Source organism: Hymenobacter fodinae, assembly GCF_004745825.1.
Classification (GTDB): domain Bacteria; phylum Bacteroidota; class Bacteroidia; order Cytophagales; family Hymenobacteraceae; genus Hymenobacter; species Hymenobacter fodinae.
In genome coordinates this window covers 745,437-1,206,809 of sequence record NZ_SRLA01000002.1, presented here as the reverse complement: position 1 = coordinate 1,206,809, position 461,373 = coordinate 745,437, and the positions used below count along the sequence as shown (strand labels likewise).

The 461,373-nt window shown below is 57.1% G+C and carries 406 protein-coding genes, 4 tRNA genes and 2 pseudogenes (2 of these 412 running past the window's edge); 224 read left to right on the top strand and 188 right to left on the bottom strand.

What is annotated here, in order from left to right; translation table 11 throughout:
- Together EU556_RS12450 and EU556_RS12445 are read left to right on the top strand one after the other, a co-directional pair.
- Positions 1-173 carry the 3' end of a hydroxypyruvate isomerase family protein gene (locus EU556_RS12450; RefSeq protein ID WP_135434421.1) on the top strand. It extends 721 nt beyond the left edge of the window, so 173 of the gene's 894 nt are visible here — the last part of the coding sequence; its start codon lies beyond the left edge, outside the window; it ends in the stop codon at positions 171-173.
- A 139-nt stretch (positions 174-312) separates the two neighbouring features.
- Positions 313-1,083 (top strand): 3-keto-disaccharide hydrolase, encoded by a 771-nt coding sequence (locus EU556_RS12445; RefSeq protein ID WP_135434420.1) that lies wholly within the window; start codon positions 313-315, stop codon positions 1,081-1,083.
- A 128-nt stretch (positions 1,084-1,211) separates the two neighbouring features.
- Here EU556_RS12445 and EU556_RS12440 read toward each other — a convergent pair whose 3' ends face one another.
- The 5 genes from EU556_RS12440 to EU556_RS12420 form a co-directional block, all read right to left on the bottom strand.
- Positions 1,212-4,079, bottom strand: coding sequence for a TIM-barrel domain-containing protein (locus tag EU556_RS12440; protein WP_135434419.1), 2,868 nt, complete (start codon positions 4,077-4,079; stop codon positions 1,212-1,214).
- A 120-nt stretch (positions 4,080-4,199) separates the two neighbouring features.
- Positions 4,200-6,476, bottom strand: a complete 2,277-nt coding sequence (locus EU556_RS12435; protein WP_210116271.1) for a glycoside hydrolase family 3 C-terminal domain-containing protein — start codon at positions 6,474-6,476, stop codon at positions 4,200-4,202.
- A gap of 142 nt (positions 6,477-6,618) precedes the next feature.
- Positions 6,619-8,268 carry a carboxylesterase/lipase family protein gene (locus EU556_RS12430; RefSeq protein WP_135434418.1) on the bottom strand — a complete coding sequence of 550 codons (1,650 nt, stop codon included), beginning with the start codon at positions 8,266-8,268 and terminating at the stop codon, positions 6,619-6,621.
- Between the two features lie 190 nt (positions 8,269-8,458).
- Positions 8,459-9,943 (bottom strand): RagB/SusD family nutrient uptake outer membrane protein, encoded by a 1,485-nt coding sequence (locus EU556_RS12425; protein ID WP_135434417.1) that lies wholly within the window; start codon positions 9,941-9,943, stop codon positions 8,459-8,461.
- Between the two features lie 62 nt (positions 9,944-10,005).
- Positions 10,006-13,170 carry a SusC/RagA family TonB-linked outer membrane protein gene (locus tag EU556_RS12420; protein WP_135434416.1) on the bottom strand — a complete coding sequence of 1,055 codons (3,165 nt, stop codon included), beginning with the start codon at positions 13,168-13,170 and terminating at the stop codon, positions 10,006-10,008.
- A 620-nt stretch (positions 13,171-13,790) separates the two neighbouring features.
- Here EU556_RS12420 and EU556_RS12415 point away from each other — a divergent pair.
- Complete coding sequence (locus EU556_RS12415; RefSeq protein WP_135434415.1) at positions 13,791-14,579, top strand: NUDIX hydrolase; 789 nt, start codon at positions 13,791-13,793, stop codon at positions 14,577-14,579.
- A 48-nt stretch (positions 14,580-14,627) separates the two neighbouring features.
- On the opposite strand, the gene EU556_RS12410 is transcribed toward EU556_RS12415, so the two are convergent.
- The 3 genes from EU556_RS12410 to EU556_RS12400 all read right to left on the bottom strand — a co-directional run bounded on the left by EU556_RS12410 (position 14,628) and on the right by EU556_RS12400 (position 18,270).
- Complete coding sequence (locus EU556_RS12410; RefSeq protein ID WP_135434414.1) at positions 14,628-15,956, bottom strand: gluconate:H+ symporter; 1,329 nt, start codon at positions 15,954-15,956, stop codon at positions 14,628-14,630.
- A complete protein-coding gene (locus EU556_RS12405) occupies positions 15,953-16,468 on the bottom strand; it encodes a gluconokinase (protein ID WP_210116270.1) in 516 nt (171 codons plus the stop codon). Before EU556_RS12405 ends, EU556_RS12410 begins: the two co-directional genes overlap by 4 nt.
- Before the next feature lie 470 nt (positions 16,469-16,938).
- Positions 16,939-18,270 carry a Gfo/Idh/MocA family protein gene (locus EU556_RS12400; RefSeq protein WP_135434413.1) on the bottom strand — a complete coding sequence of 444 codons (1,332 nt, stop codon included), beginning with the start codon at positions 18,268-18,270 and terminating at the stop codon, positions 16,939-16,941.
- A gap of 401 nt (positions 18,271-18,671) precedes the next feature.
- Here EU556_RS12400 and EU556_RS12395 point away from each other — a divergent pair, with 401 nt between their 5' ends.
- Both EU556_RS12395 and EU556_RS12390 read left to right on the top strand, forming a co-directional pair.
- Positions 18,672-20,186 (top strand): TolB family protein, encoded by a 1,515-nt coding sequence (locus tag EU556_RS12395; RefSeq protein WP_135434412.1) that lies wholly within the window; start codon positions 18,672-18,674, stop codon positions 20,184-20,186.
- 144 nt (positions 20,187-20,330) lie between these two features.
- Positions 20,331-20,789 carry a VOC family protein gene (locus EU556_RS12390; RefSeq protein WP_210116269.1) on the top strand — a complete coding sequence of 153 codons (459 nt, stop codon included), beginning with the start codon at positions 20,331-20,333 and terminating at the stop codon, positions 20,787-20,789.
- 124 nt (positions 20,790-20,913) lie between these two features.
- On the opposite strand, the gene EU556_RS12385 is transcribed toward EU556_RS12390, so the two are convergent.
- On the bottom strand, positions 20,914-21,804 hold the full coding sequence (locus EU556_RS12385) for a 3-keto-disaccharide hydrolase (protein WP_135434411.1): 891 nt from the start codon (positions 21,802-21,804) through the stop codon (positions 20,914-20,916).
- A 762-nt stretch (positions 21,805-22,566) separates the two neighbouring features.
- Here EU556_RS12385 and EU556_RS12380 point away from each other — a divergent pair.
- The 8 genes from EU556_RS12380 to EU556_RS12350 all read left to right on the top strand — a co-directional run bounded on the left by EU556_RS12380 (position 22,567) and on the right by EU556_RS12350 (position 30,877).
- Positions 22,567-24,777: a right-handed parallel beta-helix repeat-containing protein gene (locus EU556_RS12380; protein WP_135434410.1), complete on the top strand. Its 2,211-nt coding sequence runs from the start codon at positions 22,567-22,569 to the stop codon at positions 24,775-24,777.
- Between the two features lie 281 nt (positions 24,778-25,058).
- Positions 25,059-25,616, top strand: a complete 558-nt coding sequence (locus EU556_RS12375) for a fasciclin domain-containing protein (protein ID WP_135434409.1) — start codon at positions 25,059-25,061, stop codon at positions 25,614-25,616.
- A gap of 158 nt (positions 25,617-25,774) precedes the next feature.
- Positions 25,775-26,146, top strand: a complete 372-nt coding sequence (locus tag EU556_RS12370) for a spore germination protein GerW family protein (protein ID WP_135434408.1) — start codon at positions 25,775-25,777, stop codon at positions 26,144-26,146.
- 175 nt (positions 26,147-26,321) lie between these two features.
- Positions 26,322-26,465: a hypothetical protein gene (locus EU556_RS26065; RefSeq protein ID WP_167855496.1), complete on the top strand. Its 144-nt coding sequence runs from the start codon at positions 26,322-26,324 to the stop codon at positions 26,463-26,465.
- Positions 26,466-27,049: 584 nt separating this feature from the next.
- On the top strand, positions 27,050-27,199 hold the full coding sequence (locus EU556_RS12365; RefSeq protein ID WP_135434407.1) for a T9SS type A sorting domain-containing protein: 150 nt from the start codon (positions 27,050-27,052) through the stop codon (positions 27,197-27,199).
- A 268-nt stretch (positions 27,200-27,467) separates the two neighbouring features.
- Positions 27,468-27,878 carry a hypothetical protein gene (locus EU556_RS12360; protein ID WP_135434406.1) on the top strand — a complete coding sequence of 137 codons (411 nt, stop codon included), beginning with the start codon at positions 27,468-27,470 and terminating at the stop codon, positions 27,876-27,878.
- Positions 27,879-28,143: 265 nt separating this feature from the next.
- Entirely contained in the window at positions 28,144-28,611 is a 468-nt protein-coding gene (locus EU556_RS12355) for a hypothetical protein (protein ID WP_210116268.1), read from the top strand.
- A 52-nt stretch (positions 28,612-28,663) separates the two neighbouring features.
- Complete coding sequence (locus EU556_RS12350) at positions 28,664-30,877, top strand: tetratricopeptide repeat-containing sensor histidine kinase (protein ID WP_167855558.1); 2,214 nt, start codon at positions 28,664-28,666, stop codon at positions 30,875-30,877.
- 69 nt (positions 30,878-30,946) lie between these two features.
- Here the strand turns inward: EU556_RS12350 and EU556_RS12345 are convergent.
- The 8 genes from EU556_RS12345 to EU556_RS12310 all read right to left on the bottom strand — a co-directional run bounded on the left by EU556_RS12345 (position 30,947) and on the right by EU556_RS12310 (position 38,809).
- Positions 30,947-31,034 (bottom strand) — tRNA-Ser (locus tag EU556_RS12345).
- A gap of 69 nt (positions 31,035-31,103) precedes the next feature.
- Positions 31,104-32,156: an asparaginase gene (locus EU556_RS12340; protein WP_245327604.1), complete on the bottom strand. Its 1,053-nt coding sequence runs from the start codon at positions 32,154-32,156 to the stop codon at positions 31,104-31,106.
- A 203-nt stretch (positions 32,157-32,359) separates the two neighbouring features.
- A complete protein-coding gene (locus tag EU556_RS12335; RefSeq protein ID WP_135434402.1) occupies positions 32,360-33,157 on the bottom strand; it encodes a TatD family hydrolase in 798 nt (265 codons plus the stop codon).
- Positions 33,158-33,217: 60 nt separating this feature from the next.
- Positions 33,218-34,318 carry a glycosyltransferase gene (locus tag EU556_RS12330; RefSeq protein ID WP_135434401.1) on the bottom strand — a complete coding sequence of 367 codons (1,101 nt, stop codon included), beginning with the start codon at positions 34,316-34,318 and terminating at the stop codon, positions 33,218-33,220.
- Positions 34,319-34,372: 54 nt separating this feature from the next.
- Positions 34,373-35,002 (bottom strand): polysaccharide deacetylase family protein, encoded by a 630-nt coding sequence (locus EU556_RS12325; protein ID WP_317128713.1) that lies wholly within the window; start codon positions 35,000-35,002, stop codon positions 34,373-34,375.
- Positions 35,003-35,147: 145 nt separating this feature from the next.
- Entirely contained in the window at positions 35,148-36,281 is a 1,134-nt protein-coding gene (locus tag EU556_RS12320; RefSeq protein WP_135434400.1) for a glycosyltransferase family 4 protein, read from the bottom strand.
- Between the two features lie 146 nt (positions 36,282-36,427).
- Positions 36,428-37,336 carry an FkbM family methyltransferase gene (locus EU556_RS12315; protein ID WP_135434399.1) on the bottom strand — a complete coding sequence of 303 codons (909 nt, stop codon included), beginning with the start codon at positions 37,334-37,336 and terminating at the stop codon, positions 36,428-36,430.
- 72 nt (positions 37,337-37,408) lie between these two features.
- A complete protein-coding gene (locus EU556_RS12310; RefSeq protein WP_135434398.1) occupies positions 37,409-38,809 on the bottom strand; it encodes an oligosaccharide flippase family protein in 1,401 nt (466 codons plus the stop codon).
- A 233-nt stretch (positions 38,810-39,042) separates the two neighbouring features.
- On the opposite strand from EU556_RS12310, the gene EU556_RS12305 reads away from it, so the two are divergent.
- Both EU556_RS12305 and EU556_RS12300 read left to right on the top strand, forming a co-directional pair.
- Positions 39,043-40,245: a GumC domain-containing protein gene (locus EU556_RS12305; protein ID WP_135434397.1), complete on the top strand. Its 1,203-nt coding sequence runs from the start codon at positions 39,043-39,045 to the stop codon at positions 40,243-40,245.
- Complete coding sequence (locus EU556_RS12300; protein WP_135434396.1) at positions 40,242-41,726, top strand: O-antigen ligase family protein; 1,485 nt, start codon at positions 40,242-40,244, stop codon at positions 41,724-41,726. The genes EU556_RS12305 and EU556_RS12300 overlap by 4 nt, the downstream gene beginning before the upstream one ends.
- Here the strand turns inward: EU556_RS12300 and EU556_RS12295 are convergent.
- The 7 genes from EU556_RS12295 to EU556_RS12265 all read right to left on the bottom strand — a co-directional run bounded on the left by EU556_RS12295 (position 41,719) and on the right by EU556_RS12265 (position 48,311).
- Positions 41,719-42,297, bottom strand: coding sequence for a DinB family protein (locus EU556_RS12295; protein WP_135434395.1), 579 nt, complete (start codon positions 42,295-42,297; stop codon positions 41,719-41,721). The genes EU556_RS12300 and EU556_RS12295 overlap by 8 nt on opposite strands.
- 17 nt (positions 42,298-42,314) lie before the next feature.
- A complete protein-coding gene (locus EU556_RS12290) occupies positions 42,315-43,553 on the bottom strand; it encodes a PP2C family protein-serine/threonine phosphatase (protein ID WP_135434394.1) in 1,239 nt (412 codons plus the stop codon).
- Positions 43,554-43,697: 144 nt separating this feature from the next.
- Positions 43,698-44,894: an ABC transporter permease gene (locus EU556_RS12285; RefSeq protein WP_245327602.1), complete on the bottom strand. Its 1,197-nt coding sequence runs from the start codon at positions 44,892-44,894 to the stop codon at positions 43,698-43,700.
- A 2-nt stretch (positions 44,895-44,896) separates the two neighbouring features.
- Positions 44,897-45,154, bottom strand: a complete 258-nt coding sequence (locus EU556_RS12280) for a hypothetical protein (protein ID WP_135434393.1) — start codon at positions 45,152-45,154, stop codon at positions 44,897-44,899.
- A gap of 157 nt (positions 45,155-45,311) precedes the next feature.
- Positions 45,312-45,851 (bottom strand): cytochrome c, encoded by a 540-nt coding sequence (locus EU556_RS12275; RefSeq protein WP_245327600.1) that lies wholly within the window; start codon positions 45,849-45,851, stop codon positions 45,312-45,314.
- A 122-nt stretch (positions 45,852-45,973) separates the two neighbouring features.
- Positions 45,974-47,272, bottom strand: a complete 1,299-nt coding sequence (locus tag EU556_RS12270; RefSeq protein WP_135434392.1) for a glycosyltransferase — start codon at positions 47,270-47,272, stop codon at positions 45,974-45,976.
- The gene (locus tag EU556_RS12265) at positions 47,265-48,311 is read right to left on the bottom strand and encodes a lysylphosphatidylglycerol synthase transmembrane domain-containing protein (protein WP_245327593.1); all 1,047 of its coding nucleotides are present in this window, start codon (positions 48,309-48,311) and stop codon (positions 47,265-47,267) included. Before EU556_RS12265 ends, EU556_RS12270 begins: the two co-directional genes overlap by 8 nt.
- Positions 48,312-48,405: 94 nt before the next feature.
- On the opposite strand from EU556_RS12265, the gene ruvC reads away from it, so the two are divergent.
- The 3 genes from ruvC (at position 48,406) to EU556_RS12250 (ending at position 50,194) form a co-directional block, all read left to right on the top strand.
- On the top strand, positions 48,406-49,041 hold the full coding sequence (ruvC, locus tag EU556_RS12260) for a crossover junction endodeoxyribonuclease RuvC (protein ID WP_135434391.1): 636 nt from the start codon (positions 48,406-48,408) through the stop codon (positions 49,039-49,041).
- A 304-nt stretch (positions 49,042-49,345) separates the two neighbouring features.
- Entirely contained in the window at positions 49,346-49,939 is a 594-nt protein-coding gene (locus EU556_RS12255; protein WP_167855557.1) for a TlpA family protein disulfide reductase, read from the top strand.
- A 36-nt stretch (positions 49,940-49,975) separates the two neighbouring features.
- On the top strand, positions 49,976-50,194 hold the full coding sequence (locus tag EU556_RS12250; protein ID WP_135434389.1) for a KTSC domain-containing protein: 219 nt from the start codon (positions 49,976-49,978) through the stop codon (positions 50,192-50,194).
- A 7-nt stretch (positions 50,195-50,201) separates the two neighbouring features.
- Here EU556_RS12250 and EU556_RS12245 read toward each other — a convergent pair whose 3' ends face one another.
- The 6 genes from EU556_RS12245 to EU556_RS12220 all read right to left on the bottom strand — a co-directional run bounded on the left by EU556_RS12245 (position 50,202) and on the right by EU556_RS12220 (position 54,484).
- Positions 50,202-51,278: a tetratricopeptide repeat protein gene (locus EU556_RS12245; RefSeq protein WP_135434388.1), complete on the bottom strand. Its 1,077-nt coding sequence runs from the start codon at positions 51,276-51,278 to the stop codon at positions 50,202-50,204.
- A gap of 144 nt (positions 51,279-51,422) precedes the next feature.
- Positions 51,423-51,818, bottom strand: coding sequence for a hypothetical protein (locus EU556_RS12240; RefSeq protein ID WP_135434387.1), 396 nt, complete (start codon positions 51,816-51,818; stop codon positions 51,423-51,425).
- Positions 51,802-52,563, bottom strand: a complete 762-nt coding sequence (locus EU556_RS12235) for a class I SAM-dependent methyltransferase (protein ID WP_245327592.1) — start codon at positions 52,561-52,563, stop codon at positions 51,802-51,804. The genes EU556_RS12240 and EU556_RS12235 overlap by 17 nt, the downstream gene beginning before the upstream one ends.
- Positions 52,551-53,285, bottom strand: a complete 735-nt coding sequence (locus EU556_RS12230; RefSeq protein WP_135434386.1) for a DUF2071 domain-containing protein — start codon at positions 53,283-53,285, stop codon at positions 52,551-52,553. Before EU556_RS12230 ends, EU556_RS12235 begins: the two co-directional genes overlap by 13 nt.
- Position 53,286: 1 nt before the next feature.
- The gene (locus EU556_RS12225) at positions 53,287-53,676 is read right to left on the bottom strand and encodes a DoxX-like family protein (RefSeq protein ID WP_135434385.1); all 390 of its coding nucleotides are present in this window, start codon (positions 53,674-53,676) and stop codon (positions 53,287-53,289) included.
- A 7-nt stretch (positions 53,677-53,683) separates the two neighbouring features.
- Positions 53,684-54,484 (bottom strand): PhzF family phenazine biosynthesis protein, encoded by an 801-nt coding sequence (locus EU556_RS12220; RefSeq protein ID WP_135434384.1) that lies wholly within the window; start codon positions 54,482-54,484, stop codon positions 53,684-53,686.
- A 319-nt stretch (positions 54,485-54,803) separates the two neighbouring features.
- On the opposite strand from EU556_RS12220, the gene EU556_RS12215 reads away from it, so the two are divergent.
- From EU556_RS12215 to EU556_RS12205, 3 genes are read left to right on the top strand one after another with little or no spacing between them, the layout of a single operon-like run.
- The gene (locus EU556_RS12215; RefSeq protein ID WP_135434383.1) at positions 54,804-55,358 is read left to right on the top strand and encodes an RNA polymerase sigma factor; all 555 of its coding nucleotides are present in this window, start codon (positions 54,804-54,806) and stop codon (positions 55,356-55,358) included.
- Complete coding sequence (locus EU556_RS12210) at positions 55,351-56,892, top strand: outer membrane beta-barrel protein (RefSeq protein ID WP_135434382.1); 1,542 nt, start codon at positions 55,351-55,353, stop codon at positions 56,890-56,892. The genes EU556_RS12215 and EU556_RS12210 overlap by 8 nt, the downstream gene beginning before the upstream one ends.
- 26 nt (positions 56,893-56,918) lie before the next feature.
- Entirely contained in the window at positions 56,919-57,878 is a 960-nt protein-coding gene (locus EU556_RS12205) for a hypothetical protein (protein ID WP_135434381.1), read from the top strand.
- Positions 57,879-57,955: 77 nt separating this feature from the next.
- Here EU556_RS12205 and hutI read toward each other — a convergent pair whose 3' ends face one another.
- Complete coding sequence (gene hutI, locus EU556_RS12200; RefSeq protein ID WP_135434380.1) at positions 57,956-59,224, bottom strand: imidazolonepropionase; 1,269 nt, start codon at positions 59,222-59,224, stop codon at positions 57,956-57,958.
- 153 nt (positions 59,225-59,377) lie between these two features.
- Positions 59,378-60,187, bottom strand: a complete 810-nt coding sequence (locus EU556_RS12195) for a class I SAM-dependent methyltransferase (protein WP_135434379.1) — start codon at positions 60,185-60,187, stop codon at positions 59,378-59,380.
- A 78-nt stretch (positions 60,188-60,265) separates the two neighbouring features.
- Between EU556_RS12195 and EU556_RS12190 the strand changes: the two genes are divergently transcribed.
- Positions 60,266-60,793, top strand: coding sequence for a 2'-5' RNA ligase family protein (locus tag EU556_RS12190; RefSeq protein ID WP_135434378.1), 528 nt, complete (start codon positions 60,266-60,268; stop codon positions 60,791-60,793).
- 7 nt (positions 60,794-60,800) lie between these two features.
- On the opposite strand, the gene EU556_RS12185 is transcribed toward EU556_RS12190, so the two are convergent.
- The 4 genes from EU556_RS12185 to EU556_RS12170 all read right to left on the bottom strand — a co-directional run bounded on the left by EU556_RS12185 (position 60,801) and on the right by EU556_RS12170 (position 63,489).
- Complete coding sequence (locus EU556_RS12185; protein WP_135434377.1) at positions 60,801-61,568, bottom strand: tRNA(His) guanylyltransferase Thg1 family protein; 768 nt, start codon at positions 61,566-61,568, stop codon at positions 60,801-60,803.
- Positions 61,558-62,007 (bottom strand): AAA family ATPase, encoded by a 450-nt coding sequence (locus EU556_RS12180; protein WP_135434376.1) that lies wholly within the window; start codon positions 62,005-62,007, stop codon positions 61,558-61,560. Before EU556_RS12180 ends, EU556_RS12185 begins: the two co-directional genes overlap by 11 nt.
- A 12-nt stretch (positions 62,008-62,019) precedes the next feature.
- Positions 62,020-62,958, bottom strand: a complete 939-nt coding sequence (locus EU556_RS12175; RefSeq protein ID WP_135434375.1) for a hypothetical protein — start codon at positions 62,956-62,958, stop codon at positions 62,020-62,022.
- Positions 62,959-63,054: 96 nt separating this feature from the next.
- Positions 63,055-63,489, bottom strand: coding sequence for a BLUF domain-containing protein (locus tag EU556_RS12170; RefSeq protein ID WP_135434374.1), 435 nt, complete (start codon positions 63,487-63,489; stop codon positions 63,055-63,057).
- A gap of 124 nt (positions 63,490-63,613) precedes the next feature.
- On the opposite strand from EU556_RS12170, the gene pncA reads away from it, so the two are divergent.
- The 3 genes from pncA (at position 63,614) to EU556_RS12155 (ending at position 66,049) form a co-directional block, all read left to right on the top strand.
- On the top strand, positions 63,614-64,210 hold the full coding sequence (gene pncA / locus EU556_RS12165; RefSeq protein WP_135434373.1) for a bifunctional nicotinamidase/pyrazinamidase: 597 nt from the start codon (positions 63,614-63,616) through the stop codon (positions 64,208-64,210).
- Positions 64,211-64,297: 87 nt separating this feature from the next.
- On the top strand, positions 64,298-65,401 hold the full coding sequence (locus EU556_RS12160) for a mechanosensitive ion channel family protein (protein ID WP_135434372.1): 1,104 nt from the start codon (positions 64,298-64,300) through the stop codon (positions 65,399-65,401).
- Between the two features lie 108 nt (positions 65,402-65,509).
- Complete coding sequence (locus tag EU556_RS12155) at positions 65,510-66,049, top strand: GNAT family N-acetyltransferase (protein ID WP_135434371.1); 540 nt, start codon at positions 65,510-65,512, stop codon at positions 66,047-66,049.
- A gap of 108 nt (positions 66,050-66,157) precedes the next feature.
- On the opposite strand, the gene EU556_RS12150 is transcribed toward EU556_RS12155, so the two are convergent.
- Both EU556_RS12150 and EU556_RS12145 read right to left on the bottom strand, forming a co-directional pair.
- Positions 66,158-67,276 (bottom strand): spore photoproduct lyase family protein, encoded by a 1,119-nt coding sequence (locus EU556_RS12150; protein WP_245327591.1) that lies wholly within the window; start codon positions 67,274-67,276, stop codon positions 66,158-66,160.
- A gap of 180 nt (positions 67,277-67,456) precedes the next feature.
- Entirely contained in the window at positions 67,457-68,197 is a 741-nt protein-coding gene (locus EU556_RS12145) for an SDR family oxidoreductase (RefSeq protein WP_135434370.1), read from the bottom strand.
- A 184-nt stretch (positions 68,198-68,381) separates the two neighbouring features.
- On the opposite strand from EU556_RS12145, the gene EU556_RS12140 reads away from it, so the two are divergent.
- On the top strand, positions 68,382-69,896 hold the full coding sequence (locus EU556_RS12140; RefSeq protein ID WP_135434369.1) for a malate:quinone oxidoreductase: 1,515 nt from the start codon (positions 68,382-68,384) through the stop codon (positions 69,894-69,896).
- A gap of 80 nt (positions 69,897-69,976) precedes the next feature.
- On the opposite strand, the gene ctlX is transcribed toward EU556_RS12140, so the two are convergent.
- The gene (gene ctlX / locus EU556_RS12135) at positions 69,977-70,897 is read right to left on the bottom strand and encodes a citrulline utilization hydrolase CtlX (RefSeq protein ID WP_135434368.1); all 921 of its coding nucleotides are present in this window, start codon (positions 70,895-70,897) and stop codon (positions 69,977-69,979) included.
- Between the two features lie 256 nt (positions 70,898-71,153).
- Between ctlX and EU556_RS12130 the strand changes: the two genes are divergently transcribed.
- Positions 71,154-71,783, top strand: a complete 630-nt coding sequence (locus EU556_RS12130) for a hypothetical protein (protein WP_135434367.1) — start codon at positions 71,154-71,156, stop codon at positions 71,781-71,783.
- 78 nt (positions 71,784-71,861) lie between these two features.
- Here the strand turns inward: EU556_RS12130 and EU556_RS12125 are convergent, their stop codons facing one another.
- The 3 genes from EU556_RS12125 to EU556_RS12115 all read right to left on the bottom strand — a co-directional run bounded on the left by EU556_RS12125 (position 71,862) and on the right by EU556_RS12115 (position 73,397).
- A complete protein-coding gene (locus EU556_RS12125; protein ID WP_135434366.1) occupies positions 71,862-72,053 on the bottom strand; it encodes a cold-shock protein in 192 nt (63 codons plus the stop codon).
- Positions 72,054-72,274: 221 nt separating this feature from the next.
- The gene (locus tag EU556_RS12120) at positions 72,275-72,940 is read right to left on the bottom strand and encodes a hypothetical protein (protein ID WP_135434365.1); all 666 of its coding nucleotides are present in this window, start codon (positions 72,938-72,940) and stop codon (positions 72,275-72,277) included.
- Between the two features lie 235 nt (positions 72,941-73,175).
- Entirely contained in the window at positions 73,176-73,397 is a 222-nt protein-coding gene (locus tag EU556_RS12115) for a YodC family protein (RefSeq protein ID WP_135434364.1), read from the bottom strand.
- Between the two features lie 113 nt (positions 73,398-73,510).
- Here EU556_RS12115 and EU556_RS12110 point away from each other — a divergent pair, with 113 nt between their 5' ends.
- The gene (locus EU556_RS12110; protein ID WP_135434363.1) at positions 73,511-74,512 is read left to right on the top strand and encodes a glycoside hydrolase family 43 protein; all 1,002 of its coding nucleotides are present in this window, start codon (positions 73,511-73,513) and stop codon (positions 74,510-74,512) included.
- A gap of 87 nt (positions 74,513-74,599) precedes the next feature.
- On the top strand, positions 74,600-75,340 hold the full coding sequence (locus tag EU556_RS12105; protein ID WP_135434362.1) for a ThuA domain-containing protein: 741 nt from the start codon (positions 74,600-74,602) through the stop codon (positions 75,338-75,340).
- Positions 75,341-75,383: 43 nt separating this feature from the next.
- On the opposite strand, the gene EU556_RS12100 is transcribed toward EU556_RS12105, so the two are convergent.
- The 7 genes from EU556_RS12100 to EU556_RS12070 form a co-directional block, all read right to left on the bottom strand.
- The gene (locus tag EU556_RS12100; protein ID WP_135434361.1) at positions 75,384-76,688 is read right to left on the bottom strand and encodes an MFS transporter; all 1,305 of its coding nucleotides are present in this window, start codon (positions 76,686-76,688) and stop codon (positions 75,384-75,386) included.
- Between the two features lie 234 nt (positions 76,689-76,922).
- Positions 76,923-78,110: a DUF1624 domain-containing protein gene (locus EU556_RS12095; protein ID WP_135434360.1), complete on the bottom strand. Its 1,188-nt coding sequence runs from the start codon at positions 78,108-78,110 to the stop codon at positions 76,923-76,925.
- A 94-nt stretch (positions 78,111-78,204) separates the two neighbouring features.
- Entirely contained in the window at positions 78,205-78,651 is a 447-nt protein-coding gene (locus EU556_RS12090) for a hypothetical protein (protein ID WP_135434359.1), read from the bottom strand.
- A gap of 184 nt (positions 78,652-78,835) precedes the next feature.
- The gene (locus EU556_RS12085) at positions 78,836-79,270 is read right to left on the bottom strand and encodes a hypothetical protein (protein WP_135434358.1); all 435 of its coding nucleotides are present in this window, start codon (positions 79,268-79,270) and stop codon (positions 78,836-78,838) included.
- Positions 79,271-79,387: 117 nt separating this feature from the next.
- A complete protein-coding gene (locus EU556_RS12080; protein ID WP_135434357.1) occupies positions 79,388-79,714 on the bottom strand; it encodes a GNAT family N-acetyltransferase in 327 nt (108 codons plus the stop codon).
- Between the two features lie 127 nt (positions 79,715-79,841).
- Complete coding sequence (locus EU556_RS12075; RefSeq protein WP_135434356.1) at positions 79,842-81,428, bottom strand: FAD-dependent monooxygenase; 1,587 nt, start codon at positions 81,426-81,428, stop codon at positions 79,842-79,844.
- 41 nt (positions 81,429-81,469) lie between these two features.
- A complete protein-coding gene (locus EU556_RS12070) occupies positions 81,470-82,288 on the bottom strand; it encodes a helix-turn-helix domain-containing protein (RefSeq protein WP_135434355.1) in 819 nt (272 codons plus the stop codon).
- A gap of 363 nt (positions 82,289-82,651) precedes the next feature.
- Between EU556_RS12070 and EU556_RS12065 the strand changes: the two genes are divergently transcribed.
- Positions 82,652-83,422 (top strand): SRPBCC family protein, encoded by a 771-nt coding sequence (locus EU556_RS12065; RefSeq protein ID WP_135434354.1) that lies wholly within the window; start codon positions 82,652-82,654, stop codon positions 83,420-83,422.
- 46 nt (positions 83,423-83,468) lie between these two features.
- Entirely contained in the window at positions 83,469-84,638 is a 1,170-nt protein-coding gene (locus EU556_RS12060; RefSeq protein WP_135434353.1) for a zinc-dependent alcohol dehydrogenase, read from the top strand.
- 160 nt (positions 84,639-84,798) lie between these two features.
- Here the strand turns inward: EU556_RS12060 and EU556_RS12055 are convergent, their stop codons facing one another.
- The 5 genes from EU556_RS12055 to hutU all read right to left on the bottom strand — a co-directional run bounded on the left by EU556_RS12055 (position 84,799) and on the right by hutU (position 90,140).
- Positions 84,799-85,422, bottom strand: a complete 624-nt coding sequence (locus tag EU556_RS12055; RefSeq protein WP_135434352.1) for a hypothetical protein — start codon at positions 85,420-85,422, stop codon at positions 84,799-84,801.
- A 278-nt stretch (positions 85,423-85,700) separates the two neighbouring features.
- On the bottom strand, positions 85,701-86,429 hold the full coding sequence (locus EU556_RS12050; RefSeq protein WP_135434351.1) for an NADPH-dependent F420 reductase: 729 nt from the start codon (positions 86,427-86,429) through the stop codon (positions 85,701-85,703).
- 218 nt (positions 86,430-86,647) lie between these two features.
- Entirely contained in the window at positions 86,648-87,415 is a 768-nt protein-coding gene (locus tag EU556_RS12045) for an NADPH-dependent F420 reductase (RefSeq protein WP_262709655.1), read from the bottom strand.
- A 200-nt stretch (positions 87,416-87,615) separates the two neighbouring features.
- A complete protein-coding gene (locus EU556_RS12040) occupies positions 87,616-88,278 on the bottom strand; it encodes a hypothetical protein (protein ID WP_135434349.1) in 663 nt (220 codons plus the stop codon).
- A gap of 47 nt (positions 88,279-88,325) precedes the next feature.
- Positions 88,326-90,140 (bottom strand): urocanate hydratase, encoded by a 1,815-nt coding sequence (gene hutU, locus EU556_RS12035; protein ID WP_210116266.1) that lies wholly within the window; start codon positions 90,138-90,140, stop codon positions 88,326-88,328.
- Positions 90,141-90,807: 667 nt separating this feature from the next.
- Here hutU and EU556_RS12030 point away from each other — a divergent pair.
- The 3 genes from EU556_RS12030 (at position 90,808) to EU556_RS12020 (ending at position 93,248) form a co-directional block, all read left to right on the top strand.
- A complete protein-coding gene (locus EU556_RS12030) occupies positions 90,808-91,269 on the top strand; it encodes a hypothetical protein (protein WP_135434348.1) in 462 nt (153 codons plus the stop codon).
- Positions 91,270-91,604: 335 nt separating this feature from the next.
- On the top strand, positions 91,605-92,042 hold the full coding sequence (locus EU556_RS26060) for a hypothetical protein (RefSeq protein WP_167855556.1): 438 nt from the start codon (positions 91,605-91,607) through the stop codon (positions 92,040-92,042).
- 174 nt (positions 92,043-92,216) lie between these two features.
- Positions 92,217-93,248 (top strand): MBL fold metallo-hydrolase, encoded by a 1,032-nt coding sequence (locus EU556_RS12020; RefSeq protein ID WP_135434346.1) that lies wholly within the window; start codon positions 92,217-92,219, stop codon positions 93,246-93,248.
- Positions 93,249-93,297: 49 nt separating this feature from the next.
- Here EU556_RS12020 and EU556_RS12015 read toward each other — a convergent pair whose 3' ends face one another.
- Entirely contained in the window at positions 93,298-94,206 is a 909-nt protein-coding gene (locus tag EU556_RS12015) for an arginase family protein (RefSeq protein WP_135434345.1), read from the bottom strand.
- A gap of 239 nt (positions 94,207-94,445) precedes the next feature.
- Here EU556_RS12015 and EU556_RS12010 point away from each other — a divergent pair, with 239 nt between their 5' ends.
- A complete protein-coding gene (locus EU556_RS12010) occupies positions 94,446-94,886 on the top strand; it encodes a hypothetical protein (RefSeq protein ID WP_135434344.1) in 441 nt (146 codons plus the stop codon).
- A 31-nt stretch (positions 94,887-94,917) separates the two neighbouring features.
- Here EU556_RS12010 and EU556_RS12005 read toward each other — a convergent pair whose 3' ends face one another.
- A complete protein-coding gene (locus tag EU556_RS12005) occupies positions 94,918-96,273 on the bottom strand; it encodes a sensor histidine kinase (RefSeq protein ID WP_135434343.1) in 1,356 nt (451 codons plus the stop codon).
- Positions 96,263-97,645, bottom strand: coding sequence for a sigma-54-dependent transcriptional regulator (locus EU556_RS12000; RefSeq protein ID WP_135434342.1), 1,383 nt, complete (start codon positions 97,643-97,645; stop codon positions 96,263-96,265). Before EU556_RS12000 ends, EU556_RS12005 begins: the two co-directional genes overlap by 11 nt.
- Positions 97,646-97,948: 303 nt before the next feature.
- Here EU556_RS12000 and EU556_RS11995 point away from each other — a divergent pair, with 303 nt between their 5' ends.
- From EU556_RS11995 to EU556_RS11945, 11 genes are all read left to right on the top strand, one after another.
- On the top strand, positions 97,949-99,208 hold the full coding sequence (locus tag EU556_RS11995; RefSeq protein WP_135434341.1) for an efflux RND transporter periplasmic adaptor subunit: 1,260 nt from the start codon (positions 97,949-97,951) through the stop codon (positions 99,206-99,208).
- 40 nt (positions 99,209-99,248) lie between these two features.
- A complete protein-coding gene (locus EU556_RS11990) occupies positions 99,249-99,932 on the top strand; it encodes an ABC transporter ATP-binding protein (RefSeq protein WP_135434340.1) in 684 nt (227 codons plus the stop codon).
- 21 nt (positions 99,933-99,953) lie between these two features.
- A complete protein-coding gene (locus tag EU556_RS11985; RefSeq protein WP_135434339.1) occupies positions 99,954-102,311 on the top strand; it encodes an FtsX-like permease family protein in 2,358 nt (785 codons plus the stop codon).
- 706 nt (positions 102,312-103,017) lie between these two features.
- A complete protein-coding gene (locus EU556_RS11980) occupies positions 103,018-103,479 on the top strand; it encodes a MarR family winged helix-turn-helix transcriptional regulator (protein ID WP_135434338.1) in 462 nt (153 codons plus the stop codon).
- Positions 103,480-103,705: 226 nt separating this feature from the next.
- Positions 103,706-104,440, top strand: a complete 735-nt coding sequence (locus EU556_RS11975; protein WP_135434337.1) for a YebC/PmpR family DNA-binding transcriptional regulator — start codon at positions 103,706-103,708, stop codon at positions 104,438-104,440.
- Positions 104,441-104,602: 162 nt separating this feature from the next.
- Positions 104,603-105,667 carry a serine hydrolase domain-containing protein gene (locus EU556_RS11970; RefSeq protein ID WP_135434336.1) on the top strand — a complete coding sequence of 355 codons (1,065 nt, stop codon included), beginning with the start codon at positions 104,603-104,605 and terminating at the stop codon, positions 105,665-105,667.
- Between the two features lie 259 nt (positions 105,668-105,926).
- On the top strand, positions 105,927-106,976 hold the full coding sequence (locus EU556_RS11965; RefSeq protein ID WP_135434335.1) for a WD40/YVTN/BNR-like repeat-containing protein: 1,050 nt from the start codon (positions 105,927-105,929) through the stop codon (positions 106,974-106,976).
- Between the two features lie 129 nt (positions 106,977-107,105).
- Positions 107,106-107,450 (top strand): hypothetical protein, encoded by a 345-nt coding sequence (locus EU556_RS11960; RefSeq protein ID WP_135434334.1) that lies wholly within the window; start codon positions 107,106-107,108, stop codon positions 107,448-107,450.
- 131 nt (positions 107,451-107,581) lie between these two features.
- Complete coding sequence (gene rluF, locus EU556_RS11955; protein ID WP_135434333.1) at positions 107,582-108,739, top strand: 23S rRNA pseudouridine(2604) synthase RluF; 1,158 nt, start codon at positions 107,582-107,584, stop codon at positions 108,737-108,739.
- Positions 108,740-109,132: 393 nt separating this feature from the next.
- On the top strand, positions 109,133-109,552 hold the full coding sequence (yiaA, locus tag EU556_RS11950) for an inner membrane protein YiaA (RefSeq protein ID WP_135434332.1): 420 nt from the start codon (positions 109,133-109,135) through the stop codon (positions 109,550-109,552).
- Between the two features lie 74 nt (positions 109,553-109,626).
- Positions 109,627-110,172: a sugar O-acetyltransferase gene (locus tag EU556_RS11945; protein WP_135434331.1), complete on the top strand. Its 546-nt coding sequence runs from the start codon at positions 109,627-109,629 to the stop codon at positions 110,170-110,172.
- A gap of 33 nt (positions 110,173-110,205) precedes the next feature.
- On the opposite strand, the gene EU556_RS11940 is transcribed toward EU556_RS11945, so the two are convergent.
- A complete protein-coding gene (locus tag EU556_RS11940; protein ID WP_135434330.1) occupies positions 110,206-110,658 on the bottom strand; it encodes a hypothetical protein in 453 nt (150 codons plus the stop codon).
- Between the two features lie 299 nt (positions 110,659-110,957).
- On the opposite strand from EU556_RS11940, the gene bioB reads away from it, so the two are divergent.
- The 12 genes from bioB (at position 110,958) to lysA (ending at position 122,881) form a co-directional block, all read left to right on the top strand.
- Positions 110,958-111,956, top strand: coding sequence for a biotin synthase BioB (gene bioB / locus EU556_RS11935; protein ID WP_135434329.1), 999 nt, complete (start codon positions 110,958-110,960; stop codon positions 111,954-111,956).
- 76 nt (positions 111,957-112,032) lie between these two features.
- Complete coding sequence (locus EU556_RS11930; RefSeq protein WP_135434328.1) at positions 112,033-112,296, top strand: hypothetical protein; 264 nt, start codon at positions 112,033-112,035, stop codon at positions 112,294-112,296.
- A 24-nt stretch (positions 112,297-112,320) separates the two neighbouring features.
- Complete coding sequence (locus tag EU556_RS11925; protein WP_135434327.1) at positions 112,321-113,466, top strand: aminotransferase class I/II-fold pyridoxal phosphate-dependent enzyme; 1,146 nt, start codon at positions 112,321-112,323, stop codon at positions 113,464-113,466.
- Positions 113,467-113,562: 96 nt separating this feature from the next.
- A complete protein-coding gene (locus tag EU556_RS11920) occupies positions 113,563-114,330 on the top strand; it encodes a metallophosphoesterase (protein WP_135434326.1) in 768 nt (255 codons plus the stop codon).
- 136 nt (positions 114,331-114,466) lie between these two features.
- Positions 114,467-115,087 (top strand): dethiobiotin synthase, encoded by a 621-nt coding sequence (bioD, locus tag EU556_RS11915; protein WP_135434325.1) that lies wholly within the window; start codon positions 114,467-114,469, stop codon positions 115,085-115,087.
- Positions 115,088-115,198: 111 nt separating this feature from the next.
- Complete coding sequence (bioA, locus tag EU556_RS11910) at positions 115,199-116,530, top strand: adenosylmethionine--8-amino-7-oxononanoate transaminase (RefSeq protein WP_135434324.1); 1,332 nt, start codon at positions 115,199-115,201, stop codon at positions 116,528-116,530.
- Positions 116,523-117,746: a beta-ketoacyl synthase N-terminal-like domain-containing protein gene (locus EU556_RS11905; protein ID WP_135434323.1), complete on the top strand. Its 1,224-nt coding sequence runs from the start codon at positions 116,523-116,525 to the stop codon at positions 117,744-117,746. Before bioA ends, EU556_RS11905 begins: the two co-directional genes overlap by 8 nt.
- A 168-nt stretch (positions 117,747-117,914) precedes the next feature.
- Complete coding sequence (locus EU556_RS11900) at positions 117,915-119,273, top strand: M28 family metallopeptidase (RefSeq protein WP_135434322.1); 1,359 nt, start codon at positions 117,915-117,917, stop codon at positions 119,271-119,273.
- A gap of 211 nt (positions 119,274-119,484) precedes the next feature.
- Positions 119,485-119,973, top strand: coding sequence for a hypothetical protein (locus EU556_RS11895; RefSeq protein WP_135434321.1), 489 nt, complete (start codon positions 119,485-119,487; stop codon positions 119,971-119,973).
- 123 nt (positions 119,974-120,096) lie between these two features.
- Complete coding sequence (locus EU556_RS26055) at positions 120,097-120,255, top strand: hypothetical protein (RefSeq protein WP_167855555.1); 159 nt, start codon at positions 120,097-120,099, stop codon at positions 120,253-120,255.
- A gap of 145 nt (positions 120,256-120,400) precedes the next feature.
- Positions 120,401-121,726 (top strand): aspartate kinase, encoded by a 1,326-nt coding sequence (locus EU556_RS11890; protein WP_135434320.1) that lies wholly within the window; start codon positions 120,401-120,403, stop codon positions 121,724-121,726.
- Positions 121,727-121,738: 12 nt separating this feature from the next.
- Positions 121,739-122,881 carry a diaminopimelate decarboxylase gene (gene lysA / locus EU556_RS11885; protein ID WP_135434319.1) on the top strand — a complete coding sequence of 381 codons (1,143 nt, stop codon included), beginning with the start codon at positions 121,739-121,741 and terminating at the stop codon, positions 122,879-122,881.
- Positions 122,882-123,143: 262 nt separating this feature from the next.
- Here lysA and EU556_RS11880 read toward each other — a convergent pair whose 3' ends face one another.
- Positions 123,144-124,796, bottom strand: a complete 1,653-nt coding sequence (locus EU556_RS11880; protein ID WP_135434318.1) for an ArnT family glycosyltransferase — start codon at positions 124,794-124,796, stop codon at positions 123,144-123,146.
- 374 nt (positions 124,797-125,170) lie between these two features.
- Between EU556_RS11880 and EU556_RS11875 the strand changes: the two genes are divergently transcribed.
- Positions 125,171-126,685 (top strand): SDR family oxidoreductase, encoded by a 1,515-nt coding sequence (locus EU556_RS11875; protein WP_135434317.1) that lies wholly within the window; start codon positions 125,171-125,173, stop codon positions 126,683-126,685.
- Positions 126,686-127,100: 415 nt separating this feature from the next.
- On the opposite strand, the gene EU556_RS11870 is transcribed toward EU556_RS11875, so the two are convergent.
- The 17 genes from EU556_RS11870 to EU556_RS11785 all read right to left on the bottom strand — a co-directional run bounded on the left by EU556_RS11870 (position 127,101) and on the right by EU556_RS11785 (position 152,003).
- Positions 127,101-128,639, bottom strand: a complete 1,539-nt coding sequence (locus tag EU556_RS11870) for an aldehyde dehydrogenase family protein (protein WP_135434316.1) — start codon at positions 128,637-128,639, stop codon at positions 127,101-127,103.
- Between the two features lie 92 nt (positions 128,640-128,731).
- A complete protein-coding gene (fbp, locus tag EU556_RS11865; RefSeq protein WP_135434315.1) occupies positions 128,732-129,784 on the bottom strand; it encodes a class 1 fructose-bisphosphatase in 1,053 nt (350 codons plus the stop codon).
- Between the two features lie 257 nt (positions 129,785-130,041).
- Positions 130,042-130,521: a nuclear transport factor 2 family protein gene (locus EU556_RS11860; RefSeq protein ID WP_135434314.1), complete on the bottom strand. Its 480-nt coding sequence runs from the start codon at positions 130,519-130,521 to the stop codon at positions 130,042-130,044.
- A gap of 20 nt (positions 130,522-130,541) precedes the next feature.
- Positions 130,542-131,906: an MFS transporter gene (locus EU556_RS11855; protein ID WP_135434313.1), complete on the bottom strand. Its 1,365-nt coding sequence runs from the start codon at positions 131,904-131,906 to the stop codon at positions 130,542-130,544.
- A gap of 85 nt (positions 131,907-131,991) precedes the next feature.
- On the bottom strand, positions 131,992-132,648 hold the full coding sequence (locus EU556_RS11850) for a beta/alpha barrel domain-containing protein (protein ID WP_135434312.1): 657 nt from the start codon (positions 132,646-132,648) through the stop codon (positions 131,992-131,994).
- 62 nt (positions 132,649-132,710) lie between these two features.
- The gene (locus tag EU556_RS11845) at positions 132,711-133,721 is read right to left on the bottom strand and encodes a sugar kinase (RefSeq protein ID WP_135434311.1); all 1,011 of its coding nucleotides are present in this window, start codon (positions 133,719-133,721) and stop codon (positions 132,711-132,713) included.
- 186 nt (positions 133,722-133,907) lie between these two features.
- A complete protein-coding gene (uxaC, locus tag EU556_RS11840; protein WP_135434310.1) occupies positions 133,908-135,344 on the bottom strand; it encodes a glucuronate isomerase in 1,437 nt (478 codons plus the stop codon).
- A 292-nt stretch (positions 135,345-135,636) separates the two neighbouring features.
- On the bottom strand, positions 135,637-137,289 hold the full coding sequence (locus tag EU556_RS11835) for a UxaA family hydrolase (protein WP_135434309.1): 1,653 nt from the start codon (positions 137,287-137,289) through the stop codon (positions 135,637-135,639).
- A gap of 107 nt (positions 137,290-137,396) precedes the next feature.
- Positions 137,397-138,929, bottom strand: a complete 1,533-nt coding sequence (locus tag EU556_RS11830; RefSeq protein ID WP_135434308.1) for a tagaturonate reductase — start codon at positions 138,927-138,929, stop codon at positions 137,397-137,399.
- A 10-nt stretch (positions 138,930-138,939) separates the two neighbouring features.
- Positions 138,940-141,060, bottom strand: a complete 2,121-nt coding sequence (gene pelA / locus EU556_RS26485; protein ID WP_245327590.1) for a pectate lyase — start codon at positions 141,058-141,060, stop codon at positions 138,940-138,942.
- A 16-nt stretch (positions 141,061-141,076) separates the two neighbouring features.
- A complete protein-coding gene (locus tag EU556_RS11815; RefSeq protein ID WP_135434307.1) occupies positions 141,077-141,418 on the bottom strand; it encodes a cupin domain-containing protein in 342 nt (113 codons plus the stop codon).
- Between the two features lie 79 nt (positions 141,419-141,497).
- Positions 141,498-143,342 (bottom strand): RagB/SusD family nutrient uptake outer membrane protein, encoded by a 1,845-nt coding sequence (locus EU556_RS11810; RefSeq protein WP_135434306.1) that lies wholly within the window; start codon positions 143,340-143,342, stop codon positions 141,498-141,500.
- A 27-nt stretch (positions 143,343-143,369) separates the two neighbouring features.
- Positions 143,370-146,624, bottom strand: coding sequence for a SusC/RagA family TonB-linked outer membrane protein (locus EU556_RS11805; protein WP_135434305.1), 3,255 nt, complete (start codon positions 146,622-146,624; stop codon positions 143,370-143,372).
- A 595-nt stretch (positions 146,625-147,219) separates the two neighbouring features.
- The gene (locus EU556_RS11800; RefSeq protein WP_135434304.1) at positions 147,220-148,845 is read right to left on the bottom strand and encodes a glycoside hydrolase family 43 protein; all 1,626 of its coding nucleotides are present in this window, start codon (positions 148,843-148,845) and stop codon (positions 147,220-147,222) included.
- Positions 148,846-149,025: 180 nt separating this feature from the next.
- Positions 149,026-149,979, bottom strand: a complete 954-nt coding sequence (locus EU556_RS11795) for a pectinesterase family protein (protein ID WP_135434303.1) — start codon at positions 149,977-149,979, stop codon at positions 149,026-149,028.
- Positions 149,980-150,241: 262 nt separating this feature from the next.
- A complete protein-coding gene (kduI, locus tag EU556_RS11790; RefSeq protein WP_135434302.1) occupies positions 150,242-151,072 on the bottom strand; it encodes a 5-dehydro-4-deoxy-D-glucuronate isomerase in 831 nt (276 codons plus the stop codon).
- Positions 151,073-151,232: 160 nt separating this feature from the next.
- The gene (locus EU556_RS11785; protein WP_135434301.1) at positions 151,233-152,003 is read right to left on the bottom strand and encodes an SDR family oxidoreductase; all 771 of its coding nucleotides are present in this window, start codon (positions 152,001-152,003) and stop codon (positions 151,233-151,235) included.
- 313 nt (positions 152,004-152,316) lie between these two features.
- Here EU556_RS11785 and EU556_RS11780 point away from each other — a divergent pair, with 313 nt between their 5' ends.
- Positions 152,317-153,387, top strand: coding sequence for a LacI family DNA-binding transcriptional regulator (locus EU556_RS11780; protein WP_135434300.1), 1,071 nt, complete (start codon positions 152,317-152,319; stop codon positions 153,385-153,387).
- Positions 153,388-153,489: 102 nt separating this feature from the next.
- On the opposite strand, the gene EU556_RS11775 is transcribed toward EU556_RS11780, so the two are convergent.
- From EU556_RS11775 to EU556_RS11750, 6 genes are all read right to left on the bottom strand, one after another.
- Positions 153,490-155,424, bottom strand: coding sequence for a DUF4350 domain-containing protein (locus EU556_RS11775; protein ID WP_135434299.1), 1,935 nt, complete (start codon positions 155,422-155,424; stop codon positions 153,490-153,492).
- A gap of 134 nt (positions 155,425-155,558) precedes the next feature.
- Entirely contained in the window at positions 155,559-155,789 is a 231-nt protein-coding gene (locus tag EU556_RS11770) for a hypothetical protein (protein ID WP_135434298.1), read from the bottom strand.
- A gap of 19 nt (positions 155,790-155,808) precedes the next feature.
- Complete coding sequence (locus EU556_RS11765; RefSeq protein WP_135434297.1) at positions 155,809-158,145, bottom strand: glycosyl hydrolase family 28 protein; 2,337 nt, start codon at positions 158,143-158,145, stop codon at positions 155,809-155,811.
- A gap of 60 nt (positions 158,146-158,205) precedes the next feature.
- On the bottom strand, positions 158,206-159,861 hold the full coding sequence (locus EU556_RS11760; RefSeq protein ID WP_135434296.1) for a RagB/SusD family nutrient uptake outer membrane protein: 1,656 nt from the start codon (positions 159,859-159,861) through the stop codon (positions 158,206-158,208).
- A gap of 37 nt (positions 159,862-159,898) precedes the next feature.
- Complete coding sequence (locus EU556_RS11755) at positions 159,899-162,865, bottom strand: SusC/RagA family TonB-linked outer membrane protein (protein ID WP_210116264.1); 2,967 nt, start codon at positions 162,863-162,865, stop codon at positions 159,899-159,901.
- Positions 162,866-163,200: 335 nt separating this feature from the next.
- The gene (locus EU556_RS11750) at positions 163,201-163,428 is read right to left on the bottom strand and encodes a DUF2905 domain-containing protein (RefSeq protein WP_135434295.1); all 228 of its coding nucleotides are present in this window, start codon (positions 163,426-163,428) and stop codon (positions 163,201-163,203) included.
- Positions 163,429-164,010: 582 nt separating this feature from the next.
- Here EU556_RS11750 and EU556_RS11745 point away from each other — a divergent pair.
- The gene (locus EU556_RS11745; RefSeq protein WP_135434294.1) at positions 164,011-165,837 is read left to right on the top strand and encodes a prolipoprotein diacylglyceryl transferase; all 1,827 of its coding nucleotides are present in this window, start codon (positions 164,011-164,013) and stop codon (positions 165,835-165,837) included.
- A 56-nt stretch (positions 165,838-165,893) separates the two neighbouring features.
- On the opposite strand, the gene EU556_RS11740 is transcribed toward EU556_RS11745, so the two are convergent.
- From EU556_RS11740 to EU556_RS11725, 4 genes are all read right to left on the bottom strand, one after another.
- Positions 165,894-166,478, bottom strand: coding sequence for a TMEM175 family protein (locus tag EU556_RS11740; RefSeq protein WP_135434293.1), 585 nt, complete (start codon positions 166,476-166,478; stop codon positions 165,894-165,896).
- A gap of 119 nt (positions 166,479-166,597) precedes the next feature.
- Positions 166,598-167,401, bottom strand: a complete 804-nt coding sequence (locus EU556_RS11735; protein WP_135434292.1) for an alpha/beta fold hydrolase — start codon at positions 167,399-167,401, stop codon at positions 166,598-166,600.
- Positions 167,402-167,515: 114 nt separating this feature from the next.
- Positions 167,516-168,349, bottom strand: a complete 834-nt coding sequence (locus EU556_RS11730; RefSeq protein WP_135434291.1) for an alpha/beta hydrolase — start codon at positions 168,347-168,349, stop codon at positions 167,516-167,518.
- A gap of 42 nt (positions 168,350-168,391) precedes the next feature.
- Positions 168,392-169,384 carry an alpha/beta hydrolase gene (locus EU556_RS11725; protein WP_135434290.1) on the bottom strand — a complete coding sequence of 331 codons (993 nt, stop codon included), beginning with the start codon at positions 169,382-169,384 and terminating at the stop codon, positions 168,392-168,394.
- Between the two features lie 192 nt (positions 169,385-169,576).
- Between EU556_RS11725 and EU556_RS11720 the strand changes: the two genes are divergently transcribed.
- A complete protein-coding gene (locus tag EU556_RS11720) occupies positions 169,577-171,838 on the top strand; it encodes a tetratricopeptide repeat-containing sensor histidine kinase (protein WP_135434289.1) in 2,262 nt (753 codons plus the stop codon).
- 24 nt (positions 171,839-171,862) lie between these two features.
- On the opposite strand, the gene EU556_RS11715 is transcribed toward EU556_RS11720, so the two are convergent.
- On the bottom strand, positions 171,863-174,385 hold the full coding sequence (locus EU556_RS11715; RefSeq protein WP_167855553.1) for a sigma 54-interacting transcriptional regulator: 2,523 nt from the start codon (positions 174,383-174,385) through the stop codon (positions 171,863-171,865).
- Positions 174,386-174,660: 275 nt separating this feature from the next.
- On the opposite strand from EU556_RS11715, the gene EU556_RS11710 reads away from it, so the two are divergent.
- The gene (locus tag EU556_RS11710; protein ID WP_167855552.1) at positions 174,661-175,539 is read left to right on the top strand and encodes a helix-turn-helix domain-containing protein; all 879 of its coding nucleotides are present in this window, start codon (positions 174,661-174,663) and stop codon (positions 175,537-175,539) included.
- Positions 175,536-176,378: a helix-turn-helix domain-containing protein gene (locus tag EU556_RS11705; protein WP_135434286.1), complete on the top strand. Its 843-nt coding sequence runs from the start codon at positions 175,536-175,538 to the stop codon at positions 176,376-176,378. Before EU556_RS11710 ends, EU556_RS11705 begins: the two co-directional genes overlap by 4 nt.
- A 44-nt stretch (positions 176,379-176,422) precedes the next feature.
- Here EU556_RS11705 and EU556_RS11700 read toward each other — a convergent pair whose 3' ends face one another.
- The 6 genes from EU556_RS11700 to EU556_RS11675 all read right to left on the bottom strand — a co-directional run bounded on the left by EU556_RS11700 (position 176,423) and on the right by EU556_RS11675 (position 182,777).
- Positions 176,423-177,844: an alginate export family protein gene (locus tag EU556_RS11700; protein WP_135434285.1), complete on the bottom strand. Its 1,422-nt coding sequence runs from the start codon at positions 177,842-177,844 to the stop codon at positions 176,423-176,425.
- Between the two features lie 20 nt (positions 177,845-177,864).
- Complete coding sequence (locus tag EU556_RS11695) at positions 177,865-178,947, bottom strand: NADH:flavin oxidoreductase/NADH oxidase (protein ID WP_135434284.1); 1,083 nt, start codon at positions 178,945-178,947, stop codon at positions 177,865-177,867.
- Positions 178,948-178,960: 13 nt separating this feature from the next.
- Complete coding sequence (locus tag EU556_RS11690) at positions 178,961-179,677, bottom strand: YoaK family protein (RefSeq protein ID WP_135434283.1); 717 nt, start codon at positions 179,675-179,677, stop codon at positions 178,961-178,963.
- A 12-nt stretch (positions 179,678-179,689) separates the two neighbouring features.
- Entirely contained in the window at positions 179,690-180,133 is a 444-nt protein-coding gene (locus tag EU556_RS11685) for a DoxX family protein (RefSeq protein WP_135434282.1), read from the bottom strand.
- 80 nt (positions 180,134-180,213) lie between these two features.
- The gene (locus EU556_RS11680; RefSeq protein ID WP_135434281.1) at positions 180,214-182,124 is read right to left on the bottom strand and encodes an amidohydrolase; all 1,911 of its coding nucleotides are present in this window, start codon (positions 182,122-182,124) and stop codon (positions 180,214-180,216) included.
- A gap of 2 nt (positions 182,125-182,126) precedes the next feature.
- Entirely contained in the window at positions 182,127-182,777 is a 651-nt protein-coding gene (locus tag EU556_RS11675; RefSeq protein ID WP_135434280.1) for a hydrolase, read from the bottom strand.
- 345 nt (positions 182,778-183,122) lie between these two features.
- Between EU556_RS11675 and EU556_RS11670 the strand changes: the two genes are divergently transcribed.
- Together EU556_RS11670 and EU556_RS11665 are read left to right on the top strand one after the other, a co-directional pair.
- Positions 183,123-183,743 (top strand): alpha/beta hydrolase, encoded by a 621-nt coding sequence (locus tag EU556_RS11670; RefSeq protein ID WP_135434279.1) that lies wholly within the window; start codon positions 183,123-183,125, stop codon positions 183,741-183,743.
- Between the two features lie 33 nt (positions 183,744-183,776).
- Positions 183,777-184,715 (top strand): ring-cleaving dioxygenase, encoded by a 939-nt coding sequence (locus EU556_RS11665; RefSeq protein ID WP_135434278.1) that lies wholly within the window; start codon positions 183,777-183,779, stop codon positions 184,713-184,715.
- 184 nt (positions 184,716-184,899) lie between these two features.
- On the opposite strand, the gene EU556_RS11660 is transcribed toward EU556_RS11665, so the two are convergent.
- Both EU556_RS11660 and EU556_RS11655 read right to left on the bottom strand, forming a co-directional pair.
- Positions 184,900-187,443 (bottom strand): type IA DNA topoisomerase, encoded by a 2,544-nt coding sequence (locus EU556_RS11660; protein ID WP_135434277.1) that lies wholly within the window; start codon positions 187,441-187,443, stop codon positions 184,900-184,902.
- Positions 187,444-187,589: 146 nt separating this feature from the next.
- The gene (locus EU556_RS11655) at positions 187,590-188,588 is read right to left on the bottom strand and encodes a hypothetical protein (RefSeq protein WP_135434276.1); all 999 of its coding nucleotides are present in this window, start codon (positions 188,586-188,588) and stop codon (positions 187,590-187,592) included.
- A gap of 592 nt (positions 188,589-189,180) precedes the next feature.
- Here EU556_RS11655 and EU556_RS11650 point away from each other — a divergent pair.
- From EU556_RS11650 to EU556_RS11630, 5 genes are all read left to right on the top strand, one after another.
- Complete coding sequence (locus EU556_RS11650; RefSeq protein WP_135434275.1) at positions 189,181-190,011, top strand: DUF1206 domain-containing protein; 831 nt, start codon at positions 189,181-189,183, stop codon at positions 190,009-190,011.
- A 125-nt stretch (positions 190,012-190,136) separates the two neighbouring features.
- Complete coding sequence (locus EU556_RS11645) at positions 190,137-190,568, top strand: EamA family transporter (protein WP_135434274.1); 432 nt, start codon at positions 190,137-190,139, stop codon at positions 190,566-190,568.
- Positions 190,569-191,139: 571 nt separating this feature from the next.
- Positions 191,140-191,544 (top strand): hypothetical protein, encoded by a 405-nt coding sequence (locus tag EU556_RS11640; RefSeq protein WP_135434273.1) that lies wholly within the window; start codon positions 191,140-191,142, stop codon positions 191,542-191,544.
- A gap of 261 nt (positions 191,545-191,805) precedes the next feature.
- The gene (gene galK / locus EU556_RS11635) at positions 191,806-192,969 is read left to right on the top strand and encodes a galactokinase (RefSeq protein ID WP_135434272.1); all 1,164 of its coding nucleotides are present in this window, start codon (positions 191,806-191,808) and stop codon (positions 192,967-192,969) included.
- 75 nt (positions 192,970-193,044) lie between these two features.
- Positions 193,045-194,121 (top strand): UDP-glucose--hexose-1-phosphate uridylyltransferase, encoded by a 1,077-nt coding sequence (locus tag EU556_RS11630; protein ID WP_135434271.1) that lies wholly within the window; start codon positions 193,045-193,047, stop codon positions 194,119-194,121.
- Positions 194,122-194,333: 212 nt separating this feature from the next.
- Here EU556_RS11630 and EU556_RS11625 read toward each other — a convergent pair whose 3' ends face one another.
- Positions 194,334-194,852 carry a hypothetical protein gene (locus EU556_RS11625; protein ID WP_135434270.1) on the bottom strand — a complete coding sequence of 173 codons (519 nt, stop codon included), beginning with the start codon at positions 194,850-194,852 and terminating at the stop codon, positions 194,334-194,336.
- A 77-nt stretch (positions 194,853-194,929) separates the two neighbouring features.
- Complete coding sequence (locus EU556_RS11620; RefSeq protein WP_135434269.1) at positions 194,930-195,358, bottom strand: Fur family transcriptional regulator; 429 nt, start codon at positions 195,356-195,358, stop codon at positions 194,930-194,932.
- Positions 195,359-195,512: 154 nt separating this feature from the next.
- Between EU556_RS11620 and EU556_RS11615 the strand changes: the two genes are divergently transcribed.
- The 7 genes from EU556_RS11615 (at position 195,513) to EU556_RS11585 (ending at position 209,413) form a co-directional block, all read left to right on the top strand.
- Positions 195,513-198,296, top strand: a complete 2,784-nt coding sequence (locus EU556_RS11615; RefSeq protein WP_135434268.1) for a substrate-binding domain-containing protein — start codon at positions 195,513-195,515, stop codon at positions 198,294-198,296.
- Positions 198,297-198,778: 482 nt separating this feature from the next.
- Entirely contained in the window at positions 198,779-201,943 is a 3,165-nt protein-coding gene (locus EU556_RS11610) for a SusC/RagA family TonB-linked outer membrane protein (protein ID WP_135434267.1), read from the top strand.
- A 21-nt stretch (positions 201,944-201,964) separates the two neighbouring features.
- On the top strand, positions 201,965-203,686 hold the full coding sequence (locus tag EU556_RS11605; RefSeq protein WP_135434266.1) for a RagB/SusD family nutrient uptake outer membrane protein: 1,722 nt from the start codon (positions 201,965-201,967) through the stop codon (positions 203,684-203,686).
- 153 nt (positions 203,687-203,839) lie between these two features.
- Entirely contained in the window at positions 203,840-205,177 is a 1,338-nt protein-coding gene (locus tag EU556_RS11600) for a sugar porter family MFS transporter (RefSeq protein ID WP_135434265.1), read from the top strand.
- A 131-nt stretch (positions 205,178-205,308) separates the two neighbouring features.
- Positions 205,309-206,223 carry a carbohydrate kinase family protein gene (locus EU556_RS11595; RefSeq protein ID WP_167855551.1) on the top strand — a complete coding sequence of 305 codons (915 nt, stop codon included), beginning with the start codon at positions 205,309-205,311 and terminating at the stop codon, positions 206,221-206,223.
- Between the two features lie 53 nt (positions 206,224-206,276).
- The gene (locus EU556_RS11590) at positions 206,277-207,776 is read left to right on the top strand and encodes a glycoside hydrolase family 32 protein (protein WP_135434264.1); all 1,500 of its coding nucleotides are present in this window, start codon (positions 206,277-206,279) and stop codon (positions 207,774-207,776) included.
- A gap of 110 nt (positions 207,777-207,886) precedes the next feature.
- Entirely contained in the window at positions 207,887-209,413 is a 1,527-nt protein-coding gene (locus EU556_RS11585; protein WP_135434263.1) for a glycoside hydrolase family 32 protein, read from the top strand.
- A gap of 206 nt (positions 209,414-209,619) precedes the next feature.
- Here the strand turns inward: EU556_RS11585 and can are convergent, their stop codons facing one another.
- The 4 genes from can to EU556_RS11565 all read right to left on the bottom strand — a co-directional run bounded on the left by can (position 209,620) and on the right by EU556_RS11565 (position 214,544).
- Positions 209,620-210,396 carry a carbonate dehydratase gene (gene can, locus EU556_RS11580; protein ID WP_245327588.1) on the bottom strand — a complete coding sequence of 259 codons (777 nt, stop codon included), beginning with the start codon at positions 210,394-210,396 and terminating at the stop codon, positions 209,620-209,622.
- A 93-nt stretch (positions 210,397-210,489) separates the two neighbouring features.
- Positions 210,490-212,097 carry a SulP family inorganic anion transporter gene (locus EU556_RS11575; protein ID WP_135434262.1) on the bottom strand — a complete coding sequence of 536 codons (1,608 nt, stop codon included), beginning with the start codon at positions 212,095-212,097 and terminating at the stop codon, positions 210,490-210,492.
- Between the two features lie 263 nt (positions 212,098-212,360).
- Positions 212,361-213,767 carry a sensor histidine kinase gene (locus EU556_RS11570; protein WP_135434261.1) on the bottom strand — a complete coding sequence of 469 codons (1,407 nt, stop codon included), beginning with the start codon at positions 213,765-213,767 and terminating at the stop codon, positions 212,361-212,363.
- A 99-nt stretch (positions 213,768-213,866) separates the two neighbouring features.
- Positions 213,867-214,544: a response regulator gene (locus EU556_RS11565; RefSeq protein ID WP_135434260.1), complete on the bottom strand. Its 678-nt coding sequence runs from the start codon at positions 214,542-214,544 to the stop codon at positions 213,867-213,869.
- 1,152 nt (positions 214,545-215,696) lie between these two features.
- Between EU556_RS11565 and EU556_RS26050 the strand changes: the two genes are divergently transcribed.
- The 8 genes and pseudogenes from EU556_RS26050 to EU556_RS26655 all read left to right on the top strand — a co-directional run bounded on the left by EU556_RS26050 (position 215,697) and on the right by EU556_RS26655 (position 219,875).
- Positions 215,697-215,855, top strand: coding sequence for a hypothetical protein (locus EU556_RS26050; protein WP_167855550.1), 159 nt, complete (start codon positions 215,697-215,699; stop codon positions 215,853-215,855).
- 287 nt (positions 215,856-216,142) lie between these two features.
- A pseudogene (locus EU556_RS26815) lies at positions 216,143-216,295 on the top strand (Ig-like domain-containing protein); the annotation flags it as partial.
- A gap of 66 nt (positions 216,296-216,361) precedes the next feature.
- Complete coding sequence (locus tag EU556_RS26480; protein WP_135434259.1) at positions 216,362-216,601, top strand: PKD domain-containing protein; 240 nt, start codon at positions 216,362-216,364, stop codon at positions 216,599-216,601.
- Positions 216,602-217,081: 480 nt separating this feature from the next.
- Positions 217,082-218,338 carry an acyltransferase family protein gene (locus tag EU556_RS11555; protein ID WP_135434258.1) on the top strand — a complete coding sequence of 419 codons (1,257 nt, stop codon included), beginning with the start codon at positions 217,082-217,084 and terminating at the stop codon, positions 218,336-218,338.
- 198 nt (positions 218,339-218,536) lie between these two features.
- Positions 218,537-218,878: a hypothetical protein gene (locus EU556_RS11550; RefSeq protein WP_135434257.1), complete on the top strand. Its 342-nt coding sequence runs from the start codon at positions 218,537-218,539 to the stop codon at positions 218,876-218,878.
- A 19-nt stretch (positions 218,879-218,897) separates the two neighbouring features.
- Complete coding sequence (locus EU556_RS11545; protein ID WP_135434256.1) at positions 218,898-219,266, top strand: hypothetical protein; 369 nt, start codon at positions 218,898-218,900, stop codon at positions 219,264-219,266.
- A gap of 38 nt (positions 219,267-219,304) precedes the next feature.
- Positions 219,305-219,514, top strand: coding sequence for a hypothetical protein (locus EU556_RS11540; protein WP_135434255.1), 210 nt, complete (start codon positions 219,305-219,307; stop codon positions 219,512-219,514).
- Between the two features lie 235 nt (positions 219,515-219,749).
- Positions 219,750-219,875: a hypothetical protein gene (locus tag EU556_RS26655; RefSeq protein WP_262709651.1), complete on the top strand. Its 126-nt coding sequence runs from the start codon at positions 219,750-219,752 to the stop codon at positions 219,873-219,875.
- A gap of 219 nt (positions 219,876-220,094) precedes the next feature.
- Here EU556_RS26655 and EU556_RS11535 read toward each other — a convergent pair whose 3' ends face one another.
- Positions 220,095-221,276: an acyltransferase family protein gene (locus EU556_RS11535; protein ID WP_135434254.1), complete on the bottom strand. Its 1,182-nt coding sequence runs from the start codon at positions 221,274-221,276 to the stop codon at positions 220,095-220,097.
- A gap of 756 nt (positions 221,277-222,032) precedes the next feature.
- On the opposite strand from EU556_RS11535, the gene EU556_RS11530 reads away from it, so the two are divergent.
- The 4 genes from EU556_RS11530 to EU556_RS11515 all read left to right on the top strand — a co-directional run bounded on the left by EU556_RS11530 (position 222,033) and on the right by EU556_RS11515 (position 223,398).
- Positions 222,033-222,233 (top strand): hypothetical protein, encoded by a 201-nt coding sequence (locus EU556_RS11530; RefSeq protein WP_135434253.1) that lies wholly within the window; start codon positions 222,033-222,035, stop codon positions 222,231-222,233.
- 149 nt (positions 222,234-222,382) lie between these two features.
- Positions 222,383-222,877 (top strand): mediator of RNA polymerase II transcription subunit 31, encoded by a 495-nt coding sequence (locus tag EU556_RS11525; RefSeq protein WP_135434252.1) that lies wholly within the window; start codon positions 222,383-222,385, stop codon positions 222,875-222,877.
- Positions 222,878-222,931: 54 nt separating this feature from the next.
- Positions 222,932-223,228: a hypothetical protein gene (locus EU556_RS11520; RefSeq protein ID WP_135434251.1), complete on the top strand. Its 297-nt coding sequence runs from the start codon at positions 222,932-222,934 to the stop codon at positions 223,226-223,228.
- An 8-nt stretch (positions 223,229-223,236) separates the two neighbouring features.
- Positions 223,237-223,398 carry a hypothetical protein gene (locus EU556_RS11515; RefSeq protein ID WP_167855549.1) on the top strand — a complete coding sequence of 54 codons (162 nt, stop codon included), beginning with the start codon at positions 223,237-223,239 and terminating at the stop codon, positions 223,396-223,398.
- A gap of 853 nt (positions 223,399-224,251) precedes the next feature.
- Here EU556_RS11515 and EU556_RS11510 read toward each other — a convergent pair.
- Positions 224,252-224,671 (bottom strand): hypothetical protein, encoded by a 420-nt coding sequence (locus tag EU556_RS11510; RefSeq protein ID WP_135434249.1) that lies wholly within the window; start codon positions 224,669-224,671, stop codon positions 224,252-224,254.
- A gap of 236 nt (positions 224,672-224,907) precedes the next feature.
- Here EU556_RS11510 and EU556_RS11505 point away from each other — a divergent pair.
- The 3 genes and pseudogenes from EU556_RS11505 to EU556_RS11495 form a co-directional block, all read left to right on the top strand.
- Positions 224,908-225,591 (top strand): annotated as a pseudogene (locus EU556_RS11505) (ATP-dependent Clp protease proteolytic subunit); the annotation flags it as partial.
- The gene (locus tag EU556_RS11500) at positions 225,581-225,949 is read left to right on the top strand and encodes a hypothetical protein (protein WP_135434247.1); all 369 of its coding nucleotides are present in this window, start codon (positions 225,581-225,583) and stop codon (positions 225,947-225,949) included. The pseudogene EU556_RS11505 and the gene EU556_RS11500, both read left to right, overlap by 11 nt.
- A gap of 905 nt (positions 225,950-226,854) precedes the next feature.
- Complete coding sequence (locus EU556_RS11495; protein WP_135434246.1) at positions 226,855-228,027, top strand: acyltransferase family protein; 1,173 nt, start codon at positions 226,855-226,857, stop codon at positions 228,025-228,027.
- 601 nt (positions 228,028-228,628) lie between these two features.
- Here the strand turns inward: EU556_RS11495 and EU556_RS11490 are convergent.
- Positions 228,629-228,705, bottom strand: a tRNA-Ile gene (locus EU556_RS11490).
- A 165-nt stretch (positions 228,706-228,870) separates the two neighbouring features.
- Here EU556_RS11490 and EU556_RS11485 point away from each other — a divergent pair.
- The 3 genes from EU556_RS11485 to EU556_RS11475 are packed head-to-tail and all read left to right on the top strand — an operon-like array spanning position 228,871 to position 231,415.
- A complete protein-coding gene (locus EU556_RS11485; RefSeq protein WP_135434245.1) occupies positions 228,871-229,509 on the top strand; it encodes an HAD family hydrolase in 639 nt (212 codons plus the stop codon).
- Positions 229,496-230,737 carry a site-2 protease family protein gene (locus EU556_RS11480; protein ID WP_245327586.1) on the top strand — a complete coding sequence of 414 codons (1,242 nt, stop codon included), beginning with the start codon at positions 229,496-229,498 and terminating at the stop codon, positions 230,735-230,737. Before EU556_RS11485 ends, EU556_RS11480 begins: the two co-directional genes overlap by 14 nt.
- 39 nt (positions 230,738-230,776) lie before the next feature.
- Positions 230,777-231,415, top strand: a complete 639-nt coding sequence (locus tag EU556_RS11475) for a hypothetical protein (RefSeq protein ID WP_135434244.1) — start codon at positions 230,777-230,779, stop codon at positions 231,413-231,415.
- 86 nt (positions 231,416-231,501) lie between these two features.
- Here the strand turns inward: EU556_RS11475 and EU556_RS11470 are convergent, their stop codons facing one another.
- A complete protein-coding gene (locus EU556_RS11470; RefSeq protein ID WP_135434243.1) occupies positions 231,502-232,692 on the bottom strand; it encodes a phosphoglycerate kinase in 1,191 nt (396 codons plus the stop codon).
- A gap of 225 nt (positions 232,693-232,917) precedes the next feature.
- Between EU556_RS11470 and EU556_RS11465 the strand changes: the two genes are divergently transcribed.
- From EU556_RS11465 to EU556_RS11430, 8 genes are all read left to right on the top strand, one after another.
- Complete coding sequence (locus EU556_RS11465; protein WP_135434242.1) at positions 232,918-235,617, top strand: D-alanine--D-alanine ligase family protein; 2,700 nt, start codon at positions 232,918-232,920, stop codon at positions 235,615-235,617.
- Positions 235,618-235,840: 223 nt separating this feature from the next.
- Positions 235,841-236,620 carry a PASTA domain-containing protein gene (locus EU556_RS11460; RefSeq protein WP_135434241.1) on the top strand — a complete coding sequence of 260 codons (780 nt, stop codon included), beginning with the start codon at positions 235,841-235,843 and terminating at the stop codon, positions 236,618-236,620.
- A gap of 170 nt (positions 236,621-236,790) precedes the next feature.
- Positions 236,791-238,659, top strand: coding sequence for a T9SS type A sorting domain-containing protein (locus EU556_RS11455; protein ID WP_135434240.1), 1,869 nt, complete (start codon positions 236,791-236,793; stop codon positions 238,657-238,659).
- A gap of 103 nt (positions 238,660-238,762) precedes the next feature.
- Positions 238,763-239,062 carry a rhodanese-like domain-containing protein gene (locus EU556_RS11450; RefSeq protein WP_135434239.1) on the top strand — a complete coding sequence of 100 codons (300 nt, stop codon included), beginning with the start codon at positions 238,763-238,765 and terminating at the stop codon, positions 239,060-239,062.
- A gap of 229 nt (positions 239,063-239,291) precedes the next feature.
- Positions 239,292-239,744, top strand: a complete 453-nt coding sequence (locus EU556_RS11445) for a MarR family winged helix-turn-helix transcriptional regulator (RefSeq protein WP_135434238.1) — start codon at positions 239,292-239,294, stop codon at positions 239,742-239,744.
- A 32-nt stretch (positions 239,745-239,776) separates the two neighbouring features.
- Positions 239,777-240,217, top strand: coding sequence for an organic hydroperoxide resistance protein (locus tag EU556_RS11440; protein WP_135434237.1), 441 nt, complete (start codon positions 239,777-239,779; stop codon positions 240,215-240,217).
- Positions 240,218-240,373: 156 nt separating this feature from the next.
- The gene (locus EU556_RS11435; RefSeq protein WP_135434742.1) at positions 240,374-241,369 is read left to right on the top strand and encodes an NADP-dependent oxidoreductase; all 996 of its coding nucleotides are present in this window, start codon (positions 240,374-240,376) and stop codon (positions 241,367-241,369) included.
- Between the two features lie 50 nt (positions 241,370-241,419).
- On the top strand, positions 241,420-241,728 hold the full coding sequence (locus EU556_RS11430) for a putative quinol monooxygenase (RefSeq protein ID WP_135434236.1): 309 nt from the start codon (positions 241,420-241,422) through the stop codon (positions 241,726-241,728).
- Between the two features lie 74 nt (positions 241,729-241,802).
- Here the strand turns inward: EU556_RS11430 and EU556_RS11425 are convergent, their stop codons facing one another.
- The 3 genes from EU556_RS11425 to EU556_RS11415 form a co-directional block, all read right to left on the bottom strand.
- The gene (locus EU556_RS11425; RefSeq protein WP_245327584.1) at positions 241,803-243,725 is read right to left on the bottom strand and encodes a RecQ family ATP-dependent DNA helicase; all 1,923 of its coding nucleotides are present in this window, start codon (positions 243,723-243,725) and stop codon (positions 241,803-241,805) included.
- A gap of 314 nt (positions 243,726-244,039) precedes the next feature.
- Complete coding sequence (locus EU556_RS11420) at positions 244,040-244,846, bottom strand: hypothetical protein (protein ID WP_135434234.1); 807 nt, start codon at positions 244,844-244,846, stop codon at positions 244,040-244,042.
- Between the two features lie 544 nt (positions 244,847-245,390).
- Positions 245,391-246,047 carry an ABC transporter ATP-binding protein gene (locus EU556_RS11415; RefSeq protein WP_088842932.1) on the bottom strand — a complete coding sequence of 219 codons (657 nt, stop codon included), beginning with the start codon at positions 246,045-246,047 and terminating at the stop codon, positions 245,391-245,393.
- A 150-nt stretch (positions 246,048-246,197) separates the two neighbouring features.
- Between EU556_RS11415 and EU556_RS26040 the strand changes: the two genes are divergently transcribed.
- Together EU556_RS26040 and sucC are read left to right on the top strand one after the other, a co-directional pair.
- Positions 246,198-247,337 (top strand): glycoside hydrolase family 113, encoded by a 1,140-nt coding sequence (locus EU556_RS26040; protein WP_210116263.1) that lies wholly within the window; start codon positions 246,198-246,200, stop codon positions 247,335-247,337.
- 172 nt (positions 247,338-247,509) lie between these two features.
- Positions 247,510-248,712: an ADP-forming succinate--CoA ligase subunit beta gene (sucC, locus tag EU556_RS11405; RefSeq protein ID WP_135434232.1), complete on the top strand. Its 1,203-nt coding sequence runs from the start codon at positions 247,510-247,512 to the stop codon at positions 248,710-248,712.
- 91 nt (positions 248,713-248,803) lie between these two features.
- Here sucC and EU556_RS11400 read toward each other — a convergent pair whose 3' ends face one another.
- Complete coding sequence (locus EU556_RS11400; RefSeq protein WP_135434231.1) at positions 248,804-249,295, bottom strand: Ohr family peroxiredoxin; 492 nt, start codon at positions 249,293-249,295, stop codon at positions 248,804-248,806.
- Between the two features lie 152 nt (positions 249,296-249,447).
- On the opposite strand from EU556_RS11400, the gene EU556_RS11395 reads away from it, so the two are divergent.
- The 5 genes from EU556_RS11395 to EU556_RS11375 all read left to right on the top strand — a co-directional run bounded on the left by EU556_RS11395 (position 249,448) and on the right by EU556_RS11375 (position 256,780).
- A tRNA-Arg gene (locus EU556_RS11395) sits at positions 249,448-249,519 on the top strand.
- Positions 249,520-250,340: 821 nt separating this feature from the next.
- The gene (locus EU556_RS11390; RefSeq protein WP_135434230.1) at positions 250,341-251,162 is read left to right on the top strand and encodes a hypothetical protein; all 822 of its coding nucleotides are present in this window, start codon (positions 250,341-250,343) and stop codon (positions 251,160-251,162) included.
- A gap of 70 nt (positions 251,163-251,232) precedes the next feature.
- Positions 251,233-252,255, top strand: a complete 1,023-nt coding sequence (locus tag EU556_RS11385; protein WP_135434229.1) for a sensor histidine kinase — start codon at positions 251,233-251,235, stop codon at positions 252,253-252,255.
- Between the two features lie 415 nt (positions 252,256-252,670).
- The gene (locus EU556_RS11380; RefSeq protein WP_135434228.1) at positions 252,671-253,660 is read left to right on the top strand and encodes a YitT family protein; all 990 of its coding nucleotides are present in this window, start codon (positions 252,671-252,673) and stop codon (positions 253,658-253,660) included.
- Between the two features lie 57 nt (positions 253,661-253,717).
- On the top strand, positions 253,718-256,780 hold the full coding sequence (locus EU556_RS11375; protein WP_135434227.1) for a cyclic nucleotide-binding domain-containing protein: 3,063 nt from the start codon (positions 253,718-253,720) through the stop codon (positions 256,778-256,780).
- A 76-nt stretch (positions 256,781-256,856) separates the two neighbouring features.
- On the opposite strand, the gene EU556_RS11370 is transcribed toward EU556_RS11375, so the two are convergent.
- The 3 genes from EU556_RS11370 to EU556_RS26475 are packed head-to-tail and all read right to left on the bottom strand — an operon-like array spanning position 256,857 to position 260,497.
- Positions 256,857-257,903, bottom strand: coding sequence for an adenylate/guanylate cyclase domain-containing protein (locus EU556_RS11370; RefSeq protein WP_135434226.1), 1,047 nt, complete (start codon positions 257,901-257,903; stop codon positions 256,857-256,859).
- Between the two features lie 7 nt (positions 257,904-257,910).
- Positions 257,911-258,300, bottom strand: a complete 390-nt coding sequence (locus EU556_RS11365; RefSeq protein WP_135434224.1) for a response regulator transcription factor — start codon at positions 258,298-258,300, stop codon at positions 257,911-257,913.
- The gene (locus EU556_RS26475; protein ID WP_135434222.1) at positions 258,281-260,497 is read right to left on the bottom strand and encodes a sensor histidine kinase; all 2,217 of its coding nucleotides are present in this window, start codon (positions 260,495-260,497) and stop codon (positions 258,281-258,283) included. Before EU556_RS26475 ends, EU556_RS11365 begins: the two co-directional genes overlap by 20 nt.
- 262 nt (positions 260,498-260,759) lie before the next feature.
- On the opposite strand from EU556_RS26475, the gene EU556_RS11355 reads away from it, so the two are divergent.
- The 3 genes from EU556_RS11355 (at position 260,760) to EU556_RS11345 (ending at position 263,546) form a co-directional block, all read left to right on the top strand.
- Positions 260,760-262,241, top strand: coding sequence for a sensor histidine kinase (locus EU556_RS11355; protein ID WP_245327582.1), 1,482 nt, complete (start codon positions 260,760-260,762; stop codon positions 262,239-262,241).
- Between the two features lie 121 nt (positions 262,242-262,362).
- Positions 262,363-262,599, top strand: coding sequence for a hypothetical protein (locus EU556_RS11350; protein WP_135434220.1), 237 nt, complete (start codon positions 262,363-262,365; stop codon positions 262,597-262,599).
- Between the two features lie 446 nt (positions 262,600-263,045).
- Positions 263,046-263,546 (top strand): fasciclin domain-containing protein, encoded by a 501-nt coding sequence (locus EU556_RS11345; RefSeq protein ID WP_245327666.1) that lies wholly within the window; start codon positions 263,046-263,048, stop codon positions 263,544-263,546.
- 115 nt (positions 263,547-263,661) lie between these two features.
- Here EU556_RS11345 and EU556_RS11340 read toward each other — a convergent pair whose 3' ends face one another.
- Entirely contained in the window at positions 263,662-263,937 is a 276-nt protein-coding gene (locus tag EU556_RS11340) for a GNAT family N-acetyltransferase (RefSeq protein WP_135434216.1), read from the bottom strand.
- A 161-nt stretch (positions 263,938-264,098) separates the two neighbouring features.
- On the opposite strand from EU556_RS11340, the gene EU556_RS11335 reads away from it, so the two are divergent.
- From EU556_RS11335 to EU556_RS11325, 3 genes are all read left to right on the top strand, one after another.
- Positions 264,099-264,632: a hypothetical protein gene (locus tag EU556_RS11335; RefSeq protein ID WP_135434214.1), complete on the top strand. Its 534-nt coding sequence runs from the start codon at positions 264,099-264,101 to the stop codon at positions 264,630-264,632.
- 31 nt (positions 264,633-264,663) lie between these two features.
- Positions 264,664-264,942, top strand: a complete 279-nt coding sequence (locus EU556_RS11330) for a hypothetical protein (protein WP_135434212.1) — start codon at positions 264,664-264,666, stop codon at positions 264,940-264,942.
- A gap of 185 nt (positions 264,943-265,127) precedes the next feature.
- On the top strand, positions 265,128-265,946 hold the full coding sequence (locus EU556_RS11325; RefSeq protein ID WP_135434210.1) for a universal stress protein: 819 nt from the start codon (positions 265,128-265,130) through the stop codon (positions 265,944-265,946).
- Between the two features lie 416 nt (positions 265,947-266,362).
- On the opposite strand, the gene EU556_RS11320 is transcribed toward EU556_RS11325, so the two are convergent.
- Complete coding sequence (locus EU556_RS11320; RefSeq protein WP_135434208.1) at positions 266,363-268,483, bottom strand: TonB-dependent receptor family protein; 2,121 nt, start codon at positions 268,481-268,483, stop codon at positions 266,363-266,365.
- A 311-nt stretch (positions 268,484-268,794) separates the two neighbouring features.
- Between EU556_RS11320 and EU556_RS11315 the strand changes: the two genes are divergently transcribed.
- The 16 genes from EU556_RS11315 (at position 268,795) to EU556_RS11245 (ending at position 284,270) form a co-directional block, all read left to right on the top strand.
- Positions 268,795-269,394: a hypothetical protein gene (locus EU556_RS11315; RefSeq protein ID WP_135434206.1), complete on the top strand. Its 600-nt coding sequence runs from the start codon at positions 268,795-268,797 to the stop codon at positions 269,392-269,394.
- A gap of 4 nt (positions 269,395-269,398) precedes the next feature.
- Complete coding sequence (locus EU556_RS11310) at positions 269,399-270,001, top strand: DUF3575 domain-containing protein (RefSeq protein WP_135434204.1); 603 nt, start codon at positions 269,399-269,401, stop codon at positions 269,999-270,001.
- Between the two features lie 739 nt (positions 270,002-270,740).
- The gene (locus EU556_RS26650; RefSeq protein ID WP_262709650.1) at positions 270,741-270,872 is read left to right on the top strand and encodes a hypothetical protein; all 132 of its coding nucleotides are present in this window, start codon (positions 270,741-270,743) and stop codon (positions 270,870-270,872) included.
- A gap of 55 nt (positions 270,873-270,927) precedes the next feature.
- Positions 270,928-272,151, top strand: a complete 1,224-nt coding sequence (locus EU556_RS11305) for a PQQ-dependent sugar dehydrogenase (protein ID WP_135434202.1) — start codon at positions 270,928-270,930, stop codon at positions 272,149-272,151.
- Positions 272,152-272,208: 57 nt separating this feature from the next.
- Entirely contained in the window at positions 272,209-272,760 is a 552-nt protein-coding gene (locus EU556_RS11300; RefSeq protein ID WP_135434200.1) for a hypothetical protein, read from the top strand.
- A gap of 196 nt (positions 272,761-272,956) precedes the next feature.
- On the top strand, positions 272,957-273,271 hold the full coding sequence (locus EU556_RS11295) for a sll1863 family stress response protein (RefSeq protein WP_135434198.1): 315 nt from the start codon (positions 272,957-272,959) through the stop codon (positions 273,269-273,271).
- 249 nt (positions 273,272-273,520) lie between these two features.
- The gene (locus EU556_RS11290) at positions 273,521-274,465 is read left to right on the top strand and encodes an alpha/beta fold hydrolase (protein ID WP_135434196.1); all 945 of its coding nucleotides are present in this window, start codon (positions 273,521-273,523) and stop codon (positions 274,463-274,465) included.
- A 108-nt stretch (positions 274,466-274,573) separates the two neighbouring features.
- Positions 274,574-275,137 carry a DUF7010 family protein gene (locus tag EU556_RS11285; RefSeq protein ID WP_245327579.1) on the top strand — a complete coding sequence of 188 codons (564 nt, stop codon included), beginning with the start codon at positions 274,574-274,576 and terminating at the stop codon, positions 275,135-275,137.
- 13 nt (positions 275,138-275,150) lie between these two features.
- Entirely contained in the window at positions 275,151-276,269 is a 1,119-nt protein-coding gene (locus tag EU556_RS11280) for a sensor histidine kinase (protein ID WP_135434192.1), read from the top strand.
- Positions 276,270-276,288: 19 nt separating this feature from the next.
- Positions 276,289-277,035 carry a LytR/AlgR family response regulator transcription factor gene (locus EU556_RS11275; RefSeq protein WP_135434190.1) on the top strand — a complete coding sequence of 249 codons (747 nt, stop codon included), beginning with the start codon at positions 276,289-276,291 and terminating at the stop codon, positions 277,033-277,035.
- Between the two features lie 111 nt (positions 277,036-277,146).
- Positions 277,147-277,407, top strand: coding sequence for a hypothetical protein (locus EU556_RS11270; RefSeq protein ID WP_135434188.1), 261 nt, complete (start codon positions 277,147-277,149; stop codon positions 277,405-277,407).
- Positions 277,408-277,694: 287 nt separating this feature from the next.
- Positions 277,695-280,475: a S8 family peptidase gene (locus EU556_RS11265; RefSeq protein WP_167855545.1), complete on the top strand. Its 2,781-nt coding sequence runs from the start codon at positions 277,695-277,697 to the stop codon at positions 280,473-280,475.
- Positions 280,476-280,707: 232 nt separating this feature from the next.
- Positions 280,708-282,132, top strand: coding sequence for an aspartate ammonia-lyase (aspA, locus tag EU556_RS11260; RefSeq protein ID WP_135434184.1), 1,425 nt, complete (start codon positions 280,708-280,710; stop codon positions 282,130-282,132).
- Between the two features lie 234 nt (positions 282,133-282,366).
- Positions 282,367-283,044, top strand: a complete 678-nt coding sequence (locus EU556_RS11255) for a ferritin-like domain-containing protein (RefSeq protein ID WP_135434182.1) — start codon at positions 282,367-282,369, stop codon at positions 283,042-283,044.
- Between the two features lie 399 nt (positions 283,045-283,443).
- A complete protein-coding gene (locus EU556_RS11250) occupies positions 283,444-283,692 on the top strand; it encodes a hypothetical protein (RefSeq protein ID WP_135434180.1) in 249 nt (82 codons plus the stop codon).
- Between the two features lie 167 nt (positions 283,693-283,859).
- Positions 283,860-284,270 carry a hypothetical protein gene (locus tag EU556_RS11245; protein ID WP_167855544.1) on the top strand — a complete coding sequence of 137 codons (411 nt, stop codon included), beginning with the start codon at positions 283,860-283,862 and terminating at the stop codon, positions 284,268-284,270.
- On the opposite strand, the gene EU556_RS11240 is transcribed toward EU556_RS11245, so the two are convergent.
- The 5 genes from EU556_RS11240 to EU556_RS11220 form a co-directional block, all read right to left on the bottom strand.
- Complete coding sequence (locus tag EU556_RS11240) at positions 284,260-285,279, bottom strand: AAA family ATPase (protein WP_135434178.1); 1,020 nt, start codon at positions 285,277-285,279, stop codon at positions 284,260-284,262. The genes EU556_RS11245 and EU556_RS11240 overlap by 11 nt on opposite strands.
- Positions 285,276-287,273, bottom strand: a complete 1,998-nt coding sequence (locus EU556_RS11235) for a TonB-dependent receptor (RefSeq protein ID WP_167855543.1) — start codon at positions 287,271-287,273, stop codon at positions 285,276-285,278. The genes EU556_RS11240 and EU556_RS11235 overlap by 4 nt, the downstream gene beginning before the upstream one ends.
- Before the next feature lie 189 nt (positions 287,274-287,462).
- Positions 287,463-287,927 (bottom strand): hypothetical protein, encoded by a 465-nt coding sequence (locus EU556_RS11230; RefSeq protein WP_135434174.1) that lies wholly within the window; start codon positions 287,925-287,927, stop codon positions 287,463-287,465.
- A 137-nt stretch (positions 287,928-288,064) separates the two neighbouring features.
- On the bottom strand, positions 288,065-289,042 hold the full coding sequence (locus EU556_RS11225) for a DMT family transporter (protein ID WP_135434172.1): 978 nt from the start codon (positions 289,040-289,042) through the stop codon (positions 288,065-288,067).
- Positions 289,043-289,177: 135 nt separating this feature from the next.
- Positions 289,178-291,472, bottom strand: coding sequence for an aconitate hydratase (locus tag EU556_RS11220; RefSeq protein WP_135434170.1), 2,295 nt, complete (start codon positions 291,470-291,472; stop codon positions 289,178-289,180).
- Between the two features lie 230 nt (positions 291,473-291,702).
- Here EU556_RS11220 and EU556_RS11215 point away from each other — a divergent pair, with 230 nt between their 5' ends.
- Positions 291,703-293,037 carry a peroxiredoxin family protein gene (locus EU556_RS11215; RefSeq protein WP_135434168.1) on the top strand — a complete coding sequence of 445 codons (1,335 nt, stop codon included), beginning with the start codon at positions 291,703-291,705 and terminating at the stop codon, positions 293,035-293,037.
- A 265-nt stretch (positions 293,038-293,302) separates the two neighbouring features.
- Here the strand turns inward: EU556_RS11215 and EU556_RS11210 are convergent, their stop codons facing one another.
- Entirely contained in the window at positions 293,303-293,869 is a 567-nt protein-coding gene (locus tag EU556_RS11210) for a GNAT family N-acetyltransferase (RefSeq protein WP_135434166.1), read from the bottom strand.
- Positions 293,870-294,073: 204 nt separating this feature from the next.
- Between EU556_RS11210 and EU556_RS11205 the strand changes: the two genes are divergently transcribed.
- Both EU556_RS11205 and EU556_RS11200 read left to right on the top strand, forming a co-directional pair.
- Positions 294,074-294,550, top strand: a complete 477-nt coding sequence (locus EU556_RS11205; protein ID WP_135434164.1) for a hypothetical protein — start codon at positions 294,074-294,076, stop codon at positions 294,548-294,550.
- A 240-nt stretch (positions 294,551-294,790) separates the two neighbouring features.
- The gene (locus tag EU556_RS11200) at positions 294,791-295,090 is read left to right on the top strand and encodes a hypothetical protein (RefSeq protein WP_135434162.1); all 300 of its coding nucleotides are present in this window, start codon (positions 294,791-294,793) and stop codon (positions 295,088-295,090) included.
- A 79-nt stretch (positions 295,091-295,169) separates the two neighbouring features.
- Here EU556_RS11200 and EU556_RS11195 read toward each other — a convergent pair whose 3' ends face one another.
- Both EU556_RS11195 and EU556_RS11190 read right to left on the bottom strand, forming a co-directional pair.
- Positions 295,170-296,150: a polyprenyl synthetase family protein gene (locus EU556_RS11195; protein ID WP_135434160.1), complete on the bottom strand. Its 981-nt coding sequence runs from the start codon at positions 296,148-296,150 to the stop codon at positions 295,170-295,172.
- Positions 296,151-296,260: 110 nt separating this feature from the next.
- Complete coding sequence (locus EU556_RS11190; RefSeq protein WP_135434158.1) at positions 296,261-296,734, bottom strand: helix-turn-helix domain-containing protein; 474 nt, start codon at positions 296,732-296,734, stop codon at positions 296,261-296,263.
- A gap of 129 nt (positions 296,735-296,863) precedes the next feature.
- Between EU556_RS11190 and EU556_RS11185 the strand changes: the two genes are divergently transcribed.
- From EU556_RS11185 to EU556_RS11065, 25 genes are all read left to right on the top strand, one after another.
- Positions 296,864-297,136 (top strand): hypothetical protein, encoded by a 273-nt coding sequence (locus EU556_RS11185; RefSeq protein WP_135434156.1) that lies wholly within the window; start codon positions 296,864-296,866, stop codon positions 297,134-297,136.
- 119 nt (positions 297,137-297,255) lie between these two features.
- Positions 297,256-297,678 carry a hypothetical protein gene (locus tag EU556_RS11180; RefSeq protein ID WP_135434154.1) on the top strand — a complete coding sequence of 141 codons (423 nt, stop codon included), beginning with the start codon at positions 297,256-297,258 and terminating at the stop codon, positions 297,676-297,678.
- A gap of 49 nt (positions 297,679-297,727) precedes the next feature.
- Entirely contained in the window at positions 297,728-297,979 is a 252-nt protein-coding gene (locus EU556_RS11175; protein WP_135434152.1) for a hypothetical protein, read from the top strand.
- A gap of 79 nt (positions 297,980-298,058) precedes the next feature.
- Complete coding sequence (locus EU556_RS26035) at positions 298,059-298,295, top strand: hypothetical protein (RefSeq protein WP_167855542.1); 237 nt, start codon at positions 298,059-298,061, stop codon at positions 298,293-298,295.
- A gap of 89 nt (positions 298,296-298,384) precedes the next feature.
- Positions 298,385-298,609, top strand: coding sequence for a hypothetical protein (locus tag EU556_RS11170; RefSeq protein WP_135434150.1), 225 nt, complete (start codon positions 298,385-298,387; stop codon positions 298,607-298,609).
- A gap of 64 nt (positions 298,610-298,673) precedes the next feature.
- Positions 298,674-299,591, top strand: coding sequence for a hypothetical protein (locus EU556_RS11165; protein ID WP_135434148.1), 918 nt, complete (start codon positions 298,674-298,676; stop codon positions 299,589-299,591).
- 14 nt (positions 299,592-299,605) lie between these two features.
- Entirely contained in the window at positions 299,606-300,517 is a 912-nt protein-coding gene (locus EU556_RS11160; protein WP_135434147.1) for a hypothetical protein, read from the top strand.
- A gap of 38 nt (positions 300,518-300,555) precedes the next feature.
- A complete protein-coding gene (locus tag EU556_RS11155) occupies positions 300,556-301,020 on the top strand; it encodes a hypothetical protein (RefSeq protein WP_135434145.1) in 465 nt (154 codons plus the stop codon).
- Between the two features lie 23 nt (positions 301,021-301,043).
- Positions 301,044-301,706, top strand: coding sequence for a hypothetical protein (locus EU556_RS11150; protein WP_210116262.1), 663 nt, complete (start codon positions 301,044-301,046; stop codon positions 301,704-301,706).
- A 787-nt stretch (positions 301,707-302,493) separates the two neighbouring features.
- A complete protein-coding gene (locus EU556_RS11145; RefSeq protein WP_135434143.1) occupies positions 302,494-302,934 on the top strand; it encodes a hypothetical protein in 441 nt (146 codons plus the stop codon).
- A 46-nt stretch (positions 302,935-302,980) separates the two neighbouring features.
- Complete coding sequence (locus tag EU556_RS11140) at positions 302,981-303,202, top strand: hypothetical protein (RefSeq protein ID WP_135434142.1); 222 nt, start codon at positions 302,981-302,983, stop codon at positions 303,200-303,202.
- A gap of 9 nt (positions 303,203-303,211) precedes the next feature.
- Positions 303,212-303,736, top strand: coding sequence for a hypothetical protein (locus tag EU556_RS11135; protein ID WP_135434140.1), 525 nt, complete (start codon positions 303,212-303,214; stop codon positions 303,734-303,736).
- Positions 303,705-304,391: a methyltransferase gene (locus tag EU556_RS11130; protein ID WP_135434138.1), complete on the top strand. Its 687-nt coding sequence runs from the start codon at positions 303,705-303,707 to the stop codon at positions 304,389-304,391. The genes EU556_RS11135 and EU556_RS11130 overlap by 32 nt, the downstream gene beginning before the upstream one ends.
- Positions 304,379-305,383 carry a DNA cytosine methyltransferase gene (locus tag EU556_RS11125; RefSeq protein ID WP_135434136.1) on the top strand — a complete coding sequence of 335 codons (1,005 nt, stop codon included), beginning with the start codon at positions 304,379-304,381 and terminating at the stop codon, positions 305,381-305,383. The genes EU556_RS11130 and EU556_RS11125 overlap by 13 nt, the downstream gene beginning before the upstream one ends.
- Positions 305,384-305,473: 90 nt before the next feature.
- The gene (locus EU556_RS11120; RefSeq protein ID WP_135434134.1) at positions 305,474-305,932 is read left to right on the top strand and encodes a phBC6A51 family helix-turn-helix protein; all 459 of its coding nucleotides are present in this window, start codon (positions 305,474-305,476) and stop codon (positions 305,930-305,932) included.
- Positions 305,907-307,262, top strand: coding sequence for a phage terminase large subunit (locus tag EU556_RS11115; RefSeq protein WP_135434132.1), 1,356 nt, complete (start codon positions 305,907-305,909; stop codon positions 307,260-307,262). The genes EU556_RS11120 and EU556_RS11115 overlap by 26 nt, the downstream gene beginning before the upstream one ends.
- Positions 307,263-307,367: 105 nt before the next feature.
- Positions 307,368-307,682 (top strand): hypothetical protein, encoded by a 315-nt coding sequence (locus tag EU556_RS11110; protein ID WP_135434130.1) that lies wholly within the window; start codon positions 307,368-307,370, stop codon positions 307,680-307,682.
- Positions 307,683-307,753: 71 nt separating this feature from the next.
- Complete coding sequence (locus EU556_RS26645) at positions 307,754-307,879, top strand: hypothetical protein (protein ID WP_262709649.1); 126 nt, start codon at positions 307,754-307,756, stop codon at positions 307,877-307,879.
- 158 nt (positions 307,880-308,037) lie between these two features.
- Complete coding sequence (locus EU556_RS11100) at positions 308,038-308,748, top strand: hypothetical protein (RefSeq protein ID WP_135434126.1); 711 nt, start codon at positions 308,038-308,040, stop codon at positions 308,746-308,748.
- A 295-nt stretch (positions 308,749-309,043) separates the two neighbouring features.
- Positions 309,044-309,508 carry a hypothetical protein gene (locus EU556_RS11095; RefSeq protein WP_135434125.1) on the top strand — a complete coding sequence of 155 codons (465 nt, stop codon included), beginning with the start codon at positions 309,044-309,046 and terminating at the stop codon, positions 309,506-309,508.
- Between the two features lie 211 nt (positions 309,509-309,719).
- Complete coding sequence (locus tag EU556_RS11090) at positions 309,720-312,416, top strand: Ig-like domain-containing protein (RefSeq protein WP_135434123.1); 2,697 nt, start codon at positions 309,720-309,722, stop codon at positions 312,414-312,416.
- A gap of 96 nt (positions 312,417-312,512) precedes the next feature.
- Complete coding sequence (locus EU556_RS11085) at positions 312,513-313,031, top strand: hypothetical protein (RefSeq protein WP_135434121.1); 519 nt, start codon at positions 312,513-312,515, stop codon at positions 313,029-313,031.
- 9 nt (positions 313,032-313,040) lie between these two features.
- The gene (locus EU556_RS11075) at positions 313,041-314,861 is read left to right on the top strand and encodes a hypothetical protein (protein WP_167855541.1); all 1,821 of its coding nucleotides are present in this window, start codon (positions 313,041-313,043) and stop codon (positions 314,859-314,861) included.
- 1 nt (position 314,862) lies between these two features.
- Positions 314,863-317,040 (top strand): hypothetical protein, encoded by a 2,178-nt coding sequence (locus EU556_RS11070; protein WP_135434117.1) that lies wholly within the window; start codon positions 314,863-314,865, stop codon positions 317,038-317,040.
- A 75-nt stretch (positions 317,041-317,115) separates the two neighbouring features.
- The gene (locus EU556_RS11065; RefSeq protein WP_135434115.1) at positions 317,116-319,782 is read left to right on the top strand and encodes a coiled-coil domain-containing protein; all 2,667 of its coding nucleotides are present in this window, start codon (positions 317,116-317,118) and stop codon (positions 319,780-319,782) included.
- A gap of 6 nt (positions 319,783-319,788) precedes the next feature.
- Here the strand turns inward: EU556_RS11065 and EU556_RS11060 are convergent, their stop codons facing one another.
- A complete protein-coding gene (locus EU556_RS11060) occupies positions 319,789-320,292 on the bottom strand; it encodes a hypothetical protein (RefSeq protein WP_210116261.1) in 504 nt (167 codons plus the stop codon).
- A 227-nt stretch (positions 320,293-320,519) separates the two neighbouring features.
- Between EU556_RS11060 and EU556_RS11055 the strand changes: the two genes are divergently transcribed.
- The 12 genes from EU556_RS11055 to EU556_RS11000 all read left to right on the top strand — a co-directional run bounded on the left by EU556_RS11055 (position 320,520) and on the right by EU556_RS11000 (position 329,069).
- Positions 320,520-321,899 carry an XkdF-like putative serine protease domain-containing protein gene (locus tag EU556_RS11055; RefSeq protein WP_167855540.1) on the top strand — a complete coding sequence of 460 codons (1,380 nt, stop codon included), beginning with the start codon at positions 320,520-320,522 and terminating at the stop codon, positions 321,897-321,899.
- Positions 321,900-321,954: 55 nt separating this feature from the next.
- Entirely contained in the window at positions 321,955-322,950 is a 996-nt protein-coding gene (locus tag EU556_RS11050) for a hypothetical protein (protein ID WP_135434108.1), read from the top strand.
- Complete coding sequence (locus EU556_RS11045; RefSeq protein ID WP_135434106.1) at positions 322,950-323,486, top strand: hypothetical protein; 537 nt, start codon at positions 322,950-322,952, stop codon at positions 323,484-323,486. Before EU556_RS11050 ends, EU556_RS11045 begins: the two co-directional genes overlap by 1 nt.
- Positions 323,487-324,062 (top strand): hypothetical protein, encoded by a 576-nt coding sequence (locus EU556_RS11040; protein WP_135434104.1) that lies wholly within the window; start codon positions 323,487-323,489, stop codon positions 324,060-324,062.
- 56 nt (positions 324,063-324,118) lie between these two features.
- Positions 324,119-324,670, top strand: a complete 552-nt coding sequence (locus tag EU556_RS11035) for a hypothetical protein (protein ID WP_135434102.1) — start codon at positions 324,119-324,121, stop codon at positions 324,668-324,670.
- Between the two features lie 4 nt (positions 324,671-324,674).
- Positions 324,675-326,012, top strand: coding sequence for a hypothetical protein (locus EU556_RS11030; protein WP_135434100.1), 1,338 nt, complete (start codon positions 324,675-324,677; stop codon positions 326,010-326,012).
- Positions 325,990-326,517: a hypothetical protein gene (locus tag EU556_RS11025; RefSeq protein WP_135434098.1), complete on the top strand. Its 528-nt coding sequence runs from the start codon at positions 325,990-325,992 to the stop codon at positions 326,515-326,517. The genes EU556_RS11030 and EU556_RS11025 overlap by 23 nt, the downstream gene beginning before the upstream one ends.
- Positions 326,514-327,017, top strand: coding sequence for a DUF6712 family protein (locus EU556_RS11020; protein WP_135434096.1), 504 nt, complete (start codon positions 326,514-326,516; stop codon positions 327,015-327,017). The genes EU556_RS11025 and EU556_RS11020 overlap by 4 nt, the downstream gene beginning before the upstream one ends.
- Positions 327,017-327,307 carry a hypothetical protein gene (locus EU556_RS11015; protein ID WP_135434094.1) on the top strand — a complete coding sequence of 97 codons (291 nt, stop codon included), beginning with the start codon at positions 327,017-327,019 and terminating at the stop codon, positions 327,305-327,307. Before EU556_RS11020 ends, EU556_RS11015 begins: the two co-directional genes overlap by 1 nt.
- On the top strand, positions 327,307-327,585 hold the full coding sequence (locus EU556_RS11010) for a hypothetical protein (RefSeq protein WP_135434092.1): 279 nt from the start codon (positions 327,307-327,309) through the stop codon (positions 327,583-327,585). Before EU556_RS11015 ends, EU556_RS11010 begins: the two co-directional genes overlap by 1 nt.
- Positions 327,586-327,633: 48 nt before the next feature.
- Entirely contained in the window at positions 327,634-328,191 is a 558-nt protein-coding gene (locus tag EU556_RS11005; protein ID WP_135434090.1) for a glycoside hydrolase family 19 protein, read from the top strand.
- Between the two features lie 110 nt (positions 328,192-328,301).
- Complete coding sequence (locus tag EU556_RS11000) at positions 328,302-329,069, top strand: hypothetical protein (RefSeq protein ID WP_135434088.1); 768 nt, start codon at positions 328,302-328,304, stop codon at positions 329,067-329,069.
- Positions 329,070-329,219: 150 nt separating this feature from the next.
- On the opposite strand, the gene EU556_RS10995 is transcribed toward EU556_RS11000, so the two are convergent.
- A complete protein-coding gene (locus EU556_RS10995) occupies positions 329,220-329,777 on the bottom strand; it encodes a hypothetical protein (RefSeq protein WP_135434086.1) in 558 nt (185 codons plus the stop codon).
- Positions 329,778-329,920: 143 nt separating this feature from the next.
- On the bottom strand, positions 329,921-331,144 hold the full coding sequence (locus tag EU556_RS10990; RefSeq protein WP_167855539.1) for a tyrosine-type recombinase/integrase: 1,224 nt from the start codon (positions 331,142-331,144) through the stop codon (positions 329,921-329,923).
- A 474-nt stretch (positions 331,145-331,618) separates the two neighbouring features.
- Between EU556_RS10990 and EU556_RS10985 the strand changes: the two genes are divergently transcribed.
- Both EU556_RS10985 and folK read left to right on the top strand, forming a co-directional pair.
- Entirely contained in the window at positions 331,619-332,491 is an 873-nt protein-coding gene (locus tag EU556_RS10985) for an alpha/beta hydrolase family protein (protein WP_135434082.1), read from the top strand.
- A gap of 4 nt (positions 332,492-332,495) precedes the next feature.
- Positions 332,496-332,987 carry a 2-amino-4-hydroxy-6-hydroxymethyldihydropteridine diphosphokinase gene (gene folK / locus EU556_RS10980; protein WP_135434080.1) on the top strand — a complete coding sequence of 164 codons (492 nt, stop codon included), beginning with the start codon at positions 332,496-332,498 and terminating at the stop codon, positions 332,985-332,987.
- A gap of 70 nt (positions 332,988-333,057) precedes the next feature.
- Here the strand turns inward: folK and fabD are convergent, their stop codons facing one another.
- From fabD to EU556_RS10965, 3 genes are all read right to left on the bottom strand, one after another.
- Positions 333,058-333,945: an ACP S-malonyltransferase gene (fabD, locus tag EU556_RS10975; protein WP_135434078.1), complete on the bottom strand. Its 888-nt coding sequence runs from the start codon at positions 333,943-333,945 to the stop codon at positions 333,058-333,060.
- A gap of 67 nt (positions 333,946-334,012) precedes the next feature.
- Entirely contained in the window at positions 334,013-334,240 is a 228-nt protein-coding gene (locus EU556_RS10970) for a hypothetical protein (RefSeq protein ID WP_135434076.1), read from the bottom strand.
- Between the two features lie 146 nt (positions 334,241-334,386).
- The gene (locus EU556_RS10965) at positions 334,387-337,269 is read right to left on the bottom strand and encodes a T9SS type B sorting domain-containing protein (protein ID WP_135434074.1); all 2,883 of its coding nucleotides are present in this window, start codon (positions 337,267-337,269) and stop codon (positions 334,387-334,389) included.
- Between the two features lie 245 nt (positions 337,270-337,514).
- Between EU556_RS10965 and EU556_RS10960 the strand changes: the two genes are divergently transcribed.
- From EU556_RS10960 to EU556_RS10930, 7 genes are all read left to right on the top strand, one after another.
- Positions 337,515-338,282, top strand: coding sequence for a succinate dehydrogenase cytochrome b subunit (locus tag EU556_RS10960; protein ID WP_135434072.1), 768 nt, complete (start codon positions 337,515-337,517; stop codon positions 338,280-338,282).
- Between the two features lie 25 nt (positions 338,283-338,307).
- Positions 338,308-340,242, top strand: a complete 1,935-nt coding sequence (locus tag EU556_RS10955) for a fumarate reductase/succinate dehydrogenase flavoprotein subunit (protein ID WP_135434070.1) — start codon at positions 338,308-338,310, stop codon at positions 340,240-340,242.
- 103 nt (positions 340,243-340,345) lie between these two features.
- A complete protein-coding gene (locus tag EU556_RS10950; RefSeq protein ID WP_135434068.1) occupies positions 340,346-341,101 on the top strand; it encodes a succinate dehydrogenase/fumarate reductase iron-sulfur subunit in 756 nt (251 codons plus the stop codon).
- 159 nt (positions 341,102-341,260) lie between these two features.
- Complete coding sequence (locus tag EU556_RS10945) at positions 341,261-341,788, top strand: NADPH-dependent FMN reductase (RefSeq protein ID WP_135434066.1); 528 nt, start codon at positions 341,261-341,263, stop codon at positions 341,786-341,788.
- Between the two features lie 143 nt (positions 341,789-341,931).
- A complete protein-coding gene (locus tag EU556_RS10940; RefSeq protein ID WP_135434064.1) occupies positions 341,932-342,705 on the top strand; it encodes an MbnP family protein in 774 nt (257 codons plus the stop codon).
- Between the two features lie 9 nt (positions 342,706-342,714).
- Complete coding sequence (locus EU556_RS10935) at positions 342,715-343,842, top strand: cytochrome-c peroxidase (RefSeq protein ID WP_135434062.1); 1,128 nt, start codon at positions 342,715-342,717, stop codon at positions 343,840-343,842.
- 20 nt (positions 343,843-343,862) lie between these two features.
- Complete coding sequence (locus EU556_RS10930) at positions 343,863-344,987, top strand: cytochrome-c peroxidase (protein ID WP_135434060.1); 1,125 nt, start codon at positions 343,863-343,865, stop codon at positions 344,985-344,987.
- Between the two features lie 432 nt (positions 344,988-345,419).
- On the opposite strand, the gene ftsZ is transcribed toward EU556_RS10930, so the two are convergent.
- The 13 genes from ftsZ to mraZ all read right to left on the bottom strand — a co-directional run bounded on the left by ftsZ (position 345,420) and on the right by mraZ (position 362,037).
- A complete protein-coding gene (gene ftsZ / locus EU556_RS10925) occupies positions 345,420-346,940 on the bottom strand; it encodes a cell division protein FtsZ (protein ID WP_135434058.1) in 1,521 nt (506 codons plus the stop codon).
- Between the two features lie 119 nt (positions 346,941-347,059).
- Complete coding sequence (ftsA, locus tag EU556_RS10920; RefSeq protein WP_135434056.1) at positions 347,060-348,454, bottom strand: cell division protein FtsA; 1,395 nt, start codon at positions 348,452-348,454, stop codon at positions 347,060-347,062.
- Positions 348,455-348,538: 84 nt separating this feature from the next.
- Entirely contained in the window at positions 348,539-349,303 is a 765-nt protein-coding gene (locus EU556_RS10915) for a cell division protein FtsQ/DivIB (RefSeq protein ID WP_245327576.1), read from the bottom strand.
- A complete protein-coding gene (gene murC, locus EU556_RS10910) occupies positions 349,287-350,756 on the bottom strand; it encodes a UDP-N-acetylmuramate--L-alanine ligase (protein WP_135434054.1) in 1,470 nt (489 codons plus the stop codon). The genes EU556_RS10915 and murC overlap by 17 nt, the downstream gene beginning before the upstream one ends.
- Positions 350,756-351,880, bottom strand: coding sequence for an undecaprenyldiphospho-muramoylpentapeptide beta-N-acetylglucosaminyltransferase (murG, locus tag EU556_RS10905; RefSeq protein ID WP_135434052.1), 1,125 nt, complete (start codon positions 351,878-351,880; stop codon positions 350,756-350,758). The genes murC and murG overlap by 1 nt, the downstream gene beginning before the upstream one ends.
- A gap of 60 nt (positions 351,881-351,940) precedes the next feature.
- Complete coding sequence (locus tag EU556_RS10900) at positions 351,941-353,119, bottom strand: FtsW/RodA/SpoVE family cell cycle protein (RefSeq protein ID WP_135434050.1); 1,179 nt, start codon at positions 353,117-353,119, stop codon at positions 351,941-351,943.
- Between the two features lie 68 nt (positions 353,120-353,187).
- Positions 353,188-354,552, bottom strand: a complete 1,365-nt coding sequence (gene murD, locus EU556_RS10895; RefSeq protein ID WP_135434048.1) for a UDP-N-acetylmuramoyl-L-alanine--D-glutamate ligase — start codon at positions 354,550-354,552, stop codon at positions 353,188-353,190.
- A gap of 95 nt (positions 354,553-354,647) precedes the next feature.
- Positions 354,648-355,868, bottom strand: coding sequence for a phospho-N-acetylmuramoyl-pentapeptide-transferase (gene mraY, locus EU556_RS10890; RefSeq protein WP_135434046.1), 1,221 nt, complete (start codon positions 355,866-355,868; stop codon positions 354,648-354,650).
- Between the two features lie 125 nt (positions 355,869-355,993).
- Positions 355,994-357,469 carry a UDP-N-acetylmuramoyl-L-alanyl-D-glutamate--2,6-diaminopimelate ligase gene (locus EU556_RS10885; protein WP_394346110.1) on the bottom strand — a complete coding sequence of 492 codons (1,476 nt, stop codon included), beginning with the start codon at positions 357,467-357,469 and terminating at the stop codon, positions 355,994-355,996.
- A gap of 54 nt (positions 357,470-357,523) precedes the next feature.
- Positions 357,524-359,848: a penicillin-binding protein gene (locus tag EU556_RS10880; protein WP_135434044.1), complete on the bottom strand. Its 2,325-nt coding sequence runs from the start codon at positions 359,846-359,848 to the stop codon at positions 357,524-357,526.
- Entirely contained in the window at positions 359,832-360,575 is a 744-nt protein-coding gene (locus EU556_RS26330) for an FtsL-like putative cell division protein (protein ID WP_210116260.1), read from the bottom strand. The genes EU556_RS10880 and EU556_RS26330 overlap by 17 nt, the downstream gene beginning before the upstream one ends.
- Before the next feature lie 59 nt (positions 360,576-360,634).
- Entirely contained in the window at positions 360,635-361,567 is a 933-nt protein-coding gene (rsmH, locus tag EU556_RS10870; protein ID WP_167855538.1) for a 16S rRNA (cytosine(1402)-N(4))-methyltransferase RsmH, read from the bottom strand.
- Complete coding sequence (mraZ, locus tag EU556_RS10865) at positions 361,564-362,037, bottom strand: division/cell wall cluster transcriptional repressor MraZ (RefSeq protein ID WP_135434042.1); 474 nt, start codon at positions 362,035-362,037, stop codon at positions 361,564-361,566. The genes rsmH and mraZ overlap by 4 nt, the downstream gene beginning before the upstream one ends.
- A 393-nt stretch (positions 362,038-362,430) precedes the next feature.
- Here mraZ and EU556_RS10860 point away from each other — a divergent pair, with 393 nt between their 5' ends.
- The 3 genes from EU556_RS10860 to EU556_RS10850 all read left to right on the top strand — a co-directional run bounded on the left by EU556_RS10860 (position 362,431) and on the right by EU556_RS10850 (position 365,780).
- Positions 362,431-362,880, top strand: coding sequence for a hypothetical protein (locus EU556_RS10860; RefSeq protein WP_135434040.1), 450 nt, complete (start codon positions 362,431-362,433; stop codon positions 362,878-362,880).
- Positions 362,881-362,981: 101 nt separating this feature from the next.
- Complete coding sequence (locus EU556_RS10855; RefSeq protein ID WP_135434038.1) at positions 362,982-365,276, top strand: TonB-dependent receptor; 2,295 nt, start codon at positions 362,982-362,984, stop codon at positions 365,274-365,276.
- 114 nt (positions 365,277-365,390) lie between these two features.
- Positions 365,391-365,780 (top strand): heavy-metal-associated domain-containing protein, encoded by a 390-nt coding sequence (locus EU556_RS10850; protein WP_135434036.1) that lies wholly within the window; start codon positions 365,391-365,393, stop codon positions 365,778-365,780.
- A 73-nt stretch (positions 365,781-365,853) separates the two neighbouring features.
- Here the strand turns inward: EU556_RS10850 and EU556_RS10845 are convergent, their stop codons facing one another.
- A complete protein-coding gene (locus EU556_RS10845) occupies positions 365,854-366,423 on the bottom strand; it encodes a hypothetical protein (protein WP_135434034.1) in 570 nt (189 codons plus the stop codon).
- A gap of 278 nt (positions 366,424-366,701) precedes the next feature.
- On the opposite strand from EU556_RS10845, the gene EU556_RS10840 reads away from it, so the two are divergent.
- Entirely contained in the window at positions 366,702-367,436 is a 735-nt protein-coding gene (locus EU556_RS10840; protein ID WP_135434032.1) for a LytR/AlgR family response regulator transcription factor, read from the top strand.
- Here the strand turns inward: EU556_RS10840 and EU556_RS10835 are convergent.
- The 14 genes from EU556_RS10835 to EU556_RS10770 all read right to left on the bottom strand — a co-directional run bounded on the left by EU556_RS10835 (position 367,420) and on the right by EU556_RS10770 (position 383,768).
- Positions 367,420-369,501 carry an ATP-binding protein gene (locus tag EU556_RS10835; protein ID WP_135434030.1) on the bottom strand — a complete coding sequence of 694 codons (2,082 nt, stop codon included), beginning with the start codon at positions 369,499-369,501 and terminating at the stop codon, positions 367,420-367,422. The genes EU556_RS10840 and EU556_RS10835 overlap by 17 nt on opposite strands.
- A 132-nt stretch (positions 369,502-369,633) precedes the next feature.
- Positions 369,634-370,386, bottom strand: a complete 753-nt coding sequence (locus EU556_RS10830) for a fatty acid desaturase (protein WP_135434735.1) — start codon at positions 370,384-370,386, stop codon at positions 369,634-369,636.
- Between the two features lie 51 nt (positions 370,387-370,437).
- Entirely contained in the window at positions 370,438-371,286 is an 849-nt protein-coding gene (locus tag EU556_RS10825; RefSeq protein WP_135434028.1) for a 4-hydroxy-3-methylbut-2-enyl diphosphate reductase, read from the bottom strand.
- A gap of 169 nt (positions 371,287-371,455) precedes the next feature.
- The gene (locus EU556_RS10820; RefSeq protein ID WP_135434026.1) at positions 371,456-372,649 is read right to left on the bottom strand and encodes a carboxypeptidase-like regulatory domain-containing protein; all 1,194 of its coding nucleotides are present in this window, start codon (positions 372,647-372,649) and stop codon (positions 371,456-371,458) included.
- A gap of 171 nt (positions 372,650-372,820) precedes the next feature.
- Complete coding sequence (locus EU556_RS10815; protein ID WP_135434024.1) at positions 372,821-373,294, bottom strand: hypothetical protein; 474 nt, start codon at positions 373,292-373,294, stop codon at positions 372,821-372,823.
- 72 nt (positions 373,295-373,366) lie between these two features.
- A complete protein-coding gene (locus EU556_RS10810) occupies positions 373,367-374,209 on the bottom strand; it encodes a phytoene/squalene synthase family protein (protein ID WP_135434022.1) in 843 nt (280 codons plus the stop codon).
- A gap of 111 nt (positions 374,210-374,320) precedes the next feature.
- The gene (locus EU556_RS10805; RefSeq protein ID WP_135434020.1) at positions 374,321-375,793 is read right to left on the bottom strand and encodes a phytoene desaturase family protein; all 1,473 of its coding nucleotides are present in this window, start codon (positions 375,791-375,793) and stop codon (positions 374,321-374,323) included.
- A 356-nt stretch (positions 375,794-376,149) separates the two neighbouring features.
- Positions 376,150-376,665 (bottom strand): sigma-70 family RNA polymerase sigma factor, encoded by a 516-nt coding sequence (locus EU556_RS10800; RefSeq protein WP_088843003.1) that lies wholly within the window; start codon positions 376,663-376,665, stop codon positions 376,150-376,152.
- Between the two features lie 267 nt (positions 376,666-376,932).
- Positions 376,933-377,856: a MerR family transcriptional regulator gene (locus EU556_RS10795; protein WP_135434018.1), complete on the bottom strand. Its 924-nt coding sequence runs from the start codon at positions 377,854-377,856 to the stop codon at positions 376,933-376,935.
- Between the two features lie 19 nt (positions 377,857-377,875).
- On the bottom strand, positions 377,876-378,382 hold the full coding sequence (locus EU556_RS10790) for a sterol desaturase family protein (protein WP_135434016.1): 507 nt from the start codon (positions 378,380-378,382) through the stop codon (positions 377,876-377,878).
- A 201-nt stretch (positions 378,383-378,583) separates the two neighbouring features.
- Positions 378,584-379,396: an enoyl-CoA hydratase/isomerase family protein gene (locus EU556_RS10785; protein ID WP_135434734.1), complete on the bottom strand. Its 813-nt coding sequence runs from the start codon at positions 379,394-379,396 to the stop codon at positions 378,584-378,586.
- Positions 379,397-379,577: 181 nt separating this feature from the next.
- Positions 379,578-381,809, bottom strand: coding sequence for a ComEC/Rec2 family competence protein (locus tag EU556_RS10780; protein ID WP_135434014.1), 2,232 nt, complete (start codon positions 381,807-381,809; stop codon positions 379,578-379,580).
- Positions 381,810-382,079: 270 nt separating this feature from the next.
- Positions 382,080-382,517 (bottom strand): GNAT family N-acetyltransferase, encoded by a 438-nt coding sequence (locus tag EU556_RS10775; protein ID WP_135434012.1) that lies wholly within the window; start codon positions 382,515-382,517, stop codon positions 382,080-382,082.
- A gap of 141 nt (positions 382,518-382,658) precedes the next feature.
- A complete protein-coding gene (locus EU556_RS10770; RefSeq protein ID WP_135434010.1) occupies positions 382,659-383,768 on the bottom strand; it encodes a PhoH family protein in 1,110 nt (369 codons plus the stop codon).
- A gap of 195 nt (positions 383,769-383,963) precedes the next feature.
- On the opposite strand from EU556_RS10770, the gene EU556_RS10765 reads away from it, so the two are divergent.
- The 4 genes from EU556_RS10765 to EU556_RS10750 all read left to right on the top strand — a co-directional run bounded on the left by EU556_RS10765 (position 383,964) and on the right by EU556_RS10750 (position 386,265).
- A complete protein-coding gene (locus EU556_RS10765; protein WP_135434008.1) occupies positions 383,964-384,740 on the top strand; it encodes an SAM hydrolase/SAM-dependent halogenase family protein in 777 nt (258 codons plus the stop codon).
- A gap of 132 nt (positions 384,741-384,872) precedes the next feature.
- Entirely contained in the window at positions 384,873-385,187 is a 315-nt protein-coding gene (locus tag EU556_RS10760; protein WP_135434007.1) for a putative quinol monooxygenase, read from the top strand.
- A 443-nt stretch (positions 385,188-385,630) separates the two neighbouring features.
- A complete protein-coding gene (locus EU556_RS10755) occupies positions 385,631-386,167 on the top strand; it encodes an iron-sulfur cluster co-chaperone HscB C-terminal domain-containing protein (protein WP_135434005.1) in 537 nt (178 codons plus the stop codon).
- 16 nt (positions 386,168-386,183) lie between these two features.
- Positions 386,184-386,265 (top strand) — tRNA-Leu (locus EU556_RS10750).
- A 151-nt stretch (positions 386,266-386,416) separates the two neighbouring features.
- Here the strand turns inward: EU556_RS10750 and EU556_RS10745 are convergent.
- From EU556_RS10745 to EU556_RS10735, 3 genes are all read right to left on the bottom strand, one after another.
- Positions 386,417-386,767, bottom strand: a complete 351-nt coding sequence (locus tag EU556_RS10745) for a nuclear transport factor 2 family protein (protein WP_135434003.1) — start codon at positions 386,765-386,767, stop codon at positions 386,417-386,419.
- 188 nt (positions 386,768-386,955) lie between these two features.
- A complete protein-coding gene (locus EU556_RS10740) occupies positions 386,956-387,606 on the bottom strand; it encodes an outer membrane beta-barrel protein (protein ID WP_135434001.1) in 651 nt (216 codons plus the stop codon).
- A 413-nt stretch (positions 387,607-388,019) separates the two neighbouring features.
- On the bottom strand, positions 388,020-388,445 hold the full coding sequence (locus EU556_RS10735) for a BLUF domain-containing protein (RefSeq protein WP_135433999.1): 426 nt from the start codon (positions 388,443-388,445) through the stop codon (positions 388,020-388,022).
- A 162-nt stretch (positions 388,446-388,607) separates the two neighbouring features.
- On the opposite strand from EU556_RS10735, the gene EU556_RS10730 reads away from it, so the two are divergent.
- Positions 388,608-389,333: a M48 family metallopeptidase gene (locus EU556_RS10730; protein WP_135433997.1), complete on the top strand. Its 726-nt coding sequence runs from the start codon at positions 388,608-388,610 to the stop codon at positions 389,331-389,333.
- A 116-nt stretch (positions 389,334-389,449) separates the two neighbouring features.
- Here the strand turns inward: EU556_RS10730 and EU556_RS10725 are convergent, their stop codons facing one another.
- From EU556_RS10725 to EU556_RS10695, 7 genes are all read right to left on the bottom strand, one after another.
- Positions 389,450-389,734, bottom strand: a complete 285-nt coding sequence (locus EU556_RS10725) for a hypothetical protein (RefSeq protein WP_135433995.1) — start codon at positions 389,732-389,734, stop codon at positions 389,450-389,452.
- Between the two features lie 217 nt (positions 389,735-389,951).
- Complete coding sequence (locus EU556_RS10720) at positions 389,952-390,869, bottom strand: DUF6929 family protein (RefSeq protein ID WP_135433993.1); 918 nt, start codon at positions 390,867-390,869, stop codon at positions 389,952-389,954.
- A gap of 242 nt (positions 390,870-391,111) precedes the next feature.
- Complete coding sequence (locus EU556_RS10715) at positions 391,112-393,181, bottom strand: RICIN domain-containing protein (RefSeq protein WP_135433991.1); 2,070 nt, start codon at positions 393,179-393,181, stop codon at positions 391,112-391,114.
- 124 nt (positions 393,182-393,305) lie between these two features.
- Positions 393,306-393,497, bottom strand: coding sequence for a hypothetical protein (locus tag EU556_RS10710; protein ID WP_135433980.1), 192 nt, complete (start codon positions 393,495-393,497; stop codon positions 393,306-393,308).
- Positions 393,498-394,051: 554 nt separating this feature from the next.
- Positions 394,052-394,717, bottom strand: a complete 666-nt coding sequence (locus tag EU556_RS10705; protein WP_135433978.1) for a response regulator — start codon at positions 394,715-394,717, stop codon at positions 394,052-394,054.
- A 296-nt stretch (positions 394,718-395,013) separates the two neighbouring features.
- On the bottom strand, positions 395,014-396,324 hold the full coding sequence (locus EU556_RS10700) for an amidohydrolase family protein (protein WP_135433976.1): 1,311 nt from the start codon (positions 396,322-396,324) through the stop codon (positions 395,014-395,016).
- 139 nt (positions 396,325-396,463) lie between these two features.
- Positions 396,464-399,523, bottom strand: a complete 3,060-nt coding sequence (locus EU556_RS10695) for an amidohydrolase family protein (protein WP_135433974.1) — start codon at positions 399,521-399,523, stop codon at positions 396,464-396,466.
- A gap of 187 nt (positions 399,524-399,710) precedes the next feature.
- On the opposite strand from EU556_RS10695, the gene EU556_RS10690 reads away from it, so the two are divergent.
- Positions 399,711-399,920: a hypervirulence associated TUDOR domain-containing protein gene (locus tag EU556_RS10690; RefSeq protein ID WP_135433972.1), complete on the top strand. Its 210-nt coding sequence runs from the start codon at positions 399,711-399,713 to the stop codon at positions 399,918-399,920.
- Between the two features lie 138 nt (positions 399,921-400,058).
- Here EU556_RS10690 and EU556_RS10685 read toward each other — a convergent pair whose 3' ends face one another.
- Positions 400,059-401,645, bottom strand: a complete 1,587-nt coding sequence (locus EU556_RS10685; RefSeq protein ID WP_135433970.1) for an amino acid permease — start codon at positions 401,643-401,645, stop codon at positions 400,059-400,061.
- A 222-nt stretch (positions 401,646-401,867) separates the two neighbouring features.
- Here EU556_RS10685 and EU556_RS10680 point away from each other — a divergent pair, with 222 nt between their 5' ends.
- The 3 genes from EU556_RS10680 to sbcD all read left to right on the top strand — a co-directional run bounded on the left by EU556_RS10680 (position 401,868) and on the right by sbcD (position 405,326).
- Positions 401,868-402,308 carry a hypothetical protein gene (locus EU556_RS10680; protein ID WP_135433968.1) on the top strand — a complete coding sequence of 147 codons (441 nt, stop codon included), beginning with the start codon at positions 401,868-401,870 and terminating at the stop codon, positions 402,306-402,308.
- A gap of 291 nt (positions 402,309-402,599) precedes the next feature.
- The gene (locus EU556_RS10675) at positions 402,600-403,976 is read left to right on the top strand and encodes an MBL fold metallo-hydrolase (protein ID WP_135433966.1); all 1,377 of its coding nucleotides are present in this window, start codon (positions 402,600-402,602) and stop codon (positions 403,974-403,976) included.
- A 123-nt stretch (positions 403,977-404,099) separates the two neighbouring features.
- Positions 404,100-405,326, top strand: a complete 1,227-nt coding sequence (sbcD, locus tag EU556_RS10670) for an exonuclease subunit SbcD (RefSeq protein ID WP_135433964.1) — start codon at positions 404,100-404,102, stop codon at positions 405,324-405,326.
- Between the two features lie 148 nt (positions 405,327-405,474).
- On the opposite strand, the gene EU556_RS10665 is transcribed toward sbcD, so the two are convergent.
- From EU556_RS10665 to EU556_RS10645, 5 genes are all read right to left on the bottom strand, one after another.
- Positions 405,475-405,978: a GNAT family N-acetyltransferase gene (locus EU556_RS10665; RefSeq protein ID WP_135433962.1), complete on the bottom strand. Its 504-nt coding sequence runs from the start codon at positions 405,976-405,978 to the stop codon at positions 405,475-405,477.
- 14 nt (positions 405,979-405,992) lie between these two features.
- Positions 405,993-407,270 (bottom strand): glycoside hydrolase family 2 TIM barrel-domain containing protein, encoded by a 1,278-nt coding sequence (locus EU556_RS10660; protein WP_135433960.1) that lies wholly within the window; start codon positions 407,268-407,270, stop codon positions 405,993-405,995.
- A gap of 701 nt (positions 407,271-407,971) precedes the next feature.
- Entirely contained in the window at positions 407,972-408,259 is a 288-nt protein-coding gene (locus tag EU556_RS10655) for a hypothetical protein (protein WP_135433959.1), read from the bottom strand.
- 104 nt (positions 408,260-408,363) lie between these two features.
- Positions 408,364-408,873: a nuclear transport factor 2 family protein gene (locus EU556_RS10650; RefSeq protein ID WP_135433957.1), complete on the bottom strand. Its 510-nt coding sequence runs from the start codon at positions 408,871-408,873 to the stop codon at positions 408,364-408,366.
- 356 nt (positions 408,874-409,229) lie between these two features.
- Positions 409,230-409,472: a hypothetical protein gene (locus EU556_RS10645; RefSeq protein ID WP_135433955.1), complete on the bottom strand. Its 243-nt coding sequence runs from the start codon at positions 409,470-409,472 to the stop codon at positions 409,230-409,232.
- 276 nt (positions 409,473-409,748) lie between these two features.
- Between EU556_RS10645 and EU556_RS10640 the strand changes: the two genes are divergently transcribed.
- Positions 409,749-413,183: an AAA family ATPase gene (locus EU556_RS10640; protein WP_135433953.1), complete on the top strand. Its 3,435-nt coding sequence runs from the start codon at positions 409,749-409,751 to the stop codon at positions 413,181-413,183.
- 112 nt (positions 413,184-413,295) lie between these two features.
- On the opposite strand, the gene EU556_RS10635 is transcribed toward EU556_RS10640, so the two are convergent.
- On the bottom strand, positions 413,296-414,363 hold the full coding sequence (locus EU556_RS10635) for a DUF6687 family protein (protein ID WP_135433952.1): 1,068 nt from the start codon (positions 414,361-414,363) through the stop codon (positions 413,296-413,298).
- A 137-nt stretch (positions 414,364-414,500) separates the two neighbouring features.
- Positions 414,501-415,742 (bottom strand): tetratricopeptide repeat protein, encoded by a 1,242-nt coding sequence (locus EU556_RS10630; protein ID WP_245327566.1) that lies wholly within the window; start codon positions 415,740-415,742, stop codon positions 414,501-414,503.
- 919 nt (positions 415,743-416,661) lie between these two features.
- On the opposite strand from EU556_RS10630, the gene EU556_RS10620 reads away from it, so the two are divergent.
- The 5 genes from EU556_RS10620 (at position 416,662) to EU556_RS10600 (ending at position 421,613) form a co-directional block, all read left to right on the top strand.
- Positions 416,662-417,099, top strand: coding sequence for a hypothetical protein (locus tag EU556_RS10620; protein ID WP_135433946.1), 438 nt, complete (start codon positions 416,662-416,664; stop codon positions 417,097-417,099).
- Positions 417,100-417,294: 195 nt separating this feature from the next.
- Positions 417,295-417,603 (top strand): thioredoxin, encoded by a 309-nt coding sequence (trxA, locus tag EU556_RS10615; protein ID WP_135433944.1) that lies wholly within the window; start codon positions 417,295-417,297, stop codon positions 417,601-417,603.
- A 255-nt stretch (positions 417,604-417,858) separates the two neighbouring features.
- Entirely contained in the window at positions 417,859-420,201 is a 2,343-nt protein-coding gene (locus EU556_RS10610; protein WP_135433942.1) for a TonB-dependent receptor, read from the top strand.
- A 6-nt stretch (positions 420,202-420,207) separates the two neighbouring features.
- The gene (locus EU556_RS10605) at positions 420,208-421,074 is read left to right on the top strand and encodes a DUF4249 domain-containing protein (RefSeq protein WP_135433940.1); all 867 of its coding nucleotides are present in this window, start codon (positions 420,208-420,210) and stop codon (positions 421,072-421,074) included.
- 218 nt (positions 421,075-421,292) lie between these two features.
- Entirely contained in the window at positions 421,293-421,613 is a 321-nt protein-coding gene (locus EU556_RS10600) for a hypothetical protein (RefSeq protein ID WP_135433938.1), read from the top strand.
- 73 nt (positions 421,614-421,686) lie between these two features.
- Here EU556_RS10600 and EU556_RS10595 read toward each other — a convergent pair whose 3' ends face one another.
- From EU556_RS10595 to EU556_RS10585, 3 genes are all read right to left on the bottom strand, one after another.
- Positions 421,687-422,505 carry a purine-nucleoside phosphorylase gene (locus tag EU556_RS10595; protein ID WP_135433936.1) on the bottom strand — a complete coding sequence of 273 codons (819 nt, stop codon included), beginning with the start codon at positions 422,503-422,505 and terminating at the stop codon, positions 421,687-421,689.
- A gap of 191 nt (positions 422,506-422,696) precedes the next feature.
- Complete coding sequence (gene sppA, locus EU556_RS10590) at positions 422,697-424,454, bottom strand: signal peptide peptidase SppA (protein ID WP_135433934.1); 1,758 nt, start codon at positions 424,452-424,454, stop codon at positions 422,697-422,699.
- Between the two features lie 447 nt (positions 424,455-424,901).
- Entirely contained in the window at positions 424,902-426,149 is a 1,248-nt protein-coding gene (locus EU556_RS10585; protein WP_245327664.1) for a replication-associated recombination protein A, read from the bottom strand.
- A gap of 368 nt (positions 426,150-426,517) precedes the next feature.
- On the opposite strand from EU556_RS10585, the gene EU556_RS10580 reads away from it, so the two are divergent.
- The 3 genes from EU556_RS10580 (at position 426,518) to EU556_RS10570 (ending at position 431,095) form a co-directional block, all read left to right on the top strand.
- Positions 426,518-427,459, top strand: a complete 942-nt coding sequence (locus EU556_RS10580; protein ID WP_135433930.1) for a DMT family transporter — start codon at positions 426,518-426,520, stop codon at positions 427,457-427,459.
- A 199-nt stretch (positions 427,460-427,658) separates the two neighbouring features.
- Positions 427,659-429,830, top strand: a complete 2,172-nt coding sequence (locus tag EU556_RS10575) for a S9 family peptidase (protein ID WP_167855536.1) — start codon at positions 427,659-427,661, stop codon at positions 429,828-429,830.
- 338 nt (positions 429,831-430,168) lie between these two features.
- Positions 430,169-431,095, top strand: a complete 927-nt coding sequence (locus tag EU556_RS10570; protein ID WP_135433928.1) for a DUF389 domain-containing protein — start codon at positions 430,169-430,171, stop codon at positions 431,093-431,095.
- A 183-nt stretch (positions 431,096-431,278) separates the two neighbouring features.
- On the opposite strand, the gene EU556_RS10565 is transcribed toward EU556_RS10570, so the two are convergent.
- The 4 genes from EU556_RS10565 to lpdA form a co-directional block, all read right to left on the bottom strand.
- Positions 431,279-431,635: a hypothetical protein gene (locus EU556_RS10565; protein WP_135433926.1), complete on the bottom strand. Its 357-nt coding sequence runs from the start codon at positions 431,633-431,635 to the stop codon at positions 431,279-431,281.
- A gap of 134 nt (positions 431,636-431,769) precedes the next feature.
- On the bottom strand, positions 431,770-431,964 hold the full coding sequence (locus tag EU556_RS10560; protein WP_135433924.1) for a hypothetical protein: 195 nt from the start codon (positions 431,962-431,964) through the stop codon (positions 431,770-431,772).
- A gap of 32 nt (positions 431,965-431,996) precedes the next feature.
- On the bottom strand, positions 431,997-432,191 hold the full coding sequence (locus EU556_RS10555) for a hypothetical protein (protein ID WP_135433922.1): 195 nt from the start codon (positions 432,189-432,191) through the stop codon (positions 431,997-431,999).
- A gap of 135 nt (positions 432,192-432,326) precedes the next feature.
- On the bottom strand, positions 432,327-433,721 hold the full coding sequence (gene lpdA / locus EU556_RS10550; RefSeq protein ID WP_135433920.1) for a dihydrolipoyl dehydrogenase: 1,395 nt from the start codon (positions 433,719-433,721) through the stop codon (positions 432,327-432,329).
- Between the two features lie 235 nt (positions 433,722-433,956).
- Here lpdA and EU556_RS10545 point away from each other — a divergent pair, with 235 nt between their 5' ends.
- Positions 433,957-434,688, top strand: coding sequence for a tetratricopeptide repeat protein (locus tag EU556_RS10545; RefSeq protein ID WP_135433918.1), 732 nt, complete (start codon positions 433,957-433,959; stop codon positions 434,686-434,688).
- A 183-nt stretch (positions 434,689-434,871) separates the two neighbouring features.
- On the opposite strand, the gene EU556_RS10540 is transcribed toward EU556_RS10545, so the two are convergent.
- Positions 434,872-436,113, bottom strand: coding sequence for an NAD(P)/FAD-dependent oxidoreductase (locus tag EU556_RS10540; protein WP_167855535.1), 1,242 nt, complete (start codon positions 436,111-436,113; stop codon positions 434,872-434,874).
- Between the two features lie 290 nt (positions 436,114-436,403).
- Here EU556_RS10540 and EU556_RS10535 point away from each other — a divergent pair, with 290 nt between their 5' ends.
- Together EU556_RS10535 and fabG are read left to right on the top strand one after the other, a co-directional pair.
- The gene (locus tag EU556_RS10535; RefSeq protein ID WP_135433916.1) at positions 436,404-436,799 is read left to right on the top strand and encodes a hypothetical protein; all 396 of its coding nucleotides are present in this window, start codon (positions 436,404-436,406) and stop codon (positions 436,797-436,799) included.
- A gap of 86 nt (positions 436,800-436,885) precedes the next feature.
- Entirely contained in the window at positions 436,886-437,635 is a 750-nt protein-coding gene (gene fabG, locus EU556_RS10530) for a 3-oxoacyl-[acyl-carrier-protein] reductase (RefSeq protein ID WP_135433914.1), read from the top strand.
- 80 nt (positions 437,636-437,715) lie between these two features.
- On the opposite strand, the gene EU556_RS10525 is transcribed toward fabG, so the two are convergent.
- Positions 437,716-438,096, bottom strand: a complete 381-nt coding sequence (locus tag EU556_RS10525) for a hypothetical protein (protein WP_135433912.1) — start codon at positions 438,094-438,096, stop codon at positions 437,716-437,718.
- 287 nt (positions 438,097-438,383) lie between these two features.
- Between EU556_RS10525 and EU556_RS10520 the strand changes: the two genes are divergently transcribed.
- Complete coding sequence (locus tag EU556_RS10520) at positions 438,384-438,941, top strand: YiiX family permuted papain-like enzyme (protein ID WP_135433910.1); 558 nt, start codon at positions 438,384-438,386, stop codon at positions 438,939-438,941.
- A 6-nt stretch (positions 438,942-438,947) separates the two neighbouring features.
- Here the strand turns inward: EU556_RS10520 and EU556_RS10515 are convergent, their stop codons facing one another.
- The gene (locus tag EU556_RS10515) at positions 438,948-439,676 is read right to left on the bottom strand and encodes a hypothetical protein (protein WP_135433908.1); all 729 of its coding nucleotides are present in this window, start codon (positions 439,674-439,676) and stop codon (positions 438,948-438,950) included.
- Positions 439,677-439,842: 166 nt separating this feature from the next.
- Here EU556_RS10515 and EU556_RS10510 point away from each other — a divergent pair, with 166 nt between their 5' ends.
- The 7 genes from EU556_RS10510 to EU556_RS10480 all read left to right on the top strand — a co-directional run bounded on the left by EU556_RS10510 (position 439,843) and on the right by EU556_RS10480 (position 447,817).
- Positions 439,843-441,912, top strand: coding sequence for a VWA domain-containing protein (locus tag EU556_RS10510; protein ID WP_245327564.1), 2,070 nt, complete (start codon positions 439,843-439,845; stop codon positions 441,910-441,912).
- 75 nt (positions 441,913-441,987) lie between these two features.
- A complete protein-coding gene (locus tag EU556_RS10505; protein ID WP_135433906.1) occupies positions 441,988-442,446 on the top strand; it encodes a hypothetical protein in 459 nt (152 codons plus the stop codon).
- 104 nt (positions 442,447-442,550) lie between these two features.
- The gene (locus tag EU556_RS10500; protein ID WP_135433904.1) at positions 442,551-443,465 is read left to right on the top strand and encodes a pseudouridine synthase; all 915 of its coding nucleotides are present in this window, start codon (positions 442,551-442,553) and stop codon (positions 443,463-443,465) included.
- 210 nt (positions 443,466-443,675) lie between these two features.
- Positions 443,676-444,644, top strand: a complete 969-nt coding sequence (locus tag EU556_RS10495) for an alpha/beta hydrolase (protein WP_135433902.1) — start codon at positions 443,676-443,678, stop codon at positions 444,642-444,644.
- 283 nt (positions 444,645-444,927) lie between these two features.
- Positions 444,928-445,743: an oxidoreductase gene (locus tag EU556_RS10490; RefSeq protein WP_135433900.1), complete on the top strand. Its 816-nt coding sequence runs from the start codon at positions 444,928-444,930 to the stop codon at positions 445,741-445,743.
- Between the two features lie 6 nt (positions 445,744-445,749).
- Complete coding sequence (locus tag EU556_RS10485) at positions 445,750-446,577, top strand: helix-turn-helix domain-containing protein (protein ID WP_135433898.1); 828 nt, start codon at positions 445,750-445,752, stop codon at positions 446,575-446,577.
- 154 nt (positions 446,578-446,731) lie between these two features.
- On the top strand, positions 446,732-447,817 hold the full coding sequence (locus EU556_RS10480) for an adenylate/guanylate cyclase domain-containing protein (RefSeq protein ID WP_135433897.1): 1,086 nt from the start codon (positions 446,732-446,734) through the stop codon (positions 447,815-447,817).
- A gap of 273 nt (positions 447,818-448,090) precedes the next feature.
- Here EU556_RS10480 and EU556_RS10475 read toward each other — a convergent pair whose 3' ends face one another.
- A complete protein-coding gene (locus EU556_RS10475) occupies positions 448,091-448,612 on the bottom strand; it encodes a hypothetical protein (protein ID WP_135433895.1) in 522 nt (173 codons plus the stop codon).
- A 232-nt stretch (positions 448,613-448,844) separates the two neighbouring features.
- Between EU556_RS10475 and EU556_RS10470 the strand changes: the two genes are divergently transcribed.
- From EU556_RS10470 to dnaK, 8 genes are all read left to right on the top strand, one after another.
- Positions 448,845-450,983 carry a TonB-dependent receptor plug domain-containing protein gene (locus tag EU556_RS10470; RefSeq protein WP_135433893.1) on the top strand — a complete coding sequence of 713 codons (2,139 nt, stop codon included), beginning with the start codon at positions 448,845-448,847 and terminating at the stop codon, positions 450,981-450,983.
- 53 nt (positions 450,984-451,036) lie between these two features.
- Positions 451,037-451,675: an HmuY family protein gene (locus tag EU556_RS10465; RefSeq protein WP_135433891.1), complete on the top strand. Its 639-nt coding sequence runs from the start codon at positions 451,037-451,039 to the stop codon at positions 451,673-451,675.
- A 90-nt stretch (positions 451,676-451,765) separates the two neighbouring features.
- Entirely contained in the window at positions 451,766-452,605 is an 840-nt protein-coding gene (locus tag EU556_RS10460; protein WP_135433889.1) for a heme/hemin ABC transporter substrate-binding protein, read from the top strand.
- An 8-nt stretch (positions 452,606-452,613) separates the two neighbouring features.
- Positions 452,614-453,756 (top strand): FecCD family ABC transporter permease, encoded by a 1,143-nt coding sequence (locus EU556_RS10455; RefSeq protein WP_135433887.1) that lies wholly within the window; start codon positions 452,614-452,616, stop codon positions 453,754-453,756.
- An 11-nt stretch (positions 453,757-453,767) separates the two neighbouring features.
- Positions 453,768-454,553, top strand: a complete 786-nt coding sequence (locus EU556_RS10450) for a heme ABC transporter ATP-binding protein (protein WP_135433886.1) — start codon at positions 453,768-453,770, stop codon at positions 454,551-454,553.
- Between the two features lie 45 nt (positions 454,554-454,598).
- Positions 454,599-455,636, top strand: coding sequence for a hemin-degrading factor (locus tag EU556_RS10445; RefSeq protein ID WP_135433884.1), 1,038 nt, complete (start codon positions 454,599-454,601; stop codon positions 455,634-455,636).
- A gap of 138 nt (positions 455,637-455,774) precedes the next feature.
- Positions 455,775-456,374, top strand: coding sequence for an immunity 53 family protein (locus tag EU556_RS10440; RefSeq protein ID WP_135433882.1), 600 nt, complete (start codon positions 455,775-455,777; stop codon positions 456,372-456,374).
- A gap of 223 nt (positions 456,375-456,597) precedes the next feature.
- Positions 456,598-458,541, top strand: coding sequence for a molecular chaperone DnaK (dnaK, locus tag EU556_RS10435; protein WP_135433880.1), 1,944 nt, complete (start codon positions 456,598-456,600; stop codon positions 458,539-458,541).
- Positions 458,542-458,623: 82 nt separating this feature from the next.
- Here dnaK and EU556_RS10430 read toward each other — a convergent pair whose 3' ends face one another.
- The 3 genes from EU556_RS10430 to EU556_RS10420 all read right to left on the bottom strand — a co-directional run bounded on the left by EU556_RS10430 (position 458,624) and on the right by EU556_RS10420 (position 461,023).
- Positions 458,624-459,361, bottom strand: a complete 738-nt coding sequence (locus EU556_RS10430; protein ID WP_135433878.1) for an SDR family oxidoreductase — start codon at positions 459,359-459,361, stop codon at positions 458,624-458,626.
- A 234-nt stretch (positions 459,362-459,595) separates the two neighbouring features.
- Entirely contained in the window at positions 459,596-460,414 is an 819-nt protein-coding gene (locus EU556_RS10425) for an AraC family transcriptional regulator (protein WP_135433876.1), read from the bottom strand.
- A gap of 192 nt (positions 460,415-460,606) precedes the next feature.
- Positions 460,607-461,023, bottom strand: a complete 417-nt coding sequence (locus tag EU556_RS10420) for a winged helix-turn-helix transcriptional regulator (RefSeq protein ID WP_135433874.1) — start codon at positions 461,021-461,023, stop codon at positions 460,607-460,609.
- 273 nt (positions 461,024-461,296) lie between these two features.
- Here EU556_RS10420 and EU556_RS10415 point away from each other — a divergent pair, with 273 nt between their 5' ends.
- Positions 461,297-461,373, top strand: the 5' portion of a protein-coding gene (locus EU556_RS10415; RefSeq protein WP_135433872.1) for an SDR family oxidoreductase. It continues 787 nt past the right edge of the window; 77 of the gene's 864 nt are visible here — the first part of the coding sequence; the start codon lies at positions 461,297-461,299; its stop codon lies off the right edge, out of view.

The window sequence follows — 461,373 nt, the reverse complement described above, 5'->3', positions numbered from 1 at the left end:
CCGGCGTGCCGGGCCGCCATGAAATTGGTGACGCGCAGGAGCTGAACTACCCGGCCATTATCCGGGCTATTAAAGCCACCGGCTTCAAGGGCTACGTGGCGCAGGAATTCATGCCCCAGCAGCCTGATAAGCTGGCCTCGCTACGGCAAGCGGTGCAACTCTGCGACGTGTAGGCCAGTAGGCCAATAATCCTCTGACCTACCGAACTATCCTTTCGAGCAGCGCGAGAAATCTGGGTCACCCTTTAGGTCACTTTCTAGATTCCTCGCGCTGTTTGGGGTTACATTACCTCACCTTTCCTTTCCCACGTTTATGAAGCTAGCTATCCTCACGACCACCTTCCTTGGCTTTTCACTTATGGCCTGCGCCCAGCAAACTGCCAAACCCGAAGACACGGAAGTATGGGAGCCCGTGCCCAAAACCGTTGTCGCCACGCCCAGCTTCCCAGCGCCCCCGTCCGATGCCGTAGTGCTCTTCAACGGCAAGGACTTGAGCCAGTGGGTGACGGCTGACGACCGCACGAAGCCGGCTAAGTGGAAAGTAGCCGATGGCTTGCTGACCATTGATAAGACTACGGGAAATATCGAAACCAAGCAGAGCTTCACTAACTACCAGCTGCATCTAGAGTGGCGCGTGCCAGCCAACATTAGTGGCACAGGTCAGGCGCGCGGCAACAGTGGTTTGTTTCTGGCTTCTATCGGTAAAGGCGATTTGGGCTACGAGCTGCAGATTCTGGATTCGTACAACAACAAAACGTACGTAAACGGCATGGCTGGCAGCATCTACAAGCAGCACATTCCGCTGGTTAACCCCGCCCGCAAACCTGGCGAGTGGCAAGCCTACGATGTGTTCTGGACTGCCCCTACCTTCAAACCCGATGGCTCCATGCTCACACCCGCCCGCGTGACGGTGCTGTTCAACGGCGTGGTAGTGCAGAACAACACCACGCTAACTGGCCCGACCCAGTATATCGGTAAAGCTGAGTATAAGCAGGCGCATGGGGCCTCCCCCATCAAGCTGCAAGCCCACGGCGACAAGAGCGAGCCTCTCAGCTTCCGCAACATCTGGATCCGGGAGCTGTAAGCCCTCAGTAAAACACAAAAATCCGCCGGATGCAGCTGACTTCAGCGCGTCCGGCGGATTTTTTGTGTTTTACTCACTCGTCCTATATTCCCTTTGCCTATAAGGGTAAGCCCAGGGAGCTAAAGGCGCTACTCCATCTTCACGGAAATAGCGCTACCGTCGTAGGCCACTGTTTTGGCGGGAGCAGCCTCGAGATTAAAGGCGGTTGGCCTGTCTTTACTCACCCAGACCACATTGAACGTCCGTTTCTCCTGCATGCCGGGGAATGAGCCTTTTCGAGCACCAATCGTGAGCGTGCGGGACTTTTCGTTGTAAGTGAACGGAATAGTGGCTGACGCGCCCTTCTCGTAGTTGTAGTTTACATTTTCGTCTTCATAGAGCGAGAACTGCCCATCCTGGCCGGTGTACACATACAGCGTAATAGGGTCGGGCAGCTTTTCGGCGGCATATTGGATTTCCGGGCCGAAAGGAATGATGGAGCCCTCCTTCACGAAGAGCGGCATCCGCTCCAGGGGTGCTTCCACCGTGAGCGTCTGGCCTCCGGCCTGGTGTCGGCCGGAATAGAAATCATACCAACCTGTAGTGGCGGGCAGATAGACCTGCCGGCTGCGGGCCTTGTAGTTGGTGATGGGCGCCACCAGCAGGTTGGGGCCAAACAGGAATTCATCGGCCACATTCCGGACAGCCGCATCAGCGCCAAAATCCATTACCAAGCCCCGCATGATAGTGGAGTTTTGGTGATGGGTCTGGCCGGCCAGCGAGTAGATGTAGGGCATCAGCCGGTAGCGCAGCTTATCGTAGTACAACATGCTCTGATAGGCTGGATGCCCTTCGGGCGCGATGTTGTAAATCTCACGGAACGGAAACTGCCCGTGCACCCGGAACAGCGGACAAAACGCCCCGTACTGGTACCAGCGGGTGTTCAACTCGCGCCACTCCTCCAAGTCGGTAGCGTTCGGCTTCTCGTAGCGGCGCTCCACGGCAAAGCCGCCAATGTCGGAGGTCCAGTACGGAATGCCCGACATAGAGAAGTTGAGCCCCGCCGGAATCTGGTTTTTAAAGTCCTCCCAGCGCGAGGCAATATCACCGCTCCAGATGGCGGCTGCGTAACGCTGAGAACCTGCGTAGCCGGAGCGCGTGAGCAGAAATACGCGCTGGTTAGGCGCCGTCTGGCGCTGCCCCTCGTAGATGCCCTTGGCGTTTTGCAGCGGGAAGGCGTTGAAGTACTGCGTGGAGGAGCCCAGGAAGGTTGGATTCATCAGCTCCTTGCGGGTCTGCACGTTGGTATTGGAGTAGATGTCGGGCTCCGAGGCATCCATCCACCAAGCATCCACGCCTTTGGTGAAGAGCTTGGTGTTCATCAGGTTCCAGAAGGCGGTACGGGCCTGCGGGTTGAAGGCGTCATAGAAGGTGGAGGTATAGCCCGGCGCAATCCAGTCTTTGGTGCGGTTGGCAATATTGCGCGGGTACAGGTAGCCCTTGGCCTTGAAGTCATTATAGACCGGAATGCCCTCGTAAATCTTGGCCCACACCGAAATCATGAAGTGCAGGTTGTCGCGCTCATGCAGGGTTTTGATGAGGGCATCGGGGTTGGGGAAGCGGGTAGGGTCAAACTCCTGGCTGCCCCACTCGGCGGGCTTCCAATACGACCAGTCGAGCACGATGTTGTCGATGGGAACCTGGCGCTTGCGAAATTCGGCACCCACGTCTAGCATTTCCTGCTGGGTTTTGTACCGCTCACGGCTCTGCCAGAAGCCCAGGGCCCACTTGGGCATAATGGGCGCCGGCCCCGTCAGCTGCCGGTAGCCGCTGATAACCTCATCGGCCGAGTTGCCCTGCACGAAGTAGTAGTTCAAGTCGTGCCCCGCTTCTGACCGGAAGCCGTACTCGCTCTGGCTTTGGCCGGTGAGCGGACTCAGCCACTTCAGCCCCAGGTACGACTCGCCACCATCGGGGTTCCACTCTAGCTTGATGGGGTACTTCTGCCCTTTCACCATCTCGAAGGCTACCACCGAGGTGCCGGGGTTCCAAGCCTGTCGCCACTTATCAACCACCAGCTTACCGCCGATGTAGAGCTTCACGTAGCCGGCGTTCTTGAGCAGAAAATGGTGTAGGCCACTGGTACCCGACTCAATACTACCCTCCCAGTTCGCCAAGACCTCCCCGAGCTTTACTTCGGTGGGAAAGTTCTTCTGGTCCTCCAGGTACTCATAGTTCAGCACCGACTCGGGGCGCTGCACTACCACTTGGCTGGGCTTGTTGCGGCTGACATAGGTGGCCGTAAGCCAGCCGGGGGTACCGTCTTTGGCGTAAAGTTTTAAAGTAGAAAGAGGCTCGTAGTCGCGCGTATCACCGACTTTGGTGATGGAGTAGTTATCCCAGAGGATGCCGTAGTTTTTGCTTGACAGCAGGAAGGGCACCGCTACATCGGTGTTGTTTTGGGCCAGCTCTACCTGTTGGCCTTTATAGTTCATGGTGCCGTTCTGGTGCTGGCCTAGGCCATATAGCCCTTCATCAGTCGGCGACTCAAACACCTGCTGCACTTGGTAAAACGGCTGGCCATCGGCAATAGTGGGCGTAAAGGTTTTGCCGCCGTTTTTGCGCTCCTGCAGAATAGGCCTACCCTTGGCGTCTGCAAACTGGATTTCACCGGTGGTCAGCGAGACGGTGGCAGTTAGGGCGTTAGTGCTGAGGATGCCTTGCCCTTTCTTTTCCTTGTATTGCCACTTTACGGGCTGCCGTGCCTGCTCTACTACCATCAGGCTTTTACCCGATGATAAGGTATCCAGGGGGCTGGCCTGCACGTGCACAATTTTATCGGAGACTACCTGCAGCCGGATGGTGCGTGTGGCCTGCTCGTTGGCTGGCGTCAGGTGAATCAGAATCCCATCGGCCTGCTTTTCGACTTTGGTTTTTGGCGCAGGCCCGGCCCAGGCCTGGGAAGAGAATACAATACTTAGTAGCGAAACGCAATAAAGGCGTTGAGATGATAACATACGGAAAGGAAGTGGTACAAAATAGGTGGCCTAGCAAGCTCAAAGCCGATGAGTGGTGAACAGGATAGGCCAGGTGGTAGAAGCGAAAAAAAGGGGTGGCCTAGGCCACCCCTTTCCAGGTTAGAGCGTTACGTTGCCAGTCAGCCGGATGTCGCGCGAGGAGCCTCCCACTAGCACATCGAACTTACCGGGTTCCAGCACCCACTGCTTCTTACCTTCATCGTAGTACTGAAAGGCGTTTTGATCCAGGGTCAGCGTCACCACCTTCGATTCGCCGGGCTTCAGGAATACCTTCTCAAAACCCTTCAGCTCCTTCTCAGGGCGCTTCACGCTGGCTTTTTCGTCTTTCACGTACACCTGCACCACTTCGGCGCCGGCTGTTTTTCCATCGTTGGTCACGGTCAGCTTCACGGTGGCACTCTTGCCACTAGGCGTTACACTAAGGCCACTGTACTTGAACGTGGTGTAGCTCAGGCCGTGTCCGAAAGCGAACTGCGGCGCTACGTTGTAAGTATCGTAGTAGCGGTACCCCACGAAGATGTCGTCCTTATACGTCTGCTTCAGCGGGTTGCCGGGCGTGCTGGGGTACTCGCCCAGCTTGTGGGCCGGGGAGTCTTCCAGTTTCACGGGGAAAGTGAAGGGCAGCTTGCCTGAGGGGTTTACATCACCAAACAGTACGTGGGCAATGGCATTGCCACCTTCCATACCGGGGTACCAGGCTTCCACAATGCTCTTGGTTTGTCCGGCCCACGCCGATACGTCAATTGGGCCGCCCCCCATCAGTACCACCACCGTATTGGGGTTGGCCTTGAGCACCGCCTGAATTAGCTCATCCTGCCCAAAGGGCATTTTCATATCGGGCTTGTCGAAGCCTTCGGCATCGTAGGCGTTATCGCTCCACTTGCTGTAGTCGTAGCCGTGGGTAGATCCACCCACATACACCACCACATCGGCGGCTTTGGCAGCGGCTACGGCCTCGGCAATCATCTGCGGATCGGCTTTTTGGTCGCGGGCAATTTTGTAGCCCTGAGCGTAGGTGATGTTCACCTTGTCGCCCAGCTCATTCTTCAGGCCCTGCAGTGGCGTGATTTCGTACTTCGCCTTTACCTGGGCACTACCCCCACCAAGGGAGTTTTCGCGGGTGGCGTTATGGCCAATCACGGCAATGCTCTTCACCGTCTTCTTCAGGGGCAGCATGTTGCCCTCGTTTTTCAGTAGCACAATGCCTTCCTCGGCTACCTTTAGGGCCGTGGCCTGGTGCTCTTTGGTGTTATAGGCCCCGGGCTTGCGCTTGGCACCATCCAGCATGTTGGTGGCGTACATCACGCGCAATATGCGCCGCACCTTGTCGTCGAGGAGGGGTTCAAGAGTCTTGTCTTTCTTGATGGCATCCAATGCCGCATCGGCGAGATAAAACTGGTCGTAGATGGTGCGCGAAGCGGAAGGCCCACCGCTGGCAGCACTCTGGTCTACGCTCTTATACATCAGGGCCAGGTCGGTGCCCATCTCTAGGTCGGTGCCGTTGCGCAGGGCATCCATAGTGTTATGCACCGAACCCCAGTCGCTGATTACTAATCCCTTAAATCCCCACTCCCCTTTCAGAATGGTGTTCATGAGGTAGGCATTCTCGGTGGCGTACTGCCCCCGAAACTTGTTGTAGGAGCCCATGAGCGTGTGCGCCCCGCCTTCCTGCACCGCCGCCTTGAAGCCCGGCAGGTAGATTTCGCGCAGGGCCCGCTCGCTCATTTCTACGTCAATGTCGTTGCGGTGCTCCTCCTGGTTGTTGGCTGCGTAGTGCTTCACGCTCGCCGACACGCCCTGGTCCTGCACGCCCCGGATGTAGCCCACCACCATCTTAGAAATCAGGTAGGGGTCTTCGCTCATGTACTCAAAATTGCGGCCGTTCAGCGGGGCCCGCACAATGTTGATGCCGGGGCCCAGGATGATGTCTTTCCCCCGGAATCTGGCTTCACTGCCCAGCACCGTGCCATAGGCATACCCCAGGGTAGGGTTCCAGGTAGAGGCCAGCGTGTTGTTGGTAGGCATGTAGGTGCCGGCATCGTTGGCGCCCTTCACGCCCTTCCAGTCGCGGCCCTGCTCCGGGCGCACCCCGTGGGGCCCGTCCGACGTCATGATTTCTGGAATACCCAGGCGCTTGATGCCACCGGCTGCAAACGCAGAGTTGGCGTGCAACATGGCTACTTTTTCTTCCAGCGTCATCTTCTTGATGAGCGCCTCGATTTTAGCATCGTTAACCGTTAAAGCGGCTTGCCGGTTCTGGCCCGTTTGGGTGCTTTTAGTATTGGCGGGTTTGGTTTGGGCCGTGCTCAAGCTGGTCATAGCGCAGAATAGAGTGGTGCCCAAAAGAGCCGTTACGCGTGAGGATGGGGAGGACATGCAGAGGAAATAAGGAGTTGAAAGACGCAGCTAGGCCAGGTGCACCAGGAAATTCTCCCTGGCTACCCATTGCAAGCCGCAGTGTTAGTAAGTGCTCGTTACAGTGGCCTAGCGGCCGCGCTTAACCCGCTAAGCGCGCTGGCTACTTAGTGGCCAGCTTGTCGAGGTACTCGTAGCGCGCCCGATGCGAGTCGGGTACTACGCGGGTGGTTACGTCAATGTGCAGCACGGGCGCCTGGGCGCCGGTAGCCACGGGCCAGTTGGGTAGGCCACTGCCGTTGGGGTTGCCAGTCTTGATGAAGTTGGCGAAGTAGCGCTGCATAGTGTCCGACACATTGTAGTCGTCGGGCGTCCAAGCGTATACTTTGTTGGTAGCCAGGTTGCCAAGGGCGTACTCGATTTCGGCGGAGTGTACGGCGCCCTTGGCGGGCGGTGCTTTCGGCGCCGAGGCGGGTTGCTTTACCACACCGCCCGCTAGGCCTGCCGTAGCGTTGCCCATTTCGGGGGTCATGGCTGGGCGCGGCCGGGCGTAGTAGTAGCGGTACACGGGCTGCCCGCCGGTCTGGCTGTGCGCATCGGCCCACTTCCAAGTGCTGTAGGCAATAAACCGGTCGCCGGCCAGGTCGGTAGCAGCCTGCTCCGCTTCCTGGGCCGTGGTAGCAGGATACTGCTTAAGCACCTCTTCGGCCTTATCACCATAGAGCTTGGTTACGGCCTGGCGGAAGCTCTCGGGCGTGGGCGCCTCCTGGCCTAGCAAGGCCTGGTAGCCCATTTCCTGAGAGTTCCAGCCCACCAGCAAGGGCACATGGGCCTGCTTACCAGCCGCAAACGTGGCCGTGGGCATTTCCGTGAAGAAGTAGCCGTCGAGGGTGGGGGCAAAACGCGGAATACCCGGCTTGCCCGTTGCCTCCAGCAGCTGCTGGGCTGGCATAGCGCGCAATGCAGCCAACGAAGAGGCTCCTAGGCTAGTGGCAAACGCCACCCCGTTCTTCTCTCCTTCTGTCAACGGCAGGGGGCCAAAACCGGTGTTCAGCATGGAGCCGCTTTCGCCGATGGCACCCGCAAACAGAGTTCTAGACAAGGGCGAAGCCATCTGGGCACTCACGGACATAGAGCCCGCCGACTCGCCGGCAATGGTCACGCGCTTGGGGTCGCCGCCAAAGGCGGCAATGTTCTGCTGTACCCAGCGCAAGGCCGCGCTCTGGTCGAGAAACCCATAGTTGCCGGAGGCCTTGTTTGGTGATTCCTGCGAGAGCTCAGGGTGAGCCAGGAACCCGAATATCCCGAGGCGGTAATTTACCGTAACGGCCACAATACCGCGCTTAGCCATGCTCTCGCCATCGTAGCGTGGTTCTGAGCCATCCCCGGCCACAAAGCCGCCGCCGTAGAAATACACCAGCACGGGCAGCTTCTCCTGACTAGACTTCGCGGGCGTCCAGACGTTCAGGTAAAGGCAGTCTTCGCTCACCCCGTTGGAGCGGAAGTTCATGTCGCCGAACAGGGGAAGCTGCATGGCCCGGGGGCCGAACTGCTTGGCCTGCCGCACGCCGGTCCATTTCTGTACCGGCTGCGGCGCTTTCCACCGAAGGTTTCCGACGGGCGGTGCCGCAAAGGGTACTCCTTTAAACTCATGTACGCCGCTAGCCGCCGTGGTGCCTTCGAGTAGGCCAGTGGTTACCTGCGCCCGGTTAGCAGCTAGGCCACTGGCAGAAGCCGTTTTTGCTTTGGTTTGGGCTTCTGCCAGTGGTACCAGCTGCACGGATAGCAGCATCAAGATCAGGGGTAGTTTCATGCTCAGAAAGGTATGTAGTCAAGTACGATGATGCAGTAGCTAAGGTCGTACGGCTGAGCCAACTGACCTAACTCAATTCATGCATCAAAGTAACACCCAAATGCTACGGGTAAGAGAAGCAGCGCCCGGCAGCTAGGCGCCGCTCCTCCTGCTCGTATACCGCGGGCTGTCGCAACAGCCCACCTCCGCGTTAGTAACCTGGGTTTTGTGTCAGGTTTGGGTTCACGTTGATTTCGGCCTGCGGAATGGGCAGCAGCACGTTAAAGTCCTGTATGGCTTTGCCCTGAGCGCGCATGGTGGAAATCAGCTTACCCGTCCGTTTCAGGTCATACCACCGGTCGTTCTCGAAGGCCAGCTCGTTGCGGCGCTCCTGCAGAATGGCATCCTTGAAGTTGGGCGTGGCAGCCGTCAGGTCGCGGGCCGAAGGCGTATCAATGGGCAGGCCGAAGGCTCGGCGGCGCACCTTGTTCACGGCTTCCAGCCCTTCAGCAGTTGGCCCTACAGCCTCAGCCAGAATCAGGTACATTTCAGCCAAACGTAGTACTGGCACGTTCAGGGGCGAATCCCAGATGGTGGTATTCACCTTGCCCACGAAGAATTTCTTTACGTTGTAGCCATTGGGCGAGCCCACCAGTGTAGCGGGTTGCACGGTACCGTCGGCGTACACGAAGCCGGGACGGATGATGGTAGCATCCAGGCGCGTATCACCGTTCTCATACCCACGCACCAGGTCGGGCTCCGGAACGTTGAAGCCATAGCCTCCGGCTGGCACTACATAGATAAAGCGAGGTCCCCAGAAGTCGTTGCCAATGAAGCCGGGGCCATCGGTGGTATACGTGTTGAGGCCCGACTTAAACTGCACTTCAAACAGTGACTCGCGGCCGTTCTCATTCTCCACCTTGAAGTTATCGGCGAAGTTGGGCCACAAGCTCTTGCCCGAGCCCGAAATAACCGCGCGGGCCTGAGTGGCAGCATTGGCCATGTCGCCCTGCGTCAGGTACACCTTGGCCAGCAAAGCCGTGGCCGACCACTTGTTGGCGCGGCCTACGTCGTTGCCGGTATAGTCGGTAGCGGGCAGCTTGGTAATGGCATCCTGCAGGTCTTTAACAATCTGGGCGTACACCTGTGCGGCGGGCGTGCGGGTGATGTTGGCCACTTCAGCGGCACTTTGGGCCGGCGTGAGCACCAACGGCACATCGCCGTAGCCGCGCACGAGGTAGAAGTAATACAGGGCCCGCAGGAAAGCCGCTTCGCCGAGGCAGCGCTGCTTTATGGCTTCCGTCATCTGAATGTCGGGCACCCGTAGCAGCACCTGGTTGGCCTGCCCAATGGCCAGATACGCCCGCTGCCAATGGTTGGTGGTTAGGGGGTTGGTAGTTGGGATGGTGAAGTTATCGAGCTGCTGAAACTCAATACCGTCGGCGGCACCCCCACCCCCGGTATTCGAGTTGTCCGACATGATGTCGCCGATACCCCACAGCGCTTGGTTGAACATGCCGCTCTGGTTGAGCTGCGAGTACACGGCGTTGGTAGCCTGAATGGCGTCGGTTTCGGTCTTATAGAACGTTTCGGTGGTCACCGCGTCGCGCGGTTGCAGGTCCAGGTATTCTTCGGTGCAGCCAGCTAACAGCCCTAGAGTTAGCAGCGCGGCACACATGCTTTTTGTATGTATCATGAGTAGTATCGTCGAAAAAAGAAGGTGGGAATCAGGCTTGTGTGGTGGAAAACCAGCAGTTCTTAGAAGCCAATGTTAATGCCGGCCAGGAAGGTGCGCGCCTGTGGGTAAATGCCGCGGTCGACGCCGAAGCTACCGCCCTGGTTACCCAATTCCGGGTCGAAGCCCTTGTATTTGGTGAAGGTGAAGAGGTTTTGGGCGGTACCGTACACCCGGATGCGCTCCACCCCAAACTGGCCTAGCAGCGTTTTAGGCAGCGTGTAGCCCAACGTCACCAGTTTTACCCGCATGTAAGAGCCATTTTCCAGGTAGTGGCTAGACACGCGCAGGTTGCGGTTGGGGTCGTTGTAGATGGCCCTTGGGATGTTGTTGCTCGTGCCGGGGCCAGTCCAGCGCTCCAGCGTGAGGGTGCTGGAGTTAGCCGCGCCGTATAGGCCGCCCTCCGTGTAGTAGCGGTTCAGGTTATACACGTCGTTACCCTGCGAGCCTTGCAGGAACACATTCAAGTCGAACCCACCGTAGGTGAACGTGTTGTTCAGGCCGTAGGTGAATTTGGGGTTCGGGTTACCAAAGTAGCCCTGGTCGGCGCTGGTAATCTGGCCGTCGCCGTTTAGATCCTTGAACTTGATGTCGCCGGGGGCCGTGCCCGATTCCTGGTAGAAGCCAGTTTTAGAGCCAGCATTCAGCGTCCGCAGCTCTTCCTGAGTTTGAATTAGCCCATCGGCTATGTAGCCATAGAAGGAGCCGAAGGGTACTCCTGCTGCGTAGCGCACTAGCGTTTCACCGCCCCGGATACTCTGGCCAAAATAGGGCCGACCACTACCCAAGGAGGTAATTTCGTTGCGGTAAGCCGAGATGTTGAGCGTAGTCGACCACGTAAAGCCGCTGTTGTCGCTCACGAAGTTGTTAGTCGTAACGGCTACGTCAATACCCTTGTTTTTGGCCGAGGCTGCATTGGTGTTCACGGCCTCCGTAGTGCCCGACACGGCCGATACCGGCACGCCGGCAATCAGGTTGGGCGAGCGACGCGTGTATAGGTCTACGGCAGCTGTCACGCGGTTCTGGAATAGTCCTAGGTCTACGCCTACGTTCGTTTGCTCATTGATTTCCCAGCTCAAATCGCGGTTCTGCAGACGCGTGGGCGCGGCACCAGTTACCGTGGTTTGCGCGCCAGTTCCGAATACGTACTGCGTACCCGTGCTGGAGTTAATAGTGGAGAGATAACCGAAGGTACCAGCATTGAGGGGGTTACCCACACGGCCGTAACCTACCCGCAGCTTTAGGTTGCTGATGGTACTGTTGTCCTTCATGAAATCTTCCTCCGAAATGCGCCAACCGGCCGATACCCCGGGGAAGAAACCAAACTTCTTGCCCAGATCGAAGGCCGAAGTGCCGTCGTAGCGCACAATGGCTGAGAACAGATACTTACCGGCAAACTCGTAGTTCAAGCGGCTGAAGTAGCTGGCCAGACGGCTACGGCCATTTCCGCCGTAGTTGTTTATCTGAGTGTTGAAAGGCCCCCGGTCCAGCACCTGCAGATCGTTACGGCTATAGCCGGTACGGCTGGCGCCCAAGTAGGAGTTATCGAACTGCTGCGCCGACTGGCCTAGCAGGAACGTTACCTGATGCTTGCCAGCAAACAGCTTGTCGTAGGTGGCCGTATTTTCAATCAGGTAGCTCGGGTTATAATTCGAGCTGCTCTGCAGGCTGGCATTGTTGGTGGTGTACTTAGCCGAGCCAGGAATAGAAGGATAAAAGCGGTCCTGCTGGTCAAATACCAGGTCAGCGCCTACGTTGGTGCGGAAGCGTAGGCCTGCTACAGGCTCGAGCTCAGCGTAGAAGGTGGTAAGGACGCGGTTGCGGAAGTGCTTGATGTTGGGCCGCAACGCTGCCGTAACGGGGTTTTCCTCGCCGTAGTTGTCGGCGGCAGTGTACTCGTAGAAGCTACCGTCGGGGTTGCGGGCGGGTGCCGTAGGCGGCGCCTGTAGGGCCAGCTGGATAATGCCGCTAAACTCGTTGTTAGGAGAGTTTTCGAGGCGCTCGTTGTAGTGCGTAAGGGACAGGGTGTTGCCCACCTTTAGCTTTTTGTTGAGCTGCACCTCGCCGTTAGCACGCAGCGTAAAGCGCTCGAAGTTGGTGCCAATAATGGTACCGTCTTGCTGAAAATACGTGCCACTAAGCGCGTAACGAGCCTTTTCGCCCCCACCGGTAGCCGAAATGGCGTAGTTCTGAATTTTGGCGCTCCGGAAGATTTCATCCATCCAGTCGGTGCCCTCACCCAGCGAGGCAGGGTTGGCATATTTCGGGATGATTTTCTCGCCTGCCGCCGTGCGCGACTCGTTGTTAAGAGTTGCAAACTCCTGAGCGTTTAGCAGATCAAGCTTGCGCCATACCTGCTGGGTGCCCACGTAGGCGTCTAGGCTGATGTTAGAAGTACCGGCTTTGCCACGCTTGGTAGTGATGATAACTACCCCGTTGGCGGCTCGCAGGCCGTAAATGGCCGTGGCGGAGGCATCTTTCAGCACATCAATCGACTCAATGTCGTTGGGGCTGATGGCGTTCAGGACGGTGTCATCACCCGAAGGCAACGGAAAGCCGTCGACTACATACAGGGGGCTATTATTACCCGCCGACGTGATACCACGTACCCGAATAGAAGTACCGCCTGAGCCGCCCGGCGCCCCGGAGTTAGACACAACCTGTACGCCCGCAGCCCGTCCCTGAATGGCTTGTGCGGCATCGGGTACTGGCTGGGAGGCAATTTCCCGCCCCGACACCGAAGCTACGGCTCCAGTCACGCTCTGACGCTCCTGAGTACCATATCCTACTACTACTACCTCTTTCAGCGCCTGCGTGTCTTCGCTGAGAGTAATAGCAAGAGCAGAAGTTGCTCCTGTTACGGGCACTTCCCGGCGGTTGTAGCCTAGGTAGGTGAATACCAAGGTACTGCCTTCGGGCACGTTCAGGCTGAAGTTACCAGTGGCATCGGTGGTAGTGCCTTGGCTAGTGCCTTTCACTACTACTGTCACCCCGGGTAGCCCTTCGCCGTTGGCTTGGGTTACGCGGCCCGAGACGGGCACATCGGCCGTCAGTGGCGCGGTAGCGGCTTCAGACTCAGTGGTGAGCCGGGCTGAGGCGGCAGCCGGCAGTACAAACGATTGCAGGCTGCCGGCCGTAACCAGCGCAGCACTTCGCAACAGTAGCTTTTTGTAAGGAAGTGTACTCATAGAAGTGGGATTATGATGAGGTACTGTGGGAATACTTAATGCTAGTGGCGTACTAGCAGAGAAGCCATCTGAAGATTCTTACTGCGCGCCTGGCCGTCTGCCTGACTTCGGGGAGAACCTGTACCGAAACAGTGACTTGCAACATTGCATTTTTACAAAACACTGATAACCAACATTTTATAAAAACGCAAGGCAATAGTGAGCTTGCGAGCCACCTGGGGAGTGGCCGGAATTGCAAATAGGCGAGCCTGACTGCTTAGGTCAGAGCAGGTAAGAAAGTGATGTACTCAGTGCGGGTGTGCGGACGCGAACGGAACTAGAGCAGGATGCAGCCTAATGAAAAAAGCAGGGCTGCCGCAATCGATATAGGTGTTGGAAAGCGTAACTAGAATTGATGGGCTACGCTACCTAGGAATAGCTCTATGGCTAACGAGAAATGCTTCTCCATTTACTTACTGATAATGCGGTGGGAAGGAAGGGCAGGTAGATCAGGTAATAATGTTTTTAATACAGAAATTGCATCCTTTCGGGGCTCAGGAATGTCATTCTGTATTATCGACGGAATAAATGTAAACACTTTTCGGTAATACGTACATTCTACACAATAAAAATTTCTACTCATGAACACCCGCCAAGAAGTTCTGGACTTCGTTCATCATGGCCACGAGCGCTATTTACCGCATCTCTCCATCGATTGCGTCATTTTTGGGTACCATGCGCATCAGCTAAAAATTTTGCTGATTCGGCACCACGGCCACGATAATTGGAGCTTACCCGGCGGGTATATTGCTCGTGATGAAGCCCTAACGGAAGCAGCCCACCGCATTTTGGCCGAGAAGACCCAGCTCTCTAATTTGTTCCTGCAGCAGTTCTACGTGTTCGGCGACAGCGCCACCCGGATGAACAAGATCAAGACGCAGGAAACCCATAACACAACCTACTCCAAGGTGGGCGTAGCCATAGGCGAGAACCACTGGCTTTCTGAGCGCACCCTATCCATTGGGTATTACGCCTTAGTCGACTACCTGAACGTGGTGGTAAACCCGGAGCTGCTGGTGGATGAATACTGCTGGCAGGAGGTTTCGGAAATTCCGACCCTGGATTACGACCACAACGAGATTGTGCAGAAGGCCCTTATGACCCTGCGGGCCCAGATTTATCAGCAGCCCATTGGCTATAACCTGCTGGCCGACAAGTTCACGCTGCCCGAAATTCACGCCCTCTACGAAACCATTCTGGGGCGGCAGTTTGACCGTCGTAATTTTCGCAAGAAGCTACTCACGCTGGGGCTTATCCGGCAGCTAGATGAGCAGCGCAAAATTGGGCCGCACCGCTCCCCCTATCTGTATGAGTTTGACCGGGAGAATTATCAAAAAGCCTTAGAAGACGGTGCCGTTCTTGCTCTCTAACTCTTTGCCAGTGGTCTAGCTTTACTCACTATACTAGTTGCTTCTCCCCTACTGGCCTAGCAGCGGCAGAGCCCAGTTCAGGAGCAGCACGCCCAGGAGCCCCACCACCGATACGATGGTTTCCATCATCGTCCAGGAACGTAGCGTGTCTTTGGCGGAGAGGTTAAAATACTCCTTGAAGAGCCAGAAGCCGGCATCGTTGAAGTGCGACAGGAGCAAGCTGCCCGCACCAATGGCCAGCACCATAAGGTTGGGGTTGGCGTGCGACTCTGCCATGGTGGGCAGCATAACGCCCGCGGCCGTGAGGCCCGCAATAGTAGCGGAGCCCAGGCACACCCGGATGGCCGCCGCAATCAGCCAGCCCAGCAGCAGAGGCGGCAAACCAGTGCTCTGCAGAGCCTGAGCAATTTCCTGACTTACGCCACTGGCTACCAATACCTCTTTGAGGGCACCCGCCCCGCCAATAATGAGCAGAATAAGCGCTACGTCCTTCACCGAAGCCGAGTAGGCATCCATTACGGCTGCCATGGGTTTGCCTAGGCCAGTGCCCAGCGTGAAAGTGGCCACCAGCACCGATACCAGCATAACCACCGAGGGCTCGGCGAGAAAGGCCAGCGCCGGCGCTAGTGGCCCTCCTGCTGGCAACACAGCCTGCAGGCCCAGCACCACTACCAGCAGCAGCACCGGCAGCAACGACGACAGAAAGCTGTTGAGGCGCCCTGGTAAGGCAGTTTCGGGCAAGGCTTCGGACACGAAGCTCGCCAGTGGCACCGAGACGATGCCCCGGAGAGTGAGCCCGTACACGGGGCCCGCCAGCACAATGGCCGGAATGGCAATCAGCAGCCCATACACGAAGGTCAGGCCCATATTGGCGTGAAACTGCGCGACTAGTGCCGTGGGCGACGGGTGCGGCGGCAGAAAACCGTGCATCACTGAGAGGGCTGCCAGCATGGGGAGGCCTACGTACACGGCCGGCAAGCGGTACTTATACACCACCGAAAATATCAGCGGAATCATCAGCACAAAGCCCACATTGTAGAACAGGGGAATGCCAATGATAAAGCCCGTTACCATCATCGTCCATTGGATGGAGCGGGTACCAAAAGCTCGAATCAGGACGGAGGCAATTTGCTGTGCAGCACCACTTTCGGCTACTATTTTGCCCAGCATGGCCCCCAGCACAATCACAATCAGCACCGAGCCCAGCGTATCGCCAAGACCTTTATATACGGCCGCCATTAGCTGCTGCGGCGACAGGCCTAGAGCAAAGCCGGCCCCCAGGGTAACCAGCAAAAACGCCAAAAAGGCATTGACCTTGCCCCAGCTGATGAGGCCAATTAACGCGAGTACGGCGAGCAGAACGATGAGTAGGGTCATGCAAGCTGCTCCGCTGAACTAGCTGCTACAATCTGATTAACCAAGTCGTGGGGAGTGAGCTCCGGGGCAAGCGGCAGCCGCAGGCCATAGGTTGGGGGCTCTAGGGTACTCAGCTGCGAAGCCAACAGTTGCTGGGTCATGTAATGGCCTTTGCGGGCCCGGAGCCGCTCGCTCAGCAACTCCTCAGAGCCATCCAGAAACACCCACTGAATGGGGTGCGTAGCGGCCTCATTGAATTGCTGCCGGTATTTTTCTTTGAGCGCGGAGCAAGCCAGCACGGCCCCAGCAGTGTGGCTCCACTCCCGAATGCTAGCCGCCAGCTGGTTTAACCACTCCTTGCGGTCATCGTCGGTTAGGGGTGTGCCACCACGCATCTTGGCAATGTTGGCCGCCGAGTGAAAGTCATCGGCATCATGAAATGGGAGGCCTAGCCGCTCGGCCAGCAACTGGCCCACGGTAGTTTTTCCGCTGCCGGATACGCCCATAACTACATATACTGTGTTGTCTTGCATGCCTGGTGGGTAGGAGTGAAAGCAGGTCGAGGAGCAGCCCAGCAGACTGCCCGGTAGGAGGCCTAGAGCGCTATTGCGTAGTTCTAACGGGTTAATGTAGCAAACTCTTCCGCTAAAACGCACATCACTGGCTACAGGCTAGCCTCTCAGCGTATAAAGCGCCCTCTGTATACTGGGCAATGCTCCTAAACAGACGAGCTAGGCCCAACAATTTTCCTCTCCGCTTTAGGCCACCCCAAAGCTTAGCTGCCGCCCAGACTAGCGGAAATCCGCCAGAATATGAACAGCGCAGTCACGCGAAGTTCTATTGCTCACTTCTCACTTGGCATATGCACAAAAACGTCTGCCCAAATTACTCCGGGCAGACGCAGGCTATAAGTACCTCAGACAGCTTGCGCCGATTTAGTAGCACCTGATGGCAAGGCACCCATAGTCACCCGTTACACCTCACCTTTCTACTGGCCTAGTGCTCACACTCGCTGGGGTTGGGGTTTCAGGGAAGTAAGGTCCGCTATGTTAATGGGCTTGCCGGTGTCAATGCTTTTGCGGGCGGCAATACCAACGAGAATTGCCAGTGCCCCATCACGGCTTTTGGCAGCCTGCCGGTACGGGTCGCGGCCATCGGGGGCGAAAATTTGCTTGCGTAAGCGCACGTCTCCCCCACCGTGGCCTTCCTCAGTGTTCGAAATTTGGATTAGCTCCCGCTTGCCGAAGTTGGTAGTCACCTGAATCTCGTCGAAGGGCTCAGCTTCCCAGGGCTGCTTCTCCTTAATCCACGCATCAATTTTGCCTTTTGTGCCATTGAAGGAAATGCGGTAGCCCTCGTAGGGCGAGTAGGCAGTGAGCGAATAGCTTACCTGCACGTTATTGGCGTACTTAATCTGCACGGCCATCTTATCGAAGATGTCAATGTCTTCGCGCCACACGCAGCCGTCGCGGTGGTAGCCATCGTACTTCTCGTTATCGACGTAGAGCTTGGTTAGGCGCTCGTCTTTGGTGATATCCCAGTAAAACTGGCACTTGTCTTTGTGCGGGCACGGCCGACAGTGGGTGTAGCGGAAGGGGTTGTTCTTACCGTAGAAGTTCAGTTGCCCGTTGCCGTACACCACTTCCGGGTCCGATTCCAGCCACCAGTTCAGCAGATCGAAGTGGTGGGAGGCTTTATGCACTAGCAGAGAGCCACTGTTCTGGCGCAGCCGGTGCCAGCGCCGGAAATAGTCGGCGCCGTGGTGTACATCGAGGTACCAGTGGAAATCGGCGGAGGTAATGTCCCCGATTACGCCGCTGCGCAGCAGCTCATAAATCTTCTGGCGGTGCGGAGAGTAGCGATAGTTGAACGTCACCTTCACGTTTTTACCCGTGCGCTGCTCGGCCGCCAGAATAGCCTCGCACTGCTGCTCATCGGTAGTCATGGGCTTCTCCGTGATGATGTTCGCCCCGTACTCCATCCCTTTAATGATGAACTCACTGTGGGTGGCATCCACTGTAGTCACGATGAGCAGATCGGGCTTGGTCTGCTTCATCATCTGATCGAAGTCGGTGAAGGTAGGGCACTTCACACCCAGCATCTTTTTGCCCGTGGCCAGCCGGCCGGGGTTCTTGTCGCAGAGGCCTACGAACTCAACCTGGCCGTTGAACTCCTTGAGCACGGGCGTACCCCACATGCCCAGGCCCCGGTGGCCCGTACCCACCATGGCCACGCGGGTTTTAGTGCCTGCAATGGCCGAGGCCAGTACAGTATCGGCGAGAAGGGTACCTGCCAGCACAGCCCCGGTTTGCTGAATAAATTTTCTACGATGCATGGGAATTTAGGAAAGGAACAGAGCATGACGATGGGAGGCCTAGGCCAGCCGCGCCTCCGGGGCACCCAAGGATGCCTGATCTACTGGCCTACTAACCCACCTTTTACATTAAGCTGAAACTATTATGGCTTAAATACAGAATGGCCAGCCGTTTTATTTATGCAATCGTTCCCGGCAACGTTGTCAGCCAGATGGGTATATTATCCGCCCTCAGTTAGCGCTAGGCCTGTTTTTCGAGATGCACTGCGGCGGTAGCCCATTTGAGGGTTACGACATCTTACTAACCAGATAGTGCTTGATTGCAGCGGGTAGCGTTACTTACCGGTGCTATAAGGTTTTAACGGTTCCTTTCTTGTCTGGCCTATCGCGTGCTCTCCCTCCCGCAGTGCTTTACGTTACTTATGAGATTTTCTAGCAGCTCCATCTTACTAACCTGTCTTGCAACGCTACTCGCAGTAGGTGCAAATGGGCAGCAATTAGGTGTGTTTACCGCCCAGCAGAGCATCGGCAACGCAGCCAAACCGGGTACTGCCACTTTCACTCCAGCCTCCCAGGTTTACGCAATTACCAGCGCCGGGCCGCGCACCAAAGCCGATGCCCCGGCCATGCAATACGCCTATAAAAAGCTTGGCGGCGACTTTCTGCTCTACGCCCGCATCAGCTTCGCTGCCTCCGGCAAGGCCGACTCACATCAAAGCCTCGGCTGGCTCGTTCGCAAGAGCCTTGAGCCTGGGGCGCCCCAGGTGGCTCTTGCCACGCAGGGCAACGGCGCCACAACGCTGCGCTACCGCTCCACGGCTGGCGCCGCTCCACAGCATATCCGCTCAAGCGTGCCCCAGGCTACGGTGCTGCAGCTCGAGCGTACAGGTACCACCTTCACCATGCGCGTAGCCCAGTTTGGGCAGCCTTTTGTGGTGGCGCAAACTACCCGCCTTGAGCTTGGCGAGGAAGTGTACGTAGGCCTGTTCGCAGAGTCTGATCAGCCGGGCACCACTGCCATTGGCACTTTCCGGGATGTGCGGGTGGTGGTGCCGGCACCCGATAAGCTGGTGCAGTACCGCCAGTACCTGGGCAGCCACCTAGAGGTGCTGGAGGTAGCCACGGGCAACCGAGAAATCATCTACAGTTCTCTAAAGTCATTGCAGGCCCCAAACTGGACGCGCGACGGGCAGCACCTGATTTACAATAGTGAGGGGCTGATGTACAACTTTAGCTTGGCCACCCGGCAGGTGCAGGAGATTCCAACCGGCGAGGTTCGCAACAACAACAACGACCACGTGCTTTCCTTCGATGGCAAGATGCTAGGCCTCAGCAGCGGCGTCGATCAGTTGGGCGGCTCCATTGTGTACACGGTTCCGGTGGCCGGGGGCACTCCCACACAAATCACACCCCGTGGCCCTTCTTACCTGCACAGCTGGACACCCGACGGCCAACACCTGCTCTTTACCGGGCAGCGCAACAACGACTTCGACATTTACCGGGTACCGGCGGCCGGGGGCCCGGAGGTGCGGCTAACTACTGCTCCCGGGCTCGACGACGGCGCCGAATACACACCCGATGGTCAGTTTATTTACTTCAACTCTAACCGCACCGGCACCATGCAAATCTGGCGAATGAAAGCCGATGGCAGCCAGCAGCAGGTCGTCACCACCGGCGACTTTCAGGATTGGTTTCCGCACATTTCCCCCGATGGCAAGTGGATTGTTTTCCTTTCCTTTTTAAAAGATGAAGTGCCCGCCGGCGACCATCCGTTCTATAAGCACGTGTATTTGCGGCTCATGCCCATTGGCGGTGGCACGCCCAAAGTCATTGCCTACGTCTACGGCGGACAAGGCACCATAAACACGCCCTCCTGGTCGCCCGACGGCAAACGCCTTGCCTTTATCAGTAACAGCCTCGATGCCGCCAGCCACTAAACAGGCTAGCGCTCGGCGCAACATGCTACCCTAGCTACTGCTGATTCAGCTCCGCTCTAATTCTAATATCTATCGCCTGATTTAACTGGTTACAGCTCCTGTTTATTTAACAGGTATTGCTAGGCCACTCTCCCTCCTTACTACATGAAAAAGACACTCCCCCTATTCGCCTTGGCGTTCCTCCTTTCCATGGCCCTAACTAGTACGTCCCGAGCTCAGGGCCCCGTTGCTATCAACCACATCGCGCTCTACGTCTTCGATCTGAAAAAGAGCACTGATTTCTACAAGAATGTGCTGAAGCTACAGGAGATTCCGGAGCCCTTCCACGACGGCAAACACGTATGGTTCCGCATTGGGCCGCACAGCCAGTTGCACGTTATTCAGGGCGCAGCCAGCGTCACGGAGCAGGACAAGAATAGCCACTTGGCTTTCAGCGTGAAGAACCTCCCCGCCTTCCTGAAGCACCTCGACAGCCAGGGGGTGCGCTACAGCAGTTGGCAGGGCCAGGACAAGCAAACCACCCCGCGCCCCGATGGTGTGCAGCAAGTATATCTGCAAGACCCCGACAACTACTGGCTGGAGGTAAACAACGACAAGTTCTAGGCCAGTCAGTGCTATTACAACCTTCCCCCTTTTACTTAACTACAGAGGCCTAGCACACGTGTGCTAGGCCTCTGTAGTTAATTCTACCCGAAAACGAGACGCAAGCAGCGCTTTCCTACTTGCTCTACTTGAAGTATGCTGCGTATTGCGCGGGCATAGTCTCCAGAGGCTTGATCATGATGCCTTTGTAATACACCTCGGCCGCCTCGCTCTGAAGCTGAATTTTACCTTGTTTGAGCGGCTGACGCTGGCCATTTACCACGGAGCTAGAGTTATCTACAGCCATTACCACGTGGCCATTCACGATGTGCACGCTCTTGCCATTTACGTTGATGAGTTCTAACTCGGTCCACTGCCCGGCCGGCGACTCATAATTTGCAGCAGCTTGGCAAAAGCCCGAGCGGCCATTACCCATTGTTACGAGCGCAGCGGCAGGATTGAACCGCAAGGTGTCTTTGGTAGCATTATAAGCCGCTTTGATATCAGCGGTGGAATTGGCGATGCACCAGAAGTCGCCCATGGCGTTACCCCGCTCATACTCCGATACCTGAAACTCCTGGCTGAGCATCCAGCTGTGCCAATAGTCTACTCCGCATTCGCCCTGACTGTTATAGAGGATACCGCTGTCACGTGGCTCGTCGAGGCGGGGCACCCACTTTTTGCTGCCCCATTTCACCTTCAGCTTCAGGTCGTAGTTGGTAAAATCTTGCTTGGTGAACACGCAGCCATAGATTTCACCACTAATGCGCAGCACTGGTTCGCCCTGCTGCATTTCCACTGAGAATACGTTTGCTTCGTTTTTATCGTACCCAATGGGCTTGATGGCATCACCTTGCGCATCAGTGGGCTGTTTGCCACGGTAGCCTAGCTGGTGCCGGTAGCTTTCATACGTGCGCCACTTGCTGAGCTTCTTATCAAGCAGTGGCTCCCAACCCTGCGGTGCGGTCGTAGGGACTGATGACGTAGACAGTACTAACACGGAGGCACTAAGCGCCAGTAGGGTAACACTTTTCATGTATAGTGGGAAGGATAAGTTGGAAGCAGTGAAATCAAATCTAGTGATTTTGCTAAAACGTGACTTCGGCAAATGCTTTTGTTTACCCTTCTCATCGCTTAACGAGATAAGTCAAATCAAAAGTACTCTTCTCATAACGGCGTGCCTTGAGCTAGAACATGACTAGCGCAAAGTCGGCCTAATGGCCTACTCCCCCATTACTTTTAATAACGTCTAGTCCGGGCTTGATTGTAAAGCAATTGAACCTCACACCTTATGAAATACCTGCATCTGCAAGCTATTACTATACGCTCTGCGGCAGAATTTCCGCTTCTACGATCATTCAATCAGGGCTATATAAATCTCAAAATCTAAAACGCGGCTTCAATACTGCAACTGCTTACTTCTAAATCAGTGTAGCGTGCAATACCCAACTGCAATAATCTTCTTTACAACTTGGTTAATTATATATAATTATATCTATACTAATCTTCACCAAATGAAATTATAAAGGTTGAAGAACATTATACTTTCAGCCAGAATGAACTGAACAATAAGGTGATTACCGGCTATCCTTCGACTATATGCACTGACTACGCTTTTGCTACAATACATGACCTTTACAGTTACTATCTGGCTCAACCCGTCTACTATAATCTGGACACCAACCTATTAGAGTTATATGTATAGATCAACATCTGACTAATCGATATAATTATACTATTTATACAATAATTATAACGTATATTTGTTTATAAGTCAAATTATTCTGCGATCAGTACTATGCAAAAATTTCTTACTTGCCTGCTTCCTCTTATATGTGGCTTTATGGGCAGTGGCCAGTCGGCGCTAGCAACTACATATTTCGTAAGCCCATCCGGTAATGATTCGTACGACGGTACTTCAGTGCAAACTGCTTGGCAAAGCATTAATCGGGTAAATCAAGCCGTACTGCAGCCTGGTGACAAGGTTCTTTTTGAAGGAGCACAAACTTTCTCCGGCACTATTGATGCTAACGAGAGGGGCACCCCAGAAAAACCTATTGTTTACAGCTCCTACGGCAAGGAAACTGCTATCATTAGTAGCGGAATACAGCAAGGCTTCATAGCCTTTAACACCGATGCTATTGAAATACGACGGTTGAAATTTATGGGAGCCGGCCGGGATAGTAACCAAGCCGCTGGGGTTTTCTTTTATAGAGAGGAGAATACTCCCACTACCACTCCGTTTCGGCACATCTTAATTGACAGCCTAGAAGTTAGTGGCTATCAGTCTTACGGCATAGTTGTTGGCAGCCATAGTGCGGCCGTAAGTTTTTGGGGATTTGCATATGGTTATGATGATGTACGTATTACAAACACGATAACACACGACAATGGTGATACGGGCATCTTCTCTTATGGCGCCACACTCCACGCTCATCACAACTGGTACGTAGCTAATTGCAAATCATATAATAACTCTGGTCTATATTCGGTCACAGATCGAAATACTGGGAGCGGCATCGTTTTGGCTAACGTAGATAGCGGTGTAATTGAGGAATGTGAGGCTTACAATAACGGATGGCTTAGTAAACATTCTTATACGGGACCTGCTGGCATCTGGGCATACGCGTGTAATGACCTGATAATCCAGAAGTGTGAATCACATCACAACCATTCTGGCACTATTGACGGAGGTGGATTTGATCTGGACGGTGGCTGCACCAACTCAATGCTGCAGTACAACTACTCCCATGATAACGATGGCCCTGGCCTTATGCTAGCTCAGTATAATGGTGCTCCAGTGGCTATGGAGAATCTCACCATCCGATATAATATTAGCGAGAATGATGCCCGCAAATATGGCAGCAGCATCCTGCTATGGTCGTCGGGGGCAGGTGGTGGTATTCGGGGTGCTAATATCTACCACAACTCTGTTTACTTAGCCCCATCTACGAGCTATTCTCCAGTGGCAGTGTATGTAGCCAGCCCTAGCATTACAGAAACGGCACTTCGAAACAACGTTTTCCAGACTACCGGCGGCGTTCCTATGTTGTTGGACCAGGGTGGTGGCGTTACATTTCAGGGGAACTGCTACTGGGGCAGCGGGTCGCCTACTTCGTGGCGGCAGTGGTCTTCTACTTTCTCCAGCCTAGAAGAATGGCGCGCCAATACAGGGGCTGAACGCCTGAATGGTGCTAATAGTGGCCTATATACAGACCCCAAATTTATTTCCCCAGGTGTGGGAGGCACCAACCCTTGGGGAGTGGGCAGCTCCTTGAGCAGTTGGAAGCCATATCAACTGCAGGCCACTTCCCCACTGCTTGGGGCCGGCCTCGACCTGCAAACGTTATTCGGGCTCACCCTTGGTGCGCATGACCTTTACGGATTTGCTCTGCCTCCCGCTGGCGCACCGGTCAATATTGGTGCCCAGGGAGGCGGTGCCAGTAACCCACTCCCCGTGGAGCTTATCCGCTTTCAGGCTAAACCTGCCGCTAACAAGGTATTAGTGCAGTGGGCTACGGCCTTGGAACTCAACAGCGCCTTCTTCGAGATTCAGCGCTCTACCGATGGTAAAACGTTCGTCAGTGTAGCGAAGGTAGCGGCGGCAGGCCAAAGCTCCACGGTCCGCGCGTACACGTGGAACGACACCTATAACGTAACGCAACCCACCTATTACCGTCTGCGGCAGGTTGATCTGGATGGTTCCAGTCACTATAGTTCAGTTGTGGTAGTGGCACCTACTACGGCTAGCGAGTTAGCGCTGAGTTTGTTTCCTAATCCGGCCCGACGCGGCTCTAAGCTATTGCTGGATGCAGCGTCTTGGGCCGGACAGCCCCTACGGGTGACCATAACTAACCTCACGGGCCAAGTTGTGCTGCAGCAACAAGTGGTTGCCAGTAGAACTACCCCTGTAGCCGTGCCATTACCCGCTCAGGTATCCTCAGGTAGCTATGTGGTTTCTGTCACTAGCGGTAACCAGGTGTTTCGTACCCGCCTAGTTATTGAGTAAGCCACTCAACCACGCCTTAAAGTAATTAAATGTCTCTGACCCGAGGTTAAGTACAGGTACTATTAGCGTAAGCTGGTGGCCTATGGCATAGTGTTGCCTTGGTCACCAGCTTTTCTTGTTTGTCAAGTAATGTGAAACCGCTCTGGTACGTCTTCATCGCTGAGATGTATCTCTACAGCTACCAAGCCTTCTATACTAGCTGCGCGTTACTGACCAGTCTGATAACCCACGCCCTACACCCACGTAGTAACCAACCTATTAACTTTTTACATTTCGCAAGTATGGCGCACTGCAAAATCATTTCATCGATCCTGATCAGTGGCTTCCTACTCCTGGGGGCTGGTATATCGGCGACTTATGCTCAAACCGGTGACCCGGTGACGGCAGAGGCTCGGGGCAACTTACTGGGAATGTCGCGGCTCTCCCCCAACCATACTACCCTGATGTCGGCAGTGAAGGCAGCGGGTCTGGAAGGCGCCGCCACTGGCACTACCAAGTACACCGTCTTCGCGCCTACTAATGCTGCTTTTGAAAAGCTCCCGGCTGGTCGGCTCGATGAACTGCTCAAACCTGCTAACAAAAGCCAGCTCACTGCCTTGCTTGCGTATCATGTAGTGCCTGGCAGCTACTTAGCTGCCAACCTCAAAGATGGCCTACAGTTGCAGACGGTGCAGGGTGAAACACTTACCGTGATGCGTCAAGGAAGCACCATTACACTAAAAGACTCCAAGGGGATGACCAGCACGGTTGTGAACGATGATATTGTGGCCGAAAACGGAGTTGTTCACTCTATTGATTCGGTGCTGATGCCTACCAGTCTGACCGCCCCCAAAAAATAATTTTCTTCGCTTAACCTTTTCAAAGTTCGGCTTTGAAGTAGCGCTAGGCCACTCGTAATCAGCACATGCGTATAATGAGCACAGTGGCTTTGCTGACTAATAACGCGCTTGCCATGCCACTTAATGGCTACTATCGGGTTTCATCCGGATCCTTTTCTATGGAAACATCTTCTTCTGCGGCTACTCCTTCCTCTACACTGGTTGAACGCCTTGCTCAGCAGCTCGGCCTCTCGGCAACAGCCCAGACTATTTACGGCACTCCCGTTGAACGCGACGGCATCACAGTGATTCCGGTGGCACGCTCCATTTACGGTTTTGGCGGGGGCGGCGGCTCTAAAAACAACGAGGGCGAGGGCTCTGGGGGCGGCGCTGGCGTGGCCCTCACTCCCATCGGATACATTGAAATAGCCAATGGGAAGTCTCGCTTCCGCCCTATCAGGGGCTCAGTAGTGCCGCTAGTAGCCGTGAGTGGCCTAGTGGCCCTACTAGTACTGCGCAACGTGCCCAAACTACTACGCCAGAATCGGTAAGGGCAGCAACTTTTAAACTAGAGCTAAAACTACAGACCAAAGGTAGTTTCCCTACTTAGACGAGGAGGGGAGTTCCCTTTGGTCTGTAGTTTTTATCGCAGGCCACTATCCATATTTATTTACCGCCTAGGCGACTTATCTTCCGGGGCCAATTTCTACCTGGACTATATCACTCGTGACTTACCCCGAATTTGAAGCCCGCTGGAAACCCGTCGGCGGTGCGGAGCGAGCCAACTACGGCCTGTTTCTACAAGATCTCTGCGACCTATTAGGCGTACCCCGACCCGACTCCACCACCGACAACCCCACCCAGGACTAGTACGTGCTGGAGCGCGCCGTGCAGTTTTAGCGGATCAGCTACTTTTGGCATCACCGCATTATCTGGCGATGGTAGTCCTGATGGTTATCTGATGAAGTGCCCGCCCCAAGGAGGAGTGCAATGGGTGCAAACTCTTGTGGGCTCCGGAAACAACCGCTTTGTGAGTGTGAGTTTAGATAGTGGAGGCAATCCTTATGTGACGGGCAGCTTAACAGATACTGCTCAGGTAGGCTCCGGCACGCTTAGCAGCACAGGCACCCGCAACGTACTTGTGGCTTCTTTTTCCAAATAGGGCCAAATACTTTAGACGCAGCAGGCAGGGGGCACTAGTTCCTCCTCAGGAATGCACTTAGGCCTTGATGCCAAGGGAGATATACACCTATTAGGGAATTTCGCAGGCACCTGTGCGTTAAGCAACATCACACTTAGCACGTCAACTGTTACTGAAAGTTTTATTGCGACTCTGGGAAGCGCTGTACTGTCTGCTTCAATTGGCCATCCGGTTTCACTAGGCCTCTACCCCAACCCCGCCACTACTGCCGTGCACGTACGTGGCCTAGCGGCCGGCAGCCGCGTGCAGCTACTTGACTGACGTACTAGGCCACTCCGTACGCACGGCCACCCTCACGGTCACGCAGCAAGTAGCCGTGAGTGGCCTAGCACCTGGTTTGTACACGTTGCGCGCCTCCGACACACAGGGCCGGCAATATGTTAGCAGATTGATGGTGCAGTAATAGTACCCTTAGGGTGCCCTGTAGTAGCCGCTTCTAATGGTGTAACCGATTGGTAGGCCTATTTGCTCTCCAATCAAAAGTCCTTCTCTGGTCTTGGCCAGGGAGGGGCTTTTGCGTTAGGTTTAGTCTCACTGCAACATCACTAGCATCCTATTTTAGCTACTGACTGTCGAAATGCTAGTAACAACATTAATTTTATATAATAATTCTTATTTTAATTTATACAAATTATATATTATGTTATTATTTCACTCAACAAGCTTACGGTATGCAAAACACACCCGATGTAATCGAAGCCACTATTCAGTATGCACAATGGGAGGAAGTTGTGCGGTTCTTCACTCACCTATATGGGGAGCCAAGAGTACAGAGTGATTCTGAAGTGGTTTTCGTATCAGCCGATACCAGCTCTGAGCTACGACTTACTCGAGCAGAAGAAAAAGAACTGACGGAAGCGAATGAACCAATATATCGTCCTGTAAAGGGTTCGAATGGGGAAAAGGAGGTTAAAGACTTATATGACAAAGCAATAAGCCAAGGGGCCTACTCTGTTCAAAAACCAAAGAAGATAGGTCCATCTAACAAAGTGGACACCACTATAGCAATTGTTGGTATTGGCAAATCCAGAAATTTTTTAGACGATCAACTTTTCTGTTTTATTCACAACCCAAACTGGTGATTTATACCCCTAGTACCTGCGCTTTACTTGAAACTGTACCCGCTGCCGAAGCAAGCAAACGAGCTCTTCGGCAGCGGGTATGGCTCTTGTATGCCAACCGATAACGCAGCAGAGCTTTCAGTACTTATGCGTATTGCTTCCATTAAGCAAGAAATAAGGCGATACACCTACGCTCACTAGCCATGTATTAAAATAATGAAGTTATATATCCAATAAGTTACATTATATTAGATCTATATCTTTCACTTACAACCAGATAGCTACTATGAACCCAACTACCTCTACCTCTGAGCCTACCATTACTAGAAGTAATGTGCTGTACCTTTACGTACCCACGGCCACATGGCCGAACGTAGTTGAGTACTTCAGCGTGGCACTAAACCGGGAGCCTAACCCAGCCGGCCCCCATGAAGCGGTTCTGCAGCTACCCGACGGTGGTGAGTTGCACATCATAGCCACCGACGACAGCCAGTTGCTTACTCAGCGCACGGATGATTTGTTTCTCAACCTGCCCGATGTAAACATGGTTGAGAATGCGTACCGCATTGCCCTTAGCTTAGGGGCGAAGCCTAAAATCCAGCTCCAGACGATAGACATTTACCCAGTGACCGATGCTGAAGGCAGCCAATCTGCTCATGTGAATTTAACTCTGGGTAGCGTAACGTTTCCTAGCAAAGATGCCGCCCAGGGTACCGACACAACCCTCGGCGTAATCCATAACCCAAACTGGTAGGCCCCCGAGCACTATTCTCAGTGGCATGCTAAGGCCCATTTATTTTGCCCCATTGAAACATACACTTATGGTGCTGTTTCTGAGCCTGCTGCTCCCGTTGTTTGCCGGAGCCCAGCCCCCCGCGGCCGATAGTTTGCGCCACTTGCTGCGTGCTGACACTCGGCCCAACGTGCTCAGGGTGCAACGGCTACTAGCCCTAGGGCAAGAACTGAAGAACTCAGATGCTCCCCAGGCAACTCAGGTAAATGAAGAGGCCCTGAGGTTGGCTCGGCAGCTGGCCTACCCGCCGGGAGAAGGGCTGGCCCTACTGGCCTTGAGTAACCTACACCGCCGCCAAAACGATTTTGAAGCAGCCCACCGTGATGCCCGGCAGGCTCAACGTCTATATGTAGACCGACATGATGTGCTAGGTCAGGGACGCGCATGGCTGCAACTGAGCACTGTTTACATGCTGCAGGAAAAGCCCGCCGCTTCATTGGCAGCAGCGCTAAAAGGCTTGCCCATGGCCGAACGGGCCGGCGACCAAGTGACCACCGAGCGCCTGCGCTATATTATGGGCAATGTGTACCATACTATGGGCAACTATACCGAAGCCCTTCCCTTGCTCAGGGGCGCTTTAAAAATGGGGCAACGTAATGGTGATGATCAGCTGGTACTTTCAACGTTAGGAGACATTGGCAACTGTTACAAAAGGTTGAAAAGATGGCCCCAGGCCCTACTATATTTTCAGCGGGCATTACAACTTAGCCAGCGAGTAGGCGACCATCAAGGCGAAGCAGGATTTGAAACCAACCTTGCGGAGCTGTACGGCTTACAGGGTAACCAGCCCGAGGCGCTGGCGCATAGCCTGCGGGCCCGGCAGCTAGTGCGCACCAACCAAGATGAATATAATCTGCCGCTGATGGAGCTAGTCTTGGCCCGTGCCTACCTACTCTCCAACCAAACAGATAGCGTGCTTGAGCTAGCGCATCACGCCTTACAGCTCAGCCAGCAAACTAAAAGCAACGGCAACATCCGCACTGCCGCCGACTTGCTGGCCCAGGCCTATGCCCAACAGCAAAACTTCGAGCAGGCCTACCACTTTCGCAACCTGCAACTGGCCTACAACGATACGCTCTCCGGCGAAGACACGCAGCTCTCAACCAATGCTTTACGCTACGGCTACGAGCTGGATCGAAAAAAGGCTCAGATTGCCCTACTCAGCAAAACACGGCAACTACAGGCTCAAACAGCCGAGCGCCAGCGCCAACAGTTATATGCTCTACTGGCGGGCTTAGCCGGGGTAGTGCTGTTGGCAGGCTTACTACTGCGCAACATCTTCCTGAAGCAGCGCATCAACCACCACCTCAACGAAACCAACCACCAAATTGCCGCCCACCGCGACGACCTTGATCAGGCACTGCGTGAGCTACGTGCTACCCAAGCCCAGTTGGTGCAGCACGAGAAGCTGGCCTCTTTAGGCCAGTTAACTGCCGGGGTGGCCCACGAAATTCAGAATCCGCTCAACTTTATCACTAATTTCTCTGACCTCGGAGTAGAGCTTACCACCGAGTTGCAGGAAGAGTTGGCAAAAGAATCTCTGTCGGTAGCAGGCCGGGTCACAATTGAGGAGTTGCTACACGATCTGGCCCAGAACCAGCTTAGCATTCATCAGCACGGCCGCCGTGCCGACCGCATCGTGAAGAGCATGCTAGAGCACTCCCGCGTCAGCAGCGGGCAGCCCCAACTGACCGACCTCAACGCCCTCTGCGAAGAGTGCTTGCGCCTAGCCTACTACAGCTGGCAGGCTACCAATAAAGACTTTAAAGCCACTCTCAACACCCAGTTTGCCTCGCCCCTGCCCAGTCTGCAGGTAGTACCCCAAGACCTGACCCGTGTGCTGGTGAATCTGCTGACCAACGCGTTTTACGCCGTAAGCGAAAAACGCCGCCTGTTGGGTTCAGGCTATGAACCGCAGGTCAGTATTCAAACTGAACAAACAGACGATACTGTGTGCATCCGGGTGCGAGACAACGGCAACGGCATACCCACAGACGTTCGACAGCGCATCTTCGAGCCGTTCTTCACCACCAAACCCACTGGCGAGGGTACAGGCTTAGGCCTGTCGCTGAGTTACGACATCATCACGAAGGGCCACCGTGGTACCCTCAATGTAGAAACCCAGGAAGGCGAGTTTACCGAGTTTATTGTGCGGCTACCAATTACCCCTACGCCTTCTCGACCTGCTAACACCATCTCCCGCGAAATGACCGAAACCTCAGTATAGCAGGCAACTGGCATTCTCAATTAGCAGTACAAAAAAAGCCCGTTTCTAAATCAGAAACGGGCTTTACTGCAGAGAGGAAGGGATTCGAACCCTCGATGAGCTTGAGACCCATACACACTTTCCAGGCGTGCTCCTTCGACCACTCGGACACCTCTCTAGGATGCGGGGAAGTGGCGCAAAATAACACCCGATTTTTCGGATACGCAAGCCCTAGGCCACTATCGTGTTAGATTAAGGTGATTTCGCCGCGCAGGTCTTGGGTTATTAGGCGGCGCGTAACTTCGGGGCTCTGGTTGAGGCCTAGCACGAACATAAGTTTGGTAACGGCCGCTTCCACGGTAATATCATCACCCCCAAGTATGCCTAGGCCACTGAGATGAGCGCTGGTTTCATAGCGCCCCTGTAGCACCCGCCCTTCTTCGCACTGGCTCACGTTGAGCAGGTATACCCCTCGGTCGGCAGCCTCACGCAGGCATTGCAGAAACCACGGCGCAGTGGGAGCATTGCCAGAGCCATAGGTTTCGAGCACGGCTCCTCGTAGGTCGTTTACCTCTAGTTGGGCGCGCAGTATGCGCTCAGTAAGACCCGGAAACAGACGCACAATCGTTACCCGGTCGTCGAGGTGGGAATGGACGTGCAGGGGGGCGCTGGGTAGCGGCCGGATCTGCCTATCGTTGAACTCTAGTTCAATGCCAGCCCGGCCGAGCGGAGGGTAATTTTCGCTACGGAAGGCATTGTACTGCTGACTCTCCACCTTTTTAGCCCGATTTCCTCTGATCAGCAACTCGTTAAAGAACACGCACACCTCTGGCACGCGCACGGTATCGGCCATGGGGTGGCGAGCTGCTGCCATTTCCAGGGCCGTTACCAGATTGCGGCGGGCATCGGTTCGGATGCGCCCTACTGGCACTTGTGCCCCGGTAAATACCACTGCTTTGCCCAGATTCTCCAGTAGGAAGCTCAACGCCGCCGCCGAGTAGGCCATGGTATCGGTACCGTGCAGCACCACAAACCCGTCGTAGCGGGCGTAGTTGTCGCGGATGAGAGCGGCCAAGGCCAGCCAGTCGGCCACTGTAATGTTGGATGAGTCGATGGGTGGCCCCAGGTTCAGGACGTCGACCTGCATGTTGAGTTGGTGCAGCTCCGGCATTTTTCGCCGAATCTGGTCGAAGTTCATGGGCACCAGCTCGCCAGATTTATTGTAGGCCATCCCGACCGTGCCGCCGGTATAAATGACTAGAATGGTTTGTTCAGGGGAGGACGCAGCGGTAGCAGCCAAATTTAAGCGGGTTGGGTGGGCGGTAAGTTGAGCAGTGAAGGTAGAAACAGAACGGCAGCTATACGCAAGCTCAACCGGCATAGAGCAGTCCCTCGAACTGGGCAAGTCATCTAACCAGCAGATAAACATTAGGCTGTGAGCCTCAACGGCGGCCTACGAAATGTCTCGGCCAACTCAACAGGACAAGAACATGCGCTAGGCCTCTACGCGGGCTGCGGACCTTGCGGCACTGACAGTTCGCCAAATAGCGCCAAGGTATTGCGAGTAGTTACCTCGGCAACTTCTTCCACGTCTTTGCCAAGCAGTTCGGCTACGCGGCGGGCCACCAGTGGCAGATAGCTGGGCTCATTGCGCTTACCCCGGTGCGGCACAGGCGCCAGGTAGGGGCAGTCGGTTTCCAGGAGAAGGTGCTCTAGCTCAATGCCAGGCAGCACTTTGTCTAGGCCACCGTTTTTGAAGGTAGCCACACCGCCAATGCCCAGCTTAAACCCCAGCTTAATAACTTCCTCTGCCTCTTCCTTTGAGCCGGAGAAACAGTGGAACACGCCGCGTAGAGAACCATCCTGGGACGAAGAAATGATGTCAGCAGTTTCGCGGAAGGCGTCGCGGGTGTGCAGCACTAGGGGCAGATTGTGTTTCTTAGCCATGTCCACCTGAATGCGCAGCGCTTCTTGCTGTTCGGCTAAGTGCGTTTTATCCCAGTACAAATCAATACCGCACTCCCCCACCGCCGCAAAGGGGCGGCGGCTGAGCCAGGTTTCTACCTCGTACAGCTCCTTCTCAAAATTGCGCGTAACGTGGCAGGGGTGCAGGCCCATCTGGGCAAAGCAGTTGGTAGGATATTTGGCCTCCACTTCCAGCATAGCATCAATGCTGGTGTGGTCGATGTTGGGCATGAAGATGGTCAGGACACCGGCGTCGAAGGCGCGGCGGAGCATATCGTCTTGGTCGGGCTTGAACTGCTCGGAATAGACGTGCGCGTGCGAATCAGAAAGTTGCATGGCTGCAAAGGTGGTGAAATAGTGCGTTTACGGCGGCAATGCCGAGAAGAGAAGCCTGTTTTAGCGATACTGCCGACCCTTCCAATTGAAGCGGAGCGGTAACACCCGGAAGACCGTTAGCATTCCCGTGAGCAAGAGGCTGTATAGTTCATACGCTGGAATAAGAGCCAGTGGGGCGCGGCGGCCCACCCGCCGGAAACACAGCACGGCTAGGCCACTCTGCAGCAGCATTTTCAGGCCCCACACCCCTAGCGCCACACCCGGCCCAACTACTCCGGCCAGCCCCAGCAGCACCACGTAGAAAGACCCGTACAACACCAAGCAAGCTTTCAGCCACCCTGGTAGTCCCTCAACCCCACGCATCCAGCGGCGCCGCTGGTGCAACAGCCCCTGCCAGGTGTACATGGGTAGTGATTCTGCCAGCACTTCGGCCCGAAACAGGTTGCGGGAACTGTAGCCCTGCCGCAAAACAGCCTTGAACAGCTCAAAATCTTCGGTTACGGAAAATGGCAACTGCTCGTAGCCACCAGTGGCCCAGTAGGCGGCGCGAGTAATCAACATGTTGTTGCCCATAGCCGTAACGGGGCGCCCCAGGTCTGTCACTACCTGCACCATACCCAGCGACATCAGCCAATCGAGGCCTTGAATGCGGTGGAAGAGGCGCGGCCCTTCCACCAGCGTCAGCCCCGTGATGATGCCCACCCCCGCCTGCGCATGGGCCAGCAACCCCTGTAACCAGGTCGGAGGCACGGCAATATCGGCGTCAGTAATAAAGAAGTACTCAGTTGTAGCGGCGCGGGTGAGGTGGGCTAGCACGTTGGCTTTACCGCGGGCCGTGCCCAGCGTTTCCTGAATGGGCACCACCCGGAACGTACCCGCGTAACCCGCCATAGCCGTTTGGGCCAACGCAGCAGTATCGTCGGTAGAGCCGTCGTCGCCGAGTACTACTTCAATTAGCTCTGGCGGATACCGCAACGCCCGAATGGCCAGCAAGCACCTGCTAATGGCGGCTGCTTCGTTGCGGGCTGCAATAAGAATGCTAACGCGCGGCAAAGGCTGCGGCAACGGGCCCGGCTGACTTCCCCGTCGGCCAGCAAACAGAACCGTGGTACACAACAACAGCCCAAACCAACCCAGAAAGTAGAGCGCAAAAAACAGCATCGGGCGTAAAGGTCGGGGTGGAACGCCAGAATATTCCAGGTATTTCCGCTGACCTTAGAGCTGCGCAAACTGGTAACCCTGCTCAGCGAAATGAGCCAGATAGCGCGGTAGCACGAAGCGCATGTTGCGGCTGGCTTTCAAGCTATCATGAAAGACAACAATTGACCCCGGACGGGTATTGCTGATAGCGTTACGCAGGCACTCTTCGGCTGAGTAGCTCCGGTCGTAGTCATAGGTAAGCACATCCCACATGATTACCTGATGGCTAGCTTCTAGGGCCCGAGCCAACGGAATGGTGATGCGACCATAGGGCGGGCGCAGCAGTGGCCTAGGGTGGGGCTGCAGCTCATTCAGCAGGGCCTGACACTCCGCTACATCCTGTAGGTAATGCGCGTTTGAATGGCTCCAGCCGCTGATGTGATGAAAGGTATGATTGGCCAACCGGTGCCCCTGCGCTACAATTTGCCGGGCCACCTCCGGATGACGACGCACGTTGTCGCCCACGCAGAAAAACGTGCCTTTGGCCCCAAACTGCGCCAGCGTATCGAGCACAAAGGGGGTTTCCTCGGGAATAGGCCCATCGTCGAAGGTTAGGTACAGCGTAGGGGGCGACGTTGCGGGCATCTGCCAAAGGCACCCCGGAAACAAGCGCCGCACCAGAGCCGGCATTCGGAATAAGCGCACTGAAGCAACGGGGTTAAAAGAATGGAAGAAGCTGCTACGTACTAGCCCAAGCCAAGCTCAGGCGGCTGCAAAGTACGCAACCCCACAGTTTCGGTAGAGCGTAGGCCACTACTTCTCTGCTCAGCGAAGGTCAGGTAAGCTATTCTTAGCGGCTAGCAGATACGGTTTCTAGCACCTGCCATAAGGCAGTGGCACTTTGCTCCCAGGAGAAGCGCTGCACGTTGCGGAAGCCTCGCGCTATCAGCTCTTGCCGCCACTCTTCTTGCTGATACAGTGCGCGCAGCCCATCGGCAATAGATTCCGCCCGGAAGGGATCAACTAGTTGAGCCGCCCCGCCTGCCACCTCGGGCATGGAGCTGCAATTGGAAGTAATTACTGGCGAGCCGCAGGCTTGGGCCTCAATGATAGGAATGCCGAACCCCTCAAAATACGGCACGTAGGCCGTGGCATACGCAGCCGCATATAGCTGTACCAGCTCCTCATCAGTCACGCGGCCAGTGAGGTGCACATCGTGGCGGAATTGCATTTCCCGATACACATCGAAAATGGGACCTGCTTTCCAGGCGGTGCGCCCCACCACCAACAGCTTGGTGGGCGCCTGCGTTTGTTGTTTGAACTGATCGAAGGCGCGCAGCAGGTTAATCAAATTTTTGCGCGGCTGCAGCGCCCCCACAAACAGGAAATACGGCTTGCCAGCACTGTATCGGTCGCGGGTGGCTTGTTGCTCTGCCGCCGGTTGCGGGCGGAACTGCGCGTCGGCCGCGTTGTAGACGACGCTGATTTTCCCGGCCGGAATGCCGTAGGTGCGCACAATATCTTGGCGGGTAGCATCAGAAACCGCCACTAACCGCGCGGAAGCTTGGGCGAACCGGGGCGTAAAAAACTGGTAGTAGCGAAGCGTAAGCCGGTCTACATCCTGCGGGAAGTGTTCGAAGGCCAGATCGTGGAGCACGGTTACGCGGGGAACGCGGGTACGCAGGGTGGTGTAACCATCGGGGCTTAGAAATACAGCCGGGCGGTGCCGGCGCAGCCAGCGGGCCACAGCTCCTTCAAACCACGCCACCCACAGCACCGGGTGCCGGGCCGGCGGACTCAGCACATGGGGCACTACGTTCGAGCCGAAGATGTACCGCGGATCGTAGGCCCGGTCGAAAAGGAAATGAAACGTGTGCTCCGGGTGCTGCTGCACGAGGTGCCGGAGCGTTTCGTAGGTGAAGCGCCCAATGCCTTCCAGCTTGTCGCCGGGTAGCAGAAAACGAACATTGACGGCTATTTCCAAACAGCTAGATTGGGGCGGGTGGTAAATACGTAACCAGTTCCTGGCACAAGAATACTACATCATTTTCCGCAGTGGTGCTACGTAGCTGCTCCTATACTGGCTTAGCGCTAGCCAACTCCCTCATCCAGCACAGCTCTCACCCTTCGTTATTTCTTGATGAACACGAAGTTGTCGGAGTCGTAGCTGTGCGCTTGCAAGAAACCATTGAGGTCTTGGCACGGTACGGGCTGGCCTTGGGCATTAAGGGAGTGCGCCGCATAGCCTAGCTCCTGCAGCAGGGCCACGGCTTTTTGGTGCTCAGCGTTGTGGCGCTTGGGCTCCAAATACTCCATTACCACGTAGGGGCGCAAGCGGCGCAAACTTTCCGCAGCACCGCCGATTACTTTCAGTTCAGCCCCTTCCACATCAATTTTAATCACAGCTGGCTGCGTCTTAGTGGAAGCCAGAATATCATCAATGCGGGTGGCAGGTACTTCAATGCGGGTCGGCTTGAAATCAGCAAACCATTTCTCCTCCGCAAACTGCGCCACATCCATCGAGTTGAACTCGTTGTAGAGCACGGGAAATTCATAGAAGGAAATCGTTTCTGCCTTATCCGAAACAGCTTGGTTGATGGCCCGGATGTTGGCCTGCCCTTTCACATTTTCTGCCAGAACGGCGTACGTGCTTCGTGATGCCTCGTAGGCCAGTACCTTCCCCTCCGGCCCCACCAGCCGCGAGGCCAGCAGCGCAAAATACCCGAAGTGCCCCCCTACATCGAGAAACGTGTCGCCGAGCTGCAGGGTGTTGATGAGGAAGCGCGCCAGACGAATCTCGGAGCTATGCGACTTGCCACCTGTCAAGTAAATATCGGTGCCGGCGGGCAGTACCACTTGCATAGGCACCCCAAAGAAGGTGCCTACCTGTTTCACGAGCCCCTTTTTGGTACGGGCGTACACCAGCTGCCGGAATCCTATGGCGTACAGGTATTTTCCCGGGGCATGCAGCAGGCGCCGCCATTTAGTAGCGTTGGCAAGGGCTTCGACTTCATCAAGCTGCTTTAAAAGGGAATTCATGTACTAGGAATAGAGACGCAAAAGGGGCCGCGGGCATGCCCTGCCAGGAGGTGACTGGGCAAATATCGGTTTTTACGATTCGGTTTTGCGTTGCCGCAGCTGTTTAAGTTCGGCGGGACGCACAAGGCGCAGGCTTAACACCAGTGCCACGAACAGCACACCCGCCCCTATTGCCTCAACTAGCCACGGCAGTTGCAGATAGGTTTGCATGGCATACCAACCGGCGCAAAGCAGCCCAAAGATGCCCCCGAGCTTGGCCATTATTTTCCAGGGTACGGCCACCTCAGCACGGCGCTGCACCAGCCACACATAGCAGCCGGACACGAAAACTGCGCAAAACAGCGTATTCCAAGCCGCCGCTACTGCGCCAAAACGCGGCAGAAATACCACGTTCAGGCCTACGTTGAGAGCCACACTAGCCGCCACCAACCAGCTTACTGTGTTTACGAAGCGGGTGCTGTTGAGTAGGGAAGCATAGAGGGCGAAGAAGGAGTGCACCAGCACATTCACGAACAAAATCTTGAGGCACCACGTCATGCGGGCCACCTCAGCCACTGAGCTGTGCTTGAACTGCCAGAACAGCACCTCCCCCCGAAACAGCACAAACGCGCACACCAGCAACATGGGTAGCGTAACCACGCGCTGCCCAAACCAGAGCAAGTCACGCTGTTCGTCACGGCTGTGCACCGCCCCGGCAAACTTGGCAAAAAACAGCGGCAGAATCGTCCAGATGTACATCATCACGGCATCAACCCAGCGGTAGGCCCCGGCGTAATACCCCGCTTCTGTGGGCGAGGCCAAGCGTTCCAGCATCACCATGTCTACCCGCTCGTTTACCCCATACAGGAGTGTAATTATGGCAAAAGGAACGGTTTCGCGCAGCACTGTACGGGCCTGCCCCCACTGCCAGCTGTAACGCACTCGCCCAAACAGGCGCGTCATCAGCCCATAGAGCAGCACAGTAGTGAATACGGCCGCCGCCACTCGAATACCGACATAGCGCTCCAGCGTAAGTCCCAGCGGCAGCAGCACTAGCACCAGGCCTAGCAGCAGAAACTTCTCAAACACCGACAGCACCGCATCGGTGTTGAAATGCTGGTGGGCTTGTAGCGTACCGCGCAAAAACTGCCCGTACTGGGCCAATAACAGGCTTATCCCAATAGCACCCAACAGCAGCAGCGGGTAGCCTCGGTAGCCAATCACCCACCCCACGCCCAGCATGGCAAACAGCGCCGCTACGTTTAGCCACCCTCGTAGCGGGAGGATAGTAGGAAAGTACTCCGACAAGAACGCGGGGTCGGCGGCTACGCGCTTTACACTGTAATGCGTCAGGCCTAAGTCGGAGACGGTTGCCAAGACCAGCGTTAGGGCCGATAGAGCCGTGAACAGCCCGAATGCCGCGTGGCCTAGCTGGTCTTGCACAATATTTTCGAGCACCACCCAACCTGGCTTTACCAGCAGGTTGAGCAGCACGACAAGGCTAATATTTCCGAAAAAACGTTTGATGCGGTCCGCGCTTAACTGAGAAAATCTGCCCAAGCCTGAGGAGTTGCACACGAGCAACGAGCTAGCCAGGGGACAAAACTACGCAAAAAGCAGCCGGGCTTGCGGGACGGTTTGCGCTCGGCAGAGGGCATTTTTCCTCTATCTTTGCTCGCCGCTGCTATTCAGCCTTTCCACTTCTGGGTCAGTGGCTATACCTAATTATGTCTGAGCGCCCGTATTCTCTTCTAGGCCTGTGGCCTATTATTAATCGTTGGAAAAATTTGGTGTTGGCCGCGCTCGTGTTAGCCTTAGTGCTCAGCACCCTAGTTGCCTTTTTGCTACCCAACATCTACCAATCTACGGCCGTATTTTTCCCCACTAACCCGCAAAACTCTGACCCTGACCGCATTGTGGAAGGGCAAAAGCTGGAACTAGGCGGCCGCACCGAAGACCTGGACCGTGTTATCACGGTGGGCGAGTCGCAGCCGGTGGCCGAGCTGATGCTTAAGCGTTTTAATCTGTACCAGCACTACGGCGTGGGCACTCCCGGCGACGACAAGGCCGATACCGACGCCCTACGCGAGTTCAGCGATAATCTGGACATTGTGCGCAATGAGCGCGACGTCATTGAACTCACGTTTCAAGACCAGGACAAGCAACTAGCGGCTCGCATCACCAACACCATGGTGGCCGTTATTGACTCCATCAACCAGCAGCTGACGCTGGAGAACCGGCGCAATGTGCTAGGCCTGTATAAGCAGCGCTACGAGTTTCTGAACAAAGAATATGAGCACTCCCGCCAGCAGGTAGTGCAGGCACGCCACCGCTACGGCATTTTTGGCCCGGAGCAACAATCACGCTACCTCTCGAAGGAAATTGTACGACTGGAGCGTGAATTAAACCAAACAGGGCAGTTTGTAAAAACAGAAGGCCTGCGTCGGGCGCTGAAGCGCATTCAGCAAGATGAACAGGAGAAAGCTACGAACACGGAAAGCTACCTGGCCCGCGAGATTGTAGAAACGCAGAGCGCCCTGGCCGAGCAAGGGGGCGGCGGGCCGAAATCATCGAGCCTACGCCGGGCCCTTCGCGGCCTGACCCAAAGCAGTAGCGGCAACCTGATTAACGCAGAAAGCTACATCAACGGCATTGACTCCCTGAACCTGCTCACGGCCCGCGTGACCGACTTGCAGGACCGTCTGGTGAAAGCCCAAGGCGAGTATGAAACGGCGGAGCTGTCTATTAAGGCCCGTATTTCCTCGCTCTACGTAGTGCAGAAGGCATACCCCGCCACTCGCAAGAGCAAGCCTGTGCGCTGGCTCATCATTGTAGGGTCGGTGTTCCTGACTTTCGCCCTATCAGTAGTAGTTATTACGCTGCTCGAGCTTTACCGACGCACCCAACGCCCCTTAGTAGCCACTACGTGAGCGAGCTATTAAACCGGCTTCGTCCTACCGACCCTAGTCAGCGCTTGTTTGTGGGGTTTATGCTCCTGCTGATGCTGGGCGGTGCTATGGGCGCGCTGTTGCAAACACCGCTGGCCCTGCTGCCCGTGGTGCTGGCGCTAGGCCTGCTCGTAGTATTCACTGACTGGACGCTGCTATACTACTTACTATTTCTAACGCTGGCCTTTTCGCGGGAGGTGCCAGTGCCGGGGGGCCTAAGCCTCGATGTGCCCTCGGAACCCCTAATGATGGCCCTTACCGGGTGCATTATTGCCACGCTGCTGATGCGGCGAGTACAGTTGCCCGCCCGTGAACTTCTGCACCCAGTAATAGTGGTGTTGGTGCTGATGCTGTTGTGGTCAATCACGTCATCGTTTTTCTCCGTCGATTCCACTAAGTCTATCAAGTATATTCTGGCGAAGGTGTGGTACCTAACGCCTTTTATTTTAGGCACTTTTCTCTTGGTTCGGCGCCCGGCCCAGGTTTGGCAAGTAGCCCGCCTATACGTAATAGGCACCTGCATCACGGTCTTGATAGTAGTAGTGCGGCACGCGTCCCACGGCTTCACCTTCGATACAATCAATCTGGCAGTAGGTCCGCTCTACCGCAACCACGTGACCTACGCTACAGTGCTGGCTTTGCTGTTGCCGTTTACCTGGTATGGTGCTAGTCAGGCCACAGGGCTGCCGCGCTTGCTGTGGCGCATGGCCACTGGCCTGCTGCTGTTTGGCCTGCTAACAGCCTATACCCGGGCTTCTATTTTGGCGCTGCCGGTAGCAGGTATCTTTTATATAGTAATTCGCTGGCGACAAATGCGCTTGTTGTTGGTGGCCATAGTGTTAGGCACGCTGGCAGGTGCGGGCTATTTTCTCAGCGAGAACAATTACATGCTCTACGCGCCCGACTTCGAGAAAACCGTATTCAATGCCAAGGATTTCGGTAAGCACCTGGAGGCTACGTATAAGCTGCAGGATATGTCGGGGATGGAACGGGTGTACCGCTGGGTAGCTGCCGCCCGCATGACCGCCGATAAACCCCTGGTAGGTAGCGGCCCCAGCACCTTCTACCCAGAGTATAAGCGCTACACCGTGCGCAGCTTCCGCACCTACGTGAGTGACAACCCGGAGCGCTCCACCACGCACAACTACTTTCTGCTGCTACTGGCCGAGCAAGGCTTTCCGGGGATGCTGCTGTTTGCCGTTCTACTGGGCATCAGCTTGCTGATGATTGAGCACCTTTACCAGCGCACAGCGCCTCGTTCTGAGCTCCGCTACGTGGTATTAGCTACCGGTATCAGCTTCATCATTATCGTGTTCCACTTATTACTCAATGAGTTGGTGGAAGTAGATAAAATCGGCTCGTTCTTTTTCTTCAACTTGGCTGTGCTCATTCGGGTGGGGACCTGGCTGAAGCAACACCCGGAAGATGGCTTGACAATTGAGACCCGGCCTCCCCTTAGCTAGCAACTTGCTGGTACTCCGCCGCGTTGCGCGCGAGCTGCATTACGTGGCGCTTAGCGTGCTTTGCCAGAAAATAAAGGTACTCGTACACATCAAGCTTACCGAGCCCATTCACCGACATGGTGGTGCGATAGAGCACGCCTTCGCCATTGGGCAGGCGCGCGAGACTACGCAGGCATTGCTGCAGTTGCTCCCGCAACGGGGTTTGCACTTCAGCCGGCGACTTTTGCCCGCGCGGCTCCATGTGCTCGGGCCGCACCCATGGAAAGGAGCGGCTTATCCCTACTTCCTCCAATAACGTTTGCTTGAACTGGTACTGGCCTAGCTCCTGAGCTAGGTCAAGACCAGCGCTGTTACGCAGGGCTTTCGTGGTGGCTTTCTCAATAAGAATCAGCAGGAAATGATTGGTAAGGGCCGTGTGCTTCAGAATCTCGTCACCCGTCCAGCCTCCATCAGCAGGCCGAAAGTGGCGCGCGGCGGCCGGAGCGGCAAACCAGTCATCTAGCTGCGCAAAGGCCTGCTCTAGCTCCGTTCTGATGTGGGCCAGCAGGTCGGTAAGGGAGGCGTTGGGCATAAGGCTAGGCCACTTCGCTACTTAAACCGGCAGCTCAGGATGGTCACGTCGTCGGCAAAGCGGTTGCCGTTAGTGTTGTAGGCCTCTATCTCGCGCAGCAGTTCCCGGTGCACCACGGGTAGCGAAGCGTAGCGGTTGTGGCGTAACACGCGCAGCACTCCTTCCTCCCCGAACTCTTCCTGGTTGGCATCAAATACCTCCGTCAGACCATCGGTGTAGGTGAGCAGCAGCGTGCGAGGGGCCACTACCACCTCTCCTACCTGCAGCATAGGTAGCTCCTCCATCACGCCCAGCATAATAGTACCCGACTTAAGCAGTTGCACGGGCCCATTATCGGGTATGAGCAGCGGGTCGTTGTGGCCCGCGTTTACGTACTGCAGATGGTGGGTGCTGCGGTCGTACAGGCCGAAGAATACAGTGATAAACTTGTCGCCGCCGGCGTTGCGGAAAATCAGGTTATTCAGCTCGTTAACAACCGTGGCTAAGTCGGCCTTCTGACGCAACAAGGTGCGCAGGCCCGCCTGGAAGTTCGACATCAGCAACGAAGCCGCCACGCCCTTGCCCGACACATCGGCTACGCAGAACAGAAACCGGTTATCATCGAGGCTAACTACGTCGTAATAGTCGCCGCCCACGGCTGTGTGGGGCACATAGCTGGCTTGTACGGCCACATGGGCATCGTTGGGCAGCTTGCGCGGGAAGAGCATGGTTTGCACTTCCTGGGCAATTTCAATTTCCTTCCGGATGGCAGCATCGGCTACGCGCTGCCGGGCCAGGCGGCGGCTCTCAATGGCGCCAATGAGAATGTTGCTCAGGGTTTGCAGAAACTTAGTTGCTTCCTCACTGGCGTAGTCTTCGTGCACATTGCCAATGAACACGTAGGCCTGCACTTTTCCATTCTGCACCACCGGAATTACAGTTTCCAGCTGTTCCCACACGGGCCCCAGGCCAAAGTGCTGTACGGGGCACGGCAGGGCAGTACACCCCTCCTGAATAGCTCCCGGTAGCGTCACGGTCCGGAAATCTGGCAGGCCCGCCCCGAACGATACCATGCACTCCCAGGCCTCCTCCTCTTTCACGTAGAGCACCAGCCGCCGGATGTTCAGCTGGCCTAGCAGCGTAAATTGAAAGATTTTATACAGCGCACTTTCCGTTGGGTCGAGGTTGATGGCCTGCGTAATTTCCAGCAAGGCTCCCAGTTCACGCTCCTTCAGTAGCAGGCGTTTCTCGGGGCTTATTGGGCGAGAGGTAGACATGAAAGGTGACGTTGTAAGGTTGTGAAGTTGTGAGAAGGTGGATTTGAGCAGTACGAAGGTTGACGTTCACAGGAGGTTAGGGTATGCCGATTCCTGGTTGCTTATCAAACTCATTACTGCACAAATTCACCATCTCACCTTTGGCTAACCTACGGGCGTTTTTGGATCGTAGGCATCGCGCAGACCGTTACCGAGCAGATTAAAGCTCAGCACCAGCAGGCTGATGGCTAGGCCGGGTAGCAACGTGAGCCACAGCCCCGCCTCGGTACCCAGCAATTGGAAGCCTTCGTTTACCATCAGCCCCCAGGAAGGAGCCGGCGGCTGCACGCCCAAGCCTAAAAAGCTCAGGCCCGCTTCCAGCAAGATAGCCGCTGCAAAGTTACTGGTTGCTAACACAATTAGGGGGCCCGTCATGTTGGGCAGTAAGTGCCGCCAGATCAACCGACTCTGTGGCAGCCCCAGCACCCGACCGGCTTCCACGAAGGTTTTTTCGCGCAGGCTCAGCATCTGTCCCCGCACCACGCGGGCCACATCAACCCACATAGTAAGGCCTACGGCCACAAACGACGTCCAGACGCCTTTGCTGTCGAGGGCCAGGGAAATGGCAATGACCAGCATGATGCCCGGAATGCTCCAGACTACCGTCATCAGGCCCAACAGCAGGCTATCAACCCAGCCGCCTACGTAGCCGGCCACGGCCCCAATGGCCATACCCAGCACCACAGAAATCAGTACAGCCACCAGGCCGATACCCAGAGAAATGCGCGTACCCAGCAACAGCCGACTCAACTCGTCGCGGCCAGCTTTATCAGTGCCCAGCCAGTAGGTGCGGGAGCTGATGGCCTGCTCAGCAATGGCCTGGGGAGTATTGGCAGTGGGGGTTTGCTTAGTCAGGCTGGCCAAGGCAATGCCCTGCTCTGCTACCGGCGTGGCACGACCGGTGTGGTAGGACCGAAACGGTCGGACAAACAGCGAATCGGTAGTAGTTCGGTAATTGGCCTCGATAGGCACCTCACGAAACGCCAGTGGTTGTCCGCTCCACCACAGGCCTAGCATGCCTACTTGAGCGGCGCTTCGCGCTGAATCTGGCAGCGGAATTCGCAAGATATTCACTTGCAAGCCCGGCGCCTGTTTTTGCAGGGCCACCAGGCTATTGTTGGCGTTAGGAGAATTATCAGGCAGCACCCAATAGCCCAGTACAGCCACCAGCGTGCAGAGCACAATAAACCCCAGCCCGAGCATGGCAGGCAGGTTGCCTAGCAGCCGCTGCCGCACATAATAGCCCGGTGGGCGGGCTGGCGGTGGGGCCACAGCGGCCGAAACAGGAGCAGCTACGGCCACAATTAGCGAGTATTATGCTGCAACAAGCCCTCTTTGGAGGCCAAGAAATAGCTGTCGCGCACGATGGCGCCGAAGGAGCTTTCCTCGTAGGCCAGTTCCGTGTCGGGGTCGGGCCAGAAGCTGCGGATGAGGTCTTGCTCCAGCAAGCTGCGCAGGTGGCGTTCGAGCTCAGCGGGCGCTAAGCGCGTTTTGGCAACCAGATCGGGGAAGGAGCTGACGAAATATAGCTCGTCGAGGATATCGAATTCGGTGTCGGTCACGGGCAGAAGAAGGGCATGGCAGGATAAGCAAAGGTAAAACGCCCCGCCTCAATATCAGCAGTACGTGCTGAAAAGGCTACCCTTGGCAGCAGAAAGTGGCCTAGCAGCGTGCTGCACCGCAGTACACGCCACTAGGCCACCTCTTCACAATTGGCAGTTACTTGACTACCGCCACGGCATTACTATACTCGGCGACGCTTGTCGCCTCCTGCGACTTTGCGTAAGTCAGGATCTGTCGAATTTCTGCATCAGAGAGCAGGAAGCTGGGCATCTGCTGCTTGCCGTACTGGTTGAAGATTTTGACGGCATACTCGTCGCCGCTGGCTACCATTTTGCTGGAATTTTTAATCCAGCTTAGGAGCCACCTTTCTGGCCGGCGCTTGTCGAGGCCCATAAGCGCGGGGCCTACAACCACGTCATTCACGGCGTGGCACTGGGCACAATTGCCTTTAAACAGCGCATCACCGGCAGCTACTGCTTCAGCTTGCTCGGGCGTCATGGCTACAGCTTGGGTGGTAGAATCAAGCCCAACCGTGCTGGCTTGAGTAAGTGAATCGGGCTGCACAGTGCTTTGCGCAGTTTCTCCCATCGGGAAGGGCTCTAGCAGGCCAGTAGCGGCGAAGAATACTCCGCCAATTGAGAATATCAACAACACAACCAACAACGGAAACACTGCTTTTAAGCTGAGATTGGACATGATATTGGGGCTACGTGATACAGATAACTTTTCGCCAAAAAGTAGTACCCAAGCGCTACCTACCCAACCTTTTTCAGCTATTTCTTCACCGGATTTTCTCCCATAGAATAACGCGCCTCAAATCAGGTCTGGCGACCTTTCCAGACGTAGCCACCGCGTAGCCCTAGCAGCCCCGTAGCCAGCGCATAAGGGGCATAGGCTAGTTGCAGCACCGGTACCCAACGCACCCACTGCGGGCGCCCGAGGAATTGCAATACTGGCCGCAGAAACAGCATGTCCCCAGCCAGCTTCAGCCCCCAGACCAGCGGAGCCAGCCACCCCGCCGAGGCGCCGCTCAGCCACAGGCCTAGGCCTAGGCCTATCGGGAAGGTGAGGTTAGCCAGCAGCACCAGCACGGCCAGCCGCTGGGGGGCCGCCGCTTGGTAGTGCCGCCATTTGCTGGCCCAGCGCACCCGCTGCCACAATAACTGCCGCAAGGTGGGTTGAGCTGCCGTGCGCACAATGGCCTGCTGCTCCTGTAGAAACCGTACGCCGCCAGGGAAGGCCGCATGAATTTTGTGCAGCAGAAACTCGTCGTCGCCGCTGGGCACGGCCTCATTGCCCCGGAATCCCTCTACCGCAGCAAACGCGGCGCGGCGGTAGGCCAGGTTAGCACCATTGCACATGGTGGGCTGCTGCAGGCCTATCGACGCAGCCCCCACCCCAACCAAGCCCGCCAGCTCGAGTCCCTGGAGCGTGGCCAGCCAGCCGGTACCGGTCAGGAGCACGGGGCCGCTAATAAACTGCACGGCGGGGTTGGCAGCCAAGGAGGCATAGGCCTGCACCCAGCCAGTAGGCACGCGGCAGTCGGCATCAGTGAGCAGAACCCAAGGTGCTTGCGCCGCCTGCACGGCTGCTTGCACCGCGGCTTTCTTACCGGTACGAGCACCAGGCAGCTGAGCCAGTTGCAGAAGTCGCACTGGAAATGGCATGGTGGACACAGCAGACTGGACGATGGCAGCGGTGGCATCCGTAGAATGATCATCCACCACCAACACCTCAATACCACCGGACACTGGGAGCTGCTGGCGTAAATCTGCTAGTAGGTGCGGCAGGTTCTCAGCTTCATTACGCGCAGCAATCAGAATAGAAAAGGCGGGAGCAACCAGCTGCTGAGCCCCATGCGGGTCCGATACGGCATATTTGGCGGGCGAGCAATGTTCTTTGGAGTTGGTAACTAAGGGGCTGCCAGACACGAGCTGTACATAATCGTTCAGTGCTTCCCGCTCGCTCGTCTCACCTGCGCCCTGACCTGTTAACACATGCTGACGAGGACGTAGTGCCAGCCAAGCGCGCCGGTACCGCAGCATCTGCCCGAAGTATATACCCGCCACCAGCACTTGCGTTAGCAGTAGGCCACTCTCCCACTGTATGCTACTCATGTGTACTAGGCGTTGGGGGCTTTTTGCCTCGTTTGCGAAACACTTTCAGCCGCAGCACAAAGCCCAGGCCGGCGGCGCTGGGCAAGGCAATATTTACCACCCACAAGCTGATGCTGGCACTTAGCACGGGCAGCACGGGCTCGCCCAGCAGCCCAAACAAATGCGTAGCCGACAGTTCTCGCACCCCTACATCGGCCAGAGCATTAAGCGAGGGCACCAACGATTTCAGCAGGAAAGTGCCCGCAATGGCTGCCGCCCCGGGGCCTACTGGCGCATGTGCGCCGTAGGCCACTAGCAACAAGCCAAATTGCACGCAGAACACGGCGTAGCGTAACCCCGAAATGAGCAATACTGCCGTAAGGGCCCGCGCTGGGTAGGTGGGCATAACATTCAGGAACCGCCGAAACCGCCGTAGCGGCCGCACCGCCATCACGGCCGCCACCAGCAGCCGTGAACGGTACAGGGGCAGCAGTACGGCCAAGTTAGCCAGCACCACTGCCACCACTAAGCCTAGGCCAGTAGCAGGGTAACCATGCAGGTAGAAGCGCAGCACAAAGTACAGCAGCCCGGCCGTGCCGGCCAGCACCGTTACCACCAGCTGACAGTAGCGCCCCAGAAACACGGCCCCCAGCGCATCAAGCCGACGGCTTTTCAACTCAATGATGCGGCCGGCGTAGTCGCCCACACGGTTGGGAGTTACGAAGCCCAGGGTCAGGCCCACCAGCACTGCCCGGAAGCTACGCCGAAATGAAACGGGCTCTAGGTGCCGGGCCAGGCGCCACCACTTCCACGCTTCTAGCCCCCAGTTGGCGGGCATCAGGGCTAGAGCCAGCAAGATGGGCAGGCGCCCCTCTCCACTTAGCGTACGGGTAAGCAGGCCGCGCCAAGCCGTAGCTGTATCGGCATCCTGAAACACCGAGTACCAGAGCAAGCCCAGCGTCAGCAGAGTCACAAGAAGCTTGCCCGCCACCACAAACCCACCCCGGCGAGCGGCACTATCCGGCTTTTGGGCGTAGTTTTGTAGAAGGTCAGGGGGCAAAACGGCGGAAATAGGTGTTCGGTTAGCTACTTTGGTTTATCGGCCGACAGCCGCGTAAGCCCCTATCGGAACGACCTACTACGCCTACATAGCCATGATTCTGCCTCTCGCCACCACCGACTTACTGCCCAAGGTTATCATGGGTGTCGACCCCGGCACGCAGATCATGGGCTATGCCATCATCGAGGTGCAAGGCCAGCGGGTGCGCGTGCTGCAGTACGATGTGATTAATATGAAAGCCTTGGGCTCCAATCACGCCGTAAAGCTAAAGAAGATCTACGACCGGATGGTGGAGCTCATCGACGAGTTCCTGCCCGACGAGTTGGCCATTGAGGCCCCCTTCTTTGGGGTAAACGTGCAAAGTATGCTCAAGCTGGGCCGGGCTCAGGGTGTAGCCATTGCCGCCTGCCTCTCCCGCCAGATCCCATACGTTGAGTACGCCCCCACCAAAGTAAAGCAGTCGGTCACTGGCTCCGGCAACGCCACCAAAGAGCAGGTGGCCCACATGCTGCGCCAGACCCTGCAACTGCCGCCCCTGGAAGAAGCCCCCAAATTCCTCGACGCCACCGACGCCCTAGCCGTGGCCATGTGCCACCACTACCAGAAAGGTAATAACGTGAAGGCCGGCGGCAAAAGCTGGGGCAAGTTCTTAGCCGATAACCCTAGTAAGCTGGCTACGCCCGTGGCCGGCAAGAAAGCCACCCCCAGCAAGAAGAAGCCTGCGGCGTAGCTTACAATTTGGCTGAACTGGTCGGCGCACATTACCGTGCGTACCAAACTGCCCTATATGGCAATGTATTGTAATGTACTTAGGGCAGTTGTCAGCTTTATAGCTGTATTACTGTACCTTGGTTGAGGGGAACTATACCTATTATTATTTTACCTCGATGAAGCTACTGCGCCTCCTCCCTTGCCTTAGTCTCGCAGCCCTGCTGCTATTGAATGTACCAGCGAAGGCCCAGGTAGTGCGCTACCGAAACGCGGACAGTCCCCGACTATGGACAGTAAAGGAAGTTGATAGCTTGGCTCAGCTAATGAATGAGCGGGCCAAGCTCGCCGGTATTGAGTTTCATGCTCGCATCAAAAATACCATTACGCGGCCAGACACAATTATTCACGAGTATATACTGAGTGGTACGCCTACCCGCGCAGCCGAGTTAGCGCACAAGCAAAAACTTCAAACGCTGGTCGGACAGCCATTACCTCCTTTCACCTTGACCGACTTACGAGGCGCCAAAGTGAGTTCTAAAAGTTTACTCGGTAAGCAGGTTGTGCTCAATCTGTGGTTCACGTCCTGTGGCCCCTGCATTGTGGAAATGCCCTACCTCAATCAGATTCAGCAGGACCAAGCCCAGAGTGGAGTAGCCTTTTTAGCCGTGACCTTCGATAGCCAAGAAAAAGTACAGGCTTTTCTAAAGAAGCGTCCGTATACTTTCCGCCATTTAGTGGGAGCTAAAGACTATTGTGACCAATTCACCACGGGCTACCCAACCACTTTTTTTGTAGACAAAAGCGGCATTATTAGAAGCGTGCAGGGCTCCCTCAAAGTAAAATATGACCGGCAGACTCATCAACCTACAGGAGTTGACTCTAAAGAATTTTACGAAGCGTTGAAGCTGATAAAATGAAATTCTGGTAGCGTTCTCACGCTAGACTGTATAACTATGCAACGTCGGCCAATCCGTTCTACTTCTCTCAAAGCCGTGGGCTTTGATGCTGATACGCAAACCTTGGAAATAGAGTACCGGCACGGTGGCCTAGTGCGCTACACTGGTGTGCCAGCTGCTATCTACGAAGCCTTGCTACAGGTGCCCGGCAAAGCCATGTTTGTAGAGCAGGTGATTGAGCGCAACGGCTACGGCCGGGAGCAAGTGCGCGGATAGGCTTAGGCTACTTAGTCCACTCGTAGGCCACCGACCACTCTTGGAAAGCCTTTACCTCATCGGGGTGCTGCTCTAGCCATTGTTGCACGTGGGGCTGGTCGGGCATGGAGGAGTGGATGAGGTAGGCAAACGCGGGAACGTGGCCGGCCTTCTCCATGGCCACGAAATAGGGCACATAATATTCCCACACGAAGCCGGTGCTTCGTTTACCACTCATTTCCTGCAGGTTTTGGCACAGGCTGGCAAATTTCTCCGCGAAGCGGGCGGTGCTGGTTTTTCCTTTGTTTTTGTCGTCATAATCCAAAGCCGTCATCATCGACAGCATCATGTCAGAAGGGCCAAAGCTGTCGGGCTCTACTTTCTTTTTGCCGGCATTTTTCAGCACCCCAGCATCCAGACTGATGGTGATGTTGTTGCCATTGCCTTTAGAAACGCCTTGCTGCATGGCCTGATCGAGCAGGGCTACTTGCTTAGGAGCCCGCTGGCTTTGCGGTTCAAGGCTCAGGAAGCGCGCCACCTCCAGTATGCCCGCCACCCGGTTGCCACTCTCCAGCGTAAACGTGCCCAGGTACAGCGGAGAGCTAGGATGGCGCGGCATGAGGCGGGCGGCCTGCTGCAAATCGGTAATGGCAGCGGGCCGCTGGCCCAGGCGGTAGTGCGTGAGGCCTAGGTTGAAGTGCAGCATACCGTTGGTTGGGAAACGCTTAATTCCCTCCTCGTACACTGCGGCGGCCTCCTTGGAGCGCTTCAGATCATCGAGGCTGTTGCCGTAGGTTACGTACACGGTAGGATCGAGACCGGTGGGATTTTTTACCAGCTCGCGGCACACGTCTACCGCCTCCGTATACTTGCCTGCAGAATTATAGGAGAGGGCCATTTCCGTGCGGGCCATTACGTTGCCGGGGTCTAGCTTAAGTGCTTCCTGGTATTTCGCAATGGCCGCCTCAAACTTATCGGCGTCGTGCAGTGCAACGCCCTCCTTCACCAGTCGTTGCACGTCGACGGCTTGCGCAAGCCCCAAAAACGGTAGCGCCCACAGGCCCAGCAGCAGGCCGGCCCGGCGGTAATGCATAGAGAATTTCATTGAGTAGATATATAATCGACAGAAACAGCTGACAGAATGAGGACGTGAAGGTGGAGACTTCCTGCTACATAGACAAGCCACACTTCTGGCCCACGTGCTTTAACAGCTGGCCTGCACTAACTACCGCGGCGGGGCGCCGGGGGCTTACTGCCAGTAAACCAGCCAAAACAGCCCCGCCATGTAAGCCCACAGGCACGAAAACGTAATGTGAACCACAGACTCAAAACGTTTCCCGCGCCATAGCTCCGGAGAGTACCCCAAAAACTGCACTAGCAGGCGAACCAGCCAGAAAACAGCCAGGCCCAAACATAACTTGCGCCCTAGCGTGGTATCAACGAGCTCCGTTGCACAGCCCAAGCATAGCAGGCCCATCAGCAGCACCACAAGGCCAATAAAAAGCGTGTGGATGTACATCATCTGGCGGTTGATCATGCTGAGCGATTTCAGCTCGTGCGCCCACTTAAAATAGCGCGGAAAGCCCACGTGCAGTAGGGCCAGCAGCACCTGCACCGCCCCAATAAACTCAAGCTGCGCTTCCATCTCGCTTCAGAATAAAGGCCGACACGAACGGCGTTATTTTCTTTTCCTCGGCAAGCGTAAGACCAGCCTCCGCGAAGGCCCGCTGCCAGGTTTTACGGGAATAAAAGTGCAGGAAACCCACCGTGTACGCGGCAAAATTGGCAGCGTCCCGCAAGTGTTCAACTACTACCAGCTTTCCGGCCGGACGCAGCACTCGGTGCACTTCCCGCAGAAATGCTTCTCGCTGCCGGGGGTGGCGTACCTCGTGCGCGGCCAGCAGCAGAAATACACAATCGGCGCTGTTGTCGGCCAGGGGCAAGGCGTGCGTTTGCACGCGCTGGGTGCCCGGATACGCCGCATAAGCCGCCCGGGCGCGCCGGATAGAAACTTCCGTGTGCAGTTGCGGGTCGTAGAAATCGAGCACAACGAGCGGGCTGCTTTCAAAGCGCTGCTGCAACAGCGCGCTGGTTTCATCAAACCCAGCATGGATGTTTACCACCGTGCCCGCTGGCGCAAGCAGCCGCTCGGGCAGCCACTGTAGGCTGTATAGATTCGAAACATCGTACACGTAGAAGGAGACCAGTAGGGACACCCCCACAGTGACCCCGATGGCAGCCAGTAGTAGCAGCGCCCAGGGTCCCCACGCGGGCCACACATACCTGCTTGCTCCTACAAGCACCATGCTGCCAGCCGCCAGTGCGTAGAAGTGCCAGTTAAAGCGTAGTATGTTCCCTACTCCTTGCAGGGGCTTTCTCACCTGTGCCATAGCTCCGTCCGGCCCTTTTGCCAGTGGTAAGGAATGTCGGCCATGGTAAAGGCGCTGGCGAGCCGCAAGCCTTCGAGCCCCAGATCTTCCAACAGCCCTACCTGCGCTTTATCAACGCAGACTGGCCTAGGAACCCAATCCTCCCGCTTGCCTTCTACAATGGTTACCTGCTGACGCTCGGGCTCATAAGAAAAGGTGAAAGGGAGAGGCCCCGCGAAGCGTCGTGCCTGCTGCCAGCTAGCAAACGGCGAGCCTTCCGGCAACGAGGGCTCCGCGGCGGTGCTCACTTCAATGGTCAGCCTGGCCTTGTTGGAACTGATGCGTAGGCCACTAGCTGTTTGCCGCTGCTCAATATCAATGGTGGCGTAGTGGTAGCCGGTGAACAAATTGCCAAGCCACTCCATCTGCCACTTATCCGTTTCCGACTTCAGGATGTAAAGGCCACGCAGGCGCTTGCCTTCGGCGGTAGTAAAGCGCACAAACACCCGGTAGCCAATCAGAAAGAAGTTGCGGCCTAGGCAGGCGGGCAATCCGGCCGGGCGTAGGCCACTTGTTTGCACCATGGCCACCGCCAGAAAGCCCCAGGAGTCGGCGAAGGTATCGAGCGTGAGGCACTCCGGAATTAGGGGTTGCAGGCTGGCAATAGGGGCCGCAAAGGTCACCACGGTAATTCTGGCCAGCAGGGCCTCTACGGCAAACGGATGATTCTTGAGCCAGGCCACCCTATAGCAGTTGTTTGCGCCCCAAGGTTAACCCGAAGCCGTAGATATAGATGACCACGATGAACAGGGCAGCAAATACACTGTTCATCCGGTGCCAGAGCAGTAAGTCGGGCGCCAGAAAAAACTCCAGCACATTCATGATTGCCACCAGCCCTATCTGCACGGCGGCATTCAGTCGGATATACCGCCCACTCAACACCCAAACGGCCATACCCATTTCAGCCAGCCCAATCAACTGGGTGAGCGGAGCGGCATATGTTGGCCCCAGAATGCGAGCCACAATAGCTTCGTGCCGCGGCACTAGGTGCAGCACTTTGCAGTATAGCCCATTCACGAGCCACACGGCTGCCAGCGCGTAGGCCAGTAGTCTGGAGAGGGTGGCGGCCTTCATCTGGCCCCTACCCTAGTGGCACTTCAATCTCGCCTCGCAGGTAGGTTACGGCGTGGCCGCTCATCAGCACCCGGTCGCCGCGCAGTTCGCACCACAGGTCGCCGCCGCGGGGGGATACCTGGCGGGCATGGAAGGTGGTTTTGTTCAGGCGCTCGGCCCAGTACGGCACCAGCGTGGTGTGGGCCGAGCCGGTTACTGGGTCTTCGGGCACGCCTACACGGGGCCCGAAGAAACGCGACACGAAATCAACCCCACCGGAGCCGGGAGCCGTGACGATGACGGCGCGGTACTCCACTTTGGCTAGGTGGGCCATGTCGGGTTGAATGGCGCGTACCTCGGCCTCCGTAGAAAACAGGCACACCAAATCGGGACCGGCCAGCATTTGCAGGGGCGTGGCGCGGAGGCCGTCGAGCAGGCCATTGGGGTGGATGGCCAGGGGTTTGGGTGGCCTAGCGGGGAAGTCGAGAGTGAGGCGGCCTTCGCCGGCCTGACTTACGCGCAGGGGGCCGCTGCGGGAATGGAAGATGATTTCAGCTTCAGAGAAGCCCAGATGGTTGTAGAGCACGTGGGCCGAGGCCAAGGTGGCGTGGCCGCACAGCTCCACTTCTACGGCCGGAGTAAACCAGCGCAGCTCGTATTCATTGCCGCCTTTAGGCACGAAGAAGGCCGTCTCGGCGAGGTTATTTTCGGCGGCAATGGCCTGCATGATTTCGGCGGGCAGCCAGCTTTCCAGGGGGCACACGGCGGCGGGGTTGCCGGCAAAGGGCCGGTCGGTGAAGGCATCAACCTGATAGATAGGCAGCAGCATAGAAAGCAGTAAGGTGGGCGCAACTGGCAGTTGCAGACGGGTTGGCGAAGCTAGATATTGTGCGGTAATTATTCGTACGGTTTAATCGTAGTCGATGCTATCTGTTTTACATATTGATTACCTGTTCAGCTGCACCTCTTGGTAGCAGTGGCCTATGTGGCCCCGGAATACTAGCTAGAGGCCTTATAGCCAGCAATAATTTTAGCCGATAGACCACTAGAAATTATTTCTATACCCGCGCAACGGTGACGGGAGGAGGCTGGTCATGGGTGCAGAACGCTAGCGAACAATCCTACTATCTCTATTATTCGGGCTGCCTATGGCTGATTCTCTCGACGCACTACTGGATGGCTGCCGCCGAGGTAAACCCGCTGCCCAGCGGGCCCTCTACGACCGCCTAAGTTACCAGTTGATGGGGGTGTGTTTGCGCTACTGCCCCTCCCGCCCGGAAGCCGAAGACGCCCTGCAGCTCACCTTCGTGAAGATTTTCACCCGCCTCGATCAGTTTCGGGGTCAAGGTCCCTTTGAGGCGTGGGCGCGGCGCATTGCCGTCACTACCTCGCTTAACCTCTGGCACCAGCACCAGCTGCGCGGCACCCAGGTTGACAGCGAAGAAGCTACCGACCTGCAGCAGCCCGGTGGTACTCCCCTCGATCAGCTTTCAGCCGACGAGTTGGTGCAGCTCATCAACACATTGCCACCCGGCTACCGGGCCGTACTGAACCTCTACGCTATTGAGGGCTACACCCACGCAGAAATTGGCGAGCTGCTGGGCATTTCAGAAGGCACCAGCAAGTCGCAGCTGTCGCGGGCCCGTCGCCTGCTGGAAGAGCGGCTGCACCTCCAGGCTACTATCTCACCGTACCATGACTGAGAACGAATCGGAACAACTCTACGAAGACCTCCGGCGCAAGCTCGCCGACTACGGCAGCGCCCCACCCGACGCGGTGTGGGCGGGCATCCGGCAGCAAGTACCCGCCCGACAGCCCAGGCGCTGGAAGCGCAGTGCATTAATGCTGCTCTTGTTGTGCTTGCCAGTACTTATGCTAACCATGGGTCCGCGCCTGTGGCGTCAAGCTACTGGCCTAGGCCACTCCACAACTATCTCACCAGCCACCTCCCAGTCTCAACTAGGAGGTGCCAAGCCTAGCTCTGCTAATCAGCCTGCGGTAGAATCACCGGCCAATGCAACGGCAAACTCTGTTGTGCGAAATGAGTCGCCAAGTAGCCTAGCCGCAAGCTCCACTACTGAAGGCGGTTCCGCCCCGACTGCTAGTACTCCCATGGCAAGTGAGATGCCTAAGCCTGCGTTGAGCAGCCGGATGGGTCTCGTAGGCCACTCCCACTCCGCAGAGAATCGGTCTCGCCTGGGCCGTAATGCCGAACCTGTACTAGCTACAGCCAACCCGCGCCGAAAACGCCGCGCGGCCCTGGCCTTGTTACTTCCTACGCGCAGGTCAGCAGGAAACACTACTGCGCTTGGCCGGAAAGCTGCGCGTACCCAAGCAGAAACTACCACGGCTGAAGTACCAGATGAGCAATTAGCATATCGGCGGAGAACCAGGCGGACCGCCTACGAGCGTCGTGGCGAGGTTGCCCGTTCGGGTGCATCAGGAGCGGTGGCCACACCGCACGCCAGCCCTGATGGGGAAGGCACTGCTCAGCAGTTCAGTAACGAACCAATTTCTTTGCTGACGGTTCGTCCGGCTCTGCCAGCAGCGGAGGCGCCGGAGGTACACCGGGTGAAGCGTCCGCGCCCGCATCGGTCACGCAAAGCGCAGCTCCTGAAAAACTGGAGCGTGCAGGTGGTAGCGGGCCCCAGCCTCACCTACCGGACTCTCGGCGACAGTGCCCGGCAGCTTGAGCGCCTAGAACGTCCCAGCGTGGGCTACAGCGGGCAGGTTACGGCCTCGTATGCGCTCAACAAACAGCTCACTCTTTCAACTGGCCTAGGCTACGCCGAGTTTGCGAACCGCCTGCACTACCAGCTGCAGAAAACTACTGCCGAAGCCAGCCGCATCATCGATTTCCGTGACGTGTACCGCTTCGTGAATATTCCGCTGCTGGCGCAGTACACGCTGGGTGGCAACCAGCGCTGGCGCATTGGCACGCTGGGTGGGGCCAACCTAGGCCTGCTTACCGGCACGCGTACCACCGAAGGCAGCGCCTGCAACTGCAGCCAAACTACGGCCCCAGCCACCGGCACTTACCGCAATATCAGCCTAGTACTTACGGCGGGAGGCTTCCTAAACTACCAATTTGCGCCGGGCCAGTGGCTCACACTGCGGCCCCAGGGCCAGTACTTCCTTAACTCCCTTACTGATCCTGCTTCGGGCCGGGCAACCCGCCACCCTTGGAGCTTGGGCGTGCAGGCGGGCATCTCCTTTGATCTGGAACCCAAGAAATAACCCTTCTATCCTTACCCTTTCGTCCTATGTATTCGCTTAAACAACTAGTCCGTTACGCTGCCCTGCTGGCTTTACCCGTGCTGGGTAGCTGTGAAAAAGGCCTCGATACTATCATCTGCGAAGATGGTTCTACTACTCCCACCACCATCCCAGATTCTATACAGGCGCTAACCCGCCAGTTAGGGGCTCAGTCCCAGCTCTTCACGTACGACCCCACCCGGCAAAACCAGTTTACAGGGTTAAAAGGGACGGTTATTACAATTCCTGCCAATGCCTTCGTGCGCCAAGGCGGTGGCCCCGTTACGGGCCCCGTAGAACTGGAAGTGCGCGAGGTATTCAGCAAGGCCGACATGGTGCTGACGGGTACGCCTACCTCCTCGTTTGGGCAGCTGCTAGAATCGGCAGGTGAAGTATACCTGCAGCCGGCCAAGGATAGCTCGTTGCGTTTAGCGCCCCAGGCCAGCCTGCAGTTTCAAACGCAAAACCCGCCCAACTTAGTAAGCCCCGATTCTATGCGGCTGTTTTCGGGCAGCGGTCCGGTTTGCTTTAACTGGGCTCCGGTGTTTGACCAGGGCTCCAGCATCCGTCAGAGTGGCAACGGCTTCCGGGTCACGATCAGCAGCACAGTGTTCAACTCCAGTATTGGGTGGTTTAACTGCGACCGGTTTTATGGCGTTTCCAACCCAGTCTCGGTAACCGTTGACGTGCAGGGCTCCAATATTGACCCAGCGAATAACACCATGGTATTCGTGGTCTTTAAGGAGCTGAATGGCAGCTTACGTGCCTGTGAGTTTAAAGCGCCCAACACCTTTACCACCGGCGGCGTGCCAAGTGGCTCTGCGGTGGCCGTGGCAGTTATCCGGACGCTTAACGGCAAGCTCTACTACGGCCGCCAAGACGGAACCGTAACCGCCAATCAGCGCTTCAGCCCCACAATGCGCGAAGTTACTCCCGACGAGATTCGGGTCGACTTGAATACTCTGTAGCCGCCTTCATTTCCTCCCACGCGGGTGGGGCAGGTGACAAAAATCCGCCTGTTCCACCCGTACTGCTTTTATACAGCTTACTCTGGCCGCTCTACCCGCACGCCGCCAATAATGACTTCGTGCACCGGATTTTCGCCGAGCCAGTAGGGTACTTCTTCGTACGTGGGCACCTTGAGCAGCAAGATATCGGCGCGCTTACCGGGCTCCAGGCTGCCGCACTCCTGCTCCTGCCCAATGGCCCAGGCTGCATTAAGCGTAACGGCGGCCAGCGCCTCCATTGGAGTCAGCCCCATTTTCAGGCAGGCCATGGTGAGGGCCAGCCACAGATTTTTGCTGGGACAAGACCCCGGGTTAAAATCGGTGCTGACGGCCACGGGCAGGCCAGCGTCAATGAACTGCCGGCCCGGTGCGTACTTCTCCTGGCGCAGAAACAGGGGCACCAGGGGTAGCAACACGGCCACCGTTTGGCCCGCAGTGCGCTCGGCAATACGGGCGGCGGCTTCGGGTGAGAGGTAGTCGCAGTGGTCGATGCTGGTGGCGCCCAGCGCCGCGGCCATTTCGCAGCCCCCCAGGTCGTGCAGCTGCTCGGCGTGGATCTTGAGCTTGAAGCCCTGCTTTCTGGCGGTTTGCAAGTACACCTGGGCTTCTTCTACCGAGAAGGCGCCTTCCTCGCAAAAGATATCCACGAACTCGGCCACTCCATGCAGGGCAGGCAGCACTTCCGTTGCCAGAAAATGGAGGTAGTCAGCGCCGCGGCCTTTGTACTCCGGGGGTACTACGTGGGCACCCAGGAAGGTGCGGACCACTCGCACCTCTTGCCGGTGGCCCGCTGTGCCCGCTACCCGCACCAGGCCTAGCTCCGTTTCCCGGTCTAGGCCATAGCCGCTCTTGGCCTCCACCGTTGTAACGCCGTAGTGCCGAAACCCGGCGAGGTGGTGCAGAGCGTTGGCGAGGAGGTGTTCTTCCGAGGCGGCGCGAGTAGCACGCACCGTGCTCAGAATGCCCCCACCGCTGGCTAATATGTCTAGGTACGACTCGCCGGCGAGCTTGCGCTGGAACTCGTGGGAGCGGTTGCCGCCGAATACCAAGTGAGTGTGACATTCCACCAGCCCCGGCATCACTACGCGGCCGTGGCCCTCCACAATAGCAGTACCAGCGGTTACCTGGGTTACGTCCAGCTCCTGCATGGATCCTACGGCTACAATCTGGCCTCCTTCGCAGGCTACGTAGCCATCGTTGATGATGCGCCAAGCGCTCATAGCGGGGCCAGCCAGCGGCCGGCCGGCGGGGCCGCCTGCCAACGTCAGCAACTGCCCGCAGTGCCGCACGAGTAAAGTATAGGCCATAGCGTTTGAGAAGGGAAAGGTGGATGAACCAAGGCAAGATCAGACTATCACAGAACATGCGGTGCAGACTTACGGCCGCAAGGCACCAGCCGCTTAGCTACGAGCACCACGTACGCTCCGTGGCCCGCCCAAGCTAGCGGGAGTGGCCTAGCCCTACTCCGGCCGCTGCGCCACTATTGAGTACACCAGGGGCAGTTTATCGGGTAGCGTAGCAATCTGGAAGCGTCCGGGGGCACTTTCTACCATGTTCGCAAAGCAATTGTAGGGCGAGTAGTCGTACTCCTGAAAATCCTGCAACTGCAGGCCCTGCCGGAGCAGGCTCCCAACCACCTCGGCCAGGTTGTGGTTCCAGCTTACCGAAGTGGTAGTGATGGGGGCCGCACGGTCGGCGTAGGTGCCGGTTTCCGTTTCCTCAATGGTTTCGCGGTTGAAGTAGCTGTACTGTACCTCTGTAAAGGCGCCGTTGAACATCCATACCACCGGGTGAAACTCCACCAGCACCAGCCGGCCGCCGGGCTTGAGGTAGCGCGCCACCAGTGCCGCCCACTGGTCCAGATCGGGCAGCCAACCTAGCACGCCATAGGTGGTGTACACCACATCGAAGAGGTGAGTGTCGGATAGGTGCTCGGGCAGGCTATATACGTCGCAGCACACGAACTGGGCGGGCAGTTGCAGGTCTGTGGCTAGTTGGCGCGCGGCCCGGATGGCTTCGTCCGACAGGTCTACGCCCGTTACCTCAGCGCCGAGGCGGGCCAGCGACAGGGTATCCTGCCCGAAATGGCACTGCAGGTGCAGCACGCGCAGCCCTTGCACCTGGCCTAGCAATGCTAGCTCAATGCTATTCAGGGAAGATTGGCCTGCCCGAAACCCGGCCACATCATAAAACTCCGACTGGAGGTGGTGCTCGGTTTTTGCGTTCCAGAGGGCCCGGTTTAGGGCGAGGTAGTCGGGCGGCGTATGCATGGCGAAATATACACTTCTGCTAGGGTTTGCGGCGCAGAAGCGCGCTTACTCGTATAGTTGACTTTCCGACCAACTTGTATGCACGCCCCCGACTCTGCCCCGCTCATTCTCACGCTCGCCCTGGATGCCGACTCTCAGGCCCATTTCAACGACCTGCGGCAGCGCTACTTCCCCAAAGAGCGCAACTACCTGCAGGCCCACGTAACCTTGTTTCATCATTTACCGGCCAGTGAGCGGCCAGCTATTGAAGCTGATTTACAGGCGCTGACCAGTACCTTGCCCTTGCTGCCCTTGCGCGTAACGGGGCTGCGCTTTCTGGGTCGAGGGGTGGCCTACGACCTCGAAAATAGCATGCTTCAGCAGGTGCACAAGCAACTCCAGGCAACCTGGGCGACGTGGCTCACGCCCCAAGATCAGCAGCGCCTCAAGCCCCACATTACGGTACAAAACAAGGTAGACCCAGCCGCCGCCCGCGCCTTGCACGAGCAGCTGACGGCGCAGTTTGCTCCCTCCGAGGCAACTGGCATAGGCCTACACCTGTGGGCGTACCGTGGCGGCCCCTGGGAAAAGCTGCGGGAATTTGCGTTCAAAGGCGAAGTGGCCTAGGGCCACTTTATTCCGACTCCTGTGCCAGAAGTTGCCTAATAAAGCTCTCGTAGTCTGCTCCTAGGGACAAGTCGTAATCTGTTTTCCAGCGGCGGCGCTGGGTCAGGATGGTTTGCTGCCGCTTGGGGTCAAACCCTTCCTTTTCGTAGCTTTCTTGGTATACCCCCAGCCCGCGCTTTTGCCACAGGGGCAGGTTGTTGAAGTTGATGCCGTGCTCGAAGAGCAAGTCATGCTTGGCGCTGGTGCGTAGGCCTCTTACCTGCCCGGTTGCCTGGGCCACCGTGTGGCCTTGCTTGCGCAGGTGCCAGTAGCAGTGAGCATTCAGGGCATTGCGGCCAGCATCTTCCTGGCGCCACCGGAAATAATCTACCACATCTTGCTCGCGCGGCAGCTGCGAAATCCGGCAGTCGAACACGCCAATGGCGCCCAGCAGTACCGAGAATTGCGCCGAGGCTTCCCCGGCCAGAATGGAGGTATACTTGCGCAGCTTACGCCCGTAGGTGCCCTCAGCCGGATGAAACAGCAGGGAAATTTCGTCGCTTTGGGTGTAGCCGTATATTACTCGAAAGCCGCAGCCCATCAGGTGCACCACCGTCTGGGCCATCAGGTCGCGCATGCGCTCATCAAAGGGTGCCTCGAAGGCGTGTACTTCCTTGGTCAGGCGCGTGAATCCGCGGCCATCGAGGCGCGCTACTAAATAAAGCCCAGGCAGGGCGCAATGATCGTGTGCAGTTTCGAAGACGCGCATCCGGGCGTCGAGGTCATCAAATTTCATCCTGCCAGGGGCTGATTATGAATTGCTGGTTGGGAGCCACCCGCACAAAGTATAGCTCATCAAACCCCTCCGCCCACTGGGGGTACTCTAGGCGGTTGCGCGTGGCCCTGATGCCCACCTCGGGCACTTGCCGGGCAGGTGGGCGCTCCAGGTTACGCACCAAGGCCTCCGCCGCCACAGATTGAAAGAAGTAGCCTACCACCCGGAACCCAGCCGCCTTAGCCGGGGCAATGTACACGGCCCGCTCGGCCGCCGTGGGGTTGGTATTATCGATGACGCAGGGCATTTGCGTTTCCAGACACAGGCTTAGCATTCGACGCTCCCGGTTGCGGGTGCGTAGCAGGTCTTTGCTGATGCGCACGTGGGTATGGAAAAACTGCTGCTGGTAAAAGGTAGACTTGCCCGTGGCCTGTATCCCGCAAAACACAATGAGCTGCATACCGCGAACCGGTTACTTCTTGCGGTCTGTGATGGTGTGGGTCAAGGACTTGAACTGGCCTAGCGCCGTTTCGTAGTCTTGGCGGGCCAGGCCCTGCATGGCCACGGCGGTGTTGCCAATGATAGTTACCTGCTGGTAGAGCAGCACCCGCTGGCCTTGCATCATCCCAAACCCTTCCGTCTCATACGTAAGCAGGTCGTTTACTTTAGTAGAGGACATTTTGCGCGCCGTGAACCCCGTGAAGCCAAAGCGGCTCAGGGTACCCAGCAGCTCGTTGCTTACGTCGGCGGCGGTTAGGGAGGGGTTATAGGGCAAGGGTGTAACCGTCAGCAGGGGCTCCGTGCCGTAATCGTCTTTTTTCTGGCCGCCCAACGCGTATAGGTAGAGATTGGCGGTGGTTTTGGCGAAAGCGAAGGGCGACTTCTTTTCATCGAAGGCAAACACTGCCTTGGCGAAGGGGTCGGAGGCCAGATTTTTCTGATAGGTGGCGCTCAACAAGGCTTGCCGAATGGCCGTGCCAGTAGCAGTTTCGGCAGCGGGGTACACGCCTACCAGCTGCACGGCAAACGTGGAGTCGCCGAACATGAGCTGGGCCGACTCCTGGGTGGGCGAGTTCTGTATCCGCGCCAGCCGGGCGGGGTAGCCCTGCACCGTCATCTCCTCAAACTCCAGCACCTTCATGCCGCGGGCCTCAAACCGTGCTTTGCCAAAGGAAGCGGCATTTTTGAAGTAGTTGCTGCCCGGTAAATCAAACACCTGAATGGCGGCGCTACCCTTCCGCACCCCCGTGAGGCCAGGGGCCGGCCCAAAGCCATCTGGTGGCACCAGCACCACGTGGGTACCCGGAATGAGTCGGGGTACGGCCGCCGTAGTCTGCGCCTGAGCGGTTAAGCTGGAAAAGGAGATACATCCGGACAGCAGCGCCGGATACAGGAAACGCGTAATCTTCATGGCATTCTAAAGAAAAAAGCCCACCGCATGCCAAGAAAGGCAGCGGTGGGGCGCAAGGTAGGCAGGAAATAACGCGGGTACTATTTCCGGCGCTGCCTAGGCCAGCACAGGGTGGAGAGCCACAAAGTTGAGCAGTAGTTGCATGAGGGCCGGGCTGGCGTTGTGGGCGCGCGGCAGTGGAAACAGCGGCTTTTCCGGGTTTACATAGCCCGTAATGCGCTCGAATTCCGCGGGCTCGGCCACGCTGAAGCCCATACTCCAATCGGGAAACTGCCGGCTTGCTACCTTAATGTCGGCCAATGTCATAATCTGGTGGTGGCGCTGGTCGTGAGAAATGGCCGCAAACACCTCCCGCACTGCCTGCTCCGGCCCTTCCAGCACCTGCAGCACCCGCCCCGATGCATACAGCAGAATACCCGTAATTCGGAGCTCATGGTTGTGGGCCCGCGCCCGCCGGAGCAGCTCGGTCAGCTGATCTTCCGTAGGGGTATGGTGGTACCTACTGATGTAAATGATTTGCTGAATTACCATAGGCAGGGAGCATGGGGAGGTATATAATCAACCTCCAGTGTTTTTAAACTGTTCCAAAGCGGTGCAGCCTGCTCCCGCGTATGTTTGCATTCCAGCCCTCTCCTTCTACCCTAACTTCCTCCGTATGCGCGCGTTGCTGCTCATTGATATTCAGAACGATTTTCTGCCCGGTGGCTCCTTGGCCGTACCCGGCGGTGAGGAAATTTTGCCCCTCGTAAACTCCCTTCAACCACAGTACGAACTAGTGGTAGCCACTCAAGATTGGCACCCGGCTACGCACCAGAGTTTTGCCAGTCAGCACCCTGGCCGCCAGCCCTTCGAGCAGATTGATTTGCACGGCCTGCCTCAAACTCTCTGGCCCGACCACTGCGTGCAAACTACGCCCGGCGCCGAGTTCAGCGCTGCCCTCGATCAGCACCGCATCGAGGCCATATTTCGCAAGGGTACCAACCCCGAAATTGACAGCTACAGCGGCTTCTTTGATAATGGACACCGCAAAAGCACTGGCCTAGCCGACTACCTGCGCGGCCGCGGAGTGCGGGAGGTGCACCTCTGTGGCCTAGCCGCCGACTTCTGCGTGAATTTCTCAGCGCTGGATGCGCTACAAGAAGGATTTGAGGTAGTGTTTTTAGAGGAAGCTACCCGGGCTATTTCACCGGAAGGCTACGCGCAGGCTCGACAGGAGCTGCAGCGGCGCGGCGCTCGGTTTGCCGCCCGCTAGGCCACCGCTACCTAACCTTTGCGGGCTGTTTGGGGTACAGAAAGGCTCTTTTTGCCTTGCGCCGACGCTTTTTCCGCCGCCGTTATCATGCTAGAATTTTTCACTGACCTCCCTGAACAGCTTCGCTTTTGGCTGCAGCCTCTGGCCGTAATCACGGGCAGCCTGGTAGCTGGGCGCCTGCTCAAATACGCCATGTTCGAGTTGCTCGATGCCTATAACCGGCGCGAGCCAATCCTGCTCACCAAATCGGTGGCGCGGCATCTGAGCCATCCTAGCGCCTGGTTTTTCCCGGTGCTGGTGCTTTCCTTCATGTTACCGCTTACCTACCTTGAGGCTCGCCCCTTGGAGGTAATGCGCCGACTCGTGGAAACCGCCCTGCTCATCACTTTTGCCTGGGGATTGGTAAAAACGGTCGATGTCATCCAGGATTTAGTAGAGGATCATTACCGCCTGGGCGAGGCCGATAACTTGCGGGTGCGCAAGCTGTTTACCCAGCTCCAGTTCGTGAAGAAGCTGGTGGTTACACTTATCATTTTTGTGGCCACAGCACTTATCCTGATGAGCTTTGCTACCGTCCGGAAAATTGGCACGGGCTTGCTCACCTCAGCTGGTATTGCCAGCGTTATTGTAGGTTTTGCGGCGCAGCGCTCCATTAGCAACCTGCTGGCCGGCTTCCAGATTGCCTTTACCCAGCCGTTGCGCCTAGATGATGTACTGGTGGTAGAAGGTGAATGGGGACGCGTAGAGGAAATTACGTTTACCTATGTAGTGCTGCGCATCTGGGATGAGCGGCGCTTGGTGCTGCCTCTAAACTACTTTATTGAGAAACCTTTCCAGAACTGGACGCGCAGCACCGCCCAGCTTTTGGGCACCGTTTTTCTCTACACCGACTATACCGTACCAGTTGATATCATGCGGCAGGAGCTGCAGCGCTATGTGAGCGGGCATACCCTCTGGGACCGGCGCGTGTGCGTGCTACAGGTCACCGACTCGAAGGAGCGCACCCTAGAACTTCGGTGCCTAGTAAGCTCCAATAATTCCAGTAATGCGTTTGATCTGCGGTGCGCCGTGCGCGAGCACATGGTCACGTTTATCCAACAGCATCATCCTGAAGCACTCCCCAAAACCCGCACCTTGGTGGATGCTAAAGATCAGCCGTTCACTCTCGCCCCGGAAGATCAGGCAGGCTAAGCTGAAGCAATTGCAAAATTGCACTTTTCGCCGTATATTAGCGGATTCTGAGCAATAACCAATCGGCAAATTAGCCGTTGCTTATTGCGTACTTCTGCTCGCTGCTTCATGATTCAACTCGAATATTTTACCCCTTCTGATTTCGATCAGCTCATCAATTGGATTGATTCACCGCACCTCCTTATGAACTGGGCCGGCCCTATGTTCAACTTCCCTCTCGACCGCGACAAGCTCGCTTGGTACGTAGAGGACACCAACCAGCTAGGCCAGTCTGACGCGTTCATATTCAAGGCTGTTGACACGCACACGGGCAGCACCGTAGGCCACATTTCTTTGGGCAGCATCAGCGAAAAAAACCGCTCAGCTCGCATCAGTCGAGTCTTTATTGCTCCCGAAGCCCGAGGTAAAGGTGCCGCGCGCCGCATGATGACGGAGGTGTTGCGTTTTGGGTTCGAGAAGCTTAACCTGCACCGCATCACCCTGGGCGTCTACGACTTCAACACGGCTGCCATTTCAGCTTATACCCGGGCTGGTATGCAGCGTGAAGGTCTCCTTCGCGACGTTGTTAGGTACGACAGCGAGTTTTGGAGTCTGGTGGAAATGAGCATGCTGCAGCCTGAGTGGCAGGCCCTTCATCAAGCTGCGTAAACGAGCACTCAACAGTTTGCACTTTTTCAACACAACAGTAAGGCCTAGGTCAGGAAATATTCCCGGCCTAGGCCTATTGCTTTTCAAGCATTACTCTGTAGAGAGTGCCTACGTCCAGTACTGGATGGGGGCGTTGGGGAAGCGCTTGTGCCATTCCTCATAAAAGAACTGCCGCAGAGTGCGCATGTCCTCGGGCTGGTACACGTACTTCACGCCGCCAAACTTATTGCGCTTCACGGCGCGGGTGGCCTCATCAAAGTCTAGCGAGGTATTTGGGTACCACTGCTGCAGCACGTCGCGGGAGCCGGGCGTGAAACGGTGCGTGATGAATTCTACGGTCAGGTCGCACTCAAAATCGAGAGCCGCCGCCATTCGGTCAAACAACTCAGTATAATGCTGGCGCCAGTTCGGAATCTGCATGATAGGAGCCAGTACCACGCCCACAGGGTAGCCGCCCCCACCTTGCTCCCGCGGCAACGCCAGCTGGCGTAAAGCCTGCAAACGAGCCTCTACCGAGGCTGTGCCGCCCTCTAAGCGCCGGGCCACTGGCTCGGCATTCAGGCTGACTCTGGCCCGCGTGTGCCCATTGTGCGGCAGCGCCAACAGTGAATCTACGCGGTTATACTTGCTGACGAAGCGCAGCTGCGCACCCTCGCGCGTACCAAAGTACCGGATGCACTCAGCCAGGCTACCAGTAAGGTGCTCAATCCCGAGTACATCGGTATAACAGCTTACTTCGAAGCTAGTGCGGCGGCCAGGCTGCTCGTACGTAGCTGTGTTTTTCAGCAGCTGAGGCAGATTGGCGAATACGCGCACCACCGGCGGACCCTGCAGACTCCCGGCTAGATAGCAGTACTGGCAGTGTGCCGGGCAGCCCTCGGCTAAGTTCATTTGCCAGTCGGCGGAGGGCGGCGTGGGCTGTAGGCGCAACGCGCCGGCTGGGGCCTTCACCACAGCCATTGTATTCTTGGCATTGCGGTATGTCTCGCGCGCGTCCTCACCGCGTAGGCCAGTGATACGGTTGCTTTTCAGCACCTCAATTGGGAGGCCCTGAGCAGCTACGCGCTCATATATCTGCTGACCAAAGGGCTCATCCAGCGCATCGGGTGTAAACAGCACCCGCTTCGGCAGCCATAGCCGCGCACCGTGCGTGAGAGGCTCCGGATTGGGCTGGGGGGCAGCGGTCAGAACGGGTAAATCGAAGAGCTCTAAAGTCTGGTTTGTCATAGCTAGTTATAACACCCATGGGCCCAGTATAGCTCCCTTAAAACGATAATAAGCCAAGTATTTTCACCCAGTTTGTTACCCTTTACCACGCTGCTAAATTCCTTATAACAAGACTGGCCTAGCTCCCCTGTAACCGTGCATTTTGCGGGGTGCTAGGCCAGTCTTGGCAAGAGGATTTGCTTACTTGTTCATCAGCTTAAAGCGGGCATTTAGTTGCTCTCGCGAGGCTAGGCGAGCTTCCTCGGAGGTGCCGTAGCCTACCTCCTCTTCCCCCTGCGCCAAGCGCTCCAGCACGGAATCAGCAAAGGCATCGACGGGCACGCCAAAGGTGTGCAGGCCCGCGCCGCCCAAATCAGTATTGACGGCGGGCGGCACAATCTCCAGCACCTTAATGGGTGTAGCTGCCAGTTGATGCCGCAACGAGAGCGTGAAGGAGTGCATGGCGGCCTTGGTGGCACTGTAAATAGGCGCAAAAGCCGCTGGCGCAAACGAGAGCCCCGAGGTAACGTTGATGATGGCCGGGTTTTGCTGCTGGCGCAAATGCGGAATCAGCAGCAGCGCCAAGTGCATGGGCGCATCCACGTTAATGGCCAGCTCACTCTGGTAATCGGCCCAGTTCGTAGATGTATCGGGTGCGGCTAGTTGCCACCGGTTCTGAATGCCCGCATTGTTGATGAGCACGTTCAGGTTGGGAAACTCCTGCTGTACCCAGCGAGCCAGGTCTTCGCGCTCTTCAGGGCGGGCAACGTCGCACACACGGGTATGCAGGCCGGGAAGCTGACGCTGGGCTTCTTCCAGCGCTTCGGCTCGGCGGCCGCACACAATCACTTGGCTGCCCGCTTTCATAAAACGCTCGGTGAGGGCTAGGCCAATGCCGGTAGCGCCGCCCGTAATCAGGATGGTGTTATTGCCAAGATTCATCAGTTCAGGAACAAGTTGGAGGGCAGAAATTGTACTGTACTACCGGCCGAAACCTACTTTTGTTGCCGGCTCAAAACCTCGCCAACGTGGAGGCCTGCGCGGTTGAGCTTGAACTTCTTTGTAAAACAACAGCCACCTTTTCGGACTTTCCCCGTACTTCGTAAGTCCTATTTCTGATCTACGCATGAGTACTACTGATAGCTCCGCCACCCTTTCTGCCGATGTGGTATTGATTGGGGCCGGCATTATGAGCGCCACTCTGGGCATGATGCTCAAGGAGTTGCAACCTGATCTGACCATTGCCATTTTGGAGCGCCTGGACGTGGCCGCCGCCGAAAGCTCCGATGCCTGGAACAACGCCGGCACCGGCCACTCTGCTTTCTGCGAGCTGAATTACACTCCCGAGAAGCCCGATGGCCGCATCGATATTTCCAAAGCCATTGCCATTGCCGAGCAGTTTGAGCAATCTAAACAGTTCTGGTCGTATCTGGTGGAGAAATACCAAGTAACGGGCGTTACGCGCTTTATCAACCACATTCCGCACCTGAGTTTTGTGTGGGGCGAGAACAACGTGGAGTTTCTGCGCAAGCGCCACGCCGCGCTAACCCAGTCGCCGCTGTTCCAGGGCATGGAGTTTACCCAAGACCACGCCCTCATGGAGCAGTGGATGCCGCTGGTAATGGATGGCCGCGACCCCAGCCAGCCCGTAGCTGCTACCCGCATGAACCTGGGCACCGACGTTAACTTTGGGTCCCTTACCCGGGGTATGTTTACGCTGCTGCAGCAGAAACCAGGCGTTTCGTTCTACTTCCACCACGATGTGGACAAGATCAAGCGCAAGGAAGATGGCCGCTGGGGCGTGCGCGCCAAAGACCTGACCACGGGCAACAGCCTGAAGATCCGGGCGCCGTTTGTATTTATCGGGGCCGGTGGCGGCTCCTTACCCCTGCTGATTAAATCCGGTATTCCGGAAGGACAGGGCTTTGGTGGCTTCCCCGTGAGCGGGCAGTGGCTGAAGTGCGTGAACCCGGCCGTTATTGCCAAGCACCACGCCAAAGTGTACGGCAAGGCCTCGGTAGGCTCCCCACCCATGTCGGTACCCCACCTCGATACGCGCGTTATCAACGGCAAGCAGGAGCTGCTGTTCGGTCCGTATGCCGGCTTCAGCACCAAATTCCTGAAGCAGGGCTCCTACCTCGATTTGCCCTTGTCGGTAAAGCTGAGCAACATGCGCCCCATGATTATTGCTGGCCTCAAGAATATTCCACTCACCAAATACCTGATTAATCAGGTGCGACAGTCGCCGGAAGACCGCATTGCTGCCCTGCGCGAGTACCTGCCCGAGGCCAACCCCAAAGACTGGGAACTGGAAATTGCGGGTCAGCGGGTGCAGGTTATCAAGAAAGATGCTAAGCAAGGTGGGGTGCTGGAGTTTGGCACCGAAGTAGTAGCCGCCGCCGATGGCTCTATTGCGGCCTTGCTGGGCGCCTCGCCGGGGGCATCTACGGCCGTAAGCATTATGGTAGGCCTGGTGCAACGCTGCTTCCCGCAGCAAGCCAGCACCCCAGAATGGCAGAACAAAATGCGCGAGATGATTCCGTCCTTTGGCCAGTCGCTGAACGACAACCCCGCGCTAGTAGAAGAGCTTCGGGCCCACACCAGTGAGGTGTTAGGCCTGAATGCCACGGCCGCCGCGTAATACGGTGTAGCCGCTAGTTGTAACGCCCTGCCCGATGCTACATCAGGCAGGGCGTATTGCGTTTGGAGCGACGGAGTGGCCTACGACTTCTCGGGCAAATGCACTTCCGCCAGCATACACCGGACGCTACCGCCCCCAATGGTTTCTATGGTAGGAATGGGCAAGGGCAGCAGCTCGCAGTAGTGGCCTAGAGCGTCTCGCTGCGCTAGGGTTAGTACGCTATATGCACTCTCCGACATAGCCAAAAGCTCCGGCCCTTCCGCCGGCCGTAGCGTGAGCATATTTCCCGCAAACCGCGACACTTGCTCCAGTGATATAGCAACAACTTGATGCCCTGTCTGCTGCAGGGAATTTACAACGGCGTTTCGCTCTTGCTCATCCCGAATGCTCTCTAGACAGACCACTGCAAACTTCGCTCCCACGCACATCATCACATTTGTGTGGTAAATATCCCAGCCCTGCTGGTCTACTGCGTGGAATACGACGGGCCGGTAGGCCAGTAGTTCGCATACCTCGGTGAATAACAGGGCATCCGTGCGGGGCGAAAGCGCAGCGTAGGCCACTCGGTGTTGGTGGTCGAAGATTATGCTCCCCGTGCCTTCCAGAAAGTGTCCTGCTTGCTCCCGGCCAGAGAGGTCTACCACTTCTTTGATGATAAACTGCTGGCCTAGCGCGGCCAATATATCCGGCCGGCGCTCCAACCGACGGTTAGGGGCGCACATGGGGTAGAGTAACGCCCGGCCATCAGAATGCAGGCTTACCCAATTGTTGGGGAATATAGAGTCGGGCGTGTGGGGTTCCGGGCTATCCTCAAAAACCAGCACCCGCACACCTTTCGCACGTAGCGTGTCCACTACGGTATCAAATTCAGCCTGCACCTTCCGCTGGATTGCTTCCGCAGGTTCACTACCTACTCGTTGAAAATGATTGGAAGCTGCCGTTTCGGGGTTGAAGGAAAACCGCACCGGCCGAACCAGAAATACAGTGGAAGCTGCTTGCATAGTGGTGAATGAACAATTGCTATATGGCGTGATGCCTGCTGTGTGAGTCCCAAAGAACAGTACTCGGGCTCAGACAAAGGGCAGTGGCGCTTCATTCAACTGAAATATTGGTAGATTAGGCACATATTCTCTCCTATAAATCCTCTTTAACATGTCACTGCGTTTGTCACTCTTAGGAGCCCTACTACTACCTGCTACTATTTGCCTGGCTCAGCAGCCTAGTATCGAGCAAGTTGGGGCCGCAGCACAGGCTAATTTGCAGGCCTTGGCCAATGGGTCTCCCACTGTAGTACCAAACGGCACCCGTAACGAAATACTTGGTTCACCCTATATTGACAACCGCTGGCTGTTGGCTAAGCTTGTTATGAGCAATAAAGTGCCACTGGCTCCGGTGCCCCTTAAGTATGATGTACTCAATAAGCGTTTACTCATGCGCTTAGTGGATCGTCCAAAAGACTCATTGCAACTGGATGACCGTCTGTTGGAAAGGTTTATACTACAGGAACCTGCCACTGGCATTACCCCAGCCAGGGAGCGAGTGTTCCGTCGTTTCACTGAAGCTGATGTTCCGAGTCAACGTACCCAATTCGTAGAAGTATTGCAGGAGGGTAAATACACCTTGCTCAAACAGTATATAAAGGTTCTCCGCAAGGCTCCTACGGGTGCTTACACAACTGGAAGCCGGCTTGATGAGGTAGAGGATAAGGTTGTTTATTATGTGCGCCGGACCGATGCGAAGGCCGTACCGGTAAAGCTAAATCTCAAGCAGATTGAAAATGCTGTACCAGAGCTTGCCAGTACGTTGCGCAGCACCCCGGGCGCCAAGAATGCCAAAACCGAAGCTGAGTGGACGGCCGTTTTTAAAACCCTAAACGCCCACCCCTAGGCACTTCGAGTACATAGACACAAAACAAAGAGAGCAGGCCTAGTGGCCTGCTCTCTTTGTTTTGTGTTTAAGCGAAGCTTAGGCGAGACGAACCTTTACGGCGCTCAGGCCTTTGCGGCCCTCTTCTACTTCGAACTCTACTTTATCGTTCTCGCGAATTTCGTCGATGAGACCGGTAGCGTGAACGAATACGTCTTGGCCGGTAGAGGCATCTTTGATGAAACCAAACCCCTTGGTCTCATTGAAAAATTTTACGGTTCCTGTTGACATGATGCGTTAGGAAAGGATTGATAAATCAGCAACTCGCAACGGAACTCTACTATTATTCAACACGCGAATGGATGGTAGCGACTGGAGACAATTTGCTTTGAAACGGCGTAAACGTACAGCTTTTATTTTATTTAGCTCCGCTTCGGCGCACTCAGGAGCCTGATCTAAACCTCCCCTGTTGACCAGCTATGCTGGTAGCTAACAGGTACCCTGACTGGTACTCAGAGCACCGGGCGTAAGGCATCTCGTCTCATCCAGCCTTTGGAAGTGACCTTTTCCCAATTGGTAAATGTGACGTACACGGCGTCGCCGTGCACTTCGCCCAGCCACACCTTGTCGCCCTGCACGCAGTGGGCTTTCCGGGGCTGAATTAGGTCCGGTGAATCGTAGAAATAAGAGCGCGCCACTTGCACTACCGCTTGCTGAGCACCGGAAGCTGCCGCGGCACTTGGCTGATCGGGCGCAACAGGGGTCTCCTCGTAGCTGAAGGCATCAGGTTCGGGCGTGGCGGCACGGACAGTGCGCGTGGGAGCTGCCTCAGAAACCAACTGGCCTAGCTCCTCCCGTTTCAGCCAGCCTGTTACTACTCTCCCACCGGGCACTCTAACTCGGGTCCGAACGAAGCCACTGCGCTCTTCTTCCCCGTAGAGCACGTCGCCGCGCAGTACGTATTGGCCATTCGGCTTCATTCCTGACTCGGGTGAATCAACAAAATACGCCGTGCCAGCCACTACCTGGTAGCGGCGGCCTGCTCCGGCAGTGGTGCTTGCCTCAGTAGGCACCGGATCGGAAGTAGCGGCTTGGCTTGTTGCGACGGGTGCCGCGGGTGGTTGACGAGCTTTCTGCTCATCGGAGCAGGCAGTCAACAAACCTACGCCAATAGCCATGCAGGCCGCTAGCTTACTAATTCGGCTACCGGAGCATGCAAGACGGGCACCCGCGTGGGGTGGGGCTCCGGGCTGCCTTGATGAAGAATTTAGGAGATGGCAATGCCTTATCATCGACGCAGTAGTTGACGGACGACGCCCGCATTTGCTTTTCTTACAGTGACCATGACTACTTCGGCAGCTTTAATCTGGCTGGCTGGGCACGGTAGAACAGCTGCCGCGCTGAGCCCTGCTGCTAGGCCTGGCCAAATAGGGTGTTCTCACGGGATTCATCAGCGGGAGCATCCGGAGAGGTGGCGGGCTTCACGGCGTCGCGGGGGAAAGTAGTAGGGGCTTGCAGCTTGTTGTGCTCATCAAACCAGGTACAGGTAACCTGCTTGAGCGTGAGTTTGACAATGGTCATAATGGGTCCGCCCGATTTTAATTGCACGGTATCACCTAGGTTCAGTAGCGCCATGATAAGGTAAATAGGGATGGTGTGACGGTCTATACGTGTACTTGTGCAATACTTTCTATAAACTTGACCAGTATTTTTCGGATAGATCTGTAGTAAGCCCCTAGCCTATTCTAATGAACAAACGCGCAATACTCAGTGCCTTATGCAGCCTCGCTTTCACCACTGCGGCATTTTCGCAAGCTCCGGTGGCAGCAAGTACAGCCGCTAGGCCAGTTCGGTCTGGCAATCCACTATTTCCGGGCTGGTACGCCGACCCAGAGGCGGTAATTTTTGGCAAGCAGTACTGGATATACCCTACTTACTCAGCCCCCTACAATCAGCAGGTGTTCCTGGATGCCTTTTCCTCACCCGACTTGGTGCACTGGACCAAGCACCCGCGCATTGTGGATACTACCAGCGTTAAGTGGGCACGCCGGGCTATGTGGGCTCCGGCCGTGGTGCAGAAAGACAGCAAGTATTATCTGTTTTTTGGGGCCAATGATGTGCACGAGGGCGAAGTTGGGGGTATTGGGGTGGCCGTGGCCGACCAGCCTGCGGGGCCGTTCCGCGACTACCTGGGCAAGCCGCTCGTTGGCAATATCCACAACGGAGCCCAACCCATTGACCAGTTTGTGTTCCAGGATGCGGACAAGCAGTACTACCTGATTTACGGGGGCTGGTCGCACTGCAATATTGCCCGCCTCAAACCCGATTTTACGGGGTTCCTGCCCTTCCCCGATGGCACCACCTTCAAGGAAATTACGCCCCAAAACTATGTGGAGGGCCCTATTATGTTTCGGCGCCAGGGTAAGTACTACTTTATGTGGAGTGAAGGCGGCTGGACCGGCCCCAACTATTCAGTGGCCTACGCCGTGGCTGATTCACCGCTGGGGCCATTCCAGCGGGTGGGCAAAATTCTACAGCAAGACCCTGCCATTGCCACCGGAGCCGGTCACCACTCCGTTATTCAGGTGCCGGGGAAAGATGAATGGTACATCGTGTACCACCGTCGCCCACTTACTGAAACCGACCAGAACCACCGCGTCACCTGCATTGATAAGCTACAGTTCGACAAGCAAGGACACATTTTGCCGGTGAAAATTACGCAGGAAGGCGTGGCGGCACGGAAGCTGTAGCAGGTAAGTTGGCGCGTGCATTCCTTATTAGTAGGCAAACGTACCTCTAAAGCAGTATCCCTGATTAACCCTTAATCTGCCATGCATATGCGCTTACTCGCTCTGGCTTACGTTTTTGCGGCCTCTTCCCTGTGGGGTTGCTCTTCCAAGGAATCCATCAAGTCCCACTCAGAGCCGACGGCGGCCGTGCTCGTCTTCTCTAAAACCAGCGGCTTCCATCACGAGTCAATCCCGGCAGGTATTCGGGCAATTCAGGACCTAGGCCAGGAGCACCACTTTCGGGTGGATACTACTACCAATGCCGGGCTGTTTACGACGGCTGGGCTGCAATCCTACCAAGCTGTTATATTCTTGAATACAACCCAAGATGTACTGAATGAGGCGCAGCAAACGGCCTTTGAGCAATACATCAGCAAGGGCCGCGGTTTTGTGGGCGTACATGCTGCTACCGATACAGAATACAACTGGCCCTGGTACGGGCAACTAGTAGGCGCGTACTTCAACGGGCACCCTGCCGTTCAAACGGCTACCGTTCAGGTGATTAACAGTACCCACCCTGCCACGAAAGGGCTGCCGGAACGTTGGTCGCGCACCGATGAATGGTACAACTTCCGCAACCTCAACCCCGACCTCACGGTGTTAGCCACGCTCGACGAAACCACTTACTCCGGCGGTACTAACGGCCCCAACCACCCCATTGCCTGGTACCATGAGTTTGCGGGAGGGCGGGCTTTCTACACGGCCGGTGGGCATTCTATCGAAAGTTTCAGCGAGCCGCTGTTTCGGCAACATCTTCTAGGTGGCATTCAATACGCTGTGGGCAAGTAATGGCGCGGTATGTACCCATTAGTGCTAGGCCACTGCCTACAGGTTAGGCACCCGGCGCAGTAGGGCCAGAGGCCAGCCCCCGCGGCCAGCCCTCAGGAGCAGCCGTGGCGGCAGGTTTGCGGCCGGTTCCAGTTTCGCGGAGCAACATGCTAGCCAACAGGGCCATGCTGGTGCAGCAAATCCAGAACAGGCCACCGGTGCGGAAGTGGGCGCTGGGGTCATCGGCGTTGCCCAGGCTTTGCCCATACACGTGGGCAAACAACGGCCCCAACACAGCCGAAACGCCAAACGTGAGGAAGTTCATGGCTCCAGTGGCACTGCCCTTCACTTCGTCGGGGTTGGCTTCTTTGATGATGGAATAAGGAATCATGGCGGCGCCAGAGGCTACCCCGAACAGGAAGAGGCTGACATAGAGCGGCAGCAGACCGGGCAGAAACAACTGTTGCAGCCCCACTCCTATCATGGCAGCGGCCCCACCAAACAGCACCGGCTTGCGGCGCCCGAGGCGGTCGGCGGCCCAGCCCAACAGCGGGCAGCCCACCACCCAACCCAACGGCACCATGGAGCAGGCCCAAGTGGCGGCGGCGTAACTCATTTGCTGATCTTGTTGCAGCGAAGCCACACCCCAGTTCATGGCGAAGATGGTAGTGGGGGCAAACAGCAAGCCCGCAATCAGCCCGCACAGGTATGACTGCGGATTACGAAACACGATCTTGTAGGGCTGCAGCAAGCCACCCGCCGCTACGGGTTGTCGGGCCTGCTCGGCGGCATCGTTGGGGGTGATGAAATACAAGGCTAGCGCCGTAGCCAGGTTGGCCAGGCCCATCAGCACCCAAAACAGGCGGATATCAAAGCCTCCGTGAATCAGTGGGCCCACTACCGACTGGCCTAGAGCCCCGCCCAGCATGCCCAGGCACTGCGTAGCCCCAATAGCCGTGGCTAAGGACCGGGCCTGAAACCCACGGGAGGCCAGGTACACGGCCCCCGTAAACGCAAAGGCCGAACCAGCGCCTTGCAGTAGTCGGCCACTGTTGCCGGCCAGTGAGCCGGGTAGGGCAAACAGCAAGCACCCCAGCGCCACAATGGTAACGCCCGCGGGCAGGGCATACTTGGCGCCCGTCCGGTCGAGGGCAATACCGGCCACCAGCCCGGCCAAGGAGTAGGTGTAGTAGTACGTGCCAAGGATGGAACCTACCTCGAGGTTGCTGACGCCAAATACGCTGGCCAGTTCCGGAATCATTACGGCCGGCCCCGAGCGCACGGCGTATTCCAGGAAGTAGAAAATAAGAGAAAACACCCAGGCAATGACATACGGCCGGGTGCTGCGCTCAGTAGAGAGTTCTGCCATGAGGAGGGGGCACTGGGCCAGCCCAAGCCTTGCAACCCGCCACCCCAGTACCAATATGATGCTAGGGTATGTACCCTGCTCAGGCCAGATTGTTTCGAGGCGGTGGCACCGGCTGCCCCCAGCGCAATACTTAGTTAGGTGCTTTCTATCCTCTGCCCCACACGCCAACTGCTTAGCATCCCGTGGGGACTGGCTAAGCCTAATCACCTGTCCTAGAGCGTAAATACCTCTCCACTATAGGTACGACAGCCACCAGTACGTATGCCGCTGCTTGAAGCGCTGGTACCAGCGGCAGGGCCAGTAGCATGCCAACACCACGGCGGCCCATACCACGTAGGTGCGCTCCAGGCTGGGGGCGTACTCCCTAGGCCAGGTGGGGGGCGCGGCAAACGACAAGTTGATTGCCTGCCCAAAGGCTAGTTGGGTCCAGAACCAGACGCCGAGACTAATCAGCAGCAGGTGTAGCACAAAGTAAAAGAATGGTACCTGACCGAAGGTGCGTAACCAGCCCGTCAGGCGGTTTTGGGGAGTCTCCAGCCAACTCAGCAGCAGTAACGATACCCCCAGCGTCAGGCAGATAAAAAGCAGGGAAGGCGGGTACTTGCTCACATTCAGAAAAGATAATACCGTGAACAACCCGCCGCGGGGCTGTACGCTCCAAGGGGCTGGGTCACCGTACCAGTTAGTAGCGCGCAGTACCACAAACAGGCCTAGCAGGCCCACTCCGGCCCAGCGCAGCAGGCGGGCCCGCTGGGGGAGTGGCCTAGCGAACCACGGCCCCACCACGTAGCCCGTCAGCATCACGCCCAGCCACGGCCCCACGGAGTAGGCTACTAGTATGGATGGGGCCGCCGGGCCTAAGGGCAACACAAAGGGAGAATTACAAAGCAGCGCCCGGCCAAAGTTGGCGGCTGTTACGGACTGAATGAAAGGCAGCGCATCGTGGCCGAGCAGGATGAGGGCGGCTAGCCCTGCCAGTATGGGCCGCGGCAGCCATAGCAACCCCGCCAGCAGCACCATGCCGCCGCCAATAACCCAGATAACTTCTAGCAAGACCAAGTTGTAGCTCCACTCCAGCAGGAAGGTGATGAGCACCACTTCCAGGGCTATGAGCCACAGCCCGCGCGTGAGCAGAAACCGACTAGTAGCACCCCGGCTGCTCTTCTTTTGCTGGAGCAGCCAGATGCTCACGCCCGCCAAAAACACGAAAGTGGGGGCGCAGAAGTGGGTTATCCAGCGGGTGAAAAACAGGGCGCCGCTGGCTTGGGTAAGATCCTCGGGCCGAAACGCGGTGGGGCTCCACAGCTCACGCACATGGTCGAGAGCCATAATCACCATCACCAGGCCGCGCACCACATCGATGGCCTGCACGCGCGAACGGGCTTTCTGTGGCAGGGCAGCTAATTCAATGGCTGATTGCATAGCAGAGGGGAGTAAGCACAAAGGTTGTGGTCAGGGCGACGTACGCATCACCCTGACCACAACCTTAAGCTACACACTACCCAACACTACTGCCCTATTGCATCAGCGTCCAACTGAAGTAAATGCCATTTTCCTGCTTCGGAGCTAACTCGGGCACTGGGTATGGGGTCCGTTTGCCATCGGGCGCAACGACCGTTAGGTTCTTATAGGGCACAAACACGTACACCCGGTCGCCGGGCTTGGCCAGCGGCATCATATCCGACAGGTCTACCGCCGTCTGGCTCACTCGTTTGGTGGGCAGCAGCGGCCGGCGCCCCCTAATTAGGGTCACCTCAGCATCAGAAAACTGGTAGCTGACCTTTTCTGCGCAAGCTGGGGCTGAGCTTACTTGCAGCGTTACTTGTGGCACCAGGGCGGCGCCGGTGTTCGGCACTTCCTGCTGGTCGCGAAATACTTTTACAACGGGCGTGGAGCAACCCGTTTGGGCAGTGGCAGCCTCAGCAGCTGCCAGCAAGGCCACTAGTGTTAGGGTTCTTTTCATCTGGATACTGGTTTACTTGATTAAAACACTAGAATCGAGGACGCGCATCAGCCACAAGTAGCAGATGCTCAGCAAGAACGACCATAATCAGACTGTAGTATATAGCTAACCCTATACTATGCAAGTATAGGCAACGTGAGAGCATGCCGCTTTAGTCTCATTTATCAGTTCCAGACTCAAGCAGCTACTCCTGCACCGGTATGGAGGCTGGTAGCGCCTCCCGAAGCCGGTCGCTGCTGAAGATGAACTGCACGGAGCTGCCACCGCAGTCGATATGAGTAATGTAGCTGGTGGCCCAGAGAAATTTCCGCGTCCGCACCGGCCCGAACGCCGACCACGGAATGCATAGCGGTGGGTGCCCGATGAAGAATATCTTCCAGGTGGTCAGCCACAGGCCTTCGGGCGTAACGCCAGTCCTGACGACGTTCTTGTAGTTGGCCATACCGATGCGCAAGTAAGCCAGCAGCATGCGGTCGAGGGTAGCGGGCACGGCCTCCGCGGCGTAGCACCGGGCCAGGCGCTGCCACCCCAGCTGCGACACAATAAAGCTCACGAGACTAAACAGCCCCACGAAGAAGATGGGGAACAACAGCGGAAGCCAGGGCAGAAGTGGGTGCATAGGTCATGCGTACGCGCTCAGCCCAAGAGAGTTAAATACACCGTACCTGGCCTAGGTCTCTGGCTCTCACCCTAAAGCTTCACGCCTAGGCCTAGTAAGCTACCGGCTGCGCGCCGATCAAGATTGCGATGGAGCAAACCAGCGCTGATACGCGGGTGCTACCAGTCGCTGCCACTCCGGGTGCCGCTTGAGGTAGGCGGTTACAAACGGACACAGCGGAATCAGTTGGCGATGCCGCTGCTCAACTTCCGCCAGCACTTTCTCCACTAAGGCCGTGCCTACCCCCTGCCCTTCCAGCTGGGCTGGCACCTCCGTATGAAACAGGGCTAGGGCTTCCTCCCGGTCACCATACTCCATAAAAGCGGTGGCATGGTTTACGGTCAGCTCGAAGCGGTGGCTGCCGGTGTTGTCGAGGAGGGGAAGGTCTTGGAGTTCGGGTTTCATAGAGGCCTAGCGGAGAGAAAGAATGGGCTATCGGGTGTCGACTACAAGTAAGCACGAAAACGGCGCCCCCGAAAGACACTCAAGCGCATTCACCAGCTGCCACACCCTAAATCAGTCCGTTTCAGAGCTACTCTTGGTTAGGCAGGAAGCACACATTGCACCCTCGGCCAAACCAGCGCTCTGCCGCCTCCCGTACTGCTGGCGCATCCGGTGCCCCGTCCGTAGCCCAGGCCACAAACCCATCGGGGCGGATGAGCAGGGCCCCTAGGCCTAGCGTCTCCTTGGCTTTGGCTGACACGTAGTTCAACTGCTGGCCGTATTCCTGGGCTAGTGTTTGTAGCACTGTATTCCCGTCGAAGTCTAGCAGCAGCCCCCGGCCATTACGCAGCAGCTCGCCCAGCGTCAAGCCATCTTCAAACTCGAAGTTTGGGGCGCTGTGGCCTACCAGGGGGTGGAAGCCGCCCAGGTCGTAGTGTGTAGTAGTGCCCCATACCCGCCCGGCAAAATAGGTGGCCCCGTCGCGGGTGTTGAGCAGATCCTGGATGATGCCACGCAACGCTTGCGCTTGGGGAGTTGGCTGCATGATGGCCACCTGAGCCCGGGACCAATCCAGCACCTGGGCACCGATAGGGTGCCGCTCGGAGTAGTAGCTGTCGAGCAAGCCTGCTGGGGCGTGGCCCTGGATGGTAGCGGCAAGCTTCCAGCCCAGGTTTAAAGCGTCGCCTAGGCCTAGGTTGAGGCCCTGCCCACCCAGCGGGGAGTGGATGTGGGCGGCATCTCCGGCCAGCAACACCCGGCCCTGGCGGTAGGCGGTGGCTTGCCGGGCGCGGTCGGTCCAGGCGGTGGCCATGTGCAGGGCCGTGATGGTGACGTCGGTGCCGGAGATGCGGCGCAGCAGCTCCTGCAGGTACTCCCGGCTGATGGGCTGTTGGCTCTGGTGAAATGCTCCACCGTCGAAGTCCTGCATGATCAGGTAGGCAGGCTGCTGCAGCCAGTACATACCCGCGGGCGTCAGGGTGCGGCCGGGCAGGAGCTTTTCGGTGTCGGCCAGCTCTACCTTGGCCGAATAGCCCGTAAACTCTGGCTCGGTACCGGCAAAGGCAAACCCACCTAGTTTGCGCACGGCGCTGCGGGCTCCGTCGCAGCCCACCAGCCACTGGCATTGCCACGTATGATGGCCGGCCCGCACGGTTACTAGGTCGTCGGTCTGTTGAAAGTCGGCAATGGCTAGTCCGCGCCTGATGGTTACGCCCAGAGATTCAGCGCGGCGGGCCAGCACCGTTTCCAGCTCCTGCAGCTCCGACATTAGCAGGGTTTCAGTAGAACCAGGCAGGCGGTACGGCCACTGCGCGGTGTCTATCTTATCGAACTGAAACTGCATGCCCGCGAAGTGCCCGCCGGGTTTGGTCTTGGCCTTCACACCGGCCGGTGCGGCATTTGGGGCAAAGGTGAAGTGTTTGGGCACCTGCAGCTCCTGCAGTAGCCCCCGGCGGTACAGTGCCTCAATGGAAAGCGCATTAAGCCCCCGTAGCCCGAAGGGCATTTGTTTCAGGGGTGAGTGCGGGTCTGCCGCCTTTTCCAGAACCAGGACGGAACAGTCCGCCAGGGCCAGCTCGCAGGCGAGGAACAGGCCTACCGGTCCGGCTCCCGCCACTAGTACATCGTAGGCCACCGGCTTGGGGGTGGCTGACTTATTTTCTAGGGTCTCGTTCATAAGTGCATGAGTGAGACGCAAAAGTCCGACTGGCCCCGGCGTTAGGCTTGTACAAACGCGACAAAAGCATCTGGCGCCACCTGCTGCCGCTGCCGGGCGTTGCGGGCAAAGGCGGCGGGCGTGGTACCGCTGTAGCGCTTAAACTCCCGGCTCAGGTGGGGCTGATCGGTGTAACCTAGCTCGTAGGCCAGGGCAGCCAGGTTGGCTTCGGGGTGCTGCCACAAGTGGTTGCGGGCCTGCTCAAAGCGCAGCAACCCCGACACATCTTTCACGCTGAAACCGGCCGCCTGCTTGAACTTGCGCTCCAGGGTGCGCACCGTGGCGTGGGCCGCCGCCGCTACCTGGCTTACTGGCAGCGTACCGCCTGCAGCCCGCATGGCCCCGCCCGCTTTGGTCAGGGTGCTATCCGCAGGTGCAGGCAGCTGGGCGTCCAGGAAATACTGCTGCACCCGTAGCAGCGCCTCCTCTACCCTACCCGCCGCAATCAGCTCCGCTAACGCCGGTTGCAGCCGGGCAATAGGATGCACGAAGGTGAGCACCCCACCCTCACCGGCGGGCAGCCCCAGCAGATCGAACACCCTCCAGGGGAAGCACCGAATACCAATGACTTCCAACTGGCTCTCCCCGTGTAAGCGCACCGTCTGGTTGAGCAACCCCATCAGAAACGGGGAAGGCAAGGGCTGCAAGCCGGCATCAGTAGCAACACTGCACGAGCTACCAAAATGGAAAATGATTTCCGCCGAGCCATCGGGCACAATCTCAAACCCCGCCGGAAACTCGGCTAAGTTGATGCTGGTGTACCAAAAGCCTTGAATAGTATCCTGTAACTCCGCCGGAGCTGCAATTCCCTGGTAACGCATGGTGAAAGATAGCCTGGTTGGGTCGGACAATGTTCAAATTAACCCACTCTTCCCTCGGCATTGTATTCCGCCCTTTTTTACCTCTTCGCTAACGCACATCTGTGCTGCGCTAGCGAGAATTCATTCTTAGTGGCCTAGCAACCCTAATTATAGAGACCAGCTTTCATTTCAAGCAAAATTTACGCTACAAGCTTGCGTCAGTTGGCCTAGTGGCAAAGCGGCTATTAGAGGGCTATGGGCAGACTTTCTCACTGTTTTACTGTCGGGTTACGGAAGCCGACTGAAAAAAACTTGCCTTCCTGTCGAGAACAAGCCAAGAACCACCTCGTAAGTCATTGATAGACAACCAAAAAATCTTGGATTATGGCTGCAAAAAAACGTTCCTCCCGCCCCTACGCAGAGTCGGCCGGATATTCGCCTAAAACGCCTGCTACCGGTACTTCCCTGGTTAACGTGGGTCCTACTGAGCGCGTGCTTTCCACCCTGGCCGGCGCGGCCCTGGCCTACGCGGGCATCCAGAGCAAATCGAAGGCGGGCGGCGCGGCCCTGGCCGCACTGGGGACCGGCTTGGCCTTCCGGGGTGTAGCGGGCTATTGCCCCCTGAACGACGTGTTCGGGCGCGACTCCGCTGCCAAGCAGCCCAAGCCTATCGAAATCAAGGAAACGTTTACTGTGTACCGCGACATCGACCGGGTGTACGGCTACTGGCGGCGCTTCGAAAACCTACCAAACTTCATGGAGCACCTCGAAAGCATTGAGGAGCTAGACCAACGCCGCTCGCACTGGGTGGCCCGTATTCCGGGTGGCCTAGGCACGGTGGAGTGGGACTCAGAAGTCACGCGGGATGAGCCCAATCGGCTGATTGCCTACCAGTCGTTGCCCGGTCCGCAGGTTGATCAGTCGGGCGAAGTGCGGTTTCGGCAGGCCGAGGGCGGCAAGGGCACGGAGCTGCAGGTAGTAATGCACTACCGGGCACCACTCGGGGCCCTAGGCCAGGGCGTGGCAAAGCTGCTGAACCCAGCTCTTTCGGAGCTGATTCGTAGCGACATCCGCCGCTTCAAAATGATGATGGAAACCGGCGAAGTGCCCACCATCGAAGGTCAGCCCTCAGGCCGCGGCCACGACAAAGGCTAGGCCACCCAGCACGCATCTTTTCGTTCTTCACCCAAATACTCCGACTATGAAAGCACTCTGCTGGGTAGGCACCAATAAATTAAGCGTTGAGCGGATTCCCGATCCGGAAATTCTGAACCCCCACGACGCCATCATCCGGGTTGGCTTATCATCTGTTTGCGGCTCCGATCTGCACTTGCTCGACGGCTACGTGCCCACCATGCGCGAGGGCGACGTCATCGGCCACGAGTTTATGGGCGAAGTAGTGGAAGTAGGCCCCGCCCTGAAAAACATGAAGCGCGGCGACCGGGTGGTGGTAGCATCGGTGGTAGCCTGCGGGGGCTGCTGGTTCTGCGATACGGGCCAGTACTCGCTCTGCGACAACGGCAACGCCCACGCGGCCGTGGCCGAAAAGGCCCTGGGCTACCCGGGGGCCGGCATTTTTGGCTACTCGCACGCCTTTGGGGGCTATTCTGGGTCGCACGCCCAGTACATTCGGGTACCATTTGCCGAATTGGGCTGCTTTAAGATTCCTGATGGTGTAGGCGACGAAAGCGCCCTGTTCTGCTCCGATGCCTTCCCCACGGGCTTCATGGCGGCCGATATGTGCGGTATTGAGCCCGGCGACATTGTGGCGGTGTGGGGTGCCGGCGGCGTGGGATTAATGGCCATGCACTCTGCCTACCTGCTCGGTGCCTCTCGCGTTATTGCCATTGATAGGTTCCCTGAGCGACTCGCCATGGCCCGCAAACACGCCCGCGCCGAAACGCTCAACTACGAGGAGGTGGACATTCTGGAGGCGCTAAAGGAAATGACCGGCGGCCGCGGCCCCGACCGCTGCATCGACGCCGTGGGCATGGAGGCCCACACGACCGGCGCCGAGCATTACTACGATCTGGTAAAGCAGCAGCTTAAAATAGAAACCGACCGGCCCGCGGTGCTGCGCCAGGCCATCATGGCGTGCCGCAAAGGCGGTACGCTAAGCATTGTGGGTGTGTACGGCGGCCTGATCGATAAATTCCCGATGGGCGCGGCCATGAACAAAGCCCTGACGTTCCGGATGGGCCAGATGCACGCCCAGAAATACATTCCGCGCCTGCTCGATTACGTGCAGGGCGGCTCCGTCGACCCGGCGTACCTGCTCACGCACCGCTGGCCCCTGGAGCGCGGCCCCGAAGGCTACGACATGTTCAAGCACAAAACCGACAAGTGCGTGCGCGTGGCATTCCAGCCATAGGCCTAGCTTGAAGCCAACAGAAAAGGGAAGCGACTTTGCTTCCCTTTTTATTTGATCGACTTGTCAGTTGAGAAGAAGCAGGTGACCTAGTTGGCATACTTGTATTGCGTGGCTACCAACTGGCAGGGTCCTTTACCGGAAACCTCACACCAACGCACGCTTAGCAGGGGAAAAAGAACTCCACTTCCTGCAACCGGCCGTTTCTAAATACCAGGTTCAATGAGGCATCGGTTAGCTCACCTTGGTCCTCAAACGGTAGGTTAACTACTTGCTCGTCGCGGTTGGTGTTTGTTTCTTCCGCTTGCCGGGCGGCTCGGGGGTAATAGCGGCGCAGGTCTTCCAGGGTGGTATTTTGGTCGAGGGTGAGCTTGCCCAGCTTGCCGCTAAACTGGCCCGTGGTTACGTCGAAGGTGTGCAGGAGGGCGTGGGTGCCATTCACCTCGTATATGGTCTTGCCATACAACCACCAGTCGCCTGCTGGGGCATCGGCGGGCAGGTCTAGCTGGCCCCCACACTCCACGGCACCTTTATCCACGCTGTTGGGGCGGCCGAGCTGGCGTTCCAGGGCCTGTGTGGTCAGCTCCCGGTTGGGCTGCCCGTTCACGGTAACGTCGCTATCCTGAATCCGCTCGGGGGTAGTTGTTTCTAGGCCACTCTCGGCGGCAGCTGGTGAATTAGGCGCTGCCACCGGCGCCGCTGCCTCTTTTGCTGCTGGGGGTGTGGGGTTGCTTTGGCAGGCGGCCAGGGCTAGCAGCCACGCTGAAAGAAGTACAGTTGATTTCATCGAGTAAGGATAACGCACACCACCTCAGCTGCTCTTGGGGCCTTTTAGGCAATGTGTATTCTAGCGGCGCAAGATAGACTGACTCAATAACAGTGAGGTCGGATGGAGCAAATCAGCTAAATAAAAACGTCATGCTGAGCTTGTCGAAGCACCTCTACCGCTTCTCTAGGCCAGTGGTTAGCCAGAGGTAAAGATGCTTCGACTCCGCTCAGCATGACGTGCTATACTTTTATCAGGAAGCTTCCACGCGCTTACTCGCGGATGCTTACGCCAAGCCGCTATTTCAGCTTGATGCCTTGGTCGGCCATGGCCTGCTCCTGCTTGGCGTGGTTGGCCAGAAACTCTTGGTGCTGGGCCTCGGTGCGCTCGGTGCCGAGGCTTGCCAGGTGCTCGCGCAGCTTGTCGGCGGGCATGTCGGCGCCGTAGGAGGGCGTGCCCGGCTGCTGCCGCCACGACTCGTGCAGAGTGCCATCGTCCACGGCATCGAAGCCTAGCTCTTCTACCAGTTGCATTACTTTCTGTTTGGCGGCGGCATCGTCACTCGCCACGGGCAGGGCAATGCGGTCGGGCGTGCCGGCGGGCTGGCCCTTCTCCACAATGTGGTGGGCGTAAATGTTGTTGAACACCTTCACCACCGGGCGGCCCAGGTGCTGCTGTACCCAATCGCTCTCGGTGAGGCTGCCGGTTTCCAGTTCCTCAATCCGGCCGTCGCGCAGCATGGGATAATAGTTGCTCGTGTCGATGATAGGCACTTCCTGGGGCACGCTGGCCAGCAGGTCCTTGGGTAGGTCAGGAATGTTTTTGAGCGGGATGGTTACCACGATGAGGTCGGTGCCGTGCTGGGCGGCTTCCTCGGCCGTCACGGCCTTGGCGCCCGTCTTCTGCTCCACGTCCTTGAGGGTTTCCGGTCCGCGGGAGTTGGCAATATACACTTGGTGGCCTAGGCCAGTGAGCCGCACAGCCAACGCGCTGCCGATGTGGCCCGCGCCAATGATTCCAATGTTCATGGGTTGCGTTGTTTTGGTTCAGGCGCCGGCCAAGTGCCGCCGCAGGGAGGTAAACAGCGCAAGCAGGCGTTTTGCTTTTTCTAGGGCAAGGCCCTTAAACAAACAACGCCGCCTGGGTTTCCCAGGCGGCGTTGTATTTCCTTAACGGTACCGGCCAGCAGCGCCAGTGGCACTCGGCCGGACAGCGTAGCAGGCGAGCTAGGCAGCCCGCCTACCTGCTACTTCAGCTTGATGCCTTGCGCCTGCATGGCCTGCTCCGCCTTGGCCTGGTTGGCCAGGAACTCTTGGTGCTGGGCCTCGGTGCGCTCCGTGCCGAGGCTCTGCAGGTGCTCGCGCACTTGGTCGGCGGGCAGATCGTTGCAGTAGATGGGGCCGCCGGGCTGCTGCCGCCACGACTCGCGCATGGTGCCGCCGTCGAGGGCGTCGAAGCCCAGCTCTTCTACCAGAGCCATTACTTTCTGCTTGGCAGCGGCATCATCAGAAGCCACGGGCAGGCCAATGCGACCGGGCGTGCCGGCGGGTTTCCCGTTCTTCTCGAGGTGCTCGGCGAAGATGTTGTTGAACACCTTCACTACCGGGCGCCCCAGGTGCTGTTGCACCCAGCCGCTTTCGGTCAGGTCGCCGGTTTCCAATTCCTCAATCCGGCCGTCGCGCAGCATGGGGTAATAGTTGCTCGTGTCGATGATGGGCACCTCGGCCGGTACGCCTTCGAACAGGTTTTTGGGCAGGTCTGGGATTTTCTCCAGCGGAATGGTCACCACAATGAAGTCGCTGCCGCGGCGGGCTGCTTCCTCAGCCGTTACGGGGGTAGCGCCGGTTTTCTGGGCTAGGTCCTGCAGCGTCTCGGGGCCGCGGGAGTTGGCAATGTATACAGAGTGGCCTAGGTCAGTAAGCCGCACGGCAAGGGCACTGCCGATATGGCCGGCACCAATAATTCCGATGTTCATAGGTTGTGTTTTTTGGTTCGTGCGCTGGTAATGTGCCAGCGTAGGGAGGTAAACAGCGGAAGTGGGCGTTTTGCTTTTTTTCTTTTAGAGATAGTCTAAAATGAGTAACGCCGCCGAAGAGCACCTTTGGCGGCGTTAACATTGGTTTGTTACAGGTGAAGTAGAAGGATAGCTTGCGCCTCAAAACCCGAGCTACTTACCTATTCATATGAGAGTTGTACAGTAGGATGATGAGAAGACTAATCTATGCGCCTTGGAAAGAATAAATCTATGTTATTTGGATCTCGTTTCAAGAATTCTTCATAACTCAAATTATGAGAGAAATACTTTTCAGAATGTTTTTTTACTTCATTTAAGAACTCCTCCGGATTTAATATTTCACAAATTATTGATGTAAATTCTCGTTGCAGTCTTACTAAATGATGTTCATATTTACAAACATCCTTACTTAAAAATATATTATAACTGAATACAAGAAAATCTAGTGTCAAATTCCTGTAACCTCTATATGCTCTAGGTTTTTTATCACCAAACCCGTCACCCTTATCAATATTTGGGAAATAAAGCCTCCCAATTTCTATTTGTGATGAAAGCATTGACAACAAATTTGCTTTCTTTAATTCGTACTCATATTCCACACCGGAAACATCATATTTTGAAGTCAACAACAGTCGCAATTCTATTAATATCTTTGTAGTCTCTGAAAACCATCTCAAGATTACATTCTGATAATCTCTTTTGATTTCATATCTCTTTAACTTAGCCTCATGATCAGCTTGTGAATAAGCGTAGCTCAGTGAGGTTTTTGACTGATAATAAGAGTAGATTAAAGCAGCTATTGCGACTAATGCTGATAGTATTGATCCTATGGCGGATAATAAATCAATTAATTTCTCTTCCATGTCATTTTTTGTTATCGTAATTATCTGAACAAGTGGTTGATTATTGTTTATATACGAAGAATTTTCACCCCGCGCTCCTGAGCTACCCGCTGAGCCAGTTCGTAGCCAGCGTCGGCATGGCGGAAGACGCCCATGCCGGGGTCGGTGGTGAGGACGCGGCGCAGGCGCTCGGCTTTTTCGGGGGTGCCGGTGGCTACTATCACCATGCCGGCGTGGGTGCTGTTGCCGATGCCCACGCCGCCGCCGTTGTGCAGGCTCACCCAGTCGGCGCCGGAGGCTGTGTTGGCCAGAGCGTTGAGCAGGGGCCAGTCGGCCACGGCATCGGAGCCGTCCTTCATGCCCTCGGTTTCGCGGTTGGGCGAGGCCACAGAGCCGCAGTCGAGATGGTCGCGGCCGATGACAATGGGGGCCGAGACTTCGCCGCGGGCCACCAGGTCGTTGATGACCAGGCCGAACTTCTCTCGCTCGCCGTAGCCCAGCCAGCACACGCGAGCCGGTAGGCCAATAAAGGGCAATTTGGCCTGGGCCTTTTCAATCCAGCGGCGAAGCATCTGGTTATCGGGGAAGGTTTCGAGCAGGGCGCGGTCGATGCGCAGAATGTCTTGCGGGTCGCCGGAGAGGGCAGCCCAGCGGAACGGGCCTTTGCCTTCACAGAACAGCGGGCGAATGTAGCCGGGCACGAAGCCGGGGTACAGGAACTGCCCGTGCTCGTCGCGCACCCGTAAGCCACCTTTCTCGGCCTGTCCGCGCAGGTTGTTGCCGTAGTCGAGGGCCACGGCCCCGCCGGCCTGCATGTCAATGATGGCCTGGCAGTGCTTCACGATAGAGGCCAGGGCTTGGCGCTTGAACTCCTCCGGGTTATCCTTGCGCAGCTGCAATACCTGCTCGATGTCGCCCTCGGGAATGTAGTCCATCAGGTCGTGGGCCGAGGTCTGGTCGGTTACAATGTCGGCCTTATAGCCTCGCGCCAGCAGTTCGGGCAGCACGGTGGCGGCGTTGCCGGTCAGGCCGATGCTCCAGCCTTGGCGCGCCTGCTTGTACTGTGCCAGCAGCTCCAGGGCGTGGTCTAGGTCGCGGGCTTGCTCGTCTACGTAGCCTTCGCGCACCTTTTGCTTCACGCGGGCGTCAATGGGCTCGATGACTAGGCACACGCCGTCGTTCATGGTCACAGCCAGGGGCTGGGCGCCACTCATGCCGCCTAGGCCTGCCGTAATGGTAACGGTGCCGGCCAGCGTGCCGCCGAAGTGCTTGTCGGCCACGGCGGCGAAGGTTTCGTAGGTGCCCTGCAGAATACCTTGGGTGGCAATGTAAATCCAGGAGCCAGCCGTCATCTGCCCATACATCATTAGGCCCAGCTTATCCAGCTCATCAAAGTACTCCTGGGTGCTCCAGGCGGGCACGATGTTGCTGTTGGCAATGAGCACCCGCGGGGCGTGGGCCCAGGTGCGAATCACGCCCACGGCCTTACCCGACTGCACCAGCATGGTTTCGTCAGCTTCCAGGTTCTTGAGGGTGCTTACTATGGTCTGGTACTCCTTCCAGTTGCGGGCGGCCCGGCCGGCGCCGCCGTACACAATCAGCTCGTCGTACACCAGGCTCACGGCGGGGTCAAGGTTGTTTTCCAGCATGCGCAGGGCCGCTTCTGCTTCCCAGGTTTTGCAGCGCAAGGTGGTGCCATGCTGGGCGCGCACAGTTTCCGTGGGCTTGTACTCGTAGTACATGGGGCGCACCGCACCGCTGGTCCTTCCCCCTAAGGCAGGGGTGCCAGCCAATTGCTGTGGTTGAGAATTAGCGTCGTCGGAGTGGCTGGTGGCTTCGAGGTTCAGCTCAGGAGTGGCGGCTGGGGCGGGCGTGTGAGGCATGGCGGGAATGGGATGGGGTGGAACGGCAAGTTATTGATTTTGCAGAGCGCCCAACTGTTGTTTTTGCAGGGGTGGCCACGCCTGGTGCAGCACCGAAAATCCGCACCCAGCGAGCGGTTCGTCTCAGGCATTCTCCTCTTTGCAAACAGCCCCTTGAATAACTGGCCTAGCGAAAGTTGCTCACGTGTGGTGGCTGACACTAGAACGCCGCCGACCCAACCCAATACATGACGTGCAGGCTGCGGCCAAGGCCAGTGGATAGTTGTACTACAACGAACTACTGAAGCTAGGCCACTCATGAGGCGCGCATTGTATTGCAGGGCAACACGTCCCCTGCCCTGCTCAGGTTTGGCAGCCAGAAGCCGGCGCTAGGCCACTCTCGGGCAGACAACCCTCATCTCATTACAAGTTTTTTAAATACAACTTTTCCATGCCCGCCAATCCTATCTCTTCCGATAAAATCTAAACTAATAAACACTAAATGAAGCACAACAGTAGCAACCACTATGCATGCCTGCAAGCTCAACAACTATAAAAATACCAATATTTTATAACGCTAAAAATGGTTGTCATTTCCTGGTTTAGAGTATAAAGCCTTGGTCTGCGCGTCGGCTTGACTTGCAGCTTGCTCTACCTATCCACTCACCCCCTTTCTTTCCTTAACACCATGAAAAAGACCTTGTTTCTCGCCCTAGCGGCGGCATCATTTACGTTTGCCTCCTGTGGCGGCAATCAGCAAGAAAGCGGCGCAAGCGGCTCGGGCGGCGACTCGGGTGGTGGCTCCAGCACTGAAGGCAGCTCCAGTTCCTCCAGCTCCGGCTCTGGCTCCATGGATGCCTCCGGTAGTGGCGGCGGTAGCATGAGCAGCGACACCAGCTCCATGGGGGTTGGCTCGGGTGGTGGCGGCACCACCAGCAACGGCGACCAAAGCGCTGGCGGCACTACGGGTGGCTCAACCGGAGGCGGCTCTACTGCGGGCGGTTCTACATCCGGTAGCACAGGGGGTGGTTCCACTGCGGGCGGCAGCACAGCAGGCGGCAGCACGGCGGGCGGTTCCACTACGGGTGGCAGCACCGCTGGGGGCTCTACAGGCGGCAGCACTGCCGGTGGGGGCACTACGGGCCGCTAGGCCACTATTCCTACCTTAAACCACTTAAAGCCTCTCCCAAACCGGAGAGGCTTTTTTGTTGGGTTACCTCTACGCAGCTGCTACCTAAGTTTCTCAAAACAACTTATTGTTCAGCTACATATAGCAACTACAGGTAACAGTGGCACAAAACCAGGGTGAATTTCGTGTCTTGACAGCAGGTATACCGAGCGATGAAAGCTGAACAGTATAAAAAAAGCAAGATTTTATTAATTAAAATCGGGTTACCCTTTCCTCTTCCGGGTATGAAGGGAGAATTCTCAGCCGGCTCCCGGCGAGTATTTTCATTTGAAACCCAACCATTTCCAACCTACACCATGAAAAAAGTTCTGTTTTTAGCTCTGGCTGCGGCCTCGTTCTCTTTCGCTTCTTGCGGTGGTAACAATGCTGGCGAAGGCAGCGAAGCCGGCGCTGGCTCCGAGTCTTCTTCTTCCTCTACCACCGAAACTACCATGAGCACCGACTCGACCATGAGCGGTGATGGCGCTGCTAACAGCGACATGGGTGCTGGCTCTACGGCTGGCGGCGGTGCTAGCACCGGCAGCACGGGCAGCACTGGTTCTACCACGGGTGGCTCTACTTCGGGCAGCACCACGTCGGGTGGTTCTACGGCCGGCGGCTCTACTGCTAGCTCCACTACGGGCGGCACTACCGGCACCACGGCTGGCGGCTCAACGGCTGGTTCTACGGCTGGCGGTTCTACCGCTGGTGGCTCCACTTCGGGCAGCACGGCTGGTACTACCACGGCTCAGTAAGCTCTCTTTGCCTTCTTGAGGTTTCTGACCTTGCACAAAAGCCTCTCCCTCGGGAGGGGCTTTTTGCATTTCGGCCCCGCGGCAGTAGGCTCTGGCGTAATAGTTTTCCGGGGGTGCCTTACCCTTCAGCGGTAAATCTGCGTACTGCTTGCTACACTTAACCGACTGACGAGTATGAACCAAGTAGCCGCTGGCGTAACCCAGCTTCAGATCCAACGCTTTGTCAACGTGTACTTCGTGGAAACCGGCACGCCCGGCGAATGGGTACTGGTGGATACTGGCCTACCCGGCTCCGAGAAAGATATTATTGCCACCGCCGACAAGCTATTTTACCCCGGCACCCACCCCGAGGCCATTATCCTGACCCACGGCCACATGGACCACTCGGGTTCAGCGCAGGCCTTGGCCGAGCATTGGAAAGTGCCTGTGCTGGCGCACCCCCTGGAAATGCCTTTCCTGACGGCCCGCGCCGTGTACCCGCCCGCCGACCCCACCGTGCAGGGCGGGGGCTCCCTGGCCTTTGTGGCGCGGTTCTTCCCGCCGCAGTCGTTCCAGCTCTCTGATTTTGTGCAGCCCTTGCCGGGCAACGATACCGACCCACCCTTCCTGCCCGACTGGCAGTGGATTCACGTACCAGGCCACGCGCCGGGACAAATTGCTTTGTTCCGGGAGAAAGACCGCACCCTGATTGGGGCCGACGCGTTTGCCACTGCCAACCACGAGTCGGTGCCCCAGTTGCTGCTGCAGGTGCCCAAAATCAGCGTGGCCGGCGCGCCCTTCAACTACAACTGGCAGCAGGTGAAAGAGTCGGTGCAGAAGCTGGCGGCTCTGCAACCCCAGGCCGTAGGCTGCGGGCACGGCCCCGTGATTAAGGGCGCCGAGGCAGCTGCTGGGTTGCAACGCCTGGCTGATGAGTTTCCGATGCCTACTTCGGGCCGCTACGTGCAAGACCCCGCCCGCCTTGATGAGAACGGAGTGGCCTACCTGCCCCCTGCCCCCTCCGACCCCATCCGGACCAAGCTGGCCATTGCTGGGGTGGGACTGGGCGCACTCGTGGGCACGGCCCTGCTCATTAAAAAGCAGCAAAAGAAAAAGCAGAACGAGTACCCCAAGAAATATCCCGACCCGGAGCGTATTTACCGCACCGGCGAAAAGCCCTTCGTGCATGGCCGCGAGGTGGTAGTTCCCGGCAAATACGGCCGGTAAAATGATAAGGCCCGTGCCATAGCACGGGCCTTTTTTTATGCGGGCGGCGCTAGGCCTGCTTGCTTGCCGCTAGGCCACTCAGGAAGGCCGTGATGATGGTGGCGGCCAGCCGTGCCGTTTGGTTATCGCGGTCGAAGACGGGGTTGAACTCAACTACCTCAAACAACTGCACCTGCTCACTACGACCGGCCAGGAAGGCGGCCTCAGTAGCTTGGCGGGGTGTAAACCCATCGGCACTCGGGGCCGATACGGCTGGCGCGTAGGCCTCGGCGCAGCCGTCTATATCAAAGCTCACAAACCCCGGCCCTTGTAGGCGGCGCAGGGCGCGTTGCATATACTCGGGCATGCCATCGGCCTGCACGTGCGCCAGGGGCACAATGTGGGCGCCCTGCTGGTGCAGAAAGTCAATGTCTTCCCAGGTATTGAGGTTGGAGTGCAGCCCAATTTCTGTGAAGTGGGCACCGGTTAGTATGCCTTCGCGCAGCAGCTTGCCGAAGGGGGTGCCGCTGCTAATAATGTCGGGCTTATCCTTCACGTCGGCGTGCGCATCGAGGTTGATACCACTTACTGCCTGACCATTGTGAGCATCAGCGAGGCCGCGCACGGTGCTGTAGGTGCCATCGTGGGACCCTCCCAGCACTACTACTCGCGGGTACTGGCCTAGGAGCCGCGCCAGCTCCTGCCGAATGGTTTGGTGGTTGCGGGCGTGCTCGGGGTGGCCTAGCGCGAGGTTGCCGGCATCGGCAATGCGCAACGCATCGAGGTGCACGTTGTGCTCTAGGTTGTAGGTTTTATGGTAGCGGCGCAGTTCCCGCCGGATGGCATCGGGGGCTCCGGCGGCACCCGCGCGGCCCCCTTCCAGCACCGTACCGAAATCGAGGGGCAGCCCTACCAGGCACACATCTGCCGCGGGCAACTCGGCCGCCGGCCGGATTAGTTCTCTCAGAAAAGTAGCCATAGCCGTACCTGTATTGCCAGGCCCGAAATGTAGCAGATTCCGCGGGCACCCAGCACAGGCAACCTTCTGGCGTGACCGTTCCCGCGGGGCACTGGCCCCGGATACCCAAGCAGAATAGGTCAATGCTACTGGCCTACACCCACCGACAAGGGGCGTCAAACCCGGCTCCCTCCTGAGTTGTGCCGGGCTTCTGCGCAGAATTCATAGGCGGCCTGCGGTGGTAACTAGTACCTTGCAGCATGATACTTCGTGTTTTTCTACTGGCCCTTCTGCTGGCCGCGGCGGGGCCAACGGCGTGGGCGCAGCGCACGGCCAAGCCAGTGCCCAAGCTGGCCCCTTCCTTCTTTACCACCTATACCTACCTCTCCTACTCTATCCTCGACATAGGCACCAGCCCGGAGCCGATGGCGGCACAGGGCGTGGGCGGTACCCTCCTGCTCCGCCCCGATGGCACGTACCAGAAGCGCCTAACCCTCTCGGCCAATGGCGGCCCGATGCGCTTCGATCAGGATGGCCGTTTCGTGTTTACCGGCGACCAAATCACGTTTTCCTACACGGATAAAAAAGGGCAAGCGCGCACCGACCAGGGCCGTTTTCAGCTGCGCAACGGGCTGCTGACACTCACTATTGAGGGCTACCCCGCCGGCAACAAGAGCATCTACACGCTACGGCAGCAGTAACAGGGGTAGCAATAAAGTAGTAATAGCCCCCCTAAAAGGTAACTGAAGGGGGAAACCATAGCTGAAACGTACTGCCTGCCCCCGCTACAGAATGGACCTGAATGCTACCCTGGTGCAGCTGCATGATTTGCTTAGCTAGGCTCAGCCCAATCCCGGAGCCGTTGGGGCGGGTGGTGAAAAAAGGAATAAATATGCTGTCCAGCACGTCGGCAGGGATACCGCTCCCGTTGTCTTTCACCTCAATAACTACTCGTTGCTGTTCATCGGCCCAGGCTTGCAGGCTAATGTGAGGATTAGGAGTTTGGGTGACTGCCTGCGCCGCATTGAGCACCAAATTGATGAGCACTTGTTCCAGCAGGTGGCCGTCGGCATGCAGGGTGAGGTGGGCAGGCCGCACGCTGAGGGTAACCATAATGCCTTGCGCGGCCAGTTGTTTCGCTAGTAGCTGCTGGGTGGCCTGCAGCAGTTCCTGCACATACAGGGTCGTGCGCTGCGGCGAGGCTAGGGTGCTAAAGTCTCGGTACACTTTAGCAAAGCGCAGCAGCCCTTCACTGCGCTGCTGAATGATGCGAATGCCGGTGCCCACATCGTCGAGCAGCTCATCTGAAGCCGCCTGCTGCCGGGCGCCTTGCACGTGACGGCCCAGTGAATCCGCTAGCGAAGCAATGGGGGCTACCGAGTTCATGATTTCGTGCGTCATGACCCGGAGCAGTTGCTGCCAGGCAGCGGTCTCGGTATCCGCTAGGGCTTGGCTCACGTTCTTGAAGGCCAAAAGGGTAAACGATTCGCCGCGTAGCTTAAACTGAGTGGCCGACACGAGCAGCTGCACTGTTTGGGAACCCACCATCAGCTTTACCACCACCGGCTGACCGGGCACTGCCTGGCAGATGGCTTCGTAAAGAACCGGCTGCCGAGTTTGCAGCGCCCGGATATTTTTTAGGTACGGCAAGTGCAGCGTCTGTTTAAACGCCTCGTTCACCCAAGCCACGTTGCCCGCCGCGTCGTAGGATACGATGCCCGTATCAAGCAGCGCCAAGATGATTTGCAGGTACTGAAACTGCCCTTCCTGCTCGGCCCGCAGCTCCCGAAACGTGGCGTTGACTTGGTTGAAAGCCTCATGCAAGGGTCGCAACGACGCCGGACCGGACTGCGCCGGGTACTGCCGCGAAAAATCCCGGTATTGGAGGGCCAGGGTAAAGTCGGCCAGTGCCTGCTGCCCGCGCGTCAGGTATCGGGTTAGGTCCAGGACCAGCACTACCAACAGCACTAGGGTCCCTAAGGCTAACCCGTAAGCGTAGTGTTGCAAGGCGTAACCGCCCACGACTAGCACAGCTACCAGCAGTACTAATCGTCCGAGCAGGCGAGCATCCAGGCTATTAAATATCATGCTTATCGAGCCGACGATAGAGGGCAGTGCGGGTAAGGCCTAGTTCCTTGGCCGCTTTGGTAAGGTTGCCCTGATGGCGCTCAATGGCCTTCTGGATAGTATTTTTCTCTACCTCCAGCAGCGGCAACGGCTGCTCAGCCCCGGTTTCCGCTGGCGCTGCCGCCGCAGAAGTAGCAATTGATTCGGGGTTTCGAAACGAGAAATCGGCCGGCAGCAATACGGAGCCAGCCCCCAGGATAACAGCCCGCTCTACCGCGTGTTGCAGTTCCCGTACGTTACCGGGCCAGGTGTGCTCCCGGAGCTTGTGCAGAGCCGCGGTACTGAATTCCGGCACGGGTTGCCGGTTGCGGGCGGCGTACAACTCCGCAAAGTGCTGGGCCAGCAGTATCACGTCGTCGCCCCGTTCGCGCAGGGGCGGCAGCGTAATTTCAACCGTATTGAGGCGGTACATCAGGTCCTGGCGGAAAGCACCGCGGGCTACCAGTGCGTGCAATGGCGCGTTGGTAGCCGACAACAACCGGATATCCACCGGTACGGGGGTATTGCTCCCCACCGGCACCACCTGGCGGTTTTGCAGGGCCGTGAGCAGCTTGGCTTGCTGCGGTAGGGCGATGTTGCCAATCTCGTCCAGAAACAAGGTTCCGCCGGTAGCCGCCTCGAAACGGCCCACGCGACTGGCCTGGGCATCCGTGAACGCACCCTTGGTGTGCCCAAACAGCTCACTTTCAAACAAGCCCTCGCTGAGGGCGGCCACATCGGCGGCTACAAAGGGTCTGGCAGCGCGGCGCGACTGCTCGTGCAGGGATTTGGCGACTAGTTCTTTACCCGTACCGTTTTCGCCCAATAGCAGCACATTAGCCTCAGTTGGGGCGACTTTTTCAAGTATAGCGCGGACCTCCTGCATGGCAGCCGACTCGCCTAGCAGGACGGTAGTAGCGGCCGGGGCGGCTGACTTTTTTAGGCTGCTTCCACTTTTGCTGCTGGGTTTGGGGTGGAGGGCGGCAGCCAGCGTTTGCAGCAGCTGTTCGTTGTGCCAAGGCTTGAGCAGAAAGTCGGTGGCACCGGCTTTAAGGGCGCGCACCGCCGTGCGCACGTCGCCATAGGCTGTTAAAAGGATAACGGCCGTCGTGGGGGCCTGCTCCAGAATGCGGCTTAACCAGTAGAAACCTTCGTTGCCCGTCGCCTGACCACTGCGGTAGTTCATGTCGAGCAGCACGGCATCGAAGTGTTGCTGGCGGAGCAGAGAAAGTAGCAGCTCGGGGTTTTTCTCCGTCACTACTTCCCGCACCTCCGTTTTGAGCAGCAGCTTGAGGGCGAACAGCACATCAGGCTCATCGTCTACCACCAGGATGCGGGCGTGCGTAAGATTCATGAAGAACTGGGTTGATAAAACGTAAAAGTCGGGGCTAGTAGTTGCCGTACCAACTTAGGCCACATAAACCGTGCAGACCTTGGAAAATACTGGTTTTCAACTCGCCAAGCCCTTCGTCATCTAGCGGCTCATTCGGAATGTATCGGAACCGAACGGTAAACTGTATCAAAACCGGACGTTCAGTAACAACTTGCTAGCAGTTTCTCAGATTACACATCTGATTTTCAGATTATTGCAGTCAAGGCACCGTTTTTGGCACTGCTGGTTTCTAGCTTTTTGCGGCTGTTGCCTGCGCCAAATTGAATGGATGTTTTGATACCAAAGAAAAAATGGTGCTTTGTTGCCCGCTGGTGGTGGTTGGGGGCTCTGCTGCTAATGGGTATGGGGGTAGCCAGCCTCTACTGGCCTAGGCCAGGCCAGCGGCTACACATCGAGGCCAGCCGGCTCACCATTAGCCCCGTCACGCGGGGCAACTTTCAGGAGTTTACGGCCATTGATGGGGTGGTGCAGCCGCTCCACACCGTGTATCTGGACGCAGCCGAGGCCGGCACGGTGCAGCAAATACTGGTGGAAGAAGGCGCGACCCTCGTGGCGGGCCAGCCGTTGCTGCGGCTGACTAATCCCGACTTGCAGTTGGAAATGGTGAACCGCGAAACGGCCGTGTACGACCTGATGAACAACCTGCGCAACACCCGCAATCAACTACTGCAAAACCGCATTCTGCGCCAAAATCAACTTGCCGACATTGACTTTCAGCTGGCCGAAGCCCGGCGGGTGTTCGACACCAACCAGGTGCTCTACGACCAAAAGGTGATTGCGCGGCAGGACTACCTGCAAAGCCAGAACGCCTACCTCTACCAGCTACGCCGGCGTCAGCTGACGCAGCAAACCATGCATCAGGATTCAGTGGCCATGCAGCAGCAGCTGGGCACCATGCAAGAATCGGTGCAGCGCATGACCAGCAACCTGGCACTGATGCGGCGCAAGATGGACGACCTGCTGGTGCGGGCCCCGGTCGGCGGTAGACTCAGCTCGCTGCCCGCGGAAGTGGGCGAGGTCAAAACGCGCGGGCAGCGCCTGGGGCAAATTGATGCACTGGCGGGCGTGAAACTCCATGCCACGGTGGACGAGTTTTACATTGCCCGTATCGCGGCCGGTCAGGTGGGCGAAGTGGTGGTGGAGGGCCAGACATATACCTTGCGCGTGACCAAAATCTTCGCGCAAGTAGCCAAAGGCCTGCAAATCGACTTAGCCTTTACCGGCGCGGCCCCGCTAGGCCTGCGGCGGGGCCAGACCCTCCCCATCCGGCTGGCGCTGAGTGCGAAGGCCCCGGCGGTGCTGCTGCCGAAGGGAGGGTTTTACCAGCAAACTGTGGGCAACTGGGCCTTTAAGCTGACGACCGACGGCACCCGGGCCCAGCGGGTAGCCATTCGGCTAGGGCGGCAAAACCCCAACTACTACGAGGTGCTAGCCGGCCTGCAGCCCGGCGACCAGGTTGTGACTTCCAGCTACGAAGGCTACGCCGACCAGCAAGAGCTGGTCCTGAACAACCATCAGCCCTAGAGTTTTCAATAACTAGTTGACCATAAAAAGGCTATTGCTCATGATTAAGACAGAAAACCTGGATAAAATATACCGCACAGAAGAGGTGCAAACCAAGGCGCTGAACCAGGTCTCGCTGACGGTGGAGCAGGGGGAGTTTGTGGCCATCATGGGCCCCTCGGGCTGCGGCAAATCAACGCTGCTCAACCTGCTAGGCCTGCTCGACGAGCCCGACGGCGGTAGCCTCCAATTGCTGGGCACCGAAACCAGCCGCTACTCCGAGCGCCAGCGGGCCGAGCTGCGCAAGCGCAGCCTGGGCTTCGTGTTCCAGAGCTTCAACCTGATTGACGAGCTGACGGTATTTGAAAACGTGGAGCTGCCCCTGCGCTACCTCGGCGTGGGGGCCGCCGAGCGACGGCAGCGGGTGGAGCAGGTGCTGGAGAAAATGCAGCTGCTGCACCGGCGCAACCACTTTCCGCTGCAACTCTCGGGCGGGCAGCAGCAGCGCGTGGCCGTGGCCCGCGCCGTGGTGAACGCCCCGCCGCTGCTGCTAGCCGACGAGCCCACTGGCAACCTCGACTCGGCCAGCGGCCACGACGTGCTGGGCCTGCTGACCCAACTAAACGAGGCGGGCACCACCGTGCTCATGGTCACGCACTCCGAGCACGACGCCCGGTACGCCCGACGCGTCGTTCGCCTACTAGATGGGCAGGTAGTGCTCGAAAACAGCCGCAGCCAATTCTAACCGATTCCTCCCCTTTCGGCCATGCTTCCCTACCCCCTGCTGCTCATTTACCGCAACTTTAAGCGGTTCAAAGGCACGTTTTTCATCAACCTGATTGGCCTCTCGACCGGCCTAGCCTGCGCGCTGCTCATCTACTTGTGGATAAGCGACGAGCGCAGCTTCGACCGCTACCACGCCTTAGACGCCCGGCTTTATCAAGTGATGGAAAACCGCCGCACGGCCGCCGGCATCGAGACCCAGACCGGCACCATGCCGCTACTGGCCGAGGCCCTGCGGCGGGAAATGCCGGAGATTGAACTCGTGGCCACCACCACGCCGGTCCCGTTCTTCCCCGGGTTCACGCTGGCGGCGGGCGGCCAGCACCTGAATGCCGTCCCCAAATACGCAGACCCAGCCTTCTTCCAGCTGTTTTCCTACCCCCTGCTGGTAGGTACCCCCGCCACGGTACTGCGGGATAAAAACGGGATTGTGCTCTCCGAAGCCCTGGCTACCAAACTCTTTCAGACGCCGCAGAACAGCCTGGGCAAAGCCGTGGAATGGCAAATGGCTGACCGCAAGCAGACCTGCCTAGTGGCCGGGGTGTTTGCCGGGGTACCCCGCAACTCGTCCGAGCAGTTTGACTGTGTGCTGCCGTTTGCCTCGTTTAAAGACATGATGCAGATGAGCGAGACCATCAAGTGGGACGATAACGGCCCCTTCAACACCTACTTAGCCTTGAAGGAGGGCGCCGACCTCGCGCAGTTTCAAGCCAAGCTGGCAGGGTTACTAAAAACTAAAAGTGCGCAGGCCCAGGCCCAGGGGCGCACGCTGTTCGTGCGGCCGTTCTCGGCGGCGTATCTGCACGGCACCTACGAAAATGGCGTCGCCACTGGGGGACGCATTACCTATGTGCGGTTGTTCGCCCTGATTGCGGCGCTGATTCTGGTGATTGCCAGCATCAATTTTATGAATCTATTCACCGCCAAGGCATCGCGGCGGGTAAAGGAAGTGGGCATTCGCAAGGCGCTGGGGGCGAGCCGCGCCGCGCTGGTGGGGCAGTACCTGACCGAATCGGTGGTGATGGCCTTGCTGGCCCTGGTGGTGGCCATAGGGTTGGTGCAGCTCGTGCTCCCGCAATTCAGCGAGCTGACGGGTAAGCCGTTGGCCTTGCGGTGGGATTGGCAGTTGGTAGCAGCTAGCTTAGCCCTTGCCCTGGGTACGGGGGTTTTGGCGGGCAGCTACCCCGCGTTCTACCTGTCGGGTTTTCAACCGGCGGCCGTATTGAAAGGCAAGCTGCCAACCAAGGCCGGCGACGTGTGGACGCGGCAGGGCCTAGTGGTGCTGCAATTCACACTCTCGGTGCTGTTCATAGTGGCCGTGGTGGTTGTCAACGCGCAGTTGGCGTTTGTGCAGCGCCAGCCGCTGGGCTACGACAAAGCGCACGTGCTCCGCTTTGATACGGGTGGCAAGGCGGCGCGCCAGCAGACAGCCTTTCTAAGTGAGGTGAGGAAGTTGCCCGGAGTCGTACAGGCATCCAGCGTCCTGGGCGGCTTCTTTGGGGGGCGCTACGTCGCGGAGATGAGCTGGCGGGGTAAGCGCCTGCCCGTAGCGACGATGCTGGTCAACTACGACCTAGTGGAAACGATGGGCCTGCAATTGGTAGCGGGCCGCAGCTTTGCGCCGCAGTTCCGCGCCGACAGCGCCGCCATCCTCGTCAACCAAACCCTGGTGGCCGGGCTGGGGATGCCGGACCCCGTGGGCCAGCAACTCGACGGCGCCCGCATCGTGGGCGTAGTCCGCGACTTCCACTACGAGTCACTGCACGACAAAATCAAGCCCCTGCTCCTCAAGCTCGACCCTCAGATTAACACGGTGCTAGTGAAGCTCCAGCCGGGCGCGGAGCAGGCCACAATTGTGCGGCTTCAGCAACTGTACGCCGCCTACAACCCCGGCTTTACGCTCGACTACACGTTTCTGGATGCCGACTACCAGGCCCAGTACGTATCCGAGCAGCGGGTGGCGGTGCTTGCCCGCTACTTTGCCGGGCTGGCCATCCTCATTTCTGCCTTGGGCTTGCTGGGGCTAGCGGCCTTCACGGCCGAGCGGCGGCGCAAAGAAATCGGCATCCGCAAGGCCTTGGGCGCTAGCGAGCTGAGCATTGTGTGGCTGTTGACCGGCAGCCTGACCTGGCTGGTCGTCGTGGCCATCGTACTGGCGCTGCCGATGAGCTACATACTTATGCAGCGGTGGCTGGAGGGCTTTGCCTACCGCGTGGCGTGGCAGTGGTGGTTTTTCGCGGCCGCTGGAATGGGGGCTCTGCTCGTGGCTTGGCTCACGGTAAGTGTGCAGGCCTGGCGGGCCGCTCGCCGCAACCCCGTGCTAAGCCTGCGGTCGGAGTGATAGGCAAAGTTGGTAGCGCTGAATGGCAAGATAGACGACCAACCGCGCGGCCGTTGCGCGCGGGCGCAGGCATGTCCTAAAACATCTCGTTCAGCCCGGTTGTCTCTCCACAACAAGCACAAATCATCAACTGTCTGTTGCGCCAGCGCTATCAAGAGGGTATGGAGTACCAGCTAGGTGCCTAGGGCTAAGTCGTTACCGTTTTAGTGTTGTGGAGTACCCGCTTCGCGTAACAAGCCTTGGAGCAGTGGCAGAAACCGAAGTAGGTCTGAGCCCGGATTATATGCCCCCTCTAGCCCTTGCTGCATGAACACGGCAACATGCTGGGCTTCTACCACTTCACGCGGCCCAAAGTCATTGCGGCACGTCAATCACGCAGCTATATTCCTTAACAACTTAGGAAACGTCGCTCAGCGGATTAGCCTAGATGCTTCTATTCCTACTCTATTGCTACCCTTAACACAGTTGGGTTGGTTTGGCACCGCTAGACAATTTAGAGCGCGGCCTAGTGGCCTAGAAGAATTGAGGGACAGTGTAATTACTATCTAGCCGCGTGCTAGGCCACTGCCTTACGGAAACAGAATGCGTTTAACTTCGTAGCTCGACAATACAGGATATGCTTCTCGGCCCATTTCAGCGGTTTCACCTACCTTCACTGGCTCGTAGGCCAGTCTTTACTCACCCCTAGGCCCCTCGCCTTCCGCTCATGCTCTCCAACGTCATCTTTTACTCCCTGGATAAAGCTATTCGGCGCTACCGCCGGTTTGCGCAGATCAACATCGATAAGGCGGGAGTTGACATTACCATTGACCAGTGGCTGGTATTGCGCGTGGTGGTGGAGCACGACGACCTGACCCAGAATGAAATTGCCGAACGCGTGTTCAAGGACCAGGCCTCGGTGGCACGCATTCTGGCGCTGCTGCTGCGGCGGGGCCTGCTGCAATCGGAGCCCCAGCCTAACGACGGGCGCCGGACCCGCCTGCGGGTTTCGCCGGCGGGGGAGGCAGCCCTGGCGGCCGTGCACCCCGTAGTGCTCAGCAACCGTGCTATTGCGCTTGATGGCCTCAGCGAAACCGACCTCGACCACCTGCGCCAGGTGCTGGACCGCATATATCGTAACTGCTCAGCAGACCCGGCCGAGGGTGCCGAAGCGGCGCGCGAGGCCTAGACCCACTAGGCCACTCCCCACAACGGTCATCGGCTGCTTTTACTGGCTTCGGTCAGAGGTGCGAGCCTGAAGGTAGTTTGCGAGAGGTGCTTTCCAAGTCGGCTGGTTTCCGGCTCTACAGTAGCTTGGGCAATTGCGCCCCGCCGGGCTTTCTGCTAACTTGCGGCCCCTTTCGGCACCGTGCCGAACTATTTACTCAATCACTCATTCACTCATTCACAGATAGATGGGACGCGCATTTGAATTCCGCAAAGGCCGCAAAATGAAGCGCTGGGACCGGATGTCGAAAGATTTCACCCGCATCGGCCGAGAAATCGTTATGGCCGTGAAAGAATCTGGCCCCAACCCCGATACCAACTCGCGCCTGCGCACGGCCATGCAGAACGCCAAGGGCGTGAACATGCCCAAAGACCGCGTGGAGGCGGCCATCAAGCGCGCTAGCAGCAAAGAGGAGAAAGACTACCAGGAAGTGGTGTATGAGGGCTACGCACCTCACGGTGTGGCCATCGTAATTGAAACCGCCACCGACAACCCTACCCGCACCGTAGCCAACGTGCGCATGTACTTCAACCGCGGCAACGGCGCCCTGGGCACCGCCGGCTCTTCTGACTATACCTTCACCCGCAAGGGCGTATTTAAGCTGGCAGCTGAAGGCCTCGACCTCGATGAGCTAGAGCTGGAACTTATTGACGCCGGCGCCGAGGATGTGTACTCGGACCAGGAGGAAGACGAGCACGGCAACGTGAAGGAATACATTGTGGTAGAAACGGCCTTCACCGATTTCGGCCAGATGCAAAAAGCCCTGGAGGAAAAGCAGCTGAACGTGGTTTCTGCTCAGCTCCAGCGCGTGGCCAACACTACCGTGCATCTTGAGGGCGAGCAACTCGAAGAAGTAATGAACCTCATTGAGAAGTTTGAGGAAGACGATGACGTGCAGGCTGTGTACCACACGCTCGGCTAAATCACGGCTATAAACGGCCGCGGCTTACTCAACTTCTTGTTGGTAGGTACCGTGCCTGGAACGTGGGCAGCTTTCTTTGCGGAGAGCTGCCCACATTTATTTTTGGCCGGTGGCCGCAGTACGCACATGTGCGCTTTAGTTTTATAGCCCTTAAGCCCTATCATGAAGAAATTACTTACCCTTCTATTCCTGCTATACTCGGTAGCAGCCACCGCCCAACGCGCTGCAGTAGACGCCTTACGACAGAAGGAAAACGTAACGGGGCTACAACTGGTGTACACTAAAAAAGGCGAAACCCAACAGTATAGCCTAGGGCTGCGCCAGGCGGGCACCACCCAGACCGTAGATGCCAACACCATTTTTCAGGCCGCCTCTCTGGGCAAGGTGGTACTGGCCTACACCGCTCTGCGCCTCCACGACCAGGGCCGCCTCGATTTGGATAAGCCGCTGCTGAACTATTACCCCTACCCGCGCCTGCAGCAGGAGCCAAGGGCCAACCTAATCACGGCCCGTATGGTGCTAGGCCACACCGCGGGCCTGCCCAACTGGACTGGCTACCCGCTGGCCGAAAGCTGGAAGACCTCCCCGCTGACGCTGAAATACGCGCCCGACAGCTGCTGGAGCTACTCGGGGGAGGGCTACGTATTTCTGCAGAAAACCCTGGAGCACCTAACCGGAAAATCGTTGAATCAATTGGCCCAGCAGGAGGTATTTGGCCCTCTGAAGATGAAGAACAGCAGCTTTACCTGGCAGCCGCGTTTCGACCAGAATGCCGCTTTTGGCCATGATAAAGCCGGTAGCCCCACCGATATTAAGCGCTTTACGGAGCCCAATGGTGGCTTCAGCCTACTCACTACCGCCGCCGATTACAGCCGATTTCTGCAGGCCCTCATGCGGGGTAAAGGCCTAAAACCAGCCACGGCCAAACTGCTCAGCACGCCCGCCAACGCCGCCACTCGTTGCACCACTCCCCTCACACCCACCGATGCTAACATTGCCTGGGCCTGCGGAGTAGGTCTGGCCACCACCACCCACGGACCCGCCCTCTGGCACTGGGGCGACAATGGCGACTTCCGGGGCTTCTTTATAGTCTTTCCCGAAACCCAGGAGACCCTGCTGTTCCTCACCAACAGCGCCAATGGCCTCCACCTAACCGACGACCTATTGCGCCTCTTCGTGGGAGCGGGCCAGTATCAGGCCATGCAGTGGCTAGCCGAGGAGAAATAATTCGTCTTACGCCCGATCATTATTCCTCAATAGGCCACGGGCACAAGCTTTACCCTACGACAATACTTACGTGGCTAGGCCACCTCACCCCACGGGCCGCTCGAAAGGAGCGGCTCGCTGCATTGTAGGCCGGTCTTGTAGTGATACGGGTACCCTTGATGTGGCTTTTCAGAAGCGTGCAACCTCTTGCTTAAGGAACTGCTCCTGTCAGTAGCGCAAGCGTTAGGTGTATTTGTACTACTCTCTCCTATTAATATTGATGAAGAAGATTCTACTACTTACCGTTGGACTGCTGGCCGCCCTGAGCAGCTGTAAGGAAGACGCTGATGTCCAGCAGTCAGCGGAGTTGGTGAAAGGAACATTGCCTTTTGAGAGCTCCAAGTTGAAAATCAGCGTGGCTAGCACCAGTTTGCCCGTAAGCATCCTCGACATCTACTTCCTTAATGAAACCACTGGCCTAGCCACCACCTACGACGGCAAAATTTACCGCACCACCGACCAAGGGGCTAGCTGGTCGGCGCAGTACAGCCCGGCCCTCCCCGATCAGCCGCTGTACCAGTTGTTGTTTACGGACCTAAAAACCGGGTACGCCGTGGGCGGCAAAAGCAGTTGCGGTGGTACGGGCTGCGTGCCGCCCGGCGGAGTTGTGCTCAAAACCGATGACGGCGGCACAACCTGGCGCAGGGTCTACTTGGGCACTCAAAACGAAGTGGTCTCGATTGCGGTCAATGCAGCTGGGCACCTGTTTATAGCTGCTAATGGCACACCAGCAGGGCTTTTTCGCAGCACGGACGCGGGAGCTAGTTGGCAGCTAGTAGAAACGGCGGGCAACTCCTTTTCAAAGGTGGTGTTCACCCCTACCACTGGCTACTATACGGGCGGCGGTGCTCAACTCGTACGCAGCACCGACGCTGGCGCTACTTGGCCCTCGAAAACATTGCTCAGCTACAACTACGCCAATGACTTGGCTTTCACGAACGAGCGGGGCTATTACGTGCTAGGCTACAGCCGTGCCTACACCACAAGTAACAACGGCGCTACCTGGGCTGAGGTGAATAGCCCTGTTACATCCATATCGAAGGTCAACAGCCTGACTACTTCTTCTGCCCTGCTGTGGGGCGGCGGCCACTCCACCGGCGGCGACTTCCCAATACAATACGCGGCAGTTGGCCAAACCACCGACGGCGGCAACACCTGGACTGGTACCGAATTTCAAGAACTTACACGGGTATCAACCGCGTATTTCTATACGCCTCAGCAGGGCTACGCCGTGGCCGGCAAAACACTGCTGAAAGTCACGGTAAAGTAGCAACCCAAGTCCCTAGGCCACTCGCCTAGATCAACTTAGTCTGCTCCTATAACTCCAGACTATCTTTGTGGGCCACGACTGCGTATTGCAGACGCTCCCTTTTCAGCGTCAACCAACTGCTTTTGTCCTATGCCCATCTCCTATAAACCACTCTTCCTTTTCGAAGCTGATGCTTTTTCCCTCGTAGAAATCAAGCTGCTGGATGTGCAGAGCGACGACCCCGCCGAGGTGTACTTCTGGCTGCGCTTTGACAAGGCCGACCACACGCTACACAAGCTGGATTTCGTGTCGATGGACAAGGATGGGGCCGAGCAGCAACGTGAGTTTCAGCAGGGCAAGCTCCAGTTCAACCAGAGTGGTGGCACCTACACTCCTTCGGAAGCCTCAGAGCCAGCCGAACTGCAAACGAAGAACACCTCTGATTTGCCCGCCGAGCTAGATGATGCCATTCAACGTTACTTCATTGGCGGCTGATATCAGGTCTGTTTTGAGTGGTGCTTCAGGCTAGCTACTGGTCTCCATTTACTTCTGGCGTATCTTTGCGGCCCGCTGGCACTTTCTGTGTTAGCGGGCTGTTGTTTTCCTTCGCTTAGCATACTCACCTCATGGCAACCCGTCTCAATAAATACATCAGTGAAAGTGGCATCTGCTCCCGCCGGGAGGCCGACCGCCACATCGAGCAGGGCAACGTGTTCGTGAATGGCAAGCGCGCCACCATCGGCGACCAAGTAACCAGTAAAGACCGCGTAGTAGTAAACGGCAACCTCATTGAGCCCCGTGCTGAGGAAGATGCCGTGTACATTGCCTACAATAAGCCCCCGGGCATCATCACCACCACCGATACCGGCATCAAGGACAACATCATCCGGGCCATTAAGCACTCGGTGCGCATCTTCCCCATCGGCCGCCTCGACAAAGATTCGCAGGGCCTGATTCTGCTGACCAGCAACGGCGACATCGTCAACAAAATCCTGCGCGCCGGCAACAACCACGAGAAGGAGTACATCGTGATGGTAGACAAGCCCATCAACGAGCAGTTCATTGAGGCCATGGCCAACGGCGTGCCCCTGGGCGGAGTGATGACCAAGCCCTGCAAGGTGACCAAGGAGACGCCCTACATCTTCCGGATTATTCTGGTGCAGGGCCTTAACCGCCAGATTCGCCGCATGTGCGAGTACTTCGGCTATGAGGTGGTGCAGTTAGAGCGCATCCGCGTGATGAACATCAACGTGAAGGGCCTGGGCGTGGGCGAATGGCGTGAGCTGAAGGAAAAGGAGTTGAAAGTGCTATTTGAGATGATCAAAGACTCGGCTGGCACTGATGATGGCAGTGGCTCGCGCCGCCGCAAGCGCCCCTCTACCGCCGAGTTCTGGACCGAGCGACCCAGCCGTAAATCGTCGGCCCCGCTGCTTGGTGCGGCACCGGGCCAGGCCAAGCCGGCCGGCTCTTGGGTAGAGAAACCCGCCAGCAAACGGGCCGTGGGCCGTGCCGCTAAGAAGCCTACAGCCCCCGCTGCCGACTCTGATGGCTTTGAGTGGCCTACGGGTCCTGGTCGCCCTCCCGGACCAGCCACCGGCGTCCGCCCCGATGGTCCGGGCTTTGGCAGATCTAGCCGTCCGGCGGGCACTCGTGCGGCTGGCGCTACTGCTCGCCCCCGCGGCGGGGCGGCTGGCAAAGGGCCCAAAGGTCCGGCCGGCCCGCCCAAGGGCAAAGTTAGCACCCGCGGCACCCGCGGTGCCGGTCGCCCAGGCAAGCGTTCCTAGGTCATACCCCTCTACAATAGTGGGCCGCTCCAGTTAGGGCGGCCCATTTTTGTGTGTTTGCAGGGAGAGTATAAAGTCTAATTTTCGGCTCCTTCTGTTCTTATATCTCGTTTCCAAGCCAGAACGCTCAAGGAGGATAAACGCTCAATACGCTTCACCAAGCGCAATTACCAAGGAGAGAACAAGGCATGAACTAGTGTAAGAAAGTTGAAAGAAGTTGCAGAGTATAAAGTCTACTAAATGCGGTTTCTGACTTTCGCTTGCTCCTAAAACCCTGCATCCTTGTATCAGCCAATTCGGGACGCACTTGCCTAGGCCAGTAGCTACTGGTGCTGGGGCCGCAGAGAGGTACTCTGAGCGCCATAGTGTAATCCCCCGCATTGGTTAACTGTGATGCAAAAGACATCCAATGCCTTCGTAGCTGCTTCTTGGTTTGCCCTGCTCACGGGCATGGTGGCCTACATTGTGGGCCTCTGGAATGCTTCCATGCTACTTAACGAAAAAGGCTACTACCTCGCCGTGCTGCTGTACGGGCTCTTCGGTGCCGTATCACTGCAAAAGAGCGTGCGCGACCAGTTGGAGGGCGTGCCCGTGACGGGCATTTATTACGGGTTGTGCTGGTTTGCTACCCTCTCGGCGGTGCTACTACTGGCGGTAGGCCTCTGGAACGCCAAGCTGCTGCTGAGCGAGAAGGGCTTCTACGCCATGTCGTTTATGCTAGGCCTGTTTGGGGCTATTGCCGTGCAGAAAAACACCCGCGACAACCGCCGCCCCGAGTCTGCTATAACTGCCACTCCGCAGGAAGTGGCCTAGCGTTATCTACCCCTAGCCTCTCTTCCGGAGGGGCAGCAGGAAAGCCATGGCAGCACTTTAGTACCTTGCTGCCGATGAGTCAGACTGAAAAAGAGAAAATGCTGGCTGGTGAGCTGTACCAAGCCAACGACCCCGAGCTAGTAGCAGAACGCCTGCGCGCCAAAGAACTCTGTCACCGCTACAACCAAGAGCCGGTGCACCTCAACAAGCAGGGGCTGGCTGAGCTGCTCGGCTACGAAACGGATGCCCACCTGGAAGCGCCCTTACGCTGCGACTATGGCTACAACATTTGGCTGGGCCGCAACGTGTACGCTAACTACAACCTCACTATTCTGGACTGCGCGCCCGTCACGATTGGTGACAACGTGTTCATTGCGCCCAATGTGTTGCTGACTACGGCTGGGCACCCCGTGGAAGTAGGACCGCGCATTGCCGGGTGGGAGTTTGCCAAACCTATTACCATTGGCGACAGCGTGTGGCTGGGCGCGGGTGTGCTGGTGATGCCCGGCGTGACCATTGGGGCGGGTACCACTATCGGGGCCGGTAGCGTAGTAACGCGCGACATTCCGGCTGGCGTGGTGGCCGTGGGCAACCCATGCCGAGTCTTGCGCAACGTTTGAAGCAGCGTCCTTATAGAGAGGGTGCCGACGATACTACTTGCTGTCAGATGCGGTAGCAGACGGTGCCACGCGCACATATTCGCTGATAATGGGGCAACCGCCCGGCGTCATGAAGCGGAGCTCTCGGGCAGATAAGGTTGTGACATTATAGGTGCTATATACTAGCCGACCATCCGTATCCTTCATCTTTAATAACAGCTGTGGTTGGTTGGATGAGCCAGCGGCTGGACGCAACCGATACGTGTTGGTTTCTAAGACCCTGCTTTGCTCATAGAGGGTATAGGTACTGTCTGACCCGAATACCAGCCGGTTGTCGCTGCCCTTCGGCACTGGGCTCATTTCTCCCGTGATACCTCCGCCAATTACTGCCAACCGCCAGGTGCCAGTCAGAGTGGAGGGCTGGGCATCATCGGCGGTTGCGTGGCAGGCTTCTAGCCCTACTAGGCCTAGCAAGAGCAGCGGAGTAGTGCGTAAAACAGAGGGCATAACCAAGGATATAGAATAAGACCAGACAAGTTGTAGTAGCAGGAGCCTCTCTTTTGCGTGGGAGGTTGCATGCTATATCGGAAAGTCAGAGCACAAGCACCCGCCTCATTACTAGCTTATAAGCAAACAGACTATTTTTAGCGGGCAGGTTTCTGGTCGGACAGAATTATCGGCTGCAGCCGCCTCAAATCCGCTTCTCATGTATCTTGCAGCCCGCGGCGGAGCTTTGGCTGCCAGCGAATGGCTATTTTCAGCCTCTGTCTTACTCAGAAACCTAGAAACGACTTCCTCCCCACCCCATGATTCGCACCGACTGGACCCTCGACGAAGTAAAAGCTATTTATAACCTGCCCGTACTGGAGCTGGTAACCAAGGCCGCCGCCATTCATGCCGAAACCCAGGCCACCGGCGAAGTACAGGTGTGCACCCTGCTGAGCGTAAAAACCGGCGGCTGCCCTGAGGACTGCGCTTATTGCCCCCAGGCTGCCCGCTACCACACCGGTGTGCAGGCCCACAAGCTCCTCCCCGATGCCGAAGTACTGGCCGCAGCCCAGCGCGCCAAAGACGGCGGCAGCACCCGTTTCTGCATGGGTGCCGCGTGGCGCGAAATCCGTGACAACAAGGACTTCGACCGGGTGCTGGGCATGGTGGAGCAGGTAAATGGCCTCGGCCTGGAAGTATGCTGCACCTTGGGCATGCTGAACGAGTACCAGGCTGAGCGCCTCAAGCAGGCTGGCCTCTACGCCTACAACCACAACCTCGATACCAGCGCCGAGCACTACTCCGAAATCATCACCACCCGCACCTATGACGACCGCCTCAACACCCTGGAGCATGTGCGCAAGGCTGGCATTTCGGTGTGCTCGGGCGGCATCATCGGCCTGGGCGAGACGGATGAGGACCGCATTGCTATGCTGCACACCCTGGCTACCCTGCCCGCCCACCCCGAGAGTGTGCCCGTAAACGCTTTGGTGCCCGTGGAAGGCACGCCCCTGGCCGACCAGCCCCGCGTGAGCGTGTGGGAAATGCTGCGCATGATTGGCACGGCCCGCATTCTGATGCCTCACACCATGGTGCGCCTCTCGGCTGGCCGCCAGGAGATGCCCGTAACGGAGCAGGCCCTGTGCTTCCTGGCTGGTGCTAACTCCATCTTCTCCGGCGAGAAGCTGCTGACCACCCCCAACCCCGATTTCGACGCCGATAAGCAAATGTTTGCCCTGCTCGGCCTCACGCCCCGCAAGTCGTTCAAAGATGTACCCGAAGGCGCCATGGTGCTGGGCAAAGAGGTATTGGCTTAATCAAAAAAGGACTTACCTGCGGGATGCAGTGGCTGTTGTTGTAACAGCTTCTGCATCCCGCACTTTTACATTCCCCATGAATATTTCCTTCGATTTAAACTTAGATTACGCTTACGCCGAAGCCATCCGTCAGCAGCACGATGCGCTTTCCGCCCAGAAAATGATTACCGATCTGGAGGACACCATTGGCGCTGCCCTGAACGAAATCACGCAGCGCCATGGCATACTGCCTAGCATCGGCGACCGAGTGGAAATTGGCTCCGATTGGGTAGTTGTTAATGCCCGTAGCTTCAGCCAAGATGGCAGCGTGTGGCTGTCGGTGAAGCAATTGGAGGCCTAGCAGCCAAATAGCTGATTCGCGTTAATGGCTTCCCTTTCCCCACTCCATCAGCGTCTTGCGCAGCACCTTGCCCAGCGCGACGCTGATGGTACCCGGCGCCGGCTTTCTCTCTCCGGTACTGGCCTAGTCGATTTCAGCTCCAACGATTACCTAGGCTTGAGCCGACACCCGGCCGTGCAACAGGCACTGCAACAAGCTACCGCCGAAGCGGCGGGCAGTTCTGGCTCCCGTCTGCTCACCGGCAACTCCGAGGCGGCGGAAGCCCTGGAAACCCACTTGGCGGAGTTTCACGGCGCGGAAGCGGCCCTGCTGTTCAACTCCGGCTACACGGCCAACATGGGTTTCTTCAGCGCCGTACCGCGCCGCGGCGACACCATTCTGTACGACGAAGCCTCGCATGCCTCGGTGAAGGATGGAATTCGGGGCTCTTTTGCCAGCGCTTGGAGCTTCCGCCATAATGACCTGCAGGACTTGGAGCGGAAACTGGTGCGGGCCACGGGTGCTGTGTTTGTGGCTGTAGAAAGCTTATACTCCATGGACGGCGACATGGCCCCGCTGCGGAAGCTAGCGGGGCTGTGCCAGGCTCATGGAGCGTATTTGGTAGTCGATGAAGCCCACACCAACGGTCTTTACGGCCCCCGGGGAGAAGGCTTAGTAGCAGAACTAGGCCTAGAGGAGAGCGTCTTTGCCCGCATCCTCACCTTTGGAAAGGCTTTGGGTAGCCAGGGGGCCGCCATTGCCGGGGCCACCGTACTACGCGATTATCTACTGAATTTCAGTCGGCCATTTATCTACACCACGGCCCTTCCGCCCCTCACCATTACTGGCCTAGCGGCAGCCTACAAGTTGCTGCCCACCTTGGCCCAGGAACGGGAATATCTCTTTTCTCTTTCCGACTATCTGAAGGCGCAGTTGAACGCGCTACCTGGACTACGGGTGCCACACGAAAGCCACATAATCCATCCCGTTTTCTTTACCGAAAATCCAGGCCCGGCTTATGTGCGCGAGGTGGCCTCCCGTGCGCAAGCGGCGGGCTTCGATGTGCGCCCCATCGTGTCACCTACGGTACCAGTAGGTACCGAACGACTCCGGCTCATTGTGCACTCGTATAACACTGAGGCAGAAATTGACGGATTGGCGAGGGTGCTTACCGCTGGCATGCTACACTGACGCACAGCTATTCTACTTATTCCTGTAGACCTTTATTGCATGGCTGTATCAAGACGAACGTTTCTCAAGTCAGGCGTTGTGCTAGCTGCCGGTACCATGCTGCTCGATGCTTGCTTCCTAGAGCGCTTTTTCATCGAGGTAAATGAATTCACTATTACGGAGTCAATTGCTGGCACGCCCCACCTGCGGGTGATTCAGCTCTCTGATTTACACTTACGATCAATTAGTTATCAACTAACCAGGTTGACCAAAAAGATAAATGAGTTAAAACCTGACTTACTATGTATTACCGGCGACGCTATTGATAAAGCAGAGAACATTCAGTTATTAAATAGCTTTCTGCAACTACTACATCTTGATATACAGAAGGTTGCTATTCTGGGTAACTGGGAATATTGGGGCAAGGTTGATTTGGTTAACCTTGCTTCGATTTATGAAAGCAACAATTGCCGATTACTTATCAATCAAACGGCATTATACCGGTTCGGAAATAAAACTATTGCTGTCACTGGCTTAGATGATTACGTTGGTGGCCGACCAGATTTGCCTGCTGCCTTACAAACGCATACAAGCAGCGATTATCATATCATATTAAATCATTGCCCGGAATACACTGACATTATAACCGCGCAACTTGAGAAGGATAGAAAAGCAGATTTTATCTTGTCCGGACATACACACGGCGGGCAGATTAATCTATTCGGTTTTATTCCGTTTCTGCCTCAAGGCAGCGGAAAATATGTAAAGGGCTGGTATCAGGAAGATACAACCAAGCTGTATGTCTCTAAAGGAGTTGGCACCAGCTTGGTGCCCGTTAGGTTCGGAGCAAGAGCAGAAATAGCCCTATTCACGATGGCCGGATAAGACAGCTGTATGTAAACTGCTGTTCAGGGGCGTTTTGCTTGTTGTTTGAATAGCCATACTCACCTTTTTCTTTTTCATCTGCCAGCCGCAGCCAGGCGCGTGGTTGGTAGGTACCATATGTTAATCCTTTCTCCACTTGGAACGACTCTTCATCACCGGCATCGGCACGGATGTCGGCAAAACCTTTGTGTCAGCCATCATTACGGAAGCCCTGCAGGCCGACTACTGGAAGCCAGTGCAGGCAGGCCTAGAGCCAACTACTGATGCAGGCACCGTGCGCAGTTTGGTGCAAAATTCCGTTAGCCAGTTTTTCCCCGAGCGGTACCGCCTGCTTATGCCCGCCTCGCCGCACGCCGCTGCCGCTACGGAAGGCATCACCATTCAACTCCAAGACTTTGAGCTGCCAGCCACGCAAAACCACCTGCTGGTAGAAGGCGCCGGTGGCTTACTAGTACCGCTGGCGCCGGGGTTGTTGATAGCTGATTTGGTTCAGCACCTTGGCCTAGACGTGGTAGTAGTTTCGCGCAATTACCTAGGCAGCATCAACCACACCCTACTTACGCTGGAAGCCCTGAAAGCCCGCGGTATTCGCGTGCGGGGCCTCGTGTTCAACGGAGAGCCGACTCCCGCTACCGAAGATTTTATTCGTCAGCACACCGGCGTGCCCCTTATGCCCCGGGTACTACCCGAAGCCGAGGTAACGCCTGCAGTTGTAAGCCGATATGCTAATGAGTTTCGAGAGTGGTTCGGACTGTAAAGTAGCATAGCACTCTTGGCGCGCTACAGTAATCGGCTCTACTGCCTGAACCGTCGGCGCCCCGGTCGGTTGTAGCTTTGCACCGGCCAGCTCATCTTGGCCCCACCCGCAATGTCTCAACCCACTTCCCTCGCCCAACGGGACCACGCCGTACTGTGGCACCCCTACACCCAAATGCAAACTGCCCCGCTGCCCGTGCCCATTGTGCGCGGTGAGGGCAGTTGGCTTATTGCCGAAGACGGCACCCGCTACCTCGACGGAATTTCCTCGTGGTGGGTAAACCTGCACGGCCACGCTAACGCCCACATTGCCCGGCGCGTGAGCGAGCAGCTGCATACCCTGGAGCACGTATTGTTTGCCGGTTTCACGCACCCGGCCGCCGTGGAGCTGGCCGAGCAGCTACTGGAAATTCTACCCTCAAATCAAGCCCGCGTATTTTACTCCGACAATGGTTCCACGGCCGTGGAAGTGGCCCTGAAGATGGTGCTGCAGTACTTCCACAACCTGGGCCAACCGGAGCGCCGCACCTTCATCTGCTTCCGCAACTCCTACCACGGCGACACCTTCGGGGCTATGGCTGTGAGCAGCCGGGGGGCCTTCACCCAGCCCTTTTGGCCCCTGCTATTTCAGGTAGAGTTTATTGACGTGCCCACACCAGGTCGTGAGGCAGAAGTGCTAGGCCAGTTGGATGCGCTCATCGGCCGTCCCGATGTGGCGGGTTTCATCTTCGAGCCGCTGATGCTGGGCACGGCGGGCATGGTCACCTACTCGGCCGAAGTGCTGGATGAGATGATCCGGCGCTGCCATCAGTACGGAGTGCTGTGCATTGCCGACGAGGTGATGACCGGCTTCGGGCGCCTAGGCCACCTCTTTGCCTGCGACTACCTCACGGAGCAGCCCGACATCATGTGCTTCTCCAAGGGCCTGACCGGCGGTACCATGGCCATGGGCCTGACCACCTGCGCGGCGCCTATTTACGAGGCATTCCTGAGCAGTGAGCTGATGAAGGCCCTGTTCCATGGCCACTCCTACACTGCCAACCCAGTAGCCTGCGCCGCTGCCCTGGCCAGCCTGGAGCTTACTCGTGCCCCTGAGTGCACCGATCAGCGGGCCCGAATTGCGGCGGCTCACGCGGCTTTCCGGCAAGAGATGGAGCATCAGCCCGGCATTCGGGAGGTGCGCCACCTGGGCACCGTACTAGCCGTGGAGTATGATCCCGGCGAGGATACCAGCTACTTCAGCCGCCTCCGCGACGGGTTCTACCAGCTCTCCCTGGAGCACCACGTGGTGCTGCGCCCCTTGGGCAACGTGGTCTACCTGCTGCCTCCCTACTGCACCACCGATGAAGAGCTAGGCCTCCTTTACACCGTGCTGCGCCGCATGCGGGAGCTGGTGCTGAACTTTGCCCCTGCCCCTTCCCTGCCCGAATACCTGCATGACTAATTCTATTTCGCCCCAGGAGCTACTCGTCATCCGGGGGCGCGGACGAGTGTCGGCGCTAGGCCAGTCATTGACGGCACTCGGTACTGCTTCTCCCTTCACTGCCCGCCAGACGGGCCAGCACGTCCTGCCGGTTGCGGCTCTCCCGGCTGCCGCTGAAGAGGCTCTGCAGGAACTGCGCCGGAGCCAACCCGCCTACCGCCAACTCGACCGCACCGTGCTGCTAGGCCTACTGGCGGCCCGGCAAGCCGCTGACGCCGCCGGTTGGGGCACCCCTAGGCCAGTAGGAACGGAACAAAGTGCGTTTGAAATCAGCGTGAGCATGGGTAGCAGCCGAGGCGCTACGGGCCGGCTGGAAGAGTTTCACACGGAATTTCTACGGGAAGGCACGGTGCCGGTAGCTGCTTCACCACTTACTACGCTGGGCAACGTGGCTAGCTGGGTGGCCTACGATGCCGGCAGCACCGGTGGCGCGAGCCTGAGCCATTCCAGCACGTGTAGCAGCGCCTTCCAAGCCTTGGGTAACGCCGCGGCCTGGCTGCGGGCAGGTATGGCTACGCGGTTTCTGGCCGGCGGTACTGAGGCCCCACTCACCGATTTCACGCTGGCCCAGATGCAGGCTATCGGCATCTATTCTCCCTTTGCTGCCGCTGAGTTTCCGTGCCGGCCGGGGGCTGGTAAGCCGTCTACTTTTGTGCTGGGCGAAGGTGCTGCCGTGTTTGCTCTGGAGAAAGTATCAGCCGCCAGCCTAACCGAGCAGCCCCGCCAGCCGGTAGAGGTGCTAGAAGCCGTGGGCTTTGGGTTCGAAGCCATCGGTAGCAAAACTGGCCTGTCCGCTGACGGCCAGCATTTCCAACAGGCTATGCGTAGTGCCCTAGGCCAGTCGGGTTGTGGGTTGGCCGATGTGGATGCGGTGGTGCTGCACAGCCCCGGCACCCCAGCCGGCGACGCGGCCGAGCGGGCCGCTTTGCGGGCGGTATTCGGGGAGGCGCTGCCCTTACTGCTTTCCAATAAGTGGCTGATTGGGCACACCCTCGGCGCTTCGGCAGCGCTGAGTCTCGACTTTGCCCTGCACGTACTAGAAACCCAGCAGTGGCCTACGCCTCCTTTCCCTACTGATTTAGCCCCATTTCCGAGTGCTAGGCCACTGCGCCGCATCTTGGTGAATGCCGCCGGGTTTGGGGGTAATGCGGCCAGCGCAATTGTGTCGTTGCAGTAACCACATTGCCATTTTGCACAGTTGTGGTGCAGTTTATTAGCAGATTATTGAAAGAAATACGAATAAACGGTGCGTATTTACAGCTTCAACTGCTTTCACACCTGTAGTATCCGCAACGGTTGACGCTAATCTGCGTCTGTATACCGTTTCCATTTCCTTCGTCTCTGCATGCGCCGTTTTACCCCGCTCTTGCTCACGCTAGGCCTCTCGGCTTCGGCTTTCGCCCAAAACCAACCAAGCACCTCTCCCGACCCCCTCATCACCAAAATGGTGCAGGATATTTCGGAAAAGAATCTGCGCTCTGATATTGATAAGCTGGTAAGCTTCGGCACGCGCCACACGCTCTCCGACACCAAAAGCAAAAAGCGCGGTATTGGGGCCTCTCGTAACTGGGTGGAAGACGAGTTCAGGAAGTACAGCAAAGCCAGCGGGGGCCGCCTGAAAGTAGAGCAAGATACCTTCACCATTAAGCCCGATGGCCGCCGCATCAACCGGCCCGTGGTAATGGCCAACGTGATGGCCACCCTGCCCGGCACCGACCCTACTGATAAGCGGGTATTCATCGTGAGCGGCCACATCGACTCCCGCGTTTCGGATGTGATGAATGCCACCGCCGATGCGCCCGGCGCCAACGACGATGGCTCGGGTACCGTGGCCGTAATGGAGCTGGCTCGCGTGATGTCGCAACAGCAGTACCCGGCCACTATCATCTTTGTGGCGGTGCAGGGCGAAGAGCAGGGCCTTTATGGCTCTACCCACTTGGCCAAGCGGGCGAAGGCCGAAGGCTGGAACCTGGTAGCCATGCTCAACAACGACATCATGGGTAACTCCTCGGGCCACGACCCCGAGATAAAAGATGATAAGCGCCTGCGCGTATTCAGTGAGGGCGTGCCTGCCACAGAAACCGCCGACGAAGCCCGCGTCCGCCGCACGCTGTCGTCTGAAAACGACTCCCCTTCTCGCCAGCTGGCCCGCTACACCCGCTTGGCTTGCAAGCAGTATGTGCCCAATCACGAGGTGGTGCTAGAGTATCGCCCCGACCGCTTCCTGCGCGGTGGCGACCATACGCCCTTCAACCAGCAGGGCTTCACGGCGGTGCGCTTCTCCGAAATGAACGAAGACTTCCGGCACCAGCACCAGGATTTGCGCACTGAAAACGGGACCGAGTACGGCGACTACGCCAAGTTCATGGACTTTGCCTACCTGCGCAAAAACACCGGTGTTAACCTGGCTACACTGGCTAGCTTGGCCTTGGCCCCCGCCGCCCCCGAGAACGTGGGCGTGCTCACCGCTGAACTCACCAACCGCACCCAACTAAAATGGGATGCCCCCAAAGCCGGCGAGAAGCCCGCTGGCTACTATGTGCTGATGCGCGAAACCAGCGCGCCCGAGTGGCAGCAGAAGTTCTTCGTAACCGATACCAAAGCTGATCTGCCTCACAGCAAAGACAACTATATCTTCGGTGTGGTATCGGTAGATGCCGAAGGCCACGAGAGCTTGCCAGTGATACCGAAGCCGGTGCGCTAAGCCTCATCGTTTTCTTTAGCCATCCTAAGCAACTAGCCAGCACTAGGCCAGTTGTTTAGGATGGCTTTTTAGTGCAGTGTGAAGGCTTTACCCTGCCACCAGAGGAGCTTACTCAATCCGCACTAGTAGAAAATGTACTTTTTCGGTACTATTGGTAAACTTCTATCTTACTCTCCCACTCGCGCTTTATATGAAAAGATGTACCCTCCTAATGTTATTCTTGCTCGTTGCGTTGGGTCCGGTTGCCCTGGCCCAGTCGGCGTATAAAGTCCCGGTGGGCTACACCCTACAGCGACCTGAAGATTATGCCGACTATAGCAAAGAAGTGGTAGCAACCGTCGATTGGCTGGAGAAAACACCTAGCACCCAGGAGACAGAGAAGCGAAAAGAAGCCAACCGTTTTCTCTTCCAGTGGATTAGCGGCACCCCCGACGTATCGGTACAGATGCAGAAGTACGTAGCCGACCTTACGGCGCAGGACCCAGACTTGCTTTTACTGTTTATGGGCGGCTGGGCCCGCTATCAGATTCAACACCCAGAAATAAAGGACCCCGTGGTGTTGAATACGGAGGGTATAAAAACGGTGCTAAAAGCCTACCAAACCAACGGCACTAAGCGCAATAAGCACCTCGACTCTCTGGTTGAGCTTAATGCCAAGGGTACCCTTACGGCGTGGGTGAAGAAGCAGCTGGCTAGCTAGGCCCTTGCCAAAGGAATAGAAAATTTCTCATAGCAGGCGCTGGAGTTTAAATTATAAACCCCTTACTTGCGGCCGCAAAACCACAGCTCATGTCTGTGGAACACCTACACTTCTTCCTCGCTGATGTCAGCTACTACCATTTCATTTTACACTTCTACGCCACAGGCTGCTGCCGGTGTGATGGAGGTGTGCGTGATGATGGGGAAGAAGTGTAAGCAGGTGGCTGGCCTAAACGCCGGCCTGCTGATGATCAAGAAATCGAAGAAACGCAACCCGACCTGACCGTCGCAATCGTTCGTCGTACCTCTACCACTGAACTCTCAAGCGCCGGTCCTCCCAGGGTCGGCGCTTTTTTTCGCCCTTTACTGCATCGGCCGCAACCTGCGGCCCCCATTTACGCCTCTTCATCTCCAGTTTTTCACCGTTTATGAAAGTTCTAAAGTTTGGCGGCACGTCCGTCGGGTCAGCGCAGCGGATGCGCGAAGTAGCTGAGCTGATTCACGCGCCCCATTTGCAGCGTCGCATCGTGGTACTATCGGCCATGTCGGGCACTACCAACGCCCTGGTGGAAATAGCTGGCCTACTGTATGCTGGTAACGTAGCGGGTGCCACCGCCAACGTGGAGACTCTGCGTCAGCGCTACCACGCCGTAGCCGAGGAGTTGCTGCCCGAACCGGCCGTAGCCGCCGAAGCCATTGAACAGCTTGGCCACCGCTTTCAAGCCATTCTCGACCTGACTTCGGCGCCCCTTTCTGCCGATGGAGAGCGGGTAATTCTGGCCCAAGGGGAGCTGCTGAGCACCCTGCTGGTGCACCGCTACGTTACGCGCATTCTCGGCCGCCCCGCCGTGCTGCTGCCCGCTTTAGACTTCATGCGCCTCGATGCCGACGATGAGCCTGACGCGGCTTATATCCGGGAACATCTGGCCGCCACGCTGGCCCCACACGCCGCGGAGCAGTTGTTTATCACGCAGGGCTACATCTGCCGCAGCGCTCAAGGCCTGATTGATAACCTGAAGCGCGGGGGTTCCGACTACTCTGCCTCCCTGATTGGGGCCGCGGCCGATGCGGAAGAAATTCAAATCTGGACCGACATTGACGGCCTACACAACAACGACCCGCGCGTGGTGCAGGGCACCTACCCCATCCGGGAGCTGTCGTTTGATGAAGCGGCGGAGCTGGCCTACTTCGGGGCGAAGATTCTGCACCCCAGCTCGGTGCTGCCAGCCCGCCAGCACGGCATTCCGGTGCGCCTGCTCAACACTATGCAGCCCGAGGCCCCCGGCACCCTGATTTCGGCTAAAACCGGGTCAGAAGCCATTAAGGCCGTGGCCGCAAAAGATGGGATTACGGCCATCAACGTGAAATCGAGCCGGATGCTGCTGGCCCACGGTTTCCTGCGCACCATCTTCGAGGTATTCGAGCGTTACCGCACGTCCATCGACATGATTACGACTTCAGAAGTAGCCGTGTCGCTGACCATCGACGATGCCTCGCGTCTGCCCATGATCCTGGACGAGTTGCAGCGGTTTGCCTCGGTGGAAGTAGATGAGAACCAGACCATCATTTGTTTGGTTGGCAACCTGGAGCAGGATGCCCATGGCGCAGCTAACCAGGCATTTGCCGCCCTCAAGGACATTGCCGTGCGCATGATCAGCTACGGCGGCTCGCCCAACAACATCAGCATTCTGGTGCATACCAACGATAAAACCCGCGCCCTCCAGGCGCTCAATGCCGGTCTTTTCCAGCGGTAATTCTTCATTCCGATGTCCTTTCAACTTCCGGCGGAGTTCAACTCTCAGCCGACGCCCTTTTACTACTACGACCTAGCCCTGCTAGATCAAACGCTGGCCGCTCTAACGGCCGCAGCCCGACCGGGCAATTTTCAGGTGCATTATGCGCTTAAGGCCAACTCTAACCTGCCCATTCTGCAGCGCATTCAGCAGGCTGGCCTAGGCGCCGACTGCGTAAGCGGCGGCGAAGTGCAGCGCGCCCTAGAAGCCGGCTTTGCGCCCGACCACGTGGTGTTTGCGGGCGTGGGTAAGTCTGACGCCGAAATCAACCGGGCCCTGGCCGCCGATATCTTCTGCTTCAACGCAGAGTCGGTGCCGGAGCTGCAGGTGCTGAACGAGTTGGCCGCAGCCCAAGGCCGGAAGGCGCGGGTGGCGCTGCGCATCAACCCCAACGTAGATGCCCACACTCACGCTTACATTACCACTGGCCTAGAAGCCAATAAGTTCGGCATCAGCCTGTCGGATCTGGCGGGCGTGGTAGATGGATTGGACAGCCTGCCTAACGTGGAGCTCATTGGGCTGCACGCCCACATCGGCTCCCAGATTACGGAGCTGCACGTATTTGCCAACCTCAGCCGCAAGCTCAATGAGTTGCAAACCTGGCTCGAAGACCGCGGCCACCAGTTGCCCCACCTCAACGTGGGCGGTGGCCTAGGCATCGACTACCAGCACCCCGACACCAACCCGATTCCGGATTTCAAGGCGTACTTCGGCATGTTTGAGCAGCACCTAGTGCGCCGCCCCGGCCAACAGGTGCACGTGGAGCTGGGCCGCGCCGTGGTGGCGCAAGCCGGTACGCTAGTGAGCCGCGTGCTGTACGTGAAGGAAAGTCAGCAGACGCGCTTCGCCATTCTGGATGCGGGCATGACGGAGCTGATTCGTCCGGCGCTCTACGGCAGCCACCACCACATCGAAAACATCAGCAGCCAGCTCCCGGCCCTGGCCTACGACGTGGTAGGCCCCATCTGTGAGTCGTCGGATACCTTCGCCAAAGCCGTGCAGCTCGCTGAAACCCGCCGCGGCGACCTAGTTGCCATTCGCTCCGCTGGGGCCTATGGCGAGGTAATGTCGTCGAACTACAACCTTCGCGAGAAAGCTGAAGCACTCTATCGGTGAATGAGTAATTGAGTGAAGTGGCCTAGATAGGCGGGTATGGCGATTAGAGCAAAGCATCTACAAGCCAGCGCGGCTCTCTTTTCTACTCGCAAACCTCACATTTGATTTACTAAAAAGCCCTTACATCCACTGTAGATGTAAGGGCTTTTTAGCTTAGCTAGAAGCTTAGCAAGTTGAATTACGCATTCGGCGGAAATTGTGGCGCGTAGCCTCTGACTTCAACGAACGATCTAGGCCACTTCACTCATTCACCAAAGCTTTGCTACCACAGCACTGTCCACTTGCCGAGCTTCTCCTGCTGCTTGAAGTAGCGCAGCATCCACTGGCGCTCGGGTTTTATCTCGCCTTTCACGAGCATGACGGGCTGTTGTAGTAGCAGGCTGCCTAACAAGGGTTCCTGTTTGGGGTCGTCGAGGTAGAGCAGATAGCGGTGCCAGGTATCGTTGGGCTCGAACTGGGTTTCGCGGTTGAGGCTGGAGTTACCATCGTTGAGCGAAACAGGCAGCTGGCCTAGCTCAAACGCCAGAGAGGGCAGCAATTCGTTGTACACCAATACTCGCCGGTTCTGGAGATGCTTGTCGCGGATGAATTGAGCGAGGGGGCGGCTGCCATTGAAGGCCAGCTCGTTTTGCTGCATAATGGGCTTGGCCGTAAGCAGCAGGGTAACCGTGAACAGAGCTGTGGCTAATAGTAAGCGCGGAGCAATCCGCACTTGATTCCAGAGCGTGAGCAGCAGCACCATCACTACCACGCCCGCCGCCGGGTACGCCGCCGTATAGGGCCGAACTTCTATGCCTAACGGGAATACTGCACTGAAAACGGGAAGCATGCAGAGCAGGCCTAGCAGCAAGCCATAGAAAGCCAGGATGCTCACGTACCAGCGGTGCAAGGCGGCCTCGGTGCAGCGGCCCAGGTAATACACCGTGAGCAGTACCACGCCGGGGAACACCGGCAACACGTAAAGCAGCAGCTTCGATTTAGAAAGCGAGAAGAATACCAGCGGCACCACTACCCAAAAAATAAGCACGTTGCGCCATTGCCGCGGCACCGAGTTCCAGGGCGTCTGGAAGGCCCGCACAATGAGCGCTACCGCCCAGGGCAAGCTAGTGGCCGGGGCCAGCACCAGGTAGAACCACCACGGCTTGGCCCGATTAAACGTGGCCGCGTTGGCAAAGCGCTCTACGGTGTGCTCATACAGGAAATAGCGGATGAAGGCCGGATCCTCGGCAATCAGATACAGATACCAGCTTAATCCTACCAGCACAAACAGCCCAAAGCCCAGCCAATGGTGCACGGTGAGAGGCCGCTTATGCTGGCCCTGTTTTACGTAAAAACCTAGCACTGCCATCAGTGGCAGCACAAACCCCACGGGACCTTTAGTGAGAAACGCCAGCCCTAGGCCTATCCAGAACAGGTAGAGCCACCGCGCGCCGCCCCGGTAGTAGTAGCGCAGAATACCGTAGGCCGCTGCTAGCTCCAAGGTCGCCAGGTAAGCGTCGGTGGTGACATTGAGGGCCGAAATTAGCACCACCGGCAAGGTGCCGTAGATGACGGCCGCCGCTAAGGCCCGGGCGCGGTCTTGCTGGAATAGCAAGAGGCCTAGGCCATACATGAGCACCACTTGCAACAGCACGGCCAGCACCGGCAGTAGGCGCACGCCAACGGTATTCTCGCCAAACAGGCCTAGCCCGGCTGCCGTGAGCCAGTAGGTGAGTGGGGGCTTGTGGAAGTGCTGAATACCCAGCAGGCGCGGGTGTAACCAGTCTTGGCCCGTGAGCATCTCGCGACCAATTTCAGAGTAGCGGGCCTCGCTGCTTTCCAACGGCCCCCAACTGCCTAGCTGCACTGCAAAAGCGGCCCCCAGTACCAACAGAAACAGCCAGAGCCAGCGACGGGAGGTGATAGGGAAAGGCATAGCAGCGGACGTTGGCAAGTGAACAGGAAACGGCGGCGAAGTTAGCCAGAAAGCGCTAGGCCAGTAACTGGCTATTTATGCAGACAACCAAAACGTGTTACACAGAGTGTGGCTGTCCTGTCGAGCTTGTCGAGACATCTCGCGTGGCGTCATTGAACCTCATACCCCGGCCCCCCTTCCATGGGGAGAGGGGTAGTTATTATCATGGCAACGTCAGCACGCGAGATGTCTCGACAAGCTCGACATGACGTCCAGGTGGTGCCATTCTAGGCCAGGACCCAGCTTCCTCACGTTGTTCCGCACGACGGCTCTTCCCCGGTATAACTAACCCGTCTTAAATCAGTTACATACCTACACCCACCTCGTCCGTTGCCATGAAGATTTTGCTCACCGGGGCCAACGGCTACATTGGCCAGCGCCTCTTGCCATTACTAGTTGAAGCGGGCCATGAGGTGGTATGCCTCGTGAGGGACCCGCGCCGCTTTGAGCTGCCGGAGAGCCTGCGCGCCAAGATTACGGTGGCGCAGGGCGACTTACTCCAGCCGGAAAGTCTGCAAGACCTGCCCCTCGACGTGGAGGTGGCCTACTACCTGGTGCACTCCATGAGCGGGCACGACAAAAACTTCTTCGACTCAGAGCAGCGCTCGGCCCAGAACTTTACCGAGTACATCAACCGTACCACGGCGCGCCAAGTTATCTACCTCTCGGGTATTGCCAACGATGCTTCCCTAAGCACTCACCTCCGCTCCCGCCGCTCCGTGGAGCGCGTGCTCGATGAGGCCGAGCACGCCGCCCTTACCGTACTTAGGGCCAGCATTATCATCGGATCGGGCTCTGCGTCGTTTGAGATTATTCGGGATTTGGTGGAAAAGCTGCCCGTGATGGTCACGCCCCGCTGGCTGAACTCCCGCTGCCAGCCCATCGGCATCCGCGACGTGATGTACTACTTGACCCACGTGCTCGGTAACCCCGCCTGCCTAGGCCGTTCCTTTGATATTGGCGGGCCCGATGTGCTGACCTACCGCGAAATGCTGCTGCAACTCGCCAAGGCCCGCGGCTACAGGCGCTACATCTTCACGGTGCCCGTGCTCACGCCGCGGCTGTCGTCGTGGTGGCTATATCTGGTGACCAGCACCACCTTTTCGTTGGCCCAGAGCCTAGTGGAAAGCTTGCGCAATGATACGGTAGTGGACCCCAAGCGCAGTATCGACGAGGTACTGCCGCACGAGTGCATGAATTACCAGGATGCAGTGCAGCTAGCCTTTCAGCGCATCGACCAGAACGAGGTAGTGAGCAGTTGGAGTGACGCACTCAGCAGCGGAGTGATGCCCCGCAACTACATGGACCACATCCAGATTCCGCAGCACGGCCTGCTGCAAGACCGCCAATCCCTGCGCTTCACCCGCGACCCAAAGGAAGTGTTGCAAAACGTTTGGAGCATTGGCGGCGACCGGGGCTGGTACAAGGTTGATTGGCTGTGGCGGGTACGGGGCCTGCTGGATAAGCTGGTGGGCGGCGTAGGCCTGCGCCGGGGCCGCCGCTCTCCCACCAAGCTCCGCGCCGGTGACCCTCTCGACTTCTGGCGCGTGCTCGTGGCCGACAAATCCGCCCGCCGCCTGCTGCTCTACGCCGAAATGAAGCTCCCCGGCGAAGCCTGGTTGCAGTTCCGCATCCTGGATAATGAAGATGGTTCGCACACCTTAGAGCAGCTCGCCGCCTTCCGCCCCGAGGGGTTAGCCGGCCGCCTGTACTGGTACTCACTGGTGCCCTTCCACTTTGTCATCTTCAAGGGCATGATTGAGAACATTGTGCAGTATGAGGTGCCTTCGGCGCCGGGGTCTGCTCCCACTGAGCAGCAGCAAGCACGACCTAGGCCAGTTACGGGTTAAACGTCCGCATTGACAAGAAGCTTTCAGCGCCTGTAAAGTCCTTTAGCCCTCTATTTAAAACTCAATTTAACAGCACGTTACGTGCACAAGCACATCCCTAAAAAGTCTCGTACTGTTGAGTATTGGCTAGCACTGCTGAGCCTTAGGCGTATACCTTCGGTTCGTTATTCATCCCCTACCAATTCCTTATTGCGGGGCCCTTCCAGCCTCCCTTATTCCTTCCCATCATTAGGCAATTATCCGGCCGCTCTTCGTCCCCTGTTCCAGGTACGAAGGCGGCTTTTTTACCGGTATCCGGTGAAGCAACTGACTTTCCAAATTCTAGTAACCGACGGTTTGCCGCGGCATTAATAAAAAGAGCACAACCCACCGGGTTGCGCTCTTTTTATTAAGCTTCACCTGAATTCCTAGTGGCCTAGGGGTTCTCGGGCAGCAGAGTCGCATCTTCGAAGTTGCCGAGGATAGGCTTGCTGCCTTCGGTTACGGCTTCTACGAGGAGGGCGCCGCCAACGAAAGCGCCCTTCCAAGACTCGCCTAGGCCACCGAACACTTCTTCCCGGTCGCCGCGAGAGCGGAGCTTGTTAAGGCCTACTTTGAAGGCGCGCACTTCCTTGGCCGTGCGGGCGGCCCACTTCTGGTCATCACTGGCTACAGCCGCTACCAGAGCGCCGTTGGAGATGTTCATCTCCCCAACCAGTTCCTCCACGCGGTCAACGAGCACGATGGAGTCGATGGGGCCGAAGGGTTCTTTGAAGTACAGCTCGCTCTGGCGGGGCAGGTTTACCAGGGCGCGGGGGGCGCGGTAGGCGCTCATATCCTGACCGGGCAGAAACAGGCTTTCATCCAACTTGCCCTCAAAAATGGGCGTGGCGCCGGTTTTGAGGGCGTTATCGTAGAGACGGTCCAGGTCTTCGGCCTGGCGGGCGTTGATTACGGGGCCAAACGCCAGATCGGGCAGCTTATCGTCGGCATTATCGACCAGCGTGGGGTTACCCACTTTCAGGCCCTTGATGGTATTCCAGTAGGTTTCCACGAACTGCGGGAACAGGCGACGCTCTACCACGAAGCGCACGTAGGCTGTGCAACGCTGCTTGCCGTAGTCGTAGCCCTTCTTGAGCTGCTCGGAGAGGCCGTCCCAGTCACTGTAGTTCCAGATGCCGTAGGTGTTCACGCCTTCCATTTCCAGCATGTAGCGCTTGTGCTCCTGGCTCAGGGCATCGGCGATGTTGCGGCCGTTATAGCGGCCACCCACAAATGAGAGGCAGTCAACAGCTTCGTGCTTCACTAGCACGTCGCTGAGTTCCCCACCCGAGCCGCTCACCAGCGTTACAGGCAGGCCACAACGGCGAGCAATGGCGAAGGCCAGACTCAGGGAAATAAAGCCGCCGTCGGTGGGCGTTTTGGCAATAACGGAGTTGCCGCATAGCGCCTGTACCAGCACCGCATGCAACAGCACCGACATGGGGTAGTTCCAGGAGGCAATGTTGCTCACAAGGCCTAGCGGCTTGCGCGAGTTGAGCATGCCTTCGATGTTATCCACGTACCACTGCACACCGTCAATGGCGCGGTCGATGTCGGTGAAGCCCAGCTTATAAGTCTTGCCGATTTCCCAGATCAGCAGCTTGCCGATCAGGTCTACTTGGTCGCGGAGCTGGTTGAGGCAGTCCTGCACGCGGCGCTTGCGCTCATCCAGGTCGGTGGCAGCCCAAGCGGTGGCTTCCTGCTTGGCGGCCAGCACGGAGCGCAGAGCAGTTGCGTGGTCGAGCATGGGCAGTGAACCCAGCTCCGAGCCATCAACTGGGGAGGTAAACGGGCGGGGTTTGCCGGGCTCCTGCCAGCGCCCCTCCAACAGATTCAGAAACTGCCCGTTGGCGGTAAACACTTCCGGGGTAATCGACTTCATCTGGTTCAGCAACCCGCCGAACTCTACTTGGGGCGAAATGATTTTTGGCATGGTGAGGAGAGGAGTCGCCGCGAAAGGGCTGATTGGTGTAGCGTGCTCCCTAAAGAAGATTAGAGTAGAATTGTTTGCACTACAAGACTGGCCTAGCGGCCGGCACCTGCTGCCGGAGTCTCGAGAACAGAAGCCGTTTGTGCCTCACTAGCGCAGGCTAAGAGCCTGTTTACCAACTCGGGCGAGCCAATATACAAGGGCGCGCGCTGATGATATTCAGTTGGCACTATATCCAGTACTTTTTCTTCGCCGGCCATGGCCTCACCACCGGCTTGCTCAATCAGGAAGGCCAACGGGTATCCCTCGTAGAGCAGCCGGAGCTTGCCATTGGGCGTTTTGCGGGTAGGCGGGTATAGGTAAATACCGCCCGTAAATAGGTTGCGGTGGTAATCAGCCACCAGGGAGCCCACATACCGCCCGCTCATCGACTTCTCCTTGCACTGCATCAGAAAGTCGCGCACGTACTGGGGGTAGTCGAACCAGTAGCCCTCGTTGCAGGAAAACACGTTGCCCGAGGCCGGAATAGTGATGTTGGGGTGCGAGAGGAAGAACTCGCCCAGGGAGTTTTCATAGGTGAAGCCCACCACACCGTGCCCGGTGGTGTACACAAGCATGGTGCTGGAACCATACAGGATGTACCCTGCCGCCACCTGCCGGCGGCCACCCTGCAAGAAGTCTCCTCGGGTGGCCTCCTGGCCTACCGGCGACACGCGCCGGTAGATGCTGAAGATGGTCCCGATGCTAATGTTCACATCGATATTCGAGGAGCCATCCAGCGGGTCGATGGCCACCACGTACTTGCCCTGGCAGTTGCCCGTGTGAATCATATCGTCCTCTTCCTCCGATAGCACCGCGCAGGCCTCGCGCCCGTTCGTTAAGGCCCGAATGAAGCGGATATTGGCCTCTACATCGAGCTTTTGCTGGCTTTCGCCCTGCACGTTCTGCTGGCCCATGGCCCCGATGATGCTAGTCAGGCCCGCCCGGTTTACTTCCCGGTTTACAATTTTGCCGGCCAACGCAATGTCGCGCAGCAGCTGCGAGAGCTCTCCCGTAGCGTAAGCAAACTCGGCCTGATTGCGCATGATGTAGCGCTCCAGCGTAGTGCCCACGGGTTGGGCCAACGTATTCTCGCGGTTGATACTCATAACTTGAAGGAAGAAATGGATGAAAGCAGCCGAGAGCTGCGGCGGCGTCCCGAATGCTTGATGGCCCCTAACCTCCACGCACATCCGTTGGCCGCCGCAGTGTTGCTCGGTCTAAATTATGTAAGCTGGTGGCCTAGGCCACTCTTGGGTTCTTTGTAAGCTGTCTCAAACGGTACCATAAGGACACAGGCTACCCAGTCATCACGCAATTGGCACTGCCGGCATGATGAGTTGCACTATCCGTAAAGTGGCTCTGGTTAGCTCTTGGCTTCGGGCTGTTTCTGGGACTGCCACAGCACTACCTGCCAGCCCTTCTTGGGGTCTTTCACTTGCACCACCACGTACTTGAGGTGGGCCAGGTTGGCCGAGCCATCGGGCTTGTTAGGCAGCGTAATGGTAATGGTGCCATTCACTACGGCTGCTTTACCGTCGTTGTAAGCTCGCACGTTTAGGGCTTCCACGTCAATCTTCTCGTACTGGCTTTTACCGTCACGGATGGACTGAATGTACTCCTGCTTGTTGTTCTGGTGGCCGTTGGAGTGGGTGTACACGAGGTCATCGGCAAACACTTTTTCCAGGAAGGCATAGTCCTTTTTCACCTGAGCCTCGAAGCGCTGACGCTCCAGCTTCTCTACCTCCGAAATGGCAACTACGTCTTTCTTCGTTTTAGTTTGAGCGAAGATATAGGCGGGCATGGCTAGCAGAGCCAGCAGCAACAGCAGGGCTGATTTTTTCATAACAGGAAGAGGGAAAGGAGTTAGCGAGTCGGAGCTGCCGCGGGCGGCACGTCGTCAAGCTGAATCTGCTTCATGGTAGGCGCCAGGAAGTGCATGAGCACCCAAGCCAGCAGGTAGGCCCCGCCGCAAATCCAGAACATGATGAAGTAGGCCTTGTCGAGCTGCCCAATACTCTCGTAGTACACGAACATGCGCTTCTGCACCAGGGCCGAGAGCAGAATACCGCCCATACCGCCGGCCATGCCACCAATACCCGTTACCGAGGCCACGGCCCGCTTCGGGAACATGTCAGAAACGGTGGTGAAGATGTTGGCGCTCCAGGCTTGGTGTGCGGCAGCCGCAATACCAATTACCAGTACCGCCAGCCACATGTTTATCTGGCCTAGCTGCTGCGCAAACACAATCGGGAATACGCACAGGGCAATCAGCAGCATGGACGTTTTGCGGGCTTTGAAGGCCGGCATGCCGTGCTTGATGAAGTTCAGCGGAATCCAGCCGCCCCCAATGCTGCCCACGCTAGAAAGCATGTACACCATAGCTACGGGCAGAGCAATGTCGGTGCCCTTGAGGCCGTACTGTTTGGTGAGAAAGTCAGGCAACCAGAATAGATAGAACCACCACACGGGGTCGGTCAGGAACTTGCCGAGTACGAAGCCCCAGGTTTGCCGGAAGGTCAGAAGCTTAAACCACGATACCTTGGGTTGGGTCTCGATGGAAGCTGCGGCCAGATCATCTACATCACTGTGGATGTACTCAAACTCGGCTTTGGTCAGCTTAGCGTGCCGAGCGGGCACTTCATAGAGCATAAACCACAGCACCAGCCACACAAACCCCAGGGCACCCGTGATAATAAAAGCCCATTTCCAGCCCCAGGTTTCCGCAATCCACGGCACGGTAAGTGGGGCGATGATGGCGCCCACGTTGGAGCCGGAGTTGAAGATACCGGTGGCCAAGGCCCGCTCCTTCTGCGGGAACCACTCCGCCGTCGTTTTAATGGCAGCCGGGAAATTGCCCGCCTCCGTCACCCCCAAAAAGGCGCGCGCAACGCTAAAACCCAGGGTGCTACTCACTAAAGCGTGCCCAATGGCTGCTAAGCTCCACAAGAATGTGGAGAGGGCATAGCCCATCTTCGTGCCGAGCTTGTCAATGATGCGCCCCACACCCAGCATACCCAGCGAGTAGGCCAGTTTAAACGCAATTTCAATGTTGGCGTAGTCGCCGGCGTTCCAGTGAAACTCGGTTTCCAGGTACGGTTTCAGCAGGGAGATAACCGCCCGGTCGAGGTAGTTCACCGTGGTGGCGAAGAACACTAGGGAGCAGATGGTCCAGCGGTACTTGCCAATGGAGGTGGCAGTTGCCGTTGCAGCGGGTGGGGTTTGTATCATAGAGGTCGGGCTGAATTCGGTGGGAGATACTCTAGGTGCTGCAGGGAGGGCTAGGGCAGCCGGCGCACCAACCCAGATCGTGAGACTATTTCTTTAAGGTACCGACAAACTCCAGCAACTGCGCAATTTGCTGGCTGAAGGCCTGGGTGTCATCCACGTTTTTAAAGAGTTGGGAGCCCATACCTACCACGTTTACGCCAGCCGCAAACCACTCGCGCAGGCTTTCCTCGGTGGGCTCCACGCCGCCCGTCACCATCAGCGGCACCGTGGGCATGGGGCCACGCAGACTCTTGATGAAACCAGGGCCTACCACGTTACCGGGGAAGATTTTGACGATGGCAGCGCCCAGTTTGGTAGCTTGGTACACCTCCCCCACCGTCATGGTACCGGGCAGCCAGGGCGTGCCGTGGTTCCGGCACACCTCAGCTACTTCCGTTGTCAAGCAAGGCTGCACCACAAAGTCGGCGCCGGCCTGAATGAAACGTTCGGCATCTTCGGCGGTATAAATGGTACCGATGCCCAGCAACATGCCGGGGCAATTTTTCTGCACGAAGGGCATCAGGGCCGAGAACACCTCAAAGGCATTAGCCCCGCGGTTCGTGAATTCAAAGACGCGTAAGCCACCCTCGTAGCAGGCCTGCAGAATACGCTGGGCGTAGGCCACATCGGCGTGAAAAAATACCGGTACGATGGGCGTATCCAGTACGATCTGTTGAATGGCAGCGGTAGAATAACGAGGCATGAGTCAGAAGTATCAGTTGCTAGGCCAGTAAAGAGTGGCCTAGAAAGGGGATTCAAATTAAGTTACCGCAACAGGCGGCCCGAGGTATTGCCGGCCATGATGTGCTCTACTTCCGCGGCCGTCACCAGGTTGATATCGCCGTGAATGGTGTGCTTCAGGGCCGATGCGGCCGTGGCAAACGTAAGGGCCTCGGCTACGGTGGAGTACTTCTGGCTGCCGTAGATGAAGCCGGAAATAAACGAGTCGCCGCCCCCAATGCGGTCTACTACGGGGTTGATGTCGAAGTCTTCGGTTTCGTGGAAGGTGCCGTCGATGTAGGCAATACCGCGGATACGCTCGTGGGAAGCGCTCTGGGTATTGCGGCGGGTAGCAATGATGCGCTTGATCTGGGGGAAGCGCTTAATTAACTTCTCACTCATGGAAACGAAGCTGTTCTCGGCCCCTGCCTCGGCCTTGATACCAAACAGATCTTCGGCGTCGCCCTCGGTGCACACCACCATGTCGCAGCCGGCTACTAGCGGGGGCATTACGTCTTGGGCGCGCTGCCCATACTGCCATAGGTTGCGGCGGTAATTCACGTCGGCCGAAACCGTGATGCCTAAGCGGCGGGCCGCTTGAATGGCATCGGCGGTGGCTTGCGCGGCCGTGGCCGAAACGGCAGGCGTAATGCCCGTCCAGTGCAGGCAGCTAGCGTCTTGCAGGATTTCATCCCAGTTAAACCACTCTGGCTGCAGGTTGGCAAACGCGGAGTTATACCGATCATACACGATACGACTAGCCCGCAACGAGGCGCCTACCTCCAGGAAATACAGGCCTAGCCGGTCGCCTTTGAATACGCAGCGGCTCATATCCACCCCCAACCGCTGAAACGATTGGGCAGCGGCTTGGCCTAGCTCGTTGTCGGGGAAGCAGCCCACGTGCGCGGCCGGCATGCCTAACCGCGCCAGCGAGGCCGCCACGTTAGCATCACCGCCGCCGTAGGTTATTTCCAACGAGCTGGCCTGCGTGAGCCGGTAATTCAACGGCGGCGAGAGCCGCATCATAATCTCACCAAAGGTGACAACTTTCTTCATGTTGGAAAGCAGCTAAGAGCTAAAGACTAGTTCCCCTCCTCAGCGGAGGAGAGGCTAGGGGTGGTTGAAGTGGCCTAGAACGATTTTTTAAGGCTAAGACTAAGTGCTAGTGAATGTTCAACGATTGGTCAACCACCCCTAGCCCCTCCTTAGCTAAGAAGGAGGGGAACTAGTCTTTAGCTCTAGCTAGGCCACTTCAGCCGTTTCCGATACTCCGGCTTTCACAAAACCAAAGTACTCCTTGGCGTTGCCGTAGCAGATATTCTGGATGATCTGGCCCAGGCCTTCGATGTCATCGGGCAGTTCGCCGTTTTCCACGTCGTTGCCGAACAGGTTGCAAAGCACGCGGCGGAAGTACTCGTGGCGAGGGTATGAGAGGAAGCTACGCGAATCGGTGAGCATGCCCACGAAACGGCTCAGCAGGCCCATGTTGGAAAGAGCGTTGATTTGTTTCTCCATACCGTCCTTCTGATCCAAGAACCACCAGCCCGAACCGAACTGCACCTTACCCGCCACCGAGCCATCGTTGAAGTTGCCAATCATGGTGGCAATCAACTCGTTATCGGCGGGGTTCAGATTGTAGATGATAGTTTTAGCGAGCTTGTCCTGCCCGTCGAGGCGGTCCATGAACTTTGACAGGGCGCGGCCTTGGGGGAAGTCACCAATGGAGTCCCAGCCGGTATCGGGGCCCAACTCACGCAGCATGCGGGAGTTGTTGTTACGAAGAGCACCCAAGTGAAACTGCTGAGTCCAGCCTTTCTCCCAGTCCATCTCCGCCAGCAGCACCAGCATGGCCGACTTAAACTTCAGCACTTCCTCCTGACCTAGCTCCTCCCCTCCTCGCACTTTGGCAAAGATATCTAGCACCTCAGCGGCCGTGTAATCGGCAGCGTAAATCTGCTCTAGTCCATGGTCAGAAAGGCGGCAGCCCAGAGCGGCGAAGTAGTCGTGGCGAAGGCGAAGGGCCTTCTCTAAATCGTGGAAGGTTTTGATCTCCACGGCCGCCGACTGGCCTAGCTTATCCAAATACTCGTTATAGGCCGCAGCGTTTTCGGGCGTCATGGCTTTATCGGCCCGGAACGTAGGCAGCACCTGCACCTCGTAGCCGCTGGCGGCCAGGGCGCGGTGGTGCTCCAGGGTGTCAGCGGGGTCGTCGGTGGTGCAGAGCGTCTCCACGTTCATCATACGTAGCAGATTTCGCACGGAGTACTCAGGGGTACGCAGCTTCTCGTTGCACTGGTCGTAGATGCGGCGGGCACTGGCCGGGTTGAGCAGCTCCGTGATACCGAAGTAGCGGCGTAGCTCTAGGTGCGTCCAGTGATAAAGGGGGTTGCGCACTGTTTGGGGCACAGTTTCGGCCCATTTCTCAAACTTTTCCCAGTCAGAAGCATCACCCGTGATGTAGCGCTCAGGCACGCCGTTGGCCCGCATAGCGCGCCACTTATAATGGTCGCCGTAGAGCCAGATCTGGGTGATAGTATCGAACTGCTTATCCTCCGCAATCTGGTCGGGCAAGAGGTGGTTGTGGTAGTCGATGATGGGCATCTGCTTGGCATACTCGTGGTAGAGCGTGCTGGCCGTGGCCGTTTGCAGCAGGAAGTCGTCGTTGAGAAATGGCTTCATAACCAACAAAAATTAGGGGCGGAACCCGTCAAAATCACGGGTGGGTAGAGGGTAAAGGTATCAGCTTCCGACTGGCCTAGGGTGGGTTTTGGCGGCTTTTTTAACGGAAACGATTACGGTAGGTGGGTACTTACTGGCCTAGTGGGCCCGGTGAAGTATGTTGTCATGCTGAGCGCAGCCGAAGCATCTCTACCTCTGGCTAACCAACTTGGCTAGGCCTATTGCAACGAAGCGGTAGAGATGCTTCGGCTGCGCTCAGCATGACGTTCTTTTTAGCCCGATAGTCAAGACTCTACAGCGACACACCACGTTTCCAGGGGATGAAGTCGGTTTGCCCGTGGCGCACGGCGGCAACTTCTTCGCCGCTGGCTACCCGGATGATGTAGTCCAGAATCCGCTCTCCGGCCTGTTCGATGGTTTCTTCGCCATCAATCACGGTGCCGGTGTTCAGGTCGATAATATCGGGCATACGCTTGGCCAGCGCCGTATTGCTCGAAATCTTTACCACGGGTGCAATGGGGTTACCGGTAGGCGTTCCTAGGCCAGTGGTAAAGAGCACCACGGTAGCGCCCGAACCTACTTCCGCCGTCGTCGATTCTACGTCGTTGCCGGGGGTGCATAGCAGGTTCAGGCCAGGCTGTGTTACGGGCTCGGGGTAGTCGAGCACGGCCACAACAGGCGACGAACCACCTTTGCGGGCCGCCCCCGCCGACTTCATAGCATCGGTAATCAACCCGTCGCGGATGTTGCCCGGCGAGGGGTTCATGTCGAAGCCCGAACCCACGGCTACAGCCGAGTCGCCGTAGGCTTTCATCAAGGAGCTGAAACGCTCCGCCGTGGCAGTGTTTACGCTACGATCAACGAGTTCCTGTTCTACACCGCATAGCTCCGGGAACTCCGCTAGAATAACGGAGCCACCAAGGGCCACCATCAGATCGGAAACGTGGCCTACGGCGGGGTTGGCCGAGATACCAGAAAAGCCATCAGAGCCACCGCACTCTAGGCCTATACACAGCTTGCTTAAGGGGGCGGGCTGGCGTTGGAGTTGGTTGGCTTGCATCAGGCCCGCGAAGGTCTGGCGCAGAGCCGTGCTCACCAATGTTTCCTCAGTGCCTAGCTTCTGCTGCTCCAGAATGAACAGGGGCTTATCGAAGTTGGGGCTGCGCTTGTTGATTTCGTCCTGCAGCATGCTCACCTGGGCGTTCTGGCAGCCTAGGCTCAGCACCGTAGCACCGGCCACATTGGGGTGGGTGATATAGCCGGCCAGCAGGCCGCACAGCGTTTGGGCATCCTGGCGGATACCGCCGCAGCCGCCCTCGTGGCTCAGGAACCGAATGCCGTCTACGTTCGGGAAGGGTTTGGCTTTCGGCTGGTTGATTTCAGCAGAGTGCAGATCCGTAGCCAGAATTTCCTCTACTGATTTGCCGGCCTGCATGAGTTCCAGCAAGGCCTGGGTTTGGGGCTGATACGACTTGCGGCGCGCGTAGCCAAGGTCGTTTACCAACGCTTCTTCCAGCACCTGAATGTTGCGGTTCTCGCAGAACACCAGCGGAATTACCAGCCAGTAGTTCGAGGTGCCCACGCTCCCATCAGAGCGGTGGTAGCCCATGAAGGTGCGGTCTTGCCACTTGCTCACGTCAGGGGCCTGCCACTCGGCGCGGCGCTGGTGGTGCTCGTCGTAGCTGTCGGTGGCGTGCTTCATGTTGGCCGTGGTCAGGAGGCCACCTACGCCAATAGCTTCGCGTGCTTTCCCCACTAGCACGCCGTACATGTGCACGGGGTCGCCGGGGGCGAGAAACTCCAGGGCTAATTTATGCTTGGCCGGAATCCGGTCGGTAGTAGTAACGGTGGTGCCTTCCCAGGTGACGGGCGTGCCCACAGGGAGGTCCGTGAGGGCCACTAGCACGTTATCCTGCGGATGTATTTTGGCTACCAGATGTTTCATTTCTTCAGAGTATTTGCAGTCTGTACCAGACCGTGTTCAGAACGCAGATGTAGTCATGGGGGCGACAGGCCTAGCAGGGGCTTCTGCGGCAATGCTAGGCCATTTGCCTATTCCGCCGTGGCCTTTTGCCCAACAGTTTTGTTGAGCGTTTCGGCTACGGTGGCGTGGGCTCCCTGCGTCAACAATTTTTCAAGGTAACGAGTTACCGCCGCCCCAAAACCCGGCAGCGCCGCTAGGTCGTGGCCCCACAGTGCCTGGTTGTGCAGCACGGTGCGGGTAAGCTCGGCGGGCTGCTGGCGGCTCCAGAGGTCGGCAAAGTAGTCGGCCTTTTCATCCTGGATGGGGTAGGCCACTCCGTTGGATTCGCCGTACCACACCTGCTCCTCCTGGTGGGTGCCCCGCATGAAGAGCAAGTACGCCGCAAAGCCCAGCGCCATGTAGTGCGGCACAGCATTGAGCTGCTTGTAATAATGCAGCAGCGTGGGCACGTTGCGCATGTGCATCTTGGCCGTGTAGTTCATGGTAATGGCCAGCCAGCGGTGCTCAATAGCCGGGTTGCGGAAACGGTCCAGCACCTGCATTCCGAAGCGCTGGCCCGCCTTTTCATCTACAGCGTACGGAATGCCCGGCAGCAGATCGGCCAGCATCAGGTTGTGAATGAAGCCCGCTACGCAGCTGTCTTCCATGGCTTCACGCACCGTGCCAAAGCCGGCCAAGAAGGCCAGGCCACAGCTCAGCGTATGGGTGCCATTTAGCAGGCGCAGCTTCATCTCCCGGAACAGGTTGATGTTGGGCTGCACAATCACGCCGGCGTCCACCTGCTCAAACGACAAAATCTGCTTCACCCGCTCGTCGCCCTCAATGGCCCAGAGCGTGTACACCTCCGACATGGTCAGCAGCTCGTCTTCGTAGCCTAGCTCAACGACCAGCTCGGCTTGCACGTTAGCGGCGGGGCGGCCTGGCACAATGCGGTCAACCAAGGAGTTGCACACCTGGTTGGCGGTTTCCAGCCAATCGATAAACTCGGCGTCGAGGTTGTTGCGGTGGGCTTGCTCCAGCAGGATGGCTTCCAGCTTAGTGCCGTTGTCCGGAATCAGCTCGGTGGGCACAATCACTAGGCCCTTCTCCTTGTCGCCGCCAAACGCTTGGAAGCGGGCGTGTAGGAAAGCCAGCAGCTTGCCGGGGAATGAGACTGGCGGGCTCTGGGTCACATCGTCGGCTACCAGCTGAATACCAACCTCAGTAGTATTAGAAATTACCACCTGCAAGTCAGGATTGGCGGCGCAGGCTAGAATCTCGGCCCACTGGCTCTTGGCCGACAGCACCCGGCTGATGGCCGAGCACACCACGTTTTCCTCCACTTCGCGGCCGTCCTCAATCCCGCGGATACCGAGCGTATAGAGTCCATCTTGGCGGGTGAAGGCGTCGATGTCGCCGCCGTCGGTGCTTTTCACCACCACAATGCGGCCGTTGAACACGCCCTGGCGGTTGGCCTTGTCGATGAGGTAGTCGGGCAGGCCGCGCAGGAGCACGCCCGTGCCGAATTGCAGAACTTTCTCGGGCAGCTCAAACAGCTCCGGAGTTGGCAATGCGGCGGCCGAAGTGGCCTGCAGTACGAATTCTTTTGATAAGTGTGGCATAGCCAAAATCCTAGAGTTTGCTTCCCTCTTGTTTCGTTGTGTTGGCGGCCCATTTCTGCTGCCACTTGGGGTATTCCCGCTGCAACAGTTTCTCGGGCCAGGTGCCGGCGTACAGGTAGCCTGCGCGGCGTTCATTTTCTATTTCGCTTAGGGCGTAATGCACTTTGCTGTCGCGCCCCACGTAAATGGGGCGGTTGGTTTCGAGCTCGTAGAACCGCGCCCACAGCGTGGCACCGGGCTCGGCCACTATCACCCGATCGCGGCCCGTGGGCTGGCTCGGGTCCTTAATTTCCTTCATAGCCAGATTCGGCATCTTCACCTTCTCAAACCAAGCCATGGCGCTGGTAATGGCCTTTTTCACTTCCGGCGAAGGATTCTCAACGCCCATCAAAAACTCCACGATGGCCGCCGACTCATCTCCACTCAGCGAAGCCAGTTCAAACGCCCGGGCTTTGGCCGGCTGCAGGGTCTTCTCATCGTATTGCGCGCACCACGCCGTGAGCTGGCCCTTCTGCACGTACTGCGTTTTCAGGATGCAGGAAATACCCCGCTCCACTGCCTCCTTGGCCTGGGGCACTAGTGCCGGGTCTACCGCGGCATAGTCGCCTTGCTGCGCCGCCACGGCCCGCAGCACCAGCAGCGCCCGAATCATGGCGTTGTCGTTGTAGGTAATCTGGTGGCGGTAGTTGCTGAAATCGGGGTAGAACTGCGGGAAACCACCGTTGGCATACTGCATTTTCAGCAAGTACCGGATGCCCCGCTCGGCGGCATCCTTGTAGGCCATCTTGTTGCTGGCTTTATAGGCCTTGAGCAGGTAAGCAATTTCACGGGTGGTAGCGTTGTTGTCGATGGTAGCATCCGTCCGACCAGCATCAGCTAGGGTGGCAGCGCGTGAGGCAGCGGAGAGCGGCTTGCTGTAGTCAACTTTCACCTCCTTCACGGCCTTAGGCCACCCGCCCACGCTGCGCTGGTAGACCAGCATCTTCTCGGCTACGCTATCTACCTGGTCGGTGCGCAGATTTGCCGCTGTGGGCAGCACCGAGTTAGTATTGTTAGGATTCGAGGGGGGCAGGGCTATCGTGGCTTTCTTACCCGACACTGGGTACCAACGGCCGCCATAGGTCCAGTCAGCAGTAATCTTCTTGGCTTTGGGTGCTCCCTCAGCCGTCTTCAGATTATCCTGGTGCCAGGCGTAGTCGCCGCCCTGGCGGTGACAGTTCTGGTAGTACACGCGGCGGCCCCACTGCTTAGCTCCGGGCCCCGAGGTGGCCCAGTAGATATCCGCATCGGCCATGTTCTGGGCAAACTTGCAATCGATGAGGTAGAACTGCGCTTCGCGGTGAAAACGACCGAGCTTGAAGTTGTCGTCGCCCTCGAAGGTGCAGTTCTTCAGCACCGTCTTTTCGTCCTTGTTGCCGGAGCCATCGTGCCAGATGGCAGCATTAGGGTTGTGGCAAATGAAGCGGCAGTTCTCGGCGTAAGCCCACCCGCGGGGGCAGTAGAAATCTACGCCGCCCTCCATGGTGCAGTCCTTGAAGTAGTACAGGCCAGCATCTACATCCCACGGGCTCACGGTGTCGCCCCCTAAGGCCCGGAAAGTGCAGTGCTTCACCGTCAGGCGAGTGGTACCCGGCATCGTGCGCAGAGCCATCTGGTGCCCGTTCTTGCCGATAGTCCGCTTACCGCTGGGGTCGGTGGCGCAGTCTACCGTCACGTCGCCTTTGGCATCAAAGCCATAGCTGTTGATAACGGTAAGGTTTTCCAGTGTAATGTCAGGCGAGTTACGCATGTTGAGCGTGGCCACGCCCCAGTCATCCTGGCCCGCTACCGGGTCGCAGCGCCACTCGTCGCGGGCCTGCGGGTAAGTCAGGACAACCCCCTTTTCGCTTTGTCCTTTGAAGATGATATTCTGCTTGCCATCCACGAACACCTTTTCGCGGTAGGTGCCATTTTTGATGTACACCGTGCGGGGCTTCGCGGCTTCGTTGGGGAGGCTGTTCAGGGCGGCCTGGATGGTCCGGAACTGCCCCGAACCATCCGCCGCCACCGTCACCTGTTGGGCACGGGCAGATTCTATTCCCATTTCCCCAACCCCCACCAACAGGAGCAGTAGTTTCACTATATGTTTCATAGCGCGCTGCACAGGCCTACACAAAGTCTTCCCGCATCGGGCTAAAAGAATCAAGCAATACGCCGGCCTCCTCACACACCACGCCGTGCCACACGTTAGAGGGGGCCTGAAAGCCTTCCCCGGCCCGCAGTACCCGCTCCTCCTCTCCTACCAGGCAGCGGAATACGCCGCTCTCCACGTAGGTAATCTGAGCGTGAACGTGGCGATGCGGCGCCCCCACGGCGCCCGACTCAAACGCCACCTTCACCAGCATCAGATCGGGCCCGTAGGCCAGTATGGTGCGGCGCACTCCCTCGCCTACTGTCTCCCACTGCTGGGTTTCGTTCGTGAGGAAATGTTGATCAGCGGAAGCGGCCATGTTGCAAGGATTGAAAGTGTAGTGCTGATTGAAGTGAAGTACCAAGAATTTCTCCTGGCACCCCTCATGTAGTCTCCTGTTAGTAACCGAAGTTCTGTACCAGAGCAGGGTCAGAAATAAGTGTGCTCTGCGGAATCGGGAGCAACTCTTTACCTTGACCAGGTACGTACTGGGCCGCTAGGCCACTCCCGATGCTGGGCGCCGTAGTAGTCCCGAGGGTGTAGCTGGTACCTGCCGGCTGGGTGTTAGCCACGTAAGCCGCATCAATAGCTTGGCGCCAGTTCACCCGCACAGTGCCAGCGGGGGCAGTGTTAGGTGTGGGGGAAGGACGGTAGAAGGAGCGCGTCCACTGTACTTCGCCGGCGGCCGGCGTTTTGTAGTACATGTACAGCGGCATCTTGTCGTAGGGTGCTTCGCCCTTAGCCATCTTCACGATGTTGGCTTTCACCTCGGCAATTTTGGTAGCGAATAGGTTCCAGCGGAGCAGGTCATACTTGCGGATACCTTCGCTGCCAAACTCCAAGTACCGCTCATTCACCAGCGCATTGAACATGGCCGCTTTTGAGTTTAGCGTGAGGCCAACCTGTGCTTTGGCGCGCGTGCCATACGCACGGGTACGCACTTCCAGAAAAGCATCCTGCGCCGCTTGCGTGGGGCCGTTCAGCTCATTCTCAGCTTCCGCAAACATCAGCAGCACGTCCGCGAAACGAATTACCGGCCAGTTGTAGCCCAAGTAATTGCCGGTGCCCGGAATGGCAGGGACGTGCCAATCACGACGGAACTTGCCGTCGGTTACGGAGTTGAGAGCTACACCCGCCCGGAAGTTGTTGGCGGGTATAGTGTAGGGCGCAATGGTTACGTCGCGCCGCGTATCCGTCGAGTCGAAGGCATAGAAGTAAGGCGGGGCAATTACTACCGCCCCTTGGGTAGAGCCATAGACGGTAGAGGCATTCAGACGCGGGCCGTTGTAGTATCCCAGCTTGCTGTCAGAAGCCGCCGTGGAGGCCGTAGCCCCCACCTGGAACATGATTTCGTTAGCCGACTCTGAGCGCTGCTCATTGATGCTCTTGAAGACCTCTAGGAAGCTTGAGTTCAGATTGTGCTCGTTCCGATTTGCCATCAGCTCCGCACATTCCTGACGGGCAATTCGGTAATAATCGAGGTAGTCGGCGGGACGCACCATTTGGTTGCCCTTCAGCGAATACCCACCCCGATACAACGCCATCCGAGCCCGCAAGGCCTTGATGGCACCTTTCGTGATTCGCTCATTGGAAGCGCCCGCTCTGGAACGCCACGGAACCAGCTTTTCAGCCTGAAGCAAATCGGCAATCAGCTTCGTGAGCGTTTCATTGCGGTCGGTATTGGGCAGGTTGAAGTCCTGGCCCGAAACGGAGGGAGAGTACTGGGTAGGCACGTCACCCCAGTTGCGAACCAACTCAAAGTAATACTGGGCGCGCAGCGTCAGGGCCTCACCGTGCAAGCGGTGCAGCGCGGCCGTATCCGCCGCGGAGCCGCTGGTGTAGAGTGCCATCTGCGGAATCTGCTGGATGCAGATGTTGGAGCGCTCTACGCCCTGGTACAACTGATTCCAGGGGTTGGTAATCTCGGTGTTAGTGGCAAGCATGCTGTAGCGCGCAATACTGCGGCGCTGCCCATCCGGCGCACCCGGCGAGCCTATCATCTCGTCGGAGTCATAGGGGAAATACATGCTCACCCGCTGACCGTACCCATTGTCGCCCGAAAGCGGGTCGTAGGCGCCAATAACGGCGGTAGTAGCGCCAGCTACCGTACTGAAGATATAGGAGGTGGTGTTGAGCGCAACTGGCTCTACTTCCAGATAATCTTTACAGGAAAAGGTTAGCCCAGCCGTGCCAGCCATGGCCAGCATAGCTAGCGTGGTCCGAAAGGAAACAGGGGATTTCATATAACTGAATGAAAATGCAGGTGGGAATTAGAGGGACAGGTTCAAGCCAAACAGGAACGCTCTGCTGCGCGGATAAGCTGCGTAATCAACCCCCGGAGTAAGGGGGCTGGAACGGCGCGTGTTCACCTCTGGGTCGAAGCCGCTGTACTTGGTGAAGGTGTACAGGTTGTTGAGCGTCACGTAGAAGCGCAGCGTCTGCACTTTAGCGCGAGTGGTCAGGGCCTTGGGCAGCGTGTAGCCCACGGTTACGTTGTTGATGCGCAGGAAAGAGCCGTCTTCAATAGCCCACGAGTGCAGGAAGTAGTTGGAGGTGGGGCGCCAGATTTTGGCGTTCTGGTTAACCTCCCGCAGCGTGTTCAGGTCCGTAATGCGGGTACCATCGGCGTTGGTAATGCGGTACCGGTCAGCCATGATACCGAGCACGTTGCTGAACACGGTATTCGCCGTATTAGAAGTAAACTCGATTTTGTTCGCGTTATAGATATCGTTGCCCAACACGAAGTTGAGAAACACGCTGGCATCGAAGTTTTTGTACGTGAACTGCTGATTTAGGCCACCCGTTACTTTCGGGTTAGCATTACCAATGACGGTCTGATCTTGGTCGTTGATTAGTCCATCACCGTTCAGGTCTTTCAGGCGCAGCAAGCCGGGCTGCGCGGCAATGTTATCAGGCGTACCCGCCCGCAACAGACCCGGCTTCAACGTCCAGGTGTTCGTGGCCGTGTTGTAGCCCTCGAAGTCATCGGCGGTATAGTAGCCGTCGGTCACGTAGCCGTACATCTGGCCTACGGGCTGGCCTACGCGGGCCACGAAGTCGGTGTTAAGTGCTGAGCCAGCCCAGCCCGATGCAATACCGGCAATTTCGCTGGTATTGGGGCCGAGGCTCTCAATCTTACCGCGGTTCAGGGCTGCGTTAGCGGTAGCCGTCCAGGTAAAGTTTTCGTTGGTGATTACAGTACCCGTCAGTTGCAGTTCCAGGCCCTTGTTCGAGGTTTTACCGATGTTCTGCAGTTGAGAGGTATATCCCAGGAAGGGCGGAATTGGGCGGTTAATCAACAGATCCGTGGTCGTGTTGTAATAGGCGTCGGCCGTGAACTGCACTCGGTTATCCCACAAAGCCAAGTCAACCCCCACGTTGCGTGAAGTGGTTACCTCCCATTTCAAATCGGGGTTTGGCAGCGTAGTAGCCGAAGCTCCCAACACAATGCTATGGTTCAGAGCGTAGGGAGCATTGCCCGGCTGGAACAACTGGTTGAACAGGAAGTCGTTGATGCGGTTGTTGCCGGCTTGCCCGTAGCTTAAGCGCAGCTTCAGATCAGATACGGCCGCTACGTCCTTCATGAATGCCTCGCGGGAAATACGCCAGGCCACCGAGGCGCCGGGGAAATATCCCCACTGGTTGCCCGGCCGGAACTTAGATGAGCCATCGGCCCGGAAGGTGCCGGTAAAGAGGTACTTATCGTCGTAAGAATACGTCAGGCGACCGAAGCCGGATAGCAAGCGGTAGTCAGATGGAATGCTGGTGCTAGGCAGTACCGGCTGCGACGTCTGGCCGGCAGGCAGCACCCCTTGATTGATATTGGCCAGCGCCCGTTCGGCGGTAATATCGAGGGGCAGGAAGTTGGTTTGGATGTACTGCTGCTTCGTCTGCTGCTGATAGATTTCTTCACCCAGCAATACCCCGAAGCTGTGTAGGCCAGTCTTGTGACTGAAGTCCAACACGTTCGAGTTGTTGAGCGTGTTCTGCGTGCTAGTGGTAATGGTAGCAAACGGCAAGTTCAGGTAGCCCCCCGCAGCCTGCCGGATGGTAGGAGAATACCGACCGTTAAAGGTGCTCAGATCAATATTCGTGATATCGAAACCGGCGGTAGTGCGAAACACTAGGCCCTTCGTAATGTCCAGAGCCGCGTTAGCACCAATGTTGAATGTGCGGCGCTTGTCGCGACGATATTCGTTGTTGATGGTAATAACTGGGTTCACCAAGCTAGAGGTGGTGAAGAAGTCATCGTCGAAGGTATTCGGGTCTAGCACCGCGCCCGTCGCGTTGGGCACTGACAGAGGCTGGTACTGAATAGTGTTGCGCAGACGGGAGGTAACGCTTGAGCCAGACGTGGAAGTACCAGCCCCATTGGTTGCTTGGTCATTGAAGCGCAAGTTCAGGCCAATGCGCAGGCGGTCCGTTGCCTTCGTGTCGAAGCGGAAGTTGACCAACTTCCGGTCGTAGTCAGAGCCCAGTTGAATGCCATCCTCCGTGTTCCGGGTTAGGCTCAGAGAGTACGTGGTGCCTTTCACGCCACCAGCAACCGACACGTTGTGTGTCTGCTGGAATGCTTCGCGCCCGAACACCTCATCCTGCCAGTCAATGAAGGGAGAATTACGAGCCCGGGTGAGGGTGTCGCCGTTGAAGTTATTACTACCAAACAGCGACTTAAACGTAGCCAGCGAGCCAGTGCCCGTGGCTCCTACTTGCTGGGCACGCTCAAACTGGTAATCCAGGTATTGACTTGGGTTCAGAACATCCAGCTTGTTGCTAATGCGGCGGAAACCGGCAAAGCCATTGTAGCTGATAACGGTTCTGCCCTCAATGCCCTTCTTGGTGGTAATGATTACTACACCGTTAGCACCGCGTGCCCCGTAGATAGCCGTTGCAGAAGCATCCTTCAGTACGTCAACCGAAGCAATATCCTGAGGCGCAATAACGGCCAGAGCATTTTCAATCTGAATGCCGTCGACGATGTATAGCGGGGAGTTATCCTGCGTGATGGAGCCCCCACCCCGTACCCGCACCCGTACATCCAAGTTGCCAGGCGTACCCTCCGAAGAAGTAAGCTGCACGCCAGCCAGGCGGCCCGTAAGAGCTTCGGCGGCCGAGTTAACCGGAATGTCCTTGATTTGCTGGGCACTTACCGAGGACACCGAGCCGGTTACGTCGCGGCGCTGCACGGCCTGATAACCGATAACGACTACGTCGTCGAGGGTTTTAGTATCTTCCTTCAGCGTAACCGTAATGTCGGTTTTGGTACCCACGGCCACTTCGTAGGGCAGAAAACCAATGTAGCTAAAGCGCAACGTCGCGTTGGCGGGAACGGCCAAGCTGAAACGACCATCGGCATCAGTGGAGGCACCGGCCGTTGTGCCTTGCACAACCACGGTTACGCCGGGCAGGGGCTCTCCTTTTTCCGACTTAACGATACCCTGGACGCGCTGTTGTTGCTGCTGGGCCCAGGCCGGTGCTACAGCACATGCCATGAGGGGAGTTAGCAACAGTAAATTTCTTTTCATGACAGTGGTGTGGGAATTGATGTGGGATAAGAGCTTCAGCACTTCGGTCAGATTATAGTATCCGCATGTGGGTGAGCGGCTCCTCACTTACTGTCCCGCGACGGAGTGAACGGTTCGGCGTTGGGATATTTCAAGAAGCAACCTGACTTTATTACCGAGGCTAACTGACTGCAACAGCTTTTTGGATTGTGGACTAGAGTATCAGTTGATTAAGTTTAGTCCTACCCCAATAGAATGGGAAGAATAACCCTGTATTTATTTCTGCAATCGATGTCGGGAACGTTCCCATTACTCACTTTTCTTTGATTGGAGCACATTTACCAACATCAATAGAAAGAAGCTAGTATTTTTTTGACCTCAGCACCAAGCGCCCTTAATCTTTGACCTAAATTGCATTTTACTAATCCTACAACCGTTGATAACTGCAAAACAGAAGCACATAATGGTTCATGTCTTGACTGGTCAGTCTACACACTTAAGTGGCAGCCTAGAGGCCTAGCATCGTAAGACCTGACTTGCCCTACAGAAATAAAAAAGGCCTTACTACGTAGCATAGTAAGGCCTTATTAGGTAATGCGCACTTATGCTTCAGTTGCTATTCAATGCGAAACCAATCGAAGTCCGCGGCACCGGCATCATTGGTTTGTGCGGCACGGGTGCAGAACAGGCCTAGCTTGGCGCCAATCCACTTTCCTTCGCGGGCGGTGAACACAGGACCAACGGGGCGGAACTGCTGCCCGTCGAGGCTGTAGCTGAATTGGCACTTAGCTTCCGGCTGCACATTTACACGCAGATATACGGGCTGCTTAGCCGGTATTTCTATCGGCGCCGAGCTGGTTTCCGGAGTGAGCTTATCGGCGTTTTGGCACGTCGTCTGGCCTAACATGAGCTTGCCGCCTTGGTTGGTCAGGGAGAGGTAAGCGTAATCCAGTCCCATCATGATCAGGCCCGTTTTCTCGCCCTCGAAGCGGGGGGTAAACGTGAGTTTGGTGGTGGCGGTGAACTTGTCGGCGGGCAGCTTCTGGAGCAGCAGGTTGGGCACTTGCCAGAAGTTCTTGAAGCCTTCGGGCAACGGTACCGAGTAGAGGCGCAGGAAGCCTTCGTTGCCGTTCAGGAAGGCCCACCCTACTTGGGGGTTGGCGTGCCACTGCCACTGCAGGCCTAGGGTGTTCGTGTTGAACTCATCAGAAGTTGGGGGCGTGGCAATGGGCTGAGGTTTGCCGGCGGGCTTGCGGTAGGTAAGCACGGGCTGGCCTTTGCCGTCGCCGTCGGGGTCTTCCCCGATGATAGGCCAGTCGTTCTTCCAGGTCATGGGCTGCAGGTGCACCACGCGGCCATAGGCGCCCTGATCTTGGAAGTGCAGAAACCAATGCTCCTTGCCGCCGGGAGTATCAACCCAGGCGCCTTGGTGCGGACCGTTCACGGGGGTTTTGCCCTGGTCTAGTACGATGCGGTCTTCGTAGGGACCGAATACGTTTTTGGAGCGCATTACTACCTGCCAGCCAGTGGGCACGCCGCCGCCGGGCGCGAAGATGTAGTAGTAGCCATTGTGCTTATAAAACTTGGGTCCTTCAATGGTCGGGTGCTTGTCGTGGCCATCAAACACCAGCACTTCATCGCCGAGCAGGCCTAGGCCATCGGGGCGCATACGGCTTACGGCCAGCACGCTCTTAAAGCCCGCCCGGGAGCCCGCGAAGCCGTGCACGATGTAAGCCTGGCCGTCTTCATCCCACAGCGGGCACGGGTCAATCCAGCCCTTGGCCTCCTTGATGCACACCGGTGCTGTCCACGGGCCGGCCGGGTTCTTAGCCGTCGTTACGAAGATCCCCAGGTCGGGGTCGGGGTAGAAGATGTAGAACAGCTTGTTGTGGTACCGGATGGCGGGAGCCCATACGCCGTTGCCGTGCTGCACTGTAGCGTAGCGCGCCGCCGGAGGCTGCTGAGTAAACACAGCCCCGATAATCGACCAGTTTACTAAGTCCTTGGAATGCAGAATCTGCAGGCCCGGCACAGCATTGAAGCTTGACGAGGTGAGGTAATAATCGTCGCCTACGCGCACTACATCAGGGTCAGAGTAATCGGCGTAGAGCACCGGGTTCTTGTACATGCCGTTGCCCAGGTCGGGTACCCACACTTTGGAAATGGCGGAAGTTTGCGCGGCTGTTTGGTGCAAGCCTAGGCCAGTCAGGGCAAGGGAGAAGAGCAGTGAAAAACGCGTCATAGGCGGTGGGAGGGTAACAGAAACGGTCATGTCGAGCTTGCCGAGACATCTCGCTCGGATCGTCGAACTAGTTTAGCAACAATAGCACGCGAGATGCCTCGGCAAGCTCGACATGACTGCTCTAAACTGGATGTCTTGAAAAGGTGGGGCTGTCGCAGCCGGCAGCTCAACGTGAGGTTCTTATTCCTGAGTGGGATTCCAGTTGCGGAAGACTTTTTCGAGGGTGTATTCCTGGGCTTGCTGATCGGTGAGCTGGCGCGACCAGGGCACGCGGCGGGCGGGCTGAAAGCCTTTGCCGCGGTTCTTATACTCGGCGTAGGAAGCGGTTTGCTTGTTGCTTTCCTTTTCCCAATGGTCCCAGCCTTCGGGCCTGATTTGCTCGCCCAAGTCGCACTGCAGGAACACAGTTTTGGCGTAGGGCCGCCAGGGTCGGCCCAGCACGAAGCTGCCGGCCGGAGCGTCGCCCGTGAGTTTGCAGTTGCGGAATACGTAGCCGTAGCGGGTGCTGTCGGGCGTGGAAGCGGCCGTAACGTAGCCCCCACCCTTCTTGCAGAAAATGGTACAGCCCTCAAACCACGCCGTGCTGGAGCCGAAGATAAAATCCACGGTGCCCTCAATGTAGCAATCCTGGTAGTACTGGCGGCTGCCGTAGCCGTAGGTGTAGAGCGTATCCTGAAACCCCAGGAAACGGCAGTTTTTGAAGCGCGCTTTGTCGCCGGCTACCCACACGGCCACGGCCTGGCCTACGGGCCCAGAGGAATTCTGGAAGGTGATGTTCTCAGCCGAGAAATCGGAGCCGTAGATGTAGATGCTCGACGAGCCGGAGGTGCCTTTGTCCTCCCCAAAGATGTTCTTCTTCTGGTTGTAATCGTCGTAGGTGAGAATGGTGTTGCGCAAGTCCTCCCCGATCAGCTTCACCAGGTTCTTGGAGCCGGCCAGAATGAGCTTTTCCTTGTAAGTGCCTTTCTTGATGTAGATGGTGGTGACTTTCTTGCGAAAATCAGGCACTGCGTTGAAGGCTTCCTGCACGGTGCGGTAGTTGCCACTGCCATCTTGGGCCACCACAAAATCGTAGGCCACTGCCTGGCTCATCACCAGCCAGCTCAGGCACAGGAATGCAATCAGTTTCTTCATGATTCTAAGGCTCTGTTTTCAGCAGTCATGCGCCAGTGTATAGCGGCCCTGTTTACCCAAGCAGCAGGCCGCTTTGCTCACACGGACAGTGGGAAGTTTTCTGGCCATGCCGAGCGCAACCGAAGTATTTCTGCCACTTTGTTACACGGTTGTAGAGACGAGAACTATTGCGTCTCTACAACCGTGTAACATCAGCACGTCAAATGCTTTGACTGAGCTGAACCTGGCAGGCTTTAAGCGGGCTGTCTACTCTTCGCCAGTCTTAGCTTAGGTCGTGGATGCTCACGGCGTCCATGTCAGTGTACTCCAGGTTTTCGCCGGCCATTCCCCAGATGAAAGTGTAGTTGCTGGTACCGCAACCGGTATGGATGGACCACGGCGGCGAGAGAATAGCTTGCTCGTTGCTGACCCACAGCGGCCGCGTTTCCTGGGGCTCCCCCATCAGGTGCAGCACGCGCTGATTTTCGGGCAGGTTGAAGTACAGGTAGGCCTCCATGCGACGGTCGTGCACGTGCGAGGGCATGGTGTTCCACACGCTGCCGGGCTTGAGCTTGGTCAGGCCCATTACCAGCTGGCAGCTCTGAATGCCTTGCAGGTAGATGTACTTGTAAATGGTGCGCTCATTGGCCGTTTCCATGGCACCCATTTCCACGGGCGTCGATTCGGCCTGGGTCATGCGGGTGGTGGGATACACGGCGTGGGCGGGGGCCGAGAGTAGGTAGAACTTGGCCGGCCGCACCGCGTCGGCGCTGGCAAATACCACTTCCTGCACGCCCTTACCCACGTAGAGGCAATCCTGCTCGCCCAGTTCATGCACCTGACCATCTACGGTAACGGTGCCCGGCTGCCCGATATTCAGGATGCCCAGTTCCCGACGCTCCAGGAAAAACTGCGCCTTCAGGTTCTCGGGGCACGGCAGCGGCAACGGCGACGTGGTGGGCGTGGCTCCACCCACAATCATGCGGTCGTAGTGCGTGTACACCAGCTCTACACTGCCGGCCACAAACAGGCTCTCAATCAAGAAATTGTTACGCAGCTCCTTGGTGTTCAGGCCGGCCGTCTCGCGCGGCCCAATGGCATATCGTTGGGTCATGGGAAGTGAAATTGTGAGTTTGTGAAGAGTGAAGTTGTGAAGTGCAGAGGTAGTGGCCTAGGGAGATTGATCTGTACTGGCCTAGACGGCGAAAGTAGCGCAAGCCGCACCAACAAGATGGCCAGCTCACCATTCCACTACTTCACAACTTCACCTTTGATTAGCGTCCCATCCAGCCGCCATCGACGGTGAGGATGGTGCCGTGCACATAGTCGGCGGCCAAGGAAGCCAGGAACACGGTGGGGCCTTTGAAGTCGTCGGGGGTGCCCCAGCGGCCGGCCGGAATGCGGCCCAAAATGCTGGCGGAGCGGTCGGGGTCGTTGCGCAGGGCCTCGGTGTTGTCGGTGGCAATGTAGCCGGGCGCAATAGCGTTTACGTTCACGCCCCGGCCGGCCCACTCGTTAGCCAGCGCTTTCACTAAGCTGCCAATGGCGCCTTTGCTGGCCGCGTAGCCAGGCACGTTGATACCGCCCTGGAACGTGAGCAGCGAGGCCGTGAAGATGATTTTACCCGAGCCCTGCTGCAACATCCGGCCGCCAATGGTGCGGGCAATGCGGAAGGGTGAATCGAGGTTAATAGCCAGCACTTCGTCCCAGAGGTCGTCAGAGTGCTCAGCGGCGGGGGCGCGCTTGATGGTGCCGGCGTTGTTAATCAGGATATCAATGCGCGGAAAATCCTGCTGCACCTGGCCTAGGAACGCATCTACGGCGGGGCGCTGACTGAAATCGGCCTGGTAGGCGTAGAACTGCCGGCCCAGGGCCCGCACTTGCTGCTCCGTTTCACTGCCGCTAAGGGCTAGGGTTGCGGAAACGCCAATGATGTCAGCGCCAGCTTCGGCGAGGCCTAAGGCCATTGCTTGCCCAATGCCACGGTTGCAGCCCGTCACAAGAGCTAGTTTTCCTGTCAGATCAAACCCAAGGGTATTCGCCATAGTGGTGCAAGAAGTTTGTAAACTTTTCGGGGAAGACGAATGTACGGTTAGAACCACACTCGGCTTCTAGGCCTGTTAAGGTTACAAGTTGCAGTTGCTGAATGGAAGCCAAGTCGGTTTTTTATTCCCGCAATCGTTATCGGGAACGTTGCCAATCTTTTCACTGGGGGGTACCTCGGGGTAATTTGAGCTAAAAGTGCTCAGCTCTTTCTATTTTGAGCCCTCATTCATTCTGGTATCTGCTTTTGCAGTTCTTGCATTTACCTAAGCCGCCGCTCCTCTCCTTCCTTCCCCACCTTACCCCGTCTCCATCGTGGAAACTTTCACCATCAAAGACATTGCCCGCGAACTGAATCTTTCCACTTCCACGGTATCGCGCGCATTGCGGGGCAGCTATGAAATCAACCCCGAAACCAAGCGACTGGTAATGGAGTGCGCTGAGCGCCTCAACTACCGCCCCAACCCTATTGCCCTGAGTCTGAAAGGCAGCGCGAGCCGCGCCATTGGCGTTATCGTGCCTCAAATTGCCAACTACTTTTTCTCCCAAGCCATCAACGGCATTGAGGCTATTGCCTACAACCGCGGTTACCACGTTATCATCTTCCAGAGCCAGGAGTCGTATGAGCGGGAAATGGCGAACGTGCAGCAGTCTATGTCGCGCAAGGTAGATGGCCTGCTGATTTCGCTGTCCAGTGAAACGTCTGACGTGGCGCACCTGCAAGATGTGCAGGACAAAGGGGTGCCCATCGTGCTCTTCGACCGAGTATCGTCGCAGCTGAACGTGACCAAGGTGGTGGCCGACAATTTCGGCGGCGCTTTTGCCGCTACCGAGCACCTGATTCAATCGGGACGCCGCCGCATTGCCCACCTCACTATTCAGCCCTGGCTGAGCATTACGCAGGAGCGGCTGGCTGGCTACCGCGCCGCCCTGGAAAAGTATGGCCTAGAGTTCGATGAGAACCTGATTCGGTACGGCACCTTCGGCCCCGATGAAGTAGGCCCCATGGTGCAGGAGCTGATGCGCCTCGACTCGCCCCCCGATGCCTTCTTTACTGCCTCCGACCGGCTCGCCATCGGGTGCCTCACGGCCCTGCGCCAGCAGCACCTCGCCATCCCCGACGATGTTTCCATCATCGGTTTCACCAACCTGAACGTGGCCGACCTAATGGCGCCTTCGCTGAGCACGGTAGTGCAGCCCGCCCAGGAAATCGGGCAAGTAGCCGCCGAGCGTCTCATCGACCAGATTGAGCGTAAACACCGCGCTCTACCCATCGAAACCGTTAAGATTCCGACAGAGCTTATTCCCCGGGATTCCACGCGCCTGACCTCAGATTCAGCGGGCCTCAGCGGCACCTATGCTGCGAAAAAGCCTGCGTCGGTCTAGGCCACTGGCTGTTATCATAACCCGAAAGCAAAACGGTCAGCCCACGTGGGCTGACCGTTTTGCTTTCGGGTTTTCTTAAAAGTTGTCCGCGCGACTGTACAACTACTTGCGACCTGACTGTTGCAGCAGCCAAGTGGCGAGGTCCTTCCCTGCCAGGAAGTTTTCGTACTCAGCCGGAATTTTCCGGCCGTCGACGTACTCGTTGTACAGCCACGGGTCACCCACCGCGAAAACGGTGCCTTTGCCCACTTTGGCGGTTGCCATAATCACGTTGCCGCCCTGGCTGATGAGCGGCGTGGCAGGCGCCTTCACTTCAATGGGAGCCAGTTCTTTGATGTAGGCTTTGCGGGCATTCTTGAACACGGCATTACCGGCCGGCAGCGCTACTTGGCCCTGCTCAAACTGGTTGCCTTTCACCATGTTCAGGTTCACGTCGCGGAACTTCATCCCGAAGGCCTGAGCCAGGGTGTTAAAGCGCGGAATCTCGCAGTTGCTGGTGTCGTTGGCCATGAGCACCAAGGTACCGCCGGCTTTCACCCATGCCGTGAGGGCCTGCACGTCGGCGGGCTTCACGAAGTTGGGGTTGGGCGTTTCCTTCTTGGTGTCGGGGTCGACGATGATGTACACATCTACCCCCTTCAGCGAGGCCGCGGTGGGGGCAGTGGGAATGGATACCGTGTTAGCACCCAGCTCCCGGAACTGATTGCCCCAGAAGTAGAAACCCGAGTGCATACGGTCTTCCCAGGTGTAGTGAAAGGGCTCAGGCTGGCCGGTGATGTTGCTCTTGCGGCTCTCGTGGTTGAAGTAGGTATCTACACCCACTGTCTTGCCCTTGCCTAGGCCACTCTCAGCGGCAATTTCCATTTCCACGCTGGCCAGAATGAAGGGGCCCACGCCTTTCAAATCATTCTTGCGCAGGGGCTCCGAGAGGTAGTACTCAAAGCTACCGTCGCGGTAGGGGTTGCCGCCTAGGCCACCCACGCTCACCGTGCCGTTGAACGCCAGCGCATCACCCGATTCAGTAGCCACAAATTGCTTCAACAGACCATTGTAGCCTTTCTTGGCGGCCTGGGCATATTTCTGATCGAGGTAACCCATGCGCACACCTTTCTGCAGGAAATACACAAACATGCTACTACCCGAAGCCTCGGCGTAGTTGCCCTTGCGGGAAGCTTGGTCTACCACCAACGACCACGTGCCAGTCTTGGCATCCTGGTACTTGGTGAGCACCGGCGCCAAGCGCTGCACGTCCTTGATGAGTTGGGCGCGCTGCGGATGATCTTTGGGGAAGTAATCCAGCACATCTACCAGCGCCATGGCGTACCAGCCCATGCCCCGGTCCCAGAAGTTCGGCGACTGGCCCGTGGTTTTGTTGGCCCACTTCTGCTCCTTGCTCTCATCGTACCCGTGGTATAGTAGGCCAGTCTTGGAGTCCACGAGGTTCTTCTCAATGAGAGCAAACTGCTTGGCTACGTCATCGAAGCCGGCGGGCTGCTGGAATACGTTGCTGTATTCAGCATAGAAGGGCTCCGCCATGTACAAGCCATCGAGCCACATTTGGTTGGGATACACCTTCTTGTGCCAGAAACCGCCGGCCTTGGTACGTGGCTGCCCCTCCAGTTGCTTCCGTAGCAGCTGCGCGGCCTTCTGGTACTTCTCTTGGTTCGGTACCGACATTTGGCTGAGCAGCAGCAAGGCGTGGCCGGTGGTCAGGTTGTCGAGGTTGTAGTCTTCCAGCTTATAGGTCCGGATGGAGCCATCGGGCTGCACAAACTGGTCGAGGTCTTTCTGGATGTAGGTGAAGTAGCGCGCATCACCAGTGCGCTGCCACACGCGCTCAAGAGCCTTCAGCATCAGGCCCTGCTCGTAGTCCCAGCGGGCAGTTTTGCGGTTACCAATGACAATAGAATCCGGATGCCACTTGATAAAGGCATCCGTCATGCGCTGCGACATAGGCCTAGCAGCCGGCGCAGGTTGCGCCTGCGCGGCCAAGCCCGAAATCAACAGTCCGGAAAGAAAGAAACAACGGAGAGACATGGGAGGGTTAAGCTAAAGCTAGAATACTAGTTCCCCTCCTCAACTGAGGAGGGGTTAGGGGTGGTTGACTGGCCTAGAACAGAATTATTATGCAATGGCGAGGCATAGATTAGACAGTCAAAAATGATGAAAGGCTAGTTTATCGACTTTTTTACTTGGAGCTGCTTATCAATTTCCTTTGCATCCTCAACACAACGCGAAATAGGTTGCTCTAAATCTGATCCGTTTTTCTCTACAGCAGGTCCATACTCTGAGGTATGGAGCACGTGGTAGAAATTGTTGGACAGTTCATTGTAAGTTAACGTCCAGCCAGTTGGAACGCCGGGAAAGTCTTCCGCAGGATGAGTATAAGGCAGCTTGCTCATAATGCAGACTAAGAACAGATTAGCGCTTAGAAACCGTTACCACCTTCTTCGACACCTTCTGACCAATTTCCACGTCTTTCTTCGCGGCTTTGGTGTCGGTGTTGCGCAGGGTTACAGCTTTGCTCCGGTCGCCGGTTACGCGCAGGAGCAGCTCGGCCCCAGAAGCGTAGCGCAGGTTGTCGAAGCTGATGTTGCGGCTGTTCTGCACTTCCAGTATGGGTTTGGTTTCTTTGGAGAGCAAGGTCACGTTTTTGAGGCGAATACCGTCGGCCTCCTGGCACACCATGCCTTTGTTGCACTCTAGTACCGTGTTTTCGATATCCACGTCTTTGATGCTCATCTCGGGCAAGCCACGCACTAGAATGCCGGTGTTGGCACCTTTGCAGGTTACGTTCTTGATGCGAAAGCTCTTGAACTGAGGCGTGCCTTCGCCCAACGGCTCGGCCTTGATTTCCGGGATGCCATAGGCCTCTCCGTTTACCTGCACGGGGTCTTTGGCGGCGTAGTACATGTCAAACAGGATGGCTTCGCCGGCAATGTCGGTCATATCCACGCCATCCACGAAGATGTTTTCCACTACGCCACCGCGGCCGCGTGCCGTCTTGAAGCGCAAGCCTACGTCGGTGCCCATAAAGGTGCAGTTGCTTACGTAGAGGTTGCGCGCACCACCCGACATTTCCGAGCCAATCACAAAGCCGCCGTGGGCGTGGTACACCTTGGTGTCGCGGATGATGAAGTTCTCGGTGGGCACGCCGCGCTTGCGCCCTTCCTCATCGCGGCCCGATTTTATGCAGATACCGTCGTCGCCCACGTCAAACGTGCAGCCTTCTACTAGCCCATTGCGGCACGATTCCAGGTCCAGTGCATCGGTGTTCTGACCGTACCAAGGATTGCGGGCCGTTACGTTGCGCAGGGTGATGTTGTCGCAAAGCAGCGGGTGAATGGTCCAGGCGGGGGAATTCTGAATGGTGAAGCCTTCGAGCAGGATTTGCTTGCAGCGCTGCAGACTGAGCATGTTGGGCCGCAGGAAATCCTTGAACTCGGCGTACTTGCTATAGTCGGGCTGCGAGCCGACCGGAATGGTCCAGGGCTTGTTGAGCGTAGAGCCCTTTAGGGAGCCCGCCGACGGATACCAAGTAGTACCTTTCTCGTCCACTACCCCACCCGATTTTACTAGGCGCTGCCACTGGCCCGCGTTCAGCTTTTCCTTTTTCACCATGCGCCACGCATCGCCAGCACCGTCAAACGTGCCTTCGCCGGTAATAGCAATGTTCTCCAGATCGTAGCCTGAAATGGGCGACTGGTTGCGGACAGCATCCTCGCCTTCCCAGTTGGTTTTGATCAGCTGATAATCGGAGAGCTTGTTGCTGAATTGCACCAGGGCACCTTTAGCTACGTGAAGGTTCACGTTGCTCTTTAGTTGGATGGAGCCTGTAAGCCACAAGCCTCGTGGCACTAACACCACACCACCCTGCTTGCTGCATTCGTCAATGGCCTTGCGGAACGCCTCGGTGTTGAGCGTCTGCCCATCGGCCACGGCGCCATACTTCGTGATGTTAAAAGTGTCCTTCCGGAAGGTGGGCTGTAGCACCACCGGCAGGTCGTAGGTGTACTTGCCGTTGAAGGCCAGCGGCTGCAGGTGCGAGGCAATACCCAGGTTGAGCTTCTTTACATCTTGCGCAACAAGCTGAGCTACGCGCTCAGCGCCGTAGGCCGAGAAGTGAGTGTTATCGAGCTTGGTGTTGTTGGCGCCGTTCTGGTAGCTCCAGAAGAGGGGCTTGGTGCCCGCGTCGCCGAGCTGACTGTACATGGCCCAGCTGGTTTCGTGCAGGTCAATCATCGGCACTTTTTGGGCTTTGGCCACTTCCTTCACCACGCCGGGGTAGTCGCCGTGGTCGTCTTTGCGCTTGCCTTGGTCGTCGAAGTAGCGGCGGCCAACGGGCGTGATGAGTACGGGGTTGGCACCTTTGGCGCGGGCCTCCTGCACGTAGCGGGTCAGATTTTGGCGGTAGGCGGTTTTTGGCGCGGCGTAGCGGGCGGTGTCCTCCCGCTTCGAATCGTTGTGGCCGAACTGAATGAATACCCAGTCGCCGGGTTTCACTTGCTCTAGTACCTTGGCCCAGCGGCCCTCGTGGCGGAAGTTGCGGGTGCTGCGGCCGTTCATGGCGTGGTTCTGCACCTTCACGCCCGCATCGAAATACTGCTGGAAATACATACCCCAGCCGCGCTCGGCCTTGTCCAACGGTTTGTCGGACATGGTAGAGTCGCCGACCAGGAAAATCTGAACTTTCTTGTCTTCGGCGGGCCGGAAAGCCCACAGAAGCAGGGCAAAAAACAGGAATGCGAATTGTTTCATAGAAAGGGAAAAAGCCTCCCTAGGCCACTAACCGGGGTGGCCTAGGGAGGGTACGAAGGATTATCTGTAGCCCTGGTTCTGGGTGAATTCGCTTTTGTTGCTCACGGCATCCAGTTGGCGCTGTGGGATGGGCCGTACCAGGTGGTAGTCCTGAATGCTGACAGCCGCGTCGGGGTTGTACTTCTTCACCCGCTCTATCAGCTTGCCGGTGCGCTTCAGGTCAAACCACCGGAGCTGCTCGCCGCCTAGCTCCCGGCCGCGCTCATCCAGAATGAAATCCAGGGTCACGTCGGTAGGCTTGATGAGCATGTCGGCTTCTTTGCCCGGAATTGCGGCCCGGCGGCGCACCACGTTAATCAGGTCGGCGGCTTTAGTTGAGTTACCGGCCTTAAACTCGGCTTCGGCGGCCATCAAGTACACATCCGCCAAGCGAATCACGTAGGCGTCGCGGGCGCTTTGCTCCTCAGCAATAGTAGGCCTAGTGGGGTCCATGAATTTCTTCATGGTCATGTAGTGGATCCGGTCGCCGCTAATGGTGCCGTCGGGCCGGTACACGGCGCTCTGGTCCCAGATGCGGTACTTCTTCTGGGCCTTGGTGGTAGTCGGAATGATGTACTTGCTGGCTACCACGGCCGTATCGCCCACGGCAATGCCGGTTACTGCTCGGTTGGCCAGCCACACCGTTTGGAAAGTAGCGGCGTAGCGCGAGTCGATCTTCTCATTGAACAGGTTCAGGTAGAAGAGCGAAGGCATGAAGCGGTTGAACGGCCGGCCGTACGGAATATCACGGATTACGCCGGGCTGGTCGTCGTATTTCATCAGGAAGAGCAGGTGCCCATTGTTGCCGCCCCGGGGGTGGCCGTCGGGGTACAGCGTGGCATCTACCCTATCGTTCAGGCTCAGGTCCTTGGAGTAGTTCACGGCCCACAGAATCTCCTTATTCTCCAGGTTGCTCATCGACCACAAATCAGCAAAGCGAGGCTGCAGAGCGTAGCCGTAGCTGCTGATTACCTTCTGGGCCAGGTCGGCGGCTTGGCGGTTTTGGCCGCGGGTCAGGTACATTTTCGCCAGGAAGGCCTCGGCGGCCGGCTTGGTCACGCGGCCGTAGTCGGTAGTGGTGGTGGGCAGGTTGGCCACCGCCACGTTCAGGTCGTCGAAAATCTGCTTGTAGAAGGTTTCAACTGGGGTTTTGTTGGCGGTGTTCTGTACGGCCGTAGCTTCCTCGGTGGTGAAGTGCACGCCGCCCCAAGTTTCTACAATCTCCCAGTAATAGAAGGCGCGCAGGAAGCGCAGCTCTCCTTCGCGGGTTTTCTTCAGGGCGTCCGTCATGCCCGACTGGCCTACGCGGCCGATGCCAGCGTTGCACACGTTCACGGCGGCGTAGAGGCGGTTCCAGAGGTCGGTGAGGGCGGCGGAGCTGCCCTGCAGGGTGGTGTACTCGGTGAGGTCGGGGTTTACGTCGCCGGCGCCGCGCTGCCAGAGGTCGGTGCCCATTTCCGAGATGCTGTAGCCATTTTCCTTGCCGTACCACCAGCGGTTGTAGGAGTAGGCGGCGTTAACCAGGGTTTCAAAGCCGGCGGGCGTGCTGTACACGGCTTCGGCGGTCAGGCCCGAGGGGTTGTATTCTTCCAGCTGCTTGTCGCAGGCGGGCAGCGTAAGCGAAAGCGCGCTAGCGGTAAAGAGCAGTTTGAGCGTATGTTGAGTGGAGATTTTCATCTTTCTATCGGTGCAGCGTTAAACGAGCTCTATCCTCTTAAAAACCCAGGTTGATACCAGCAGTCAGCACCCGCGGAATGGGCGTGGTGATGGCGCCGCCCCGCTCGGGGTCGTAGTTGTCGATGTGGCTCCAGGTGTAGAGGTTTTTGCCCTGCACGTACACCCGCAGCGACGACATATGCAGGCGTGAGGCTAGGCCTGCCGGAAACGTGTAGCCCAGCGTAGCGGCCCGCAACTTAGCATAAGAGCCGTTTTCGTAGAGCAGCGAGGTGCCGTAGAGCGAGTTCTGCAGCGTGCTTTTCGAGAGGCTGGCGTCGGGGCGCGGGAAGTCGTTGGAAGGGTTTTCGGGCGTCCAGTAGTTCTGGCGCGAGCTGTTCTCAATACCCTGCGGATCGAAGAAGCCGTTGTACTCGTAGTTCAGCATCTGCCCAATGCGAGCAAAGAACTGCAACGATAAATCGAAGCCTTTGTAGCTCACATCAGTGTTGAGGGAGCCGCTCCACTTGGGCACCGTCGAGCCCAGCACTTTGCGGTCGTCGGCAGCCGTAATGCGGCCGTCGCCATTCAGGTCGCGCACCTTGATTTGGCCGGGCTTCTGGCCGTACGCCTTGGCCGCGTCGGCTTCGCCGGTCTGCCAGATGCCAATTTTCTCGTAGTCGTAGAATACGTTCACCGGGGAGCCGATAAACCACCGGTTGCTCACGTCGTTGCCAGAAACCGTGAGGGCCGTGATTTCCTCCTTGTTCTTGAACCAAGTGGCGCCCACGTTCCAGCGGAAGTTGTCGGTTTCCACCACCCGGGCGTTCAAGCCTACCTCAATCCCGCGGTTGCGGGTTTTGCCGGCGTTTTCCGTCACTACGGAGTAGCCCGAAGTGGCCGGCAGCACGCGGTTCAGGAGCAGGTCGCTGGTGCGGGTGTCGTACACATCCACGGAGCCGGCCACCCGGTTTTCGAGGAAGGCAAAGTCCAACCCGAAGTTTAGGGTATTCGACAGCTCCCACCCTAGCTCCCTGTTCCCGATGCGGTTGGCAAAGGTGTAGGCCGGAGCCGACGTTTCGCCGAAAGCAAACGGAATGCGCACCAGCAACGACTGCGTAGAGTAGGCCGGAATATCGTAGTTGCCGGCGCGGCCGTAGCTGGCGCGCAGCTTCAGGTCGGTGATGGGCGTCAGGCCCTTCATGAAGTCCTCCTCAATGATGCGCCACGCCACGGCCGCCGAGGGGAAAAACGCCCACTTATTGCCGGGCGCCAGCACCGAGGAACCGTCGGAGCGACCGGTCAGCGTGAGCAGGTAGCGGCTTTTGAAGTTGTATTGCACCCGACCCGTGAAGGAAATCAGCTTGCTGTTCACGTAGCCGCTGTTGATGCCTACCTGTTGGTTGGCGTTAGCCAAGGCGTAGTACCCTTGGTAATCGAGCAGTTGGTTGCGGCCCTGGGCGTTGGAATTCTCCGTATTAAAGGTCAGCAGCGACGTAACGCCGGTGGCGCTGATAGTATGGTCGCCGAAGGTTTTGTTATAGTTCAGGATGTTTTCCCAGCTCCAGTTCGTGAGAAACTCCGTGCCGTAGGCCGACTGCGCTACCGAGCCGTTGCGGTCCAACGTATTAGAGCCCTGATAGATACCGGTACGCGAGTTAGACAGCGTGAGGCCTAGGTTGGAGCGTAGGTTCAGGCTGGGCAGAATTTGGTAGCTGGCGTAGGCCGTGGTGAACGTGCGGGTGGTACGCACGTTGTTCTGGTAGTTGCCCGGCTGCTCGTCAATCAGGGGGTTGATGAAGTTGCCCGCATTGGGGAAAACCGCCAGGTTGCCGTTCTCATCGTACGGCGTCAGCAAGGGGTTGATTTTGTTGGCCTGATTGGTGGGGTCGCGGCGGCGGTCCTGGTTGAAGTAGGTGAGCTGGCTCTGCAGGCCTACCCGGATTTTGCTATTTATCTCCTGATCGAGGTTGAAGCGGATAGAATACCGGTTCAAGTCATCCATCCGGAACAAGCCCTGCTCGTTGAAGTAGTCGAAGGAAGCGTAGATCTTGGTTTTGTCGGAGCCACCGGAGAGGCCAATCTGGTGTTCCTGCTGCACACCCTGGCGCAGCAGCTTATTGATCCAGTTGGTGCTTACGCCATCGGCAATGTTCTGAATTTCCAGGGGCGTGAAGATTTTCGAGTCGTCGGCGGGGCTGTTCCAGTTACCAGTAGTGCGGTTGGCTTCACGCTTCTGCGCTACGTATTCCTGCGCGTTACTTACGCGGGGGTAGTACACGGCATCGGTAATGCCGTAGTAAGAGTTAATCGTTACGCGGGGCTGCCCAGCGGCGCCCTTCTTGGTGGTCACGATGATAACGCCATTTGCGCCACGCGAACCGTAGATTGCAGTGGAGGCCGCATCCTTAAGTACCTCCATGCTCTGAATATCATTGGGGTTGATATCCTGGATGGAATTGTACTGCACGCCATCCACAATAAACAGCGGGCCGTTCTGGGCCGTGATGGAGCGGTTGCCGCGCACGGCAATATTCACGCCCGAGCCGGCCGAGCCACTGCTCCGGGTGATATCTACGCCGGGCAAGCGGCCCTGCAGGGTTTCCATCACGTTTGCCGAAGGCACCTTTTTCAGGTCTTCCTCCTTCACCGACACAATGGCGCCCGTCACGTCGCTCTTCTTGACCTGACCGTAGCCTATTACCACTACTTCATCCAAGGCTTTTTGGTCCGATTTCAGCGCAATCTTGAGCTTGGTTTGTGAGCCTACACTCACCGTCTGGGGCACGTACCCAATGTAGCTGAACGTCAGGGCTACATCTCCGCCTTCGGGTATACTAAGCGTGAAATTTCCGTCGCCGTCGGTGGTGGCACCTAGGGTAGAGTTCTTTACGATAACGGTTACGCCCGGGAGTCCTTCGCTAGTGGTTCCATCAATTACCCGCCCCTGTACTTGGCGAGTTTGTTGCGCCATTGCCGACATGGCTGTGCTAAGCGCGACGGCACTTAGTAGTAAACCTTTTCTCATGGTGGGGGAATTTGATTAGTCGAAGAAAGAGCTGCTAGGCCACCCGAAGTAAGCCCTCACTAATGTTAGAGGAACAGCCGTAGAAAGCACCGAATTGGGCGCTGAATATTTGCGCAATCGTTATCGGGAACGTTGCCAAAGAGGCCCAACTGCCACGGGTTAGGGTTTTTCCGAGTCGACTTAGTGCTTTTCCAGCTTCACTCACCTAGCCCCAGCCTCGCTAGCCCACTTGTCGTTTATAGGACTAAATCTATAAACCCCACTTATTGGCCTGCACACATAGCCTCCCTATCACTTTGCTGAGTAAAAGGCCAGGTTACCCATACGTTTTGCTTTTAGCTTACTCTCCGCACCACCCACAACACCGCACTCAGCAGCAGACTCAACAGCAACATGGAGACAATGGGCGCATAGAACCGGAAACCTGGCCGCTCAATGCGAATGTCGCCGGGCAGGCGCCCAATCCAGCTAAATAAGCTACCACCCCCAAGCCACACAAAGGCGCCTACCGCTACCACGACCAAGCCTAGGATAACGAGCGTTTTTCCGAGTTGCGGGTTCATAGTCGCGGCTGCTTAGTGGTTATAGCTGAGGTGTTAGTATAAGAACGCTTATGGCCACTACGGTTATTAAAAACACGCCAAAGGCCATCCACTCCTCCCGGAGCTTAAAATCCTGCGGGTAAGACTTTCGGATTTTAGCCTGGGCCCAAATAGCGGCGAATATTGCCCCGATGAGCAAAGGCATTCCAAGGGCAGTGGGCAACATGCCCCGCGTGAACAGGTATAGCACCAATAAAACGGGCAGTCCTACGCAATAAGCAGCTAACCGAGGCAGGAAGGTAGATTGTTTCAAGGTGCTATTGACTTAGGCGAGCTGTAAAAATAGGTAGTACGAAAGTAAACGGATGAATAGCAGGCCTGGGACAGTGTAGCCAGAAGCCAGCCTTCAGGTCTGAGCTTTTGTGCCATTATTTATAACACCTAAATTTTGCTATACAAGTCAATTACAATCAGCATTATACACGCACATATACTGATAAGAAGAAGTCTGACCTTTAGAATTTTAGCCTGGGCCATTTGCTGCTCCTCTCCCATCTAGCAGTGCGTTTCGCGCATCTACGTTTTCAGACTACTTACTCTGTTATGCCTCCGCTAGTATTACCCTCGTCGACGGATTCTTATCTCATCTTTTACCTGGCCGGTTTTGCGGTGGCAGGCCTATTGCTCGCGCGAGAGGCCTACGCGCGGCAGTACGCGTGGCGCCATTGGCTTCCGCTGTTGGCCGGCACTATGTTATGCCTCATTCTCGGCACGCGCCTGGTGGCCGGCTCCGGCACCGATTGGCAGCACTTGCTACTCCACGGCGAGTGGACGGGCCCCAACAGCCGCTCTATCCTCGGCGGAATAGTAGGGGCTGCTGTGGCTCTGGCGGTGCTGCGGCGAGTGCTAGGCTTTAATCGCGGTGTATACGATGCCTTTGCGCTGCCCTTATTTGTAGGCTTAGCGGTGCAGGGAGTTGGCTGCCTGCTTACCGGCTGCTGCTTTGGTACCCCCACTACTAATCTGGGGGGAGTTTGCTACGCGCCGCATACCCTGCCCTTTCTGACCCAGGTGGCGCGAGGCGTACTGCCATCTACCGCTGCCCACTCATTGCCTGTGCATCCGGCCCAGATTTACCAGATTGTGCTTTGCATACTGATAGTGGGCTCACTGAGGCTCCGCCGCAGCCAACGGCAAGCACCTGGGCAGCAGTTTTTGCTGGCTGTCCTACTGTACGCGGCGGGCCGCTTTGGGCTGGAGTTTATTCATGACAGTGCTGGTGATTTGCTGGGCACCTCTCTTTGGCATGGCTTGAAACAGGTGCAATGGCTGCTATTACTAGTGGTAACTGCGCTGGCGGGTGTATGGCTCTACCGGGGCCGCGTAACTCACCATTCCTCCTCTTTTACCTCGCTAGGCCACTGGCGTCCCCGGCTGGTAGTAGGAGTACTGCTATTAATTACCGCACTGCTGAGCACCGGTTGGCTGACGATGCCGGAGCAATTGGTTGTGAAGAGCTTACTGCTGGCTAGCCTGCTGCTGGAGGCTGGGCTATGGGCCCGCCGACAAACACGCCAAGCGCCCCAGCTGCTCGCACTGCCAGTACTGCTGAGCGGTGTGGTACTGCTGCTGACTAGTCAGGCTCCGGCCCCCGATCCGCGGCGCTACACTACCATTAGCGCAGGTGGCCTAGCGGGCACCTCTGAGCAATATTTCGGTTACCCTTACGGCTGCTCCGGCACGCAGCTCTCCACTTCCACCTACCGGCAACGGTTTGCCGTGGGGGCGGTTGGAGTAGCCCGTACGTGGCCGCTGATGCAGGCCAGCACCATTACAGTGGGAGCAAACCTGGGAGTTGGCCGCAGCAACTTCCGGCCCCAGCAAGACACTATTTACGCGGGCAACTACTACTCTCCCTTCAACTACAAACCGTTTGAGCGCGGCCACGCCCAATTATTGAGCTTCAATCCGTACGTAGAAGTAGCCAACCCCAAATACATACGCGTTGGCCTAGGCCTGCACCTGGGCAACGTGGCCTACGACTACGTGTATAAACCCGGTCGGGTAAGCAATGTGCGGCTTCAGGCGCTGGTAGAAGTGGGCATGCTGAATACGCTCTACCTCCACGGCAGCACCAATTATGGGTTGCAAGGCATTGGCAACGGCTTCAGCACCCTAGGCCTAGGCACGGGCTTTGGGCAGGAACGCCTACGCTTGGTTGGGGGCGTAGCCCTGGCCAATAGCGAGGCCAATGCCGGCTTACTTGACAAGACCGAGGCTCGTTCATTTCCCTTCCTGCAAGCCCAAATACCACTGGGAGAGCAGTGGACCCTAGAGCCCTTTGCCGCTACCAACTTCGGCAGCGTGCAGAGCTTTCAGCTGCGGGCTAGCTTCCGGATGCCTAGCCGCACTCCGGCCAGCCATAAGTAGTGGCCTAGCGGCGAACTGAGCACCGACCTATACGCTATTCGGAGCCCTAGAAGATCTTAGTCGAAAGGATTAGCAAGCGCACGTTCAATCCGCCGATCGGGCACTAGCCAGCCCAGGGCCACTGCCACGTACATGGCCTCGGCCGCCCACCCGTGCCAGAAACTAGCCACTATAGCCAAGGTGTAGCCAACCAGGGAAAGCCGCCCTTTCCAGGACCGGGCCACGGCGCGGGCCAGGGGCGAGCAAGCGCCATTCACTACAATGAGTTGGTGTTGCAGGATGAGGAAAGACAGCGCGGCTAGGCACAGCACTACCCCGTACACGGCCAAGGGCACGGGCGCAAAATGACTCTCCCCCATCCAGTCGGTAGCAAATGGCACCAACGACAACCAGAACAGCAGCAGCAGATTCGGCCACAGCACGCGGCCATCAATCTTGGTTACACTGCTCAGCAAATGATGGTGGTTGTTCCAGTAGATGCCCACGTACACGAAACTAAGCGTGTAGCTCAGCAAGGCAGGCAGCACCGGCTTGAGCGCGGCCAGCGTTGCACCCCGGGGCCGCTGCATCGACAGCACCATAATGGTAATGATGATGGCAATGACCCCGTCGCTGAAAGCTTCCAGGCGGTTTTTGTTCATGGCAGGCTGCTTGATATGCGTACAATGGTTCATGCCAGACGACAAGCCGCAGCAAAAAGCCCACCCCCGGTTATTGTACCGGAAGCGGGCTTTTTGCAGCTAGCCGATGGCGACTAGGCCTATCGAGCGGCCATTTTGGGGGTGGCCAGTTTGCTGGCGGCCTCGGCAATTACCGCGGCCACTTTTTCGGGTTGGGAGAGCATAACCACGTGGCTGGCGGGCAGCACGGTGGTGGTGGCGTTCATCTTTTTAGCCAGGGTGCGCTCCAAATCGGGGTTGATCATCCGGTCGTTTTGGGCCACTATGTACCAGGAGGGTTTGGTTTTCCAGGCGGCGCGGGTAATTTTTTCCTGTAGGGCCGAGAAAGCCTGGGGGCCCTGGGTGGCAATGAGCACCTGCTGCTCGGTTTGGGTCAGGTCCTGGGCGAAATCTTCCTTGATACCTTTGGGCGTCATGCTCACGAAGCCAGAAGCATCGGGCCGGATTTCGTCGTTGCCGGGCGTGGCGGGGGCGGTCTGCACCAATTCCAGAAACGACTGCCCTTCCTCGGGAGCCGCCGCGGCCACGTACACCAGCCCGGCCACTTTGGCATCGTTGCCGGCCTCCGTGATGACGACGCCGCCCCAGGAGTGGCCTACCAGCAGCACGGGGCCGTCTTGCAGGGCCAGGGCGCGCTTGGTGGCAGCCACGTCGTCGGTGAGCGAGGTGAGGGGATTTTGCACGGCCGTGACGTGGTAGCCCTTTGCCAGAAGCAGCGGAATTACCTTCGCCCAGCTAGAGCCATCGGCCCAAGTACCGTGCACCAGCACGATGTTTTTGACACCGGCTGCCGGCTGGGCCGCGCCGTTTGAAGTTTCGGGGGTACTCGAAGTCATGGTAAAAGCAAGCAGTGCGCCAAGCGCGGTGACGAATAGAGTTTTCATGCGGGAACGGGTTTGGTTGATGTAGCAACTCTGCCCAGCGAAGCGGGCTTTAACCCAGATAGTCAGCAGCTTGCCCGTGGCATAGCTACCCGAACCGCTGCCGCCAGAGTGGTGTCAGGCGGTGGCGCGCACGGCCTTTGCCCTGGAGGTGTTTTCCTGCGCAGGGGCATGCTGCTCTAGCCAGCTCAGCACGTAATCGGCCGTTTGGCGCCAGTTGGGCAGCCCCAACACCAGATGGTTGTTGCCCTCAAACTCCTTGAAATCGGTAATGGAGCCGTTATTCTGAGCGTAGCGTCTGAAGTTGGTGCGGTTCAGCGAGGCGGGCATAATGTGGTCGGCCGTGCCTGCCACTAGCAGCAGCGGCGCGTGCGGACGCTGGAAATTGACGCGGGCCGCTGCTGTAAGCCCGTCGCGCGAGAGGCGCTTGGATTCGGGCACTACCAGCGCCTCGTAGGTAGCCTGCTGCTCGGCTAGCGGCAGGCCGTTGGTAAAGGCATACTGCCACTGCCGCAGCGACATCAGGAACGGTTTATTCACGTTGGTGAAGAATCCGAGCGGCCCCCAAGTGGCGCGCAGGAAAGACCATTTAAACGTAAACACACCCTGCGGCGGCACTGAATGAATGGCAACGCCAGCCGCTGCTACGTCGCGCTGCAACAGCAGCTGAGCAATGAGCCCACCCATAGAGTGCCCAATGACCAAGGGCTTTTCAGGCAGTTGTTCTATAACATCGGCGTAATAATCAACCAGCTGAGTTAGCCGCAACGACGCCAGTTGCGCATCGGGGTGGCGGCGGCGCAGCTCGGCTACGGAGGCGTTCTTGTAGGGCCACGGCGGAGCCAGGCAGATATAGCCTTGCGCTTCGAAGTAGGTCTTCCACTCGTCCCAGCAGCTATGATGTACGAAAGCGCCGGTAACAAACACAATGGTTTTAGGGCTCTTTTCCATAGGTGGTTGATGGTAAGATGCAACAAGAAGGCGGTAGCCCCGCTAGCCCAAATACTTCCGCAGCTCGGCGGCCGCCTGCACGAACAACGACTTCACCTGGGGCACCTCAGCTAGGCCATTCAGCAGGCCAAAGTCGTGGATCATGCCGTTGTAGCGGACCGTCGTTACGGGCACGCCGGCCTCGTCGAGCTTGCGGCCGTAGGCCTCTCCCTCGTCGCGCAGCACGTCGGCTTCGGCCACCTGAATGAGCGCCGGCGGTAAGCCCCGCAGTTGCTCAGTGGTGGCATTCAGTGGGGAGGCATAGATTTCAGCCCGTTCGGCCGGGTCGGTGGTGTAGAGGTCATACATCCACTTCATTAGCGAAGTCGTCAGGAACCGGTCTTCACCATATTGCTGGTATGACTCTGTGGTAAAGTCAGCGGCCACGATGGGCCAGAACATCAGCTGAAACTTGATGTGGGGGCCGCCTTTCTCTTTGGCCATTAGGCAGGTCACGGCAGTCATGTTGCCCCCCACGCTGTTGCCCACCACGGCCAGGTTCTTCCCATCCACGTTGATGTCGGCCCCATGCTCGGCCACCCACTTCGTGGCGGCGTAGATTTCGTGGATGGCCTGCGGGTACTGCGCGTCGGGCGTGGGGGTGTAGTTCACAAATACGGCCGCATAGCCCGAGGCCACCACCAGGTCGCGCACCATACGCTGGTGCGTGGGGAGGTCGCCGAGTACCCAGCCTCCGCCGTGGATGAAGATGAACACGGGCAGCACCGTATCGGTGGTGCCGGTGGGGCGCACAATGTGCAAGGGCACGGTGTAGCCGTCCTGGGTAATGGTTTTCTGGCTTACTTCAATCCCCGACAGATCAACCGGCACTGAGGCCTGGGCATCTACCAGAACCTGGCGGGCTTCTTTGGGCGAAAGACTTTCCAGGGGCGGCCCACCCGCGCCGTTCAGCACGGCCAGAAAGGATTTTACGTCCCGCGAAATGGCTGGGTCTTCGGCAACGGGCACGGGAGCGGTTAAGGTGAGGTTGCTCATGGCAGGTTAAGGGTAGATGGATGACGGATGGAGGCCCCACGGACGCGAGGCTGGCAGCACCTTGCTGACAGCACAAACGTAGCGGCCCCTCCGGCTCAGTTCGCGGTAGAAAACCCGGATAAATCGGTACTTTATACACAGTTCACGTAGCTGCCGCGCCGCACTCTTAGGAAAAGCGCGCTATTTCGCACTATGGCCCTCCCCCACTCCTTCGGCAAGTTGCTGGTCCTACTGCTGCTCACCCTCACTTTCTCGGTCGGGGCCGAGCCGCTGTACCCGCTGCTTAGCCCGGCGCAACGCGGCCTCCTGCAAGCTCAGCTCCAGCAAGCTCAGTCCGACTCCAGTCGCCTGACAGCCCTGTTGCGCCTGGGCAGCGACCTAATTGCCGGGTATGATGAGTTAGGCACTCCACTGGGTAACGCAGAGGCCTACAGCCGCCAAGCGCAAGTGCTTAGCCAGGCACAACACGATACCGCGCACCTCATAAAAAGCCTGTACAACCTAGGCCAAATCAGGGCCATGCAGGGACAGAATGAGGCTGGACAAGCGCTGATTCGGCAGGCGTTGCTTCTAGGCCAGCAGACGCACCATACATTGCTGGTGGCGACAGGATGGTACTATCTGGGCAATGCCTATCAGCGCGTAGAGGAAGCTTTTCCGGCCAAAATCAGGTGCTATCAGCAGGCCCAGTCTCGCTTTCAGCAACTAGGCCGCCAAGTGGAAGAGGCCTACATGCTGAAGACCATTGCCGACATGCACATGCTACAGGGCAATTCTACCCAGGCCGTAGGCGAGCTTTTGCAGGTGGTAGCCCTCTACCAGAAGGCCGGGCAGCCCAAGCTGCACTATACCTATGACTTATTGCGCGGCGCACACCGCCAGATGGGCGACTATAAAGAGGCGTTACGTTATGGGTTGGCCAGCATAGAAAGCGCCCAAGCCACCCACGATACCAGCGCCATCGGCGGCTTTTACGCCCGCACAGCCAGCCTCTACGCCGAGCTTAAGCAATACCCCGAAGCGCAACGCTACTACGAAAAAGCGCTGAACAACTACTGGCAAAACGGTCTGTACAGGGTTAACGTGGCGGGCGAGGCGGCTCGTATTCTCATTGCTCAGCATAAACCGGAGCAGGCCCTCCAGTTTTTCCTTGCGTACACCCGCAAAAATGTTTCAACCGACCCTAAAACGGCCATGTACCGGGCTCTCTACCTGGCGGAGTGCTACCTGGCGCTTAAGCGGTATGCTTTGGCCGAGCAGTATTATCTGCGCCTGATTAGCCTTACCAAAGCAGGTATCGACGACGACCTGAACAAGATTGGTTTCTACCAGGGCATTGGGAGGTTTTACTTGCAAACTAAGCACTACGACAAGGCCCGCTTTTACCTAGGCCAGGCCCTCCACATCAGTAAACATAGCGGCTACTTGTTGCGCGTGGCCGAGATTCATTTGCTCCTGTTTAAAACCGACTCGGCACAGGCGCGCTATCCGGCCGCTATTGCGCATTACCAGCACTTCAAAACGCTGAACGACTCCATATTCAGCGAAACGAAAAACAAGCAGCTCGCTAGTCTGCAGATTCAGTACGACACTCGCAAGAAGGAACAGAACATTGCCCTGCTCACCAAGCAAACGCAGGCCCAGCAGGCGCGCCTGAAGCAGCAGGAGTTTCAGCGCAATGCCATGGTGGTGGGGGCTTTGTTGCTGGTGCTGATCCTAGGCCTAGGCTACAACCGCTACCGGCTGAAGCAGCGCACCAACCGCCTGCTAGAAGCGAAGCAGGCCGAAATCAACCAGCAGAACCAGGCGCTGCAACTGCTGCTACAGGAGAAGGAATGGATGCTGCGGGAGATTCATCACCGCGTTAAAAACAACCTGGAGGTAATCAACAGCCTGCTGGAAACGCAGGCAGATTATTTGCGCGACCCTGCCGTGCTGGCGGCCCTGCGGGAGGGGCAAAACCGGGTGCACGCCATGGCCCTGATTCACCAGAAGCTATACCAGGCGCATAACCTGGCCGTGGTGGACATGCGGAGCTACATCCACGACATCACGGACCACCTGCTGGAGTCGTTCGACTGCTCGGAGCAGGTGCGAGTGCATTTGGCCGTGGAAGCCGTGGAGCTGGAGGTTTCCCAGGCCACTCCGCTCGGCCTGATTCTGAATGAAGCCCTTACCAACGCCTTTAAGTATGCCTTCCCCGGGCAGCGCAACGGCACGGTTAGCGTTGAGCTGGCCGCCGTAGCTCCCGGGCGCTACCAGCTGCGGGTAGAAGATGACGGCGTGGGCTTCCCACCCGATTTTGACCCCGAAGACAACCAGACCATGGGCCTCACCATCATGCGCGGCCTGAGCAAGCAACTACACGGGCACCTAAGCATCAGCCAAGCCCAGGGCGTACGCATTAGCCTAGAGTTTGAGCCCGTCTGGCAGCTAGGCCCGCGCGCCAGCTAAGCGACGCTAGGCCTACCTACCCCTTTACCTAACGGAGCTAATGCCCAGCTTTTTCATGCGCGACTCCAGGGTGGTGGGCTTGAGGTTGAGCAGCTCAGCCGCCCCTCCTCTGCCCCGAATGCGGTTGTTGGCCCTGGTTAGGGCCCCCATAATGGTTTCGCGCATGGCTTCCTCCATTGACTTTACTTCCGCAACAGGCTCGGCAGCCACCGGGCGGGCCGGGGAGACAGCCCCGGCTAGCAAGGGTTCTGGCAGTTCTAGCGTGCTAGACCGGGCCATAATGGCCGCTCGCTCCAGCACGTGCTCCAGCTCCCGAATGTTGCCGGGCCAGGCGTATTGCTCTAGCTGCTGGCGTGCGGTACCAGCAATACCCGTGAAGGTTTTGCCCAGCTTTTTGCCGATGCGCTGCAGAAAATGCGCCGTGAGGGGCAGAATATCACCGGGCCGCTCGCGCAGGGCTGGCACCCGCACCGGAAACACATTGAGGCGGTAGTAAAGGTCGGCGCGGAAGCGGCCGGCGGCCACCTCGTCCTGCAGGTGGCGGTTGGTGGCGGCAATTACCCGCACATCTACCGCAATAGGTCCCTTGCCGCCAATGCGCTCAACTTCTTTTTCCTGCAGCACGCGCAACAGCTTGGCCTGTAACTCCAGAGGCAGCTCACCTATTTCATCCAAAAAAATAGTGCTGCCGTGGGCCAACTCAAACTTGCCAATGCGCTGGTCGGTAGCCCCGGTGTAGCTGCCGCGCTCATGCCCAAACAATTCGCTTTCAATAAGCTGGGGCGGCAGAGCGGCGCAGTTTACTTTCACCATGGTGCGCCCTTGGCGGCCCGAACGGTTGTGCACCGCCCGAGCTACTAGCTCCTTGCCCGTGCCGGTTTCGCCGGTAATCAGCACCGTGTAATCGGTGGGAGCTACTTGGGCAATGCTCTCAAACACGGTGAGCAGGGCCGGGCTGGTGCCAATTATCTCCTCGAAGTGGTGGCTGGTTTTCAGCTCCTCGCTCAGGTAGGTTCGCTCCTGCTCCAACTGCTCGCTTAGGTGCTTGATGCGTTCGAAAGCCAGCAGGTTTTCCAGGGCCAGGGCCAGCTCGTTGCTCAGGCTTTGCAGGGTTTGCAGGTCTTTGTGGGTGAAGGCGTACAGGGCTTTACTGGCCACTACCAGCGAGGCCACCGGCTGCCCCTTGATAACAATGGGCACGTGCATGGAAGAGCGCAGCCCCAGGTGCTCCCCGAAAAGGCGGCAAGGCAGGCACTGTTCCTGGGCCTCGGGGGCCAGGCGGCCTACATGCAGGGTTGGTTGCAGCAGCCAGGGCTCCAGGCCCCGAAGCTGCTGCGCCCAAAGGGTACCCGCCTGCCCCGGATTAGCGGCTGCAAGGGGCACAAACTCCCCCTCCTGCTTCTGCACCGTGCCCTCTAATGCTCTTGCCGCACCCGGCTGCCCCACCTGGTAAATGCTCAGCAGATCAATGCCTGGCAGCAGCTCATTCACAGCGGCGGCCACCTGGGGCACAATTTCGGGGAGGCTGCGGCCATTCTGGAAGGCACTGGCCACGGCCAGCTCGGCCGTTTTCAGGCGGCGGCGGGCGTCAATTTCCTCGCAGGCCAGCAGGTTATCGAGGGCCAGGGCAATCTGGGAGACAATCAGGTTGATAGCCTCCAGATCAGAGGGGGTAAAAGCGGCGGTATCCGTCCGGGCCAGCTGTAGCAGAGTAACGGAACGCCGCTTCAGTAGCACCGGCCGCAGCAGCCAGGAGCGCACCCCAAACGTGTTGCGGAAGGCCCGCGCCGTGAGTGAGCCGGCGCAAAGCGCCTCAAAGCTTGCCCCAGCAAAGATGCCAGGCTGCTCCTCTAAGTGGGTGGGAGCCTCTTGGTACAGCTGCTCCAGCAGTTCGTCGGAGGCGTGGGGGCCCAGCAGTCCGGGCGGGTACACGCGCTCAAAGGTGCCCAGGGCCGTTTTGCGCAGCATCACCCAGTAAAAAGACTGGTCTTCGGGCAGACTTATGCGCAGGCTCAGGAAGGAGAACGGCACCAGCCGATCAATTTGCGCCGCAATGGCCAGGCTGAGCTGCTCCCGGTCTTGGAAGGTGATGATGGCGTTGTTGACGGCCACCTGCAGTTGCTGCTGCTGGCGCAGCCGGGCTTCGGCGCTGTGGGCGTGGCGGTAGCGGGCTATTTCCAGGGTTGTGAGCACGTCTTTGGCGCGGAAGGGCTTGTTCAGAAACCCAAACGGCTGCGTGACTTTGGCCGCCTCCAGCACCTCATCGGAGAGGTTGGCCGACAAGAACACGAACGGAATGCGCTCTTCGTGCAGCCAGGCGGCCAGGTCGAGGCCAGTTTGTTTGCCCTGCAGAAAAATATCCAGCAGCACCACGTCGGGCCGAGCTTCGGCAATGGCCTGCCGGGCCTCCGCCACGGAGTCGGCCAGCCCGGTTACCTGATAGCCTGCCTTGCCCAGAATTCGCTGCAAGTTGTTGGCAATCAAAAACTCATCTTCCACGATAAGAACACGAGCGGCCGGGGCGAGTTCGGAGCTAGGGGGTACCATACTAGGCAACGAAAGAACCATAGGGACGAGGATGGAAGCAGATGATGGTGCAAGGTAAAGCGCCCATCGCAGCCTCCGAAACCACCTCCGAAATATCGGAGGCTACGATTTCTCGGAGTACCATCGGCGTGATGCCTCCTCAGTATCTACAATCAATTAACTGAATATCAATTACATAATCAACACCTAAGATTCCTAATCTGGAGTGGCACTCCAATGGCACGATGGGAAAGCACCACTACTGTTCTGCCATCCTTTTCTGCACGTATCACGTTATGAAATGCCACATTCAGAAAGAGCCGCTGGAAGCGGAGGAGTTTACGGCCCATACCTGGGGCGGGCCGCGGCAGCTGCGCAACCACTTTGAGCTTATCAGCATCCGGCAGGGCCGCGGGCAGTACAGCGCCGGTGGCCAGCAACAGTCTTATCAGCCGGGCCACCTGTTTCTGCTAGGCCCCGCCGACTCCTACACCTTTCACATCGAGGAGGCCACGGCTTTTGGGGTACTTCGGTTCACGGAGGCCTACCTGACCGGGCTTACAGCCACGGGCCTCTACCCCACCGCCTGGCAGCAGCTGCGCGACTATACCCTGCACGCCTCGCTAGGCCTAGGGGGTAGCCTGGGGCTTGATGCCGCGGCTCAGCAGCAGTTTAATGCCCTGCTCTCGCTGGTAATTGCGGAACACGGCAACCGGGGGCAGCCCTTCAACGACACGCTGGTAGAATCATTGATGGGGGCCGTGCTGAGCCTGCTGGGGCGCGAGCTCACGGCTCAGCCTCGGCGGCCGCGCCCCGTGCCTTCCTACGCCAGTGGCTTCGTGCAGCGGGTACTGGCCTACATCCGGCGGCGCATTACCGAGCCCGACTGCCTGCGCCTGGAGCGCCTGGCCGCCGAGTTTTCTTATTCGCCCAAGCACCTGAGCGCGCTGTTCAAGCAAGAAACCGGCGAGTCGGTAGGCCACTACATCTTGCGCTATAAGCTTAAGCTGGTAGAAGCTCGCCTGCAGCTCAGCACGCTCACCGTCTCGCAGATTGCCGATGAGCTGGCCTTCACGGACGTGTGCCACCTGAACAAGCTGTTCAAGAAGCACTACGCCACCACCCCCACCGATTACCGCCGCCAGCTGGCTGGCCTAACCGCCGCCCGCCTATGAAAACGGCCTCATCATTTGGGCTATACTCCCTGGCGGCCACCCAACCGCCCGAGCCGACTCTGCCGCCCCGTTGCTACACCCTACTGCTGACGGAAAGCGCGGGCTCTTTGGCGCCGGCTACTGGCCTAGCCGCGAACGGCAGCCGGCAACTGTACCTAGGTCGGCCCCACCACCATGCATTGCCTGCGGTGCCGGCCGGGGTGCGGGGCGAGGGGCTCTTTTTCACCGATGAGTTTGCCTGCCTGTCGGGGCGGGAGCGGGAGCTGCTACTGTGGCAACTGTTCCACCAGCCCGAGCACCCGCACCAGCCGCTGCCGGTACCCCCAGAAGTTGCCGCCGAGCTGGCGGCGCTGCTAGGCCACATGCAGCGACAGGACACCCACAGTACCATGCTGCGCGAGGAAATCCTGCGCTCCTACCTTCGTACGCTGCTCTGGTGCTGCGCACGCCTGCAGCAGCAGTCGGGCCACGCCCGGGCGGGGGTGCATAAGGGGTTGCTGGGCCGGTTTCAGCAGCTGCTGGAGTTGAACTTCACCCGCTGGAAATCAGTGGCCGAATATGCCGATCAGCTGCAAGTCACGCCCAACCACCTGAGCGTCAGCATTCGCAAAGAAACGGGGCAACCCGCAAGCGAACATATTCGCCACCGTATCATGCTGGAAGCCCGCCGCCTGATAACCCGGCGCGATGCCCCGCTGAAAGAAGTGGCCTACGAGCTGGGGTTTGAGGATGTCGCGCACTTCAGCAAGCTATTTAAGCGCTGCACTGGCACTACGTTCTCGGCCTTCAAGCAGGAGCTACAGGCACAGTACGCCGCACCGGGGCAGCTAGTGGCCTAGAGGGGCTTTCCGGTTCTGAGTGGCTCCAGTTGCGCCTAGGCCACTCAGAACCGGAAAGTCACGCGCGGCGACACGTACGTTTGGTTGAGGCCGGGACCCGATTCCCGCAGGAAGGCGCCCGCCCTGAAGTAGGTCAGGAACAGCTCCAGCTCCCAATGGCGCTGCACTTGCCAATCCAGTTCCGCCGTGAGCTGGTCGCCGATGTAACGCGCCTGGCTTGCGGAGCCCGGGCGGCTTAGCACGTACGGCACGCTATACAACCCATCGGTGCGGCGGGCGCGCCAAAAGAAGTCCCAATCTAGGCTAATGGCCACGCGGTCATCGGAGGTTGGGTACAGGGTGAGGACCGGGTGCACATCGCGCAGGTTGGCTGGACCAATGAGGGCCGCCTGCCCAAAGTACGCGCCCTTCGGGAACAACGGGTTAAAGGTTTGGAGGTCGGGCTGGTCAGGGTTCCGGTCGCCGCTGATGTGCTCAGTGCGGAGCTGCAGCAGGGGCCGCAGGGGCAAGTCCTTGAACAGATAGCCGAACTCGCCGGAAGCCGTCCAGGCCTGAATCTGGCCCCGTCCGAACTGCCCAAACTGGTATACGGCCTCAATGTTGTAGCGCCAGTTGCCGGGGGAGCCCCACCACCGCCCGCCTACCGAATGGCGGCGCTCCGGGGCGCGGCCCTGCTGGTAACGCGCCAGCTTGTTATCGAACCCCAGGTAATACAGATCCAGCCCGCCGGCCAGGGGCTTGATGGTTTTCACGCCGTACAGGCCCCAGAACCATACGTTGGGGTTGGGTTTGTCATCGAACACGCCCGGCTCAGTGGTGGCGGGCCGAGTCAGGAAGCCATCGAGGGCCAGCCCCGGCGTACGCCACAGCAGGCGCCCCCCATCAAAGGTTTGGCGCACGTTGGGCGCCTCCCGCCACGAAATCAGCCTCGACGACCCGTAGGCCATTTCCTGGCGCCCCAGCCGCACTGTGAGCGAGTGCGCGGCGGGGTCCCCAACGCGCAGATCTAGAAACGCCTGGTGCAGATCAAGCTGGTCTTTCTCAGTCAGCTCGGGCTCGAAGGATTTCCCGTGCACTAGGCCACTCTTCAGCTGCCCAAACACCCGCACGTGGGGGCCGGCGTGCCAGTCGGTGTGCAGCATGTAGCGCTCCAGCAAGTAGCCGTTGCGGTCTTCCGGGCCGGCTCCCCAGTCGTTGTGGCGCACGCGCACGTACTGCACCCGTACTTCGCCCCCCAGGCTCAGATAGCTCCGCTTGGAGCGACTGAGGGGGATGAACTTCACCGGGTCAAACAGATCGGGGCGCACCGTGGTAGTGTCGCTGGCCAGGTAGCGGTAGTCTTCCTGGGCGCGCTCCATGCGGTAAGCCGGGGGCGCCAGCAGGTGCTGGGCTTGGCCGGGAGTGGTGGCCGCCACCGCCAGCCCCGCCCCCAACAGGCCTAGCGCGCAAGTCCGAAACGCCCTCATCTTACCTACTTAAAAAGATGCTAGTGACGGGATGCCGGGAAGGCCCGCTGGTACTGCACCGGCGCAGTTCCGGGCAAGTGCAGAACCTGGGCCGCGCGCAGCGGGAAATACGGGTCGCGCAGTAGCTCGCGGGCCAGCACCACCAGGTCGGCTTGGCCGGTGGTGATAAGAGCGTTGGCCTGCTCCGGCGTGGTAATGAGGCCTACGGCGCCAGTCAGGATGCCCGTATCGGCCTTGATTTTCTCCGCGTAGGGGACCTGGTAAAGCGGCCCCACGCTGTCTTTGGGCGGGGCGCTGAGGCCTCCGGCCGAGGCCGTCACCACATCCACGCCGTGCTGCTGCAACACCGCCGCCAGCCGCACCGAGTCAGTGAGCGTCCAGGCGTGTTCTTCCGAGGAGAAATCCACCGCCGACAACCGCACCAGCAGCGGCATGCCGGCCGGAATTACGGCCCGAATGGCCCTTGCGGTTTCTAGCAGCAGCCGAATCCGGTTTTCAAAAACGCCGCCGTACGCATCGGTACGCTGGTTGGCGAGGGCCGAGTAGAACTGGTGAAACAGGTAGCCGTGGCCCGCGTGCAGCTCAATGGCATCGAAGCCGGCGGCCACGGCCCGCTGGGCACCGGCCGCAAAGTCACCAATCAACGCCTGAATCTCCGGTCCGGTCAGGGCCTCCGGAGTGTGCTGCTGGTCCAACGATACGGCGGAGGCACTCTTCGTGACCCAGCCGCCTTCGGCCGGAGAAAGGTAGTGAAAGCCGGCCGCCGGGTGGGCGTGGCTGCCCTTGCCGCCCGCGTGCCAGAGCTGCACGGCAACTTTAGCACCTTGTGCCTGCACAAACTCCACAATCGGGCGCCAGGCGGCCACTTGCGCCTCGTTCCAGAGGCCTGTATCGAACGGGGTATTGCGGCCCTCCGGCGACACGGCCGTGGCTTCCGTAATTACCAGCCCTACGCCCCCTACGGCCCGGCTGCCCAGGTGCACTAGGTGCCAGGGGCCCACCAGCCCGTCGGGGCTGCTGTACTGCTGCATGGGCGACATGACCAGTCGGTTTTTCAGGGTCAGGTCGCGGAGCTGCAGGGGCGAGAATAAATGCGTTTCCATTAGAGGACAGAGCTTAATTGAGGGCAGATTGGAGAGGAGCCGATTCCTGTTCGCGGCGGGCTTGCCGGTGCCACCCCAGCGCCAAAACCAGCAGCAGCACGCCCGCGCCCAGCACCACGCCCAGGCCCCCCAGCTTTGCAGCCACCGCCCCTGTCAAGCACCCTAGCAGAAAGGCTCCCATCACCAGAAACTGCTTGCGCAGCGAGGCGGCCGCCTCGGGGGTGAGCTGGGGAGCAGTCAGCCAGGCCACCACATCTAGCGTGGCCTGGGTTACGTTGCCCGTCATGACGGTGGTGGGGCCGTACGTTTCCTTGGCAAATAGGCGTCCGAAGGCGTTTTGCAGACCCATGGCAAACACCACCAGCAGGGCCGCTACCTGCCCTAGCGCGGCAGGGTGGCGGCTTTGCCACCCCAGCCCCACCACGAGTAGCCCGGCCATCAGCAACAGGCCGCCCTCCCAGAGCAATAGGGCGTAGCGGTTGGGGTGACGCCGCCCTACCCAGCGGCCCACTGCCACCGCCACCACAAACACCGGAAAGCTGCACAGCTTAGTCCAGGCGTGGGTGTCGGCGTGGTGCACCACATCATAGGCGAACACAATGAAGTTGCCGGTGACGTGGGCCGAGAACAACGAATCGGCGGCCACGAAGGTGACCGTGTCGCAGAAACCGGCTACCACCGTCAGCAGCACGCTCAGGTGCCTGATTCGTTTTTCCAGTTGAAGCGGCATAGGCTTAGAAGGTTAGGAGGCAGTGAGCACTGCCCACAAGTAGTGGTCGGCGGAGTAGGTGCCGGGACCCAGCACCAGTAGCAGCAGAAAGCAAATGGTATAGATGTAGGGCACGTCGCGCACCGCCAGCGCATCGTGGCGGTGCACCACGAAGTACCCAATGGCCGTGACGCCAATGGTGGGCAGCACCGCCAGCCGCGTGGCCACGCCCAGCACCACCAGGGCCGGCACCACCGTATCGGAGAAGGTAGCCACCAGCTGGTTGAGGGCAGGCGGCAGGCCTAGCGGATTGGGCACCACCTCTGCCGCGGCGCCAGCCTCGGGCCGAAACTTGCGCAAGCCGTGCACCCGAAACAGCTCTACCGCCAGCAGCACCCGAAAAAGCAGCAGTGCCCCGTTGTTGAGCGGGTTCCCTACGTCGGAATACAAGAGGGTTGTCAGAAGGTCTTCCAGCATGATGCGTTGATTTAGTTGCCTAGCACGATGCTCCACTCCTACCCACCTTACCTAGGCCAGGAAGCAGAGACACAGCTAGGCTAAAAGGCGAAGCACGAGCACCCCAGAGCCCCCCAGAATCCCTGATAGTTGGTGACTGGCACGTTGCTGAGCCGGGCTTTTTCGTGTTGATGGCCGTGCACGCCACAGCTGCCTATGCACTGGTGCACAGCTAGCAGCAGTTGCTGCTGGGCCAGGCGAGCCTCCGGGCTGTCGGCAGCGGCGGGGCGGTTTGCCGTGACGCGGTAAGCGGGATTGGCGGGGTAGTAGCCGTTCGACAACGCCGTGGGCGACCAGTCGGGCAGGATGGGCAGGGGCTCGGGGCTGTGTCCGCTGAAGCTTCCCCTTGCATACACAATGCGGCCTCCTACTATGGTCATTTCAGCTTCAATCTGCTTGATAGCTTCCTCCTCCACGGAGAAATAATCCTGGTCCAACACCGTCAGGTCGGCGAGCTGGCCCACTTTAATGCTGCCCTTCTGCTCCTGCTCATTCGAGAACCAGGCGCTGCCGCGGGTGTAGAGCTCCAGGGCCGTTTCGCGACTTAGGCGGTTTTGCTCGGGGTAGAGGGCTAGGCCACCCACGGTGCGCCCGGCGGTCAGCCAGTAAAGCGCCACCCAGGGGTTGTAGCTGCTCACGCGGGTGGCATCGGTGCCGGCGCCCACGGGCACGCCGGCAGCCAACATGCGCTGAATAGGCGGCGTGTGCTGGGCGGCCTCGGTCCCGTAGCGGTCCACAAAATACTCGCCCTGAAAGGCCATACGGCTCTGCACGGCAATGCCGCCACCTAAGGCTTTTACCCGGTCAATATTGCGCTCCGATATGGTTTCGGCGTGGTCGAACAGCCAGGGCAGGCCATTGAACGGAATATCTCGGTTCACCTTCTCGAACACGTTCAGAAAGCGGGTGATGCTCTCATCGTAGGTGGCGTGCAGGCGGAAAGGCCAGCGGCGCTCCACCAGCAGGCGCACCACGCGCTCCAACTCGGCGTCCATGGTGTCCGGCAAGTCGGGCCGAGGCTGCAGGAAATCCTCAAAATCGGCCGCCGAAAACACCAGCATCTCCCCGGCGCCGTTGTGGCGGTACATGTCGTCGCCCTGGTAAAGCGTTACCGATTGGGTCCAGGCGTCAAAGTCCTCGTACTCCTGCTTGGGCCGCTGGGTGAACAAGTTGTAGGCAATGCGCACGGTGAGCTGCTGCTGGGCGTGCAGCTCGTTAATCACGGCGTAGTCGTCGGGGAAGTTCTGAAAGCCCCCGCCCGCATCAATCACGCTGGTAATGCCGAAACGGTTCAGCTCCCGCATAAAATGCCGGCTGGAGTTGAGCTGGTACTCATGGCTGAGCTTGGGCCCTTTCGCCAGCGTGGCATACAGAATCATGGCGTTGGGGGTGGCCAGCAGCAAGCCAGTAGGCTCGCCGCGGCTGTCCTTCTCAATCTGGCCACCGGGGGGCGCGGGCGTATCGCGAGTGTAGCCCACCGCCCGCAGGGCCGCCCGGTTCAGCAGGGCGCGGTCGTAGAGGTGCAGGATGAACACGGGCGTGTCGGGGGCCACGGCATTCAGCTCGTCCAGCGTTGGCATGCGCTTCTCGGCAAACTGCTGCTCGGTCCAGCCGCCTACCACCCGCACCCACTGCGGCGAGGGCGTGCGCGCCACCTGAGCCGCCAGCAGGCGCATAGCATCGGCCAGGGAGGGCACGCCGTCCCAGCGCAGCTCCAGGTTGTAGTTCAGCCCACCCCTGATCAGGTGAATGTGCGAGTCGTTGAGGCCCGGAATGGTCCGCTTGCCCTGCAGGTCAACCTGCACCGTGTCGGCACCCGCCAGCTGCATAATGGCCGCGTCGTCGCCGACGGCCACGAACCGACCATCGGTAATGGCCACGGCCGTGGCGGCGGGTTGCTGCGCATCTACAGTATGAATGCGCCCGTTGTAAAGAATCAGCTGAGCGCTCATGCTTATTCGCTGACGGCCGCTTCGTGCTTCACCATGTGGTGCGCGTACTGAATGCCGAGGCCATAGCTGGCCCCGTACTTCTTCATGAGGTCGGTTACGGCCACGTAGGTTTCCTGGCGCGCCCAGTCGCGCTGCAGCTCCAACAGGTACTGCACCGCCGTAACGGGGCGCACACCAGCATGAATCATGCGCTGCATAGCGCGCTCGTGCGCCTCCGCCGATACGTCGCCGCAGGCATCGGCAATTACATACACTTCGTAGCCCTCGGCCAGCGCCGAAAGCGCGGGCCCCACAATGCACACGCCCGTCCAGAGGCCCGCCAGCACTACCTTCTGCTTGCCTTTGCCCTTGATGGCGTTGTAGGCCGCTTCATCTTCCCAGGTGTTCATACTGGTGCGGTCGAGGTAGCCCGAGGTGGCCTGGGGGTAGAACTCTTCAATTTCGGGAAACACGGGGCCGCTGAAGGACTCCTCGGCCACGGTGGTTACCACGGTGGGTACGTTGAAGATGCGGGAAGCGCCGGCCACAATAGCCGTGTTGGTGCGCAGCTCAGCCATGCTAATACTGTGCGTGGCAAACGCCATCTGGCCCTCAAAATCAATGAGCACAAGCGTGTGGTTGCCGGGGGTGAGCAGTTGGGGAGAAGGTTTCATAGCGCAGAAGAGAGTTAAATGATAAAAGATGAGCCCCGGCACTTGAGCTGTGGCAAACGGCTGCTAGGCCACACCGGAGGGTAAGGCAAAGGTCTCGGCGTGGGCCCGGCGGCTCCATAGCTGAATCCTGCAATCAGAGGTATATTTCATGGATTGCCGGAAGCGACCCACCCAGAGGGCCCCTCTTCTTCGCTATGCTCTCCTTTTCGCCGGACACCTCAACCAGAAAGCATACCTCCGAATGCAGGATTCAGCCATGGCCTCAGGGTGGCCTAGGCGCGTGCTTTGCCGGTACCAGCGGCTTGTGCTCATTCCCTTGGGCGCGCCTTCTCCGTAGAGTACTGTATGCATCAAGAACCACTTCACACGGCCGGCCAGCCCCTGTCTGCGGCTTCCAAGGCCCTCATCATGCTGCACGGCCGGGGCGCCAGTGCCGCCGATATTCTCTCGCTGGCCACGCACCTGCACGTCCCCGATTTTGCCCTGCTGGCTCCACGGGCCACTCAAAACACCTGGTACCCGTATTCGTTTCTGGCCCCGCTCCCGCAAAATGAGCCTTGGCTAACCGATGCCCTGGCCGCCGTAGGCCGGGCAGTAGCTGCCGCGCAAACGGCTGGCATCGCCGCTGAAAACATTTACTTCTTGGGCTTCTCACAGGGAGCCTGCCTCACACTGGAGTACGTGGCCCGTCATGCCACGCGGTACGGGGGAGTGGTGGCGTTTACGGGGGGCCTGATTGGCGACCAGCTTTACCCAGAGCACTACGCGGGCGACTTTGCCGGCACGCCCATCTTCATCGGAACCAGCGACCCGGATATGCACGTGCCAGTAGAGCGAGTGCGCGCCTCCACCAAGCTGCTTACCACTTTGGGCGCGCAGGTCACCGAAAAGGTGTATCCCAACATGGGCCACACCATCACCCACGAAGAAATAGAGCTAGCGAACAGCTTGGTTTTCGGACGTTAACATCATCTCCCACCCCACTTCTTTCCTTCTCCCATGGAACCTCGCATTCTAGGCCTGCACCACGTGACGGCCATTGCCGGCAATGCCCAGCGCAACTTCGATTTTTACACCAAAATCTTGGGCCTGCGCTTCCTCAAGAAAACCGTCAATTTCGACGACCCCGGCACCTACCATTTTTACTTCGGCGACGAAACTGGCTCGGCGGGCACTATTCTCACGTTTTTCCCTTGGGAGCACATTACGCCGGGGCGGCGTGGCATTGGGCAGGCTACGGAAGTAGGGTATTCCGTACCCGCGGGCAGCTTTGAGTTCTGGATAAAGCGCTTCGAGGAGCACGGCGTGACCTACAATAAGCCCAGCGAAAAGTTTGGAGAGCAATACCTCACCTTCCTCGACCCCGACGGACTGAAGCTGGAGCTCATCGTATCGAAAACCGCCGACCCGCGCACACCCTGGACTACCCCAGAAGTAGGCGCCGACGTGGCTACCAAGGGGTTTCACACCGTCACGCTGACGCTGGCCAACATCAAGGCCACGGCCGAAATTCTGACGGACGTGTTTGGCTACACCCTGCAGGAGCAGCACGTAAATCGCTACCGCTACGTAACCGACACGGTGCAGGGGGCGGCCTACATCGACCTGGTAGAAGTGCCCGGCGAGGCGCGCAGCGTAACGGCCGGTGGCTCGGTACATCACATTGCCTTCCGGGTAAAAGATGATGCCGCAGAATTGTTCATCCGCCAGAAGCTGATTGAGAAAGGCTTGCAGCCTACTCCTCAGATTGACCGTGACTATTTCCACTCGGTGTACTTCCGCGAGCCGGGCGGGGTGCTGTTCGAAATTGCCACCGAAAACCCTGGCTTCACTGTGGACGAACCCTTGGCTGAATTAGGTACGGCCTTGAAGCTACCCAAGCAGCACGAGCACCGGCGCAAGCAATTAGAAGCTTCTCTCCCGCCTATTCACTTGTAAGAGACGCTTGGCGAACGGCCTAGCACACTTTCTAAAAGCACGTCATCCTGAGCCCAAGCGAAGGATCTTGTCACATTAGCACGAGGCGCTAGGCTTGTCGTTCAGGCGTGAGAAGATCCTTCGCTTGGGCTCAGGATGACGTGCTTTTTGGTTCTAGATAAGTAGAGCCCCTTTCAGCAATTGGTTATCCTTTATTATCAAACACTGGCTCGATGCGGCCATCGGCTCCTACTTGCAGGGCAGCTTCATAACGGTTACCGCTTTTGCTGGAAATGAAGCCGCGGATAACACCGGTTTTGCCTTTGCGCAGAAGCTGGTTCATTTGGGCATCGGTGAGGGTTTTGCCGCCCCACTCAAACGGGGCCCGGAACTGGCAGTCCTCACGGAAGCGGGAGCAGCCCCAGGCACTTTTGCCTTTCAGCATCTGGCCCAGGCGACACACGGGGCAGGGTATCTGGCCGGGGTCTTGGGCAGTGGTGGGTTTGCTTTCGGCCGCCCGCACCAACTCCAGAGTATGCTGAGGCGTGAGCTTGATGGCGGCGCCAAACTTATTGCCGGCGTCATCCAAAAAGCCTTGCATAACCTGCGTGCGACCTTTTTTGAGCAGGTCGCCGACTTGCTTATCGGTGAATTTCTTGCCTTCAAACTCAATAGGCAACCGTAGGCCACAGCCCTCGCGCCAGCGCGAGCAGCCAAACGCCGACTTGCCCCGCAGCACATGCCCACTGCCGCAGGCCGGGCACTGGCCTAGCGCCCCCGGTACGGCCGGGGTTGCAGCGGCCTTAGGAGCAGCCGGACGAGCGGCAGCTGTTTTACTCGCTACCGCAGTTTCTGAGTTGGCTACCGTTACGGCGCGGCCGGAGCCGTCTTGCTTTACTTCCTGGACCATCTCCCGCACCAGCTGCTTCAACTCGCCCAAAAACTGGTCCGACTGCAACTCGCCGCCTTCAATTTGGCGCAGCTTCCGCTCCCACTGCCCCGTCAGCTCCGCCGACTTTAGCGTGGGGTTGCGGATCAGGCCGATGAGTTCAACGCCGGTGGGCGTGGGCACAATCTTCTTCTTGTCGCGCCGGATATAGCCGCGCTTGAACAGTGTTTCGATGATGGCGGCGCGGGTACTGGGCCTGCCGATGCCGTTTTCCTTCATGGCTTGGCGCAGTTCCTCATCATCCACGTTGCGACCGGCGGTTTCCATGCCGCGCAGCAGCATGGCCTCGGAGTACTCGCGCGGGGGCTGGGTTACTTTCTGGTCGAGGCGGGGCTTGTGGGGGCCGCTTTCACCTTTCTCGAAGTTGGGCAGCACGGTATTTACTACATCGTCCTCGCCCTCCGTGCCGGGCGCTTTGGGCGCTGAAGGTGCTTGCTGCTTCTCCGGGTCGCCGTACACCACGCGCCAGCCGGGGTTCAGAATCTGGCGGCCACGCACCCGGAACGGGTAGCCGCCGGCCTCGGCGGTAACGGAGGTGTTCGAAACTTCACAGTCGGGGTAGAAAGCCGCCAGAAAGCGCCGCACGATGATGTCGTACACGCTTTGCTCGTAGCCGCCTAGGCCACCCGCGCTGGCTCCCGTCGGGATGATGGCGTGGTGGTCGGTGACTTTGTTGTTGTTGAACACCTTGCCCGACTTCTTGATCTTACCAGCCAGCAGCGGGGCCGTGAGCGTACTGTATGCACTTAGCCCACGCAAAATGCCGGGGATTTTGGCATACTGATCGTCGGGCAGGAAAGTGGTGTCTACGCGCGGGTAGCTGACCACTTTCTTCTCGTAGAGCGCCTGCACGGTCTTAAGCGTATCCTCGGCGGAGAGGCCTAGCTGGTTGTTGCACTGCACCTGCAACGAGGTAAGGTCGAACAAAGAGGGCGGCGTTTCCAGGCCCTTCTTGATTTCGACGTTGGTCACCGTCAGGGGCACGTCTTTCACGGCGGCCAGGGCCACATCGGCCTCTTCCTGGCTCACGAAATAGCCGCGAGCTTTCAGGCGGGCCTTTTCGTCGGGCTCGTCGTCTTCGCCTTTCCCTTTCTTGGGGGGCGCTACGTGGCTGAACATGGTGCCCCGGTACTCGGTTCGCAGCACCCAGTAGGGCTCGGGCTTGAAGTTCTGGATTTCGTGATACCGATCTACCAGCAGGGCCAGCGTAGGCGTTTGCACTCGCCCAATGCTGAGCACTTGGCGCTGGCCGGGCGCATACTTCAGCGTAAACAGGCGCGTGGCGTTAAGGCCCAACAGCCAGTCGCCAGCTGCGCGGCTCTTGCCGGCCTGGTACAGGTTATCGAACTCGGCACCGTCGCGCAGGTTGGCAAACCCCTGCCGGATGGCCTCTTCGGTGAGCGAGGAAATCCAGAGGCGCTTGAAGGGCTTGCGATACTTGGCTTCCATTAGCACCCAGCGCTGAATCACCTCTCCCTCCTGCCCGGCGTCGCCGCAATTAATCACCTCCTCAGCCGAGGCCAGCAGGTTCTTAATCACATTAAACTGACGCACTACGCCGTCGTCGCGGCGCATGAGCTTGATGCCGAATTGCTCGGGCATCATGGGCAGGTCGTGAATGCTCCAGCGCTTCCACTCGGGGCGGTAGTCCTCGGGCTCCCGGAGCTGGCAGAAGTGGCCGAACGTCCAGGTAACCTGGTAGCCGTTGCCCTCGAAGTAGCCATCCATTTTGCGGTTGGCACCCAGCACCTGGGCAATTTCACGGGCTACGCTAGGCTTTTCGGCAATGCAAACTTTCAAAATCGCTGAATCTTGCTGAGTGTACTGATGGCGCCGACCGTAAAGTCAGCCAAGAATCAACAAAGATAACAGGAGAAAAAGTCGGTGCCGCGCCCCAGATTATTCCTGGCGCATGAGCCTGCGGCGGTAGTGGCCTAGGTGTTGGTTTAGGAGGCCGAAGCCATGCGCAAATGGCCGCTGGCCGTCAGAAAGCGGTAGCGTACCTCATAAAAGCCAATATCAGCGGCTCGGTCTAGCAACGTTACGCTCTCAATTTCAAATGGTATCCCCCGCGAAACAACTCGTACCGGGTTCAGGCTACGCTGCAATGTAATTTCCTCGCGGGCCATGTTAAGGGCGGCATCCTCCGTAGAGGCCTTTACACGCACATAAAACAGGTTGGCCATTGGGAACTGCATGTGCTCCTGAATCTCTCCGTCCCAGTTGTCGAAATTATCTAGCTCCTCAGGGAATACACCTTCGTAACGCTCATTGAGTACCCGCTGCTTCACTTGGTGGTAGGCCACCGTGGTGTTCATGTGGTGCGTCAGCAGCTTGATCAGGTGGTCTACGCTTAGGTTAGGAGCTTGCCCCACCAGCTTGCTCCGATAGTAGAGCCCATAGCTGTCTGAGGCTTCGTTGTGGGCAATAACTACCCCAGTTTCAGCGGCTACTTGCTGCAGCTTCTGGTCGTAAGAAGCCTGGTTGGTGAGCAGCTGGCCCCACTCTTGGTTGGGCTGCATAATGACGCCAAACTCATCTGGGGGCGTGAGCAGCATGGTGGCGGCATTGTCGCCATCGAACACGCGGGGGTAGTATTTTTTCAGCTGGCTCAGGCTCAGGCTCGCTACCCACAGGGCGAGCGTAGTCCGGAGCAGACAAAACGTGCCCGTACCATTGCTTACCTGATAGCCGAGGCAGCTACTGGCATTGCCCTGGTGTAAGGGCAAGCTGATAACTTGGGCTTCCTGGCTCCCGCTGAGACCCGAAAACTTGGGGTGGCCCTGATCTTCTAGCTCGAGCATGTACAAACCAAACGGAATGTACTCTTGTGGTTCATTTTGGGTCTGGGACCTGGGTTTGGTATTTTGCTCACGCAGTTCGTTGGCGAGCTGCATGAGCGCATCATAAGAAAACAGCCGTTCGAACTTACGTAACCCAGGCATACCTGCGGGATCTATTATTGTATTTTTCTGCAATATATTACGTTGTTTCTAATCTACCGCAATTAATAATGCAATATTGAGAAGATATAATTATATTGAATAAATACTATATTCATAAGTGCATCAACATCGCATAGTTAGCTTATTTAAGCATCACCAAAACCATCCCAAAAAGGGAATTATCCGCGACACATCATTTTGCATACAGTCTCATTATTTACGTATAATACTGATATTCAATAAATTATATATAAACTAAATCTCGTCCTTACCGAAACAGAATCTGCCAGCGTTCTATGGGCTTGTGTGAAGCTTTGCGCCCCTACTATGGCCTATGTAGAAAGAGCCTCTTCTTATTAAGCCATTCTGTGAGTAAGTGCACCTCGTTTAAGACATAAGTAGCCTCCCAATGGTCAAATAGCTTTCTTCTTGGACGGAGCACTGCTCAACTTTAAGGCACCCGGTTTCGTGTTCAGTAGACTCTTTGCTTTACCTGTTTGGGTACTTTGCCGCTAGGCCTATCCTGGTTTTCAGCAACCCTTGGTTAACCAGGCTGCGTAAAGCCCCGCGTAGTATTGTTTCCGCTGCCTCTATGGAAGCCCCCGCTGTTCTTGCCGAAATAGAGTTACCCACCCCCGCTACCGGCCTCAAGGCCTGGGCCCGGGTGGGGTTTGCCTGCATTGGGTTTGTGCATCTGGTGCTGGGAGGCCTGGCTACTATGGCAGCCCTGGGTGTGCGCGGTAGCAATACCCCCAACCAACAGGAAGTTTTCCAGACTATTCAGCATATGCCGCTAGGCCAGCTTCTACTGTGGCTAGTGGCCGCGGGTTTGCTGGGCTACGTGGCTTGGCGGCTAGCTCAAGCCTTTCTGGACACCGAAAGTAAAGGCACAACCGTGCTGGGTATGGCCGTGCGGGGCTTTTATTGTTTTAGCGGGCTCCTTTACGGCTTACTGGCCTACTACGCCGGCAAAATGGCGTGGTATGGTCATTTGCCGAGAAGTTCAGAAGCCAGCCGCTCGGCCTTACAAAACCTCCTGCACCGCCCGCACGGCCAAACCGTTGTAGGTATAATAGGCCTGGTACTGCTCAGCGCCAGTGGCATTCAACTGTTCCGAGCTTGGTCGGGCAAGTTCGACACAGACGTTAACTCCCGTCCGTTTACCTCCTTGCAACGGCGCCTGGTGTACCATATGGGCCAAGTGGGGTATAGCGCCCGCGGGGTAGTACTGGGCATTATGGGATATTTCTGTTTTATGGCCGCCCAGCACGCTAATGGCACTGAAATCAGGGATACGGAAGGGTGCTTCAATGCGCTGCAAGCTATGGGCCCGCACGTATTGGGAGTTGTTGCCCTAGGCCTAGTTATCTATGGCCTATATATGCTGGTGCAGGCCCGCTTTCCTATTCTGCGGGGCTTATAGCTCGTGTGGCGAGTTAGAGCTATAGCCTATTAATACGGGGAGCTTATCAGCAGACAATCAACCATTAGAAAGAGAATCTACGTACCTACAGCTGAAGTACCGGTTTTCCTCTGATTCAATTGTGTATGTGGATTATATTTTCGTTGCTGGCTGCTTTATCGGCGGCAGTGGTTGTCACGCTTTCCAAAGTCGGAGTCAAGAACATCGAATCGAGTTTGGCCTTTGCCATCCAATCGGTGCTGATTCTTACAGTGGCCTGGAGCGTAGTGGCCTGGCAGGGGCATCTGCCCCAGGTAGCCCAAATTGACCGCCGCACCTGGTTGTTTCTGATTGCCGCCGGTATTGTTACCTGCCTCTCTTCCCTGTTTTCGTTTCAGGCGCTAAAGCTAGGCCAGGCTTCCAGAACTTCCTCCTTCGATAAAATATCCCTGGTGTTTTCTATCCTGCTGGCCAGCGTGTTTCTGAAGGAAAAGCTGACTTGGCAGGTACTCCTGGGTGCCACCCTTATGGCTGGTGGGGCCATTCTGATTGCTTTTTCCAAGCCCTCGGCCAGTTAAGATGCAGGCCGGGCCTCACCCACAATAGCCCGTGGGGCCTACTTTATTCCTAGCACAGGAATTTCATCTTATCCGTGTTTTCCTCTTACTCCGCCTCTCCCATACACCCGCCCCTATTGCCCATGCTACCTATTGCACTCACCCGAAATAGCCTCTCGTATTCTGAACCATATAGCCAGCCAATAAAGCCCGCCGTCGCCCAAGCTACCGGTATAGTTACACGGCGCGCGGCACCTACCAACGAAGGTGCCTGTTGGCGGATTCTTTTATCATCACGGCAGCCCAGTAGTCTGCCCGTTGGCTGCTCCGTATCAATTACTACTTCTTAACGGTCTGCCGCCTGCCCTCACTCTTGGCTGCTTTCTGCGGCGAGCCATGCACTTTCTGCGCTGGCTTCTCGGGGGGCTCTCCGAGTCAAACAGGCCCAGCAAGCCCCGCCTCAGCAGTGCATTCGGGCGGGAGTATCTGCCCACCCCGCGTGGCGGCGGCAATAGCTATCCGAAGCAGCCATTGGCTGCCAGTTTTCCCGCTTATTTCTTATTTCCGCAACTGTATTCGCCTTTTATCTGGTATGATGCCCTTGCTGTATTTTGAAAACGCCATGGGGCGCGTGTTAGAGCATCCAAACGGCTACGCGCTTATTCGCTATCATGCCGGCAAACGCACATTGGCTGACGTTCAGGACCTGCTTACCAACCTGGGCCGATTACTGCAGAAGCGCGGTTGGTTTAAGCTACTCAGCGACCAACGTTTGCTTAGCCCACTATCGGAGGAAGAGCAGGCTCTGATTCTGGATTACTGGCAGGCCCGGCAGTTTATGTTTGGTGCAACGGTGGGAGCCGTGCTATTGGCGAACAACCACAACACGCGTCTTTCCTTTGCCCGCGTCCGGGAGCAGGCGCACGGTTCACTACGCTATCATCAGTTTGACAGTGAGCTGGCCGCAGACGTGTGGCTTCGCCAGTTGGAACGGTAGCAGGTAAGAGTCAGCTCAGCGGGCCGGTGGTCAGACTTCTGGCTTGCAACAGCCTAGGCCACCCTGCCTCTGCCCAAAAGTAATTTACGGGCCAGCAATTCGTGCTTAACAGGCGTTAGGCCTGTTTTTTAGCTCCTGTGGCGGGCAGCGCGCAGCCCTAGCCTGCTTTCGGAAGAGCACATAACACGTGGATATGCTGCCGTACTAACTTAATATTGGGGCCCGCGTAGTCTCTTTCCCCACTCATCTGTCATTTTTGCCATGCCTCTATCCTCTATTCGGGCTGCTTTTGAGCAGCAGTTCCAGCATCAGCCACTATTGGTGCGCGCCCCTGGCCGCGTAAACCTGATTGGCGAGCATACGGATTACAACGGTGGCTTTGTATTGCCCGCCGCCATCGACCGGGAGATTTACTTTGCTGTTGGCCTCAACGGAACCTCGCAGATTCGCTTGTATTCCTATGATCAGCAGGAATCCTTCCAGACCGATGTTACGGCTGTGCAGCCCAGTGACACCCAATGGGCCAATTACTTGCTGGGCGTAGTGGCGCAGTTTCAAGGACAGGGCCTTGATGTGCCCGGCTTCGACTGCGTGTTTGGCGGCAATGTGCCTATTGGAGCGGGCCTGTCGTCCTCGGCGGCGGTGGAGTGTGGCCTAGCCTTCGCCCTCAATACTTTGCTCAACACCAACCTGGAGCGCATGCAGCTGGCCCGCATGAGCCAACTAGCCGAGCACACTTACGCCGGCGTGCAGTGCGGCATCATGGACCAGTTTGCCAGCTTGTTTGGGCAGGCGGGCCACGTGGTACGGCTCGATTGCCGGTCGTTGGAGTACGCCTATTTCCCCTTCGATACCGAGCACTATCAACTGGTGCTGTGCAACTCGGGTGTGAAGCATTCCTTGGCTAGCTCTGAGTACAACACCCGCCGCCAGGAGTGCGAGCGGGGCGTAGCCATATTGCAACAGTATTACCCCGAAGTGCAAAGCCTGCGCGATGCTACGCTGGCTCAGCTAGAAGAGCACCGGGCAGAATTGGGCGACGTGGTGTACCGCCGCTGCAGCTACGTGGTAGAAGAAAACCTGCGCGTAGAAGCAGCCTGCCAGAGCCTCGTGGCCGGCGACCTGCGCGCTTTTGGCCAGCAGATGTATGGCTCCCACGCCGGCTTGCGCGACAAATACGAAGTAAGCTGCCCCGAGCTGGATGTGCTGGTGGAACTGGCCCAGGAGTTTACGGGCGTACTAGGCTCACGCATGATGGGCGGCGGCTTTGGCGGTTGCACCATCAACCTGGTTGAAACTAGCCAGGTAGCCGCCTTTGTGCAGCACGCCACGCAGGGGTACCAGCAGCGCCTGGGGCTGCCCCTCGAAACCTACCAGACCACCATTACGGCTGGCGTGGGCGTACTGGAGGCTAGTGTGGCCTAGGCCACTAGCAGCATGGCCTAGCGTCCGGTTCTCTTTTCTTCTGCCAGCCAGTGGCGGGCAACTCACATCAATAGCATGAGTAATTTCAATCCGACGGAACAGGCGCACCGGCGCTTTAACCCGCTCAATGGCGAGTGGATTCTGGTATCGCCGCACCGTTCTAAGCGGCCCTGGCAAGGTCAGCAGGAGGCCCCCGACCGTAGCCAGCGCCCCACCTACGACCCCACTTGCTACCTGTGCCCCGGTAACACTCGCGCCAACGGCGAGGTGAACCCCAGCTACGAGGGCACCTTTGTATTCGACAACGATTTTGCTGCCCTCACACCTGACGTACCCACCGGCACTACCGATATCGGAGGGCTGCTGCGCGCCGAAGCGGAGTCGGGCGTGGGCCGCGTGATTTGCTTCTCGCCCCGCCACGACCTGACCCTACCGGAAATGAGCGTCATGGACATCCGGCGGGTAGTGGATGTGTGGACGGATGAGTACCGCACCCTCGGTGCCCGGCCCGACATCAACTACGTCCAGATTTTTGAGAACAAGGGGCAGGTGATGGGCTGCTCTAACCCCCACCCCCACGGCCAGATCTGGGCCCAGCGCACTGTGCCTGGTGAGCCAGCCAAGGAAACCATTCAGCAACTGGCCTACTTCGAGAAGAACGGCCGCAGCCTCCTCACCGATTATCTGGCCATTGAGGAGCGCGAGCAGCAGCGCATAGTATTCGAGAATGACCATTGGGTGGTGCTGGTGCCCTATTGGGCCATCTGGCCTTTCGAAACGCTGGTAATGCCGCGCCGCCACGTGCAAGACCTCACCCAGCTCACCGACGCGGAAAAAGATGCCCTGGCTGAAGCCGTACAGCAGCTCACCATCCGTTACGATAACCTGTTCCAGACCTCCTTCCCCTACTCTGCCGGCTTGCACCAGCGCCCCACCGATGGCCAAGCTCACGAAAGCTGGCACCTGCACATGCACTTCTACCCGCCTCTGCTACGCTCGGCTACAGTCCGGAAGTTTATGGTGGGCTACGAGTTGCTCGCTAACGCTCAGCGCGACATTACACCAGAATACGCGGCGCAGCGCCTGCGCGAGCAGTCAAACGTGCATTACAAGCAAACCTTAGATACAGCCCAAGCGCCCGAACAGGCCTAGTAGCATTTCTGGTTCTCCCCTAGAACGTCATCCTGACGCAGTTACGTTTAAAACGACTGGCTCAGAACAGCTCGTTTAAGTATGAGAAGATCCTTCCTGCGTCAGGATGACGTGTTGTGGTAGACTAGACAGAGTCCATAGTATACTTTGCATGGCAGTCTTTTGCTTAGACTACCCTAGCCGCCCCTTACGAATTAGCTTCTGGTAGGCCACTAGCGCGCAGCTACTCGCACGTAGCGGATTTGCTGAAATACCTTTTGCTCTGGCTTCCAGATGGGAAACTCTACTTGCAGCACGTTGCGCGTGAGCTTCACAATTGCCTGCGTATCGAGGCTGGGGGCGTTGCTGTCGGAGGTAGTGCTGTAGCTGGTAAGCAACCCGTTTTTTACCTCATAGCGCCCCCGCTCGGTATAGAAGGGCTGCTTGTCCCTGATCATCTCATAGTCGTACGTGCCATCGGCCCGGTACTCCACTTGCACGGTAAGGGTGCCCTCCTTCACGGCAGCGTTGGTTTCGCCAGCGGGGCTGTAGAATAGCTTCTGCTGCAACGAATCAGGCAGTGGCCTACGGGCTTCGAAGGTTATCTGCTTAAGGGTCCAGCGGCCCACCAGCGCCGCGGGCACTTGCGCCCCAGCGTTTTGCACAACCACTACCAGCAGGAACACCAGAAAAAAGCGCGAACCATAAAGTTTGCGCTTTGCTGGTTCAAGAAAACGAAAAGATAGCCGCATACGGCCCAAGTTGCGAATTACGCCGGTATTCTCACGCCCCCGCTGGGGCGGCAGTGCCGCTAAGCCACGCCAACTCGCTACTCCGGCTGGCACTCCCGGCACACGCCGGCCAGCAGATAGTCGCGGGTTTTGGCCTCAAACTTCGCGGGCAGCGTCACGGCCGGAATGGCTACTTGGTTAAGGCAGTAGATGTGCTGGCAGTTGGTGCACTTGAAATGCACGTGGTTGTCGAAGTGCTCGTGGGCGCTGCACTCAATGGAGCAGGCAGCGTAGCGCACGGTGTCGCTGGTGTCGATAACCCGGTGGATCAGGCCGCTTTCCTCAAAGGTTTTTAGCGTGCGGTAGAGGGTAATCCGGTCGGTTTCACCCCCAATCTGCTGCTCAATCTCATGGCCCGAGAGAGCAAAGGATGAATCGAGCAACGTTTGCAATACGGCCCGGCGCACGGGCGTCTGGCGCAGCTCGTGGCGGAGTAGGGTCTGGGAAATACGGTCTGGACTTGCCATAGGAATACAAAGATACGGCGAATATGCGGGGGCGTCCCTCGGATAAAAACAGGAATTTATGCGCTATAGTTGGGTGATCTGGAAGCTAGAAAGGTAACCTCATCCGCTTATTGCGAAGAAATGTGAAACTTGGCTAATCGTACTGTCATTTCCCATGTCTTGCTTTCTGCCCCTATCCGCACGTTTGAGAAGTTGTGGCCTACTGTGCGGCCTCGTGCTGTGGCTGGTGGGCTGCTCCCCCTCCACCCCACCGCCCAAGTACACCATTGGCTTCTCGCAGTGCACCAACGGCGACGCGTGGCGCCAGGCCATGCTGGCGGGCATGCAGAAAGAGTTGAGCTTTTACCCGGAGGTACGCTTCCGCATCAAAGATGCCCACGACGACAGCCGGCTGCAGGAAAAGCAGATCCGGGAGTTCCTTAATGAGAAAGTAGACCTGCTCATCGTGTCGGCCAATGAGGCCGAGCCCGTGACGCCCATTGTGGAGGAAGCCTTTAACCGGGGCATTCCGGTGGTCATTCTGGACCGGCGCACTACATCCAAGCTCTACACGGCCTATGTGGGTGGCAATAACCTGGAGGTAGGCAAGGCCGCCGGCAACTACGTGGGCAACCTGCTGGAAGGCCGCGGCAATGTACTGGAAGTGATGGGCGCACCCGGTGCCTCGCCTGCCCTCGACCGGCACCGGGGCTTTGCGCAGGCCTTAGCCGCCTACCCTGGCCTACACCTGGTGGCGCAAGTGCACGGCGACTGGAAGCGCCCTTCCGTAATGCAGCGCCTGCCCGCCGTCCTGCGCCAGCACCCCGACATCAACCTCATCTTCGCGCACAATGACCGCATGGCCTTGGGGGCCTACCAGGTGTGCAAGCAGTTGGGGCTCGATGGGCGCATTAAGGTGATTGGCGTGGATGGCTTGCCCGGCCCCCATGGCGGCCTGCAGTTTGTGCAGGATGGCGTGCTGAGTGCTACCATGCTCTATCCGCCCGGCGGCGAAGAAGCCATCCGGACGGCCATGAAAATTCTGCACAAACAGGCCTACGAAAAGGAAAACACGCTCAGCACCATGGTCATTGACTCGACCAACGTGCTGACTATGAAACTGCAAACCGAAAAGCTCACCAGTCAGCAACAGGACATTCAGCGTCAGCAGCGGCTCCTGCAGCAGCAGCGCGACACGTACGCCAGCCAGCAAACGGTGCTGTACGTGTTGGCCGCGGCGCTGCTGGGCGCCGCCGTGCTAGGCCTGTTGGTGTGGCGCGCCTTCCGAGCCAATCGGCGCATCAACCGGCAGCTGGGTGAGCAGAACCAGGAAATCTTGTCGCAGCGCAACCAGATTCAAGAGTTTGCCGAGCGGGCCCGCGTAGAAACGGAAGCCAAGCTGCGCTTCTTCACCAACTTCTCCCACGAGCTGCGCACTCCGCTTACCCTCATCCTGGGGCCCGTGGAGGAAATGCTAACCAGTGGCCCCGAGCTGCCCGCCGCCCAGCGCCACGACCTGAGCCTGATCCGGCGCAACGCCCAGCGCCTGCTGCAACTGGTGAACCAGCTCATGGATTTCCGCAAGATTGACGTGGGCAAGATGCCGGTGCGCGCCACTGAGGGCAACCTGGTAGCTTTTGTGCGCGAGATTATGGACGTGTTTGAGCGGCCCGCCCGGCAGCGCGGTATCAGCTTGCGGTTCCTGCCCGCTGAGCCAGTTATTCCGCTGTGGTTTGATGTGAACATCCTCGATAAAGTGTTCTTCAACCTGCTCAGCAATGCCCTCAAGTTCACGCCCGACCGCGGCCACATCACCGTCAGCATACAGCCGGTGCCCGCCGAGCGTTTGGTGCGGGTGAGCGTGGAGGACGATGGCCGCGGCATTTCCGATGAAGACAAAGCCCACATTTTTGAGTGGTTTTACCAAGGTCAGCAATCCGTTTCGAAAGGCTCGGGCATGGGTCTGGCTCTTGCGTTAGGCCTCACCCGCCTGCACCAGGGACAACTCAGCTTCACTAGTCAGCCCGGCAAGGGCAGCACCTTTGTGGTGTCGCTGCCCCTGGAGCTGCCCGCCGCCCTGCGCTCCGCTAGTGCCCCCGTGGTGGCCTCCCCGGCCTTCGCGCTGGAGGAAGGAATTATGCCGCCCGCCCCTGCAAATGAGGCCGTGCTTAGCCTAGCTTCGGGCGTCACGAGCGAGGCCTTAGTGTTGGTCATTGAGGATAACCCCGAAGTCAATGCCTTCCTGACCCAGAAGCTGCAGCCGTACTTCCAGGTGAACACAGCATTTGATGGCGCCACTGGCCTACGACTGGCAGCCGAATCTATTCCCGACTTGATTATTTGCGATGTGATGCTGCCGGAACTGAGTGGCCTAGAAGTGGTAGCCCAACTCAAGGGCGACTGGCGTACTTCCCACATTCCGGTGGTGCTACTCACGGCCCGCAATGCGCCCGAGCAGCAAGTGGAGGGCGTGCAGGCTGGCGCCGACTTATACCTTACCAAGCCCTTTAACCCCACCTTTCTGCTCGAAAGCCTGCGCACCTTGCTCGCCAACCGCGAAAAGCAGCGCGAGCATTTCCGGCGGGAGCTTTCCGTGGATACCGCCACCGTGGCCCCGCAACGCGTCGATCAGAAGTTTCTGGCCGACCTCACGGCCATTGTGGAGGCCAACCTGAACCGCTCCGATTTAAGCGTGGAAGACGTGGCGCGCAGCCTCGGTATTTCAAGGGTGCAGCTCTACCGCAAGGTGAAGGCTGTACTGGGCACTGGCGTTACCGATTTCATTCAGGGCATCCGACTTACCAAGGCCCGGCAACTGCTCCTCGATGACGAATTGACTATTGCTGAAGTGGCCTACCAGTTGGGTTTCTCCTCGCCCTCATATTTCTCCACCAGCTTCAAAGCGCGCTATCAAGTGTCGCCCTCCGAGTTCCGGGCCATGCACACCACGGCCGGCTAGGCCACTCCTTCTGTCATCCCTCTAAGGGCTGCGTCGGCTTCCTCGTGTGAGGGGCCGGTGCAGCCCTTTCGTTTTGGTGACAAGGCAGCTTACCCACAGGTATCAATTTTTAAAATAGGGTATCAGAAGTGAAAGTCGGGACGTTTAAGGAAAATTCACCATAAGCCATAACATACTCATTATCAATTATATACATTACAAATAAAAGTTGATTCAATAGTGCAAGAGTTTGAGCGAATAGAGCAAGCTCTGGCCGAGGTAACGCTGGATATTTGAACCAGTCCTCGGCGCTACATCCCAGCCCGATACTTCAAGTCCCGCCGCCAGCTGCCCCTGCGTTGTAGCTGCTAAACCCAAGGGCCGCTAGGGCGGCGGGGCTTTTGGAGTGAGTACTACCCGCCTCCCAAACGGGTAACCCGCTGGCTCTTCCCTAGGCCAGTCTCCGCCTGCATCATCCCACACTTTCCTTTTCCAATTCCCACATGAAACACACTGTACCCCTGCTGCGCCGGGCTGCTGGCCTGACGTTGCTCTCCGCCCTGCCGCTGGCCGTGGCCACGCCCACGCAAGCCGCAGCGCTAGGCCACTCTGGAGCCTCCGTGGCTACCCTCGCCGATGTGCCCGTAAAGGGCCGCGTGCTTGATGAGAAAGGCGTTGGGATGCCCGGCGTAACGGTGGTGGCTAAAGGTACCGCCCTGGGCACCTCCACCGATAACGATGGCAACTTCACGCTCTCGGTGCCCGATAATGTTACGACCCTCTTCATCTCCTTCGTGGGCTATAAGTCGCAGGAGGTGGCGGTGGCGAGCGGCAATTTCACCATCACGCTGGCCCCCGATGCGGCGGCCCTAGATGAGGTAGTGGTAACCGGCTACCAGACCCAGCGCAAGGCCGACCTGACCGGCGCCGTGGCCGTGGTGAAGACAGAGGAAATCAAGGACATGGCCTCCAACGACGTGACCCGCAACTTGCAGGGCCGCGTACCCGGTGTGCAAATCAACACCGACGGCGCGCCGGGCAGCGCGGCTACCGTACGCATCCGGGGCATTGGCACGCTCGGCAACAACGATCCGCTCTACGTTATCGACGGCATCCCAACCAAGGAGGGCATCAACCAAATTAACCAGAACGATATTGAGTCGATTCAGGTGTTGAAAGATGCCTCGGCGGCTAGCATCTACGGCTCACGCGCTGGCAACGGCGTTATCATCATTACGACGAAGAAAGCCAAGAAAGGCGCTACGCGGGTTGACTTCTCGACCTTCTTCAGCGTGCAGCAGCCGGGGCCGCACATCAAGCTGCTCAACACCCTCGACTACGGCCGCGTGTACGGCCAGGCCGCCATCAACGACGGTACCGTGCCCAGTCTGCCCTACTACAACTTCCAGACCCACCGCGACGCTGGCGGCCAGTTAGTGCTGGATGGCGTGACGGTGCCGGAGTTCATCGACGCCGACAAAACCCAGCGCGCTTCGGACACCGACTGGTTCAAGGAAACCCAGCAGAACGCCCTGATTCAAAGCTACAACCTGAGCCTAAGTAGCGGCAGCGAGCGGGGCGGCGCCCTGTTCTCCCTGAACTATTACGACAACAGCGGCACCCTGAAGCACACCAGCTTCGACCGCATGACGGCCCGCCTCAACTCCGACTACAACTTCCTGGAGGGCAAGCTGAAAGTGGGCGAAAATCTAACTATTGTGAAGTCGCAACGCGCCGAGTTTGACCTGAACCTGGTGCGCGACCGGACCACGCAGCTGCCCTCCATTGTGCCGGTGCGTACCGTGGACGGAGCGGGTTGGGGTGGCCCCGTAGCGGGTATGAGCGACCGGGACAACCCGCTGCGCCTACTCACGGATAACAAGCAAAACCGCTCCAACACGGGCCGGGTGTTCGGCAACCTGTTTGCTGATGCGGAGATTCTGAAAGGCCTACACCTGCGCACCAGCTTTGGCATCGACTACAGCCTGTTCAAGTATCGTCAGATCTACAAGACCTACAAGGCCGGCTTTCTTTCCGAGGCCAATAACCGCGTAACCGACAACAACCGGTTCTGGGGTAACTGGGTGTGGCAGAACACGCTGAACTACGACATGACGCTGGCCGGCAAGCACCAGTTGGGCTTCGTGGCCGGCACCGAGCGCATCAGCTACTACGATGAGAGCAGCTACGCCTCCCGCACCAACTTCGCCAGCGAAGACCCTAGCTACGCTTACCTCGATGCCGGGGCCGCCAACAAAGACAATGGCGGCGGCGCCACGGCCTACCGCCTGGCTTCCTACTTCGGCAAAGTCAACTACTCCTTCGCCGACCGCTACCTGCTCTCGGCCACCATCCGCCGCGACGGTTCTTCGCGCTTTGGTGAAAACGAGCGGTTTGGGGTGTTCCCGGCCCTTTCGGCTGGCTGGCGCCTGAGTGAGGAAGGCTTCCTGAAAGACGCCGTGCCCTTCCTCTCTGATTTGAAACTGCGCGCTGGTTGGGGCCAGACGGGCAATCAGGACATTGCCAACTTCGCCTCGCGGGGCCTGTACCAGTCGTTACTGGGTACTATCGACCCCAACTTTGAGTACGACCGGGGTACGGCCTACGACATCTACGGCAACGACACCAACTTGCCTTCGGGCTACCGCCGGGTGCAACGCCCTAATCCCGGCCTGAAGTGGGAAACCACCACCCAAACCAACGTGGGCGTCGACTTTGGTTTCTTCCAAAACAAGCTCTCGGGCTCGGTTGACTACTTCGTTAAGAACAGCAAAGACATTCTGGTGAACCTACCCTACCTGGCTGTGGTGGGCGAAGGCGGCGACCAGTTCGTGAACGGGGCCTCCATCCAGAACAAAGGCTGGGAGTTCCTGCTCAGCTACCAGAGTGAGCTAGCCAACGGCCTGACCTACGGCATCACGGGCAACCTCTCCACCTACCGCAACAAGCTCACCTACCTCCCCGATGAAGTAATCAACGCCTACGGCGGCAACGGCCAGGATGTAACCCGCCTAGGCCACTCCATCAACGCGGTATACGGCTACGTGGCCGATGGCTTGTACCAGAACGCGGCGCAGGTGGGCGAAGGCCCCACGCAAGTAGGAGCCGCCCCCGGCCGCATCCGCTACAGAGACCTGAACGGCGACGGCAAAGTGGACAACTTCGACCAGACCTGGATTACGGAAGGCGTGCCTGATTTCAACTACGGCCTCAACCTGAACGCGGGCTACAAGGGCTTCGATGTGCAGGTGTTCTTCCAGGGTGTGCAGGGCTTGTACGCTTTCAACAACGCCAAATTCCGGACGGATTTTTCATCGCTGGCGTCGGGCGAAAACTGGGGCCAGCGCCTACTGAATGCCTGGACGCCGACTAACACCGGCTCTACTATTCCGGCCGCTACGCTCATCAACACCAACAACGAGGGGCGCTCTTCCACCTACTTCATCGAAAACGCTTCCTACATGAAGCTGCGCAACGTGCAGGTGGGTTACTCGCTGCCGAGTGGCCTAGTGAGCCGATTTAAGCTGCAGGGCGTGCGCCTCTACGTGCAGGGCCAGAACATTTTCACGGTCAAGAGCAAAGAGTACACCGGCGCCGACCCCGAGGTGACCAACTACCAGTACCCGCTGCCGCGCATTTTCACCACCGGCCTCAACGTTTCCTTCTAACCACCCGCCCGCGCTATTCCCATGAAAATCATCAAAACCAGCGTGTTGGCCCTGTCGCTACTCGCATTTGCTTCTGGCTGCAACGACAACAAGTTCCTGGATGTGGCCCCTACCGGCGCCCTCAGCGACGACCAGTTGAACACGCCCGCCAACATTGAAAAGCAGGTTATTGCTGCCTATTCTCAGCTCGGCAACGACGTGTACCGTGCCCCCTATACCTCCATGTGGCCCTACGGCAACGTGCGCGCCGGCGACGCCTACAAAGGCGGCAACGGCACCGCCGACGTCGACGCTTTCCACTTCTACGAGACCTTCACCTTCAACCGCGTCGATGTCGGCAATACTGATGAATTGTGGTTCTTGATTTACATCGGTGTGTCGCGCTGCAACGATGCCCTGCGCCGCCTCGATGCGGTAGATGCCGCCGCTATGCCCACCAAGGCCGTGCGCCAGGGTGAGGTGCGGTTCCTGCGCGGCCACTACTATTTCCTGCTGAAGGAGCTGTTTAACCGGGTACCGTACATTGACCAAACCGTGCCTACCGATAAGTACGGCGAGGTATCAAACGTGGACCTGAGCAGTGATGCGCTCTGGACTAAGATTGCCGACGACTTCCGGTTTGCGGTAGCCAACCTACCCGAAACTCAGCCCGAAACGGGGCGGGCTACGAAGTCGGCGGCCCAGGCCTACCTAGCCAAGACCCTCCTCTACCAGGCCTACGTGCAGAATGACAACCACGCCGTGACGTCAGTAGACCAGACCAAGCTGCAGGAGGTCGTGAGCCTGACCAACCAGGTGATTGCCTCGGGCAAGTACTCCCTGCACCCCGACTACGCCACCAACTTCCTCACGGCCGGCGACAATGGTGTGGAGTCGGTGTTCGCCATTCAGTTCTCGCGCAACGATGGCACGCCTAAGGGTCGAACCGACCGCGGCAATCAGCTCAACTACCCCATGAACCCGGACTACGGCTGCTGCGGATTCCATCAGCCCAGCCAGAACCTGGTGAATGCCTACAAGACGGATGCCCAGGGCCTGCCCCTGTTCACCACGTTCAACAATTCCGACCTCAGCACGCCCACTGACTTCCAGACGAATACCGTTGACCCCCGCCTCGACCACACGGTAGGCATCCCGTCGCACCCCTACAAGTACGCGCCTACGTTCGTGTTTGAAACCTCGTGGCTGCGCGACCAGAACACCTACGGCGTGTACATGTCGATGAAGGAAAACGTGCTACCCTCCGACCCGAGCTTCCAGAAGACGCCGCCCTTCATGAGTTCCTCGAAGAACTGGGCCATCATTCGGTTTGCTGATGTACTGCTGTGGAAGGCAGAGGCCCTGATTGAGCTGAACCGCGCCTCGGAAGCTCTGCCCATCGTCAACCAGATTCGGCAGCGCGCCCAAAACAGCACCGCCCGCCTGAAAACTGCCACCGGCGCCAACATTTCCAACTACAAGATTGGGCTGTACTCGGCGGGGCAGTGGAACCAGCAGTACGCCCGCGAGGCCCTGCGTTTTGAGCGCCGCCTGGAGTTTGCTATGGAAGGCCAGCGCTTCTTCGACCTGGTGCGCTGGGGCATTGCTGGCGACTACCTGAATACCTACTTCGACAAGGAAAAGACCAAGCGACTGTACCTGCGGGAAGCCCGCTTCACGAAGGGCCGCGACGAATACCTGCCCATTCCGCTCAACCAAATCAATTTCAGCAAGGGCCTGTACAAGCAGAACCCTGGCTGGTAGAGGTGAGCTTGTGAAGTAGTGAACTGGTGAGTTTGAGGTTCTGCTTACGTGCCGTGTGCCAGTAGCGCCGTCTAGGCCAGTGACACGTTACACCCACCATTTCACTACTTTACACCTTCACTACTATACAATTTCACCCTTGAATTTTCCGCTGTGAAAAATAGCAACGTTTACTTCTGGTCATTGGTGGTAGCGCTAGGCGGCTTCCTGTTCGGTTTTGATACGGCCGTGATTTCGGGCGCCGAAAAAGCCATTCAGCAGGTTTGGAGCCTGAGCCCCGTAGAGCACGGCTTCACTATCTCCATTGCCCTAATTGGCACCGTGTTCGGAGCCATCTTCGGCGGCATTCCGTCTGATAAGCTGGGCCGCCGCCAAACCCTGATCTGGATTGCGGTCCTCTACTTTGTGTCGGCGCTGGGCGCGGCCCTTACGCACAGTTGGATGGCGTTTGTGGTGTTCCGCTTTTTAGGTGGCCTAGGTGTGGGAGCATCGTCGGTTACGGCGCCTTTGTACATCTCGGAAGTGTCGCCGCGCGAGTCAAGGGGGCGTATGGTGAGCATGTTCCAGTTCAATATTGTGCTGGGCATTCTGGTGGCCTACCTCTCCAACTACCTCCTTACGGGTGTGGGCGAGCAAGATTGGCGCTGGATGTTGGGCGTGCAGGTGGTGCCGGCGGCGCTGTTCTTTGGGCTACTGTTTCGGGTGCCGGAAAGTCCCCGCTGGCTTATTGGCCGCGGCCGGGTAGAAGAAGGCCGCCGGATTCTGCACCTCATCAACCCCACCTCTGCCGACGAAGACGTAACCAGCATCCTGACCACCAACGCCACCGACGAAGCCCAGGTGGGGGGCCGCTCGTTGTTCGCCAAGCAGTACAGGACTCCGGTAATGCTGGCCGTACTGTTTGCGGTGTTCAACCAAGTGTCGGGCATCAACGCCATCATCTACTTCGCCCCGCGCATCTTTGAAATGACTGGCCTAGGCAAAGGGTCGGCCCTACTGTCGTCGGCTGGGCTGGGCCTCGTGAACTTCATCTTCACGCTGCTGGCCCGTCAGTTTATTGACCGCGTAGGCCGGCGCCAGCTCATGCTCATCGGCTCGTACGGGGTCATTGCTACGCTAGGCCTGGTGTCGTGGGCTTTTTACACCGAGAACTTTGGGGCGTTAGGCGGCATGCTGGTACCCGTGCTGCTGTTCGTCTACATCGCCTTTTTCGCCTTCTCGCAGGGCGCGGTTATCTGGGTGTTCATTTCTGAAATCTTCCCCAACACGGTGCGCGCTAAAGGCCAAGCGCTGGGCTCCTCCACACACTGGGTTATGGCCGCCATCATTGCCTTCACCTTTCCATACCTCGCTGAGAAGCTGGGTGGCGGCCACACCTTCGCGTTCTTCTGCGCCATGATGGTGCTCCAACTGCTCTACGTGTGGCGCCTGATGCCCGAAACCAAGGGTACCTCCCTGGAGCAACTCGAAAAAACGCTGGTCATTCATTAGGGACTTATGAGATTGGGGACTTAGGGTCTTGGATGACGTTCCGCACGACATCAAGATGTGAGAGAGCCATATCCAAGATCCTAAGCCCCAAGTCCCTAAGACCCCATTCCCCAGCTCCAACTTTCCAACTCATGACCCTAAAACCCCAAGACCCCAAGACCCCAGCCGTTGTTTGTTACGGCGAAGTGCTGTGGGACGTGCTGCCCTCGGGTAAACAGCCGGGCGGAGCTCCCTTCAACGTAGCCGTGCACGTACACCAGCTAGGCCTGTCCGCCGACCTCATCAGCCGCGTGGGCGATGATGATTTGGGAACGGAACTGCTTGAATTTATTGAATCAAAAGGCTTGCGCACCGACTTCGTGCAGCATGGCAAAACCCACCTCACAGGCGTAGTAAAAGCCAACGTAGACGACGCTAACGAGGTAACCTACAAGATTGTGCAGCCCGTGGCCTGGGACTACATCCAGTATGATAGCGCCCTGGAAAAGCTGGTGGCGGAAGCTGACATGTTCGTCTTCGGGAGCCTGGCCGCTCGCCAGACGGCCACCCGCGAAACGCTGTACCGCCTGCTGGAACATGCCCGCTTCAAGGTCTTCGACGTGAACATGCGCCCCCCGCACTACAGCAAGGAGGTAGTGAAATACCTGCTCGAAAAAGCCAATCTGGTGAAGATGAATCACCACGAGTTGGCCGAGATTATGGCGTGGTTTGGCGAAGAGACCGACAAGCCCGCCGCCATGCAATGGCTGGCTACCCGCTTCGACCTGCAAGCAGTGTGCGTCACCTGCGGGGCCGATGGTGCGCTGCTCTGGACCAACGGCCAGCTTTACCGCGCGCCCGGCGTGGCCGTGGAAGTGAAAGACACCATCGGCAGTGGCGACTCGTTTCTGGCGGCGCTGCTCAAAGGCTGGCTATCTGGCACCGAGCCTGGCGAAGCCCTGCGCTTTGCCTGCGCTACCGGCGCCTTAGTGGCCACGCATTTGGGTGCCACACCGGCCTTCTCAGAAACTGATGTAACCGAACTGCTGGCCACACAAGTGGCCTAGACCAGTAGCTGCTTCTCTGCTAGTACAGGTTCTTTTCTTCTCTTCCCACCCGTATGAAAAAAGCTCTTTTCCTAGCTTTCTCCCTGTCCAGCTTCACGGCCCTAGGCCAGTCGCAGCCCAAGCCGGTGCCGCCGGCCACGCCGCAATACCGGCCAGCTTACCACTTCACGCCCGCCGCCCACTGGATGAACGACCCCAACGGCATAGTGTACTACAAAGGCACCTACCACCTGTTCTTTCAGCATTACCCTGAGGCAATGGTATGGGGCCCTATGCACTGGGGCCATGCAACAAGTACCAACCTAGTAAACTGGCAGGAGAAACCTATTGCTTTGTTTCCGGATAGCCTAGGCTATATTTTCTCGGGCAGCGCGGTGGTAGATGCCAACAACACGGCGGGCTTCGGCAAGAATGCCATAGTGGCCATCTTCACTCATCATAACCCTAAAGCTGAGAAGAACGGACAGAATAAGTTTGAGTATCAGAGCCTAGCATATAGCACCGACGCTGGTAATATGTGGACCAAATATGCTGGCAACCCGGTGCTACCCAACCCCGGCATACGGGATTTCCGCGACCCGAAAGTGAGCTGGCACGAAGCCAGCAAGCAATGGGTTATGACGCTAGCAGCTCAGGACCGCATCAACTTTTATGGCTCTCCTAACTTGAAGAATTGGACCAAGCTCAGTGAGTTTGGCGAAAAAGTGGGCGTACATAGTAGCGTGTGGGAATGCCCCGATTTATATCCGCTCACTCTCAACGGCAAAAGTTATTGGGTGCTGACCGTGAACCTGAATAACGGCGGCAGAAACACGCAATACTTTATAGGCCAGTTCGACGGCAAAACCTTCACGCCGCTTTCCACCGACACCAAGTGGCTCGACTATGGCCCCGATAACTACGCCGGCGTAACCTGGAATAACACTGGCAACCGCCGAATTTTCATAGGTTGGATGACGAACCTGCAGTACGCCAGTGCCTTGCCTACCTCGCCCTGGCGCAGCGCCATGACCGCTCCTCGTGAATTAGCGTTGCGGCAGGTAGGCAACCAGCTCTTATTGGCCTCGCAACCGGTACAGGAAGTAGCTGCCGCTTTTCAGGCGCCGATTACGCTGCCAAACGTAACTGTAAGCCAGGAAGTCGATCTGACTCCTAAGCTCAAGCCCGTCGGCGATAAGTATGAGCTAAAGCTTACTACTCAGCAGCTCACCGACTTCTCGCTGGTATTCTCGAATAGCAAAGGCGAAGAGCTGGTGCTGGGCTACGATGCACAGGCCAAGCAGTACTACATCGACCGCACCAAAGCCGGGCAAAGCAGTTTCAGCGACAAGTTTGCTTCTCGCCACACGGCCCCACGATTTGCTAACACGACGACGGCAGACCTGATTCTGCTCTTTGATGCCGGTTCCGTGGAGCTGTTTGCCGATCAAGGCCTGACAGTAATGACAGCGCTATTTTTTCCTACCCAACCTCTTAGTACACTCAAACTGCGCTCCAACGGCAATTTTGTCGTGCAGAAGCTCACCTACGCTTCCTTCACCAGTAAACTGTGAGGCAATCCTAATAGACCACAGTCGCTTCGGTAACGCTTTAGATAAAGCTAATTCGCTTCTCTCAGCAGTCACATAGCTGGCCTGTTTGCTGCTTACCTCTTCCCACCCGTATGAAAAACGCTCTTCTTCTGGCCCTTTCCCTGGCCAGCTTCACGGTCCTAGGCCAGTCGCAGCCTGCTAAACCAGTGCCGCCGGCCACGCCGCAATACCGGCCGGCTTACCACTTCACGCCCGCCGCCCACTGGATGAACGACCCCAACGGTATGGTGTACTACAAAGGCACCTACCACCTGTTCTTCCAACATTACCCTGAGGCAATGGTATGGGGGCCCATGCACTGGGGCCACGCTACCAGCCAAGACTTGGTGAACTGGAAGGAGCAACCCATTGCCCTGTTTCCGGATAAGCTGGGAATGATTTTCTCGGGCAGCGCCGTGCTCGATGAGAAAAACACCTCGGGCTTCGGCAAGAATGGGCAGGTGCCCCTGGTAGCTATTTTCACCCATCACAATCCCGACGAGGAAAAGAAAGGTACCCAGAAGCACCAGTACCAAAGCCTGGCCTACAGCCTCGACGAAGGCAAAACCTGGACGAAGTACGAGGGCAACCCCGTGCTGCCCAACCCCGGCATTCAGGATTTCCGCGACCCGAAAGTGAGTTGGAACACGGCGGCCAACAAGTGGGTAATGACGCTAGCCACCAAAGACCGTATCACATTCTACTCCTCCCCCAACCTGAAGGAGTGGACCAAGCTTAGTGAGTTTGGCGAGAAGCTAGGCGCCCACGGCGGCGTGTGGGAGTGCCCCGACCTGTTTCCACTCACGCTCAACGGCAAAACCTACTGGGTGCTGCTGGTGAGCATCAACCCCGGTGGACCCAACGGCGGCTCGGCTACGCAGTACTTCGTAGGCCAGTTCGACGGCAAAACCTTCACGCCCCAAACCGCAACGCAAAAGTGGATTGACTGGGGCAAGGACGACTACGCCGGCGTAACCTGGGGCAACACCGGCGCCCGCAAAATTTTCCTGGGCTGGATGAGTAACTGGGAATACGCCAACCAGGTGCCCACCTCGCCCTGGCGCAGCGCCATGACGGCCCCGCGCGACCTAGCCCTGAAGCAGGTAGGCTCTGAAATTTACCTTGCTTCAACCCCGTCCCCTGAAGTTGCTAAGCTGGCCCAGCCCGCCCAAACCCTGAAAAATCTGACGGTAAAACCGGAGCTAGCGCTGTCTGACAAGATCAAGCTCACTACCCCTCAGTTTCAGCTCAAGCTCAACACCAAGCAGTTGCAAGACGTTGCCGTAGTGCTATCTAATGCGGGCGGCGAAGAGTTGGTCATTGGCTACGATAAACAGGCGAACCAGTACTACATCGACCGTAGCAAAGCCGGCCTTTCGGGTTTCAGCTCCACATTTGCTGGGCGCCACTCCGGGCCTCGCCTTGCTACCTCGCCGGCCGCCGACCTTACATTGCTCTTCGATGTCACTTCCGTAGAGCTATTCGCCGACGGAGGCCTGACCACCATGACGGAAATTTTCTTTCCCAAGCAGCCCTTCACTCAGCTTACGCTCCGCTCAACCACGGGCATTACGCTTGAAGCCCTCTCCTACTCGAAACTCGCAGGCACGGTGAAATAACCACTTGTTGCTTTGAAGAAGGCCGCCTTTCCTGTCTGAGAAAGTCGGCCTTTTTTGTTGCGGATTTTTCCAAATGGTACAAGCGCTACGATATACCACCCTTAAAATGCAAAAAACCACCGCACCCAAAGGGTTGCGGCGGTTCCACACATCGAAGGCGCACTCCCCTCAGACTACGCCCGATGATATTGGTGAGACGACTAGGCCTAGCTGACTTTATTCAGCTGCTTTTCCTCGCTCTTTTCTGCTTTTTTCTCTTCCCTGGCTGCTTCCTTAGAAGGCAGCAACGACGGACGGTTTTCTGTTACTTCCTGACCTACTTGCTCTTCCAGCACCTTCTCGGCGTGAGCCGCAATTTCGGTGCTGTAGATGTGGGCTAGCTCCGTTAGCTGGGCGCCTTCCACTTCCAAGTCCTTCAGCAGGCCTTCTTTGATATCATACACTAGGCCGTGCAGACGGGGCGGGTTAGCCGTTTTCCAGGCGTTCTGGATGATGTTGGTTTTGGCTAGGTTGCGCACCTGCTCAATCACGTTTAGCTCTACTAGGCGGCGCAGGCGCTGCTCCTCATCCTTGATGCGTAAAAACTCCGTTTCGTGGACCCGAATTACGTCGCGGATGTTGGTGAGCCAGCCATCAATGAGGCCGTACTGCTTGTTGGTAGCAGCGGCAGCTACGCCCCCACACCCGTAGTGGCCTACCACCATGATATCCTGCACGCCCAGCACTTCTACGGCGTATTGCAGCACCGAAAGCAGGTTGAAGTCGGTGTGCACTACCATGTTGGCAATGTTGCGGTGCACAAACATTTCGCCGGGGCCGGTGCCCGTAATGGCGCTAGCGGGCACGCGTGAATCGGAGCAGCCAATGAACAGGTAGCGCGGCTTCTGGCCATCGGCCAGCCGCTCAAAAAACTGAGGGTCGGCAGCGCGCTGCTTATCTACCCATTTGCGGTTATTCTCCAGAATTGGCTCAATGCCTTTCATACACAAGTTGGTTGAGGGGTGGGTTTAGGGGAAGTAAGTGCGTCAGATGATGCTGGTGGGAAAGCTAGTGCTTGGCCAGTAGTATGGCCTAGCTTAGTGGCCTAGCACCTGCACCTGAGGAATGGCGCGCAACTCCAGGTCGATGTTCCGCTCATGGGCGGAGAGGCGAAAATTTTCAATGGCTTCCAGCACATCGTAGTCAATTGAAGCCGATCCAGTACCATCTAGCACCACATGGGAGCCATCAGGAAGGGAGTTCAGGACTTTGACAATGCTGGCTTTATTCAGGAAGGAAACCTGCTCAGCAAGCTTCAGGTGCACATGTCCACCCTGGCGGGGCGTCTCTTCGTGCAGAAAGAAAGCCGATTCGTAGTTGGCCTTCAGGATATAGAAAATGCCCACTGCCAGCCCAATGGTTACACCCTTGAGCAAATCGGTGAACAGAATGGCCACAATTGTAACAATGAAGGGCAAGAACTGCTGCCACCCCAACTGCCACTGAGTGCGGTAAAGAACTGGCTTGGTCAGGCGAAACCCTACAACCAATAGCACTGCCGCCAACGCCGAAAGCGGAATCCAGTTCAGCATAGGGGCCAGAAACAGCAGGCTTAGCAACAGCAATGTGCCGTGGATAAAGGCCGACATTTTGCTTTGTGCGCCGGCATTAATGTTGGCTGAGCTCCGCACAATTACGGCCGTGAGTGGTAGGCCACCTAAGAAGCCCGCCACGATGTTACCCGTACCCTGCGCCATCAGCTCCCGGTTGGGCGGGGTGGTACGCTTGTGGGGATCAAGCTTATCCACAGCTTCTACGCTCAGAAGGCTCTCCAAAGAAGCCACAATGGCAATAGTAAAGGCCAGTACGTAGGTAGACGTTCTAGACAAAGCACTCCAATCGGGGCGCGGCAGTTCCGCCACTAAGCTGTCGAAGGAGGTAATAATCGGAAGCTTCACCAGATGCTCGGGCCGCACTTGCAGAGCTGGCATTAGGCGGCCCAGCAAGAAATTCAGGCCAATAGACAGTAATACCACAATCAGGGCACCGGGCACTAGCCGCAACGCCCTTATGTTTCGCGTTACTTTACTGTCCCACAGTAGCAACACTGCCAGCGAGATAACCCCAATTAGGGCCGAGCCCCAGCTGATGGCATTTGCCGCCGCCCCAATTGCCGAAAACGTGTTCTGCCCATTAAACTGCAGGAAGTCCATGTCCTCGAAGTAGTCCGTATCGGCCCCAAGGAAGTGCGGAATTTGCTTAAGAATCAGGATAAGGCCAATGGCGGCCAGCATCCCACGGATAACGGAGGTAGGAAAGTACAAACCAATAATACCGGCACGGGCTAGGCTTAGGCCTATCTGCAATACCCCTGCTATCATAGTGGCCACCAGCACTGCCTCAAATGAGCCTAGCGTGTGAATGGCTCCCACCATAATAGCCGTCAGGCCAGCCGCCGGACCGCTCACGCTGAGTTGTGAGCCGCTTGCCCACGAAACCAGCACTCCCCCCACAATGCCCGTAATGATGCCGGCTAGCAGAGGCGCCCCCGAAGCCAACGAAATACCAAGGCATAGGGGCAGCGCCACCAGAAATACTACCAATCCCGAAGGCGCATCTTGGCCGAGGGTGCTAAAATAGCCAGCAGCGCCGGCGGGGGCAGGGGCAGCGGCATTAGCCGACGAAGCCAGGCGGGATTTTAACATGCGGGAGGGGAGTAACAGGATCGATACCTAGCCTTTGAGGCAAGGAGTAATGCAAGTGTACCTGATGCTTGTTAAGCCCGCGTTAAAAGAGAGTTAAAAGCGAATTAAAATGTATAACCACTTTTTTTTCAGCTACTTGAAACATGCACAAGTATTGCTTTACTAAGTAGATACATAGTATTCATTACGCTGTTTGGCAGCCGATAAAACATAATGTATCCTGTGGTTCCGAGGGCTATATCCTTCCCTACTTTATGTGCCTATCAACTTAAGGCGGCGGGCATGTCAAGTACCACGGTGGTGCCCTGGCCTAACTCACTTTCCACGCGCACTTCTCCTCCGTGCAGCTCCATTATTTTAGCCGTGAGCGGTAGCCCAATGCCGTGGCCCGGTACATTCCGCACGGCGTCGGCCCGGAAGAAGGGCACAAACACCTGTCGGCGGTCAGAATCCGTCATGCCCACTCCTTGGTCGCGCACTTCCAACTGCACCCGCCCTACTGGTCCCCGGAGCGCAGCAACAACCGGTGCGCTCCGTCCTACCGAGAACTTGCAGGCATTTTCCAGAATATTCAGGAAAGCAGAAAGTAGCAGCGCCTCGTTGCCGTGCACAGCGTAGGGCGCTACTCGAGCCGGGCCCATAGGCTCGCTAAAGTCCAAATCAACTCGACAGGTGGGGTGGCGGCGCAGCACCTCTTCGTGAGCCTGCAGCAGCAGTTCATCAAGGCGTACCAGGGTCAGCGGCACCTGCGAAGGGTCGTCGGAGGCCCGGGCAATTTGAAGCAAGCCGTTGGTAAGGTCTTTCAGCAGCCGGGCCGCATCCAGGGTGCTTTGCAGCACTTGGCGGTACTGCTGCGGGGTGCGCTCCTGCTGCAGCAAGGCTACTTCCAACTGCCCGATGAGTACGGTAAGCGGGGTACGCAACTCGTGAGAGGCATCACGCACAAAGGTCCGCTGTCCGGCAAAGGCTGTTTCCAACCGATCAAGCAGCCGGTTAAAGCGACCCGCCAGCAACGACACTTCATCCTGCCCATCGGCCTGCGACAACCGACGGTGCAGGTCAGAAGCCGTGATGCTATCTACCTCCTGCACAATACGCTGCATAGGACGCAAGGCCTGACCAGCAAAAAACCAACCGCCTATACCGACAATAACAAAAGACGCCAGTAGGCCACTCGTAAGAACCGCGCGAAGATCGTTGAGCTTCTGGCGGCTGTCGGCATCCACGGAAGAAGCCACTACTACAAAATCGCCCCGGCGTGCATCGCGGTAGAGCAGGCCTACCGTTTGCCGGTAATCAGACTCTAACACTACCTCCCGGCCATCATAGCGCACCTGTTCCAGAAACGGCATCAGATCCGACTGCTGTCCTGGCCGACCTTCCTGAAACACGACGTGGTTCTGAGCGTCAAATACGCGCACTTCTTCTTCGGGCAAGGTGCGGTAAAACTGCCGCAGGTAGCGCCGGTACGACGCTTGACTGTCTTCGTCGCCGCGGTTGGTGCCATCGAGATACACGTGCGCTACAATGCGGGCGCGGGCAAAAAGGCTTTCGGAAAAGAACTCCCGTCGTGAGTGGTAAGTGAAAAAGTAAATCACCACCGAAAACACTAGCAAGGTAACGGCCAGAATAGCCGCAAACTGCAGCGCCAGACGGGTGCGTATAGTCATGAAATCGGTTGATAGAGGTGAGTTGGCGAATTGATGGCCAAGTGCCGGTGTACAGCAGAACAGTGCGGGCGCCCGTTAGTCCGCCACCAGCACCAAGTATCAGTCTTCCTTCATTACGTAGCCCATGCCTACCAGCGTATGAATAAGCTTGGGAGTGAAATCCTTATCAATTTTTTTACGCAAGAAGTTGATGTACACGTCAATGACATTGGAACCCGTATCGAAGTTGGTTTCCCAGACGTGCTCCAAAATATCTACCCGCGAAACTACCCGGCCCTGCTGGCGCAACAGGTATTCAAGCAGTGCAAACTCCCGAGCCGTGAGTTGAATGGTCTGCCCCGCCCGCTGCACTACCTTACTGGCGGGGTCGAGTGTTAGATCGGCAAGGCGAAGCAACGCCTGAGCCGCGGGTGCTTCGTGGCGGCGGCGCGCCAGCGCCCTGATGCGGGCCAGCAGTTCCTGAAAAGCAAAGGGCTTAACCAAGTAGTCATCGGCCCCAGCATCCAAGCCCCTAATTTTATCATCGGTTTCTCCAAGGGCCGTAAGCATCAAAATAGGCACGCCCGCATCGTGCGCCCGCACCTGCCGGCAAACCTCTAGGCCACTCAATCCGGGCAGCAGCGTATCCAGAATAATCAGATCGTACCCTCCCGCCAGTGCCAGTCGCAAACCTAGTACTCCTTCTAAAGCTAAATCAACAGTGTGCTGTTGCTCAGTGAGGCCCTGATGCAGAAAGGAAGCAACCTTTGGTTCGTCTTCAACGAGCAGAATTTTCATAGTCAGCTAAGCACAGTTTCGCCGGCCAAGGTAGCTACTACAGCCCAAACGCTCATCAGCGCCCTTCCCGTACAGAGGAGTTTGCTGGTGCTAAACCAACCATATTATCAGGCTTAGCAATACGCTTGAGTTTCTTACTTGTCGCCGATTTTGCAGTTTATCATGTCCCTATCACTTTGCAGAGTAGGTTGCGCAAAAGTTTATGCTTCGCGCTTCTGTTGTACATGCAAAATCCTATTGCTTATCTGAAATCAGCGGCCCAAGTAATTAGCCTAATAGTCGGAATCAGCGTGGCTTGTCTAATGTACACAGCCATAGTAGTATAGTAACTATAGATTACACCACACCCTTATAGATAGCCCAAAAGCCTCAACTGGACACGATTGTTAGGGGCTTTAGATTTCTACATAAGAATACGCACCTCAAGGAAGCTGCTTAAGCACCAAGCTGAAACGCTTTCATTCTGGTTGCTCTGTACAGCTAGCAGCAGGGCCGGCTAAGTCCAAGCTAGGTACACTAATGCTAGTACAAATGGTAAAAGGCAGGCGCTCACATACAAAGCACCTTTCCCATGAGCTGGTAGGCCGTTCGGGTATAAGTATTTTCATAGATAACAGGGCAAGCTTACTGCGTTATAAAAATACTATATAAGAGACCCTTACCAAGGAATAGCGATAGTCCGCTAGGTGATAGCCCATTAGTTATGCGTGTTGTTTATTGCGGCAAAGTAGCGGCTTAATATTACTCACAATCGATTCAACGCTATATATCCTAACCAAACATTTCGTTAGACCCAGCGCTATATTTTTATCGATTTATATTTAAAATAAAATAAAGACCAAACCTGCTATATGCTTACTCTAAAGCGTAGAAAGAGACATTATTACCAACCGCCTACTGAATCGTCGGGAAAGTGGGTATGGTGGGTATGCGCTGCTACCTTCGCCCTACTATGCAGCCTTATTCTCGCCTTTGGGTGGTAGAACTTTGCGGACTCCTTTTCCGCAGATTGGATCTACCAGAGTTCTATCAATCTCTGTCAATAAGGTTAGCGCTTTTGCCACATGCTGAACAGAACTAGGGTCTCAAGTACGAAGCGAGCTGAACCAACTTGGCCAGGCTATCACTAATACCCTGCAGATCGGGGCGAATATGTCCGGCCCGCGACTGGCTACCCTCTTGGTGCGACAAATAGCTCTCACCAATGATCCAGCCTCCCTGCAGCCGGCGGGCACTAGCGCTCTGCGCTACGGCGGCCTACCGGCCAACAGCCTCGGCAGCAACAATGATCTACCGCGACACTTAGATTAGCGATGAATACCATGAGGTAGCTGGCGCCTACGTACTATGCCAAAACCTGAAGGGTGACCCGAACTACACCCCGCAGAAGGGCAAGGACTACATGAATTGCAATGACAAGGCCAATGGCATGGCAGCTATAAGGAAGACGACCAGTATTATCATACTAAAAGTCAGTTTGCCTATAACCGGTATCCTTTTATAAATGGAGCTTGGCATCTGGTGTTCTCAAGCCCTACTAGTACACCCACTACCACCCCAACAGATGATATGCAGGCACCGATTTCACCTTTACGGCACCCGTCTCAGGTACTACGGTACCAGTTGGCACCCAACTCACGCTGACGGCCACGGCTACCGATAACGTAGCCGTTACGAATGTTGAGTTTCTGAAAGAGGCTACCGGGTCCAGCCTGGGCCAGGGAGCTAAAAATGGTAACACCTATACGCTCCCGTATACCGTCACTACGGCCGAGCCGCTTACGCTGCAGGCGAAGGCCACCGATGCAGCGGCCAACGTGCAAAAAGCGACGGTGAAGATTATGGTGAGGGCTGCTACTCAAAACGTGATTTCGGTTGCCAACGCTGGTACGGCTACCGTTATTCAGTTGCCGACGAATCAAGTGGTGCTGCAGGGCTCCGGTACCAATTCCGATGGCAGCATTGCTTCCTACGCGTGGCGGCAAGTGACGGGCCCAAATCAGGCCAGTGGCCTGCCCTTTACAGTGAAGAACCCAGGCTCAGCAGGCCTAGGATAAAGTGTAAGAGTTTCTTCTTCATGTAGATGGAAAGGTGAAATGGATAACCAAACAACGCCAACTCCTCCAAGCACGACCAGGAAACAATAACGACTTTAAGGAGCACCGCAAGATTCTCGACTACATCAACCTGCCGCCGGAGCTTCAGAGGCCCCACCTGCAACGGTGGGGCTTTTTGATGAGAAAATAAATATAATAACTTGATGACTTTTGGAACTAAACAACTATTCGAATGATCAACTTTCTATTCACTAGATTCCCCAATTTAATGTTTTGAAAGAAAGGGTGGAACACCCTCTCCACCCTACCTGTTACTCGACCGGGACGAAACACCCGAGGCGGAATGGCCGGAAATCTACCGATTGAAGAAGGTAGCCTAATACAGCGCACATTGAAATTCATACGTAATTACTAGACAATAGCCCCGCCCAACAGCGGGGCTATTTTTTTTGAAATAGTTTTGCGGTTCAATTATTTATTATGACCAATAGAACCCAGCTCAAGCCTTCGTTTAATATTCAGTTAGAGGCCTTGCGAGGCGTCGCTGCTCTGCTAGTTGTTTGGCATCATGTCATCTTCCATCGCTTTCAGCTAGACCCTAATTACATGCCAACGGGTGCCGCTGCTTTTAATGCACCCGGGCATTTTGCGGTAATGGTTTTCTTCCTACTGTCAGGGTATGTAATTGGCGCTTCGCAACGTGAGCCCCTTCGTGTGAATCAGGTAGGAATGTATCTTAAAAAACGATTCACGCGCATCTACCCAATCTACCTTCTTGCCTTGTTAGCGGGGTTAGCCGTAGCTGGTTTTTCGTACTCTTGGGAAGTAGTAGCAGCTCATTTGATATTTGCTAACAATGATGTGCTCACGCCTACGATCTTCGAGAACAACCCACTTTGGTCATTACAACATGAGGTATTGTTCTACCTACTTTTCATCCCGCTATCAATACTAAGGGCACGTGCTTGGCTGGTAGCCATTGTCTCCATACTGTTGAGCATACTGTGCTTGTCGGTAGACCCTACGGGTACTGGAGCATTGGTATCTAGGTATTGCGTAGGGTTTGCCATCTGGTCAACTGGCTGGGCTCTGGCCACAGTACATTTCTCAACGAATCCTCCACAGTATACGAAGCTGATTAGCGCTTTGCTGCTATTCGTCTGCATTGAGCCTTTCAACCTTTTTCTCACGATTGGCGAGAAGCTCACTCAGTTCTTTACGCAGCACCCGCTTGGGCTTAATGTAGCCCGATGGCCTATTGCGATTGTTAGGCCACTTGATTTGTTGACCGTGCCATACGCTGCCTTTATTGTGATGCAGTTTATTCACGTTCGTCCTAACCGAGCTATGAAGCTGATCCTTCTAATGCTTCAGCTGCTGCCGCTTTACACCTTCAAATACATTGTTCAGCACCCTAATGAGCCCCAAATAGCAGCGCTTGTTATACCCGCAGTGTGCTATGTGGTCAGCACTCTTCTCTTCTTATTGCCTAGTTCCCTAGTGGTGGAAAAGGCAAGTCAATGGCTCATCCACAATATGATTCCATTTGGAGCCATTAGCTATGGAATCTATGTAATTCACTTCCCCTTTATTTCCTTATTTCATCAGATTAATTGGTTCAGTGGCACCGCTGCTTCGTTTGTGTTCCGCAGTGTGCTATTGCTCGTACTCACGCTCGCGGCATCTTATTTGCTAGAGAAGCGGTTTCAACCCTGGATTAAGAGGAGACTTTTCTAGCCAGTTCCTTAAAAAGCCCTGCCCTTCCGGCGGGGCTTTTTGTGCCTTCTGCAACTTGCGCGACGCTTTTTGCAGGTCCGTAACGTTTCCGCGCATAGGCAGTTGTACGCCTGCGCGTAGGGTGGCACCTTCGCTTCCATGGATGTATTTACCTAGCCCTTTGTACTGCAATTGCGGCCAGTCTGCCCAGGCCAGGGCGTGTACCAGCGCTGGTTCAGCCCGCTCGGCAACCTGGAAGGCTGGCTGTTCGAAGGGGACATAGACGACACCACCACGCCCGAGGCGGGTAGCGTGTTCCTCCCCGCTGGTGGCGCGGCCCAGGTACTGCAGCGGCACGGCGCCCAGAAGCAGCTGCTACAAGCGGGTAATCTGCTACCCCGCCAGTGGGATGGACTAAGCACCATGCTCACCAGCTCGCAGGTGTACATACAGGATGAGGCCGGCACCCTGACGCCCGTCACTGTACTAGCGGGCCCTGCTACCCGTAGCTCATTAGAGACGCGCACCGAGTTCGATGTAGAAGTGCAGCTGGCCCCCTGAACCTGTTAACGCGCATCTGATGGCGGTTACCCTCGTACTAACCGCCGGGCAGCGCCTACCCTTGAGCACAGATAGCCGGGTAGGCCTGACCGTGCAGGCCAATAACATTCTTAAAGCTGCCTCCGTGCAGTCGGACTACAGCAACACGCTCACCCTGGCTGACACGGCCGAGGTGTGCACTACCTTGCAGCAGGCTCAGCATGGTATGAGCCTATCCGAGGTGCCCTATACTCAGTTGCCCTGCATGCTGGAAACCGGCGCTACCGAGGTGCTGCTCAACGCAGTGGCCATCGTGGAGCAGCATGAAACCGGCAAGCGCTTCGAAGCACACGTACTGGGCGGCAATACGAACTTTTACACCGTTATTGAAGGCAGGAAGCTCCGCTAGTTTTCCCCTGGGTGTGGGTACAGGATCGGTTGCCCGATATGACCCAAAAGGACTTCGTGAAGGGTATCATTGACTTGTTTGGGCTGACCCAGCAGACCGCCCCATACACGCGCCTCATCACCATCACGCCTACGGGCCCCGCGTCGCAGCAGAATGTCGCTAATGCGCCCGACTGGAGCTATAAAGTGGACTCCAGCCAGCCCGCGCCACGGCTGTTTCATCTCTCCCGACAGGCCCAGCAGAACTGAACTGGTTCCGCTGGAAAGAGGACGACACCAACCTCAAATCAGCCAAAGAGCTCGGAGATGGCATGCTACCGTGTGCAGATAGCACGCTGGAAGTCAAACAGGATGCGCTGGTACTACCGTGGGCTGCCACTGCCCCGGCACCAATGGCTTGCAGCACTTACCCGTGTATAATGCCCGGGTGGGCACCGTGTCAGTCGAGCAGTAATTTGATAAGCAGAGCCCTTCTCCTCGGCTCGTGGTGCAGACTGGTCCAACGCGCCTGGTCAAGCTGACCGCCGGGAATAGCACCGAAACCATCCGGCCGCTTATCAGCTCCTTCGGCGGGCTGGACTTTGGGCGCGACCTGCTGCCCAGCTACTAGCTACTGCGCCCATCTGGCTGCGGCCTATCGTCGCCCCTTAGTGCTCAAGCACTCGGTGCATTTGCTATTCACTGAGGTAGTCGACTTCAACTAGCTCCAACTAGTGTAGCTGGAGCAAGAGGGTGCCCTTTTTACGCAAACAAACTCGATAGTTACGAAGCGGATGCTGCTTCAACCTCGGTGGAACTTATTTGCCTGATCTACGAGTAGGCTTGGTAGTTACCGAGTGTTAATAGAACTTCTTTGAGTTGCAGTAGCTAACGTAATCATAGGGCGTGGCGTAGGTCTCACCTGGGGGCTTTTAAGCCATTTATGCAAGGGGGCTTCTACTACCTGATAAAGGGCAATAGAGATAAGTGTATAGGCAGCTAATCTCACCCATATGTTGCCACTTATGTGCTGGCTGAATACATCATTTAGTAGGCCCAGATGCAATAAATAAAAGATGTAAGAGCTTTTCCCAAGAATGTCAAACAACTTTGTTTCCAGAAGCAGGCGGAGCTTGGTTTGTTCCCGCAACAGGCCAGCAAAAAAGAGACAGACGCTTAGAGGAAGGGCTAATTGCTGAAGCAGAAAGAGCAGCACTACGGTACCTCCCATCGACTTTTCTATCGGGAAACCGGCAGAGATACCCATGCAAAGCAGAAGACTTAGTAATCCGGTAGCCGTCCAAGTTTTCTTGCCTGTAGGAATTTCTTGGCGTAGCCACCACGCCAACCCGATACCACACAGAAACTCACTGCATCGACCAAAAAAGGTACTAGATAGCATAAAGTTTATTGACGCCATGAAACCGTAGTCTCGGGCTACTGGCAACAAAGGATGTATGTAGACAAGTCCAACACCTACGCCCAGAAGGCCAAACAACCAGAGTAGCAAGCCCCCGAATTTACGGCTAGTAGTTAGCAGAATGAAGGGAGCCAGTAGGTAGAAGGTTTCTTCTACCGTGAGGGTCCAGGCAGTAGCTACCCCAATAAATTTCATGGGTTCAAAGAAACTCCTCGTCAGGGTAAGATTGGTTATTAAGGAGAACAACTTATCTACCCCCGTAAAACTAGACCAGGGCCAAAAAGCAGTTTGGGGCCATAAGTACCACGCGATAAACGTGATGGCTGTAAGCAAAATGTAGATGGGGTAAATGCGTGCAAACCGGTTGCGTAAATAGCTTTTTATCCAGCTCCAACTGGGCTCAATTCTCTCTTGGTAGCGAATGGTAATCAAGAAACCACTGAGCACAAAAAATATAGACACCCCACAATCTAATTCATAGAGAAAGCGGATTAAAAAATTTGGTTCCAGCATTAAACTTCCGACGTCGTGGAAGAAGAAAACCATCAAGGCGGCTAATGCGCGCACACCCGTTAAAGCGGGATAGTACGTGCCTTTTTTAGATGTAATCATATGCCAATGTCAACATAATATATGAAATAAATTTATTTATATTGCACAAATCTAATAAACGTCTTAATAGCAAAACAATGATACACCTAGCCCTAATGCTTGAGCTAAGAGTTTGCTACTATTAACTTGCGCGACGCTTTACCCCGTGTTTGCGGCGTTTTTAGGTGCGCGCGGTTGCTCTAGCTTTCTACTTGAGCTAGGTTGTTGTATGGGACAAGAACTTATTGAAAAGGTACTATTTAAAATCCACTTCAGTTTCGAGCAATTGAAGGAGGAAATAAAGAAAGCGCGCATTCTGTAGTAAGGTCTGCCCTCCCTATAGCACAGCCATAGCTCTTAAAAAGTTAGGCAGCATCTTAGTTGCCGAGGGGTATACAATCAAAAGACTGGATACTGCTTTTTACCCTTGTAACCGGCCCTAAAAGCGCAAACGAAACCGCAAGAGTCACAGTAATGGTAGCGCTTGGCCCCAGTGACTTAGCTTTATCTGGCAAGTTAACAGCCAACATGAGTGCAATTAGCCCAGGTATTGATATTGAAACTACTCGCATTAGCTCAAGCGGGTCAAACCCTAAGAATTACTTTTATTGGTTGATGGATATAGCTAACAAATATCCAGGTGCGACGGTGCGCTATACTGAGTAGTAGGGCAACTCGCGCGACGGAATTTTAAACTTCGTGACGTTTCCGGTATACTTTGTGACGTTTTAAAGCTCTGCCTTTTGGTGAGGCTTTATTGTAGGTCAACTTGCCTATATGGCAAAAGATCAAACCAAAAAGCTCCTGTTTCAGATAACTTTCAATGCTGAGCAGCTCAAAGCCGAGAGTGATGCCGTTCGGAAGAAGCAAGCCGAGCTGGCTACGGCTATTGCCGCAACGCGCGCCGAGCAGAAGCAACTATGTCAGGACTTCAAGACGGGCACCAAGAGCGAAGAGGAATATGGTGTAGCGGCCTAGGTCCTGAGCGAGCTGCTACGCGCCCAGACCAAAGAGCAGGCCGCGGCCACCAAGCAACTCGAAAGCCTGACCAAGGTGGGCAGCGAAGCCGAGGGCTCCATCATCTGGAGCATCTACGCCGGCAAGCTGCCGAAGCCCAGCAAACCGCTGTGGCTACCCAACTGACCCATGCCCGCGAAGGCAGCCAGGAAGAGTTTGCCCTGAAAGCCGAGGCTATTCAGGCCCAGCAAATGGTTCCTATTGCCGGCATTGATACCCGTCATATCAAAGAGGATCAAGCCGCGCAGGAAGACAAGCTCCGGGCGGAAGCTACTAAGCAAACAGCCGAGTTGGAGTTTCAGCAGGCACTAGCGAATCTTGACACGCACTTAGCGCAGCAGGGCAACTTGACCAATCAGCAGTACGCCGACGGGCAGACCACCAAGGCCCAGCACGAACCGGCCCTGGCGGCTATCGAGAAAGCCGGTGGCCTCACGCATCGTGACCTTGCAGGACTACGGCCGCAGCACCACCAGCGAAGAGGAAGCCCAGAGCCAGCAGCGGGTGTAGGCGGCCGAAACCGAGGTGGAGCGCAAGCGAGCTATTGCCGATCAGGAAGTGCAGGTGCGTCTGGCCGTAGTCGATACTATGCAGAATGGGACTGATACCATCATCAGCCTGTTGGGGAGGAGTCCGCCGCTGGGCAAGCTGCGCTAGCCTTGAAGAAAGCCGTGGCCATTGCCGAAATCGAAATCAACCTGATGAAGGAGATTTTGGCCATCAACGCCAACGTGGCTGCCAACTCGCTCAACATTCCCACGGCAGGTGTGGCGGGTATTTCGCAGTCTGCTATTCTCACCGGCATTGCCGTTGCGAAGGCTGGCTTTGCTACGGCCAAGGTGCTGGCCTTTGCCGAGGTGGGGTGCTCTCGGGCCCCAGCCACGGGCAGGGTGGCATTCCATTCACGGTGGCCGGGCGTCCTGGCTTCGAAGCGGAGGGCAACGAAATCATTCTGACTAAGGGCGTGCACCGCAACCCTGTGCTACGGCCGTTTGCCAGCCTGCTCAATATGCTGGGCGGGGGCAAGCCCTTGTACCGTGACCCGATGTCGGCGGCGCTAATGGCTCGGGATGTCGAGGGCGGCGTAGTGCGCTACGATGCCAGCTGTATGGCTACCAGGAACTAGGACCCGTGTTCTATGAGGTAAATAAGGCTTTTGCCGCGGCCGGTCACGGTGCTATCTGAATTGAAAGAGAATCAGGATAAACAAGCGAGAAACGAAGCCCGCACCGACTCATGAAGGTGATTGACATCTTGAATAAACTAGTAGAGAGGCCATTTGACCTCCCTCTATCAAGTTGGGGTAATCAACCTTAAGGCATTTAGCCAGTGGGATATCTACCTGCGCTAGCAGACCCTGCGGGGCCTCGCTCCGCTATGCTTAGGACAATGCGGGAGCCTTGCGGATGGTAGCCACGGAACTGGATGTCTCAGTGCCCTCTGTGTACCGAGCTATTGTGGGCATGGAAAAAGGAGCCGCTTAGCGCTTTCGTAAGGTAAGCGTGCTAACATAGCGCAAGTTTCCATCGCCACTTTCTTTCTCTATAATCAACTGCGTAGGCCGATAGTCCTTAATAGTCCAGTTAGTTTGTCCATCCTGAGTTGCGGTGATTATCAGCCCCGTTTTATAGGCGTATGTGCCAGTCAGGCCAATGAAGTTATCATCTCCCTCTCTGTAGTTATTGTTGGTGCCATAGATAATTACAGGTTTACCACTTAGGTACTGGCCAACTGGCATCATACCAGTATCCCCTTCATCGTATAGCCCCTTTTGGTTATAATGTTGATACTGAATTCGAACAATATCCCACGTTCCAAGAATACTGACTTCTGTAGCGTTGGGGGGGATCTTCCTTACTGGAACAGCTAAGAGTGCCCAATGCTAAGACCAGAAAGAATAAATAAATAAGTAAGTAGGGATGCACGCATGCCGGTAAGAGGGGTGAGTTAAAAGGTACGACTGCTGGTTTCGTCGGCTATTAATGCTTTTTCAGCGTCCACGTCTCGACGGCTGTAACAGGATCCGCAAAGGACTCATTCACGAGGACTAATTGCGTATCCGTGAACACAGTAATCTTCGCCTCCGAATTATTATCAGGCCTTGAAAAAGACGTATTGGTGTACGTGTAGGGAGCACTAAACGCAAACGCGTTCATACGGTAGGTGCTAAAAGTTTTATCAGCTTTAAAGATTAAATATTCTTGATCCAACTTATACTCGACTGGGGTGCCTTCTCCCAGCAATTTGCGGTTTGCATCATAAAAGATAAGTTGGCGGGATACAGTGTCCCAACGACTTGTAATATCTTTTAAAGGTTCTACTTTCTCTTTACTGGCGCAGCCAAAAAAACTTGTTGTTAGCAGTAAAAAAGAGAAAGGATCGAATAAGCGTGTTTGCATAGCATATTAAAAAAATTAAAACGCCACCAAGATACTTACTTGTTTCAAAATGCAGATACAATAGCTAAAATTTAAAGAAATAATCCTATAATTTTTATGACGCATCCGAAGCAAAGGCTCCTATTAGCGGTACGATTCTAGGCAACTCAAGCAAGACTAAGGACGCATGGGCATTTACAACGCTGAAAGATGTGCTGTCCCAGTTATAGTGGCAGAAGCCCTTTGATTCCGTACGGGTTATGATCAACTCCCAGAGCGGCTGGCTCGACAAGGAATTTGATATCTACGATAAGCTCTGTAGCCTAGGCCCTAGCATTACCTTGACCACCGAAGCGAAGTGCCCCGGCTTTATTACTATCGTACGACTGGCTGGCTCAACGCGCCTGATTCACGAGCACACCGAGTGTTTGATCCATTTGCCCCGTGGAGGGTGTGAGCATGCGACTCCAGCCCAGACCCAGCAGAAAATGATTGATATGAGTGTCGAGCGCACGGGCCAAAAGGCTGATGTGATTGCCGCTCGCATGGCAGAGGAGAAGATTGCTTCTCCCGCTGATATGGTGGCTTCAGACTTTGCCACCATGATCCTCACGCTTGTTACGGCCCTGGCTACCCTCCCCATACAGGCGGCTTCTACTGCTTCTTCCACCGATGAGACGCCCAAGTGGGCGCAAAACTTTATGTCTAAATTTTCTGTTCTTCTGGCGACAATGGGCCTAGCTGTTGCTAGGACCGCTGCTAAACCTATTACAACTCAAGGCCCCATGGCTACTAATCCCAGCGGCGCTATTACGGCCTTCGGAGTAGAATCGGACAAAGGCCAGCTCACCGTTGATACGGGTGATCGGGAAATCTATCAGATAGGCAACAAAGTCCCCGGCGCAGATTCGCCAAACGACCCGATTGCCGATGGCGGCTAGCCAGCCCAAGGACACAGGCTTTCTATGCTTAGGCAAGCGCTCAGGTAAGCAGAAGATCAAGAACAGCACCATCATCAACCAGTACGGCATGGGGAACATCGCCGCCGTGCCCAGCAAGACCGAAGCCCCAGTACAGTTAGGCCCCGGCAACAAAGCCACAGACAACCGCGAGGCCGGCGCTGGTGGTGGGGCTGTGGGCATCGGTAAAGGCAACATGTTCACGGCAAGTACGAACGGGAGCGGATACGCCCTGGTACGTGTTTGCTGGTCTAATGCTGGCCAACGCTACGGCGGCTGGATCCTACGCAATCATGCCAGCACGTGGGCCTGGGTACCTGCCCGCAGGAAGCTAGCATAGAAGTCTAATAGTATGTTTGCGCACTCCACAACCGCAAAAGATATGGGCATCTAGTGTAAGCACAAAGCCCTGACCATAGTCAGGGCTTTGTGCTTACAGCCAGTCGGCTCTTTCCTGGGGTGCTGGCGGATTGATCTTTTCCCACAAAGTTGTAGGGATGAACCAGACGAGAATGATAAAGGTGAGCCACACGGCGTGGGCTAGCGAGCGTAGAACATTAACCATTGGGTGAACAGGCGTATAGGGTGGGGCCACATATACGACTATATCAAGAAATTGTTAAGTTTTTATAAAACCTTGAAATATCCCGAATTAAGGAGCTTTCAGTAGCCTATACCCGTCTTCGTAGTACACTCCCTAGTAGCCACGGTCCAAGAAGTACCGTGGCCAAGGGACACAATCAATACAAAGCAAACAGCACGCCCGAATCAGGGATTGGATCTGCTAGCCATCCTGGGTGCCAGCCCGCTAGAAGTTGGCCTGATAGTCGGTGGGTGTATTCAATCACTGGTGCTAAGCCCGAGCTCTAAACTAGCCCCCATATTATGCCAACTGGCCAAGCAATGAAGGCAACCACCAACGCCACTAGCGTATTCTTGCCTTCATACCCACAGCGCTGGCCTTCGTGCAGGATAGCCTCCAATTAAGGAAGGTCTTTACCAGCGACTTGAATGATGGGACCAATCACCAACATGAATGCGGAGATTCTAAGTCCAGTTCTTTTATCAAGAACTGTGCTTCGCTCAGTAAGACTTGATCCATGCGTTAGAGATACTATCTTGCTGCCATCTCCTAGTCCCATAACGATACCAAAAGCCCTAGCCACCCCAAGTAGCTGGGGTTTTTGCTTTACTTTTGTCTCGCTATAACCGCGCAAAAGACATGGACTGATATCCATTGCACCCATGAAGCCTCGGCAAATGTCGAGGTTTTTTTGCAGTAAACATCTGTCCACAACCATTAAGCAACATCATTTTTCAACCATGCCATTGCGGTATATTCCAGCTCTTACGGGTGTAAGAGCAATTGCAGCCTATTTGGTTTTCTTTTATCACTTCAACCCTCTTGGGATGGAAAATTGGGGTGGACGCCTTCTCCACGAGGGACATATTGGCGTCTCCATCTTCTTTGTGCTAAGTGGCTTTTTGATTACACTGCGCTACTGGGGTAGTGCAGAACTGAATACCTCTTGGCTGAAACAGTACTTTCTCAATCGCTTTTCCCGCATCTACCCGCTGTATGCCCTGCTGACTATTTTCGCGTTTTGCATGATATGGCAGGATGGGAAGTGGGATCCGGTACAACAGTGGGTAACCTATACTACAACTGATAAGATAGTAGTGCCGCTGCTCAACTTGACGTTTCTGCGTGGGTTCTTCGATATGTTTAAGTTCACGGGCATTGCCCAAGGCTGGACATTGACAGTCGAAGAAACCTTCTACGCCTTGGCTCCCCTGTTGCTGGTACTACTTGCTGTTGTTCGAAGACGGTATTTGACGCTCCTGGTGGTTACTATACTATTCCTAGGAGTTGGATGTGGCTTAGTACGTATACTACCGCACTATTACGGCCTGTTTGGCTCCTTGCGATTTATGTTTGCCTACACATTCTTCGGCCGGGCGGTTGAGTTCATGCTTGGGGCTGCACTAAGTCTTTTTGTACGTAATCGTTCTACGCGTAACTACCATTGGCTAACATGGATAGGGGTACTTTACATCGTAGCTTGCATGGTGGGCTTGAGCCTGGTTGGTCACCAAGCAGAACGAAGCCAGGAAACAACCTTAGGGATAGTAATCAATAACCTAGTGCTGCCTGTTGGCATTTGCATCTTCTTTTACGGGCTGATTACAGAGCGCACTTGGTTAGCGAAGCTATTGGAAACAAAAACTGCCCAGTTAGCAGGTAAGACATCCTATGCTTTCTACTTGATTCACCAGGGCATACTGCACGTCACGCTCGAACAGTATGTTACGCGTAACGCATTTGTAATATTTGCGGTGGCATTAGTTCTATCGTGGGCATTATGGAAGTGGATAGAAGAGCCTCTTAACCATCGCTTTCGTCGGCTTGCCGTCTAACACCCTATACAGCTCTGTAACGACACCGAAAGCCTTGGCTCCCCAATTGTTGGGGCTTTTACTTTACCAGACTACTCGGGCCGGCAGAAGGTATTGAACTCATTCTCAAATTACACATCCTAGTACTTGTTATTCAGCAAGCACACGGCATGCTGTTGGTCATCAGCTCCAATAAAGAGTCCGCGCCACCGCACACGCCGGATTTCCTTGCCCAGTCTCCCACGTAAGGTACCCAAGCTATGTAAGCGGAAGCGGTAGGGCGACACGGCTGCTCGATGCTATTTCTATATCAGCGAGTGCTTGCCCGTTGGAGTCGCGCGGCGCCTACGGCATAGAGGCTGGCTGCTAGTAGTGAAGCAAATCGGCTGGACTGCTGTAGGGGGGCCCTGCCTTCCTTCTTCAAACAGCCAGTACATTTCATTCTGAATAGAGACAGTAGTGCTGTAGACCTCCCCTTGGTGAAAGTCGCCTGAATTTGGCCCGATGTAGCGTAGATTTTCCGTCATGTTGAGCAGATGTTTTCACAAGTATTTTACCTATGTTTTACCAGCAAAAGCAAAAACCCCACTAGAGGCTTTCTAGAGGGGTTTTTACTTGAAGTTGGTGGGCCCAACTGGAATCGAACCAGTGACCTGCTGATTATGAGTCAGCTGCTCTAACCGATTGAGCTATAGGCCCGGCGTGAATGGCAACTTGCAGACAGGAGCAATTCAGCTGCGCAAACTTCCCATTTTGTGAGCGGAATTGCAATTCCAACATCAAGATTTAAGACCTTGTCTGGTAAAAGAGCACTCTTTTTTCAGTCTCTACCGGATATTTCGCCGTTTTTCCTGCCTGCAACTTATGCCTAAACCCAACTTGCTCTTCGATTTTGGAGGAGTCATTATCAACATAAACTATCAGCTTACGCTGGAGGCCATGCGGCGCTTGCACCGGCACGGCGGCACTATTGAGTTTACGCAAGCCGCGCAGGCAGAGCTGTTCGACGCTTTAGAAACCGACCGACTTACTCCCGCTGAGTTTCGGATGGCGTTGCGTGAACACTACGCGTTGCAAGCCACGGATGACGAGTTGGACGCGGCTTGGAATGCCATGTTGCTGGATGTACCTGCCGAGCGCTTGGCATTACTTGCGGAGTTGCGAGCTCAAGGGTACCAGACTGCCTTGCTTTCCAACACCAACCACATTCACATTGCTGCTATCAACGCCGTGCTGAAAACTGAGTATGGTTTTCAGCATGGCATTGCCGATGCTCTCGACCGCGTTTTTTATTCTCAGGAGGTAGGCCTGCGCAAACCAGGCGAAGAAATATTCCGGTATGCGCTACGCGAGATGAACTGGAAGCCGGAGGAAACGCTTTTTATTGAAGATAGTCCCCAGCACATTGAAACAGCTCGTCGCTTGGGGCTACATACGCTCTACCTCGCCCCGCCCCTTACTCTCACCGACGCTCTGCCCGACGCCCTCCGTGCCTTCCACTGACCCTTCTCCGCTTCTCCCCTTCCCCGACGCGCCAGCTCCATCTAGCCTCTCTCCCGCCGAGGATGCAGCGGCGGCTTTCACACGGTACGAGCGACCGGCCCCGCCCCGCTGGCGCCGGTATTTGCTGCACCTAGGCCTATTTCTGCTGACGCTGCTAACGACTACCTTAATGGGCGTAGTAGTGCGCACTGGGAGCATTCTGGAGCTGCCGCCGTATGAGGTGCTGCTTCAGTCGTGGCCGGTACTGTGGCGCACGCTTCAGCCAGGTTTGTGGTACTCCCTGCCTTTTCTGGGCGTGCTCACGGTGCACGAGTTTGGTCATTACTTCACCTCGCGCTATTACCGCATCAGGGCAACGCTGCCCTTTTTTATTCCCTTTCCCTTTGGCCTTGGCACATTCGGAGCCGTCATCCGGATCAAGGACCGGATTTTCTCTCGGAAAGAGTTCTTTGATGTAGGGCTGGCTGGACCGCTGGCGGGCTTTGTGGCTGCATTAGCCGTATTGATTTATGGCCTGACGCACTTACCCCCACTGGAGTATCTGTATGCTATCCACCCAGAGTATCGCTTGTACGGGGCCGACTATGCCCGCTATGTGTACTCTCCCGACCAAACTGGCAGCACTCTTCTGGCTCAACCCCTGCTATTCAAATGGCTGGCCTCTATTTTTGCCGACTCTAGTCGGCTACCGCACGCCAACGAGCTGATGCACTACCCAGTGCTGGTTGCCGGGGTGCTGTCATTGTTTTTTACAGCCCTGAACTTATTGCCTATTGGGCAGCTCGATGGGGGCCATATTCTTTACGGCTTGCTGGGGCAGCGGAAGGCTGGCCGGCTGTCGGCTCTGTTTTTCATTGGGTTTATTTTCTACGCCGGTCTAGGCCTGTTTTCCTTGCAGAACAGTGCCCAAGACTGGCTGTATTGGAGCGGGCCTTATTTTGTGTATCTACTGCTGGCGTTTTGGAAAGCGCTGCCAACCAAACGCCGGGTTGTGATGTTGGCACTGGCCGTATGGGCCGCTCAGATTGTGGTGGCCACTGCTTGGCCTGCATTAGAGGGCAACCCCGGCTGGTTGGTGTTTGGGCTTCTATTAGGCCGCGTGACGGGCATCTACCACCCTGGTGCTCCCGATGAGCGCCCGCTCTCCCTCGGTCGGAAAGTGCTGGGATGGGTGATGCTACTTATTTTTGTGCTTTGCTTTACTCCCGCGCCATTTAGTGTTCAGTAACCCAGTTCGTGGTGAGCTACTTGGCGCCCTACTCCCCTCATGAATCTCACGTATCAGCACCCTTTTTTGTATCAAACTCATCTGTCGTTGCGCGGGCAAAGCATGTACGTGCGCCGCAGCAACTCGCAATGGCAGCCCGCGTTGGAACTGGCCGTGCCGTTTGAGGAAATTCTGCCGCTTCGTACCGAGAAAGTCCGCCACGTGCCCAAGCAGCGGCTGCTAGGCCTGCTGTTTATGCTGGCCTGGATTGGGCAAGATGTAATTCGCCACGCCACTCCCGATTTTCAACTGACCACCGAGCTGCAGCTCTACGCCGGAATGGTCTTGCTTATTGTGGCCTACTGCGTCTACGGCTGGTTTAACTGGTGGAACGTGTGGCACCTGCGTACCCCGCACCTCTCGCTCACCCTCCCCGACTGGCCTAGCCGCCGCCAACCGTTTCAGCAGTTTGCCTTCAGCGTAGAGCAGCGCGCCCACAATTATCTGCGCCAGGAGTACGCTCAAATTAATCCGCTAGGCCCCATTGAGCTGCAGTTGCACCGCCTGCATTGGCTGCACCGTCTCGGGGTGTTATCGTCTAAAGAGCTTAAGACCCTTAGCACCCGCCTTACCGGCCGCGTTTCCCTAGACCCGCTTACCCTCATGGGCCAGGAGCTGGAACCAGTATATGTGAATTAGCACGCTCTATTAAAGGCTCAAAAGCCAGAAAGGTCATCCAGCATCGAAGCCGGATGACCTTTCTGTTTGACTTATGGCAGACAGGCCTAGCGGCCTTCCAGCGCAGCTACGCCGGGCAACTCTTTGCCTTCCATGTATTCCAGCAGGGCGCCGCCGCCGGTGCTGATGTAGGAAACCTGCTCCGCAAAGCCGAGCTGATTCACGGCTGCCGCTGAGTCGCCGCCGCCGATGAGGCTGAAGGCGCCGCCTTTGGTGGCTTCGGCAATGGCCTGGGCCACGGCTTCGGTGCCTTTGGCGAAGCTGCTCATCTCGAACACGCCCATCGGTCCATTCCAGAGGATGGTCTTCGACTGGCGCACGATGTCAGAAAACGCTTTGATAGAATCAGGACCAAGGTCGAGGCCGAGCCAGCCTTCCGGAATCTGGTCGTTGGGAGCTACTTTGGTTTGGGCATCGTTGGCGAATTTATCGGCAATAACGCTGTCGGTGGGCAGCACTAGGTTCACGCCCTTAGCTTTAGCCTTCTCAATCAGCTCCAGCGCCAGATCCATCTTGTCGGCTTCCAGCAGGGAGCTACCGATTTGGCCGCCCTGCGCTTTGGCAAACGTATAGGCCATGCCACCCCCGATGAGCAGGTTATCCACCTTATCCAACAGTTTCTCGATGATGAGAATCTTGTCGGAGATTTTGGCGCCGCCCATAATGGCGGTGAAGGGACGCTCAGCCTCTTCCAGCACTTTCTTGGCGTTGTCGAGCTCGCCCTGCAGCAGGTAACCGGCTACGCGGTCTTCGGGCGCGAAGCTGCTGGCAATAACAGCCGTGGAGGCGTGCTTGCGGTGGGCCGCCCCGAAGGCGTCGTTTACATACACGGTGCCGAGCTTGGCGAGCTTCTCAGCGAAGGCGGCGTCACCCTTTTCTTCCTCGCCATAGAAGCGCACATTTTCTACCAGCAGCACCTGGCCGGGCTGGAGCGCATTGGCTTTCTCTTCGGCTTGCAGGGCATCATCAGCAAACTGCACTTCGGCCCCGTACTCCTGGCCTAGGCGAGATACAATGTGCTGCAGCGAGTATTTATTCTCAGGTCCGCCCTTAGGGCGACCCAGGTGCGAGAGCAGCACTACTGAGCCACCATCGGCCAGAATTTTCTTGATAGTAGGCGTGGCCGCCCGAATCCGGGTGTCGTCGGTGATGCGGAAATCCTTGTCGAGCGGCACGTTAAAGTCCACACGTACCACGGCACGCTTGCCGGCGAAGTTGTACTGATCGAGGGTTTTCATGGAATAGAAATGGGGTTGGATACGGCGAAGGTAAGATTCCTCGCGGCTCATTGCGTACTTCTAGGCCAGTGGTTACAACCATTGGCCTAGCAAATCGGCATGCACAGATGCTTTAACCCACGTACGCGGTAAGCAGCATGCACGATATTTTCCCGTTGTTTGTTCTGGCCTATCATTCTCCGATTACCCTACCTCACCTCTCGAAATACTACCTTTGCGGCACGTATGAAAATAGGCATCTTCTTCGGCGGCCCGTCGCGCGAGCGGGAAATTTCCTTTGCGGGCGGCCGCACTGTATATGATAACCTGGATAAGTCGTTGTTTGAGGCTGTGCCCGTGTTCGTGGACAGCCGCGGCAACTTCATCCTGCTAGACTGGCACTACATCTACAAAGGCACCATCCGTGACTTCTACCCGCCCGTGTCGGCGCTGCCGCGCACGGAGCTGCCGGTACAGATGTACCTGGAAAGCCTGGGCGAGCTGAGCATTGAGGAGCAGGACCGCATCATCGCGGAAGTGGGCCGGCGCGTGCTGCCCCACGAGCTGCCCCAGCTCATCAACTTCGCCTTTCTGGCCCTGCACGGCCCCGGCGGCGAAGATGGTGCTATTCAGGGTCTGTTTGAATGGTATGGCATCCCCTACTCCGGCTCCGGCATTCTGCCCTCAGCCTTCGGCATCGATAAGATTGCCCAGAAGAAGCTCCTGACGGCCCTGAACCGCCCCACGCCCACCTTCCGCCAGATTACGGCTGAAGAATGGGACGCCGCCGACCATGCCGCTACCCTCGACTATCTGGTGCGCGAGCTAGGCCTGCCGTTGGTGTTCAAGGCCCCGCGCCAAGGGTCCAGCATTGGCATCAGCATTGTGCGCGAGGCTGACCTAGCGAAGTTTGAAGCCGCCATGGAGCGCAGCCTGTTCCGCAAAACCGTTACGCAGCAGGAGTGGCTAGGCCTCTCGGAGCAGAAGCGCATCATGTGGTTGCAGCAGTTGGTAGATATCCGCGAGGGAATCGGCCTGCCCGTGGTGCTGAACGATGAGCCGGAGCTTATTTATCAGCCGGAGCAGTTACTAAACACCCTGAATGAGCGCCTGCAAACGGCTGAAAGCGTGCGCCTGACCAGCGTAGAGGGCGAAACCCAAGTGTTGGTGGAGAGCTTCGTGCAAGGCCGGGAATTCTCCTGCATTGTGGTGGAAGACCCTACCGGTAAGCCATTGGCACTACCACCTACAGAGATTGTGAAGGGCGAGGAGATGTTCGACTACCGCTCGAAGTACCTCCCTGGCCTAGCGCGCAAAGTCACCCCCATCGACCTGCCCGAGGCTGAGATTCAGCGCATCCGGGAAGCCTGCGAGGAGATGTTTAACACCTTCGGTTTCCAGGTGTATGCCCGCCTCGATGGCTTTATTGGGCCCGATGGCAACCTGTTCCTGAACGACCCGAACACTACCTCAGGCATGCTGCCGGCTTCGTTCTTCTTCCACCAAGCGGCGGAAATCGGCCTGAACCCTTCGCAATTCCTGACCTACCTGATTCGTACTTCCCTGGCGGCACGCCGTCGGGGTGGCCTACGGCCGGTGAAACTGGCGGGTCTGCTAGCTCAGTTGGATACTGCCGTGGCGGCCCGCGCCAGTGAGGAGCGCACCCGCACCAAAGTGGCCGTGATTATGGGCGGCTACTCCTCTGAGCGCCACATTTCGGTGGAAAGCGGCCGCAACATTTACGAGAAGCTTAGCTCCTCGGTGAAGTACGAGCCGGTGCCCGTGTTCCTGACCGGCAACAGCCAGGAATTCCGCCTCTACGTGCTGCCCATCAACGTGATGCTGAAGGACAACGCCGACGATATCCGGGAGAAAGTAGAGCACATGGAAGCCGGCCATGGCCTGCACCCGATTTTGGAGCGAATCCGGCGCGAGGCATCGGACATCACCAGCACCTATGCCGGTCAGCCCACGGCCCAGCCCCAGCGCGTGTCGTTTGCGGAGCTGGCTGGCATGGTGGATGAGGTGTTTATTGCCCTGCACGGCCGCCCCGGTGAGGACGGTGCCTTGCAGCGCGAGCTGGAAAAGCTCGGCCTGCCCTACAACGGTTCGGGCGTAGCCAGCAGCTCTATCACCATCAACAAGTTTGAAACGAACCGTCGCCTGCGCGAGGCAGGTCTGCGCGTAGCCGAGCACCGCATGGCGAACCGCTTGGAGTGGGACGCCGACGCCGAAGGCTTCTACCGGAGCCTGGAAACGCAGTTCCCCTACCCTTTCATTGCCAAGCCCGCCGACGACGGCTGCTCTTCCGCGGTGAAGAAAATCAAGAACCGCGCGGAGCTAGAAGCCTTCACCCATTTGATCTTCCGTAACCAGGAAGACCTGATGATGGAGGATGCCAAAACCCTGCAGCTCGGCTTCAAGGAGGAGTTCCCGCAGAAGGATGCCTTCCTGGTAGAAACCCTCATCGACCGCGATGGCGCCGCCCACTTCCTGGAAGTAACCGGTGGCCTCCTGACCCACTGGGGCGAGAATGGTGAACTGGAAATTGAAGTGTTCGAGGCTTCCGAAGCGCTGGCCACCGGCGAGGTACTGAGCCTGGAAGAGAAGTTTTTGGCCGGCGAGGGCCAGAATATCACGCCGGCCCGCTACGCCGTGGAGCCCGCTGAGCGCCAGCGCATTTCCGACGAAGTGAAGCAGGAGCTACGTCGCGTGGCCGAAGTGCTGAACATTCAGGGTTACGCCCGCATCGATGCCTTCGTGCGGGTGCGCCAGAATGGAGCCGTGGAAGTGCTTATCATCGAGGTGAACTCTTTGCCCGGCATGACGCCCGCCACCTGCATCTTCCACCAGACTGCTCTGGCTGGCTACACTCCCTACGACTTCATCGACCAGATTCTGGAGTTTGGTAAAGCCCGTCAGGAAAAGGCCACCGTGCAGCAATAATGAATATGAGCATGAAATAGAACGTCATTCCGAGCGCAGTTGAGGAATCTTGCTTGCTGATGTCTGATTACTACCACAATGTCAGCACGCGAGATTCCTCGACTGCACTCGGAATGACGTTCTTATCCTAGTATGCTTCTCTTACCACGCTAGTTTTCTAATTCCTAGTTTTGCCCGTGAGCTTCTTGCTCCTGACTTCTAACTTCTAGCTCCTCCCATAAGAATGTCCTTTTTTAAATCCGATACACCTGCCGACGTTCTAAAGCACCTGCTGGTGATTTTGGTAGCGGCCGGGATGCTCATTTTCGGCTTCTTCTACGTGTATCTGCCCCTGACTACCAACCACGGAGAGGTGATTGAGGTACCCAAGATTACGGGGATGCAACAAGCTGACCTAGAAGATTACCTCGACGAGCGGGACTTGGCCTTTTTCGTGGATGACAGCACCTACCGCCCGGAAATCAAGCCCGGCACAGTGCTCAACCAGGAGCCTAAGCCGGGCGAGAAGGTAAAGGAGGGCCGCAAGCTCTACATTACGGTGGCCATGAAAAATCCGCCGGTAATCAAGATGCCCAAGCTCACGGATGGCTCGCTGAAGAACGCCCAGATGATTCTGAAGAGCTACGACTTAGTGATTGGGCAGATCAAGCTGGTGCCTAACATTCAGCAGAACGCGGTGCTGAAGCAATTTGTGAACGGAAAAGAAATTGCTCCCGGTGCCCCCATTGCCAAGAACACCAAGGTTGATTTGGAAGTAGGCGACGGCCTAGGCAACCAGGAGTTTCCAGTACCTGAGCTGGTTAATATGCCCGCCGATGAGGCCGTAACGCTGCTTGCTGGCCAAGGCCTGCAAGTGGGTGAGCGGTTCTACCAAGCGCCCGCCGAGGGCGAAGTGGAAGGTACGGTGGTGAAGCAACGCCCTGTGCCCGGCACTACCATCCGGATGGGCCAACTGGTAGACCTCTGGATTGCGGGCCGCGAGCCAGTGCGCGATGTGCAATAACCCACTGGCCTAGCAGACTAGGCTCTCTAGGCCACCTTCGTAAAAGAAACCGGAAGAAGGTTCGTTGTAGTAACAGCGGACCTTTTTTCATTTTCGTATGGGTAGCGGTGGGAGCTGCTACGTCTTGCCGAACTTTGCTGCCCGGTATTCTCTCTTTGCAATTATTTCGTATGCTTCGTCCTCTACGGTCTTTATTTTTCTTAACCTCCGCTCTGCTGGGCCTGTGGCCAATAGTCAGCCACGCTCAAACGGTGCAGCCCTTATCCTCGGGGCCAGCTCAGCCGCCGGCTTCCGTTTCGGTCCGGCGCGTGCAAGCGCTGGCATTGCCATTTTTCGATGATTTTGCCGGGCAAGCAGAAGGTCGGCCTAATGAGCAGCGCTGGCTAACCACTGGCGGCACCCTCATCAACAACCGGTTTGCCCGCCGCCCGCCCTCCAAGGGCGTTGCTACGTTTGATGGGTTCAGGGCTGATGGTAGATCCTACGGGGGCGTCTCATCGGTAGGCTATACCGATTCCTTGACCTCGCAGCCAATCGACCTGAGTGGCCTGAGCGCTACTGACAATGTATTTTTGAGCTTTTTTTGGCAGGCAGGCACACTAGTGGGTCCGCCCGTGGCGGCTACCAGCGCCCGGCCCACTGGGCTGTATGTTGACTTCTTGGATGACGCCGGCAACTGGCGCGAAGTAAGTCAGGTTAGGAGTAGCGGCGACACCACCAACTTTCGGTTTCGGGCGGTACCCATCAATCAGGCCAGCTACTTGCACAAGGAGTTTCAATTTCGCGTCCGGGTATTTGGGTACCAATACAATAACCGCGACGCATGGAGCATCGACTACGTACGCCTCGACCGCAACCGGACCGCCGCCGACTCCAGCTTCCGCGATATTGCCCTGAGCCAGCCCTTGCCCAGCGCCCTACGGCGGTACACTGCCATGCCCGTGACGCAGTTTAATGTGAATCCGGCGCAGGAGCTAACCACCCGCACCCGCACCACCATGAACAACCTGGACCCCGGCCCCGCTCCCACGCCCATTAGCTGGACCGGAACCTTAGAAGTGCTGCCCAGTGGCCCTACCACGCAATTTCTCACCGGCAACCGCTCCCTCGATGCGGGCCGTGGTGGCCAGCAGCAACCAATTACCGGTAGCCTGCAGGCGGCCCCGGTACCCGTATCAGCTGCGCCTAAGTTGCTGCGCCAGCGCATTACGCTGCTTTCCAACGAAACCAACCCGCTCACCCTACCGAACGATACCATTTCGCGCGTAACGGAGCTGTTTGACTATTACGCCTACGATGATGGCAGCGCCGAGGCCACGCTCAGTCTGCCAATTGCTAGTACAGGGCCGGTCACCTTTTACGCTACTCGCTACGACCTGAATACGCCCGATGTGGTGCGGTCAATTCGACTTTACCCCATGGCTACTGCGTTAGGTCGGACGGTAACCGTGGCCATATGGGAAGACAGTAACAATCAACCCGCTGCTACTCCCAAAGCGACTAAAAGCTTTCTGATTCCGGCCTCGCTACCAGCCGGACAGGCCTACGTAGAAGTTCCCTTCGACGCTCCGGTAGCAGTATCGGGCCGCTTTTATGCCGGTTACGGCCAAGCCTCTAGCTCGCAATTTGTGGAGGTAGGAGTAGATCTAAACAACGCCCCACCGGCAAACTACTTCTTCATCAGCTTGTTGAACGCCTGGGAAAGTATCTCGCTGGCCACCACTAAAAGCCCAAACGGGGCCCTAATGCTCCGCCCTATGATGGGTGCCAGCCCTATTACGGCAGCAGCTCCGGCCAACGTGGCCGCCAGCTATAGCATTTTCCCTAACCCAACCACCGACGGCCTGGTACGAGTGGAAGGCCGTTACACCCGCGCTACTGTGCTCGACGCTCTGGGCCGCACGGTGTGGGAGCAACCAGCCGCACAAGCTGGGCAAGCCCAACTTTCTCTGCAGCAGCTCTTGCCCGGAGTGTATGTTGTGCGGCTCACGCTGGCCAATGGTCTCGTGGTTACGAAACGCCTTGTGCGCGAGAACTAGAAATTGGCCCAAGGTTTGCCACCAACCACGCCTGACGTTTGCGGCGCAGAATGGCCGCGAATGACTAGGTTTACACTTGGATTCACCCAATCTCCACTCATTCATGAACGACATTACCTCTACTGAGCTAAAAGAACGCCAGGCCAACGGTACCGCCCCAGTTATCATTGACGTGCGCGAAACCTGGGAAAATGAAGAGTCTCGCATTGAAGGCAGCCAGAACATTCCGCTGGGCACGCTCCCGCAGAAACTAGATGAGTTGGAGGAGTTGAAAGAGCAGGAAGTGGTAGTACACTGCAAGGGCGGAGGACGTTCAGCTTCGGCAAAAGCCTACCTCTCCCAGCAAGGATTCCAGAAAGTACGTAACCTGATTGGTGGCATCCAGGCCTACCAGCAAGGGTAAGTGTACAGCACCCTGTATTTTGATAACGAAGCCTCGCCTAGCGGGGCTTCATTTTTATAGGCCCACATAAGAATAGTTCCTTCCCCAACTGCAGCACTCAATCTTAATCACCCCTAGCTATATCCGCGAATTTTCTATCTGTTTACCAGTTACTTGACAAGTACAAGTCAATTTGATTGCACACAATTAAACATTACACAATCTTTCTCTGTTTATTTGCCAGACGAGCATGAGCAACGACCCTTCTTCAAACGCAAGTAACCCGCTTTTTCAACTGGAAAACCAGCTGTGCTTTCCGTTGTATGCTCTCTCGCGGATGATTACGAAAGCCTACCAGCCCCTATTGCTGGAGCTAGACCTCACCTATCCGCAGTACCTCGTGTTTTTACTTCTGTGGGAGCATCAAGAACTCACGGTAAAGGAGCTGGGCGAAAAGCTTTTCCTCGATTCGGGCACGCTTACTCCCCTGCTGAAACGCTTGGAGCAAAAGCAATGGATCAGTCGGCGCCGCGACCCGCGTGATGAGCGCTCGGTAATAATCGGGTTGCTGCCGGCGGGCCAGCAGCTGCAGGCCCGCGCCTGCCAGATTCCGGAGGAAATCATTGCCAAGCTCAACATGCCCCAAGCCGATTTTGAGGCTCTGCGGCTCCAACTCAACGCCTTACTTATTCAACTGGCCTAGGCCAGTGTTCTTTCACTTTTCACTTCTCTTCGATGAAACTCGTAGAAAAATTCTTCACTGCGCAAGCCAAAGCCAAAGGTGGCCGCGACGGTCATGTTACGACCAACAACAACGTGCTGGACATTGATTTGAGCACGCCTAAGGAAATGGGTGGCCCTGGCAAAGCGGGTGCTACCAACCCTGAGCAGTTGTTTGCCGCTGGCTATGCCGCCTGTTTTGAGGGGGCGCTGGGAGTAGCTGCCCGTCAGGCTAGTGTGAAGCTGGAAGGCGTAACGGTGGAAGCTTTCATCGGTTTTGGGAAGGCTGAGGATGGTGGCTACGGCATATCGGCTGATTTGCACGTGAACATCCCTGGCCTAGAGCAGGCTCAGGCCGAGCAGTTGGTAGAAGCCGCCCACGGCATCTGTCCCTACTCGCGCGCGACCAAAGGCAATATTGAGGTGACCCTCAACACCACTACCAACGCCGCCTAGGCCTATTGGCTTACCCTGAAAGCTGTCGTCGGGAGCTGCTTCGCAGACCCTGCAAAAAACGAACTGGCCTAGCGCCCGTTCTTTTAGCAGAGGGCCTGCTTAGCTCCCGACGACAGCTTTATTTTTTTCCTTCCTGCTTTGCTCATGCATTCTGCTATGCAAAACCAAACTATTCTGCTTGCCAGCCGCCCAACCGGTGAGCCTACTGCCGCGCAATTCAAATTTGAAACCAGCGAGGTTCCTAGTCCCGGCGAAGGCCAAGTACTGCTGAAGGCTCTTTATGTCTCGGTTGATCCTTACATGCGGGGCCGCATGAATGCTGGCAAATCGTACGTGCCGCCGTATGAGGTGGGCCAACCCATTGCTGGCGGCGTGGTAGCCGAAGTGATTGAGAGCCGGCTTGATAAGCTGCCAGCAGGAAGTGTGGTAGTGGGCAACCTGCCCTGGCAACAATACTCACTCTCGGATGGGCGCGGCTTGCAGCAGATTCCGACGGACCAAGCACCCATCAGCTATTTCCTAGGCCTGTTGGGGATGCCGGGCCTCACGGCTTATTTTGGGCTGCTGGATATCTGCCAGCCCAAGGCCGGCGAAACTGTGGTAGTATCGGGCGCAGCCGGGGCAGTAGGCATGGTGGTAGGCCAGCTGGCCAAAATCAAAGGATGCCGCGTGATTGGCACAGCCGGCTCCGATGAGAAGGTGGCCTACCTCCAGCAGCTCGGCTTTGACGAAGCCATTAACTACAAAACCGCCAATATTGCGGAGGCTCTGGCGGCGGCCGCACCCAACGGCGTAGACTGTTACTTCGACAACGTGGGCGGTGCCATTACCGATGCAGTGTACGACCTGCTCAACAAACACGCCCGCATAGCCCTCTGCGGTCAGATTGCCAACTACAACGCTACTGAAGCGCCCGTGGGTCCGCGCCCCGAAGGCAAACTGCTCACCACCAGCTCCAAGCTGCAAGGCTTCATCGTGAGCGACTACCTTCCCCAGTGGCCCGAGGGTGTGAAGCAGCTCACCGAGTGGTACAACCAGGGCAAGTTGCAGTTCGAGGAAACCATTACGGAGGGCTTCGACCAGATTCCGGCTGCTTTCCTAGGCCTGTTCAAAGGCGAAAACACCGGCAAGGCTATTGTGAAAGTGGCCTAGCTATGCCAAAAAGCTGAATCCGACACCCATAAACATTCCTTTTTCTTTCAATGTCCGATCAAACCGATGTGATTTGCGTGGCAGCTGAGTGGCGTACCACCCCCGAGCAAGCCGAGACGGTGCGCCACTTGATGCTGCAAGCCGCTGCCGCAGTGCGTGCACATGAGCCGGGCAACCTGCTCTACGTGGCTCATCAAGATCCTAAAGATCCAACCCATTTTCTATTCTACGAGCAGTACGCCAATCAAGCCGCCCTCGATGCGCACGTAGCGTCAGCTCACTATAAGGAACTGGTTGCGGGGCAACTCGTACCCATGCTCACGGAGCGCAAAGTGACGCTCTACAAGCTACTTTCCTAATACATCTAGAACCAACGCGCTTTACAGAGAGGCCCACCTGCAACTTGCGGATGGGCCTCTCTGTATTAGCCTAGTTACCTGTTAAGTCGTCCGTCCGGGGCGTAGCGCAGTTCGCCCACATCCACTAGTTCCCGTAGTAGCTCAGTGACGGACGTGGCTTGGCCCGGTGCAAAATGCGTCAGGACTTCGCGCGGCGTTTGCGGCTTGGCTTTCACCAGAGCTACTAGCTGCTCGCGTAGGCCAGTTGATGCCGGGGCTTCCTGCTTAGCCTTTTTCTTAGCCAGACAAAAGTCGCAGACGTTGCAGGGAGCCGCATCCAGTTCACCGAAATACTCCAGCAGCAGTTGCTGGCGGCATCTGCCCCCAGCGGCGTATTGAATCACCGATTCGGTTTTGTGACGGGCCAGCTCACGGGCTTGGTTGAGGCGCTTCTGGTCCAGCGGGAGCTTGTCGGCGTCGTAGCGTGGGGTGGTGAACAGGGCCTGTGGAGCGTCGTGCTTGGGCTGGTATTGAATGATGCCTGAGCGGTGCAGAAATACCAGCATCTTGCGCACATCTACCACACTTAGGCGCAGGTGCTGGGCTAAGCTGTTCTCTGAAATTCGTTGGAAGCCCGCAAACAGTTCGCCCCCGTTAAAGCGCAGCAGACTCTTGATGAGCTGGTCGTGCTGCTGGTTGGCCACCTGGAAGCGGTAGAGGTCGGTGTGGTCGATGGGGATGTGCACGCGGGCGGGGTTGTTCACAGCCTCGTTCACTTGCACAAAGCCTTCTCGCTCCAGCGTGCGCAGGCTATTGTGCGCATCAAGGGCCTTGATGCGGTAGGTTTCCGCGAACTGCTGCAAGTCGAAATCAAACGCCACCAGTTCGCCGCCACCCACGGCCGTGCGCGAGAAGTTGGCCAGGGCTTGGTACACGCGTCGCACGGTATCCAAGGGCGGGTAGGCCTGCTGGGTACGGCGACGTAGCTCATCGGCATCGTTGGGGCCTTGTAGCAGCACAGCAAAGGCATACTTCTCGTCGCGGCCGGCGCGGCCAGCTTCCTGGTAATAGGCCTCCAGGTTGTCGGGAGCATCGAGGTGCACTACCAGCCGCACGTCGGGCTTGTCGATACCCATACCGAAGGCGTTGGTGGCTACCATGCAGCGCGTTTTGTTCTGCATCCAGTCTTGCTGGGTGCGGGTGCGCTGCTCAGCGGGCAGGCCGGCGTGGTAAGGCGCCGCGGCTACACCTTGCTGGCGCAGGTAGTTGGCCGCGTCCTCGGTTTGACGGCGGGTGCGGGCGTACACAATGCTCGTCTTATCAGCCCCTACTCCCCGTACCACTTCCAACAGGCGCTTGAGCTTGTCTTCGGTGCTCAGCACAGAGTACGACAGGTTAGGCCGAGCGAAGCTCTGCTGAAACACCCGGTGCGAGGCGCCAAACTGCAACTTCTCCACAATATCTTGGCGCACTTGCTCGGTGGCGGTGGCCGTGAGGGCAATGCAAGGCACGCCGGGCAAAAGTTCTCGCAGTTCCTGAATGCGCAGGTAGGGCGGCCGGAAATCGTAGCCCCACTGCGAAAGGCAGTGCGCTTCATCAACCGCCAGCAAACTCACCTTCATCTTGCCCACCCGCGCCCGGAACATATCCGTCAGCAACCGCTCGGGCGACACGTACAGGAACTTCACCGGCCCGTACACGCAGTTGTCTAGAGTCTGGTCGATTTCCTGGTGACTCATGCCCGCGTACACGGCCTCGGCCTTGATGCCGCGCTTACGCAGGTTTTCTACCTGGTCCTTCATCAGGGCAATCAGCGGCGACACCACCAGGCACAGACCTGGCCTAGCCAGCGCCGGCACCTGAAAGCAGATACTCTTGCCGCCACCCGTGGGCAGCAGCGCCAGCGTATCCTGTCCCGCCAGCACCGACCGGATAATGTCTTCCTGCAGCGGCCGAAACCGGGTGTGCCCCCAGGTTTGGCGTAGCACGTGCAGAATGTCGTCGGTGGCGTGGAGCAAGGCAGTCAGGGATTAAGGACTACGAAGGTAACGCCGCCCGTCGGGAAACTGAAAAGCTCCTCTCACATCTGAAGTACAGGCAATGCAGACCTCTACTTGGCTTGCGACGGTGCATGACTGGCCTAGGCTGGTTTTGACAGAAAGCCCGCAATCGAAATTTTGTTAAGCTAGCGACGAGACGCGAAGTGACTCGTTTCTACACCGTTGACCTGCTACCAGACTATGTACATAACGCCCTAGGCCAGGGATTACAACAAAAAAAAAGCCCGACTCCTGTTGGAACCGGGCTTTTTGTATATGGAGTTGGGAGAAGCTTAGGCAGCGGCCGACTGCCCATTCTCCCGATCATCAATTGCCTTCTTAAGCTTGGCAATGGCCTGAGTAGCACGCTCCTCATCAAGACGGTTGATGTTCAGCAACATCTTTGTCTTCTCGGGGCGAGTAATTACTGGATGGTTCAGCAGACGGATGATTTCCTCTTTCTGCGAAGCCGAGGCATATGCTGGAGCCGGAGCTTCAGCAACTGCCGGGGCAGTTGGCTCAGCGGGCACAGCCTTCATGGCAGCAGGTGCATCAACCGTCACCGGAGCGGCAACCGGAGTCACTACCATCGCGGGCTGAGCGGCAGTAGGCGTGTTGCCACCGTACTCCATCTCTTCAGCGGGCGTAGGCTCGTAACCTGCGGCGCGGATAATCCAGGCCAGGATGTTACGATACGCCTTACCAATGGCACGCGTCTGCGCCATGCTCATGATGGCAAACTCCTGGTAAAACTTCTTGCCCTGCTCTTTATTGGAGCAGATGGCAAAACCAGCACCTACCGTGTGACCCGACTTGATATCGAACAGGGTCACCTTCGCCTGGTATTTAATCTCTTGCTCGGTCGAGACGTTAATAACGTGGTCGACGATGGGAACAATGCCCAAGCGCGAGCCGGCGTACTGCCAGCCTTCCACGTTCACGAACTCTTTCCCCTGCACCGTAGTGCTGAGCTTGTTGTCCTTGATGAATTTAGCAAGGTCCGTCGCCAAGTGCAGCGTCTCGTCGGAGCGCGAGATATCAAAGCTCTCCACTTTAGTCTTACGAACCGGCTCTTTGGTGTTCTTGATTGCTTCGCTCATGGCGTCTTTCCTTTAAGTCCTGTAGTACCGTATTGTTGTTCGATTATATAACCAAACAGCTTCCAGAAAGGTGCAAAAAGCGTCGTTTTTATATGTAATTTTTACTATTGATTATCAAGCACTTACAATTATATTTTCCAATACTTTTAGCCAACTAACTTTTTTGGGTCTTCACCTGCTCAATCGGCGGCATTTTCTCTGCTTTAGCCTATTCTAGGCCACTCCTTCTAACGCAGAAAAACCCATCAGCTCGTTTCCGGAAAACAGGCTGATAGGTTGAAATAAATGGTCCGGGGCGGCTCGGACGCATTACCAGGAAGCAAAAAACGTCTCCGGAAAACTAGCACCGGGTATATGTTCAACATGCACCTCAGCTAGCAGGTTCCCAAAAGGTACTAAGCCAGTCGTTTAACCCGACTAGTTCCTTTATTTGGGCTCAGAATAACGTGCTTGTGCAGCGGGTTACTACTAGCAACGCCAGTACGCGAGATCTTCCAACAATCTCGCGTACTGGCGTTCATACTCTGTAAACATCAGCAGTGGCCTAGCCTTCCCAAATGTGGCCGTCCTTCATCGTGATTTTGCGGTCGGCCATTTCGGCTAGTTGGTCGTTGTGGGTGATGATGACGAAGGTCTGGCCGAGCTCTTTGCGCAGCAGGAAGAAAATCTGGTGCAATTCCTGAGCATTTTGCGAGTCGAGGTTCCCGCTGGGCTCATCGGCGAAGATGATTTCCGGGGAGTTGATGAGGGCGCGGGCTACGGCCGTGCGCTGCTGCTCTCCGCCGCTCATCTCGGAGGGCTTATGATCGGCGCGGCGCTCCAGGTTCAGCATCCCAAGCAGTTCGCGGGCCCGCACACGGGTTTCCTTCTCCGAGCGGCCGGCCAAATAGGCGGGCAGACAGACGTTTTCGAGGGCCGTAAACTCGGGCAACAGGTTATGAAACTGGAAGATAAACCCGATGTGCCGGTTGCGGAACCGTGCCAAATCGGAGCGCCCCAGGGAGCTTACCGACTCTCCATCGAACAGCACTTCTCCCGAATCAGGGTTGTCAAGCGTGCCCAGAATGTGCAGCAGCGTGCTTTTGCCTGCTCCCGAGGACCCCACAATAGACACAATTTCCGACTTTTCAATTGTCAGATCGATGCCTTTGAGCACTTCCAGCGTGTTGTAGCTTTTGCGGACGTTGATAGCTTGCAGCAAAACGAAGCAGTATTAGGGGTGAGCCGTGAGTACGGGAAACAAATCTACGGAATGCGTAAGAGTTGCCGCGCAGAATGTGCAGATTAGCCCCGGTGACTGGCCTAGAAAACTCAATAACTGCTTGTCGGCCCGTTAAGCTGTCGCTGCTTCATGCTACTCATTTCCATGCCCCCTTTCCGCACCCTGCCCCGTCTCGGGTGGCTCTTTCTAGGCCTCTTGCTACTAAGTGCGGTTATGTGGTGGAACTGGCCCCGCTACCCCGCCGCTAGGCCTGCTGACTCGCTGGCCGCCACCGGCCCCCTGCAGCCGCCTCCCGCCGATTCCCGCATGCGCGGCGTAAACTGGGTGGCGGCCGACTCAGCTTCCTCCACCGACATGGAGCCCTTGGTGCGCGCCCACATCACCTGGATTGCTCAAACGCCGTTTGGCTGGCAGGCCGCCGCAAACCAGCCCGAAATTCGGTTGCATACGGGCAGTGCCAAGGGTGGGCGCGGTGGCTACTGGGGCGAAAGCGACGCTGGCCTCATCTTCACCGCCCAGCAGGCCCGGCAGCGCGGCGTGCATACTCTACTAAAACCCCACTTGTGGCTGCGCAACGGCGGTACCTGGCCCGGCGACATTAACATGACCACTGCGGCCGACTGGCAGGCCTGGTTTGCCAGCTATGCAACGTTTATTCTGCACTACGCCCAGCTAGCCGAAGCCAGCCACATGGAAGCGCTCTGTATTGGGACGGAACTGGAGCACGCCAGCGTAGGCCACGAGAAAGAATGGCGCCAGCTGATTAAGCAGATTCGGCGGGTGTATCATGGTCCGCTGACCTATGCGGCTAACTGGAGCGGGGAGTTCGAGCAGATCAAGTTTTGGGACGCTCTCGATTACATTGGTATTCAGGCCTACTTCCCGCTCAGCAAAACCACCGCTCCGGAAAAAACGGCGCTACTGACCGCCTGGCAGGAACCGTTGCGCCGCATTGAGGCCGTGCACAAGCGCTTCCGGAAGCCGGTGCTGTTTACGGAAGTTGGCTACAAAACCACGCCCGATGCGGCCATTGAACCCTGGGCCTGGCCCGACCGCATGGCCGTCGTCACCAGCACCGATGAAACCACCCAGCGCGTGTGCTACGAGGCCCTCTTCGAAACCTTCTGGCCTAAGCCCTGGCTGCGCGGTATGTTTATCTGGAAGTGGTACCCTGGCCTACAGCCCAACGGCTCCGCCCGCCGCCACCTCGATTTCACGCCCCAGCACAAGCCCGCCGAGCGGGTACTGGCCGAATGGTATGGGCGGTGAGTGGTTGTTTTTGGTAGCTGACCAGCCCTTCTTGAGAACGGGTAATCAGAACAAACCAGCCGCCAACAACCAAAAACCAATACCCAAAATCCAAAAACCAATAACTGGCAACGCATTTCTGCCTACTTTCGCGCCTAGTAAACCACCCCGTAACCCCTCTTAACTGACCTCTATGAACATTCACGAGTATCAGGGCAAAGACATTCTGAAGCGCTACGGCGTACGCGTGCAGGAAGGCATCGTGGCCGATACGGCTGAGGAAGCCGTAGAAGCTGCCAAGAAGCTGAACGCCGAAACCGGTACTAGCTGGTACGTTATCAAAGCCCAGATTCATGCCGGCGGACGCGGCAAAGGGGGCGGGGTGAAACTCGCCAAAAACCTGGAGCAGGTACAGGAAATTGCCGGCCAGATCATTGGCATGCAGCTCGTTACCAAGCAGACCGGCGCCGAAGGCCGCAAAGTGCACAAAGTACTGGTAGCCCAGGATGTGTACTACCCCGGCGAGTCGGAAACCAAGGAATTTTACATGAGCGTGCTGCTGGACCGGACCACCGGCCAGAACGTTATCATCTACACCACTGAGGGCGGCATGGACATCGAAGAGGTGGCCGAGACGCACCCCGACAAGATCCTGAAGGAGCACGTTGATCCTCGCGTAGGCCTCCGCCCCTTCCAGGCTGCTAAAATTGCTTTCAACCTGGGCCTGACCGGCGCGGCGCAGAAGGAAATGGTGAAGTTCGTAATGGCTCTGTACAAAGCTTACGACGAAACCGACTCCAGCATGTTCGAAATCAACCCCGTGTTGAAGACCTCGGACAACAAAATCCTGGCCGTTGACGCTAAAGTAACCCTCGACGAAAACGCCCTCTACCGTCACAAAGACTTCGTAGAGCTGCGCGACACCAACGAGGAAGACCCGCTGGAAGTAGAAGCTTCGGCCTCGAACCTGAACTACGTGAAGCTCGACGGCAACGTGGGCTGCATGGTAAACGGTGCTGGCCTGGCCATGGCTACCATGGACATCATCAAGCTGAGCGGCGGCGAGCCGGCCAACTTCCTCGACGTAGGGGGTGGAGCTAACGCCCAAACCGTAGAAGCTGGCTTCCGCATCATCCTGAAGGACCCGAATGTGAAAGCTATCCTCATTAACATCTTCGGTGGCATCGTGCGTTGCGACCGGGTTGCTAACGGGGTGGTAGAGGCCTACAAGAACATCGGCGACATCCGCGTGCCCATCATTGTTCGTCTGCAGGGCACCAACGCAGAAGAAGGCGCTCGTATCATCGACGAAAGCGGCCTGAAAGTATACTCTGCGGTTCTGCTGAAAGACGCTGCTGAGAAGGTAAAAGAAGTGCTGGCTGCCCAAGGCATCTAAGCGCATCTGACTAAGCAAACAAAAAGCCCCGCTGGTTTTACCAGCGGGGCTTTTTGTTTGCTTGTAGGTGGCCAACTAGTGGCCTAGCCGTTTACTGTACGCCGCCATTGGCAGCTACACCTGCATTTTCTTCAGCTTCTACAGGAATAGCCTCGCCTTGCACGCGCAGCTCTACTTCCATATTGCCGCGGGTACCCACTGAATACGGGCAGATTTTATGAGCCTGTTTCACCATTTCAATGGTTTTGTCGCGGTCGAAGGCCTTCAGGTCTACATCAAGGATTGCCGACAGGCCGTAGGCCTCTCCTTCCTGGAACAACGATACCGAGCATTTTACCTCGGTTTGCGGGTCTAGCTTATCGCCGGCACGCTGCGCAATTACCAGCAGCGCCTGCTGGAAACAGGAAGAATACCCGGCTGCGAACAGTTCCTCGGGGTTGGTAGCGCCTTTTTTTCCGCCGAGCCCTTCAGGAACCGACATGTCCAGATCAATGATGCCGGTAGCGGAACGAACGTGGCCGCTGCGGCCGCCAATGGCCGTAGCATCAGCCGTATATAGAGTCTTTTTTTCGGTGCTTGCCATAGTTGAGAATAGGTTCAGAGTGTGGTGGTATGCTCCGTTAACTGTCCTGAGGCGCCGAAGGTTACTTCTCGGCAGTATAGGATTTTGCTGAAAATGCGGTTTGCAGTTTGGCAGCGCAACATTTTCTATCTAGTTTTGCCACCCACTAACCGGGTGGCGTAGTACAACGGATAGTATGGGAGTCTCCGAAGCTCTTGATCCAGGTTCGATTCCTGGCGCCACCACTCTTTAAAGCCTTTACCAAATGCGGTAAAGGCTTTTTTGTTTGTATTACCTGATGCTTTGATGTGGAGCTAGGAAACAACATCTGCTTTTTTTTCCACTACTTCCTATTTGTATTTTACAATTAAAAATAATTATCTTGCTATTAAACACAGTATAGATGCTAGCTTTCGTCTGTTGCGTGTTCTGCATGCTTAGCTGTTGACCTGGGCTTTTCTTCGCATCACTAGCTAAGCGCAGTTCATCTATGCCTCTCCGGTAGTTTCACTTGTATCCGCATTGGTATGAAGCATCAACTACTTCTTGTGGCCGTGGCCTTAGTAGGGGCAGCGGTAGGCCGACTAACTAGCCAACAGGCAAATGCTAGTGGAACCGCTCAGGCAGCCGCTTTTCAGGCAAACCCACCGCGAGGGCCGAGGTTTCCAGGTGGAATACGTCACGACAAGCCAAGTACTAAAGCCAAAGCAAAGGCTGAAGTCAAACTTTACCAAACCAAGAACCCAGCCTCAGAAAACACTCCCAAGGCGTACTTATTTGAACGCGCAGTTATTGACTCCATTTTAAGCCAACCTGGCTGCATTGGCATCCGAATTTACCCTGCATTTGGCAACTCTAAGTCCCCGTTTGATCCCAGTCTAGTTGTGGTTGGCGTAGCGAGAAAAGGGAAGACAGGTCTTATAGACCAAGTGGGCACGTATGAGAGGAAGAATTTAACATTGCTAAAAGAGTATATTGTAGGGCAAACCGACGACCGATGCCCTTCGAGCTGCGACGGCACCGAGTATTAACTGCCGTGATTTACGTCTTCGGACCGCATTGAAGTATGAGCAATTGGTCTGAGTTAAATAGCATTAACCGGGCACTGGAAGCGGCCCCTATTATACCACTGGCTTGTGCCTGGGTACGGCGGCACCATATCCCTTATGCCTTCAGGCCCATCTATTACTTCGTAGGGCTGAAGTTTCTGATCTATGCGCTGAACACCTTCAGCCGGGTCGCGTTCCGCAACGACGTGTACCTCTACCATCTGTCAACGGTGGTGCTGGTAGTACTGCTGGCGCAGGCCTACCGGCGCTTGTTGCCCGAGCGCTTCCGCCGGTTTATTCTGCTGGGAATGTGGTTTTTCGGGGTAGTGGCCGTGCTGGATGCGGCCTGGCTCGATGGACTTTTCACCGATGTCAACTCGTACTCTCAGGCAGCCGGATGCGCTTTGCTGATTTTACTGGCCATTTTACACGTAAGCCACTTAACCAGTTTTCTCCACGAGGAAGCATTGGAGGAGCAGCCTGCCTTCTTCCTGAGTCTGGCCGTACTGGCCTACTGCTCCTGCTCGGTGGTCAGCTACGTGGCCATCAATATCATTTATAACATGAACCTGGATGTTCCTACCGAAATTCGGTTGGACACGATAATTAGTAGCCCTGAAACCTTGCTGATGGCCGTGCAAATGGGGTTGCTGGCTTGGCTGTTCTGCTTTTTCCCACTGAATGCCGCCCCAACCCGAGCCTTACCCGCCTGGCTGCACTACAGCCGCTGGCGTCCCCGCCCTTTTCGGCTGCTAGGCCAGTCGTTGGGGCAAACGCTGCCCGAACCGAAACGCCGGAAGGAATCGGCCAGCACGCCCTCAGCAGAGCCTTCTTGCTAAACTTTGTCACTCAGCGCCATTCCTGAAGGTGCCTTAGAACTTGTTCATCCTGCTAAGCCAGTAGCTCGCCATGCCCGCCCACGTAAAGATGCTGTTGCTGATTGGGCCCATCTTGCTGCTGCTGGCGCTGGCTATTGTTATTATTCTGGTGCGAGGCCAACGCCGCCAGCTCAAGCAGGAGCGCGAGAAACAGCAGTTGTTGGCTCAGCAGAATGAACTGCTAGAGCAGCAGGTAGCCGCCCGTACGGCCGAGATTGTGGCCCAGCGCAACAGCTTGGAGCAGACCCTGCTGGAACTGCGCAACACCCAAACCCAGCTGGTGCAGCGTGAGAAGATGGCCTCGCTGGGGGAGCTTACGGCCGGTATCGCCCACGAAATCCAGAACCCACTCAACTTCGTCAACAACTTTGCGGAGGTGTCGGGAGAGCTTATCAGTGAGTTGGAAGCCGAGCAGCAGGTGGCTAACCGCTCCTCAGTTGAGATAGAACTGGTGACTGACCTGAAGCAAAATCTGCGGAAAATAACTCAGCACGGACAGCGGGCAGCGGCCATTGTGCGCGGGATGTTGGAGCACAGCCGCACCAGCACCGGAGCCCGCACCCCCACCGACCTGAACTTGCTGGCCGAAGAGTATTTGCAACTGGCCTACCACGGCCTGCGGGTCAACAACAAAGCCCTCAACCTTACCCTCACCACCCACTTCGACCCGGAGCTTAGGCCAGTGCAGGTAGTACCGCAAGAAATTGGGCGGGTGCTGCTCAACCTGTTTACCAATGCCTTCTATGCCGTGCAGTTGCGCCAGAAACAGGAGCCCAACTACCAGCCCGAAGTATCCGTCAGCACGCAGGCTTTTTCAGATCATGCCCTGCTTAAGGTTGCTGATAATGGCACCGGCATACCCGAGGCCCTGCAGCAGAAAATCTTTCAGCCGTTCTTCACCACCAAACCCACGGGAGAGGGCACAGGCCTAGGCCTATCGTTGAGTTACGACATCATCACGAAAGGACACCGCGGCACGCTCACGGTGCGCTCAGAACCAGGGCAGTTTACGGAGTTTACCATCAGCCTTCCTTGTGAAGCGCCCACAGCATAGTAGCGCAGTTATACAGGCTTTAGTAGATGTCAATAAGATGCTTATAATTCTGTTATCAGAAAAATTAGGCAATTCAATGATATAACGTTTTTTATCTTTATTTTTACTTTACAAATAATATGAGCCGTATTCAGTCACCTAAAATGTGGCTTTACGCCCTCTCTAAATGGGCGTGTGATTGGCGAGATGAACGGAGGCCGGCTGCGGATAGCAAGCCGGAGATGGTGGCCTAGCCGTAGCGCTGGGCCCTGAGGTAGGACCAAACAGGTAGCGTGCCTACTGCCGCTACCACCGTTAGTAGGCAGCACCGCCGCACGGCGCCCGTATCGGGCAACAGCCCCAGTCCCGCGCGCTGCCCTGCGTAGCTACATACCTGCCCGGCAGGTGGTGTGTTTCCTTAATTTGGTTGATTCTGATGCTAATCGAACAACTACTCCCCTCCCGGCTCCGCAGCCGCAGGTTTGCTCGTCCGGTGCTGACGCCGCCATCAGAGGCCCCACCCCTGGAGAATCCGGCGAACTACGAGTTGCTGTACCGGCTCTCTACCCGCTGGGTGCGTAACTCAGTGCTGCAGGGGGCCTTTATGCTGGCAGGTGTCTTCTCAGCGGCGTTGGGCCTCAAGGCCTTCCTGCTCCCCAACGACTTCATTGACGGGGGAGTAACGGGTATTTCCATGCTCGTCAGTCATGTAACGGGGATTTCGCTGTCCATTCTGATTGTGGTCATCAACATTCCGTTCATTGTGCTTGGCTACTTCCAGATGGGCCGGCCGTTTGCCATCAAAACGCTGCTTACCATTTTGCTGCTGGCCTTAGCGCTGCTCGTGGTATCGTTTCCGCCGCTCACGCAAGACAAGCTGTTGATTGCTGTATTTGGTGGCTTCTTTCTGGGGGCAGGTATTGGCCTAGCCATGCGCGGCGGCGCCGTACTCGATGGCACCGAAATCTTGGCGGTATATATTAGCCGTAAGCTACCGGGTTCAATCGGCGACATTATCCTGGTCATTAACATTATCATCTTCGGGGTGGCCGCCTGGCTACTGTCAATTGAAACGGCCTTGTACTCGGTACTAGCCTATCTCTCAGCGGCCAAAACCGTGGATTTTGTGGTGTCGGGCATTGAGGAGTACACGGGTCTTACCATTATTTCGGCGCACAGCGAGGCTATTCGGCAGCTCATCACCGACAAGCTCCGGCGCGGTGCCACGGTGTATGAGTGCACGCGGGGGTTTGGCTCGCACGGGCACCAGCACATGCGCATGGAAACCATTTACACGGTAGTAACGCGGCTGGAAGTACTGGCTATTACCGGCGAGGTCCACAAGATTGATCCGCACGCGTTTATCGTCATGCAGAGTGTGAGCGATATCCGGGGTGGCCTCGTGAAGAAACGACCACTTCACTAGGCCTATCATCACACCAACACCCATTGCACGCCGCTCTATCCTTACACACCTACTACTATGGAAACCTGGCAACACTTTCTGGGCATCCGCTCTCGCGAGGTGAAGTCTGTGTGGCTATTTTTCCTGCACAACTTTCTGCTGGGCATTGGCACCGTGCTGGTGTACGTGGTGGCCACGGTACTGCTGCTAGACCACGAGCCCGCCCGCAATCTGCCCCTGGCCTACGGCCTGAGCACGTTGCTGCTGTTAGGGGCCAGCAGGGTGTATAGCTACGTTGAGCACCAGCTGCCCCTACCTACTCTGGCCACGCGCACGTTGCTGGCCGTGGTGGGTTTTGCCTTGCTCATGGGCCTCTTGCTGGCTCGGGGGCCTGCCGTCGGCACGGCTATTGGCCTGATGTTAGGCTACCGCCTGATTTACCTGCTCACGCACTTGGAGTTCTGGGGGGTGTCGGCGGTGGTGTTTAACGTGCGGCAAGGCCGGCGGCTGTTCAGCCTGATTAGCGCCGGCGACCTGCCCGCCAAGGCCTTAGGGGCGCTAGTAGCCATTTTTGTGCACGACAAAGCCAGTTTGCTGGGCTTGCTATTGCTGGCGCTGGGGGCTTACGTGGGGGCACTGTATGCGCAGCAGCTCACGTTTCGCTCGCATGTAGTGGAAGCTAAGCCCGTTCCGCCGCGCCCACGCTCACACGTTTCCTTCCCCGTGCTGCGCCACTTGGGAGGCTCCCCCCTACTCCTGACGATGGGTCTGAGCGCCCTGGCCGTAGCCGCCGTGGCCACGGGCACTGAGTACCTCTTCCTGATTCAGGTGAAGCAGAAGTTGCCCGATCAAGGCAGCCTGCTGGTGTACGTGAGTAGCGTGCTGGCTTTCCTGTACATGCTGGCCTCGCTGGGCAAAGTGCTGCTTACGCGCCATGGCCTCGATGCGCTAGGCCTGCACCGCACGCTGCTCCTGCTGCCCATTGTTACGCTGGGTGGCCTAGCTGTGCTCATTGGGCTACAGTTTACGGCGGTTGGGGCAAGTACGTACCTGATGTGCTTGTGCGGCTTGTACTTGGGGCTGGAAGTATTGAGGCGGGCGGTGTTTGAGCCAGTATTCCTGGTGTTGTTTCAGCCCCTTGCCCCTCAGGAGCGCCTGCACGGCCACACCTTGGTCAAAGGATTCTTCGAGCCACTGGGCATGGGCCTGACGGGCCTATTGCTGTTTGGGCTGTATGAGTTTCCGGCCCTAGGCCAGGGGGTGCTGTTTCTCTGGATAACCTTGCTGCTGGTGGGCACTATAGTTGTGCTACGGCACACGCATCGGCAGTACCTGGCGGAGCTGCAGCTGGTTCTTGCGCGGCGGTTCCCGGCGGCGCTGGCCCCAGCAGAGCTGGCGGCTCCCTCCACCTGGCCGACCTCCGACCTGCTGCGGGTGCGGGAAGACCTGGACAACCGTGAAGCCCAGGCCACCGCCGAAGTGCCCGCCCCAACTCCCGACGCCGCACCCGGGGCCGCCAGTACCCCTGACCAAGATGCGCAACTGCACCACCCCGACCTAGTTGTGCGCCAGACGGCCATCTGGAACCGGTTGTCGGTGCAGCCCACCCACCCCTACGCCCTGGCCAGCCTACTTGCTCTGGCTACCGCCGATGAGCCCTCGGCCCGGCGCGCCGCCCTGACGCTCATCCAATTTCTGCCCCCGCCCCATCAGGTAACCCTGCTCAACACCTGCCTGCGCAGCACCGATCCGGCCCTGATTAAGGCTGCTACCGAGGCCGCCACGCAAGCCCCAACGCCCGAAGCCATCAAGCTGCTTATTTCCCTGGTGAAGGAAAAAGCTCTGCGTAAAGCCGCAGCCGATGGCCTGATTCGGCTAGGTGAGACTGCGCTGCCCGCCCTGGAGAAGGCCCTGCACTATGAGAAAGACTACGCCATGCTCCGGCGGTTGGCGGCCATTTGTGCGCATCTGGCTACCCCCGCCAGCCGGCGCGTGCTGGTCACGCTGGCGCAGCAGGCCCACCTTCGGCGCCGCTCGGCGGCACTGCAGGCCCTGAGCAGCTTCCCGGCGGTGCAAGCCGAGGCTCCGCTGTTCCAGAACCTGATGCAGAAGGAAATGCGTCTGGCTCAGCAACTACTGCACGGCATGCTGGGTGCCAATGTAGAGCTGCGCGCCTGCCTGAAGTATGAGCTGACCAAAGTGCAGCAGCGCTTGTTCAGCCTTTTGCTCCAGCTCTACGACCGGCAGCCCGTGCTTGATGCGCAGCGCAACGTAGCCCGCACCAGCCACGAGCGGCAAGCCAACGCCCTCGAAATGCTTGATAACCTCATCCCTAGGCCACTTTACCAGGGGTTGCAGGCGCTAGTGGATGTGGGCCGGCTCACCAAGAAAGTACAGGTGTTCGACACCCTGCTGGGCCCGGTTGCGCCGGAGTCTATTGTGGCCAGCATCCTGGAGCGCGGCGACGAGGTGTTTTCGCCCTGGACGATTAGCGTGGCGCTACGCCAGTGGCAGCCCGCCCCGGCTACCATTGGGTGGCTGCAAACCTACCTGAACGCACCAAATTCTCTGGTGCGCGAAAGTGCCGAGGATGTGCTGCAACTGTTGCCGGCCCGTTACCCCGCCGTATACGAGCACTGGACGCTGCTCTACCCCGCGCAGGAAGCCCTTACCAGCCCGCCCCTTCCGCTTACCCACGTCTCCACCATCGACCGACTGTTGCTGCTCAAGCACACCACTCTGTTTGCCGAAACCGTGGAGAACGTGCTCAGCAACATTGTGCCTATCATGCAGGAAGTGCAGTTTCAGGATGGCGAAACCATTTTCCGGAAGGGCGACATGGGCACTTCGCTCTACATCATCTACGATGGCGAAGTATCCATCATGAACCAGGAGCACCACCTAGCCACTTTCCGCACCGGCGACTTTTTTGGGGAGTTGGCGCTGCTGGATGCCGAGCCTCGCTCGGCCACAGCCACCGCGCGCGGCGACGTCACGGCTTTCCGGCTTGATCAGGAAGATTTTTACGACGTGATGGAGGAATGCAGCGAGGTGCTCCACAATATTCTGCGCGTGCTGTGCCAGCGCCTGCGCCTGCAAAATGAGCGGCTGAAACAGCTTTCTGAGCCGCACCCGGTGTAGGTGCCAAGGGTGCAACGCCTAGGCCAGTTCGGGCAGTAGTAGCCGGCCGTAATGCATTAGTTAGTGAGGGGTCCTGCTAGGCCAGTACTTCGTAGGTCACCACGGGGTGGGCCTTGTGTTTGAGCGTAATTTCCTTGAGCAACTGGCACTGAAACGACTCTTTTATGCGCTCGTAGGTGGCCTCCGTGATAAGTATTTGACCGGGCTGGGCGGCAGCCTGCAGACGCTGGCCCAGGTTTACAGCGTCGCCGATGACGGTGTAGTCGAGGCGCTTGAGGGAGGCCGAGCCGATGTTGCCCGATACCATCTCGCCGGTGCTGATGCCAATGGCCACATCTGGCAGGTACTCTAGCCCGTTGAGCGACACGTTGCAGGTGGTTTGCAGCAGGCTGCGCACGGCCAGGGCGGCATCAATGGCACGGTCGAGGTGGAAGTCGCCCCGGAACACGGCCATAACGGCGTCGCCCATAAACTTATCCACATAGCCGCCATGCGTAATTATTTCCTTCACCATCTGATCAAAGTACGAGTTCAGCAGGCTCACCAATTCCTCGGCGCGCAGCTTTTCGCCCAGGGCCGTAAACCCGCAGATGTCAATGAAAACCACGGTGGCCTCCACGGTTTCGCTGGCCATAAGCTTGTTCTCGAAGCCGGGCCGCCCCATGAAGTTGAGTACCGTCTCGTCCACGTACATCTTCAGGATGTTGTTTTCCTGGATGGCCCGCAAGGTTTCGCGCACCTGCAGCACGTGGGCCGCGGTTTTCTCAATTGTCAGCTCCAGGTCTTGGAAGTCCACGGGCTTGCACACGAAGTCGAAGGCCCCCCGGTTCATGGCCGTCCGGATATTGGCCATATCCGTGTAGGCAGATACCATTACTACTTTGAGCACCGGGTTTAGGTCCCGAAGCTGGGTTAGCAGGGTCAGGCCATCCATCACCGGCATTTTAATGTCGCTCAGCACAATGTCAGTGTCGGGGAACTGCGCCAGGCAGTCCAGGGCCTCCTGCCCATTGCGGGCAAACTTAAACTCGTAGGCGCCTTCCCGGATTTTGCGCCGGAATTTCTGCTTGATGAGCAGCTGCAGATCGGACTCATCGTCTACTACCAGAATCTTCGTTTTCATAGCGGCATTAGTGGTTGGTAAGGGGCAGCAGCAGATGCCGCAGGGCTCCAAAATCAAGAGGGTTGGTCAGGACAGTAGCGGCCCCGAGGTCCAGGGCCTGTTGGTAGCTGGCTTCATTCCCGTAAGCAGTTATCATCATGAGCACCTGGGGTGGCGCAGCGGGGTACTCCTGCCTGATGCACCGCAGCAGCTCTAGGCCACTCATGCCGGGCAGGTTGATGTCGGACAAGATCAGGACTACCTCTGGGCAGTGCCCCGGCTGCCGCAGTATAGTTAGGGCTTCCTCCCCCGAAAGCGCGAAGGAAAAGGACAGCGCGCCTTCCCGGATTTCCTGGCGGAAGCGCTGCTCAAACAGCAGCCGCGCATCGGCCTCGTCGTCAACTACCAGTATGTTCATCGGAAGAAAGTTGTGCTGGCACCTCGCTGCCCTGGCCTACGGGTAAGCTCACCGTGAACTTGGTGTACTGCCCTTCTTTGGTATCGACGCGCAGGGTGCCCCGGTGAATTTTAGTGATGATATCGTAGCTCAACGACAGGCCTAGGCCTGTGCCCTCGCCGGCGGGCTTAGTAGTGAAAAAGGGCTGGTAGATTTTATCGACCACGCTGGCCGGAATACCCGTGCCATTGTCGCGCACTACTACGGCCACCGTGTCGTCGGTGCGCCGCGTCCGAACCCGCACTTCGGGCATATAGTCCTTCTCCTGCTGCTGCTTCCGCTTTTGCACGGCATAAAAAGCGTTATTGAACAGGTTCAGCAGCACGCGCCCAATGTCCTGGGGCACCAGTTCAATAGAGCCCAGGTTCGGCGAAAAGTCGGTGACCAGGGCTGCGCTGAAAGCGGGGTCTTTGGCGCGCAGGCCGTGGTAGGCCAGGTGGAGGTATTCGTCGCAGAGGGCGTTGAGGTTGGTGGGCTGACGCTGGCCAGTGCTGGCGCGGCTGTGTTCCAGCATTCCCCGCACAATGGCATCGGCCCGGTGCCCGTGCGTCCGGATTTTGTCCAGCGTCTGGGTTAGCTCATCTATCAGCTCTTGGGCATTGTCGTTATCGGGCGGGGGCAGCGCGGGCAAGGGTCCCTCCTTCAATTCCAGCAGCAGCTCAATGGCCACATCGGCGAAGTTATTGACGAAGTTGAGCGGGTTCTGGATTTCGTGGGCAATACCGGCCGTAAGCTCCCCCAGCGAGGCCATCTTCTCGCGTTGTACCAGCTGGTCTTGGGTGGTTTGCAGGTGCAATAGGGTGCGTTGCAGGGCGGCCGTGCGTTGCTGCACTTGGTGCTCTAGCGTTTCATTTTGCTGGGCCAGCAACACCTGTTTTTCGCGCTGCTGCGCCAGGGTTTGCTCCGAAAGCAGGCGCACTTGGTTGAGCTTGATTTTCAGCAGGCGGCTATCCAGGGCAAACTGCCGGGCCAGGAACAGCGAAATGGCCAACACTGGGCTCAGGAAAGCCGGGAAGGTAAGCAGCGTATGCACCGGCACCGAAAGCAGCTGGGCCTGCAGCACCGCCTGATGAAAGCGGGCTAAGTAGCCAAACAGCACCAGCAGTACTAGCGCAATGGCAAAGCCCGTGGCAATAATGCCCACCGCGCGCCGGGTTTGCTGCATGGCCCCCACCGTGAGGCGCAGTTGCTCCGCCGACACCAGCACCATAAAGGCCACCGTGGGGTACCAGCCGGTTTCGTGGCCGTACACCAGCAGGCCTAGGCTAAACCCATTCACCACCCACAACCCGTAGTACACGGCGCCACGCCGGACGCCAAACAGGCAATAGAGCGCGTGCACGGCCAGCACGCCCCCGGTTTGCAAGGCCACGTACGACAGCAGATCCAGGCCCAGGCGCACATCGGCGCGGTGCACTTCATCCAGAAAGCCCGTGCAGCAAAAGCTGATGGCCACGGCCAGCGTGTAAAGCGTGAAGTACAGGTTGGCCCGCTGGGCAGAGTTATAAAGAAAAAAGGCCAGATGCAGCATGCTCAGCAGCAGAAACAGGCCAAACAGCAGCATGTCGGAGGTTTTGTATGTGGCCTCGCGCTGGTTGTGTTCTACTACCTGGCGCAACCCATCAAGGCGCGCTTGAAAAAACGTGGGCACAAAAAAGTCGCTGAACTGCCGGAAGCCGGGCCACAGCGCGTACCGCACCGCCAGCACCTGCTCCGGCTGCCCGCTCAGGGTCAATTCAATGGGCTCCCCGTCGGGCCAGTACGGCTGCACGTTGGCGGGCGGCCCACTCAGGGTACCATAGCGACGCAGTAGCTGCCCATTGAAGTAAATCTCAGATGCTGCGTACTGATACACCCGCAGGGCCAGGGCTTGGCGGCGTAACTCCGGCCCCACCCGAAACCGCAGCCGGAGCCAACCCGTGGACGACAGTTGTGGCAACTGACGTAGGCATACTGTGGGGTCGAGGGGCTGCCAGTGGTGGTCTGGGAGTGTGGGCTGAGCCCAGGTAAGGTTAGCGCCAGGGTGGTACTTCCAGCCCCTGTTGAGCAGAATGCCGTCGGGGGGCATTTGTGCAAAGGTCACTACCCCCTGGGGCGCGGCCTCAGCCAACGCCACTTGCGCTATAAGTGCCAACAACAGCAAGAGACAGGCTTTCATCGGCAGGTAGCGGCTGATATTCAGCCTAAGGCGGGCGGTTGAAGAAAACAGCAGCTGCAACCAACTGGCACACTACGTTGTGGCTCGGCTTTGACGAGAATAACATAAGCCGATGCATCTAATGTATAAATATACTATTATTATATATGATTTTATTTTTCTAAATACTGTAAGATATGTCCTACTTGCCGCCTACTTTATCTGCAAGAATTGTCGCTATTTCTCTCTTAATTTACGCTGGCGGCGGGGGCCAGACCTGTGTATGTCTATTCTAGCATCCCTGCAGTCGCAGTCTAAGCGAGGTGCGCAGCCACTGCTAGGCCACCTCCGCGGGCTGCTGACGGTGCTGTGGCGCAAGGCCATCAACCTGGGCGTACTGCCTACGCTCACGGTGTGGCAGCTAAAGCGGGTGCACTTGCTCAACGGCATCTGCTGGATTATTCTGGGTATTTACGCCGGGTATGTGCTGGTCTTTTCAGCTTCTCCCGACTGGCTCACCTTCCGGATTTGCTTAGGCGGGCTCCTGCTGCATTTGCCGCCCCTGGTGCTCAACTACTACCATCGCTACGATGCCTCAGCGTACTACAACATTCTGAGCGTGACGCTACTCTGCTCCGCTATTGCGGTAGCCCGGCGTCACGATGGGGTGGAATATTTTCTGATTACCAACAGCATTGTGGGCATGCTTTTCTTCCGCACGTTCTGGAAGCTGGCCTTGCTGTTTCTCCTCAACCTGGGAGCCTACTTTGGAGTGCGTTACGCCATGCAGACCCTCAACCTGCACCTCTACGTACCCGACGGCGCGTATTTCTATAACGTGAACGTGGTGCTGTTTTTTCTGACGCTGTTTCTGGTCGTCTACTATTTCCGCACCGAAAACTTTCGGCAGGAGCTGCTGCTCACCCACCAAAACGAAACCCTGGCTCAGTCGCTGCAGCACCTGCAGGCCACGCAGGCTCAGTTGGTGCAGCAAGAAAAACTAGCCTCGCTGGGAGCCCTCACGGCCGGTATTGCCCACGAAATTCAGAACCCGCTCAACTTCGTCAACAACTTCTCGGAGGTAGGCCTAGAGCTGGTGGAAGAGTTGCGCGAAGCACTAACGCACGAAACTCTTTCGGAAGACGACCGCGCGGCCATCGGGCAGGTGCTGCAGGATCTGACGCAAAGCCAGCAGAAGGTACACGAACATGCGCTCCGGGCCGGCAACATTGTGCAGGCCATGTTGCAGCACAGCCGCGCCAGCACCGGCCAGCGCCAGCTCACCAACCTCAACGCCCTCTGCGACGAATACCTCCACCTAGCCTACCACGGCCTGCGCGCCAAAGACCCCACTTTCAATGCTACGCTCACTACTGATTACGCCCTGCAGTTGGGCGAAGTACAGGTAGTACCTCAGGATATCGGGCGGGTGCTGCTCAACCTGTTCAACAACGCTTTCTATGCCGTGCAGCAGAAGGCGGCGCTCCTGCCGGCCGGCACCTACCGCCCAACCCTAGCCGTGAGCACCCGCCGGGTTGGTGGTGAGGTGCTGGTGCAGGTACGCGACAATGGCACGGGTATTTCGCCCAGTGTGCTCGACCAAATTTTTCACCCCTTTTTCACCACCAAGCCGCCCGGCGAGGGCACAGGCCTAGGCCTGTCGTTGAGCTATGATATTGTTACTAAGGGCCACGGCGGCCGCCTCACGGTGCAATCGGAGCCGGGGGAGTATAGCGAGTTTACGGTGCATCTGCCGGGCGCGTAAAACTCGGCGGTAACTTCATACAGTCCTCATGGTGGGTGTAGAATTTAGGTGCGTCTTGGGAGTGGCCTAGCCGGGCCTTCCGCAAGGCTTTCTCTCATTTTCACCTTACCCTTTCTACACCATGAAAAAGTTTCTGTTTTCGGCGGCCCTGGCTGCCTGCGTGTTAGGTACCATTGGCACGGCCGCTGCCCAAACTGAGATGCCAGCCAAAGTGAAAGCCAAGGACGACAAAGTGAAGACCCGTGACATGGATGGGCAGAAAACCAAGGTTGGGGCTAAGAAGGACGGCCTTAAGACGAAAAGCCACGGCGCGGAGGGCAAAATGAAAGCAAAAGGCACAGCCACCGATACCCAATAAACCCCGGCGCACACTCGTAAAAAAGCAAAAGCCCTGGCTTAGCCGCCGGGGCTTTTTGTTGCTAGCTCCCTCCTGTTGTCTCTCGCTCATGGTGCCTCCCCAACGAGCCAGCTACGGCTTAACGGCTTATATAGCCAAAATCTCATCTTCTGCGTATAAGCTCGGCAATGGCGCTGCGTAGTGCAGCGTCCACCCCCTACCCACTCTTACTCATGAAGAAGACCTTGTTCTCCACCCTGGCCCTGGCGGCCCTGTTTACTGCTGGCACCGCTACCTCCGCGCTAGCCCAAACCAAGTCGAAATCCGACAGCGAAAAAACCAAGACCAGCGAAGACGGCGCAACGGTGAAAACCAAAGTAGCTGATGATGGCAAAGTGAAAGTGAAAGGCAAGTCGGAAGACGGCGCCAAGCTGAAGGCCACCACCAAGCCCCGCGAAGGCAAGGACATGAAAAACATGAAGATGTCGTCGGAGTCGGCCAGCAATGGCGTGATGGTAGGCGGCGCCATGATGACACCCGACAAAGACATCGTTGATAACGCGGTAAACTCCACAGACCACACCACGCTGGTAGGTGCAGTGAAGGCGGCTGGCCTGGTTGAAACCCTGAAGGGAGCGGGCCCTTTCACCGTGTTTGCCCCAACTAATGCGGCGTTCAGCAAGCTGCCCGCTGGCACGGCTGAGGCCCTGATGATGCCCGAAAACAAGCAGAAGCTGACGACCATCCTCACCTACCACGTGGTGCCCGGTCGCCTACTGGCCTCCGACCTGAAAGATGGCCAGACGCTGACCACCGTAGAAGGCGAAACCCTGATGGTACACCGTAGCGGTAACACAGTTATGCTGCACGATGCCAAAGGCGGCATGGCTAACGTAACCATCCCGAACGTAGTGTCGAAGAACGGCGTGACGCACGTAATTGACACGGTGCTGATGCCCACGAAGTAATTTCTAGCGCAGGGAGTAGCCTAGGCCACTCTGCCACCTAAAAACAGCCCCGGCCTCCTGCAGGAAACCGGGGCTGTTTCAGTTGCTCCTTCATCGGCTGATGCCAGCTTAAAGGCTAGGCCAGGATGTCGTTGTACTCCTGATGCTGCTGCACGTAGCCGGCCATAAACTCGCAGCTCGTGCGCACGCGCAGGCCCTGCTCGCGGGCGTAGGCCAAGCCAGCCTTGGCGAGCGTCTCGGCGAGGCCTTTGCCCCGCAGTTCTTCGTCGACGTAAGTGTGGGTGAAGTCGATGGTATCACCAGCTTGGCTGTAGGCCAGTTCGGCGCCAGCGCCGTTTTGGTCAATGATAAATTCCTGATCCTCGGGATGATGCTGTACGTGCGCGGCCATGTAAGTAAATGTCTATGTAGGTAGATACTGGTGCCCACCCGGTGCTGCGAAGCACAAGGGCTAGCCTTTTTCAGGGCAGTTTACGTATAGTACCTCAGGCCGGCCACTGCGCCGGTACTTTTCTCCCGTTTCCCACTTCTCTACCCTTACTTTCTTTCTGTATGCAACCTACCCCCGATCATAACCAGCCCAATCCGGAACATACCTCTGCCACTGATCCGCGCAACATCTCCGACGATCAGCAGCAAGAGAACCTGTACAGCGGGCAAGGTGCCACTCCAACGCCCACAGTAGGCCACGGCCATAAATCACCGAACTACGGCGACTTTGGTCATGCCCCAGCCACGGGCACTACCGCCAGCAGCGAGCAAAGCCAGACCCAGGGTGGACAGGCGGCTCCTTCTATAGCTTATCCTGAGCAGCGCGGCAGTGCTCCGCAAAACCTCGACCCCTCCCTGGCCAACGAAGTATCCGACTCAGAATACCAGGAGCAGCGCGATGGTTGGGCGCAGGACGACCCTCGCTACGGTGGCGGTACCCGCAACTGGGCCACCGCTGAGCCAGCCAACCGCAGCACTGGCCCCGCCGCCGAAGACGACGAAAAGCCGATGAACCCGAATGTGGGCAAAAACGACAACCCCGACGAGTTTAGCGCGCTACGCCCCGATGGCGGAGCTGGCATCCCCGGCAAATAGGCACCCCGAACCGCATTCCTTACTTGATATTATGGCAGATCAGCAAAACGACCAGCAAGATCCGGCAGCAGCCCTCGACCCAAAGTCAGGAGCCAATCTGACGGAAGAGCAGCGCAAGCACCGCGAAGAGCTCTACGGCTACAAACGCGACGAAGAAGGTACCCTCGACACCTCGGCGCAGCTGGAGCAGGAAACCCTGGGCATTCCAACTGACAGCAAAACTACTGGGCCCGACGGCGACATCTCCGACCGGCCCGATAACCTGCTGATTCCGGGTTTCAACAACCCCATCGACGATAATAACCGCTAGGCCTCTCACACCTAGGCCTCGCCAGCGAGCCTCCTGCCACCGCGGGAGGCTCGTTGTTTTTTAGGCTGAGCCCATAGATTGGGCGAATAGAATTCCTTGAGTGGTACCGCATCATAAGCTGCGCAAACTCTCGTATACTCCTGAGTAGCTATTCCATTTCTCTTCCTGCTCCATTCCATTGGTCTATGCTCGCACCTTTCCTTGTTCTCACCGACTTCACTGCCCCCGCCGACAACGCACTACGCTATGCGGCGGCGCTGGCTCAGCCCCTGGGCGCCACGCTGATTTTGCTGCACATTCGCCGAGAGTCGTTGCTCGATCGGGATGCCTTCACGGGAAAAATTCAGCACCTAACCGAGGGAGAAGTAGCCGCCGCCCTAGCTGAGCGCACCCGCAGTCTGCCCGTGCCCGTGATAGTAGAGTCAACGGCCGATGGCATTGCTACTGCCGTGGAAGATGCCGTACGCCGCCACCAGCCCAGCTTGGTGTTTTTGGGCAAGCCCGACACCGATAATACGCCCGACGAGTTGGTAAGCACCACTTCCCTAACCTTGCTACGAGCTACCCGCACTCCTCTGCTGGTAGTGCCCGCTCATGCATCGGTAGCCGTGCCGCCCCAGCGCATCACCATTGCCGCCGACGGCCTGCCCTTCGCCCTGAAACCCCAGACGGCGCCTTTGCAGCCGCTGCTAGGCCAGTTGCAGCCCACAGTAACGGTAGTGCATGTGGTAGAACCCGAAGACAACGACGACTGCACCGCAGCCCTGGCGTCCGTAGTGCAGAGTGGCCTAACGGCTGAAGTAGCCCAAGTAAATACCCACGGCGTCCGGAGCCTGCGCACTGAGGAGGGCATTCTGCAAGGCGCCGCCGAAACCCACGCCGATTTGTTGGTGGTAGTGGCGCGGCGCCGCAGCTTTCTGGGCCAGCTTTTCAACCGCAGCGTTACAGCCCAGCTAGTATTGCATGGTCGTTTGCCCATTCTAGTGTTGCCCACAGTTGACTGAGCGAAGGGCAGAGTGGCCTAGACTAGCTCTATCAATCCTTTGTAAAGTGCACCATGTACACGCCGCTTGGGATACCCCACGCTCAGGTCAAAGATATAGGTGCGGCTAAAGCTATTCCCTCTACTCATGCGGCCGCTCACATCCAAGATTTGCACACTATTGTGCAGTGCTTCGGCTAGGATGAACTCAATGGTAGCATTCCTGCTGGAGAGGTTTAGGAAAACGTACAACGTCGGGTTGCCTTTCTGTAGCTGCAAGGATAGTGCTCCATTTCCTATGAGCACTGAGGATGATCAGCATACTCCCGAAGTAGTAGCTGAAGTACTCCTTGAGGCCTAGCCCGAAGTGCAACATCCCCCATCCTGACTGCAAAGCGTTAGGATGGGGGATGTTGCATGAAGAGGATTCAAATTACATTACCACCGCCAGCCTACTTGTAGGCCACCGTACCAGTTGCGGCCCGGAGCGGGTTGAAAATACCGGCCCCCAAACGCGTTCAGGTCGTTGCCCAGACTATAGTTCCGGTCCGTTAGGTTTTCAACACCCCCAAATACATCCACCGCCAAGTGGCCTAGCAGCGTACGGCGCCATCCTGCCCGCGTGCCAAAAGTCCAGTAACCAGCGGCGTACACGGTATTGGCGTCGGTGAGCGGAATACGGGCTTGGTGGTTAACGGTAGGATTCAGGTAGAAGCCTAGGGCTTCGCTGAAGTCGAGGCCGGCGCTGAGCGTATGGGGTGCGGTGCCGGTGAGGCGGTTGCCGCTGTAGTCGTTGCCCGCCGACTCGTAGCTTCCGAAACGGTAGTGGTTGTAGGCGTAGCTAGCCCAGGCCCGCAAACCACGCTGCAGCTGGCCTACGGCCGTAGCAGATGCCGCGGGCGTCCCAGCTTGCTGCCACAGCCAGCCACTTACGGCCGCTTCTAGGCCACGCTGACGAGTGTTGCCAGAGTTGGCGAACAGCTGCGTGCCCTGCTCATCACTGCGCGTCACAATGGTTTGGCGTAGCCGGAAGTCGTACACGGCCACATCAAACAGCACGCGCTGCTGCAGAAACTTACCCCGGGCCCCTAACTCGTAACTCGTTCCCCGCTCTGCTTGTAGCCCGCGGTTTAAGCTGCCATCGGAGGGGCGAATCTCTTCTTCCGTGGGCGGCGAGAAACCACTGCTCACGTTGGCGTAGGCGGATAGTTGCGGCGTCAGCTCCTTCAGCAGCGCCACTCGCGGCGACACCTGGGGCCGGAAGTCACGCTGGAAGCGGTAGTTGCTGGGCTGAGTGGCCGCATCCGACACCCGGGTAATCCGGTAGCGCAGGCGGTTGTAGCTGGCCCCCGCGGTCAGCAGGAACCCAGCGGGCAGTTCATAATCGGCTTGGGCAAACACGAAGCCGGTCACCGTCCTGATTTCATCGTCGTAGCGCAGTGCGCCGGGGGTACCCGCCCGGTTTTGGTAGTTGCGTGAACTCTCGAAGCCATTCTGTACCTCGCCCCCACCCTGCAGCCGCAGCGTACGGCCGGCCAGCTCGGTGCGGTATCTTGCCACGGCCCGACCGCCCACCCCTAGCAGGGTGTTCCGCTCATAGTCTACCAGGTAGGGCGTGCGGATGGCACTGCCCGTGCCGTAGAGGGTAGCCGTGGTGCTGAGCCGGTCGGTGAGCTGCAGTTCATGGGTAGCGCCCAGAAGCACGGAGCGCGAGGCGTAAAACGCACGTTGCGCTACGGTGCCGGGGCTGGTGGCTGTGCCGGGGCGGGCTTGCCGGGGATTTTGCTCAAACTGGGCGCGGGTGAGGCCGCCAGGCAGTTGGTAGTTGAGGTCGGTGTAGAGGGCATGTAGGCCTAGCGTGCCGTTGCTGGAGGTGCGCAATTCCCCATCCAACGCCACGGTCTCGCGGCGCAGGGCGCTTTGCTCGCGGTAGCCATCGAGGGTTTGGCGCGAGTACTGGGCCCGCACGTAGCCGGTGGCCGTGCCTGTTTCGGCGGCTACGGTGTACCGGCGCAGCCCAAAGCTACCCGCCGTAAAGCCCGCCTGCACCTGTGAGGTGCCCGGCAGTGGCCTACGGTTGGTGAGCAGCACCGCGCCGCCAGTCCCGGCCCCGTACACGCTGGCGGTTGGTCCTTTTATCACCTCAATACCGCCCAGCTGGCTAGGGTCGAGTAGATTGAGCGAGGTGCTGCCGCTGGCTTCGGTGAACGGAATACCTTGGTAATACACCTTCACGTTGCGCACGCCAAACGGCGAGCGGAGCGTACTGCCCCGTACGCTAAGCCGGTAGCTACCGGTGGCCCGCTCCTCTAGGCGCACGCCGGGCAGCGTATTAACGGCTTGTGTAAGTGCCGTTTGCGGAAAGCGTTCAAGCACTGCCGCGTCTAGCACGCCAACTGCCGCTGCGGTTCGGCGCAGGGGCAGCCGCTGCCCGTAGCCGGTTACAGTAGCTTCTGGAAGAACTTGAGTGGTAGCCGTATCGGGCAAGGCCGTGGGCACGGTTTGGGCAACGGCGGCAACGGGCAGCAGCAACAGCGCCGTGGCGTAAGAATGGGTCATTCGGATATGGCTAAAGCAAAACAAGCTGCCAGATTTCAGGAGGTGGCCTAGGCCACTGTGCATCTGCGCAACCACAGACTATACCGCGTTACGCCAATTTCGTTTGCAAAAATCTGTTAATCTGCTGCCACAGTGGCGCTTTCGTATGGCGCGGTATACGAAAGCGCCGGCTTAATTCGTATTTATCTATATATCCTTACTATTTATAGCTACTTGTGTATACACCAGCCCACTCCCTATTCCGTAGGCCACCTTGCCTGCTCTTCGCGCCTGCTTTACTGCCAGACGTAGCCGTACTGTTGCTGGTGAATATGCTTATGCTACAAGACCAGGTTAGTAGGCCCAAGCAAAGCATTCTGCAGATGACGTTTCCGCTGCCGCCCAGTAAATTCCAACCTTCCGACAAGTGGTCTTACATGCCCCAGCCAGCTGAGATACGTCGGCTGCGCCAATGGCAAACCGTATGGCTGACCGGTAATAACCGGGCCGACAGCCTGAACCTACGCCTGTTGTGGCGGAAGCTAGGGCACATGCAGCAGTTTCCTAACAATACCACGGGAGTAGCCGTGCGCTTTGGCGCAGGGGCCCGCTTTGGCCGTGTGGTAGATGTAGTGGATTGCGTGAGCCAGTGGAATGTAAAAAAATACGTCTTCGACATTCACGCGCCAACTCCTGTGCTGTACGCTTTCACTGATGCCCAGCAAGCACCTGTTTCGGGTTCTGCTCCCAACCATGATGCGCTTTACTCTGCGGCCCCAGCGGCACCCGACTCCGCCAGTTCTGCTTCTTCGCGCTGGCTGCAGCAGATTGGCGCGCCGCTGCGCCACCCGGCCTGGAGTACCGCCTTGCTCGCTTGCCTAGGCCTAGCGGCCGTGGGGGCAGCAGTGTATTTTCTCCGAGAGTTATCTTGAGTTTATGCTAGCAGTCTTTATCCGCTATTCCCGCCTTTGTTACCGTCAGTATTTCTTATTGCTACTAAGTCTGCTGTGCATGACACCGGTTGCACGGGGGCAGACCGTAACAGTTAAGCTGAGCGCAAATCCCCTTTTGCAGGTAGAGGAGCGAATTCCTTTGTCTGTAGCGCTGGGGGCAGAAGTGGGCCCAACGCCGCATTCATCCCTGCAGATGGTTGGCAGTTACCGCCATTTTTCCGCCCCGGATGCCCACCCCGACCAAGGCCTGAAAGCGTACCTAGACTATCGGTATTATTTCCGACCGGAGCAGCCCGCCACAGGTCTGTTTGCCAGTCCGTTTGTGGGGCTTGGCCAACTGCATTTAGGGGCCGGAGATGATCCGCAGTTCAGCTTGCCTCGTCGGCGCAGGACGGAACGTGAAGCTGGAGTTGTGGTAGGCTACCAAGCACTTTACTCCTGGCTAACAGCCGAACTATTTGCCGGCCCGGCTTACCGTTGGCAAACAACTTCTGGTGACTCGGGAAGTATGGCCTACACTACCTCTACGCAGTTTGTATGGCTGCGCGCAGGCTTTACAGTAGGTGTGCGGCTAAAGAAGCAGTAAGTTCTAGGGTGGCGTCTGCCTATCTGGCGCCACCCTAAATTGACTCGGCTCCCGTACGCCTCGTTGTTGTTGCGCCCCGGCTATATCCTATAGTAAGTACCGTATTCTAATGCCTCCTGCCTTTTTCCTTCTCAGATACCGCGCCGACATTATAGGCCGCTGTTACTTCCGCCGGGGCTGCTGGCGCTGGCATGGCTGCTGTTGGTAGGTTGCGTGGCCTTGCCGAGGATGAAGGAGTTACAACCTAAGCATGTTGTTATAACAATTTTGCCTCCTCTACTCCATCCGACTGTAGAAGAGAGACCATGGGGGTACCCTACCGAAAAGCAAATTACTCAATGGGGCCCTTGGACATCCATTAGCCTCACGGGTGATTTTCTGAAGGATTATTTTACATTCCGCACAATAGAAATTGCAGGTATTTGGCTCAACCAAGTTACGGCTAAGCCGAGAGGGCTACGTGTCTATATACATCCCACAACTACCTATTATTCCTTTATTCGTCTACTTGATATTACCCAACAGCAAGGGCTCAAACGCTATTGGCTGGATTTCAGACACGAGCCATCTACGTTAAACTTGATTGGGAGAACGTATCAGCAAAACGGTATCGGCTCAGACGTGCTCATTACACCACTTGTATTCACGGAGAGGCCTATTACCCGGACATACGTTCTCCCAATCAAGTTTAACGTAGATGGCTCGTGTCTGAAATCCAGCCAATTTTGATGAAGAATTGATGCAATGGCTCACCGATGCCAAAACCTATCTATCCACTCCCGACTGGCGCAACACCTTATTTCTCCTGCTGTTGCTAGGCCTCCTCTCCGGGTGGCGGCTACGGCGGCAGTGGCGCCAGGTACTTTACTAGCGCAACCTCAGCCCCAGGAATGCAGTTGAACTAAGCACGACAATTCACCTGTGTTATGCTTCCGAAACTGACTATTCCTTTGGCCGCGGCGCTGCTGGTGGGCTTCACTACCACGGCTCAAAACGTACCACCCGAAGCCACGCCTTTCAAAATGACGGGCAATATTTACCTACCCAAGAAGCTGCCAGCTACACCCGAGCGCATAGCGAGCCTTAAAGCTCCCGCGGGCTTCACCATCACCCCCTATGCCGAGGGGCTCGAGATGCCCCGCATGCTGGTCGTGGCCCCCAACGGCGACCTGTACGTCTCGAACCGGGTGAAGGGCACCGTTACCTTACTGCGCGACGCCAACAAAGACGGCAAGGCTGAAGTGCGGCAGCAAGTGGCTCAGAAAGAGCACCTACATGGCCTAGCCATGCAAGATGGCAAGCTGTACCTGGCTGCCATTCGGGAGGTGTACGTGGCTGACATAAAGCCCGATGGCACCTTAGGCGAGCTGAAAACGCTCTATAAAGACCTGCCCGATGCCGGTCAGCACGCCAACCGCACGTTGCAGTTCGGGCCCGATAAAAAGCTTTACCTCTCGGTAGGAAGCACCTGCAACGCCTGCGACGAGGATAATCCCGAAAACGCCACCCTGATGCAGTTAAACACCGATGGCTCGGGCCGGCAGGTATACGCCCACGGCCTGCGCAACACCATCGGCTTCGATTGGCACCCCACTACCGGCCAGCTCTACGGCATGGACCACGGCATCGACTGGCTGGGCGATGAAGATCAACAAGAGGAGTTCAACCAGATCAAGCAGGGCGCCAACTACGGCTGGCCGTCCATCATTGCCGATGGCAAGCCCTACCCCGCCAACAAGCCCAAGAGCGGCGAAACCTACGCGCAATTCGATGCCAAAGCCGTGCGCCCTCTACTGTTATATAAGGCCCACTCGGCTCCACTAGGCCTAGTATTCAACCGCGGCACTCAGTTCCCGAGCGAGTACAAGAACGATGCCTTCGTGACCATGCATGGCTCCTGGAACCGCGCCCAACCTTCGGGCTACAAGATTGTGCGGGTGCGCTTCAACGAGCAGGGTCAGCCCCAGCAGTTCGAGGACTTTATTACGGGGTGGCTGGTGGAAAACGATAAATCGGAGTTTGGGCGACCCTGCGGCCTCATTCAGCACCCCGACGGCTCCCTGCTGGTTTCGGACGATGACAACGGCGTAATTTACCGCGTGGCGTATGCCACCAACAACCGTACGCCCAAGGCCAAAAAGCGCAGCTAGGCCAGTACAGCCCTTTCTTACGGGAATCTGACGCCTTGAAATTGCGTTCTACTTTCTATGCCCGCCCTCTCCCCCGAACTGCGCAAAGCGCTGCTTAACCTCCCCCAGAAAGAAAAAGACCAGCTCTTAGCCAAGCTCGTGGCTCAGGATGCCGTACTCACCGAACAGCTTAGCTACCGGTTGCTGGAGGGTGAGGATGCACTGGAGCAGCGCCGCGAACGGCTACGCACTCAAGTAGACGACCCCGTGCGTGGCTACCACCAAACCCCCAATGATCTGCTGCATATAGTGCGGCAGTTGCAGGCGCGACTGGCCTACCACGCCCGTATCACCGGCGACGTATTTGGGGAGGTGGAGCTCACGCTTCGCCTGCTCACCAACGTATTGCGGCATCAGCCCGAGGCCGTAGCGCGGCTGCACGGCCCTACCCAGCCTCTCTTGCAGCACCTTGCGCGCCGCACCCACGATGTGCTTAAGCAAACCGCCAAGCTGCATGAAGATTACCTCGTGGAGCTGGAGCCCGCCACCAACGAGCTGCTTACACTACTCTACTCCTCAGCCGCTGCCCCTCTCGCCCGCGAGCTTGGGGTGCCTACGGTGATACAGTAAATGAATGATTGAGTGAATGAGTGAAGTGGCTTAGACTATCTGTCAGTGTGAGGGTGGACAGCGTACCCGCAAGACCACTTCACTCAATTGCTCATTCACGTATCACCGCCCCATGTATCTTTTCCGGCGCGAAAACAGTACGCTAAGGGTTGACTGCTTCTACTTCGCGGTTACCGTTCACTAACTACTTTCCGCTATGTCTGCTACGCCTTCCCCCGAGCATGTGCGCGTACCCACGCACCTGTCTGCCACCGAGCTCCACCAAGCCCTTGAGGAGTTGGATGCCAAAATCCGGACCCTGCAAAATCGCGCCCACGCTACCACAGCCAATTCTCAGCATACCTACCACGAGCACATTGCCGCCCTGGAAACTAAGCGGGCCGGTTTAGCCGCGCAGCTCAAAGATGCTCCCGCGGCTCAAACCCCACCCTCCGACTCCGACCGCAGCACCTGGGACGAGATTTGGCGCGGTATTGAGAACCTGCGCAATGATCTGCGCAATATCATTTAACCGACTGAGCCAACCATACTGGCCTAGCGCTTCGGCGTAACATCATAAGCCCTGCCGATGGCAGGGCTTTTTGTTTGCTAACTATATCACCAGCCTAGGCCACTGCCAACCACTGCGCGGAGGCCACAGATCGAAGGGGTATTCTAACAGTTCGGCTGGCTGATTTACCGTTCACTGAAATTTGATTCCACTGGGAGAAAGGTTCGGCTATGTTTGATCCATCAAGCAACCACTAACCACCTTACTCCCATGATCCTGACTGCTTCTCTCCGCGCCTGCCTTGTTGCCCTTCTGCTTTCGGGGGCCAGCCTCCCAGCTGCTCAAGCTGCCGCGCCAGCCTCTGCCGCAGCCCTAGCCTCTCCCGACAACCCCGCCGCGCACCCCGCATTTACGGTGCAGGTAGTGGGGAAAGGCCAGCCCATGCTCCTGATTCCGGGCCTTACGTGCCCTGGCGCAGTATGGAACGAGACTGTAGCGCATTATCAGAAGCAGTACCAGTGCCACGTAGTGTCGTTGGCGGGGTTTGGCGGGACGCCCGCCCTGCCCAACACCCAGCAGTTTCTGCAGCAGGTCCGCGACCAGCTACTGGCCTACATCAAAACGCAAAAACTCACCCGGCCCGTAGTGGTAGGCCACAGCCTAGGAGGCTTTATGGGTTTGTGGCTGAGCACCACCCAGCCCGATTCCGTTGGCCCGCTGGTTATCGTAGACTCCCTACCCTTCTTGGCCGCTATTCAAAACCCCTCGCTTACGGCCGAGCAGGCTAAGCCCATGGCTGAAAATATGCGTCAGCAGATGAGCCAGGGCAAGATGCAGCAGGCCATGGCACGCCAGACCTCGGCCTCCATGATGACCGACACGGCGCGCATCTCGCAGGCCACTCACTGGTCGATGGCCTCCGCCCCGGCTACCGTAGCCCAGGCCTACTACGACCTTATGACCACCGACCTACGCTCGGAAGTGGCTCGTATTCAGCAGCCCACGCTGGTGCTGGGCGCCTGGGCCGCCTACAAAGCCTACGGCTCCACCAAGGAAGGCACCAAGGCCGTGTTTGAGCAGCAGTACGCCAAGCTGCCCCAGCACCGCATTGAGATGTCGGAGGCAGGCAAGCACTTTTTGATGTGGGATGATACTCAATGGTTTTTCGCCCAGACGGATGCTTTCCTGAAGCAGCATAGCTTGGCTAAAAAGTAGCTTGCTTAGGAAGTATGCCTTTCCAGCGGAGCGGCGCACGGCCGCTCCGCCTATCTTCACCTCTCCATCTTATCCTACTTGGTGCATATGCTTCGGCAAGAAGAATTTATGGCGCTCCGCCTTGAGCTGTCGGTGAAAGCCAAGAACGGGCTCGACTTTCTGATGGCGGCCAGCGTGGTCTGGGCCATTATTGCCTTCGTCTGGACGCTGCCTTACTCGCCCGGGCACAAGGCATTCATCACCTTTTTTGTAGGGCCTGCCACGTTTCCGCTGGCCATGCTTTTCTCCAAGGTAGTGGGCACCACGTGGCGCCTGCCGCACAATCCGCTTCAGCCCCTAGGCCTGTGGCTGAATGTTGCGCAGCTGTTTTACTTCCCCTTTCTTGTGTTCGTCTATGCCAAGTACCCCGCTTATTTCATCATGACCTACGGCATTATCACGGGGGCGCATTTCTTTCCGTATGCCTGGCTGTACTACGCCCGTCCCTACGCAGCTATGGCGGGTATAATCCCGATAGGATGCTTGGTGCTGGGACTGCGCTTGCCTGTAACTCAGCTCTATATAATTCCGGTGTTTATGGTTGGCGCTCTGCTGGTGTTAAGTGGTTTGCTCCGTGTGGCCTACCGCCGCAACAAACAAGCGTACGCCCCGCTAGCCCTGCCCGCGAGCTAGGCCACGTATCCGAATGTCTGCTCACGCTATGTTTCCCTACGCTGCCGTTCCTGCCCCTAGTCGCTTGTACTGGCGTTGCCAGATCCTGGCCTGGGGGTTCTACTTCGTTATCTGCGTGGTGGGCTTCGCCTTCGCTGGCTCAGCCTCCGCCGACATGGTCAAGATCAACCTGGCCATTGCCTTTACCATGTTGGTTGTCACCCACTGGCTACGCTACCACCTGCGGGCTTACAAGTGGGAGCAGCTGCCGCCCCTGCCGCTCTTGGGGCGGTTGTTGGTTGCGCACGCCGTGCTATCGTTGCTCAGCCAGGTCATTATATGGTCTCTGATTATCTTCCTAATAAAGCCCGCTAGCAATAGCCCGCACGGCTGGGCGCAGTTTTTTGTGTATGCCATCAACGTTAATATTCTGCTGTGGCTGTGGGCGGGGTTTTACTTTGGCTGGCATTACCTCACCCGCTACAAGCAGGCGGAAGTAGATAAGTGGAAGCTGGCCACGGCCGTGCAGGAGGCCGAAATGCGCACCCTGAAAGCCCAAATCAATCCGCATTTCATGTTCAATGGGCTCAACAACATCCGGGCCCTGGTAATGGAAGACCCTCTGCGGGCCCGCGACATGATTACCCACCTCTCTGACCTGCTGCGCTACTCCATTCAGCTCAATAGCGCCGAGCAGGTGCCTTTGGGTCGGGAGCTGGAAATAGTGGAGCATTACCTGCAGCTAGAAGCGTTGCAACTGGAAGAACGGCTCACCTACTCCCTCGATGTAGACCCCGCGGCCTTATCCGTGCAGATTCCGCCCATGACGCTGCAGCTGCTGGTGGAAAACGCCATTAAGCACGGTATTTCTCCCCGGCCCGAAGGCGGATTCATTCGGTTGCGGGCGCAGCTAGAGCCGGCCACTAACTCCCTGCATATTGAGGTTCGTAGTACGGGTCAGTACCAACCTCAGCCTGGCCACGCGGGCGTAGGCCTCCGCAATGCCCGCGAGCGAATGGCCCTGCTGTACGGCTCCTCCGCGGGACTGAGCATCACCAACGACCCTACCCAGCGAGAGGCAGTGCTGGCAACGCTGCACCTTCCTATTGCTACCGCTCCCCTCAGCACGCCGGCGCTGGTTTCACACTCTTAATTTGCTCTATCATTCCTGCATGAATGCCCTGCTAGTTGACGACTCGCGCCTGGCTCGCGCCGAGCTGCGCCATTTATTACAAGCCTTTCCGGATGTGCACATTGTAGGCGAAGCCCGCCACGCGGCCGAAGCCCGCACCTGCCTGCAGCAGCTCCAGCCCGATTTATTGTTTCTCGACATTCACATGCCCGGCGAGACGGGTTTTGAGTTGCTGGCCACCCTCGACCACGCCCCTCACGTCATCTTTACCACCGCGTATGACGAATACGCCCTGCGCGCGTTTGAGGTAAACGCCCTTGATTATCTGCTGAAGCCCGTGCAGGAAAGCCGCTTGGCGGCTGCGCTGGCGAAGGCCCGCCTGAAGCGTATGGCACCCGTGCTGACCGAAGTAGCCGGGCCTAGCCCAACCGACGAGCCAGCACCTACCCCGCTGTCTGCCCAGGACCAGGTATTTGTGAAAGATGGCGAGCGGTGCTGGTTTGTGCGCCTGGCCGATATCAAGCTATTTGAAATTAATGGCAGCTACACCCAGATATACTTTGAGCAGCACCGTCCGCTGATTCCGCGCACCCTGCAACACCTGGAGGCCCGCCTCGACCCGAAAGTGTTTTTCCGCGCCAACCGTCAGCAGATAATCAATTTGAAGTGGATTGCCGCAATTGAGCCCTGGTTCAGCAACACCCTCAAAATTCAGCTGCGCGACGGCCCAGAGGTGGAAGTATCCCGGCAACAGTCGGTGCGTTTCCGGGAGCTGATGAGTCTATAAACCGGCAGAAAATCAACCTGCTTGCATCTTTTTCCCGCCGACGTTAGTACACGGAGCAGAGCTAGTTGCTCGCTGCCCGCCGGCAGCTTCCCTCACCGAGACTCTCTTCCCATGAAAGCGTTACTATACATTTCTGCTCTAGGCCTATTTCTAACCGGCACATCTTGCTCACAGGAGAAAGTGTTGCACAACCCCCGCAACAGCTACGGCTCGGTGAAGGTGAAAGGCGAAAGGCGCGGCAACAACAAAGCCCAGTTCAAGAGGAACCGCAACACTATTGGTTTTGGTCTCGACATGAATGGCAACAACCCCTACAAATTTCGCATGGTTGATGCGGGCAAGCCATATAAATACAGCAACAAGCCTAAGTAAATAGTGCTTGTTCTTGATCCTAAAAGGTCCTCCTACCCTGGAGTGACCTTTTTGTGTTTTAGGGGGTATAAACAGGTCCCATCTAAGTTGGATAACTAATTAATGCTAAGCTACCTTGGTTAATTTCCACCGCTGTACACAGCCAAAAATAAGGGTACTCCTCAAGGACGTATGTAGCATCCGAAAATGTTACTTTTACGTACTTATATCTTTGACTCTGGGGATTTTGCTGGATGGTTAGACTAGTACTTCGCACTCTATTTTATTGGTTATTGCTTAGCCCACTGGTGCAATCCGTCCGGGCTCAAGGGCCAGCGCTGCCCATAGTGGTAGCTCCGGGAACTACCGCCGAGCCCGGCCGCTTAGTGTTTCGACTAAAGCCGGCGTATGCCGCTCAGGCCAAAACGAATGGCGTGGCTATGCCTGCCCTCCAAACCGCGCTGAACAGTGTGGGCGCCACGGCCGTGCACCAGAAATTTCCGCAGGCCTCCGGCGTTGCTCTCAAGCGTCCCGGCGGCGTCGATTTAAGTCTGCTCTACCAGGTGGAGTTTGACCGCCGTCTAGCCCCCGAAAAAGCCTGCCAGCTCCTCCTACTCAGCGGTGCTGTAGAATACGCCGAGCCCCGCTACAGCCGTCAGCCCCTGTACCAGCCCTCCGACCCGCTGGCCGATTCTACTAACACCAATGGCCAGTACCACCTAAAGAATATCCGGGCTTATCGGGCCTGGGATATTACCAAGGGCGACACTAGCATGGTCATTGGCATTGTTGACGGTGGCACCCGCTACACCCACGAGGATTTGGCCAGCCAGATTCAGCTTAACCGTCTCGACCCTATTGATGGTATCGACAACGACCACGACGGCTATATCGATAACTACCGGGGCTGGGATTTTGCCGACAACGACAACGATGCTACCCGCGAGGCAAACAGCGTCCATGGCATTCTGGTGGCGGGCTGCGCGGCCGGCGCTGCCGACAATGCCAAGGGCATTGCGGGGGTAGGCTTTAAGTGCCGGTTCATGCCTCTAAAGATATACCCCAGCACTCCAGAAGGCAGCTTTGGCGGTTTTGAAGCCATTGTGTACGCTGCCGACCACGGGTGCAAAGTCATAAACCTCTCTTGGGGAGGCGAAGGAGGCCGCTCACAGTTCGAGCAAGACATTATCAATTACGCCGCCATCAACCACGATGTGGTTATAGTGGCCGCCGCGGGCAACACTAATGCCGAGCTGGACTTCTACCCCGCCAGCTACCAGAATGTGCTGTCTGTGGCCTCTGTGTCACCCTCGGATGAGAAGGGACCCAATACAACGTACAGCCGCCGCGTCGACCTCACGGCGCCTGGCCTGCAAATCGTCACCACTCTGGGCAACAACGATTCTGATTATTATCCGGTGGGAGGTTCCTCTTTCGCGTCACCCTTGGTGGCTGGGGCGGCGGCGCTGGTTCGGGTGAAGTTTCCGCAGTTTAACGCCGCCCAGGTGGCGGCGCAACTCCGGCAGACTACTGATAATGTGTATGCGTTGCCAGGCAACACTGCCTATGTAGGCAAACTAGGCACAGGCCGCCTGAACGTGCTGCGCGCTGTAGCTCTCACCGACCGTCGGTCGGCGCGCGTGACGAGCAGCACGATTAACCCGGCACGAGCCGCCTTTCAGCCCGGTGATGCACTGCAACTGACGGTAAACGTGCAAAACCTGCTTCAGCCTGTTACGGGCCTAACCGTTACGGTTACTTCGCTCTCCAACTACCTCATGGTGCGGCAAGGCTCTTTTGTGGCCGGGGCGTTGGCCACGCTGCAACGTTCCAGCAACTCGGCCGCGCCTTTTCAACTAGCTGTGGCTGGCACGGTCCCGCTTAATACCACGGCGGTATTGCGCTATCATTTGGAGGATGCTGCTACCGGGTACCAGGAAGATCAATACGAGACCCTGCTGCTGAACCCCGACTATGTGGTGCTGGATGCCAACAACCTGCGCCTGACGCTCACGAGTCGGGGCAAGCTAGGCTACGTAAACCTCAACAACAGCATTGGGGAAGGGGTTAGCTATAAGAGCGGCCCCCCCTTGCTTTACGAGGGTGGCCTACTGGTGGCTACCTCGCCCACCCGCATTTCCAATAACCTGCGCAGCAACTGGCCCAAGAGCGACCAGAACTTTTACTCACAGGTGAGCACTACGCTGCGTGCGCAGGCCGTGCGTGCCGACCAAGAGGCCTACGGCACCCTCCGCGACTCTCTGCCCAGTGATACCCGAGGCCGAACCGTGGGCGTGCGAGTGCGCCAAGTGGCCTACGCCTGGGCTACCGCGCCGCACCGCGACTACGTCATTCTAGAGTACCACCTGACCAATCTTACCGCCGATACCTTACGGCCCCTACATGCGGGCTTGTTTATGGATTGGGACCTGGCTCCTAACGCCGCTCGCAACGCCGCCGATTGGGACTCTACTCGGGCATTGTCCTATGCGTACTCTCCTGCCAACCCTACGCAGTACGTGGGCGTCAAGCACCTGACTGGGGGTAAGCCAAGCGTATACTCCATGGCCGATGACCCTACCGCGCCGGTGTATTTGGGCAACGGCTTTAGCACCGCCGAGAAGTTTCTGACGCTAAGCAGTGGCACGCGTAATGCAAAGGTAGGCCAGCCCACGGGTACGGATGTGGCCCAGGTAACGGGAGCTGCCCTGTCACGTCTGGCCCCCGGCGACTCGGTAGTGGTAGCCTTTGCCGTACTAGCGGCTCCCACGCTGGCGCAGCTACGCACCGCCGCCGAGGCTGCGCAGTCGCGCTACTCTCAGGTGTTGCCAGTGCGGGCCGCCACAATACCCGCGGGGTGGCAGCTGTACCCCAACCCCACCACAGGCCGCGTGCAACTTGTAGTACCCAGTGGCCTAGGAAGTGCCACCGTGCAGGTAGTTTCTGCGCTAGGCCAGTCGGTACTGCGCCAGCATGTGGTCACAGGCACCACCCAGCTCGACCTAAGCCGCCACGCCGCAGGCATGTACTTGGTGCAGATTTTAACGGCTACGGGTGTCTTCAGCCAACGCATTGTGGTGCAGCCCTAGTAGCTGGCCTAGGTGCAGTAGCCATAAGCTAGTGGGGCAGCAGTAGAAGCACGGGTCACTAGGCCACGGCGTAATGCAGGTGGGGTATAACTCAGACAAGCTGCTGCAAGCAGGGCAGAAATGGTGGGCAATGCGGTTGAGCTAAAAGGCCGATATCTTTGTGGAGCTTTCCCTTCTACTCTTGGGCTTTCTTCCCGTAAGAGAAGCTTCCCACCTGAACCATTCCCCCCTCATGGAAACAACCCAGCTTGCCCCCGCCCCTCGGCTCGAACACGACTTTCTTGGCGAACGGCAAATTCCTGAAAATGTATACTATGGCATCCAGACGCTGCGGGCGCTGGAAAACTTCGACATCACGGGTATTCCGCTAAAGGCTGAGCCATTGTTTGTGCAGGCCCTGGCCTACGTGAAAAAGGCCGCCGCCCTGGCTAACCGCGACCTAGGCGTGCTCGATAGCACCATTGCCGAGTACATTGCCCACGCCTGCGACCGGGTAATTGCGGGGGAGCTGAATGATCAGTTTCTGACCGACATGATTCAGGGCGGGGCCGGCACCTCGGTGAATATGAACGCCAACGAGGTTATTGCCAACGTGGCGCTGGAAATGATGGGCCACCAGAAAGGCGAATACGAGTTCTGCCACCCCAACAACCACGTCAACTGCTCGCAGTCGACGAACGACGCTTACCCCACAGCGTTCCGCATTGCGCTCAACAACAAGCTGGTGGGGTACCGCCGGGCCCTGGAGCAGCTGGCTGATGCCTTCGCTCAGAAGGGCGAAGAATTTCAGAATGTACTGAAAATGGGCCGCACCCAACTGCAGGATGCCGTGCCCATGAGCATGGGCGACGAGTTCCGGGCCTTTGCCACTAACCTGCGCGAAGAACTACTCCGCATTGATGATAGCCGTCAGCTGATTCGGGAAATCAACATGGGAGCCACCGCCATTGGTACTCGGGTAAATGCCCCCTCGGGTTATGCCGAGCTGGTAACCGAACACCTGCGCGACCTGACTGGCCTAGACCTGGTGCTGGCCGGCGACCTGATTGAGGCCACCTACGATACGGGCGCTTACGTGCAGCTCTCGGGGGTGCTCAAGCGTACAGCCGTAAAGCTGTCTAAGATTTGTAACGACTTGCGCCTACTTTCCTCGGGGCCGCGCGCAGGGCTGAACGAAATCAACCTGCCGCCCCTACAGCCCGGCTCCAGCATTATGCCTGGTAAGGTGAACCCAGTGGTGCCGGAAGTAGTCAACCAAACGGCTTTCTACGTAATTGGCGCCGACCTTACCGTGACCATGGCCGCCGAAGCCGGTCAGCTGCAGCTGAACGTGATGGAGCCAGTTATTTCCTTCGCTCTATTCACCTCAATCTCCTACATGACCCGCGCCTGCCATACCCTGCGCGAAAAGTGCGTGGTAGGCATTACGGCTAATGCGCAGCACACCGAGCAGCAAGTGCGCAACAGTGTAGGCATTGTCACGCAACTCAACCCCGTACTGGGCTACGAAACATCCGCCGAAATTGCCAAGGAAGCCCTGCGCACGGGCAAGTCGGTGTACGATGTGGCCGTAACGGAGCGGCAGTTGCTGACCCAGGCCAAGTGGGATGAGATATTCACCTTCGAAAACTTGATTCGGCCGCACTTTATTCAGTAAGTCAACACAGGGGTTGCGGCCCGGCTCCTCATTGCGTAAGGGCGCTGTTATAGATGCCGCCCACTGCCTCTTACGGTACAGAGAGGTAGTGGGCGGCATTCTTTTGTGCCTTGTGTTAGTGATAGCTGGCGGCCATTTAGCGCTGGCCAATGGGATAAGGGTTCCGAAGCTCGTCTTAACTAATCGGTTAACCCGTCGTAAGACCTTCTACCTATCATCTTTATTCTTTCCAGTATGAACCAGCCTGCCAACTCTTCCTCCCAAGCCGGAAACCCGCTGCTCAACCAGGCCAGCCAGTGGCTCGAACAAAATAACCTCTCCAGTCTGACCCCTGCGCTTAAAAATGTAAGCAACCAGGCCGTGGCGCGCTTCAATCGCCTCAGCACGACCCAGAAACTCGTGGGTGGCGCGCTGCTGGCCGTAGGTGCCATCTATCTATCCCGGCGTGGTTCTGGAGGCAAAGCCAGCCAAGGTAGTAGCCAAGCCGCCACGCTGAATGAACTGCTTTACTTCGTGAATGACCGGATTGAGGGTTACCAGCGGGCCGTGGATGAAAGCACTGACCCCGAGCTGAGTGGCTACTATAAGCAGCTCGTGAGCCAGAGCCAGCAGTTCGCCAATGAACTCAACCAAGCCCTGCGCCAGCAGGGAGGCGAGCAACAAAGCAGCACCACCCTCAAAGGCAAACTCTACCGCAACTGGATGGATGTAAAAGCCGCTATTACTGGTACCGATGAGAAAGCCATTTTGGGTTCTAATGTGTACGGCGAAGAGTGGGCAATAAAGGCGTACGAAGATGCCCTCGGCGACAACACCCTCACGGGCTCGATTCGCCAGGCCGTAGAGCGCCAGTATAGCACTTCCAAAAAGACCTACGACCGCCTGAAGAAATTAGAAGCTAAGCAGGAATAGTAGCCTGCCAGATAATAGCGAGTACGTCCTCGTTAGCCATGTATAAGTGGCCAGCGAGGACGCACTCTTTTCTGCTCAGACTGAAGGTGCCTGCGAAGGGCTTGCATGCTATTCAAAGCATCCTGTGTCTGCATTTGAAGCGGGTAGTGATATAATAGCCCCTTTGATTTTGGTCATGAATAAGCCCACATTCATAACTAAATTTATTAGCAATTATAACTTTCAAACTAACACCCATTAGCCAAAAATAGCATACCCTAAACTTGAAGTTAGAGGCGTCTAATTTTTATTAAAAAGTTATTAAAAACGCAAGCAGGACCATATCTAGCCTATATCTGTAGCAACCTATTTCATTCTAATTTTTTTAGTTATTTATCCCACATATTCGTATCTTTGGATATGTCGAAAGTCAAGCTTCCTGTACCGATTCCCGTCCAGCAGTATGCCCGATGCGTGGACGCCAGCCGCCGCCCCGCCGACCACGTTGGTGATTGGCCTGAGGCGGGGCGTGTGTACCCAGTGCAGGTGCGCCGCAATGCCCGCACTGGTGAGCCGCAGATCCATGTGCTCGGTTTCTATGCCGAGCGGCCGTATGGCGCATTTGCCCGTCACCGCTTCGAGACGGTGGCTAACGTATGGCTTAACTAGCCACTAGACTCTCTTTTCGCTACGTTTCTATCCCGGCTGTTTCCGTATGCTACTCGGAAGCAACCGGGTTTCTTTTTGCGCCTCTGTTAGTTTATTACTTGGAGTGGCCTAGACTTATTTTTCGGATGCTTGCTGCAGAGAATATCTTTGCGTCTTCATCCTGTCTCATGGAACACCCCCCCGAAGAAACGTATAGCATTCCGGCTCCTTACCGCCGCCTGGAAAACATGCACATCCTGTTCTGGCTGCTCAAGGATATCGGGTGGTGTATGATCTGGAAGCCACTTGGCCTGAGCATGATTATCCCCACCCTGAGCATTGCCGTGCTCATCACTTGGCGCACCCGGGAGATCAAGGCCGAACTAGCACACAACCTGGCTATCGTGTTCTGGATTTCGGCCAATTCTTACTGGATGATTAGTGAATTCTTCGGTTTTGACACGGTACACGTATGGGGCAGCATCACAGGCAAGCACATGGCCCTGGTACCCTTCCTGACTGGCCTAGCGATTTTGCTGTACTACTATCTGGTACAGAAGCCGCAGGAAACCAGAACCGAGCAGGTAGCTACGCTCTAGCCGCCAACTCCAGCAACTGCTCAATCAGTTGCACGGCTAGGGCAAACCGCTCAGCCCAGGCACCTCCTACTTCCTGATACTGAATCCCAAAATGCGTTAGCGTCTGCCGATGTGCTTCGTCCAGGCGGTGGCGGTCGGCGGCGGGCAGGCGGGTGCCGTCCTGCACAAAGAGCACATCGGGCAGTAGGTACAGGTATAAGTTGGCGCGGTTGAGGGCATACACTTCCGGGGCTAGTGCCAGTAACTCCTTGCCCATAAAGCGCGCGTAAGACTGCGTGATGTGCACATCGGTATCGAGCAGCAGCAGAGGGCCGGCGCCAGGCCGGAGAGGCGCAATACGTTGGGCATGAGCTTCGGCTACGGCGTACAGGTCAGCTAGGCTTAAATCACTGGAGTCGGCAATCAGGTCGCGGGCAGTTTCTAGCACGCAGGCTGCGCCAAAGTGGTCGGCTAGCTGCTGCGTGAGCGTGGTCTTGCCCGTTGATTCGGTGCCCAGAATAGCAACCGTCCGCTGGTAGTAGGCCTGCACGCTGGCCGGCAGGTAGAACCAATGGTGCCGTAAATCGGCCCGAATGGCGGAGGCCGAAATGGGCACCTGCTGGCGCGGCACATCGAAATCAAGGTACTGTATACCGAGGTGCTGGGCCACCAACACTCCGTAGGGCTCGGAGGTAACGACTAATGAAACGGTAGGCACCAGCTCCCGGAACACCTCGGCCCAGACTTGCGCCACTGCAACGGAAGTTTCCGAGGTGTTGGGCAGTTCAGCTTCATGGTAGTCATATAGCTGCACTTGCACATCTTTGGCCCCTTTATACTCGGCCCGCACCCATTCAGTCCGCACTATGCTGGGTGTCGTTTCCTGGTCGCTGACACATACTAGTACGGTCAGCAGGTCGCAGTGCTGCCGGGCGAAGTCGATGAGGGCTTTGTGGCCTAGATGGAAGGGCAGGAACTTGCCGAAAACCAGCGCGTGGATCATGGGTGGCGACGCCGTGGAGGTGGTCAAAGGGTTAATTTCAGGGCCATATAGTAATTGGCCGGGGCCTGCACGAAATACTTGCGGGTGCCATCTTCCTCCACCGTACCATTGTTGAAGTAGCGCGCATCGGTGAGGTTGTTACCAAACACCGTCAGCTCCCACCCCCGCCAGGCGTATTGCACCCGCGCGTTGAGCAGCGCGTAACCGTTGATTGCCACGGAATTGGCAAAATTCAAGTACGACCGGCTCTGGTAGCGCCCCGCCACTGCTACCAGCCAAGGCCCCTGCTGGTACACCACCTCTTGGTTGAATAATACAGCCGGCGTCAGAATGGGCTGAAACGACTCGCTCTGCTCTCGAATGCGACTTCGGTTAAGTGCGGCATTTGTCAGGAATGAGAGTTGGTGGGTGGCCTGCCAATTTGCTACCGCCTCTAGGCCAGCCCGGTAGCTGCGGGCCACGTTGTCGGTCAGCGCGAGCCCGTTGGGACCCAAGCTGCCGTTCAACACAATCTCGTTCTGAAAGTTCATGTAGTAAGCATTCAACTCCAGCTGCAGACCAGCTCGGCGGTGGCGCACGCCCAGTTCATGGTCGGTGACGTACTCGGCGCGGGTGTTGCTCACCAAGGCCCGCCCGTCAGTATCGGCCAGCAGATCATCGTTGCCTCCAAAGATATCGTTGCGGGTGGGCTCCCGGCCAGTTCTTCCGAGACTGTAGTAGAGCGTGGTGTTCTCGGTGGCGGCAAAGCTCAGGCCGGCTTTGGGGTTGAGGAAACGCCACGTGAGAGGGGCCATATCTACGCTGCCAGCGTACCGAAACGTCACGAGCCGACCCTGCAGGTCGGCGAAGGTGGTGAACTGGCCTAGCCGATATTCCAGCTTGCTGAAGGCGCTGCCCTCCCGCTTGTAGCCGGTATTGCGGTACAGCTCCCCGGCCGTTCGCTCGCTGCCCAGGTGCCGCCGCCGGTAGGTGCTCAGGTGTAGGCCACTAGTCCAGGTCAGGCGTTGGGTGCGACGCGTAACCGTGCTGAAAGCTCCCGCTCCTTCTGAGCGGAAATCGTAGCGGTACAATTCCTGCGTGGCCGGCAGGCCCAGAAACGTATTCAAATCGAAGTCGTAGCCTCCGCGCAGGCCGTTGGCATACACACTGGTGTTGACGTCGGTGGTGGTTGTGGGCTGCCACTGGTTCTGGAGCTGTACCAGCGCCTGCTGAAAATGGTCATTTTCGCGGCCGTTGGCGTTGGCGCGGCGGTTACGGCGCAACACTGAGTCGGGCACGGGCAGCCAGGCTAGTTGGTTGCGCTGCTGCCCGGCCAGTACGCTCAGCTTCCAGCTGCTTCTGTCGTAAAATAGCCCCCCACTCACGTACGCCGACTGCGACGTATTGGCGGACCGCTCCTTGTAGCCGTCGGAGTGCAGGTGGGAGGCGCGGGCATACACGGCCGTGCGGCCCCGTAGGCCACTGGCATACTCCCCAAATACCCGGTAGCTCCCGAAGGAGCCGTAGCCCCCACCCAGCGTCGCGCGGGCCGAGTCAAGCAGAGAGCTGGAAAACAACTGAATACTGCCCCCATAGCTAGCCGTGCCGTTTTGCGTGGTGCCCACGCCCCGCTGAATCTGAATGCGGCTCAGCGAGTTGAACAGGTCGGGGTAGTTGGAGAAATACGCGCCTTGGTCTTCGGGCTCGTTCAGGGGCACACCGTCAAGGGTGGTATTAATGCGCGTTTGGTCGATGCCGCGCAGGCGGAAGTATGCGTAGCCTTGGGTGCTGCCAGCATCTGAATAAGCCGTTACGCCCGGCGAGAGCTGGGTTAGTAGAAACGATGGCTCCTGGCCTACGCTCCGGGCTTTCAGCAACGAGCCGCTTAGGTTCTGGAACGTGACAGGCGTCAGCTTATCGGCCTGGTATGTTACCAGCACATCAGGCAGCGTGCGGGTGGTATCGGAGGTAGTTTGAGAGATTTGGGCCTCAGCTGAAAAGGCTGACAGGCAGGCAAGAATAGGTAGTATAGATTGCTTCATGCACGATAAATTCAGGCGTAAACAGCAGCCAAAGGTACATTCCCCCCAGCAGGAAGCGCTGCAGAAGTAAGTCCACCTAGTAACTCTACCTGTAATGGCGCAGCATCTAACCATAATGCAACCAGCCGCCTTCCTACTTCTGTAGGAAAGGCGGCTGCACTACATTTGTTGGTAACCGACGTGGTTTTTTTACATTTCTACGTCGACCTGCACGGTTTCCTGCGGGGCTAACTTGGGTACCAGCGCGTGATAGGTCAGGATAGGCGCGTCGTTGGTCATACCCTGGGTAAACTTTACCCGTAGTTTTAACTGCCCAGTTTCGCACTCACGTGCGTAGGTGTAGGCAATGGAGGAGCTGCCGCTGGCCGTGCCCTTGTTGCCAATCACCAAATCGTACTTTGTAAAGTCGATTTGTGGGTGGCAGCTACCAGTTACCAGTTTGTCAAAATCTGCCTGGTTCCGAATAATAGTATAGGTCTGGTCAAGACCAATGCTAAGTTGCCTGCGCGAATCAGTGCAACCGTACTCTTTTTCTAAACTAGTAGTTGGTAGTGTAGCATCTGCGCAGGGCTCGTTTTCGCCTACGCAGGTAACACACCCTGTGACTACCAAGGCTAGTATGCCGCCAGCAACCAGTGTAGATGTACGCTTCATTAAGACCGTATGTATCATGAATAGGTGATATACTATGTGGAGCCATTAAACACTGAAATAGTTGCAAAGGCTTAAAACAGAACAGCGGCCTCCCCTACTCGGTAAAGCCGCTGTTGTAAAGAAGTGCATGGCTAACCTCATCCCACACCCGCCTTCACATCTTCTGCAGTGCTGTGCGACTGTGGGGCTACGGCTGCGGAGGCTTTTTCCTGTTTCCAGCCAATTAGCAGTACCCCCGCTATTACCAGTGCTGTGCCTATTATCTGCTCCGTGAAAATCTTTTCACCCAGCACGTAATGTGCCTGCAGAATAGTAGACACCGGCCCAACCCCACTGATGATGGCCACGTTGTTGGAGCCGATTTTTCGCATACCCTGCGAAATCAGGAAGGAAGGCAGCACGGTTGCCAAAATGGCCAGCAGCAGCCCGTACAGCCACATGTCCTGGCCTAGCTTCACCGCTTGGAGGGAGTGCGTCAGCAGGAAGTGCACGAATACCCCAAACGTGGCCGCCAGCATGGCATACGCTGTGAACTTGTTGGCCCCTACCCGCGGAATCACCCGCCCACTTCCCACTATATAGATGGAGTAGGTAACAGCGCACATGAACACTAGCGCGCTGCCTAAATAGAAGTTGGGGTTGCTGGAATCAATGGACAATTCCCCCACGTAGGCCAGTCCGATGCCAGCGTAGGTGAGCATTAAGGCTAATTGCTGAATGCGGGAAATGCGCTGCCGGAAAAAGTATGCGTTGATGAACACCGCAAAGCTCGGGTATAGAAACAGGATCAGCCGCTCCAGTCCCGCCGAGATATACTGCAGGCCTAGAAAATCGAAAAGGCTGCTCACGTAGTATCCCAGCAACCCAATGCCGCTTACCAACAGCCACTCCCGGCCCGTCATGCGCACGTTGCCTTTCTGGGTGCTTACCAGGAAAGCTGCCGCCAGGTAAAACGGCAGCGAAAACACCATGCGCAATGCCAGCAGCGTCACGGCATCGGTGTGCGTTTGCCCGAAGGCCAGCTTCACGATGATGGCCTTGGTAGAAAACAGTACCGCACCCAGCAGGGTAATCAGAAAGCCAACGATGGAAATGCCTTGCTTGGTAGAGGCCATGTAGCCTTAAAAAAGAGGTAATGATAAAATCAGGACTGGCCTAGCAACAGGGGATAGGCCCATATTGTCTTGCAATACAGAAAACGGCCGCCTCCTTTGCAGGAAGCGGCCGTTTTGCATGGCGCTAGGCCAGGTTTACTTCTGCGACAGTTGGGCACCGCCCGACTCCTGCAGACGAATCAGGTTCAGGGCCGAGCCGGCTTTGAACCACTCGATCTGACCCTGATTATACGTGTGGTTTACCGTGATGAGGTCGGTGTCGCCATCGGCGTGGTGCAGGCGCACTTGCAGAGGCTGACCGGGGGCAAACGACGTGAGGCCGATGATGTCGATGATATCGTCTTCCTCAATCAGGTCGTAGTCGGCCTTGTTGGCAAAGGTCAGGGCCAGCATACCCTGCTTCTTCAGGTTGGTTTCGTGGATACGAGCGAAGCTCTTCACCAGAATGGCGCGCACGCCCAGGTGGCGGGGCTCCATAGCAGCGTGCTCCCGCGACGAACCTTCTCCGTAGTTCTCGTCACCTACCACGATAGAGCCAATGCCCTGCGCTTTGTAGTTACGAGCAACCTGCGGCACCGGTGAGTACGGCGTACCCTGGGTCATGCCGTCCTTCACGGAGTTGGCCTCGCCATTAAAGGCGTTGGTAGCCCCGATGAGCATGTTGTTGGAGATGTTGTCGAGGTGACCACGGTACTTCAACCATGGGCCAGCCATGGAGATGTGGTCGGTGGTGCACTTGCCCTGAGCCTTGATGAGTAGGCGTAGGCCAGTCAGGTCGGTACCTTCCCAAGGCTTGAACGCGTCGAGCAGCTGCAGACGGTCAGAACCTGGATCAACGATTACCTGTACCGAAGAGCTGTCGGCGGCCGGAGCCTGGTAGCCAGCATCTTCTACGGCGTAGCCCTGGGGCGGCATTTCGAGGCCGTGGGGCTCGTCGAGGCGCACTTGCTGACCGTCTTTGGTGGTCAGGGTATCAACCAACGGGTTGAAGGTCAGGTCGCCAGCAATGGCGAAGGCCGTCACGATTTCGGGCGAAGCCACGAAGGCGTGCGTGTTCGGGTTGCCGTCGTTACGCTTGGCGAAGTTCCGGTTGAACGACGTGATGATGGAGTTACGGCGCTTGGGGTCATCGGTGTGACGAGCCCACTGCCCGATGCACGGACCGCAGGCATTAGCCAGCACCACGCCACCCATTTGGGCAAACGTATCCAGCAGACCGTCGCGCTCTACGGTGTAGCGCACCAGCTCCGAGCCGGGCGTTACGGTGAACTCGGCGTTTACCGTCAGGCCCTTTTGCACAGCCTGCTCAGCAATCGAAGCCGCGCGGGTGATGTCTTCGTACGAAGAGTTGGTGCAGGAACCGATCAGGCCTACTTCCAGCTTCTCGGGCCAGCCGTGCTCTTTTACGGCTGCCGCGAACTGCGAAATGGGCCAAGCGGCGTCCGGCGTGAACGGACCGTTCACATAAGGCTCCAGTGTGCTCAGGTCAATTTCGATCAGCTGATCGTAGAAGGCCTCGGGGTTGGCGTATACCTCGTCGTCGGCGCGCAGGTGGTGGGCCACGGCAGAAGCAGCGTCGGCAATTTCAGCGCGGTCGGTGCCCCGCAGGTAGTCGCCCATTTTCTCATCGTAGCTGAATACCGAGGTGGTAGCCCCAATTTCAGCGCCCATGTTGCAAATGGTGCCTTTACCTGTAGCAGAAAGGCTGTTAGCACCTTCGCCGAAGTATTCTACGATAGCACCGGTACCACCTTTCACGGTCAGGATGCCGGCCACGCGCAGAATTACGTCTTTAGCTGAAGTCCAACCGTTCATTTTACCGGTCAGCTTCACGCCAATTACTTTCGGGAACTTCAGCTCCCAGGCCATGCCAGCCATTACGTCAACGGCATCAGCGCCACCTACCCCAATGGCAATCATGCCTAGGCCACCCGCGTTGGGGGTGTGCGAGTCAGTACCGATCATCATGCCGCCGGGGAAGGCGTAGTTCTCGAGTACTACTTGGTGGATGATACCAGCACCGGGCTTCCAGAAGCCGATGCCATATTTATTGGATACCGAAGCCAGGAAGTCATACACTTCCTTGTTTTCGGAGTTTGCAATGGCCAAATCCTCGTCGGCTCCTTCTTTAGCCTGAATCAGGTGGTCGCAGTGTACGGTGCTGGGCACCGCCACTTTAGCTTTACCAGCCTGCATGAACTGCAACAGCGCCATTTGGGCCGTAGCATCTTGCATGGCCACGCGGTCAGGGGCAAAGTCGACGTAGGAAACGCCCCGCTCATACGCCTGCGAAACAGAGCCGCCGTACAGGTGAGCGTACAGGATTTTTTCAGTCAGGGTAAGCGGGCGGCCAACGGCGGTACGGGCGGCTTCAATGCGGGAGCCCATGCCATCGTACACGGCCTTGATCATTTCTAAGTCAAACGCCATAATGCGAAATGGAAAAAGTGGAGAGAACGAACCTACTCATGGCAGGTGCGCAAATATACGTATCGGTCAGGCCGCGGGCCAACTTTTAGGGGCGTTGCCGCTGCCCTAAACCCTCATTTAGAATCATTCTAACCAGCAATACCGGAATAGATGCAGCTTATGCGGTCTTAGATTATAAACTAATAACCATTGGCAGTAGTTTAGCCCCGAATCAACTTAACTTTTTCATCATGCCCGTAGCCATTGCATTTCGCAAGGCCGTAACCGGGGCCGGACTCGCGCTGGCCGCGGTGGCCTGTCAGTCCAATTCGACCACCTCTGAAAACCAAGCCGGCTCCGATGCTGGCGCGGCCACTCCGCTCAGCGCCGGCACGTGGCGCGGCGTACTCAACACCCAGGGTCAGGAAATTCCTTTTCTGTTTGACGTAGCTACCGACGGCGGTAAGCCCACCGTGACGCTGCGCAACGGCGAGGAGCGCCTTAAGCTCGACGAAATCAGCACGGCTGGCGACTCTACTACCATTCGTTTGGGCGTATTCGATGCGGCTTTGGTAGTGCGCCCCGATGGCACCGACAAACTCAAGGGTGCCTGGGTGAAGTACGACGCCAAGCAGCCCTACCGCGTGGCCTTTACGGCCGCTAAGACTACCGGCTCACAAGACCTATTTACCGGCGGCACCAAAAAAGCCGAAGTGTACGGCGACCTAAAGCAGGGCGCAACCTTCCGCACGGAGTTCAAGGATGAGAAAGGTAACACCTACCCAGCCGTGGGCATCATTCAGCAAGACTCCACCGGCGGCTCAGGCATTACCGGTACCTTCCTGACCACTACCGGCGACTACCGCTACCTAGCGGGCAACTTGGTCACTAAAGCTGATGGGGAACACGTGTTACTTTCCACGTTTGACGGCAGCCATGGCTTCCTGTTCGATGGCAAGCTCGACAAGCCCGGCAACATCAATACCATCAAGGGCGACTTTTACAGCGGCAAATCGGGCCACGAAACCTGGACCGCCGTGCTCGATGCTACTGCCAAGCTGCCCGACGCCAACGCCCTCACGGGTATGAAGCCCGGCCAGAAGAAGCTCAGCTTCAAATTCCCGAACATTTTCGAAGGCGGCAGCATCTCCCCCACCGACCCCAAGTACGCCGGCAAAGTGGTGGTGCTGCAGATTCTGGGCTCGTGGTGCCCCAACTGCATGGACGAAACCAACTTCCTGGCACCCTGGTATGAGAAGAACAAAAGCCGCGGCGTAGAAATCATAGGCCTAGGCTATGAGCGCACCGAGGACCAGAAGCTGGCCGCCCAGAAGCTGCTGAAGATGAAGCAGCGCATGAACGTGGGCTACGACCTAGCTGTGGCTGGCGTGGCCGACAAGGATGCTGCCAGCAAATCGTTGCCCCAGTTAGCCAAGGTGCTGGCCTTCCCCACCACCATCTTCTTGGATAAGAAAGGCGAAGTGCGCAAGATTCACACGGGCTTCTCGGGCCCCGGCACTGGTAAGTATTACCAGCAAGAAATCGAGGAGTTCAACAAAACGATTGACCAACTGCTAGCCGAGTAACTGACCTGCTAGGCCACTCTAGTAGGTGCTCCCAGCAAAACAAAAGCCCAGCTTCTTGCTATAAGAAGCTGGGCTTTTGTTTTGCTAAATAGGCGGTCATGTCGAGCTTGCCGAGACATCTCGCGTGATGCCGTTGCCAAAGAATCTACTCCCCTTCCCCAAGGTAATACACATCAGGCATTTGCGGGGCCGGATGAGGCAAACGGATCGAGCGAGATGTCTCGACTGTGCTCGACTTGACGTTCAGTTTTCCATATGTAAAAACCTACTGGCTTGTCCGGGGCCGTTCCAGCAGCAGAATTGGCTCGTTGTAGTACGTAGTCCGGGCAAACTCCCGGAAGCCAAACTTGTATGCCACTTTGAGCGAGGCGGTATTGTCGGGGTCGATGATGCAGGTCATGTGCTCGGCGGGGAAGTGCGCATCGGCCCACTGTAGGGCCACCTGTACGGCCTGGGTGGCGTAGCCGCAGCCGTGGATGCGCGGGGACAGCGCCCATCCCGCTTCGAGGGTGCCTTTGATGGAAGGCGTTAGGTCGCGCTGAAAGTCGAAGAACCCTACCGTACCAATAAAGCGGCCGGTGGATTTTTCTTCTACCGACCACGCCCCGTAGCCTAGCAACGACCAGTGCCCCTGCTGCGCTAGCAACCGGCGCCAGGTATCTTCCTCTGTCTGCGGCTTGCCACCCACATAGCGGTAGAAATCGGGGTCGGCAGCCATAGCGGCAAACTCCGGCAGGTCGGTGGTACGTGGGCCCCGCAGTAACAGATCGGGGGTTTCGAGCTGGGGCACGGCTGTCGGGGGCGTAGAAGGCAGACACAGAGGATGATTCATGCGGGGCAAGGTACTGAAATAGCCCTTTGGCCTCCAAACCAGCGCATGGGCTGGTCGATTAAACGAGCTGGTTGGTCGGATTTATTCGGGCGTTGTTGGATAACACGGATTACGGTATGGAATGCGGCACCTGGTTTGAAAGAGGCCTAGACAGAACGCAGCGTCTGACTACCATCAACTTACCCTTTCCAATTCCAGACAACCATGAAAAAGCAACTGTTTAGCCTCGCCCTTCTTCTCAGCCTTGGGACCTCCATAGTAGCCACTGCTGCTCCCGTGCTACCCGGCCAGGATCATGACCGCGACAAGATAAGCCGCAGTGACCACCAAGACCGCCGCGGTGGAAAAGACCGCCAGCAGGACCGCCAGCGCCGCCAAGACGAACTGGCCCGCGACTTGGACCTCAACGCCAAACAAAAGAGCAAGCTGGAGAAGATCTTCCAGGATCAGCACCAGCAGATGCAAGCCCTGCGCAGCCGCAAAGGCATCGACCGCAGCAAGATGATGAGCGAGGCGCAGGACATACGCAAGAGCACCGATAAAAAACTCAAGAGCGCCCTCACCAAAGCGCAGTATGCTAAGCTGGAAGCCAAGCGCCAGGAGCGTCACCGCGACATGGGTCAGCGCAACGGCTGGCAGCAAAACGGCCGCCGCGACTTTGGTGGTCAGCGCCGCGGCTAGGCCAGTTATCCAGGTGGCCTAGCGCAGTAGGCTCCATATCTGCAGCTTGTTTACCGCAGCGCCCCACGTTTGATTACGTGGGGCGCTATTGCGTTTTGGCCTTTCAGGCTACTTCTTACTGGCCTAGCAAGGCCACAGGCCCACCCTTTTTGGTGTTGCCTGCGTATTCTCTTAAACGGCTGCGCTGAGCGGCTGCACCACTCGCTCTGAATTCCTTTCCGTAACCAAACTCTCTTCCCTATGTGGATTCAACAAAAAAGCACTCCCGCACCACTCGATGAACTGCAAGGCCACACCGTAGGCCTCAAATTTGAGTGCAACCAATGCCACACCGAAGTATTCACTGACTCCTTGGGCGTACCTGCCGCCGACCATTTGGCTAACTCCACCGAGGATGACGGCCAATATGAAACCGAAGAAATTAAGTGCCCCGGCTGCGACATGACCCATGCCATTACCGTGAAGAGCACTTTCGATGGCGTGCATTTCGACGTGTCGGACGTGCAGCCTGAAAAAGTATCCTATCAGATCAACCATTAGTTGAGCACAACAACAAGGCCGGCCACTTCTGACTGAGGTGGCCGGCCTTATTATGTTCTCACTGCATCCGAAATGACAATTACTTCTCCCGCTCGATGGTATAATTGATCAGCTGCTCTAGGGAGTTGCGCGAGGCCGACTCTGGGAAGGTGCGCAAGATGGTTAGGGCTTCGTCGCGGTAGCTTTCCATCACTTTGATGGCGTACTCTAGGCCACCCGATTGTTTCACGAAATCGATAACGGCCTGCACCCGGTCTTTGCGGCCATCGTTGTTTTTTACATTGAAGATGACGCGACGCTTGGTCAGCCAGTCGGCCTGCTGCAGGGCGTAGATGAGCGGCAGCGTCATTTTCTTCTCTTTGATATCAATGCCCACAGGCTTGCCTACTTCGGCAGTACCAAAGTCGAATAGGTCGTCTTTGATCTGGAAGGCCATGCCTACTTTCTCGCCGAAAAGCCGAGCCCGCTCCACTGTTTCCTTATCGGCGCCCGCCGAGGACGCCCCCACGGCGCAACAGGAGGCAATCAGCGAAGCTGTTTTCTGGCGAATGATATCAAAATACACGTCCTCGGTGATGTCGAGGCGGCGGGCTTTTTCAATCTGCAGCAGCTCGCCTTCGCTCAACTCGCGCACGGCATTGTTTACAATCTTGAGCAGATCGAAATCGTCGTTTTCGAGGGCCAACTGCAGGCCACGGGCCAATAGATAGTCGCCCACTAGCACCGCAATCTTGTTTTTCCAGAGCGCATTGATGGAAAAGAAGCCGCGGCGGTAGTTACTTTCGTCTACCACGTCGTCGTGCACCAGCGTGGCCGTGTGCAGTAGTTCAATGAGGGCGGCACCTCGGAACGAAGCCTCCGGAAGTGGGTCGCCGCCGCTGATTTTGGCCGTGAAGAACACGAACATGGGCCGGATTTGCTTGCCCTTGCGCTTCACAATGTACCCCATGATTTTGTCCAGCAGCAGTTGCCGTGTTTTCATGGAGGCCCGAAACTTGAGTTCGAACTCTTCCATTTCGGCGGCAATGGGCGCTTGTATCTGGTCCAGCGTTACGTTCATGCGGGTATTTTGGGCGGTGCAATGATACGCAACGCCGGGAGAAGTTTGATTGCAGCTTCCTGAGTAAGTTTTTGCGTTTCAACTCAGGAGGGGGTAACCGGGGAAGACCCTTACGCGACCAGGCTCATGGCCTGCCGACGCTGGAGGATCTCCGCTGCTTCCTGGTTACCCGAGGGGAAAGACGGGCCGTCCGTTCCGGTCGCAAGTTTCCGCAGGTCGCCGCCCGATCGCATGAGATCTCGCATGAAGCGGAGCTGCTCGTTCGCCTCGCGCAGCTGGGCCTTCAGCTCGCGCACCTCGTCCGGATCCGCAGCGATCGCGAGCGTCGTTCCTGGTGGTGGGGGCGTCGGATCCGTGGGCTGCGGTGCGTCGAGCTTCATCTGGCCGGCTCCAGCTCGCAGCCAATCCGCATTGACGCGGAACTCTTCCACTATCTTATAAAAGGTGCCGAGCCGCGGCTCGCTCTGATTATTCTCCAGCGCAGTGACCGCCGTCTGACTGATTCCGATGCGTTTACCGAAGGCCTTTTGACTGAGATCCGCCTTCTCCCGCACCTGCTTGATACGATCCCCGATAGATTCCATACTCTATTAAGTTTGATTTTTGGACGCCATGAACTTTGGTGTTAAGTTTGGCGTATTAATCAAATCGCCTTGTTGCTTAACCCTACAAAGTAATAAGGTTAATACGATACTTAATAAAATTTAATGGTGATGAGCGCACTTCAAAGCAAGATTGAATACCTCGCAGCACTGTCAAAAGCGGCTCCTTTCCTCACTGGCAACTATAAGGAAGAGCTTCAGAACCGGCTTCCTGGCAAATCAGAGAACAGAATAAAGAACGCTAGGGCGGGTCTAGTGCGCGATCAGGAAGTTTTAACAGTATTACTCGAAATTGCCGAGCGGGAGCGCGTCGAGCGCCGGAACAAGGCCTTAAAAGAGCTAGAACTGACGAGTCAGTCGCTTATCGAGAGCGCAGCGGCGTAGATATGGGTACCTAAAATTTTTATCCAAACCTATCACCTAACTTAATCAAAGCCCTAGATTGATTAGGTATTGTGCTTATGTTTGCAATGGAATACAACAACACATAATTGGTACTTTTTATGGATCACACTCTCGCAGCTATCGACCCCGATTTTCGCGTGCGGGTGCCGAGCAGCTTACACGATCCGGATCTCGCGCTCGACTACTGGCTCGCGAATCCGCTGCTCCAGCGAAAATATCCGCGCAAAGTGGCCGCGACGCTGAAGATCGTCCCGTCGCTCGCAGCCTGGGAAAAGACGGATCTCGTCCGGCGCCTGAAGAAGCATATCGACGCGCTGCGCTACCTAATCCCTTACGACGCGAAGGCCTACAATGATCTCCTGGCGCTGATCCGTCACGAACTCGTCGAGATGGAAGAGCGCAACGATCTAAAGCCGCACCTGAATCGACTGCGCGGCGCAGAGCTGGAGCGCGAGCACACTCGCCTAGCCGAAGCGATCAAACTGCGCGAGTACGCGATGTACGACGCGCCGCAAGACTAACACTGCTTACCCCTCATTTTTTCAATTCACTCTTTTTCCTGCTCGCAACATGGAAACGATCAACACAGCAGCTCACAGCAACACAATCAAAATCGAGTCAGTCCGGATCGCTGGAGAATGGCACGCAACGGCTTTTATCGGTAAGGAGCGCGTCGCGTTCGCCGTGACGAAAAATCGCAAGCTCGCCGAAGAGGATGCTCGCAAGGGAGCAGAGTACGTCCTGCGCGATCAGCGTCGCTTCGTGACGAGCGAGAAGTTCGTCAGTGGGCTTCAGCCCTTCCTTCAGCAGTCAGCAGCCTAAAAAAGCAAAGGGAGCGCTCTCGCAAAGCGCTCCCTTTTGTGCAATCAAATCGAGAAATACAACAACACGACAAAACTACATGACAGCTTCGAAACAACCAACAGCAGCCCCTCAAAAGTTTTGCAATCTAACCGGCGAGCCGCTCGCGACGGAAGAGCAGCTCGCACCACTGCGCGAGCTGCTCGATAATCCGCTGCTGCATTGGGCTGAGCGAGCAGACTTCCTTCCGATCATAGATCGCTTCACTGTTGCGCGAGTAACGTCAGCAATCGCAACTCTTCGAAAGTCAATTGCAGAGAGCGCGTTAGCAGCTTAATCCTTAGTCAGTAGCCCAGCGCGATCCGTCGAGCTGGGCTGCTTTGGTTTTTATCCCTCCTGAAGTATTCGGGATTTACAATATCACCCATGGCAAATTTTAGCCCCGTTCCCGTCACGCTCGCCGATGAGGTCGCAGATCTGCGACGTGAGATCGCGATGCGTGAGGTTGTGTACTGGAATCAGTTCACGGCCGGGAAGCTCACTAGAGAGGAAGCAGAGAAGCGGATCGCCTGCTCGAAGGCGACGCTCGCTCGACTGATGAAGCTGCTCGACGAGCAGACCCCGAAGCAGCGCTCACTCTTCGACTCCTGATCCGATGGCTACTCCCCACCCTGCCCCGCTTATGTCGGCCAGCTCGTCGGAGCCGACTCCAAAAATGAATTATATCATTCTGATGAATGCCTTTTGGAAACAAGACAAGCAGCAGCCCTTCACGGCGGCCGCGACTCGACTGTACTTCTATCTGCTCCAGCATTGCAACTCGATTAGCTGGACTAATCCCTTCCAGCTCGCAGACGCTTATCTCTGCCTCGGCGTGGGCATGAATAAGGGCACGCTGCGCACGGCTCGCGAGTCGCTCGTCGAAGCGGATCTGATCCGCTACACTCCTGGCGGCAAGACGGGTCGCGGCGACTGCGCAGTGTACGCGATCGGGGCCGACGTGCTCCCGCTAAAGGTGACAAAATTTAACCCCTTACCGGACGATAAGGGTCCGCTAATGGTGGCAAAAATTGACCCCATACCCGACCCCTTACCGGAAGAAAAGGGTACGGAAAAGGGGTCAAAATTTGGCACCACTATATATAAGGAGAAAACAAATACTCCAGTAGTAGAAAACACAAACGAGAGAGCAGAGTCTCGGCTCGGCGACGGGATTGAGTTGGTGGTGAAGTCTGACTCTAAAAATCCGGACGCGTCGGCTTCGCACACTGGGGCCGCGAACGATGTAGCTACACCGAATCCCTTCGCGAAAATCCTCTTCAGTGAGACGCCTTTCGCGCAGGTGGTACGGATGCAGGAACTCGCCCGCAACGTCGATTGCGGCAAGGCCTACGCGCCGCACTACATCAAGCAGATTAGAACCAAGTACTCTGACGAGAAGCGCACGCTGCGCGATTGGAAGCGCTGCGCAGTGAGTTACCTCACGAACGACGCTCGCTCGAAGTCCGGACTCGTCACTGCTCCGATTGGCCAGAGCGCGCCGGACGACTCGTCGGAAGTCGAGCAGCGAATGAGCACGGCCGACAAAGCGCGTGCGCTGCGTCGTCAGAGACGGGAAAATCAGGATCAGTAAACGCTCGCAACGTTATGAATACGCAACTCACAGTAAACCGCAGCAACGTTCCCCAACGCGCAACGACGTCGCAGCTCCAGCTCCCAAAAAACGTTCCGGCTTCTATTCAGCACGCAGCCGTGCTCGCGACGCAGGCGCAGCCGCAGGCTCGCGAGCTGGGCCCTGAGGATCTGGCCGACGCGCTGCTCGAACCCATTCAGGGGGTGGCCTTCCTGCTGGGCCATTCCAAGAAGCTGAAGAAAGAAGAGGATCTCAATCTGATGGCGGACGCCGTTGCCGAGCTGATCCTGCGCAAGTTCCCCGCGTTCCGCGTCGGAGAGATCTGTCTCGCGCTGCGTCGGGGCGCTTCCGGCGAGTGGCAGCGCGAGGGCGAAGTCCTGCTCGTCTCCCTTCCCTGTATCACGCACTGGCTCCAGAGCTACCAGGACAGCACCCGGGGCGAAGCGATGCGTCTGCTTCATCTGGAGCAACAGAATCAGCAGCTCCAGCTCGCTCCCGTCAATATGGAAACGCTATACCCGCAGCAGCTCGCCGATCTGGCCGCTGGCTACCTGGCTACCGGAACGCTACCGGAGCAGCTCGATCTGGGCCACTTAATGTACGATTGGCTGAAGCGGATCGGCGCGACGGACGGCTTCCGGACGGGTGCGCAGTATGCAGCCATGCACGCGGAAGAGACGGAGAAAATGCTTCCTAAGTCTCTCCCGTTCGATCGCGAGAAGCGTCGGGACTTCCAATCGTTCGCCGCGGCGCTGGAGGCCAATCAGTGGCCGAAGGATCACCCACTCGCAAAGGACGTGATCTCGAATTGCAAAAAGCGCGTGCTGCGCGAGTACGTGATCGAGCACGCCGAGCGCGGAACGGATCTGCGCTCGATGCTGGAGCAGCTCGCAGCGGACGCTCGCGATCAGGAAGCCGCAGCATAAAAACTTCAATTGAAATAGTATAAAAGTCTAGTAAATAGATGGATAAGCACACAGCCTTAAATATTCAGAATAAGCTCGCGACGTTCCCCGAAAAGGAGCTTTTCGCGACGGCACCGAAGCCAGTGAAGCGCGAGATCACGGAAGCCCAGGGTCAGCGGCTGCTCCTAAGTCAGCTGCTCGTCATGGCGCTGGAGTCGAATACGCGAGCGCTGATCGATCAGCATTGCTGGCCTTCGAAGGCCGATAAGCTCGTCGGCGCGCTGCATCATAGGATCGACGAGCTATACACGCGCTTTTTTAATTACACGTCGCCGGAGCAATCGGAATGGCTCAACAAGGTTTCCGGCCTGATCGACGGCGCGGCTGTCTCGATCCTGAAGGTCGCGATCGATCTCGATAAGGAGCACAACGGCGAGAAGGTTGAGCAGTTCGTCGGCCACTTGCGCGAGATCGCGCTGCTGGCCGGTGTGTATCAGCAGGACGACGAGCAGGAAGTCAAATAACTCACCCAATTACTACTAAGTCGATGATTACAACAACGAAAGAGCGTCAGATCCTTTTTACCGGCGCAATGGTGCGCGCCCTACTCGCTGGCACGAAGACCCAGACGCGGCGCATTATCAAGTCGCCTACGGGCACCTTCGAAATAAATTCTACGCTCGACATGAAGCAATGCTGGCTCAACGTGACCGATGCCAACGAGCAAGCAGTCCGTCCCCTGATGTGCCCCTACGGCCAACCCGGCGAGCGGCTTTGGGTGCGCGAGAACTTGTTCTGGTCTGAGCATGAAGATGGCTGGTGCTATCAAGCTGACAATGATATGCTAGAGTGTGAGTACAGCGAAGCCCCTATACTTCAGAAGCCGCTGAAGTCATTCATTCCCTCTATGCATATGCCTCGCGTTGCTTCGCGCATCCTACTAGAAATAGTGGCGGTGCGGGTGGAGCGATTGCAGGATATCAGCGCAGACGATTCGGTAGCTGAAGGGGTTGAGGTTTCTCACAGAGATACTTCAGGTATGCCGTGGTACAAGCTGCCAGGGTGGGAAAAGCCGATCAATGTTTCGGATGCTAAGATCGTGTATCAGCACATCTGGGAAACAATTAACGGCGCTGATTCCTGGAAAGCGAATCCCTGGGTGTGGGTAGTCGAGTTCAGAAAAGTGCAGAAAGGAGCCGACAATGTTTAGTCTCAACTCTCTATCTGACGCAGAGAACGCTCTCGCGAAAACCTTTGAGGGGATTACTGGCCTAGCGCCTAGAGTGAAGATCGTCGGACGCGACGAGTCGGGGCGTCCGACGATCGCAGTCTTCTATCCCGGCGATCAGCTCGTTCGCTCGATGCAGATCGAGTCCTTCGTCACTGAAAAAGGAGATGAGATCCGGCACCGCAGCCAGCGACGGGGCGGGAATACTATCCTAGTCTATCACATGGCCAAGAGGAAAGGAGCGACCAGCAAATGAGCTTCTACAATATCCCTGGGGTGGGTATGGTGCACTTCAACGAAGCCAACCCGCCCCGCGTCGTTCCTGCTCACTTAAAGCACAAATGGACCAGAGTCCCGAAACGGGGCGAGACTGCTGTCTGCGTGAAGTGCGGCTGCGCGAAGTGCTATCGTCTCAATTATGAAACTGTGTACCGTCTGGCCGGCACTACGGAAGTGCTGACTGATCGTCCGGACTGCACTGGAGCCAAGAAAGGAGGATCTGCGAAATGAGTTGTAAGCATCAAAACTTCATCCTGACAGAACTCGCACAGGGTGGAGAGTTCACAATTTACAGAGAAGGCCAGCCAGAGGAAGTAGATAAAGAGGGATTTGCTGTGCATTGGACTACTGATGTCTGGCCCACTAATAAATTTTGGATAGAGTGTCGGGACTGTAAAAAGGGTTTCAGATACACTGATAAAAGCATTCACAAGGCGCCCAAAATATTTCAAGCCGCGTGGGCCTCATTCACTAAAAGGTCAGTCGAGACGTGCTGAAGCTAAGATCTAAAGTCGTTCACGTCGGGATTGATCCCGGCGTGAACGTTGGCTTTGCCCTTAGCTGGGCGGGTGAGCTGCTCCAGCTCCAGACGCTCGACTTCTGGAGTGCGATCGACGAGCTGCGGCTGCTGGCCGAGGGCGCGCAGCTTCACGTCTATATCGAGAATCCGAACGTCAATAAGCCGACGTTCTTTAAAAAGGGCGCAAACAGCGTCGCAGTACGCGAAAACATCTCGCAGAAGGTCGGTAGTAACAAGCGCGACGCGCAGCTGCTAATCCAGTTCGTCGAGCGTCTCGGCGTGAAGGTGCTCGCCATGCCCCCGCGCAAAGCGGGCAAGATCACGGCCGCAGGCTTCAAGCAGCTTACCGGCTGGGCGCAGAGCAGTTCGCAGCACGCTCGCGACGCAGCGATGCTAGTCCTAGGCCGCTAACCCTTATCCCGTCCTTATTGCCCGACTCCTACCCTCTTTATTTTCTATGCAGTCCTCTATCGTTCGCCGCGAGTATATCCGGCACAATCAGAAGCACGTCGCCTATCTCCAGCAGTATTATTCGCAGTACACGATCGACGAGCTGGCCGCGCAGCTCCAGCTCCCGGCCGCCAAGCTGAAGGCGCTCGCTCGTCGAGCCGGGATCCGGAAGCGGGCCCCGAATAAGCAAAAGACACTTATCAGCTCGACGAGTACTGCTGTCGCCTAGCTTCGTAGCATGGAAAAATACAACACACTTCGACTTGCTGGCGAACAGTGGCACAATAACCCGCGCCAGATCACAAAAGAGCAATTCGAGCTTTTGCAGGAATCACTCGGCGAGCTGGGCGACCTGTCGGGCGTGGTGCACGATCTGAACTCGAATCAGTACGTCGGCGGCAATCAGCGCAGCGTCGTCTTCGAAGGCTGCGAGATCGAGCTGACAGAGACATTCGACGAGCCTACGGCCACTGGTACCGTCGCGCTGGGGTATATCATCTATCAGGGTGAGAAGTACGCCTATCGCCAAGTACGTTGGGAGGAAGAGCAGTGCCGGAAGGCGCTGATCCTGGCGAACGCTGCCGGTGGTACCTGGGATATGGACGAACTCGCGAACAGTTGGGACGACTTGCCCCTCTTCGATTGGGGCGTTCCAGTGCCGAAGACGATCGTCGAGCTGGGCGAGGAAGAGTATCAGGAAAAGGAGATCACGGAGCCGTTAGAGACAAAACATGAGTGCCCAAGCTGCGGATTCAAGTACTAAGCCGTTTTCGTTCGATACGATCGAAGACTTCGATAAGCATATCGATCTAAGTATTCCGGACTACTCGACGCTAAACGAGACGATCCTGCGCCTTTCCAGCTACTTCGTGAAGGACGGGGGGCGGGTGTACGATCTAGGCTGCTCGACGGGGAAGCTGCTCGCGAATATGGCGAGCAGCAACTCCGCCGAGGGAGTGAAGTACGTCGGGATCGATCGGAGCGAGAACATGATTAATGGCCATTCGCCAAAAGTGGGCCTAGAGCTGCTGCTGGCGGATCTCACGTCGTTCGACGAGTACAAGCCCGCCGACCTGGTGCTCTCGGTTTTTACGCTCCAGTTCCTTCCGATCGGCGAGCGCTTGCCGCTGCTGCGCCGGATCTATGCTGCGCTTCGTCCTGGGGCCGCGCTGATCGTAAGCGAGAAGCTCTTCATTCCGGACGGCTACCTGCAGGACGTGCTCTCGTTCGTGTACTACGATCACAAGCGCGTCAGCTTCACGCCGGAGCAGATCTTCGATAAGCAGCGCAGTCTCCGCAAGATCATGCGGCCGCTGACGTCGGAGCAAAACGAAGCGATGCTGCGCGAGGCTGGCTTCAGCTCCTTTTATCCTTTCTGGCAGTCTCTACTCTTCAAGGCGTGGGTATGTATAAAGTAATTTCCACGTTTAGCGGGATCGGCGGGAGCAGTCAGGGCTATAAGCAGGCCGGGCTTCAGGTGCTCGCCAGCGTCGAGTTTCTCGACTATCAGGCGGCGACGTATCGCCTGAACCACCCGACGACGCGCGTCTTCGAGAAAAATATCCGGGAGCTGGATCCGCTGAAGATCCTGCGCGAAGTAGGCCTCAGGCCCGGCGAGCTGGATATTCTCGACGGGAGTCCGCCCTGCTCCAGCTTCTCCACGAACGGACTCGTCGCGAAGGGCTGGGGTAAGGTCAAGCAGTACGGCAACCAGGTGCAGCGGACGGACGATCTTTTTTTCGAGTATATCCGCTTTCTCCAAGTGATGCAGCCGCGAGTCTTCGTCGCCGAGAATGTGTCGGGGCTGATTAAGGGAGCCAGCAAAGGGCACTTTAACACGTTCCTAGACTATTTCGAGAAGGCAGGCTATCGAGTGAGCGCCAAGCTGATGAATGCCGCGAATTACGGCGTTCCGCAGGCTCGCGAGCGCGTGATGTTCGTCGGCGTGCGGAAGGATCTCCAGCGCGAGCCAGTCTTCCCCACGTTGGACGGGAAGCCGAAGATCGTCACGTGTGAGGAAGCGCTGCGCGGTGCCCCGATCGATCTGTCGGAAGACGTGACGACGTCGGACGGGTGGCGTCGGCTCTGGAGTGCGACGCGCCCGGGCGAAGGATTCGAGCAAGGGTCCCAACGCCTAGGCGGGAAGGCGTCGAGCTTCAGTCGGAAGCGGCTGCACCCGAAGCGGCCTAGTAACACGGTGACGGCGGCCAGCGGCGGCGACCTGGGCCACTGGAGCGAGCCGCGGACGCTGTATATCGCGGAGCTGAAGCGACTCCAGTCGTTTCCCGACTCGTATATCACGATAGGCGACAAAGCCCGACAGAGCGAAGGAATCGGGCGCGCAGTGCCGCCGCTGATGATGGAGGCGATCGCCAGGACAATAGCCGAGAAGATCCTGAGCAAGTTGTAATACAATAACCGAGCAGCTGCCAGAACGAAGCGCGAAGCGAAGAGGGGGCGAAGCCTGTCACAGAACGGCTCCGCCCCCTTTTGTGTGTGTATGAAATACGATAAGAAGAAAGCCGAGCAGATCGTCTCCCTGTTCGCGTCTGGAGACTATAAGATCGCCGATATCTGCAAGCAGGTCGGGATCGCCGAATCGACTTATTACAAATGGAAGACAGATAAATCGGAGTTTTCGGAGTCGATAAAAAACGCGCAAGACGCTCGGCTCGAAGCCTTCAAGGGCATGGCCCGCAGCGGACTCGCGAAGCTGCTCGATGTTTACACGGTCGAGGAAAGCGTCGTCGAGTACGTCGATAACGGACAGGGAAAGCCGAAGATCAAAGGTCGAAAAGTGACGCAGCGCGTCTTCATGCCCAACGCGGCCGCGATCATATTCACGCTGAAGAACACCGATCCGGACAATTGGAAGGATAAGCAGGAGATCGAGCACTCCGACGCCCCGATCACGTGGGAAGAGACACGCACGTATGAAGCTGACGAGAAAGCAGACTAAGGCGCTCGACGTGATCGAGAGCAGCACGAACGACGTGAGCGAGATCCTTTTCGGGGGCGGCGCTGGCGGCGGGAAGTCTGCGATCGGAACGTATTGGGTCGGGAAGTCGGCGCTGAAGTATCCCGGCTCCCGCTGGTTCCTGGCCCGCGAAGAGCTGAAGCTGCTGAAGACTTCGACGCTTCAGACGTTCTTCGACGTGATGAAGCTCCAAGGCGTTCGGAGTCGCTTCAGCTATAAGGAGCAGGCCGGTCGGATCGACGTCAGCAACGGCTCGACGATCTACCTTCAGGGCTTGCCCTGGGTGCCCTCAGATAAGGATTATGACTACTTAGGCTCGATCGAGTACTCTGGAGGCTTCGTCGATGAGATCCCGCAGATCCGACAAAAGGCGTGGCAAGTGATGAAGAGCCGGATCCGCTACAAGCTCGACGAGTTCAAGCTGAAGCCGAAGATCGTCGGGAGCTGCAACCCGTCGAAGGGCTGGGTATATTCTTACTTCTACCAGAAGCAGCGCGAGGGTAAGCTCGAAGCCCACAAAGCCTTTATTCAGTCGCTCTATTCCGATAATCCGCATATCGACTCGTCTTACATGAAGACGCTGCTCGAATTGGATCCGGAGAGTCGCGATCGTCTGATGAATGGCAATTGGGAGTACGACAACGATCCGGCCGCGCTGATGACGTTCGACGCGATCTCCGACACGTTCTCGAATAGCTTCGTCCTGCCTGGCGCTCGCTATATCAGCGCCGACATTGCGCGGAAGGGCGTCGATAAAACGACTATTTGGGTTTGGACTGGCTGGCGACTGCTCGCGCTCGTCGTCCTGGAAAAGCAGCTGACGCACGTAGTCGCGGCCAAGATTCGGGAGCTGGCCGCTGCGCACATGGTACCAATGAGTCACGTGGTGATCGACGAGGACGGCGTCGGCGGGGGCGTGCTCGATCAGCTTCCCGGCGCGAAGGGATTCATCAACAACTCCAGAGCGCTCCCGAATCCGACTCCAGCTCCCGGCACGCCTTACGACGAGCTGAAGCGTCCGGAGAACTTCGCGAGCCTGAAGGATCAGATGAGCTACTACGCAGCGCGGAAAGTGATGCAGGGCGAAGTCTATCTCGGCGGCGCTGGCCTGTCGTCAGAGCAGCGGGAACAGTTCAGTAAGGAAGCGGAGCAAGTGAAGAGCTTGAATCCGGACTCTGACGCGAAGCAGCGCGTCGTCACGAAAGACATGATGAAGGCCGCGCTCGGCTGCTCGCCGGACTATTGGGACGGCTTTATGATGCGCAGTTACTTCGACTATCAGCCCGCGAGCAGCGGCTTCGCCTTCAGCTGATAACTCGGCTTAATAATTTAGTAAGTGAACCTAATAAAATTGGATTCCCTTGGTACCTTCAGCCCACTATTTAGCACTATGGCAAAGCATCTACTTACGTCCGACATGGACAAAGCACTGAAGCAGTTCGCAGATCGGCTTCCTATTCCTGAATCTTCGAATCTGGCCCCTATCGCCGGTTGGCTGCTGAAGCAGCAGCGACCCGATCTCGTCGGCCCGCTGGGCGAGCCGATCGAAGACAATCGGCTGTATTACGTCGGATCGAAGGTCGAGACGGTGAACCACTTGCGCCGACTGCGCAAGGCCTTCGAGCAGGACGGGATCGGGGGCGTCGTGAAGTATCTCCAGCCCTACGAAGCCTTTCTCGCGCAGACGCACGAAGAGGTCGGGATCCTAATGCAGCTCCCGTCCGTCAATTAGCGATGCCTCAGCACACGTACACGATCGCGAGTCACTGCCAGGAGTTCGAGCTGCGCGAGTCCTTCCGACAAATGATCCGCAGCTTCTACCAGGATCAGCCCGATCAGAAGATCGTCCGGATTATTCGTAAGATCGTCAGCTTCGGCGCGGAGCTGCTGATCTCCCTGGAAATCATTCACACCCCAAAACCGGTTTAAAATGGCCGCTTGTGTTATTATCGGAACGAACGGACAAGCTGTCTGGGTCGATTCGAATCAGCTCGTCGGACTCACTTCGCGAGAAGTGACGCAGCTCGCGAAGGATCTTCGTCGAGAACTCACTGCTCCAGTTCAGGAGATCAAAATTCTAGGAAAGGATGAGAAATATAATCCTTCGTGATTCTGACGGCAAGGCCGTCGCGACGGGCAAGCTCCCGCGCAACTGGTCAGAAGTGCCGCTCTCGACGTTCCTGGCCTACGAAGCGACGAAGAGCGAGCAGCGCACCACTCCCGCCGTCCTAGCCCTGCTGACAGGGATCGACGAAGAGCTGCTGCGCTCCGACGTCTCGCTCTGCGTTCCGCTTTGGCAAGCGCTCGACTGGTTTCGCTCGACGCTTCCGGAAGAAAAGAAGCTCGACGAGTTCGAGCATGACGGCGTAACGTATCGCCACGTCGGCGGCTCCGGCTCCAGCAATCTCCGCAGGATCAACGCCGGCCAGTTCGAGGCGCTGTCGGACTTTATCGCCGAGCACGCGCAGGATCCGATCCAATCTGCTCCCGCCCTGATCGCGGTGCTCTACGCTCCCGCTGGAGCTGCGCAGACGCCGGAACTCGTCGAGCAGCTCGCCGAGCGCTTCCGATCGCTGGCCTTCAGCGTCGCCTATCCGATCATTGCGGATTTTTTGCGTACTGGAGCAGCTGTCGCCTTCAGTATCCGCACGTATTCGGATCTGCTTCCGAAAGCGACAGCGCTGCTCCAGACCCTCGACGAGACTTCGCGCAGCAGTGGGGTCTCCAGCTCGTACTTCAGGAAGTCGCAGAATTGGCTTCTACGGACGTGGATACGATCCGTGAGAAGAACGCTATAAGCGTACTGGATACCGCGCAGATACACCGCGAGGGAGCTTCGCTAAAGCAATAAATAGTATTAAACTATTTATTATTTGTACTGCCTTAAACTGCCTAGGCCCGTCGAGCAATCGTCGGGCCTTTTCTTATGTGACGGTTATGTAACTGGAGCCACCAAAAACACGCAGCGCGTGCTCTGGTGGCCGTTTTTTTATGTGACGGTTATGTAACTGGAGCGTGCGGAACGCAACGTTCCGCAGCGTTCCGCACTGCTCCGCATTGTCACAGATCCGCAGCGCTCCCTTTTAGGGGAGTATGCAACCACTCGACTACTCCGGCGCGCTCGACTATCTGATCGATCTCGGTACGCGTCACAAAGCGATCAAGGAATCGCGCAGCGGCGTCTCCGATCCGGATCCGAACGGGGCCAGCCTCTGGCCGCTGCTCTTTATCGAGGAAGACACGCAGGCCGACGAGCTGAATCCCAGCGCCGACGTCTACCTCTTCGCTTTTCAGATCCTGACGAAAGATCGTCACGGCAAGGCCACGAAGCGCGAGCTGCTCCAGCTCACCAAACGCATAGGCGACGAGCTGATCGCGCAGATCCGGGACGAGGGCGTGATCGTGCTCGTCGAGAAGCCTAATAAGCTCTCGCTCGGTGGCGACGCGTCCGACTCGCTCGCGACGGGCTGGCGCTACGAAGTGCGCCTGCACGTGATGAGCGATCTCGATCGGAATGCAGTCGCCGCGCAGTTCGAACCCTACTCTCCAGCCCAATAACCCCAATTATTTCATAATGCAGTACGATTTATCAGCATTGGGCTTTCCCGACAAAACAGACGGGGTAAGCTACTTCACCGCCGACGAGTGCAATCGGATCCGCGATCGGATCGACGCGCTGCTCGCGCTGGAGCGTGAGCGGCAGCAGAGCAGCACGGCTCCCGCGCCCGTCGCGAGCACGTATCAGCCCGTCTTCCGTCAGGGTACGATCGTGCCCCCGAACTCGCTCGGCGCAGATACCGACGTGTATCTGAACAAGGAAACCGGTTATCTGTACCAGAAGAAAGCCGGATCCTGGGCCTTCCTGCTGCCCACGAAAGGCGCGGACGGCAAGTCTGCGTATCAGATCTGGCTCGATCAGGGCAACGTCGGAACCGCTGCGCAGTTCCTGGCGACGCTCAACGGTGAGGATGGAGACGACGGCGAGCGCGGCGACCAGTGGCTGCGCGTCACGGCCAAGCCCGCCGACACAGTAGGCCAGAACGACGATTATGCTTTCGAGTCGATCACGTCGAAAACGTACCGGATCTGGCACAAGGTAAACGGCACTTGGCAGCTGCTCGTCGATCTGAGCACGGAAGCGACGCCCGTCGTGACGAACCCCACTCCCACCCCAACGAACGCAGCTCCTGTCGCGACCTTCCTCTCGCCCAGCTCCGGCGCGACGGTTCAGAAGGACGTCGCCCTTCAGCTCACGGCCCAGGCCACGGACGACGTCGCCGTGACGAAGGTCGAGTTCTACACTGGAGCCGGAACGCTGATCGGCGAGGGCGCCAAGAACGGGACGAGCTACTCGATCCCCTACACGCCTACTGTCGCCGGACAGCTCCAGCTCCAAGCTCGCGCCTACGACGCGGCCGGTCTGATCGGCACGGCCACGATCACGATCACCGTGCAGGCCGCAAGCGTGCCGCTGTCCGTCGAGGTCTCGTCGGAGCCGCCCAGCTCCAGCGTCGCCGGTAAAGCGGTAAACTTCGGCTACACGGCCAGCGGCGGCAAAGCGCCGTATCAGCACGCCGTCAAGGTCACTAGGGAATCAGATCAGCAAGTCTCGACGATCGGCTCCGCTTCTACGCCCACTTACAATACCGTCTGGACACCCGTCACGCCGGGAACGTATCTGCTCACCGACACGGTAACGGACGACGCTGGAGCGCAGAAGATCTCCGCAGTGCGCTCGATCACGATCACGTCTGCGCCAGTTGATGTACCACAAACCAGTTTGGTGCTTTCTAGCACTTACTTCACGCAAAACAGCTACGATCAGGATAATAGCGCAGTCGCCCCCAATCTGCGCCGCCGCTCTGCGCTGGCTACCTCTGTGCCGTTCAATATCAGCGGCGCAACAGCGGTAAAAATCACTCAGGTAGTACGGCAGAATGACAGCTCTACGCAAGCCTCCACCGGCTACGCAACCGTGAACGGCGCGCAAAAGACCTACTTCGACAACGGCGGAGCCTTGGTGAAGGTGCATACGGTTCCCATGCCCGACCTGGGTACGCACGTTCTGCGCTTGTTTGAAGGGAGCGCCCAGCGCCCTTACGAAGAGGGCGACGTGCTGACTGGGGGGAGCTTCACGTTCTTAGAGCTAGTGGGCAGCAACGCCAGCTTTACTCCCGCAGCGAACGTAGCAACCGCTAGTGCCGTGTACGTCGATGGTGACTCGATAAGCGTATCGGCTGGCGCGCCTCGGGTTGATCGGGGGTGGCTTCCGCGCCTACGAGAAATGATGAATTGCGATATAATCGCTGGGGGCTACGGCTGGCGAGGACTCACCAAATCCCTTGGCACTTCGGAGCTGCGACAAGCGAATCTCCAGCTTATCAAAAAGGCATTTGAGGGCCGTACTGGAAGGCGCATCTATGTAATTGATCTGGGCACGAACGACGCGGGCATTGGGTATGGCACAGCGGCACAAACGGCAGCGGCAGCTAGTGACATGGCTCAACTGGTGTACGGATGGGATAGCTCGGTAGAAGTATGGATTAAGACTCCCATATTCCGGCCGGATAAAAACTTAGCCGACTATACCAGTGCGCTGCTGAACCTCAAAAATACATTGCCCTGGCTGCGCACCATCGACGCTTCTAGCTGGCTAACACAAGCGGACTTGAGCAGTGATTTGCTACACCCCTCGGAAGCTGGGGCGGGCATTATGGCCAGCCGCTACTTTGCCGCGCTCAACAGTCAGGCGAACGATGTAGCCGCCAACTATACGCAGCGTGTTGCGCTTAATCCAACGGTGCAGAGTGCAGAGGTTGACGGGTCGTACATCATCATGCGGGACTCGCAGGACTACAACTTTCAAGATTTCACTCTCATTGTGCGCCTCACGCTAAAGAGCCTGCATCAGTATCAGCAGCTCGCTGCGAAGGCCATAGTAAACGGCGTAAATGGCGAGGGTGCGTTTGGCCTGTTCACGCAGGATAATGGCCGAATATCGGGCGGGCCGTTCGGGGCCGGTTCGTCCCTTTTGGTGTCTGATACCTCACTTGGAGTGGGCACTTCCTTTATGGCAGCCATTGTCAGCACGCGCAGCGAAACGCGCCTGCATATCAACGGCGAAGTAAAACGCGGCGCGCCGGTATCGGTTGTTGGCTCTATTCAGGACGGTATTACCTTCGGCGCAGTGCGTAAAATCAATGCCGCGTCCGCTACTGGCAACGCCTTAAATGGATTTTTTGAGCGCGCCTCGTACTTTAACACGGGACTGGATGAGGCTACCATTGCCAGTATTTTTGCCGCCAATGGGGTGCTGACACAGGCGCAATATGAAGCGGACAACTGTCTGCTGGAAACAGAATTTAAAATTAAGCCCGGCGGCACAGTGATGTATAACAAAGCCGACCCGGAGCGCAATCTTGACTTGGTGCTACGTGCTGGCGACACGGCCAACGCCCCAGCGTAGTACTTCCTGATATAAGCCAGCATCTCAACAAAAAGCCCCACCCGCGACGGTGGGGCTTTTTTGTGTCACAGATCCGGAGCGCTCCCTTTTAGGAGCATGGCCGCCCCCTCACCCATTAAGGAGATCCTGCTCGCGATCGGCGAAGCGATTCGCGCCGAGATGATCCGTCTCGCCGACAGTAACGGAAAGTATCCGCTGCGCGATAATTCCAAGCTGAAGCGCACGCTGCGCGTCGAAGTGACGCAGGGCCGCGCCGCGTCGGGCCGCTTCGAAGGCTACACGGCGAACGCGCAGCTCCAGCTCTACGCGCAGGATTACGCCCAGTGGCTCGATCGCGGCCGCAAGCCCCACACGAAGAAAGTCCCGATCGCCGCGCTGCTCCAGTTTATTAAGGATCGACGCCTGCGCTGGAAACACAAGAAGACGGGGCGCTTCCTGACGGCTAATACCATGGCTTTCCTGATTCAGAGCGCAATCTATAAGCGCGGGATCAGAGGCCGCAACTTCATTCAGCCAGCTTACGACGTGGGCGAGAACCTCGTCGATATCTACCTGAATAATCAGCTCCTAGACGGACTCACTTACGAACTCGATCGCCAGCTCCAGGTGATCTAATCTGCTTTTATGCCAGCACTCGACACCCTAATTCTTCAGGGTTTTACGCAAAGTTGTACGCCTGCAGGCGGACAAATTGACTTCACACTGCGCACGACGGGCGGCCTAGGCGAGTGGATTGAATATCTGCTCGAAAACACGAAGACGCAGGAAACCTTCAGCGAGCAGAAGCCCGGCTATTACGCCCGCTTCAGCGTGACCGGGATCCCAAACGGCGAGTATCGGCTGACGGGTAGCAATAGCGACGGCTTTGTCGTCGAGCCGCGCAGCGTCTCGATTAGCTGCGCCGCGCCCCCGCCGCCCCCACCCCCACCGGCCCCCACGGATCCGCCGCCCCCGATCGAGCCTGCTCCAGAGCCGGAGCAGCCCACGTGCCAGGATCCGGAAGCGGACAATTTCGGGAGCACGGAAAACGGGGGCCTCTGCGTGTACTCGCCCCGGGTGGTGCTCGATGAGCTGGAGCCGCTCGTCGCCAACGGTGCGCCCGTCCTGGTGAGCCTGCGCTCGGCGCGAGTGGGCGGCACACCCAGCCGCGCACGTGCGCAGATCCTGCTCGTCGGTGCTCTGCCCGCTGGAGCAGAGCTGCGCGTGAATGGCTTCGCGTTCGTCTGCGGTGAGCTGACGCGCTCCGATCGCTTTCAGGACGCGCCGACGCTGCTCGCCGCGCTGGAGAGCGTGCCGCAGCTCGTCGGCCAGTATGAGCTAACGCAGCCCAGCGGTGACGCCGTGCTGCTCGTCGCACGTGACGAGGGGAGTCTCGGCGATCTCGACGTGAGCACAACGGCCGAGGCGCAGATCCTGCTCGACGTGACGGACGGCGCGCCGCGGTACCGCTCGCAGCTTCGCGCCGAGTGGGGCGTGTACTGCGAAGTGTGGGCGCAGTGCGGCTCCGACTTCGGCGGCCAGACGACGAAGGCTCGCGCCGTGCTCGCGCAAAAGTTCGAAATGCGCTACCGGCCGGATAACCGCTATCAGTTCGATATCGCCGACGCGCTCCAGCAATACACGCAGCACACGCTCACGACGGCCCCCGGCCAGATTCCCGATCGCCTGGTCTCTTACTTCGTGCGCTACGGCGAAACTTACGCCGATCAGCGGGGCGGCTTCCGACGTCGGCGCAACGTGTACGAAAGTGAGGTGCTCTGGGCTTTGGAAGCCGTCGAGCTGCCGAGCGAAGTCGCTCCCGGCGTGCGCGTGCTCTCCAGTGCTCCCGTCGAGCGCGTCGGGACGCCGTTCCAAGTGGCCTATTTGCTGCTCACAGCCGCCGCAGCGTCGGAGCTGGAGTACTGGAGCACGGAGACGGCTTATAACGGCGTGACGAGCACGATACGACGCGATGCGCTTCCTGGCGTCGCGCCCATGGGCGGCGTGTACTGCTTGCCGTTCGTTTTCGATCCGACGAAGCAGCGCTCGACGCTGGGCTTTGCTCGCAGCTCTGCTCCCGACGTCGAGATCCGGACCGCGACGCTCGATCTCACGACGTCGGGACGGGCTATCTCATTCGCCAACCGACAGGGCGGCTTCGATACCGTCGTCTTCCTGGGCGCGCAGGAGCCCGCGCTGAAGCGCAGCGCGAGCAGCTACCAGAACGCGCAGGGCGAGCAGCTGCGACGCGTCGAGCTGGAGCTGCCCGTCCGTCTCACTTCGAAGCTTCTGGAGCTGGAGTACTGGAATTGGCTCCGGACGGAGCTAGGAGCGACCTCGTCCGGCTGGGTTGATGGCCGTCCCGTCACGATCAGCGATCTCGACGCGCAGGGCGACCCCATAAAAGCAGAGTATTCGCTCTCTGTCGAGTACAAAACCGCCCCGATTAAGGGCCTTTCCAACTAAAATGCGAGAGATTTTCCTTGAAATTGACGGTAAAATCGCCGATTTACCGGCTAATCTGAAGGGTATTATCCGGCTGATGCAGGCGCAGAACGCGCTCGCCGATATCGATACGCGTTCCGGTGAGTATTCTTACCCGCTTACGCTGCCCCTGACGCGCCGGAATTGCGCGATTTTCGGCCAGAAACAGCACGCGCAGACGCTCGATAAGTTCGTCAAAACGGATTATTCCTACTCTCTGCGCGTCGGATCGGAGCACTTTCGCGGCACGTTCCGCCTCTCCAACCTGAAAAATGGCTTCGGCGGTAACCTGCTCGGCGAAGGATATAGCTGGGCGCTGGCCCTGGGCGAGCGCAAGCTCAACGAATTGGAGTTTCCCCTCGTCGAGTACGACGGCTCCCAACTGGAGCAGATCCTGAGCCAAGGCTGCGACGAGACAGATCTTCAGTTCCCGCTTCTCTCGTTCGGGAATTTCTTCATACCTGCAGGCACGCGCACCAACCGCAACGGCGAGCAGGAAGACGCCCCCGTTCCCGCGCAGGCCGTGATCGGCTATCCGCTGTCCGTTGATGATTATTATCCCGGTGTGTACTACCGGAACGTTGTCCGGAAGATTTTCGAGTCGATCGGCTGGCACGTGCAAGGGAGCGTCCTGGAGTCGCCGGAGCTGCGCGAGTGGGTGCTGACGGCCGCAGGCTCCGGCGCGGCCAACGCGTGGCCCTGGGGGGCGCTGCTCCCGGCTTCCGCTGCTCGCTCGACGCCGGAGCACTACTTCAGTTTTTACGGGCGTGGTCCTGGGGGCGGCTACACGAACAACGCCGCGGCGTTCGACGAAGAGCGCGACGTCGCTTTCTTCGTGCCGCAGACGACGCTCACTCAACCGGGCGGGACTCGCGCCCTCTCCAGCCGCAAAGCCGAGTACACCGCCCCGCAGTCGGGCGTCTATGACTTCAGCGCCGAGGTTCGGATCTCGGAAGCTTGGCAGGCCGTCGATCGCGAGAACAGCACGAAAAAGCCGACACCCTACTTCTACAAGTTTGCTCCAGTAGTCGCGGCGCTCGTCGCGTTTCGCGGCGGTGAGGGCTACACGGGCGCTGACGGTGGGCTTTGCTCGACGGGCGCGTTCGCCCCGTTTCAGGATCGCGTACTCGCGCACGTGCGCCTCGACGAGCCGAACGGCTGGAGCCTCAGGACGGGCCGCTTCCCGCTGAATGCCGGGGGCGTGTATCTGGAGACGGGCGACGTGGTGCGCTTGGTATTCTTCGCCCGGCGTCGCTATTCGGAGCGCGGCGACGGGATCGACGCTTATAAGCGCGAAGAGCTGCACGTCACGGCGACGTCGTCCTTCGCGTGCTCGCGCTTTTACGGGCCGATGCTGATGCAGCCCGCCGACGTGCTCCCGCCGATCACGCAGAAAGACTTCCTGAAGGATCTGCTCGTTCGCACGAATACCGTCCCGGTCGCGGATCTGGAGCGTCGCGTCGTTACGCTGATGAGTCGCGACGAGCAGCGGCTCGCGGCCGGCGCTGCGCTCGATCTCTCGCCGCTCGTCGATCCGGAAGCCGTCGAGCACGTGCCCACCATGGGCGCGGGAGTCGGGCTGCTCACCTTCCGCCCCGCGCAGACAGAGGATCCGCTGCTTCCTGCAGGCGCCGACGTGGTGAGCGTGCGCGTCGGCTCCGGCGCGCAGGAAAAGTCGATCGGGAGTCTGCTCGCTCCCGTCGCGCTGCGCTCCTACCGGCTCCAGCTCGCGCAGCAGCAGCTCGCGCCGATCCCGACGATCACGACGGCCGACGTGCTGAAGCAGGACTGCTCCGCCGTCGAGTGGGATATCAGCTCGCTTGCGCCGCGAGTGGTGCGCTACCTGGGCCCGGATCCGTCGCTTCAGATTCCCTTCCAACTGCGCAGCGTGCCGCTCGCTCGCGCCGACTGGAGCGGCGCGCTGCGGTGGGACGGCGACGAGGGCGCTGTCTCGCGCTTCTACGCCGGAACGCTTCAGCAGGCGCTTCGCGGCCACCTCTCCAAGTTTCCCGCCCCCCTCTCGCCGAGTCTGTATCGGCAGCTGACGCCGGGGCGCGAAGTCTGGCTGCACGGTGCACAGTACGCCGCCGAGACGAGCAGCGGCTTCGATCCGGCTGACGAAGCCGGACAGACGTCGATCGAGCTGCTGCGCGTCGTGTAGAATTACAAATAATAAAACAGCGATTCTGAGTCAGAAACGGCACAAAGGCAAAAACCTTTGTAGTAATACAAACTTATGGCCAATCAAAAAAAGGTTTACACGATCGAGATTCAGATGGACTCGGCGCGCCAGCAGTTGGCGGACGCGACGAAGCGCCTGGAGCAGCTCGATCAGCAGCTCGAAGGGATCGATAAGGATTCCGACGTCGGGAAGGCGCTCGTCGCCGAAATGGCCAAGGCCGCGAAGGAAGTCGAGTCGCTGACGGACGAAGTCGGCGACCTGGGCTCGGCGCTCGATAACCTGAAGCCCGGCACAGTGGGCGCGCTGAAGGCCGAGATCGAAGAGCTGGAGGCCGCGTTCGAAGCGAGCGTTATCGGGACAAAGGAACAGGAGGAAGCGCTGCTGAAGCTGGGCCAAGCGAAGGGCCAGCTAAAGGAGCTGGAGGACGCAGTCGATGCGCTCGATCCGAAAATGAAGGCCGCAGCATTCGTCGATTTTGCGAACGGCGTCGTCGGCGCGTTTTCCGTCGCGACGGTGGCCGCTGAGACGTTCGGCCTCTCCAGCTCGCAGGCGGAAGAGTATCAGAAAAAGCTCCTTTCGCTGATAACGGTGCTGGAGGGCGTCGATCAGGTTTCGAAGGCGCTCAACTCTGAGACGCTGTCTGTCATTAAGAGCAGCGTCGCGTCGGCGAAGGCTTGGCTCGGCGTGGGCGAAGCCGCGCAGACGTCCGGCAAAATGACGCGGGGCGCGCTGCTCGCGTCCGGAATCGGGGCCGCGCTGGTGCTGATAACCCTGCTGGCGGCGAATTGGGACAAAGTCACCGAGGCGACGAGTCGCTTCGCGCTGCGTTTTAAGCCGCAGCTCGACGCGATCAAGTCGATCGTAAGCGCTACCGTCGATAACGTGCGGGATCTGCTCTCTGTCGTCACGTTTGGCCTAGTGGACTCGGCGGATCAGGCCGCCAGAGCCGCCGCCAAGGCCGCAGCGGACGCGCAGGCGCAGATCGCCAGCGAAGCGCGTGCTCGTCGGATCGCGCTACTGGAGGCCGAGGGGCGCGACGTGTCCGCGCTGAAGGCTCGCCAGATCGCGGAAGATCTGAAGCGGCTGAAAACCGGGACGGCGGAAGAGCTGAAGGCGTTCCGCGACAAGTACAACGAGCTGCTGATCCTGGAAGCGCAGTACAAAAAGCAGCAAAAGGATCAGGCGCTCGCCGAGGATCTGGCCCGTTTGAACGCGCAGATCGCGCTCCAGACGGCGAAGGGCAAGGAGACGTTTGATCTTCAGGTGAAACTTCGTCAGCGCGAGCTAAAAGCGTTGCAGGAAGCCGTCGAGCGCGACGGCGCAGCAATCACGGCCAAGATGGGCGAGATCGACGCGATCCGTGCGGCGAAGAAAAAAGCGGCCGCAGACAAAGCCGCCGCCGCTGAAAAGGAGCGACTCCAGAAAGAATACGACGCATTTAAGGAGCGCGTCGTCGCGACGGAAAAGGAGCAGTTTCAGGATCTCGACGCGGCCGAAAAACGCAAGGCCGAGCGCCAGCGCCAGGCATTCGAGAAGTACGCGCCGATCGTAAACGAGGGAAACGAGAAGATTCAGAAGCAGCTCGCCGCCGAAGCGGAGGAACGCGCAAAGCAGCTCGCGCCGATCAGCTTCAGCGATAACGTCCTGATTCGCGTCTTCGGGCTGCGCCCCGATCAGCTCGACGCCGCGAAGGAAGCGATCGCGCAGTCGGCGCAGATCCTGTCGGAGTCGATCAACTCGATCACCTCGACGCTATTTGCGGACGCCACCGCCGCGGCCGACGAGCAGCTCCAGCTCGCGCAGCAGCGGTACGACGAGATCTCCAGCAAGCTCGACGCGGCCACGTCGAAGCGCGAGGCCAGCGAAGAGGCGCTGAAGTCGGCCACCGGTGCCCGTCGCGACTACCTGCTCCAGAAGATTCAGAAGGAACGCGCCGAGGAAGAGCGACTCGCCAACCAGAAAGCCAAAGCCGCCGCCGCCGAGCAGGAAGCCGCCGCCAAAAAGGCCAAGCTCGAAAAGCAGCAGCAGCAGCTCACGGCCGCGAGCACGCTCGCCGCGAGTGCCTATAATTCCGTGATCGCAGTGCAGGCCGCGCTCGAAGCCGTGAAGAGTGGCTCGAAAATGCCGTTCCCCCTCAACATTGCGGCCGTCGTGGCTTCGCTGGCCGCCGTCGCCTCGACTGTCGTGCAGGCGCGCTCGCTGGGTAAGTCCCTCGGCGCTGGCGGCACGCTGGAGAACGGCGGCGAGATCGTCGGCGGCTCGCACGCTTCCGGAAACGACGTGCCCGTCCTGGGCGGGAAGTATCGGGTCGAGGGCGGCGAAATGATTACGCCCGTAGATGCGACGCAGCGCAATCGGGCCGCGCTGGAGCTGATCCGCACGCAGGGCCGGAAGCGGACGCTGCTCCCGGCCGACTTCGCGCAGGCTGGCGCGGTGCGCGTGTTGCCGTCGCCGTCGCGCTCTGGTGCTCCATTAGCAGCCGGCGGCGTGCTCGAGGTTGCCTCAGGCAGCAACACAGGCGCAACGGCTGGCAGCAGCTCGTCGTCCGCGCTGGAGCTGCTGCTCGCGCAGGCGAACGGGCTGCTCGCCGAGATCGCCACCCACACGCAGAGCGCGGCGGATCGTCCGGATCCGGTGCTTCAGTTCGGGCCGAGCGAAGCGCTGTCGGCGGATCAGCAGTTGCAAGTCGCTCGCGACGCTGGCGCTCCCGTCCGGCTCTGACGTGGCCTAGAACGGGCGCCAGCGCACGCTGTTATCCTTCAGCACGATAAAGAGGGCACTATCCAAGACTAGGGCCCCGGCAGCGTTTTTCTCGCGGTACGCGTGAACGAGCTGCTGGCCTAGGCGGGTGGTGTCCTTTTGTTGCTCCAGCGCGAGCGCCTGCTTACCGAGCGCGATCATTGCCTCTTCTTCCTGGAGCCATTCGGCCTTCCATTGCGGTTGCTCCTTCATGCCGAGGCGCGTCGCTTCCTGCACTTGGCGATATTTCAGTTCGGCGTGCGGCTTCAGCTTCGCGATCGAGTCGCGCAGCACCTTCGCCCGCAGGCCGTTCTCGTCCTGCTGACGCCAGGGCGTGGCCTTGCTCCAGCGAGCAGGCTGGTAGCTCTCCGGATCGCCAGCCGAGGCCTTGATCGTCGAGCTGATTCTTTCGTGAAGCGCGGCGTCGGGATCTGAGGGCGAGCAGGCCGTCGCTAAAAAGGCCAGAAACAGGCCCGTAAGCAATGATTTCATGTTGTGCGATAGTGATTGCTTTGCGAAGGTAGCGAAGCGGCTGCGCTCTTTTTTTGTCACAAAACCGGAGTTGTCCCTTTTATCTCTGCGCGGTTGTCATGTGCCGCGCAGTCGGGTAAGCAGCGTGGTGAACTGCGAGAAAGGAAAATGAGGAAGAGAGAGCGTCCGTCCGCAAGGATCGGGCGCTCTTTTTTTGTCACAAAATCGAGCCTCTCCCTTTTGGGAGTGTGAGCAAGAAACTAAAGCGCGTAGCAGTAACCCTCGACGAGTCGGACGCCTCTAAAGGCTACCAGCGTGTTTCGCTGGTTTCGAAGCCCGCTATTCAAAGCGGCTGGGTGGCCCTGTCCGCTGCTCCAGTGCAGAGCGCGAAGCGCGTGCACCTGTCCGCAGAGCCGCAGAAGCAGCTCCTGACCGGCCCCGTCCTGATTCCCGATCAGGATATTCTCCGGCTCGACGCCGAGGGCAAGCCCTACAACATTTTTTTCTCCGCAGAGCAGATCGAGAAGATCGGCGCGAAGCTGATGCTCGAAGGCCGCACGACGGAGACGAACGATCAGCACGCCGACGAGCTGACGGGTAACACCGTGCGCGAGCTGTGGATCGTGGCAGATCCCAACGACGACAAAGCTCACTCTCTGGGCCTGGACGTGCCAGCGGGTACGCTGATGATGACGCTCCACGTGGCCGACTCTGACTACTGGGAAAAGGAGATCGTGACGGGCAATCGGACGGGCTTCTCGATTGAGGGGCTTTTCGATTTCGAGGAAGTCAAACTCGCCGCGACGTCGGCAAAAACCAACCTAATGAAAAAATCATTTTTAAAGATCATGCTCGCCGCGGCGCGTGTGATGAAGCTCCAGCTCGCGCAGGTGGAACTCGAAGACGGTCGCGTTTTCGACGTCGCAGAGGACGGCACCGTGAAGGAAGTAGGCGACGACGGCGAGCTGGGCGACGCAGTCGCCGATGGCGACTACCAGGTGAAGGGCGGCGGCACGCTGTCGGTTGAAGGTGGGAAGAAAAAAGCCGCCGACCCTGATCCCAACGTCGAGAATGCCGACGAGCAGAAAGCACCAGCGGCCAAAACGGACGACACGAAAACCGAAGAGCCGAAAGCCGAGGCAGTGACGGCCGCGCAGGAAGCGCTCGCCGGAGTGCTCGACGAGACGGACGCCGCGAAGCTGACCGCCCAACTGAAGAAAGCGCTCACCGCCCTAGGCGTGACGGAACTCGCCGCGCAGGAAGTGAAGCTCGAAGCAATCACGATGGCCGACGATCGGATTTTTAACCTGAACCCGATTACGCGTCTGCTCACCGACGAGGCCGGTCAGTACATCCCTACCGGCGTGTATGCCTGCAAAGACGGCTCTTACTTCAAGGTCAATCTCGATCAATACACCTACTCGATCGACAAAGAGACTTATGACCGCAGCCTGAAGCTCGAAGCCGTCGAGCTGGAGCTGGCCGAAGCTCGCGAGCAGCTATCGAGCGAGTCGAGCACCGGGAAGCTCAACCTGAGCAGCGACGTCGTCGAGCTGACCGCAGAGCAGAAAGCCTCGCGCCCCCTGGCCTTATCTCTGATCGACGAGCTGCGGGCCCGCAAATCCTAAAAATCACCTTTCACACTTTTTTAAAAAAGGCCGTGAACGGCCGCAATTCAACTAAATGCAGTACAATCCTAAAGTTTTCGCCGGTAAGCACGCGCAGGACATTATCGCCCTGGTGATCCTGGCAAACCGCACCATTGGCAAAGGGATCGTTCGCTTCCTGCCGGAGATCAAGAATGAGGAAACGATCACCACGATCAGCGGCGATATCGAGTGGGTCGATTACAAAGAAGACATTAAGGAGACAGACCTCGCCGGTTATGAGGCGAACAACTCCCTAAAGTTCTCCGATCGCACCGTGAACCCTAAAAAGATCATGGCGCTCGACGGCTTCTCGATGGAGGATCTCCGGAACTCCCGCTTTAGCGAAGATATGCTGAAGGGCGCGGCTAATATCACGTCGAACAAGTTCGAGCAGACGGTTATCGCTTACGTCGAGCCTCGCCTCGGTAAGAACTTCGAGAAGCTGATCTGGGGCGGTGTATCGGCTACGGATAAGGCGAAGATCGCCGCGTCAGCTAACGTGACGGACGCTCAAAAAGCCTGGGCTGCTGGGCAGAAAACCACCAAAACGACGGGCCTGCTCGCCGCTGCTTTAGTTGCTGCTACGGAAGATGCAGACGGCAAAGTGATTGCTGTCTCTCCGACTGGCACGATCGACGCGAGCAATATCGCCGCCAATTACAAGCGGATTCATTCGGCCCTGCCGGTGGAAGTTTCGGGTAAGGCGACGCTCTTCGTGCCCGAGGGCGACTTCGCGCTGATTCTGCAGGCGAACGATAACGAGACGTATCGCGACAAATTCACCGTTTCGGGCGACGATATCGAGACGGCTGTCGTGAAGTACCTGGGCATGAAGATCGAGTTCGTTCCGATTAACTACCGGATTGCCGGCCTTCAAACTGACTTCGTAGTCGCGACGGATCTGCTGTCGGACGCCTCGTCTTTCGAGATCGGCAAGGTGAACAACCTGGGCGACAAAAAATTCGGCAAGGCCGTCGCCGTGGTTGATACGACGCTGCTGCTCCCGCAGCAAAAAGTCGTGATGGTCTAATGACTAAGACGACGAAAACAATCAAAGAGGCGGCTACTCCGGTAGCCGCCTCTGCGGTTTCGCTCCAAGACGCAGCAAAGGAAAATACGCTGCTGCTGCACGGCTTTTCGCAGGACACACTCGCCGAAGCAGACTCGCCGATCGCGCCCGTCGTGACGATCGAGCAGCTTCAGCTCCAGCTCGCAGAGCAGCAGCGCGAGATCCAGCGCCTGCGCAGCGTGAATGCGCAGACGACGTCGCAGTACGTCTCGATCGGCGCACGCTGCGACAAGCTCCAGCGCGAGAAGCTCCAGATCGAGCGCGAGCGCCGCGAGCTGGAGATCGTGACGCGTCAGCTCACGGCCAAGGTTATCCGCCTGGAGCCGATCCTGACGCCTGCTCCCGCTGCGCCGCTCGACGAGCACGCCGAGACTCGCGAGCTGCTGCGTCGCTTCAAGCTCCCGCAAGCCTGGCAGGACGGATCCGGCCAGTACTATTTCGACGAAAAGGCAGCGCAAGCTGCTCAGGCCACCACAGTAGTAACTCCAGAAGTTTAAATGAAACTAGGTAAAAGCATTACCCGCGTAGCTCGCTACGCGCAGGGCGGACTCGCTCTCGCGATCGCCCTCTCGACGCTCACCGACAAAGGCCTGTCGAGCCTGCTGATCGAGCGCGAACCCGATCCGGAAAACGGCGAGGGAGCCGAAAAGATCAAGACGATCTCCCTGCGTCCTGACGCTGGCGTGACGATTCACCGGCTGGAGTTCGAAGACGATCAGGCGTATTACTCCGACGCGACGCAATTCGGGAATAACACTTACCCTAAGCACGCGATCGGCTATAAGTTCGCCGGTAAGACGCGAGCGCTCGACGCGTTCTCGAAGGTGGCCGACCTGACGCGCACGACGCATATCTGCAAGACGCGTATGGGCGACTACGTGATCGTAGGCGCTGATAACGGCCTGAGAAACGAGAAGAACGACTCCGGCTCCGGCACGGCTCCCGGCGACTTCAACGGCTTCGACATGGTTATCAGCGGCGCGGAAAGCCGCAAAGCCGAGCTGCTGACAAAGGAGCAATTCGAGGGACTGCTCGCGCAGGTGGACGCCGCCGCTGCTGCTCCTGGCGCCTAAGTTCTGACGCCGTGCTCTACTCACTACTAGGCACGCAAATAGTGGCGATCGGGGGCGTGAAGACGCTCCTGGTCGCCCCTTTTGCTAAAGGCCGTTTTTCCTACGCTGACGCAAACTGCTCGACGATCAGCTCGATGGCTGGCCTCTCCGGTTGGGAGCGCTTCGAATGCAGTGAGGCGAGCGAGTTCGGCGAGCAGTACGCGCTCACGAAACAGGGCGATCAGTACGCGCAGGCGATCGGGCTGCTGATGCCGAGCCTCTCGGCTGAGCGTCGATCCGTCCTGCAGGCGCTGCTCCAGACGGGGCCAGTGATCGCGCTGCTGCTCGACTTCAACTCCAACTGGTGGCTTTACGGCCAGACTCGCGGCCTGCGGCTGCTGAAGTTTCAGTTCAAGGGCGGCACGTTCCGCGGCGAGACGAGCACCGGCTTCACGCTGGAGGGCACGCAGGACGACGCCGCTCGCGCCGTCAATAAGACTTTTATCAACCTGATACACAACAGCGGCAGCACGCCCACGACGCCGCAGGACGGCGTCCCGGCCACTCCCGCCCCGACACCCTTCCGAGGCTTCGCTTATCTGCTCCCGGCCAAGCTGGGCCAATTCTAGGACAATGCACGCAACTACCGTCCCGCTAAAACTCGCCGCGATCGAAGTTCCCGTTCCCCAACTCAACAAAGCGCAGGGCTTCGTCGAGTGGGGCGGTCAGCACGGCTTCATGAAGGAAGTACTCGCGCTGATCGAGCACTCGCCCACGGCGGCCGCGATGTGCGCTCGTCGAGCGCTGTTCACGGCTGGGCAGGGCTTCGTCACGGATAAGAAGCTCTATCCTAAGCTGCACGCGTTTTTGAAGAAAATCGCACTGAGGGGGCGCTACCGCACCGCGAACAAGCTGCTCCGGCGACTGTCGAAGGACTTCGCCAAGCTGCGCGCCTTCGCGCTTCAGATCGTCTGGTCGAAGGATGGCAAGTATATAACGGAAGTCTATCACCAGCGGATCGAGCAGGTAGCCTCAGGGCCCTTGAACGATAACGAGGAAGTCGATACGTTCTATCTGTGCCGGGACTGGACAAAGCTCCAGCTCTACAAGCCGCAGCCGATCGCGGCCTTTAATCCGGAAACAGCCAAAAAAGATAAGCGGCAGCTGCTTTTCTACTTCGGCGAAGACGCCGGATCGGAGTACTACCCGACGCTGGAGCTGGCTCCAGTGCTCAACTACATGAAGGTTGAGGGACGGCTCTCGAAATACCACGATAACCGCGTCGCGACGCGCTTCGGTATCGATACGCTGATTAGCATCCGGAAGGGTCCGATCGACGAAACGCTTCCCAACGGCGATAAAATCACAGCAAAGTCGCAGCGGGACAAGTTCACTAACACCGTAAAGGACAAGTATCAGGGCGAGGAAGCGGAATCGGTTATGATCCTGTGGGGCGACGGCACGACGGATTCTGCGGATAAAATGGCCGAGGTGCAGACGATCACGACGGTAACGCCGGAAACCTACGAATCCGTTGCGGAGCAGGCCAAGCAAGCCATTCTGAGCGTCGGCGGCGTGACGTCGCCCGTCGTGGTGGGCCTTCCTGGCGGGGGCACGCTGGGCGGCGACGGGGCCGAGATCCGGGAAGCCTTCGAGATGTACTTCAACACGGTATGCCGTCCGGATCAGGTCGCGATCCTGGAATGCTTTTACGACGATATCCTGCCTTATGTGAAGGGTATCAATCAGGATCTACCGGGACTCGACGAGGATAAGCCCGCGCTCGATATCCTGACGACGCTCCCGATTAAGTTCATGTTTAGCGAAGCGACGCTCGAAAACATTCTCGACGAAGACGAGCTGCGCAGCATGATAAACTACGGCAAGCGCGGCGCCGGAGCTGCTCCAGCGGGAGACGAGTCCGACGAGCGCGATCAGGATCTCGAAGATGAAGAAGCCGCTGCTGCTTAGGCTCGCCGACTACTACGAACGGCGGGAGAATGAGCAGAAGCTGCTCCAGCTCGCGAAGTACTCCGAAAAGCTGCTGCTCTACTACCTGAATCAAGTTCCCTGCGTGTTCGCCTATCGACTGGCGGACACGCCGGAGAACCGCAAGCGGGGCCGCGCTGGGCAGCTTTCCGGCTACCGGACGGGCGTCCGGAATCCGAACTTCATTCCGGCCAGCAAGCAGGCCAAGACGAACGGCTTCGGTACGCGCTACTACGACGAAGGACGCCAGAACTGGCGAAGCTGGAGATCCGGCAATCTGGTAACCGTGACAGCCTTTTGGAGCGTCGAGCAGCAGCGCTTCGTCGAGACGCCGGAAGAGGCGGGAATCGTGGCCGGCGTCGAGTTCAAAGCGAAGCCGCTGCGCGAGCCGGTAGTCAGCCAGGCGAAAGCGGATCGAATAGCGAAGCGGGAAGCCGCCAAGCGGGAGCGCGAAACGATTAGAAAGAATTTAAAAGCCCGAAAATGACAGCTTTAAAGCATCTTATCACAAGTGACGAGGTAACCGAGCGCACCGTCGTACAAGTAAACGCGGGGCATAAAAAGATTACGATCGCGATACCACTCGCCGAGGGACGGCGACTGCGGCCGCTGCTGGGCGATCGGCTTTTCGACGAGCTGCTCGCCTTCGCGCAGAAGGAAGCGAGCGACGTCGCAGATCCTCTCGCTTCATTGGCCAATGAAGTGAAGAATATGCTCGCCGAGTGGACCGTCGTTCAGGCGTGGCCGTCGCTGTCGATGCACGTCACGGACGCGGGAATGACCGTTAAGAACGGGAAAGACGTCTCGACGTCGGCCGACTATAAGACGACGCAGGATCTGCTCGCGATGGTTACCGGCAACGCCGAATATTACTCCAGTGAGTTCGTCCGCTGGATTACTGAGCATAAGTCGGATTATCCGTCTTACGCGCCCTACGGATCCGTTGCTGCGCCGTCGTCTGGCTTAATCGGGGGGCTGGACTGCTAATGTTTACAGCGGAAGAAATACTGAAGTGGCTGCTCGGCCTGCTCGCGAGCGGCGTCGGGATGGTGCTCGTCGGCCTAGCTACGCGGCTAATTAAGCAGTTCGGCGTCCTGACGGAAGCGCTCCAGAGCAACACGGAAGAAATTAAAGGCCTGTCGGCCACCGTGCGCCGACTCGATCGGGAAAACCGATCGCTGCGCAATTCTCACGACGCGATCACGAAGCACCTGATCGCGAAGGGCATTCTCCCGGCTCCGGATCCCTACCCTGCGGCCGAATACGATCCTGCATAATGAAAACACAGCTACCCTCTTTTATCGAGCGCACCTTCCACGACGCACGCGGCCAGCCGGACGGCCGGATGATGACGCTCGCCGCCTTTACGGTTGCGAGCGTGCTCTGCTTCCCGATCGGCTGGATCTTCAATCGCTGGCCCCCGTCCGAAATTTGGTTTCCGACGCTGGCGCTGATCGCGGCCGGTTACGGCTGGAGCACCTTCGAGAACAAAGCCAAGATTCAGGCGGAAGCGGCGCAGCAGTGCTCGCCGGAGCAGGACGGGGTCGCGCAGTAGCGCGGCCCTTTTTTGTGTCACAGATCCGACGCTGCTCCTTTTGGGAGTATGCAACTAACAAAAACTCAACTGATGGCCGCGCTGATCGGCTGCTCCGCTGCTGAAGCGGACAAGTATCTCGCCCCGATAAACGAGACGCTGCTGAAGTACCGGATATACTCGCCGCTGCGCGTGGCCCACTTCCTGGCGCAGATCGGCCATGAATCGTGCGGCCTGGACTACGCGAGGGAGATCGCGAGCGGCGCTGCGTATGAAGGCCGGAAGGATCTGGGCAATACGCAGCCCGGCGACGGCGTGCGCTTTCGGGGTCGGGGGCTGATTCAGATCACAGGCCGGGCCAACTATTACGCGCTGGGCAAAGCCTTCGGCGTCGATCTGATCGCGAACCCTGTTCTGCTGGAGCAGCCGCGACTCGCCGCGCTGTCGGCGGGCTGGTACTGGCAGAGCCGGAACCTGAACGAGATGGCGGACGGGAATTTCTTCGTCACGATCACGAAGCGGATCAACGGCGGCCGCAACGGGATCGAAGATCGCGAGCGTCGCTTCCTGCAGGCTGCGAAAGTACTCGGCATTCCTGGCGGGGTGGTGCCTGCTCCAGTGGCCTAGGCCAGTTAGTGTATTACGAAAACCCAGCAGCTGTAAAGGGCCGGATCTGTCACAGATCCGGCCCTTTGCCTTTTAGGAGTCAAGACTCAACAACTTAACCCCGTACCCTTATGAAGTTTTTACTCCTTTTGCTGACTTGCTTCGCGCTGCTTACGAGCTGCTCGACGTCGCGAGCGATCGAGCAGCTCCAGCCGACGCAAGCCCAGCTCCAGAGCGACACGTCGCAGAGCAGCTCGCGCCCGGGCTGGCTGGCTTCCCTTTTTCAGAAAAAAGCGCCGGCGGTGCACGTCGTCGCGCTACCTGCAGGCGCGCAGCTCCAGCTCCCAAAAAAGATGCGGAACAGCTCGATCGCTGTCACGGTGCAATCCGGTCAGGGCAATATCGCCAGCGTGCGCCAGGAGCTGGAGCAGGACACGAAGACGAAAGTCTCCGGCTCCAGCTCCTACGCTCGCGACTCCGGAACAGCTGTATCAGCTCGCAAGTCGCAGGGCGTGGCCGTGGGCCCCAACGCGACAGCGTCGCCGCAGATCGAGCAGAGCAGCTCCGGCCCATGGTGGGCGCACGTGTTATTTATTGTGTTGGGCTTTGTGGGGGGCTTTCTAATTCACGAATACGCGGGGAAGTGGCTGCGCTCGCTTCCCTTCCTGGGGGCGCTGCTGCTGCTGCTCGCGTGCTCGGCCACCGCGCAGGCGCGTCGCTACTCCTATAAGGAAGCAAACCGGACGGAACGGATCACGGAGCGAAACCGGGACAAGTATCGACGAGTCTATCGTCGAGCGCTCCGACAGCTCCAGCGCGAGCGTCGGCGCAATCAGCAGTACTTCCGGCGCCACAAGCAGCAGCACCCGATCAGCTTCGCGCCCTTCCCTCAGCTATAAAAGGCTATAAAAAGCCACAAACAAAAAGGTCCACCGTGCGCGGTGGGCCTTTTTGTTTGCCCGGTCTGTCTGACACCAGGACTCGATACAATCCTCTCGGATCCTGTCGGGTTGGCGTCCACACAAACGCGCCCGACACGCTCTGCGCGGCTATTCGATCCCTTCGAAGGCAGGACGGAACAAGCCGGATAAATAGCTCTTAATCGAGTTAATCGTCCGATTAACTGATCGGTAGTTAGTGCCAGTGAGTCGCTCGATCTCGCGGCAGCTCTGGCCGTTCACGTGAAGTTTAAAGGTGTTCACGTCGGCCTGAGAGAAGCGCGACTCCAGCTCGAAGCGGATCTGATCCGCTAGGTGCTGCTTCTGATCGATCCGCTGCTCCATTAGATCGCTGCTCTGCTGCTCGACGGCGAGCGCGAGCGCGGCCCGCGTCGAGCTGGAGCTGCGCTGCTTAACGGCGCGCTCCTTTTGCTCGACGTTGAGCCGCTTAATGATGCGCCAGATATAAAACTGATAGCCTTCGCCGTGAAAGCCGTATTTCTGGATAGTGTCATGTGCTCGCAGTACTGCTTCCTGATACAACTCTTTCCCCTCGTCCTCACTGCCTGCAAGCATAATGGCGGAAGGCTCCAGCGTCTTCCGGTGCTCCGCTGCTGCTTTCAAGCACGCGGAAGCCTGTAATTCATAATCATTCTGAGGTAGTTGCATGAACGAAACTACCTCCGGTAATTGGACTATTTCCGCGTAAGTGACTTTACTTAAAAAGCCCGTTAATCAACTTGTATAATTGATTAACGGGCTTTTTACGATTGCTTAACTCCAGCCAATTGCCGGGCTAGTAATTAGAAGTTTTATAGATCGTCATACACCGACGCGGCGGCGACGTCGATCTCTTCCGTTAGCATTTCTCGGATATACACCTCGGTTTGTCGCGGGTTGCTGTGGCCGAGAATGTGCTGCACGGCGCGGATATCCTTCGTCTTCTCGATACTCATTCGGGCCATGGTGTGCCGCGCCGTGTGGGGCGTGAAGTTCGCCGGTAGGCCGAGCTTTTTGCACGCAGCGGCTAGGCCTTGATTGCAGTACGTGACGCCGCGCTGCTGGGCCTTATGCCGCGGATCCTGCGCGAGCTGATGGAAGTCCGATTGCAGGATCGGGAAGATCAACTGCTCCGGCGCGGGCTGCTCCGGCCGGTACTGCTCCAGCACGCGCCGGAGTTGCTCGCCGACCGCGACCTTTTTCAGCGGCCCACCCTTCATGGCCTGATACGTGACGACTCCCGCCTGCTCGTCGTAGTCTCTCCAGCGTAAGCGCAGCACGGCGGAGATCCGGCTTCCGTGCAAGTAAAACGCGGCGACGTAGGCGTTTCGGGCGTGATGGGCGCGGCCCGTCAGCTCGTCGGCGTCGCGCAGCGTGTAAAACTGCTCACGTGAGAGCGACGCCTTCGCTTTCTTCTGATGGCGGCCGAGCTTGATCCCGGTAAACGGTGAGCTACTGAGCAGGCCAGCTCGCCGCCACATGGCCGTCAGCGCGATAAACGCGTTCCGGACGGACGGGATCCCGACCTGCGTTTGCAGCCAGGTCGCGAACTGCGTCGCCCCTTCCTTCAGGAAGTGCTCGCGGTTGATCGAGCGCTGCTTCTGGAGCTGGGCCCACGTCGCGAGCAGATCCCGCACCCGGGAGAAATTGTTGAACGTGCCGCGGTTGGCCTGGGCATAGTGCTCCCTGAGCACCACGTCGAGCGGCGCGAGCAAGTCCACGACGGGGCGCGGCTTCAGCGCCTTGACGACGTCCTGAACCGTAAGCCCGTCATAATCGATCTTAGTTTTTAGGAGCTTTAGCTTCGCGACTTGGATCTCCAAGTCTTCGTTGTAGAGGTTTATAGTTTTGATAGATAGTCCGCCACCGGCAGGCAGCGGGATAACTTTTTCGGCGTCTTGATCCCACTGGTCCGGAGCGATCCGGATTTTCGACGAGATCTCGGCGCGCTTGCCGTCGATCGTGAGTCGGATCGAGATCGGGGCGCGGCCTGCTTTGTTTGCTTTGTGACGCTTCAGCCAGAGCTTAACGTCCATTATGGTGTGTGTGAACTCAGAGTGAGTGAACATAGTCCCGTGCCGCAGGAATAGGGCGGCGGGACTCGTCGGCGCGAGCGCAATAGGTAGTGTAGAAGGGAATCATAGGGGACGGGCGTAGTGGTTGCGGATAGGCTAATGCGAGGGCACAGGACAGTAGTATATCGTAACAGTGTAGCAACACAGTTATAGTCCTGTTTTGGGTGGGGGGTAACCGTAGAGGGTAACCGGTTCGGACGCACGGCAGAGGGGATAAAAGGCCAGAAAACGAAAGCGCCCGATCGGTTTTCCGAACGGGCGCGCTGCAATCAAATCCCTGCTATCATGGGCGGTGCAATGATACGGTGAAAAGGTGAGTAGTAGGCTAGGAAACTGGGAGGTTGGGCGTTCTATTCCGTGCGCGGCGGCAAATACGGGTGGGCAGTGCCGTTTTCTATTCATCCACTCCCCATTTTCTGGGTGTACCTTAGCAGTATGCCAAACCAGCCCGTTCGCCTCGATTTCCTGCTGTCCTCGCCTCATCATACCCGGCCATTTGCCGCCGATGCACGCTACCTGCCCGATGGCCAGACCAAACCCGTGGTGGTGTTCGTGCACGGTTTCAAGGGCTTTAAAGACTGGGGCCATTTCAACCTGCTCGCCGACTATTTTGCTCAGCAAGGCTTCGTGTTCGTGAAGCTCAACCTGTCTCACAACGGCTTAGTAGTGGGCGGTACCGGCGACTTAGAGGACTTGGAAGCATTTGGCCGCAACAACTTCAGCTTGGAGCTCGACGACATCGGCGTCCTGCTGGATACCCTGCTCAACCCGGCCGTCACGCCCTTGCCCACCGCTGAAACTGATCTGACGCGCGTGGCCCTCATTGGGCACAGCCGCGGAGGTGGCCTAGCCCTGCTGAAAGCTGCTGAAGATGCCCGCCTGAAAGCCGTGGTTACCTGGGCCGCCATCAATAATGTGAACCCCGGCTGGACCGAGGAGCTCATGCAGCATTGGGAAAAGGAAGGTGTGTTTCACGTGGAGAACAGCCGCACCAAGCAGCAACTTCCTTTGTATTTCCAGATTGTGGAAGACTACCACCAGCACCGCCTCCGCCTCGATATTCCGCATAACGTGCGCCGCAAACTCCGCGACAGGCCTACGCTCATCGTACACGGCGACCAGGACGAAACGGTATCGGTGGAGAAAGCCCACGAGTTGAAAAGCTGGCACCCAGCCGCCGAGCTGGCCATTCTGCCCGGCGTTACCCATAACTTCGGGGGCGGCCACCCTTGGGCGCATGAACACCTCCCCGAGCAAGCCCAACAAGCCGCCGACGTAACTATTGCCTTCTTACGCCGCGTACTCTAGGCCTATGCCCACAGCTTATCTCCTGCTCGGCTCCAACCTTGGCGACCGAGTAGCTATTCTTCAGGAAGCCATAACTCAACTAGCTGCCGCGGCTGGTATAGTGGAAGCCGTTTCCGGGCTTTACGAGACGGCGGCTTGGGGCTTACAGGACCAGCCTGCTTTTCTAAACCAGGCCATCAGGTTACAGACTTCCCTTGAGCCCGAAGAACTGCTGAATGCATGCCAGCACGTGGAGCAACTGGCGGGCCGGGAACGGCTGATACGCTGGGGTGCGCGCACCCTTGATGTGGATATTCTGCTTTACGATGATTTAGTACTAGCCACCTCTCGTCTGCAGGTACCTCACCCCCGCTTGCCGGAGCGCCGCTTTGCACTGGCGCCCTTGGCTGATATTGCTACCAATGTGGTTCATCCTGTACTAGGCCAGTCGGTAGCTCAACTGCTGATAAATTGCCCTGACCACTTAGAAGTACATCTTGTGTCCGATAAATCATGAAGCCCAACCTTTAGTAAATAGAAAAGCCCGCCAGATGTATCTGACGGGCTTTTCTGTGCTAGGCCACCTCCTAAACTGTGGCAGAGCTAACCGTAGCTTCGGGAGCAATTTTCTTCACAAGGCCTTGCAGCACCTTGCCTGGACCACACTCTACAAATTCGGTGGCGCCGTCTTGCACCATGCGCTGCACACTCTGGGTCCAGCGGACGGGGGCCGTGAGTTGGCGCACGAGGTTCTCCCGGATTTCGTCGGGGTCGGTGTGGGGAGCAGCATCTACGTTCTGATACACGGGGCAAATGCCTGCCGAGAAGGTAGTAGCAGCAATTGCCTGAGCCAAGGCCGCCTCGGCCGACTGCATCAACGGTGAGTGGAACGCGCCACCTACGGGCAGCGGCAGCGCGCGCTTAGCACCAGCTGCCTTCAACTGTTCGCAGGCCAGCTCAATGCCCCGCTGCGAGCCTGACACTACCAGTTGGCCGGGGCAATTGTAGTTGGCAGCTACCACTACATTGCCAGCCTGCGTAATTTCCTGGCAGATGCGGGCGGTGGTATCATCGTCGAGGCCTAGAATGGCGGCCATCGTGCCGGGCTGCTCCTGACAGGCGGCCTGCATGGCCTGAGCCCGTTGAGCTACCAGCCGCAACGCATCCTCAAATTTCAGAACTTTAGCTGCTACCAACGCCGAAAACTCACCGAGGGAGTGACCAGCCACCATTTCGGGGCGCAGATCGGGCAGTACGGCAGCAAGGGCTACGGAATGCAGGAAGATAGCGGGCTGAGTTACGTCGGTGCGGCGCAGGTCTTCTTCCGAGCCTGAGAACATTACATCAGTAAGGGAGAAGCCTAGAATCTCGTTGGCTTGGTCCATCAGGCGCTTGGCCTCAGGGTGCTGCTCGTATAGGTCGCGACCCATGCCGCTAAACTGGCTACCCTGACCAGGGAAAATGACTGCTTTCACGTAGTGGAAGGTGGTTGTAGTTGGGAGAACAAAAAGAGTAACGGGGCAAGTGGCCTAGCGTCGTCGTCTATTTAACTTTCAGCGTAGTGACGGTTCCGGTTTTTTTGTCGACTTCAAAAGCCGCGGCGTTTGGCATGCGCCCAGCCCAATCGGTGCGGGGCACAAGCACTTGCCAGTTGGTATCCACATCCATCACCCGCGCTGAATCGAGCTGGTAGAGCGCGGCGTTGGGCTGGCTTTTGACGTAGGCGGCAACGGCCGCCCGCGCTGCCTCGGCGTTGGTGGCTGACTGCATAGTTGTGGTAGGAGTAGTCTGAGGTTGACAACCGGCCACGCCGCCCGCCAACAGTAGGAATACAAGACAAGACTTTATCATGGCACAAAGAAAAGGAGCGAACAGCAACTGTTCGCTCCTTTTCTTTTTACAGAGGCCTAGGCCAGTTAGCGGTTCACCTGTACCCACCCCTTAAAGGTGCGTTTTGTGCGGTTAATGTCCCCAAACTCTACCTCAGCTTGATAGTAGTACATTCCCTCCGATACTTTCGAACCAGAGCCAGATTCACCACTGCCGCTGCCACTCCAGTTGATGAGAGGATCTTTGTCACTCTCGTACACCTTCACTCCCCAGCGGTTGAAAATCTTTACGCTAGTGCGACGGATAGGGCTAAAGACTTTGGGCCGGAAGGTATCGTTCTTCCCGTCTCCGTTGGGAGTAAAGATATTCGGGAGCAAGAACAGTAGGCAGTTATCCTTGCATTCCTTATTACTGAGCAAGCTGCGCGTACCGGCCGCATCTACCGCACGTACGGCGTAGCAACCTTGGGCCGAAGTCAGGCCTTGGTGAGCATACGTGGTCTGCGAGCCAGGCACCGTTGTCAGCACGGTCAGAGAGTCATTGGGGGTAGGTGCATAGTAGATTATGTACGATGCCACATCCCGGCTGCAGTCAGCGGTTGGCTGCGCGCTGAGCGTCCAGCTGAGGTAGTTGGTGTACACCTGCCCATTCACGGGCGTGCTGGGCAAATCAAACAGTCGACTTGCTAAGCTGTCGCAGTTCGTAGGCTTGAGGGTGAGCACCGGCGTACACAATACGGGCGTTAGGGCCACACACCGTTCCTGGCTCAGGTTAATGAGCGAATCGTTGGGGGCAATAGCGTAGGCGCCCTTAGTCTTGATGTAGTAGCAATACGTTCTGCCCTTCACTAGTGGCCTAGCCGTCGTACCCCGGTCGAGGTAGGTACCTCCCGTAGTAGTGCCGGTTACTTTGGCCACTGGCACGTAAGCCCCCGTCAGCCCGTCGCGCCGGTAAATCGTTGATGGATAGCGGGAGTTATCCCATGGCACATTGTAGGTCCAAGTGAGGGCAATAGTATTAGCCAGCGGATCGGCGGTAGTAGTCACCCGCACACTAGAGGCCGGCCCAGCCGTTTCAATAGCTACCGGCGAGTTGGCCGAGGGCAGGGTATTGCTGAAGAACTCCAGCTTGTACGTGTAGGCGTTGTCGGTGGTATTGAGGTTAGTATCCACAAACACCGTATCGTTGAGATTGGTAATGGTCCGGAGAGGAGTAGCCGTGGTCGGGAACGTGGGGTTTTGTCCTACTGCCCGATATAAACGGTAACCTACCGGTGGGTTGAAGCTATTGAGGGGAGCAGGCCGTGTCCAACGCACCGTAATCTGGCCATTTGTAGCGTCTGTGCGGTCTACCGTCACGTTGGTAAAGCGAGGGGAGCGGCCTTCCAGTGTAATGCAGGCCTCGTTAGAAGCAATACTGGCCCCACCCGCAGGCCGGGCAAACTGCACATAAATGCGGTAGCAGTAGTTCTTTCCCCGCTCTAGGCCTAGGCCATTGCGGTCATCCACAAACGTGCGGCTGCCCACGGCCACCGAACCAATTTGTATGTACCCGGCTGAGGCAGGTATTCCTGTTTCGCAAGTTGAAGGAGACCATTGAGAGGGCATCTCCTTGCGGAAAATCAGAATCTGAGCACCAGGGTTCTGGCAGGAATAACTATCCCAGCTTAGTTGAGCCGTATTGCCAGATGGAGCTACTCGCAGGTTTTGGGGTGGTGGCCCTACCACTAGGATATTCCACACGCGTTCATCAATCAAAGCGGCGCCGCAATTGTTGGCGGGCCTGTCTTCGGCTTTGAACAGCACCTGGTGTGGTTCCGACCGAATATCCGTGCACCCTGGAGTCCAGGTGAAGGTGCCACGGGGCGTTGGAGGCCCAAGCGAGTTCTGCACAAAGTTGGCCGGACGGGGCAGCATGCCCCCGAAAGCGGTGAGCGTAACCTGTTGGTTTTCTGGATCGGTGGCAGTTACAACACCCGTAACCGGCACGCCAGCAATAACGCAAAGATCGGTGGGGACCGTGATGGTTGGGCGCAGGTTGTTGTTGTTACCAACAGTTATCTGCATATCCCGAATGTATTCGCCGATTAACCTTGCCTTAGCACCGGGCACTCGGCGCCACTCACGCACTCGAAAAGCGAAGTTGTAATCACCAATTTCTATAGGGGCATTCCACACTACTTGCCCAGTAATAGGGCTTTGCTCAAATATTGCTGCCGCATTAGGCACATATGCTGGTGGCCCTACATACGGGACTTGCACACCATTTCCAATCTGGTTGGGGTATTGAAAACTTGTGCTAGGAACCGGAAACGGTGTGTTCCGATTATTACCTGTCTGAGCTAATACAGCGGCTACACCACCAGGAACAAATTGACTGGGAGTTAGCTCATAAGACAAAGAGTCTCCATCAGCATCTGAGGCTGCGGGGTTGTGCAGAAATACTTGATTTCTGCTCGCCCTATCGTAGGCCGGTGCATTCAGGATTGGTGATTGGTTTATTCCTAGAGCCGGGTCAATGGTTATGCGTGAAGAAATATAGAAACTCTGCCCCTGGGAGTTAGCCATATTCCTTACCCCAATGCTGCGGTTCTCAGCTAGAAAATGTACCGTGTATTGACCAACAGCGGGGTAGGTATGTTCGAAATAAAATACTAATCGAAACGTAGTGCCATCACAGCCGACAGGCGTTCTGCTGACACGCGGAATCTTTTGGGTAACGGTACCATCTCCAAAGAAGATATCGGCCTCAGTTTGCGACACACTCGTGTTTACATTGCTTTCATAAAGCACCATCTTAAAGAAGATGCGCCGCGGGTTACGGGCGGCCGTTGTATCCGTCTTGGCTTGGATGTCGCCGGCGCGCAGGTGGGTTGCGTGGGCCGCAGGCGTCAGTCCAAAATAAGCCAGCACCAATACTAGTAGCACCAACCCAAGACGGGCGGCGCGGTTAAGTAAGGGAAGCTTCATAGAATCAGGGTATTGAGAGTCGAAAAAACGAAGGAAAGAAGGTCAGTAAAAATGCGTCAGGAACCTAACAAAAAACCTCTTAGTTGGGTTAATCTAGTACCGTTATAGTTCTAACGGAGCCGGCAGTAGATAGATTCAAGATTATTCCTTACTAACGTGAAAGGTAAGCGCAGATTGTTTCCTACCGGGTTGGACCCTACCTTTGACCAGTACAACCGACCTACCCAAACCTTTCAGTAGCTCTTATGAGTTGGATAACAAAGACCTTTTCCAGCAGCATCGGCCGCAAGTTTATCATGGCTGTCACGGGCCTGTTTCTCTGCTCCTTTCTGGTGGTTCACTTATTGATTAACCTCCAGATGCTTCGCCACGATGGCGGCGCTTCTTTCAACTTTTGGGCTGAGTTCATGGGCACCAATCCCGTCATCCGGGCAATGGAAGTGGTGCTAATGCTAGGCCTGTTGGCGCACATTTACCAGGGTTTGGCCCTGGCCGTAAAAAACAAGAAGGCCCGCGGCGGACAGGCCTACGTGGTGAACCACTCCGAGCAAAACTCGCAGTGGGCTTCCCGCAACATGGCTTTGCTAGGCACATTGCTGCTGATCTTCCTAATTGTGCACCTGATGAACTTCTGGATTCGCTCCCGCTTTGATGCCATGGGTGGCCTAGCCGAAGTACGCGTGCCTAACCTCGACCACCCCGTGGGCGACCTGTATTCTGTGGCAGCTGCCTCTTTCAAAATTCCGTGGTACGTGGCTTTGTACGCCCTCTCGCAGATTGCCCTGGGCTACCATCTCTGGCACGGCTTCCGCAGCGGCTTCCAGACTCTCGGCCTCAACCACCGCAAGTATACGCCCGCCATTTATCTGACGGGTTATGGCTTCTCGGTGATTGTATCTGCCCTGTTTGCCATTATTCCTCTGGTGATGTTCTTCAGCGAGGCCTACCAGCCACGCCCTGCTACGGGCAACACCGTAGAGCAGTCCCTTACCACGGAGCCGGCCCTTCGCTAGCCCCCCACCCTTTTCATTTTAGCGCATGATACTGGATTCCAAAATTCCCGAAGGGCCTTTGGCCGAGAAGTGGGACAAGCATAAGTTCAATGTCAAGCTGGTTAACCCAGCTAACAAGCGTAAATACGACGTAATCATTGTAGGTACTGGCCTAGCTGGTGCTTCCGCTGCGGCCTCCCTGGCCGAGTTGGGCTACAACGTAAAGGCGTTTACCTACCACGATTCTCCCCGCCGTGCGCACTCCATCGCCGCTCAGGGAGGTATCAACGCCGCCAAGAACTACCAGAACGACGGTGACTCGGTGTACCGTCTGTTCTATGATACCATTAAAGGTGGTGACTACCGTGCCCGTGAGGCCAACGTGTACCGTCTGGCCCAGGTATCGGTAAACATCATCGACCAATGCGTGGCCCAGGGCGTTCCTTTTGCCCGGGAATACGGTGGATTGCTGGCTAACCGCTCCTTCGGTGGCGCCCAGGTGAGCCGCACGTTCTACGCCCGTGGCCAAACCGGACAGCAGCTGCTGCTGGGTGCCTACTCGGCTCTGTCGCGTCAGGTAGCTTACGGCAAAGTGAAGCTGTACACTCGCAGCGAAATGCTGGACCTAGTAGTGGTTGACGGCCAGGCCCGTGGCATCATCACCCGTAACCTCATCACCGGCGAGATTGAGCAGCACGCGGCCCACGCCGTGGTACTGGCCACCGGTGGTTACGGTAACGTATTCTACCTGAGCACTAACGCCAAATATTGCAATGCCACCGCTGCTTGGCGAGCGCACAAGAAGGGTGCCTTCTTTGCTAACCCTTGCTTCACCCAGATTCACCCCACTTGTATCCCCGTATCGGGCGACTACCAGTCGAAGCTGACGCTGATGTCGGAGTCGCTGCGTAACGACGGCCGTGTATGGGTGCCGGCTTCCAAGGAAACTGCTGAGCGTCTGCGCAAAGGCGAAATCCGCGTAAGTGACATCAAGGAGGAGGACCGTGACTACTTCCTGGAGCGTAAGTACCCTGCCTTCGGTAACCTCGTTCCTCGCGACGTGGCATCGCGCAATGCCAAGCAGATGTGCGACGAGGGTCGCGGTGTAGGTGGATCCGGCTTGGCCGTGTTCCTCGACTTCGCCGACGTTATTAAGCGTAACGGGGCCGAGTGGGTGAGCCAGAAGTACGGCAACCTGTTCGATATGTACGCCAAGATTACTGGCGAGAATCCCTACGAGCAGCCCATGCGCATTTACCCAGCCGTGCACTATACCATGGGTGGCCTCTGGGTAGACTATAACCTGCAGACTACCATCCCCGGCCTATACGCCACCGGTGAGTGTAACTTCTCCGACCACGGTGCTAACCGCTTGGGCGCTTCGGCCCTAATGCAAGGTTTAGCCGACGGCTACTTCGTGATTCCGTACACCATTGGTGATTACCTAGCCCAGACTCCTCCCAAACCTGTTACCACCGAACACCCTGCCTTCAAGGAGGCGGAGGCCGGGGTACGGGCCCGTGTGGAGAAGCTGATGAGCATTAACGGTACGCGTACTCCTGCCGAGTTCCACAAGGCCCTAGGCCATATCATGTGGGAGTATTGCGGCATGGCCCGCAACGCTGAGGGTCTGCGCCACGCCAAGACGGAGATTCAGAAGCTACGTCGTGAATTCTGGAGCGACCTGAAACTGACCGGCACCGATCAGGAGATGAACCAAATGCTGGAAAATGCCGGTCGTGTGGCCGACTTCTTGGAACTGGGTGAGCTCATGATTGATGACGCTTATAACCGCAACGAGAGCTGCGGTGGCCACTTCCGCGAGGAATACCAGACGCCGGAAGGTGAGGCCCTCCGTGACGACGAGAACTTCACGTACGTGGCTGCCTGGCAGTTCAACGGCGAGAACCAGCCCGAAATCCTGAATAAGGAAGAGCTGCGCTTCGAGAACGTGAAGCTTACCCAGCGGAGCTACAAATAAGGTGGCAGTGGCCTAGCTTCATCTGCTAGGCCACTCAATCCAGTTTTTCAAGACTTTATACCCTAGAAATACAATGGCTGGAAGTAACCCCAATGCCAAACCAATGAACCTCACCTTGAAAGTGTGGCGGCAGCGTAACCGCAACACCGAGGGTCGCATTGTGGATTACCAGGTGAAGGACATCTCCCCGGATATGTCGTTCCTGGAAATGCTCGATGTGCTGAACGAGGATCTGCTGCGTCAGGGCGAGGAGCCCGTAGCATTCGACCATGACTGCCGTGAGGGCATTTGTGGTTCGTGTAACCTGTTCATCAATGGCCGTGCGCACGGTCCCGAGGCTGGTACCACCACCTGCCAGCTGCACATGCGCAAGTTCTCCGACGGTGACACCATCACCATCGAGCCTTGGCGTTCGGCTGCCTTCCCGGTTAACAAGGACCTGAGTGTAGACCGCTCTGCCTTCGACCGCATCATCCAAGCGGGTGGCTATATCTCAATCAACACGGGTGGCACTCCCGATGCCAACGAGATTCCAATTCCGAAGGACATTGCCGACCGGGCATTTGAGGCAGCTACTTGCATTGCCTGCGGTGCTTGCGTAGCGTCTTGCAAAAATTCCTCGGCTATGCTGTTTGTGTCGGCCAAGGTAAGCCAGCTAGCATTGCTACCTCAAGGGCACGTAGAGCGCAAAACTCGCGTGGAAAACATGGTAGCCCAGATGGATAAAGAGGGCTTCGGCGCTTGCTCCAACATCGGTTCTTGTGCTGCTGAGTGCCCAGTGGGTATCTCCCTGGAGAACATTGCCATCATGAACCGTGAATACATCAACGCTAAGGCCACTTCTAATAACCTTGCGTAAAGTTTGCAGTTACTAGCATAGAAAAAGCGAATCGGGTAACCGGTTCGCTTTTTTGTTGCTGTTGTGTTACTGCAGATGGTGAGAGTACTAGTAGCCCCTGCTAAGCACACAAGAGCATGTGTAGCCGTTTGAACTGCTTCATATAATTTACTTGATTTCATGATTACCATCGTTGCTGGTACCAACCGGCCCAACTCCCGCGCCCGTCGTATTGCCGAAGTATATGGCTCTTACTTAGCTGGGCATCAAGCAGCTTTTCAGATCCTTGATCTGACCGAACTGCCCGTCGACTTCACCAGCACTGCGCTTTACCACAATACAGGCACGCACGACCATTTCAACACCTTAGTAGCAATGGCTGAAGCGGCGGATAAGTTGGTGTTTATTGTTCCGGAGTACAATGCCTCTTTCCCAGGGGTGTTGAAAGCGTTTATTGATGGTCTTCCCTACCCTGGTGGTATTCGGGGCAAGAAAGCCGCTTTAGTAGGCCTGTCTTCGGGTGGCCAAGGTGGTCTGCTTCCCGTGAACCACTTAACAGATGTACTCATGTACCTTGGTACAGCTGTGCTTCCCCAACGCGTGCGGCTACCCTTCATTGACAAATACCTGACTAGCGAAGGGCAACTCACAGAGCCACTTTATCAGCAGTTGCTGCAAGAACAAGTGGAAGCATTACTCGCTTTCTAACCCGTAGGTTGGTTTCAAACAGTTATCTTCAAAATACTCAACAGGTAGATTCCTCCCCCATCGGTACATAAGCTTAGTGGATTGGCGTGAATAGTCACTCCTGTCTCCTGCTTATTAATTATTTGCTCCTAATGTTTCGCCTCATGACACGCTCAAAGCTTTCAGTGCTTTTGGTATTCCTGATTGTCGCTTTGGTATTTACCGGCTGTGGTAATACTGATAAGGAGGCGGAACCTAGCAGCGCCCTTCACCTAGAAATCAGCCACGTGGTGGGAGGATCCTCACTCACACTGAATTCAGCTACACCCTACACCACGCCGGCGGGAGAAAGTTTTACTGTCTCTACTTTCAAGTATTATCTCTCCAACTTCAAGCTAGGCAAAGCCGATGGTACTGAGTACGCAGTTCCGGAGAGCTACTTCCTAGTGGATGAGGCCAAGGCTGCCTCTAAAACTATTACCCTGAGCGGTATACCCGCTGGTGACTATTCTTCCCTTACTTTCATGGTGGGTGTGGATAGTACGCACAACGTGTCGGGGGCAAAAGCTGGCGCACTGGACCCAATTAACAGCATGTTTTGGGACTGGAATACTGGCTACATCTTCGCGAAGCTGGAAGGTTCTTCTCCGCAGGCTCCTGGAAACCACGGAGTACTCCTTCACGTGGGTGGGTTCAAAACACCCAATAATGCCATCCGGGTTATATCACCTACCTTAGCCGGCGCCACCATTCAAATCCGACAAGACCGGGTTCCTACCGTTCAGATGCAAGCAGATGTGTTGCGCATGCTCTCGGGCCCAAACACAATTCGTTTTGCTGATACGTATAACATCATGGGTGCTGGCCCTAGCGCTATGAGGCTGGCTGATAATTACGCGGCAGGCATGTTTACTGTACGGCAGGTGCAGGAAAAATAACACGTAGTCATGTGGTATTCCCGCCGGAAGCTTGGCTATTGGCTATTGAGCCTTGCTAGTGGCCTAGTGCTGGCCTGTACTGCACGAAATGTTGAGACTAGTTGGTTTGGCCAGTCGGTTCCAGGTACTGAACTACCGAGTAACTTTCCGCCTCCCGTATATGCTCTTGATCAGAATTCTGCATCTTCGGAAGCATTCGCACTAGGGCGCGCCCTATTTTATGATGCCCGCCTGTCGCGCACGGGGGAAGTTTCTTGCGGCAGTTGCCACAAGCAAGCCACTGCTTTCTCGGATGCAGGACAGCGTTACAGCCGCGGCGTGCTAGGCCACCTCGGTACTCGCAATACTCCTGGCCTGCAGAACTTGCGCTGGCGCAAGGAACTGCTCTGGGATGGTGGCGCGAATCACATTGAAACGATGCCTCTTGCGCCGCTCGCTAACCATCTGGAGATGGGCGAAACGCTAGCCAATGTACTCCACAAGCTCAACGCAAATCCTGACTACCAACGGCGCTTCGCCAAGCTTTACGGTCGGCAACCCATCGACTCGTATCAGTTTCTCAGGGTGCTGGCACAATTCACGGCCAGTCTCACCTCGGCCAACTCCCGCTACGACCACTTTAGACGGCATGAAGCGGGAGGTATGTTGTCGAAAAGTGAACTGCGCGGCTTGTCAGTTCTGCGCAGAAACTGCACTCCCTGCCATGCTGGAGATACGTTCACGGATGAATCGTACCGCAATAATGGCCTAGACCGCGCATTTCCCCTCGATTCGGGTCGGGCACATATAACTGGTCGTCGGTCAGATGTCGGGCGCTTCAAGGTCCCTAGCCTCCGCAATGTGGCCGTTACGGCGCCTTACATGCACGATGGTCGATTCCAAACGCTGGAACAAGTACTGAACCATTACGACCAGGGGATTGTCACCTCACCTACTCTCGACCCAATATTCCAACAACCTAATCGCCGCCCTCAAATACCCCTTTCGCCTCAGGAAAAGACCGACCTTCTGGCCTTTCTCAACACCCTAACCGACGAATCCTTTCTCCACGATAAGCGGTTGGCTGCACCAGTGCCAGCCATCGAAACTCCACCATCGGTTACTAGCGCTTTTGCCCACAAATCGGTATCTTACTAAGTATTCAGGCCCGCTTCCCTATGCCTTCATTCCTTCTTCGTCGCCTTGCTGTTCTCTGGTGCCTAGGCCTGTCGTTGGCTAGCTGCGGCGGAAATGAGAAAACGGAAGAGACGGGAGAAAACTCGCATACCACCACGCCTTACCAGCTTACGCTGCCGAGCAATCTTCCCCAAGCCATCAGTATACCCCCTGACAACCCCCTTACGGTTGAGGGCGTCGATCTGGGTCGGAAGCTGTTCTATGAACCCCGGCTTTCACGTACAGGCACTCAGTCTTGCGGGAGTTGCCACCAGCAGAGCAAAGCTTTCACCGACGGTTTAACCAAAGCAGTGGGGGGCGATGGCCTTCCCCATTCTCGTAATACTATGTCGCTCGCCAATGTGCTGTGGGAAACTACACTCAATTGGGATGGGGCGGCCACAAGCCTGGAGCAACAAGCCCGTATTCCAATTGAGAATCCGGTTGAAATGCATCAGCTTCTTGCTGAAGGGGTTCGTAAACTTCAACAAAGCGACTTATATCCCCCCCTTTTTCAGAAGGCGTTTGGCACAAGTATCATCACGGAGGAGAATGTTTTGAAGGCGCTAGGCCAGTTTGAGCGCACTCTTATTTCTGCTAATTCCCGCTACGACCAGTATTTGCGTAAGACCGGCTCGCTTACTCCAACGGAGCGGCAAGGAGCTGCCATATTCAACAACCATCCCGGCGAAGTGGGTGGAGTGTTTATCCGGGGTGGGGCCTGCCATCATTGCCATTTCAGTGAAACGGGGCTGTTCTCCTCCCCTGATTTCTTTAATAATGGCCTCGATGTAAACTTTGCGGATGCGGGCCGTGGAGCTATAACTGGCCTAGCCTCCGACCGCGGCAAATTTAAAGCCCCTACGCTCCGCAACATCGCCCTTACGGCTCCATACATGCACGATGGTCGGTTCAAGACGCTGGAAGATGTTTTGGACCACTACAATGAGCACGTTCAGACTACCAGTGCTTTTGTAGACCCGAACGTGTTACTATCAAATACTCCCAACGGCACCCGTCTAGATCTGACAGCTACCGAGAAAACACAGCTTCTGGCCTTTTTGCGCACTCTCACTGACTCTTCCTTCGTGACCGATAAGCGGTTTTCAGATCCGTTTAAGCAATAGGATAAGGTGCATAAAGTAGCCTAACCTATTCCTGTACTGGTTCAGCTACCTTTACCTCAACGCCACGTCTATATTGCACTCTCATGCAAAAGCGTCAGCTTACTTTATGTGTGCTTCTCGTTATTGGCCTGCTAGCCATAGCTAGCTGCAATACAGTCGCTCCGCGTTCACAGTCGCGTGGCCGTACTCTCAGCCCCGACCGAGAGTTTGGCGAGCCAGCTCGCTTACCTTCTGATTCTACTGAACGTGCTGTTCCTGATTCTCTTCGTTCTCGACCTTAAGTAAGAAGCTACTACCACTACAATTGAGCCGTGGCGCTATGTTGCTTTAGATATACTCCATTTGTAACAAAACCCTTCTCGTTAGAAAGTCTGTCAAAAACAAAAAAGCCTCTGTAATCACTACAGAGGCTTTTTTATTTTCTAACGTTCCTTAGTCAACGTTGTCGTGTAAGAACCGGTTGTCACCTAATAGCTCGTTATCGTCCGAAAGGTTGAAACGGCTAATATTCTGCTCCGAAGAGGGAACTACGTTCTCCAGTTTCACCTGCCGACGCAAGTAGGCTGGTGTGTCGAGCTGGTCTTTAATAGCATCATTTGTCAGACCATTGCTCAGTTCCTGCAGGCGCCGACGGCGCTCTTCCGCACGGGCATCCAACGATGGCCGGCTCAGTGTGTGCTGCACCGTAGAGGGCGCGGCGGGCTGTGGCACCGGCTGCTGGTACAGCACGGGGTCTGGGGCAGGAGCCGATGGCGCAGATACTACGGGTGGTACGTACCCAACTGGGGCGGGCGAAGTTTCTAAATCGAACTTCACAGGCTGCGGCTCCGGTGTAGGGGGTGCTACGGGCATACCAAACGTAGGAACGGCGGGTGTTGTGGGCGCCTCCTGACGGTCCTTGTCAAACAAGTTGATTTGCGGATCGGGTGTAGAAGGAGCGGCGGCTAACTCGGAGCCACGCGGTACCACGGAAGTGATATTGTGCGCTTCCCGGGCAAAGCCCGTGGCGATAACCGTTACGCGGATGCTCTGTCCCAGCGTAGGATCAATGCCATGCCCGAAGATTACCTCCGCGTTCTGACCAGCTTTGTCCTGGATATACTCCGTAATCTCGGTGAGTTCATCCATTTCCAGCTCGGCCTGGTCGCCCGACATAATGCTGAGCAGAATTTTCTGCGCACCATGAATATCGGTATTGTTCAGCAGCGGAGAGGCCAGGGCCTCCTCGGCCGCACGCTGCGCCCGGTTCTCCCCTTCCGTAATGCTGCTACCCATCACGGCCGCGCCAGAGTCTTTCATAACCGTTTTCACGTCTTCAAAGTCGACGTTTACATCGGCCGTAACAGTGATTATTTCGGCTATAGACTTAGCGGCTGTGCTCAGCACATTATCCGCCTTGGCAAAGGCTGAGCGGATAGGCAGGTTGCCATAAATCTCACGCAGCTTGTCGTTGAGGATAACCAGCACCGTGTCGCAGTTATCGCTCAGCTCCTTAATGCCGTGCTCTGCCTGCTGGCGCTTCTTCTTTCCCTCAAACATGAACGGCGCCGTCACGATGCCTACCGTGAGGATGCCTAGCTCCTTGGCCACTTTCGCAATAACGGGTGCGGCACCAGTACCGGTACCACCGCCCATGCCCGCCGTGATAAACACCATTTTGGTGCCGTTGCTGAGCAGTTCCCGGATTTGCTCACGGCTTTCAATAGCCGCTTGCTTTCCGCGCTCAGGATTGGCTCCTGCACCTAGCCCTTCGGTTAGGTCGGCGCCAATCTGCAGGCGGTTAGGAACAGTGGAAGAAGCCAGTGCTTGCTTATCCGTATTGCAAATCACGAACTCCACGTCCTTGATGCCTTGGCTAAACATGTGGTTGACGGCGTTAGAACCGCCGCCTCCTACGCCAATCACCTTTATGATGGACCTGGACTGTGCCGGAATATCAAATGTAAAATTCATGAGTTAAGATCTTAGGGTCTTGGGGACTTGAGGTCTTGGCTAATGGGTACTTGCAGCTTGGTCAACTTCATCATTCCAACGAAACAGCCAAGACCCCAAGTCCCTAAGACCCCCATCACCTAATATTGCTTGTCGTCAAAATCATCAATCAGCAAGCCTTTGGTCCGGCTGATGATATCCTGGAAAAACTTACCAGCTCCCGACGACTTTTTAGGAGCTTCTGGTTGGGCAGGAGCCTGGGTGGGCTGCTGCGCTACCGGCTGGGGTGCGGGCACCACCACGGGGCGGGGCTCCGGAGCAGCCGGACGGTGGTACGCTTGCTGCTCGGGCTCCTCGAAACCACGCTGAGCTAAGCGGTCATCCAGTGAACGGTAGCCAGCCAGCACGAGGCCTACGGTGGTAGCATACATTGGTGACTTCACCGCCTCAATGCGGCTCTTACCAAGGTGCTCATTTGGATATCCAATACGGGTATCCATGCCGGTTACATACTCAGTAAGTTGCACTAAGTTCTGCAACTGCGAACCGCCACCTGTTAGCACAATGCCGGCGGCCAGCTTATCCTGAAAGCCCAGGCGCTGAATTTCGGCATATACCAACTCCACAATTTCTTCCATCCGGGCCTCAATGATATAGGCCAGATTCTTGAGAGAAATTTCCTTAGGAGCCCGGTCGCGTAGGCCAGGGATGCTGACAATTTCGTATTCGCTGGCTTCTTCGGCAATAGCTTTACCGAACTTCACCTTCAGCTGTTCAGCTTGGTTTTGCATCACCAAGCAGCCCTGCTTGATATCAGAAGTCACGATATTACCACCGAAGGGCAGTACGGCTGCGTGACGAATGATGCCGTCTTTGAAGATAGCTAGGTCAGTGGTGCCGCCCCCAATGTCAATAAGAGCCACGCCAGCTTCCTTCTCCTCGTCGCTCAGCACCGACATAGAAGAAGCCAGCGGCTCCAGAATGAGGTTATCAATTTCTAGGCCTGCCTTCGTAACGCACTTATTGATGTTATTGATTGCGGTGCTCTGGGCTGTGATGATGTGAAAGTTGCCCTCCAGGCGCACTCCCGACATTCCCACTGGGTCCATAATGCCCTCCTCATAATCCACCTTGTAATCTTGGGGCATTACGTGGATGATTTCAGAGCCAGGAGGCGTCACCAACCGATACATATCGTTGGTCAGGCGGTTCACGTCATCGAGGGTAATCTCGTTGTCGGAGGAGGCGCGCGTGATGCTGCCGTTGTGCTGCAGGCTGCGGATATGCTGGCCGGCAATACCCACGTTCACAACGCCAATGTTAATACCCGACTGTTCCTCTGCCTGCCGGATGGCTTTCTTGATGGCGTCAACGGTCTTGTCGATATTCGACACAATACCGCGCACCACGCCCTCCGACACAGCTTTCCCCATGCCCAGAATTTCAAGCTTACCAAATTCGTTTTTTCGCCCCACCAGGGCGCAAATTTTGGTGGTGCCGATGTCGAGGCCAACTACAATTTTATCGTTTTGCATGAGAAGGGAGGGCGAGAGTGGAGGTTGCGTGCAGGTAGGTTGTGGTCGAAAAAGTGCGTTTTTCGGCTATTTATGCAGATATAGTTATTCACAGATGATCTGGTCCTTGTACTCCACGTTGACGCGGTGGTACGTGTCCCAGCCCAGAACCGGAGGAATTTGACGGTAAAATACCATCAGTTTCGCAAATTTTTCCGAAATATTCTCAGGAAAGCCAAATTCTACTCGCTGGTCTCCCACTTGCTGGGTGAAAGAAAGCTTGCCATTAGGACTGATAAACACCTCGGCTACTTGAGCGCGCCAGAAAGGTTTCTCATCAATATAGCGTAGAAACTCGAGGTATGGGGCGCCGGTGGAATCTTGAAAAAAAGTGGCCGTCAGTGGTTGCCCGCCCAAGCGCGCAATTGGCACAACACGGGCAGTAAACAATGGAGAGAGTGGCAGCTTTTCCCCGGCCGCATCCAAGTAAAAATCTTGGCGCGAATCGGCGTGTACCAACCGGGCAATAGGGCGGTTCTGGCGAACATCAGCGTGCAAGTTGCCCGATAGGTCACGGTATACTTGCGCATCTTTCACAAAGCTGTGAGCTTTCAGGCGGGCTTCCAAGGCCTTCAGGTTCAGTTCTGCGGGGTCGGTGCCTTCTAGCCGGTCGCGCCCCTGCCGGGTGAGCAGACTGGTTACTTCTCGCTCGCTGATAAAGAAGTTGTTGAACTCGTTGCTGATGCGCACAATAACACCTCCCACCGGCCGATGAGCCTGCCGGACACCAGCAAATACCCCAAGCCCACCCAGCAAAACCAGGCAGGCGGTAGCAAATAGCAGATGGTTGGCTTTACGCTTCAGCTCCATTCCAGCGAATATTCAGAATATTCCTTAAACGAGGAACTAGTTGATCGATATCTCCTGCTCCTACGGTGGCTAATACGTCAAAATTCGTATCAGTTTCGGCATTTGTCAAAATTTCTTCACGCGACTGTATCGATTTTACCGGTGCTGTTATTTGGGACAAAATCAATTCTGATGTTACACCAGGCATAGGCAACTCCCGAGCGGGGTAGATATCCATCAGCACTACTTCATCAGCAAGACTCAGACTCTCAGCGAATCCGGGCGCAAAGTCGCGGGTGCGAGAGAACAAGTGAGGTTGAAAAACTACGCGCAACTTGCGCCCCGGGTAGAGTGCCCGCAAGGAACGTAGGAAAGCCTCGATTTCGCGTGGGTGGTGAGCATAATCATCCACGTACACATGGTCGGGATGGGTGGCCCCAGCAGTCAGGATGAACTCAAAGCGGCGCTTTACGCCACGGTAGGCCGCTACTGCCGCTTGCAGTTGCCCAGTGTTGAGCCCATACAACTGGCCTACGCAGGCCGCCGCCAACATGTTTTCCACATTGTGATAACCGGGCACGGCTAGCTCTAGGCCTCTTACCGTGCCGTGCGGACCATGCATATCGAACCGGAATTGATGCCCCTGGGCTGTTATAGCATCAGCATATAGCTCTGGGCCTTGCTCGGGAGAAAGCCCATAACGAATGACACGCACGCCGGCAGGTGCCGCCTGCGCCACGCTAGAATCGGCCGTATGATTAATAATCAACGTACCGCCAGGCTTGATCTGACCCACAAACTGGCGGAACGATTCTACCAGGGCTTCTTTGTCGCCATAGATGTCGAGGTGGTCGGCATCGGTACTAGTGACAATGGCCACATCGGGGTACAGTGTTAGAAAGCTTCGGTCGTATTCGTCGGCCTCCACTACTACAGGCACTTGGTCGGGAGCCAACGAAGCATTTCGGGCAGTTAGCTCTGCCGGTGTGGGCGGCAGGAGTAGGTTGGAGCCCAAGTTCACGGAAATGCCACCTAAAAAAGCGGCGCTGGGCACTCCAGCATGGTGCAGGAGGTGTGCCACCATACTGCTGGTAGTAGTTTTGCCGTGCGTGCCAGCCACCGCAATTGTCGGTCGACCTTGAGTGAGCAGGCCTAGCACCTGACTACGCTTCCGGATGTCGTAGCCCTGTTCACGTAGCCACGCCCATTCCTGATGATCTTTGGGGATGGCGGGGGTGAGTACTACCAGTGTTTGCGTGCGGTTTTCACGCACTTCTACCGGAATATTTTCTACGGCATCATGGTAGTGCACGGTAATGCCTTCGGCGGCCAAGGCCTCGGTTAAGGGCGTGGGGGTTTTATCATACCCGCTCACAGAATGCCCGTTGGCCTTAAACCAGCGCGCTAGGGCTGACATACCGATGCCACCAATACCCAAAAAGAATACGTAGGGAGTTGCTGCGACCGGGTTCATTAGTGTTCCATGAGGGCTAGAAGTTCATCCACGATGGTAGCCGTGGCATCGGGGTGGGCCAGCGCCCGGATATTGGTGGCAAGGCGCTGCTGCTGAACAGTGTCCTGCAAGAGGCCTAGCGCTTCGTTATACAGACGGGCCCCGGCTTCGGCATCAGGAATCAGCACCGCCGCCTGCCGCGTGGACAGTGCCAGCGCATTTTTAGTCTGGTGGTCTTCGGCCACGTTGGGCGAGGGCACCAGGATACTAGGCTTGCCGGTGAGGCATAACTCTGATACAGACAGCGCCCCAGCCCGACTCACGACCACATCGGCTGCGGCGTAGGCCAGGTCCATGCGCCGCACGAACTCCAGCGCGTGTAGGTTGTCGGAAGCGTAGGGTGCGGCTTGTTTTTCAGCTTCGGGGAAATACAGCTTGCCGGTTTGCCACAGCAGTTGCACGCCCGCTTCGCGTAGGCGAGGCAGCGCGGCGGCGGTGGCTTGGTTGAGCGTGCGGGCACCCAGGCTGCCCCCAATCACCAGGAGCACGGGCTTATCTGGCCGTAACCCGAAGAACTGCAAAGCCTCCTCGCGCTGACCGCTGGCAATTTCAGTGCGCACAGGGTTGCCGGTCAGCACCAACTTATCGGCGGGAAAGAAGCTCTGCATGCCCTCATAGGCCACACAAATACGCTGTACCCGGCGGGCTAGGAGCTTGTTGACGAGACCAGCATAGGAATTCTGCTCCTGAATCAGGGCCGGAATACCGCGTGAGGTGGCGGCTAATAGCACGGGCGCGGAAGCATAGCCGCCGACTCCTACTACAGCATCAGGCCGGAATTTTTCAATCAGTTTACCAGCCTTCCGCACGGCGCGCATCACCTTGATGGGGAACAGCAGGTTTTCTGGGGTAAGGCGGCGCTGTAGGCCACTGATGTCTAGCCCCACAATCTCGTAGCCAGCCTCGGGCACGCGCGTCATCTCCATGCGGCCATTGGCCCCCACGAATAGAATCTCTGCGTTGGGCTGACGGCGGCGCAGCTCATTGGCAATAGCCACCGCAGGGAAAATATGTCCGCCCGTGCCGCCGCCACTAATGATGACGCGGTAAGGAGCCGGAGCAGATGTAGACTTGGATGTGGGCATTCAGTAGAAAAGCAATAGAGCGGCTAGGCCAAGCGTAGCAGCTTTCGGAAGCTGGTGTGATTAAGCGTACGACGATACGCGGGGAATGCGGGCGGTATCTTCAGGCTCACCCACCATGGGGCGAATTTCCCGCTCCCCACGGCTCACAGCCAGAATAATCCCGATGCTGATACCCGTAAAAATCAGTGAGGTACCGCCCATGCTGAGCAGCGGCAGCGGTAGACCCGTAATGGGGCCTAGTCCCACGGCTACGCCCATGTTCACCATGGCCTGCAAGACCAAACTAAAGCTCAGACCTGCCGAGAGCAATCCGCCAAAAGCGCCGTAGCTATTCATCACCGTTTTCAGCCCCCGATACAGGAAGGCTAGGTATAAGAACAGCACCACTACCCCGCCAAACAGGCCATATTCTTCAATGATGATGGCGTAGATAAAGTCGGAGTACGGGTGTGGCATAATGTTGCGCTCCGTGCTCTTACCAGGGCCCTTGCCGAAAATACCACCCGTGGCCTCGGCAATGTAAGCGTGTTCCAACTGGAAGGGCACTGGCTTGCTCTTGTCGGTGAAGTTTTCGATACGCGACAGCACCGTTTTGTAGCGTTGCCCAGCGGTGAGGCCTATTCCCCCTACCAGCACCCCAATGGCTACCATCACGGCCATTTGCTTCAGCGGCACGCGACCAATGAACATGAGCAGCAAGCAAGTGGCAAACAGCAGCAGGGCCGTGGAGGCGTTCGATAGAATAATAAGACCACAAATAATACCCACCCATAGCATTACGGGTAGCAATGTGGTCTTGAAATCATCTACGTGCTGCTGCCGCCGGCTGAGCATAGAAGCCAAGTGCGAAATCAGCGCCAGCTTGGCTAAGTCAGAAGGCTGAAAAGTTTGGTTGATAACGGGAATAGTCAGCCAGCGCGAAGCTCCGTTCACCGATGGCCCGAGCATGTACGTGAATAGCAGCAGCGGCACCGAAATGAGCAGTGCGTACAAGGAAAGGCGCGAGTAATAGCGGTAATCAATGCGGTGCGCCAGCCACATAAATGCCAGTCCGAAGAAGATTAGGCCAGTGTGCTTCAGTAAGTAATACTCTGTGTTGCCACCCTGCTGCTTGTAGGCCAGGGTGCCCGTTGAGGAGTATACCACCGCAATACTGATGAAGGAAAACAGCAGCACAATGCCCCACAGAATGGGGTCGCCCTTCAGATTTTGCCGTAGCCAGTTGGTTATCGGTTCCATAGCGTGGTACAGAGGAAAAAGGGTGAGTACTGAATCGACTTAAGCGCTGGTATGACTAAAAGGCTGGCCTAGGCCTCCATTAATTTCTCGACTTGCTCAATGAATTGCTGGCCGCGGTCTTCGTAGTTACGGAACAGATCGAAGCTGGCACAGGCCGGTGAGAGCAGTACCACGTCGCCTTCAGTGGCCAGCTCAGCAGCCCGGCGCACGGCGGCTTCCATGCTACGAGTCTCTTCTAGGTGCGGCACCACCGACCCAAACGCGGTTTTTAGCTTCTCGTTATCAACTCCTAAGCAAATAAGCGCTTTCACGCGGGCTTGCACTAGCGGCACTAGGGTACTGTAATCGTTGCCTTTGTCAGTGCCGCCAGCAATCCAGACGATGGGCTGACGGATGCCGTCGAGCGCAAACCAGGCCGCTTCAACGTTGGTGGCTTTGCTGTCGTTGATGAAGCGGGCACCCTTCACCTCGCCCACCGGCTGTAAGCGGTGCTCAGCATTCCGGAAAGTAGCCAGAGCGGCTTCAATCTGCTCCTTGGTTAGGCCTGCTATCCGGGCCGCTAGCACGGCGGCCATGGTGTTTTGGCGGTTGTGTTGCCCGATAAGTGGGGAATCAGCCGTGCTGATTTTTTCCCGCTCACTGTAATAACCGGGCTGCATATCCACGCAGATTTCGTCTTCCGAGTCGTAACAAGCCGCCAGTTGATAGTCGGGCCGGCCGTGCAGGCTAAACGGCATTTGCCTAACGGGCCGGAGAGCTGCCTGGAAGTACCGCTGAATTACCTCATCATCGGCATTATAGATGAAGTAGTCTGAGCTATCCTGATTGCGCATGATGCGCAGCTTGGCCAGCGCGTACTGCTCCATAGAGTAGCCGTACCGGTCGAGGTGGTCGGGGGTGATGTTGAGTAGCACAGAAATCCACGGGCGGAACTCGTAAGTGTCATCTAGCTGGAAGCTGCTCAGCTCCACCACGTAATAGTCGTGCTTATCCTCAATCACCTGCTCGGCCAGGCTGAATCCCACGTTGCCTGCTAGGCCTACCTTCAGTCCTGCTTCTTTCAGCAAATGATAGGTAAGCAGCGTGGTAGTGGTTTTCCCGTTAGTGCCTGTGATGCAAATGCACTTAGCGTTAGTGTAGCGGCCTGCCAGCTCTATTTCCGAAATGATGGGAATGTTCCGCTCGCGCAAGGCCTTGATAACCGCAACCTTTTCCGGAATGCCAGGGCTTTTCACTACTTCATCCGCCAGCAGCAGCTCATCGAGGCTATGCTGGTTTTCTTCAAAGCGAATTCCGGCCTCGGTCAACTTATCCTTGTAGAGTTGCTGAATAGGCCCGCGGTCCGACACGAACACGCTGTGTCCCTTGGCATGAGCCAGCAAGGCGGCCCCTACTCCACTTTCAGCAGCTCCTAGAATGACAATTTTAGACATGGGAGGAAAGAAGCTTAGAACTCAGAGGTAATGGTTGTGCTTGATCAGCTGCGAGAGAAGAACTTCAGTTTTAGACGTTGTCTTCTAGCGTTTCCTTAGCGAAGTTTCAGCGTTACAAGGGTCAAAACGGCCAGCATGATGCCCACAATCCAGAAGCGCGACACAATTTTAGACTCGTGATACCCGAGCTTCTGGTAGTGGTGGTGCAAGGGCGACATGCGCAGGAGGCGGCGGCCTTCACCGTACTTGCGCTTGGTGTATTTGAAGTAGCTCACTTGCACCATTACCGAGAGGTTCTCTACCAGAAACACCCCACACAACACCGGAATCAGCAACTCTTTGCGCACAATGATGGCTAGCACGGCAATGATGCCGCCGATGGCCAGTGAACCCGTATCGCCCATAAATACCTGAGCCGGATACGAGTTATACCACAGGAAACCCACGCAGGCTCCCACGAACGCCGTACAAAAGATTACCAACTCACCGGAGTTCGGAATGAACATCACGTCTAGGTAGTCGGCCAGCAGGGCGTTACCGCTTACGAAGCAAAAGATAGCCAGGGTAATACCGATAATGGCCGAGGTGCCGGCCGCTAGGCCATCTAGGCCGTCGGTTATGTTGGCGCCGTTGCTCACGGCCGTGATGATGAGGATGACAATGGGAATGTAGAAGAAGGCGTAGTACTCGTTGAAGAAGTCGCCGGCAGTGGCAAACAGGTCGCCGTAGTTCAACTCATTGTTCTTTAGGAAGGGCACTGTGGTAATCATGAGCTTCACATCCTGATACACCCCACTAGCGTCCACGGCCGAGAAGGAGCCATTTGCTAGGGCATACTGGCGTACAGTTACATCGTTGGAGAAGAACAACACCCAGCCCACCGTAATGCCGAGGCCTACCTGGCCTAGCACCTTGAAGCGCCCTGCGAGGCCTTCCTTATCCTTCTTAACTACTTTAATATAGTCATCTACAAAACCAATGATGCCCAGCCAGACTGTGCTCAGCAGCATGAGTACAATGTAAATGTTGTCGAGCTTGGCGAACAACAGCACGGGCACCAGGATAGCCAGCAGAATAATCAGGCCTCCCATGGTGGGGGTACCCTTCTTCTCCATCTGGCCCTGCAGACCTAGGTCGCGCACAGTTTCGCCGATCTGCAGCATTTGAAGCTTCCGGATCAGGGGTTTACCAAAGAATTGTGCAATGATTAGCGAGGTTACTACGGCAAGCGCCGCCCGAAACGAAATGTACTGAAATACACCCGCGCCCGGCAGATGGTGCACTTTGTAGAGGTAATTGAAGAGGTAATAAAGCATGGGCGCGAGGGTCAGCTGGTAAGGGTCAGGGGAGTTCCAAGCTGCAAAGGTTCGGGTTTTTAGCTTGAGGTCAAACGTTGTGTTTTCGCAGATTTTGGACTATTCAGCGGCAGTTAGCCTTACTATCACTTGCCCAGCAAGTTGAACATCTCCACCAGCACCTGTTTATCGTCAAATTCGGAGCGGACACCTTTGATTTCCTGGTAGGCCTCGTGGCCCTTGCCAGCCACCAGCACGATGTCGCCGGGTTGAGCCAGTGCTACGGCTGTTTTAATAGCCTCGCGGCGGTCCGGTATGGTCAGTACCTTTCCTTGGTCAGCAGCGGGTACGCCGGCTTGCATTTGCTGCAGAATGTCGTTGGGGTCTTCGAAGCGAGGATTATCAGAAGTAAGTACGGCCCGATTGGAGAGCTGACTGGCCAGACGCGCCATAATGGGCCGCTTGGCACCGTCGCGGTTGCCGCCGCAGCCTACCACCGTAATTACCTGCTGGCTAGGCTGGCGGATTTCGGCAATGGTTTGCAGCACATTTTCCAGCGCATCGGGCGTGTGGGCGTAATCTACAATACCCGTGATGCGAGTTTTCTCAGCCAGAATGGGCTCGAAGCGACCGGGCGCTGAAGTCAGCCCCGACAGCACCGTCAGTACTTCCATAGGCTCCTCCCCTAGCAGCACCGCCGCGCCATAAATGGCCAGCAGGTTGTAGGCATTGAACACGCCAATCAGCCGGAACTGCGCCTCCCGGCCATCTACCTCAAGGTGGAGTCCGTGCACGGCATTTTCAATCAGCTTGCCCCGGAACGTGGCCGGCCCGCGCATGGAGTATGACTCCCGGCGTCCCACCACGTTCTGCAACATCACGGGGCCGCGCTTATCGTCGGCGTTGGTGAGGGCAAAGGCCGACTTCGGCAGCATATCAAAAAAGCCTTTCTTGGCCTTCAGATAAGCGTCGAAGGTGCCGTGATAGTCAAGGTGGTCGTGGGTGAGATTAGTGAAGATGCCGCCCGCGAACTGTAGGCCAGTTACGCGGTGCTGCACCACGGCGTGGGAACTCACTTCCATGAACACGTGCGTGCAGCTGGCTTGCACCATGCGCGCCAGCAGCTCATTCAGCCGAATAGCGTCGGGGGTGGTGTGCGTAGCGGGTATTACTTGCTCGTCAATTTGATTCTGCACCGTGCTCAGCAGGCCGCAATGGTAGCCCAGCTCCCGGAACAGCTTATGGAGCATGGTGGCGCAGGTGGTCTTGCCATTCGTGCCCGTAACACCCACCAGTTGCAGCTTCCGGGAAGGATGGCCGTAGAATTCGGCGGCCATGTAGGCCATAGCCTCGGCGCTGTCTTTTACCTGCACATAAGCTGTGGCCGGGTTTAGATCAGCAGGTAGCTCTTCGCACACAATAACGGCCGCGCCCAACTCTACCGCTTTCGGAATAAATTGGTGACCATCATTGGCGGTACCGCGCAGGGCAAAGAACACCACGCCCGGCCCAGCCTGACGGGAGTCCAGGGTTAGGCCAGTCACCAATACGTCGGTGGGGCCCGACTGCGCCGTTACGCGAACAGCCGTGAGAAGAGAAGCAAAAGAGATAGACTTATTCAAAACGCAATTCTGAAGACGAGCGCAGCACGCGCGGTTGTAACAAGTGGCCTAGCGCTAGGCGCGCGGCTTGGGTTTAGGCTTAGTAGCAGCAGCCGCTTTACCAGGAGTGGCACCCTTAGGTTTAGAGGCCGGCAGAACGGGTTTAGGCACTACGGTAGGCTCCTCATCGAGGCTGCTAGCTCCCGAGTGATTCTCTTCTGCCAGCGGAGCAGTGCCAGCAGTGGATGGCAGGGCGGGTACGGGAACCATGGGGCGGCCCCCAATGGGCTCCATTTGTAGAACAACTACGGCTCCACGCCGTACGGGGCTCCCAGCGGCCAGCGACTGGGTTTTTACACGGCCATTGCCTACCGTCCGGACACGGAGTCCCCGGTTTTCCAGCAGGAACAGAGCATCACGCAGAGTCATGCCCGCAACGTTGGGCACGCGGCCGGGGCGCACGGCCATGGGCTTTAGGCTGAGCTTACCGGCATTAGAGTCAGCCATCGTCCGGACCCAATCGTCGGCGTTGGTCGCGCCTTCGTGAGTCACGCCCAGTTGGCCAAACACCATGGTCAGTTCGTCCTGCATGCCTACTTGCACGAAGGGAACCCGGGCTTTAGTGGAAGACGGAGCGCGGGCCAACAAAGGGCGCAGGCTAGCAGCGTCGCGAGCCATGGCTTTGTCGGCCACTTCCCGGAATACTGGAGCTGCTACTTCAGCCCCCGACCAACCGCGGCGTTTAGGTGAGTCTACAACCACGATGCAGCTGTACTTGGGCTGGTCGGCGGGGAAGTAGCCGCAGAAGCTAGTGGAGTACATGCGGGTGTAGGCCCCGTTCTTGAACTTCCAGGCAGTGCCGGTTTTACCTGCAATGCCGTAGTCATTGGTCCGGATGCCGCGGGCCGTGCCTTCATTTACTACGCCCTCCATCATGGCCCGCACCTTTTCCAAGGTTTCGTCGGAGCAGATCTTAGGGTTTAGCACGACAGGCTCGAAACGTTCCACCACGTTATCGGCCTGCTTCACCTCTTTTACAATCATGGGCTGCACCTTCACGCCGCCGTTGGCTACAGCATTGTAGAAGGCCAGCGTTTGTAAGGGAGCCAGCTTCAGCTCATAGCCAATGCACATGGTAGTAAGCGAGGTCCGGCTCCAGCTCCGGTCGTGCGGGTCTTTCACGTAGGGTCGGGCCTCCCCCGCCATTTGAAAGCCCAGGGGCTTGTCGAGGCCAAAGCGCTTGAGGTAGTCGGTGTACTTGTCGGGGTTCTTATTAAAGTACCGATCCACTAGTACGGCTACCCCAATGTTAGAAGACTTCTCAAATACCTGCTTGATAGTAATCCAGCCATTGGCGTGGGTGTCGGTTTTCACAGCGCCCCCGATGCGCATGGCGCCGGTTTTGCCGGTGTTCACGGAGTCTTCCAGCGTCAGGTCGGGGTTTTCTTCCAGCACAGCCATCAAGGAAGCCAGCTTGAACGTAGAGCCCGGCTCCGTCCGGCCCTGGTCGGCAATGGCGTAGTTATAGTCTTCACGGTACACGCCATCTGCGGCCCGGCCCAGATTGGCCACGGCCTTCAACTCGCCGGTTTTTACTTCCATCAGAATCACGGTGCCATACTGGGCATCGTTATCTACCAGGGCCTTATACAAAGCATTTTCAGCCACGTCCTGGAGGTTGATATCCAGGGTAGTTTTGATATCGTAGCCGGGCTGAGGTTTTACCTCGGTGCCATCGTAAATAGGTTTGTTGCCACCGGGTAAGCGCTCAAAGAGTGCCTCCCCATCTTTGCCCGCCAAATGACGGTTGAAGGTAAACTCTAGGCCTGCCCCGTTCTTGTCTTCGTTCACGAAGCCAATGGTGCGCTGCGCTAGGCCACCAAACGGGCGGAAGCGCTTGTCTACCTTTTCGAAAATGACACCGCCCTTGTTTTTGCCTTCTCTGAAGATAGGCCACTGCGCCAGCTCTTTCTTCTCCTGGAAGTTGATCTGCCGGGAATTCAGGCGGATGTACCGGACTTTCTTACTCTGCGCATTCTTCAATCTACGCAAATACTCCTGCTGGGTCCTGTCGCCGAAAAAGCGCGACAGCAGCAACGCCAAGGAATCAACCTTGGCATTAAACGTAGCTTTTTCTACTACTGACGGGTCCCAGGCTACCCGGTAGAAGGGCAATGAGGTAGCCATAATGCTGCGCCCATCCGACGCGAAGATGTTACCGCGGGTGGCAAACACCGGCTGGTACACAATGCGGCGTTCCTGCTCCAGGGCTTTCCAGCGGGCACCTTCCTTGAACTGGATTTGCGAAACCTTCCAGACGATGGCACAGGAAAACAGGCAGACGCCTAAGAACGCCAGCCGGATGCGGGTTACAATACTTTTCTTAACGTTTCCTTTCATTGCGGCGGGGGGCTGAACGATTGGAAGATGATTCGGTAGTGGGTACGGGGTTGCCGTTAACGTCTAGGCCTATGGGCATCGGCGGCGCCGCTTCAGCCACCGAGTCGTCGGCGGTAAGGGTAAGAGCGGCGGCCCGGCGCAGAGAATCGGCCTTCGCGCGGGCGGCCATGGCCGACACAGAATCGGCGGTCAGCAGCGGCACTTCCTCTAGCTTAGCCTCATCGAGGCGGCCAGCAGGCACGGTAATACGAAACGGCGGTGAGGAGCTTTCTACCAAGCCGTAGGCCGCTACCTTGCGGGCTACCTCGCTCTGCTTGCTGGCCTCCATATAATCCGATGACAGCGTGGTGTAGTCGGCGCGCAGGTCTTCGGTTTCCAGCTTGAGTTTCTGAATACTGCGGTTCATGCGGGTGGCATAGTGCGTATTACCGATGTACACCAGCGTCAGGAACATCACAAACAGCAGGTGAGGCAGGTAGCGCACCGGTAGGCCCTCCTGAAAAAAGCCATCCACACGGGTGAGGCGCTCTAGCAGCGTAAATACACTCCAGGTACTGCGCGCCCGGACAGGTTGCGCGGCGGTAGGCCTAGGCGCTCGGGCTGTGGGCCGTGGTGCAGGTGCCGGCTCAGGCGTATGCACCGGCTCGGGCACCACCGTTTCCACCGCTTGGCGGGGAGCGTTGGTGCGCGGCTGGTTAGCGACGGGTTTAAGTGTATTGGTTGCCACTGGCTTAGTTCTTTAGAAGATTCCTGCGGTGAGGGCCGAAAGGTTCGCGGTGAATTGCGCTACTCTTTCCTGACCGCTACCCGAAGCTTAGCGCTCCGGGCCCGGGGATTGAGGGCTACCTCTTCCGCTGAGGCTTCCACGGGTTTGCGTGTGAGCACCTCAAAGGGAGTGTTGGTGTGGCCGAAGAGGTTTTTCTCGGCTTCGCCGAAGAATTTTCCTTTCGCCATGAAGTTCTTGACCAATCGGTCTTCCAGGGAGTGGTAGCTCATCACTACCAGTCGGCCGCCGGGGCGCAATACTTGTGCCGTTTGCGTCAGCATTTCCTGTAAGGCCGCCATTTCATCGTTGGCCTCAATGCGCAAGGCCTGAAAAACCTGAGCCAGGTACTTGTTTTCTTTGCCGCGTGGGGTGCAGCTGGCAATAGCTTTCTTGAGCGCCGCAATAGTGGTGATGCTCTGCCCGCGGCGGGCAGCAACTACGGTAGCCGCTAAGGTGCGGGCATTGGTCACCTCCCCGTACATCCCGAAGATGCGGTGCAGCTCAGCTTCCGAATAGTCGGCAATAATATCGGCGGCGGTGGTGCCGTACTCCGCGTTCATACGCATATCCAGCGGCCCGTCGAAACGGGTGCTGAAGCCGCGCTCCGGTGTATCAAACTGGTGCGACGATACGCCTAGGTCGGCCAGCAGGCCGTCTACGGGTAGGGCATCGTGGCGCTGAAGCTCGGCGTGCAGGTCGCGGAAATTGCTGCGGATAAAGGTGAACTGCGGACGGGCCAGGTTCCCGGCTTCACGCTCCGCATCAGCATCCTGGTCGAAGCTGTAGAGGTGGCCGGTGGTCAGGTGCTCCAGGATGCGAGCGGAGTGGCCGCCCCCGCCGAAGGTTACGTCCACGTAGCGGCCGCCGGGCTGCAGGTCGAGGGCTTCGAGGCACTCGCGCAGCATCACGGGGCGGTGGTAGGCGGTATCGTTGTGGTAGTTGTTCACGCTCATGCGGCCAGGGGGCCGCCGGGGCCAGGTTCAGTGGTAAGAAATTTCTGGGCGAGCTTGGAGAAGCTCTGTTGGTCTTTAATCAGGAACTCATCGTAACGCTCAGGGTCCCAGATTTCGCACCGGTTACCTAAGCCAACGATGATGGCCTCCTTTTCAATACCCGAGTAACGCAGCATGGTCCGGGGCAGCATAAACCGCCCAATGTTGTCGAGCTCCACTTCCGTCATGCCCCGGAAGAAGTTGCGCTGAAACTGCCGGTACTCCTCGTTGAATTCGTCGAGGGCCATCACTTTCTCATGGATCACGCGCCAGGCGGCGCGGGGGTACAACACGAGGCAGGGTTCAAAGCCCCGCACCAACACCAGCTGGTTCCCCGAAGCCTCGGGCAGATTCGCCTTCACTTTGGCGGGTAGTACCAGCCGCCCTTTCGGGTCGAGCTTGCACTCATATTCGCCGGAGAGAAGGTTCATGGCTGCGCAATAGGCGTGGGAACGGGATATAGCAAAAGTACGCAATGCCCTAGAAAAGGCAACCACGATTTACCATTTTCTACCACCGCTCTAATACGCCATTTCCAGCAACTAGATGCGGTTTTTCCTTCTTCTGTTACTCTTCCGTGGTAAGGAGTAGTAGAAGTAAGCACAAGGTTTGACAGAATGTCAGTCTTCACTCAGCCCAGCAGCTTTGCATCTGTTTCTCTGCAAAACCCGCCTAGCATAACATCCTATTACTGACCCACTGGCCTAGATGCTCCGCAACTATGGCCCGACTCGTAGCTCAACGGTACGGGCAGGAATCTCGCACCTCCTAGACCACATCCTGCACGCACCTTTGTGGGGCTTTCGTTGTATCTTTGGGTCGAAATGAAACACCCACTCACTCATCGGCTCTTCAGCGCTTGGCTGGCCCTGCTCGTGCTCACCGCTTCGGTGGGCCTGACGGTGCAGCAACACACCTGCCGAGTGAGTGGCACGCATACGGCGGCCGTAATTTTCACGCCCGCTCACCACGGCTGTCCCCCTCCGGCTGCTGAGCAAGGCGGCTCGCACGCCACGCCTAAAGCACAGGTAAAGAGCAGCTGCTGTGAGTTTGGCGCTCATTTCCATAAGCTGGATTCTCCTTCGCCGGAGCTGACCTGGGTTAAATCCCTGGTACCGGCGGTACTCCCGGTGTGGCTATCTTCTTCCGAGTGGCCTAGCGCACCGGCTGCCCCCCTGCTGAAGGGCGCGGCCCGCTGGCACGCGGGTGATGCTTCGCCCCCACTCCGCGCAGGGCGCACCCTCCTTACGTTCGTCTGCACGCTTATCGTCTAGGCCACCTTTCCATTGGCTGCTCAGTGCTTGAGCGGCCTGGAGTCGGCTGGCCTTAGCAGTTGGCTCCTTTCTTTGGAAAGTATGGCTTAACTCCCGACGATATGTATCCTTTTTCCGGGCTCCGGCAGCTGGCACTGGCCAGCTTCCTGCTGTACGCTGCTGCTGCGTCAGCCCAAACCCTTGACCCTTCCGTGGCTCCCGTCCGCGGACAGGTGCTCGATGCAGCTTCCAATGCGCCTATTCCGGGTGCAGTAGTGCGCTGGCTGGACGCTACCACTGAAGCCACTACTACCGACGACAAGGGCGCTTTTTCCTTGGTGCGCCCCGCTCGCCCTACCACCCAGCTTATCATCAGCTTTCTGGGCTACACCCCCGACACCGTGCAAGTGAGTGGCAACAGCTACCTGCGCCTGCCCTTGCGCCGGACGGCGGAGCTAGGCGAGGTAACCGTGGAAGGCCGCGCCCTCTCCTACTCCGGTATCACGCCTACCAACACCCAGGTTATTACTAGCCGCGACCTGACCAAGTCGGCGTGCTGCAACCTGGCCGAAAGCTTCGAAACCAACGCCTCCGTGGAGGTTTCAACCACCGATGCCGTATCCGGCGCCAAGCAGATTCAGCTCCTGGGCCTAGATGGGGCCTACTCTCTGCTGACCATTGACAACCTGCCGGCGCTACGCGGGCTGGCTACGCCCTACCGCCTGGGCTACCTGGCAGGCCCCTGGATTGAGGGCATCGACATCATCAAGGGCATGGGCTCGGTGGTGAATGGCTACGAGAGCATTTCGGGGCAGGTAAACATCCGGCTGAAAGAGCCCGACACGGCAGAGCGGCTGCTGTTCAATGCTTACGGCAACGACCTCGGCAAATTCGACCTTAACCTGAACCTGGCCACGCCCATCAGCAAAAAGGTGAGCACGGCCTTGCTCCTGCACACCGACCACCTAGGCGCCCGCGTAGACCGGAACAAGGACGGCTTCCTCGACCTGCCCTTGGCCACGCAGTACAACGTGTTCAATAAGTGGAAGTACAAGTCGGGCAAGGGCTTAGTGACGGAGATAGGCCTAGGTGCCCTGCGCGAAACGCGCCAGGGCGGGCAAGTAGCCTTCCGCGAAGAAAACCCCGGCAGCTACTACGGCACCACCCAAACCACCGACCGCTACAACGGCTACGCTAAAACCAGCTACACCTGGCCGGGCCGCCCTTATCAAAGCCTAGGCCTGCTGCTGACCGGCACCAGTCATGATTTTAACTCCACGTACGGGCGGCGCACGTACGATGGCAACCAGCAGACAGGCCTAGCGACGCTGCTTTTCCAAAGTGTAATCGGTACCACAGCGCACACCTACCGTACCGGCCTGAGCTACTTGCACGATGATTACCGGGAAGTCTACCGCTCGGGCTTGCTGTATCCGAATGAAACGGCCGAACAGCGCTACGCCCGGGAGCACCGGAACCGCCTGGAGCGGGTGCCGGGTGCTTTCGCCGAGTACACCTACCAGAATGCCCGCAACCTCACGGTAGTAACTGGCCTACGCCTCGACCGCCATAACCTGTACGGCTGGTACCTGACGCCGCGCCTGAACGTGAAGTATGATGCCACCAAAAACACCGTGCTGCGCGTGGCCGCCGGCCGGGGCTTCCGCACGGCCAACCCTATTGCCGAAAACAGCGGCATGCTGGTTAGCTCGAGGGAGTTTGTTGTAGCACCCAACCTGCGCCCCGAAAAGGCCTGGAACCTGGGCGGCAGCTTCACGCAGTATTTCAACGCCTTCGGACGCCCGGCCACCTTCATTGCCGACTATTACCACACTGAGTTTCAGAACCAGGTGGTGGCCGACCCTTATACGCTGGCTGACCGTCTCATTATTGGCAACCTGGAGGCCGGCGGACGTTCGTTCTCCCGCAGCTTCCAGGCGGAAATACAAGTAGAGCCCGTGAAAGGTCTGCAGGCTAAAGCTGCGTATAAGTACCTCGATGTGCGCACCACTTATAACGGTGAGTTGCTACCCAAACCGCTTACGCCCAAGAACCGCCTGTTCCTAAACGTGGCCTACGCTACTGCCTTCGATAAATGGCGGGCCGACTTCACGGTGCAGGGTTTTGGTAAACGCCCCTTGGCTCCTTCGCCAGGTAGCATGGACCACCATGGCGGCAGCATGCCCGATATGTCGCTGGCGGAAGCGCCCCGTTATGCCTTGCTCAATACCCAGCTCACGCGGGCCTTCAAGCGTTGGGACCTATACGCCGGGGTTGAGAACTTGGCAAACTACCGTCAGCCCAACCCTATATCGGGCGCTTACGCACCATTTGGTCCTGCTTTCGATGCTGCCATGGTGTGGGGACCAACCTACGGCCGCCTCACGTACTTGGGCGTCCGCTTCAAGCTTGACTAACCAGGTATAGCGTCTTTTGGCGCAACTGGCACAGTTTTTCGATTACCGAACTAGGCCTAGGCCACTCGTGTTTTACAACCTCAAGGGTATTAGCCCATTCACTTTCTTTCAGTTATGAAACTCCTTTCATCGTTCGTAGCCGCACTTCTCCTGTTAGTTTCTTCGCAGAGCACTTTCGCTCAAGACACGAAACCCAAAGCCAAGGGCGGCGCTGCCACTGAGCAAGTGCAGTTCAAGACTTCGGCCGTGTGCGACATGTGTAAGGCTCGCTTAGAGAAGAGCATGGCCTACGAGAAAGGCGTGCAAGCGGCCAACCTCGATGTGCCTTCGAAGGTGCTGACTGTGACTTACCGCCCCGAGAAAACCACCCCCGCGGCCCTACGTACCGCCGTGCAGCGCACGGGCTATGATGCCGATGAACTAGCTGCCGACGCCCGCGCTTACGATAAACTGCCTGAGTGCTGCAAAAAAACCAACACCGTGCATACCGACGGCAAGCATTAAGTAGCGCCTCCTCTCTTTACAGCCCCATAGTAGCTTGGCTACTGTGGGGCTTTCTTTTTGCTAGCCCACAGGCCTAGGCAGAAGCCCCGGGTGCCACCTGCACTTCAAAAGAAAGCAGCACACTAAAGTTGAGCGGGCGAGTAAGACGGCGGCGGTTAGTGCCCGAAACTTCCAGCGTAAATGTGTCGGCGCGCAGGAACTCTAGCAGGTTCAGTTGCTCCTGCTTCTCCATTTCCACATGGGTGGGGTGTACTAACCGCGGCGAAAACGAGGCAATCAGAACTTTACGGTTGTTAGCCATCAGGAAGCAACTCCCGCTTTCCAACGCCCCCAGGGTGGGCGTACCTCGTCCAATGGGGTGCTCTGAATCCGGCGTCCACACCAAACGGGCATCGCGCAAGCGCACTGCCGTAACGTTAGCGTGCCTGATGGCTGATAAGCACGGTAAGGAGCTGGGAAGGGTTGTCTCGCACAAGAAAATCAGATCCATGCCCGGATCAATGCGCAGATTGATGGCCCGCGTACTCACGCCAAATGCTGACTGCAACGAGCGGCGTAAGCCCTCATGCTTGGCAATTGTGAGGTCTACGCCTAATACTACCGGCGGTCCGGCCTGGGGCGGGAAAGCATACGTTCGGTTCATAGCCAGAGGGTTCGCAGGTACGCATAGGCACGAAAACGCAGTGCTCGAGAATCAGGATCATCTCTTGCTTACGCAAGAACAAGAGCAAGGACGAACTGAAAGCGCATTGATAAGATATCTAATTGCCGACAAACCAATGCCTTAAAGTAGAGCGAGTGAGCTTAATAGTAGACCGACAGCCCCTATAGCCAGTCGAACATTGTTATCTTCTTATAAATAATAGTATAAATCGTGTTTATATTTTTATATTGACTCCGCTCTTTAGTTCCTCCCCTCCTATGAAAATTACGTGTCTACTCCTTGATGATGACCCACTGGTGTTGGATCTCCTCCAGGCGTATGTAGCCATGACCGATATCTTGGATGTGAAGGCTGCCTTCACCGATCCACTGGATGCACATCGGTACTTGATGACCAACCAGGTTCAGGTTCTTTTCTCCGACGTAACCATGCCCCACCTCAGCGGCATCGACCTGGTACGCTCCCTGCAGCAACCTCCTCTGGTGGTGCTCATGACGGCTTATCCGCAGTACGCCATGGAAGGCTTTAACTTGGATGTTATTGATTTTCTGCTGAAGCCAATTTCCCTCGACCGGTTCCTGAAAGCCGTCAACAAAGTGGCTAGCATTCTGCGCGCCAACTCCGCCGACCAAGAGCTGCAGACTGATTTCATGACTGGCCTAGGCTCGTTTTTCATTCGCACTGATGCCCAGTTTGTACGGCTGCACTACCGGGATGTACTCTACATTGAAGCCCTCAAAGACTTCACCAAAATCAACACCTCCGACGGCCGCACGCACGTGACGCTAGTCAACCTTAAGAACTTAGAGGAGCAATTACCCCCGGGCCTGTTCATCCGAACCCACCGTTCGTACTTAGTCAATGCGGCCCATATTGAAACGGTTAGCGCGTTGGAACTGAAGGTTGGCGGCCACGCCCTGCCCCTAGGCCAGACTTATCGGGAGCGAGTAACGGAACGCATTGTAAACCGGACACTTATCCGGCGACACTAGCGGAGGTAATTGCCTCATTGGTATCTTCCTGCGGCAGCACCCTCATGGCAGTCCTGGGGGCTTTAGATTCTGCTGCGGGCAGCGTAAACCGGAAGGTAGAGCCTTTGCCCAGCGTGCTCTGGAAGGAAAGCTCACCGCTGTTTCGCTCCAGAAATTCTTTGCATAAACGCAGGCCTAGGCCTACCCCACGCTCCTGGTCGGTGCCAGGGGTAGAGTAGCTTTCGTTCTGCTCCTGAATTTTGCGCTGCCCGGTCGGTGAAATGCCTACGCCGGTATCTTGTACGGCAATTTCCCACAGTGAAGGCAGCCTCGTAGCCGACACGGTGATAGTGCCCCCCGCGGGAGTGAACTTTAAGGCATTGCCCAGCAAATTTCGCAGAATAAGGCGGGTCATATTCAAATCGGCGCGGGCCGGGCAAGGTTCCTGCACCTCGTTGAGTAGGCGCACCTGCTTGCGCTCGGCATCATCCGCCATCAGCTCCAGGGCTTCCGAAATCAGCACATCTAGGCGCAGCCGTTCTGGCTTGGTGCCCCCGTCACCCTGCATCTGCGACGCCGACCAATTAAGTAGGTTATCCAGTAGGCGCGACGTGTTATCGAGCGTTTGAGACAGGCGGGCAGCATGAGCCGCCAGACGGGCGGGCGGCAATGTGCCTAAACTTAACAACGAGAGCAAAGAGTACAGGGAACTCAGTGGGCTGCGCAGGTCGTGCGAGATAACCGAAAAAAGAGTGTTTTTGGTCTGATTCAGCCGGTCCAGCACTTCTTTCTGCTGACTGATTGCGGCATTTTTCCGCTCGAGTATCCGGTTGATATGCTCCTGCTGCTTGTGGGCTCGGTATAACGCGGCCACGGTCATCAGTAAGAGTACTGCTCCGGCTGCCAACAGATTACGCAGCAATGTTTGCCGCCGCAAGTTGGCTTGTTGCAGTTGCTGGTCTTTGGTCAGTAGCTGTATTTCGCGCTCCTTCTTTTCTGATTCGTAACGAAGTTGTAGTTCTGCAATCTGGTTTTCACGCTGCTCTGCGAGAGCACTATCCTGCAGGCCTACATAGCGCCGAAGTGCTTGCAGGGCCGCCGTGGGCCGCTGGTCGCGCTGGTGCAGGTCGGCGAGGGAGAAATAGATGTTGCGGAGCAGCACACTGGAGCCTGCTTGGCGCGCGGCCGCCAGCGCACTTTGAAGGGAAGCCCGAGCAGTAGTATGCTGGCCTAGAGAATCATGCATAGCCCCCAGCGCCCACCAGGTAGTGGCCGTTATTACCGGCGAGGCCGCTTTCGGGAAGTTCGCCAGAGCACGCGTGTAGAAAACGGCTGCCGTTTCAAAATTGCCAAAATCCTGGTAGATCTGGCCAGTGCTTCTGAGTGCCTCTCCCACTCGTAAACTATCGTGGAGGTGCTGAGCTATGCCCTGGCTTTGCTGCAAATAATACAAAGCCCGGCTGTTTTGCTGCTGGTGGTGGTGGGCGCGGCCGATATCATGAAGTGAGCCAGCAATTCTGGCCGAGTCATGAGCAGCTCTCCAGACTTGCAGGGCCTGCTCGTGGCAGAGCTGGGCACGGCGCCACTGGTTTTCACTGCCGTATAACTCGCCAAGCTGCTGATACATCTCTCCCTTACCTACCGCATTTTCCTGGCGCTGAAAAGCCGACAACGCCCGTTGGTAGACTACTCTCGCATTTCCCGTGTCACCTTCCGCTCGCAGGGCATTGCCTAGCAGAGACAAAGTAGCGGCTTGCCCCTGCGCATTTATTGGGGAAAGCTGCAGGGCCCGCCTAAAGTGATACACCGCCGAGGCGTAGCGACTCAGTTGTTGGCTGGCTTTCCCAGCCACCACATGCGCCTGAATCCATTGCGCCGTATCGAGGTCCTGCCGGGCCTGCAAAATCTGTTGGGTGGCCTGGCGTAATGCTTTCAAGTGAGCGGGGCGTCCGTAGTCGGGCTGCCCCTGATGAGCAGGGACCTCGGCTTGAGCCGCCCCGGCCGCCCACAACCATAGGCCTAGCAGCACTTTCCACAGTGTGGGCGGGTGCGTGCGGCGTTGTGCAAGGCCAATACAAGCGGGCATGGGGGCAGCGGTTTAGCTCGGAGGAACCGCTTTAGCCTGTCAACGCCGCTGTTACCCCAGTGCCCAATATACAAACATCCGCTTACTGCGCTTACCCGTAGGCCTGGAGTTAACCAACTATTTCCCTACTACTTACCCCGCGTGCTTAGCCCGCCACAAGCGCCACCAAGGCAGATAGGGCTGGTCGTGGTGCTCATAATGATACCCAAAGAAATAACAGCTCACGAAGGCCCAGACGTGGTGCCGGAACTGGCTACCCGATTTGTGCGGGTTATCAGGTGCATGCTCGCCGCGGTGGGGCAGATAGGTGCCAAAGTAAAAGAGCTGCAACGTAGCCAACACGGCCGGCACCATCCAGAAGGCTATGACATTGGCCATCGGAAATATCAGCTTCAACAGGTTGTAGGTCAGGGCCATTAGTAGCACCTGCCACCACGTTACGTAGTTCCAGGCAAAACGCACAAACCAGAACAGAAACCCCGGGTGCTTGCCGTCATGAAAATCGGGGTCTTCCTCGGTGGCTACGTGGCGGTGGTGGGCGTGGTGCTTGGGCAGCATCCGAGGAAACCAGTTGAAGGCAAATAATAGAGCTGTCAACAGGCCTAGAGCATCATTCAGGCGCTTATTGGGGCTTACTACCCCGTGCATGGCATCGTGGGCCGTAATAAACAGACCGGTGTACAGATGCGTTTGCAGCAAGACCAGCAGGTAAGGCCAGGGAGTTTGCCAGTTGGGCTCGTAGTACGCCAGCAGAAACGTGAGCAGCCCCGCCCAGGCCCCAATTATCAGGAGTGCTGCCACCACTCCCTTGTAGGCCAGGGGCGCCGGCTTCACCCGCCGGGCAGAGTAGCTGGGCGGCAGAGGTGCGGTGGAAGAAGTGGGCATCATGGGCCTGGTACTAAACTGCTAAACAGAGAGCTTTGACGCAGCCACGGGCTAAAGTGCCAACAGCACGTCGCGCACTTGCTCCATCAGCCACATAGGCGTGCTGGTAGCCCCGCAAATCCCCACCGACTGCCCGGGCAGGAACCAGTCGGGCGAAATTTCATCCACCTTCGAGATAAAGTGGGTGGCGGCATTGGTGTCTTTACACACCTGATAGAGCACTTTACCATTGGAGCTCTTCGTGCCCGACACAAACACAATCTGATCAAACTGCTGAGCAAACCGCCGTAGGTCTTTGTCGCGGTTGCTCACCTGCCGGCAGATAGTGTCGTTGGCATTTACCTGAAAGCCCCGGGTTTCCAACTCATTCTTGATGCGGTAGAAGGAGTCGGTGCTTTTGGTAGTTTGGCTGTAGAGAGTGATGTTATCTGGTAGCTCGTGGCCTAGCAGCTCATCAATATTCTCAAACACCACGGCCTCCCCGCTGGTCTGGCCTAGCAGGCCACGCACCTCGGCGTGGCCGTGCTTGCCGTAAATGAAGATCTTGTCCTTCTTATCGAAGCTGGTTTTGATGCGGTTTTGCAGCTTCAATACCACGGGGCACGAGGCATCAATCAGGGTCAGGCGGTTTTCCAGCGCAGTTTGATACGTGCTTGGTGGCTCCCCATGCGCTCTGATGAGCACGGCCTCATCCCGTAGGCCAGTAAACTGGTCATAGTCGATAATACGGAGGCCCCGTTGCTCCAGGCGCTCTACTTCCTCATCGTTGTGCACGATATCGCCGAGGCAATAGAGGTAGCCTTGTTCGTCGAGAATGTCTTCGGCCATCTGAATGGCATAGATTACGCCGAAGCAAAAGCCGGAGTTGGGGTCAATACGGACGCTCAGGTGGTACGGCATAGCTAACGGAGTAACCACAACAATAACCGGAATGTTGCAATTGGCTAAATATACGCAGCCTTCTACTCTCTCAGGATGGGAAAGTGAAGCGCAATGTGCTCAGGCGCAGCATACATTACCCAACTCAAAACGACGAACGAGGCTACCAAGTGCCCAGCCTGTTCAGAATTTAGAACGAGCCGAATGCTTTGCGTTGCTCCATGTCTCGAATCACGCGCTCCTCAACCGGGCTGGCACGTAGCACCTCCCGATTCAGCCAGAACGATGAGTCGTAACGCTGTTTCATCACCTGCTTCAGGTCATTGTAGTTTACGCCTACGCTCTTATACGCTTTTCCGGAGGGCTTGCCGGTATACTGGTAAAAAAATAATTGTCCAGCTATTTGGGTGGTATCGGGCTTGTTCTGGTAGTTGAGTACAATAGTCTGCTCGGCCCGCACCGATTGTAGCCGGCTCAGCGAGTCGGCTACGGGGGAGAAATCAGACACCATCTTGAAGGTCTGCGCCTGCAGCGTGGTGCCAGCCCCAAACTGGTAGCTCATCAGGTCGCCGATGGGCACGCGGGCCTCCTGCCGGCGCAAGGTGGCCGTTTCCATGTCAATGTAGAGCGTGCCTTCCGTGCCGGGTTGGCCCAGGTCTTGGCGCGGGGCATAGTCGATGACGGCCGTCTCCTGGTCTTTGTCCTGCAGTACTTCGCGCAAATGGAAGGTAAACTGCTGGGCGGCCAGCGGGCTCAGGGGCACTGCCAGGGTGCGGCGGCTGGGCTTGGGCTCAAACACCGGAATCAGGCGAATAGCAGCCGAAAAGTTGGTCATGTCTACGCCCGACTTATCAGGCACTAGGCCATAACGCGCCTGTTCCAGCTCCCACCCTACTACTTCTTTGTTGGTGAAGCGCACATTGTAAAAGGCATCCAGGAATTCGCTGTACTCGGCATTGTGCCGTTCCTTCTGCCGGTAGAAGGCTTTACCGTATTGCTCTGCCCGAGCATGGCGCTGCAGCTGGGCAAATGCCCGCTGCACCAACTCAGTGGCAACCTGATCGGGGTTGCGGACGCGCACCTCCGGCAGGGCTACGTTGCTGGTGGGCAGCACTATGGTTTGAGCTGCAATGGTTGTTACTTCAATGGTAGTGGGGGTGTAGCCCATGCTTACCACGGTTAGTTTTTGGGGCAAGGAAGGCACCCGCAGGCTAAACTCGCCGGCCTCATTGGTAGCAGTGCCGGGCTCGTTGCCCGGCAAGCCTATGTTGGCGTACGGTATCGGGCGCTTTTGCTCATCTACTACCTTCCCTTTTACAATTGCTTGCTGGGCCTGCGCCACCGTGGCGAAGGTGCATAAAACCGGAATAATTAGTTGTTTCATCAGAACTAGTGAGTGGGGTGGCCTAGCACTGCTGCGGGCAGTGCTAGGCCTATAAGCTACTGGTTACCCTATTGGGTGGTATGAAGGGCTACGTGCGGCGGGCCTAAACCCAAAGAAGCCCCCAAACTGGGAGCTTCTGTTCTTATGTTTAATCAACAGGCCATCTGCTGTTTACAGCTGCGTGAGCTTTTGGGCATCTTCATCGGAAACGTGTCCCCGGTCAACCATGAAGCTGCGCACAATGGTGAAGGTCTCCGTGTCGAGGCCTGATTTGGGGTGTTGCAGCAGGGTTTGCACCAAAAATTGGCGGTCATCCTCCACATGCTGGCTCAGCCCCAGGAAGGATGGCAAGTTGCTTTCTACACTAAGGCGCAGAAACCGAATTTCAGGATTAGAAGCATCTAGCTTCACGGCTTGGTCAAACAGCTTGCTAGCATTTTGCACGTACGTGAGCTTGTTGAACATAGAAGCATCACGAGCCCGAATGGCTTCGGACGCCGCCTTGTAAGCCAGGACCACCGCATCCTGCTGGTTATAGGCGGCCATGAGCTTATGAAATTTCTCTCCTCCTTCCTTGCTGGCAGCAGCCTGTTGGTATTGACGGCGAAGATTGGAAACGGAGTATGGTGATACGTCAGCTGACACGGAAAGGGAGGTTGAGAAGAGCAGAGTAAGAAAAAAGGCAATTAAGTGCTTCACGAGCAGAAGTATTCGTGACTAGATAGCCCGTAGGCGGTATCGAAAGTACGAACCTAGCAACAATAAGATTTTTGTGTTGTCCGGAACGCGCACCCGCTCACCCAATATTCGTGCCGCAGGCAATTGCCTTATCTTATGAAAAAGCTTTAGGTAGTACACGTAGGCCAGGTACACACCTAACCGGGCCGCCCGTGGCAACTGCACGATGCCAGCGTAACCAGCTTCAAAATCGGCGCGGATGTCGGCTTCAATCTCGCGTTTCACGTCATCGGTGAAGCGTTCATACTGCACCCCGGGAAAGTAGACCCGGCCGCGGTCCTCGTAGTCAGAGCGAATATCACGCAGAAAGTTTACCTTCTGAAAGGCCGAGCCGAGGCGTCGGGCTGGCTCGCGCAGCCGCTCAAACTGGGCCTCATCTCCCTCGCAAAAAATACGCAGGCACATCAGCCCTACTACTTCCGCCGAGCCATAGATGTACCGCTCATACAACGACTGATTGTAGCTCCGGTCGTCTAGGTCCATTTCCATACTGTACAGGAAGGCATCAATAAACTCTCGGTCGATACTGTATTGGCGCACCACATGCTGGAAGGCGTGCAGCACGGGGTTGAGGCTTAGGCCAGTGGCCAGGGCTTCATCTGTCTGGCGGCGGAAGTCAGCGAATAAGGCTGCCTTGTCGTGGGCATGGAAAGTGTCCACAATTTCATCGGCCCAGCGCACCCAGCCATACACCGCGTACACGGGTAGGTGGAATCGACTGTCGAGGGTGCGGATGCCCAGCGTAAACGACGTACTATACCGGGTAGTGATAAGCTTGCTGCACGCTAGGCTGGTTTCCGTGAAAAGGGCAACGTGGTCCACTGCGGAAGGTTGAAGGTTGATTGTTACGTATTGAATCAGGATGCGACAGGCCTAGAGGCCAATGGGCATAAAGCTCCGCAGTCAGTTCTGTTGTTGGCTATTTACTTTCTCCTATCGCACTTCTTTCTCAATTTCCTGCGCTACCACCTGCCCTGAGATGAGGGATGGAGGCACCCCAGGACCCGGCACCGTAAGCTGACCCGTAAAATACAGATTCTCGACTTTTTTGCTCTTCAGCGCCGGCTTCAGAATGGCCGTCTGCCGCAGCGTATTGGCTAGGCCATAGGCGTTGCCCTTGTAGCTGTTGTAGTCCTGCACAAAGTCTTGGTGGGCGTAGCTGCGTTTGTACACTACGGCGTCGCGGATAGTGGTACCGCAGTGGCGCTCGAGCCGCTCCATAATCAGATTGTAGTAATGCTCCCGGGTCTCCTCGGGGTCTGGGAGGTTAGGCGCCACCGGAATGAGCAGAAAGATGTTTTCGCAGCCTTCAGGCGCTACAGATGGGTCAGTCTGCGAAGGGGCCGACACATAGAAAAGCGGTCGGCTAGGCCACTTGGGCTGCTCGTAAATTTCCTCGGCGTGCAGGGCAAAGTCCTCGTCAAAGAATAGGTTGTGGTGGCGTAGCTTGGGCAAGCGTTTGTTTACGCCTAAGTAGAACAGCAACGAGGAAGGTGCCATGGTCCGTTTGTCCCAGTAGGCCTCGTCGTAGTGGCGCCACTGCGGAGCCAGCAGGTGCTGCTCGGCATGGTGATAGTCGGCACCGGCTACTAGTACCTCGGCAGAACGGAAGCCAGCGGCGGTTTGCACGCCCGTAGCCCGGCCCTTCTCCACCACTATTTCCTGCACGGGCACATTGTATTCAAGCTTCACACCCTGCTCCTGGGCCAGCTTTACCATGCCCTCCACAATTTTGTGCATGCCGCCCATGGGGTACCAGGTACCCAGCGCTAAGTCGGCGTAGTTCATCAGGGAGTAGAGGGCGGGCGTGTTTTCAGAAGTGGCGCCCAAAAACAGAATGGGAAACTCTACCAACTCCAGCAGGCGGGGGTTGCTGAAGAATTTGCGCACATGCTTGTGCATGCTCTGGAGCAAATCGAGTCGCACGGCATCTACCAGCAGGCGCGGGTCGGCAAACTCCAGCAAAGAGCGGCCGGGCATATGCACAAATTTGCCAATGCCCACTTTGTACTTGTAGGCCGCCTGGCGCAGAAATTCATCGAGACGGGCGGCGCTGCCAGGCTCGTAGCGCTCAAATAGTTCGCGCAACTCACTCATGCGGGCCGGAATATCCACAGCTTCGGCCCCTTTAAAGATAACCTGATAAGAGGGGTCAAGGCGCACAAGGTCGTAGTAATCGGCCACCTTTTTCCCAAAGCGGGCAAAGTACTGCTCAAAGATATCGGGCATCCAGTACCAGCTGGGCCCCATATCAAAGGTGAAGCCCTGGGCTTTGAACACACGGGCTCGGCCACCCGGACCTTCGTTTTTCTCCAGAATAGTAACCCGGTGCCCCTGTTGGGCCAGCGAGGTAGCGGCCGCCAAACCGGCAAACCCGGCCCCAATCATGATAATATCTTTACTCACAAACGGTACAGCTTGGACAATGAGTGGCCAGTACAACGGGCCTTTGGAGGTACGAAGATGAAAACTATCCGGATAGTGGCAGGCACCGCTTACCCGGAAGTATGGGTCCGCAGCCGGCTAGGCCACTAGCACCTACAGCGCCACTGGCCTAGCACCGAGCCGGGAGCGGCCAAGGTCGGCTCGCAATAACTATACTGTTGAGTTGGACAGAAGTTATATTCTGGTCACAGATAAAAGCCAAAAACTTGTTCACGGCAGCGCCAAAAAAGACGGGCCGCGAACCACGCAGCTAAAGCTAAGCGTCGGTCCGCGGCCCGCTATACGCCCGGGGCGGGTCTGTACTCTCTCCCTATTCCCTACACGCCGGGGGCGTATGTCTTCAGCGCCTGCTTAAGCTCTTTGCGGGCGATGTGAATACGGTTCTTGACGGTGCCAATGGGAATTTGCAGCTTCTCAGCAATTTCCAAGTACTTATAACCAATGTAGTACATCATGAACGGCGTCCGGTAATCGGCCGACAGTCCGGCAATAGCTTCATTGATATCTGTTACTACGAAATCCGAGGTAGCACCGTTGTGGGTGATGTAGTTTTCGTCAGTATTAAAATATTGGAAATACTCAGTGCTATCAATATTGCTATTGCGCTTGGTAATCTTATTGTAGTTGTTGATGAAGGTGTTGCGCATGATGGTGTACAACCATGCCTTCAAGTTGGTGCCCGCCTTGAACTTGTCCTTGTTGAGCAGCGCTTTGAGCAGGGTTTCCTGCACAAGATCCTTTGCATCGTCGGCGTCGCGGGTCAGGTTCATCGCCACGGGCTTTAGAGAGTAAGAAATCTTCTGTACTTGGTTGGTGAATTCCAAAGAGGTCATACTGTTTAGCTTTTCGTGGCAAAAAGTTAAACAAATATACGAGGGTTTTTGAAAGTCGTCTTCCCTCACACATTTATTTTTCCTACCCACCCCACATCCTAGGGCACATCACCCGTTCAATATATAACTTTTTGTCTGTCAGCACATAACGCAATTACTTGTATTAATACCACAGGTTGCAACAGCTAAACTGCAGCCCATAGAAAAGGCCTGACGAAAGCTTTGGAAGCTTACGGTCAGGCCTTGAGTTCGTTCAACAACTGTGTGTTAAGTTTTTGCCATTTCCAGAGTATAGCACACCGGGGATGGAGTCATTTCCTCGACCAACGAGATAAAATCAGTCATCAACCTCACTTTTACCGCGTTAAACGGTAGTCGTACATTTTCTTGTTGTACCAGGGGTCCGTACAGAAACATCATGCGGTCTGGGCATACTTGCTCCAGTTCATCAATAAATTCCTGCACCCGGTCGCGCTCTGGCACGGCGGTCATCACAGTGCACAGGGCAAAAGGCTGGTACGTCTCGTTGATGGTTTTTAACTCCGCAATGGGCAAGTTCTGGCCGAGGTACAATACGTGGTGGCCTCTTACCCGTAGCACGTAATTCATAAACAGAAGAGCCAGCTCATGCATTTCCCCTTCTGGCAGAAATAGCACCCAACGTTTTACTTCAGCGGGTTGCGCCGGGGCTAGGTTATCAATGCCCGCCATAATCTTTTGGCGCAGCAAGTTGGTAACCAAGTGCTCGTGGGCCGGATTTACGCTACCAGCTTGCCACATAACCCCGATGCGTTGCAGGAAGGGGTAGGCCACGTGCAAAATGGCGTCCTCGAAGCCCATATTACATACGGCCCGGTTCATCAGGCAGCTCAATTGGGGCTCATCCATGCGCAGCATGGCGGCTAACAGAGAGTTTACCTGTTGGCAACAGTTATTGCCATCCTCATCGCAGGATATAACGGCTTTTGCCAACTCTTGCTCTGAAAGCTGCGCAATGCGGGAGATACGGTGCCCCCGATTATAAAGCGTAGCCACATTGAGCAAGCGCCGTAAGTCATCGTCGCAGTAGGTGCGGATATTGGTGGCGGTGCGCACGGGCCTGAGAATGCCGTATCGCTGCTCCCAAATCCGGATGGTATGCGCCTTGATGCCAGACAGCTGCTCTAAGTCGCTGATGGAAAAATGTCCCACGTTCGTTTACCCTCTCTACTTAAACGTTACTCACCGAACCAGGCCGCTGGCGCAGCACCCGGGTGGGGGCAGGCTTGCGCAGGGCCAGCAAAAAATACTTAGGAGACACCCATAGCAACCCAAATTCTTCAGAACCGTCACGGGAAGTGGCCTTGTGGTGCACTTTATGCGCCATGTTCAGGGCCCGCAGATAGGTATTGCGCGATTTCCGCCAAAACCGCATCCGGCCGTGAATTAGCACATCATGCACGAAGAAGTAGAGCGTGCCATAGGCAGCAATCCCCACTCCCATCCAGTACCGAAAATCTTTGCTGTCGGAGCCGTAAATTATCAGCAGCATCGACAGAGAACCGTAGAACAGAAAGAAAAAATCGTTGCGTTCAAACGTATGCGGATGACGGACGTGGTGGGAGCGGTGCAAAAACCACAAGGGCCCATGCAACACAAAGCGGTGCATAAACCACGCCACAAACTCCATCCCGAGAAAGGTAGCCGTCGTAACGGCCACGGCTGCCAGCGTTGTCATACAGGTCTAACTACGGAGGAACTTGAGAAGTTTGAAAAATTTTAACGAGGAAAGATAGAGAGCTTCTGCCACACCATTGCCCTATTTAGCGCAGGAGCCCACTAAATATCTAACTGACCAGTAAAGCACAAGCCCCACCCAAGGGCAGCTGACGCTGACTCCCGGCGGGGCTTAGCTTATCTATCGCTCTACTACTACTACTTAGTTGTCCCAGGTGATTTTCTCCTTGCTGAGGAAAGCGGCAATTCCACGACGGCAGTCAAGGGTACCGCGAGCCTCGGCGTTGAGCTGAGCCGTATAGCGCAAGCTATCTTCCAGGGGCATTTCAGGAATGCGGGCCAGCATTTCTTTGGTTAGCTCCATGCTCTGAGCCGAGTTTTCAACGCACAAGCGGCGCGCAAACTGCCGCACCTTAGCGGAAAGTTCTTCCCTTGGCACTAAGAAATTAATCAAGCCAAATTCCTGCGCGGTATGGGCCGAAATAACGTCGCCGGTGAGTAGCAGTTGCTTGGTACGGGCCTCGCCAATCTTGCGGAGCAAGAATACGCTCACAATAGCTGGCAAGAACCCAATTTTCACTTCCGTATAGCCGAACTTGGCCTCGGGGGTCGCAAACGCGAAGTCGCAGATGGTGGCTAGGCCACAGCCACCGGCCAGCGCATGGCCTTGTATCTCGGCCACCACCACCTTGTTCAGGGTGTAAATCTGGTGAAAGAGCTGCATAAGGTGGGTAGAGTCAGCTAGGTTATCGGTGTAGCCAAAGCTCTGCAACTCCTGAATGTAGGCCAGATCGGCCCCGGCACAGAATACGTCGCCTTCGGCCCGCAGCACAATTACCTTGCAGGCTTCGTCATCTTCGGCAAACTCAAAGGCCTGCTTAAGCTCCGTCACCACGTCGGCGTTGAGCGCGTTGCGTTTGTCGGGGCGGTTTAGAGTGATATAGCCAATGGAGTCCTGGGCCTCGTAGCGAATGTAGCGCAGGTCTTCCAGTTCCTGAGTAGGCATGTTATCCATGGTCATGGGCGTTGCAGAAGCGGTGAAAGGAGGCAGCACCGAAGCAAGCTACACGAGCCCACTACCTGCGCTGAGATTAAGAAGCGTACATGCTACTAATCAGCAAAATTTCTCTTACTAATAAAGTCTATAGCGTAGGGAAGGGCTCAGAAGTTTCGGTGAACGCGCGGCGGCGCCCTCCCTATCTTGGCGGCTGCACGACGAAAGCGCCCTGTGCCGTAACATCATATGTCTGAAAACCAGCGGCCTGCAGCGCAGAATTTTGCCGAGCTACGTACCAACTCTTGCAGGAAGAATCGAATACCACGGCCGCCGCGGAGCCAAAAATTTCTGCCAACTCTTCCGCCCGAATCCGAGGGTTGCGCCTCAGCACCACCACCTCAACGGGCGTAGGCCGACGAGCTGCACTGAGCTGGCTGCTTACAATAGCCAGCCGCACCCCGTGCCAGGTTGCTAAGGTAAGTCCGGGCTCGCCTACTAGAACTGGCACCGGCGCCCCCCGCCAGCCCGGATAATAGCTCACCCGCCGGGCATCGCGCAGAATACTACCGGGCACAATGCGGTAGGTTCGTTCCGTTTCCGTGAGGGGCAGAGAATCAAGTGGCACAATATCGGCGGAGGCCCCGTGCCAGAAGCCCAGCACCGAGCGGCGCGGAATGCTGTAGACTAGTAGTTGCTTATCGGGCGCAAGTTGGCGGGCCGCCCACACCCGGCTGCTCGCAAACAAGCCTAGCAAGGTGCACGCTACCCCAAGCCAGACGAGTCGTTTAGCGGCAAAGAACACGAGCACCGCTAAAATTGTGGCCACAATCAGCCAGGCTTGCGCGGCCGTTATGTGAATGCCCGAAATGAGAGCACCGGGCATCTGGCGGCCAATCCAGAAGATGTATTCATTGAACATCCAGATCAGGTGCTCAAACACGTAGGCCACTCCACGCGGCACCCAGTCAAGTAGGGTCGCTAAGCTGCCGGATACTAGGCCTACGCAGGCCACAAGTCCCTTCAATACCAGCAGCAAGAGGCCCACGTACACAGCCCCACTGGAAATGGGCACGGCCACCAGGTTGGAGAACAGAAAGCCCAGCGGAAACTGATGGAAGTAGTAGAGGCCTAGTGGAAAGGTAGCCACCTGCGCCGCCAGGGAAAGCGCCGTGGCCTGCCAGATTTTATCGGTCAGCCAGCCCGTAGCGACCCACAGCCGCTGCACCGTTCTGGGCTGCCAGGGTCGCTGCCGATCCAAGAAATACTCCCGCGGCTCCAGCCAAGCCACAATCCGTGGCTGCAAATACACAATGCTGAGCACCGCCAAAAACGAGAGTTGAAAACCTACGTCGCAGAGCAAATACGGATCGTAGCAGAGCAGCACGAAAGCTGCCAACGCCAGCATATTGAACATGTTGGCGCGACGCCCTACCGACTGGCCTAGAATCAGGAATGTGAACATCACGGCGGCCCGTAACACTGAGGCCGATAGCCCCGTCACAAACGCGTAGCTCCAGATAACGGCCAGCCCGAGCAGCGCCGCCACTAGCCGAAACCACGGCCCGCGCCGGCCCGGCACAAAGCCTAGCAGCCACGTAACGGCCGCAAACAGCAGCCCCACCTGCAACCCCGATACAGCCATAATGTGGGTGGTGCCGGTGTTGGCGTAGGCTTGTTTGGTGGCTTGGTCTACCTCATCCTTAATGCCCAGCACCAGCGCCGAGGCCAGGGCATACTCCCGCTTCTCGTGCACGTATTCTCGAAACACACCATCCAGCACCCGCGCTGCCCGCATGGCAGTTGCGCGCCACAAGCTGGGCGGGGCCACTTCCAGGAGCCGGTACTGATCGGGGTGGATGAAGTGCTGGTGATACACTTGGTGGTACTCCAGGTAGCGGCGGTAGTCAAACTCGCCGGGGTTGAGCGGCAGCTTGCTGATCGAGGGCGCCCCGCGCACCAGCCACACGTCGCCGTACTGCGGAGCCGCCACGCTGGAGTCGCGTGGAATAGATACGCGGATGCCGCCCACCGCCGGCTGCCACTTCCCTCCTACCCGCACCGCTGACACGCGCACAGTGGTAGCGTAGGTAGCGGGCCGCACCACGGTGTAGTCGTCCACCACGGCCCGGTAAAACTCCACTCGATTTCCGAAGCGGTTTAGGTGGTTGGCGGCACGACTTTCCGTGGCTTGTTGAGTAAGGCTGATACCAGCCACATATAGTGTAATAATGGCCAGCAAGCCGGCAGCATCAGTAGCGCCCAGTTGGGGTTGACGTGCGGCCCAGAGCTGTACCGTAATAAAAAGAGCCGCTAGGCCAGTCACGGCCCACAGCATAGGCGGCAGCGCAGAGCCAAAGTATAGGTAGGTCAGGATGCCCGCCATTAGGGGCAGTACCAGCCGCACGAAGGCATACGGAGCCCACTTAATCATGTACTGCACTTGTATTAAACACCAGTATATCTGCAGAACCAACTGTAAATCAGTCAGCCCCAAATAGCCTAAGCAAAATGCAGAAAAGCAGGGGCAATACAAATGCCCCGCGCTTCTGTTGAGTGACAGAAGTACGGGGCATCATAATCGGTGGCCTAGACTAGCTGTAACATGACGGGCTGGTGTAGTTGGTCTAGCAGTTCAGCCTTCCCCAACCCCCTACTCATCTGAGGGGAGTGTCGTTCTTGCTCTCCGTTTTATACTAGGCTACTAGGCTGGGCGCTTCCAGGTCATTTTATAGTGCACGATGTCGGCTTCTGTGAAGGGCTCCCCGGATTTTTCGAAGCCGTGGCGCTCGTAGAAGCGCACGGCGGGGAGTTGGGCGTGCAGGTATACTGTCGCGTCGGGGTGGGCGGCTTGCACGTCCTGTAGCACGCTGGCAAGCAGGGCGGCGCCGGCCTCCTGGTTGCGGAACTGCTCCAGCACGGCGAAGCGCTCTAGCTTCACGCCATTGTCGGTGCGGCGCCAGCGGGCAGTGCCGCAGGGGGTGCCGTCGGGGGTGCGGGCCAGGTAGTGAGTAGCGTCGGTGCGGTCGTGGGCGTCGTTTTCCAGGTCGGCGGGCACGTTTTGGCCCTGCACAAACACAATGTTGCGAATAACCAGAGCGGCGTCGAGGTCTTGGGGAGAAGTGATGCGCTGGGCGTTCATGTGCGGAAAAGCTATTGGGAAGTAACGGCTAGAGCAGCCTGACAGGTGTGGGCCGGGTGAGCGTGCGAAAGTAGGGCAGAAAAGAAAAAAGCTGCTCCCTTGGGAAACAGCTTTTTTCGGGTATAGTGGCCTAACGAACTGCTAGAGCTGCTCGTGGTTTACAGGCAGGTCCTGCATGCCATCATCCTCGCGGCGGGCATCGGGGTGGCGGCCTGGGTCAGCGGCGGCCATACCGGGGCCGTTGGGGCGGCGGTAGGGCTGGTACTCGCGGGGCGGGCGGTTAGCTTGGTCCTTCTGCATCTGCACATCAAACTTGTCGTAGGCCTGCACAATCTGCTTCACAAGGCGGTGACGCACTACGTCGTCGGCGGTCATTTCCACGAAGCCGATGCCGTTCACGTCCTTCAGAATGTCCAACGCCTGAATCAGACCCGACTTCTGCTTGGTGGGCAGGTCAATCTGACTCCGGTCGCCATTTACCATCACCTTAGCCGAGGGGCCCATCCGGGTCAGGAACATCTTGAGCTGCGAGGGCGTGGTGTTCTGGGCTTCGTCCAGCAGCACAAAGGCATTGTTCAGCGTCCGGCCACGCATGTAAGCCAGGGGGGCAATTTCAATGGTCTTGTTCTCCAGATAGAGCTTGAACTTCTCGGCGGGCAGCATGTCTTCCAGCGCGTCGTAAATCGGGCGCAGGTAGGGGTCTACCTTCTCCTTCATGTCACCGGGCAAGAAACCAAGGCTTTCGCCGGCCTCTACCACGGGGCGAGAGATGATGATTTTCTTGACCTCCTTATTCTTGAGTGCCCGCACGGCCAACGCCACCGAAATGTAGGTTTTACCCGTACCGGCCGGCCCCAGTGCAAACACCAAGTCGTTGCGCAGTACGGCATCCACGAGGCGCTGCTGGTTGGCAGTTTTGGCTTTGATGATACCGCCCTTGGCCCCAAACAGGATAACATCGGGCGAGGCCGCCAATAAACGGTCCTGCTGATCTTCGTCGGCAGAGCTCAGGTATTGCGAAACCGTTTTGTCGGTTATCTGCCCGTACTGGTGGTAATGCTCCAGCAGAGCCGACAGAATTTCGTTGATGCGGCTGATAACGGCCGGCTGGCCCTGTACTTTAATCTCGTTGCCCCTGGATATAATTTTACTGCCGGGGAAAGCAGCCGCCAGCTGGCGGATGTTTTGGTTATCGGGCCCCAGAAACTCAACCAGGGACACGTTTTCGAGCGTTATGATTTTCTCGACCAATCTGAGGGAATTTTGTGACGAAAGAAATAGAAATTTGCCGGTATCGAAGTAGGGAACGGCGCTTTGCCCGGCCGCGCCACGAGAGAACAACAAAAGTCCGGCCGACTTTATTTCTCCCATTTCGCAGCAAAACGCCTACTTTTGCCGCCTTACACGGCCTCTGGCAATAGTACGAATAACTGAGAATTTTAGGCAATGGGGTTGATTACGTTTCTATCTGACTTTGGCTACCGCGACCATTATGTTGCGGCAGTAAAAGCCCGGATTCTGCAGTTGGCCCCCGCCATTCCCGTGCTGGACATTTCGCACGCCATTGAACCCTTTAACATCGCGCACGCCGTTCACGTTCTATCGGCGGTATTTCGCGACTTCCCGGTGGGCACCGTGCACCTGATTGGGGTCAATGATTTGGGCGCTCCGCGGGCTGCCTGGCACGCCGCCGAGCACGAGGGCCACTTCTTTGTCTCGGCCGATAACGGCATCCTGCCCCTGCTTTGTGATGGTAAGCCCGAGCAGCTCGTGAGCCTGGGCGCCAGCACCAACGCCACTGCCTCCCCCACCCGTGACCTGCTGGCCCCCGCCGCCGTGCACCTGGCCAAGGGCGGCGCCCTCGTGGAACTGGGTCCCATCACCACCGAGGCCTACCAGCTCCTCAACCGCCAGTTGCGCCTCCAAGACCACCGCATCACGGGCCACGTGGTGCATGTGGACCACTACGGCAACCTCATCACCAACATTACCCGCACGGCCGTGGAAGTGCTGGGCCGCAACCGCCCCAGCACCATCCACTTCGCTCGCGAAACGGTGCGCGATATTGCCCCCCATTTTCAGGCCGCGCCTCCCGGCGAAGTGGTGTGCATCTTCAACAGCCAGGACCAGCTGTGCATTGGCATCAACCAAGGTAACGCCTCCGAACTACTAGGCCTCTACTTCGACTCGCAGGTAGATGTGCGCTTCCCCACGGAAGCTTAGGTCACTGAAAACCTGCTTTATTTGAGTCAGGAGCAGATTTGCTAACTGTTTTTATATTATGTTAAGTACTTACTGCCACCGTGTCAGGTAGTGCTTCTCTTCTTTGGTACCGAAAAGTAGCGGCTTTTTCCTATGCTGATTCGAATTGTGCGCATGACGTTTGCCCCGGAGCGGGTGCCTGAATTCCTGGAGATTTTTCGGCAGACGGAGCACCAGATCCGACAGATGCCGGGGTGCCGGTTTCTCGAACTGTGGCAAGATGCGGAGCTGCCCTACGTGTACTGCACACACAGCCACTGGGACTCCGTTGATGTCTTGAATGCCTACCGCCGCTCCGAGCTGTTTGGCCAGGTGTGGCCCGCCACCAAGAAGCTGTTCTCCGCTCCGCCCGCTGCTTTCTCCGTGCACCGCGTAGAAGCCGCCACCCTCCCCGCCGACCTGGCCTAGAGATACTACCCGGCCCAGGAAAGGACCTGAAAAAAAGTGAACGTCATGTCGAGCTTGTCGAGACATCTCGCGTGCTGACGTTGCTAAATTAACCCACACCAAAAGCACGTCATCCTGACTAAGGAAGGACCTTATCAGGCAAGACCGGCTGGCCTAGTACCTCGTGCTGGCGTGGTAAGATCCTTCGCTTTGCTCAGATGACGTGCTGGACCAGTGCTCTAGGCCAGTTTGATTATGTGCAGAGTCAGCACGCAAGATTCCTCGGCTGCGCTCGGAATGACGTCCTTTCAGCTCACCCCTCCCCTTTCTAGGCCACTCTCTGCGTGCTCTTGCCCTTGCTCTCGGCAAACAAACCGCCGGCTGCCGGCTTATACAACTCACCCGAACCTAGCCGAACGCCGTAGGGCACTTTAGCGGTTTTGCTTCCTCCCTCCAGATCCATCATGACTACCGACTACTTCGAATTCTACGAGTTGCCCGAGACCTTCCGCCCCGATGAGGCCGCCCTCAAGCGCAAGTACTACGCCCTCAGCCGCGAGTATCACCCCGATTTTCACGCGACGGCCACCCCGGAGCGCCAGCAGGAAATCCTGCACCTAGCCACGCTCAATACCAACGCCTACCGCACCCTCTCCGACCCCGATCAGCGCATGGCCTACATCCTAGGCCGGCACGGACTGCTGGAAGAAGGCAAGCAGGAACTGCCCCCTGATTTCCTGATGGAGGTAATGGATCTTAACGAGCAGCTCATGGAGCTGGAGTTTGAGCCCGACCCCGAAATTATGCAGCGCGTAGAAACCGACGTAAAAGATTTATCTGATGCCCTCGATGCGGGTATTGAGCCGGTACTAGCTGGCTATGAGGGACTACCCGTGGATACGCGCCCCCAAGCCCTACAGCAAATCCGAACTTATTATCTCAAAAAGCGCTATTTGTTGCGCATTAAAGAAAGTCTCACTAAGTTTGCCACCCGTTCCTGAGTTGTGGGAACGAGATGCCCAGATGGCGGAATCGGTAGACGCGTCGGTCTCAAACACCGATATCGAAAGATGTGCCGGTTCGACCCCGGCTCTGGGTACAGTACAGGTGTAACGCCTGCCAAAAGCTCGAAAGGGCCGCTTCAATAAAACTGAAGCGGCCCTTTCGAGCTTTTGGCATTTTAGCAGGGAAGCCCTCCTACTGAATCATCTTTATTGAGAGCCAAGCGGTAGCCTTTCTAGCTCTAGTTGCTACACGTGCTCAATGTCCATTTGCTGTAGTAGCCCGTCTTGTAGGGTGTAAACATGCTTTATGGGGCCCTCGAAGATTACTTTTCCCTGTTTATCCTTCACTAGCTGCTGCACTGCAACTTCTAATCTCCCATCAGCCCGCTCGCGGATATTCGTGGGCTCAACGTGCGGGTCTAGCTCCTGCCACTGGCGCTGCCAATAACTCCGCACTTCGTCGTGGCCTGTGGCGTAGTCTCCCTCCCAGGCCCTCGACCAGCGCACCTGCGGGTGAAGCGTAGCGAGGACTATAGGAATGTCGCGGGCGTTGAACGCCGCATACGCTTGTTTAATGAGGTTATAGGGAGTTTCCATGGATGTCACAAGAAGAATAGGGCAGAAAACAGCTGAAGCAGCTGGAGTGTATAGCTTAATCTGATCTGCGCGCAACTATCACCTGTCGTTCCACAGAAAATAGCAACTGTTTCCTCTGGCTAGGCCAGTATGCCGCCCAGAAATAGCCTAGCTGTGTGGTAATGGGTGCGAAAAGAGTATTTGCACCTCTACCGCCCAAATCGGTAGCGCACGCCTAGGGCGCCAGAAGTTGTTAAGTCGCGCAAGGTCTCCATGTTAACGTTCATAGTGCCCTCCCCTACTAGGTCTACTTTGGGGCTCACGCGGTAGCGCAGGCTGGGGCCGAAGGTCAGCAGGTAAGAGGTGCCGCGCCAGCTTGTATTGTAAGTACTGATGCCGCCAGGTTGGGTGTTGTCGGGGCTGAAGCCGGAGGATCTGGAAGTTCGGTGTTCCATCGTGACGCCGCCCAACAGATCTACCTGGAAGCGGTGGATGGGCGTACGGGTGAGCGTGTAGCGCCCCAGCGCCGAAAGGGACAGCGTAGAGGTCCGGAAAGCTGCCCGGTAGTCGCCGCGCACACTACCATCGAAGTCGTAGGAAGTGCCCGAGAACACGCCTTTGCCTACGTTGTAGGCCAGTCCGGTTTGCACGGCCCACCGCGGAGTGAGTTGGTAGCCCACCGTAGCCTGCAAGGGTAGTAGCTGATTTTTCCCGAACTGACGACTGGCCCGCTGGTATGCGCTGGTGTAGGCAGACAGTCCTACATAAAACCGAGGCGGCGCCGGCTTGGTAGTTTGGGCAAGCCCCACGAGCGGGGCGGTTAACAATAGTCCACAGAAAGCAGCGTGACGAACGAGCATAAGGAATAGTTGAAAGTGAAGGATAAAGGCATAGCCAGTCAGGAGAGCGGTGTGCTCCCCTAATGGTTGTATCCGACACTTAAAATGCTGCCGACGTGAGAATGCCAAAGAGTCTGCCAGTCTCTAGCATGCTAGCAACTCTCTCAGCACATACTCCTGATGCAGGCAGATCTTCTCACGCATGAACCAGTGGCCTAGCGGTAAGCTCCTGCCTGCGCTTGAGCGAAGGGCTACTCAGGCTATTCTAGGCTAGTTGATTCCCACTGCATAGGCACCACGCGAGATGTCGCTACTTCGCTTGACATAACGAGTTAGTGTGACGTTCTGTAGTAGGCGAACCTGCCTACTATCCGCGGCTTTATCACTTGTGCTGGTGTCTCTTGCTCTAAGGTTAGAGGTACCGTCTAGGCCACTTAGTTCTTCAACGGGGTTAGCACGAACACTTTCATCATTTGCAGGAGCAGAGCATCGGCGGCGCTCAGCCCAGGCGCGCTCAGATCGAGCTTATCAGGCTCAACGTAGCCCGTGAGTTCCGCGAAATCCTCCGCCGACACCGGCCGGAACCCCATCGACCATTCGCCGAAGCTGCGTTGGCCCACTTGCTTATCTGCCAGCTTCACCACGCTTGTGTGGCGCGGATCAGCAAGCAGCTTGGCGTACAGCGCCGCCAGCACCGACTCTTCGCCTTCAATAATTTGCATGAACTGACCATCGCCGTACACCAGGGCGCCTGTAATGTTCTGCTCTTCATTGGCGGCGCGGGCTTGCTGCAGCAGCGTGCGCAGCTGGTCATCGGACATTGCCTGGGTGCCCCGGCTCATATAAATGATGTGATGCATGCTGGTTACCTAAACGCGGATGGAAGGATGGAGGAAAGTGAAAGATAGGTACTTGCTCCCACTTGCAGTGGCCATTCGGGGGCGTAGCTGATCGGTAAGCTACTGGCCTAGCGGCTCACCGCGCGTTTGGTCAGCCAAAAAATAGTTAGCAGATTGCCTCGTATGCCTGAATTACACATCGACAATCTGCGGGTAGAAATAGTCCGTAAAAATATTCGCACCCTGCGCCTGACGGTGTATGCCCACGGCGGGCGGGTGCGGGTAGCGGCTCCCCTGCGCACCCCCGACGCTGCCATTCGGGAGATGGTACTGGCGCGGAGAGCCTGGATTGAGAAGCACCAGACTCGCTTCGAGGCCCGCGAGAAACCTATTGCGCTGGAGTACACTTCGGGCGAAACGCACTTTTACCAGGGCCGCGGCTACACGTTGCGCGTTCTCCTAACCAGTGGTCGGCCCTGGATAGAGCTGCTGGAGGCCGAGCAGACCCTAACGCTGTGGGTGCGCGAGGGCAGCACTCAAGAGCAGCGCACCAAAGTGCTAAACGCCTGGTACCGGGAGAAGCTAAAGGAGCAGCTGCCAGCTATGGTGCGCCAGTGGTCGGGGGTGGTGGGCGTACCGGAGCCCGCCTGGGCCATCAAGCAAATGAAAACCCGCTGGGGCACTTGTAATATTAGCGCTCAGCGCATCTGGCTGAATCTGGAGCTGATGAAGCGCCCCACCCACTGTCTGGAGTACGTGGTGGTGCACGAGCTGGTGCATCTGCATGAGCGCTACCACAATGCCCGTTTCTGGGGCCTGATGGACCGCTTTCTGCCGGGCTGGCAACTGGCCCGCCAACAGCTCAATGCCGTTTCTTTAGGCTCCCCCACCGGCCCCGATGCCTGCTAGAGCGAATCAACAGTTAGCTGCCGCGTTATAGTGGCCTAGAAACAGATAATGGCCCTGCCACTCCGGTCCCAACCGGGTTGACAGGGCCATTGCTGGTTGCGGCTCGTGCTTATTCGCTAGGCCACTTGGGTGAGTGACTGCGCCTGGACAACTTCAGCCTCAAGAATTTCTACCACAAAGCCGGCATCCGGCGAGTAGGTTTTGCGGTAGTAGATGACCAATTGGCGCCCGCGCGGCGAAAGCACACTCGTAGAACTGACTTCTCCATACGCCTTTTCCTTCTCCAGGAAAGGCCGCAGGGTGGCAATACTCTGTAAAAACTCAGCGGGCAGAATCCCTTCTTCTTCCTGCAGCCGAACGGCACTTACGGGATAAAGAAAACGAGTCTCAAAAACAATCATGCGGGCAATATTGGCGGAAAGAACAAATGACTTCGAGTAGCCTATGTACCGGGTACATACTCAGAGCTAGACAACAGCGTAAAAAGCTGAGCGAAAGCCCCGTGCAACTCTGGCTACTTAACAGCAGAAGGAGCCATTCAATTCCCAGGCAATTGAGCATTTCTTTCCGCGGCACTGCACCCGCAGTTGGGGCTAAGTGCCCCGTTACCATTGCCTTTTACACGGTCAGAACTGCGGTTACGGCGGTAGAGCCGCCCTGGTCGTCGTCGGTGACGAGCAGGAGTTCGTAGGTGCGTTGGCCTACGCGCCGCCGTACGGCTACGCTTTCCACCTTGCCCCGGTAGGCCTGCCCAGTGGGTAGTTCTAGGCGGGCCAGCGCCACCGGTACGGGTTTAGTGGAGGATTTGCTCAAGTCTATAATTCCAACCAACGAGCCTAAGACCGCCCCATCCTGCACGGCATCCTGGGTGTCTTCCACGGAGGCTGTCACGAATAGCTGATTCTCAAACCAAGTAGCGCCCGAAAAACCCGCCGGTTTCCCTTCGATGGTAGGTAGCTGGTACAGTTGCGTTCGGATGGGCGGTACTGCCTGCGTCTGGTGCTGTAAGTAGTGCAACACCTGGGGCAGCGGCAGCCGAAACGCCAAATTGCCGGCCGCTGAGCCCACCGTCCGCTGAAAAATAAGCAGCTCCGTAGTGGTAGCGGCTACTGCTTCCAGATTAAGGGTGATGCCAGCGGGCAAATGCTGGCGCAGGGCCGCATACAACCCGCTCAACGCCACCGGGTACACCGTAGAACCAGTTTTGGCACCCGAGGGCAGAGTTACCCAAAAGCCCTGCTCCCGCGCCGATGTAGCCCCCGAGCCCAGCAGCAGTAGGCCTGCGTCAGCGCCCGGCGTGTTAATAACCGTCAGGCACTCCAAATCCAACTTGAGGTCTTTGGGAATGCGCCCTGTGCTAAAATGGGCCGTTTCAAACAACGACGTCCGTTCTCCGGCTGCCAACGACGCCGCATTCAGCTGATACAGGAAGGGCGAATCGTCGCCGATGATGTAGGCCACCTCCCCCACTACTTCAATTCCGGAAGCCGAGGGCAAATCGGGCAGAACAGCCTCGTGCTGAATAAGGGCGCGCATAGCAAATCAGGTGATTAGGGGAGGTAAACCGGCTGGCTAGGCCAGTATATAACGAAGCAGAGAAGCTGCGTTTACGGTCGCTCCTCCTCGCCCCCGATACGCAGAGGCAGCTTCCTCCGTTTTACAAACGAACTCAGCTCCGGCGGCGGGCACCGCGGCAGTTATCTACAACTACGCGGGAGCCCAGCGGCCGGAGCTGAAACGGGTAATAGCAGAAGACCACCAAGTGGCCTAGGAGTACGCTACTTAGTGATGGTGAACTCTACCCGGCGGTTAAGCTTGCGGGTTTCTTCTTTGTCGTTGCTGGCGCGGGGGCGGCTGCCGCCGTATCCAATTGTGCTGATACGACTTTCGCTTACACCCCGCATCACGAGGTAGCGCTTCACTTCGGCCACGCGGGTTTCCGAGAGCTGCTGGTTAAGCTTAGCGTCGCCCTGGTTATCGGTGTGGCCCTCCAGGCGGATGTTTACCGTGGGGTTATCCTGCAGGGTGCGCGCCAGGCGGTTCAGCTCGGTGTAGGAAGCGGGCAGCAGGCTGTACTTCCCCTGCGCGAAGATGAGCGTGGGCAGCTCAAGGCTAGAGCCTACAGCGGCTGGCACCAGCAGCAGTTCCCGGCTCAGGGAGCCCGCCGTGAGCGTAATAGTATCGGTAGCAGTCAGGTAGCCGGCACGCGTTGCCAGCAACCGGTAGCTACCCGGCGGCAGGGTCATTTGGAAGGCTCCACCGGTACTCTCGGTGCGGGCCGTAGCGTTAAACGCCAATTCGTTGCCTAATCGAATAGCTTTTACCTCACTGCCTAGGCCCTGCCGGGTTTTAGCATCGAGGGTGCGGCCAGTGAACAGAATGCGGGCTGCCACGGCTGGATTTACGGGGACGGCGGGTGGTGGCGCTTGTGTGGTATCTGTAGGAGCTACGCCCGCGGCCGTCCGGAACAAATCGGCAGGGCTGTTGGGCGTGGGTGCCGAGGCGTAAAAGGCCTGCTTGCCATCGGCGGAAAGAGCCAGATAAGCATCAAAGCCAGGCCCATTTAATGGGGCACCCACATTGCGAGGCTCCGACCACCGCGTCCAGGAGTCGTCGAGCCGCTGACTCACGAAAATATCTGAGTTACCGAAGCCAGCGTGCCCGTAAGAGCTGAAATACAAGGTTTTGGTGTCCGCCGACAGCCAGGGAGCAAAGTCGTAGCCCGGAGAGTTTACTACGTCGCCCAAACTTATGGGCTCACTCCAGGCATTCTCGCCGGTAGAACGGCAGAGGTACAGGTCGTTGCCGCCCTGCGAGTCGCCGCGCTCCAGCGAGAGCAGTAGAAACTTCTCGTCGGGGGTCATGTAGAATGAGGTGGCCGGCCCGGCAGAGTAGTAATTCGGAATGATTTGCGCTACCGGACGCACTCCTTTGCCTGGCAGGCTACGCGCCACTTTACTCAGACTTTCGTCGCGGTAGCTGCCGTCGCGCTCGTAGCGCCCACGCACCACCAACGACTCACCATTGGCCCCTACCACCGCCATCACTCCGTTGTGCTGGGGAGTGTTTAGGGCATCGAGGCGGGTAGCAGGTGACCAGTTAGAGTTGGCAGCCGGCGCCGTACTCACCCAAATATCTCCCGACTCGGCTACGCCCTCTGTGTTGCCGGAATAGCGTGTACGCACGAAATAAAGCGTTTTGCCATCGGGAGTGGGCACCGGCTGAAGCTCATTGCCGCTGGGCGTATTCAGGCTCATTAATGGCTCTGGCCTACCAAATCCTGGCTGGCGAGGGTCAACGTTCAGGCGCAGCTTAAACAGCTTCCACTGCTGCGAAGCCCGGTTCAAGATGCGCTGGCCTACAATCGGCGTCCCGTTAAACTTGTCGGCGGCGGCCAGCGCAATGCACTTGTCGTTGCCGCGGCTGACCAGCATAAAGCTCCCCAACGGCCCCGAAGGAATCAGCTTCCACTGCTGGTAGAAGCTGCCCGTCCAGGGGCGCTGCACAAGCGGGGCATTCTCATCGGTTCCCTCCAGGGTCAGGCACTTGCCGCTGTGGCGGGCCTCAATGCGGTAAAAGTCGCTGCCTGTGGCGGCGGGCACAAAGCGCCATTGCTGGCTATTGGAGTGCGTAAACTCCCACTGCACGCCTGCTGCTCCTGCCTCGTTAGACGAATTAGCAATGTCTAGTGAGCGGCCACTGCTCCGGGGTATGAGGCCGTACCAGGCATTGGCATCCGGAACGAAAGTCGCCTGCCCGGCAGCCGAGAGAGTTATCAACCACACTGCCAGAAAAGGCAGTAAAAAACGAGTGACGGTATTTGTCATGCACGCAGAACGGATGGACATAAGCGCAAGTTAGCCGAAATCTGCACCGCAACCGGCCACGCACAAGAAAGCGCCGCTTTCCCACCCAAGGGAAAAGCGGCGCTTCTTTTAACGTAATATGTATAGCGTTTTATCTATAAGCCACTTAGCTAGCGTTGCTGATGTACTTGAAACGAACGAAGCGCTCATTTTCATAAATAGCCGTAAAATGCCCACCTGCCGACTTGGGTTCTGCCTTACGGTCGGCGTTGCGGCTAGAGGAAGTAGGTACTGCTGGATATGAGCCAGGCATGGTACCAGGAACATGACAGATGAAGGAGAGGATTTTAGAAGCCATAGTGATGAGCAATACGTGTTTGTGAAGCTGTGAAAAAGCGGAGTACTGTATCTTTTTGGGAAGCGTAAGCAGACTATTCTTTTAGCGCCACTATGATGAAACCATCATCATATTGAACGTTGCTAAGATATATTCTTTCTTACTATAATGTAAATCCGTAGCACCCCGTATTTTAGTCTCCGTGCCAGCACGGATACCCCTTCCAATCTCAAAATGGGATACTGTTGACTTTTTATTGGAAATATTATTCTTCTGTTTTTCACATGTTTATCTTATAAAAACCTATTTCACAATTTACTGACGTGTTTTAGCCAGACTGTCACATATTGCTACAACCATATCTTACTCAGAATTATCCTACTTCCTAACAGGGCACAAAAAGCAAGCACCTCCGGCTGTGGCCTAGGCCTATCCGGAGGTGCTTGCTGATCAAAGTGACGATAAGGTGACTAAAATAACGCAGCACAGTTATTGACGCCGTAGCTTCTACTTACCGTGTTTTAGCTGAGCTATTTGGCTGCCATCCTACTTGTTGGTTGCAGGGGATGGTGCGCTTAGGAAATAAGTCGGTTGCGCAAAGCGTATTGGATGAGGCCCACCACCGACTTGGAATTGGTTTTGGTAAGGATGTTTTTGCGATGCGTCTCCACCGTCCGTTCACTAATGAAAAGTGTCTCGGCAATGTGAGAGTTGGAGTACTCGCGGGCAATGAGCTGCAAAATTTCCCGCTCGCGGTTGGTCAGCTCCGAAGCACGGGCTTCCTTGATCTGCCCCCGGGAAGCCGGAATCTGGATGTTTTGCAATACGGTAGCGGCCACCTCACTGCTGAAATACGTGCGGCCCGCCGCAACCTCCCGAATAGCACCCGACAGCTCAGCCTTGGAGGCAGTCTTCAAGACGTAGCCCGCGCAGCCTACTTCTAACACTTCCGCCACCGAAGCGTGGTCATGAAACATGCTCAAGATTAAGATTCTGATCTGGGGATAGGTTTGCCGGATAGTGTAGGCCAGCTCCACGCCCGTCATACCGGGCATGTTTAAATCAAGCACTGCTACCCGTATTTCGGGGTGCTGCTTTAAAACATCAAGGGCTTCATCACCGCTGTAGGCTTGGGCCGCCACGGGCAAATCTACTTCCGAGCGCAACAACGCTTTTAAGCCCTCTACCACCACCGGATGGTCATCAACAAGCAATAAAGGAATCTGATTAGAGGTGGGCATAGGTGTGTGTATTTAGCAGGCAGAAACTTCCGGAACCATCGGGCAACCACTTCTTACATTCTCAACTTCACGAGTGCAGCCGGAGGAAAAACCAACTGTCTCTATTTTGGCCGAATAGAAAGTTACAGTTTTCCCAAAAGCATCCAAAGATACAAGACGTGCTATATTTAAATATTCGCCCCTTAACCTACTTGTATTCAACAAAGTTCTGTTTTACGCGCCTTGCTACAAAAGAATAACGGGAACCGCCGGCGCACACCAGCAATTCCCGTTGTTCCCAAAGTGGTGCTACTGGCCTAGCGCTGTCCGTACTTGGCTTTGAACTTGTCGCGCAGATATGTCTGCTTGGTATCGAGGCGGAAGGCCCGGCCGTCGATGTAGGCCTGAGTCACGTCGTTGGTACGCATGTCGAGTAGGTCGCCGCGGCTGACTACCAACGTAGCGCTTTTACCAGCTTCCAAAGACCCGTAGTCTTTATCGAGGCCCAGGATGCGGGCGGGACTTAGCGTTACGGCCGTGAGGGCTTGCTCTTTGGTGAGACCGTGGCCAGCGGCCGTGCCGGCAATAAAGGCCAGATTGCGAGAACCGGAGGTCTCCTGGTCGCCTTCATAATCTAGGCAGAACCGCACGCCGGCTTGCTGCAACAGGCTAGGCAGCTTATAGGGTAGGTCGTAGTCGTCGCCCTCGCGGCGGGGCAGGGCGTGAATGCGGGAAAGAACTACGGCCACATCGTTCTGCTTCAGGAAGTCGAGCATCATCCAGGCGTCGCGGGCGCCTACCAGCGTCACCTTCTGCACGCCCAAGCGCTTGGCAAACCGCACCGACTCCACGATTTCCTTGCCGTAATCGGTATGAATGAACAAGGTCTTGGAGCCATCAAACAAGCCGGCCAATGACGTCAGGCGCAGGTTTTCTTTGCGCGAGGTGGGCTGCTGACGGTAGGCGCTGGCTTCGGTCAGCAGACCTTCCAGTTGCCGCAGTTGATCGGTGCGGTTCTTCTCGCGGGTTTCCACCTGCTTGGGGTCCTCCGAGGGGTTGGTTTTAATGACCATCTGGGGCCAGTTCAGGTGCAGGCCGTCGTCGGCTTTCACGGCGGCATCCTGCCAGTTCCAAGCATCGAGTTGCACCACGCTGCTCTGGCCCGAGAGCATGCCCCCGCGGGGCGTCACCTGAGCCAGCAGCACTCCATTGGTGCGCACGGTGGGCAGGATGTCGGAGTCGGTGTTGTAGGCGATGATGCTGCGCACGTTTGGGTTTAGAATGCCTACTTCGCGCTCATCCACGGTAGCCCGGATAGATTCTACCTCGGTGAGGCCTAGCGTGGTGTTAGGCAAAATCAGGCCGGGGTAAATTTCCTGGCCCTTCACGTCTACCACTTCGTAGCCAGCTTTATCCTGACTGAAACCACTTTGGGCGCCAGCGTACGTGATTTTGCCCTTGTCAAAAGCCACGGCGGCGTTAGGAACTACCGTGCCGTTGCCTACGTGCAGGGTGCCGCCCACGAGCAGCATGGGCTTGCTCTGGGGCGGAGCCGGCGCCGGCACCTGCGCCAGCGCGGGCGCGGCCGTGAGCAGGCCTAGAGAAAAAAGTAATGCGGAAATACGCATGATGTGTATGAGTTATCCTGTTTAGCTGGGCTCAAAAGAGGTTCTCGTTTCGCTAGGCCAGTAGTTAGCCAGCGGTAGAACTTTCGACAAGCTCAGCGTGACGTGCGTTTTTTAGTGTAAGTCGAGTGGCCTAGGCCACTTACTGATCCAACTCTTTGTCTTCGCCCAGCGTGTCGCAGTGGAAGTGCTTGTTGGGACGGGCCGAGGGCATTTGCGTGGGAGCGCCGCCTTTCTTGGCTTCCAGCATTTTCTGCACAATGCGTAGGCGTTCCTTCTGCATGTCCTGGCGCATCTGCTGGTCGCTTTCCACGTCAAACAGCTGGCGGCCATCCACGAAGGTGCGCTCCGCGTGAGCGTAGATGCTCAGGGGGTTGTCGCTCCAGAGCACCACGTCGGCGTCTTTGCCCTCCTTAATGCTGCCCATGTTCTTGTCGAGGTGGAGCATTTTGGCCGGGTTGATGGTCACCAGCTTCAGCGCATCTTCTTCCGATAGGCCACTGTACTTCACAATTTTGGCCGCTTCCTGATTGAGGCGGCGGCTCATCTCGGCATCATCGGAGTTGATGGCTACGTTCAGACCTGCGTTGTGCATGATGCCGGCGTTATACGGAATAGCGTCGCGCACTTCGTTCTTGTAGGCCCACCAGTCGGAGAACGTGCTGGCATTCACGCCGTGCTGCTTCATCTTGTCGGCCACTTTGTAGCCTTCCAGAATGTGGGTGAAGGTGTTCACCTTGAAGTTCATGCGGTCGGCCACGTTCATCAGCATGTTAATCTCCGACTGCACGTAGCTGTGGCAGGTAATGAAGCGCTGCTGATTCAGGATTTCCACCAGGGCCTCTAGCTCTAGGTCGCGGCGCGGGGCCTCGCCTTTCTTCTGCTTGGCCTTGCCGAGCTTGTTCCAGGCTTTCCACTCCTGCTCGTACTCTTTGGCTCGCGTGAAGGCATCTACAAACACCTGCTCGGTGCCCATGCGGGTTTGTGGGAAGCGTAGCACGTTGGCCTCGCCCCAGTTGCTCTGCTTCACGTTTTCGCCGAGGGCAAACTTGATGAAGCCGGGCGCGCCCTTAATCTGCATCTGCTCGGCGGTCTGGCCCCAGCGCAGCTTAATCAGCGCCGACTGCCCCCCGATGGGGTTAGCTGAGCCGTGCAACAGTTGGGCGGCCACTACGCCACCGGCCAGGTCGCGATACACGTCCACGTCCTCAGCATCTACCACGTCGCCAATCCGCACTTCACTAGTTACCGACTGGGTGCCTTCGTTTACGCCTTCGGAAATGGCAATGTGGGAGTGCTCATCGATAATGCCGGGCGTGAGGTGTTTGCCGGTGCCATCGATGGAGCGCCCCCCACTGGGCACGGAGAGGTTGCGCCCGATCTTGGCAATTTTGCCGTTTTGCAGCAGCACATCGGTGTTTTCCAGCTTGCCCTGGGCCTCACTAGTCCAGACGGTAGCGTTCTTGATGAGTACCGTTTGCTGACCTGGCACCGCCGGGCGGCCGTAGGCCACAAAGGGGTACTGCAACTGGCCTAGTTGCATTTGCTCCGGGGCCTTGGCTGAGTCGCGGCGAGCGGCGCGGGTGGCCTGCTCCTGGCGCTGGGCGCTCCACTTGATATTCGTAGCGTCGGGGAGTTGCCCATCACCTTGGAAAGTGCGAGAGTCAGCAGTGTAGTACCCACTGAGGCGCACAGCCCCGCTGCCCTTGGTTTTAGGGGTAGGATTGTACACCAATGTGGCCAGCTCTCCGTTTACGCTAAGGCTTCCCTTCACAGTATCGGCAGCGGCTTTCACAATCTTCACCTCTGGCGCCTCTGGCTTGCCGGCCAGCAGCATCTTTACCTCCGGCTGGTTCCCAATTTTGAGGGTGTACACCCCGCGGTAGTCACTGGGAATTTCGCTGAGCTGATACCGCTCGCCCTGCACCCAGTTGTCGAGCATCACGCTTTCGGGCGCGAAAATGCGGGTGGAGCACACCAGGAAGTTGGCTTGCATGCCCGGCTTCAGGGCTCCTACTCTATCCTGGGCTTTTACCAGCATGGCGGGCGTGGCCGTGAGGGCCTGCAGGGCCTGCTCCTCGGTGAGGCCGTACTGGATGGCCTTGCGCAGGTTGGGCAGAAACTTCTTCTTGTCCTTGAGGTCGGCGGTGGTGAGGGCAAAGGGCACGCCGGCCTTAGCTACTAGCCCTGCATTGGCGGGTGCCATTTCCCAGTGCTTCAGATCCTGCAGCGGCACCCGGATGGCGTCGTACACGTCGTCCACCAGGTACGGGTCGGGGAAGTTCAGGCTCAGGATGAGTGGGGCTTTGGTGGCCTGCACGTCGGGCAGACGCTGATACTCGTCGCCGCGGCTCTTAATGATGTACTGCACCCCGAATTCGTCGCCCACTTTGTCGGCGCGCAGCAAGCTCTGCTTGTCGCGCACTTCAAAGATGGCCGGCAAGCTGCGCTGCTGGTTTAGGGCCCGCAGGGACAGGTTCTGCTCCCGGGTGGGGTTACGCTGGTTCCAGTCGGCATCGAGGTAGCTCTGGCGCAGCAGGGCAATGCTGCCCATCAGCGACGAGGGATAATCCTGGGTGCTGGTGCCTTTATCGAAAGAGTACGCCGCGGCGGCGCGGTCCTGCAAAATCAGCTCAGTTTCCTTGCGGTTGGTGTTCAGGCTCACCAAGGCGGCCGTGCCCCGCATAATCCCATCGGGCTGGTGAGTGAGCACTGCCCCGAAGCCCAGCTTACGAAGGGCATCGGCTTGCTCGGCGTTGGCCTTGAACAGCTCGGCGGCATTTACCTCAGGGTGTACGGCCTGATTCCAGTCGTAGGCGCCGGTTTTCTGGCTGTCGAACTGGGGGCCACCGCGACGGCCCTGGCGCTCTGGAGCCTTCACCTCGGGCACGCCGTAGCTGGCGTACAGATCCACGAAGCCAGGGTAAATGAACTTGCCCTTCATATCCTGCACCACGGCCCCAGCCGGAATTTTAACGTTGGGGCCTACGGCTTCTACTTTCCCATCCCGAATGACGAGCGTGGCATCGTTGAGGCGGGTTTTGTAGTCGGTGTAGATAGTGGCGTGCGTGAAGGCGTACAGGCCCGGACGGTCGTCGTAAACGCCGTTGCGCGGAAACGTGGCCGACTGCGCGTGAGCCACCGAGAGGCTGCCCACGAGTAGGCCACCCGCCAGCCCAAGCCGGCGCAGGTCAATGTGCATAAGGTTGCGGAAGTAGAGTGTAGGAAATAGGAAGTGCGTAAGAGGAAGGCAAAATCGGCCGAGCCGACCTCGTCAAATGTAGCTAAAGAAACTGCGCATAGTGCTATAGTTGCTCCTAGGCCACCTCAACCTTAGAGCCTCGGCCACAGTATGCTTCTTATTCTCCACCTCATCAATACCTTCCGTCATGCGCAAAGGCACAAAAGTCAGCTGGAAATACGGCACCGGCACGGCCACCGGCAAAATCGAAGAAACCCATAAAGAGAGCGTAACCCGCAAGCTGCAGGGCTCCGAAATCACCCGCAACGGCACCCCCGAAAACCCTGCTTTCCTCATCGTGCAGGAAAACGGCGACAAAGTGCTTAAGCTGCAAAGCGAGGTGAAAGAGGCCAAGTAACCGCTCCTGCCCTGGTGCCTATTGGGCACTGGCTGAGTCAGCGCTAGGCCAGTAGGTTCGGTTATTGCGGACCTTCACAACCAAAAAAGCCCCGCCGGATTGCTCCGGCAGGGCTTTTCAATGGGTAGAGTACCCGGCTTATGCGTTTTTGGGGTCGGGCTCAATGAAGGCTTGCTCCTCCATTTCAGTAGGTACTACCACAATGCCTTGCTGCAGCTTGGAGTTACGCTTACCGTAGATGAAGTACACAATAAAGCCCAGCAGCATCCAGCCTAGGGCTACTTTCAAGGTGAACTCATCAAGGGCGGCAATCATGCCTAGGCATACTACAATGCCCATAATTGGCACGAAGGGGAAAGAGGGAGACGACAGCGGCGCCCGGAACGGACGAGGCTGAGCGGGATCTGACTTGCGCATGATCCAAACACCCGCTGATACCAGAACGAATGCCAGCAAGGTACCGAACGAGGTCAGGTCGCCGGCCAAAGAGCCTGGCACAAGCGCAGCAAAAGCTCCCACAAATATCAGCAGAGCGAGATTTGACTTATAAGGCGTGCGGAACTTGGGGTGCAGCTCAGAGAAGGCTTTTGGCATCAGGCCATCTTTCGCCATGGAGAAGAATACGCGGCTCTGGCCCATCAGCATCACAAGGATTACCGAGGAGAAACCGAGCAGAATAGCCATGGTTACGGCCGTACCCAACCACTCGTAGCCGGGCATGTGCGCTTTAATAGCGTACGTTACCGAGGCCTCGCCGCCCTTAGCAGGGTCGGCAAATTCGCGCCAGTTAGCAACGCCTGTCAGCACATGACCGAACAGGATATACAGCACCGTACACACTGCCAGTGAGCCCAAAATACCAATGGGCATGTCGCGCTTAGGGTTTTTGGCTTCCTGCGCGGCCGTGCTCACAGCATCAAATCCAATGAAAGCAAAGAACACGATGGCCGCGCCACCAAGAATACCGCCCCACCCGTGCTTGTTCCATCCGGTGTACTCGCGCACAATGGTACCGGCAGCGTTTTTCACTGGCTCAGCATTTTCCGGAATCAGGTAAGGCTCATGGTTTGAAGGGTTAATGAACTGCCAGCCTACAGCAATGAAAACCAGCACAATAGCCACTTTCAAAAACACCACAATGGCGTTGAACATGGCCGACTCTTGGGTGCCCTTGATGAGCAGCAAAGAAAGTGCTACAATGATGAGCAGAGCGGGCAGGTTAATGATGCCGCTGTGCATAACCCCATCAACGGCAGCACTTTCAAAAGGCGAATGGCTCAACTCGTAGGATATGGGCGGAAGATGGAACGCCTCTAGGAGCTTGTTGAGGTATTCGCTCCAGGCAATACTTACCGTAGCGGCCCCCAGGGCATATTCCATAATCAGGGCCCAGCCAATTACCCAGGCCACAAACTCGCCCATGGTGGTATAGGCGTAGGTGTAAGCTGAGCCGGCAATCGGAATCATGGCGGCAAACTCGGCGTAGCACAGGCCAGCGAAAGCGCAGCCAATGGCGGCCACGATGAAAGCCAGCGTAACACCCGGACCTGAGGCCTGTGCCGCGGCCGCCGCCGTGCGCACAAACAGACCAGCTCCAATAATAGCCCCGACGCCCAGCGCCACGAGGTTACCCGCGCCCAAGGTGCGCTTTAGCGAGCCTTCCCCGGAGGAGTTGGCTTCGCCTAGCAGCTGGGAAAGCGGTTTTTTGGCGAAAATACTTGCCATATAGGTTGTGAGAGAGGAAAGAAAAAGGTGAGTGAGGTGAAGATTTTACAATAAAAGCCGTCTGCAATCGGCAACGTGGCCCGAATATAGGCCTTTCTGTTGATTGCTGACGTTAGTAGGCCAGTTGGCGACAGGTTTTACCGTCGCAGATTAAACCCTACCGAAGTGTAGCGCTCTAACCCGCCGTAACTCTTCCACACAGACTCCACAATTATGAAAAAGATGCTTGTTCTCTTGGCCGCCGCAGTACTTGTTGCTGGATCGGCCTCTGCGCAAACCGCTCCGGCCAACGACCAGCTTGTACGTCAAGGCCCAAAGGGCCAGGGCCGGTTGAGTATCACGCCCGAGCAACGGGCCGAGCTGCAGAGCCAGCGCCTGACCAAGCAGCTAGGCCTCTCTGCCGATCAAACCACGCAGGTGCGGAGTATTGCTTTGGCGGAGGCACAGGAAATGCAGGCAATGCGCGGCAACGCTGGCGCTGGGGCTGACCGTCAGGCGGCTATGCAATCCATGAAAGCTACTCGCGACAAGTATGACGCCCAGCTCAAGGCCGTCTTCACCCCCGATCAGCTCACCAAGTACAACCAACTCCGCGACGAGCAAATGGAGCGCCGGCAGGAGGGCATGAAGAAAGGTAAGCTAAAGACGAAGTCGAATTCATAGCTCACTCCGTCTTGCGCACAAGCAAAAGCTCTGGCCTGCGGCCAGAGCTTTTTTTATGGTCTTTACCTGGCCTAGCCACCACGGTTTTCATGAAAATGCGCTAGTTCTTCCTGAATCATTCCTACTCTCCGGCAGTTTTAGTAGCTTCATCATACTCAATAGCTTACCTTCTCTCCTATCGTACATTATGAGCTCCACCAGTAGCATAGCACGTGCGGCTGCGTATATTTGAAAACGTGCGCCCCGCCAGGGCCTGCTCCCACGGTGGCGCATTCACCACATCCTACACCCATGAGTCCTCTGCCCAGTAGTACCACGTCGGTACAAATTCAGCAGTTCTACGACAAAGGCCTGGCCCACGCGAGCTACGCCGTTCGTTGCGGCCGCCAAGTGGTCATCATCGACCCCGCCCGTGACCCCCAACCTTACTACGACTTCGCCGACGAGCACGAGGCGAAGATCATTGGGGTGATTGAAACCCACCCCCACGCCGACTTTGTGAGCAGCCACCTGGAAATTGCCCAGGAAACCGGCGCCACTATCTACGTCAGCAAGCTGGTAAAAGCCAGCTACCCCCACCAGCCCTTCGATGAGGGCGACCGTATTTCGCTGGGGGCCGTGGAGCTCCACGCCCTTAATACCCCCGGCCACTCGCCCGACTCCATCAGCATTGTGCTCATGGACGAGCTAGGCCAGACCCGCGCCGTATTTACCGGCGATACCCTGTTTGTGGGCGATGTGGGCCGTCCTGACCTGCGCGAGGGCGACAACGTAGGAGGCCACAGCCGCGAAGGGTTGGCAGCACAGCTCTACCAGAGTACCCGTCAGAAGCTCATGACTTTGCCGGCTACCACGCGCGTGTATCCTGCCCATGGCCCCGGCTCGCTCTGCGGCAAAACCACCAGCCCCGACCTCGACAGCACCATCGGCAAAGAGCTGAAGACCAACTACGCTTTACAGCCCATGTCTGAGGAGGACTTTGTGAAGGTGTTGCTCGAAGACCAGCCCTTCGTGCCCAAGTACTTCGGCCACGATGTATTGTTGAACAAGCAGGGCGCGCAGCCTTTCGAGGACAGCATTCGGGCGGTACCCCGCTTGTATAGTGAAAATGAACTGGAGCCCGGCGTACTCGTCATTGATACGCGCTCGGCCGCGCAATTCCGGGCTGGTCACCTACCCGGCGCCATCAACCTGATGGATGGGGGCAAGTTTGAAACCTGGCTGGGCTCAATCGTGGGCCCCAACGAACCGTTTTACCTATTGGCCGACTCGCAGATAGGCCTAGATACGGTTATTCGCAAAACTGCCAAGATTGGCTACGAAGGCAATGTGCGCGGTGCCCTGCTCACTCCTCAGCAACTGCCCGTAACCAGCCCCGAGACCAATATAGAGCACGTGCGGGAGCGGCCCGAGGACTTCACCATCGTGGATATCCGTAACCGTACCGAGGCCAAGCAGCCCATCTTCGAAAACGCCCTGCTGATTCCGCTGCCTGAGCTGCGGGAACGCGCCATTGAGGTACCCACCGATAAGCCCGTACTGGTGCATTGCGCCGGTGGCTACCGCTCGGCGGCCGGTGCCAGCATTTTGCAGTCGGCACTGCCTGGCGCTGAGGTGTTTGATCTAGGAGAAGCTATTTCTACGTTTCAGCCGCAGGTAGTTCACTAGCCCATTCCTGCATAGGTTTACCAAGAAAACGCGGAGGTTCGCGGAGGTAGTTCTCTGCGGGCCTCCGCGTTTCTGCTGTACCCTCTGCGGGAACCCTTACGCAGCGCGTTATCTTTGCACACTATGCGCGTACTACACACCGCCGACTGGCATTTGGGCCAACGCTTCATCAGTGGCCACGAACGCACCGAGGAGCACCGCCACTTTCTGGAGTGGCTGGTACAAACGGTGCGCGAACAGCGCGTGGAAGTGCTGGTTATCGCCGGCGACATCTTCGACACTGGCTCGCCTTCCAATCAGGCGCTGGAGCTGTATTACTCTTTCTTGCTGAATATGCGCGGCACCGGCTGCCGCGATATTGTGGTGGTGGGCGGCAACCACGACTCCCCCGCCACCCTCAACGCCCCCGCCCGCCTACTGCGCCATTTACGGGTGCACGTGGTAGGCTGCGTGCCCGATTGTTTTGAAGATCAGGTGCTGGTACTGGATGATGCTGACGGCAAGCCGGGCCTGGTGGTCTGTGCCGTGCCTTTCCTGCGCGACCGGGATGTGCGCCTCTCCGTGCCCGGCGAAACTGCCGAAGAGCGCGAGGCCCGCATCAAACAAGGCATTGCCGACCACTACGCCCGTCTTGCTGCTGCCGAGCAGGTGTGGCAACTAAAAGAACTTGGCCTCCCCGTGCTGGCTACCGGCCACCTCTATGCCGCCGGCGCCGCCCCTTCCGACTCCGAGCGCACCATTCACGTGGGCAACCTGGGCCAGATTACCGCCGACCATTTCCCCGAGGTATTCGATTACGTGGCGCTAGGCCACTTGCACCGCCCCCAGCGCGTGGGTGGCCGCGAGCATATCCGTTACTCGGGCTCCCCTATTCCGCTGTCGTTCTCCGAAATTGGCCACCCTAAGGAGGTGCTGCTACTGGAGTTCGTGACGGGCAAGCTGCACACCCTCGAAACGCTGGAAGTACCCGGCACGCGTCGTCTGATTCGCTTCCACGGTACTCTGGAGGAAGTAGTGACTGGCCTACAGGCCTACGACAACTCGGGCTTCCTGCTGCCCGCCTGGGCCGACGTGCAAATTCACTCCGAGCTAACCCAGCTAGAAGTAGCCGATGCCTTACTGAAGGTGATCCAGGAGTTGGACCGTAAGAAAGTAGAGGTGCTGGCCCGCCGTCATTTCCGCCTCGTGAAGCTTCGTGCCCTAGGCGAGGAAGAAATCGAAGAACCTCTCACCCGTAGCCTCCACGACTTCACCGAGCGTGAAGTATTTGAGCAGCGCCTGGAAACCGAACCCGAGGAAGGCCGAGCCGAGCTGCTGCGCACGTTTGATGAGCTGCTGGAAAGCCTCTAGGCCAGTATCTAGCATAGAACTGCAGCACATCAGCCTGACGTAAGAAGAACTCTCTCTATCACGCGTGCTGGGGTACTTCTTACGTCAGGCTGATGTGCTGCAGTTCTATTGTTAATAAGAATTTCCTGTAGTCATTTCAGTATAAAAGCTAACCATTCCGCCGCACGGCATACACTAGCTCATCATAGTACTCACCGTTTTTGAAGAACGTTTTCTCGAAGCTGGCTTCTAGTACAAAGCCGGCTTTTTGTAGCACCCGTTGTGAAGCCAGGTTTGTACCGAACGGGCGCGCGAAAATGCGGTTGATATCAAAGGTTTGGAAGCCGTAGGCCACTAGTTGCTTCACAGCCTCCGTGATGATGCCCCTCCCCCAGAATGGCTCCCCCAGCCAGTAGCCCATTTCGGCATTCTTACGCTCGATATTAGTACGCGGATGAATCCCAATGCCGCCTACAGCTTGTCCCTCAACCTCAATGGCGAAGATGTGCAAGGGGTCCTCCTGACTTGCCATGGCAATAAAATCACGGCCAGTTTCCTCGGTGTACGGATGCGGAAATTGGTCGTTCATGAAGCCGGCAATAGCTGGGTTATTGGCGTACTGAACCAAGCTAGACAGGTCGTTGGGCGACCAAGCACGGAGTTTGACTGGCATATGCTTCACCGAGGTTATTTGCCCTTTACATAGAACGGGATATTAGCCGTTGCCACGTTATCGTGCCCATCGTAGGCGTAGATGAACAAGCGGTACGCGCCCTCTTTCGTGGGGGCTTTCAACGTGGTTTGAGCTTTAGCTCCGGCCGGAATCAGGCCCGGAATGGCGGCAGGCCTACTTTCCCGGTCGCCACCCGATTTAAGGTCGGTGCTTTCTGGCAGCAGTTCCCAGCGGTAGGTCAGGGCATCCTTGTCGGGGTCAGTAACGGAGACGACGGCGGGCACGCTCTGTCCGGGCAAGAGGTACACGTTGTCGGTGGCCTTCTTACCGTTCAGCAGGAACGAGGCCAGGTGTGGGACGCGGTTCGTAGGCCACTTGCCGCTCCAGAGGTATTGCATCACGTCCACTACTTCGGACTCCTTGCCATCTTCCGTGAACAGGCCATACCACGTGGGGGTGCGCTCCTGCTTCTGGCCCCACAGAAACACATAAGTCCCCAAGCATTGCGTTTTGTCTTTGGCCACGGAGGCCTCGTAGCGACTTTTATACACGGCGGCTTTCTGGCTGCTAGTTTCCTCCACTGAGGCTTTCCAGGGCGTAACCGGGCTTTCCCAGTGGCCGGTGGGGCCCCATTCGGCTACCACGTAGGGGCCAGACCAGCCGGTGTTGCGTACCTGCTGCGGAATTTCAGCTAGGCCAGCGTAGGTATTGATGCTGAGGATGTCCACGGCCGGGCACTTGGCCTTGATGTAATCAACCTCCTTCTGGTTGAGCCCAGCCAGCACGGTGCTGGTGGGGTGGTTGGGATCTACCTCATGAATCATCTGGGCAATCTGCTGCACGGCATCCCACACCTTGGGGTTGGTATACTCTAAGTTTAGCTCGTTGCCAATGCCCCAGAACAGCAGAGCGGGGTCATCTTTGTATTTCATTACGTCGGCACGCAGGCGCTGCAGCTGGTCGGCTACAGCCTTGGGGTCGTTGTAATCGAAACCGTGCCGCTCCCGGGCTACATCGAGGCCCATCATCACGGTGAGGCCGTTTTTATTGGCTTCTGCCAACGTTTTCTCGCCCCCGTGGGTGCTCCAGGTGCGAATAGAGTTACCCCCGTAAGCTTTCACGCGCTCCGGAAACTGCCCGCCCCCGGCTCCCTTAATAAAGTACGGCTGCCCACCCCGCAGCAGTTCATAACGACCATCGGCCTTCTTAACCTCTACTTTAATGGGTTTGGTGGCTTGGGCGAAGGCTCCGAGGGACAACGAGAGCAGAGAAAGACTAAGCAGGAATTTCATAGGACAGCAGGGGTTAGGAAGGCAGAGTCAGGCTTGAATCTAGCACGAGTTTATTGAAACTCGTATTCCTAGGCCTCCCCTACCCCCCGCTACCTCATCCGTAAGAACCCAGACCTAACCTGGTTTAAAGCATCAGTAAAGAGACGATACGCTATTGCGGCTAGCCCTCTACTGCTGAGGCTTAAGCCTGCTGTTTAGGTTAACCCTGCGGGTGAAATGTGCGTTATAGGCCTACACCATTTCCCCTGTCAATCATGAGCATATTCGGTTCTGACCGCAAACCAAGCGGTACAATGGGTGGCCTGCTTGCAGGCCTTTTTGGAGGTAATTCTGCCAGAAACTCCTCTGTTCCTTCTGATACTGTCAGCCGGGGCGGTGGCTTCAACCGCAAGCTGATGGGTGGCGCGCTCCTAGCTGCTGGTGCTGCCTACCTGTATAATCGCAACAAGAGCAAAAACGCAATAACTCCTACGTTCGGCGCAAACCGTTAAGCGGCATTTTACCGCAAAGAAGCCCCCGCTATACCTTATTCAAGGCGTGGCGGGGGCTTCTTTGTGTCCTAACAATTTCCCTAGGCCAGGTAGGCAAATGAGTTTTACGTATCTGATGTCTATTCCCTGATTACCTGCAGCTTCTTGAACTGTGTAGTAATTTCAGATCAGGATACCGAGAAGAACCGGCAAAGCGGGCTCTCCAAACTGCTACAGGGGCTCGTCGTTGCTAGTGTTGCTGGCGCCGGGGTCAGCCTCCCCGGCTGGGTCAGACTGCGAGGTAGCCGAGGGGTCGGTGGGTGCCTCAGTGGTTTCGCTTTCCGAATCAGGGGTAGCCTCCGGTTCAGCAGGCGTAGCGGGTGCGGCCGCTGGCGGGGTGGCGGGTGGTGGCAGATTAGTGCCCGCGTCGGCATCGGTGCGCTGGGTATCGGTGGTGCCCTTCGCGGGTAAGGTGTTAGGGCCCGGAGTGGGCTGCGGCGAGGTGGGGTTAGGTTCCATAGGAGTAGCTGTAAGAGTTGAAAGCTGGGCATGTCGTCAGACAACCATAACTCAACTGTGTATACGCTACAGCTCAACTGTTGGCCACTACTACTATACCCAATTTAGTGGTCGTAGCTAACCACCCGCGTAACTTTCCACTGTCCATCCCTGAGGCGCCACACCATCATATTCTTGAAAGTGCCGCAGTCGTCTTTGCCATTCTCAACGTGACAGAAACGATGCTGATAAGTCTCTACGGCACCATAATCCTTGATTGGAAATACCTCCAAGGTGCCGGGCACAAGCTGGCGGTTTAGGCCAGTGGTTTTATTCTGCTCAAACAAATTGCGGAATCCTTGCATGGTCTGCTCGAAGTTGGCTAGGCCACCCTTGTCGTGGTAGAACTCCAAGTCATAGGCGAAGAACGTTTGCAACTGCGCCAGGTCGTGCCGGTTGAAAGCCACAAACATGGCACTGTCGAGGCGGGCAATGGTCCGGTACAGCGCCGGAGATACGGGCGCCGGAGCGGCGGGTACTTGAACAGCTGCGGGCCGAGTGGTGGTACAAGCTGTAACCGCCATCAGCCAGAAGAATGCCATCAGAGTTAAGCCAATACGAAAGGGCACAGGCATGGCAGAGGGAGTAGCCGGTGAGAGAAGATAACGCAACGTGCGCAACTCTTCCCAAGATAGCAGAAGACCTAATAAGCTTAGGCGGTAACGCCTTTTTACCTCAGTAGCGTGACGCAAGCGTGACGCAAAGCGCCTAGGCCTCTGCCTACAATATCTACCACTTTCTGCCTCGCTCCCAAGTCTCTTTTACAGTGGCTATCGGCAACCACGCGGCCTGCAGTAGCCAAACCAGTTGGCTTTGGTACTCGTGGGCTTCCTACCCCACTTGGCGCAAAAACGGCTCGCCAAAGGTTGGCGAGCCGCTACGGCAAGCTAAGTTGCTTGCGTTAGTATTTTCTGTGTTAGATGCGATGCTATTAACTGCCCGAGCCGATCTGGTTGGCCTTCCGGTCGCGCTCAGCGGCTTTCAACTGGTGCTTTTTGGCCGACAGCCGCTCCTGCTCACTCTTGGCCCGAAGTTTTGCTTCTTTCGTGACGCGTTCTTGCTCCGCAATTTCGCTTCGTAGCGTTTCTATCTGCTGCGAATCATAGCTAGCCATTGAGCCAGAAGTGGTGCCCGAACCTGAGCCTGAGCCCGATTGAAAAATAGAGCAGCTCATAACGGCGGGAGTTAGCAGCAGTAGGCTACCAGAAATCAAATGCTTAAATGCTTTCATCACAATATCAACTAGGTACCAGTGGGTGTACCCGGTTCGGGGCCTGTGGGTTACTGACCAGCTTTGCCACTACGGACGCATGGAGCGCTCTGCTGAGGCTCGATGGCCTTGGCAAACGGGCGGGAATGTATTGCGGACCTGGTAAGTTAACTTTGTAGTGGCCTAGGCAGCCGTGCCCGTTTGTAGGGTGGCACGTGCGCCGGCAACTTACCGCTCTGTATGAAGATCCTGCGCGTCCGCTTTTATAATCTGAACTCCCTGCGCGGGGAGCACGAAGTCAATTTTGGCCAGGCCCCCCTCGCCGATTCGGGCTTGTTTGCCATTACTGGGGCTACGGGAGCCGGCAAAACCACCATCCTCGACGCTATTACGTTGGCTCTCTACGGCCAGATGCCTCGCCACGAAGCCGGCGGGCCCGAGCAAGCCATGAGCCACGGCACGGGCGAAAGCTGGGCTGAGGTAGAGTTTGAGGTAAACGGACGCCGCTACCGCTCGAAGTGGGGCCAGTACCGGGCCCGCAAAAAGCCCGATGGCAAGCTCCAGCCGCCCACCATGGAGCTCAGCGAGCAACCCGAGGGCGAGGCGCCGTCGGACAAGTGGCCTATTCTGGAGGACTACAAATCGAAGGTACCTCCCCGCGTAGCCGAGCTGAGTGGCCTAGAGTACAAGCAGTTTCTGCGCTCAGTGCTGCTAGCTCAGGGCGAGTTCACGCGCTTTTTGAAGTCTACGGCGGGTGAGCGGGCGCAGCTGCTGGAAAAGATTACTGACACCAAAAAGTACTCTGACATCTCCAAAGCCGCCTTTGAGCGCGCCAAGCACGAAACCCAGCAGGTAGAAACCCTCCGGGCAGGGTTGGCGGGCGTAGTACTACTCTCGCCCGAGGAAGTTTCCTTTCTGGAAGGAGAAATACAGGCTTTGGAACAGCAGCTGCAAACCGCAACCGGCACGCAAAAGCGCCTGCTGGATGCCCAAAGCTGGCTCCGGCGCTTGCACGAACTGCAAAGTCAGCAGCAACGCAGCCAACTGCGCCTGCAGCAGCTCACGGCCCAAGCCGATACGCTGGCCCCCCTTCGTCAGCGCATGAGTCTGCACACACAAGCCGCCCCTTTCGCCACCGATTGGGCCCTGCTGCGGCAAGCTGATGAGCAAATAAGGAAGCTTGTGCAGGAAACTGCCCAGTTGCGGGAGCGGCTGCCGCAGTTGCAGCAGCGCCGGGACGAGGCCGCCCTGGCCCGCACTGCCGCGCAAACTGCCCACAACCAAGCCGAAGCGGCCCGCCAGGAACTGGAGCCGAAGCTACTAGAAGCCGAAAAGCTGGATTTTCAAATGCAGGAGGCTCACAAGCACCTCCTACTGAGCCGGCAGGAATACGACGAGAAAAACGAGAAGTGCAAGAGCCTCAAGCTCAGCGCCGAGCATGCAGCGGGCCAGGCCCGGGAGCTGCGTGAGCAAGTTCGGGAGCTGAGCAAGTGGCTGGAGCTAAACGCCAACATCAGTGAGTTAAAAGAGTCTCTGCCCGAGCTTTCGGCTAATTTTCAGCATTGGGAGCACCTCAAGGGCGAGCTAGGCCAGTTGCGGCAGCGCCTGCACGAGGCTACCCAACGGCAGCAGCAAGCCGCCACCGAAACTATTCGGTATCAGCAGGTGGCCGCGCAGGCCCAACAACAGCTCGCGGAGCTTACAGCCCACTACCAAACGGCTACGGCTACCCGCAACACGTGGCTATACCGGCTGCGCCACCACGTGAGTGGCCTACAGCGGGAGCAGGAAAAGCAACAGCAGCACTGGGACGACCTGCGCCGCAGCCTGCAGATGCAGCAGCTCATCCTCAACCACACCGATACGCGCCACTTGCTTGAAGCAGGGCAGCCCTGCCCCGTGTGCGGTGCCACCGAACACCCCTACATGGCGGGTGTACTGGGCGTGAGCGAAGATACCTTACAGCACGACCGGCAGCGCGAAGACGAACTTGGCCAACACGTGCGGGCTTTAGGTGCTCGCTACAACCGCCTGAACACCTACGTGACCATGCTGGAGCAAACGGGTCCGGAGCCGGAAGCCGCGCCAACGGACACCATTCAGCTACTGCCCGAAACAGCCGAAACAGCCGCGGCCGAGGAGATTCGGGCATTGGTACAGCAACTCCGGGAACTGCGCGACCAGCGCACCACGGCGGAGCACCAGCTGGCCCAGGCTAACAGCCAGCAAGAAGGGGCCGCCCGCCAGCAACAGGCCTACGCGCAAGATGTAACCCAACTAACCCAGGCCCTGGCCGATGCGGAAGACCGGGTGCCGGACGCGCGCATCATGATTCAGAGCCAGCTCCAGAACTTCGGGATGGTGTTTACGGAGGAAAATGGGCGCGCGCTCATGGACCAAGCCCGCCAACGCATTGCGGAGTTTGAGCAGAAGCACCAGCTCCGGACGCGGGCTGAACTTGAGCTGCGCGGCATCAGCGTAGAGGCTACCAAGGCCGAAGAGGAAAAGCTGCTGCTGCAGGAGTGGCTGCGGGCCAACAAGCAGGGGTTGCTGGAGCAGCACCAAGCCATTCAGGCCCAGCAGCAGCAACGCCAGCAACTCTTTGCGGGCCCTGATGTAGCCCAGGCTCGTCAGCAGCTCAACGATGCCCTACGCCAAGCCGACAGCCGTCTAAAGCTCGCCGAGCAGCACTTACAGCAGCACGACACTGGTCTAGCCACTGCCACTTCTCAGCTACGCCAGCGTGAGCAGGACACCGAGCAGCAGCAGCACCTACGCGAGCAGCAACATGCCACACTTATGGCAGCGCTTACGGCGGCAGGCTTGGCTCCCGACCCCGCCGCCCTCACCGCCCTGCTCCTCCCCGACTCTGAAGTGCGCCGCTTGGCTGAGCAGCTCCGGCAGCACGAGCACGATGTGGCCCTGGCCCAGCAAACGCTCACGGAGCTAGCCCAGCAACTGCAGCACGAGCAGGCCCGCTCCCTCACTGAAGAGCCCGCCGAGTCGGTAGAGCAGCAGCTCCGCAATACTACTCAGCTGATGGCTAGTCTCAACCAGCAGCTAGGCCAGCGCCAGCAGCGCCTGCTTGACCATCGGGCGGGCCTGGAGCGTCACGCCTCACTCGCCGCTCAGCTTGCCACCCAGCAGCAGGAGGCCCGGCGGTGGCGGCAGCTAACCGAGCTGATCGGCTCAGCAGACGGTAAAAAATTCAGTGAGTTTGCCCAGGGACTCACTCTGGCTCGCCTCGTTGATCTGGCCAACCGCCATCTGCTACGCCTCACCGACCGCTACCGCATCATGCGCAACCCCGAGGAACACCTCGACTTGCTCATTCTAGATGAATACCAGGCCGGCAGCACCCGATCCATGAATTCGTTGTCGGGTGGGGAGAGCTTCCTCGTGAGTTTGGCGTTGGCGCTAGGCCTATCGGAGCTGGCCGGCCGCAAAACCCAAATCGACACGCTCTTCATTGATGAAGGTTTTGGTACCCTCGACCCCGACACCCTTGACATTGCCCTCTCGGCACTGGAGATGCTGCAGGGCAGTGGTAAAACCATTGGCATCATCTCGCACGTGGAGGCATTGAAAGAGCGCGTCACCACCCAAATCAACGTGCGCAAAGGCACGGGTGGCACCAGCACGTTGCAAATTGTGGGGTTTGGCGAGGCACTTTAAATATTGAGTTCGAGTCAGCCGCGAATAGCCCTAAGTCCCATTCGGTTGGTCTGGCCCCTACCCGGCTACCACTTGGTCTAGTGCCATGGGTAGCCGGGCGTAGCGGCCTTGATTAAGAGTTTGTAGCCTCACCAGCGGCCCGAATTTCAGCCCAAGTCCAGTAGCGACGGGGTTGAATTCTTGCGTACCTCTCACGGAAGAACGCGACAACCTCTTGTTCCAGCGTTTCCGGTTCTATTGATGACGAATAAATTGGGCGTTGGTCGGGGTCGGCGTAGCGCTGGACTTTAGTCAGGCGCTTTCCGTCGAGGCGCAGCAAGGGGCCAGTATCCGTAACCCCATCAAACGTCCACTGGTGTGGGCTCTGCTCCTGGCCGTTGAGGCAAGCGGCTAGGCCACTCAGTGGTAAGCGAGGCAGCGTCGAACGGCTTTCTAGGTCAATCCAAGTGGTGTATTTGTACTCAAATTCGTACCAATTTTCATCGTACAGGCTCAGTACCATGTCAAAGCCCCCCGACGATCCGAACAACGCATAGTACGGCAGCGGAACTGGGGTACATACTACCAGCAGCCCTATTTCGGGGTAGGCGCGGGTAGTTGTAACGGTACTTTGCATGTGAGCCACTGCCTGCTGCACCCGCTTCACCTCGGGCTCCCACGCGGCCCGGCCGACCTCAGGGTTTTCTAGAATTTCCTGAAAGCGGGGCAAAAACCACTCAAACTTCTCCGCTGAGGCCTCGTCTTCGCGGCGCCGCCGAGCCGGCGCGCCAAACGGTTCGTAGAAACGAGCCTTTTCCTCGGCATTCAGCCAGCACACCAGCTTCAGGGCGTGGTCGGCCAGGGGGTCGTACCAGTCTAATTCTCGAAAGTCGCCGAGTGTGGCAGTAAGGCGCAATAAGTGCTCATGGCGCAAAGCCAGCTCGGGGTGCAGCAGGCTCCATACTCCCACAAACCCATCCACATCAAAGTGGTTGGCGGTTACGGCCGGCGCATCTAACCCTCCAGTAGCCGGCGCCCGTAACGCCCGCAACACCGAGCCCGCGCTGGTATCGTCGCGCAAGGCTTCGGGCGTAGCAGCCCCACGCCAGTGGGCCAGCGTGAGGGCGGCTCCTAGGCCAGTGCTATCCACTACAATAGTAGGTTGCTGGCGCAGTTGCGAGAATGGTACAAACGTTTTCACGGGCGGAGAAGAGAAGCTAGAGATAGAACACACTGAAACCCAAAAGTACAGTTGCGCCCTTTTCTTCTCCTGCAAAGCTTGCACTTGGCCACCAACCCTTGGCTGACATCCTACTGGCTGTGCAGCTGCCCTAACTACTAGCGTGTCCGGCTGAATACCTGTTTGGACGAGGAATTGTTTGCCGCCCGCGGGTTTTGTTTCAGGTACTCTTTGGCCTCTTGGTACAGCGAGGAACTACGCTCGGCTTTATCAAGCACCACCTGATAATAGCGGCGGGCAGCAATGGCATTGTTCTCGTCTGCAGCCATCTTCGCCAGGTTGCGGTTAGCGTAGAGGTAATATCCACCTTGGGTGAGTTCAGTCAACTCCGAGAATACGATACAACGCTGGTAATACTCCTTGGCCTTTGCCTTGTTTTTGTACTTAGTCTGCTGAATCCAGCCCATATAGTAGGTGGCATAGCGGCCACTGAGCTCTTCATAGCTGGGGTACCCCTGGTTGAGCTTATCAAGAATATCCAAGCTTACTTTCTCGCAGTCCCGAAATCTTCCCTGCTCAAAGGAAAGTAAGGCGTATTCGCGCGCAAAGGGCCCGTTATCAGGGTAGCGCGACACTAGGTCTTTTGCTACGGCTAGGGCCGCTTCTTGCTGATTCTCCCGATCACTGCCTAGAATGCGCAGCAGAAAATACTTGGCTTCTGTGCTGGTGTAAAAAGCATTATCAGACACATTGCGCAACTGCTGAATCCCTAGCTGGCGGTTGCCTTTGGGAAAAAACAGCAGGATAGGCCGCAAAAACGGGTGCTCTAGCGAAATCCAGGAAGCATAGTAGTTAAACAGAGCTTGCCCAAACAGAAATTCCGAACTAAGGCCATTGGCTTCCTTGCTCAACTCCAGGTAATCGAGAGCCCGCTTGCTATTAATGGTTGCTTTGCGCAGCTCGTGCCGCTCGGCTTGCAATCGGGCACTAAAACTGTAGGCCGCCGCCAGAAAAAAGCATGCTTCGTAGTTCTTGTTATCGGCTTGATAGAGCTTTTCGCCCTTAGCAATAGCCGAGTCCATGTAGGTGTAGAAAACCTTATCGTATTGTTTGTTGAGCGTGTTGCTAGGCAAAATCTTCCACCAAGTACTTAGGCCCAGCAGAAAGTCAGGCATTGGGTGGTGCGGATAGCGCCGACCTAGCGAGCGAAACTGCTTCTCCGCTTTGTCGTGCTTGGCATTGTAAAGGTTCTGCACGGCTCCATCTAGCTCAATCTGAATGTCCTGATTCGTGAGCAACCAACCTGAGGTAAAAGCTTCTGGTGCGATATCAACATTCTCCAGTTCTACCTTCTGTAGGGTGGTCGTGTCAATGACTTGAGCTACTATGGGCTGAGTCATCAAAAGCACGAATCCAAAAAGTATAACTTTTTTAATGAGTAAAGATATCTGCATACGCTCTAATCACATTAAAACCCAACAAAGTGCAGTACGACTTTAAATCATACAACGAATCTACTAAATAACAGACAGTCAGTAATTTCTTTGCCTCGCTTTTTACTATTAAAACATGATAAGCCTATCTAAAACAGCTGATTATAAAGCTTATACAATCTTGTCATTACCCTTGTAGCATTATTACTAAAGTATAACGGAGGAAAGTTTGGATCTTTAAGCCCCCTCACTTATCATATTAACGCGTTGCCCCCATCAGGATGTAAACTGAATAACCACTTATCTAGGAATTATTATCTCCTTCTGCGGTTGGAGATGTGTTCAACACGGGAGCGCCTTACCCAGTGAAGATACTTTTGTAATTCCTCGGCGTTCTGTAGGGCTTCCACCGTTGAGTAACGCCGTGCCAACTCTCGGTTGGTTAAGAGCAGATGCACTGTACTATGGCAGGGTTGACACAGGTCGATGGTTGGCCCATGCCGACCACCTTCCTCGCGCGGTACCAAGTGATGGCGCGACACATGCCGGACGTGGCGCAGACATAATTCACAAATTTTTTCAGAAGCCTCTGCTACCGTGGTATATGGCGGAGCTAACCGTCGGCGTGTCATAGGGGGAGTACGTGGTTTTGTAATGAATTAACGTGTACGCTACCAATTGATTCTTGGCGTAATCCTATCTTCAAAATAAATTGTATATAATTTCGCTGCCGCTTATTGATTGTATTTATATTTGGTTGCGGGCCAACTATATGGCAAACGAAAATACCGGTAGTATTCCTTGAATACTCTCGTTTTCCGTTTCACTTACGCTATATAGATGCTCGACTCCTATCATTGATTTTTCACACTTTTTACCATACTCTATGCGCATTTCTACTCCTGCAACATTTCAACGCGTTCTTCGGGTAGCAGGCTTGCTACTTGCCCTGATCGTATTCGCACCTACTACTTCCCAGGCCCAGACCTGGCTGGTATCTACAGATGCCTACGTTAAGCTGGGGGTACTGGATAAGTTCGGCCAGCTCGGAGCCTACACAGCCAAATTCGTAGTCATCAACCAGGCTTCCGGTAAGGAATACACCCTGGTACGACAAATAGCCGCGGGTGAAAAGGGAGTTGACGTAATCTTCCCTTCGGAAGCCTCAGAGGCAGAGTATTTCAAGACGGAGAAAGGAGAGGCCGCTACCGCCAAGCCCGGACAGTACACGTGGGAATGTCAGGTGAAAGGAAAAAAAGTGGTTGGTGGTCGATTTAATTTTTCTGAAGTCGCGAATGATGTTACCTTGGTGGGGAAAAATTAACCCTCCCCACCCTTCACTCACTATTTTTTGCGAGAGCCCGGCGTTGCAGCGCCGGGCTTTCTTGCGTTTTAGGGTGGCCTAGCCACTCCTCTTGCTACATTAGGCCACTCCACCATCTTAGCGCTGCTAGTTGCGTACAAGTAGAGTGTTGCTTCCTAGCACTTATGCCACTTGTACGTTCTAGCCCATTCTCTCATGGCCAAGAAATCATTTTCCGAACTCATTAACAGCCCTGGTATGCCTGTGCTCGTTGATTTCTACGCCGACTGGTGTGGCCCCTGCAAAACGATGGCTCCTATTCTGGAGCAAGTAGCAGCCCAGCACCAAGGCAAGCTTAAAGTCATCAAGGTAGATGTAGATAAGAACCAGGCTGCGGCCCAGCAGTTTCGAGTGCAAAGCATTCCCACCCTGATTCTCTTTCATAAAGGACAGCCCGTGTGGCGCCAGGCAGGGGTAGTGCCCGCGCATCAACTGAGCCAAGTGCTACAGGGAGTTATGAGTTAAGCTCTCTACCCTGGCCTACTCGTTCTCAGGCGGAGCCAAATTCGTGAAGACTCGCATTGTCGGGCTCTTTATGAATTTGGCTCCATTTGTCCTATATAGCTAACCTGTGGCGGCCAGCCGCATCTGCACACTCTTGCATTACAATATTTTACCTTTTATTCCCTCTTTACTACGCAGGTAGCACAAACTTCCTGCTGAACTCCAGCGTTTGGTAAGGGCACTACTACCTTTGCGCTGTCTTCTTACTCCGCCCTGATGCCGCCACGCTTATTATTTCTACTGCTGGGCCTACTCTGTTGTACTCTGCCAAGCTCGGCACTAGCACAGGTAAAGCTCGCACTGAGCGGCTACGTGCGCTCTGCTGGTACCAACGACCCATTGCCGGGCGCTACCGTGGCTGCTCCCGCGCTAGGCCTGGGGGCCACCACCGATGACCAAGGCTTTTATACGCTTCTGTTGCCGGCGGGCACCCAAGAAATCAGCGTTTCCTTTATCGGTTACCAAACCCAAGCACAAACAGTTAGCCTGACCCGCAATCAGCGTCTTAGCTTCTCGCTCCTCGAAGACAATAACACGCTGGGGGAAGTAGTGATTGAGGGCAGTGGCACTCTTAAGGAGAAGCTGCAAACCACTCAAATGAGTGTAGAGCGCCTGACCAGCCGTGAGGCCAAGCTATTGCCGGCCCTCTTTGGGGAAGTAGATCTGCTCAAGACTCTCCAGCTTAAACCAGGTGTACAAAATGGCGGCGAGGGTACCAGCGGCCTGTTTGTACGCGGTGGCTCTGCCGACCAGAACTTGTTTCTGGTGGATGATGCAGTGGTGTACAATCCCAGCCATTTGTTTGGGCTGTTCTCGGTGTTTAATCCGGATGCGGTGCAAAGCGTGGACCTGTACAAAGGCGGGTTCCCGTCTCAGTATGGCGGCCGGCTTTCCTCGGTGGTAGATGTAAAAATGCGCCCTGGCAACCCTGAGAAATTTACGACCAGCGGAGGCCTAGGCCTCATTTCTTCACGCCTGACGCTGGAAGGGCCCTTGCCCAACCGTAAGGGCTCCTGGCTGGTATCGGGGCGCCGCACCTACTTTGATGTGTTTACGCGTCAGGTGAACAAGCTCAACGAGGGCAAGGAGGATTGGAACCCCATTCCTGACTACTATTTCTACGACCTCAACGCCAAAGGCAATTATCAGCTTGGGGCCAAGGACAATATCTTTCTCACCGGATACCTAGGCCACGACGTGTTCGGGTTCAACTCTACCAATGGCTTCAACTTCGATTTCAGTTGGGGCAATGCTGTCGCCTCGGCTCGGTGGAATCACGTGTTTAACAAGCGCCTGTACGCCAATACCACGGCCTCATTTACGCGCTACGATTACCGCATCAGCAACGCCCTCGACCAGTTTAGCTTCGACCTTTCCTCTGAAATCCGGGACCTTTCCTTACGAACTGATTTCGATTACGCACTCAGTGACCGGCATGCGGTGAAGTTCGGCGCCCTTTTCACAGATCATACCTTCGGGACCGGGCGCCTGAAGGCGGGTGCCGAAGACAACTCTTTCAATTTTGGCTCCGACATCAACTACCGGGGCCAAGAAGCAGGCTTGTATGCCTCGGATAATTTCCGGGTTTCTGATAAGCTACAGTTGGAATATGGTCTGCGCCTGTCGGGTTTCCAAAGTGGCTCCGACCAGTTTGGTGGCCTAGAGCCGCGCGCCGCTGCCCGCTATTCCCTCACGCCCAATATTTCGGTGAAGGCCAACTACGCGCTGATGTACCAATACGTGCACTTGGTCACGAACAGCGGCGCCTCCCTCCCTACTGATATCTGGTACCCATCCCGGCTTTCCGTGAAGCCCCAACGCTCGCAGCAAGTGGCCACGGGCGTGAGCTTTTTGCTGGGCGATGGCCGTTACCTGCTTACCAATGAGGTGTACTACAAATGGGCGCAGCGGCAAATTGACTTCCGAGACGGCGCGCAGCTATTTGTGAATCCTGACCTCGACGCGGAGTTTCTGTTTGGCCGGGGCTGGGCCTACGGCAATGAGCTGTACCTGGAGAAAAAAACAGGCCGCACCACGGGCTGGGTGGGCTACACCCTAGCCTGGACGAAACGCCGCTTCCCACCCCAAAACGGCACTACGGGCATCAATAACGGCAACACGTTTTACCCCAACTACGACCGTCGGCACAACCTCACGGTGGTAGTGCTGCACCAACTTTCTCACCGTATCAACCTCACCGGCTCCTTTGTGTTTACCTCCGGTCAGGCTACCACCTTGCCGCTAGGCCGGTTTGTATTTCAGGACATATTCGGTTCTAACCCCTCGGCGGTGCCGGTGTATCCGCAGCGTAATACCTACCGCCTGGCACCCTATAACCGCCTCGATCTGGGCTTGGTCTATAAGCTGCGGCCAATTCGGGAGGGGGGCGAATCGGACCTGACGTTTAGTATTTACAACGCCTACAACCGGCGCAACCCTTACTTCGTGTACTTCGATCAGGTGAAGGACAAAGCTACCACCCGGGTGCTGAGCTACCGGGCCCGGCAAGTGTCCTTATTCCCGGTTATTCCATCGGTCACCTACAATTTTAAGTTTTAGGGCTTCATGATGTCGCGTAAACATAGCGTAGGCCAGAATGGCAACCCACAATTAAAGGGTACAGGCATGGCCGGGTGGCTGGCTGGGGTGTTGCTGCTGGCGGGCTGCGGATTGCAGAAGGATATTGACGTAGCACTGCCGGCCTATCCGGCGCAGTTGGTAGTAGAGTCGTACCTCGAAAATAACCGTCTGCCCCGCGTATCGGTAACGGAGAGCGTCCCATATTTATCGGCGCCCGATGCGGACCTGCCCCAAGGAGTGAAGGTAGTGCTAACTCTGCCCAACGGCCGCCGCGACACCCTCGCGTACGCCCCAGCCATTAACCCTAACACTAACAAAGGTTACACCCACACTGGCCGCACCCGCATTACGGCCCGACCCGGCGATACGTTTCGCCTGGAAGTATATGACACCCAGGGCCGCCGCGTAACGGCTAGCGCCACCATGCCTGCTAATGTGCCGCTCGACAACGTTGAATACAAGTTCAACGACCTGAACGGTGACCAGCGCAAGGCCTACGTGCTAGCCAGCTTTAAAGACCCGGCTGCTACCGTCGACTTCTACCGCTACCAAGTGCATAAGCGCTCCGTAGCCACCGACCCCGAGGTGGAGTACACCATCGAAGACCGACTCTCAAACGGGCAACCCCTGAGCCTGGGTACTTCCTATCAGTTTGCGCCGAATGACACCGTCTTCGTGACCCTGTATCATCTCGACCGTCCTTACTTTCAGTTTCTGCAGTCGGTGCAGGATGCCCGCAACGCCAACGGCAACCCGTTTGCCCAGCCCTCGGCCATTAGGAGCACTGTGGAAGGTGGTATTGGCATTTTTACCATTCTCAACTACCAGCGCCAACGCCTTATTTTGAAGTAGCACCGCATTTTTTAGGATGCATACAACCTTTGAGATAATTGATAGCTCCTTGTGTTATCTATCCACTTTTACTTGATGGTTATATGCTGCGTACGCGTACTACTCCCCTCCTATTCCTACTGCTAGTGTTGGTTACTGGCCTAGTCAGCAGTTGCGGCATCTTTCATGAACCTACCTGCGGCTGTGCTCCACCGCCTAAGGAGCCTTTTACTACTGCTATGCTTACCCGCTCTGATACGTGGTGGCTGCAGGAAGTTGCTATAGCTGGGCAGATTACGCGCGGAGCCGCTATCAAGGACCGCTATACAATGCGTTTCCATTCAGACGGCACCTATACTCAAACTCTCGTCGCCGACGGCACTGAGTACAAAGGAAAGTACATGCTCATGGGCTCGGATAACAGCACTCTGCACCTGACCGATCATAAAGGAGATGCGCAGGAATATACACTGGAGGGTGGGGGTACCGAGACCCTGATGTACAGCCGCCTGAATAAAGCGGGCCAGCGCGAGGTGTTCAGCTTCAGAAATACGCAATAGGCCTAGTCACAAAAAAGACCGCCCCATTACGTAATGGAGCGGTCTTTTTTGTGACTAGGCCTGTGGTTACCTTTTACAGTTTCTCCAGCACCCGGCGGAACAGGGCCGTTAGGCGGGGCTCGGCTACGGCGGCGGTGCGCAGAATGTCGGCAATATCTACCTTCTTGAGTTTGCCCGGCGAGGCCAGATCCGTGATGACGGACACGGCCAGTACGGGCAGGCTCATTTGCACGGCGGCAATAACCTCGGGCGTGGTGCTCATGCCCACGGCATCAGCACCAATGGTGCGCAAGTACCGGTACTCGGCGGGAGTTTCCAGCATGGGCCCCGAGAGGCTGGCGTACACCCCGCGGCGCATGTACTGGCCTAGGCCGAGTTCCTGGGCGGCTTCTTCGGCCAGGCGCAGCAGGCCCAGGTCGTAGGGCTCCATCATATCGGGGAAGCGGGGGCCTAGTTCGTCGTAGTTCTTACCGATGAGCGGGTTGGTGGGCTGCAGGTTGAGGTGGTCCTCAATCAGCATCAGGTCGGAGTAGTCGAAGTCGGGGTCTAGGCCACCGGCGGCGTTGCTCACGAACAGCTTCTCGATGCCCAGCAGCTTCATCACGCGCACCGGAAACACCACTTGCTGCATAGTGTAGCCTTCGTAGTAGTGAAAGCGGCCGTGCATCACCAATACCCGCTTGCCCGCCAGCGTACCGGCCAGTAGCTTGCCCGCGTGGCTCTCCACCGTTGAAACCGGGAAATGCGGAATATCAGCGTACGAGAAGCTGTGCTGAACTTCCACATCCTTTACCAGCGCACCTAGGCCAGTACCGAGAATGATGCCTACTTCGGGCTGAAAATCTTGGAGAGTTTGCCGGAGGTAGTCGGCGGCTTCGCGGAGTTGCTGCATGCGTGTGTTTCAGTTAAGGCTGCAAGGTACTATCTGTACGATAGACCGAGCGATAGAAGAAGTACAACCTAAAAACGCCGATTAGGGGCTTTTTGAGGCGATAATTAGTGTAAGGCGGTGGATGTAAGCCAGTACGAAAAACAAAGGGCTGCCAGCGTGTGCTAGCAGCCCTTTGTTATAAAGCGTTCAGCTTACTGGATGTTCATCTCGAACGGCATCCGGGCTTGTACGCCTTTCATCTCGGTGAGGGTTTTGTACTGCTGATACATGGGGTACATGGGGCCCATCTCCTGCTTCACCAGCTGCAGACGCGCTTCTTCCCCAAAGCTACTGAGCAGCGATTCGGCAAACGACTTCTGGCGGGGCAGCTTCTGAATGCGGTAGTCACCTTCCTTGAGCTTGGCGCGGCGGGCGGCAATGCGCAGGGCATCATCATACGAGCCCAGCACATCAACTAGGCCACGAGCCTTGGCTTCCGTGCCCGACCATACCCGGCCCGAGGCTAGGCGGCGCAGGCGCTCCACGGGCATGTGGCGGCCAGCGGCAGCTTTGGTAGTGAAGTCGGCGTAGATGCGGTTGATTTCAGCCTGGAACTGGCTTTGCTCAAACGGGGTGAGGGCGCGCGTGATAGTGGGGAAGTCGGAGAACTTGCCGGTGGTTACGCGGTCGGTGGTGATGCCGATTTTGTCGCGCAGCAGGGGCTCGATGTTTGGCAGTACGCCAAACACGCCAATGCTGCCCGTAATGGTGGTGGGGTGAGCCACAATGGTGTCGCAGCCCATGGCAATGAAGTAGCCGCCAGAGGCTGCTACGTCCGACATGCTCGCAATTACAGGTTTCACTTTCTTAGTCAGCATTACCTCGCGGTAGATGATATCAGAAGCCAGCGAGGAGCCGCCGGGCGAGTTCACGCGCAGTACCACGGCCTTTACCTTGTCGTCGAGGCGGGCTTTGCGAATGGCTTCGGCGAAGCGGGTGCTACCGATGCTGTTATTGCCCCCTTTGCCGGTTACAATGTCGCCTTCGGCATAAATTACGGCAATGCGGTTGCCGCTTACTTCATCCTCGCTGTCGTCGGCCTTTGCGTAGTCACTGAGGGATATCAGGCTGAGCTTTTTATCCTTCTTAACGCCCAGCTTCCCCTTCATGTAGTCGGTGGCTTGGTCGTAGTAGCCCAGGTCGGTGACCAGGCCTAGGCGCTTGGCATCGTCGGCGTTATGCACCAGCATCGAGTCGGAAATGACCTTAGCGCGAGCCGGCGCCAGTTTGCGCGCCGCCGATACATCGGCCAGCATGGCATTATTGATGGAGTTCAGGAACGACGACGTCTGCAGGCGGGCCGAGTCAGACATGCCGGTGCGGAAATAGGGCTCTACGGCACTCTTAAACGAACCCACCCGGAAGATCTGGGCCTGCACGCCCAGCTTGTCAAACAGGTTTTTGTAGTACATGGTCTCGGAGCTGAGGCCGTTGAACTCCAGCGTACCCTGGGGATTCAGGTAAAGCTTATCGGCCACGGAAGCCAAGTAGTAGCTCTTCTCCGACTGCGCATCGGTGTACGAGACAATGAATTTACCTGACTTCTTGAAGTCGAGCAGCTCATGCCGGATTTCCTCCATAGAGGCCATACCCCCCTGTACCAACTCCAGGTTTAGGAAGATGCCCTTGATGTCGTCGTCGGCTTTAGCCCGACGGATGCTGGCTTTCAGTTCGTCTAGGCCTATCGAACTGCTCTGCCCACCCGTGAGGCTGGAAAATGGGTTGTTGAACTCCCGCTCCCCGATAGGCTTATCGAGGGTCAGCTCTAGCACCGAGTTACTGGCCACGGTCACTTCCTTATCAGAAGAAGCCGCGGCCACGATAAAGCCAATCAGCAGCACAAACCCCACCACGGCAAACAGTACCAGCCCGGTGAGTGTGGCCAGCACGTATTTAAAAAACTGTCTCATTGAAAAAGAAGAAGTAGCAAAGTAGGTCTCTTAACAAATGTAGAGGCTTTTGGAGTGCCCCGCCGGGTATTCAACCAACCGGCCATTTTGCGGCGGGAACAGGGTGTGGGGAGTGATAAGGTAATAGGGTGATGAAGTAAGAAGATGACGGGGTGACGGGGTGAAACGTGACAGGTGATGGAGTAATGGGAATAAATAAACCCGCACGTCATCCTGAGCGGAGCGAAGGATCTAGCCAAATAAGAACGACTGGCCTAGCGCCTCGTGCTACCGTGAGTAGATCCTTCGCTCCGCTCAGGATGACGTGCGGGTGTAGTAGGTAGCATGACCACATCAGCACGCGAGATTCTTCGGTAACTGGCTTGATGCGTCACATATTCGGAATGACGTGCTTTTACCTAACACCTCTTCACGTTTCACCTCATCACCCTATCACCTCATCACCACTCAATACCCATACTTCTCACCCCAGAGGTGGCGCAGGCGCTCCTGAGCTTTGGTTTCGGCGGGGTTGTGGCCGGGGTGGTAAAAGACGCGGCCGCTGAGTTGCTCGGGCATGAATTCCTGATAGGCGAAGTTGCCCTCGTAGTCGTGAGAATATAGGTAGCTGTTGCCGTAGCCCAGTTCCTCCATGAGCTTGGTGGGGGCGTTGCGCAACGGAATGGGCACGGGCTGCACGCCTTGCTGGCGCACCAAAGCCCGCGCTTCCCGGATGGCTTTATAGCTGGCGTTGCTCTTAGGCGAGGTGGCAAGGTAAACCACCGTCTGGCCCAGAATAATATCCGACTCCGGCATGCCAATAACGGTCACGGCCTGGAAGCAGCTTTGGGCCAGAATAAGCGCATTAGGGTTGGCTAGGCCTACGTCTTCAGAGGCCAAGATGAGCAGACGGCGAGCAATGAACTTCACGTCTTCGCCACCTTCCAGCATGACGGCCAGGTAGTACAAGGCCGCATTGGGGTCGGAGCCGCGGATGCTTTTGATGAAGGCCGAAATGACATCGTAGTGCATTTCGCCGCCTTTGTCGTAACGGGCGAGGTGTTGCTGGGCTAGCTGCTGCACACCCTCGTCGGTAATGACGATTTCACCGTATTTAGGGTCGGGACGACTGGCTTCCACTACAATCTCCAACAGGTTGAGCAGCTTACGTGCATCGCCCCCGGAAATCATCAGCAAAGCCCCATACTCGGCTACCCGCACCTTTTTCTGTTTCAGAATCTCGTCTTCGGCCAGAGCTTTGTCTACTAGGCCAGTCAGCACCTCTTTGCTGAGCGGCTCCAGCACGTACACTTGCGCCCGACTCAGCACGGCCGGAATTACCTCGAACGAGGGGTTTTCGGTGGTAGCCCCAATCAGCGTGACGATGCCCTGCTCCACCGCGCCCAGCAGCGCATCCTGCTGCGACTTGCTGAAGCGGTGAATCTCATCAATAAACAGCACCGTACCGCGCTGGCGCTTGGCTTTCTCAATCACGTCGCGCACGTCTTTCACGCCGGCATTCACGGCGCTCAGGGAGGCGAAGGGCTGGCCTAGCTCCTGGGCCAGCAGGTTAGCAAGCGTGGTTTTACCAACACCCGGCGGGCCCCACAAGATCAGGCTGGGCAAGCGGCCGGCGTTCAGGTAGCGCCGCAGTACGCCCTCAGGCCCAATGAGGTGTTGCTGCCCAGCGTATTCCTCCAGGGTGCGCGGGCGCATTCGCTCGGCCAGGGGCGCACCCGGCCGGGGCGTGTAAGCAGCGGGCTGCGATGCGGGTTGAGGATCAGAATCGAAAAGTGAGCCGGTTGACATAGCGAGGGGGATTGTGAGGCAAAGGTAGCGTAGGCCAGGTAGGGAGAGAGGTGTAAACGCAGGTCAACGACTAATAAAGCCCGTCATGTCGAGCTGGTCGAGACATCTCGCGTGCTGACGCTGCCATAGTAACCTAACGGTTCGAGCGAGATGTCTCGATCAGCACGACATGACGGTCTGTAGTCCTCATACTACTGGCCTAGGCCTCTCTTACTATGAAAATCGTTCTACGAAACGCAGAACGGAAGTGGCGGCTGGCGCTACCTTTACGGCCCATGAAAAATGCCGTCCAAGTTCATGCCGCTTTATTTGTGGTGGCCCTGATTTACGCCGCCAACTACAGCATCTCCAAGGATGTGATGCCGCGCTACATGGGGCCATTCGGACTGGTGCTGCTGCGCATTGTGGGGGCTACCCTCTTCTTCGGTATTTTGAGCCGGATAGTTGCCCCTCAGGACCGTATCATCGGGCGCGCCGATAACCTGCGCGCCATTGCCTGTGGCTTCCTGGGTATCGGACTGAACCAGCTCCTTTTCTTTTCCGGCCTGAATCTCACCTCTCCTATCAACGCCTCTCTCATTCAGACGGTGGCTCCTATCGTGACGGTGCTGGCCTCGGTGGTCTTGCTCGGGGAGCGGCTGACGCTGCCCCGACTGCTGGGTATAGGCCTAGCGGGCGTGGGGGCGGCGCTCATCATTCTGGGCCGAGGGCATGGTCCGGCAGCTGCACCGGGTCAGGATACTATGCTGGGTAATATCTTCATCCTGCTCAACGCCACGGCCTTCGGAGTGTACCTGGTGATTGTAATGCCTCTCATGCGCAAGTATCACCCGTTCACGGTGCTGGCGCGCATTTTCCTAGTGGGGGCCGTGCTGGCGGTGCCGGCCGGCTGGCAGCAAGTGCAGCAACCCGACTACGCCAGCTTTCCTCTGAGCATCTGGCTGGCCATTGGGTACATGGTGGTGTGTCTGACCATCCTGGCTTACTTGCTTAACAATTGGGCCTTAAAGTACGCTTCGCCCTCATTGCTGGGGGCCTACATTTACCTGCAGCCAGCGCTGGCGGTACTTATTGCCGTGAGCCTTGGCAAGGACACCCTTACGCCCGCCAAGGCCCTGCAGGCGCTGCTCATTTTTGGCGGAGTATTCCTGGTGAGCCGCAAGCCCAAAGCCCAGCCGGTGGCCGCGGCCCTTCCCCTAGAGCCGGTGCAAGACTAGTGGCATAGCATTAGGTGACGATGTAAAAAGTTGCGACTGAGTATGCCTGGCGCTGCAACGCTGACGCCCATCGGGTGTCTAACCTCAACACGGCGGCCCCCAGCTCGATAGGCCCAGCGTAGCCAGTCCTCACCTGCCCAGCCGTTTCGGCTTCGGCCGATAACCTGTAATTTCAGCTTTCAAATCCTTCTTTTCCTACATGCTACAACACACAGTACGCCGCCTCGGCCTGGCTGCTCTCCTTCTGCTAACGGGAGCATCCGCCGCGCTGGCACAAGTAGGTCCGGGCACCCAATGGACCAAAGATGGCTACGGCTACATGCGGACGCAGAACGACGAAATCGTGCAGCTCGACGCCCGCGACCCGAGCAAATCCACCACCCTCATCAGCAAAGAGCAGCTGACCCCGGCCGGGCAGTCGGCCCCGCTGAAAGTGCGGCGCTTCGCCTTCTCCGACAATGGCCGCCAGGTGCTGCTCAATACCAACACCAAGAAAGTATGGCGCTACGATACCCGCGGCGACTACTGGGTGTATAACCTCGACGGCAAGAAGCTGACCCAGCTGGGCAAAGGCCGCCCCGAGTCGTCGCTGATGTTTGCCAAGTTCTCGCCCGATGGCAGCAAAGTGGCCTACGTGAGCGAGCATAACCTCTTCGTGGAGAACCTCGCCGACAATACTATCACCCCACTCACCACCGACGGCACCACGGGCCTCATCAACGGCACCTTTGACTGGGTGTATGAAGAAGAGCTGGACTGCCGCGACGGTTTCCGCTGGAGCCCCGACGGGCAGAAACTGGCCTACTGGCAGCTTGATGCCACCAAGACCCGCAACTACTTGATGCTGAATACCACCGACGCCCTCTACCCTTTCACCATTCCGGTGGAGTACCCCGTAGTAGGCGAAGACCCCAGCCGCTGCCGCGTGGGCGTGGTGCCCGTGACCGGGGGCGCTACCAAGTGGATGGACGTGCCCGGCGACGCCGTGCAGCACTACATCCCCCGCATGGAGTGGGCCGGCAACGACGAGCTGATTCTGCAGCAGCTGAACCGCCGCCAGAACGAGAGCAAGCTTATGATGGCTACTGCCTCCAGCGGAGCCGTGCGCCCACTCTACAGCGAAACCGACAAGGCCTGGATTGACGCCAAGGAAGGCGCCGTGGGCTGGAACTGGATCAACGGCGGCAAGAGCTTCGTGTGGTCGAGTGAGAAGGACGGCTGGCGCCACCTGTATAACATCGACCGCAAAGGCAAAGCCACCCTGCTGACCAAGGGCGACTACGACGTTATCAGCATTGAGAACATTGATGAGAAGGCCGGCACGATTTACTTCATGGCCTCCCCCACCAATGCTACCCAAACCTACCTCTACCAGGTGCCCTTGAAAGGTGGTAAAGCCGCCCGCGTGACGCCCCAGAACCTGGCCGGCTCGCATAGCTACGACATCTCTCCCAATGGTAAAATTGCCCTGCACAACTACTCTAGCAGCACGGTATTTCCCGTGGCCGATGTAGTTTCTCTGCCCGCCCACCAGCGCCTGAATGGCGGCGAAACGCCCGCCCAGGCCAAGAGCATGAAACTGCCGAAAGTGGAGTTCTTCCAGGTGAAAACCGCCGATGGCGTGACCCTGGACGGCTGGATGGTGAAGCCCACCAACTTCGACCCCGCCAAGAAATACCCCATCGTGTTCTATGTGTACGGGGAGCCTGCCAGCCAAACCGTGACCGACCGCTTCGGCACGGGCTTCAACCGCCTTTACCAAGGCAGCATGGCCGATGATGGCTACATATATGCTTCCTTGGAAAACCGTGGGGCCCCGGCGCCGCGTGGCCGCGAGTTCCGTAAGGCCATCTATCACAATATTGGTAGCCTCAACATCCGCGACCAGGCCATGGGCGCCAAGGAAGTGCTGAAAAACAGCTTTGTGGATACCAGCCGCGTGGCCGTGTGGGGCTGGAGCGGCGGGGGTTCTTCTACCCTCAACCTGCTGTTCCAATATCCGCAGATCTACAAAACGGGTATTTCTATTGCGGCCGTTGACAACCAGCTCAACTACGATAATATCTACCAGGAGCGCTACATGGGCCTACTGCCCGAAGACAAGCATTACTTCGTAGATAACTCGCCGCTAGCCCACGCCAAAAACCTGCGTGGTAACCTGCTGCTCATCCACGGCACCGGCGACGACAACGTGCACTACAACAACGCCGAGCAGATGATTAACGAGCTGGTAAAAAACAACAAAACCTTCCAGCTGATGGCCTACCCCAACCGGACCCACGGCATCTCGGAGGGTGAAGGCACCACCCGCCACCTGGCATCTACCTACACCAAGTTCCTCAAGGAAAACTGCCCGCCCGGCGGCCGCTAGGCCTAGTTATCCGGCTTGAAGATATAAAGAGGCCTAGCCCTTTCTCCAGGCAGCAGCGGGAGAAGTAGCTAGGCCTCTTTGCATGCATAACCTTCTTCTAAACTGATTACGCTTCTCCTTCTTGAACAGCGGATGCAAAGAGCGCAGGAAAATCAAGATACCCTCACCAGGGCAAGCTTAGTACGCTGCAAAGGCCTACCATCCTCTAATTTATTCATATACAACGTTTTATACGGGTAATTCCACTAACAAAAGCTCTTGTTACTGAGCTTAAGCTTAACGTTAGCAGGTAACCCTAGCACACCTCGACCGTTGCAGAAGAAGTATACTCCGTTTCTATGCACCGTACTATCGAGCTTACTGTTCCGCCCCACATTACTGATTCTCTCCAGGCCGAATTAACCTCCCTTGATGAAGTTATTGGCCTGACTCTTCAGCGCGGCGCCTCTCTCAAACCCGTGGGCGACGTGCTAATTGTGCACGTGCTGAACCGGGGAGCTGATGAGGTATTACGCCGCGTGCATGCAGCCATTCCAAAATCGGAGCTGAGCGCCGTGACCAGCGAGGCCACCAGCTTTATCTCGCCTGATGAGCACCACGTAATCCGGGGCGACCGGGACGAAGCCATTTGGGAGGAAATGGAAAGTGGCCTACGCCACCAGGGCCGCATTACCACCAACTATCTGCTGCTAATGGCGTTGGGCGGCTTAATTGCCGCCGTGGGCTTGGTATCGGAGCCCGTTCCGCAGGCCGTGGCGTTTGTGGCATCGGCCATCATTGCGCCCGGATTCGACCCTATGACGACCGTGGCCCTGGCCCTTGTGCTGCGTCGCCGCGACCTGATTGGTAGAGGTTTGGCTTCTGCTGGCGCAGGCTACGCAGTGCTGATCCTCGCCGCGGCCGCCACCACGGCCATTTTAACGGGTGTGGGAGAAATGGATGCGGAAATGCTGGCTAGTAACAGCGAAGTACAGAACCTAGCCCACCCTGGCTGGATGGAGCTGCTGGTAGCCGCGGCCGGCGCACTGGCGGGTGTAGTGATGCTGGCTGCTTTCCGCCGGAGCTTCCAAGCCGGCCCGCTGATTGCCATGTCCTTTATTCCGGCCGCGGCACTGATAGGAGCAGGACTGGTTGTGGGTCGGCCGGATCTATCGTTAGAAGGTCTGCAGCGCTTCGGGGCCGACTGGGGCTTTATTCTGGTGCTGGGCGCTCCTTTTTTGTGGTTGAAGCAACGCTTCTTGCATAAGCGGCAACCCCTGGTCTAGCCAACAGCTTGTTTCGTTTTGCAGTTGACGGGCTATCCTCACTGCGCACGGCAGCTTAAAAAACGACGTCACCCACTAACAGTAGCAAGCAACTGATAACATGAGGCCTAGCAGTTTCCTCTCTACAAAAGTGAAGCTGCTAGGCCTCTTCATGTCAGCCCCGAACCGTGAAGCCGTTAGGTGTTAAACCGCAACCCGGCGTCGCAGCACATAGTAGGCTACGCTATCCTTATCCTCCACTAGCACAAAGGCATTCACAAATTCCCAGCCTTGCGTATTGAGCCAGTTCAGTGCATCCATTGCCGAGTTAAACTCCACGGCTTTGCCAGTTGCATCCCGGAACAGATTTTCCGAAATCAGTTTCTGCTGCTGCCCGTAATCAATGGATATAACGTAGCGGCCATTCAGCTTGGGCCGCGCTTTTACCTGGCAATACTCCTCCGTTTGTTTTGCCGTGCTTGAATGGGCAACAACAGTCTGCGCCTGAGCACCCCACAGAAGGCCCCAGCATAGCATTGTGGTCAATACTACAGTTTTCATACGTGTAAAGCTGTCTTGTGATAATGCACTATTATGGCATGTGCAACACCCATTATAATCCGCCATCAGACCGTAGCACTTTGACTACTGCCGGTTTTATTTATTAGTACTAGGCCACTTGTTGTAGGCCTATTCTACTCTGATTTGTCTAGGCGGCTGGCGAATTTCCAGACCATCATAATGCCCGCTACTGCCTGTATGGCGAGGCCCAGGATAACCACAATGTCGGCGCCGGCCATGTGGTTGGATTTAAGAAAACCCGCTAGCAACACAATGGCCATGCCAGCCAGCAGCACAATAAACAGCGTACGGTAGGATACAGAAGCCATGTAGAAGCAACAGTTAAGTTGGTCAAAGACCACTACGATTTTTTGTCTAGCCGCGAGAAGAATTTCAGCGCTATTAGCAGGGGGCCAATCACCATCAGCAACAGGCCTAGCAACCTCACATACGTAGCCAGAGCGAAAGAAGTAGAGGTGGGCAAGGTGTTAATATTCATCAGAATACCACCCACCTGCATCACTAGGCCTGCCACAAAGATCAAGAATAAGGTCACGAAAGACGGTAGCCATCTCATAATGCAGGGGTAGATAAGAAAAGAATTAGAGTCATTGACAAGCGCAATAACGCGAAAGCGCCCCGTTCTGTAGTCCAGAACGGGGCGCTTTCTTTATACCAATCTTGCAGTGGCCTAGAGGTGAATTACCTCACCGTAGGCAGCGGCGGCCGCTTCCATAATAGCCTCCGACATGGTGGGGTGCGGGTGCACCGACTTGATAATTTCGTGTCCGGTGGTTTCGAGCTTGCGCGCTACTACTACCTCAGCAATCATTTCCGTCACGTTGGAGCCAATCATGTGGGCACCCAACCACTCGCCGTACTTCTTGTCGAAGATCACCTTCACGAAGCCGTCTTTCACGCCACCGGCTGAGGCTTTGCCCGAGGCCGAGAAGGGGAATTTGCCCACCAGAATATCGTAGCCCTGTTTCTTGGCTTCTTCTTCGGTGAGGCCTACCGAGGCAATTTCTGGCGAAGCGTAGGTGCAGCCGGGAATGTTCTGGTAGTTGAGCGGCTCGGGGTGGTGGCCAGCAATCTTCTCAACGCAGATGATACCCTCCGCCGAAGCTACGTGAGCCAGCGCCGGGCCAGGCACGATGTCGCCGATGGCGTACACGCCGGGCACGTTGGTCTGGTAGTAGTTGTCCACAATCACGCGGCCCTTTTCCACCTTTATGCCCAGCTCTTCAATGCCGATGTTTTCAAGGTTGGTTACTACGCCAGCGGCTGAAAGCACTACATCGCAGGCAATCTGCTGGTCGCCTTTAGCGGTTTTGATGGTCACGTTGCAGCCTTCGCCGCTGGTGTCCACCTTGGTTACTTCCGCCGAGGTCAGCACGTTCACGCCGATTTTCTTGAAGGATTTCTCCATCTGGCGCGATACTTCCTCGTCTTCCACGGGTACGATGCGGGGCAGGTACTCCACCACCGTTACCTCGGAGCCCATGGTGCGGTAGAAGTAAGCAAACTCTACGCCGATGGCGCCGGAGCCCACCACCACGAGGCGCTTGGGCAGTTGGGGCAGCACCATGGCCTGGCGGTACCCGATGATTTTCTTACCGTCGATGGGCAGGGCGGGCAGCTCGCGCGAACGGGCGCCGGTAGCCAGGATGATGTGCTTGGCCTCTACGGTTTCTTTCGAGCCGTCTTGCTTGGTCACTTCTACCTTGCCGGGAGCAGTCAGCTTGCCCGTACCGGATACCACGTCGATTTTGTTCTTCTTGAACAGAAAGTTGATGCCTTTGCTCATGCCATCGGCCACGCCGCGGCTGCGCTGGATTACGGCATTAAAGTCGTAGCCCACTCCATCGGCCTTCAGACCGTAGTCGCCGGCGTGGTTGAGGTATTCGAATACCTGAGCGCTCTTGAGCAGGGCTTTGGTAGGGATACAGCCCCAGTTGAGGCAGATGCCACCGAGCGACTCGCGCTCTACCACGCCTACTTTCAGACCAAGCTGCGAAGCCCGGATAGCGGCTACGTAGCCGCCGGGGCCGCTGCCGACAACGACCAGGTCGTATTGCAATGCCATGTTGTACAGGTTGAAGGTTTGGAAGGGAAAACACCCCGCCCCTCCCATAGGTTCGGGCGTGGTCGGGCAAAGATAGGCACACCGCGCAACTCCGCACCTACCCGTCGCATTCCTGAAGAGCCCCGGCCAGAAAATTACGCCTTATGGTTCAGCCTTTGCCTAACTCGGCGCGTACAAGGGGCCGTATGCGTAAGGAAATTACGTTTCTCAGTTTCTTCTTTTGTTGACCCTTCCGATGAAATCACCAATACTTTCTCTCCTCTCGCTGGCTACCTTGTTGCTCACCACAGAATGCGCCCGCACCACAGAAGCGGAACGGCCCGTTACGTCGGCGGCGCGCAATGTGGGCCGCGAAACGGCTATTGCCCGCGCCGCCGATACCGCCGGTACTGCTTCCACCATAGTCTCCGCCTCCGTAGCCCCTACCTCTCCAACCACCGTGGAAGCGGCCGCCCGCAAAACAACTACCGACTACAAAGCCGAAATCAGGTCGGCAGATGCCATTCTGAAAAGCACGCCCCGCAACTTCGACGCCCTACTGACCCGTGCCAAGGCCAAGAGCCACCTGAAGGACTATGCCGATGCCATTGCGGATTACAACGCAGCTTTGCGCCTGAAGCCCACCAACGCCGAGGCTTACTACAACCGCGGCCTCAACCGCCTCAAGCTGAAGCAATACTCGCCCTCCATCAGCGACTTTACTAAGGCGATTAAGTACAATCCCGAAGACAAGGAAGCCTACTTCGGCCGGGGCGCGGCTAAAATGCAGATGTTCAACTTCAAAAGCGCTATTCCAGACTTCACCAAGGCACTAGCCCTCGACTCCAACTACGCCGACGCCTACGAATACCGCGGCATCAGTTATTCTTCCATCAATAAGCCCAACGAGGCTCGTGCCGATTTGGAAAAAGCCGCTCAGCTCAACCCCGACGCCGCTAAAAGCCTGCGCCGCTACGCGGGCAAGTAGGCGAATGAGTGAAGCGGCCTGGCTGGCGCAGCTTCACCGAGGCAGGTAGTGGCCTAGCAATATGCATCAAAGCCCTTGCAAGGCGACACAACCGTGGTGTGTGTCGCCCTGCAAGGGCTTTGTCTTTTCGGGTGTATGAGCTTCTACTGATGTGCTGCGTCGTTAGGCCACTTCACTTATTCACTATCTGCCCAGTAGCAGCTTCGCGTAGAAGCTGGGCTGGCGGAGCCGCTCGCGCAGGTCGAGGTCCAGGAACATGTTGCTGATAGTTTCGGCGAGGGTGGGGTTATTGGCGGCGCGGTTGGCGACGAAGTTGAACAGCCAAGGGTAATTGAGCAGGCGCTGCAGGCCACGGCTTAGGCGCAGTTCCTGCCACAGGCGGTTATACACGGCCCCATCGTAACCTTTCAAAAACTCGGGGGTAAAGTTTTGCGCCGTCAGGGCCCGGCCGGCCCAATCGGCGGCGTGACGTCCCGATACCATGGCGTGCCCGATTCCTTCGCCGGTGAACGGGTCGATGAGGGAGCCGGCATCACCCAGCAGCAAGTAGCCGTTACCGGATAGTGGCCTACGCTTCGAGCCCAACGGCAACCCGAAGCCGCGCACCGGGCCCAGGCGCTCGGCCGTAGCAAACCGGTCTTTCAGGGCCGGGTGGGTGCGTAGCATTTCGTCGAGTCGCTCTCGCAGCTTTACCTTCTTCTTGGAAACGGCTTCCGTCAGCATACCCACGCCCACATTGGCCTCGCCGTTGGGCAGCGGAAACACCCACAGGTAGCCGGGCAGAAAATCCTTGATGAAATGCAGCTCGATGAAATTATCGGGGTGTAGGCCAGTCACACCGCGGTAGTAGGCCCGCAGGCCGGCGCAATGGTGAGCCGGCTCCAGCTCGTGCCCTCCGATCTGCCGGGCAAAGCTCGACTGCGCCCCGTTAGCTACCAGAAGCAGCCGGGCCGTAGCCAGTTCCTCCCCCGACTGGCCTAGCAGGCGCCAACGACCGTCGGGCAGTTGCTCGTGGCGGGCCACGTCTACGTTCTCGCGAAAGTCGATTTCCGGCCGGCGGCGCACTTCCTCAATCAGGAAATTATCGAAGTGCAGACGCTTACTGATGTGACCAGCGGGGCGGTCGGTGGCGGCGTTGTACTTAGGCTTGAACGGCACGGCCAGACAACGGCCGTTAGGCGCATAGAAATCAATGCCCCAGCTGGGCAACTGAATGGGCTCGGCAGCCAGCCGGTCGGGCAGGTCTTCGCCAATCCGGCGCAACTCACTGATGACTTTGCCGCTGAGCGCGTCGCCGCACACTTTATCGCGGGGGAAGGTAGCGCGGTCGAGGAGCAGGCAGCGGTGGCCGGCGTTGGCCAGGTGCAAGGCCGCCGTAGCGCCGCCAGGGCCGGCGCCCAAAATACAGATATCGATGTCAGGCATAGACGTGCGGCGAAGATACACGCCAGAAGTCGTAGGCCAGTCTATCAGCTCGGCTCATGCTTCTCCCATGAAAAATCATAGCCTCCTCTTCATAATTCAACACCCAACACAAGCACCTGTTATATAGCATCTTACACACACATCGGAGATAAAAACGAAGCCATCAGGCAACCCATTAGAGCAACCCACGTTCTTAGCAGCTTCTTTAGTAAGAAGGATTACCATTTGTTTGAGCCGCACTCTGCTGCTATACGCGCCAGTGGGTTGCCTACTTCTCTCCCTTGCATTCTATGCCCCTACGCCTACTGCACCAAGAACCTTCCATCTCCATTTACTACGACTATCACCACGACTGGCTTTACGCCGACTGGACGGGTGACCAAAGCCTGGAAACTGTGCAGGCAGGCTGCTTACGCCTGCTGGAGCTGCTGCGCACCGAGCGGTGCACTAAGGTGCTCAACGATAACACCCAGGTTACCAGCATGTGGAGCGACGCCTCGGAGTGGGTGGGCGCCACGTGGTTTCCGCTGATGGCCGAAGCTGGCCTGGAGTACTTCGGTTGGGTGTACTCGCCCAATGTATACAGCCGCCTCTCCGCCGATCTGTCGTTGCAGCACACTACCCGCCCCGTGGTGCTGGCGTTCGATAATCGGGAATCGGCCACCAACTGGCTGAAGCTGATGTAAGCGAATAGGCCTGCCTTGTGTCGATGTACGGTTTCTGGATGGGCTACCTGAGTGGCCTATAGGCTTTCGTTGCTACCTTCGCCTCCATGACGAAACTGCTCGAAGGAAAAGTGGCCCTCATTACGGGTGCTTCCAAAGGAATCGGCCGCGCCATTGCGGTGTACTTCGCCCAACAGGGCGCTCAGGTGGCTTTCACCTACCTCTCCAGCGTAGAAAAAGGCCAGCAGCTCGAACAAGAGCTGGCCGCCCACGGCACCAAAGTAAAGGGCTTCCGCTCCGACGCTTCCATTTACGCCGAAGCTGAAAAGCTGGTGGACGATGTGGTGACCGAGTTTGGTAAACTGGATGTACTGGTAAACAACGCCGGTATCACGCAAGACGGCCTGCTGATGCGCATGAGCGAGCAGCAGTGGGACCAGGTTATCGACGTGAACCTGAAGTCGGTTTTTAACCTGACCAAGGCCGCCACCAAGCCTATGATGCGCGCCAAAGCCGGCAGCATCATCAACATGACCTCGGTGGTGGGCATTAAAGGCAACGCCGGGCAGGCCAACTACGCTGCTTCTAAAGCGGGCATCATTGGCTTCACGAAGTCAGTGGCCCTGGAGCTGGGCTCGCGCAACATCCGCTGCAATGCCATTGCGCCCGGCTTTATTGAAACCGAAATGACTGGGGCCCTCGACCCCAAGCAAGTTGACGAGTGGCGCAAAGCCATTCCGTTGCGCCGCGGTGGCACCCCCGAGGACGTGGCCAAAGCCACCGGTTTCCTCGCCTCCGATGACAGCAGCTACATTAGCGGCCAAGTACTGCAGGTAGACGGCGGTATGCTGACCTAGTCGACCACCTTCTGTGATATACCAACAAGAACGCCGAGCCTGTTCAGGCTCGGCGTTCTTGTTGGTACTGCAGTAGCGCGTTAGTTTAGCTGCGTAACGTGGCTGCGCAGCACCTCGCGGGCAATGGCGAGGTTGGTATCCCGCGCATTCACCACCAGATAGATGAATTTGGTTCCGGCATCCGTCAGCTTCAGCAAGTGCAACTGGTTCGACATCGTAACGAGAATGTCGTCGATGGTTTCACCTTGCAGCTTCAGGGCCGACATGGCCTTTTGCTTCTGCTTTACTACTTCGGTGTTGTAGGCCGCTGCCGTGTCGGGGTTGATAGTGGGCGAGTTGGAGTGCGAAGCCAAGCTCATGCCCGAGTTGATATCCACGACGGCCACGGCCAGTAGGTTAGACAAATCTTTGATGATGCCATCTACTACTTTGCCTGCGGGGTTGTTTAAAGTGTACGCCATTGTAAGCTAGGGGGAAATGGACCTGAACGCCAGACCATACTTGTGACAGCAAATGTTCGGGTTCTGCGTCTCTATTTCCATGACCACAAGTAGCCTCTATTATTGATCCTGATCATTGGAATTGTCATTTTCTTTGTCAATTATAACTTTACCTATTTCCTATCCTACTAATGTCCCGCACGTCCCTGCTGCTCATTCTCCTTCTGATAGTCACTGCCTCCTTAGTGGCCTACCCACGCCTGCACCGCCGCCTAGCGCGCTACCAGCAGCTACAGGCAGCATAGACTATGGTAGCCCAACTTGCGCCCAAGCTCCGCAACGGCGACCTGATCTTCCAAACCTCTCGCTCTGCCCAAAGTCAGGCTATCCAACTCGCCACGCACTCGCCCTATAGTCACTGCGGCATTCTATTTCAGCGGAACGGTGAATGGCGCGTATTTGAGGCCGTGCAGCCGGTGAGCGAAACCTCCCTGGCTGCCTGGGCCGCGCGGGGCCAGGACGGCAAGGTGGTCGTAAAGCGCCTGCGCGATGCTGAAACCGTGCTAACGCCCGCAGCCCTCAAGCGCCTGCAAGCCGCCGGTGAGCAGTATCGCGGCAAAAACTACGACCTCTACTTTGGCTGGTCTGATGACCGGATTTACTGCTCCGAGCTCCTCTGGAAGATGTACCGGCAAGCCACCGGCCACGAAATTGGAAAGCTGCAGACGCTCCGGGAGTTCGATCTAGGTCACCCCGCCGTTCAGGCCAAGCTGCAGGAGCGCTACGGCAAACACATTCCGCTGGATGAAAGAGTTATTTCGCCGGTACGAATGCTGGAGAGCGAGGAGTTGGTGACGGTGCGGTAGGTAATATTAGGCCTGATTGGTTGCTTCCAGCAATTGTATTAGGTCTGATAGTTGGGCGCTGTATTCCGCTTCTGGATTTTGAAAGAAGATAGTTGTTAGCGTCCCTATTGTTCTTTTGCTAGTAAGCCAGCAAAAGAACAACACCCCAGGTTCTGCAGAGTTGTCAAAGACGGATACCTGTTTGCTTCCTAGTATCATTTCAGACCTACGAAGTACAAAATCAATAAGCCTCTTGATACTTTTCGGGCTGTTAAACTTGCTCCAGATAGATAGTAACGATTTAACGTTAGGATACACATTCATAATAGCTGGGAAGTAATCGATAAAGGCAACGTCAGCTATTTCTGATTCCGATGTGAGCAACTCATTCCACAGCGCTAAGAGATAATCCTGCACAGCGTTTTGTTCAGACGTTGGCCATGTTTGCCAACAGCCATACTTGAGTTTGTCCAATGCCACCCATTCTTCCCAACCAGTATCCAGTGTAGCAAGCAGATCAAATATTCGAGGAAGGAAATGCCGAAAATCATCTACGCTGCCCCAAGTAGTCATCACCTTGAAATAGAAGATGCCCAGATGGTCAACAGATAACTCCCGTAGCGGCTGGGTTGTTAATGTACGGTTCCAGGTTAATAAATCGCTATGCAACGGGCTACCCTCCATGTGAGGGTTTAATGGATATCGAGTAAAGACGCTATACAAGTTTTCAATAGCTGCCTGGAGCTGGCTGTTCATAGACACAAAGATCGACTATTTGGTTAGTGTATATTGTGTGCACTGTCTGTCACGGGGGCTGTCTTCCTCTCTTAGTTACTTCCTACCTTCGCTGCCTATCTATCCCATCCGCGCAACTCTGCGAGGCAATCTGGGGTTCTTAGCTTCACACTGATTCTGCTGGCATTTGCTACTATCTGCTTCTCCCTGGTTTATACTCTTGTGCCTGGCCGTGGGCGCGGGCTACGCAGCCCTGCTCTACTCGGCTAAAGCGCCCTGGAGCCGGGCCGTAAATTATGCCCTGGCCTTCGTGCGCTTTGCGGTGGTGAGCTTCCTGTGCTTCCTGCTGCTCTCGCCCTTCATCCGAACCACTACTACTACCACCGAAGCGCCCACCGTGGTGCTGGCCGTTGATAACTCCCAGTCGGTAGGCCTGTTTACGCCGGCGGCTGTCCTGAATCAGACTACCCAGGGCTTGGCTCAGTTGGCTGAAACCTTGCGGGGCCGGGGCTTCCGGGTGGAAACGCGGGTGCTGGATGCTACTAGGCCAGTCCGCCCCGACTCCCTGCAATTCAAGGCAGCTTCCTCGGATCTTGACGGTCTGCTCACTTCTATTCGGGAAGGCTACGAGGGCCGCAACCTGGCCGGCGTGGTGCTGGCTTCCGATGGCCTTGTGAACCAGGGGCGCGCCCCCCAATACACCGACTACAATTTCCCGATCTATAGCCTCGCCCTCGGCGACACTATTGCCAAAAAGGACCTGAGCCTGCCCCAGCTTACCTACAACCGCGTGGCCTTCAGCGGCAATCAGTTCCCCATTGAATCCGAAGTGGCCTACAATGGGTTTGCGGGCCAGGTAGCCACGGTAGCGCTGCGCGAAAACGGTCGGGTGTTGCAAACCAAGCGCGTAAACCTGCCCGCCGGGCAGCGCCGCACCAAAACCACTTTCCTCATCACGGCGCCCGCTCCCGGTAAGCGGCGCTACGAAGTGGTAATTGAGAAGCAGCCCGGCGAGTTTACTGACCTCAACAACGCCAAGTTTGCCTATGTGGAAGTGGTGAAGGGCAAGCTGCGCGTGCTGCTGGCCGGCGCTGCCCCCCACCCCGACCTCAAGGCCCTGCGCGCAGCCATCATCACCAACGACAACTTCGACCTTACAACTTACCTGCCCGGCATTGCACCGCTCAAAGCCCAGGACTACGACGTAGCCATTCTGCACCAGTTGCCCTCCCAAGCTGGCCTAGGCCAAGAGGTGCTGAACTTGGTGCGCACCCGCCGCTTACCCGCCCTATACATCCTGGGGGCGCAGTCAGATTTTGGCTCTTACAACGCCCTGAACGCCGGTCTCACTGTGCAACCCCGCGGTCAGCAAACCGACGACGTGACGCCCACACCTAACTCGGCTTTTTCGCGCTTTACGTTTGAAGAGGACGCTTTAAAACGGTTCACTGCCTACCCGCCCGCGCCGGTGCCTTTTGGGGAGGTGCGCTTGGGTGGCGGGGCCGAAGCGGCTTTGTGGCAGCAGGTGGGCCGCGTGAAAACCCAGAAGCCTCTGCTGGTTTTTGGCGGTACGCCGGCGCAGCGCCAGGCCACTCTGCTCACCGATGGTAGCTGGCAGTGGCGCCTGCAGGAAGCCGTGGAGCACGACGACCGGCCCGAGGCCTACGACCGCCTCATCATCCGGACGCTGCAGTTGCTCACCCAGAACGCCAACAAGAAGCGCCTCGACGTATATCCCACTCAGGATGCCTTCACCTCGCAGGATGACGTCACCTTTGGGGCCGAGACGTACAACGCCATCTTTGAGCGCATCTACGGCCAGCAGATTACCCTCACCCTGACTGACGAGCAGCAGAAAGACCGCACGTTCACCTTCACTAACAGTGAAGACGGCGCCCCCCTGCACCTAGGCCCCTTGCCCGGCGGCTTATACCGCTACGTGGCCCGCGCCACTCTCAGCGGCCAGGCTCAGCAAGACCGCGGCGAGGTACTCGTGCAGGATCAGCAGCTGGAGGCTCTGCAGTCGCGCGCTGACCACAATCTGCTGTACCAGCTAGCGCGCCGCAGCGGGCAACGCCTGTACTACCCGGCGCAGTTTCAGCAGCTAAGTCAGGATATCGAGAAGGCCAACTATAAGCCCATTATCTATGAGCAGGAAGATCTGAAGGATCTTATTAACCTTAAATGGCTGTTCTTCCTGCTGCTAGGCCTCCTGACCGTGGAGTGGGCCACTCGCAAATACTCTGGCGGCGTCTAGCTTTCCCCTTTTACTTCCCTGCCTTATAGCGCAACTACACCGTGGGTGAAGTGGCTTGAAAGGCAATGTGGGCACATGCCCCGTCTATTTTTCTTCGTGATGAAAACCTCCTTTTACCTTTTGTTACCCGCGGTGTTGCTGTTGGGTAGCTGCAAGAAAACCACTGATAAGCAAGCGGAGCTGGCCGTGCAGGACTTCGTGCGCAACCGCGTGAGTGATGCGGCCAACTACTTTCCCGGCAAGTTTCGCCTGAAGCCTTACACCAAGCGCGACTCCTTGCTGTACTTGGCCGAGCTGGCGCAAATCAACGGCACGCCGGCCCCTCCCGCTCCTACTGCCGCAGACACAACTCGCATTGGCATTCTGGTGCACCATGATTACCGCGACGAAATGCGCGACGGGGAGATGATTCGGGATAGTGGTGAATACGTGGTGCGCCCCAACGGGGAAGTACGGCTGCTCATGGCCGAGAGCGTGCGGCAAAAGCGGCTGAAGCAGGTGCAGCAACAATCATCAGTGGGGGCCCTGCGCTAGTGCGAGCAGGAGCCGGTACCTTTGTGGACTTTTTCTTGTGTTGTCCGGCATCTGCCCGGACTCTTTACGGCCCCAGTATAATCCCTAGGCCACCCCTCTAAGCCATGCGCTACATCCTCGTCAACAAGCCCTACGAAGTCCTCACCCAATTCACCGACGAAAAAGGCCGGGCCACGCTCAAGGACTTTGTTGACATCCCAAATATTTACCCGGTTGGTCGCCTCGACTATGACTCGGAGGGCCTGGTACTGCTCACCGATGACAAGCAGCTCCAGCATCGGCTTTCGGAGCCGCGCTTTAAAGTGCCCAAAACGTACTGGGTGCAGGTAGAAGGCGTGCCCACCGAGGAAGCCCTGGAAAACCTGCGCCGCGGCGTAGACCTGAAAACCGGTTACACCACCCCCGCTGAGGTAGAGTTGCTACCCGAAGCACCAGCGCTCTGGGAGCGAAGCAAACCCGTCCGTTTCAGGGCCAACATTCCGACCAGTTGGGTGCAGATTCGGATTTCGCAAGGCATGAACCGGCAGGTGCGCAAGATGACAGCCGCCGTGGGCTTCCCCACACTCCGCCTCGTACGGGTGCGCATTGCCGACCTGAAAGTTGATAAGCTTCAGCCTGGCCAATGGCGTGAGCTGAAAGCCAGCGAAGTAAAGGCCCTCACCGACGACATGGCCGCCCAAACAGCAGCAGCTGGCACTTTCAAAACACCAGCTAAGTCCGAATACTGGCCCGGCGGCGTGCGCCCAGCTTCGGCTAAACCCGCCCAAAGCAACGCTGGCGGCCCGAACCGCGGCGGCTCCAATGCTCCAGCCGATACCAAGAAAGGTAGTGCCGCCGGTAGCCGGGGCGCTAGTCGCGACGGCAAAGCACTTGGTACGAAGCCCACGGGAAGCAAGCCGGCCAGCGGCAAAGCCATGCCCGGCAAAACCGGCAGCAAGCCCGGCCCCAAGTCGGTCGGCCGTGGTGGCGCAGGTCGCAAGCCTGGCCCAGCAGGCGGTGGCCGCAATGGGCGCGGCTAGTTAACGCTAGCATTTTCATTCCGAGTACAACGAGAAATCTGGATTAGCTGCTAGGCCACTACCAAGATTCGTCGCTGCGCTCGGAATGACAGTTTCAGAGGAATTCGCAAATAAGCATAACACACTATATCGTCTGGTACCCCCTCACCTTTTTCGGAGAGGAACCAGGGGGTGAGGTGCCCACCGCAACGAAACACTATCCGCTTCGCTATGTCTCGTCGGAATCTCACGCGCTTTGGTTGGTTGCTGATAGCAGGTTTCTTACTAGCCAATGTAGTAGCCGCGTTTCATGCCTGGCGCTTCACGCATTTTACCATTGAGACTGGCCTACACACTGATAACCCTGAGCAGCTGACGGGGCCGCAAAAGCTATGGGTGCTGCTGACCGGCATCAAAAACCCGAAGCCCGTCAACCACGCTAGGCCACCTTTTCCTTATCAAACTATCCATTTACTCAGCCCCAATGGCCAGTTGGAGGCTTGGTACAGTGCCGTGCCACACGCCAAGGGTACGGTGGCGCTGTTTCATGGCTACACCAGCTTCAAGGGTAAGCTCCTCACCGAAGCTGCTACCTTCCGCCGCCTTGGCTACTCCGTGCTGCTCACCGATTTTGCCGGCAGCGGAGGCTCCGAGGGCAACGTTTGCACCGTAGGCCACCACGAAGCCGCCGATGTAGCAACCATAGTCCGGTGGCTGCAGCGGCGGTCGGGGCCGGTATTCATCTATGCCAACTCCATGGGTGCCGTGGCTACATTGCGTGCCGAGGCTGAGCTGGGGGTGCGTCCTACCGCCAACCTGCTAGAGTGCCCTTATGGCAGCATGCTCGAAACCGCCCAGAGCCGCTTTCGGTCTATGCACGTCCCGCCTTTCCCGATGGCCAACTTGCTGGTGTTCTGGGGTGGCCTAGAAAACAACTTCTGGGCCTTTGACCTAGACGCTACCCAGTATGCAGCCCGCATCACCACGCCCACCCTGCTCATGTGGGGCACCGCCGATCCGCGCGTAACCCGCCCGGAAACCGAGGCCATTTTTGCGGCGCTCAATGGCCCCAAGCAGCGGCAAGACTTCCCCGGCTCCGGCCACGAGCCCTACTGGTGGAAGCACCAAGCACTATGGGAGCAAACCATAGCTCAGGCCTTGCAGCAGTTAACTAAGTCAGCTACTTCACACAGACTGTAAGCAGCTATCGTTACGGATTGGTAGGTAGAGCCGGCAGCTAGTTCCCCCTCTTCAGCTGAGAAGGCAAACTAGGCAGAGTATTTCCTAGATACGATACCATCTGCGCATTGAGGGCCGGCCAAAGTCACGGGCGCAGGCATTGCCAACAGACAGTTTACAACAGGTAAAAGATTCGTCATGTGACCTTTTCAGCACACAAACTTGGACGTTTCACCAAAACAGGGCCTCCGTACCTGCCGGTACCTTTGTCATGTAGATTTTACACAACATAACTTGTAAACACATGAAAAAGACTGCCTTAGTTACGGGTGCTTCTGCTGGAATCGGTAAGGCTACGGCCATATATCTTGCCCGACATGGCTATACGGTGTATGGGGGAGCGCGCAGAACAGATAACATGCTAGACCTGAGAAGCTACGGCATTACCCCAATTGCGCTGGATGTAACCAAAGACGAAAGCGTGGTGGCGTGCGTGAATCAAATTTTCGCAGCAGAAGGAAGTATTGATATTCTGGTCAACAATGCCGGCTTTGGGCTGGAAGGGGCCATCGAAGACCTTCCGATGCAGGATGCCCGCTATCAATTGGAGGTGAACGTATTCGGGGCTATGCGATTGGCCCAACTGGTATTGCCGAAAATGCGCGAAAACCGGTACGGTAAGATTGTCAACATTTCCTCAGTGGGTGGTAAGATTGCGTTTCCGTTAGGTGGATGGTATCACGCCAGCAAATTTGCCCTGGAAGCGTTGAGCGACAGCATGCGCAATGAAGTAAAGGAATTTGGCATCGACGTGATTGTAGTGGAGCCAGGAGCCACCCGATCGGAATGGGGAACTGTGGCAACGGATATTCTCCTAAAAGTATCGGGCCACACAGCCTACAAAGACTTGGCAGCTAAAACCCATAGTTTGTTCACCCGACTAGCAAAGGATGTGGCGGAACCCATCGTCATAGCGGAACTTGTCCGGAAGGGAATTGAAGCAAAAATCCCAAAAGCAAGATATACGACTTCTCAACTAGCCTCCTTGCTTTTGCTAGGGTTGAAAAGAATTTTATCCGACAGGCAGCTAGATAGATTGATTATGAGCCAAATAAAATAGCACACCATGGACAACGTCTTTTTACAGCATAATATTCTTTACGCGTGTGGTCATCAGAAAATACAAAGCAGCGAGCATTACTTCCCCGACCACGCGTTAGGCATCATGTTGTCCGGCGAGTCGCAGTATTTCTCAAACGAGGGTTCGTTTGTCATGAAAAAGGGCACTATTTGTTTAATGCGCCGGAATGAATTATTCAAGAAGCTGAAAAAAGCGGGACCAAATGGGGAACCGCCCTCGTTGATCAGCCTATTTCTTGATCAAAAAACATTACGCCACTACGCGACTGAAAATAGTATTCCGAAGCAACGACCGTATAAAGGCAGCGCAATGCTTGATTTAACCGACAATGGGTTCTTAAAAGGTTTTTTTGATTCCTTGTTACCGTATATCGATCATCCGAACAGATTAAATGCAAAAATAGCGGAGCTTAAAATTGGTGAAGCTATTGAACTATTGCTTCAAACGGGTGATGTTTATCGACAATTTTTATTTGATTTTCAGGAACCGCATAAGATAGATTTGGAAACGTACATGAATCATAATTTCAAGTACAATATTCCCTTACTATCATTTGCTAAACTGGCGGGACGCAGCTTATCTACTTTTAAACGGGATTTCAAAAAAATATTTGAAACAACACCAGAAAAGTGGTTGCAGCACAAGCGTTTGGAGCAAGCGCACTATCTAATGTCACAGGGTAAAATGCGTCCCTCCGAGGTGTATTTAGAAGTTGGTTTCGAAAACCTATCGCATTTTTCTTTCGCTTTCAAAAATGCATTTGGCCTTACGCCAACCGAGTTGACGGAACAGCATAGGGCTAGTAGGTACTAACTAGAACAAGGCAGTATAATGCATCCCCAACTGCCTACCTCATTAATTTCTGTTTTTATACAATCAACTAGGTGGTACGGGTGTATCTCACGAGCGTCGTCCTTCACTTATTCAGCAGACCGCTGCCGGTGCGCAGGGGGTAGCCTTCTAGTGCATGTCCTCTTTTAATAAGGTTTCTGCGGCGCGCGCTGCCCGGTATTGGGCCGGCCGCCGGCATGTACTGCAAACTATTGGCAGTATCGGAGCTGCGTTTGTTGGCGTTCTGCTCGCCCTGGCTCTGCTGCTATGGGTACCGACCCGGGCCCTACTGCCCCTGGCCTTGGTAGGATTGCCCATCGGCTGGTCGCTAGGCGTACTGGAAGTCCTCGTGTTTCCCGCGCTGGTCCAACGCCTGCCCTTACGCCTAGCCACGGCCCTGCAAGGTGTGGGCCATGGCCTGCTGCTACTGTTGCTCTATGGTAGCTTTCGGCTAGTCGCGCACCACGTAGGCCTGTCGCAGCTTTGGACGGAGCCAGGCAGTGCCCCCGCCGAACCCTGGCGGCGAGTAGTACTGGTCCCCCTGGTCTATGCCCTAGCGGTCATAGTGACGACCCTGCTTCGCCAACTACTGCAGGGCATGAGCCGCCGCCGCTTGCAGGAGCTACTCAACGGCCGGTATCAGCAGCCGGAAACGGAAGAACGCATTTTTCTCTTTGTCGATCTGAAAGACTCGACGCACCTAGCTGAACTACTCGGTAATGACCGCTACAGCCGCCTCGTTTGCGACTTTTTCCGCGACGTGAGCCCGGCCATTGCGGCGACCCGGGGAGAAGTATATCAGTACGTGGGCGATGAAGTCGTAGTCAGCTGGTCCACCGCGACGGGGCGGCAGTATGCCCGCTGCCTGCAGTGCTTTTTCGAGATGCAGCGGGCAATTACGGCGCGACACGAGGCCTACCAAGACGCATACGGCGTGGTGCCTGCCTTCAAAGCCGGGGCGCACGGCGGCCTGGTCACGACCGTGCTGGTGGGCACGCAGCATCGGGAGGTAGTCTACCACGGGGACGTGCTCAATACCACCGCGCGCATTCAGGCCCAGTGCAATAGCCTGGGCAGCCGTTTCCTGATTTCAGCTGACTTGCGCCACCAGCTAGGAGAGCAGCCCGAATATCAGTTTACGGCGCTGGGCGGACAAGCCCTGCGCGGCAAGGCCAGCACCACGGAGCTATTCGACGTGCAGGTCTATTTACCTCTTCTGTAAGAAAGCTCTTGCTAGTCCATCATTTTCAACAGGTGAGACAACTTAATGGTACATATACACTTAGTGTACCACCCTTAACTTTCCGTACTCCGCAGCGTGGGGCAGGTAGATATTCTCTTTTTCCACCAATCACCTGTCATCCTGAGCGGAGCGCAAAATGATAATTGTCTCTACGGCTATTCGACTTTGACATTCACGCCAGCTTGTTGACAGTATGCGGGTAGGTGCTGTTGTGCGTGCGTTGGGAGAAAAACTTAGCTTATCCCGGCTTTGCTACCCTAGTTCGCTCACTAAAAGCCGTTCCCGCAGTTGCTGCTTAGCACTAACATGCAGCAGCGGATTATCCAGCCGCAGTAGTTCCGTCAGGGTGAGTAGTTCGTGCAGGGCGGGGTCTTGGCGGGCAGCTACTACCGCGCCGGGGTACAAAGGCTCAATGGTAGCCCCCCAGGCAGGACCATCTGTGGTAGGCCACACATAGGTATCTGAGAGCATAGGCCACTTTCGGTTGGGCGGCAGCCATATGGGCAGCCCCTGTTGGTGAGCACCCAGCTCCACCGGAAACACACAGGGCAGGCCGTATAGCAGAAAGCGCAGCAAACGGGGTCGGTTTATGGTCCGGTGCTCAGGGTGGAGCAGGCGTGCGAACTGACAACGACGCAGAGCATCGGAGACTTCTGCGGCACTGAGGCCTAGCGCAGCAGCTACTGCCTTTCCTTGCCACGCTTGCTTTTCCAGCAGACTGATTTTCAGCAGCAACACAACGTCCTGCGGCCGCATTCCATGGTGCTTGCGCATACAGTCAGAAGGGATTATTCAGGATTCGCAAATCCTGAATTAGAGCCTTTATATGAGTGAATGAGGCGAAGGTAAAGAAGCCATTCTAACAAAAGCAACTTTATTTAAACTAATTCTAAATAAGCCTTGATTGACGTTTTACAACCTATACATTTGCCACTGTTTAGAATATATCTAAATAAAACAGGCGGTTCTTGTTCAGCAAAGCAAGAGCTACCGGTTTCCCTGGCAAATGCAACGCTTCCTCACTCCTACTTCCCTGTTTGTTCTGGTGCTGGCACCAACGGTCAGCTGGGCTCAGCTGCAAACAGCCCCCGCTGATACCAGCACTCGGCATCTGCGCCTGCGGGAGGTAGTAGTAACAGCCACTCGCACGGAGAAAGCTCTGACGGAAGTGCCCATTCCGGTAACGGTAATTGGTAAGCAGCAGATCAAGACCATGGGGGCTCTGCGCCTCTCTGATGTGCTGGGTGAGCAGACCGGGCTAAACCTGGTGGCCGACCACGGGCGCGGAATTCAGATGCAGGGCCTGAACCCCGAGTACACCCTGATTCTGGTGGATGGGGAGCCGTTGATTGGTCGCACGGCCGGCACGCTGGAACTCTCGCGGGTGGCGGTAGGCAACATTGAGCGGGTAGAAGTGGTGAAAGGCCCGGCGTCGGCGATATGGGGCTCCGAGGCGCTGGCGGGGGTGGTGAATATCATTACGCAAAAGCCCCAGCCCGGCACCCGCAGCGAAGTGCGCCTGCGCTATGGCACCAACCGCACCGCCGATGTGGGTGGTACCTTCAACTATAAGCAACACCGCCTAGGCCTCACCGTCTTCGGCAACCGCTACAGCTCGGCGGGGTACACCCTGCAACCCGCCAGCGGCCAGGCCACCGTGCCCCCGTTTGCCAGCTACACCGGCCAGAGCCGCCTCTCCTACCAGCTCGACGATAAAACGACGCTCAGCATATCGGGGCGCTACTTCATAGAAAATCAAAGCAGCGAGTTACCTATCAGCTCCGAAGGCGGCCAAACGGCCCGAGTGCGTCTGCAAGGCCGCCAGCAGGATTTCAGTCTGAACCCCACGCTCACGCGCTGCTTTTCTGACAAACTATTTGGCACACTGCGCTTCTACCACGCCGGCTACCGCACCCAAGAAAACTACACCTACACCGCCAACGGCGCCCCCTACGACGCCAGTTACTTCCACCAGACCTTCACCCGCCCCGAAGCCCAGCTCGACTGGCGCCTGCACCCTAAACATACCCTCACGGCTGGGGCTGGCTATTTGCTGGAATCAGTAGAGGCCACCCGCTACGACCAGCGTCATCAGATGCGTTCCGCCTACGGTTACCTCCAAGACGACTGGACGCCCCTACCGGGCCTAAACCTGGTGGCCGGAGTGCGCTACGATGGGCACAGCCAGTACCAGGGTCAGCTCAGCCCCAAGCTTTCGGGGCGCTACCAGGTGCGGCCGTGGCTGGCGGTGCGGGCCTCGGCCGGGCGCGGGTTCCGGGCTCCCGACTTCCGCCAACTCTACCTCAACTTCTCTAACCCAGCCGTGGGCTACAGCGTGTTTGGCACGCACCAGGTGCAGGAAAAAGTAGCCCAATTGATAGCGCAGGGTCAGATTGCCCTAGACCCGGCTACCGGCCAGCCCTTAATCAATGTGGCCTTGCTGACGCAGGCCAGCAGCCTCACCGCCGAAAGCTCCCGGGCCTACAACGCCGGCTTCCAGCTCGACCCCACCAGCAAACTGCGCCTGACGGCCAACTTTTTCCACAACGACCTGCGCGACCTGATTGAGACGGCCGCGGTGGCCCAGAAAACCAATGGGCAGTCGGTGTACTCGTACCGCAACGTGAGCCGGGCCTACACCCAGGGCGTGGAAACGGATGCCCGCTACCTGCTAGGCCAGCACCTGACCCTGAGCGCCGGCTATCAATACCTCGTGGCCAAAGACCGCACGGTGCTAGCCCAGCTCAAAGCCGGCTCCATCTACCGCCGCGACCCGCAGACCCTGGAAACCGTGCGCCTCACAGCAGCGAACTATGGTGGCCTATACAACCGCTCCCGCCATACCGCCAACGTCAAGCTCTTCTACGAAAATCAGGCCGCCGGCTGGACGGGGAGTGTGCGGGGCGTGTACCGGGGCCGCTACGGCTTCCAGGACCGCAACGGCAACCTGATCCTGGATGCGGCCAATGAGTACGTGCCGGGCTACTGGCTCCTGAACGTAGCCGCGGCCAAAACTTTCCGCCAGCGCTACACCCTACAAGCCGGCCTCGATAATGCCCTGAACTACACCGACCCCGCTTACCTGAGCACCGTGCCCGGCCGCTTGTACTACGCCAGTGTGGCCATAGCCCTGGGCCAGAAGTAACCGCACTCCCCTCCCTACCTCATCACTTCATTTCCCTATCACCTCCTTTCCACATGAACCACTTATTCGCCCGCTTCTCGTTGCTGGCCCTGTTCGGTGCCACGTTTACCTTCAGTGCCTGCTCTAACGATGATAACGACAACGAAGTAAAGCCCGCCGAGGCGCTGAAAACGGAAACGGCCAGCAACTTGGCACCCACACCTAGTACTGCTCCCACTACCGGCCAGCCGAGCACACCCCGGCACTACGCCTTCTACAGCTTTGCTACCAAGAGCGCAGTGGCCTACACCGATTCGGCCACGACCAAGTGGGACCTGGCGGTGCGCGGCACGGACATTCTCATCAACGGGGGTAGCAGCGGCCCCGGCCAGGGTGGCGCTATCGTGAAGGAAGGCTTGTTCTCGGAGGTTACTACGGCCCCGACTACCGACTATAAAGTAGATGCGCCGGGGGCGCTGGCCATCACCAAGGGCTCGGGTAAGGGCTGGTACAACTACAACACCACCACCCACGTGGTAACGCCCATTGCAGGCCGCGTCCTGCTGATCCGGACGGCCACGGGCAAGTACGCTAAGGTCGAAATTGTGAGCTACTACAAGGATGCGCCCGCCACCCCGACCGGCACCGAACCTAGCGGCTACTACACCTTCCGCTACGTGTACCAGCCCGACGGCAGCACCAATCTAAAATAAGCCCGACGCGGGCGGCCCGGACTACCGGGGCTGCGGGGGCTTGCTACCTGCTGGGCCGTCCGCCGTCGGCACAACTCTTTTTTCTTTCCGATGAAACACTTCCTTTCCTTTCTGCAGGCCGCGCTGGTGCTGGCCGTACTACTACCCGGGCGCTTCGCGGTGGCCACGCCGGCGCCGGTGCGCATTGTGTCGCTCAACGGTACCGTTAGTGAAATCATCTGTGCCCTAGGCCACCAGGCTCAGCTGGTTGGTGTGGACGTGACGAGCACTTACCCCGAGGCCCTCTCCAAATTGCCCAAGGTGGGTCACAACCGCAACATCTCCGCCGAGGGTGTGCTGGCCCTGAACCCGACGCTGGTAGTGGGCACTACGGAATCGTTGAAGCCGGAAGTGGCGGCGCAACTGAAAGCAGCGGGCCTGCAGGTGCATTTGTTCAAGCAAGAGTACTCGGTAGCTGGCACCAAGCAGCTCATTAAAGATGTAGCCGCCACGTTTGGCGCCACCGCTAAAGTGCCCGCCGTAACGGCTAAGCTGGATGCTGACCTAGCTCAGGTGAAGAAAGCACCAACGGCCCCCAAAGTGCTGTTCATCTATGCCCGCGGGGCGGGCACCATGATGGTAGCGGGCCAAGGCACCTCGGTGGAGAAAGCCCTGCAGCTAGCCGGCGCCCGTAACGCCGCCACTGGCTTCCCCGACTTCAAGCCCCTCACGGCCGAGGCCCTCGTAGCTGCCAACCCCGATGTACTCCTGCTCTTTGATAGTGGCCTAGCGAGCTTGGGCGGCAAAGCCGGCTTGCTTCAGATTCCGGGGGTGGCACAAACCACCGCCGGCCGCACCGGTAGGGTGGTAGAAATGGATGGGCAGCTGCTCACCGGGTTTGGTCCGCGCCTAGGCCAGGCCACAGCGGAGCTAGCCAATAAACTTAAATAATCCAGCTGATGCCTACTCTCACCCAGGCTCCGCACCATACCCTCAACACGCCCCCGACCCAGTCCTTGCCTGGGCGCCGACCCGTGGTATCGAGAGGCCAACGTTACTTGTTACCTGGCCTAGCCATCCTGCTGGTAGGAGCGGTTTTGGTGGGGGCGGGCGTGGGGGCCGTGGCGGTGCCGGTACCTGCCGTGGTGGGCATTCTGCTGCACAAACTCGGCGTGAGTACTGGCCTAGCCTATGAGCCTCAGCAGGAGGCGGTGCTCTGGGCCATTCGGTTGCCGCGGGTGTGTTTGGGCGTGCTGGTGGGGGCGGCCTTGGGGTTAGCGGGAGCCAGCATGCAGGGTCTGTTTCGTAACCCGCTTGCCGACGCGGGTCTAATTGGCATTTCCTCCGGGGCCTCATTAGCGGCCGTGGCTGCCATTGTGCTGGAGGTAAAGCTGCTGACCGTGTTTGCGGGGCTGGCGGCGGTGCGCGAGATGCTGGGGTTCTACCTGTTGCCGACGGTGGCCTTTGCCGGCGCTTGTGGCACTACGTTTCTGGTGTACCGCATTTCGCGGGAGGGCGGCCGCACGGTAATAGCCACTATGCTGCTGGTGGGCCTGGCCATCAACGCCCTGGCCGGTGCCTGCACCGGCCTGCTCACCTACGTAGCCACCGATGAGCAATTGCGCAGCATCACCTTCTGGGGGCTGGGCAGCCTGGGCGGCGCCTCCTGGCCTACGGTGCTGCGGCTCCTGCCCTTCCTGGTGCTGCCCCTGCTCTGGCTGCCGCGCCTGGGCAAGCCGCTCAACCTGCTGGCGCTGGGCGAAAGCCAAGCCACCCACCTAGGTCTGCCAGTGGGCCGACTCAAGCAGCAGCTCATTGGGCTATCCACGCTGGCGGTGGGCGCGAGCGTGGCGGTAGTGGGCGCTATTGGCTTTCTAGGCCTGATCGTACCTCACTTAATCCGTCTGGTAGCCGGCCCCGATAACCGCTTAGTGCTGGCGGGCTCGGCGCTGGGCGGGGCCGTGGTGCTGGTACTCGCCGATACGCTGGCCCGCACCATCGTAGCCCCGGCTGAATTGCCCATCGGCATCCTCACCGCTCTGCTCGGGGCCCCGGCCTTCCTCTGGATTCTGCTGCGCGAACAAAAGTTGCGCCGCTCTTAAGCCCAAATAGTATGTTCGACATCGAGAATCTTTCCTATCAAACCGGCCGAAAAACCCTGCTGCAACAGGTTTCCTTCCGGGCCCGCCCGGGTGAGTTGTTGGCCGTGGTGGGAGCCAACGGGGCGGGTAAATCTACCTTGCTGCGCCTGCTCAGCGGCGATCTAACACCCACGAGTGGCCTAGTGCACTTCGATGGGCAACCGCTCGGTGAGCTGCCCGCCGCCACGCTTGCCCGCCGCCGGGCTGTGCTCACCCAGCAGCACACCTTGTCATTGGCCTTCCCGGTGGAGGAGCTGGTGATGATGGGCCGCTACCCGTACTTCCAGAACCAGCCCACCGCCCTCGACCATTGGATTGTGGAAGCCGCGCTGAGCACCGTAGGCCTCTCGGCGCTGGCCCGGCGCAGCTACCCTACCCTCTCGGGTGGGGAGCAGCAGCGGGCCCAGTTGGCCCGCGTGCTGGCGCAGGTGTGGGAAGCCCAGGAAGGCTTTCTGCTCCTCGATGAGCCGCTCACCGGCCTCGACCTCCACCACCAGCACCACACCCTGGACATTGCCCGCGACCTAGTGCTGCGGGGCTTCGGGGTAATTGCCGTGCTGCACGACCTGAACCTGGCCGCCCAGTACGCCGACCGCATTCTGCTGCTGGCTCAAGGCCAGCCGGTGGCCTACGGCTCGCCCGATCAGGTGCTAACCTGCGAGAATATTCACCGGGGCTTTCAGATTGACGTGCAGCTCCTGCCCCACCCCCATCTGAGCTGCCCGCTTATTGTGCCCTGCCCGCGTCGCGCGGTGTAGCACGCTTCCCTCTTCTTCTCACGTAAACTACCGACCTTACTTTATATGGAAACGTTCACCGCCCCTCTTACCCTGGCCGAGCGCTGGCAGCAGTATCAGCAGGAAAACCCAAAGAGCCGCATCCGCGACGCCGCCCGGGCCCTGAGCACCAGCGAAGCCGAGCTGCTGGCCACGCGCTGCACTGGCCTAGCCGACTCGCCGGTTACCTTTCTGAGCAATGACTTCCGCGCCCTGCTCAAGCAGGTGCCTACCCTGGGCCGTGTCATGGCCCTCACCCGCAACGACAGCGCCGTCCACGAGCGCAAGGGCGAGTACCAGAAAGTATCCGTGAACGGACACGTGGGCCTAGTATTGGGCGAGGACATCGATCTGCGCCTGTTCCTAGGCCACTGGGAGTTTGGTTTTGCCGTGGAGGAAAACGGCCGCCGCAGCCTGCAGTTTTTCGCGGCCGATGGCGAGGCAGTGCACAAGATTTATCTACTGGAGGAAAGCAACCACATGGCCTACGACGCCCTGGTAACGCAGTTCCGGGCCGTGGGCCAACCGGCCACTCTCAGCACCCAGCCCACGCCCGCTCCTACACCCGAAGCCGACGATGCCACCATCGACGTGGAAGGCTTCCGGGCGGCGTGGCGCGGCATGACGGATACGCACGAGTTTTTCGGTCTGCTGCGCCAGTTCAACGTGAGCCGCACGCAAGCCCTGCGCCTGGGGCCGCCAGAGCTGCTGCGCCAGCTTGACTCTACTGCCATCGACCAAGCCCTACGCCTAGCCTCAGAGCAGCAGCTAGCCGTCATGATTTTTGTGGCCAGCCGCGGCTGCATCCAGATTCACACGGGCCTTACCGAGCGCATCGTACCCACCGGCCCCTGGCTCAACGTCCTCGACCCTGAGTTCAACCTGCACCTCAAGGTCGGCGACGTAGCCCAAGCCTGGGTGGTGCAAAAGCCCACCGCTGATGGCATTGTAACGTCGGTGGAGTTATATGATGCGGCGGGCAACAACGTGCTGCTTTTATTTGGCAAGCGCAAGCCGGGCCAACCCGAGCTTACCGCGTGGCGGGAACTGGTGGCGGCCTTATAATAGGTGTTAGATTGTATGTCGTAAAGCCTCAACCTATCCGGTTGGGGCTTTTGCTTTTCCTAACTGCGCTTACCCTTACCTTATTAACGGATGATATGGTAAGCAGAATGCCAGTTTTACACAATTGCAATTGATCTTATGGACCTTTTACAAAGAATTCAGCGCTGGTATACTATCCAGTGTAATGGTGATTGGGAGCATTCCTATGGTATTTCTATAACAAACGTAGATAATCCAGGATGGTGGGTAACGATAGATTTAAAGGAGACTAGCCTTGAAAAGGCCGTCCTACCTATGCAACCTACTCAACAACGCTCTCCAACAAATTGGGTATTATGGTATGTAGAGGACTACAAATTTATAGGGTCTGGAGGGCCAGAGAATCTTACCGAAATTTTAACCTACTTCTTGGATGTCTTCCTACCGGCGAATATCGACCCAGACTATTTGTTCGATATTCACTTGCCTGTACGTGGCTACGAGAATCGATTGTGGTTGAAGGCAGAAGCGAAAATGTTATCGGAATCGACGATGGAAGTTGTATCCATTGCTGATGCAAGCCAAGCCTGTTTCTATGAATGGGGAGTAGACAATGACTTGGATTTGTTAAACGAACTAGGTGATACAGGATTAGAGCTTCAGACTTATTACACGCTAGCGGACAAAGTGGAACCTCTGGTATTTCAGTCTGCCGATAACATCCTGCGCACTTTCTTAATAGCTCCCGTTCCAAGTTGAGTAGATGTAGGTTCTACTATCCTGCCCGGCTGTCAGCATATCCTACCCCGGCATTTCTCGTAAAAGTCAGACCGTCGCGAATCTCACCGGTGTAGTATCTCAAAGTGACAATCTGTCACAAAAAAGTAGCTTTTCAGTGGCTGGTACGCGTCTTGTAATTCCCCCGGTGCGAGTGATTCGCATCTAGTATCTGACCTCTCAACTCCTAACGATAACCAGTCAAATGGGCAAAATAATCGGTATTGACCTCGGCACCACCAACTCGTGCGTGGCCGTAATGGAAGGCAACGAGCCGGTGGTGATTCCGAATAGCGAAGGCCGCCGCACGACTCCCTCGATCGTGGCGTTCCTCGACAACGGTAAAGGCGAACGTAAAGTAGGTGACCCCGCTAAGCGTCAGGCCATTACCAACCCCAAGAACACCATCCAGTCGATCAAGCGTTTCATGGGTCGCGGCTTCGGTGAAGTAACCGAAGAGGCGAAACACGTTTCGTACGAGCTGGAGCGTGGCTCTAACAACACGGTAGCCGTGAAAATCGGCGACCGGCAGTACACGCCGCAGGAAATCTCGGCGATGGTGCTGCAAAAAATGAAGCAGACCGCTGAGGAGTACCTGGGTCAGTCAGTAACGGAAGCCGTTATCACGGTGCCGGCTTACTTCAACGATGCTCAGCGTCAGGCTACCAAAGAAGCTGGCGCCATTGCTGGCCTCGATGTAAAGCGCATTATCAACGAGCCGACCGCCGCTGCACTGGCCTACGGTCTCGACAAAAAGCATAAAGACCAGAAGATTGCCGTGTACGACCTTGGTGGTGGTACCTTCGATATCTCCATCCTCGAGCTGGGTGATGGCGTGTTTGAAGTACTGAGCACCAACGGTGATACCCACCTCGGTGGTGACGACTTCGACCAGGTAATCATCAACTTCCTGGCAGAAACTTTCGCCAGCGAAAACGAAGGCCTCGACCTGCGCAAAGACGCTATGGCCCTCCAGCGCCTGAAAGAAGCTGCTGAGAAAGCCAAAGTGGAGCTGTCGAGCTCTTCGGAAACGGAAATCAACCTGCCCTACGTAACTGCCACCGCTTCGGGCCCCAAGCACTTGGTGGTGAAGCTGAGCCGCGCGAAGTTCGAGCAGCTGGCTGATAGCCTCGTACGTCGTTCGATGGAGCCCTGCAAAAAGGCCCTGCAAGACGCTGGCCTGAGCACTTCCGACATCGACGAAGTAATCCTAGTGGGTGGTTCAACCCGTATCCCCCGCATCCAGGAAGAGGTAGAGAAGTTCTTCGGCAAGAAGCCTTCGAAGGGTGTTAACCCCGACGAAGTTGTAGCCGTGGGTGCTGCCATTCAGGGTGGTGTACTGACCGGTGAGGTGAAAGACGTGCTCCTGCTCGACGTAACCCCGCTTTCGCTGGGTATCGAAACGATGGGTGGCGTGATGACCAAGCTGATCGAGGCTAACACCACGATTCCTACCAAGAAGTCGGAGACTTTCTCCACCGCTTCTGACAACCAGCCTTCGGTTGAAATCCACGTGCTGCAGGGTGAGCGCCCATTGGCTTCGCAGAACCGCACCATCGGCCGCTTCCACCTCGACTCGATTCCGCCAGCACCGCGCGGTGTTCCCCAAATCGAAGTAACCTTCGACATCGACGCCAACGGCATTCTGCACGTGTCGGCCAAAGACAAAGGCACCGGCAAAGAGCAGAAAATCCGCATCGAAGCTTCGTCGGGCCTCACCGACGCCGACATCGAGCGGATGCGCAACGAAGCTCAGGCCAACGCTGAAGCTGACAAGCAGGAGAAGGAGCGCATTGAGAAAGTTAACCAGGCTGACTCGATGATCTTCCAGACCGAAAAGCAGCTGAAAGAGTACGGCGACAAGCTGAGCGCTGGCAACAAGACAGCCGTTGAAAACGCCCTCGCCGACCTCAAGAAGGCGCACGAGAGCAAAGACCTCGGCCAGATTGACACCGCCATGGCCGCCATCAACGCGGCGTGGCAGGCTGCTTCGCAAGAGATGTACGCCGCTACCCAAGGCGGTGCCGACGGCCAGCCTGGTGCTGACGGTGGCAACCCCTTCGGCGGTGGTCAGCCCGGCGGCAACGGCCAGCAAGGTCAGCCCCACGACAACGTGACGGACGTTGACTACGAAGAAGTAGGCAAGTAATCCTCGAAAAGATTAAGTCATAAAAAGGCCCAGAGCAAGTGCTCTGGGCCTTTTTGTTTAGGGAGATATACGCTTCAGGAATTTACCACGGGCACGTGGCAGGGGCTGGAAAATACTCTTCACTGAAGTACTTGCCGGTTGGCCCGGTTGCGTCAAGCAGCGCGTACTTCACAATGCGTTGCCCGGCCTCGGCTACCGTGCTGGTGCCCTGGTGGCCCGTGAAGTCGGTTTGGGTGTAGCCGGGGCACACGGCATTCACTTTGAAAGGGGTGTCGCGCAGCTCGTAGGCCAGGTTGAGGGTGTACATATTCAAAGCGGCTTTCGAGGCTTGGTACACCGGCACCCGAAAAGCAGAATTAGGGTTATCGAAGTCTGAGAACAAGGTCAGCGAGGCCATGGCCGTGCTCACGTTGACAATGCGCGGCGCCGGTGACTTTTCCAGCAGATCGAGGAATGCCTGCGTTACCCCGGCTACCCCAAATACATTGGTGGCAAACACCTCTTGGAACTGGCCTAGCGTAGTCTGCCGGGCCAACTGCGACATGCCACCCGAAATACCGGCGTTGTTGACCAGTACATCGAGCACTGGCGTCTTCTCGCCAATCGTCGCCCGGGCAGCCCGGATAGATTCGGGGTTGGTGACATCTAATTGAACGGCCGCGAGAGTGGTGAGCCCCGTAGCTTTGAGCTGTTCTACGGCGGCTTCCCCGCTCTTCAAGTTACGGCTGCCGATATACACGAAGAATCCGTGCTGAGCGAGTAGTTTGGCGACTTCTAGGCCTATGCCTTTGTTGGCACCGGTGACCAATGCTGACTTCATGGGTAATACTTGTACTAGGGTAAAAATGAACCGGCAGAACCATACTGACCGGCCTACTGAGGTAAAGGCATAGCCTTATCAGCAAGGCATGTATGAATGCCTTGAAATGAGCTTGTTATGAAATATTAAGACAGGCAGTAAGGGCTCTGTGTGCTAGGCCTCATTTTGCATAAGCAAGGCTGTAACTGCCCACGCAGCTTCAGCAGAATGCTCGTTGTTTGAGCCTGCTGTTGGCTAGCCGCCTTCTTGCCTGACTAGCGCAGTTGGCGGGTAACCAAACTGCTTTTTGAAGGCGTAGGAGAAATGCGCCAGGTTCTCGAAGCCCACCTCTAGATAAAACTCCGTGGGCTTTCTCCTTTTTTCTGTGAGCTGGTAGTGGGCTAGCGCTAACCGTTTCTGCGTGAGCCAGCGCTGAGGGCTCAGCTGAAAGGCCTTTTTAAAGTCGCGCTTGAAGGTGGTTAAGCTACGGCCCGTCAGGTAGCTAAACTTGGCCAGGGAGATATTAAACCGGTAGTTGGCCTCCATGAACTCAACTAGGTTCACTTTCCCCGGCTCTGAGAAGTCTGCCAGCACCCCGTCGCTGTTCTGATCGAGGCTACGCAGGATTTCTATCACCTCGGCTATTTTCACAGCCATGAGCTTTTCCGGCAATGGGTGTTGCAGCTCCAGGTAAGGCAACAGTGACGCAAATAGGCTCTGCAACAGCGGATTCTTAGGAAACAATAGCACATCAGTAGACGCTGGCCTAGCTACCACCGGGGCGTTTTCGGCGTAGTACGCTCGCACGAGCGGGGTGGGCAGCCGCATAATCACCGCCTGATACGCTGTGCCGTCTTTGGGGCTCTTGATGAGCGTTGCGGGTTGGTTCCGGGGGAACAATACTGTGTCACCTGCTCCACAGTGTAGGGTGCGCTCGGCTTGTACCACCTTCAGCTCGCCTGCTATTACACAAACCAAAATGTGCTCCTCAAAGGCGGCCTCTCCCTGGTAGCGCCAATCGCCGCTACACACGACCACCATTTCTGCGTTGGGGTTCAGCTGCTTGCTTGCCATGAGGGACTGTGGTTGGAATCCTTTGAAGAGTGCTTATCGACCATACAAAGGTAGGGAGGCCTACAACCAAGTACTTTGTTCAAAAGGCCAAAGTTGCTTTACTCAACAGGCCACTTTGCTGATGTAATAGGCCTAGAAGGCAACGGCTCCATCCCTCCCCTGCCCATCGTTGCCTTGTTGTATGCCTCTGGTTTACGCTCGGGCCATGTCGCGGGCGAGCTGCTTGTACTTCTCAACGGCCGCGGCTTTTTCATCCTGCAGTTCTGCCAGCAGACGTGGGTCGATGATGGTTGGGCAATGCTTGGCACCCCACAACACAAGCTCGATAATAAGGGGGACGGTATCTACCCCCTTCTCCGTCAGGCGGTAGGTGAACTTCGATTTCTTATCGGCGGCCACGGCTTTGTTCAGGATGCCTTGTGACTCCAGAACCGCCAAGCGGTCGGCCAGAATGTTGGTGGCCATTTTTTCCGCTGACTGTAGGAATTGCCCATACGTGGACTTGCCCGCAAACACCATGTCCCGCAGAATGAGAAGGACCCATTTATCGCCTAGCACGTCGAGGGCCGTGCTAATAGGACAAGTAGAACGCTGTTTGAGCACTTTCATATGGTAGATATTTTCACTTGCAATTTGCAAGTGTTTTGACTTCTACTTACACTTGCAAATCGAAAGTAAATATACACTCTTTCACCTGCCCTACCCCGGGGCGACCTCACCTATTCAAAATAGGGTAGTCGCCTCCCTCTATTCACCACTCTCTTGCGCATGCCCCCTTATAGCTTGTGCAACACCTCTCTTCCGGACAGTTGCTGACCAATCCACTTCCCCATATTACCCTTTTGCCGACCACGCAGTTGTGGTTTTTAATTTCTGTTTCGTATGATTCTAGTAACGGGAGCCACTGGTGGCCTAGGCCACGAAACCATTGAGTGCTTGCTCAAGATCACCCCGGCCGC

Bases quoted from the DNA above. Each gene is read 5' to 3' on its own strand.
- EU556_RS12445 (WP_135434420.1), top strand. From the start codon at position 313: ATGAAGCTAGCTATCCTCACGACCACCTTCCTTGGCTTTTCACTTATG.
- EU556_RS12440 (WP_135434419.1), bottom strand. From the start codon at position 4,079: ATGTTATCATCTCAACGCCTTTATTGCGTTTCGCTACTAAGTATTGTA.
- EU556_RS12435 (WP_210116271.1), bottom strand. From the start codon at position 6,476: ATGTCCTCCCCATCCTCACGCGTAACGGCTCTTTTGGGCACCACTCTA.
- EU556_RS12430 (WP_135434418.1), bottom strand. From the start codon at position 8,268: ATGAAACTACCCCTGATCTTGATGCTGCTATCCGTGCAGCTGGTACCA.
- EU556_RS12425 (WP_135434417.1), bottom strand. From the start codon at position 9,943: ATGATACATACAAAAAGCATGTGTGCCGCGCTGCTAACTCTAGGGCTG.
- EU556_RS12420 (WP_135434416.1), bottom strand. From the start codon at position 13,170: ATGAGTACACTTCCTTACAAAAAGCTACTGTTGCGAAGTGCTGCGCTG.
- EU556_RS12415 (WP_135434415.1), top strand. From the start codon at position 13,791: ATGAACACCCGCCAAGAAGTTCTGGACTTCGTTCATCATGGCCACGAG.
- EU556_RS12410 (WP_135434414.1), bottom strand. From the start codon at position 15,956: ATGACCCTACTCATCGTTCTGCTCGCCGTACTCGCGTTAATTGGCCTC.
- EU556_RS12405 (WP_210116270.1), bottom strand. From the start codon at position 16,468: ATGCAAGACAACACAGTATATGTAGTTATGGGCGTATCCGGCAGCGGA.
- EU556_RS12400 (WP_135434413.1), bottom strand. From the start codon at position 18,270: ATGCATCGTAGAAAATTTATTCAGCAAACCGGGGCTGTGCTGGCAGGT.
- EU556_RS12395 (WP_135434412.1), top strand. From the start codon at position 18,672: ATGAGATTTTCTAGCAGCTCCATCTTACTAACCTGTCTTGCAACGCTA.
- EU556_RS12390 (WP_210116269.1), top strand. From the start codon at position 20,331: ATGAAAAAGACACTCCCCCTATTCGCCTTGGCGTTCCTCCTTTCCATG.
- EU556_RS12385 (WP_135434411.1), bottom strand. From the start codon at position 21,804: ATGAAAAGTGTTACCCTACTGGCGCTTAGTGCCTCCGTGTTAGTACTG.
- EU556_RS12380 (WP_135434410.1), top strand. From the start codon at position 22,567: ATGCAAAAATTTCTTACTTGCCTGCTTCCTCTTATATGTGGCTTTATG.
- EU556_RS12375 (WP_135434409.1), top strand. From the start codon at position 25,059: ATGGCGCACTGCAAAATCATTTCATCGATCCTGATCAGTGGCTTCCTA.
- EU556_RS12370 (WP_135434408.1), top strand. From the start codon at position 25,775: ATGGAAACATCTTCTTCTGCGGCTACTCCTTCCTCTACACTGGTTGAA.
- EU556_RS12360 (WP_135434406.1), top strand. From the start codon at position 27,468: ATGCAAAACACACCCGATGTAATCGAAGCCACTATTCAGTATGCACAA.
- EU556_RS12355 (WP_210116268.1), top strand. From the start codon at position 28,144: ATGAACCCAACTACCTCTACCTCTGAGCCTACCATTACTAGAAGTAAT.
- EU556_RS12335 (WP_135434402.1), bottom strand. From the start codon at position 33,157: ATGCAACTTTCTGATTCGCACGCGCACGTCTATTCCGAGCAGTTCAAG.
- EU556_RS12330 (WP_135434401.1), bottom strand. From the start codon at position 34,318: ATGCTGTTTTTTGCGCTCTACTTTCTGGGTTGGTTTGGGCTGTTGTTG.
- EU556_RS12315 (WP_135434399.1), bottom strand. From the start codon at position 37,336: ATGAATTCCCTTTTAAAGCAGCTTGATGAAGTCGAAGCCCTTGCCAAC.
- EU556_RS12305 (WP_135434397.1), top strand. From the start codon at position 39,043: ATGTCTGAGCGCCCGTATTCTCTTCTAGGCCTGTGGCCTATTATTAAT.
- EU556_RS12295 (WP_135434395.1), bottom strand. From the start codon at position 42,297: ATGCCCAACGCCTCCCTTACCGACCTGCTGGCCCACATCAGAACGGAG.
- EU556_RS12290 (WP_135434394.1), bottom strand. From the start codon at position 43,553: ATGTCTACCTCTCGCCCAATAAGCCCCGAGAAACGCCTGCTACTGAAG.
- EU556_RS12275 (WP_245327600.1), bottom strand. From the start codon at position 45,851: ATGTCCAATCTCAGCTTAAAAGCAGTGTTTCCGTTGTTGGTTGTGTTG.
- EU556_RS12270 (WP_135434392.1), bottom strand. From the start codon at position 47,272: ATGAGTAGCATACAGTGGGAGAGTGGCCTACTGCTAACGCAAGTGCTG.
- ruvC (WP_135434391.1), top strand. From the start codon at position 48,406: ATGATTCTGCCTCTCGCCACCACCGACTTACTGCCCAAGGTTATCATG.
- EU556_RS12255 (WP_167855557.1), top strand. From the start codon at position 49,346: ATGAATGAGCGGGCCAAGCTCGCCGGTATTGAGTTTCATGCTCGCATC.
- EU556_RS12250 (WP_135434389.1), top strand. From the start codon at position 49,976: ATGCAACGTCGGCCAATCCGTTCTACTTCTCTCAAAGCCGTGGGCTTT.
- EU556_RS12245 (WP_135434388.1), bottom strand. From the start codon at position 51,278: ATGAAATTCTCTATGCATTACCGCCGGGCCGGCCTGCTGCTGGGCCTG.
- EU556_RS12240 (WP_135434387.1), bottom strand. From the start codon at position 51,818: ATGGAAGCGCAGCTTGAGTTTATTGGGGCGGTGCAGGTGCTGCTGGCC.
- EU556_RS12235 (WP_245327592.1), bottom strand. From the start codon at position 52,563: ATGGCACAGGTGAGAAAGCCCCTGCAAGGAGTAGGGAACATACTACGC.
- EU556_RS12225 (WP_135434385.1), bottom strand. From the start codon at position 53,676: ATGAAGGCCGCCACCCTCTCCAGACTACTGGCCTACGCGCTGGCAGCC.
- EU556_RS12220 (WP_135434384.1), bottom strand. From the start codon at position 54,484: ATGCTGCTGCCTATCTATCAGGTTGATGCCTTCACCGACCGGCCCTTT.
- EU556_RS12215 (WP_135434383.1), top strand. From the start codon at position 54,804: ATGGCTGATTCTCTCGACGCACTACTGGATGGCTGCCGCCGAGGTAAA.
- EU556_RS12210 (WP_135434382.1), top strand. From the start codon at position 55,351: ATGACTGAGAACGAATCGGAACAACTCTACGAAGACCTCCGGCGCAAG.
- EU556_RS12205 (WP_135434381.1), top strand. From the start codon at position 56,919: ATGTATTCGCTTAAACAACTAGTCCGTTACGCTGCCCTGCTGGCTTTA.
- hutI (WP_135434380.1), bottom strand. From the start codon at position 59,224: ATGGCCTATACTTTACTCGTGCGGCACTGCGGGCAGTTGCTGACGTTG.
- EU556_RS12195 (WP_135434379.1), bottom strand. From the start codon at position 60,187: ATGCATACGCCGCCCGACTACCTCGCCCTAAACCGGGCCCTCTGGAAC.
- EU556_RS12190 (WP_135434378.1), top strand. From the start codon at position 60,266: ATGCACGCCCCCGACTCTGCCCCGCTCATTCTCACGCTCGCCCTGGAT.
- EU556_RS12185 (WP_135434377.1), bottom strand. From the start codon at position 61,568: ATGAAATTTGATGACCTCGACGCCCGGATGCGCGTCTTCGAAACTGCA.
- EU556_RS12180 (WP_135434376.1), bottom strand. From the start codon at position 62,007: ATGCAGCTCATTGTGTTTTGCGGGATACAGGCCACGGGCAAGTCTACC.
- EU556_RS12175 (WP_135434375.1), bottom strand. From the start codon at position 62,958: ATGAAGATTACGCGTTTCCTGTATCCGGCGCTGCTGTCCGGATGTATC.
- EU556_RS12170 (WP_135434374.1), bottom strand. From the start codon at position 63,489: ATGGTAATTCAGCAAATCATTTACATCAGTAGGTACCACCATACCCCT.
- pncA (WP_135434373.1), top strand. From the start codon at position 63,614: ATGCGCGCGTTGCTGCTCATTGATATTCAGAACGATTTTCTGCCCGGT.
- EU556_RS12160 (WP_135434372.1), top strand. From the start codon at position 64,298: ATGCTAGAATTTTTCACTGACCTCCCTGAACAGCTTCGCTTTTGGCTG.
- EU556_RS12155 (WP_135434371.1), top strand. From the start codon at position 65,510: ATGATTCAACTCGAATATTTTACCCCTTCTGATTTCGATCAGCTCATC.
- EU556_RS12150 (WP_245327591.1), bottom strand. From the start codon at position 67,276: ATGACAAACCAGACTTTAGAGCTCTTCGATTTACCCGTTCTGACCGCT.
- EU556_RS12145 (WP_135434370.1), bottom strand. From the start codon at position 68,197: ATGAATCTTGGCAATAACACCATCCTGATTACGGGCGGCGCTACCGGC.
- EU556_RS12140 (WP_135434369.1), top strand. From the start codon at position 68,382: ATGAGTACTACTGATAGCTCCGCCACCCTTTCTGCCGATGTGGTATTG.
- ctlX (WP_135434368.1), bottom strand. From the start codon at position 70,897: ATGCAAGCAGCTTCCACTGTATTTCTGGTTCGGCCGGTGCGGTTTTCC.
- EU556_RS12125 (WP_135434366.1), bottom strand. From the start codon at position 72,053: ATGTCAACAGGAACCGTAAAATTTTTCAATGAGACCAAGGGGTTTGGT.
- EU556_RS12120 (WP_135434365.1), bottom strand. From the start codon at position 72,940: ATGGCTATTGGCGTAGGTTTGTTGACTGCCTGCTCCGATGAGCAGAAA.
- EU556_RS12115 (WP_135434364.1), bottom strand. From the start codon at position 73,397: ATGGCGCTACTGAACCTAGGTGATACCGTGCAATTAAAATCGGGCGGA.
- EU556_RS12110 (WP_135434363.1), top strand. From the start codon at position 73,511: ATGAACAAACGCGCAATACTCAGTGCCTTATGCAGCCTCGCTTTCACC.
- EU556_RS12105 (WP_135434362.1), top strand. From the start codon at position 74,600: ATGCGCTTACTCGCTCTGGCTTACGTTTTTGCGGCCTCTTCCCTGTGG.
- EU556_RS12100 (WP_135434361.1), bottom strand. From the start codon at position 76,688: ATGGCAGAACTCTCTACTGAGCGCAGCACCCGGCCGTATGTCATTGCC.
- EU556_RS12095 (WP_135434360.1), bottom strand. From the start codon at position 78,110: ATGCAATCAGCCATTGAATTAGCTGCCCTGCCACAGAAAGCCCGTTCG.
- EU556_RS12090 (WP_135434359.1), bottom strand. From the start codon at position 78,651: ATGAAAAGAACCCTAACACTAGTGGCCTTGCTGGCAGCTGCTGAGGCT.
- EU556_RS12085 (WP_135434358.1), bottom strand. From the start codon at position 79,270: ATGCACCCACTTCTGCCCTGGCTTCCGCTGTTGTTCCCCATCTTCTTC.
- EU556_RS12080 (WP_135434357.1), bottom strand. From the start codon at position 79,714: ATGAAACCCGAACTCCAAGACCTTCCCCTCCTCGACAACACCGGCAGC.
- EU556_RS12075 (WP_135434356.1), bottom strand. From the start codon at position 81,428: ATGAACGAGACCCTAGAAAATAAGTCAGCCACCCCCAAGCCGGTGGCC.
- EU556_RS12070 (WP_135434355.1), bottom strand. From the start codon at position 82,288: ATGCGTTACCAGGGAATTGCAGCTCCGGCGGAGTTACAGGATACTATT.
- EU556_RS12065 (WP_135434354.1), top strand. From the start codon at position 82,652: ATGGCTGCAAAAAAACGTTCCTCCCGCCCCTACGCAGAGTCGGCCGGA.
- EU556_RS12060 (WP_135434353.1), top strand. From the start codon at position 83,469: ATGAAAGCACTCTGCTGGGTAGGCACCAATAAATTAAGCGTTGAGCGG.
- EU556_RS12055 (WP_135434352.1), bottom strand. From the start codon at position 85,422: ATGAAATCAACTGTACTTCTTTCAGCGTGGCTGCTAGCCCTGGCCGCC.
- EU556_RS12050 (WP_135434351.1), bottom strand. From the start codon at position 86,429: ATGAACATTGGAATCATTGGCGCGGGCCACATCGGCAGCGCGTTGGCT.
- EU556_RS12040 (WP_135434349.1), bottom strand. From the start codon at position 88,278: ATGGAAGAGAAATTAATTGATTTATTATCCGCCATAGGATCAATACTA.
- hutU (WP_210116266.1), bottom strand. From the start codon at position 90,140: ATGCCTCACACGCCCGCCCCAGCCGCCACTCCTGAGCTGAACCTCGAA.
- EU556_RS12030 (WP_135434348.1), top strand. From the start codon at position 90,808: ATGAAAAAGACCTTGTTTCTCGCCCTAGCGGCGGCATCATTTACGTTT.
- EU556_RS26060 (WP_167855556.1), top strand. From the start codon at position 91,605: ATGAAAAAAGTTCTGTTTTTAGCTCTGGCTGCGGCCTCGTTCTCTTTC.
- EU556_RS12020 (WP_135434346.1), top strand. From the start codon at position 92,217: ATGAACCAAGTAGCCGCTGGCGTAACCCAGCTTCAGATCCAACGCTTT.
- EU556_RS12015 (WP_135434345.1), bottom strand. From the start codon at position 94,206: ATGGCTACTTTTCTGAGAGAACTAATCCGGCCGGCGGCCGAGTTGCCC.
- EU556_RS12010 (WP_135434344.1), top strand. From the start codon at position 94,446: ATGATACTTCGTGTTTTTCTACTGGCCCTTCTGCTGGCCGCGGCGGGG.
- EU556_RS12005 (WP_135434343.1), bottom strand. From the start codon at position 96,273: ATGATATTTAATAGCCTGGATGCTCGCCTGCTCGGACGATTAGTACTG.
- EU556_RS12000 (WP_135434342.1), bottom strand. From the start codon at position 97,645: ATGAATCTTACGCACGCCCGCATCCTGGTGGTAGACGATGAGCCTGAT.
- EU556_RS11995 (WP_135434341.1), top strand. From the start codon at position 97,949: ATGGATGTTTTGATACCAAAGAAAAAATGGTGCTTTGTTGCCCGCTGG.
- EU556_RS11990 (WP_135434340.1), top strand. From the start codon at position 99,249: ATGATTAAGACAGAAAACCTGGATAAAATATACCGCACAGAAGAGGTG.
- EU556_RS11985 (WP_135434339.1), top strand. From the start codon at position 99,954: ATGCTTCCCTACCCCCTGCTGCTCATTTACCGCAACTTTAAGCGGTTC.
- EU556_RS11980 (WP_135434338.1), top strand. From the start codon at position 103,018: ATGCTCTCCAACGTCATCTTTTACTCCCTGGATAAAGCTATTCGGCGC.
- EU556_RS11975 (WP_135434337.1), top strand. From the start codon at position 103,706: ATGGGACGCGCATTTGAATTCCGCAAAGGCCGCAAAATGAAGCGCTGG.
- EU556_RS11970 (WP_135434336.1), top strand. From the start codon at position 104,603: ATGAAGAAATTACTTACCCTTCTATTCCTGCTATACTCGGTAGCAGCC.
- EU556_RS11965 (WP_135434335.1), top strand. From the start codon at position 105,927: ATGAAGAAGATTCTACTACTTACCGTTGGACTGCTGGCCGCCCTGAGC.
- EU556_RS11960 (WP_135434334.1), top strand. From the start codon at position 107,106: ATGCCCATCTCCTATAAACCACTCTTCCTTTTCGAAGCTGATGCTTTT.
- rluF (WP_135434333.1), top strand. From the start codon at position 107,582: ATGGCAACCCGTCTCAATAAATACATCAGTGAAAGTGGCATCTGCTCC.
- yiaA (WP_135434332.1), top strand. From the start codon at position 109,133: ATGCAAAAGACATCCAATGCCTTCGTAGCTGCTTCTTGGTTTGCCCTG.
- EU556_RS11945 (WP_135434331.1), top strand. From the start codon at position 109,627: ATGAGTCAGACTGAAAAAGAGAAAATGCTGGCTGGTGAGCTGTACCAA.
- EU556_RS11940 (WP_135434330.1), bottom strand. From the start codon at position 110,658: ATGCCCTCTGTTTTACGCACTACTCCGCTGCTCTTGCTAGGCCTAGTA.
- bioB (WP_135434329.1), top strand. From the start codon at position 110,958: ATGATTCGCACCGACTGGACCCTCGACGAAGTAAAAGCTATTTATAAC.
- EU556_RS11930 (WP_135434328.1), top strand. From the start codon at position 112,033: ATGAATATTTCCTTCGATTTAAACTTAGATTACGCTTACGCCGAAGCC.
- EU556_RS11925 (WP_135434327.1), top strand. From the start codon at position 112,321: ATGGCTTCCCTTTCCCCACTCCATCAGCGTCTTGCGCAGCACCTTGCC.
- EU556_RS11920 (WP_135434326.1), top strand. From the start codon at position 113,563: ATGCTGCTCGATGCTTGCTTCCTAGAGCGCTTTTTCATCGAGGTAAAT.
- bioA (WP_135434324.1), top strand. From the start codon at position 115,199: ATGTCTCAACCCACTTCCCTCGCCCAACGGGACCACGCCGTACTGTGG.
- EU556_RS11905 (WP_135434323.1), top strand. From the start codon at position 116,523: ATGACTAATTCTATTTCGCCCCAGGAGCTACTCGTCATCCGGGGGCGC.
- EU556_RS11900 (WP_135434322.1), top strand. From the start codon at position 117,915: ATGCGCCGTTTTACCCCGCTCTTGCTCACGCTAGGCCTCTCGGCTTCG.
- EU556_RS11895 (WP_135434321.1), top strand. From the start codon at position 119,485: ATGTTATTCTTGCTCGTTGCGTTGGGTCCGGTTGCCCTGGCCCAGTCG.
- EU556_RS26055 (WP_167855555.1), top strand. From the start codon at position 120,097: ATGTCAGCTACTACCATTTCATTTTACACTTCTACGCCACAGGCTGCT.
- EU556_RS11890 (WP_135434320.1), top strand. From the start codon at position 120,401: ATGAAAGTTCTAAAGTTTGGCGGCACGTCCGTCGGGTCAGCGCAGCGG.
- lysA (WP_135434319.1), top strand. From the start codon at position 121,739: ATGTCCTTTCAACTTCCGGCGGAGTTCAACTCTCAGCCGACGCCCTTT.
- EU556_RS11880 (WP_135434318.1), bottom strand. From the start codon at position 124,796: ATGCCTTTCCCTATCACCTCCCGTCGCTGGCTCTGGCTGTTTCTGTTG.
- EU556_RS11875 (WP_135434317.1), top strand. From the start codon at position 125,171: ATGAAGATTTTGCTCACCGGGGCCAACGGCTACATTGGCCAGCGCCTC.
- EU556_RS11870 (WP_135434316.1), bottom strand. From the start codon at position 128,639: ATGCCAAAAATCATTTCGCCCCAAGTAGAGTTCGGCGGGTTGCTGAAC.
- fbp (WP_135434315.1), bottom strand. From the start codon at position 129,784: ATGAGTATCAACCGCGAGAATACGTTGGCCCAACCCGTGGGCACTACG.
- EU556_RS11860 (WP_135434314.1), bottom strand. From the start codon at position 130,521: ATGAAAAAATCAGCCCTGCTGTTGCTGCTGGCTCTGCTAGCCATGCCC.
- EU556_RS11855 (WP_135434313.1), bottom strand. From the start codon at position 131,906: ATGATACAAACCCCACCCGCTGCAACGGCAACTGCCACCTCCATTGGC.
- EU556_RS11850 (WP_135434312.1), bottom strand. From the start codon at position 132,648: ATGCCTCGTTATTCTACCGCTGCCATTCAACAGATCGTACTGGATACG.
- EU556_RS11845 (WP_135434311.1), bottom strand. From the start codon at position 133,721: ATGAAGAAAGTTGTCACCTTTGGTGAGATTATGATGCGGCTCTCGCCG.
- uxaC (WP_135434310.1), bottom strand. From the start codon at position 135,344: ATGAAGCCATTTCTCAACGACGACTTCCTGCTGCAAACGGCCACGGCC.
- EU556_RS11835 (WP_135434309.1), bottom strand. From the start codon at position 137,289: ATGAAACATCTGGTAGCCAAAATACATCCGCAGGATAACGTGCTAGTG.
- EU556_RS11830 (WP_135434308.1), bottom strand. From the start codon at position 138,929: ATGCCACACTTATCAAAAGAATTCGTACTGCAGGCCACTTCGGCCGCC.
- pelA (WP_245327590.1), bottom strand. From the start codon at position 141,060: ATGAAACATATAGTGAAACTACTGCTCCTGTTGGTGGGGGTTGGGGAA.
- EU556_RS11815 (WP_135434307.1), bottom strand. From the start codon at position 141,418: ATGGCCGCTTCCGCTGATCAACATTTCCTCACGAACGAAACCCAGCAG.
- EU556_RS11810 (WP_135434306.1), bottom strand. From the start codon at position 143,342: ATGAAATCCCCTGTTTCCTTTCGGACCACGCTAGCTATGCTGGCCATG.
- EU556_RS11805 (WP_135434305.1), bottom strand. From the start codon at position 146,624: ATGAAAAGAAATTTACTGTTGCTAACTCCCCTCATGGCATGTGCTGTA.
- EU556_RS11800 (WP_135434304.1), bottom strand. From the start codon at position 148,845: ATGACGCGTTTTTCACTGCTCTTCTCCCTTGCCCTGACTGGCCTAGGC.
- EU556_RS11795 (WP_135434303.1), bottom strand. From the start codon at position 149,979: ATGAAGAAACTGATTGCATTCCTGTGCCTGAGCTGGCTGGTGATGAGC.
- kduI (WP_135434302.1), bottom strand. From the start codon at position 151,072: ATGACCCAACGATATGCCATTGGGCCGCGCGAGACGGCCGGCCTGAAC.
- EU556_RS11785 (WP_135434301.1), bottom strand. From the start codon at position 152,003: ATGGCGAATACCCTTGGGTTTGATCTGACAGGAAAACTAGCTCTTGTG.
- EU556_RS11775 (WP_135434299.1), bottom strand. From the start codon at position 155,424: ATGTCTCTCCGTTGTTTCTTTCTTTCCGGACTGTTGATTTCGGGCTTG.
- EU556_RS11770 (WP_135434298.1), bottom strand. From the start codon at position 155,789: ATGAGCAAGCTGCCTTATACTCATCCTGCGGAAGACTTTCCCGGCGTT.
- EU556_RS11765 (WP_135434297.1), bottom strand. From the start codon at position 158,145: ATGAAACAATTCGCATTCCTGTTTTTTGCCCTGCTTCTGTGGGCTTTC.
- EU556_RS11760 (WP_135434296.1), bottom strand. From the start codon at position 159,861: ATGAAAATCTCCACTCAACATACGCTCAAACTGCTCTTTACCGCTAGC.
- EU556_RS11755 (WP_210116264.1), bottom strand. From the start codon at position 162,865: ATGAGAAAAGGTTTACTACTAAGTGCCGTCGCGCTTAGCACAGCCATG.
- EU556_RS11750 (WP_135434295.1), bottom strand. From the start codon at position 163,428: ATGAACCCGCAACTCGGAAAAACGCTCGTTATCCTAGGCTTGGTCGTG.
- EU556_RS11745 (WP_135434294.1), top strand. From the start codon at position 164,011: ATGCCTCCGCTAGTATTACCCTCGTCGACGGATTCTTATCTCATCTTT.
- EU556_RS11740 (WP_135434293.1), bottom strand. From the start codon at position 166,478: ATGAACAAAAACCGCCTGGAAGCTTTCAGCGACGGGGTCATTGCCATC.
- EU556_RS11735 (WP_135434292.1), bottom strand. From the start codon at position 167,401: ATGAAAACTCTATTCGTCACCGCGCTTGGCGCACTGCTTGCTTTTACC.
- EU556_RS11730 (WP_135434291.1), bottom strand. From the start codon at position 168,349: ATGGAAAAGAGCCCTAAAACCATTGTGTTTGTTACCGGCGCTTTCGTA.
- EU556_RS11725 (WP_135434290.1), bottom strand. From the start codon at position 169,384: ATGAGCAACCTCACCTTAACCGCTCCCGTGCCCGTTGCCGAAGACCCA.
- EU556_RS11720 (WP_135434289.1), top strand. From the start codon at position 169,577: ATGGCCCTCCCCCACTCCTTCGGCAAGTTGCTGGTCCTACTGCTGCTC.
- EU556_RS11715 (WP_167855553.1), bottom strand. From the start codon at position 174,385: ATGGTACCCCCTAGCTCCGAACTCGCCCCGGCCGCTCGTGTTCTTATC.
- EU556_RS11710 (WP_167855552.1), top strand. From the start codon at position 174,661: ATGAAATGCCACATTCAGAAAGAGCCGCTGGAAGCGGAGGAGTTTACG.
- EU556_RS11705 (WP_135434286.1), top strand. From the start codon at position 175,536: ATGAAAACGGCCTCATCATTTGGGCTATACTCCCTGGCGGCCACCCAA.
- EU556_RS11700 (WP_135434285.1), bottom strand. From the start codon at position 177,844: ATGAGGGCGTTTCGGACTTGCGCGCTAGGCCTGTTGGGGGCGGGGCTG.
- EU556_RS11695 (WP_135434284.1), bottom strand. From the start codon at position 178,947: ATGGAAACGCATTTATTCTCGCCCCTGCAGCTCCGCGACCTGACCCTG.
- EU556_RS11690 (WP_135434283.1), bottom strand. From the start codon at position 179,677: ATGCCGCTTCAACTGGAAAAACGAATCAGGCACCTGAGCGTGCTGCTG.
- EU556_RS11685 (WP_135434282.1), bottom strand. From the start codon at position 180,133: ATGCTGGAAGACCTTCTGACAACCCTCTTGTATTCCGACGTAGGGAAC.
- EU556_RS11680 (WP_135434281.1), bottom strand. From the start codon at position 182,124: ATGAGCGCTCAGCTGATTCTTTACAACGGGCGCATTCATACTGTAGAT.
- EU556_RS11675 (WP_135434280.1), bottom strand. From the start codon at position 182,777: ATGAAACCTTCTCCCCAACTGCTCACCCCCGGCAACCACACGCTTGTG.
- EU556_RS11670 (WP_135434279.1), top strand. From the start codon at position 183,123: ATGCATCAAGAACCACTTCACACGGCCGGCCAGCCCCTGTCTGCGGCT.
- EU556_RS11665 (WP_135434278.1), top strand. From the start codon at position 183,777: ATGGAACCTCGCATTCTAGGCCTGCACCACGTGACGGCCATTGCCGGC.
- EU556_RS11655 (WP_135434276.1), bottom strand. From the start codon at position 188,588: ATGCCTGGGTTACGTAAGTTCGAACGGCTGTTTTCTTATGATGCGCTC.
- EU556_RS11650 (WP_135434275.1), top strand. From the start codon at position 189,181: ATGGAAGCCCCCGCTGTTCTTGCCGAAATAGAGTTACCCACCCCCGCT.
- EU556_RS11645 (WP_135434274.1), top strand. From the start codon at position 190,137: ATGTGGATTATATTTTCGTTGCTGGCTGCTTTATCGGCGGCAGTGGTT.
- EU556_RS11640 (WP_135434273.1), top strand. From the start codon at position 191,140: ATGATGCCCTTGCTGTATTTTGAAAACGCCATGGGGCGCGTGTTAGAG.
- galK (WP_135434272.1), top strand. From the start codon at position 191,806: ATGCCTCTATCCTCTATTCGGGCTGCTTTTGAGCAGCAGTTCCAGCAT.
- EU556_RS11630 (WP_135434271.1), top strand. From the start codon at position 193,045: ATGAGTAATTTCAATCCGACGGAACAGGCGCACCGGCGCTTTAACCCG.
- EU556_RS11625 (WP_135434270.1), bottom strand. From the start codon at position 194,852: ATGCGGCTATCTTTTCGTTTTCTTGAACCAGCAAAGCGCAAACTTTAT.
- EU556_RS11620 (WP_135434269.1), bottom strand. From the start codon at position 195,358: ATGGCAAGTCCAGACCGTATTTCCCAGACCCTACTCCGCCACGAGCTG.
- EU556_RS11615 (WP_135434268.1), top strand. From the start codon at position 195,513: ATGTCTTGCTTTCTGCCCCTATCCGCACGTTTGAGAAGTTGTGGCCTA.
- EU556_RS11610 (WP_135434267.1), top strand. From the start codon at position 198,779: ATGAAACACACTGTACCCCTGCTGCGCCGGGCTGCTGGCCTGACGTTG.
- EU556_RS11605 (WP_135434266.1), top strand. From the start codon at position 201,965: ATGAAAATCATCAAAACCAGCGTGTTGGCCCTGTCGCTACTCGCATTT.
- EU556_RS11595 (WP_167855551.1), top strand. From the start codon at position 205,309: ATGACCCTAAAACCCCAAGACCCCAAGACCCCAGCCGTTGTTTGTTAC.
- EU556_RS11590 (WP_135434264.1), top strand. From the start codon at position 206,277: ATGAAAAAAGCTCTTTTCCTAGCTTTCTCCCTGTCCAGCTTCACGGCC.
- EU556_RS11585 (WP_135434263.1), top strand. From the start codon at position 207,887: ATGAAAAACGCTCTTCTTCTGGCCCTTTCCCTGGCCAGCTTCACGGTC.
- can (WP_245327588.1), bottom strand. From the start codon at position 210,396: ATGAAAGGCATTGAGCCAATTCTGGAGAATAACCGCAAATGGGTAGAT.
- EU556_RS11575 (WP_135434262.1), bottom strand. From the start codon at position 212,097: ATGTTAAAATCCCGCCTGGCTTCGTCGGCTAATGCCGCTGCCCCTGCC.
- EU556_RS11570 (WP_135434261.1), bottom strand. From the start codon at position 213,767: ATGACTATACGCACCCGTCTGGCGCTGCAGTTTGCGGCTATTCTGGCC.
- EU556_RS11565 (WP_135434260.1), bottom strand. From the start codon at position 214,544: ATGAAAATTCTGCTCGTTGAAGACGAACCAAAGGTTGCTTCCTTTCTG.
- EU556_RS26050 (WP_167855550.1), top strand. From the start codon at position 215,697: ATGTCCGGCCCGCGACTGGCTACCCTCTTGGTGCGACAAATAGCTCTC.
- EU556_RS11555 (WP_135434258.1), top strand. From the start codon at position 217,082: ATGACCAATAGAACCCAGCTCAAGCCTTCGTTTAATATTCAGTTAGAG.
- EU556_RS11545 (WP_135434256.1), top strand. From the start codon at position 218,898: ATGGCGGTTACCCTCGTACTAACCGCCGGGCAGCGCCTACCCTTGAGC.
- EU556_RS11540 (WP_135434255.1), top strand. From the start codon at position 219,305: ATGACCCAAAAGGACTTCGTGAAGGGTATCATTGACTTGTTTGGGCTG.
- EU556_RS11535 (WP_135434254.1), bottom strand. From the start codon at position 221,276: ATGATTACATCTAAAAAAGGCACGTACTATCCCGCTTTAACGGGTGTG.
- EU556_RS11530 (WP_135434253.1), top strand. From the start codon at position 222,033: ATGGCAAAAGATCAAACCAAAAAGCTCCTGTTTCAGATAACTTTCAAT.
- EU556_RS11510 (WP_135434249.1), bottom strand. From the start codon at position 224,671: ATGCAAACACGCTTATTCGATCCTTTCTCTTTTTTACTGCTAACAACA.
- EU556_RS11500 (WP_135434247.1), top strand. From the start codon at position 225,581: ATGGCGGCTAGCCAGCCCAAGGACACAGGCTTTCTATGCTTAGGCAAG.
- EU556_RS11495 (WP_135434246.1), top strand. From the start codon at position 226,855: ATGAAGCCTCGGCAAATGTCGAGGTTTTTTTGCAGTAAACATCTGTCC.
- EU556_RS11485 (WP_135434245.1), top strand. From the start codon at position 228,871: ATGCCTAAACCCAACTTGCTCTTCGATTTTGGAGGAGTCATTATCAAC.
- EU556_RS11475 (WP_135434244.1), top strand. From the start codon at position 230,777: ATGAATCTCACGTATCAGCACCCTTTTTTGTATCAAACTCATCTGTCG.
- EU556_RS11470 (WP_135434243.1), bottom strand. From the start codon at position 232,692: ATGAAAACCCTCGATCAGTACAACTTCGCCGGCAAGCGTGCCGTGGTA.
- EU556_RS11465 (WP_135434242.1), top strand. From the start codon at position 232,918: ATGAAAATAGGCATCTTCTTCGGCGGCCCGTCGCGCGAGCGGGAAATT.
- EU556_RS11460 (WP_135434241.1), top strand. From the start codon at position 235,841: ATGTCCTTTTTTAAATCCGATACACCTGCCGACGTTCTAAAGCACCTG.
- EU556_RS11455 (WP_135434240.1), top strand. From the start codon at position 236,791: ATGCTTCGTCCTCTACGGTCTTTATTTTTCTTAACCTCCGCTCTGCTG.
- EU556_RS11450 (WP_135434239.1), top strand. From the start codon at position 238,763: ATGAACGACATTACCTCTACTGAGCTAAAAGAACGCCAGGCCAACGGT.
- EU556_RS11445 (WP_135434238.1), top strand. From the start codon at position 239,292: ATGAGCAACGACCCTTCTTCAAACGCAAGTAACCCGCTTTTTCAACTG.
- EU556_RS11440 (WP_135434237.1), top strand. From the start codon at position 239,777: ATGAAACTCGTAGAAAAATTCTTCACTGCGCAAGCCAAAGCCAAAGGT.
- EU556_RS11435 (WP_135434742.1), top strand. From the start codon at position 240,374: ATGCAAAACCAAACTATTCTGCTTGCCAGCCGCCCAACCGGTGAGCCT.
- EU556_RS11430 (WP_135434236.1), top strand. From the start codon at position 241,420: ATGTCCGATCAAACCGATGTGATTTGCGTGGCAGCTGAGTGGCGTACC.
- EU556_RS11420 (WP_135434234.1), bottom strand. From the start codon at position 244,846: ATGAGCGAAGCAATCAAGAACACCAAAGAGCCGGTTCGTAAGACTAAA.
- EU556_RS26040 (WP_210116263.1), top strand. From the start codon at position 246,198: ATGCTACTCATTTCCATGCCCCCTTTCCGCACCCTGCCCCGTCTCGGG.
- sucC (WP_135434232.1), top strand. From the start codon at position 247,510: ATGAACATTCACGAGTATCAGGGCAAAGACATTCTGAAGCGCTACGGC.
- EU556_RS11400 (WP_135434231.1), bottom strand. From the start codon at position 249,295: ATGGCAAGCACCGAAAAAAAGACTCTATATACGGCTGATGCTACGGCC.
- EU556_RS11390 (WP_135434230.1), top strand. From the start codon at position 250,341: ATGAGCAATTGGTCTGAGTTAAATAGCATTAACCGGGCACTGGAAGCG.
- EU556_RS11385 (WP_135434229.1), top strand. From the start codon at position 251,233: ATGCCCGCCCACGTAAAGATGCTGTTGCTGATTGGGCCCATCTTGCTG.
- EU556_RS11380 (WP_135434228.1), top strand. From the start codon at position 252,671: ATGCTAATCGAACAACTACTCCCCTCCCGGCTCCGCAGCCGCAGGTTT.
- EU556_RS11375 (WP_135434227.1), top strand. From the start codon at position 253,718: ATGGAAACCTGGCAACACTTTCTGGGCATCCGCTCTCGCGAGGTGAAG.
- EU556_RS11370 (WP_135434226.1), bottom strand. From the start codon at position 257,903: ATGAAAACGAAGATTCTGGTAGTAGACGATGAGTCCGATCTGCAGCTG.
- EU556_RS11365 (WP_135434224.1), bottom strand. From the start codon at position 258,300: ATGAACATACTGGTAGTTGACGACGAGGCCGATGCGCGGCTGCTGTTT.
- EU556_RS26475 (WP_135434222.1), bottom strand. From the start codon at position 260,497: ATGAAAGCCTGTCTCTTGCTGTTGTTGGCACTTATAGCGCAAGTGGCG.
- EU556_RS11355 (WP_245327582.1), top strand. From the start codon at position 260,760: ATGTCTATTCTAGCATCCCTGCAGTCGCAGTCTAAGCGAGGTGCGCAG.
- EU556_RS11350 (WP_135434220.1), top strand. From the start codon at position 262,363: ATGAAAAAGTTTCTGTTTTCGGCGGCCCTGGCTGCCTGCGTGTTAGGT.
- EU556_RS11345 (WP_245327666.1), top strand. From the start codon at position 263,046: ATGAAAAACATGAAGATGTCGTCGGAGTCGGCCAGCAATGGCGTGATG.
- EU556_RS11340 (WP_135434216.1), bottom strand. From the start codon at position 263,937: ATGGCCGCGCACGTACAGCATCATCCCGAGGATCAGGAATTTATCATT.
- EU556_RS11335 (WP_135434214.1), top strand. From the start codon at position 264,099: ATGCAACCTACCCCCGATCATAACCAGCCCAATCCGGAACATACCTCT.
- EU556_RS11330 (WP_135434212.1), top strand. From the start codon at position 264,664: ATGGCAGATCAGCAAAACGACCAGCAAGATCCGGCAGCAGCCCTCGAC.
- EU556_RS11325 (WP_135434210.1), top strand. From the start codon at position 265,128: ATGCTCGCACCTTTCCTTGTTCTCACCGACTTCACTGCCCCCGCCGAC.
- EU556_RS11320 (WP_135434208.1), bottom strand. From the start codon at position 268,483: ATGACCCATTCTTACGCCACGGCGCTGTTGCTGCTGCCCGTTGCCGCC.
- EU556_RS11315 (WP_135434206.1), top strand. From the start codon at position 268,795: ATGCTTATGCTACAAGACCAGGTTAGTAGGCCCAAGCAAAGCATTCTG.
- EU556_RS11310 (WP_135434204.1), top strand. From the start codon at position 269,399: ATGCTAGCAGTCTTTATCCGCTATTCCCGCCTTTGTTACCGTCAGTAT.
- EU556_RS26650 (WP_262709650.1), top strand. From the start codon at position 270,741: ATGCAATGGCTCACCGATGCCAAAACCTATCTATCCACTCCCGACTGG.
- EU556_RS11305 (WP_135434202.1), top strand. From the start codon at position 270,928: ATGCTTCCGAAACTGACTATTCCTTTGGCCGCGGCGCTGCTGGTGGGC.
- EU556_RS11300 (WP_135434200.1), top strand. From the start codon at position 272,209: ATGCCCGCCCTCTCCCCCGAACTGCGCAAAGCGCTGCTTAACCTCCCC.
- EU556_RS11295 (WP_135434198.1), top strand. From the start codon at position 272,957: ATGTCTGCTACGCCTTCCCCCGAGCATGTGCGCGTACCCACGCACCTG.
- EU556_RS11290 (WP_135434196.1), top strand. From the start codon at position 273,521: ATGATCCTGACTGCTTCTCTCCGCGCCTGCCTTGTTGCCCTTCTGCTT.
- EU556_RS11285 (WP_245327579.1), top strand. From the start codon at position 274,574: ATGGCGCTCCGCCTTGAGCTGTCGGTGAAAGCCAAGAACGGGCTCGAC.
- EU556_RS11280 (WP_135434192.1), top strand. From the start codon at position 275,151: ATGTCTGCTCACGCTATGTTTCCCTACGCTGCCGTTCCTGCCCCTAGT.
- EU556_RS11275 (WP_135434190.1), top strand. From the start codon at position 276,289: ATGAATGCCCTGCTAGTTGACGACTCGCGCCTGGCTCGCGCCGAGCTG.
- EU556_RS11270 (WP_135434188.1), top strand. From the start codon at position 277,147: ATGAAAGCGTTACTATACATTTCTGCTCTAGGCCTATTTCTAACCGGC.
- aspA (WP_135434184.1), top strand. From the start codon at position 280,708: ATGGAAACAACCCAGCTTGCCCCCGCCCCTCGGCTCGAACACGACTTT.
- EU556_RS11255 (WP_135434182.1), top strand. From the start codon at position 282,367: ATGAACCAGCCTGCCAACTCTTCCTCCCAAGCCGGAAACCCGCTGCTC.
- EU556_RS11250 (WP_135434180.1), top strand. From the start codon at position 283,444: ATGTCGAAAGTCAAGCTTCCTGTACCGATTCCCGTCCAGCAGTATGCC.
- EU556_RS11245 (WP_167855544.1), top strand. From the start codon at position 283,860: ATGGAACACCCCCCCGAAGAAACGTATAGCATTCCGGCTCCTTACCGC.
- EU556_RS11235 (WP_167855543.1), bottom strand. From the start codon at position 287,273: ATGAAGCAATCTATACTACCTATTCTTGCCTGCCTGTCAGCCTTTTCA.
- EU556_RS11230 (WP_135434174.1), bottom strand. From the start codon at position 287,927: ATGAAGCGTACATCTACACTGGTTGCTGGCGGCATACTAGCCTTGGTA.
- EU556_RS11225 (WP_135434172.1), bottom strand. From the start codon at position 289,042: ATGGCCTCTACCAAGCAAGGCATTTCCATCGTTGGCTTTCTGATTACC.
- EU556_RS11220 (WP_135434170.1), bottom strand. From the start codon at position 291,472: ATGGCGTTTGACTTAGAAATGATCAAGGCCGTGTACGATGGCATGGGC.
- EU556_RS11215 (WP_135434168.1), top strand. From the start codon at position 291,703: ATGCCCGTAGCCATTGCATTTCGCAAGGCCGTAACCGGGGCCGGACTC.
- EU556_RS11210 (WP_135434166.1), bottom strand. From the start codon at position 293,869: ATGAATCATCCTCTGTGTCTGCCTTCTACGCCCCCGACAGCCGTGCCC.
- EU556_RS11205 (WP_135434164.1), top strand. From the start codon at position 294,074: ATGAAAAAGCAACTGTTTAGCCTCGCCCTTCTTCTCAGCCTTGGGACC.
- EU556_RS11200 (WP_135434162.1), top strand. From the start codon at position 294,791: ATGTGGATTCAACAAAAAAGCACTCCCGCACCACTCGATGAACTGCAA.
- EU556_RS11195 (WP_135434160.1), bottom strand. From the start codon at position 296,150: ATGAACGTAACGCTGGACCAGATACAAGCGCCCATTGCCGCCGAAATG.
- EU556_RS11190 (WP_135434158.1), bottom strand. From the start codon at position 296,734: ATGGAATCTATCGGGGATCGTATCAAGCAGGTGCGGGAGAAGGCGGAT.
- EU556_RS11185 (WP_135434156.1), top strand. From the start codon at position 296,864: ATGAGCGCACTTCAAAGCAAGATTGAATACCTCGCAGCACTGTCAAAA.
- EU556_RS11180 (WP_135434154.1), top strand. From the start codon at position 297,256: ATGGATCACACTCTCGCAGCTATCGACCCCGATTTTCGCGTGCGGGTG.
- EU556_RS11175 (WP_135434152.1), top strand. From the start codon at position 297,728: ATGGAAACGATCAACACAGCAGCTCACAGCAACACAATCAAAATCGAG.
- EU556_RS26035 (WP_167855542.1), top strand. From the start codon at position 298,059: ATGACAGCTTCGAAACAACCAACAGCAGCCCCTCAAAAGTTTTGCAAT.
- EU556_RS11170 (WP_135434150.1), top strand. From the start codon at position 298,385: ATGGCAAATTTTAGCCCCGTTCCCGTCACGCTCGCCGATGAGGTCGCA.
- EU556_RS11165 (WP_135434148.1), top strand. From the start codon at position 298,674: ATGAATTATATCATTCTGATGAATGCCTTTTGGAAACAAGACAAGCAG.
- EU556_RS11160 (WP_135434147.1), top strand. From the start codon at position 299,606: ATGAATACGCAACTCACAGTAAACCGCAGCAACGTTCCCCAACGCGCA.
- EU556_RS11155 (WP_135434145.1), top strand. From the start codon at position 300,556: ATGGATAAGCACACAGCCTTAAATATTCAGAATAAGCTCGCGACGTTC.
- EU556_RS11150 (WP_210116262.1), top strand. From the start codon at position 301,044: ATGATTACAACAACGAAAGAGCGTCAGATCCTTTTTACCGGCGCAATG.
- EU556_RS11140 (WP_135434142.1), top strand. From the start codon at position 302,981: ATGCAGTCCTCTATCGTTCGCCGCGAGTATATCCGGCACAATCAGAAG.
- EU556_RS11135 (WP_135434140.1), top strand. From the start codon at position 303,212: ATGGAAAAATACAACACACTTCGACTTGCTGGCGAACAGTGGCACAAT.
- EU556_RS11130 (WP_135434138.1), top strand. From the start codon at position 303,705: ATGAGTGCCCAAGCTGCGGATTCAAGTACTAAGCCGTTTTCGTTCGAT.
- EU556_RS11125 (WP_135434136.1), top strand. From the start codon at position 304,379: ATGTATAAAGTAATTTCCACGTTTAGCGGGATCGGCGGGAGCAGTCAG.
- EU556_RS11120 (WP_135434134.1), top strand. From the start codon at position 305,474: ATGAAATACGATAAGAAGAAAGCCGAGCAGATCGTCTCCCTGTTCGCG.
- EU556_RS11115 (WP_135434132.1), top strand. From the start codon at position 305,907: ATGAAGCTGACGAGAAAGCAGACTAAGGCGCTCGACGTGATCGAGAGC.
- EU556_RS11110 (WP_135434130.1), top strand. From the start codon at position 307,368: ATGGACAAAGCACTGAAGCAGTTCGCAGATCGGCTTCCTATTCCTGAA.
- EU556_RS26645 (WP_262709649.1), top strand. From the start codon at position 307,754: ATGATCCGCAGCTTCTACCAGGATCAGCCCGATCAGAAGATCGTCCGG.
- EU556_RS11100 (WP_135434126.1), top strand. From the start codon at position 308,038: ATGAGAAATATAATCCTTCGTGATTCTGACGGCAAGGCCGTCGCGACG.
- EU556_RS11095 (WP_135434125.1), top strand. From the start codon at position 309,044: ATGCAACCACTCGACTACTCCGGCGCGCTCGACTATCTGATCGATCTC.
- EU556_RS11085 (WP_135434121.1), top strand. From the start codon at position 312,513: ATGGCCGCCCCCTCACCCATTAAGGAGATCCTGCTCGCGATCGGCGAA.
- EU556_RS11075 (WP_167855541.1), top strand. From the start codon at position 313,041: ATGCCAGCACTCGACACCCTAATTCTTCAGGGTTTTACGCAAAGTTGT.
- EU556_RS11070 (WP_135434117.1), top strand. From the start codon at position 314,863: ATGCGAGAGATTTTCCTTGAAATTGACGGTAAAATCGCCGATTTACCG.
- EU556_RS11065 (WP_135434115.1), top strand. From the start codon at position 317,116: ATGGCCAATCAAAAAAAGGTTTACACGATCGAGATTCAGATGGACTCG.
- EU556_RS11060 (WP_210116261.1), bottom strand. From the start codon at position 320,292: ATGAAATCATTGCTTACGGGCCTGTTTCTGGCCTTTTTAGCGACGGCC.
- EU556_RS11050 (WP_135434108.1), top strand. From the start codon at position 321,955: ATGCAGTACAATCCTAAAGTTTTCGCCGGTAAGCACGCGCAGGACATT.
- EU556_RS11045 (WP_135434106.1), top strand. From the start codon at position 322,950: ATGACTAAGACGACGAAAACAATCAAAGAGGCGGCTACTCCGGTAGCC.
- EU556_RS11040 (WP_135434104.1), top strand. From the start codon at position 323,487: ATGAAACTAGGTAAAAGCATTACCCGCGTAGCTCGCTACGCGCAGGGC.
- EU556_RS11030 (WP_135434100.1), top strand. From the start codon at position 324,675: ATGCACGCAACTACCGTCCCGCTAAAACTCGCCGCGATCGAAGTTCCC.
- EU556_RS11025 (WP_135434098.1), top strand. From the start codon at position 325,990: ATGAAGAAGCCGCTGCTGCTTAGGCTCGCCGACTACTACGAACGGCGG.
- EU556_RS11020 (WP_135434096.1), top strand. From the start codon at position 326,514: ATGACAGCTTTAAAGCATCTTATCACAAGTGACGAGGTAACCGAGCGC.
- EU556_RS11015 (WP_135434094.1), top strand. From the start codon at position 327,017: ATGTTTACAGCGGAAGAAATACTGAAGTGGCTGCTCGGCCTGCTCGCG.
- EU556_RS11010 (WP_135434092.1), top strand. From the start codon at position 327,307: ATGAAAACACAGCTACCCTCTTTTATCGAGCGCACCTTCCACGACGCA.
- EU556_RS11005 (WP_135434090.1), top strand. From the start codon at position 327,634: ATGCAACTAACAAAAACTCAACTGATGGCCGCGCTGATCGGCTGCTCC.
- EU556_RS11000 (WP_135434088.1), top strand. From the start codon at position 328,302: ATGAAGTTTTTACTCCTTTTGCTGACTTGCTTCGCGCTGCTTACGAGC.
- EU556_RS10995 (WP_135434086.1), bottom strand. From the start codon at position 329,777: ATGCAACTACCTCAGAATGATTATGAATTACAGGCTTCCGCGTGCTTG.
- EU556_RS10990 (WP_167855539.1), bottom strand. From the start codon at position 331,144: ATGGACGTTAAGCTCTGGCTGAAGCGTCACAAAGCAAACAAAGCAGGC.
- EU556_RS10985 (WP_135434082.1), top strand. From the start codon at position 331,619: ATGCCAAACCAGCCCGTTCGCCTCGATTTCCTGCTGTCCTCGCCTCAT.
- folK (WP_135434080.1), top strand. From the start codon at position 332,496: ATGCCCACAGCTTATCTCCTGCTCGGCTCCAACCTTGGCGACCGAGTA.
- EU556_RS10970 (WP_135434076.1), bottom strand. From the start codon at position 334,240: ATGCAGTCAGCCACCAACGCCGAGGCAGCGCGGGCGGCCGTTGCCGCC.
- EU556_RS10965 (WP_135434074.1), bottom strand. From the start codon at position 337,269: ATGAAGCTTCCCTTACTTAACCGCGCCGCCCGTCTTGGGTTGGTGCTA.
- EU556_RS10960 (WP_135434072.1), top strand. From the start codon at position 337,515: ATGAGTTGGATAACAAAGACCTTTTCCAGCAGCATCGGCCGCAAGTTT.
- EU556_RS10955 (WP_135434070.1), top strand. From the start codon at position 338,308: ATGATACTGGATTCCAAAATTCCCGAAGGGCCTTTGGCCGAGAAGTGG.
- EU556_RS10950 (WP_135434068.1), top strand. From the start codon at position 340,346: ATGAACCTCACCTTGAAAGTGTGGCGGCAGCGTAACCGCAACACCGAG.
- EU556_RS10945 (WP_135434066.1), top strand. From the start codon at position 341,261: ATGATTACCATCGTTGCTGGTACCAACCGGCCCAACTCCCGCGCCCGT.
- EU556_RS10940 (WP_135434064.1), top strand. From the start codon at position 341,932: ATGACACGCTCAAAGCTTTCAGTGCTTTTGGTATTCCTGATTGTCGCT.
- EU556_RS10935 (WP_135434062.1), top strand. From the start codon at position 342,715: ATGTGGTATTCCCGCCGGAAGCTTGGCTATTGGCTATTGAGCCTTGCT.
- EU556_RS10930 (WP_135434060.1), top strand. From the start codon at position 343,863: ATGCCTTCATTCCTTCTTCGTCGCCTTGCTGTTCTCTGGTGCCTAGGC.
- ftsZ (WP_135434058.1), bottom strand. From the start codon at position 346,940: ATGAATTTTACATTTGATATTCCGGCACAGTCCAGGTCCATCATAAAG.
- ftsA (WP_135434056.1), bottom strand. From the start codon at position 348,454: ATGCAAAACGATAAAATTGTAGTTGGCCTCGACATCGGCACCACCAAA.
- EU556_RS10915 (WP_245327576.1), bottom strand. From the start codon at position 349,303: ATGGAGCTGAAGCGTAAAGCCAACCATCTGCTATTTGCTACCGCCTGC.
- murC (WP_135434054.1), bottom strand. From the start codon at position 350,756: ATGAACCCGGTCGCAGCAACTCCCTACGTATTCTTTTTGGGTATTGGT.
- murG (WP_135434052.1), bottom strand. From the start codon at position 351,880: ATGCCCACATCCAAGTCTACATCTGCTCCGGCTCCTTACCGCGTCATC.
- EU556_RS10900 (WP_135434050.1), bottom strand. From the start codon at position 353,119: ATGGAACCGATAACCAACTGGCTACGGCAAAATCTGAAGGGCGACCCC.
- murD (WP_135434048.1), bottom strand. From the start codon at position 354,552: ATGTCTAAAATTGTCATTCTAGGAGCTGCTGAAAGTGGAGTAGGGGCC.
- mraY (WP_135434046.1), bottom strand. From the start codon at position 355,868: ATGCTTTATTACCTCTTCAATTACCTCTACAAAGTGCACCATCTGCCG.
- EU556_RS10880 (WP_135434044.1), bottom strand. From the start codon at position 359,848: ATGAAAGGAAACGTTAAGAAAAGTATTGTAACCCGCATCCGGCTGGCG.
- rsmH (WP_167855538.1), bottom strand. From the start codon at position 361,567: ATGAGCGTGAACAACTACCACAACGATACCGCCTACCACCGCCCCGTG.
- mraZ (WP_135434042.1), bottom strand. From the start codon at position 362,037: ATGAACCTTCTCTCCGGCGAATATGAGTGCAAGCTCGACCCGAAAGGG.
- EU556_RS10860 (WP_135434040.1), top strand. From the start codon at position 362,431: ATGAAACACCCACTCACTCATCGGCTCTTCAGCGCTTGGCTGGCCCTG.
- EU556_RS10855 (WP_135434038.1), top strand. From the start codon at position 362,982: ATGTATCCTTTTTCCGGGCTCCGGCAGCTGGCACTGGCCAGCTTCCTG.
- EU556_RS10850 (WP_135434036.1), top strand. From the start codon at position 365,391: ATGAAACTCCTTTCATCGTTCGTAGCCGCACTTCTCCTGTTAGTTTCT.
- EU556_RS10845 (WP_135434034.1), bottom strand. From the start codon at position 366,423: ATGAACCGAACGTATGCTTTCCCGCCCCAGGCCGGACCGCCGGTAGTA.
- EU556_RS10840 (WP_135434032.1), top strand. From the start codon at position 366,702: ATGAAAATTACGTGTCTACTCCTTGATGATGACCCACTGGTGTTGGAT.
- EU556_RS10835 (WP_135434030.1), bottom strand. From the start codon at position 369,501: ATGCCCGCTTGTATTGGCCTTGCACAACGCCGCACGCACCCGCCCACA.
- EU556_RS10830 (WP_135434735.1), bottom strand. From the start codon at position 370,386: ATGCCCACTTCTTCCACCGCACCTCTGCCGCCCAGCTACTCTGCCCGG.
- EU556_RS10825 (WP_135434028.1), bottom strand. From the start codon at position 371,286: ATGCCGTACCACCTGAGCGTCCGTATTGACCCCAACTCCGGCTTTTGC.
- EU556_RS10820 (WP_135434026.1), bottom strand. From the start codon at position 372,649: ATGAAACAACTAATTATTCCGGTTTTATGCACCTTCGCCACGGTGGCG.
- EU556_RS10800 (WP_088843003.1), bottom strand. From the start codon at position 376,665: ATGACCTCTTTGGAATTCACCAACCAAGTACAGAAGATTTCTTACTCT.
- EU556_RS10790 (WP_135434016.1), bottom strand. From the start codon at position 378,382: ATGACAACGCTGGCAGCCGTGGCCGTTACGACGGCTACCTTTCTCGGG.
- EU556_RS10785 (WP_135434734.1), bottom strand. From the start codon at position 379,396: ATGGATAACATGCCTACTCAGGAACTGGAAGACCTGCGCTACATTCGC.
- EU556_RS10780 (WP_135434014.1), bottom strand. From the start codon at position 381,809: ATGATTAAGTGGGCTCCGTATGCCTTCGTGCGGCTGGTACTGCCCCTA.
- EU556_RS10775 (WP_135434012.1), bottom strand. From the start codon at position 382,517: ATGAACGCCCAGCGCATCACTTCTCCCCAAGACCTCGACGCCGCTCTG.
- EU556_RS10765 (WP_135434008.1), top strand. From the start codon at position 383,964: ATGGGGTTGATTACGTTTCTATCTGACTTTGGCTACCGCGACCATTAT.
- EU556_RS10760 (WP_135434007.1), top strand. From the start codon at position 384,873: ATGCTGATTCGAATTGTGCGCATGACGTTTGCCCCGGAGCGGGTGCCT.
- EU556_RS10755 (WP_135434005.1), top strand. From the start codon at position 385,631: ATGACTACCGACTACTTCGAATTCTACGAGTTGCCCGAGACCTTCCGC.
- EU556_RS10745 (WP_135434003.1), bottom strand. From the start codon at position 386,767: ATGGAAACTCCCTATAACCTCATTAAACAAGCGTATGCGGCGTTCAAC.
- EU556_RS10740 (WP_135434001.1), bottom strand. From the start codon at position 387,606: ATGCTCGTTCGTCACGCTGCTTTCTGTGGACTATTGTTAACCGCCCCG.
- EU556_RS10735 (WP_135433999.1), bottom strand. From the start codon at position 388,445: ATGCATCACATCATTTATATGAGCCGGGGCACCCAGGCAATGTCCGAT.
- EU556_RS10730 (WP_135433997.1), top strand. From the start codon at position 388,608: ATGCCTGAATTACACATCGACAATCTGCGGGTAGAAATAGTCCGTAAA.
- EU556_RS10725 (WP_135433995.1), bottom strand. From the start codon at position 389,734: ATGATTGTTTTTGAGACTCGTTTTCTTTATCCCGTAAGTGCCGTTCGG.
- EU556_RS10720 (WP_135433993.1), bottom strand. From the start codon at position 390,869: ATGCGCGCCCTTATTCAGCACGAGGCTGTTCTGCCCGATTTGCCCTCG.
- EU556_RS10715 (WP_135433991.1), bottom strand. From the start codon at position 393,181: ATGTCCATCCGTTCTGCGTGCATGACAAATACCGTCACTCGTTTTTTA.
- EU556_RS10710 (WP_135433980.1), bottom strand. From the start codon at position 393,497: ATGGCTTCTAAAATCCTCTCCTTCATCTGTCATGTTCCTGGTACCATG.
- EU556_RS10705 (WP_135433978.1), bottom strand. From the start codon at position 394,717: ATGCCCACCTCTAATCAGATTCCTTTATTGCTTGTTGATGACCATCCG.
- EU556_RS10700 (WP_135433976.1), bottom strand. From the start codon at position 396,324: ATGCGTATTTCCGCATTACTTTTTTCTCTAGGCCTGCTCACGGCCGCG.
- EU556_RS10695 (WP_135433974.1), bottom strand. From the start codon at position 399,523: ATGCACATTGACCTGCGCCGGCTTGGGCTGGCGGGTGGCCTACTCGTG.
- EU556_RS10690 (WP_135433972.1), top strand. From the start codon at position 399,711: ATGCGCAAAGGCACAAAAGTCAGCTGGAAATACGGCACCGGCACGGCC.
- EU556_RS10685 (WP_135433970.1), bottom strand. From the start codon at position 401,645: ATGGCAAGTATTTTCGCCAAAAAACCGCTTTCCCAGCTGCTAGGCGAA.
- EU556_RS10680 (WP_135433968.1), top strand. From the start codon at position 401,868: ATGCTTGTTCTCTTGGCCGCCGCAGTACTTGTTGCTGGATCGGCCTCT.
- EU556_RS10675 (WP_135433966.1), top strand. From the start codon at position 402,600: ATGAGTCCTCTGCCCAGTAGTACCACGTCGGTACAAATTCAGCAGTTC.
- sbcD (WP_135433964.1), top strand. From the start codon at position 404,100: ATGCGCGTACTACACACCGCCGACTGGCATTTGGGCCAACGCTTCATC.
- EU556_RS10665 (WP_135433962.1), bottom strand. From the start codon at position 405,978: ATGCCAGTCAAACTCCGTGCTTGGTCGCCCAACGACCTGTCTAGCTTG.
- EU556_RS10660 (WP_135433960.1), bottom strand. From the start codon at position 407,270: ATGAAATTCCTGCTTAGTCTTTCTCTGCTCTCGTTGTCCCTCGGAGCC.
- EU556_RS10655 (WP_135433959.1), bottom strand. From the start codon at position 408,259: ATGGAACCTAACCCCACCTCGCCGCAGCCCACTCCGGGCCCTAACACC.
- EU556_RS10650 (WP_135433957.1), bottom strand. From the start codon at position 408,873: ATGCCTGTGCCCTTTCGTATTGGCTTAACTCTGATGGCATTCTTCTGG.
- EU556_RS10645 (WP_135433955.1), bottom strand. From the start codon at position 409,472: ATGAGCTGCTCTATTTTTCAATCGGGCTCAGGCTCAGGTTCGGGCACC.
- EU556_RS10640 (WP_135433953.1), top strand. From the start codon at position 409,749: ATGAAGATCCTGCGCGTCCGCTTTTATAATCTGAACTCCCTGCGCGGG.
- EU556_RS10630 (WP_245327566.1), bottom strand. From the start codon at position 415,742: ATGACTCAGCCCATAGTAGCTCAAGTCATTGACACGACCACCCTACAG.
- EU556_RS10620 (WP_135433946.1), top strand. From the start codon at position 416,662: ATGCGCATTTCTACTCCTGCAACATTTCAACGCGTTCTTCGGGTAGCA.
- trxA (WP_135433944.1), top strand. From the start codon at position 417,295: ATGGCCAAGAAATCATTTTCCGAACTCATTAACAGCCCTGGTATGCCT.
- EU556_RS10610 (WP_135433942.1), top strand. From the start codon at position 417,859: ATGCCGCCACGCTTATTATTTCTACTGCTGGGCCTACTCTGTTGTACT.
- EU556_RS10605 (WP_135433940.1), top strand. From the start codon at position 420,208: ATGATGTCGCGTAAACATAGCGTAGGCCAGAATGGCAACCCACAATTA.
- EU556_RS10600 (WP_135433938.1), top strand. From the start codon at position 421,293: ATGCTTACCCGCTCTGATACGTGGTGGCTGCAGGAAGTTGCTATAGCT.
- EU556_RS10595 (WP_135433936.1), bottom strand. From the start codon at position 422,505: ATGCAGCAACTCCGCGAAGCCGCCGACTACCTCCGGCAAACTCTCCAA.
- sppA (WP_135433934.1), bottom strand. From the start codon at position 424,454: ATGAGACAGTTTTTTAAATACGTGCTGGCCACACTCACCGGGCTGGTA.
- EU556_RS10585 (WP_245327664.1), bottom strand. From the start codon at position 426,149: ATGCGCCCGCGCACCCTGGAGGAATACGCTGGGCAGCAACACCTCATT.
- EU556_RS10580 (WP_135433930.1), top strand. From the start codon at position 426,518: ATGAAAAATGCCGTCCAAGTTCATGCCGCTTTATTTGTGGTGGCCCTG.
- EU556_RS10575 (WP_167855536.1), top strand. From the start codon at position 427,659: ATGCTACAACACACAGTACGCCGCCTCGGCCTGGCTGCTCTCCTTCTG.
- EU556_RS10570 (WP_135433928.1), top strand. From the start codon at position 430,169: ATGCACCGTACTATCGAGCTTACTGTTCCGCCCCACATTACTGATTCT.
- EU556_RS10565 (WP_135433926.1), bottom strand. From the start codon at position 431,635: ATGAAAACTGTAGTATTGACCACAATGCTATGCTGGGGCCTTCTGTGG.
- EU556_RS10560 (WP_135433924.1), bottom strand. From the start codon at position 431,964: ATGGCTTCTGTATCCTACCGTACGCTGTTTATTGTGCTGCTGGCTGGC.
- lpdA (WP_135433920.1), bottom strand. From the start codon at position 433,721: ATGGCATTGCAATACGACCTGGTCGTTGTCGGCAGCGGCCCCGGCGGC.
- EU556_RS10545 (WP_135433918.1), top strand. From the start codon at position 433,957: ATGAAATCACCAATACTTTCTCTCCTCTCGCTGGCTACCTTGTTGCTC.
- EU556_RS10540 (WP_167855535.1), bottom strand. From the start codon at position 436,113: ATGCCTGACATCGATATCTGTATTTTGGGCGCCGGCCCTGGCGGCGCT.
- EU556_RS10535 (WP_135433916.1), top strand. From the start codon at position 436,404: ATGCCCCTACGCCTACTGCACCAAGAACCTTCCATCTCCATTTACTAC.
- fabG (WP_135433914.1), top strand. From the start codon at position 436,886: ATGACGAAACTGCTCGAAGGAAAAGTGGCCCTCATTACGGGTGCTTCC.
- EU556_RS10525 (WP_135433912.1), bottom strand. From the start codon at position 438,096: ATGGCGTACACTTTAAACAACCCCGCAGGCAAAGTAGTAGATGGCATC.
- EU556_RS10520 (WP_135433910.1), top strand. From the start codon at position 438,384: ATGGTAGCCCAACTTGCGCCCAAGCTCCGCAACGGCGACCTGATCTTC.
- EU556_RS10515 (WP_135433908.1), bottom strand. From the start codon at position 439,676: ATGAACAGCCAGCTCCAGGCAGCTATTGAAAACTTGTATAGCGTCTTT.
- EU556_RS10505 (WP_135433906.1), top strand. From the start codon at position 441,988: ATGCCCCGTCTATTTTTCTTCGTGATGAAAACCTCCTTTTACCTTTTG.
- EU556_RS10500 (WP_135433904.1), top strand. From the start codon at position 442,551: ATGCGCTACATCCTCGTCAACAAGCCCTACGAAGTCCTCACCCAATTC.
- EU556_RS10495 (WP_135433902.1), top strand. From the start codon at position 443,676: ATGTCTCGTCGGAATCTCACGCGCTTTGGTTGGTTGCTGATAGCAGGT.
- EU556_RS10490 (WP_135433900.1), top strand. From the start codon at position 444,928: ATGAAAAAGACTGCCTTAGTTACGGGTGCTTCTGCTGGAATCGGTAAG.
- EU556_RS10485 (WP_135433898.1), top strand. From the start codon at position 445,750: ATGGACAACGTCTTTTTACAGCATAATATTCTTTACGCGTGTGGTCAT.
- EU556_RS10480 (WP_135433897.1), top strand. From the start codon at position 446,732: ATGTCCTCTTTTAATAAGGTTTCTGCGGCGCGCGCTGCCCGGTATTGG.
- EU556_RS10475 (WP_135433895.1), bottom strand. From the start codon at position 448,612: ATGCGCAAGCACCATGGAATGCGGCCGCAGGACGTTGTGTTGCTGCTG.
- EU556_RS10470 (WP_135433893.1), top strand. From the start codon at position 448,845: ATGCAACGCTTCCTCACTCCTACTTCCCTGTTTGTTCTGGTGCTGGCA.
- EU556_RS10465 (WP_135433891.1), top strand. From the start codon at position 451,037: ATGAACCACTTATTCGCCCGCTTCTCGTTGCTGGCCCTGTTCGGTGCC.
- EU556_RS10460 (WP_135433889.1), top strand. From the start codon at position 451,766: ATGAAACACTTCCTTTCCTTTCTGCAGGCCGCGCTGGTGCTGGCCGTA.
- EU556_RS10455 (WP_135433887.1), top strand. From the start codon at position 452,614: ATGCCTACTCTCACCCAGGCTCCGCACCATACCCTCAACACGCCCCCG.
- EU556_RS10450 (WP_135433886.1), top strand. From the start codon at position 453,768: ATGTTCGACATCGAGAATCTTTCCTATCAAACCGGCCGAAAAACCCTG.
- EU556_RS10445 (WP_135433884.1), top strand. From the start codon at position 454,599: ATGGAAACGTTCACCGCCCCTCTTACCCTGGCCGAGCGCTGGCAGCAG.
- EU556_RS10440 (WP_135433882.1), top strand. From the start codon at position 455,775: ATGGACCTTTTACAAAGAATTCAGCGCTGGTATACTATCCAGTGTAAT.
- dnaK (WP_135433880.1), top strand. From the start codon at position 456,598: ATGGGCAAAATAATCGGTATTGACCTCGGCACCACCAACTCGTGCGTG.
- EU556_RS10430 (WP_135433878.1), bottom strand. From the start codon at position 459,361: ATGAAGTCAGCATTGGTCACCGGTGCCAACAAAGGCATAGGCCTAGAA.
- EU556_RS10425 (WP_135433876.1), bottom strand. From the start codon at position 460,414: ATGGCAAGCAAGCAGCTGAACCCCAACGCAGAAATGGTGGTCGTGTGT.
- EU556_RS10420 (WP_135433874.1), bottom strand. From the start codon at position 461,023: ATGAAAGTGCTCAAACAGCGTTCTACTTGTCCTATTAGCACGGCCCTC.